Origin of the sequence: Paraburkholderia caffeinilytica, from assembly GCF_003368325.1 — a bacterium.
Lineage (GTDB): Bacteria > Pseudomonadota > Gammaproteobacteria > Burkholderiales > Burkholderiaceae > Paraburkholderia > Paraburkholderia caffeinilytica.
Genome location: NZ_CP031467.1, coordinates 1 through 461,373 on the forward strand (window position 1 = coordinate 1; position 461,373 = coordinate 461,373).

The 461,373-nt window shown below is 62.4% G+C and carries 401 protein-coding genes, 1 tRNA gene and 9 pseudogenes (1 of these 411 only partly in view); 157 read left to right on the forward strand and 254 right to left on the reverse strand.

Going from position 1 to position 461,373, the window contains the following annotated elements; genetic code table 11:
- Window positions 1-2 precede the first annotated feature (2 nt).
- The 6 genes from DSC91_RS38025 to DSC91_RS15965 all read left to right on the forward strand — a co-directional run bounded on the left by DSC91_RS38025 (window position 3) and on the right by DSC91_RS15965 (window position 4,528).
- Complete coding sequence (locus tag DSC91_RS38025) at window positions 3-338, forward strand: DUF6566 family protein (protein WP_208645762.1); 336 nt, start codon at window positions 3-5, stop codon at window positions 336-338.
- A gap of 50 nt (window positions 339-388) precedes the next feature.
- Window positions 389-952: an Hsp20/alpha crystallin family protein gene (locus tag DSC91_RS15945; RefSeq protein WP_064269506.1), complete on the forward strand. Its 564-nt coding sequence runs from the start codon at window positions 389-391 to the stop codon at window positions 950-952.
- Between the two features lie 49 nt (window positions 953-1,001).
- Window positions 1,002-1,074 (forward strand) — tRNA-Lys (locus DSC91_RS15950).
- Window positions 1,075-1,335: 261 nt separating this feature from the next.
- Window positions 1,336-3,027, forward strand: coding sequence for a phage integrase family protein (locus DSC91_RS15955; RefSeq protein WP_162831289.1), 1,692 nt, complete (start codon window positions 1,336-1,338; stop codon window positions 3,025-3,027).
- Between the two features lie 59 nt (window positions 3,028-3,086).
- Complete coding sequence (locus tag DSC91_RS38235; protein WP_229758415.1) at window positions 3,087-3,527, forward strand: hypothetical protein; 441 nt, start codon at window positions 3,087-3,089, stop codon at window positions 3,525-3,527.
- A gap of 83 nt (window positions 3,528-3,610) precedes the next feature.
- A complete protein-coding gene (locus DSC91_RS15965; protein WP_229758394.1) occupies window positions 3,611-4,528 on the forward strand; it encodes an MFS transporter in 918 nt (305 codons plus the stop codon).
- A 65-nt stretch (window positions 4,529-4,593) separates the two neighbouring features.
- Here DSC91_RS15965 and DSC91_RS15970 read toward each other — a convergent pair whose 3' ends face one another.
- Window positions 4,594-5,562 carry a LysR family transcriptional regulator gene (locus DSC91_RS15970; RefSeq protein ID WP_115779870.1) on the reverse strand — a complete coding sequence of 323 codons (969 nt, stop codon included), beginning with the start codon at window positions 5,560-5,562 and terminating at the stop codon, window positions 4,594-4,596.
- Between the two features lie 101 nt (window positions 5,563-5,663).
- Between DSC91_RS15970 and DSC91_RS15975 the strand changes: the two genes are divergently transcribed.
- The 6 genes from DSC91_RS15975 (at window position 5,664) to DSC91_RS16000 (ending at window position 12,043) form a co-directional block, all read left to right on the forward strand.
- On the forward strand, window positions 5,664-6,740 hold the full coding sequence (locus DSC91_RS15975) for an ABC transporter ATP-binding protein (protein WP_115779871.1): 1,077 nt from the start codon (window positions 5,664-5,666) through the stop codon (window positions 6,738-6,740).
- Between the two features lie 90 nt (window positions 6,741-6,830).
- The gene (locus tag DSC91_RS15980; RefSeq protein ID WP_115779872.1) at window positions 6,831-7,544 is read left to right on the forward strand and encodes an HAD-IA family hydrolase; all 714 of its coding nucleotides are present in this window, start codon (window positions 6,831-6,833) and stop codon (window positions 7,542-7,544) included.
- Between the two features lie 4 nt (window positions 7,545-7,548).
- Complete coding sequence (locus DSC91_RS15985; RefSeq protein ID WP_115779873.1) at window positions 7,549-8,886, forward strand: NAD(P)/FAD-dependent oxidoreductase; 1,338 nt, start codon at window positions 7,549-7,551, stop codon at window positions 8,884-8,886.
- Window positions 8,883-9,791 (forward strand): ABC transporter permease, encoded by a 909-nt coding sequence (locus DSC91_RS15990; protein WP_115779874.1) that lies wholly within the window; start codon window positions 8,883-8,885, stop codon window positions 9,789-9,791. Before DSC91_RS15985 ends, DSC91_RS15990 begins: the two co-directional genes overlap by 4 nt.
- Window positions 9,788-10,594: an ABC transporter permease gene (locus DSC91_RS15995; RefSeq protein WP_115779875.1), complete on the forward strand. Its 807-nt coding sequence runs from the start codon at window positions 9,788-9,790 to the stop codon at window positions 10,592-10,594. Before DSC91_RS15990 ends, DSC91_RS15995 begins: the two co-directional genes overlap by 4 nt.
- A 21-nt stretch (window positions 10,595-10,615) precedes the next feature.
- Window positions 10,616-12,043, forward strand: coding sequence for an aldehyde dehydrogenase family protein (locus DSC91_RS16000; protein ID WP_115779876.1), 1,428 nt, complete (start codon window positions 10,616-10,618; stop codon window positions 12,041-12,043).
- Window positions 12,044-12,141: 98 nt separating this feature from the next.
- Here DSC91_RS16000 and DSC91_RS16005 read toward each other — a convergent pair whose 3' ends face one another.
- Window positions 12,142-13,824, reverse strand: a complete 1,683-nt coding sequence (locus tag DSC91_RS16005) for a GMC family oxidoreductase (protein ID WP_115779877.1) — start codon at window positions 13,822-13,824, stop codon at window positions 12,142-12,144.
- A gap of 86 nt (window positions 13,825-13,910) precedes the next feature.
- Window positions 13,911-14,969, reverse strand: coding sequence for an ABC transporter substrate-binding protein (locus DSC91_RS16010; RefSeq protein WP_115779878.1), 1,059 nt, complete (start codon window positions 14,967-14,969; stop codon window positions 13,911-13,913).
- Window positions 14,970-15,330: 361 nt separating this feature from the next.
- Here DSC91_RS16010 and DSC91_RS16015 point away from each other — a divergent pair, with 361 nt between their 5' ends.
- Entirely contained in the window at window positions 15,331-16,104 is a 774-nt protein-coding gene (locus DSC91_RS16015) for a sulfite exporter TauE/SafE family protein (protein WP_162831427.1), read from the forward strand.
- Between the two features lie 44 nt (window positions 16,105-16,148).
- The gene (locus tag DSC91_RS16020) at window positions 16,149-16,922 is read left to right on the forward strand and encodes a transporter substrate-binding domain-containing protein (RefSeq protein WP_115779880.1); all 774 of its coding nucleotides are present in this window, start codon (window positions 16,149-16,151) and stop codon (window positions 16,920-16,922) included.
- 40 nt (window positions 16,923-16,962) lie between these two features.
- Here DSC91_RS16020 and DSC91_RS16025 read toward each other — a convergent pair whose 3' ends face one another.
- From DSC91_RS16025 to DSC91_RS16040, 4 genes are all read right to left on the reverse strand, one after another.
- The gene (locus tag DSC91_RS16025; protein WP_115779881.1) at window positions 16,963-18,300 is read right to left on the reverse strand and encodes an NAD(P)/FAD-dependent oxidoreductase; all 1,338 of its coding nucleotides are present in this window, start codon (window positions 18,298-18,300) and stop codon (window positions 16,963-16,965) included.
- Window positions 18,301-18,326: 26 nt separating this feature from the next.
- Window positions 18,327-19,133 carry an amino acid ABC transporter permease gene (locus DSC91_RS16030; RefSeq protein WP_115779882.1) on the reverse strand — a complete coding sequence of 269 codons (807 nt, stop codon included), beginning with the start codon at window positions 19,131-19,133 and terminating at the stop codon, window positions 18,327-18,329.
- A 76-nt stretch (window positions 19,134-19,209) separates the two neighbouring features.
- Window positions 19,210-20,028 carry a substrate-binding periplasmic protein gene (locus DSC91_RS16035; protein WP_229758395.1) on the reverse strand — a complete coding sequence of 273 codons (819 nt, stop codon included), beginning with the start codon at window positions 20,026-20,028 and terminating at the stop codon, window positions 19,210-19,212.
- A 40-nt stretch (window positions 20,029-20,068) separates the two neighbouring features.
- On the reverse strand, window positions 20,069-21,391 hold the full coding sequence (locus DSC91_RS16040) for an NAD(P)/FAD-dependent oxidoreductase (RefSeq protein ID WP_115779883.1): 1,323 nt from the start codon (window positions 21,389-21,391) through the stop codon (window positions 20,069-20,071).
- 139 nt (window positions 21,392-21,530) lie between these two features.
- Between DSC91_RS16040 and DSC91_RS16045 the strand changes: the two genes are divergently transcribed.
- Entirely contained in the window at window positions 21,531-22,439 is a 909-nt protein-coding gene (locus tag DSC91_RS16045; RefSeq protein ID WP_115779884.1) for a LysR substrate-binding domain-containing protein, read from the forward strand.
- Window positions 22,440-22,441: 2 nt separating this feature from the next.
- On the opposite strand, the gene DSC91_RS16050 is transcribed toward DSC91_RS16045, so the two are convergent.
- From DSC91_RS16050 to DSC91_RS16065, 4 genes are all read right to left on the reverse strand, one after another.
- Window positions 22,442-23,431, reverse strand: coding sequence for a hypothetical protein (locus tag DSC91_RS16050; protein WP_308422883.1), 990 nt, complete (start codon window positions 23,429-23,431; stop codon window positions 22,442-22,444).
- A 115-nt stretch (window positions 23,432-23,546) separates the two neighbouring features.
- On the reverse strand, window positions 23,547-23,882 hold the full coding sequence (locus DSC91_RS16055) for a YbjQ family protein (RefSeq protein ID WP_115779885.1): 336 nt from the start codon (window positions 23,880-23,882) through the stop codon (window positions 23,547-23,549).
- 345 nt (window positions 23,883-24,227) lie between these two features.
- The gene (locus DSC91_RS16060; RefSeq protein ID WP_115779886.1) at window positions 24,228-24,767 is read right to left on the reverse strand and encodes a carboxymuconolactone decarboxylase family protein; all 540 of its coding nucleotides are present in this window, start codon (window positions 24,765-24,767) and stop codon (window positions 24,228-24,230) included.
- A gap of 53 nt (window positions 24,768-24,820) precedes the next feature.
- Window positions 24,821-25,570, reverse strand: a complete 750-nt coding sequence (locus tag DSC91_RS16065; protein WP_115779887.1) for an SDR family NAD(P)-dependent oxidoreductase — start codon at window positions 25,568-25,570, stop codon at window positions 24,821-24,823.
- Window positions 25,571-25,701: 131 nt separating this feature from the next.
- Between DSC91_RS16065 and DSC91_RS16070 the strand changes: the two genes are divergently transcribed.
- A complete protein-coding gene (locus DSC91_RS16070; protein WP_115779888.1) occupies window positions 25,702-26,622 on the forward strand; it encodes a LysR family transcriptional regulator in 921 nt (306 codons plus the stop codon).
- A gap of 140 nt (window positions 26,623-26,762) precedes the next feature.
- Here DSC91_RS16070 and DSC91_RS16075 read toward each other — a convergent pair whose 3' ends face one another.
- From DSC91_RS16075 to argH, 4 genes are read right to left on the reverse strand one after another with little or no spacing between them, the layout of a single operon-like run.
- Window positions 26,763-27,614: an ABC transporter substrate-binding protein gene (locus DSC91_RS16075; protein ID WP_115779889.1), complete on the reverse strand. Its 852-nt coding sequence runs from the start codon at window positions 27,612-27,614 to the stop codon at window positions 26,763-26,765.
- A gap of 60 nt (window positions 27,615-27,674) precedes the next feature.
- Window positions 27,675-28,439: an amino acid ABC transporter ATP-binding protein gene (locus DSC91_RS16080; RefSeq protein ID WP_115779890.1), complete on the reverse strand. Its 765-nt coding sequence runs from the start codon at window positions 28,437-28,439 to the stop codon at window positions 27,675-27,677.
- A 32-nt stretch (window positions 28,440-28,471) separates the two neighbouring features.
- Window positions 28,472-29,317, reverse strand: coding sequence for an amino acid ABC transporter permease (locus tag DSC91_RS16085; RefSeq protein ID WP_115783282.1), 846 nt, complete (start codon window positions 29,315-29,317; stop codon window positions 28,472-28,474).
- 56 nt (window positions 29,318-29,373) lie between these two features.
- On the reverse strand, window positions 29,374-30,807 hold the full coding sequence (argH, locus tag DSC91_RS16090; protein WP_208645763.1) for an argininosuccinate lyase: 1,434 nt from the start codon (window positions 30,805-30,807) through the stop codon (window positions 29,374-29,376).
- A 112-nt stretch (window positions 30,808-30,919) separates the two neighbouring features.
- On the opposite strand from argH, the gene DSC91_RS16095 reads away from it, so the two are divergent.
- Window positions 30,920-31,798, forward strand: a complete 879-nt coding sequence (locus DSC91_RS16095) for a LysR substrate-binding domain-containing protein (protein WP_115779891.1) — start codon at window positions 30,920-30,922, stop codon at window positions 31,796-31,798.
- A gap of 10 nt (window positions 31,799-31,808) precedes the next feature.
- On the opposite strand, the gene DSC91_RS16100 is transcribed toward DSC91_RS16095, so the two are convergent.
- The 4 genes from DSC91_RS16100 to DSC91_RS16115 all read right to left on the reverse strand — a co-directional run bounded on the left by DSC91_RS16100 (window position 31,809) and on the right by DSC91_RS16115 (window position 36,036).
- The gene (locus DSC91_RS16100; RefSeq protein WP_229758396.1) at window positions 31,809-32,663 is read right to left on the reverse strand and encodes an ABC transporter substrate-binding protein; all 855 of its coding nucleotides are present in this window, start codon (window positions 32,661-32,663) and stop codon (window positions 31,809-31,811) included.
- 69 nt (window positions 32,664-32,732) lie between these two features.
- A complete protein-coding gene (locus DSC91_RS16105) occupies window positions 32,733-34,127 on the reverse strand; it encodes an MmgE/PrpD family protein (RefSeq protein ID WP_115779892.1) in 1,395 nt (464 codons plus the stop codon).
- Window positions 34,124-35,056: a polysaccharide deacetylase family protein gene (locus DSC91_RS16110; RefSeq protein WP_115779893.1), complete on the reverse strand. Its 933-nt coding sequence runs from the start codon at window positions 35,054-35,056 to the stop codon at window positions 34,124-34,126. Before DSC91_RS16110 ends, DSC91_RS16105 begins: the two co-directional genes overlap by 4 nt.
- Complete coding sequence (locus tag DSC91_RS16115) at window positions 35,053-36,036, reverse strand: polysaccharide deacetylase family protein (RefSeq protein WP_229758397.1); 984 nt, start codon at window positions 36,034-36,036, stop codon at window positions 35,053-35,055. Before DSC91_RS16115 ends, DSC91_RS16110 begins: the two co-directional genes overlap by 4 nt.
- 233 nt (window positions 36,037-36,269) lie before the next feature.
- On the opposite strand from DSC91_RS16115, the gene DSC91_RS16120 reads away from it, so the two are divergent.
- Complete coding sequence (locus tag DSC91_RS16120) at window positions 36,270-37,157, forward strand: LysR substrate-binding domain-containing protein (RefSeq protein ID WP_115779894.1); 888 nt, start codon at window positions 36,270-36,272, stop codon at window positions 37,155-37,157.
- A gap of 197 nt (window positions 37,158-37,354) precedes the next feature.
- Window positions 37,355-37,855: an acyl-CoA thioesterase gene (locus DSC91_RS16125; protein WP_115779895.1), complete on the forward strand. Its 501-nt coding sequence runs from the start codon at window positions 37,355-37,357 to the stop codon at window positions 37,853-37,855.
- Between the two features lie 79 nt (window positions 37,856-37,934).
- Here the strand turns inward: DSC91_RS16125 and DSC91_RS38520 are convergent, their stop codons facing one another.
- The 3 genes from DSC91_RS38520 to DSC91_RS16140 all read right to left on the reverse strand — a co-directional run bounded on the left by DSC91_RS38520 (window position 37,935) and on the right by DSC91_RS16140 (window position 41,353).
- Window positions 37,935-39,374, reverse strand: coding sequence for a sensor histidine kinase (locus DSC91_RS38520; protein ID WP_115779896.1), 1,440 nt, complete (start codon window positions 39,372-39,374; stop codon window positions 37,935-37,937).
- A gap of 73 nt (window positions 39,375-39,447) precedes the next feature.
- Complete coding sequence (locus DSC91_RS16135; RefSeq protein WP_115779897.1) at window positions 39,448-40,422, reverse strand: response regulator; 975 nt, start codon at window positions 40,420-40,422, stop codon at window positions 39,448-39,450.
- A 298-nt stretch (window positions 40,423-40,720) separates the two neighbouring features.
- A complete protein-coding gene (locus DSC91_RS16140) occupies window positions 40,721-41,353 on the reverse strand; it encodes a CGNR zinc finger domain-containing protein (protein ID WP_115779898.1) in 633 nt (210 codons plus the stop codon).
- Between the two features lie 177 nt (window positions 41,354-41,530).
- Between DSC91_RS16140 and DSC91_RS16145 the strand changes: the two genes are divergently transcribed.
- The 3 genes from DSC91_RS16145 to DSC91_RS16155 all read left to right on the forward strand — a co-directional run bounded on the left by DSC91_RS16145 (window position 41,531) and on the right by DSC91_RS16155 (window position 44,025).
- Window positions 41,531-42,226: an alpha/beta hydrolase gene (locus DSC91_RS16145; RefSeq protein WP_115779899.1), complete on the forward strand. Its 696-nt coding sequence runs from the start codon at window positions 41,531-41,533 to the stop codon at window positions 42,224-42,226.
- Window positions 42,227-42,310: 84 nt separating this feature from the next.
- The gene (locus tag DSC91_RS16150) at window positions 42,311-43,165 is read left to right on the forward strand and encodes an alpha/beta fold hydrolase (protein ID WP_115779900.1); all 855 of its coding nucleotides are present in this window, start codon (window positions 42,311-42,313) and stop codon (window positions 43,163-43,165) included.
- An 89-nt stretch (window positions 43,166-43,254) separates the two neighbouring features.
- Window positions 43,255-44,025: an SDR family oxidoreductase gene (locus tag DSC91_RS16155; protein ID WP_115779901.1), complete on the forward strand. Its 771-nt coding sequence runs from the start codon at window positions 43,255-43,257 to the stop codon at window positions 44,023-44,025.
- A gap of 116 nt (window positions 44,026-44,141) precedes the next feature.
- Here the strand turns inward: DSC91_RS16155 and DSC91_RS16160 are convergent, their stop codons facing one another.
- A complete protein-coding gene (locus DSC91_RS16160) occupies window positions 44,142-44,600 on the reverse strand; it encodes an MEKHLA domain-containing protein (RefSeq protein WP_115779902.1) in 459 nt (152 codons plus the stop codon).
- A 383-nt stretch (window positions 44,601-44,983) separates the two neighbouring features.
- Here DSC91_RS16160 and DSC91_RS16165 point away from each other — a divergent pair, with 383 nt between their 5' ends.
- The 4 genes from DSC91_RS16165 to DSC91_RS16180 all read left to right on the forward strand — a co-directional run bounded on the left by DSC91_RS16165 (window position 44,984) and on the right by DSC91_RS16180 (window position 50,413).
- Complete coding sequence (locus DSC91_RS16165; RefSeq protein ID WP_115779903.1) at window positions 44,984-45,676, forward strand: NnrU family protein; 693 nt, start codon at window positions 44,984-44,986, stop codon at window positions 45,674-45,676.
- Between the two features lie 477 nt (window positions 45,677-46,153).
- Window positions 46,154-48,472, forward strand: coding sequence for a sigma-54 interaction domain-containing protein (locus DSC91_RS16170; RefSeq protein WP_115779904.1), 2,319 nt, complete (start codon window positions 46,154-46,156; stop codon window positions 48,470-48,472).
- Window positions 48,462-49,679: a DUF917 domain-containing protein gene (locus DSC91_RS16175; RefSeq protein WP_115779905.1), complete on the forward strand. Its 1,218-nt coding sequence runs from the start codon at window positions 48,462-48,464 to the stop codon at window positions 49,677-49,679. Before DSC91_RS16170 ends, DSC91_RS16175 begins: the two co-directional genes overlap by 11 nt.
- Before the next feature lie 8 nt (window positions 49,680-49,687).
- Complete coding sequence (locus DSC91_RS16180) at window positions 49,688-50,413, forward strand: aspartate/glutamate racemase family protein (RefSeq protein ID WP_115783286.1); 726 nt, start codon at window positions 49,688-49,690, stop codon at window positions 50,411-50,413.
- A gap of 1,210 nt (window positions 50,414-51,623) precedes the next feature.
- Here the strand turns inward: DSC91_RS16180 and DSC91_RS16190 are convergent.
- The gene (locus DSC91_RS16190; RefSeq protein WP_115779907.1) at window positions 51,624-52,433 is read right to left on the reverse strand and encodes an IclR family transcriptional regulator; all 810 of its coding nucleotides are present in this window, start codon (window positions 52,431-52,433) and stop codon (window positions 51,624-51,626) included.
- Window positions 52,434-52,586: 153 nt separating this feature from the next.
- Here DSC91_RS16190 and DSC91_RS16195 point away from each other — a divergent pair, with 153 nt between their 5' ends.
- The 4 genes from DSC91_RS16195 to DSC91_RS16210 are packed head-to-tail and all read left to right on the forward strand — an operon-like array spanning window position 52,587 to window position 56,072.
- Window positions 52,587-53,351, forward strand: a complete 765-nt coding sequence (locus DSC91_RS16195) for a substrate-binding periplasmic protein (protein ID WP_115783287.1) — start codon at window positions 52,587-52,589, stop codon at window positions 53,349-53,351.
- 29 nt (window positions 53,352-53,380) lie between these two features.
- Window positions 53,381-54,037 carry an amino acid ABC transporter permease gene (locus DSC91_RS16200; RefSeq protein ID WP_115779908.1) on the forward strand — a complete coding sequence of 219 codons (657 nt, stop codon included), beginning with the start codon at window positions 53,381-53,383 and terminating at the stop codon, window positions 54,035-54,037.
- Complete coding sequence (locus DSC91_RS16205) at window positions 54,034-54,783, forward strand: amino acid ABC transporter ATP-binding protein (RefSeq protein WP_115779909.1); 750 nt, start codon at window positions 54,034-54,036, stop codon at window positions 54,781-54,783. Before DSC91_RS16200 ends, DSC91_RS16205 begins: the two co-directional genes overlap by 4 nt.
- Window positions 54,780-56,072: an NAD(P)/FAD-dependent oxidoreductase gene (locus DSC91_RS16210; protein ID WP_115779910.1), complete on the forward strand. Its 1,293-nt coding sequence runs from the start codon at window positions 54,780-54,782 to the stop codon at window positions 56,070-56,072. Before DSC91_RS16205 ends, DSC91_RS16210 begins: the two co-directional genes overlap by 4 nt.
- A gap of 101 nt (window positions 56,073-56,173) precedes the next feature.
- Here DSC91_RS16210 and DSC91_RS16215 read toward each other — a convergent pair whose 3' ends face one another.
- On the reverse strand, window positions 56,174-56,833 hold the full coding sequence (locus tag DSC91_RS16215; protein WP_115779911.1) for an NADPH-dependent F420 reductase: 660 nt from the start codon (window positions 56,831-56,833) through the stop codon (window positions 56,174-56,176).
- Between the two features lie 133 nt (window positions 56,834-56,966).
- Here DSC91_RS16215 and DSC91_RS16220 point away from each other — a divergent pair, with 133 nt between their 5' ends.
- The 4 genes from DSC91_RS16220 (at window position 56,967) to DSC91_RS16235 (ending at window position 63,511) form a co-directional block, all read left to right on the forward strand.
- A complete protein-coding gene (locus tag DSC91_RS16220; protein ID WP_115779912.1) occupies window positions 56,967-57,863 on the forward strand; it encodes a LysR family transcriptional regulator in 897 nt (298 codons plus the stop codon).
- A gap of 295 nt (window positions 57,864-58,158) precedes the next feature.
- Window positions 58,159-58,755, forward strand: coding sequence for a DUF2760 domain-containing protein (locus DSC91_RS16225; RefSeq protein ID WP_115779913.1), 597 nt, complete (start codon window positions 58,159-58,161; stop codon window positions 58,753-58,755).
- A complete protein-coding gene (locus DSC91_RS16230) occupies window positions 58,752-60,602 on the forward strand; it encodes an Hsp70 family protein (RefSeq protein WP_115779914.1) in 1,851 nt (616 codons plus the stop codon). The genes DSC91_RS16225 and DSC91_RS16230 overlap by 4 nt, the downstream gene beginning before the upstream one ends.
- Window positions 60,599-63,511: an Hsp70 family protein gene (locus tag DSC91_RS16235; RefSeq protein ID WP_175172111.1), complete on the forward strand. Its 2,913-nt coding sequence runs from the start codon at window positions 60,599-60,601 to the stop codon at window positions 63,509-63,511. The genes DSC91_RS16230 and DSC91_RS16235 overlap by 4 nt, the downstream gene beginning before the upstream one ends.
- Before the next feature lie 139 nt (window positions 63,512-63,650).
- On the opposite strand, the gene DSC91_RS16240 is transcribed toward DSC91_RS16235, so the two are convergent.
- The 4 genes from DSC91_RS16240 to DSC91_RS16255 all read right to left on the reverse strand — a co-directional run bounded on the left by DSC91_RS16240 (window position 63,651) and on the right by DSC91_RS16255 (window position 67,783).
- Window positions 63,651-64,682, reverse strand: a complete 1,032-nt coding sequence (locus DSC91_RS16240) for a sensor domain-containing diguanylate cyclase (protein ID WP_229758398.1) — start codon at window positions 64,680-64,682, stop codon at window positions 63,651-63,653.
- Between the two features lie 287 nt (window positions 64,683-64,969).
- Window positions 64,970-65,422 carry a metallophosphoesterase gene (locus DSC91_RS16245; protein WP_229758399.1) on the reverse strand — a complete coding sequence of 151 codons (453 nt, stop codon included), beginning with the start codon at window positions 65,420-65,422 and terminating at the stop codon, window positions 64,970-64,972.
- A 192-nt stretch (window positions 65,423-65,614) separates the two neighbouring features.
- Window positions 65,615-66,418: a phosphonoacetaldehyde hydrolase gene (gene phnX / locus DSC91_RS16250; protein WP_115779916.1), complete on the reverse strand. Its 804-nt coding sequence runs from the start codon at window positions 66,416-66,418 to the stop codon at window positions 65,615-65,617.
- 135 nt (window positions 66,419-66,553) lie between these two features.
- Entirely contained in the window at window positions 66,554-67,783 is a 1,230-nt protein-coding gene (locus DSC91_RS16255; RefSeq protein WP_115779917.1) for a 2-aminoethylphosphonate--pyruvate transaminase, read from the reverse strand.
- 119 nt (window positions 67,784-67,902) lie between these two features.
- Between DSC91_RS16255 and DSC91_RS16260 the strand changes: the two genes are divergently transcribed.
- Window positions 67,903-68,784 (forward strand): LysR substrate-binding domain-containing protein, encoded by an 882-nt coding sequence (locus DSC91_RS16260; RefSeq protein WP_115779918.1) that lies wholly within the window; start codon window positions 67,903-67,905, stop codon window positions 68,782-68,784.
- Window positions 68,785-68,854: 70 nt separating this feature from the next.
- Here the strand turns inward: DSC91_RS16260 and DSC91_RS16265 are convergent, their stop codons facing one another.
- Window positions 68,855-69,601, reverse strand: a complete 747-nt coding sequence (locus DSC91_RS16265; RefSeq protein WP_115779919.1) for a glucose 1-dehydrogenase — start codon at window positions 69,599-69,601, stop codon at window positions 68,855-68,857.
- 410 nt (window positions 69,602-70,011) lie between these two features.
- Window positions 70,012-70,761 (reverse strand): sulfite exporter TauE/SafE family protein, encoded by a 750-nt coding sequence (locus DSC91_RS16270; protein WP_115779920.1) that lies wholly within the window; start codon window positions 70,759-70,761, stop codon window positions 70,012-70,014.
- A gap of 161 nt (window positions 70,762-70,922) precedes the next feature.
- Here DSC91_RS16270 and DSC91_RS16275 point away from each other — a divergent pair, with 161 nt between their 5' ends.
- Both DSC91_RS16275 and DSC91_RS16280 read left to right on the forward strand, forming a co-directional pair.
- Window positions 70,923-71,930 (forward strand): LysR family transcriptional regulator, encoded by a 1,008-nt coding sequence (locus tag DSC91_RS16275; RefSeq protein ID WP_167470512.1) that lies wholly within the window; start codon window positions 70,923-70,925, stop codon window positions 71,928-71,930.
- Window positions 71,931-72,038: 108 nt separating this feature from the next.
- On the forward strand, window positions 72,039-73,016 hold the full coding sequence (locus DSC91_RS16280) for a PDR/VanB family oxidoreductase (protein ID WP_115783289.1): 978 nt from the start codon (window positions 72,039-72,041) through the stop codon (window positions 73,014-73,016).
- A 54-nt stretch (window positions 73,017-73,070) separates the two neighbouring features.
- Here DSC91_RS16280 and catC read toward each other — a convergent pair whose 3' ends face one another.
- The 3 genes from catC to catB2 form a co-directional block, all read right to left on the reverse strand.
- Window positions 73,071-73,361, reverse strand: coding sequence for a muconolactone Delta-isomerase (catC, locus tag DSC91_RS16285; RefSeq protein WP_063496017.1), 291 nt, complete (start codon window positions 73,359-73,361; stop codon window positions 73,071-73,073).
- Window positions 73,362-73,502: 141 nt separating this feature from the next.
- A complete protein-coding gene (gene catA / locus DSC91_RS16290; protein ID WP_115779921.1) occupies window positions 73,503-74,411 on the reverse strand; it encodes a catechol 1,2-dioxygenase in 909 nt (302 codons plus the stop codon).
- Window positions 74,412-74,458: 47 nt separating this feature from the next.
- Window positions 74,459-75,616, reverse strand: coding sequence for a muconate cycloisomerase CatB2 (catB2, locus tag DSC91_RS16295; RefSeq protein ID WP_115779922.1), 1,158 nt, complete (start codon window positions 75,614-75,616; stop codon window positions 74,459-74,461).
- A gap of 102 nt (window positions 75,617-75,718) precedes the next feature.
- On the opposite strand from catB2, the gene DSC91_RS16300 reads away from it, so the two are divergent.
- On the forward strand, window positions 75,719-76,606 hold the full coding sequence (locus DSC91_RS16300) for a LysR family transcriptional regulator (protein ID WP_115779923.1): 888 nt from the start codon (window positions 75,719-75,721) through the stop codon (window positions 76,604-76,606).
- Window positions 76,607-76,629: 23 nt separating this feature from the next.
- Here the strand turns inward: DSC91_RS16300 and DSC91_RS16305 are convergent, their stop codons facing one another.
- On the reverse strand, window positions 76,630-77,550 hold the full coding sequence (locus tag DSC91_RS16305) for a LysR family transcriptional regulator (protein WP_115783290.1): 921 nt from the start codon (window positions 77,548-77,550) through the stop codon (window positions 76,630-76,632).
- A gap of 104 nt (window positions 77,551-77,654) precedes the next feature.
- On the opposite strand from DSC91_RS16305, the gene DSC91_RS16310 reads away from it, so the two are divergent.
- From DSC91_RS16310 to DSC91_RS16320, 3 genes are read left to right on the forward strand one after another with little or no spacing between them, the layout of a single operon-like run.
- Window positions 77,655-78,938 (forward strand): aromatic ring-hydroxylating oxygenase subunit alpha, encoded by a 1,284-nt coding sequence (locus tag DSC91_RS16310; protein WP_115779924.1) that lies wholly within the window; start codon window positions 77,655-77,657, stop codon window positions 78,936-78,938.
- On the forward strand, window positions 78,935-79,435 hold the full coding sequence (locus tag DSC91_RS16315) for an aromatic-ring-hydroxylating dioxygenase subunit beta (protein WP_115779925.1): 501 nt from the start codon (window positions 78,935-78,937) through the stop codon (window positions 79,433-79,435). Before DSC91_RS16310 ends, DSC91_RS16315 begins: the two co-directional genes overlap by 4 nt.
- Before the next feature lie 27 nt (window positions 79,436-79,462).
- Entirely contained in the window at window positions 79,463-80,779 is a 1,317-nt protein-coding gene (locus DSC91_RS16320; protein WP_115779926.1) for an MFS transporter, read from the forward strand.
- A gap of 67 nt (window positions 80,780-80,846) precedes the next feature.
- On the opposite strand, the gene DSC91_RS16325 is transcribed toward DSC91_RS16320, so the two are convergent.
- On the reverse strand, window positions 80,847-82,349 hold the full coding sequence (locus DSC91_RS16325) for a PAS domain-containing sensor histidine kinase (RefSeq protein WP_115779927.1): 1,503 nt from the start codon (window positions 82,347-82,349) through the stop codon (window positions 80,847-80,849).
- A gap of 251 nt (window positions 82,350-82,600) precedes the next feature.
- On the opposite strand from DSC91_RS16325, the gene DSC91_RS16330 reads away from it, so the two are divergent.
- The 5 genes from DSC91_RS16330 to DSC91_RS16350 all read left to right on the forward strand — a co-directional run bounded on the left by DSC91_RS16330 (window position 82,601) and on the right by DSC91_RS16350 (window position 86,763).
- Window positions 82,601-83,776, forward strand: a complete 1,176-nt coding sequence (locus DSC91_RS16330; RefSeq protein ID WP_115779928.1) for an acyl-CoA dehydrogenase family protein — start codon at window positions 82,601-82,603, stop codon at window positions 83,774-83,776.
- 48 nt (window positions 83,777-83,824) lie between these two features.
- Complete coding sequence (locus DSC91_RS16335; protein WP_115779929.1) at window positions 83,825-84,202, forward strand: hypothetical protein; 378 nt, start codon at window positions 83,825-83,827, stop codon at window positions 84,200-84,202.
- A 20-nt stretch (window positions 84,203-84,222) separates the two neighbouring features.
- Complete coding sequence (locus tag DSC91_RS16340; protein WP_115779930.1) at window positions 84,223-84,738, forward strand: nuclear transport factor 2 family protein; 516 nt, start codon at window positions 84,223-84,225, stop codon at window positions 84,736-84,738.
- On the forward strand, window positions 84,735-85,862 hold the full coding sequence (locus tag DSC91_RS16345) for an amidase (protein WP_115779931.1): 1,128 nt from the start codon (window positions 84,735-84,737) through the stop codon (window positions 85,860-85,862). The genes DSC91_RS16340 and DSC91_RS16345 overlap by 4 nt, the downstream gene beginning before the upstream one ends.
- Before the next feature lie 157 nt (window positions 85,863-86,019).
- Complete coding sequence (locus tag DSC91_RS16350) at window positions 86,020-86,763, forward strand: SDR family NAD(P)-dependent oxidoreductase (protein WP_115779932.1); 744 nt, start codon at window positions 86,020-86,022, stop codon at window positions 86,761-86,763.
- 100 nt (window positions 86,764-86,863) lie between these two features.
- Here the strand turns inward: DSC91_RS16350 and DSC91_RS16355 are convergent, their stop codons facing one another.
- Complete coding sequence (locus tag DSC91_RS16355; protein ID WP_115779933.1) at window positions 86,864-87,526, reverse strand: response regulator transcription factor; 663 nt, start codon at window positions 87,524-87,526, stop codon at window positions 86,864-86,866.
- A gap of 276 nt (window positions 87,527-87,802) precedes the next feature.
- Here DSC91_RS16355 and hpaC point away from each other — a divergent pair, with 276 nt between their 5' ends.
- The gene (gene hpaC / locus DSC91_RS16360; protein ID WP_115779934.1) at window positions 87,803-88,342 is read left to right on the forward strand and encodes a 4-hydroxyphenylacetate 3-monooxygenase, reductase component; all 540 of its coding nucleotides are present in this window, start codon (window positions 87,803-87,805) and stop codon (window positions 88,340-88,342) included.
- 101 nt (window positions 88,343-88,443) lie between these two features.
- On the opposite strand, the gene DSC91_RS16365 is transcribed toward hpaC, so the two are convergent.
- The 3 genes from DSC91_RS16365 to DSC91_RS16375 form a co-directional block, all read right to left on the reverse strand.
- The gene (locus DSC91_RS16365; protein ID WP_115779935.1) at window positions 88,444-88,824 is read right to left on the reverse strand and encodes a copper resistance CopC family protein; all 381 of its coding nucleotides are present in this window, start codon (window positions 88,822-88,824) and stop codon (window positions 88,444-88,446) included.
- Window positions 88,825-88,849: 25 nt separating this feature from the next.
- Window positions 88,850-89,746, reverse strand: a complete 897-nt coding sequence (locus tag DSC91_RS16370; protein ID WP_115779936.1) for a hypothetical protein — start codon at window positions 89,744-89,746, stop codon at window positions 88,850-88,852.
- A 105-nt stretch (window positions 89,747-89,851) separates the two neighbouring features.
- A complete protein-coding gene (locus DSC91_RS16375; protein WP_115779937.1) occupies window positions 89,852-90,325 on the reverse strand; it encodes a DUF2946 domain-containing protein in 474 nt (157 codons plus the stop codon).
- 313 nt (window positions 90,326-90,638) lie between these two features.
- On the opposite strand from DSC91_RS16375, the gene DSC91_RS16380 reads away from it, so the two are divergent.
- Window positions 90,639-91,982, forward strand: coding sequence for a TAXI family TRAP transporter solute-binding subunit (locus DSC91_RS16380; protein WP_115779938.1), 1,344 nt, complete (start codon window positions 90,639-90,641; stop codon window positions 91,980-91,982).
- 12 nt (window positions 91,983-91,994) lie between these two features.
- Here DSC91_RS16380 and DSC91_RS16385 read toward each other — a convergent pair whose 3' ends face one another.
- The 3 genes from DSC91_RS16385 to DSC91_RS16395 form a co-directional block, all read right to left on the reverse strand.
- Window positions 91,995-92,726 (reverse strand): ProQ/FinO family protein, encoded by a 732-nt coding sequence (locus tag DSC91_RS16385; protein WP_115779939.1) that lies wholly within the window; start codon window positions 92,724-92,726, stop codon window positions 91,995-91,997.
- 96 nt (window positions 92,727-92,822) lie between these two features.
- Window positions 92,823-94,187 carry a sensor histidine kinase gene (locus tag DSC91_RS16390; protein ID WP_115779940.1) on the reverse strand — a complete coding sequence of 455 codons (1,365 nt, stop codon included), beginning with the start codon at window positions 94,185-94,187 and terminating at the stop codon, window positions 92,823-92,825.
- Window positions 94,187-94,846, reverse strand: coding sequence for a response regulator (locus DSC91_RS16395; RefSeq protein ID WP_115779941.1), 660 nt, complete (start codon window positions 94,844-94,846; stop codon window positions 94,187-94,189). The genes DSC91_RS16390 and DSC91_RS16395 overlap by 1 nt, the downstream gene beginning before the upstream one ends.
- A gap of 225 nt (window positions 94,847-95,071) precedes the next feature.
- Here DSC91_RS16395 and DSC91_RS16400 point away from each other — a divergent pair, with 225 nt between their 5' ends.
- Genes DSC91_RS16400 through DSC91_RS16410 form a run of 3 tightly spaced genes read left to right on the forward strand, consistent with a single transcriptional unit; the run spans window position 95,072 to window position 100,633 of the window.
- The gene (locus tag DSC91_RS16400) at window positions 95,072-96,478 is read left to right on the forward strand and encodes a TolC family protein (RefSeq protein ID WP_115779942.1); all 1,407 of its coding nucleotides are present in this window, start codon (window positions 95,072-95,074) and stop codon (window positions 96,476-96,478) included.
- Window positions 96,468-97,586 carry an efflux RND transporter periplasmic adaptor subunit gene (locus DSC91_RS16405; protein ID WP_115779943.1) on the forward strand — a complete coding sequence of 373 codons (1,119 nt, stop codon included), beginning with the start codon at window positions 96,468-96,470 and terminating at the stop codon, window positions 97,584-97,586. Before DSC91_RS16400 ends, DSC91_RS16405 begins: the two co-directional genes overlap by 11 nt.
- A complete protein-coding gene (locus tag DSC91_RS16410; protein ID WP_115779944.1) occupies window positions 97,583-100,633 on the forward strand; it encodes an efflux RND transporter permease subunit in 3,051 nt (1,016 codons plus the stop codon). The genes DSC91_RS16405 and DSC91_RS16410 overlap by 4 nt, the downstream gene beginning before the upstream one ends.
- 951 nt (window positions 100,634-101,584) lie before the next feature.
- On the opposite strand, the gene hpnK is transcribed toward DSC91_RS16410, so the two are convergent.
- From hpnK to DSC91_RS16425, 3 genes are read right to left on the reverse strand one after another with little or no spacing between them, the layout of a single operon-like run.
- Complete coding sequence (hpnK, locus tag DSC91_RS16415; RefSeq protein WP_115779945.1) at window positions 101,585-102,409, reverse strand: hopanoid biosynthesis-associated protein HpnK; 825 nt, start codon at window positions 102,407-102,409, stop codon at window positions 101,585-101,587.
- A complete protein-coding gene (gene hpnI, locus DSC91_RS16420) occupies window positions 102,399-103,724 on the reverse strand; it encodes a bacteriohopanetetrol glucosamine biosynthesis glycosyltransferase HpnI (protein ID WP_115779946.1) in 1,326 nt (441 codons plus the stop codon). The genes hpnK and hpnI (DSC91_RS16420) overlap by 11 nt, the downstream gene beginning before the upstream one ends.
- A gap of 12 nt (window positions 103,725-103,736) precedes the next feature.
- Complete coding sequence (locus DSC91_RS16425; protein WP_115779947.1) at window positions 103,737-104,078, reverse strand: hypothetical protein; 342 nt, start codon at window positions 104,076-104,078, stop codon at window positions 103,737-103,739.
- 422 nt (window positions 104,079-104,500) lie between these two features.
- Between DSC91_RS16425 and DSC91_RS16430 the strand changes: the two genes are divergently transcribed.
- Together DSC91_RS16430 and DSC91_RS16435 are read left to right on the forward strand one after the other, a co-directional pair.
- A complete protein-coding gene (locus DSC91_RS16430) occupies window positions 104,501-105,160 on the forward strand; it encodes a response regulator (protein ID WP_115779948.1) in 660 nt (219 codons plus the stop codon).
- On the forward strand, window positions 105,160-106,563 hold the full coding sequence (locus DSC91_RS16435) for an ATP-binding protein (RefSeq protein ID WP_373291966.1): 1,404 nt from the start codon (window positions 105,160-105,162) through the stop codon (window positions 106,561-106,563). Before DSC91_RS16430 ends, DSC91_RS16435 begins: the two co-directional genes overlap by 1 nt.
- Window positions 106,564-106,722: 159 nt before the next feature.
- On the opposite strand, the gene DSC91_RS16440 is transcribed toward DSC91_RS16435, so the two are convergent.
- The 3 genes from DSC91_RS16440 to hpnJ form a co-directional block, all read right to left on the reverse strand.
- A complete protein-coding gene (locus tag DSC91_RS16440; protein WP_115783292.1) occupies window positions 106,723-107,748 on the reverse strand; it encodes a flippase-like domain-containing protein in 1,026 nt (341 codons plus the stop codon).
- A 77-nt stretch (window positions 107,749-107,825) separates the two neighbouring features.
- Complete coding sequence (hpnI, locus tag DSC91_RS16445) at window positions 107,826-109,010, reverse strand: bacteriohopanetetrol glucosamine biosynthesis glycosyltransferase HpnI (protein WP_115779949.1); 1,185 nt, start codon at window positions 109,008-109,010, stop codon at window positions 107,826-107,828.
- Window positions 109,007-110,428 carry a hopanoid biosynthesis associated radical SAM protein HpnJ gene (gene hpnJ, locus DSC91_RS16450; protein ID WP_115779950.1) on the reverse strand — a complete coding sequence of 474 codons (1,422 nt, stop codon included), beginning with the start codon at window positions 110,426-110,428 and terminating at the stop codon, window positions 109,007-109,009. The genes hpnI (DSC91_RS16445) and hpnJ overlap by 4 nt, the downstream gene beginning before the upstream one ends.
- Before the next feature lie 498 nt (window positions 110,429-110,926).
- Here hpnJ and DSC91_RS16455 point away from each other — a divergent pair, with 498 nt between their 5' ends.
- Genes DSC91_RS16455 through DSC91_RS16465 form a run of 3 tightly spaced genes read left to right on the forward strand, consistent with a single transcriptional unit; the run spans window position 110,927 to window position 113,591 of the window.
- Window positions 110,927-111,889 carry an aliphatic sulfonate ABC transporter substrate-binding protein gene (locus DSC91_RS16455; protein ID WP_229758403.1) on the forward strand — a complete coding sequence of 321 codons (963 nt, stop codon included), beginning with the start codon at window positions 110,927-110,929 and terminating at the stop codon, window positions 111,887-111,889.
- A gap of 44 nt (window positions 111,890-111,933) precedes the next feature.
- Complete coding sequence (locus DSC91_RS16460; protein WP_115779952.1) at window positions 111,934-112,797, forward strand: ABC transporter permease; 864 nt, start codon at window positions 111,934-111,936, stop codon at window positions 112,795-112,797.
- A gap of 47 nt (window positions 112,798-112,844) precedes the next feature.
- Window positions 112,845-113,591: an ABC transporter ATP-binding protein gene (locus DSC91_RS16465; protein ID WP_175172113.1), complete on the forward strand. Its 747-nt coding sequence runs from the start codon at window positions 112,845-112,847 to the stop codon at window positions 113,589-113,591.
- Window positions 113,592-113,673: 82 nt separating this feature from the next.
- Here the strand turns inward: DSC91_RS16465 and DSC91_RS16470 are convergent, their stop codons facing one another.
- Window positions 113,674-113,877, reverse strand: a complete 204-nt coding sequence (locus DSC91_RS16470) for a cold-shock protein (protein ID WP_007181784.1) — start codon at window positions 113,875-113,877, stop codon at window positions 113,674-113,676.
- Between the two features lie 405 nt (window positions 113,878-114,282).
- On the opposite strand from DSC91_RS16470, the gene DSC91_RS16475 reads away from it, so the two are divergent.
- The gene (locus DSC91_RS16475; protein ID WP_115779954.1) at window positions 114,283-115,728 is read left to right on the forward strand and encodes an NAD-dependent succinate-semialdehyde dehydrogenase; all 1,446 of its coding nucleotides are present in this window, start codon (window positions 114,283-114,285) and stop codon (window positions 115,726-115,728) included.
- Between the two features lie 280 nt (window positions 115,729-116,008).
- Entirely contained in the window at window positions 116,009-116,608 is a 600-nt protein-coding gene (locus DSC91_RS16485; RefSeq protein ID WP_115783293.1) for a GNAT family N-acetyltransferase, read from the forward strand.
- Between the two features lie 64 nt (window positions 116,609-116,672).
- Here the strand turns inward: DSC91_RS16485 and kdgT are convergent, their stop codons facing one another.
- Window positions 116,673-117,695, reverse strand: a complete 1,023-nt coding sequence (gene kdgT, locus DSC91_RS16490; RefSeq protein ID WP_115779956.1) for a 2-keto-3-deoxygluconate transporter — start codon at window positions 117,693-117,695, stop codon at window positions 116,673-116,675.
- Window positions 117,696-117,817: 122 nt separating this feature from the next.
- Between kdgT and DSC91_RS16495 the strand changes: the two are divergent.
- Window positions 117,818-118,139, forward strand: a pseudogene (locus DSC91_RS16495) (IclR family transcriptional regulator domain-containing protein); the annotation flags it as partial.
- Between the two features lie 96 nt (window positions 118,140-118,235).
- Here DSC91_RS16495 and DSC91_RS16500 read toward each other — a convergent pair.
- Both DSC91_RS16500 and DSC91_RS16505 read right to left on the reverse strand, forming a co-directional pair.
- A pseudogene (locus tag DSC91_RS16500) lies at window positions 118,236-118,376 on the reverse strand (TauD/TfdA dioxygenase family protein); the annotation flags it as partial.
- A 113-nt stretch (window positions 118,377-118,489) separates the two neighbouring features.
- On the reverse strand, window positions 118,490-119,044 hold the full coding sequence (locus tag DSC91_RS16505) for a cytochrome b (RefSeq protein ID WP_373291968.1): 555 nt from the start codon (window positions 119,042-119,044) through the stop codon (window positions 118,490-118,492).
- Between the two features lie 717 nt (window positions 119,045-119,761).
- On the opposite strand from DSC91_RS16505, the gene DSC91_RS16510 reads away from it, so the two are divergent.
- Both DSC91_RS16510 and DSC91_RS16515 read left to right on the forward strand, forming a co-directional pair.
- A complete protein-coding gene (locus DSC91_RS16510; protein WP_115779957.1) occupies window positions 119,762-120,154 on the forward strand; it encodes a hypothetical protein in 393 nt (130 codons plus the stop codon).
- A gap of 78 nt (window positions 120,155-120,232) precedes the next feature.
- Window positions 120,233-120,481 (forward strand): hypothetical protein, encoded by a 249-nt coding sequence (locus DSC91_RS16515; RefSeq protein WP_115783295.1) that lies wholly within the window; start codon window positions 120,233-120,235, stop codon window positions 120,479-120,481.
- Between the two features lie 162 nt (window positions 120,482-120,643).
- On the opposite strand, the gene DSC91_RS16520 is transcribed toward DSC91_RS16515, so the two are convergent.
- The 3 genes from DSC91_RS16520 to DSC91_RS16530 form a co-directional block, all read right to left on the reverse strand.
- The gene (locus tag DSC91_RS16520) at window positions 120,644-120,892 is read right to left on the reverse strand and encodes a hypothetical protein (RefSeq protein ID WP_115779958.1); all 249 of its coding nucleotides are present in this window, start codon (window positions 120,890-120,892) and stop codon (window positions 120,644-120,646) included.
- A gap of 220 nt (window positions 120,893-121,112) precedes the next feature.
- Window positions 121,113-122,285, reverse strand: coding sequence for a 4-hydroxybenzoate 3-monooxygenase (locus DSC91_RS16525; RefSeq protein ID WP_115779959.1), 1,173 nt, complete (start codon window positions 122,283-122,285; stop codon window positions 121,113-121,115).
- Window positions 122,286-122,459: 174 nt separating this feature from the next.
- Window positions 122,460-123,188, reverse strand: a complete 729-nt coding sequence (locus DSC91_RS16530; RefSeq protein ID WP_162831428.1) for a TetR/AcrR family transcriptional regulator — start codon at window positions 123,186-123,188, stop codon at window positions 122,460-122,462.
- Between DSC91_RS16530 and DSC91_RS16535 the strand changes: the two genes are divergently transcribed.
- A complete protein-coding gene (locus DSC91_RS16535; protein ID WP_115783297.1) occupies window positions 123,095-123,409 on the forward strand; it encodes a hypothetical protein in 315 nt (104 codons plus the stop codon). The two genes, DSC91_RS16530 and DSC91_RS16535, sit on opposite strands and share 94 nt — an antisense overlap.
- A gap of 169 nt (window positions 123,410-123,578) precedes the next feature.
- Here DSC91_RS16535 and ilvA read toward each other — a convergent pair whose 3' ends face one another.
- From ilvA to mprF, 4 genes are all read right to left on the reverse strand, one after another.
- On the reverse strand, window positions 123,579-125,150 hold the full coding sequence (gene ilvA, locus DSC91_RS16540) for a threonine ammonia-lyase, biosynthetic (protein ID WP_115779960.1): 1,572 nt from the start codon (window positions 125,148-125,150) through the stop codon (window positions 123,579-123,581).
- 121 nt (window positions 125,151-125,271) lie between these two features.
- Window positions 125,272-125,451 carry a hypothetical protein gene (locus tag DSC91_RS16545; protein WP_115779961.1) on the reverse strand — a complete coding sequence of 60 codons (180 nt, stop codon included), beginning with the start codon at window positions 125,449-125,451 and terminating at the stop codon, window positions 125,272-125,274.
- Window positions 125,452-125,460: 9 nt separating this feature from the next.
- Window positions 125,461-126,726, reverse strand: a complete 1,266-nt coding sequence (locus tag DSC91_RS16550) for a virulence factor family protein (RefSeq protein ID WP_115779962.1) — start codon at window positions 126,724-126,726, stop codon at window positions 125,461-125,463.
- Window positions 126,723-129,275, reverse strand: coding sequence for a bifunctional lysylphosphatidylglycerol flippase/synthetase MprF (mprF, locus tag DSC91_RS16555; protein WP_229758079.1), 2,553 nt, complete (start codon window positions 129,273-129,275; stop codon window positions 126,723-126,725). Before mprF ends, DSC91_RS16550 begins: the two co-directional genes overlap by 4 nt.
- Before the next feature lie 329 nt (window positions 129,276-129,604).
- Between mprF and DSC91_RS37525 the strand changes: the two genes are divergently transcribed.
- From DSC91_RS37525 to DSC91_RS16560, 3 genes are all read left to right on the forward strand, one after another.
- A complete protein-coding gene (locus tag DSC91_RS37525) occupies window positions 129,605-129,781 on the forward strand; it encodes a hypothetical protein (protein ID WP_162831429.1) in 177 nt (58 codons plus the stop codon).
- Window positions 129,778-129,912, forward strand: a complete 135-nt coding sequence (locus tag DSC91_RS38525; RefSeq protein ID WP_268238791.1) for a hypothetical protein — start codon at window positions 129,778-129,780, stop codon at window positions 129,910-129,912. Before DSC91_RS37525 ends, DSC91_RS38525 begins: the two co-directional genes overlap by 4 nt.
- 171 nt (window positions 129,913-130,083) lie before the next feature.
- Window positions 130,084-130,626: a PaaI family thioesterase gene (locus DSC91_RS16560; RefSeq protein WP_115779964.1), complete on the forward strand. Its 543-nt coding sequence runs from the start codon at window positions 130,084-130,086 to the stop codon at window positions 130,624-130,626.
- Between the two features lie 161 nt (window positions 130,627-130,787).
- Here DSC91_RS16560 and DSC91_RS37870 read toward each other — a convergent pair whose 3' ends face one another.
- Window positions 130,788-130,940 (reverse strand): hypothetical protein, encoded by a 153-nt coding sequence (locus DSC91_RS37870; protein WP_167470513.1) that lies wholly within the window; start codon window positions 130,938-130,940, stop codon window positions 130,788-130,790.
- A gap of 235 nt (window positions 130,941-131,175) precedes the next feature.
- Here DSC91_RS37870 and DSC91_RS16565 point away from each other — a divergent pair, with 235 nt between their 5' ends.
- Entirely contained in the window at window positions 131,176-132,573 is a 1,398-nt protein-coding gene (locus DSC91_RS16565) for an MFS transporter (RefSeq protein ID WP_115779965.1), read from the forward strand.
- A gap of 31 nt (window positions 132,574-132,604) precedes the next feature.
- On the opposite strand, the gene DSC91_RS16570 is transcribed toward DSC91_RS16565, so the two are convergent.
- The 6 genes from DSC91_RS16570 to DSC91_RS16595 all read right to left on the reverse strand — a co-directional run bounded on the left by DSC91_RS16570 (window position 132,605) and on the right by DSC91_RS16595 (window position 141,003).
- Window positions 132,605-134,578 carry a PAS domain-containing hybrid sensor histidine kinase/response regulator gene (locus DSC91_RS16570; RefSeq protein ID WP_115779966.1) on the reverse strand — a complete coding sequence of 658 codons (1,974 nt, stop codon included), beginning with the start codon at window positions 134,576-134,578 and terminating at the stop codon, window positions 132,605-132,607.
- Between the two features lie 184 nt (window positions 134,579-134,762).
- Window positions 134,763-136,322: a DHA2 family efflux MFS transporter permease subunit gene (locus tag DSC91_RS16575; RefSeq protein WP_115779967.1), complete on the reverse strand. Its 1,560-nt coding sequence runs from the start codon at window positions 136,320-136,322 to the stop codon at window positions 134,763-134,765.
- Window positions 136,323-136,401: 79 nt separating this feature from the next.
- On the reverse strand, window positions 136,402-137,643 hold the full coding sequence (locus tag DSC91_RS16580) for an HlyD/EmrA/EmrK family protein (protein WP_115779968.1): 1,242 nt from the start codon (window positions 137,641-137,643) through the stop codon (window positions 136,402-136,404).
- A gap of 52 nt (window positions 137,644-137,695) precedes the next feature.
- Complete coding sequence (locus tag DSC91_RS16585) at window positions 137,696-139,246, reverse strand: efflux transporter outer membrane subunit (RefSeq protein ID WP_115779969.1); 1,551 nt, start codon at window positions 139,244-139,246, stop codon at window positions 137,696-137,698.
- Window positions 139,247-139,319: 73 nt separating this feature from the next.
- Window positions 139,320-139,757 (reverse strand): MarR family winged helix-turn-helix transcriptional regulator, encoded by a 438-nt coding sequence (locus DSC91_RS16590; RefSeq protein ID WP_115779970.1) that lies wholly within the window; start codon window positions 139,755-139,757, stop codon window positions 139,320-139,322.
- 196 nt (window positions 139,758-139,953) lie between these two features.
- Complete coding sequence (locus DSC91_RS16595) at window positions 139,954-141,003, reverse strand: NAD(P)/FAD-dependent oxidoreductase (RefSeq protein WP_115779971.1); 1,050 nt, start codon at window positions 141,001-141,003, stop codon at window positions 139,954-139,956.
- Between the two features lie 260 nt (window positions 141,004-141,263).
- Here DSC91_RS16595 and DSC91_RS16600 point away from each other — a divergent pair, with 260 nt between their 5' ends.
- Window positions 141,264-142,373 (forward strand): porin, encoded by a 1,110-nt coding sequence (locus DSC91_RS16600; protein ID WP_115779972.1) that lies wholly within the window; start codon window positions 141,264-141,266, stop codon window positions 142,371-142,373.
- Between the two features lie 2 nt (window positions 142,374-142,375).
- Window positions 142,376-143,494, forward strand: coding sequence for a nucleoside hydrolase (locus tag DSC91_RS16605; protein WP_229758070.1), 1,119 nt, complete (start codon window positions 142,376-142,378; stop codon window positions 143,492-143,494).
- A gap of 66 nt (window positions 143,495-143,560) precedes the next feature.
- Here the strand turns inward: DSC91_RS16605 and DSC91_RS16610 are convergent, their stop codons facing one another.
- A complete protein-coding gene (locus DSC91_RS16610; protein WP_115779973.1) occupies window positions 143,561-144,487 on the reverse strand; it encodes a LysR family transcriptional regulator in 927 nt (308 codons plus the stop codon).
- An 83-nt stretch (window positions 144,488-144,570) separates the two neighbouring features.
- Between DSC91_RS16610 and DSC91_RS16615 the strand changes: the two genes are divergently transcribed.
- Together DSC91_RS16615 and add are read left to right on the forward strand one after the other, a co-directional pair.
- On the forward strand, window positions 144,571-145,917 hold the full coding sequence (locus DSC91_RS16615) for an NCS2 family permease (RefSeq protein ID WP_115783299.1): 1,347 nt from the start codon (window positions 144,571-144,573) through the stop codon (window positions 145,915-145,917).
- Between the two features lie 128 nt (window positions 145,918-146,045).
- On the forward strand, window positions 146,046-147,143 hold the full coding sequence (gene add, locus DSC91_RS16620) for an adenosine deaminase (protein ID WP_115779974.1): 1,098 nt from the start codon (window positions 146,046-146,048) through the stop codon (window positions 147,141-147,143).
- A gap of 64 nt (window positions 147,144-147,207) precedes the next feature.
- On the opposite strand, the gene DSC91_RS16625 is transcribed toward add, so the two are convergent.
- Complete coding sequence (locus DSC91_RS16625) at window positions 147,208-148,068, reverse strand: LysR family transcriptional regulator (RefSeq protein ID WP_115779975.1); 861 nt, start codon at window positions 148,066-148,068, stop codon at window positions 147,208-147,210.
- 164 nt (window positions 148,069-148,232) lie between these two features.
- On the opposite strand from DSC91_RS16625, the gene DSC91_RS16630 reads away from it, so the two are divergent.
- The 3 genes from DSC91_RS16630 (at window position 148,233) to DSC91_RS16640 (ending at window position 152,102) form a co-directional block, all read left to right on the forward strand.
- On the forward strand, window positions 148,233-149,633 hold the full coding sequence (locus tag DSC91_RS16630; protein WP_115779976.1) for a DHA2 family efflux MFS transporter permease subunit: 1,401 nt from the start codon (window positions 148,233-148,235) through the stop codon (window positions 149,631-149,633).
- A gap of 132 nt (window positions 149,634-149,765) precedes the next feature.
- Entirely contained in the window at window positions 149,766-150,695 is a 930-nt protein-coding gene (locus tag DSC91_RS16635; protein WP_115779977.1) for a LysR family transcriptional regulator, read from the forward strand.
- A gap of 327 nt (window positions 150,696-151,022) precedes the next feature.
- Window positions 151,023-152,102 carry a glycosyltransferase family 2 protein gene (locus tag DSC91_RS16640; RefSeq protein ID WP_115779978.1) on the forward strand — a complete coding sequence of 360 codons (1,080 nt, stop codon included), beginning with the start codon at window positions 151,023-151,025 and terminating at the stop codon, window positions 152,100-152,102.
- Between the two features lie 179 nt (window positions 152,103-152,281).
- Here the strand turns inward: DSC91_RS16640 and DSC91_RS16645 are convergent, their stop codons facing one another.
- The 3 genes from DSC91_RS16645 to DSC91_RS16655 form a co-directional block, all read right to left on the reverse strand.
- Window positions 152,282-153,007, reverse strand: coding sequence for an amino acid ABC transporter permease (locus tag DSC91_RS16645; RefSeq protein ID WP_115779979.1), 726 nt, complete (start codon window positions 153,005-153,007; stop codon window positions 152,282-152,284).
- Window positions 153,008-153,009: 2 nt separating this feature from the next.
- Window positions 153,010-153,735: an amino acid ABC transporter permease gene (locus DSC91_RS16650; RefSeq protein ID WP_115779980.1), complete on the reverse strand. Its 726-nt coding sequence runs from the start codon at window positions 153,733-153,735 to the stop codon at window positions 153,010-153,012.
- Between the two features lie 169 nt (window positions 153,736-153,904).
- Window positions 153,905-154,726 (reverse strand): ABC transporter substrate-binding protein, encoded by an 822-nt coding sequence (locus tag DSC91_RS16655; protein ID WP_115779981.1) that lies wholly within the window; start codon window positions 154,724-154,726, stop codon window positions 153,905-153,907.
- 291 nt (window positions 154,727-155,017) lie between these two features.
- On the opposite strand from DSC91_RS16655, the gene DSC91_RS16660 reads away from it, so the two are divergent.
- On the forward strand, window positions 155,018-155,239 hold the full coding sequence (locus tag DSC91_RS16660) for a hypothetical protein (RefSeq protein WP_063495933.1): 222 nt from the start codon (window positions 155,018-155,020) through the stop codon (window positions 155,237-155,239).
- Window positions 155,240-155,350: 111 nt separating this feature from the next.
- Here the strand turns inward: DSC91_RS16660 and DSC91_RS16665 are convergent, their stop codons facing one another.
- From DSC91_RS16665 to DSC91_RS16720, 12 genes are all read right to left on the reverse strand, one after another.
- A complete protein-coding gene (locus DSC91_RS16665) occupies window positions 155,351-156,664 on the reverse strand; it encodes an MFS family transporter (protein ID WP_115779982.1) in 1,314 nt (437 codons plus the stop codon).
- Window positions 156,665-156,810: 146 nt separating this feature from the next.
- Window positions 156,811-157,863: a GSU2403 family nucleotidyltransferase fold protein gene (locus DSC91_RS16670; RefSeq protein WP_115779983.1), complete on the reverse strand. Its 1,053-nt coding sequence runs from the start codon at window positions 157,861-157,863 to the stop codon at window positions 156,811-156,813.
- Window positions 157,864-158,062: 199 nt separating this feature from the next.
- A complete protein-coding gene (locus DSC91_RS16675; RefSeq protein WP_115779984.1) occupies window positions 158,063-159,781 on the reverse strand; it encodes a SpoVR family protein in 1,719 nt (572 codons plus the stop codon).
- Window positions 159,778-161,049, reverse strand: a complete 1,272-nt coding sequence (locus tag DSC91_RS16680; RefSeq protein WP_115779985.1) for a YeaH/YhbH family protein — start codon at window positions 161,047-161,049, stop codon at window positions 159,778-159,780. Before DSC91_RS16680 ends, DSC91_RS16675 begins: the two co-directional genes overlap by 4 nt.
- Before the next feature lie 136 nt (window positions 161,050-161,185).
- The gene (locus DSC91_RS16685; RefSeq protein ID WP_115779986.1) at window positions 161,186-163,108 is read right to left on the reverse strand and encodes a PrkA family serine protein kinase; all 1,923 of its coding nucleotides are present in this window, start codon (window positions 163,106-163,108) and stop codon (window positions 161,186-161,188) included.
- An 812-nt stretch (window positions 163,109-163,920) separates the two neighbouring features.
- The gene (locus tag DSC91_RS16695; RefSeq protein WP_115779988.1) at window positions 163,921-164,682 is read right to left on the reverse strand and encodes a hydratase; all 762 of its coding nucleotides are present in this window, start codon (window positions 164,680-164,682) and stop codon (window positions 163,921-163,923) included.
- Between the two features lie 316 nt (window positions 164,683-164,998).
- Entirely contained in the window at window positions 164,999-166,789 is a 1,791-nt protein-coding gene (locus tag DSC91_RS16700) for a methyl-accepting chemotaxis protein (RefSeq protein ID WP_115779989.1), read from the reverse strand.
- 598 nt (window positions 166,790-167,387) lie between these two features.
- Entirely contained in the window at window positions 167,388-168,428 is a 1,041-nt protein-coding gene (locus DSC91_RS16705; protein WP_115779990.1) for a LacI family DNA-binding transcriptional regulator, read from the reverse strand.
- A 131-nt stretch (window positions 168,429-168,559) separates the two neighbouring features.
- A complete protein-coding gene (locus DSC91_RS38530; RefSeq protein WP_268238906.1) occupies window positions 168,560-168,691 on the reverse strand; it encodes a hypothetical protein in 132 nt (43 codons plus the stop codon).
- A 403-nt stretch (window positions 168,692-169,094) separates the two neighbouring features.
- On the reverse strand, window positions 169,095-170,057 hold the full coding sequence (locus DSC91_RS16710; protein ID WP_115779991.1) for a sugar ABC transporter substrate-binding protein: 963 nt from the start codon (window positions 170,055-170,057) through the stop codon (window positions 169,095-169,097).
- Between the two features lie 349 nt (window positions 170,058-170,406).
- Window positions 170,407-171,384 (reverse strand): magnesium/cobalt transporter CorA, encoded by a 978-nt coding sequence (gene corA / locus DSC91_RS16715; protein WP_115779992.1) that lies wholly within the window; start codon window positions 171,382-171,384, stop codon window positions 170,407-170,409.
- Between the two features lie 232 nt (window positions 171,385-171,616).
- Entirely contained in the window at window positions 171,617-172,057 is a 441-nt protein-coding gene (locus DSC91_RS16720) for a YajG family lipoprotein (RefSeq protein ID WP_115779993.1), read from the reverse strand.
- A gap of 317 nt (window positions 172,058-172,374) precedes the next feature.
- On the opposite strand from DSC91_RS16720, the gene cydX reads away from it, so the two are divergent.
- Both cydX and DSC91_RS16730 read left to right on the forward strand, forming a co-directional pair.
- Entirely contained in the window at window positions 172,375-172,524 is a 150-nt protein-coding gene (cydX, locus tag DSC91_RS16725) for a cytochrome bd-I oxidase subunit CydX (protein WP_115779994.1), read from the forward strand.
- Window positions 172,521-173,141, forward strand: a complete 621-nt coding sequence (locus DSC91_RS16730; RefSeq protein ID WP_115779995.1) for a P-loop nucleotide/nucleoside kinase family protein — start codon at window positions 172,521-172,523, stop codon at window positions 173,139-173,141. Before cydX ends, DSC91_RS16730 begins: the two co-directional genes overlap by 4 nt.
- A gap of 287 nt (window positions 173,142-173,428) precedes the next feature.
- Here DSC91_RS16730 and DSC91_RS16735 read toward each other — a convergent pair whose 3' ends face one another.
- The 3 genes from DSC91_RS16735 to DSC91_RS16745 all read right to left on the reverse strand — a co-directional run bounded on the left by DSC91_RS16735 (window position 173,429) and on the right by DSC91_RS16745 (window position 176,344).
- The gene (locus tag DSC91_RS16735) at window positions 173,429-174,526 is read right to left on the reverse strand and encodes a saccharopine dehydrogenase family protein (protein ID WP_115779996.1); all 1,098 of its coding nucleotides are present in this window, start codon (window positions 174,524-174,526) and stop codon (window positions 173,429-173,431) included.
- Window positions 174,527-174,788: 262 nt separating this feature from the next.
- Window positions 174,789-175,247 (reverse strand): Lrp/AsnC family transcriptional regulator, encoded by a 459-nt coding sequence (locus DSC91_RS16740; protein ID WP_054039581.1) that lies wholly within the window; start codon window positions 175,245-175,247, stop codon window positions 174,789-174,791.
- A gap of 212 nt (window positions 175,248-175,459) precedes the next feature.
- The gene (locus DSC91_RS16745) at window positions 175,460-176,344 is read right to left on the reverse strand and encodes a LysR family transcriptional regulator (RefSeq protein WP_115779997.1); all 885 of its coding nucleotides are present in this window, start codon (window positions 176,342-176,344) and stop codon (window positions 175,460-175,462) included.
- 186 nt (window positions 176,345-176,530) lie between these two features.
- Between DSC91_RS16745 and DSC91_RS16750 the strand changes: the two are divergent.
- Window positions 176,531-177,047: pseudogene (locus DSC91_RS16750) on the forward strand (Spy/CpxP family protein refolding chaperone).
- 378 nt (window positions 177,048-177,425) lie between these two features.
- Window positions 177,426-177,863, forward strand: a complete 438-nt coding sequence (locus DSC91_RS16755) for a PGDYG domain-containing protein (protein ID WP_115779999.1) — start codon at window positions 177,426-177,428, stop codon at window positions 177,861-177,863.
- A 90-nt stretch (window positions 177,864-177,953) separates the two neighbouring features.
- Here DSC91_RS16755 and DSC91_RS16760 read toward each other — a convergent pair whose 3' ends face one another.
- On the reverse strand, window positions 177,954-179,258 hold the full coding sequence (locus DSC91_RS16760) for an MFS family transporter (protein WP_115780000.1): 1,305 nt from the start codon (window positions 179,256-179,258) through the stop codon (window positions 177,954-177,956).
- A gap of 287 nt (window positions 179,259-179,545) precedes the next feature.
- Between DSC91_RS16760 and DSC91_RS16765 the strand changes: the two genes are divergently transcribed.
- Window positions 179,546-181,741, forward strand: coding sequence for a hypothetical protein (locus tag DSC91_RS16765; RefSeq protein ID WP_162831430.1), 2,196 nt, complete (start codon window positions 179,546-179,548; stop codon window positions 181,739-181,741).
- A gap of 143 nt (window positions 181,742-181,884) precedes the next feature.
- Here the strand turns inward: DSC91_RS16765 and DSC91_RS16770 are convergent, their stop codons facing one another.
- From DSC91_RS16770 to DSC91_RS16810, 8 genes are all read right to left on the reverse strand, one after another.
- Window positions 181,885-182,253: a DUF3022 domain-containing protein gene (locus DSC91_RS16770; protein ID WP_115780002.1), complete on the reverse strand. Its 369-nt coding sequence runs from the start codon at window positions 182,251-182,253 to the stop codon at window positions 181,885-181,887.
- A gap of 111 nt (window positions 182,254-182,364) precedes the next feature.
- Complete coding sequence (locus DSC91_RS16775; RefSeq protein ID WP_115780003.1) at window positions 182,365-183,183, reverse strand: YhfC family intramembrane metalloprotease; 819 nt, start codon at window positions 183,181-183,183, stop codon at window positions 182,365-182,367.
- 71 nt (window positions 183,184-183,254) lie between these two features.
- The gene (locus DSC91_RS16780) at window positions 183,255-184,385 is read right to left on the reverse strand and encodes a LacI family DNA-binding transcriptional regulator (RefSeq protein ID WP_115780004.1); all 1,131 of its coding nucleotides are present in this window, start codon (window positions 184,383-184,385) and stop codon (window positions 183,255-183,257) included.
- A gap of 25 nt (window positions 184,386-184,410) precedes the next feature.
- Window positions 184,411-185,376, reverse strand: a complete 966-nt coding sequence (locus DSC91_RS16785; RefSeq protein WP_115783300.1) for a 2-hydroxyacid dehydrogenase — start codon at window positions 185,374-185,376, stop codon at window positions 184,411-184,413.
- A 4-nt stretch (window positions 185,377-185,380) separates the two neighbouring features.
- Entirely contained in the window at window positions 185,381-186,676 is a 1,296-nt protein-coding gene (locus tag DSC91_RS16790; protein ID WP_115780005.1) for an MFS transporter, read from the reverse strand.
- 394 nt (window positions 186,677-187,070) lie between these two features.
- A complete protein-coding gene (locus DSC91_RS16800) occupies window positions 187,071-188,054 on the reverse strand; it encodes a sugar kinase (protein ID WP_115780006.1) in 984 nt (327 codons plus the stop codon).
- 259 nt (window positions 188,055-188,313) lie between these two features.
- Window positions 188,314-189,087 (reverse strand): sugar phosphate isomerase/epimerase family protein, encoded by a 774-nt coding sequence (locus DSC91_RS16805; RefSeq protein WP_115783301.1) that lies wholly within the window; start codon window positions 189,085-189,087, stop codon window positions 188,314-188,316.
- 273 nt (window positions 189,088-189,360) lie between these two features.
- A complete protein-coding gene (locus DSC91_RS16810; RefSeq protein ID WP_115780007.1) occupies window positions 189,361-190,296 on the reverse strand; it encodes a LysR family transcriptional regulator in 936 nt (311 codons plus the stop codon).
- A 120-nt stretch (window positions 190,297-190,416) separates the two neighbouring features.
- On the opposite strand from DSC91_RS16810, the gene DSC91_RS16815 reads away from it, so the two are divergent.
- The 6 genes from DSC91_RS16815 (at window position 190,417) to DSC91_RS16840 (ending at window position 196,740) form a co-directional block, all read left to right on the forward strand.
- Entirely contained in the window at window positions 190,417-191,508 is a 1,092-nt protein-coding gene (locus DSC91_RS16815) for a YeiH family protein (protein WP_115780008.1), read from the forward strand.
- A 144-nt stretch (window positions 191,509-191,652) separates the two neighbouring features.
- On the forward strand, window positions 191,653-192,390 hold the full coding sequence (locus DSC91_RS16820; RefSeq protein WP_115780009.1) for a glutathione S-transferase: 738 nt from the start codon (window positions 191,653-191,655) through the stop codon (window positions 192,388-192,390).
- Between the two features lie 112 nt (window positions 192,391-192,502).
- Window positions 192,503-194,236 (forward strand): ClcB-like voltage-gated chloride channel protein, encoded by a 1,734-nt coding sequence (locus tag DSC91_RS16825; protein ID WP_115783302.1) that lies wholly within the window; start codon window positions 192,503-192,505, stop codon window positions 194,234-194,236.
- Between the two features lie 275 nt (window positions 194,237-194,511).
- The gene (locus DSC91_RS16830) at window positions 194,512-195,849 is read left to right on the forward strand and encodes a C45 family autoproteolytic acyltransferase/hydrolase (RefSeq protein WP_115780010.1); all 1,338 of its coding nucleotides are present in this window, start codon (window positions 194,512-194,514) and stop codon (window positions 195,847-195,849) included.
- 381 nt (window positions 195,850-196,230) lie between these two features.
- A complete protein-coding gene (locus tag DSC91_RS16835; RefSeq protein WP_115780011.1) occupies window positions 196,231-196,485 on the forward strand; it encodes a hypothetical protein in 255 nt (84 codons plus the stop codon).
- Between the two features lie 24 nt (window positions 196,486-196,509).
- Window positions 196,510-196,740, forward strand: coding sequence for a DUF2795 domain-containing protein (locus tag DSC91_RS16840; RefSeq protein ID WP_054039557.1), 231 nt, complete (start codon window positions 196,510-196,512; stop codon window positions 196,738-196,740).
- A gap of 120 nt (window positions 196,741-196,860) precedes the next feature.
- Here the strand turns inward: DSC91_RS16840 and DSC91_RS16845 are convergent, their stop codons facing one another.
- Entirely contained in the window at window positions 196,861-197,910 is a 1,050-nt protein-coding gene (locus tag DSC91_RS16845) for a LysR family transcriptional regulator (protein WP_115780012.1), read from the reverse strand.
- 256 nt (window positions 197,911-198,166) lie between these two features.
- On the opposite strand from DSC91_RS16845, the gene DSC91_RS16850 reads away from it, so the two are divergent.
- On the forward strand, window positions 198,167-198,379 hold the full coding sequence (locus DSC91_RS16850; RefSeq protein ID WP_115780013.1) for a hypothetical protein: 213 nt from the start codon (window positions 198,167-198,169) through the stop codon (window positions 198,377-198,379).
- A gap of 51 nt (window positions 198,380-198,430) precedes the next feature.
- Here DSC91_RS16850 and DSC91_RS16855 read toward each other — a convergent pair whose 3' ends face one another.
- Entirely contained in the window at window positions 198,431-199,048 is a 618-nt protein-coding gene (locus DSC91_RS16855; protein WP_115780014.1) for a TetR/AcrR family transcriptional regulator, read from the reverse strand.
- A gap of 228 nt (window positions 199,049-199,276) precedes the next feature.
- On the opposite strand from DSC91_RS16855, the gene DSC91_RS16860 reads away from it, so the two are divergent.
- The 3 genes from DSC91_RS16860 to DSC91_RS16870 are packed head-to-tail and all read left to right on the forward strand — an operon-like array spanning window position 199,277 to window position 205,078.
- Entirely contained in the window at window positions 199,277-200,422 is a 1,146-nt protein-coding gene (locus tag DSC91_RS16860; protein WP_115780015.1) for an efflux RND transporter periplasmic adaptor subunit, read from the forward strand.
- The gene (locus DSC91_RS16865) at window positions 200,419-203,541 is read left to right on the forward strand and encodes an efflux RND transporter permease subunit (RefSeq protein ID WP_115780016.1); all 3,123 of its coding nucleotides are present in this window, start codon (window positions 200,419-200,421) and stop codon (window positions 203,539-203,541) included. The genes DSC91_RS16860 and DSC91_RS16865 overlap by 4 nt, the downstream gene beginning before the upstream one ends.
- 4 nt (window positions 203,542-203,545) lie before the next feature.
- Window positions 203,546-205,078, forward strand: a complete 1,533-nt coding sequence (locus DSC91_RS16870) for an efflux transporter outer membrane subunit (protein ID WP_115780017.1) — start codon at window positions 203,546-203,548, stop codon at window positions 205,076-205,078.
- Between the two features lie 622 nt (window positions 205,079-205,700).
- Here DSC91_RS16870 and DSC91_RS16875 read toward each other — a convergent pair.
- Both DSC91_RS16875 and DSC91_RS16880 read right to left on the reverse strand, forming a co-directional pair.
- Entirely contained in the window at window positions 205,701-206,579 is an 879-nt protein-coding gene (locus DSC91_RS16875) for a lipid A biosynthesis lauroyl acyltransferase (RefSeq protein WP_115783303.1), read from the reverse strand.
- Window positions 206,580-206,983: 404 nt separating this feature from the next.
- Complete coding sequence (locus tag DSC91_RS16880; protein ID WP_115780018.1) at window positions 206,984-209,485, reverse strand: penicillin-binding protein 1A; 2,502 nt, start codon at window positions 209,483-209,485, stop codon at window positions 206,984-206,986.
- Between the two features lie 447 nt (window positions 209,486-209,932).
- Between DSC91_RS16880 and DSC91_RS16885 the strand changes: the two genes are divergently transcribed.
- The 3 genes from DSC91_RS16885 (at window position 209,933) to DSC91_RS16895 (ending at window position 213,075) form a co-directional block, all read left to right on the forward strand.
- Window positions 209,933-210,547: a hypothetical protein gene (locus DSC91_RS16885; RefSeq protein ID WP_115780019.1), complete on the forward strand. Its 615-nt coding sequence runs from the start codon at window positions 209,933-209,935 to the stop codon at window positions 210,545-210,547.
- Window positions 210,548-211,039: 492 nt separating this feature from the next.
- A complete protein-coding gene (locus tag DSC91_RS16890) occupies window positions 211,040-211,720 on the forward strand; it encodes a PspA/IM30 family protein (RefSeq protein WP_115780020.1) in 681 nt (226 codons plus the stop codon).
- Between the two features lie 173 nt (window positions 211,721-211,893).
- Complete coding sequence (locus DSC91_RS16895; RefSeq protein ID WP_115780021.1) at window positions 211,894-213,075, forward strand: tetratricopeptide repeat protein; 1,182 nt, start codon at window positions 211,894-211,896, stop codon at window positions 213,073-213,075.
- A 102-nt stretch (window positions 213,076-213,177) separates the two neighbouring features.
- Here the strand turns inward: DSC91_RS16895 and DSC91_RS16900 are convergent, their stop codons facing one another.
- The gene (locus DSC91_RS16900) at window positions 213,178-213,867 is read right to left on the reverse strand and encodes a TetR family transcriptional regulator (protein ID WP_115780022.1); all 690 of its coding nucleotides are present in this window, start codon (window positions 213,865-213,867) and stop codon (window positions 213,178-213,180) included.
- A 146-nt stretch (window positions 213,868-214,013) separates the two neighbouring features.
- Here DSC91_RS16900 and DSC91_RS16905 point away from each other — a divergent pair, with 146 nt between their 5' ends.
- Together DSC91_RS16905 and DSC91_RS16910 are read left to right on the forward strand one after the other, a co-directional pair.
- Window positions 214,014-215,504, forward strand: a complete 1,491-nt coding sequence (locus DSC91_RS16905) for a flavin-containing monooxygenase (RefSeq protein WP_115780023.1) — start codon at window positions 214,014-214,016, stop codon at window positions 215,502-215,504.
- A gap of 87 nt (window positions 215,505-215,591) precedes the next feature.
- Complete coding sequence (locus DSC91_RS16910) at window positions 215,592-216,581, forward strand: alpha/beta fold hydrolase (RefSeq protein ID WP_115780024.1); 990 nt, start codon at window positions 215,592-215,594, stop codon at window positions 216,579-216,581.
- A gap of 54 nt (window positions 216,582-216,635) precedes the next feature.
- Here DSC91_RS16910 and DSC91_RS16915 read toward each other — a convergent pair whose 3' ends face one another.
- A complete protein-coding gene (locus tag DSC91_RS16915; protein WP_115780025.1) occupies window positions 216,636-217,319 on the reverse strand; it encodes a hypothetical protein in 684 nt (227 codons plus the stop codon).
- Window positions 217,316-218,722, reverse strand: coding sequence for a selenium-binding protein SBP56-related protein (locus DSC91_RS16920; RefSeq protein WP_115780026.1), 1,407 nt, complete (start codon window positions 218,720-218,722; stop codon window positions 217,316-217,318). The genes DSC91_RS16915 and DSC91_RS16920 overlap by 4 nt, the downstream gene beginning before the upstream one ends.
- 727 nt (window positions 218,723-219,449) lie before the next feature.
- Here DSC91_RS16920 and DSC91_RS16930 point away from each other — a divergent pair.
- Window positions 219,450-220,853 carry a methyl-accepting chemotaxis protein gene (locus tag DSC91_RS16930; RefSeq protein ID WP_115780028.1) on the forward strand — a complete coding sequence of 468 codons (1,404 nt, stop codon included), beginning with the start codon at window positions 219,450-219,452 and terminating at the stop codon, window positions 220,851-220,853.
- Window positions 220,854-221,589: 736 nt separating this feature from the next.
- Here DSC91_RS16930 and DSC91_RS16935 read toward each other — a convergent pair.
- From DSC91_RS16935 to DSC91_RS16950, 4 genes are all read right to left on the reverse strand, one after another.
- A complete protein-coding gene (locus tag DSC91_RS16935) occupies window positions 221,590-222,408 on the reverse strand; it encodes an ABC transporter permease subunit (RefSeq protein WP_115780029.1) in 819 nt (272 codons plus the stop codon).
- Window positions 222,408-223,337, reverse strand: coding sequence for an ABC transporter permease subunit (locus DSC91_RS16940; protein ID WP_115780030.1), 930 nt, complete (start codon window positions 223,335-223,337; stop codon window positions 222,408-222,410). Before DSC91_RS16940 ends, DSC91_RS16935 begins: the two co-directional genes overlap by 1 nt.
- Window positions 223,334-224,500 carry an ABC transporter ATP-binding protein gene (locus DSC91_RS16945; RefSeq protein ID WP_162831527.1) on the reverse strand — a complete coding sequence of 389 codons (1,167 nt, stop codon included), beginning with the start codon at window positions 224,498-224,500 and terminating at the stop codon, window positions 223,334-223,336. Before DSC91_RS16945 ends, DSC91_RS16940 begins: the two co-directional genes overlap by 4 nt.
- A gap of 92 nt (window positions 224,501-224,592) precedes the next feature.
- Window positions 224,593-225,693 (reverse strand): polyamine ABC transporter substrate-binding protein, encoded by a 1,101-nt coding sequence (locus DSC91_RS16950; RefSeq protein WP_115780031.1) that lies wholly within the window; start codon window positions 225,691-225,693, stop codon window positions 224,593-224,595.
- A gap of 532 nt (window positions 225,694-226,225) precedes the next feature.
- On the opposite strand from DSC91_RS16950, the gene DSC91_RS16955 reads away from it, so the two are divergent.
- Together DSC91_RS16955 and DSC91_RS16960 are read left to right on the forward strand one after the other, a co-directional pair.
- Window positions 226,226-227,530, forward strand: coding sequence for an Nramp family divalent metal transporter (locus DSC91_RS16955; RefSeq protein ID WP_115780032.1), 1,305 nt, complete (start codon window positions 226,226-226,228; stop codon window positions 227,528-227,530).
- Between the two features lie 302 nt (window positions 227,531-227,832).
- Complete coding sequence (locus DSC91_RS16960) at window positions 227,833-228,036, forward strand: DUF1289 domain-containing protein (RefSeq protein WP_115780033.1); 204 nt, start codon at window positions 227,833-227,835, stop codon at window positions 228,034-228,036.
- A 136-nt stretch (window positions 228,037-228,172) separates the two neighbouring features.
- Here the strand turns inward: DSC91_RS16960 and DSC91_RS16965 are convergent, their stop codons facing one another.
- The 4 genes from DSC91_RS16965 to DSC91_RS16980 all read right to left on the reverse strand — a co-directional run bounded on the left by DSC91_RS16965 (window position 228,173) and on the right by DSC91_RS16980 (window position 233,129).
- Complete coding sequence (locus DSC91_RS16965) at window positions 228,173-228,829, reverse strand: OmpW/AlkL family protein (protein ID WP_115780034.1); 657 nt, start codon at window positions 228,827-228,829, stop codon at window positions 228,173-228,175.
- Between the two features lie 70 nt (window positions 228,830-228,899).
- The gene (locus DSC91_RS16970; protein WP_115780035.1) at window positions 228,900-230,090 is read right to left on the reverse strand and encodes an NAD(P)H-dependent flavin oxidoreductase; all 1,191 of its coding nucleotides are present in this window, start codon (window positions 230,088-230,090) and stop codon (window positions 228,900-228,902) included.
- A 312-nt stretch (window positions 230,091-230,402) separates the two neighbouring features.
- Complete coding sequence (locus DSC91_RS16975) at window positions 230,403-231,995, reverse strand: ABC-F family ATPase (protein WP_115780036.1); 1,593 nt, start codon at window positions 231,993-231,995, stop codon at window positions 230,403-230,405.
- 171 nt (window positions 231,996-232,166) lie between these two features.
- Window positions 232,167-233,129, reverse strand: a complete 963-nt coding sequence (locus DSC91_RS16980; RefSeq protein ID WP_115780037.1) for an NAD(P)-dependent oxidoreductase — start codon at window positions 233,127-233,129, stop codon at window positions 232,167-232,169.
- Window positions 233,130-233,324: 195 nt separating this feature from the next.
- Between DSC91_RS16980 and DSC91_RS16985 the strand changes: the two genes are divergently transcribed.
- Complete coding sequence (locus tag DSC91_RS16985; protein ID WP_115780038.1) at window positions 233,325-233,531, forward strand: dodecin; 207 nt, start codon at window positions 233,325-233,327, stop codon at window positions 233,529-233,531.
- A gap of 161 nt (window positions 233,532-233,692) precedes the next feature.
- Here DSC91_RS16985 and DSC91_RS16990 read toward each other — a convergent pair whose 3' ends face one another.
- The 4 genes from DSC91_RS16990 to DSC91_RS17005 form a co-directional block, all read right to left on the reverse strand.
- Window positions 233,693-234,787 (reverse strand): BMP family ABC transporter substrate-binding protein, encoded by a 1,095-nt coding sequence (locus DSC91_RS16990; protein ID WP_115780039.1) that lies wholly within the window; start codon window positions 234,785-234,787, stop codon window positions 233,693-233,695.
- Window positions 234,788-234,854: 67 nt separating this feature from the next.
- On the reverse strand, window positions 234,855-235,784 hold the full coding sequence (locus DSC91_RS16995; RefSeq protein ID WP_115780040.1) for an ABC transporter permease: 930 nt from the start codon (window positions 235,782-235,784) through the stop codon (window positions 234,855-234,857).
- A gap of 18 nt (window positions 235,785-235,802) precedes the next feature.
- The gene (locus DSC91_RS17000) at window positions 235,803-236,909 is read right to left on the reverse strand and encodes an ABC transporter permease (protein WP_115780041.1); all 1,107 of its coding nucleotides are present in this window, start codon (window positions 236,907-236,909) and stop codon (window positions 235,803-235,805) included.
- Between the two features lie 103 nt (window positions 236,910-237,012).
- Window positions 237,013-238,614 (reverse strand): ABC transporter ATP-binding protein, encoded by a 1,602-nt coding sequence (locus tag DSC91_RS17005; protein ID WP_115780042.1) that lies wholly within the window; start codon window positions 238,612-238,614, stop codon window positions 237,013-237,015.
- Between the two features lie 251 nt (window positions 238,615-238,865).
- On the opposite strand from DSC91_RS17005, the gene DSC91_RS17010 reads away from it, so the two are divergent.
- Complete coding sequence (locus DSC91_RS17010; protein WP_012433318.1) at window positions 238,866-239,798, forward strand: LysR substrate-binding domain-containing protein; 933 nt, start codon at window positions 238,866-238,868, stop codon at window positions 239,796-239,798.
- A gap of 86 nt (window positions 239,799-239,884) precedes the next feature.
- Here the strand turns inward: DSC91_RS17010 and DSC91_RS17015 are convergent, their stop codons facing one another.
- Window positions 239,885-241,282 carry an 8-oxoguanine deaminase gene (locus DSC91_RS17015; protein ID WP_115780043.1) on the reverse strand — a complete coding sequence of 466 codons (1,398 nt, stop codon included), beginning with the start codon at window positions 241,280-241,282 and terminating at the stop codon, window positions 239,885-239,887.
- A gap of 516 nt (window positions 241,283-241,798) precedes the next feature.
- Between DSC91_RS17015 and uraH the strand changes: the two genes are divergently transcribed.
- From uraH to DSC91_RS17035, 4 genes are all read left to right on the forward strand, one after another.
- Window positions 241,799-242,152: a hydroxyisourate hydrolase gene (gene uraH, locus DSC91_RS17020; protein ID WP_074283346.1), complete on the forward strand. Its 354-nt coding sequence runs from the start codon at window positions 241,799-241,801 to the stop codon at window positions 242,150-242,152.
- 199 nt (window positions 242,153-242,351) lie between these two features.
- On the forward strand, window positions 242,352-243,545 hold the full coding sequence (locus DSC91_RS17025) for a urate hydroxylase PuuD (RefSeq protein ID WP_115780044.1): 1,194 nt from the start codon (window positions 242,352-242,354) through the stop codon (window positions 243,543-243,545).
- A 257-nt stretch (window positions 243,546-243,802) separates the two neighbouring features.
- Entirely contained in the window at window positions 243,803-244,069 is a 267-nt protein-coding gene (locus DSC91_RS17030) for a helix-turn-helix domain-containing protein (protein ID WP_115780045.1), read from the forward strand.
- Entirely contained in the window at window positions 244,066-245,415 is a 1,350-nt protein-coding gene (locus DSC91_RS17035; RefSeq protein WP_115780046.1) for a type II toxin-antitoxin system HipA family toxin, read from the forward strand. The genes DSC91_RS17030 and DSC91_RS17035 overlap by 4 nt, the downstream gene beginning before the upstream one ends.
- 161 nt (window positions 245,416-245,576) lie before the next feature.
- Here the strand turns inward: DSC91_RS17035 and DSC91_RS17040 are convergent, their stop codons facing one another.
- From DSC91_RS17040 to DSC91_RS17100, 12 genes are all read right to left on the reverse strand, one after another.
- Window positions 245,577-246,089, reverse strand: a complete 513-nt coding sequence (locus DSC91_RS17040) for an ureidoglycolate lyase (RefSeq protein ID WP_115780047.1) — start codon at window positions 246,087-246,089, stop codon at window positions 245,577-245,579.
- A complete protein-coding gene (gene alc, locus DSC91_RS17045) occupies window positions 246,086-247,099 on the reverse strand; it encodes an allantoicase (RefSeq protein WP_115780048.1) in 1,014 nt (337 codons plus the stop codon). Before alc ends, DSC91_RS17040 begins: the two co-directional genes overlap by 4 nt.
- A gap of 73 nt (window positions 247,100-247,172) precedes the next feature.
- Window positions 247,173-247,694 carry a 2-oxo-4-hydroxy-4-carboxy-5-ureidoimidazoline decarboxylase gene (gene uraD / locus DSC91_RS17050; RefSeq protein ID WP_115780049.1) on the reverse strand — a complete coding sequence of 174 codons (522 nt, stop codon included), beginning with the start codon at window positions 247,692-247,694 and terminating at the stop codon, window positions 247,173-247,175.
- Window positions 247,691-248,641: an allantoinase PuuE gene (gene puuE / locus DSC91_RS17055; protein WP_115780050.1), complete on the reverse strand. Its 951-nt coding sequence runs from the start codon at window positions 248,639-248,641 to the stop codon at window positions 247,691-247,693. Before puuE ends, uraD begins: the two co-directional genes overlap by 4 nt.
- Window positions 248,642-248,899: 258 nt before the next feature.
- Window positions 248,900-249,766 carry an aspartate/glutamate racemase family protein gene (locus DSC91_RS17060; RefSeq protein WP_115780051.1) on the reverse strand — a complete coding sequence of 289 codons (867 nt, stop codon included), beginning with the start codon at window positions 249,764-249,766 and terminating at the stop codon, window positions 248,900-248,902.
- Window positions 249,767-249,790: 24 nt separating this feature from the next.
- Entirely contained in the window at window positions 249,791-251,272 is a 1,482-nt protein-coding gene (locus DSC91_RS17065) for an NCS1 family nucleobase:cation symporter-1 (RefSeq protein ID WP_115780052.1), read from the reverse strand.
- 336 nt (window positions 251,273-251,608) lie between these two features.
- Window positions 251,609-252,361, reverse strand: a complete 753-nt coding sequence (locus DSC91_RS17070; RefSeq protein WP_115780053.1) for a GntR family transcriptional regulator — start codon at window positions 252,359-252,361, stop codon at window positions 251,609-251,611.
- 316 nt (window positions 252,362-252,677) lie between these two features.
- Window positions 252,678-253,604, reverse strand: coding sequence for a muramoyltetrapeptide carboxypeptidase (gene ldcA / locus DSC91_RS17075; protein ID WP_115780054.1), 927 nt, complete (start codon window positions 253,602-253,604; stop codon window positions 252,678-252,680).
- A gap of 27 nt (window positions 253,605-253,631) precedes the next feature.
- The gene (gene tadA, locus DSC91_RS17080) at window positions 253,632-254,309 is read right to left on the reverse strand and encodes a tRNA adenosine(34) deaminase TadA (protein WP_229758069.1); all 678 of its coding nucleotides are present in this window, start codon (window positions 254,307-254,309) and stop codon (window positions 253,632-253,634) included.
- Window positions 254,310-254,476: 167 nt separating this feature from the next.
- Window positions 254,477-254,878 (reverse strand): DnaJ family domain-containing protein, encoded by a 402-nt coding sequence (locus DSC91_RS17085; RefSeq protein ID WP_115780055.1) that lies wholly within the window; start codon window positions 254,876-254,878, stop codon window positions 254,477-254,479.
- 564 nt (window positions 254,879-255,442) lie between these two features.
- Window positions 255,443-256,042, reverse strand: coding sequence for a 2'-5' RNA ligase family protein (locus tag DSC91_RS17095; RefSeq protein WP_115780057.1), 600 nt, complete (start codon window positions 256,040-256,042; stop codon window positions 255,443-255,445).
- A 243-nt stretch (window positions 256,043-256,285) separates the two neighbouring features.
- Window positions 256,286-256,990, reverse strand: coding sequence for a Crp/Fnr family transcriptional regulator (locus DSC91_RS17100; RefSeq protein WP_115780058.1), 705 nt, complete (start codon window positions 256,988-256,990; stop codon window positions 256,286-256,288).
- A gap of 209 nt (window positions 256,991-257,199) precedes the next feature.
- Here DSC91_RS17100 and DSC91_RS17105 point away from each other — a divergent pair, with 209 nt between their 5' ends.
- On the forward strand, window positions 257,200-257,967 hold the full coding sequence (locus DSC91_RS17105) for a class II aldolase/adducin family protein (protein ID WP_115780059.1): 768 nt from the start codon (window positions 257,200-257,202) through the stop codon (window positions 257,965-257,967).
- A 130-nt stretch (window positions 257,968-258,097) separates the two neighbouring features.
- Window positions 258,098-259,120, forward strand: a complete 1,023-nt coding sequence (locus tag DSC91_RS17110) for a 2-dehydropantoate 2-reductase (RefSeq protein WP_115780060.1) — start codon at window positions 258,098-258,100, stop codon at window positions 259,118-259,120.
- 18 nt (window positions 259,121-259,138) lie between these two features.
- Here DSC91_RS17110 and DSC91_RS17115 read toward each other — a convergent pair whose 3' ends face one another.
- The 4 genes from DSC91_RS17115 to DSC91_RS17130 form a co-directional block, all read right to left on the reverse strand.
- Window positions 259,139-259,840 (reverse strand): OmpW/AlkL family protein, encoded by a 702-nt coding sequence (locus tag DSC91_RS17115; RefSeq protein WP_229758068.1) that lies wholly within the window; start codon window positions 259,838-259,840, stop codon window positions 259,139-259,141.
- 125 nt (window positions 259,841-259,965) lie between these two features.
- Entirely contained in the window at window positions 259,966-261,756 is a 1,791-nt protein-coding gene (locus DSC91_RS17120) for an acyl-CoA dehydrogenase C-terminal domain-containing protein (RefSeq protein ID WP_115780061.1), read from the reverse strand.
- Between the two features lie 14 nt (window positions 261,757-261,770).
- A complete protein-coding gene (locus DSC91_RS17125; protein ID WP_115780062.1) occupies window positions 261,771-262,718 on the reverse strand; it encodes an electron transfer flavoprotein subunit alpha/FixB family protein in 948 nt (315 codons plus the stop codon).
- Between the two features lie 15 nt (window positions 262,719-262,733).
- The gene (locus DSC91_RS17130; RefSeq protein ID WP_115780063.1) at window positions 262,734-263,483 is read right to left on the reverse strand and encodes an electron transfer flavoprotein subunit beta/FixA family protein; all 750 of its coding nucleotides are present in this window, start codon (window positions 263,481-263,483) and stop codon (window positions 262,734-262,736) included.
- Window positions 263,484-263,871: 388 nt separating this feature from the next.
- On the opposite strand from DSC91_RS17130, the gene DSC91_RS17135 reads away from it, so the two are divergent.
- The gene (locus DSC91_RS17135; RefSeq protein ID WP_115780064.1) at window positions 263,872-266,631 is read left to right on the forward strand and encodes a winged helix-turn-helix domain-containing protein; all 2,760 of its coding nucleotides are present in this window, start codon (window positions 263,872-263,874) and stop codon (window positions 266,629-266,631) included.
- A gap of 62 nt (window positions 266,632-266,693) precedes the next feature.
- Here the strand turns inward: DSC91_RS17135 and DSC91_RS17140 are convergent, their stop codons facing one another.
- The 6 genes from DSC91_RS17140 to DSC91_RS17165 all read right to left on the reverse strand — a co-directional run bounded on the left by DSC91_RS17140 (window position 266,694) and on the right by DSC91_RS17165 (window position 273,517).
- Entirely contained in the window at window positions 266,694-267,983 is a 1,290-nt protein-coding gene (locus tag DSC91_RS17140; protein WP_229758066.1) for a DUF445 domain-containing protein, read from the reverse strand.
- Window positions 267,980-268,822: a poly(3-hydroxyalkanoate) depolymerase gene (phaZ, locus tag DSC91_RS17145; RefSeq protein WP_115780065.1), complete on the reverse strand. Its 843-nt coding sequence runs from the start codon at window positions 268,820-268,822 to the stop codon at window positions 267,980-267,982. The genes DSC91_RS17140 and phaZ overlap by 4 nt, the downstream gene beginning before the upstream one ends.
- 248 nt (window positions 268,823-269,070) lie before the next feature.
- Window positions 269,071-269,493, reverse strand: coding sequence for a phasin family protein (locus DSC91_RS17150; protein WP_115780066.1), 423 nt, complete (start codon window positions 269,491-269,493; stop codon window positions 269,071-269,073).
- A 59-nt stretch (window positions 269,494-269,552) separates the two neighbouring features.
- The gene (locus DSC91_RS17155) at window positions 269,553-271,187 is read right to left on the reverse strand and encodes an alpha/beta fold hydrolase (RefSeq protein ID WP_175171788.1); all 1,635 of its coding nucleotides are present in this window, start codon (window positions 271,185-271,187) and stop codon (window positions 269,553-269,555) included.
- 191 nt (window positions 271,188-271,378) lie between these two features.
- Entirely contained in the window at window positions 271,379-271,843 is a 465-nt protein-coding gene (locus tag DSC91_RS17160) for a MaoC family dehydratase (RefSeq protein WP_115780068.1), read from the reverse strand.
- Between the two features lie 30 nt (window positions 271,844-271,873).
- Complete coding sequence (locus DSC91_RS17165) at window positions 271,874-273,517, reverse strand: fatty acid--CoA ligase (RefSeq protein WP_115780069.1); 1,644 nt, start codon at window positions 273,515-273,517, stop codon at window positions 271,874-271,876.
- 413 nt (window positions 273,518-273,930) lie between these two features.
- Here DSC91_RS17165 and DSC91_RS17170 point away from each other — a divergent pair, with 413 nt between their 5' ends.
- Window positions 273,931-274,614, forward strand: a complete 684-nt coding sequence (locus tag DSC91_RS17170; RefSeq protein ID WP_175171764.1) for a Crp/Fnr family transcriptional regulator — start codon at window positions 273,931-273,933, stop codon at window positions 274,612-274,614.
- A 48-nt stretch (window positions 274,615-274,662) separates the two neighbouring features.
- Here DSC91_RS17170 and DSC91_RS17175 read toward each other — a convergent pair whose 3' ends face one another.
- From DSC91_RS17175 to DSC91_RS17185, 3 genes are all read right to left on the reverse strand, one after another.
- Window positions 274,663-275,814: a porin gene (locus DSC91_RS17175; protein ID WP_115780070.1), complete on the reverse strand. Its 1,152-nt coding sequence runs from the start codon at window positions 275,812-275,814 to the stop codon at window positions 274,663-274,665.
- A gap of 386 nt (window positions 275,815-276,200) precedes the next feature.
- Window positions 276,201-277,898 (reverse strand): long-chain-fatty-acid--CoA ligase, encoded by a 1,698-nt coding sequence (locus DSC91_RS17180; protein ID WP_115783308.1) that lies wholly within the window; start codon window positions 277,896-277,898, stop codon window positions 276,201-276,203.
- Between the two features lie 171 nt (window positions 277,899-278,069).
- On the reverse strand, window positions 278,070-280,199 hold the full coding sequence (locus DSC91_RS17185) for an alpha/beta hydrolase fold domain-containing protein (RefSeq protein WP_115780071.1): 2,130 nt from the start codon (window positions 280,197-280,199) through the stop codon (window positions 278,070-278,072).
- 117 nt (window positions 280,200-280,316) lie between these two features.
- Here DSC91_RS17185 and DSC91_RS17190 point away from each other — a divergent pair, with 117 nt between their 5' ends.
- Entirely contained in the window at window positions 280,317-280,952 is a 636-nt protein-coding gene (locus tag DSC91_RS17190) for a TetR/AcrR family transcriptional regulator (RefSeq protein WP_162831431.1), read from the forward strand.
- A gap of 56 nt (window positions 280,953-281,008) precedes the next feature.
- On the opposite strand, the gene DSC91_RS17195 is transcribed toward DSC91_RS17190, so the two are convergent.
- The 7 genes from DSC91_RS17195 to DSC91_RS17225 form a co-directional block, all read right to left on the reverse strand.
- Window positions 281,009-282,253 (reverse strand): acyl-CoA dehydrogenase family protein, encoded by a 1,245-nt coding sequence (locus DSC91_RS17195; RefSeq protein ID WP_115780073.1) that lies wholly within the window; start codon window positions 282,251-282,253, stop codon window positions 281,009-281,011.
- 80 nt (window positions 282,254-282,333) lie between these two features.
- Window positions 282,334-283,098, reverse strand: coding sequence for an SDR family oxidoreductase (locus DSC91_RS17200; RefSeq protein ID WP_115780074.1), 765 nt, complete (start codon window positions 283,096-283,098; stop codon window positions 282,334-282,336).
- A 42-nt stretch (window positions 283,099-283,140) separates the two neighbouring features.
- Window positions 283,141-284,157: a phosphotransferase gene (locus DSC91_RS17205; protein WP_115780075.1), complete on the reverse strand. Its 1,017-nt coding sequence runs from the start codon at window positions 284,155-284,157 to the stop codon at window positions 283,141-283,143.
- 105 nt (window positions 284,158-284,262) lie between these two features.
- Window positions 284,263-284,949 (reverse strand): histidine phosphatase family protein, encoded by a 687-nt coding sequence (locus tag DSC91_RS17210; RefSeq protein WP_115780076.1) that lies wholly within the window; start codon window positions 284,947-284,949, stop codon window positions 284,263-284,265.
- Between the two features lie 153 nt (window positions 284,950-285,102).
- Complete coding sequence (locus DSC91_RS17215) at window positions 285,103-286,002, reverse strand: LysR family transcriptional regulator (protein ID WP_115783309.1); 900 nt, start codon at window positions 286,000-286,002, stop codon at window positions 285,103-285,105.
- A gap of 236 nt (window positions 286,003-286,238) precedes the next feature.
- Window positions 286,239-287,948, reverse strand: a complete 1,710-nt coding sequence (locus DSC91_RS17220) for a thiamine pyrophosphate-dependent enzyme (protein WP_115780077.1) — start codon at window positions 287,946-287,948, stop codon at window positions 286,239-286,241.
- A gap of 224 nt (window positions 287,949-288,172) precedes the next feature.
- On the reverse strand, window positions 288,173-291,265 hold the full coding sequence (locus DSC91_RS17225; protein WP_162831432.1) for an ATP-binding protein: 3,093 nt from the start codon (window positions 291,263-291,265) through the stop codon (window positions 288,173-288,175).
- A gap of 270 nt (window positions 291,266-291,535) precedes the next feature.
- On the opposite strand from DSC91_RS17225, the gene DSC91_RS17230 reads away from it, so the two are divergent.
- Window positions 291,536-294,589 carry an AAA family ATPase gene (locus tag DSC91_RS17230; protein ID WP_162831433.1) on the forward strand — a complete coding sequence of 1,018 codons (3,054 nt, stop codon included), beginning with the start codon at window positions 291,536-291,538 and terminating at the stop codon, window positions 294,587-294,589.
- Here the strand turns inward: DSC91_RS17230 and DSC91_RS17235 are convergent.
- From DSC91_RS17235 to DSC91_RS17285, 11 genes are all read right to left on the reverse strand, one after another.
- Window positions 294,586-296,373, reverse strand: a complete 1,788-nt coding sequence (locus DSC91_RS17235; protein ID WP_115780080.1) for a LuxR C-terminal-related transcriptional regulator — start codon at window positions 296,371-296,373, stop codon at window positions 294,586-294,588. The genes DSC91_RS17230 and DSC91_RS17235 overlap by 4 nt on opposite strands.
- A gap of 192 nt (window positions 296,374-296,565) precedes the next feature.
- Window positions 296,566-296,964: a DUF3331 domain-containing protein gene (locus DSC91_RS17240; RefSeq protein ID WP_115780081.1), complete on the reverse strand. Its 399-nt coding sequence runs from the start codon at window positions 296,962-296,964 to the stop codon at window positions 296,566-296,568.
- 2 nt (window positions 296,965-296,966) lie between these two features.
- Window positions 296,967-297,569, reverse strand: a complete 603-nt coding sequence (locus DSC91_RS17245; protein WP_115780082.1) for a helix-turn-helix domain-containing protein — start codon at window positions 297,567-297,569, stop codon at window positions 296,967-296,969.
- Window positions 297,570-297,699: 130 nt separating this feature from the next.
- On the reverse strand, window positions 297,700-298,107 hold the full coding sequence (locus tag DSC91_RS17250; protein WP_115780083.1) for a Ros/MucR family transcriptional regulator: 408 nt from the start codon (window positions 298,105-298,107) through the stop codon (window positions 297,700-297,702).
- 389 nt (window positions 298,108-298,496) lie between these two features.
- Complete coding sequence (locus tag DSC91_RS17255; RefSeq protein WP_229758065.1) at window positions 298,497-299,879, reverse strand: MdtP family multidrug efflux transporter outer membrane subunit; 1,383 nt, start codon at window positions 299,877-299,879, stop codon at window positions 298,497-298,499.
- Window positions 299,880-299,892: 13 nt separating this feature from the next.
- Window positions 299,893-300,195 (reverse strand): hypothetical protein, encoded by a 303-nt coding sequence (locus tag DSC91_RS38250; protein ID WP_162831418.1) that lies wholly within the window; start codon window positions 300,193-300,195, stop codon window positions 299,893-299,895.
- A complete protein-coding gene (locus DSC91_RS17260) occupies window positions 300,192-302,429 on the reverse strand; it encodes an FUSC family protein (protein ID WP_115780084.1) in 2,238 nt (745 codons plus the stop codon). Before DSC91_RS17260 ends, DSC91_RS38250 begins: the two co-directional genes overlap by 4 nt.
- Window positions 302,426-303,517, reverse strand: coding sequence for a multidrug transporter subunit MdtN (gene mdtN, locus DSC91_RS17265; RefSeq protein ID WP_115780085.1), 1,092 nt, complete (start codon window positions 303,515-303,517; stop codon window positions 302,426-302,428). Before mdtN ends, DSC91_RS17260 begins: the two co-directional genes overlap by 4 nt.
- Before the next feature lie 105 nt (window positions 303,518-303,622).
- Window positions 303,623-303,898 (reverse strand): YtcA family lipoprotein, encoded by a 276-nt coding sequence (locus DSC91_RS17270; RefSeq protein ID WP_115780086.1) that lies wholly within the window; start codon window positions 303,896-303,898, stop codon window positions 303,623-303,625.
- Window positions 303,899-303,985: 87 nt separating this feature from the next.
- Complete coding sequence (gene poxB / locus DSC91_RS17275; RefSeq protein WP_115780087.1) at window positions 303,986-305,707, reverse strand: ubiquinone-dependent pyruvate dehydrogenase; 1,722 nt, start codon at window positions 305,705-305,707, stop codon at window positions 303,986-303,988.
- Between the two features lie 489 nt (window positions 305,708-306,196).
- Window positions 306,197-307,063 carry a pirin family protein gene (locus DSC91_RS17285; RefSeq protein ID WP_115780089.1) on the reverse strand — a complete coding sequence of 289 codons (867 nt, stop codon included), beginning with the start codon at window positions 307,061-307,063 and terminating at the stop codon, window positions 306,197-306,199.
- Window positions 307,064-307,174: 111 nt separating this feature from the next.
- Here DSC91_RS17285 and DSC91_RS17290 point away from each other — a divergent pair, with 111 nt between their 5' ends.
- Complete coding sequence (locus DSC91_RS17290) at window positions 307,175-308,059, forward strand: LysR family transcriptional regulator (protein WP_115780090.1); 885 nt, start codon at window positions 307,175-307,177, stop codon at window positions 308,057-308,059.
- A gap of 104 nt (window positions 308,060-308,163) precedes the next feature.
- On the opposite strand, the gene DSC91_RS17295 is transcribed toward DSC91_RS17290, so the two are convergent.
- Together DSC91_RS17295 and DSC91_RS17300 are read right to left on the reverse strand one after the other, a co-directional pair.
- Window positions 308,164-308,586: a DoxX family protein gene (locus DSC91_RS17295; protein ID WP_115780091.1), complete on the reverse strand. Its 423-nt coding sequence runs from the start codon at window positions 308,584-308,586 to the stop codon at window positions 308,164-308,166.
- Between the two features lie 48 nt (window positions 308,587-308,634).
- The gene (locus DSC91_RS17300; RefSeq protein WP_115780092.1) at window positions 308,635-309,333 is read right to left on the reverse strand and encodes a pirin family protein; all 699 of its coding nucleotides are present in this window, start codon (window positions 309,331-309,333) and stop codon (window positions 308,635-308,637) included.
- A gap of 180 nt (window positions 309,334-309,513) precedes the next feature.
- Between DSC91_RS17300 and DSC91_RS17305 the strand changes: the two genes are divergently transcribed.
- The gene (locus tag DSC91_RS17305; RefSeq protein WP_115780093.1) at window positions 309,514-310,431 is read left to right on the forward strand and encodes a LysR substrate-binding domain-containing protein; all 918 of its coding nucleotides are present in this window, start codon (window positions 309,514-309,516) and stop codon (window positions 310,429-310,431) included.
- A gap of 40 nt (window positions 310,432-310,471) precedes the next feature.
- Here the strand turns inward: DSC91_RS17305 and DSC91_RS17310 are convergent, their stop codons facing one another.
- The 5 genes from DSC91_RS17310 to DSC91_RS17330 form a co-directional block, all read right to left on the reverse strand.
- Complete coding sequence (locus DSC91_RS17310) at window positions 310,472-311,449, reverse strand: alpha/beta hydrolase (RefSeq protein WP_115780094.1); 978 nt, start codon at window positions 311,447-311,449, stop codon at window positions 310,472-310,474.
- A 171-nt stretch (window positions 311,450-311,620) separates the two neighbouring features.
- On the reverse strand, window positions 311,621-312,220 hold the full coding sequence (wrbA, locus tag DSC91_RS17315; RefSeq protein WP_115780095.1) for an NAD(P)H:quinone oxidoreductase: 600 nt from the start codon (window positions 312,218-312,220) through the stop codon (window positions 311,621-311,623).
- 139 nt (window positions 312,221-312,359) lie between these two features.
- Entirely contained in the window at window positions 312,360-312,782 is a 423-nt protein-coding gene (locus DSC91_RS17320; RefSeq protein WP_115780096.1) for a DoxX family protein, read from the reverse strand.
- A 329-nt stretch (window positions 312,783-313,111) separates the two neighbouring features.
- Window positions 313,112-313,396 carry a DUF4148 domain-containing protein gene (locus DSC91_RS17325; protein WP_115780097.1) on the reverse strand — a complete coding sequence of 95 codons (285 nt, stop codon included), beginning with the start codon at window positions 313,394-313,396 and terminating at the stop codon, window positions 313,112-313,114.
- A gap of 248 nt (window positions 313,397-313,644) precedes the next feature.
- Entirely contained in the window at window positions 313,645-314,325 is a 681-nt protein-coding gene (locus tag DSC91_RS17330) for a TetR/AcrR family transcriptional regulator (protein WP_115780098.1), read from the reverse strand.
- Between the two features lie 594 nt (window positions 314,326-314,919).
- On the opposite strand from DSC91_RS17330, the gene DSC91_RS17335 reads away from it, so the two are divergent.
- The 6 genes from DSC91_RS17335 to DSC91_RS17360 all read left to right on the forward strand — a co-directional run bounded on the left by DSC91_RS17335 (window position 314,920) and on the right by DSC91_RS17360 (window position 320,037).
- Window positions 314,920-315,423, forward strand: a complete 504-nt coding sequence (locus tag DSC91_RS17335) for an aldo/keto reductase (protein ID WP_115780099.1) — start codon at window positions 314,920-314,922, stop codon at window positions 315,421-315,423.
- A gap of 187 nt (window positions 315,424-315,610) precedes the next feature.
- Window positions 315,611-316,069: a MarR family winged helix-turn-helix transcriptional regulator gene (locus DSC91_RS17340; RefSeq protein ID WP_308422764.1), complete on the forward strand. Its 459-nt coding sequence runs from the start codon at window positions 315,611-315,613 to the stop codon at window positions 316,067-316,069.
- A 217-nt stretch (window positions 316,070-316,286) separates the two neighbouring features.
- Window positions 316,287-317,210 carry an amidohydrolase family protein gene (locus DSC91_RS17345; protein WP_115780100.1) on the forward strand — a complete coding sequence of 308 codons (924 nt, stop codon included), beginning with the start codon at window positions 316,287-316,289 and terminating at the stop codon, window positions 317,208-317,210.
- A gap of 38 nt (window positions 317,211-317,248) precedes the next feature.
- On the forward strand, window positions 317,249-318,130 hold the full coding sequence (locus DSC91_RS17350) for an intradiol ring-cleavage dioxygenase (RefSeq protein WP_115780101.1): 882 nt from the start codon (window positions 317,249-317,251) through the stop codon (window positions 318,128-318,130).
- A 63-nt stretch (window positions 318,131-318,193) separates the two neighbouring features.
- The gene (locus tag DSC91_RS17355) at window positions 318,194-319,267 is read left to right on the forward strand and encodes a maleylacetate reductase (RefSeq protein WP_115780102.1); all 1,074 of its coding nucleotides are present in this window, start codon (window positions 318,194-318,196) and stop codon (window positions 319,265-319,267) included.
- Window positions 319,268-319,389: 122 nt separating this feature from the next.
- Window positions 319,390-320,037 (forward strand): TetR/AcrR family transcriptional regulator, encoded by a 648-nt coding sequence (locus tag DSC91_RS17360; RefSeq protein WP_162831434.1) that lies wholly within the window; start codon window positions 319,390-319,392, stop codon window positions 320,035-320,037.
- 141 nt (window positions 320,038-320,178) lie between these two features.
- Here DSC91_RS17360 and DSC91_RS17365 read toward each other — a convergent pair whose 3' ends face one another.
- The 8 genes from DSC91_RS17365 to DSC91_RS17400 all read right to left on the reverse strand — a co-directional run bounded on the left by DSC91_RS17365 (window position 320,179) and on the right by DSC91_RS17400 (window position 331,828).
- Window positions 320,179-321,126, reverse strand: coding sequence for a hydroxymethylglutaryl-CoA lyase (locus DSC91_RS17365; protein ID WP_279636332.1), 948 nt, complete (start codon window positions 321,124-321,126; stop codon window positions 320,179-320,181).
- Between the two features lie 191 nt (window positions 321,127-321,317).
- The gene (locus tag DSC91_RS17370; RefSeq protein WP_115780104.1) at window positions 321,318-323,072 is read right to left on the reverse strand and encodes an FAD-dependent oxidoreductase; all 1,755 of its coding nucleotides are present in this window, start codon (window positions 323,070-323,072) and stop codon (window positions 321,318-321,320) included.
- Between the two features lie 119 nt (window positions 323,073-323,191).
- Window positions 323,192-324,928, reverse strand: coding sequence for an AMP-binding protein (locus tag DSC91_RS17375; RefSeq protein WP_115783313.1), 1,737 nt, complete (start codon window positions 324,926-324,928; stop codon window positions 323,192-323,194).
- 170 nt (window positions 324,929-325,098) lie between these two features.
- Window positions 325,099-325,887 (reverse strand): enoyl-CoA hydratase/isomerase family protein, encoded by a 789-nt coding sequence (locus tag DSC91_RS17380; protein ID WP_115780105.1) that lies wholly within the window; start codon window positions 325,885-325,887, stop codon window positions 325,099-325,101.
- A 64-nt stretch (window positions 325,888-325,951) separates the two neighbouring features.
- Window positions 325,952-327,691: a CocE/NonD family hydrolase gene (locus tag DSC91_RS17385; protein ID WP_115780106.1), complete on the reverse strand. Its 1,740-nt coding sequence runs from the start codon at window positions 327,689-327,691 to the stop codon at window positions 325,952-325,954.
- A 256-nt stretch (window positions 327,692-327,947) separates the two neighbouring features.
- Window positions 327,948-329,351 carry an MFS transporter gene (locus tag DSC91_RS17390; RefSeq protein WP_115780107.1) on the reverse strand — a complete coding sequence of 468 codons (1,404 nt, stop codon included), beginning with the start codon at window positions 329,349-329,351 and terminating at the stop codon, window positions 327,948-327,950.
- Window positions 329,352-329,436: 85 nt separating this feature from the next.
- On the reverse strand, window positions 329,437-330,537 hold the full coding sequence (locus tag DSC91_RS17395) for a porin (RefSeq protein WP_115780108.1): 1,101 nt from the start codon (window positions 330,535-330,537) through the stop codon (window positions 329,437-329,439).
- A gap of 502 nt (window positions 330,538-331,039) precedes the next feature.
- Window positions 331,040-331,828, reverse strand: a complete 789-nt coding sequence (locus DSC91_RS17400) for an enoyl-CoA hydratase/isomerase family protein (RefSeq protein WP_115780109.1) — start codon at window positions 331,826-331,828, stop codon at window positions 331,040-331,042.
- 592 nt (window positions 331,829-332,420) lie between these two features.
- On the opposite strand from DSC91_RS17400, the gene DSC91_RS17405 reads away from it, so the two are divergent.
- The gene (locus tag DSC91_RS17405; protein WP_115780110.1) at window positions 332,421-333,179 is read left to right on the forward strand and encodes a TetR/AcrR family transcriptional regulator; all 759 of its coding nucleotides are present in this window, start codon (window positions 332,421-332,423) and stop codon (window positions 333,177-333,179) included.
- Window positions 333,180-333,339: 160 nt separating this feature from the next.
- Window positions 333,340-333,945, forward strand: coding sequence for an FMN-dependent NADH-azoreductase (locus tag DSC91_RS17410; RefSeq protein WP_115780111.1), 606 nt, complete (start codon window positions 333,340-333,342; stop codon window positions 333,943-333,945).
- Here the strand turns inward: DSC91_RS17410 and DSC91_RS17415 are convergent.
- The 5 genes from DSC91_RS17415 to DSC91_RS17435 all read right to left on the reverse strand — a co-directional run bounded on the left by DSC91_RS17415 (window position 333,910) and on the right by DSC91_RS17435 (window position 338,907).
- The gene (locus DSC91_RS17415) at window positions 333,910-334,245 is read right to left on the reverse strand and encodes a PLP-dependent transferase (protein ID WP_115780112.1); all 336 of its coding nucleotides are present in this window, start codon (window positions 334,243-334,245) and stop codon (window positions 333,910-333,912) included. The two genes, DSC91_RS17410 and DSC91_RS17415, sit on opposite strands and share 36 nt — an antisense overlap.
- Window positions 334,211-335,662 carry an aldehyde dehydrogenase family protein gene (locus tag DSC91_RS17420; RefSeq protein ID WP_115780113.1) on the reverse strand — a complete coding sequence of 484 codons (1,452 nt, stop codon included), beginning with the start codon at window positions 335,660-335,662 and terminating at the stop codon, window positions 334,211-334,213. The genes DSC91_RS17415 and DSC91_RS17420 overlap by 35 nt, the downstream gene beginning before the upstream one ends.
- Window positions 335,663-335,752: 90 nt before the next feature.
- On the reverse strand, window positions 335,753-336,631 hold the full coding sequence (locus DSC91_RS17425; protein ID WP_115780114.1) for a PhzF family phenazine biosynthesis protein: 879 nt from the start codon (window positions 336,629-336,631) through the stop codon (window positions 335,753-335,755).
- Window positions 336,632-336,793: 162 nt separating this feature from the next.
- Window positions 336,794-337,510: a transporter substrate-binding domain-containing protein gene (locus DSC91_RS17430; RefSeq protein ID WP_115780115.1), complete on the reverse strand. Its 717-nt coding sequence runs from the start codon at window positions 337,508-337,510 to the stop codon at window positions 336,794-336,796.
- Window positions 337,511-337,707: 197 nt separating this feature from the next.
- Window positions 337,708-338,907 carry a pyridoxal phosphate-dependent aminotransferase gene (locus DSC91_RS17435; RefSeq protein WP_115780116.1) on the reverse strand — a complete coding sequence of 400 codons (1,200 nt, stop codon included), beginning with the start codon at window positions 338,905-338,907 and terminating at the stop codon, window positions 337,708-337,710.
- Window positions 338,908-339,189: 282 nt separating this feature from the next.
- Here DSC91_RS17435 and DSC91_RS17440 point away from each other — a divergent pair, with 282 nt between their 5' ends.
- Entirely contained in the window at window positions 339,190-340,626 is a 1,437-nt protein-coding gene (locus tag DSC91_RS17440) for an aminotransferase-like domain-containing protein (protein ID WP_115780117.1), read from the forward strand.
- 246 nt (window positions 340,627-340,872) lie between these two features.
- On the opposite strand, the gene DSC91_RS17445 is transcribed toward DSC91_RS17440, so the two are convergent.
- A complete protein-coding gene (locus tag DSC91_RS17445) occupies window positions 340,873-341,478 on the reverse strand; it encodes a TetR/AcrR family transcriptional regulator (RefSeq protein ID WP_115780118.1) in 606 nt (201 codons plus the stop codon).
- A gap of 128 nt (window positions 341,479-341,606) precedes the next feature.
- On the opposite strand from DSC91_RS17445, the gene DSC91_RS17450 reads away from it, so the two are divergent.
- The gene (locus tag DSC91_RS17450) at window positions 341,607-342,521 is read left to right on the forward strand and encodes an NAD-dependent epimerase/dehydratase family protein (protein WP_115780119.1); all 915 of its coding nucleotides are present in this window, start codon (window positions 341,607-341,609) and stop codon (window positions 342,519-342,521) included.
- Between the two features lie 5 nt (window positions 342,522-342,526).
- Complete coding sequence (locus DSC91_RS17455; protein WP_229758063.1) at window positions 342,527-342,877, forward strand: DoxX family protein; 351 nt, start codon at window positions 342,527-342,529, stop codon at window positions 342,875-342,877.
- A 107-nt stretch (window positions 342,878-342,984) separates the two neighbouring features.
- Here the strand turns inward: DSC91_RS17455 and deoA are convergent, their stop codons facing one another.
- The 5 genes from deoA to DSC91_RS17480 form a co-directional block, all read right to left on the reverse strand.
- Window positions 342,985-344,304: a thymidine phosphorylase gene (gene deoA / locus DSC91_RS17460; RefSeq protein ID WP_115780121.1), complete on the reverse strand. Its 1,320-nt coding sequence runs from the start codon at window positions 344,302-344,304 to the stop codon at window positions 342,985-342,987.
- A 10-nt stretch (window positions 344,305-344,314) separates the two neighbouring features.
- Window positions 344,315-345,100 (reverse strand): deoxyribose-phosphate aldolase, encoded by a 786-nt coding sequence (gene deoC / locus DSC91_RS17465; RefSeq protein WP_115780122.1) that lies wholly within the window; start codon window positions 345,098-345,100, stop codon window positions 344,315-344,317.
- A gap of 27 nt (window positions 345,101-345,127) precedes the next feature.
- Entirely contained in the window at window positions 345,128-346,402 is a 1,275-nt protein-coding gene (locus DSC91_RS17470) for a NupC/NupG family nucleoside CNT transporter (RefSeq protein ID WP_115780123.1), read from the reverse strand.
- 107 nt (window positions 346,403-346,509) lie between these two features.
- On the reverse strand, window positions 346,510-347,556 hold the full coding sequence (locus DSC91_RS17475) for a purine-nucleoside phosphorylase (protein WP_115780124.1): 1,047 nt from the start codon (window positions 347,554-347,556) through the stop codon (window positions 346,510-346,512).
- A gap of 48 nt (window positions 347,557-347,604) precedes the next feature.
- Window positions 347,605-348,600, reverse strand: a complete 996-nt coding sequence (locus tag DSC91_RS17480; RefSeq protein ID WP_244218031.1) for a nucleoside-specific channel-forming protein Tsx — start codon at window positions 348,598-348,600, stop codon at window positions 347,605-347,607.
- A gap of 297 nt (window positions 348,601-348,897) precedes the next feature.
- Here DSC91_RS17480 and DSC91_RS38255 point away from each other — a divergent pair.
- Together DSC91_RS38255 and DSC91_RS38260 are read left to right on the forward strand one after the other, a co-directional pair.
- Window positions 348,898-349,131: pseudogene (locus DSC91_RS38255) on the forward strand (LysR substrate-binding domain-containing protein); the annotation flags it as partial.
- A 95-nt stretch (window positions 349,132-349,226) separates the two neighbouring features.
- Window positions 349,227-349,328, forward strand: a pseudogene (locus tag DSC91_RS38260) (PaaI family thioesterase); the annotation flags it as partial.
- Between the two features lie 93 nt (window positions 349,329-349,421).
- Here DSC91_RS38260 and DSC91_RS17495 read toward each other — a convergent pair.
- Both DSC91_RS17495 and DSC91_RS17500 read right to left on the reverse strand, forming a co-directional pair.
- Complete coding sequence (locus DSC91_RS17495; RefSeq protein ID WP_115780127.1) at window positions 349,422-350,015, reverse strand: DUF2844 domain-containing protein; 594 nt, start codon at window positions 350,013-350,015, stop codon at window positions 349,422-349,424.
- 231 nt (window positions 350,016-350,246) lie between these two features.
- Window positions 350,247-351,863 (reverse strand): methyl-accepting chemotaxis protein, encoded by a 1,617-nt coding sequence (locus DSC91_RS17500; protein WP_175171770.1) that lies wholly within the window; start codon window positions 351,861-351,863, stop codon window positions 350,247-350,249.
- A 348-nt stretch (window positions 351,864-352,211) separates the two neighbouring features.
- On the opposite strand from DSC91_RS17500, the gene DSC91_RS17505 reads away from it, so the two are divergent.
- Window positions 352,212-352,448 carry a glycine betaine ABC transporter substrate-binding protein gene (locus tag DSC91_RS17505; protein WP_115780128.1) on the forward strand — a complete coding sequence of 79 codons (237 nt, stop codon included), beginning with the start codon at window positions 352,212-352,214 and terminating at the stop codon, window positions 352,446-352,448.
- 103 nt (window positions 352,449-352,551) lie between these two features.
- Here the strand turns inward: DSC91_RS17505 and DSC91_RS38030 are convergent.
- A pseudogene (locus tag DSC91_RS38030) lies at window positions 352,552-352,677 on the reverse strand (IS6 family transposase); the annotation flags it as partial.
- Between the two features lie 458 nt (window positions 352,678-353,135).
- Between DSC91_RS38030 and DSC91_RS17515 the strand changes: the two are divergent.
- From DSC91_RS17515 to DSC91_RS17540, 6 genes and pseudogenes are all read left to right on the forward strand, one after another.
- Window positions 353,136-353,467: pseudogene (locus tag DSC91_RS17515) on the forward strand (IS66 family transposase); the annotation flags it as partial.
- 34 nt (window positions 353,468-353,501) lie between these two features.
- Window positions 353,502-354,122, forward strand: coding sequence for a YkgJ family cysteine cluster protein (locus tag DSC91_RS38665; RefSeq protein ID WP_115780129.1), 621 nt, complete (start codon window positions 353,502-353,504; stop codon window positions 354,120-354,122).
- A gap of 94 nt (window positions 354,123-354,216) precedes the next feature.
- Complete coding sequence (locus tag DSC91_RS17525; RefSeq protein ID WP_115780130.1) at window positions 354,217-355,251, forward strand: hypothetical protein; 1,035 nt, start codon at window positions 354,217-354,219, stop codon at window positions 355,249-355,251.
- Window positions 355,252-355,615: 364 nt separating this feature from the next.
- Window positions 355,616-356,470, forward strand: a complete 855-nt coding sequence (locus DSC91_RS17530) for an HNH endonuclease (protein ID WP_115783314.1) — start codon at window positions 355,616-355,618, stop codon at window positions 356,468-356,470.
- 369 nt (window positions 356,471-356,839) lie between these two features.
- Window positions 356,840-357,475, forward strand: a complete 636-nt coding sequence (locus tag DSC91_RS17535) for a hypothetical protein (RefSeq protein ID WP_115780131.1) — start codon at window positions 356,840-356,842, stop codon at window positions 357,473-357,475.
- 190 nt (window positions 357,476-357,665) lie between these two features.
- Entirely contained in the window at window positions 357,666-358,535 is an 870-nt protein-coding gene (locus tag DSC91_RS17540; RefSeq protein WP_162831435.1) for a hypothetical protein, read from the forward strand.
- Window positions 358,536-358,908: 373 nt separating this feature from the next.
- Here DSC91_RS17540 and DSC91_RS17545 read toward each other — a convergent pair whose 3' ends face one another.
- The 6 genes from DSC91_RS17545 to DSC91_RS37875 form a co-directional block, all read right to left on the reverse strand.
- Entirely contained in the window at window positions 358,909-359,352 is a 444-nt protein-coding gene (locus tag DSC91_RS17545; RefSeq protein WP_115780133.1) for a hypothetical protein, read from the reverse strand.
- Between the two features lie 81 nt (window positions 359,353-359,433).
- Window positions 359,434-360,024 carry a hypothetical protein gene (locus DSC91_RS17550; RefSeq protein ID WP_115780134.1) on the reverse strand — a complete coding sequence of 197 codons (591 nt, stop codon included), beginning with the start codon at window positions 360,022-360,024 and terminating at the stop codon, window positions 359,434-359,436.
- A gap of 241 nt (window positions 360,025-360,265) precedes the next feature.
- Window positions 360,266-360,823: a Mov34/MPN/PAD-1 family protein gene (locus tag DSC91_RS17555; protein ID WP_115780135.1), complete on the reverse strand. Its 558-nt coding sequence runs from the start codon at window positions 360,821-360,823 to the stop codon at window positions 360,266-360,268.
- Complete coding sequence (locus tag DSC91_RS17560; protein WP_115780136.1) at window positions 360,820-362,622, reverse strand: ThiF family adenylyltransferase; 1,803 nt, start codon at window positions 362,620-362,622, stop codon at window positions 360,820-360,822. The genes DSC91_RS17555 and DSC91_RS17560 overlap by 4 nt, the downstream gene beginning before the upstream one ends.
- A gap of 7 nt (window positions 362,623-362,629) precedes the next feature.
- Entirely contained in the window at window positions 362,630-363,922 is a 1,293-nt protein-coding gene (locus DSC91_RS17565) for a nucleotidyltransferase domain-containing protein (protein WP_229758062.1), read from the reverse strand.
- Window positions 363,923-363,953: 31 nt separating this feature from the next.
- On the reverse strand, window positions 363,954-364,130 hold the full coding sequence (locus tag DSC91_RS37875) for a hypothetical protein (RefSeq protein ID WP_167470514.1): 177 nt from the start codon (window positions 364,128-364,130) through the stop codon (window positions 363,954-363,956).
- A 105-nt stretch (window positions 364,131-364,235) separates the two neighbouring features.
- On the opposite strand from DSC91_RS37875, the gene DSC91_RS17575 reads away from it, so the two are divergent.
- The 3 genes from DSC91_RS17575 to DSC91_RS17585 all read left to right on the forward strand — a co-directional run bounded on the left by DSC91_RS17575 (window position 364,236) and on the right by DSC91_RS17585 (window position 367,918).
- Entirely contained in the window at window positions 364,236-365,177 is a 942-nt protein-coding gene (locus tag DSC91_RS17575; protein ID WP_115780139.1) for a WYL domain-containing protein, read from the forward strand.
- A gap of 29 nt (window positions 365,178-365,206) precedes the next feature.
- Window positions 365,207-366,838, forward strand: coding sequence for an SAVED domain-containing protein (locus tag DSC91_RS17580; protein WP_244218032.1), 1,632 nt, complete (start codon window positions 365,207-365,209; stop codon window positions 366,836-366,838).
- Window positions 366,839-367,387: 549 nt separating this feature from the next.
- Window positions 367,388-367,918, forward strand: coding sequence for an NADAR family protein (locus DSC91_RS17585; protein WP_115780140.1), 531 nt, complete (start codon window positions 367,388-367,390; stop codon window positions 367,916-367,918).
- Here DSC91_RS17585 and DSC91_RS17590 read toward each other — a convergent pair.
- The 5 genes from DSC91_RS17590 to DSC91_RS17610 are packed head-to-tail and all read right to left on the reverse strand — an operon-like array spanning window position 367,892 to window position 375,142.
- Window positions 367,892-369,001, reverse strand: coding sequence for a PfkB family carbohydrate kinase (locus DSC91_RS17590; RefSeq protein WP_115780141.1), 1,110 nt, complete (start codon window positions 368,999-369,001; stop codon window positions 367,892-367,894). The two genes, DSC91_RS17585 and DSC91_RS17590, sit on opposite strands and share 27 nt — an antisense overlap.
- Window positions 368,976-370,082: a hypothetical protein gene (locus DSC91_RS17595; RefSeq protein ID WP_115780142.1), complete on the reverse strand. Its 1,107-nt coding sequence runs from the start codon at window positions 370,080-370,082 to the stop codon at window positions 368,976-368,978. The genes DSC91_RS17590 and DSC91_RS17595 overlap by 26 nt, the downstream gene beginning before the upstream one ends.
- Window positions 370,079-371,989: an ORC-CDC6 family AAA ATPase gene (locus tag DSC91_RS17600; protein ID WP_115780143.1), complete on the reverse strand. Its 1,911-nt coding sequence runs from the start codon at window positions 371,987-371,989 to the stop codon at window positions 370,079-370,081. The genes DSC91_RS17595 and DSC91_RS17600 overlap by 4 nt, the downstream gene beginning before the upstream one ends.
- Entirely contained in the window at window positions 371,982-373,091 is a 1,110-nt protein-coding gene (locus tag DSC91_RS17605) for a phosphoribosyltransferase-like protein (RefSeq protein WP_115780144.1), read from the reverse strand. Before DSC91_RS17605 ends, DSC91_RS17600 begins: the two co-directional genes overlap by 8 nt.
- Window positions 373,088-375,142, reverse strand: a complete 2,055-nt coding sequence (locus tag DSC91_RS17610; protein ID WP_162831436.1) for a hypothetical protein — start codon at window positions 375,140-375,142, stop codon at window positions 373,088-373,090. The genes DSC91_RS17605 and DSC91_RS17610 overlap by 4 nt, the downstream gene beginning before the upstream one ends.
- 849 nt (window positions 375,143-375,991) lie before the next feature.
- On the opposite strand from DSC91_RS17610, the gene DSC91_RS17615 reads away from it, so the two are divergent.
- A complete protein-coding gene (locus DSC91_RS17615) occupies window positions 375,992-376,825 on the forward strand; it encodes a DUF932 domain-containing protein (RefSeq protein ID WP_115780146.1) in 834 nt (277 codons plus the stop codon).
- Window positions 376,826-376,958: 133 nt separating this feature from the next.
- Window positions 376,959-379,199, forward strand: a complete 2,241-nt coding sequence (locus DSC91_RS17620; protein ID WP_115780147.1) for a ParB/RepB/Spo0J family partition protein — start codon at window positions 376,959-376,961, stop codon at window positions 379,197-379,199.
- Window positions 379,200-379,427: 228 nt separating this feature from the next.
- Here DSC91_RS17620 and DSC91_RS17630 read toward each other — a convergent pair whose 3' ends face one another.
- The 7 genes from DSC91_RS17630 to DSC91_RS17660 all read right to left on the reverse strand — a co-directional run bounded on the left by DSC91_RS17630 (window position 379,428) and on the right by DSC91_RS17660 (window position 387,060).
- Window positions 379,428-380,189 carry a hypothetical protein gene (locus DSC91_RS17630; protein ID WP_115780148.1) on the reverse strand — a complete coding sequence of 254 codons (762 nt, stop codon included), beginning with the start codon at window positions 380,187-380,189 and terminating at the stop codon, window positions 379,428-379,430.
- Window positions 380,182-380,874: a nucleotide-binding protein gene (locus tag DSC91_RS17635; protein ID WP_115780149.1), complete on the reverse strand. Its 693-nt coding sequence runs from the start codon at window positions 380,872-380,874 to the stop codon at window positions 380,182-380,184. The genes DSC91_RS17630 and DSC91_RS17635 overlap by 8 nt, the downstream gene beginning before the upstream one ends.
- A gap of 9 nt (window positions 380,875-380,883) precedes the next feature.
- A complete protein-coding gene (locus DSC91_RS17640) occupies window positions 380,884-381,348 on the reverse strand; it encodes a hypothetical protein (RefSeq protein WP_115780150.1) in 465 nt (154 codons plus the stop codon).
- A gap of 1,108 nt (window positions 381,349-382,456) precedes the next feature.
- Window positions 382,457-383,353 carry an amidohydrolase family protein gene (locus tag DSC91_RS17645; protein ID WP_115780151.1) on the reverse strand — a complete coding sequence of 299 codons (897 nt, stop codon included), beginning with the start codon at window positions 383,351-383,353 and terminating at the stop codon, window positions 382,457-382,459.
- An 81-nt stretch (window positions 383,354-383,434) separates the two neighbouring features.
- A complete protein-coding gene (locus tag DSC91_RS17650) occupies window positions 383,435-384,451 on the reverse strand; it encodes a substrate-binding domain-containing protein (RefSeq protein WP_229758059.1) in 1,017 nt (338 codons plus the stop codon).
- A 31-nt stretch (window positions 384,452-384,482) separates the two neighbouring features.
- A complete protein-coding gene (locus DSC91_RS17655; RefSeq protein WP_115780152.1) occupies window positions 384,483-385,478 on the reverse strand; it encodes an ABC transporter permease in 996 nt (331 codons plus the stop codon).
- Between the two features lie 49 nt (window positions 385,479-385,527).
- A complete protein-coding gene (locus DSC91_RS17660) occupies window positions 385,528-387,060 on the reverse strand; it encodes a sugar ABC transporter ATP-binding protein (RefSeq protein WP_115780153.1) in 1,533 nt (510 codons plus the stop codon).
- A 378-nt stretch (window positions 387,061-387,438) separates the two neighbouring features.
- Between DSC91_RS17660 and DSC91_RS17665 the strand changes: the two genes are divergently transcribed.
- From DSC91_RS17665 to DSC91_RS17685, 5 genes are all read left to right on the forward strand, one after another.
- Entirely contained in the window at window positions 387,439-388,323 is an 885-nt protein-coding gene (locus tag DSC91_RS17665; RefSeq protein ID WP_115780154.1) for a LysR substrate-binding domain-containing protein, read from the forward strand.
- Between the two features lie 92 nt (window positions 388,324-388,415).
- On the forward strand, window positions 388,416-389,165 hold the full coding sequence (locus DSC91_RS17670) for an SDR family NAD(P)-dependent oxidoreductase (protein ID WP_115780155.1): 750 nt from the start codon (window positions 388,416-388,418) through the stop codon (window positions 389,163-389,165).
- 71 nt (window positions 389,166-389,236) lie between these two features.
- Entirely contained in the window at window positions 389,237-390,565 is a 1,329-nt protein-coding gene (locus DSC91_RS17675; protein WP_115780156.1) for an MFS transporter, read from the forward strand.
- A 37-nt stretch (window positions 390,566-390,602) separates the two neighbouring features.
- Window positions 390,603-391,448, forward strand: coding sequence for a transketolase (locus tag DSC91_RS17680; RefSeq protein ID WP_115780157.1), 846 nt, complete (start codon window positions 390,603-390,605; stop codon window positions 391,446-391,448).
- Window positions 391,445-392,443, forward strand: coding sequence for a transketolase family protein (locus DSC91_RS17685; RefSeq protein ID WP_115780158.1), 999 nt, complete (start codon window positions 391,445-391,447; stop codon window positions 392,441-392,443). The genes DSC91_RS17680 and DSC91_RS17685 overlap by 4 nt, the downstream gene beginning before the upstream one ends.
- 202 nt (window positions 392,444-392,645) lie before the next feature.
- Here the strand turns inward: DSC91_RS17685 and DSC91_RS17690 are convergent, their stop codons facing one another.
- The 5 genes from DSC91_RS17690 to acnA form a co-directional block, all read right to left on the reverse strand.
- Entirely contained in the window at window positions 392,646-393,470 is an 825-nt protein-coding gene (locus DSC91_RS17690; RefSeq protein WP_115780159.1) for a transporter substrate-binding domain-containing protein, read from the reverse strand.
- A 14-nt stretch (window positions 393,471-393,484) separates the two neighbouring features.
- On the reverse strand, window positions 393,485-394,462 hold the full coding sequence (locus DSC91_RS17695; protein WP_229758075.1) for an ABC transporter substrate-binding protein: 978 nt from the start codon (window positions 394,460-394,462) through the stop codon (window positions 393,485-393,487).
- Window positions 394,463-394,545: 83 nt separating this feature from the next.
- Window positions 394,546-395,730, reverse strand: a complete 1,185-nt coding sequence (prpF, locus tag DSC91_RS17700; RefSeq protein WP_115780161.1) for a 2-methylaconitate cis-trans isomerase PrpF — start codon at window positions 395,728-395,730, stop codon at window positions 394,546-394,548.
- Window positions 395,731-395,733: 3 nt separating this feature from the next.
- On the reverse strand, window positions 395,734-396,819 hold the full coding sequence (locus DSC91_RS17705; RefSeq protein ID WP_115780162.1) for a lactonase family protein: 1,086 nt from the start codon (window positions 396,817-396,819) through the stop codon (window positions 395,734-395,736).
- Between the two features lie 4 nt (window positions 396,820-396,823).
- Complete coding sequence (acnA, locus tag DSC91_RS17710) at window positions 396,824-399,424, reverse strand: aconitate hydratase AcnA (RefSeq protein WP_115780163.1); 2,601 nt, start codon at window positions 399,422-399,424, stop codon at window positions 396,824-396,826.
- A gap of 144 nt (window positions 399,425-399,568) precedes the next feature.
- On the opposite strand from acnA, the gene DSC91_RS17715 reads away from it, so the two are divergent.
- On the forward strand, window positions 399,569-400,576 hold the full coding sequence (locus DSC91_RS17715) for a GntR family transcriptional regulator (protein WP_229758057.1): 1,008 nt from the start codon (window positions 399,569-399,571) through the stop codon (window positions 400,574-400,576).
- Between the two features lie 130 nt (window positions 400,577-400,706).
- Window positions 400,707-401,999, forward strand: a complete 1,293-nt coding sequence (locus tag DSC91_RS17720; protein ID WP_115780164.1) for an MFS transporter — start codon at window positions 400,707-400,709, stop codon at window positions 401,997-401,999.
- 180 nt (window positions 402,000-402,179) lie between these two features.
- On the opposite strand, the gene DSC91_RS17725 is transcribed toward DSC91_RS17720, so the two are convergent.
- On the reverse strand, window positions 402,180-402,503 hold the full coding sequence (locus DSC91_RS17725) for a helix-turn-helix domain-containing protein (protein WP_115780165.1): 324 nt from the start codon (window positions 402,501-402,503) through the stop codon (window positions 402,180-402,182).
- 210 nt (window positions 402,504-402,713) lie between these two features.
- Between DSC91_RS17725 and DSC91_RS17730 the strand changes: the two genes are divergently transcribed.
- Entirely contained in the window at window positions 402,714-403,205 is a 492-nt protein-coding gene (locus DSC91_RS17730) for a hypothetical protein (RefSeq protein WP_115780166.1), read from the forward strand.
- 141 nt (window positions 403,206-403,346) lie between these two features.
- Window positions 403,347-403,775, forward strand: a complete 429-nt coding sequence (locus tag DSC91_RS17735) for a hypothetical protein (RefSeq protein WP_115780167.1) — start codon at window positions 403,347-403,349, stop codon at window positions 403,773-403,775.
- A 273-nt stretch (window positions 403,776-404,048) separates the two neighbouring features.
- On the opposite strand, the gene DSC91_RS17740 is transcribed toward DSC91_RS17735, so the two are convergent.
- The 21 genes from DSC91_RS17740 to DSC91_RS17840 form a co-directional block, all read right to left on the reverse strand.
- Window positions 404,049-405,062 carry a relaxase/mobilization nuclease domain-containing protein gene (locus DSC91_RS17740; RefSeq protein ID WP_115780168.1) on the reverse strand — a complete coding sequence of 338 codons (1,014 nt, stop codon included), beginning with the start codon at window positions 405,060-405,062 and terminating at the stop codon, window positions 404,049-404,051.
- Between the two features lies 1 nt (window position 405,063).
- The gene (locus DSC91_RS17745; RefSeq protein ID WP_115780169.1) at window positions 405,064-405,600 is read right to left on the reverse strand and encodes a plasmid stabilization protein; all 537 of its coding nucleotides are present in this window, start codon (window positions 405,598-405,600) and stop codon (window positions 405,064-405,066) included.
- Window positions 405,601-405,608: 8 nt separating this feature from the next.
- Window positions 405,609-407,132: an LPD7 domain-containing protein gene (locus DSC91_RS17750; protein ID WP_115780170.1), complete on the reverse strand. Its 1,524-nt coding sequence runs from the start codon at window positions 407,130-407,132 to the stop codon at window positions 405,609-405,611.
- A 51-nt stretch (window positions 407,133-407,183) separates the two neighbouring features.
- Complete coding sequence (locus DSC91_RS17755; RefSeq protein ID WP_115780171.1) at window positions 407,184-409,034, reverse strand: PriCT-2 domain-containing protein; 1,851 nt, start codon at window positions 409,032-409,034, stop codon at window positions 407,184-407,186.
- Window positions 409,031-410,767, reverse strand: a complete 1,737-nt coding sequence (locus DSC91_RS17760; RefSeq protein ID WP_115780172.1) for a type IV secretory system conjugative DNA transfer family protein — start codon at window positions 410,765-410,767, stop codon at window positions 409,031-409,033. Before DSC91_RS17760 ends, DSC91_RS17755 begins: the two co-directional genes overlap by 4 nt.
- A complete protein-coding gene (locus DSC91_RS17765; RefSeq protein ID WP_115780173.1) occupies window positions 410,764-411,165 on the reverse strand; it encodes a hypothetical protein in 402 nt (133 codons plus the stop codon). The genes DSC91_RS17760 and DSC91_RS17765 overlap by 4 nt, the downstream gene beginning before the upstream one ends.
- Before the next feature lie 7 nt (window positions 411,166-411,172).
- On the reverse strand, window positions 411,173-412,291 hold the full coding sequence (virB11, locus tag DSC91_RS17770; protein ID WP_115780174.1) for a P-type DNA transfer ATPase VirB11: 1,119 nt from the start codon (window positions 412,289-412,291) through the stop codon (window positions 411,173-411,175).
- Window positions 412,288-413,523 carry a type IV secretion system protein VirB10 gene (virB10, locus tag DSC91_RS17775; RefSeq protein ID WP_115780175.1) on the reverse strand — a complete coding sequence of 412 codons (1,236 nt, stop codon included), beginning with the start codon at window positions 413,521-413,523 and terminating at the stop codon, window positions 412,288-412,290. Before virB10 ends, virB11 begins: the two co-directional genes overlap by 4 nt.
- On the reverse strand, window positions 413,516-414,346 hold the full coding sequence (locus DSC91_RS17780; protein WP_115780176.1) for a TrbG/VirB9 family P-type conjugative transfer protein: 831 nt from the start codon (window positions 414,344-414,346) through the stop codon (window positions 413,516-413,518). The genes virB10 and DSC91_RS17780 overlap by 8 nt, the downstream gene beginning before the upstream one ends.
- A complete protein-coding gene (locus DSC91_RS17785; RefSeq protein WP_115780177.1) occupies window positions 414,343-415,047 on the reverse strand; it encodes a VirB8 family type IV secretion system protein in 705 nt (234 codons plus the stop codon). Before DSC91_RS17785 ends, DSC91_RS17780 begins: the two co-directional genes overlap by 4 nt.
- A gap of 183 nt (window positions 415,048-415,230) precedes the next feature.
- A complete protein-coding gene (gene virB5 / locus DSC91_RS17790) occupies window positions 415,231-415,926 on the reverse strand; it encodes a P-type DNA transfer protein VirB5 (protein WP_115783318.1) in 696 nt (231 codons plus the stop codon).
- A gap of 14 nt (window positions 415,927-415,940) precedes the next feature.
- Window positions 415,941-417,104 (reverse strand): TrbL/VirB6 family protein, encoded by a 1,164-nt coding sequence (locus DSC91_RS17795; RefSeq protein WP_115780178.1) that lies wholly within the window; start codon window positions 417,102-417,104, stop codon window positions 415,941-415,943.
- Window positions 417,101-419,548, reverse strand: coding sequence for a VirB4 family type IV secretion/conjugal transfer ATPase (locus DSC91_RS17800; RefSeq protein WP_115780179.1), 2,448 nt, complete (start codon window positions 419,546-419,548; stop codon window positions 417,101-417,103). Before DSC91_RS17800 ends, DSC91_RS17795 begins: the two co-directional genes overlap by 4 nt.
- Window positions 419,538-419,894: a VirB3 family type IV secretion system protein gene (locus tag DSC91_RS17805; protein WP_115780180.1), complete on the reverse strand. Its 357-nt coding sequence runs from the start codon at window positions 419,892-419,894 to the stop codon at window positions 419,538-419,540. Before DSC91_RS17805 ends, DSC91_RS17800 begins: the two co-directional genes overlap by 11 nt.
- A 16-nt stretch (window positions 419,895-419,910) precedes the next feature.
- Window positions 419,911-420,252, reverse strand: coding sequence for a TrbC/VirB2 family protein (locus DSC91_RS17810; RefSeq protein ID WP_115780181.1), 342 nt, complete (start codon window positions 420,250-420,252; stop codon window positions 419,911-419,913).
- 49 nt (window positions 420,253-420,301) lie between these two features.
- On the reverse strand, window positions 420,302-420,955 hold the full coding sequence (locus tag DSC91_RS17815) for a lytic transglycosylase domain-containing protein (RefSeq protein WP_115780182.1): 654 nt from the start codon (window positions 420,953-420,955) through the stop codon (window positions 420,302-420,304).
- Window positions 420,955-421,551 (reverse strand): hypothetical protein, encoded by a 597-nt coding sequence (locus DSC91_RS17820; protein WP_115780183.1) that lies wholly within the window; start codon window positions 421,549-421,551, stop codon window positions 420,955-420,957. Before DSC91_RS17820 ends, DSC91_RS17815 begins: the two co-directional genes overlap by 1 nt.
- A gap of 345 nt (window positions 421,552-421,896) precedes the next feature.
- Window positions 421,897-422,181 carry a hypothetical protein gene (locus DSC91_RS17825; RefSeq protein WP_115780184.1) on the reverse strand — a complete coding sequence of 95 codons (285 nt, stop codon included), beginning with the start codon at window positions 422,179-422,181 and terminating at the stop codon, window positions 421,897-421,899.
- The gene (locus DSC91_RS17830) at window positions 422,174-422,407 is read right to left on the reverse strand and encodes a helix-turn-helix transcriptional regulator (protein WP_115780185.1); all 234 of its coding nucleotides are present in this window, start codon (window positions 422,405-422,407) and stop codon (window positions 422,174-422,176) included. The genes DSC91_RS17825 and DSC91_RS17830 overlap by 8 nt, the downstream gene beginning before the upstream one ends.
- Window positions 422,408-422,523: 116 nt before the next feature.
- Window positions 422,524-423,060 carry a hypothetical protein gene (locus DSC91_RS17835; RefSeq protein WP_115780186.1) on the reverse strand — a complete coding sequence of 179 codons (537 nt, stop codon included), beginning with the start codon at window positions 423,058-423,060 and terminating at the stop codon, window positions 422,524-422,526.
- Window positions 423,061-423,296: 236 nt separating this feature from the next.
- Window positions 423,297-423,695, reverse strand: a complete 399-nt coding sequence (locus DSC91_RS17840; protein WP_115780187.1) for an ACT domain-containing protein — start codon at window positions 423,693-423,695, stop codon at window positions 423,297-423,299.
- 273 nt (window positions 423,696-423,968) lie between these two features.
- On the opposite strand from DSC91_RS17840, the gene DSC91_RS17845 reads away from it, so the two are divergent.
- A complete protein-coding gene (locus tag DSC91_RS17845) occupies window positions 423,969-424,841 on the forward strand; it encodes a fatty acid desaturase family protein (protein ID WP_229758056.1) in 873 nt (290 codons plus the stop codon).
- On the forward strand, window positions 424,834-426,081 hold the full coding sequence (locus DSC91_RS17850) for an SLC5/6 family protein (RefSeq protein ID WP_115780189.1): 1,248 nt from the start codon (window positions 424,834-424,836) through the stop codon (window positions 426,079-426,081). Before DSC91_RS17845 ends, DSC91_RS17850 begins: the two co-directional genes overlap by 8 nt.
- Before the next feature lie 307 nt (window positions 426,082-426,388).
- On the opposite strand, the gene DSC91_RS17855 is transcribed toward DSC91_RS17850, so the two are convergent.
- From DSC91_RS17855 to DSC91_RS17865, 3 genes are all read right to left on the reverse strand, one after another.
- Window positions 426,389-427,315, reverse strand: coding sequence for an HTH-type transcriptional regulator ArgP (locus tag DSC91_RS17855; RefSeq protein WP_115780190.1), 927 nt, complete (start codon window positions 427,313-427,315; stop codon window positions 426,389-426,391).
- Window positions 427,316-427,432: 117 nt separating this feature from the next.
- Window positions 427,433-427,915: a LysR family transcriptional regulator gene (locus tag DSC91_RS38670; protein ID WP_367652131.1), complete on the reverse strand. Its 483-nt coding sequence runs from the start codon at window positions 427,913-427,915 to the stop codon at window positions 427,433-427,435.
- A gap of 481 nt (window positions 427,916-428,396) precedes the next feature.
- Window positions 428,397-429,107 carry an NAD(P)H-dependent oxidoreductase gene (locus DSC91_RS17865; protein ID WP_115780191.1) on the reverse strand — a complete coding sequence of 237 codons (711 nt, stop codon included), beginning with the start codon at window positions 429,105-429,107 and terminating at the stop codon, window positions 428,397-428,399.
- Between the two features lie 267 nt (window positions 429,108-429,374).
- Here DSC91_RS17865 and DSC91_RS17870 point away from each other — a divergent pair, with 267 nt between their 5' ends.
- Complete coding sequence (locus tag DSC91_RS17870; RefSeq protein ID WP_115780192.1) at window positions 429,375-430,358, forward strand: GlxA family transcriptional regulator; 984 nt, start codon at window positions 429,375-429,377, stop codon at window positions 430,356-430,358.
- Window positions 430,359-430,797: 439 nt separating this feature from the next.
- On the opposite strand, the pseudogene DSC91_RS17880 reads toward DSC91_RS17870, so the two are convergent.
- Window positions 430,798-431,880, reverse strand: a pseudogene (locus DSC91_RS17880) (IS630 family transposase).
- 825 nt (window positions 431,881-432,705) lie between these two features.
- Here DSC91_RS17880 and DSC91_RS17885 point away from each other — a divergent pair.
- The 3 genes from DSC91_RS17885 (at window position 432,706) to DSC91_RS17895 (ending at window position 435,540) form a co-directional block, all read left to right on the forward strand.
- A complete protein-coding gene (locus DSC91_RS17885; protein ID WP_162831437.1) occupies window positions 432,706-433,872 on the forward strand; it encodes an MFS transporter in 1,167 nt (388 codons plus the stop codon).
- A 145-nt stretch (window positions 433,873-434,017) separates the two neighbouring features.
- Window positions 434,018-435,142 carry a porin gene (locus tag DSC91_RS17890; RefSeq protein ID WP_115780195.1) on the forward strand — a complete coding sequence of 375 codons (1,125 nt, stop codon included), beginning with the start codon at window positions 434,018-434,020 and terminating at the stop codon, window positions 435,140-435,142.
- Window positions 435,143-435,171: 29 nt separating this feature from the next.
- A complete protein-coding gene (locus DSC91_RS17895; RefSeq protein ID WP_115780196.1) occupies window positions 435,172-435,540 on the forward strand; it encodes a BON domain-containing protein in 369 nt (122 codons plus the stop codon).
- Here the strand turns inward: DSC91_RS17895 and DSC91_RS17900 are convergent.
- From DSC91_RS17900 to DSC91_RS17915, 4 genes are all read right to left on the reverse strand, one after another.
- The gene (locus tag DSC91_RS17900) at window positions 435,511-436,143 is read right to left on the reverse strand and encodes a TetR/AcrR family transcriptional regulator (protein WP_115780197.1); all 633 of its coding nucleotides are present in this window, start codon (window positions 436,141-436,143) and stop codon (window positions 435,511-435,513) included. The two genes, DSC91_RS17895 and DSC91_RS17900, sit on opposite strands and share 30 nt — an antisense overlap.
- Window positions 436,144-436,320: 177 nt before the next feature.
- On the reverse strand, window positions 436,321-439,422 hold the full coding sequence (locus DSC91_RS17905) for an efflux RND transporter permease subunit (protein ID WP_115780198.1): 3,102 nt from the start codon (window positions 439,420-439,422) through the stop codon (window positions 436,321-436,323).
- A gap of 12 nt (window positions 439,423-439,434) precedes the next feature.
- Window positions 439,435-440,628, reverse strand: coding sequence for an efflux RND transporter periplasmic adaptor subunit (locus tag DSC91_RS17910; protein ID WP_115780199.1), 1,194 nt, complete (start codon window positions 440,626-440,628; stop codon window positions 439,435-439,437).
- Window positions 440,625-442,067, reverse strand: a complete 1,443-nt coding sequence (locus DSC91_RS17915; protein WP_229758074.1) for an efflux transporter outer membrane subunit — start codon at window positions 442,065-442,067, stop codon at window positions 440,625-440,627. Before DSC91_RS17915 ends, DSC91_RS17910 begins: the two co-directional genes overlap by 4 nt.
- Window positions 442,068-442,249: 182 nt before the next feature.
- Between DSC91_RS17915 and DSC91_RS17920 the strand changes: the two genes are divergently transcribed.
- Window positions 442,250-442,891, forward strand: a complete 642-nt coding sequence (locus DSC91_RS17920) for a TetR/AcrR family transcriptional regulator (protein ID WP_115780201.1) — start codon at window positions 442,250-442,252, stop codon at window positions 442,889-442,891.
- Window positions 442,892-443,102: 211 nt separating this feature from the next.
- Here the strand turns inward: DSC91_RS17920 and DSC91_RS17925 are convergent, their stop codons facing one another.
- The 4 genes from DSC91_RS17925 to DSC91_RS17940 form a co-directional block, all read right to left on the reverse strand.
- Entirely contained in the window at window positions 443,103-443,840 is a 738-nt protein-coding gene (locus tag DSC91_RS17925; protein ID WP_115780202.1) for a cupin domain-containing protein, read from the reverse strand.
- A 76-nt stretch (window positions 443,841-443,916) separates the two neighbouring features.
- On the reverse strand, window positions 443,917-445,584 hold the full coding sequence (locus tag DSC91_RS17930; RefSeq protein WP_162831438.1) for a thiamine pyrophosphate-binding protein: 1,668 nt from the start codon (window positions 445,582-445,584) through the stop codon (window positions 443,917-443,919).
- A 147-nt stretch (window positions 445,585-445,731) separates the two neighbouring features.
- A complete protein-coding gene (locus DSC91_RS17935) occupies window positions 445,732-446,679 on the reverse strand; it encodes a hypothetical protein (RefSeq protein ID WP_115780204.1) in 948 nt (315 codons plus the stop codon).
- Window positions 446,680-446,726: 47 nt separating this feature from the next.
- A complete protein-coding gene (locus DSC91_RS17940; protein ID WP_208645765.1) occupies window positions 446,727-447,347 on the reverse strand; it encodes a carboxymuconolactone decarboxylase family protein in 621 nt (206 codons plus the stop codon).
- Window positions 447,348-447,642: 295 nt separating this feature from the next.
- On the opposite strand from DSC91_RS17940, the gene DSC91_RS17945 reads away from it, so the two are divergent.
- Window positions 447,643-448,635, forward strand: a complete 993-nt coding sequence (locus DSC91_RS17945) for a helix-turn-helix domain-containing protein (protein ID WP_162831439.1) — start codon at window positions 447,643-447,645, stop codon at window positions 448,633-448,635.
- 142 nt (window positions 448,636-448,777) lie between these two features.
- Here the strand turns inward: DSC91_RS17945 and DSC91_RS17950 are convergent, their stop codons facing one another.
- Complete coding sequence (locus DSC91_RS17950; protein ID WP_115780206.1) at window positions 448,778-449,275, reverse strand: MarR family winged helix-turn-helix transcriptional regulator; 498 nt, start codon at window positions 449,273-449,275, stop codon at window positions 448,778-448,780.
- Between the two features lie 55 nt (window positions 449,276-449,330).
- On the opposite strand from DSC91_RS17950, the gene DSC91_RS17955 reads away from it, so the two are divergent.
- Together DSC91_RS17955 and DSC91_RS17960 are read left to right on the forward strand one after the other, a co-directional pair.
- A complete protein-coding gene (locus DSC91_RS17955) occupies window positions 449,331-450,839 on the forward strand; it encodes an FAD-dependent oxidoreductase (RefSeq protein ID WP_115780207.1) in 1,509 nt (502 codons plus the stop codon).
- A gap of 71 nt (window positions 450,840-450,910) precedes the next feature.
- Window positions 450,911-451,639 carry a nitroreductase family protein gene (locus DSC91_RS17960; protein WP_115780208.1) on the forward strand — a complete coding sequence of 243 codons (729 nt, stop codon included), beginning with the start codon at window positions 450,911-450,913 and terminating at the stop codon, window positions 451,637-451,639.
- 276 nt (window positions 451,640-451,915) lie between these two features.
- Here DSC91_RS17960 and DSC91_RS17965 read toward each other — a convergent pair.
- From DSC91_RS17965 to guaB, 5 genes and pseudogenes are all read right to left on the reverse strand, one after another.
- Window positions 451,916-452,343, reverse strand: a pseudogene (locus tag DSC91_RS17965) (CheR family methyltransferase).
- A gap of 490 nt (window positions 452,344-452,833) precedes the next feature.
- Complete coding sequence (locus DSC91_RS17975; protein ID WP_115780211.1) at window positions 452,834-454,138, reverse strand: tyrosine-type recombinase/integrase; 1,305 nt, start codon at window positions 454,136-454,138, stop codon at window positions 452,834-452,836.
- A gap of 222 nt (window positions 454,139-454,360) precedes the next feature.
- Window positions 454,361-455,944: a glutamine-hydrolyzing GMP synthase gene (gene guaA, locus DSC91_RS17980; RefSeq protein WP_115780212.1), complete on the reverse strand. Its 1,584-nt coding sequence runs from the start codon at window positions 455,942-455,944 to the stop codon at window positions 454,361-454,363.
- A 203-nt stretch (window positions 455,945-456,147) separates the two neighbouring features.
- The gene (locus DSC91_RS17985; protein WP_115780213.1) at window positions 456,148-456,876 is read right to left on the reverse strand and encodes a hypothetical protein; all 729 of its coding nucleotides are present in this window, start codon (window positions 456,874-456,876) and stop codon (window positions 456,148-456,150) included.
- Between the two features lie 6 nt (window positions 456,877-456,882).
- On the reverse strand, window positions 456,883-458,343 hold the full coding sequence (guaB, locus tag DSC91_RS17990; protein WP_115780214.1) for an IMP dehydrogenase: 1,461 nt from the start codon (window positions 458,341-458,343) through the stop codon (window positions 456,883-456,885).
- A 358-nt stretch (window positions 458,344-458,701) separates the two neighbouring features.
- Here guaB and DSC91_RS17995 point away from each other — a divergent pair, with 358 nt between their 5' ends.
- Window positions 458,702-459,679 carry a DMT family transporter gene (locus DSC91_RS17995; protein WP_115780215.1) on the forward strand — a complete coding sequence of 326 codons (978 nt, stop codon included), beginning with the start codon at window positions 458,702-458,704 and terminating at the stop codon, window positions 459,677-459,679.
- 164 nt (window positions 459,680-459,843) lie between these two features.
- Here the strand turns inward: DSC91_RS17995 and DSC91_RS18000 are convergent, their stop codons facing one another.
- A complete protein-coding gene (locus DSC91_RS18000; RefSeq protein ID WP_115780216.1) occupies window positions 459,844-460,176 on the reverse strand; it encodes an RnfH family protein in 333 nt (110 codons plus the stop codon).
- A complete protein-coding gene (locus DSC91_RS18005) occupies window positions 460,173-460,610 on the reverse strand; it encodes a type II toxin-antitoxin system RatA family toxin (protein ID WP_115780217.1) in 438 nt (145 codons plus the stop codon). Before DSC91_RS18005 ends, DSC91_RS18000 begins: the two co-directional genes overlap by 4 nt.
- A gap of 100 nt (window positions 460,611-460,710) precedes the next feature.
- Between DSC91_RS18005 and smpB the strand changes: the two genes are divergently transcribed.
- Complete coding sequence (gene smpB, locus DSC91_RS18010; RefSeq protein WP_054035193.1) at window positions 460,711-461,157, forward strand: SsrA-binding protein SmpB; 447 nt, start codon at window positions 460,711-460,713, stop codon at window positions 461,155-461,157.
- 58 nt (window positions 461,158-461,215) lie between these two features.
- Here smpB and DSC91_RS18015 read toward each other — a convergent pair whose 3' ends face one another.
- A protein-coding gene (locus DSC91_RS18015; RefSeq protein ID WP_115780218.1) for an SPFH domain-containing protein crosses the window boundary here: on the reverse strand, window positions 461,216-461,373 show its end. Its footprint extends 775 nt past the window's final position; the window shows 158 of its 933 coding nt (coding positions 776-933); its start codon lies off the right edge, out of view — the gene reads right to left on this strand; its stop codon occupies window positions 461,216-461,218.

The window sequence follows — 461,373 nt, forward strand, 5'->3', positions numbered from 1 at the left end:
GCATGGGCGGCAGCGCGTGCGCTGCCGCCGCCACGAACCAGAAACAGGGGGCGCCGGTGTCTGATGTCACGCAGGAGTCCTGGAAAGGACATGCGATCCGCATCCGCACGATTCCCGTGCGACAGATCCTGACACGCATGTCCGCACCGGACGGCTATATCGCGATCGTCCGGATCGACCGGAACGACGAGGTGTTAGCCGACTGGCATCTGCCGCGCTTCAGCGAACGCTGGACGAGCGCGGCCGAAGCGCAGCGCGATGCGGTCGAGTACGCGGTGAAACTGATCGATCGCGGGGTGCCTGGAGCAATCGAAGCTCAGGGCGCGCTCGCTACCTGATGCGCTGGCCGTCACGCTCAAAACAGATTGAAGCTGAATCGGAGGACGCTATGAATACCGATCTGAAAAAGTGGAACCCCTTCAAGTTCCTTCGCGGAGCTGCCCGCAAGTCCGATGCAGAAGGCCCGGAAAGCCCACCGACAAGCGAACAGTGGCGAGCCTCGTGGCCTGACATTCCGCGACTGTTCTCACGCGAACCGTGGCGTGCGGTGGAGGAGTTCTTTCATGACCCGTTTGCAGGCCGTGGCGCGCTCGAACGATGGTTTGGCGACTTCAGTTCATCGCGCTTCCAGCCGCGCATCGATGTCGTCGATGAAGGGCAGGTGCTGCGCGTGACCGCCGAACTGCCCGGAATGGAGCGCGAAGACCTGAATGTGAGCGTCGAGGACGGGGCGATCGTGCTGCGCGGCGAGAAAAAGCAGGATGTGCGCAGCGAGGAAAACGGCTGCTACCGGCTGGAGCGCGCCCATGGAAGCTTCATGCGCACGATCCCGATGCCGGAAAACGCCGACCCCAATCATGCCTTGGCAAAGTTTGACAACGGTGTACTCACGTTGACCGTGCCAAAATCCGAGCCGGCGCGATCCGCGAGTCGCACGATCGATATCGGCTAGGGCAGGCACGCAAGAAGTGCCATGATGGCGGGCGGATATCGGGCGAGCCGGGCCGTTAGCTCAGCTGGTAGAGCAGCGGACTTTTAATCCGTTGGTCACTGGTTCGACTCCAGTACGGCCCACATCCAACTGCATATGCCGACGCCACTCGACAAATGTACTCCGAGCCTCTGATTGGCTGCGGGGATCGGCTAGAAGCATGCCGTCACCGATATACAGCGCCGCAAGGGCTTGTCAGGAAGGGCCACGCCCGCGCCCGGCGTGCTGTTTTCGTGGGCCGACCGCGTGACGGCAAGCGAACGAAACGGGTAAGCTTCCAGTCGATTCTGGACAGATAACCGCTATTATCAGTCCATAGTCGAATTTGATCTAAACTGCTGATCATGAAAACGCGCGAGACCCTTCCCGTCGACGACAACGGGCCCGACTTCCCGGGCGAAGCCGAACTCGCCACACTGCGCGGCTGGTACGCCGGCCTGGACGCGCGGACCGCCGTTGCCCGCTATCTGGGCGACCGCCGGGCGGTCGGAGCGTCGTCGCGTGGCATGCTCGGCCGGATTCGCCGGCAGCTCATCGCGTACGCACAGGCCCGCCACCGCGCAGACCTGGCGGCCGCGTTCGTCGATTACCCGACGCGTGCGGCGGCCGACGGCGTGGCCCGCGCGATCGAGGTTCTCCGCAATCTACCGGCGCCCGCGCCACTGATCACCGACGCGGTCGACCTGTGGCTGCCGCCGCGCATTGTCGAGGCGCTGCATGCACATGGGCTTCGGACGCTGGCCGACCTGACCGTGCGGATTCCGCGGCGGCGTCGCTGGTGGTCCGCGATCGCCGGACTCGGCGTCGCCAGCGCTCGCCGCATCGAGGCGTTCTTCGCCGCCCATCCGTCCCTGACCGAACGCGCACGGGCATTGATCGTCGCAGCACCGTCCGGCGGCATCATGCCGTGGGAACAGCTGCGCGTGCCGCATGAGGTCGACGGTTCGCGCGGCCAGTTCCGCGCGCCGCGAACCGCCTGCCTGCTGAATGCGCCCAACGACTACGAGGCGATCCAGTCCTGGCTGTCGCTGCACGAGTCGACCGCCACGCAGCGCGCGTACCGAAAAGAGGCCGAACGCCTAGTCCTGTGGGCGATCGTCGAGCGCGGCCGCGCGCTGTCGTCGTTGACGACCGACGACGCGATCGCCTATCGCGGTTTCCTGCGGCGGCCGACGCCACGCGAGCGCTGGGTCGGACCATCACGGCCGCGGCACAGTATCGAATGGCGGCCGTTCACCGGTCCGCTGTCCGCCCGCTCGGCAGCGTACGCGCTAAACGTGCTGTCGGCGTTGTTTCGCTGGCTGGTCGAGCAGCACTACGTGCTCGCGAATCCGTTCGCCGGCGTCAAGATCAAGAGCCACGCGCAGCGTGCGGGACTGGACGTGTCCCGGGGATTCACCGAGGGCGAGTGGTTGTTGATCCGCGCACTCGCCGACGGCCTCGAATGGTCGTACAGCTGGAGCGTGCCGGCCGCGCAGCGCCTCCGCTTCCTGCTGGACTTCGGCTACGCGACCGGCTTGCGCGCGAGCGAACTGGTCGGCGCGACGCTCGGCCACATCCGCCGCGACGAGCACGGCGATCACTGGCTGCACGTACTCGGCAAAGGTGGCAAGCTCGGCAAGGTGACCCTGCCGTCGCTCGCTCGGACCGCGCTGGATCAGTATCTCGTGCAGCGCGGGCTGCCGGTCACGCCGACACGCTGGAGCCCGGCGACGCCGCTCGTCGCGAGCCTTGAGGAAGATGGCGCGGGCATCGAACCCAGACGGCTCTGGCGCGTGCTGCGACGGTTCTTCGTGCTGGTGGCCGATGCAATCCAGGATGATCGGCCGGCGATCGCCGAAAAGCTGCGCCGCGCGAGCCCGCACTGGATGCGCCACACGCATGCGTCGCACGCGCTGGCCCGAGGCGCCGAATTGATCATGGTGCGCGATAATCTGCGCCATTCGTCGATCTCGACAACGTCGACCTATCTGCATAGCGACGAAGTACAGCGAGCACGGCAGTTCGATCAGGCATTCGGGGTGCGTAAGACCTGAAGCATAAGCGCACCGACCGTGAACCGGCCAAATGAGACAGGCTTGGGAACGAACGAAAAATGGGCTACGCGATTCGAACGTTTCTGATCACGCCGGACGACGGCATCCGAAAGATCGGAGTGACGCGTTACTGGAACATGCTCGGTGCTCCGGACAGTCATCGCCTGCCGGAGTTTGCAGATCAGCGTGTACACCTCGCAAACCTGACCATTGAACTGGTGGACCGCAAGCCCGTGCAAGTAATCAATCGAGATTTTGTGATTGTCACTTTTGATGCGCAGGGCCGTCTCAATGTCGATCAGATCAAGCAGCGCGGTAGCTCGCTGTTTGAAGTCTTCATGGCATCCAACCTGGGCCGTAACGACAAGGAGGGCACTGCGAAGGTTGTCGATGCGACGGCCCGCTTTACCGTACAAGGCAGTCGATGGACGCCAATACCCGCCTTGATCCAGGCCCTTGACGAGGCAGCACTGGGATTGCGACGGTGTCCTGGCATTTAGGCGGCCAGGCAATTATGGCGATCTAAATATAAGCCGACCGCATTTCATAACTTCAAGGCTTATGATAGAAAATTGCGCTTACCTTGTTCATCCCCCTGATAGCGCGCCTCGTGCAGGGCTTTGCGCAAGGCGGCGAGTTTGGCGCAGCCACCGCGACGCTGCTGGAAACCGGCTCCGCAAAAGCGCGTGGCTTTCGCGCCAGCTGGCAACTGGCGAGCCAGGGCGCGGCCGCGCTGCTCGGCTCGGGCATGGCTGCGCTGCTCAACTATCACTTGAGCGGCCCGGAGCTGCTCGATTGGGGATGGCGTGTTCCGTTTCTGGCCGGCACGCTGATCATGCCCGTGGGCGTGTATCTGCGCCGGCATATCGTGGACGACGAGCCCGTCAGAACGGAGCACTCGCGTTTCGAACCGGCCCTCGTGCGCAAATGGTTCTTGACCGTCTTCGCGATCATGGGCATGACGGTCGCGACCTACGTGCTGATGTACTACATCCCGACTTACTCGATTCAGTACCTGAAGATGCCGCCCAAGCTCTCGATGCTGGTCTCGATCGGCGCCGCCTGCGTCTCGCTGATCATGTGCCCGATCTGGGGCGCGCTGTCGGACCGCATGGGCCGTAGAAAGCCGCTGACCGTCTTCGGACGCGTGGTGCTGATCGCGCTGCTGTACCCCGCGTTCTGGCTGATGAACCAGTTTCCGACGCTGCCCGTCGTCATCGGCCTGATTATTCTTTTGATGTTCTTCTACACGATGGGGTCGGCGCCCGCCTATGCGCTCATGCCGGAGAACTTTCCGAAGCACGTGCGCGCAGGCTATCTGGCAAGCGCGTATGCCGTGGCGGTGTCGGTGTTCGGCGGCACGGCGCAGCTCGTCGTCGCGTGGCTCATCAAGGCGACGGGCAATACGATGGCGCCGGCGTGGTACATGATCGCGTGCGTCGTCATTTCGCTCGGGGCGGTGTCGATGCTGGAAGAAACCGGGGGGCGCGATCTGGCCTGATTGCGGCTTGATTGTGTTGGGGAGGCCGGCTGGCGTCTGAACCGTCGCGCCTCATCCTGCGCCGTTCAGATCACGAGACCCGCCTCCGCCAGCGAACGCCGCAACCCCAGCTCCGGATAATTCCGATCGACCGCGGACACGTCGGCGCGGGTCTCCGCAATGATCCAGTCGCGCACGTCCGCGGCAACCGGCCGCAACGGCCGATTCTCCGGCCACACCAGACAGCAGCGCCGGTTCGTTACGATCAGTTCCTCCTCGGCCGGTAGCAGCGCGCCCTCGAGGAGCCAATGCGACACCACGTTGAGCCAGCCGAGCGCGACGCCTTGCCCGAGCAGCGCCGCCTGCACGACGATAGCGTAGTCGTTGAAGCTCAGCATGCTCGCGGCGTGCCGCCCATGCGCCGCAAACGCGGCGAAGCGCTCATGCCAGCCGCGCTCGCCGTCGTCCATCACGATCACCGTATCGCCGTGCGCGCGGCCCGTTTCGGTCGAGACCGTCTCGTGATAGCGCCGGTTGCACACCGGCAGCAACGTCTCCGGCATCACCAGCACGCTGTTCTCGCCGATCTCGTCTTCGCGCATGAAGCGCATGCCGAGATCGACATCGACGAGCGGTCCGCCAATGCGCCCTGAGATCAGCTGAAACCTTAAATCGACATTCGGAAACGCCTGGTTCAGCCGGCTCATGCGCGGCATCAGCCAGTGCGTGGTGAACGCGGTGGACACCGACAGCGACACCGACTCGACCCCCGTCGCGCGCGCCTCGATCTCGCGTATTGCGCCTTCTATGCCATTGAAGCCTTCGGATATTTTCCGGTAAAGGATCCGGCCGTTCTCAGTCAGCTCGATCCCACCGCGCACGCGCTCGAAAAGACGCACGCCGAGATGATCTTCCATGCGCGAGAGCATGCGGCTCACCGCAGGCTGGCTGACATAGAGCTCCTGCGCCGCACGCGTGAAGTTGCCGCAACGCGCAGCAGCTTCGAACACGAACAGCGCATTGGCGCTCGGCAGTTTTTTGCGAAGGTTAGGCATGACCTGATGTTATGCCTTATCCAACAATTTGGGAATTGCCGTCATTAATGACGCGGCCTATATTTTCCCTGACGCAGGCCTCTACAGCGAGACAGGACGCAATGGACGCACGAGCGAAGACAGGTGTTTCGATCCGATCGGCAGCAAAACGTTATGGCCCGGTAGTGGCGCTCGACGACGTGTCGCTCGATATCGCGCCGGGCGAATTCGTCTCGCTGCTCGGTCCGTCGGGGTCGGGCAAGACCACCCTGCTCGGCATCCTCGGCGGCTTCGTGCAGCCGAGTTCAGGTGCGGTCTGGGTCGGCGAGCGCGACATTACATTTGCGCCGCCGCACAAACGGGACATCGGCATCGTCTTTCAGAACTACGCGCTCTTTCCGCACATGAGCGTGGGCGAGAACGTCGCGTTTCCGCTGCGCGCGCGGCGTCTGCCGAAAGCAACGTGGGCGAAGAAGGTCGCCGATGCGCTGGCGATGGTCGAACTCTCGGGCTACGAGAGCCGCGGCATCGGCCAATTGTCGGGCGGCCAGCGCCAGCGCGTGGCGCTCGCCCGCGCAATGGTCTTCGAGCCGCAACTGATCCTGATGGACGAGCCGCTCTCCGCGCTCGACAAGCAACTGCGCGAGACCATGCAGATCGAGCTGCGGCGGCTGCATCGCAAGCTCGGCGCGACGATCGTCTATGTGACCCACGATCAGCGCGAGGCGCTCACCATGAGCGACCGCGTGGCCGTGTTGAAGAACGGCCGGCTCGTGCAGATCGACACCCCCGAGCGCCTCTACGACCGGCCTTGCGACGCGTTCGTGGCGAGCTTCATCGGCGAGGCGACGCTGCTCGCCGTGACGCGCGCCGGCGACGACGCCGTGCGTCTCGGCGATACGGTTCTGCGCACCGCGCATCCGCTGCCGCGCGGCGACAAGCTGCTGCTCGCGGTGCAGACCGAGAAGCTCGTGATCGACGGCGGCGATCGGCACGAGGGCGTGAATCGTCTGTCGTGCCGCGTCACCGAGGTGCTCTATCAGGGCGAAAGCCTGCGCGTGTTCGCAACGCTCGCCGACGGCACCGCCATCAGCCTCAGGCAGCCCGGCGGCCACGACGCGCGCCGGCGCATTCCCGAGCCGGGCGCGCCCATGAGCGTCGTTCTCGATCCGCAGGACACGATCGTCGTGCCCGCCTGATTCCCCTCATTTTTTATCCGCCCATGCCTGGGGTATTTCCTCTCCCGCTTTCACAGCAAACTTCACAGCACACTGCAAAAGGATGATTTCATGAAGCTCACCGATTTCAAGGTCCTGACGTTCGACGTCGTCGGCACACTCATCGACTTCGAGCGCGGCGTGCTCGCCTCCGTGCGGCGCCTCGGCGGCCCGGCGGCGAAGGACCTGACCGACGACCAGATCTTCGAACCGTACATGCGCGGCCGCGCGACCCATCCGGGCCGCTCGAGCCATGAGATGGCCAACGTCTACCTGTCGCTGGCGAAGGAACTCGGTCTGCCCGACGACGCGCAATCGGCCGCCGCCTTCCAGCGCGACGTGCTCGAATGGCCCGCATTCGCCGACTCGGTCGCCGCGCTCAAGCGTCTGCGCAAACACTTCCGTCTGGTCGCGATGACGAATGCGGACCGCGTCGCGCTGTCGGCCTATGCTCACACGCTCGGCGATCCGTTCGACGACACGGTCTGCTGCGACGAAACCGGCGTCGCCAAACCCGATCCGCAATTCTTCGCCTACAACCGCGGCCGTCAGGCGGCATTCGGCTACAAGTTCGGCGAGATCCTGCACACCGCGCAAAGCCAGTACCACGACATCGGCGTCGCCACGCAACTCGGCTATGCAACGTGCTGGATCGAGCGCCGCCAGGGCAAGCGAGGCTTCGGCGCGACGCCGGTGCCCGAGGCCGTGACGACGCCGACGTTCACGTTCCCGACGCTCGCCGCCCTCGCGGATGCGGTCGAAGCCGAAGTGCGTCTCGCCGCCTAAGCCGATGCTCGCGCCGACGGCACGCCCCTCGCCCCTGCCCGACTCGCTCTGGCAAGCGCTTGCTGCCGCCTCGCCCGATGCGGGTGCGGCAGTGACTTCCGGCGCGCCGCTCGCGCGCGATCTCGACGTCGAAGTCGCGGTGATCGGCGCGGGCTACTCGGGTCTCGCCGCGGCTTACGCGCTGCAAAAACGCGGTGTCGGTTGCGCCTTGCTCGACGCGAACGTGGTCGGCTGGGGCGCGAGCGGGCGCAATGGCGGCGTGGTTTCGTCGAAATTCAGGTTGTCGTTCCCCACGATCGACCAGCTGCACGGCCTCGATACCGCGAAGCGCATGCACCGGCTCGCGCATGAAGGCGTGCGGGTCGTCGAATCGCTGGTCGACGAGTTCGGGCTCACGCGAGCCCGCTTCGAGCATACGGGCAGCCTGCGCTGCGCGCATACCGAGCGCGCGCTCGCGGCAATCTGCGCCGAAGCCGACTGGGTGCGCACGAGGCTCGGCGATACCTCGATGACCGTGCAATCGCGCGCCGAAGTCGAGCGCGAGACGGGCTCGAAGGGTTTTGTCGGCGGTGTGCTGAGCGCGGATGCGGGCACGATCCTGCCGCTCGAATACGTGCGTGGCCTCGCCCGCGGCCTGACACTGCGCGGCGTGCCGATTCACGAATCGACGCCGGTCCTGCAGATGCACCGCGCGCCCGGCGATACGCACGCGACGTTGCGCACGCCAGGCGGCACGGTGCGCGCGAAGCAGGTCGTCGTCGCGACCAATGCCTACTCGGACCTCACGCCGGCCACCTCGCCCTATCAGCGCGAACTCGTGCCGTTCCGCAGCGCAATGATCGCCACCGAACGCCTGCCCGCCGAGCTCGACGCGCGCCTGATGGTCGAGCGTCGCAGCTACACCGAAACGCGGCGCATGATGAAGTGGTTCCGCAAGGTGGATGGCCGCATGGTGTTCGGCGGACGCGACGCGTTCGGCAAGGAAGGACAGATGACCGGCTTCGATGCGCTGCAGCGGGCGATGGTCGCGCTCTTTCCCGATCTCGCGGGCGTGCGCGTGGCGTATCGCTGGTCGGGCTATGTCGGCATGACGTTCAATTCGCTGCCGCACGTCGGGCGCAGCGACGATGCCACGACCTTTTGTCTGGGGTATAACGGAGCAGGTGTCGCGATGGCCAGTCTGCTCGGACAGCATGCCGCCGCGCTCGCCCTCGGCGAGACGCCCGAGCTTTCGCTGCTCGGCGCACCGGGTCTGCGGCCTGTGCCTTTTCATACGCTGCGCGCGCCGGGTGTGAGGTTCGTCGCCGCGTGGTATCAGTTTCTCGACGCCGTAGGTGCATGATGACGACCGCCAAACGGTTGCTCCAGGGATCCACATTGATGCAGGCCATCGGGTCCGATCCGGCCGCGCGCTACCAGCGGCGTGAAGATCGCACGATGCTTCTGCTGCTGGCGCCGGCGCTCCTCGTAATTGTCGTGCTGCTCGTCGTGCCGCTCGCGTGGCTGTCGTGGCAATCGATCTGGCACGACGGCTTCACTTTCGAGAACTATCGGCGGATGTTCACGGGCGCCTACCTCGACACCTTCCTGCTCACGTTCAGGCTGAGTATTGTCGTGACCGTGATCACGCTGCTGCTCGGCTACCCGGTAGCCTACTTCGCGGCCTCGCTGCCCCCGAAGCTGAGCGCGCTTGTCCTCGGCATGGTCATCCTGCCGTTCTGGACGAGCGTGCTCGTGCGCACTTACGCGTGGCTCGTGCTGCTGCAGCGCACCGGCCTCGTCAACAAGGCCTTGATCGCCTCGGGCCTGATCGACCGGCCGGTGCAGCTCGCCTATAACCAGTTCGGCACGGTCATCGCGATGGTTCATATCCTGCTGCCGTTCATGGTGTTGCCGCTCTATTCCGCCATGCAGAAGATCCCGCCGAGTCTCTCGCAGGCGGGCGCGAGTCTGGGCGGCTCGCCGCTGCATGTGTTCATACGCGTGTTCCTGCCACTCTCGATGAGCGGCGTGTTCGCCGGCGTTACCCTCGTGTTCGTGCTGTGCCTCGGCTTCTACATCACGCCCGAGTTGATGGGCGGCGGCAAGTCGATCATGGTGTCGATGGTGGTGAGCCGCAACGTGGAGATCTATAACAGCTGGGGCGCGGCGAGCGCGGTGAGCGTCGTGCTGCTGATCTGCGTGTTCGCGATCTTCTACGCCGCGAGCCGCGTGGTGCCACTCGAAAAGACCCTGGGCGCGAAATGACAAAACCCTCGGCAAAGCTCTCGTTCGGACGGATCGTCCTCGGCGCGGCGGTCGTGTCGATTCTCCTGTTCCTCATGGTGCCGGTGCTGATCGTCGTGCCGCTGTCGTTCTCCGACACGCGCTTCATGACGTTCCCCCCGCCCGCCTATTCGCTGCGCTGGTATCACTCGTTCTTCGACAACCCCGCGTGGATCGACGCCGCGCGCACCACGCTGATCGCCTCGACCTGTGCCGCGCTGCTCGCCACGCCGCTGGGCGTGTGCGCCGCCTACGCGATCCAGAACGGCACGCACTGGATCATGCGCTATCTGCGCACACTGCTGATGCTGCCGTTGATGGTGCCGATCATCATCGTCGCGGTGGGGGTGTTTTTCGTCTATTCGCAGGCCGGCTATGTGAATACGCTCGGTGGTCTGATTCTCGCGGATACGATGCTAGGGCTGCCGTATGTGCTGATCTCGGTCGGCGCCGATCTTCGCACTTTCGACCGCACCCAGGAGATGGTCGCCCGCAGCCTCGGCATGAATCGCTTTCGCAGCTTCATGACGGTGACGCTGCCACAGATCAAGGCGAGCGTGATCTCCGGCGCCGTGTTCGTGTTCATTCAGGCGCTCGACGAAACGGTGGTCGCACTCTTCGTGTCGGGCGGCTCGAACCAGACGCTGACGCGCCGCATGTTCGTCACGTTGCGTGACGAGATCGATCCGACTATCGCCGCGATCAGTACAATGCTTACCGCGCTGACGCTGTGCCTCGTCATGATCGTCGTGGTGAGCCGGCGCTCCGGCGCGGCGCGAGCCTGAACTTCACCTACTCCCTCTCACATGATCAATGCACTGAAGTTCTATATCGATGGCGCGTGGGTCGAGCCGTCGAGCACGGCACGCCTGCCCGTCATCGATCCCTGCACCGAAGAACCGTTCGCCGAAGTGGCAATGGGCACGCCGGCCGATATCGATCGCGCGGTCGCTGCGGCAAAACGCGCGTTCCCGTCGTTCTCGCAGACCTCGCCCGCCGAGCGCCTCGCACTGATCCGCCGCATTCTTGAAGTCTTTCTCGAACGGCATGATGAGATGGGCGACACGATCTCGCGTGAGCTGGGCGCGCCGCGCGCCATGGCGCATGCGTGGCAGGCGGGAATCGGGCGCTGGCATCTCGACGAACTGATCCGCACCTGCGAAACATTCGAATGGCAGCGCAAAAAAGGCACTACGCTCGTCAATCACGAACCGGTGGGCGTCGTCGCGCTGATCACACCGTGGAACTGGCCGATCAATCAGATCGTCTGCAAGGCCGCGCCCGCCATCATGGCCGGCTGCACGATGGTGCTCAAGCCTAGCGAAGTCACACCGCTCAACGCGCTGCTGTTCGCTGAGATTCTGGACGCGGCCGGTGTGCCGCCGGGCGTCTTCAATCTCGTGAACGGCGATGGGCCGACGGCCGGCGCGGCGCTCGCGGCGCATCCCGATGTCGACATGGTGTCGTTCACCGGTTCGACACGCGCGGGCATCGAGATCGCGAAGCTCGCGGCGCCGACCGTCAAGCGCGTGCATCAGGAACTGGGTGGCAAGTCGGCCAACATCCTGCTGGACGACGTCGATTTTGAAGCGGCCGTGACGGCGGGCGTCAACGCGTGCTTCAACAACAGCGGCCAGTCGTGCAATGCGCCGACGCGCATGCTCGTGCCCGCGGCGCGCCATGACGAAGCGGTGGCGGTCGCGCGGCGAGCGGCGGAAGCACATCGCGTCGGCCCCGCCAATCACGAGCGCACGACCATGGGTCCGGTTGTCAGCAGCGTGCAGTTCGAGCGCGTGGAGCGGCTGATCGCGATCGGCATCGACGAGGGTGCGCAGGTGGTGACCGGTGGCCTCGGTCGTCCGCAAGGTCTGGAACGCGGCTATTACGTGCAACCTACGGTGTTCGCAAACGTGCGTCCTTCGATGACGATCGCTCGCGAAGAGATCTTCGGACCCGTGCTGGCGATCATGCCGTATCGCGACGAAGAAGACGCAATCGCGATTGCGAACGACAGTCCCTTCGGCCTCGCGGCCTATGTGCAATCCGCCGATCACGAACGCGCGCGGCGTGTGGCGTTCAGGTTGCGGGCGGGCAGCGTGTACCTGAACTACCCGTCATGGGACGCGGGCTCGCCTTTCGGCGGCTACAAGCAGTCAGGCAACGGACGTGAATACGCCGAGTGGGGGCTCGAAGCGTTTCTCGAAGTGAAAGGCATCGTGGGCTACGGAGACTGAGGCGACTCAGGGCAACTGCACTCAGTGCGACTGGGCGCTCCGCCGCTTGCCGGACTGGCGTGAGACCACAGCGTGACTATTTCAGCCCGGCACGGCATTCAGACTCGGCCACGCAGCATATCCGCGATGCGCTCCGCGATCATGATGGTGGGCACGTTCGTGTTGGCGCACGGTATCGACGGCATCAGCGACGCATCGCATACATAGAGTCCGCTGACACCGTACACGGCGCCACGCGCATCGCAGACAGCGAGCGGATCGTCCGCGACGCCCATCCGGCAGGTTCCCGACGGATGCCAGGTGCCGCCCACCGAGCGCGAGACGAACTTCGTCAAGGCACGATCGTCGGCAAGCAGGTCTTTCAGCGTCACGCCCTGAGTGACCACGCGCCGCACGAGCCACGCGCGAAACGGCCCCGCGACGTCCAGCAGCGCGCTCAGCACGCCGCGTTGCAACGCATTCCACGCACCCGGCACGGCCACACTCGCGACGCGCGGCGAATAACTCGAAGGCAGCAGCGTCGCGCAATGCTTCGCCATTATCGGATCGGCCAGCGTTTCGGCGCCGAAGCGCAACGCCCGTTTCAGGCGTTCGAGATCGCGCGCATCGGACAGCATGTTGAAATCGACAGCGGGCTCGCTTTGCGGACTCGCCGACGTCAGCGTCACACGGCCGCGCGAGTACGACTTGTTCACCCAGAAGAAGATCGTGCCGAGCCGGTAGCCGACCGAATGCCAGCCCGAACGAGACAGAATCGCACCGTGCATGTCGCCGGGCACTGTGTCGTGCATGCCTGACGAAAAGCGCACGATGGCCTGCTCGTGATGTTCGTCGGGAAACGCTGTGCGGGCACCTCGCGGCAAAACCGCGGAGACGGCGATCGACGGATGCTCCATCAGATTGCCGCCGACGCCGCCCCGGTCCACGCGCACGTCGATACCGAGCGCGACGAGCTCGGCGGCCGGTCCGATGCCGCTTCTCATCAGCAGCGCGGGACTGTGGATCGCGCCCGCGCAGACGATTACCTGCGCGGCTCGCAGTTCTTCTCCCCCACCTTCGCTGCTACTAACGATGCGCGCACCGACCGCGCGCGCGCCGTCGAACAGCACACGCTCGACGAGCATACCGGTGCGGATCTGGAGATTCGCGCGGGCGCGCACGGCGTCGTCGAGATAGCAGACCGACGTCGGGATGCGCTCACCGGCCTCGCTCACGGCGATCGATCCGATGAACGTGCCGTCCTCCCATGCGCCGTTCTGATCGTCGCGCCGCATGTGGCCGCGCGCGGCGAGCGTGTCGAGCACCGCGCGCACGAAGGGTGAGATGCGCGCCCAGTTCGTGCGCTGGATGCGAACGGGGCCGGTCTTGCCATGCAGTTCGCCGTCGAAGTCGCAATCGTCTTCGAGCTTGCGGAAGTACGGCAGGCAGGCGTTCCAGTTCCACCCGTGTGCGCCGAGTGCATGCCATTCGTCGTAGTCGGCGGGCGCGCCGCGATTCGCCATCAGCGCATTGATCGCCGAGCCGCCGCCGAGCAGGCAGGCCTGTTCATAGCGCCGTGCCGTCGCCGACGCGCTCATGCGCGCCTTCAGGCGCTTCCAGATGTTCGCCGTGTCGAGATAGGCGCGGCCGGGATACCGGCTGCGCACGGCAGCGGGCATGTCCGTCTGCGAGATATTGCGGCCCGCCTCGACGAGGTAGACGGTCTTGCCGGCCTCTTCGGATAGACGCGCGGCGAGCACGCAGCCGGCCGACCCGCCGCCGAGAATCAGATAGTCGATCACGTTCGATGATGATGCGGACGTAGAAACGTGCGGAGCGGGCGAGCAAAACGTGCGCGCGGGCCCGCGCGTCGCGAGCGGCCTGCGCTTTACTGCATGAACTTGAGCCAGCGCGCCTTTGCCTGAATGCCGGCGTCCGAGGCCCACCACTCCTCCGACATGAGCGCCTGCTTCGCCGCATTGTCCGGCGAACTCGGCAATTCGCCCGCGCGTTTCGCGTCGATCTTGCCGGTTTTAAAGGCTGCCGGATTGCCCGGGCCATAGTCGATGTACAACGGCAGGTTCGCCTGCAATTCGGGCGAGACAGCGGCGTTGACGAATTTGATCGCGTCGGCCAGGTTCGGCGCGTTCTTCAGCACGCACAACTGCGTGTTCTGAAGAATGCCATCGTTGAACGTGAAGTCGATATCGGGGTTGTCTTTACGCACGGCGCTCGCGCGGCCGTTCCAGATCATCGTCATGTCGACTTCGCCGTCGTGCAGCAATTGCGCCGACTGTCCCCCCGACGTCCACCAGACGGTCACGTCCGGCTTGATCTGTTGAAGCTTCCTGAACGCACGATCGACGTCGAGCGGATAAAGCCTGTCGCGCGGCACGCCGTCTGCGAGAAGCGCGGCTTCGAGTACGGTCTGCGGATCGTTGCGCAACGCGCGCGTGCCGGGGAATCCCTTCACGTTCCAGAAATCGGCCCAGCTCTGCGGCACTTTCTTCAACGTCTTCTTGTTGTAGCCGATGACCGTCGAATAGAACTCATAGGCGACCGAATACGGCGTGCGGTATTTCTCGGGCATCGCGGCCCCATTCGGGATCTTCGAGAAATCCAGCTTCTCCAGCAGACCTTCGTGGCCGCCGCGCAGACAGTTGGACGTCGGCGTATCCACCACGTCCCAGATCGGCTTGCCGGTTGCGGCCTGCGCCTTGATCTGCGGCCACGCGTCCGGGATGCTGTCCTGGTTCACGGTAATGTTCAGCAGTTTCGCCGCGGGGTCGAGAATCGCCTTGGTCTGCGCTTCCTGATACGTGCCGCCTTGAGAAACAAAGGTAATCTTCCCCGCCGCAAAGACAGGCGTGAGACACGCAGGCACCAGACCCGCGACACCAAGAATCAGAACCGCGGCAAGCGGGCGCAACGTTGGCTTCTTGATCACGACTTTGTCCTCGAAAGGGTTAAGCGCAAGAGATCGTGGATGTAATGCGCATTGAGCCAAATATAGTGAGTCTATTTAGTGGCGACAACGCCGCAATTGTTGTGGTGCCCATGACATCACGTTATGGCAAACGCGTCGGGGCGCGCACGGCCAGGACACACGGAACATCGTCGTCGATAGCGCATCCGGACTGCCCGCCACCACGACTTGAACCACTGTGCGTTGGTCAAAAAGCAGAAAACGCTCGCGATGCGGATGATCAAAAAGATTTCCTTTTTTTGGCGCGGCGCAAGCGCTCCGATAAGAATAAATTCCGCCTCGGGATAACCCTGACACTGAGGGCCTTCTTGCGAGGTCCCACGTGCATCCCTACGAATACCCTTTTCTCTTCCTCGCCAGCCTGTGCGGCGGCGTGATCAACGCGATCGCGGGCGGCGGCAGTTTCGTCACGCTGCCGGCACTGCTGTTCTTTAACGTACCGCCAACGGTTGCGAACGCGACCAGCGCCGTGGCCGCGTGGCCCGGCCTGATAACGGCCGCATACGGCTACCGGCATCGTCTCTTCGGCGACTCCCGCCGGCTACTGCGCTATGCGGCAGCCAGCCTCGCCGGTGGCGTGACGGGCGGCGCCCTCCTTCTCATGACACCGGCCGCGACGTTCACGCGTGCCATTCCCCTCCTGATGTTGCTGGCTACGCTGATGTTCCTGCTGGCGCCACGCGTGGTGGCCGCGGCCCGCCGGTCCACCGATGCGGCAGCGCCCTCCGGCGGACAAGCCACACGGCTTCATACGACGATCCAGTTCTTCGCGAGCCTGATGGTCGGCTACTTCAATGCGGGCAGTGGGATCATCGTCATGGCCGGCCTGAGCATGTCGGGCATGCGCGAGACGCAACTGCTGAACGGCTTCAAGAACCTGCTCGGCGCGGTGGCGGCAGGTGCGTCGATCGCCGCGCTTGCGGTGGGCGGACAGGTGGCGTGGGCTTCGGCCGCGCTGATGATGGCCGGTTCGCTGATCGGCGGCCTGTGGGGCGCGCGTGTTGCCCAGCGCATCGACGCCAACCTGCTGCGTGTGTTGATCCTCGTCTTCAGTTTTGTGATGACAGGATATTTTTTCTGGAAGTTCTGGCTGTGATAATCCGTGTGGTCTTTTCAATTGATTCTTGACGGAGTTGGATTATGAAATGTGTTGTCGCGTTGACCTTGCTGCTTGCGCAGTCTTTTGCATTTGCGCAGACGCCGGCGCCGTCTACGCTCTCACGTGTCACGCAGAGCGGCATTCTGCGGGTGTGCACGCCGGGCGATTACAAGCCGTTCAGCTTCCAGCGAGCACCGGGCGAATTCGAAGGACTCGACGTCGATCTGATGGGATCGCTGGCTACGGCCCTCAACGCGAAACCGCAATTCGTCAAGACCACCTGGGCGAACCTGCTGCCGGATTTCGTCGCCGGTAAATGCGATATCGCGGCTGGCGGCATTTCGGTTTCGCTCGAGCGGCAGAAACAGGCGTACTTCAGCACGCCGTATATGGTCAATGGCAAAACGCCGCTTACACGCTGCGAAAACGTCGCCAGATATCAGTCGATTGAGGCGATCGACCAACCGTCCGTTCGCGTGATCGCGAATCCGGGCGGCAGCAACGAGAAGTTCGCCAGGGCCAAACTGAGCCATGCCCAGTTGACTATGCACTCGGACAACCTCACGATCTTCGACGAGCTCGTCAAGGGACATGCCGATGTTTTCGTCACCGAAGCGGCGGAGGCGATCGTGCAGAGCAAGGCGCATCCCGAGTTGTGTGCCGTCAATCCGGACAAGCCGCTGCAATATGCCGAGATGGGCTACCTGCTGCCGAACGGCGACGATGTGTTCAAACACTTTGTCGACCAGTGGCTGCATCTGAGCCAGGCGAATGGCGAGTATGCGCAAATGAGCGCGAAGTGGCTCGGCAAATAATCGCCGCGCTTTGCATGGATAGCGCCGTGGAAGGACCCGCCTAGAAGCCCGCGTCGATCACGATCTTCGTTCCGTCGCTGAACCGGTTGAGGCGGAACGCGTGCGGGTCGACAAGCGGCTTGTCGTTCGTCACCAGATCCGCCATCAGCTTTCCAGCCGCCGGGCCGATACCGAATCCATGCCCCGAAAAGCCGGTGCCGATAAAAAGGCCCGGCACCGTATCGACACCGGAGATCACGGGAATCGCGTCCGGCGTCACATCCATGTATCCCGCCCAGCGCTGCGCGATTCGCGCGTGCGCCAGATGCGGGAAGACCTTGATGAATTCGCGCAAGCCGGCGTCGGTGTACTTGACGATCGGTTCGGGATCGAGCGTGCGGACCGCTTCGAACGCGGTGGGACGGTCGAGCGCCCAATGACGGGGACGGCGCAATTCGTCGAAGAAGCGAGCGCCGATGCCGATGCGCAACGAGCCCAACTGGCTCTTCAACGCTTCGACATATTTGAAGAACAGGCGAAATGAATCGGGCGTGAGATCGCTATAGGTGCGAAAGCCAAATGCGATCGTATAGCCGCCGTCGGCGCGCTTGCGAAACGCGAATTTCTTGTTGCTCGCGCTACAGGTCGGGCCGCCGTCGAGCGGCCCGGTGCGAAGCACCGAGGCTTTTACCAGCAGTTGCGGGACATCGACGGCCAGGTTGCCGCAAAACAACCGCGACCACGCACCACCCGCGACGACGACGCTGTTGCAGCGAATCGTGCCGTGCTCGGTGACGACGGCACTGACACGCCCTGCACTCGTTTCGATGCCACGGGCGGCACATGGCGTCAGAATCTTGACGCCGCGTTTGCGCAACGCATTCGCGATCGCCGGTGCGGCTTTTTGTGGTTCGGCGCGGCCGTCGCCGGGTGTGTAAAGTCCGCCTTTGAAGGCTTTCGTCGCGCCGGGCAACAGTCCGGCAACGGCACTGCCGTCTACCACGCGTGTGTCGAACGTGTCGCCCGCTACGTGGCGCGCCTTGTCGAGCCATATGTGATGACTGTCCATCACGCTGTCTTCGTCGGTCATGTAGAGGATGCCGCATTGATTGAAGCCCGTGTCGATGCCGAGCGTCGCATCCATTTTCCGCCACAGCTTCAGGCTTTCGATACTCAAGGCGAACTCGCGCATGTCGCGATGCGTGACGCGCACCCAGCCCCAATTGCGACTCGATTGCTCGCCGGCAATATGGCCTTTCTCACATAGCGCGACCTGCAATCCTTTCTCGCTCAGATAAAGGGCCGTGCTCACGCCGATAATGCCGCCGCCGATGACGACGACATCGACTTGCGCAGGCAAGGTGGTGTCGTCAGCGACCGTTTCTACTTTGGGTCCCATTGTGGCTGGTGTCCTGCCTGTGAAGACTAGTTATGTTGATCGGCGATGCCGGCCCGGACGGAGACCGTCGAACTGGCCGAAGCCTGCGCCTTGCGTTGCCGGCGTGACAATCCCCTACTGGAATTGCCGCGCGCCGGATTCGCATGACGGTTGGTCCAGCGATCGATGTGATTGATCGCATGCGTGAGCGGCACGGTCACGAGCAGATACACCGCCCCCGCGGCCACTAGCGGCGACAGGTTCGCGGTATTCACCGACGTGTTCTGGCCGATCGTAAACAGATCGCGTTGCGAAGTCAGCAGGCCGAGAAAATAGACCAGACTCGAATCCTTGACGATCGAAATGAACTGGTTCGCCAGCGCCGGCAAGATGCGCCGCACGCCTTGCGGCACGATCACGTGGCGCATGCTGCTCCAGTACGTCATGCCGAGCGCCTGACACGCAGAGAGTTGTCCGCGTCCCACGCTTTGAATGCCGGAGCGGAAAATCTCCGCGATATACGCGGACGAGATCAGCCCAAGTGCGACGATCGCAAGCGGATATGGATTGGGTCCGAAGATCGCGAGCCCCACTGGCGCGAGTCCCTGGCCGACCAGCAGAATCACGAGCGCGGCAGGCAGGCCGCGAAACACGTCGATGAACACCTGTGCGGGCAGCATCAGCCAGCGCATGTGCGACACCGTCATCAACGCGAGCATCATGCCCGCGACGATTCCCAGCACGGTTGAAAACACCGATAGCACCAGCGTGTTGACGAGGCCCGTGCACAGCAACGACGGTATCGACGAGATCAGCAGCGGCCAGTCGAGAAAGTTCTGCAAGAAAGCATTCATGGTGCGCTCCCTGTTGAGCCTCGGCGGCGGGTTCAGCGGTAGGTTCAGCCGCCGGTCCGCAGCCGGCCGGACGCAATCAGTTACCGGTCTTCATCGCGTAAGGCGGCAGACTCTCGGGCTTCGAATAACCCGGGTGGAACTGCAGGTACAGCTTCAGCCAGGTTCCGTCCGCGACCAGTTCGCCGATGGTTTTGTTCAGCGCCGCCTCAAGCCTGGCGTTGCCCTTGTGCACTGGAAAACCGGCGGGCAGATTGACGGCGGAGATGTCGAGCTTGTCCGCGATATTCATCTGTGGATACTTTCCTTGCAAGCCCTCTGCGAGCGTTTTATCCACGAAATAGCCATCGATATATTTCGAGCGCATCGCAAGGAATCCCGCATTCAGGTTCGGAAAGCGCACGATCTGCGCGCCCGGCAGGTAGCTGTCCGAATACGTGTCCTCGATGGTGCCCTGCACGACGCCGATCCGCTTGCCCTTCACCGATGACGGATCGCTTGTGATCGTGCTGTCGGGCAAGGTTGCTACGCTCAGAAGGCCCGTCAGATAGCCCTCAGAGAAATCGACCATCTTCAGGCGTTCCTTTGTGATCGAAATCGACCCGGCGGCCAGATCGATCTGCTGGTTCGCTACGCTCGGCAGCAGTCCGCTGAAGTCCTGCGCGCGGAACTCGGCGCTCAGGCCGAGCTTCGCCGCTATGGCGCGCAGCAATTCGACGTCGAAGCCCGTCATCTTGCCGTTGTCGATATACGAATACGGCTTGTTGTTCGCATCGACACCGGCGACCAGCTTGCCGGGCGTCAGCGTGCCGTTGTCGTCGGCACGGGCGTTGCCTTGCAACGCGAACGATAAAGGCACGACAACCGCAATGAGGCTGAGAAGATGGCGAAAACGCATGATGTTTGCTCCGTCGAAAGAACCTGCGGTGGGACGTCAGTCACGAAAGCGCGGCGCGCGCGCGGCCGCTCCAGAAATCGTCGAACGCATAGAGCGCCGTGCCGACCGGCACGCTCAGGCGGCTCGCCATGCCGGCCGGGCTGACCGGAAAGGCGCCCTCGCCGAATGCGCCCGCCTGCGCGTCGAGCCCGAGCATGGACCTTGCGACTCGCGAGCCCAGATAGCTCATCAGCGCGACACCGTTGCCGTTGCAGCCGAGCGCATAGTGAATGCCGTCCTGCTCGCCGATATGGGCGAGCTTGTCGCCCGTCATTGCGACGTAGCCCTTCCACGCGTGCGTGATGCGCACGTCGCGCAGTGCGGGCCACAACTCGATCATTTTCGCGTGCAGCATCCTCGCCGCTTCACGTTCGCTCACCTCGCGAATGGCGGGGCGCGAGCCGAACAGCATGCGTGTGCCGTCGGGTGACGGTCTCGTGTAGAACAGATTGCGTTTCGAATCGCTGATCATGCGCCGCCCCGGATTCAGCACGGCCATCAGTCCGGGCGGCAACGGCTCCGTCGTGATCTGGTAACTCGCAACCGGCAGCACGCGCCGCGCGAAGAACGGCAGCAGCCGTCCGGTGTAGCCGTTGGTCGCGACCAGCACATGCTTCGTGTCGATTTTGCCGCGCGTTGCATGAACCCGAAAACCCGCGCCATGGCGTTCGATTCGTTCCACGCCCGCATGCGAATGCAACGTCGCGCCGCAACGCCGCGCGAGATCGCGCAGCGCGCGATGATATTTGGCCGTATGCAAACCGCCGTATTCATCGACGAGAATCCCGCCGTAGTAGTAGTCGGAGCCGATCACCGTATGCTGCTCCGCGCGCGGCACGACGTGCACCGTCACGCCGGTCTTCTCGCGCAGGAGGTCGCCCTGACGCCGCAGACGATCGAAGTGGTGCGGCGTGAAGGCGCCGAAGAAACGGCCCGTGATCTGCAGATCGGCGTCGAGCGACTCCTCGGCGACCAGGCGCTTCAGGTAGTCGAAGCTCGCCATCGACTCGCGCATCAGCCGTGCCAGCCGCTCTGCCGATACGCCACGAATCGCATTGGTCAGCGCGAGCTTCTGTCCGCTCGACACCATGCCGCCGCTGCGCGTGCTGCCGCCCGCCCCGATCTCCGCCGCGTCGAGCACGGCGACGCTCGCGCCGAGGCGCGCCGCAACCGCTGCCGCCGACAAGCCGCAGTAGCCGCTGCCGACAATCACCAGGTCGACGCCGGACGGCAACGCGTCACGAGCCGTCTCGGGCGGCGCGGTGTCCCACCAGTACGGGGTCACGCGGAAGTCGTCGTGAAACAGCAGGGCATCGGAGCGCATCGTCTATGGCCGGTGAGAAGATGCGAACCAGTCTAGGTTTTCGTCGACCATCCGGTCAAATACGACCAAAAACGTCTGCCATTCAAATTTGATATGGCAAGCTGGGAGCCGGATTAACGAAGGCAGACGGGGCAAAAGGATGAATCAACGGCAAATCGAAGCGTTCAGGCTGGTCATGTTGCGCGGTTCGATGACCGCCGCCGCCGAAGAGCTTGGCACGTCGCAGCCGAGCATCAGCCGGTTGATTGCGGAACTGGAGGCGTCGACGGGACTGGCGCTGTTCACGCGCAACGGCGGACGGATTCAGGCTACAGACGCGGGGAGCGCGTTTTACCGCGAAGTGGACCGGAGTTTTGTGGGCCTCGAGAAACTGGCGCATTCCGCGCGCGAAATCCGTCAGTTCGGCAGTGGCCGTCTACGGCTCGTCGCGGCGCCGGTGCTGGCGTTGTCGTTTATCCCGATGGTGATCGAGCGTTTTCTCGCCGTCTATCCCCGCATCGCGATATCACTGGAAATGCGCAGCGAAGGCACGATCCAGCGTTGGGCCTCGGCGGCCTATTGCGATATCGGCTTTGCTACGACTACGCCCGATGCGTTTGGCGTGACGAGCGCCGAGCTATACCGGCTACCCGGCGTATGTGCGCTGCCGGCCGGGCATCCGCTGACTGCGCGCAAACGTATCCATGCACGCGATCTGCGTAACGAAAGGCTGATTCTGCCTTCGTATGCGGACGACACGCGTTCGTCGCTGGATCGCGTGTTGCGTCAGGCGGAAGTCAATCAGGTGCCGACTATCGAAACGCCATACGGTGCGACGATTTGCGCGATGGTGTCGCGCGGGTTGGGAATCGGCATCGTGAATCCGCTTGCGACTTTCGATACCAATCCCGCGAAGATCCAGTTCCGGCCGTTTTCGCCGGACGTCATGTTTCGGGGATTCACGGTATGTCCGCAGCTTCAATCCACCAATCCGATCGTCAACAGCTTTCTCAGGATGGCCGACGACACAATGGCGCTTGAAGCAAAGCACGCCGCCAAACCCGCGTGACACTAGCTCATCCAGTACTTGTCCGGGATCCTGCGATCCCCTTCTGACAGGTAGGGATTGTCGAGCACGAACACCTTGCGGCTCGCGAGATCGGAACGGGCCAGCGCGTCCTGAATGTAGGGGTGCGAGTTGAACAACCGCATATACGATCCGTCGAGATATGCCTTCACCAGCCCCGCATTAATCGTCTCGGCCAGGCTTACGTTGCGCGCGGAGACGTAGAAAATGAAGTCCGACCGGTATTTCAGAAGCAGGCGCTTCTCAACGGCCAGATTCCGCTCCCTGTGCCGCGGCTCGTCCAGTTCCGCGAAAGCTTCGACGACACCGCGCGGAAAATAGTCGAGCCGACCGCCCTGAATCATGTCGAACACCGTCTCATAGGGAACGGTCGCTATGTTCAGACCGGCTGCTCTCATGATTTCCGTATCGATCCAGCCAAGCCCCTGACCACCTGTCAACGCCTTCAGATCGGACAGGCTTTCCACCTTGTCGAAATCGCCCTGACGATCTTTTCGTATGATAAAAACCCGGTGACCGATCAGTCCGCGATTGATCGGAATCCTTACCACGTTCAACCCTCGTTCCGCCTCTGCACCCATGCTCGTCCAGAGCAGATTGATGGCATTGCTGCGGCCAGTCAGTTCGGCGAGTTCGGCCAGCGCCCGCCCCCGCTCCATCAGGACGTCGGTTTCCCGCGCCACGTAGTTGGCGCCCGCGGCTTTCATGGCGAGGTCGAGCACCGCGAGGGGGAAAACGGCACGCGCCCGGTCTTCCGGGCGGTAATGGGGGTAAACGATATCGAACTGGTTTGCCGGCGCGGCATGCGCGCGAAGCGTCACGCCTGCCGCACTCAGTGCAGCCAATACAAAACGTCTGCGATGCATGGATGTGTTCGACACCTGAGCGATTCGCCAGCATTGGCGCGGGTCGCCCAGAATCACGCCCGGCCAAAAATCCATCGTGCCACGATTCGCGCAAGCGTACAAACGCATTTCACTTCCAAAGCACTACACACGTTGCGTCGCGTTCAGGCGAGTCGTTGCCGGATATCCGGACCTCGTGCATGGCGACCTAACCACGCCCTCGACCCGGATCGGCACGCGCTCGTCAAACCCGTAACGTCGCGTGGACCGCCGTCCCGTAACACAACACCTCTGTGATGCCTCTCGCTATCTCGGTTGCGTCATACCGCATGCCGACGATGCCGTTCGCGCCCAGTTCCGCCGCCTGCGCGATCATGCGTTCGTATGCGTCCTGTCGCGCTCGCTCACACAGCGACGTGTAAAGCGTGATGTTGCCTCCGAAAATCGTCTGCAGCGATGCGCCAAGCGCGCCGACGATCGATCGGGATCGAACGATGATCCCGCGAGAGATGCCGAGTGAGCGCTCGATTTTGTGTCCCGGAAGTTCAAAGGCTGTCGTCACCATATGCCGTTCTATCATCGTCTTCTCCGTGCTCGATTGATCGCCTGTGTTTCATTGGGCTTGTTTCAAGGCTTTGACTGTAGCTCGTAGCCAAGCACCTGGTTGACATATCGGGATCGCCGACCCGTGAAATCAAACCGGTCTTCCACTTCGATCGGCCAACCCAAGGCATTGATAATCTCACGCCTTTCCCGATTCATAACCGAGCAGCAAGTTTGCCAGCGGCGAAGAGCGCAATTGTTGCCTGAACGCCAAAGCAAATCTTCTCGTCGAACAACTAACGGGCGTCCGTTATCGCTGTTCGATGCTCAACCGGGCAAAGCGAACATCTCATGAACGCCGCGCCCTGCCCGGCTGCGATCATCAGGCAGCGAGTTGCGGCGCAGCGGGGAAGTCCACCGGTACGCGCGTCGTTCCGTGCAGATAGTTGGTGACGGTCTTGTCGCCGATCACGACGATCGTGTCGACCAGATTGGCCTTGGTCCAGCCCACGGCGAAGAACGCCTCGACGAGCGCCTGATCGGCGTGCCCGCGGTTGACGGCGATGTTCTTCACCAGGCGTGCGAGCGCGTCGAACCTCGCGTCGAAACTTGCCTTGCCGCTGCGGATTTCGAGGATCTGTTCGTCGGTGAAGCCGCTCATCCTGCCGATCATGGTGTGCGCGGCCAGACAGTATTCACAGCCGTTGACCTGGCTCACGACGAGGTTCACGATTTCGCGCGCCTTGCCGTTGATGCTGCTCTTCGCGTTCTGGAACGCAAGGTAGTTGCCGAGCGCATGCTCCGAATGGGCGAGCGTCGCATACAGGTTCGGCACCGTGCCGAGGCTGCTCTTGAGCTTGTCGAAGATGGCCTGGTTAGCCGGAGAAACCTCGTCGCGCGTCGGGACGTTGATGGTGGTCATGGTGATGCTCCTTGGCAAAAAGACGAATAAAGCCGGGTGGAAAAACGCGTGCGTTATTGCGCCGTGTAGGCGCCGTCGACTGCAATGCTCTGTCCGGTGAGGTAGCGTGCCTTGTCGCTCGCAAGGAACACGATGGTCTGGGCGATCTCGTCTGGCGTCGCGGCGCGTCGCGCCGGGATCGTCGCGAGGAAACTGGCCTTGCCTTCTTCGCTGCCGCCGGCAAAGCGGTCGAGCATTTCGGTCGCGACAGGTCCCGGCGCCACGGCGTTGACACGCACACCTGCGGCAGCGCCTTCGAGCGCCGCGCTCTTCGTGAGGCCTTCGACCGCATGCTTGCTGGCCGCGTAGACCGACGCGCCCGCGATGCCGACCTGGCCCGCGATCGACGAGAGGTTGATGATCGAGCCCGCGCCCCGCGCCAGCATCACGCGCATTTCGTGTTTGAGCGACAGCAGCGTGCCGAGCACGTTGGCCGAGAACGTGTCTTCGTAATTGGTCGTCGTCTGCTCGACGATCGGCGCCAGTTGACCTTCCGTACCGGCGTTGTTGACCGCCACGTCGAGGCGCCCGAAACGCTCGACAGTCTGCTCGACGACGCTGCGCACTTCAGCTTCGAAACGCACATCGGCGCGCAGGAACTCGGCTTCGGCGCCGAGCGCGCGCAGTTCGGCGGCAAGCGCCTGGCCTGCCTCTTCGCGACGGCCGCTGACGACCACGCGGTTTCCTTCGCGAGCGAAAGCAAGAGCGGTAGCGCGGCCGATGCCGGTCAGCGCGCCAGTGATAAGGACGACGGGTGCGTTCATCTCAGTACTCCGTGGGTTGGGTTGAATCGAATCGCGTTTGCGATGGGTGAACTTTGACTGATTCCCGATCGGCGATATAGATGGTGTATGCTCATATGACTGATTCCCATCAGGAATATATTGAGCAAATAATGGACAAGCTGCAGGCAATGAAGACGTTCGTGCGCGTGGTGGAGGCCGGCAGTTTTTCGGCGGTCGCGCACGAGGCCGACACGACGCAAAGCGCGGTGAGCAAACAGATCGCGGCGCTCGAACGCGAACTGGGCGCACGGCTACTGACGCGAACCACGCGTTCGCTTGCCCTGACGGAGGACGGTGAACACTATTTCGAACAGGCGCGGCGCCTGGTCGCCGAGATCGCGGAGGCCGAAGGCGCGCTGCGGCGCGGCGAGCAACAACTGACAGGCTGGCTGCGGATTGCGGCTTCAGTCGGCTTCGGGCGCCTCAAGCTCATGCCATGGGTTCAGTCGTTTCTGGCAACGCATCGCGGCGTGAAGATCGACCTGCGCCTGAGCGACGGCTTTATCGACCTCGTGGAACAGGGCATCGACGTCGCGGTGCGGCTCGGCGATCTGCCGGACAGCAGCTTGATCGCGCGTCGGGTAGGAACGGCGCAACGGATGCTGATGGCGCATCGCAGCTACGTGCGCTCACTGCCCAAGGGAACGAAAGCGCCGCGAGTTCCCGACGACCTGGCCGAGCACAACTGCATCGTCTACACCGAACTGGCGATGCGCAACGCGTGGCGCTTCACGGCAGGACCCGGCGCGGCGGAGCCGGTGGGAACCACGCGCATCGTGCGGGTCGAGGGTAATCTGCAGACCAATAGCAGCGAGGTCATGCGGGCGTCGGTGCTCGCGGGCATGGGTATCGGCTATTCGCCGACGTGGCTGTTCGATGACGAATTGGCCCGTGGCGAAGTGCTGCGAATGTTGCCGGACTGGGAAACGATCCCCATCCCGATCCATCTGGTGAGCCCGGTGGAGCGCCGGCATTCGGCCAAGGTCAAAGCGTTCGCCGATCATGTCGGCAAGGCGATGGCTCAGAGCTGAAAGGCGGCGCCACGCACTGGTAGACAACGCATAGTGGAATCAAAGCGCCCAAGCCCGCGACCGTGAGCCGCTGGCTTGGGCAACCGGTGGCGCGCGCCCCGCCGCGCGTGATGAAGGCCAAGGCGAGGCTTGCGCCCGCGTCAGGTGCCGGCGTTGACGAGCACCTTCGGCACGGCGTGTTGCTGCAAACCCCACTTCGCCAGGATCTTCTGGTAAGTACCGTCGGCGATCAGCTGGTTGAACGCGGTGGTCAACGCGGTGTTGAGCGCCGCGTTGTCCTTCGACATGCCGAGTGCGGTGTACTGCGACAGGAACGGCTGGCCGATCGGCGCGTACGCGTTCTGCTCAATCGAGTTCTGGTACGGCAAGGTTTCACCGCCCTGCACCGCCGCATCGATCCGGTTCTGGCGCAACTGCATGCGCGCATCCGACGAACCATCCGTACCGATCACCTTGATGGGCGGCTTGCCTGCCTTCACGCAATGCTCATCGCTCCACTTCGTGGTGTCGTTGACAAACGATGTGCGGCGGCTCGTGCCGACGGTCTTTCCACACAGCGCATCCATCGTCGCGAACTCTCCCGCACGCGCCTTTACCGTATAGAACTGCGGGCCGGTCGTGATGTAGTCGAGGAAGTTCACCGCCCCGCGGCGCTCGGGCAGATCGGTCATGCCCGACAGGATCACGTCGACGCGCTTCGTGGTCAGCGCGCTCATCATCTGGTCGAAGCTGGTCTCCTGCCATTCGAGCTTGACGCCGAGCTTCGCGGCGAGCGCTTCGCCGAGATCGACGTCGAAACCCATCAGCTTGTCGGTGGCCGGATCCTTGTATTCGAACGGCGGATAGTTCGGCACGATCGCCGCGACGAGCGTGCTCTTGCCAATGCTGGGGATGGACGGCGCGGCGGTTTGCGCATGAGAAAGCGGGGCATGCAGCGCAAGCACGCCAACTGCCAGGGTGAACCATTCACGCAAACGAAGGGACGCGTTCATAGAAACTCGCTTGTTCGAAGAATTTAAAAAGCGGGCCCCGGCCGGGACCCACGGCTGTTGTCAGGAGAGCACCGCCGAGATGAAATCCTGCGTACGTCTATGCTTCGGCTGCCCGAGCACCTGATCGGGCGTGCCGGTTTCCACCACCTGCCCCTGATCCATGAAGACCACCCGGTTGGCCACCTCGCGTGCGAAGCCGAGTTCATGCGTCACCACGATCATCGTCATGCCGCTTTGCGCCAGGTCCCGCATCACCGCCAGCACCTCGCCCACGAGTTCGGGATCTAGCGCCGAGGTCGGCTCGTCGAACAACATCAGTTGCGGATGCATCGCCAGCGCGCGTGCAATCGCCACCCGTTGCTGCTGTCCACCCGACAGCTCCACCGGGAACGCATCGCACTTGTGAGCGAGGCCGACCCGCTTCAGCAACGAACGCGCCTCTTCTTCCGCCTCCGCGCGCCGCCGCTTGAGGACCTGCACCGGACCTTCGATCACGTTCTCCAGCGCCGTCTTGTGCGGAAACAGGTTGAATTTCTGGAACACCATGCTCGTCGCCAGACGCTGGCGCGCCACCTGCCGCTCCGAGAGCTCGTGCAGGCGGTTGCCCACCCGCCGGTAGCCCGCCAGTTCGCCGTTCACCCACAGCGCGCCGTGGTTGATCTTCTCCAGCTGGTTGATGCACCGCAGGAACGTGCTCTTGCCCGAGCCCGACGGCCCGATTACGCACAGCACCTCGCCTTTGGCCACATCCAGCGTGATGCCCTGCAGCGCCTTGAACTCGCCATATGACTTGCGCACGTCGACCGCGCGAACGATTGAATTCATTTCGGCTCCTTGTCCTGTCGTCGCCGGGGCTTTCATTGCCGGCCCGATGCACGTCCCGCGCCGCGGGCGTAATGCCGCTCCACTCGCGACTGCACGAACGAGAGCACCGTCACCACCACCAGATACCAGACGGCGGCCACCATCAGCAGTTCGATCACTCGTGAGTTCGCGTAGTAGATGTTCTCGGCGTTGTGCAGCATCTCCGCATACTGGATCACGCTCGCGAGCGACGTGAGCTTCACCATGCCCACCAGCTCGTTGCCGATCGGCGGCACGATCACCCGCATCGCCTGCGGCAAAATCACCCGGCGCAGCGCCTGCAAACGCGGCATGCCGATCGACTTGGCCGCTTCATACTGGCCCGTGTCCACGGAGAGCAGCCCCGCGCGCACCACCTCCGACGTGTACGCCCCCTGGTTGATCCCCAGCCCCAGCAGCGCGGCGAGGAACGGCGTCATCACGTCCACCGTGCGGAATTCGAACAGCCCCGGGATGCCCATCGACGGAAACACCAGCGCCAGGTTGAACCACAGCAGCAGTTGCAGGATCACCGGCGTACCGCGAAACAGCCACACATAGCCTTGCGCGACCGCCTGCAACACCGGGTTGGGCGACAGCCGCATGATCGCGGTGATCACGCCGAGCACCACGCCCAGCGCCATTGCCAGCACCGTCATCACGATCGTGTTGGCAAGGCCGGTCAGGATCGAGCGCGCCGTCAGGAAGCGCGCGACGTAACGCCATTCGATCTGCCCGTGCGCGAACGCCAGCACCACGTACCCAATCAGCGCGATGATCGCCGCCGAGGCGACATAACGGCCCCAGTAGCGACGCCGCACATGCTCCAGATGCGAAATATCGGTGACGTCCTCATTCATCTCGGCTACCTGCTTTTGAGCCTCGGCGGGCAGTGCCGCCCGATCGTTTGACATGCTTACCATGATGGCCCCCTGTAGTCGGCCGCCCACGCGGTCTGCCGGTCGATCGCCGCGCGCAACCGGGCGATCTGCTCTTCCACGCGAGCCGGCGCCGTGCCGCCGTAGCCGCTGCGCGCGGCCACCGCCGCGTCGAGCGTCACGTGTTCCAGCACCGACGCCTCCAGCCGCGCATCGACCTGCGCCAACGTCGCCACCGACACCTCGCCCAGCTCGATGCCCTGCTCTTCGCACGCCCTCACCAGCGCGCCCGTGATTTCGTGCGCCTCGCTGAACGGAATGCCGCGCAGCGCGAGCCAGTCGGCGACCTCCGTGGCGAGCGTGAAGCCCAGCGGCGCCTGGCGGCGCATCTCGCCCACGTTCACCTGCATTGTCCGGATCATGCCAGCCATTGCGGGCAATACCAACTCCAGCGTGTCGATGCTGTCGAACGCGGCGATCTTGTCTTCCGCCAGATCGCGGTTGTACGCGAGCGGCAGCGACTTCAGCGTCGCCAGCAAGCCGCCCAGATTGCCGATCAGCCGCCCTGCCTTGCCGCGCGTGAGCTCGGCGATATCCGAGTTCTTCTTCTGCGGCATGATCGAGCTGCCTGTCGCGTAGCCGTCGTCCAGCACGACCCAGCCGAACTGGCGCGTCGTCCACAGGATCACTTCCTCCGACAGTCGCGACAGGTTCACCGACAGCATGCTCGCAATGAACACGAATTCCGCCACGTGATCGCGCGAGGCGACCGCGTCGATCGAGTTCTCGCACGGCGCGTCATAGCCCAGCTCCACAGCGGACAGTTCCGGGCGCACGCAGATCGCCGAACCCGCCAGCGCTGCCGCGCCCAGCGGCGAGCGCGCGCTGCGCCGGTCCCAGTCCACCAGACGATCGACGTCGCGGTAAATCGACTGCGCGTGAGCCAGCAAGTGATGCGCGAACACGACCGGCTGCGCCGGCTGCAGATGGGTAAAGCCGGCCGTCACGCTGCGGGTGTGTGCATCGGCCTGTTCGATCAGTGCGTTCTGCAAATCGATCACCGCGTGCGCCAGCGTGCGTGCCTTGTCGCGCAGGAACAGGCGCAAGTCGTTGGCCGCCTGGTCGTTGCGCGAGCGGCCCGCGCGCAGCTTGCCGCCGGTGGCGCCCAAACGCTGCGTCAATTCGCGTTCGAGGAACGTGTGCACGTCCTCGTCGTCCTGCGACGGTCCGATCTCGCCGGCAAGGTACTGTGCTTGCAGCCTGTCCATTTCGCCCAGCAGTTGCTGCAGTTCTTCCTCGGTGAGAATCTGCGCGCGGCGCAGCTCCTGCGCATGCGCGCGGGAACCGGCCAGATCGTACGGCGCGAGCCGGAAGAAGCTCGGGTCCGAACGCGACAGCGCCTTGAGCGCCGCCGACGGTCCCGACTTGAAACGCCCGCCCCACAAACGCTCGATCGGTTCAGAAATATTCATCGCTGTCAGTCCTCGGTTAAGTTGACTCCACTGTACGTATCCAGTTTTTCTTCTTGTAGCGAGAATTAAATTCCGTTCAAATGAAATTTTTCTCAGCATCTCTTCCCGCCTCATGCGAAACCGTCTGCCACCGCTCAATCCACTCCGTGCGTTCGAGGCTGCCGCGCGGCGCGCGAGCGTGGCCGGCGCCGCGCAGGAACTGCATGTGACCGCCAGTGCGGTCAGCCATCAGATCCGCATTCTCGAAGAGTCGCTCGGCGTGACGCTGTTCGTCAGATCAAAGGCGCGCGTGAAACTCACGCGCGAAGGCGAGGCTTTGCTGCAGCCCGTCAAAAACGCCTTCGACATGATCGCCAACGCCGTGGTCAAGCTGGACTCACCGGAGATGGCCGGCGACCTCGTCGTGTCCACGCCGCTGCTGTTCACGTCGCGCTGGATGGCCCGGCACATCGGCAAGTTTCTCGACCAGTACCCGGCGATCAATCTGAAAGTGATCCCTTCCAACGACGACCGCGAGGTGTATTCGCCCGACGTCGATGTATGCGTGCGCTACGGAGAAGGCCGCTGGCGCGATCGTCACGTTTCGCTGATTACGCATCCCGCGCTGTTTCCGGTCGTCAGCCCCGCTTTGATGAACGGCCCCAACGCGATCCGCAAGATCGAGGATCTCGCGGGAAAGGCGCTGTTTTGCGAGCACTCCGGATCGTGGATGCGCTGGCTCGCGCACGCATCGGCCGACAAACTCGAGGGCATCAGGATTCTGGAAATCGGCAATGCGCATATCGGTATCGAAGCGGCGGTTCGCGGTCAAGGTGTGGCGCTCGGCGACAGTTTCTCGGTGCGGGACGACCTTGTGGACGGCACGCTGATCCGGCCGTTCAACATCACCGTGCCGTCGCGACACGCGTATTACCTGGTGTCCCGCCAGGAGTTGTCCGATACGCCGCTCGTGTCCGCATTCGCCATGTGGCTGAGCGAGAACGTGGAGTGACTCGCGTGCTTCAATGGTCCTTCGCACCGTTCATCGTCACCTGCTGAACCGCGCTCGATTGCAGCCCCCACTTCGCGACGATCGCACTGTACGTGCCGTTGGCGACCAGCTTGTCGAGCGCGGCCCGCACCGCATCGCGCAGCTTCGGGTTGGATTTCGCAAAAGCGATCCCTTCAGGCGAAGCCGCGAACGGTTCGCCAATGGGTTTGTAGGTGTTCGGTTCGAGCTTCATTGCGTACGGCAGGGTTTCGCTGCCCTGCACGCCCGCCACGATTCGCCCCTGCTTCAACTGCATGCGCGCCGATGAGGTGTCTTCCGTACCCACCACCGTGATCGGCGTTTTGCCGATGCAGTTCTTCGCACTCCATGCCGCGGTGTCCGCCGGGAATGAGGTGCTGCGGCTCGTACCGACCGGCTTCCCGCACAGATCCGCCGACTGCCGGATCTCGCCGCCATGCGCGCCCGTCAGAATGTAAAACTGCGCGCCCGAATACAGGTAATCGAGAAAGTCCGCTGTATCGCGGCGCCCCGGTACGTCGCTCAATCCGCTCAGCACCATGTCCACACGTCCGGTCGCAAGCGAAGGCAGCAATTGTTCGAACGCCGACTCCTGCCAGTCCAGCTTGACGCCGAGTTGCTTCGCGATCGCATTGCCCAGGTCGATATCGAAGCCGACCAGTTCACCGCTCTCCGGGTCCTTGTATTCCATCGGCGGGTAGATCGAGTTGACCGCGACCTTGATGACCTTCGCCCTGGCAATCGAATCGGGCAGCGCTTGCGCATGGGCGGCGGCGCCGAAGAGAAATGTCGACAGGCAGACTGCCATCAAACGGGACGCGGCGCGCAGCGGGTTCGACTTGTACATGGAGGACACACCTTTAAAGAATTGAACGCTTGTCATCAAAACGATTGAAGCTTCGTCGCGGCCTGTCGCTTACCGCAACGCGGGTTTGGCGTCGGCATCGCCACCCAGCCACGCCAGCAGCATCCGCGCGTCGGCGAGATTGTCCAGATCGAATACGGCATCGGCAAGCGCGCTCGCCGACGTGTCGTCGAGCGCCATGGCGGCCAGCGCGTGGTACTTCGACAGCAAGTCCGCATCCGACAACGGATTGCGCGGATCGCCGAGCGGGGTGAGCACCTGACGCGAGCGCGGCGCCTCATCGGCGAGCGTGAGCGTGACGATGGGCTCGTCCAGATCGGACATCGCCGGATCGACTTCGAGCGTGATGCGCGCCATCATCGCGGCCATGCGCGGATCGGTTCGCGCAGCTTCGAGATACGCAGCGATTCCCGCGTGGCCATATACCAGCACTGCAGCGACCGCATACGGCAAACTCATTTGCGCCGAAGCCAGATTGCGCAAATCGCGGCCACCGCACATGCCTTCGACGAAGGCGCTCAATCTGACGTGCACATTGGACAGCCTGTCCGGGTCGTAATTGACGTCGCGCAGCAGATCGAGCGTGGCGTCCACTGCCGCATGCGTGCTGCGGCACGATGCGTGCGGCTTGATCGAGCAGCGCATGATCTTCCACGTGTCGCCCAGTTCGTGGAGCAAGGCTTCGGGCTTCTGCGTGTCGGGCGCAAAGGCGTTGAAGAAGCCGCCCCATACGTCCGCGAACACCTGCGTCGGGCCACTGACGTTTTCCCGCGCCAGCAATGCCGCCAGTAATCCGCCTTCCGCCGCTCGGCCGGTGTGCATGCGTTTTGTTTGCGACGCGTCGTGGATGAAACCCCATAAGCCGCCGCTGAAGCTGCCCGCATGGCCGAACGCCGCGCCCGTTTGCGCGGCGTCGAGTCCGAGCAGGCGCGCGCTTGCCGCCGCTGCGCCGAACACGCCGCAGGTCATCGTCGAATGCCAGCCGCGTGCGTTGTGCGGCGAATATCCGCCGCACGCTTCGAGCACTCGCCGGCCGACGTCATAGCCGAGCACCACCGCCGCAAGAAACTCGCGCCCCGACACCGGCCGCGGCGAGCAGGCAAGCGCCGCGAAGGCGGCGGGCAGCACGACGGCGCCGGAATGATCGCAGCCGCCCGAGTCGTCGAGTTCCAATGCATGGGCGGCGACGCCGTTGACGAAGGCCGCGCTGCGCGGTCCGAGCGATTGCCGCGTGCCCCATACCTGCGCCACGCCTGGGCCCTCGCCGGACATGACCGCCCGCGCGCTGCGCGATGCGCTGGCCGCGGCGCCGGCCAGCGACGCGCCGAGCGTGTCGAGGACATGCCGCTTGGCCTTATGGACGACGGCTGCCGGCAGCGCCTCGTCGGGTATGTCGGCGACGAATGCCGCGAGTTGCTCCGACAGTGATAGATCACGCGCGCTCATCGTGCCGCCTCCCGATGCCGGGCAAAAACGTCGACCGGATGACCGGGCTCGTTACCGTCGACGTTCTGGCGCCACCAGGCCGCCACCTCCGCGCCTGTTGCGAACCACACGTCGTCATGCGAACGCATCTCCGCGAGCAACTCGCGCAACACGTCGATGCGTCCCGCCGTACCGATGAGCTCCGGATGCAGCCTCAGTACGAAGCACAAACCGAAGCGGCGGAACGCCGCGAAATCCTGCTTCCAGTTCGCCAGCACTTCCCGATACGAGGGAATTCGCGGCTGTCCGACCGGCACCGCCGGTGACAGGTTGTAGACGAAGTACGGTTCGTCTTCGAGCTCATAGTGCAGCGGCAGTTCGACCAGCGGCGGTGTGTCGCCGGCCACCACCGCGCCTGCGTCCGCGTTCGCATTCGTGCCCGCATCAGGCAGATGAAAATACGGCAGATCGTCGCCGCGCCATGAAGACGACCACGTCACCCCTTCGCCGCGCAGAAAGTCCGCGAAACCCGGCGCCCAATTGCCGGTGAAGGAACGAAACCCCTGCACGCGCCGACCGAGCGTATCGACGAGCGCCTGCTGGCCGGCAAGGAACGCTTGTCGTTGCTCGTCGAACGTGAGCGTGTCGAAGTTCTCGCAGCGAAATCCGCTCGTGCCGATTTCGTGTTGCTGCGCGTCGATACGGCGCAGCAAGTCTGTGTGGGTTTGCGCCACGCGTCCGGGCAGGAACCAGCTCGAGCGGACGTCGAACTCGTCGAGCGAGTCGAGCACGCGATCCACGCCCCGCTTCGCGCCGTAGCGCCAGACCGAAAGCGATTTCTCGCGACCGGCGATACGCGGCTCCTGAGTCAGGATGCCGTGTTCGTCGTTGAAGTCGACCGTGACGACGACCGCGCAGCGCGCCTCGTGCGGCCAGCGAAGTGCATTCATGCGCTGAGCTCCTGCGCGTGTCCCGACGCATTGTTGTCGAGCCACCATTGCGCGACGTCGCCGCACGTGGCGAACCATACGTCGCCTTGTGCATGCATGTGATCGATCAGTCTTTCGAGCAGCGCGATACGGCCGGGTTTGCCGGACACCTTCGGATGAAACAGCGTGGTCAGGCAAAGTCCGTCGCGATGCGAGCCGTCGAATTCGCGACGCCAGTTGTCGAGCGTCGCGTCATAGCTCGCAATGCGATCGAGGCTCGCCGGAAAATCCGGGTTGCGGTGATAGGCCAGCGACGCATAATCGTCGAGCTCCCAGCGGCCCGGAATTTCGACCATGGGCTCGGCGATCCCTTCGGCGTGCAGCAGGTACGGACGGTCGTCGCCTCGCATCGAACTCGAATAGCGCACGCCGGCTTCCATCAGCACGCGGATCGTGTCAGGCCCCCAGTCGCCGGAAGGCGTGCGAAAACCAACCGGCCGAATGCCGAGATATTGAACGAAGACTTCAGCGGAGCGTTCCATCACGGCGCGTTGGCCGTCGCGATCCAGGGTCCAGAAAGCCTCGTGCCGGTAGCCGTGGTAAGCGATCTCATGACCGCCCGCGACGATCGCCGCGCATTGATCCGGCCAGTTTTCGACGACCCAGGCCGGCACGAAGAAAGTCGCCGGCACGCGGCGCTCGTCGAGCATGTCGAGCAGACGGCCAAGCGCACGCCACGGGCCGTAACTGCCCAATGTGAAATACGACGGGTTGGTCCAGATCGAACCGTTGAGCATCGCGTCGCCGGTTGGACCGTCGAGATCGAACGCGAGCGCGACGCAAGAGCGACGCCCTTCCGGCCAGCGCGGCCCGGGCAGCACGGTCAGGCTCGGCTGGCGCCTGACATGCCCCTTGCCGGAAACGCTGCCCAGCCCCTCTGGCGCACTTGCACTGTGTGCATGGCTTGACGACGCGGGCCTGCCCTCTGGCAGAGGCGACATAACGGTAGATCGGGCCAAACGAAAGCTCCCTCAAACGCATGGTTCAAGACGGTGTCAATCCGGTGTTTCCGCCCGCTACACAAGGCAGATCCACTGCTCAGCGCGGGCGCCGTAACGCGCCCGGCGAGGCGACTTCAGCGGCGGAAGTCCGGGCTCGTCGAGGGGATTTAAGAACGCCAATTTTCCGCCCACAAACGGTAAAATCTCATGGTTACCATGCGAGTTATGCATAAATGAAGATCGAACGCTATCCTCCCTTCAACGTGCTGCAAACCCTGCTGGTGGTCGCTCGCTGCGGCAATTTCACGGCGGCATCGCAGCAGCTGTTTCTCAGCCAGAGCGCGGTGAGCCGGCATATTCAACAGATCGAGGAGTATTTCGGCTGCGCGCTGTTCGTCAGGCACACGCGCATGGTCGTGCAGACTGCGGAGTGCCAACGGCTGGTGCCGATCGTCGAAGAGTTGCTGGCGACCGCACGCCGCTCGATGCACATCACGAACTCCGGCGGCCAGACCATTACCTTGCGTGTCACCCCCACGCTGGCGGCGCGCTGGCTGCTGCCGCGCCTGACCGACTTCTACGCTGAAGTGCCGGGTACGCAGTTGAACATCGACACCGCCTGGTTTCTGCCGACCAACTTCGGCGAGGGCACGCTCGACGCGGCGATCCTGTTCGGCACCGGCAATTGGGAAGGATTGGAAGCCACCTGCCTGATGCGCGAGAGATTGACGCCGGTCTGCTCGCCGCAGATCGCCAGTGGCACGCCGCCGCTCGTCGAACCCGAAGATCTGAAACACCATACGTTGCTGCATTCCAGCTTCGGCCGGCGCGGCTGGATTCTGTGGCTGCAGCAGGAAGGCAACCTTGCCGCGCATACGTACCGGGAGCAGGTGTTCGACACGCTGGACCTCGCCTTCAGTGCCGCGGCGCGCGGGTTGGGTGTGGCGCTGGGGGATCTGAATCTCGTCGAAGAGAATCTGACAAGCGGCTCACTGGTGACGCCGTTCAAACGCGTGGTGGAGACCGGCGCTGGATACTATCTGGTGCATCCGCCGCGCAATGAGTATCGCGAGAAATTGAAGCCGCTTCTCCGGTGGTTGCAAGCGAGCGTTGCGGCATAGTCCGCGCAGACGGCAAGCGTATGCGTGATGGCGACGGAGATCGTTGCCTCGAAGGCGGCAGCGCGCATATTTCCACACCACATGTTTGTCAGCCAATAGCCATTCGGCCCCCATCCCCAACAGAATGGGATGTGCCTGCCGTACAGGGAGGCATGCGTGGCTGCCGCAAGCAGCCGTTCCTGCAAAAGGAAAATCGTATGTTGATGCGAGACACAATCCCTACCGCCCTGAACCGAGGTTCCGCCCTTCTTTCGGAAGACCCGATGATCGCCACGGCCTCGCTGAAGACCTTCCACCATACGTTCGACATCTATCTGAAGGACTCGAACGCGTTCATGAATACATATTTCTCCCGTTACTTCGAGTGGCAAGGCGTTTGCCGCGAGCGATGGTTTCATGAGTGCATTCACAACGATCTGCTGGGATCGGACGGCATGTTCGTGACCAAACGCGCGCACCAGGAGTACGTCCACGAAACGTTCCCGTTTCAACACGTGGATTGCTATCTGAACACGGTGCAGGTCAAGCAGTGCTCGGCCTACCTGCTGTTTCGCTTCTGCGTGGATGGGCGCCAGGTTTCGCAGGGTTACCAGCAGATCCTGTACGCCGGGCGGGACCGGAAGATCCGGCGCTTTCCGGAAGGCATCGTCGAGCGGGTCAAGGAGTATGAGCTGCCGTGGACAGCGCTGAGCGCCTGATCTCAGCGGCGGACTCCGCCGTTCGTTTTACCGCTGAGTTTTATCTTTGAGTTTTACCGCTAATTTCCACCGTTAACCTTCACTCTGGACGCCGGCGCAAGGAGCGCGCCGGCGCTTTGCTCAGCGCACGGTCCGCCGGCGAACCCGGTACCGGCAAGCGCACGGTGAAGGTGGTGTGCGAACCGCGCGTCGACATGCATTCGATCGTGCCGCCCAGAAGCTCCGCCGCGCGGCGGCAGAATGCGAGCCCCATTCCGGCGCCGCTTCCGTGCCGCTTGGTCGAGAAGAAGGCGTCGAAGATATGCGGCAGAACGTCGGGTGCGATGCCCGGCCCCGTGTCGCGGAATCGCAGCACGCAAAAGCCGTGCTCCTGAACCGCGCTGATTGCGATCTCGCCTTCACCGCTCACGTGAATCGCGTGCAACGCGTTTTTCAGCAGATTGAACAGGACGAAAACCGCCAGCGTGTCCGAACCCGAAAAGCATAGCGCGGCATCGATCGGCGCCACGGTGACGCGTGCGCGTTCGTCGCCGCGGAATGGATAGCGCTCCAGCGCCGACACGACGCATTGCTGTATGGAATGCGGGCTAAAGCGGGTGCGGTCCAGCCGATCAAGAGTGAACGATGCGAGCGCCATTTCGACCATCGCGCTGGTGCCCGACACCTCCCGCCTGATTGCCGTGGCGAGCTGGCTGATGCGCTCGGACTGCCCGGAATGCACCTCCTGATCCTCGTACAGCCCGTGCGTGACGGCTAGCCGGTAACCTTTGAACACATGCGCCCATACGCTGGAAATTTCGTCGGCGTGCATGGCGATCGTCGCGAGCGGCGTGGCGATTTCGTGCGCGATTGTCGCCGCGATCGCATAGGGGTGAATCAGGTGATAGCGGACGATCGTGATCGCGAGAAGCCCCAGGCTGAGGGCGATGAACAGCACACCCGGCGGATAGAACGCGTAGCCGTAGTTGACCGCGTAGTCGACTGCCGCGAACGAGTAGAGGCATAAGCTCGCAAAGCAGAGATCGAGCCGCCTGCGCGCTTCGCCGCCGGCCTGCTTGCGGGCGCCGAGCAGGAGCTGTCCGCTGCGGCCGGCCAGCAATACGGTCTGCAGAACGTGCAAGGGATGCATCGGCCCGGCGCTCGGATAGTAGCCAAAGAAAAAGTGCCGGTAGCCGGCGACCACTTCGTCGCCGGGCAGCAGCACGGCGAGGACCAGACATATTCCGTAAGACGCGAGCAGGACCGGACGCTCGCGGCGCCTCGCCGCCACCTCCGTGACGAAGTGATAGAACGTGGTGGGCAGGAAAAGAATGAAGAGATAACCGACCCGGACCAGCACGCCTGCAATATGGGGATTTTCCGTCTGGAACAGCAAGGTCCAGGTGCCCTGCCATGCAAATGTCGCCGTGCACATCAAAAGGAATGGCGCGGACAGACGCGTCACCCCTTGCGTGATGAGTACGTAAAGACCGAACACCACGAACAGCGCTGACACAAAGGCGGTCGGAATGGCGTACATGTGGCTCAATGTGTCTGGAAACGTTGGGCTATTCCGGCATGCTCATAGCGGAGTCAGCAAGGAGGCCGATCCCTCATGGGTGGACTTGCTGATTCCGGTCACTGCGCCATTGCGAAAATGTCAGCGTGCTCAGACCCACGTCGGCCGGGTCTATTCTAGTCCAGCAATAGAATGCGTCGTCCCAGTCAGGGATGGTTCGCGGCGTCACCGTTCTGAAGCGCGCGCCGGGACGAAAGGCCAGGTACGGCCAGAAAACGGGCATCGACTCGCGTACCGCCATCTGCTTCAACAGATCCGCCGGCCCACACTCGTCCGCCACGATTTCCGACTGGGCGATCCAGTCGTTCTCGGCCCACGCAAGGAACACGCTCGGATTGCCCGCGCGGTCGAACATCAGGATGGCATTCTGCTCCGGACGCCAGTAGTACTCGACGATGTTTTCCGCGGCAACCACCATGTCGACGACCTTCCTCGTTCGCGGATCGCAATAGGTCATGCCGTTTTCGCCCAGACCCAGCCAGCCTGCCTCCGAGCAATGCCTGTTTCTGGCATCTTTCAGAAAGTGAACCAGTCTGTTGGCCGAATCCGCATCCGTCTTTCTCAGATACAGATCGACGATTCCGGCATTAAAGGCTTTCACCGCGACGGTCTCATCCGCAACGCCGGTCAGGAGCACCTTCGCACAGCGCAAATTGGATATGGACGAAAGGAATTCGACGCCACTCAGCCCAGGCATGTCGTAATCGACGACCACCGCGGCCACCTCCGCAAATCGGGCATTCCGGGCCAGCACGTCACGCTCGGCCGAGGTTTCGACAAACCGTTCCAGACCGACCTCGCTCAAACCGGCCGACGCCGGCGCAAATACCAGCGAATTCTCGCGAGCATGTTTGCGGATGAAAGCGAGTGCGGTTTGAGCCCGCGTGAAAAACAGATTGGTGGAAATGTCCGGAAAGAATCGGCGTAATGCATCGAGGTAGCTGTCGCTGTCGTCCACGAAAACGACGGATGCCGGATAGTAAACAGGGGGTCGAATAAAATTGTTCATGTTTTTACGTGGCCTATGCGGCGCGTCTCGCACCGGCTCACTCGCCGGCTTATCTCACGCTGGCTCCCGGGGCCGATTTCCGCTGAACCATATAGTACAGGGGTCTTTGCATCAACAGTGCAAACTCGCGGACCTTTCCGTCAGAGTATGCAAATGGAATAACTCGATCTTAATCGGATCGAAGTGATTATTTTGCAGCAATGACTCCGCAAGTTGGAATTGCCTGAGTCCCGGAGAAATGCGGGCCACTGCACATACGCGAGTAATTCGTTTCCCGGGAATCGCAATCCAAGCGTACCTAAGCGCTCTCCTGCTCCTTGATCCGCTTACGGTGAGCCGCGACCTTCGCGCGGTTACCGCAGATCGCCATGCTGCACCACCGGCGCGCGTGACCACGTGTGTGGTCCGCAAACATCAACGTGCACTTCGGGCCTTCGCATGCTTTCACGTAGGTGAAATCCTCTTCGCATGTCAGCCTCGCCAACGCCTCGGCGATGGGCATCAGCAGCGACTCCGCCGACTGCCAGCGCCGCTTCGCGCGAAGTTCAAAGCTCGCCGCACCGCCCGACGTGTTCAGAACGATTTCGCCGTGCTGCTGGTCCTGCCCGAGCAGTTGATTCAAGGGTTCGAGCTCGCGTAAATCCTTGGCAACGAGCGGCCGCCCCTTCCTCTTTCGCACAAATATCCTGAACCACTCGCGCAATTCGCGCGCCCGCGCGGCAACGTCGTCGAGTTCGGCCGGCGTCGAGCGGCTTCGTATCGACTCGAGCGCCGCACGCGGCACAAACCCCGCCTGGTCCAGCCAGGCAAGCAAACCTTCCCCGCCGCTGATCCAGTCGACTGCCTCATCCACCGGCGTCGCGACCGAGTTCAGGAAATCCAGGCCAGGCGCATCGGCCACCAGGATCGCGGGCATCTGACGGTAGTCCATTTCTCATGACGAGTATGAAGTGACGATAGTTACATCGTAACCACTAAAAATGCACTTGACAAGTTACATGACTCGTTTGTAACCTGTAAATACGCTTTTATCAGGTTACAAATCGCGTGACTCGATGCGATGCAAGTGCATCGCGCGCAGCACGCCATTCCTTCAGAGGAGCGAGAAATGTCTATTGGCAAGGTGAGCGCGGTGCTTGTACACGGCGCGTGGGCGGATGGCTCAAGCTGGAGCAAGGTTGTCGAACGCCTGAAGGCGCACGGCATCAACGCCGTTGCGGCGCCGTTGCCGCTGACCTCGTTGCATGAAGACGTGGCCGCGCTCGATAGAACGCTGGAACGCATCGAAGGTCCGGTTATTCTCGCGGGCCATGCGTACGCCGGCGCAGTGATCGGATCGACGCGCGCCGGCAACGTCAAGGCGCTGGTCTATGTCGCCGCGCTTGCGCCTGCCGAAGGCGAGACGGTGGGCGAGGTGTTCTATCGCGACGAAGCACACCCGCTCGCGCCCAGATTGTCACCGGATCGGCATGGCCTGATCTGGCTTCCCGAGGAGGCATTCGCAGCGGCGTTCGCGCAGAACGCCACCGCGCAGGAGCTGACGGTGCTCGGCGCGGTTCAGCGTCCCATTTCAGTGTCGTGCATTGGCGAGGCGGTCGAGCGGCCACTCTGGAAGGACCGGCCGAGCTGGTTCCTGGTCGCGGAACAGGACCGGATGATCAATCCCGGCACGCAGCATTTCATGGCGCGGCGCATGAACGCGCGCGTGCATGCTCACCCGGTCGATCACACGCCGATTGTCACAGCACCTGACACCGTAACCGGCGTGATCGTCGAAGCGGCCCAGTCCGTTTCGGCGCGCTAGGGACAACTCAACCCTGTCGTGCCGGCAGGCGCTCTTCGAGCCTGCCATGTCCAGACTCACCTCTACCCAATCCGGAGTCAATCCATGTCCTCCATTGCCTATCGTTACGCTGACGTCGACGACGTCAAGGTGTTCTATCGCGAAGCGGGCCGTCCAACGGCGCCGAAACTGCTGCTGCTCCATGGTTTTCCGAGCTCGAGCCACATGTTCCGGGACCTGATTCCGCTGCTGGCCGAGCGCTTCCACATCGTGGCGCCCGACCTGCCCGGCTTCGGCCAATCGGACATGCCGGGCCGCGAGGCTTTCGCCTACACGTTCGACAATATCGCCACCGTTATCGAGCGCTTCACCGAGCAGATCGGATTCGACCGCTTTGCAATGTACGTATTCGACTACGGCGCGCCAACGGGCTTTCGGCTCGCACTCAGGCACCCCGAGCGGATCGCTGCGATCGTCTCGCAGAACGGCAACGCGTACGAAGAAGGCTTGAGCGAGGGCTGGAATCCGATCCGCGCTTACTGGCAGGATCCTTCACAGGCCAATCGCGAGGCGCTTCGCGTCATGCTGACGCACGCAACGACAGTATGGCAATACACGCACGGCGTTCGGGACGCGGCTTCCGTGTCGCCTGACGGTTATTCGCTCGATGACTTCTATCTGGGCCGCCCGGGCGCGCACGAGATCCAGCTCGATCTGTTCGGCGACTATCGGAACAATGTCGCGTTGTATCCCGCGTTCCAGCAGTATTTCCGCAGCCACCAGCCCCCTTTGCTTGCCGTGTGGGGGAAGAACGATCCGTTTTTCCTGCCGGCCGGCGCCGAGGCGTTCAGGCGCGACATCCCGAACGCCGAGGTGCGCTTTTTCGACACCGGCCACTTCGCGCTGGAAACGCATGCGGCGGAGATCGCCGCGGCTATTTGCGGATTTCTGATTCGCTGATGGGTGAGCGCTGCGTCGTGGTGGTTCCAGACGTCGCTGCTCAGGCGGTTCGTCCCGTCCAGGTGTTCCAGGTGTGAAGGAGAAAGACCATGTCCAGCAAGGTAGCAATCGTTACAGGTGCGAGCCAGGGTATCGGCCGTTCAACTGCCATCCGGTTGGCGCGAGATTTTGCGTCGATCGTGCTGGTCGCGCGCAATCGCGAGAACCTCGCTCACACCGCCGACGAAGTAAGAAAGGCCGGTGCCGAAGCGCTTCCCATCGACCTCGATCTGTCCGATCCGCAGGCCGCGCAGAAAGTGGTCGACCAGACGCTGTCGGCGTTCGGGCAGATCGACGCGCTACTCAACATCGCGGGTGCGGTGCCGCAGATCGATGTCTTCGAGATGAGCGACGATCAATGGGACCGCGGCTTCGCGCTGAAGCTGCACGGCGCGCGGCGCTTGACGATCGCGGCATGGCCAGCGCTGAAGAAAACCTCGGGATCGGTGGTGTTGATGTCGGGTAACTCGGCGCTGTTCCCCAAAGCACCGTACGCGGCCGTGGGCACGATCAACGCGGCGATCGTGGCCCTGGCGAAAGCCTTCTCTGACCGTGGGATTGCAGACGGCGTGCAGGTCAACAGCGTGCTGCCCGGCCCGGTGATGACCGGCCGCCGGCAATCCTATCTGGAGCATTGGGCGCCGCTCCACAACATGACAGTCGAAGAAGCGACGGCGCGGTTTCCTGTCGAGGCGGGAATCGCCAGGTACGGCACGCCCGAGGAGATTGCCGAGCTGATGGCGTTCATCGTGTCGCCCGGGGCGCACTGGATGACGGGCTCGACGCTGAGAATGGACGGCGGAGAAGTCAAGTCGATCTGAACCGCGGTCAATGTGCGATCAGAGGTCGAGCGTGCGCGGGACGATCTGAACTGCCGTCAATGCGCGATCAAAGGCCGAGCGTGCGCGGGATGATCTGAACTGCCGTCAATGCGTGATCAGAGGTCGAGCGTGCGTGGGATCACAACCGCTTGGCCATGCAGTTTGCCGTCGGCATCGAGCAGCTGCCACAGCGTGGCTTCCTCGATCATGAAGCGCCGACCCGACTTGGTGACCCGCACGCCCTTGTAGCCCGCCTCGTAGCCGAGCCGCTGTACGCGCGCGAGGAATTGCTGCCGCTCCTCGCGATTCGGGGCCTCGGCCGAGAGTCGGGACGGCAGCCGGGTGATTTCATCCCAGCTATATTCAAAGCGGCGCTGCGCGGCCCTGTTGCCGTATATAAAGATCGGGTCGGGATCGGTGTTGTGCGCGAGTACCGCGAACGGGGCATGCTCATAGAGCCATTCGGCAGCGTCGGCGAGAGGCATGGCCTGTTGCACCAGGGGCCGGCCAAGTAGCCGGGCGTAGCTGTCGGCAAGGAGCTGATAGAAAGCGGGATCGCGGTGAAGTGGGATCATCTGGGACATTTCGACGGAGATCGTAGGCTCTGTGCGACGGCGGAGGCGCTCACGATACAGCATTGGCGGTGAAGGTTAACACCACGGTCACAAGGCCATTAATGACGGACGACAGATTGGCCCGCGTCTGTGCGGAAGACTCGCTGGCGTCCGTGTCTGGCAAGGGCAAGGGCAAGGGCAAAGATAGCGAACCAGGATGACTCACGTCGACGATGACCTTTCTCTGAAGTGTGTCCGTCGATTGTCATTCGATCCAGGCCATACGCATGCCAATATGCCTGAAAGCAGCAAGGAAGGGACAACGCAAAGGAGTAGTCTTCCGTACTGGACATGGAACACGTGCAATGCGGGCAACCATCGATATAACCTGAGGAGCCAGGCCAATGGGAAGCACCAACGCAGTTGCGGCGGCGGCCGTCGCCTTCGTGGGCAGTCACTTTGTCCTGTCCCATCCGCTGCGCAGACGTTTGGTCAGCGCGATTGGCGAAACGGGATTCGCGGGCGTCTATTCGCTGGTTGCGTTCGCGACGCTCGGCTGGTTGATCGCCGCCTACCTGAAAGCACCTTTGACAACACTCCTTTGGCCGGTAGGAAACGGGCTCTGGGCCGTTGCGACCGCGGTCATGCTGATCGCATCGATCCTCCTGATGGGCTCTTTCATCCGTAACCCGGCGCTTCCCACCGGCGGCCGGCCCGCGCCGTTTCCTGAAGCGGCGCGCGGCGTGTACGCGGTGACGCGCCACCCGATGATGTGGTCGTTCGCGCTGTGGGGGCTGTGTCATATCGCCGTGTTCCCGGTGCTCAAGAACATCATCGTCGCAGCGGCGATCGTCATCCTCGCGCTGGTCGGCGCCGCCTTGCAGGACCGGAAGAAAGAACAGCTCCAGCCCGGTCTCTGGCCTGAATGGGAGTCGAAAACGAGCTATCTGCCGTTCGCGGCGATCGCCGCCGGCCGCGCGCAACTGGGCGGCTTTGGCTTGCACGCGCTGCTGGGCGGCATTGTCGTGTGGCTCGTGGCGACCTGGGCTCATATGCCGCTCACCGGTTGGGCCGCGGGCGTCTGGCGCTGGCTGTAATCACGTGCGGCCTGTCACGCCATAAAGCGGTGGCGGGCCGCCAGCCGGCACGCCTGGCCAGTGAACGAGCGGGACCTGGCGCGCCTCGTCGCGCCTGCCGCAAGCCACCGCAGCGCAGCCACCAATCTTGACATTCACCTTTCACTCGACAACCCGGCACCGCCTCCGGAAGATGCTTCATTTCCGCCCGATACCTTCATGGCTACGGTCACCGCCGCCGCAGTGAATTCGCCTGCGTGCCCTGCTCCCAGCACACGGCGATGAAATCCGCAAATAGGCTGTTGCGAGGGTTATTTTCGAAAAGACAACATCGGCAGCAAGCCGTCATACTCTGTCTCTTTATTGCGGTGGACGATTTCGACCATGCGATTGGACTAATTGGCCCGACGCCGGATCGATGCATGACCGTCCGCCCCGTCTTTTCGACGGCAATTTCCGCGCAGCGCCACGCGCGGATCATGTGGAGCGTATTTTGTAATGAGTTACACCCCTGACGTTCCGTTCGCCCACGACAAGGCTGATTCCGGCGCCTTCGTGGGCGGCGCGCCAGCGTTTCGCCAACTGGTCCGGATGATCGATCGGGTTGCCCCCACCGATCATCCACTGTTGATTTTTGGGCCGACCGGATCGGGCAAGGAACTGGTCGCACGCCGCGTGCACGCGCGCAGCCTGCGCCAGGATCAACCGTTCGTCGACGTCAACTGTGGCGCGATTCCAGAGAACCTCGTCGAAGCCGAACTGTTCGGGCACGTCAAAGGCGCGTTCACCGGTGCGGGAGAAAACCGCCAGGGACTTTTCCAGCAGGTCGGCAAGGGCACGCTGCTGCTCGATGAAATCGGCGAACTGCCGCTCGCGCTGCAACCCAAACTGCTGCGCGTACTCGAAACGCGAACTTTCCGTCCGATCGGTTCGTCAGCCAGTCTGCACTTCGCAGGACGCGTGGTCGCCTCGACCCACCGCGACCTGCGCGAACTCGCGCGCGAAGGATTATTCCGCGAGGACCTCTTCTACCGGCTCGCGGTCTTCGTGCTGGCCGTGCCCGGACTCGAGCAGCGCGTCGAGGACATTCCCGCCCTTGTCGCCCACTTCGCTTCGCAGCACACGCGCCGTCTGGAGTTCTCGCCTGCCGCCGTTCGCCGGCTTGCCCAGCACGCATGGCCAGGCCACATCCGGCAATTGCGCAACCTGATCAGCCAGTTGAGCGTGCTCGCCGAAAACACGCTCGTCGACGTCGACTCGCTCGAACCGTTTCTCGCCAACGAAACCGGCGGCCCGGTGTCGCGCGCAAGCCTCGCCGACATGCTGTTGCAACTCGAAGGACGCGACAAGCTCGCCGCCGCCGAAGATCTCCTGATCGATCGCGCGCTCGAGCGGACCACGGGCAACAAGAGTGCGGCGGCGACCCTGCTGGGCGTGGGCCGCAAGACAATCGAGCGGCGTCTGAAATCGCGCGAGGAACATCACCGGGAAGCGCGCAAGTGTCTCGAACATGCGAGCGCGCTGATCGAGGAGTCGAAGTTCGCCGAAGCGATTCCGCCGTTGCGCCGCTGCCTCGATCTGCTGCAGACACCTCACGAACAGGAAGCCGCACGCCGTCTTCAGTTCGACGCCTACCGGCTGCTCGGCATGAGCCTGCGCAGCGTGCACGGCTGGCTGTACGCGGAGGCCACCGCCTGCTACGCCGCCGCGCTGGCGATCGGCGAAGGCGTCTGCACCCCCGCTGAAATCGCCGCGATCCAGTTCGGCGTCTGGACCACGCAGCTAACGACGCTCCAGCTCAAGCAGGCACGCGCGACCGCCCAGAACATGCTGGAGCGCGCGCAGAACGGCGGCGACCGGGTTTCACTCGACGAAGCTCACGTCGCGATGACGAACACCCTCTTCTGGCTAGGCGACAGCGAGGAAGCCCTTGCCTGCCTCGCGCGCGGCAACCTGCTTGGCGTGGCGCGCGACGATGCCCGCACGGGCTCGCAAGGGATCGATCTCGCCAGTCTCGCGCTGACCTTCGAGGGACTCGCGGCCTACCAGATCGGCGCATTCGGCCAGTCGCGCCGCGCCATGGAGATGCTGATCCTGCGCGCGTCCGAGCCAGGCGCGCACGCGTTCGCTCACGCCGTCAACCTGCAGGGCGCCGCCTGGCTCGCCTGCCTGTTCGAAGACATGGACCGGCTGGGGCACATCGCAAGCGAACTCGAGTCGGTGTCGATCATGAACGGCTTCGCGTTCTACCGGGGCATCGGGCAGATCTTTCGCGCCTGCCATCTCAGTGCGCTCAGTCATTCCGACGAAGCGGAAACTGTCATGCTCGACGGCTACGATAACCACGTCGTTTGCAATGGCGGTGCGCTGTTCTATTCCTTCATGGCGTGGCAGCACGGCGAGCTGCTGCTGCGCGCCGGCCGCGCGAAGACATGCGAGACCATGCTCGCCGCCGCGATCGACGAGACGCTCGCCCGCCAGGAACGCGTCTATCTCGGCGAACTCCTGGTCACCCGGGCACGCGCGCAGTGGGCGCTCGGCGAGGTTAACGCCGCGGAGCTGGGTTTGCGTACCGCGCTGTCCACGGCGCTCGCGTTCGGGTCGGTGCCTGCGCGCGTGGATGCCGCGCGTTACCTCGCCGATCTGCTGCGCGCCACTGGCCGCATCGCCGAAGCAATCGATATACTCGAGCGGGGTTTGCGCTCGCTGGCAGCCGATTCAACCACGCGAGTCGCGAGCGCCATGAGTTTGCTCGCCGAACTCCAGCGCGAAGTTTCTATCGACATCTACACGAAAGGAATAACAAATGGCCTATGAGTTACGCAAGGAAGACCTGGAACCGCTGCTGCTTGGCGCCGCGTTCTTTGGCAGCGGCGGCGGTGGCACGATCGAATCCGCGCGGCATCTGGCGGCGCATTTTGTCCCCGGCGACTACTATCCGACCGACACGATCAAGGTCGTGTCGGTCGAGGAAGCCACTGAAGGCGCGGCAGTCATGGTCGCCTATCTCGGCGCACCTGAAGCGATCAATTCGGCCATTTATCCTCTGGGGCCGGTGACGGCCGTGCAGAACGTGCAGGCCCGGCTCGCATCGCAATCAACGAAGCTCGCCTACGTGATGCCGCCGGAAAGCGGCGCGCTCGGCTTCACGGTGGCGGCACTCGTGGCGGCGAAGCTCGGCCTCGCGGTCATCGACGCCGACGGGGCCGGCCGCGCCGTCCCCTCGCTGCCGATGCTCACCTTCGCGGCCGCCGAGATCGATCCGCGCCCGGCGTTCCTCGTGAGCCAGGGCGGCCTGTGCGTCGAGCTCGACGTGACGCCGCGCGACAGCAACCACGGCGGTCCGACTCATCAACGCGACGTGTCGGCGATCGTCGAGCAGATGATGCGTCCGGTCGTCGCCGATCCCGAGTTCGGCCAGTTCGGCGGCCTCGCGATGTGGGTCATGACGCCCGCCGACATCGGCCGCGCGACACCCATCCGTGGCACGTTGAAGCGCGCGCTGGACCTTGGGCGCGCGGTGCAGGACGGACAGATCGGCAGCGCCCAGCAGATGATCGGCTATCTCGCCGACCGTTGCGGGCTCGCCGCGCGGGCCATCTCGGAGCCGGGCGAACTGGTTTCCGCCGAAGTCGATACGAGCGGCGGCTTCGACGTCGGCAAGATTCGCATTCAGGCCGGGCAGCACACCTACACGGTGATGTACCAGAACGAGTCGCTGCTCGCGTGGGACAGCACCCGTCCGCAGCCGATCGTGCTGTCGCCGGACAGCGTCGCGTATTTCGTCGGCGGCGAAGGCCAGTCGATCTTCAGCAACGGCGACCTCGTGCAGGACGACGGTTCGCTGAACCCGGCGGTCGGCAAGCGTCCTGTGACGCTGATCGCCTGGCGCGCCGAAGCCGAACTGCGCAAGCCGGGCCTGATTCTCGACAGCTTCATGCAGTTGCTGAACTCGCTCGGCTATCTCGGACCGTATGTGCCGCTCGAATCGCTCCCCTCCACCACCAAGGAAAACGTATCTTGAGCTCGCCATTGAATTCACCCCTGCGCATCTGCGTGCTCGTGCCCGTCGCCACGTCGCAATACAACGACCGCATCCTGAAAGCCGTTGCACCGGTTGTGCCGCCGGACGTGCAGGTCGAGATCCGCAACATCACGCAGGGGCATCCCGATATCGAGAACCGCACGAACTGGCTGCAGAACGGCATGCCGGTGGTCGAACTTGCGCAAGCCATCGCCAACGACGGTTTCGACGGCATCTGGCTGACCGACTTCGACATGTGCGGCGTCGAATCCGCGCGCGAGGTGATCGACATTCCGATCATCGGCGGCTTTCCCCCTTCGGCCTTTACGGCGCTCGCGCTCAGCCAGCGGTTCTCGATCGTCACGATCCTGCAAAGCACGCTCGCGATGCAGCGCGGCCATCCGCAGACCTATGGCATCGAGGACACGTTCGCTTCGATTCGCGCGATCAATTGCCCTGTCGCGCAGCTCGACGACGTCGACGTGGTGGTGGTTCGCACCTTCGAAGCCGCGCTGAAGGCGATCAGGGAAGACGGCGCGCAGTCCATTCTGCTTGGGTGCACCGGTTTCGTGGACGTTGCGAGCCGCGTCTCCAAGCTGCTCAGCGACGAACTGGGCGCCTATGTGCCGGTGATCGATCCGAATCAGGCCGGGTTCAGCTTCCTCGTGTCGCTGGTGCGCATGAAGGTGCGTCCCAGCCGGCTGACCTACAGCAAGGTCAGTCTCCAGTCGTAACCAACGCCTTCCCCTGCCCGTTTGTCCATCCGGCGCGGCGCGCAACTGCCGCGCCGGATGTCCTCGCCTCACCCCGCCTCGCCCCCACCCCACACGCTTTCCTGCTTCCTCGTCGATTCCGTCGTCGAGCGGACGAATGCGTCCTTCAACGAGCCACAATGGATCAATTGGACGAAATCGTCCAATTCATGGCAAGTTTGTGGACGGGATTGTCCAATCTCGAGACCCATAAATTCGATGCTCTCGCCGCCATGCGGCTTCGCAGCATGGCACGGTCATTGCATATAGTGGGTCGATAGCCGCCACCGCCTGATAAAAACAAACCGCCCATGCGGTGGCAGCGCCCAGAACGTGCAATAAACCTGCCCGACAAGCTGGGGAACCTGAGGGACCAAACAAAGATCGCGCGTTGCAATGCGTTCGATGCACCGACGTCCGGCAAGATCCGGTTTGTTTCCGGATCGCCGACGCCGCCGATCGAGGGATCGCCGTGAGTCATCACGATCCCTCGGTTAGTGATCCGAACCATGCCGGACGCAGCGATCGAAGCCGGCAATATAGAGTCGCCGGCGACAGACTGAGAGAGGGCTGTGCTGTTGTTGTAGCTGTAATGTCGTGCGTCGGCACGTGGCAACCGAATACTTCCGCAGAGAAGATCGTTGCAATGCGTTAAGCCGACAGGGTGGAAACCGCCTGGCTATGCATCAGGCGGGCCGCTGCGAGGTTCGGCCGTCGTTGCCTCCCTTTGCGGGGACAAGCAGCGACGGCTAGTCCTTTTTTTATTTGCCCGCGCCCATTGCGGCAAGTTCATCGATTTTCGGCAAGAGCATTCCGCGGTACTCGCGCACCCGGCCACCCCCACAGATGTTTCTGGATCGCCTGGTAAGCGGTCTTTTTGCATTGCATCGCCGCGGCGCTCCACTGCGCGGACGAGATTCTGCTTTAGCAGCCCTGAGCGGCGTCAGATTGTTAGCGACGTCGCGAACGAACCAGACTGGCCATCTACGGGGAAATCGAACAATGCACCACCATCTTTTCGAAAGCGAACTCGTTCATCTCGAACGCATAATCGCATGCGCGCCGCAAAAACCCTTTCCGCCGGCATATTGGCGCGATCGCGTCGAACATCTGAAAAATTCTCCTCAGGCGCCGATGTACCGCCACCGCATTGCCCGCCTCTCCCACCTTGTCGGCGAACTGCACGGATCGGTCAACCCAACGTCCTGATCGAATTGCTGATACCACGCGCGCAATCGATCACCGCGGGTGCGAGGCGCTGTTCCGCGTCGGCTAACGTCCAGCGGCTGGTCGGCGCGACCACGTGCACCGATGCGACGGGTCTTCTTTCGCCGTCCAGCACGGGCGCCGCAATCGTCATGTCGCCGATGAACAGTTCCTCGCGGTTCGACGTATAGCCGCGGCGGCGCGCCTCCGCCAGCAGCGCCCCGATTTCGCCGATGTCGGTCACCGTGTACTGCGTATGCGCGACACGCTCGTTCGCTTCGAGCAGCGTGCGCGCTTCATCGTCCGGCAGCGCGCTCAGATAGGCGCGGCCCGACGCGGTGCAGTACATCGGAATACGGCTGCCTATCGGCATGTGAATCGGCACGAACTTCATGCAGACAAAACGCGCGACGTACAGCATCTCGACGCCGTCCGGTTCGGTCAGGCTGGTCGTCTCGCCCGTCACGTTCGTGAGTTCCGAGAGAAACGGGTTGGCCACGTCGATGAGCGTATCGGCCGCGAGGTAGTTGAAGCCAATCTGCATGACACGCGGCGTGAGCTGATAGCGCTTCGTGCGCGGATGCTTGCGCACGTAGCCGAGCTTCTCCAGCGTGTAGATCATCCGTTGCGCCGAACTCTTCGTGATCGACGTCGCCTCGGCCACTTCCGGCAGGCTCATGCTCCGGCGTTGCGCGCTGAACGCGCGCAGCACCGCGATGCCTTTTTCCAGCGATTGATTGAACAGCGCGTCCGGCGCTTCGGCCTCGTTTTCTTGCTCCACCCCTTTCCCGCTCATGGAAATACCCAATGGTGATCGTGATGGCTTGACGTTAGCATATCGAATATCGATACGCAAATAATGTTATTCGATATTTTTGACTCGGATATGATGAAGCCATACCTAGCATCGATTCCTCAACCGCAGTCCGTCACCGTCGTGGAGAATTTCATGATCCAGTTAGTCAAGCGCATCGCCGGCGCCGCCATTGCCGGGTTGGTCATCGCAGCAACACCGGCCATGGCGGCCGCCGCGCCTGAGTACACGGTCGGCGCGACGGCCACCGGTGTGCCGTTCACCTTCCTCGACGTGAAGAGCAATTCGATCCAGGGTCTGCTGGTCGATGCCATCACCGCAACGGGCAAGGCCGCCGGTTTCGACGTGAAGGTCGAGCAAACCACCTTTTCCGCGCTGATCCCGTCGCTCACCACGAAGAAGATCGACGTGATCTCCGCCGCCATGCTGAAGACGCCGGCGCGCGAGCAGGTCGTCGATTTCTCCGACACGGTCTATTCCTATGGCGAAGGCCTGATCGTGCGCGCGGACGACAAAGGCAAGTACACGTCGATGGACGATCTCAAGGGCGAAGTGGTCGGCGCGCAAGTGGGGACCGCGTTCGTCGACGCGTTGAACAAGAAAGGCATCTTCAAGGAAGTGCGCACGTACGACTCGGTTGCCGACATCATGCGCGACGTCGCGCTCGGCCGGATCAAGGCCGGCTTCGGCGACCATCCGATCATCGCGTACCAGTTGCAGAAAAACCCGAACCCGCAATTGCGCCTCGTCGACGGTTATCAGCCGAGCGTGAAGGGTCAACTGTGCTTCGTGGTGCGCAAGGGCGATAACGCAACGCTGGAGAAGCTCAATGCCGGCATCCGCAAGATCAAGGCGGACGGCACGCTCACGGAGATCATCAAGAAATGGCAAGTGGAATGACGCGGCGCGCTGCCTGAGGAGATCACGCCATGTTCATCCAGAATGCGCTCGACTTCCTGCCGATCCTGCTGAAAGGCGCGGTCGTCACCGTCGAGATCACCTTCTGCGCGTTCGTGCTCAGCACGCTCCTCGGCCTCGTGCTGGCGCTGATGCGCGTGTCGCCGAACAAGGTGCTCTCGAACGCGGCGGCCACGATCGTCAACGTGATTCGCGGCCTGCCGATCATCGTGCAGCTGTTCTACATCTACTTCGTGCTGCCCGATCTCGGCGTGCAGTTGAGCGCGTTCCAGGCGGGTTTCATCGGACTGGGCGTGGCCTACTCGGCGTATCAGGCGGAAAACTTTCGCGCCGGCATCCAGGCAATCGACCACGGCCAGATCGAAGCCGCGCAATCCATCGGCATGCGTGGCGCGCTGATCATGCGCCGCGTGATCCTGCCGCAGGCGTTTCGAATCGCGCTGCCGCCTTACGGCAACACGCTCGTGATGATGCTGAAGGACTCGTCGCTGGCCTCGACCATCACCGTCGCGGAAATGACGCGCGCCGGCCAGCTGATCGCGTCGTCGACGTTCCAGAACATGACGGTATTCACGCTCGTCGCGCTGCTCTATCTCGCGCTCAGCCTGCCGCTCGTCTACGGATTGCGGCGCATTGAGCGCCGTCTCGGCCTGAAGGGAAAGCGATGATCGAAGTTCAAGCCATTCACAAGCGCTTCCACGATCAGGAAGTGCTCAAAGGCGTCAGCCTCAACGTCGAAGCCGGTCAGGTGGTCTGTCTGATTGGGCCGTCGGGCTCGGGCAAGTCGACGCTCCTGCGCTGCATCAACGGTCTCGAAACCTACGACGCCGGCACGATCGCCGTCGAAGGCGTGCGCGTCGACGCCAGGTCGAAGCACATCCACGCGTTGCGCACGCAGGTCGGCATGGTGTTTCAGCGCTTCAATCTGTTCCCGCATCGCACGGCGCTCGAGAACGTCTGCGAAGGACCGCTCTACGTGAAAAAGGAAGCCGGTGAGGCGGCGCGCGAGAAAGCGCGGCATCTGCTCGACAAGGTTGGCCTCGCGCACCGGATGAACGCGTATCCGGCGGAGCTGTCGGGCGGGCAGCAGCAGCGCGTCGCCATCGCGCGTGCATTAGCGATGGAGCCGAAAGCGATTCTGTTCGACGAACCCACTTCCGCACTCGACCCGGAACTCGTCGGCGAAGTGCTCGGCGTGATGCGGCAACTCGCGAACGACGGCATGACGATGATCGTCGTCACGCATGAGATGGGCTTCGCGCGCGAAGTGGCCGATCGCGTGTGCTTTCTGTACGACGGCACCATTTGCGAGGAAGGCGCGGCAGCCGATCTGCTCGAGCGGCCGACTCATCCGCGCACGCGCGATTTCCTGCGCCGCATGCTCACGCCCACGTCGAACGGAATCGCGCAATGAAGTCAGCAGAAACCGGCCAGCCGTTGCCGCCGTCGCTCTGGGCTGCCACCGCCGAGGCCGCGATGCGGACGCCGCCGCTCGACGCATCGAAGCGTGTCCAGGTAGCTATCGTGGGCGCGGGTTACACGGGTTTATCCACTGCGCTGCATTTGAGCGAACTCGGCCTCGACGTCTGCGTGATCGATGCGAACGAGCCAGGCTGGGGAGCGTCGGGACGCAATGGCGGACAGGTGATCCCGGGACTCAAGTACGACCCTGACGAACTCGTGCGCCGCTTCGGCCCGGAGGACGGCGACGCGCTCGTCCGGATGGCGGGCGGCGCGGCCGATACGGTGTTCGATCTGATCGAGCGCCACGGCATCGCTTGCGACGCGATACGGGCCGGCTGGATTCAACCCACCCATTCGACCCGGCTGCTCGATACGCTGCATGCGCGTGCGCGCCAGTGGGAATCGCGTGGCGCGCGCGTCGAGTTGCTCGATCGCGCGCAGATTACGCAGCGCCTTGGCACGGAGGCGTTTGTAGGGGGATGGGTGGACCGGCGCGCGGGCAGCGTGCAACCGCTCAGCTACGCGCGGGGACTTGCACGCGCTGCCCTCGCGCGTGGCGTGGCGATTCACGGCGCGACGCGCGCGAGCCGTCTCGAACAACGCGCCGATGGGTGGCGCATTCACACCGCTCGCGGACTGACCATCGACGCGCGTCAGGTCCTGCTTGCCACCAATGGATACAGCGATTCGCTGTGGCCGGGGATCGCGCAGTCTGTGATCGCAGCAAACAGCTTCATCGTGGCAACGAAGCCGCTGGCCGCAAGCGTCAGCGCAAGCATCCTGCCCGGGCGCGAAGTGGCGTCGGATTCGCGGCGCTTGCTGCTGTACTTCCGGCGCGACAGCGAAGGCCGCCTGTTGATCGGCGGCCGCGGACCTTTTCGCGAACCACGCGGCGCGGCGGACTGGGCGCACCTCGAACGTGCCGCCAGATTGCTGTATCCGCAACTGGCGGACGTCGAGTACGAGTATCGCTGGGCCGGGCGCATCGCCATCACGCGGGATTTCCTGCCGCACGTTCATCTTCCCGTACCGGGACTGACGATCGCGTTAGGCTACAACGGCCGCGGGATCGCGATGGCCACGACGCTCGGCAAACACCTCGCTGCGCATCTGGCCGGTGCAACGCGTGGACTGCCGTTGCCGCCGACATCGATCCGGCGGATTCCGCTGCATGCGCTTCAGCGTTTTTACATCAGCGCCGGGGTTGCGTGGTACAGATTGCTCGACGCGATGAGTTGAATCGAACGCGACCGCTACGCTCGCCCCTGGGCGAGCATGGCAAGCAGCAGCCGTTCTGCGCCGAAGGCGAAACCGAGTTGCGTGAGTCCGCCACACCCCACTCAATGCCGCCACGACCCATGCGGCAACTCCACGTCCCGCTGCGCCGCCGCCAATCCCTCGACGATGCCCGCGCGATCCAGCGCAATGCAGTAGACCGGCTTCGCACGCTCGAAGCGCCAACTGTCGGCGAGCGCACCGGCATCGACTGGATCGAAGCCGAACTGATCGATAAGCCCGCGCACGACGTGTCTGGCCCGCTCGTCGTCTCCGGCGAACGGCAATGCGCGGCGGCTCGGCGCATCGGCAGGCTTGCCGTCCGTTTCGAGGTCTTTCGCCAGAATCGCATTGAAGGCCTTGACCACCTTCGCGCCGGGCAACGCGGCGGCCAGCATCTGGCTGGTGGTTGTCGAGCGACTGTCGAGCGCCTCGATCCGGCCATCGCGGTCGGGGTAGTAATTGCACGTGTCGATCACGACCCTGCCGTCGAGCGCCGCAACCGGCAACGCGTCAATGCTGCTGAACGGCACGGTCACCACCGCCATATCGCCGAACTTCGCCGCCTCTAGAGCCGTGCCGAGCGCACAGCCGAGCACCGCGGCCGTACTGATCAAGGTCCGCGGATCGCGGGAATTGCTGATCATCACTTCGTGACCATGGCGCTGCGCGAGCGTCGCCATCGCGCGGCCGAGAAAACCGGCGCCGAGAATGCCTATCTTCATGTTTCACACTCCATGTCTGTCTGAGGATCGCTCCGTTGAGCGCCCGCCCATCGGTGAGAAGCACTATGATTCAAAACTTCAACCGGATAAACAGGCGAATTTTGACGACTGTCGAAATCAGGAGTGGTGAATCATGGACCGTTTGACCAGCATGGCTGTGTTCGTGAAAACAGCCGACAGCGGCTCGTTCGCCGCGGCGGCGCTCGCCTTCGGCATCTCCTCGCAGATGGCCGGCAAGCACATCAGCACGCTGGAAGAACGCGTCGGCGCGCGGTTGCTCAACCGGACCACACGCCGCCAGAGCCTGACGGAAATCGGCCAGATCTTCTACGAACGCTGCAAGGCGCTGCTGGCCGATGCCGAAGCGGCCGAATCGGTCGCGCAGGAATTGTCGGCCGCGCCGCGCGGGCGTTTGCGCATCACCGCACCGGTGACGTTCGGCACCTGCTGTCTCGCGCCGATGATCACGCGCTATCTGAAGGCCCATCCTGAGGTGCGGGTCGAGTTGGCGCTGACCGACCGCTTCGTCGATCTGATCGATGAAGGGTATGAGGCCGCGATCCGTCTGGGCCCGCTGTCGGATTCGTCGTTGATCGCACGGTCGTTGATGCCGTACCGGCTGGTCGCCTGCGCGTCGCCCGGCTACCTGGCCGAACATGGCGAGCCGCGCACGCCGCAAGCGCTGACGGCGCACGAATGTCTGAGCTTCGTCTACACGAGCTTGCCGGTTGCGACCGAATGGCGTTTCGCCGATGCCCAAGGCGAACATGTGGTGCCGATCTCAGGCCGCTTTGAGGCCAACGACGTGAAAGCGCTGCTGGCCGCGGCCCTCAATGGCGGCGGCGTGATCCTCGCGCCTGAAGTGGCGGTGAAGGACGAGCTCGCCGCGGGCCGGCTGGTGCGCCTGCTGAACGGCTACGAAGCGCCCGCGCGCCCCATGCATCTGGTGTTTCCGGCAAGCCGCGCGACCCCGAAACTGCGCGCGTTCATCGACCAGGTGGCGGCCGAATTCGGGCCGCACGCCGTGTGAAACAAGCGGCCGGGCACCCATGGCAAGCGTCCTCCGCCGCCCGCCAATCTCCCCCCATTGACCGCTAGAATTGCCGGCTTTGCCCGCTTCGGGCGCGCGACAAGGCAAAATACGGGTTTTGTGCGTGCGAACCGCGCCGCAAGACCGGATGAATCAGACCTCGGCGGCTCGCCTGCCGCCGACCCTCGCAAAGACGCATGGCGACGGCCCGGCACGCCAATCAGGCACGCCGGGCTCGTCGCGTGCAGCGCAGCCAGGACAGCTCGTCCTTTAACAGAGCCCCTCAGGAGCATTCATGACCGACTCGAACCCGTCTTTCCTCGGCAGGATTTCCCTTGCCGTCAGTACCTTTTTCAGCATCCTCGGCGATGGCGAATTCGCCGCCGGGGTGCTGCGCCTGCGCAAGGGTGACGCCGCCGCTGCCGCGAGCGCCGCACCTGTTGTCGCCCCTACGCCCGCGCCGGCCGCTGCGCCGGCTCCCGCCCCGCAACCGGCGCCCACGCTGAAGGAAGCGAGCCCGGACGCCGCGCTCCAGTTGCTCGGCCTGTTGCAACGCGACGCGCGCTTCATCGATTTCGTCGAAGAAGACATCAAGGGCTATAGCGACGCCGACATCGGCGCCGCCGCCCGCCTCGTGCACGACGGCTGCCGCGCAACCCTGCGCGAGCATTTCACGATCCGTCCAGTGCGCGACGAAGCCGAAGGCAGCCGCGTCACGCTGGCCGAAGGTTTCGACGCCACCTCGATTCGCCTGACCGGCAATGTGGTCGGCAAGGCGCCGTTCAACGGCAGCATCAGCCACCGCGGCTGGCGTGTCGACGAGGTGCGTCTGCCGAAGCTGACCGGCAGCCATGACGCCAAGGTGATCGCACCGGCCGAGGTGGAGCTATGAGCGACGCGCGCTTCTCAATCGGTATCGATCTGGGCACGACGCACTGCGCGCTGTCCTACGTGGACACCACGGCCAGCGACGGCGAAAAGACCGCCCAAGGCGTGCTGCCGGTCGCGCAACTCACCGGCCCCGGCGCGATCGACAACCTCGATCTGCTGCCCTCGTTTCTCTACCTGCCGCATCCGGACGAACTCGCCTCGGGCGACCTGTACCTGCCCTGGACCGGCCAGCGCGAATTCGCGGTCGGCGAGTTCGCCCGCAGCCGTGGCGCGGCCACGCCGATCCGGCTCGTGTCGAGCGCCAAGAGCTGGCTGTGCCATCCGGGCGTCGACCGCCGCGCGGCGATTCTGCCGAACGACGCGCCGCCTGAAGTCGCCCGCGTCTCGCCGCTCGAAAGCTCGGTGCGCTATCTGACTCACTTGCGCGAAGCGTGGGACCACGCGCATCCGGACGCCCCGTTCAGCCAGCAGGACATCACGGTGACGATCCCGGCGTCGTTCGATCCGGCCGCACGCGAGTTGACCGCCGAAGCCGCAGAAGCCGCCGGCTACGGCCGCATGACCTTGCTCGAAGAGCCGCAAGCCGCGCTGTATAGCTGGATTCAGAAGAGCGGCGGCCAGTGGCGCAAGCAGGTCAAGGTCGGCGACATCATTCTCGTGGTCGACGTGGGCGGCGGCACCACCGACCTCTCGCTGATCGCCGTGATCGAGCGCGAAGGCAATCTCGAACTGCATCGCGTCGCGGTCGGCGAACACATTCTGCTGGGCGGCGACAACATGGACCTCGCACTGGCCCATGGGGTCGCGCGCAAACTTGCGGCGCTGGGAACCCAGGCCGACGCGTGGCAACTGCGCGCCCTCACCTATGCCTGCCGTTCGGCAAAGGAAACGCTGCTCAGCGACCCGTCGACCGATACCGTGCCGCTCGTCGTGCCGAGCCGCGGCTCGAAGCTGATCGGCGGCTCGATCCGCACCGAACTCACGCGCGCGGAGCTGACCCAGACGATCCTCGAAGGCTTTTTCCCGCAGGTGGAAAGCGCGGCGCGTCCGGTGAGCCGCGCGCGTGCCGGTCTGACGCAACTCGGCCTGCCGTACGCGCAGGACGCAGGCATCACACGGCATCTGGCGGCTTTCCTTGGCCGGCAGGTGGGCGCGCTGGCCGAACTCGAACGCTTGCGCGATATCGCCACGATGGAAGGCGCGACTTTCTTGCACCCCACCGCCGTGCTCTTCAACGGCGGCGTGTTCAAGTCGCCGCTGCTGGTCGAACGGATCATGGGCACGCTCAATGGCTGGCTCGGCACCGAAGGCGCGCCGCACGCCCGCCTGCTCGAAGGCGCGGATCTCGATCTCGCCGTCGCGCGCGGCGCGGCCTATTACGGCTATGTGCGGCGCGGCCAGGGCGTGCGCATTCGCGGCGGCACCGCGCGTGCGTACTACATCGCGATCGAATCGGCGATGCCCGCCGTTCCGGGTCTCGAGCCGCCGGTGCAGGCGCTGTGCGTCGCCCCGTTCGGCATGGAGGAAGGCACCCAGGCCGAACTGCCGGCGCAGGAGTTCGGGCTGGTGGTCGGCGAGCCGGTGCACTTCCGCTTCTTTGGATCGTCGGTGCGTCGTCAGGATCAGGTCGGCACGCTGCTCGACTTCTGGGGTCCCGAGGAATTGCAGGAACTGGAGGAAATCCAGGCGACGCTGCCGTCCGCCGGCCGTACCGCCGGCGAAGTCGTGCCGGTGAAACTGCATGCGCGCGTGACGGAAGCCGGCACGCTCGAACTCGAAGCCGTGCCGCGCGGCACCGACGAGCGCTGGAAGGTCGAGTTCGACGTGCGCGGCGGCGCCAATGCATGACCGGGATGAAGCGCTACAGCGTCGGCATTGATCTCGGCACCAGCAATACGGTGCTGGCCTATGCCGAGGTGGGCGATCCCGAGGCGGGCAGTCCCGCGGCGGGCTCGCAGGAGATTCGCGTCTTCGGGATCGATCAGCTGGTGAGTCTCGGCGAGGTCGACGCGCGCTCGCTGCTGCCGTCGGTGCGATATCACGCGGCGCCGGGCGAGCTGAGCGCGGGCGATTTGCAGTTGCCCTGGCGCGCGCCTGACCGTTCGACCGGCAGCGCCGACGCAAGTCAGCCGGATCCGCCCGTGGTGATCGGCAGGCTCGCGCGCGCGCTCGGCGGCCAAGTGCCGGGACGGCTGGTGGCGAGCGCGAAGAGCTGGCTGTCGCATGCGTCGGTGGACCGGGTCGCGCCGATCCTGCCGTGGGGCGCGGCGGACGATGTCCGCAAGGTGTCGCCGGTCGAAGCCAGCGCGAGTTATCTGGCGCACGTGCGGGCGGCCTGGAATCGGCGCTTTCCGGACGCGCCGCTCGAAGCGCAGGACATTGTGCTGACGGTGCCCGCTTCTTTCGACGAAGGCGCGCGAGCGCTGACGGTGGAAGCGGCGCGCATGGCCGGGCTCCCGACGCTGCGGCTGCTCGAAGAGCCGCAGGCCGCGTTCTACGACTGGCTGTTTCATCATCGCAAAAGCCTTGCCGCCGAACTGTCGGACACGCGGCTCGTGCTGATCTGCGACGTGGGCGGCGGCACCACCGACCTCACGCTGGTCGAAGTCCGCATGCGTGACGGTGAGCCGGAACTCACGCGTATCGGCGTGGGCAACCATCTGATGCTCGGCGGCGACAACATGGATCTCGCGCTCGCGCATCGGGTCGAGGTGCGTTTGCCTCAAGCGGGCAGCGAGCGCACGCGTCTAACGGCTGCGAGTCTGTCGCAACTGGTCGAGCGTTGCCGCGGCGCGAAGGAACAACTGCTCGGTCCCGGCGCGCCGGAGTCGGCTTCGATCACGCTGCTCGGCGCGGGTTCGAAGCTGATCGGCGGCGCGCGCACAGTGCAGGTCACGCGCGAGGAAGTCGAGCAGATCATCGTCGACGGATTCTTTCCGGCGGTGGCATCGAACGAACGGCCCGGCCGGCCGCGCGGCGCGATCGTCGAGTTCGGCCTGCCCTACGCCACCGACGCGGCGGTCACGCGCCATATCGCGGCGTTTCTGAGCCGCTTCGCGGCGCAGTCGCGTCAGGCGCTGGGTTCGTCTCCCGGCGCCTCTGAGACCGGCGGAGCTCAGGACGAGCCTTTGCCGGTGCCCGACACATTGCTGCTGAACGGCGGCGTGTTCCGTGCCGACGCGCTCACGCAGCGGCTGTCCAGCACCCTGGGCGCATGGCGCGGCGAACCGCTCAACGTTCTGCACAACGACAATCCGGACGTCGCCGTGGCGCGCGGCGCGGTCGCCTATGCGCTCGCCCGCGCGGGCCAGGCGCCGAAAATCGGCGGTGGCTCGGCGCGCAGTTATTTCCTCGTGCTGGACGAATCCAGCGGCGACGCACGCGAGGCCGGGCCGTCGCAACGCGGCATCTGCCTGCTGCCGCGCGGCACCGAGGAAGGCCACGAGATTCTGATCGCGGACCGCACGTTCGCGCTGCGTCTCGGGCACCCCGTGCGCTTTCACCTGGCCTCTTCGAGCGCGGATACCGTCTATCAGCCCGGCGAACTCGCCGACCTGGCGCAAGGCGACTTTGTCCGGCTGCCGCCCATCGCGACGATCGTGCAACCGCGCGGCGCAGGCACGGCGCGCGGCGAAACCGCGGTGCAGATCGCCACATCCCTGACCGAAGTCGGCACGCTCGACGTGCACTGCATCGAGCTCGGCAATCCGGCGCAGCGCTGGCTGCTCGAATTCCAGTTGCGCGGCGCAGACGGCGAGGCGAGCGCCGAGGTGAACCTCCCGGCGGATCCGGCACAGGCCCGCCATCCCGCGCTCGACCAGGCGATCGACCATATCGACCGCTGCTTCGGATCGCGCGCGCAAAACGTCGACCCGAAAGAAGTCAAACGCCTGCGCTCGCAACTCGAACAGTTGCTCGGACCGCGCGAAGGGTGGAGCAGCGCGCTGCTGCGCGAACTGTTCGGTGCGCTATGGGAGCGCGCGCGCCGTCGGCGGCGTTCGGCCGATCACGAGCGCTTGTGGCTGAATCTCGCCGGCTATTGCGTGCGGCCGGGCTTCGGCTACCCGCTCGACGAATGGCGAGTCGAGCAACTCTGGTCGCTCTTCGACGACGGCATCCAGTACGTCAACGAAAGCCAGGTCTGGTCGGAATGGTGGACACTGTGGCGCCGCGCGGCGGGCGGTCTCGACGAAAGCGCGCAACTGCGCGTGCTCGACGCGATGGCCTATCTGCAAACGGCCGCGCAATCGCGTCACAAGCTGCCGTTCGACGTGTCGAAAACCGGCTTCACCGACATGGTCCGGCTAAGCGCGTCGCTCGAACGCATTCCTGTCGAACGCAAGATCGAACTCGGCGAGTCGGTGCTCGCGCGCTTGAAGAAGCCTGCGGAAAATCATCAGAGCTGGTGGGCGGTGGGCCGTATCGGTGCGCGGCGGCCGTTCTATGGCAGCACGCATAGCGTCGTGCCGCCGGACATCGCGGCACGCTGGCTGAGCACGATCGTCGCGCTCGACTGGAAGAAGGTCGACCCCGCGCCATTCGCCGCCGTGCAGATCGCCCGCATGACCGGCGACCGCTCGCGCGACCTGCCTGAGGACGTGCGCCACACGGTGGTGCGCAAACTCGAGGCGGCCAATGCGCCGCGCGCGTGGATCACGATGGTGAGCGAAACCGTAGAACTCGATGACGCCGACGAAGGCCGCGTGTTCGGCGAATCGCTGCCCGCCGGGTTGAAGCTGATCACTGCAGCGCTATGAGCGGGCTCTCCCGTGCGAGCACTGCACGAAGGTCAGTCGGCGAACTGCAGTGCAATATCGCGCGCCCATGATCGAACAGGAATCGCACCGTCGTCGGTAAGCTTCCCTGCAGACCGGTCCGCGCGCGAGGCGGCCTGCCCTACGCCATCGTCACCAGATTCCTGCCCTCGTGTTTCGAGCGATACAGCGCCCGGTCGGCGCTCGCGAAGCCTTCGCGATGCGCCAGCCGGGATCCCTCGGTCATGCGCGTCAGCGAGGCGCCGACGCTCACCGTCACCATGCCGAGCGGCGATGCGCGATGTTCGATCGCCAGATCTTCCACGCCCTGCCGCAGCGCTTCGAGCGTGTCTTCAAGCGCCGCCGGTTCCGCGCGCAGCACCAGCAGGCCGAACTCCTCGCCACCCATGCGTCCGGCGATGATGCGCTCGCCGTCGGCTGTCGCCTGCATCACGGAAGCCACGCTGCGCAGACAATGGTCGCCCGCGAGATGGCCGTAGGTATCGTTGTATTGCTTGAACCAGTCGACGTCGACCACCACCGAGCCCATCACGTCGCCCTCGCGTGCCTCCTTCCACTTGCGCGCGATGCTTTCCAGCAGGAAACGGCGGTTGTACAACTGGGTAAGCGGATCGATCGCGGTGGCCGTGCGCATTTTCAGATCGTTTTCGATCATCGCGCGCAGGTGGTAAAACACGCCGCGTTGCGCTGCGTCGAGGCGGCCGGGCGCCGGGTCCATCGCGCACAAGGCGCCGACGATTTCGCCGTTCGGCGCGCGCAGTGCAATCGCCGCGTAAAAGCGCACGAAGGGATGGCGCTGCACCAGCATGCATTCGCCGAAACGGGCATCGTCGTGTGCATCCTCGATGACGAAGAGCTCCGCGTCGCGCACCGCATAGTCGGCCAGCGAGCGCGCGCGGGTCACGAGCGGCATCGCCATGCCGACCTCGGCCCGGTAGTGTTGGTGCTCCTCGTCGAGCAGCGTGATCGCGGTGATCGCCGCGCCGGTCACGCTTTTCAGGATTTCCGCCGCGTGGGTGAAGCATTCGCGCATCACCTGATCGTCGTGCAACAGCCACTCGATGACCGATGGTTCCACCTCGGGCTCGCCGATGACGGACGGATCAACCGACATTCTGCTGGACAGACGATCATTGCTGTAGGCGAGTTGCACGGCTGGGTTCCCGGAAGTGACTAGCTCAGTCAACGGCATCCGCATCCGAAACTTGAGTGGCAGCTTCGTGCTCGCCGACACGCTTCAACGCCTTCATTCAACAGACAATTGCAGCCTGCCCCCCGCGCAATCCGGATCACTTGCACCGCAGCCGAACGCATTGATGCCTTGCTATTCGATCGGTCCGCGTCACGCTTTCACGCAAACGCTTTCACGCAAACGGCAGCGGCCCCTCGAACCGGCCGATATAGCTCAGATGCGCATCGAGCCACGCCAGGTCGTTGCGGTTAAGCATCGCCGTGATGCTCGTCGGGCACGGAGGTGTCGAGCGCGATCAATCGCACCGTGCCTACGTCGCGTGCGAAATGCAGGGGACCGCTGCGAGGCAGCCATGGATGATCCGCGAACGCTTCTTGCAGATGGTCGCGATTGTCGTGATTACCGGGCATTACGATGTAAGGCGGCGTAAGCGCGGCGAGCAGCTCGCGCACCATCGCGTATTCGGCGGGCCGGCCTTCGTCGACAAGATCTCCCGTAACGATGACGAGATCAGGCGCCGGTCTCACCGCGTTCAGCGCGGCAATTGCTCGCGCGAGCATGGCGTTCGAGTCGACCAGGTCCTGATACAACTCGCCCTTCGGACGCACGTGGATGTCGGAAATCTGCGCGATGCAGGTCATCGCAAGGCGCTCCACGAACGATGTGAATGGGACATTGTTCTGTTCGAACGAATCGAGCATAGCTTCGGCAAAGGCACAGACAAAATAAATCGCCCGTGCCTATGAACCGTGTGCCCTGCTCTCACACGGCAACATGGACTTGTGAAGCAAAAGCGACGCCGATCGCCCGCAACAAAAAAGCGCACTGTCTCTCAACAGCACGCCTTCGGCAAATACAGAAAAACCGCCCGCCGAAGCCCGCGCTCCAACAACTTAAGGCCGCTCGCCTCGCGCCAGCCGCGTATCGATCTCACGCACCACAGGCAGCAGATCCGCCACGCTATCGATCACATAGTGCGCGCCTGCGGCCTGCAACTTCTGAACTGCCGCCTTGCGCCGCCATGCAAATTCATCCGGCGCCAACGCCTTGACGTCGTCCTCGGCCATGCCGAAGGCATTGCCGCTCACGGCGACGCCCACCGCCCACGTGCCGCCGTTGATGCCTTCCTCGATGCCGACCTCGGTGTCGTCGACCTTGATCGCGTCTCGCGCGCGCCATACACCCAATTCCGGCAGCGTCTTGTAGATCATGTACGGGGACGGCCGTCCTTCCGGCGTATCGCCGGTACACACGATGCTGTCCGGCGAAAAACCCTGGGCCGCTGCGCCGGGCACGATCTCGGCCATGATTTCGCGCGTATAGCCGGTGGTCGTGCCGATCCTGATGTCGTCGCTGCGCAGCGCGCTCGCCACCTCCGCCACGCCCGGAATCACCGAACTGTAGCCGGCGGCCACCGCGATGTTCTTCGGCACGAAGACGTCGTACACGGCGTCGATGTCCGCTTCGCCCGGCGTGCGGCCATACTTGCCGGCCCATGCTTGCGACACGCGCGGCAAGGCCATCAGCGCCGCGATATGCGGGCGCTTGGCCATGCCCATCGGGCCGCGTGCTTCGTCGATCGTGATCGACACGCCGAACTGCTCGAACGTCTCGACAAAAGCGCCCATCGGCGCCAGCGAACCATAGTCGACCACCGTGCCGGCCCAGTCGAAAATCACTGCTTTTACGTGTTTCATGTACTTCGATTCTCAGGAAGTTGTATGGCTCGCGCGGCGTGCCGCGCGTCTCCATGACATTGCGTCCACCGGCTTGTGCGACCGGGACCGGGACCGCGCATCATGAATGCGCAAATCGAATCCGGCCCCTGCCGATCACGCCGCTTCGGCCAGGGTCTTGCGCTCTTCGAGCGCCGCCGCCGGCGGCGCGGCGTGCGCGACGCCCATCGCGTGCAGCGACTGCGCGCAGGCTTCCACCACGCGGTGCATCACGCGCTCATCCACCTGACCGATGCAGCCGATGCGGAAACTGTCCACCACCGTCAGCTTGCCCGGATAGATGATGAAGCCCTGCTTCTTCATCAGTTCATAGAAAAGCTCGAACCTGAACGACGGATGCGCCGGCGCGAAAAACGTCACGATGATCGGCGAGCGCCAGTGCGCGTTCAGCAGCGGCTCGAAACCGAGTGCCTGCATGCCCGCGACCAGCACGTCGCGATTGTTCGCGTAACGCGCGAGACGCCCGGCCTGGCCGCCTTCGAGCTTATGCAGACGCAATGCCTCGATAAACGCGGCGACGGTGTGCGTGGGCGGCGTGAAGCGCCATTGTCCCGTGCGGTTCATCACGTCCCACTGGTCGTACACGTCGAGCGAGAGCGAATGGCTACGCCCCTTGGCCTCCTGCAACGCGCTCTTGCGGGCGATCACGAAACCGAAACCGGGCACGCCCTCGATGCATTTGTTCGCCGACGATACGAAAGCCTCGCACGGAATCTCACGCACATCGAGCGGCACCGCGCCGAATGCGCTCATGGAGTCGATCAGCAGCTTGCGGCCTTTTTTCGCGGTGGCGGCCGCGATTTCCTCGATCGGATTGAGGATCCCGGAGCTCGTTTCACAATGCACCGCAACCACGTGCGTGATGCGCGGATCGGCGTCCAGCATGCTTTCGACTTCGGCGCCGCGCGGCGGCAGGTAGTCGCCCTTGTCGAGCACCGTGCAGGCACGGCCGAGATAGCCGAGCGTGGTCGCGATGCGTTTGCCATAGGCGCCGTTGGCCAGCACCAGGGCGTGGCCGTCGCGCGGAATCAGGCTGCCGAGCATCGCTTCGACGCAGTAGCTGCCGCTGCCCTGCAGCGGCACGCAGTCGTACTCGCCCGCGATGTCGCCGGCAATGTCCAGCAGGCTGCGGCGCAGTTGGGCGGTCATCGCGCGGAAGTCGCCGTCCCACGAGCCCCAGTCGCGCAACATCGCTTCCTTGGTCGAGAGCGCCGTGGTCAGCGGTCCCGGCGTCAACAGATACGGCTCGCCCTTGGCCGGCGTGGCGCACGTCACGGTTGAAGGCATCGCGGACACGGTCGGGGAGCTGTCGATCGCGCTTTCCATGGTCGGAATCTCCGATATCGCTGTTGCGGTGTTTCACACAGTACAGAAAGGCCATCCATCGGTAAAATCGATATAATCGATGCAGATATCGCAAAAACTTATCTATCAGCGAGGCAGACGTGCAATACGCGCAATTGCGGGCGTTTCATGCGGTCGCGGAACATGGCGGGTTTTCCAAGGCGGCGCAGGCGCTGTCGCTCACGCAGCCCGCGGTGTCGGATCACGTGAAGCGGCTCGAGCAGGACTACGGCGTCAAATTGTTCGAGCGCGGCCCGCGCGGCGTCGAAACCACCGAACTCGGCCTGCGCCTTTTCAGCGTGACGCGACAGATGCTGAGTTGCGAGCGCGATGCGCGGCAACTGCTCGAATCGGCAGGCGGGCTCGAATCCGGCTCGCTCTCGCTGGTCGCGGACGCGCCGGATCTGGCCGTCGCGCTGATCGGCGCATTTCGCAGGCTGCATCCGGGAATCGTCGTGACGCTCTCGATCGCCAATGCCGCGGACTGCATGCAGCGTGTGCTGTCGAGCGCCGTCGACGCTGCGATTACCGCCGCGCCGCAGGTGCATAGCCGGCTCGAGTCGCGCGTGCTGCGGCGCGATCCGCTGGTGGCCATGGTGCCGGCGAGCTATCCGGCGGCGAAGAAACGCAAGCTGAGTTACGCGGAACTCGTGCAACAGCCGATGATTTTTCGCGAGGCGCAATCGGTCACGCAGCAGTTGCTGGAAATCGAGTTGGTGCGCGAGTCGTTGCAGGTCGAGCCGGTGATGTACGTGGACGGGCGTGAAGCGCTGGAGGAAGCGGTCGCGCAGGGCATGGGAGTGGGCGTGATCGCGCGCGCCGAATTCAACGAATCGCGGCGGATCAAGATGATTCCGCTTCAGGATTGCCAGGTGTTGATGATCGAATCGCTCACGCGGCTGGCCGAAAGACCGGGGTCGAATCTGCTGGATGCGCTGTTTGCAGTAGAACTGACCAACGCGGCTACTGTAGCGGCGCAATGAAACGGTAAGCCGCCGGGCAACAGTTGCCCGGCGGCGTTACATGCGGACTAAACGCTGCACGCCAATCCTGTTATCGCATACCGCCGCTAGCGATCAGGCTTTCGCCGGTCATCCAGCGCGAGTCGTCGGAGGCAAGGAACACGGTGACGCCGGCGATATCGTCAGGCTGTCCGATACGGCCGAGCGGCGTCGTGCTGACCGCCCAGCTCTCGAAGTCCGAGCCGATGAAGCCGGCAGTATGCGTGCCTTCCGTTTCCACCATGCCGGGATTCACGGAGTTGACGCGAATCTGGCGCGGGCCGAGTTCACGTGCGAGCACGCCGGTGATGGCGTCCACCGCGCCCTTGGTGGCGGTGTAGACCGAGCTGCCCGGCGGCGTAATGCGGCTGACGACCGAGCTGACGTTCACGATGCTGCCGCCTTCGCCTAGATGCTTCACCGCCGCTTGCGTCACCAATAGCAAGCCCAGCACGTTCACATTGAAATGCTTATGGAAGTGCGCTTCGGTGATGTCTTCGATCGGCGCCATCTCATACACGCCGGAATTGTTGACGAGAATGTCGAGACGGCCATACGTTTCGACCGCAGCATCGACGATGCCTTTCGCGTCCGCTGCCTTGGACACATCGCCGCCAACGGCCACGGCCTTGCCGCCCGCTGCGCTGATTGCGGCAACCACCTCGTCCGCGCCCGCCTTGCTGGACGCATAGTTCACCACGACCGACGCGCCTTGCGCCGCCAGCGCCTTCGCAATCGCTGCGCCGATGCCTTTCGATGCGCCCGTTACAACCGCAACCTTACCTGTGAGCTTGCTCATAGTCGTTTCCTTTGGATGGAGTTCGCGCCGGCGTCGCTTTCGCAGTCGCGAAGAATCGCTGGGCCGACGCGGATGAAGCCGGACATGCAGTGGCGCTGTCACAGGAAACAATGTAGACACACAGGCCGTTGGGATAAAGCGGCCGGAAGCGAATAGATACGTCGGATGAGCCGAACAATCGAAGGAGCGCCCTTATTTCATCGCCCCCACGACAGAAACCGCATGACTGCCACCGCGAACCGCCCATCGGGAATCATCGCGGACGAGCCTCGCGGCTCACCGATTTCCGCGCTTGCGAATGAACGCGATCTTCGCGGCCACACTGGCCAATATCGCCAACGCGCCCAGCGTATCCAGAATAGTCGACCACACAATCCAGCCCTCCCTGATTCACGCGCCCCACTTCCTGATCAAACGAATGCGCGTGCCAGCAACTGAATACCCAAGCCGAACAGACAAATAAAAAACCAGCGCCGGAAGGTCGCCGGACTAATGTGACCGCGCACCCGTTGGCCGATCCACATACCGAGCAAGGCAGGCGCCACGGCGCAAAGCGACTCGCCCAGGTCGTCGATTGCAAATGCGTGCTCCCGTGCCAGGCCGGCGGCGAGCGCCATGGTGGAAACGGTGAACGACAGGCCGAGCGCCTGAACCAGATCCTCTTTCTTTAACGTCAGCCCCTGCAGGTAAGGCACCGCCGGCACGACGAACACCCCGGTCCCACCGGTGATCGCGCCGGTGACCACGCCGACCGCCGGCGACAGCCAGCGCTCGTGCCGCACCGGCACCGAAAAACGCCACGCCATCAGCCCGGCCGCGGCGTAGAGCGTCAGCGCGGCGCCCAATCCGGCCACAGCCCATGCACCGCCTCCACCGGCAATGAACGACGCAGCCGCAAGCGTGCCCGCGACGATGCCCGCCATCATCGGCCACAAGCGCCCAAGCAGCGCCCGCACATCAGGCCCCGCGAACAGCTGCCAGACGTTCGTGACGAACGACGGCAGCAACAGCATCGCGGCTGCTTGCGCCGGCAGCATCAGCGTGCCGAGCACGCCCATGGCGACGGTCGGCAGGCCCATGCCGGTCACGCCCTTGACGAAGCCGGCCAGCACGAACGTCGCGGCCACCACGCTCGCATGCAGCGCAAAAGAAGAGGTCATTGGGCTGTTGTTCCGAATGTCATGCCCACGATTTTCGATCGCCGCAGCGCCGCTCACAATGCGTAAGATACGTACTGTGACTTAGGCTGTAGCTAAGGCTAAGGCTAAAACTAAAACCGCAACTGCAGCCGCGATTACACCCTCAACTCAAATCCGACTCCATGCGCTTCGACCTGATCGACCTCCGCCTTTTCCTGCACATCCTCGACACCGGTAGCATCACGCACGGCGCGGCGCGCGCCAATATGTCGCTGCCGTCGGCCAGCGCGCGTTTGCGCGGCATGGAAGACGCATTGGGCGAGCCGTTGCTGGAGCGAGGCCGGCGCGGCGTGGAGTCGACGGCGACGGGCGACACGCTCGCGCATCATGCGCGACTCGTGCTCGGCCAGATCGACCGGATGCAAGGCGAGCTCGGCGAACATCAGGCCGGACGCAAAGCCTGCATCCGCTTGTGGACCAATACCGCCGCGATCACCGAGTTCTTGCCCGCCGCGGTCGGCCTGTTTTTGCGCAACCACCCCAACGTGCAAATCGACCTGAAGGAACGGCAAAGTAGCGAGACCGTGAAAGCGGTGCTGACCGGCGCGGCGGAGATCGGCATCATTTCGGATGCCGTCGAACACGGTGCGTTGCAGACCCTGCCCTTCGCCGTCGACAAGCTCGTGCTGGTCACGAGCCGCGACGACCCGCTGGGCGGACGCCGTCGCGTGACGCTTGCGGAGGTGGCCGACCGTGAATTCATCGGCTTGAGCACGGGTAGCGCGTTGCACACGTACCTTGGCGAGCGCGCGCTGCTATCCGGGCAGCCGCTCAGCATCCGCGCGCACATGCGAACCTTCGACAGCATCTGCTGCATGGTCGAACAGGGCGCGGGCATCGCCATCGTGCCGGCCACCGCCGCGAAACGCTATCGCGGCACGCCGGGCATTCGTACGATCGAACTGACGGACAGCTGGGCCACGCGTCGGTTGCTGATCTGCATGCGCGACCTGAACCGCTTTGAAACGGCCGGAAAAGGCGCTGGTCCGGCATCTGGCGGGTGTAGAGGGATGACAAGGCTGTGCGGCTGCGCGGCTGCGCGGCTGCGCGGCTGCGCGGCTGCGCGGCTGCGCGGCTGCGCGGCTGCGCGGCCTATTATCAACGAGGTTTATTCCACAACCGATTTTTAATCGATTTGCCTGATTGTCAGCCGTTTCTTATCCTTGACGCACAACCGGACGCCGCGCAATGCATGCGGTGTCCGCTCCGCCCCTCTCTGTCCTTTGGCCGGCAAGATCATGGAAAGAACCACCTTCAGCGTACGTGTCGACAGCGTGCATGACGAAGCACACGGCGTGCGCTCGTTCAGCGTCTCGCGTCTGGACGGGCAACCGTTCGACAGTTACGAACCCGGCGCGCATATCGACGTCACCGGACCCTCCGGCCTCACGCGCCAATACTCCTTGTGCGGCGACCCGGATCATCGTGAAGCGCACCTGTTTGCCGTCAAACGGGAAGACGCGTCGCGCGGCGGCTCGCGCTCGCTGCATGAGGACGTGACTGTCGGTTGCGAATTGACGATCGGTGCGCCGCGCAATCTGTTTCAACTCGCATCCGGCGCGAGCGAGCACATTCTGATCGCGGCAGGTATCGGCGTCACGCCGCTGTTGAGCATGGCCTATCGCCTGCTCAAGCAGAACGAGCGCTTCGTGCTGCACTATTTCGCACGCAGTGCGGATCATGCGGCGTTCCTGCCCTTGCTGTCGCGCGCACCGTTCAGTGATTTCGTGCGGCTTCATTTCGGCGTCGAGAGAGAACAACTCGATGCAGTGCTGTCCGACTGTGTAGCAAGTGCGCGCGAGGGCTCGCACATCTACACCTGCGGCCCGGCTCCCTTCATGGAGCGCGTGGTGGCGATCGGCGAGAAGCACGTAGCCGCCGAGGCGATTCATCTTGAACGCTTTGCCGCCGAGCCCGCTTCGGCGGCCGGCGGCGAAGCGAACACGCTCGATGCATTCGACGTGCGGATCGCCAGCAGCGGCGCCACCGTCCGCGTCGACAAGAATACGACGATCGTCGCGGCGCTGGCGTCGATCGGGATCGAAGTCGATACGTCGTGCGGCGAAGGGGTATGCGGGACCTGTATGGTCGATGTGGTGAGCGGCATGCCCGAGCATCGCGACCACTGCCTGAGCAAAGCTGAAAAGGCTAGCGGCAAAGTGATCTGCTGTTGCGTCTCGCGCGCGGCATCACCGCTGCTGGTGCTCGATCTTTAGGACTCTTTGGTGCAAACCAGGTGCTGCATTCGCAGCACCTTCCTCCTCCCATCCTTACCGGTCGTCGTCGCGAATCGACGACGCATGCCGGCACAGCGCACGCACTTCCACATCCATATACGGGAACAACGGCAATTGGCTCAGCACGTCATGCAGATGCGCGGGGCTTTCCACGTCGAACACGCTGATATTCGCGTAGCGCCCGGCAATGCGCCACAGGTGCCGCCAGACGCCCTCTTGTTGCAGCTTCTGCGACATCGCTTTCTCATCGGACTTGAGGCGCGCGGCACGCTCGGCGTCCATATCGGGCGGCAGGTTGACGGTCATCTCAACGTGAAACAGCATGCTTGCTCTCCTTCTTTGATAGGTAACGAAAGACCCCGACCACACGGAAGACTACGCCGCGCAGCCAGGGTCGATAGATTCACGGGGTACGTCTATGCGTTTTCCGGCGCCGGCGCATCAGAGCGCCAGCGCGCCACCGCCTTACGCTTCAGCGCGCAGCCGTTCCACTTCGGCGCCCGGCAGGTTGTCGCGCTCCTTGAACAGCGTGAAGTCGAAGTCGATCAGCGCGAACTGACCGTCCACGCCATAAGGCTTGCCTTCCGCCCCCTCGGCCTGCCTGACGGCCGGCACGAGGCCGTCGCGCGTGGCGAACGCAAAGTCGTCCCACAGATACGGATCGCCATCGATGTTGATCTGCGTGGTCAGCTTGCGGAAACCAGGCACCGAAACGAAGAAGTGGATATGCGCCGGACGATGCCCATGACGGCCCAACTGATCGAGCAACAACTGCGTCTGCCCTTGCGGCGGCACCGAGTAACCGACCGGCACGACACTGCGGAAGCTGTACTTGCCTTCGGCATCCGTGCGAATCGAGCGGCGCAGATTGAAGGCCGGCTGCGACTTGTCGAAGTAGGAGTAGTTGCCGAGGTGATTCGCGTGCCACACTTCGACCAGCGCGTTCGCGAGCGGCTTGCCGTCTTCGCCGAACACGCGACCGCGCATCACGAGCGTCTGACCCGGATCGGTGCCGTCGTCGAGTCGCGCATGCCCGTCGGACACGGGTGCGCCCGCCACATACAACGGTCCTTCGATGGTGCGCGGCGTGCCGCCTTCGATACCTGCCTTGGCTTCCGCTTCGTCCATCCGCAGATCGAGAAAATGCTCGAAGCCGAGGCCCGCGGCCAACAGTCCGAGCTCGCCGCTCTTGCCCGCGTCGCCGAGATAATTCAGCGCGGTCCAGAACTCGGCCGGCTGCACGTCGAGGTCTTCGATCGTATAGAACAGATCCTGGACAATGCGGTTGACGATCTGCTTGGTGCGCGGATTGCCTTCGCTTGTGGCGCTGTCGTTGATCTTCTGCAGCAGCGCGTCGATGGTTTGCTTGTTCATGGGGTATCTCCTTCGTTTAATGTTTTAGGCGGTCAACGGATGAACCGTCAGTTCGTGGTGACGCTTGCGCCCTTGCGCGTATCGCGCCGCAAGCGGTCGATCTTGTCCCAGTCGAGCGTGATGCCGAGACCGGGTCCTTGTGGAAGATGCAAAGCAAAGTTTTCGTAACGCAGCGGTTCAGTCAGAATCTCCTCGGTCAGCAGCAACGGCCCGAACAGTTCGGTGCCCCACTTCAGTTCGCCGAAGGTGCTGAAGAGCTGCGCCGAGGCGATGGTGCCCACCGCGCCTTCGAGCATCGTGCCGCCGTACAGGTCGATGTTCGCGGCGAGCGCGATCGCCGCCACCTGCGCGGCGCCAGTCAGGCCGCCCGATTGCGCGATCTTGACGGCGAACACATCGGCCGCGCGAGCGCTGGCAATGGCGAAGGCGTCGGCCGGGCCATGCAATGCCTCGTCGGCCATGATCGGCACCTGAGCGAGATCCGTCAGACGTTTGAGGCCCGCGCGGTTCTCCGCGGCGATCGGCTGCTCGATCAGTGCGATACCGGCATCGGCGAAGCGCTTGCCGGCCCAGATCGCGTCGGATTCGGTCCATGCCTGGTTCACGTCGACACGCACTTCGCCGCGCCCTGCCAGCGCCTTCTGAATGGCCACGACGTGCGCGACGTCATCGGCAAGCGCGCGCGAACCGATCTTCAGCTTGAACACGCGATGCCGTTTCGCTTCGAATACCCGCTCGGCTTCGTCGATGTCGCGGGTCGTATCGCCGCTTGCGAGGGTCCACGCCACGTCCACCGAATCGCGCACCCGGCCGCCGAACAGCTCCGACAAGGGCACGCCGAGACGCTGCGCCTGGGCATCGAACAAGGCGGTTTCAACCGCGGACTTTGCAAAGCGGTTGCCCTGAAACAGCGTGCGCAGCTTCGCCATCGCCGCGCCCGGACGGGTTGCGTCCATGTCTTTGAGCAGCGGCGCGAAATACGTATCGATGTTGACCTTGATGCTTTCCGGACTCTCCTCGCCGTATGCAAGGCCCCCGATGGTCGTGCCCTCGCCCACGCCGACCACGCCGTCGGAAGAGCGGATGCGCACCAGCACGAGCGTCTGGCAGTTCATCGTTGCAACCGAAAGGCGGTGCGGACGAATCGTCGGTACGTCGACGAGAATCGTCTCCACGCTCTCGATCTTCACGGGTGTTGCTATCATTCGTTGCTCTCCTGACCTGCATTCCTGAGAGCCCCATAGTAGAAACAACCCGCGAAGCAGTCCAACACCGATTCCGACTACTTCCATACCTTAGGGGTATGCATGGAACTTCGCCAACTCCGCTACTTCATCGCGGTCGCGGAAGAGATGAACATCACGCGGGCGGCCACTCGTCTGCATATGACGCAGCCGCCGCTGAGCCGCCAGATCCAGCAGATCGAGGAAAGCGTCGGCCTCGCGCTGTTCGAGCGTGGTTCGCGGCCGTTGCGGCTGACCGAGGCCGGCCGCATTTTCTATACGCAAGCCAGGCGTCTGGTCGACGACGCCGACGAACTTGCTCCGCTCACGCGGCGTCTCGCGCAACTGGCCGAGCGGATCGTGATCGGCTTCGTGCCGTCGACGCTCTACGGCGCGCTGCCCGCGGTGATCCGCGCGTTTCGCGAGGCGGCGCCGCATATCGAGTTGTCGCTGATCGAAATGTTTACGATCGAGCAACTCGGCGCCCTCAAAGGCGGCCGTATCGACGTCGGTTTCGGCCGCCTGCGTTTCGACGATGCGCAACTGGCGCGCGAAGTGCTCGTCGAAGAACGGATGATTGCCGCATTGCCGCAAAACCACCCGCTCGCGCGCCAGAAGAAAGCGCTGACGCTTGCCGCACTCGCCGGGGAAACGCTGATCGTCTATCCGAGCACGCCGCGGCCGAGCTATGCCGACCAGCAGCTATCGGCGATGCACGACCATGCATTGGAGCCGAAAGCAGTTCATGAAGTGAGGGAGTTGCAAACCGCGCTCGGGCTGGTCGCGGCGCAGGTCGGCGTGTGTCTGGTGCCGGAAAGCGTAGAGGGTTTGCGCGCGCATGGCGTGGTGTACCGGCCGATTCCGGCAGCGAATATCGCGTCGCCGATCATCATGAGCCGACGCTTGCAGGATGAATCGCCGACTACTACTCTGCTGTGTTCGCTGGCGCGGGAGTTGTTCAAACGGGGTTGAAAGGCGGCGTGGCGTGGCCTGCCTCAACGCTCATCAAACCGCCGCACGATATCGCTCATCAGATTGCGCAGCCACACGTTGCCCTCGTCCTGATCGAAATGCTCGTGCCAATGCATCGTGACTGCCGCCATCGGCAACGTAACCGGCAACTCGTAGAGCTGAAACCCGCCATTCCGGTTGAAAATCTGCGCAAGACGCCGCGGCAGCGTCGCGAACAGATCGGTCACGGCCAGCACGCTCGGCAAGGCCACGAAATGCGGCAATTCGAGCGCAATATGCCTGCCCACACCTTGTGCGCGAAACGCATCGTCGAGCGCATAGTGGCTGTGCTCGACCGACGTGATCTGCACGTGCGACGCGTCCAGAAACGCCTTCATGGCCAGTTCTTTCGTGCGCGGCAAGCCGCGCCGTTTGCGTGTCATGCAGACGTAGGTCTCTTCGAACAGCGCTTGATGACGCGTGCGCGCGGTCAACGTCGGCAGATTGCCGATTGCAAAATCGAGCCGGCTGCCGCGCAACGCGTCTTCGATTTCTTCCACCGGCAGCGGCTCGATACGCAACTTCACGCGCGGCGCCTGCTGGTGCAACGCCTCGCAAATCGGCGGCAGGTAGGCCAATTCCCCCGCGTCGGACAGCGATAGCCGGAACGTGCGCGTACTCACGGCGGGATCGAAGTGCTCCGCATAACGCAGCGCTTCACGCACCGTATCCAGCGCCCGCGCGACGATACCCGACAGTTCGAGCGCGATCGGCGTGGGCTGCATGCCGGCACGCGTGCGGATAAAGAGTGGATCGTCGAACAGCGTCCGCAAACGGCCCAGCGAATAACTGATCGCCGGCTGCGACAGCGCAAGCCGCTGGCCGGCTCGCGTCAGGCTGCGTTCCTCGACGATCGCCTGGAAAACGCGCAGCAGATTGAGGTCGACGTGGTCCAGTGAATTCATCGAGATATCCATGAGATTGATCTTATATTTTATTTTAGATCAATTTGACGCATATCAGTGGCTCGGCGAGACTTTGCTTCATCGACCACCCCACCACCACCACGATGAGCGATTCCTCCTATCAGACCGTCGACACGAGCGCCTTGTACCAGCGCGCGCAGTCCGACCGCGTCGCCCCGTCGCTGTACTACGACCCGGCGGTTTTCGAAACCGAACTCGAGCGCATTTTCTACAAGACGTGGATCTGGGTCGCGCACGAAAGCGAACTGCCGAATCCCGGCGACTTTCGCACCACCACGATCGGCCGTCAGCCGGTGATCGTGGTACGCGACAAAAGCGGCGCCGTCAACGTGCTGCAAAACCGCTGCCGCCATCGCGGCGCGACGGTCTGCGAGCAGCACAAGGGCAACGCGAAAGGCTTCACGTGCCCGTATCACAGCTGGACCTATGGTCTCGACGGCGCCTTGCGCGCGCTACCTTATGGCGACGGTTACGAAGGCGTGATCGACAAGACCGAGTTGCCGCTAGCCAGCCTGCGCGTGGGCATCTATCAAGGTCTGATCTTCGCGAGCTTCAATCAGGAGATCGAGCCGCTCGAGGATTTCCTCGGCGGCGCCAAGCCGTGGATCGACCTGTTCATGAAGCAAGGCGCGGGCTATCCGATCAAGGCGAACGGCGAACATCGCTTCCGCTTTAACGGCAACTGGAAGATCCAGCTCGAAAACACCACCGACCTGTATCACTTCCCGGTTGTCCACAAGTCGTGGATGAAATCGATCGACGATGAAACCGCGACGGCCATCACGAGCTTCATGACGAGCGACGAAGCCTTCTGCCGCTCGCTCGGCAACGGCCATAGCCTCGCCGTGCTGGTGCCGGAGCTCGTCGACCTCGACAAGGACGACGGCGCCCCCATTCCAGAGCGTTTCCAGGAACTCGCCGCCACGCTCGGCGAAAAGCACACGCCCGACGAAGTGCGCCGCATTGTGCGTTCGCTGATGGGTGTCGGCTTCAACCTGAATCTGTTTCCGAACCTCGCACTCTCGATGGCGTTTTTCCGCGTGCTGCGGCCCATTTCCGCGAACGAGACGGAAATCCGCCACGTCGCTCTGGCAATGGACGGCGGCCCCGACGAAGCAAACCGCGTGCGTCTGCGCATTCACGAACATTTCCAGGGTCCGTTCGGTTTCGGCAGCCCGGACGATGCCGAAGCCTGGGAGCGCGTGCAGCGCGGCTCGCATGCCGGTCCCGATCTGCCGATCCTCGTGAACCGCGGACTGAATCGCGAAAGCACCGCGCCGAACGGCGAAAAGACCGCGCACGCCACCGATGAGACGGGCATGCGCGAAGCGTACGCGCAATGGCGCACGATGATGGAGCAAGCATGATGGACGACAGGAACACGCTGTTCTCGCAGCAGACCTTTGCAGGCGCGATCGAACTGATCTGGCGCGAAGCCGAATTGCTGGACCGCAAGGACTATCACGCATGGCTTTCGCTGTGGGACCCGGCGGGCTTTTACGTGGTACCGATCGACCCCGGCACCACCGACTTCGCCGCCACGCTCAACTACGCATACGACGATCAGGACATGCGCGAAAAGCGCGTGCAACGCATGACATCGGGCTATTCGGCCTCGGCGAGCGACGCCGCCCACACGGTGCGCACGGTGTCGCGTTTCACGCTGACAAGCGATGCGAGCGACGAAGTCGACGTGAATTCGGCGCAGATCGTCGTCGCGTACAAACGCGGCAAGTCGACCCTGTTCGCGGCGGATCTCACGCACCGCATCAGTTTCGCAAGCGGCGAGCCGCGCATCGTGCAAAAGGTGATCCGCCTGATCGATTCGACCGAGGCGCTCAGCGCGATCGGGTTCCTGTTGTAATTGACGACGCCACCAGCGAGCACGACGATGCCCAACGACACGCTTTCCCCCACGGCCGTATCAGCCGCCACGCCAGCGGCGCCTGCGACCTCGCGGACACTGCGGCGGATCATCGTCGCCTCCGTGCTCGGCAACGCGCTCGAATGGTATGACTTCTTTCTGTACGGCACGGCGGCGGCCCTGATCTTCGGGCCGTTGTTCTTCCCGCTGCACGGCGATCCGTTAATGGGCACCCTCGCCGCCTTCGCGGGCTTTGCGATCGGTTTTCTGGCGCGGCCGCTGGGCGGCATCGTGTTCGGCCACATCGGCGACCGGCATGGCCGCAAACGCGCGCTCGTCGTGACGCTGATGATGATGGGCGTGGCGACCTTCGGCATCGGCCTGTTGCCGACGTTCTCGCAAATCGGCTTCCTCGCGCCCATCGCGCTCATCTGTTTGCGGATCGTGCAAGGCATCGCGTCCGGCGGCGAATGGGGCGGCGGCGTGCTGCTCATTAGCGAGAGCGCGCCGGCGAATCGCCGTGGCTACTACGCATCGTTCAGTCAGTTGGGTGTGGCGGGCGGCTTTGTGTTGTCGGCAGCCGCGTTCTATCTGGTGCAGCGGCTGCCGGTGGAAAGTTTCATGTCCTGGGGTTGGCGCATGCCGTTTCTCGCGAGCGTGCTGATCTTCGGCGTCGGCGTGTATATTCGCCGACGCCTGCCTGAGAGCCGTGATTTCACCGCTGCGAAACCGAAGCACATGCCGGTGCTGACCGTGCTGCGCAATCACCCGAAACAGGTACTACAGGCCATGGGACTGCGTATCGCTGAAAACGGCGGCACGTACATCTTCCTCTCGTTCGTGCTGGTGTACGGCAAGACGATCGGCGTGCCGGTCGCGGTGATGCTCGGCGGCGTGATGCTCGCAATGACGCTCGAACTCCTTACTATCGTGCTGTGGGGCCGGCTATCGGATGTGATCGGCCGCCGGCCGGTGTATATGATCGGCGCGCTCGGCCTCGTCGTGATCGCGTTTCCCGCGTTCTGGCTGATCGATACGCATGAACCGCTGCTCGTGTTCCTGTCGCTCGCACTGGGTTTGCCCTTCTGCCACGCCGCGATGATCGGCACGCAGCCCGCGTTGATGGGCGAACTCTTTCCCACCGAAGTCCGCTATTCGGGCATGGCCCTGGGCCACGAAATCGCCTCGGTGTTTTCCGGCGGACTCGCGCCTCTGGTCGCTATCGCGTTGTATTCGAAGGTGCACGCGTCCTGGCCGGTCGCGTTGATGCTGATCGGCTTCGGGCTTATCACCGCGGTGACGCTCGTGACCATCCCGAAGAACGTCAACACCACGCATGATTGAGAATGCGTGCGGCCCAACCCATGCGTCGGCTGCTTCCGTTGCGCCGTCCGCTGCATCCCTGCTGCGATCAACCGGAGGCAACAGCGACGAGCGGCAGCGTAAAACTGCATTGAAGCCCGCCCTGCCGCGCCGGTTTGGCCCAGATTTCACCGCTATGCCGCGTGACGATGTTCTTGCACAGCGACAAACCAATGCCGTTGCCGCCCGCCTTCGACGAAGAAAACCCGTCGAACAGGCGGCCGTGCGCTTCCGCGGGCACGCCCGGGCCGTTGTCGATGACCTGCACGAGCGCATATTTTCCGCGCAGGCTGGTGACAAGACGCAACTCGCCGCGCCGTGCAGCCGTATTGGCGTACCCCGTCGCGCATTCCGTCAGCGCCTCGATCGCATTGAAGGCCAGATTCAGCACCACCTGGCCGATCAGCACGCGCTCGCAATACACCGGCAACGCTTCGGGCGCCTGCTCGATGGTGACGACGACACCGGCCTCTTTGGCGCGCAATTCGATGAAGTACGCGACGTCCGTGATGACGTCGCGCAGGTCCGCGTACGTTTCGCTGGGCTCCCGTTTGACGATGTAATCGCGCACGCTCTTGATGATCACAGCCGCATGCTCGGCCTGACGATCGGCGCTGCGCAGGCCCCACAACGCATCGTCGACGGGACCGGGTTGCTGGAGCCGCAGAATCGCGCCTTCGATGAAATTGCGCACCGCGGCAAGCGGCTGGCTCAACTCGTGCGCGATTGCGGTCGCCATTTCACCCATGGCGTTGTAGCGCCCCGCGTATTCCAGCAGCCGCGCCTCGTTACGGCGCGCCTCTTCGACCGCGACTTCCTCCGTGATGTCGCGAAAGTGCAGCAGGCGGCCGTTGAGGTCGTCTTCGATCTCGATTCGTCTGCACGTGATGCGCAACCAGCCCGGCGTGCCGTCGCGGCGCGTGATGCGATAACGCTGCGGCGCCGAGGGCTGGATGCGCGGCGCGTTGGCCAGCTGTTCGAGCAGGCGGTCGCGATCCGATTCGCTGCAATAGTCGAGCACGTCGCCCATCGGCGCGCCCGCTTCCAGACCCAGCACGCGCCGTCCGGATTCGCTGACGAATTCCACTTCCCCCGCGGGTGTCAGTACGGCCACGCCTTCACCGAGATCCTGCATGAACTCGCGCAGCCGCGACTCATAGCGCCGCAGCGTTTGCTTGAGCGTGTCCTCGACGCTGATATCGCGAAACTGCACCATCACCACCGCGCGCGCGCGCAGCGGCACGTAGGTGGCAATGGCCTCGGACAGCATGTCGGCACCCATGCGCGAGCGGTAACACCACTCGTACACCTGCGGGCCTTCGGTGATCGCACGGTCCATGGCCCCCACGCCGATCTCGCGCCGGTACTTCGGCACCGGGCGGGTCATGTCTTTCGCCTTGAGCGGCAGCAATTCCTCGAGCGTGAACCCGAGCGCCTCGCAAGCCGCGCGATTGGCCCACACGATCGCCTTCGTTTCGGCGTCGTGCAGCAGCACGCACAGCGTCAGCGCGTCGAGCAGGCGGTGGAAATCATCTTCGGCGGGGAAATTCATTGGACGAGGCGGCGCAAAAGTTCGATCGCGTACGTGAAGGAACATAACACCAGTCGGCACGATTCGCGTCTGAAGATTTCTTTAGAGACCCCCGGCGCGTTACCTAAAAACGCATCCCGCGTCCCAATTGAAGCGTTCTTTTTGCATTTCTAGACTGGTTCACCCTGCACGCGTCGCCGCCTGCTGCTTTGCCCGCGACCGAAGCGTGCCTCGTGTTCCAGCCGATAACGAATCAAGGAGATGCCCCCGCCATGTCAGACACCGCCATCGACACTATTGCCGCCGTCGCAGAAACCAGCCGCGCGGCAACGCGCCTGCCGCTCGCCGACGTCATCGCCGAAATCGCCGCACGGCGCGAAGAATTCGATCGCCTGTCACACGTGCCGCGCGAGGTCATCGGCAAGCTCAAACGCGCCGGCGTGTATCGCGCGGCAACGCCCAGGCGCTTCGGCGGCGATGCGCTCGCGCCCACCGCGTTTCTCGACATGATCGAACGCATTGCGGTAGCGGACGGTTCGGCCGCGTGGGTCGCAAGCTTCGGCTCGGCGAACGTGTATCTCGCGGCCTTGCCGCTGGCCACTCAGGCGCAACTCTACGCCGACGGTCCCGATCAGGTGTTTGCAGGCGGCCTCTTTCCCGTGCAACCCGTGCAGCCCGCCGACGGCGGCTGGCGTGTGAACGGCACCTGGAAGTTCGCGAGCGGCTGCAAGGGCGCGGATTGGCTCGGCGTAGGCATCAGTACCGGCGCCCCCGGCGTGCCCGGCAAACCGCGCACGGCCGTGTTCCGCCCGCATCAGGTCGAGATCGTCGAGAACTGGGACGTGGTCGGCATGCAAGGCACCGGCAGTCACGATCTGCGCGTCGCCGATCAGTTCGTCGCCGACGACTGGACCTTCGTGCGCGGCGGCGAACCCTGCGTGGACGAACCGCTGTATCGCTACCCGACGATCGCCTACGCGGCGCAAGTGCTGGCCGTGGTCAACCTCGGCCTTGCCCGCGCCGCGCTCGATGTCGCCAACCAGATGGCCGGCGGCCGCAAGACCACGACCGGCGCGCCGCAACTCGCCGACCGCGCGTACTACCGGATCGAACTGGCGAAAGCCGAAGCGCAATTGCGTTCGGCACGCGCGTTCTTCTACGACACCACCGACGACGTCTGGCAATCGATCCTCGCCGGCAACCCGGTTACGCCCGAGCAGACCAGCCTGCTGCGGCTTGCCGCGACGCAGATCGCCCGCGAAGGCGCCGAGGTCGTGCAGCGCGCCTACCGGCTCGGCGGCACGATGGCGATCTACCGCACGCATCCGTTGCAGCGCCTGGTGCGCGATGCGATGGTGGTCACCCAGCACGCGTTTCTCGGCGAAGGCAATTTCGACGGCGCCGGTGCGGTGTTCGTCGGCGTGCCGCCGATTCCGGGCTACCTGTAAGCCCTGATCTGATTTTGACGTTCCAACGATTTCATGGAGAACCACACAATGTCCGATAACCCGACGCTGCCGTTGCGCGTTCTGTTCTGCTGCGGCGTAACGCAGAATTTCTTCGACCTGCCGCGCGAGAAGATCGGCGAAGTCTGGCAGGCTTACGGCAAGATGCTGGCGGCGGTCGAATCGATGGACGGCGTCAGCGTGCTCGGCATCATGGACGACGACCGCCTCACCGTCGGCCATGCCGACACCTCGCCGTGGACCTTCTACATCATGGCCGACGTGCGCGACTTCGATACCGCCGTGGCGGTGTGCAACCTGTATCGCACCACGCCGGTCGGCGAATACAACCTGTGGCGCTACGGCAAGATCGAAGCGCGCGTCGGCCGCGCGCTGCAAGTGCCGCCGCAACACGCCAACGCGGCTTGAGTGCGCTGGAGGACGATGCGATGAACGAGACCCCGGATACGCTTGCCGGCTTGACCGAACGGCTTGCCGCGCTCGAAGCCGAATCAGCGGTGCGCCGCACGATGGCCCGCTATATGGCGCTCTGCGATGTGCCCTCGGGTACGCTCGAAGGCGAGACGCTCGCGGCCCTCTTCGCTGTCGACGCGATCTGGGAAGGCATCGGCCCGCAGTACGCGAGCAAGTTCGGCCGCCTCACCGGTCATGCGGACATTCTCGCGATGCTCACGCGCTACTTGCCGCCGTCGCCGCATTTCTCGGTCAATGTGCATTTCCTCACGTCGGAAACCATCGAGGTGCGGGGCGCAACCGCGAAAGGACGCTGGATCATGCTGCAAGCGTCCGGTTATGTCGACACGCAAGCGGAGTTGATCTCCGCACGCCTCGACGTGGATTTCGCACCCGCCGGCAATGGCCGCGACTGGCTCATCACGCACTTTCGCACCGAACGTCTTTTCGATGCGCCCTGGCAAGTCAATGCAAGGAAACCGAACCCATGAATGAGTTTATCCAGACCATGTCGTTAGGCGGCACGGGCCCCAGCATCGCGATCAAGGACACGATCGATATCGCCGGCTACGCGACCACGGCCGCGAGCCGCGCATTGGCCGGCACGCCCCCTGCGCAACACCACGCGGAAGTCGTGGAGCGCTTGCTCGATGCCGGCTGGCGCATCGTCGGCAAGGCGAATATGCACGAACTCGCCTTCGGCATGACCGGTATCAACGATTACACCGGCACGCCGCAAAACCCCCAGGACGCATCGCGTATTCCCGGCGGTTCGTCGAGCGGCTCGGCGGCGGCTGTTGGTTTGAAGCTTGCCGACGCCGCGCTTGGCACCGACACCGGCGGCTCGATTCGCGGCCCCGCTGCGTGTTGCGGCGTAATCGGCCTGAAGCCGACTTACGGACGCGTCTCACGGCGCGGCGTCGCACCGCGTGAATCGACGCTCGATTGTGTCGGGCCGTTCGCACGCGACATGAAGACGATCGTCGCGGCGATGCAGGCGATCACCGCCGACTTCGACGTGCGTGCCGCCCGCGCGCCGCAAGCACGCGCGTGGAAGGTCGGTATCGTCCAGGTCGACGCACGCCCGGAAATTCTTCAAGCCGTCACGCGTGCGGCGGGCCAGGCCGGGTGCGCGGCTCACACGGTGGAACTCGCAGGGCTTGCCGCCGCCTTCGAAGCGGGCCTGTCGATCATCAACGTCGAAACCTCTCATGCGTTCGGTCATCTCGTGGCAACCGGCAAGCTCGGCGCCGATCTGGACGCGCGGCTGCGCGCCGCTGCGAATACGAACGCGGCGCAATGCGAAGCGGCGGAGTCGGTACGCCGGCAATTCACAGACGCTGTCGATCACGCGCTTGAAAGCGCGGACGTATTGATTCTGCCCACGCTTCCCGCGCTGCCGATCACGCTCGACGAGGCACGTGGCGGCACGCCGGTCATCGCCATGTCGTCGTTGATCCGGCCGTTCAATCTGAGCGGCCATCCGGCACTGAGCTTGCCTCTGCCGATCGACGGTTCGCCGCTCAAGGCGGGCCTGCAGATCGTCGGACGCAAAGGCGCGGATGAACAGGTGTGCGCGATCGCGGCGCGCTTCGAAGCCGCGCTCGCCGCTTGAGGTGCGGCAAATGAGTTGGCACATGCCGTTGCCAGTTTCAGCTGCCGTTCGCGCCCGCAAAATGCCGCCTGACGGATGGACTCAGCCGATGAGCCAGACAAACAGGCAACGCACGAAACCGCTATAAAGGCGGCCGTTTTCTCACGGAGCAGAAGCAATGCAGAAAAGAGTCGTACTCGTTACGGGCGCCGCGCGCGGTCTCGGCGCGGCGATTGCCGCCCGCTTTCACGCAGCGGGTTACGCGGTTGCCATCGGCGACATTGCGTTCGATGCCGCCGAGGCGCTCGCCCGCGAACTCAGCGCCGATGGCTCGAGCGCCTTTGCGCTGAATCTCGACGTCACCTCGAAGACCGCGTTCGAATCGGCACGCGATGCGATCCTGCAACGCTGGGGCCGCATCGACGCGTTGATCAACAATGCGGGTGCCTCCAAAGTCGTCTCCGTCATGGAGATCACTGCCGAGCAATTCGATCAGGTGATCAACGTGAATCTGCGCAGCGTGCTGTTCGGCTGCCAGGTGTTCGGCCAGCATTTCGCCGACGCCGGCGCGGGCCGCATCGTCAACATCGCCTCGCTGGCGGGGCAGAACGGCGGATCGGCCACCGGCGCGCACTATGCCGCGGCCAAAGGCGGCGTCATCACGTTGACCAAGGTGTTCGCGCGCGATCTCGGCGCAGCGGGCGTGACCGTCAATGCGATTTCACCCGGGCCGATGGATCTGCCGATCGTGCACGAGAGCGTTGCGGCCGACAAGCTGAAGGCGGTGATCGCCAACATTCCGGCGGGACGCCTGGGGTCGGCGGACTATGTCGCGGATGTCGCGGTGATGTTGGCCGCTGAGAACGCTTACTTCGCGAACGGCGCGTGCTGGGACGTGAACGGTGGATTGTTCATGCGCTAGATGCCCGATGCGTGCCGGACGCGTTTGCGGTGCGTTGCCTTCGTGGCATGCGTCAACGCCCGTGCACATGCTCATGTTCACGCTCACGCGGCGGCGCGCCTCACCGCGGCGCACCGCTCGCGGCCGCCTCCTGTTCCCACACCGCCATCACGTCGCGCACCAGCGTCGCGATGGACGCCGCGCCGAGCTTGTCCTTGATGCTCGCACGATGCACGTCGACGGTCTTCACACTGATCGACAGATCGGAGGCGATGCGCTTGCTGCCCTTGCCGTCGATCACGCCGCGCAGCACTTCTTTCTCGCGCGCCGTCAGCGACGCCAGGCGTTTGCGCAACTCGCGCTGCTTCTGATCGGCCGCGTGACGAAGCGTGGCGAGTTTCAACGCACGCTGCACGCGATCGAGCATCTGCTGCGAGTTATACGGCTTCTCGACGAAATCGATCGCACCGTTCTGCAAGGCACGCACCGACATGGGAATGTCGCCGTGACCGCTGACGAAAATAATCGGCAGTGTTGCACCTTGACGGTTCAACTCCGCTTGCACGTCGAAGCCGCTTTGCTCCGGCATGCGCACGTCGAGCACGAGGCATGCCGGCACGTTGGGATCAAAAGCGCTGAGAAATTCATTGGCGTTCGCAAAACCCGCCGACTTCACGCCGATCGACTCGAGCAGCCATGCGAGCGACGTGCGCATGCCGTTGTCGTCGTCGACGATATAGACGATCGGTGCGAGGGACGGAGCGGACTGCGGCTGCTGGGACATGGAGTCGGTGGAACGGTTCGGAGAGTGTGCGATCGTGCGATGCGGAGCGTTTTGCCGGCTCATGATAACCAGCGGAAAAAGCGCTGAAAAGCGATAGTTACCCTGTACCGCAGATTAAATCGTGCTCACGCGCTCACCATGCAAACACGCATTGGGGAAAGCTTTAGACGGATTGGGAAAGACGCCCTCACGCGCGCCGCTCGCGCCAATTTTTTTCCGTGCGCGGATTGGTTACGCTTGAATCCAGACCTCTACCGCGCCCCAGGAAACCAGAACATGAAGCCGAATCTGCAATCGACGCCCGTCGCCGACACCGACCTGGCAGCCAGGCAGCAATTCCGTCAGGCCATGGCGCATCTATCCGCCGCCGTGAACGTCATCACGACCGCCGGCCCGCATGGACGCTGCGGCGTTACCGCAAGCGCCGTATGCTCCGTCACCGATACGCCGCCCACGCTGCTCGTTTGCCTGAACCGCTCGAGCGCGATGCACGCCACCTTCGAAGGCAACCGGCACGTTTGCATCAATGTCCTGCCCGGCGAGCACGAATTGCTCGCGCGTCATTTCGCCGGCATGACGCAGGTGCCGATGGAAGAACGCTTTGGCTGGCCGATCTGGGACGACGGCACGCACGGGGTGCCGGTCTTGCGCGACGCGCTCGCGAGTCTACAGGGCGAGATCGTCGATCTGAAGGAAGTGGGCTCGCACTCGGTGATGTTCGTCAAAACCACCTGCATCAGCGTGCGCACGGACGGTGACGGGCTGATCTATTTCGATCGCAACTTCCACCGCATCAAGCGCTCGGCATCGCATTGATGCGCGACGACAACCATTGAAACCAGCCGCGGCGTGCGGCCCGCCTGAGTCGCACACCGCGCCATCGTGCCTGCGATGACGCGGCGCGCCGCTGATTCAGACTACTTTACGTTGAACGCGTAGTCGCCATGCGTGCGATGCCCGTCGGATGCCACGGCCACCCAGTGCACGGTGTAATGACCGGCCGCGAGCGGCGGCAGCGGCACTGCGATCAGCGCCGCCTGATGAGCGTCGACGGCGGATTTCTCCGTGTTGACCTGCTTGCCGCTCGCGTCGGTCACCGTCAGCGAGCTGAACGACGGTTCGAGCGGCCCGTCGAACGTCACGCGAACCTGAGCGGGCGACGCCACCGTCGCGCCCGCGCCCGGCTCCTGCTTCTGCGGAAATACATGGGCGAAAGCGGCGCTCGCGAACGCAAGCCCCGCTATCAGCAACGGCACCTTCGATGCGGCGCGCAGCCCGTTATGTCGATCGTTTTTCATCGCTTGCTCCTGCTGTGCTACCGCGTTACTGGAAGAGAGGTTTACCGATCGTGGTCGGCGCGACATCGTCGAAGAAAATGTGAGCCTGAACCAGAATACCCACGTGCGAGCCGCTCGCGTGGTTGATCGGGATTTGCGCTTCAACGCCGAACTGGCCATAGCGGTTGATCCAGATGAAACCCGTGTTGACCGTGCCGGTTGTCTGCCCCTGGCTTCTCGAGAACGGCACTTCCACCAGCGGAATAACGTTCGCCAACGGCTGCGGCAGGCCAATGTCGTGCACGTGTTGCTGCAGGTACGGCAAGCTATATTGCACCGTGAACCCGTAGTTAAATGCGTTCGGCTGCCCCGCTCCTGTTGTCAGCGCCGGACCGGCTTCACCCGTGATCGCGATCGGCCGGAGATAAGCAAGCGATGCCGGAAGATCGCCCATGCCTTTGCCGGCGAAGATGGTGGGAGAGATCGTCGAAAAGTTGTCCGAGACCGCACGGCTTCCTGTGCCGCCGAGTTCGGCGTTGACACCGACCGAGGTCATGAACTCGTGTTCATCGTTGACGTACAGCAGGTACTTCAAGCCGACGCCGAAGTTGTCGAAACCGCGTGCCTTGGGATTATTTTGCATGACGTACGTGCCGTTTACCGACACCGCCAGCCGCGGCGTGATCAGCTTGTCGTATTCGAAATCGAAAGTATTGATGCTTTGATCGCCGGAGTCGCCCGGCACGCGCTGGTGGCCGTATTCGAGGTTGGCTTCGTCGCCGACACCGGGATCGTCGACGGCCATCGTCGACGGGAAGACGCGGTTACCCGCGATCGCGTGCGCACTGGCGAGTGAGGGAGCGAAGAGAAATACGCTGGCGGCGGCCGCAACGAGCGATGCCGCGCGCAGCGGTATCGCGCTGCGCGTTGTCTGGGTTTGCATGGTTCATCCTGTTCATAGGTCGTCATGACGCCGGCACGCGCGTCTACAGACGGACGCGTGGCGGCATTGCGATGCGGTCATGGCATCGCACCGGTGTGACTCGAATCAGGATGCGAACGGAGGGGCGCGAGGCTGCGCGAAGGTGAGCGGCTCGGCGCGGCGAACACGCTCGAAGCGGGTGGCGATCGTGTGCTGGACAGCGCGGACGGTAACGAAAAACAGCGCTTCGACGCTGGGCACCACCGGCATGTGGGCGAGCAGACTGCAATAGCCGCAGGCGTCGCCGTCGGACATGGCCGAGTGTGGGGCCTGCTGTTGCGTCTGTTGTTGCGTCTGTTGTTGGGCCTGTTTGCTGTCGGGATCGTCCGATGCCCGATGCTGCATGAAGGGCAAGAAGGACATGGTGTCCTTCTCCGGCATGAAAGCCATCGACGGCGCCGAGCAAAGTCCGCCTTCCATTCCGGCTGCACCGCCGTTGCGTGCGGCGAGCGAATGCGAGATCGTTGGCGCGAGCGTGGCCATCAGGATCGCAAACAATCCCAGCCAACAGCCGATCTTCCGATGGAAACGACTCAAGATGCGCCCGGCGACACGATTGGAAACTGTCGTGGATTATGCCACGGCCCATGGCGTGTCCTGGCCGGCAAGGCGCTGCTTATGCCGGACATTTCACCTGTGCGCCGCGCACCCGCCGCTGCGCGTCGGCACTGGAATAGCAGGACATCACTCGCCCACCCGCCGCCACGCACCGGCACCGGCACCGGAATAGCGGGACTTCGCTCACCGCCCGATGGCGCGGCGGCCACCCCCGGTCAATAGAGCAAACTTCCAACGGCAAACCCGCTGCAGACAGTGGACAATGCCTCATCCCGGCTATTGGCATGGAGTGCCCATGAAAGCGCATCGCCCGCGTCCCCCGCACTTCCCCGGCGATCATTCGCATGCGGAGTGGCGCGATCACACCCTGGCTTACGTCATCGTGGCCGCGCTGGTCGTGCTGATGGTTACGCTGATCGTCTGGGTGGTCGATCCGGCGCCGCCGAAAACCATCACGATGAGCGCGGGCCCGCACGACAGCTCGTTCCTCGCAACCGCGGACCAGTACAAGAAGATCCTCGCCCGCAACGGCATCACGCTGAAGGTGCTGGAATCCGACGGCTCGGTGCAGAATCTGCGGCGTCTGCTGGACCCGAAGCAGCACGTCGATCTGGCGCTCGTGCAAGGCGGCGTGGCCGATGGGCTCGACACATCGTCGCTGATGTCGCTCGGCAGCGTTTTCTATATTCCGGTGGTGGTGTTCTATCGCGGCACCGGTCTCAGCGAGCTTTCAGAACTGGAAGGCAAACGGATTGCAATCGGCCGCGAAGGCAGCGGCACGCGCCTCCTTGCGCTCAAACTGCTGGAAGCAAACGGCATCCAACCGGGCGGCGACACCGTGCTGCTGCCCAGCGATGGCGTGCAGGCCGCCACGCAACTCGTCGCGGGCGACGTCGACGCCGCGATCCTCAACGGCGACTCGGCCACCCGCGGCCTGATGCTGCGACTTCTGAAAGTACCCGGCATCTCCGCGATGAATTTCGACGAAGCCAGCGCCTATACGCGCCTCTTTCCCTATCTCGACGAGCTCGATCTGCCGCCGGGCGTGCTCGATCTCAAGCATAGAATTCCACCCGACACCATTCATCTGATCAGCCCGACGGTCGAACTCGTGGCCCGAACCGGTCTGCATCCGGCGATTTCCGACTTGTTGATCGAAGCCGCGCAGGAGGTGCACGGCATGCCTGGGCTGTTGCAGCACGCGGGGCAATTCCCGAGTCCGGTCGCCCATGAATATCAGGTCAGCGAAGACGCGCAGCGCTACTACAAGACTGGCAAGAGTTTTCTGTACCGCACGCTGCCGTTCTGGCTCGCGAGCGTCGGCGACCGCACGCTGGTTCTGCTGCTGCCGATGGCGGTGCTGCTGTTTCCTGCCATGCGGCTGATCCCGGCACTGTACCGGTGGCGGGTGCGCTCGCGCATCTATCGCTATTACGGCGCGCTGATTGCGATCGAACGCGGCGCGCTCGCCGATTCGACCGAGGAGGAGCGCAAGCGGCTATTCGCGGAACTCGATCATATCGAGGTGTCGCTGAGCCGCTTGCGCATGCCGCTCGCATACGCCGACGCGTTCTATGTGCTGCGCGAGCACGTCGGCTTCGTGCGGGTCCGGCTGGCGGCGCAAGGCAGCGCCCCTTAGCCGGACGGCTTGTTACGCCGAGGCAGCGGCCGACGGTGCTACCGGCGGCGTTGTCGATTCAGCAGCCGGGGTGTCGGGAGAGGCGGCCTGTGGCTGGCTCTCCGGCCCGGCTTGTGGGGCGGCCGCTGCCTGCGCTGCTTGCGCCGGCTCATCGACCGAAGGGACAGATGCGGCGGCGGTGCTGGCAGAAGCGCTGGCAGAAGCGCTGGCGGACGCGTCAGCCGGCGAGGCCGCCGCTTTCGCTGCGCCCCGGCCCGCGCGATGCGCCTGCAGGCGCTGCGCACCGGCCGCTTCCTGGGCCGTCACCTTGCCTGCCTCGCCGCCCGTCAGATCGACACGCGCGGCGCCTTCGACCAGGCATTTCCAGTAGCGGCTGCCACGGCACCAGGTTTTGATCGCGTCGCGCAATTCGGCTTCGCTCAGCGACAGATCCTTCGCGTGAACCACGAGATCCTCGAAGATGCCGACCTTCAGCGGCAGCTTCGGCGCAGGATTCTTCGGGAATGCATTCGGGAAGCGCTTTTGCAGTCTCCCGATCGATTTCACCACCGGGTCCACCGGCTTCGCGTCGGCCGCGGGCCTGGCCTCGGCTGCCGGCTTGGGCGCGGGCGTGGCGCGACGCGGCGGCGAAGGCTTGCGCGCAGGCTTCGCACCGGACTTGGCGACAGGCTTGGCCGCGGGCGCAGCTTCGGCGCGTGCCGCAGCCAGTTGCTTCTTCAATTCAGCGAGTTGTTCGAAACCCATGGCACACAATCAATCGAGAAAGACAAGATTGTAGCAGCGTGTTGAAACATGCTCGTGAGAGCTGGCGAGGCGCAGCACGCCGACGGCCGCGAACGCTCAGCTTCTAACCGCCACAGGCGCCGCAACCTCACTCGCCGTCAGGCCAAAAATCGAAACACACAAGCCCGGCCGCCCAACGTTATTCCGCAAGGAAAGGCCAAGCTGGTGGCGTGCGGCGATTCGCGCCACAATCGCCAGCCCAAGTCCGCTGCCCTCGCCCTGAGCGTCTTCCCCTCGATAAAAGCGGTCGAAAACCCGCTCGATCTCAGCTTCCGGTATCCCGGACCCGCTGTCCACGACATCGAACCCCACGCGCTCGCCCGAGCGCTTCAGAATCACATCGACGCGCCCACCCCGCGGCGTATGCCGGATCGCATTGTTGATCAGGTTTCCCAACAGAACGCTCATCCCGTGCGGCTCGGCCAGCACCGTATAGGCATCGTAGTTCGCGCGCGCGTCTTCACACTCGAGCCCGAGATCGATTTCCCTCGTCTCCGCGAGCAGCGAAAAATCGCCCACGGCCTGCTCGCCGATCCGGCGCAAACTCACCGGCACCATCGACGTCACCGGATGCGCATCCTCACGCGCCAGCGTCAACAGCTGTTGCACGAGGTGAATGATGCGATTGACCCGTTCCTCGACGCGCTCCAGCGTTTGCCCCTCGCCCTTTAGCGAGCCGTCACGGGAAGCCGCCTGCAACTGCAGCTTCAGCGCCGCAAGCGGCGAGCGCAATTCATGCGCGGCATCGGCGATGAACGTGCGCTGCGCCTGCGACGCAATGTTCAGACGTTGCAGCAGATCGTTGAGCGCTAGCACCAGCGGCTTGATTTCGACCGGCACGCTGCCGTCCAGACGCAACGGCTCCAGCGAATCGAGCGAACGGGTCGTCAGCGCGCGCGTCAGCCCGCCGATCGGCGCCAGCCCCCTTGCCACCACCAGCAGCACCAGCACGATCGTCACCGGCACCAGCACGCCGAGCGGCCACAGCGTATGCAGCGCCAGCGTCAGCGCAAGGTCTTCGCGCACCGAGATCGGCTGCGCAACCTGGATATAACGGTCGCGCTGTTCCAACCCGAACGCGCGCCAGTGATTCTCGCCGCGCTCGACCGTGCTGAAACCCGCGGGCAAACGCGGGAACACCGGCGCCTGCATCGAGTGATAAATGAGCTTGCCGGACCGGTCCCAGATTTCGATCACGACCCGGTCGTCGGCCAGATCGCCGAGGTCGGGGTTGCGATGCTCGCCGTCGCCCGCACCGGCCAGATTCGACGGCAACGACAGCGCCACCGTGCGCAGTTCGAAGTCGAACAGTTCGCCCGCTTCTTCGCGCGCGGTGTGAAAGATGCCGTAGCCGGCCATGCCCGAGGCCGCGGCCAGCCCGAAAATCAGCCAGCCCAGCAGCCAGCGGCGAATCGACGTCATCAGCACCTCTTCAGACGGTAGCCCACGCCGCGCACGGTCACCACCTGCTCCGCGCCGATCTTGCGCCGCAAGCTGTGCACATGCACTTCGATGGTGTTGCTGCCCACCTCCTCGCCCCAGCCGTATAGCTTCTCTTCCAGTTCGGGCTTGGTGAACACGCGCGTGGGTTCTTCGATCAATGCTTGCAGCAGGGCGAATTCGCGCGGCACGAGCGCCAGCAGTTCGCCGCCTTTGGTGACTTCGTGCGCCGCGGGATCGAGTGTGAGCTCGCCGTGCGCATAGACGGGCTGTTTCTGACCGGTGCGCCGCCGCAATAGCGCGCGCACCCGTGCGGCCAGCTCGTCGAGGTCGAATGGTTTGATCAGATAATCGTCGGCGCCCGCGTCGAGGCCGCGAATCCGCTCGTCGACCGCATCACGCGCGGTCAGGATGATCACCGGCGCGGCGCCCCCGCTCTTGCGGTAGCCATTGAGCACGTCGATGCCGTCCTTCTTCGGCAAGCCGAGATCGAGCAGCACGAGGTCGTACACGCCGTTGCCCAGCGACAGTTCCGCCGCGCGGCCGTCTTCGGCCCAGTCGATCGCGTAGCCCGAGCGGCGCATCGCGCCCAGCACGGTCTCCGCAATCATGTCGTCGTCCTCGACCAGTAGCAGACGCATGGTTTCTCCTCTCTCCAGTTTGCCCGCATTGTCCGGCCCATTAGCTTAACGCTTCCTTATGCGTCGCTTAGGGGATGCTTAAGGGACGCTTAGGCCACGCTGAAGGGAGGCTGAGTGGACGCTTAATGTCCGTTAAGCGTTCCTTAAGCTCCCCGTCAGCAGAATCGGCACCTGTTTAGCGACATCCGCTCGCGGCTGTCCCACTTTTTGCTCAGGAGCCGGATTTTGCCCGTTTTCAACGCCGCCGCGGCGGCACGGTTGCGCGTGCTCGTGCCGATCTACGCGATGCTGCTCGGCGGATGCACGTGGTATCACCGCGCGCCGCTCGCACCGCAGGATACGTCGACCTCGGCCCACTCGCTCGAACGCATCCAGGTCGATCCGTCCACCATGCCGCTGCCTGAACTGGCCGCGCATCGTTTCGATCCGTCCGACGGGCTCGACATCGACGAAGTCGCGATGCTTGCGGTAGCGAACAATCCCGACCTGAAGCTGGCCCGCGACGATCTCGGCATCGCCCGGGCTCAGGCTTATTCAGCCGGACTGTTGCCCGACCCGCAACTGAGCGTGTCGAGCGATTACCCGGGCGCGGCCGGCACGACGCGCGCGTTCAATTACGGCCTGAGCATCGACGTGATGGCGATCGTGCTGCGCAGTGCGAATAAACAATCCGCCGACGCGACGCTGGCCAAAACCGATCTCGGGCTGCTGTGGCAGGAATGGCAGATCGTCGCCCAGGCGCGGCAGTTGTTCATCAAGACGCGCTTCCAGCAGGACACGCTGCCGCTGCTGCAACAGCAGCGCGATCTCGCGCGCACACGCTACGAACGCATGGCCGACGCCCAGCGCGACGGCAATCTCACCGACGACACACTGACCGCCGCGCTCACCGCCTACAGCGACGCACGCAAGCAATACACGGACGCCGAACGGGCTGCGGAACAGACGCATCACGATCTGAACGCGCTGCTCGGCCTCTCGCCGGAAGTGCAGTTGCACCTCACCGGCAGCGAAGACACGACCGAGCTGCCCGACGCCACGCTCGACGCGGCCCTCGCCAAACTCGCGCAGCGCCGCCCGGACCTGATCGCGCTGCAGGCGGGTTATGAAGCGCAGGAACAGAAATACCGCGCGGCGATTCTCAGCCAGTTCCCGAGCCTTTCCGTGGGTTTCGTGCGGGCGCGCGACACCTCGAACATCTACACCAGCGGCTTCCAGATCAATCTGAGCTTGCCGATCTTCAATCGCAATCAGGGCAACGTCGCCATCGAACAGGCGACGCGTCAGCGCCTGCGCGACGAATATCAGTCGCGCCTGAACCAGGCCTACGCCGATGTCGCCCACATGCGTGCGGACAACGCGATTCTCACGCGACAGTTGCAGCAGACCGAAGCCGCGCTGCCCGGCATCGACCTCGCCGCGCAACACGCGGCCGCGGCCTACGCGCAGCACGATCTCGTGCTCGGCGCCTACACGGACGCGCAAAGCGCCGCGCTCACCAAACGTGTCGACGTCGCCACGCTGCGCGAATCGCTCGCCGAACAACGCGTCGGCTTGCAGGCGCTGCTGGGCAGCGCGATCCCCGACGCCTTTTCCTCCGCTCAGACCTTCACCGAAACTCATGCGAAATAGCCCACTCGCGGCGCGGCGGCCGCGCATCGCTGCTTATGCGATTTCTCTTGCCTGCGTCGCGCTGATGAGCACCGGCATCCATGCAGCCGGTGCGTCCGCCGGCGACGATGCGGCCGACCAGGCCGTCGTATCCGTGCAAACCGTACGGGTGCAGCGCGCCGTCATTGCGCAACCGGTCCGCGCCTATGGCATCGTCGCGGCGTCCGCGTCGAACCTGACCACGGTCAATCTGCCCTACCTCGCGCGTATCGTGCAGATGCGCGTGCAGGCCGGCCAGAGCGTGACGCGCGGCACGCCGCTGTTCGTCGTGCAAGCCGACCCTGCCGCGGTGCTCGCCGCCACCCAGGCGAAAAGCGCTGTGACGCTGGCGCAAGGCGAACTCGCGCGCACGCAATCGCTGTACGACAAAGGGCTTGCCACGCAATCGCAACTCGCCACGGCGCGCAAGGCCGCCGAGGACGCGCAGCAGGCGCTCGCGGCGCAGAACCAGACCGGCGCCGCGAGCGGCAACAAGGTCGTCGCGGCGCCGGTCGACGGCGTGGTTTTGCAGGTATCGGCGGCACAGGGCGATCAGGTGCAGCCCGGCGCCGCGATCCTGCAACTGGCCGGCGGCAACGGCAAGGACGCGCGCGCGAACGTCGTGCTCGGCGTCGAGCCGTCGGACGCCCCCGCTATCCACGCCGGCGACACCGTCACGCTGCACGGCCTGTCCACCTCGCTCGCGAGGGCCGCGGCGGACGGTCACGTGGTGCTGGTGGGGGCATCGGTCGATCAGCAAAGCCAGCTCGTCAACGTCGGCGCGAACGTGCCGCTCGGACAGAGCGCATTCATTCCGGGCACGCGTGTCAGCGCCGACATCGCGACTCGCAGCGGCACGCATTGGATCGTGCCGCGTGCCGCCGTGCTGAAAGACGACAAAGGCGCCTACGTGTTCCAGATCACGCCGCAGAACAAGGCGCGCCGCGTGGCGGTGGTCACGCAGGTCGAGAACGGCGACCGCTACGGCGTGGACGGCCCGATCGACGGCACAGCAGGCCTCGTCGTCAGCGGCAACTATGAGTTGAAGGACGGCATGGCGGTGCGGGCCGGCGGAGGCGCGCCGCGATGAATTTCGGTCAATGGATGCAGAAGCACCGGCGCTCGCTGTTGTTCGTGATCGCGCTGCTGGCGATCGCCGGCGCACTGACCGCGTTTCGTCTGCCGATCTCGCTGTTCCCGAACGTCGCGTTTCCCCGCGCCGTCGTCTCGCTCGACGCGGGCGACCGCCCTGCCGAACAGATGGCCACGCTCGTCACGATGCCCGTCGAAGAAGCGTTGCGGCGCGTGCCGAACGTACGCGACGTCGAATCGACCACGAGCCGCGGATCGGCGGAAATCTCGATCAATTTCGACTGGGGCACTGACATGGCGCAAGCCACGTTGCAGGCCCAATCGGCCATCAGCGAGATTCTTGCGACGCTGCCGCAAGGCACCTCGATGCAGGTGCGGCGCATGGACCCGACCGTGTTCCCGGTGCTCGCGTACAGCCTGACTTCGACGCAGCAGTCGCTATCGGCGCTGCACGATCTCGCACAGTTCCAGATGCGGCCGTTGCTGTCGTCCGTGGAAGGCGTGGCGCGTGTCGAAGTGACCGGTGGCGCGCAGGACGAACTGGAAGTCGCGATCGATCCGGCGCGCCTCGCCGCCTACAAGGTGTCGCTCGCGGATGTATCGAAAGCAATCGGCGCGAGCAACGTGCTGATGGCCACTGGCCGCATCGAGGATCACTACAAGCTGTACCTCGTGATTGCCAACACCACGATCACGCAACTCGACGAACTGCGCAACGTGGTGGTGTCGGCCAATGGCGCGACGCAAATCCGCCTCGGCGACATCGCGACGGTCCGCCAGGGCGTTGTGCCGCAATGGATGCGCGTCACCGCCGACGGCCAGGACGCCGTGCTGCTCAACGTCTATCAGCAGCCCGGCGCGAACAGCGTGGCGATGGCCAAAGCGATCCGTGCGAAGCTCGCCGATTTCCAGCATCAGATGCCGGCCGGCGTGCATCTCTCGAACTGGTACGACCAGAGCGAACTGGTGATCGCCTCCGCGAGCAGCGTGCGCGACGCGATCATGATCGGTGTAGTGCTGGCCGCGTTCACGCTGTTCGCCTTCCTGCGCAACTGGAAGATCACCGCGATCGCGGTCGCGCTGGTGCCGGTCGTGATGGCCGCGACGATCCTGCTGCTCGACGTGTTCGGCATGGGGTTCAACATCATGACGCTCGGCGGCATGGCGGCCGCGGTCGGCCTCGTGATCGACGATGCGATCGTGATGATCGAACACATCGTGCGACGCATGCGCGAAGGCGGAGCGCACAAGTTCCACGGCCGCGTGATGGCGGCCGCGCTCGAATTCACGCGGCCGCTTGCCGGCTCGTCGGCGGCGACGCTGATCATTTTCGTGCCGCTCGCGTTTCTGTCGGGCGTGACGGGGGCATTCTTCAAGGCGCTCTCCGTGACGATGGCAAGCGCCCTGTTCATTTCGTTTCTCGTCACGTGGCTTGCGGTGCCGATTCTGTGCGACCGCTGGCTGAAACCGGAGGACGCCGAGGAGCACAAGGAAACCCGCTTCGCTTCATGGATGAACCGACGCTACGGCTTTCTGATCGAGCGCGTGACGGCCCGTCCGATTCTCGTGCTGCTCGGCTTGCTGCCACTGGTCGTGGTGGCCGCGTTCGCGTTCACGCGCGTGGGCAGCGGCTTCATGCCGGGCATGGACGAAGGCGGTTTCGTGCTCGACTACCACACCGAACCTGGCACATCCATCACGGAAACCGACCGGTTGATGAAGCAGGTCGAGGGCATCATCCGCGCGAATCCGAACGTTGCGACCTACTCGCGCCGCACCGGCGCCGGTCTCGGCGGCGACCTGAACGAGCCGAACAGGGGCGACTTCTTCGTGCGGCTGAAGTCGAGTGGCCGCGAGCCGATCGAAACGGTGATGGAAGAGATCCGCTCGAAAGTCGAGACGCAGGTACCGGGCGTGAATATCGAACTCGCGCAATTGATGGAAGACCTGATCGGCGACCTGACCGCGGTGCCACAGCCGGTGCAGATAAAAATCTATTCCGACGACCAGAACACCCTCGACACCACCGCACGCAAGGTCGCCGCGCGGATCGGCACGATTCAGGGCGTGGTGGACGTGAACGACGGCATCAATCCCGCGGGCGACGCTCTCGAATTGCACATCCGGCCGGAGGCCGCCGCGGCCGAGGGCATGGACCCGCAGTCGATTGCACAGGCCGTCTCCGACATGGTGGAAGGCAACGTTGCGACGCAATTCCAGAGCGGGCCGAAGACGGTGGGCGTGCGCGTACGCGTGGCGGGCGCACTGAAGCTGACCGATACGCAACTGGGACTGTTACAGATTCGCGCACCGGACGGCCATCTGTTCGCACTGAATCGTGTTGCCGATCAGGTGACGGTGACCGGCCAGCCGGAAATCAGCCGCGACAATCTCAAACGGATGGTGGCCGTGACGGCGCGAATCGACGGCCGCGATCTGGGCTCGACGATCGCGGACGTGCAGAAGGCGCTGAGTGACGGGAGCTTGTTGCCGACCGGCGTGTACTACGAACTGGGCGGCCTGTACCAGCAACAGCAGATTGCTTTCAAGGGTTTGTTGAGTGTGTTCGGCGCTGCGATTGCGTTGGTGTTTGGATTGCTGCTGTTTCTGTACGAGCGCTTTCGCGTTGCGCTGGCCGTGATGGCGATGCCGTTGCTGGCGGCGGGCGCGGTGTTTATCGGCTTGTGGATCACCGGCATCGAGCTGAACATCTCCGCGATGATGGGAATGACGATGATTATCGGCATCGTGACTGAGGTGGCGATTTTTTATGTATCGGAGTTGCAGGGGTTGATGCGTGATGAAGGCGTTGGATTTGAAGAGGCGCTGATCGCGGCTGGGCGGAATCGGTTGCGGCCGATTGCCATGACGACTATTGCGGCTATTTTGGCGCTTCTGCCGTTGGCTTTTGCCCTTGGGCAAGGGGCTGCTATGCAGCAGCCTTTGGCGGTTGCCATTATCTCTGGGTTGATTGTGCAGTTGCCGTTGGTGTTGTTGCTGTTGCCTGTGGTGTTGAAGTTGTTGATGAGGAAGGAGGTTATTTAATATGGGTTTTTTCCATTTGTAGGGGTTTGTTTTTTTTGCCTTCGCGGCGCTTTTCTGTATGTATGCCTGCGGTGTTGGGCTTTGCTTGAATTGATTGCCTGCTCGGCGCGTTCTTGTCTGTGCGCTTACGGCGTTGGCCTTTCCTTGTATTGCTAGTGGTCTATTAGCGTTCGCCCCTGTGCGGGGCAGGCACCTACTTTTCTTTGCCGGCTGCAAAGAAAAGTAGGCAAAAGAAAGCAGCTCACACCACGCCTGCTAAGTGGGCACCGTAGCTCGCACAGGGTAGTGGTGCATCTGGAATCCGTGCCCTCGCACCTTCACGCGCTTGTGACAAGGGACTCATCAGCTCCCACTCCGCACTGCGTGCGTCGCGGACGGGTCTGCATGGGAAACCAGCGGCTTCGTTTAAGTGCTGTGGGAGCCATCGGCTTTGCCTCGGCGACACGCCCCCGTGCTCACCCGCCGCCCCACTTCGACGATATGTCGGTGTACTGCAAATCCGGATCACAGTTGCAGTTGCAATCACAATCGCGACGGTGGCGGTGCAATGACGAGCCACGATCCGGTGGCGAGACGTGAGCGCCAAAACGTAGCGGGTGGTTTTAAGAAGTACTCTTCGGCGCGCGCAGCGCCGCCGGAAGTATGACGCCCTTGTCACACGCACAGGCAGGTGCACGAACACAGATTCCAGATGCATCACTACCCGCTGCGTGCTGCGGGACCCGCTTAGCAGGAGTGGTGTGAGCCGCTTTCTTTGCTTATCTTTCTTTGCGGCGGCAAAGAAAGTAAGTGCCTGCCCCGCACAGGGGCGAACGCTAATAGACCACTACCAAATCAAGGAAAGCCCAACGCCGCAGGCACAAGGACAAGAAGCACAAAACAGACAAGCAGATCAAGAAAAACCCAACACCGCAGGCAAACAAACAAAAAGCGCCGCGAAGGCAAAAAAAATCACCCCTTCAACACATCCCCAAACCCGCCCACCCGGGCACCCAAACCCCGAATCGCCTCAGCGACCCTAGGCGACAAGAGCGCCTGCAACTCCTCGACATGCCGATAATCCCGCATCCCATCGCTCAAAACCCGATCGCCGGCGAAGGCCGGATGACAATAAATCTCCCCCACCCCTCGGGGCAAATCGGCAAGCGCGGCAAGCCACGCCGCCTCATCCATCCGGCCACTCTTAGCAATCCCAACGACATAATCGTTGTGCACGATCCCAGCCCGATCCAAGCGCGCCCGCACCCGTGAAATCCACGGCCGCAGCCAGACCGGCGTGCCAACCTCGAACGGCAGACGCATCGCCCGCATCCCGTACTCGCGGCCGATCTCCAGAATCAACCCAAGCACCGTCGGATGCAAATGAAAATGCTTGTGCGTATTGACGTGATCGAGCGTCAACCCCGTCCTCGCAAAAGCCTCAAACTGCGCGCGAATCTCTCGCGCCAGCTGTTTGCGAACGTGCGGCAAAAAGAAAAACCGCACCCCGTCCCGCACCATGTTGTCACCAAAGCGGCCGTGCTCGTCGAGCAAGGCGGAAATCCCCGCGCGCGGCGTGACCGCGTCGCCGTCGGCCAGCACCAGATGCAGACCGACCCGCAACCCCGGGAGCGCGCGCGCACGCGCCACCGCATCGGCCGCGGCAGGCGCGCCGACCATCAGGCTCGCGGCCGTCAACACGCCGTGCCGATGCGCCTGCTCGACCGCCAGATTCACGCGTGAATGCAGGCCAAAATCGTCGGCAGTGACAATCAGACCGCGTGGCTCAACCGCCATCCGAAGTCTCCATGACATCCATCACGGCCAACCGCGCAGCGTGCGTCGTGGATGCGGAAGCCTCGACCGGCACGCGTGCGCCACGCCACACCACATGCGAGCCGAACGCGCCAGCGAGCCATTGCAATGCCAGCAAAGTGTCGCGCAACGGCACGAGCGGCAAGTCGCGCCAGAACGTGCGTTCGTGACGCGCGGAACGCAGATGCAGCAGCATGCGCGCGGCAAAACCCGCCGCCGTGCTGGCGCCGCTCGCCAGCGCCACCCACAGGTGCTCGCCACCGGACGGCCCGTTCAGGAGAGCGCCGGTAAGCCACGCGCCGGCGATGAGCCACGGCGTCGGAAACGTGATGAACAGAAATGCAAAGCCAAGCGGGTTCACCGAGCGGATCGTGCGCAGCCAGCGCGTCTCGCGCTGCCACAACGCGAAGAAAGTCGGCTCGATGACATCCGTGGCCACCATCACGCGCGACAGCACCGTGCTGAGCCCGAGCGCGCGCACGTGCTCGGCGAGCCAGTAGTCGTCCGCGAGACAGTTTTTCAGCGCGTCAAAACCGCCGATGCGCTCGAGCGTCGCGCGGCGCAAGGCAAGCGTCGCGCCAAAACCAAAGCGGCGCGACCCGGCCGCATGCGCGACCCGCACCGACGGCGCGAACCACTCGTTGATGAATAGGGCACCGACCCGCGGCCAGAAACCGCCGACGCCTTGCGCCACGTAGAGACAGGTCACCACCCCCACGCGCGGATCGGCGAGCGGCGCCGCCACGGTGTCGAGATAGTCGGCTTCGACGGCGATGTCGCTGTCCGCAATCACGATCACGTCATGGCGCGCCCGCTCCGCCATGTTGATCAGATTGCTGACCTTGAGATTGCTGCCGTGCACGCGCGTGTCGATCGCCAGCTCGATGTCGTGCATCGGGTAAGCGGCCTGCAAACGGCGCACCACGGCGATGGCGGGATCGTCCGGCGAAGAGACACCTAGTACGAGCTGGAAATGCCCGTGGCGCTGGTCGCAGAAAGTTCTGAGATTCTCGTAGAGACGCGGCTCGGCGCCGCACAGTGGCTTAAGCACGCTGACGCCGACATGCGTGAAAGGGGCCAGCGGATCCGAAGCCCTGGCGGCAGCACTCGCGGAGGTTGAAGCGGCCGAAGCGGTCGAAGCACTCGCAGCGGCCGACGCGCTAGCGGCCCGCCCGCGCCCCCCGCGGCGCACCGCGAAGAACGGCATCGCGACTGCTGCCAGCATCGCATAGAGCGAAGCCGAGACGCAGCCGGATAACAGTATCCATTGGCATGCTGTCAATGCGTGCGCCGCCATCGTCTGTTGCCGTCAGTGCCCGGCCAGCACGAACGGTTTGCCGGTAAAGCGTAGATGAAGAACGACGAACCAGCGTCGCGGACAGTCCGCCCCGATCAGCACGGGCCGGTCGGCCGACGTGGCGTACTGGCCTTGAATGGCGAGCTCGAAAGCAGTCTGCGCGAAATGGCGCATCACGATGACGCCGCTCACGATCAGCGCAAGAGCAAGCGCCTGAAACCCCGTGGAACTGAAAACCTGTTGCGGAACACGCAGAACCAGCAGTGCCAGCAGGGCGAGCGCTTCGGTACCCATGGCCGTGAGCGAAGCCGCCATCAGGTGGGCGCGCAGCATGTCGGTGGTGACTGGCTTCATGGCGTGGTCTCGTGACCGGAAGGAACGCACGGCATCATGCAGTGGCGCAATTCGCCGGTACAAGGGCTGGCACAAGGACAAGGGCTGGCAAAGGAACTGCCAAACGGGCTGCCAAAAGGCGGACTGCCAAACGGCGCCGACAGAAGCGCCAGCCATACATTCCGTCGATGTGCTTACGAGTAAGTTGCGATGATCTGACAACATGACGTAGTTTCGCGCGCTCACGTCGGCCACGCGACAGTAACCTGCTGAGGGGCGATAGTAGCGATTCAAGCTGAAGGAAACCTTAAGAAAGAAAGAGGTATAAAGCGTCCAATGAGCATGATAGCTAAACTTCGGGTGGCTGACTCGGCGCGTGCTTAAAAACTGTCGCCACCATGCAATGCCACTATGCATTAAACATCGAACGGAACCTCTCCCCCATGCGCGTACTCCTCGTAGAAGACGACGACCTGATCGGCTGCGGCATCGAAGCGGGACTGCGTCAGGCCGGTTTCACGGTCGATTGGGCCCGCGACGGTCACAAGGCCAGTCTTGCTCTCGACACGACCGCCTATGCACTGGTCCTGCTCGATCTCGGCTTGCCGAGGATATCGGGCATGGAACTGCTGAGGCGGCTGCGCGAAGCCGGCAAGGACGTGCCGGTGCTCGTGCTGACCGCCAAGGGCACGGTGGTGGATCGCGTCGGCGGCCTCGAAGCCGGCGCCGACGACTACCTCGGCAAGCCCTTCGACCTGACCGAGCTGATCGCCCGTTGCCGGGCCCTGCTGCGCCGCGCGCAAGGGCGCAGCGTCGAGGTGATCCGCTATCAGGATCTCACGGTCAATCCCGCCGCGCAAACCGTCGAAGTCGGCAATACCCGCGTGTCCCTCACCTCGCGCGAATGGGCGATCCTGATGCAGTTGCTGACCAATCAGGGCATTCCCCAGTCGCGCTCGCGCCTCGAAGAGAGCTTGTATGGATGGCAGGAAGAAATCGAAAGCAATGCGATCGAGGTCCATGTGTCCAACCTGCGCAAAAAGCTCGGCGCCAAGCTGATCCGAACGGTGCGAAATATCGGCTACGTGGTGGAGAAAGCCTGATGCCGGCATCGATCCGCCACCGTCTGGTGATGCTGGTCCTGACCAGCATCGCGCTGATCTGGGGCGTCGCGCTGCTATCGAGCTATCGGCAGGCCACCCGCGAAGTCGGCGAATGGGAAGAGGCACGCCTCGCGGAACTCGCGCAAATCCTCGCGCTGCTCGACCAGCGCAATCTGACCACCCTGGCCAACGCGCGCATCGACGTGCGCGAAGAAGAGAAAGGCGGCGAACCCGGCGCGAACAACAGCGACGACGACGATTCCCTGCCACGCGACGCACTATTCCAGGTGCGCGGCGCGAACGGCGACGTGCTGGCGGGCAGCCCGCAATTGCGCGCGCTACACGCGTGGGACCTACCCGTGCCGCCCGCCAGCGGGGCGCAGAACGTGACGCTGGGCGGTCAGATGTGGCACACGTTCACCTTGCGCGACACAGCGCTCGGCCACACGGTGCGCGTGTTCGAGCCGGCCAACACGCGCAGCGACCTGGTGAGCGGCGTCGCGAGCCGGATCGCCCGCCCCACGCTGCTCGCGCTGCCGGTGCTGGCGCTGCTGGTGTGGTTCAGCATCGGCTGGAGCCTGGCGCCGCTCAAGGTCCTCTCCGGCGCGATCCGGGCGCGTGACATCAACCGGCTGGAACCGGTCGACATCGGCCGGGCGCCGACGGAGGTGCGGCCGCTCGTCGACGCGATCAATCTGGTGCTGTCGCGCTTGCAGCACTCCATCGAACGGGAGCGCGCGTTTACCGCCGACGCCGCCCATGAACTGAAGACGCCGCTTGCCGCCATCAAGGTACAGGCGCAGGTCGCCCTGGCCGAGTCGGACACGGTGTTGCAGCGGCTGGCGATGGAACGCGTGGTGCAAGGCGTCGATCGCAGCGCGCGGCTCGCGGAGCAGTTGCTGCTGCTCGCGCGTCTGGACGCGCACGAAAAACTCTCCTCGGCGCCGCTCAGACCCGCCGCGGTGGCGAAGGACGCGCTGCTTGCCAACGAGCGCAACGCGCAGCAGAAGAACATCAGCGTGACGCTCACCGGCGACATGCGCGCGGAGATCAATGCGGAGCCCGTGCTGATCGGCATTCTGCTCGACAACCTGCTCGACAACGCCATCAAATATGGACATCCGGGCGGCTGCATCGAAGTGGCGGTGATGTACGCAGTTGGCCGCGTGCAACTCACCGTGCGCGACGACGGCCCGGGCGTCGCGCCCAGCGATCTCGCGCGCCTCACGAACCGGTTTTTCCGCGCGACCGGCAATCAGGCCACCGGCAGCGGGCTGGGCCTCTCGATCGTCGCGCGGATCGCCGAGCATTTCGGTGCAAACCTGCATCTCGGCGCGGGTATCGGCGAGCGCGGGCTGGCGGTGGAAGTGTCGTTTCCCGCCTATGCGGGCGCGGAAGACTGAAGGGGTGCCGGGAAGGCGCAGTTGAGGGGGGCGGTGAGGCGGCCGCGAAGGCCGTAGACCAATCTGTCCACGAGGTGGCCGCAAAGGCCATAGATCAATCTGTCGACGAGGTGGCCGCCGCCAGTCCGTCGGATAAGGGAAACATTCCCTTCGGCCGCACTAACGCCCGCTTGCTTCGCCCACAACCGTGCGCCCCGCTGGTTCCGCCCGCTTCGGCTCGCGATTCGACGACTCGGCGAACTGCCACGCAATGAGTCCGGGCACGAACATCAACAGATCGCGAATACGCCGCGCGCCCGCAAGCGCGAGGCAGGTGGACGGATCGAGCCCCAGCGCGCCGCCGATCAGAATGAAGCCGCCCTCCTGCACCCCCAGACCGCCCGGCACGAAGAAAGCCGCGCTGCTGATCGCCTGGATCAGCGATTCGATCACCACCGCCTCGACCAGCGTGACATGCACGCCGAGAAAGTACAGCGCGAGCCAGATTTCGAGCGACGTCAGGAAGCACTGCAGCGGTTGCCAGAAGAACAGATAGCGCAGCACCACGCCGCGCCGGCGCCAGATCAGCTTGATGGCCTGATCGATCTGGGCCGACTGCCCGACAAGCGTGGCGAGCTTGCCGCTCGTCATACGATTGAGCACGCGCGTGATGCGCTCGAACGGGTTGGCATGCTGCACGAGGGCGAACAGCACCAGCATCGGCGTCAGCACCACCACGCCCCACGCCAGTTGCCCGGCGAGCCGCAGCGTGTCGGAGTGCGCATGCGCGAACAGAAAACCGATGCCGACCATCGTGAACAGCAACTGGCTAATCACCGTCAACTGCATATCCACGATGATGCTGCCGACCGCCGTGGAAGGCCGCACGCCCCAGCGCCTGAGCATCCGGAACGACACCACCTCGCCGCCGATACGCGCCACCGGCAACATGCAATTGACGGATTCGCGCACCCAGACCAGATGCAGCATGCTGGCGATACCGGGCCGGTTCGCGCCGCGAATCAGCGAACGCCAGTCGCAGGCATTGGCGATCATCGGCAGCACGTGCGCGATCGCCGCCAGAAGGAGGCCGGCGCCCGCCGCGCGCAATGCGCCGAGCACCGCGCCGGGATTGTCCTGCCAGACCAGCCACAGCGACACCAGTAAGCCGGCAAGCGCGGCAAGGCGGCCGAGATGCTTCATCATGCGGCCACCCTTCGCGCGTGCTTCATGCACATTGCGTCATTCTCGCCGCTGCTTTCCCAATACCCTTGCATCATTGCTTAGCCAACCTGCTGTTCATCCGTCATTCCGTCCTGCGCCGCCGACAACAGGCCGTCGCCATCCACCTTGAAACTGAAACCGCGCCAGATCACGCGCGAGGACCAGAAACTCGCCACAAAAATCGAAAACGATACGATATCCCATAACGGCAACAGCCACAGGTCGCGGTGCGCCTGCCGCAACGCGCGATCGGACAGCAGCTTCAATACGAGCCGGGCGCAAACGGCGACTAGCGCAAGCGACCACGCCCACCATACGCCGCCCGAGAACGCGACGGCGAGCAGCGCGAAGGCGAGCGGAAAAATCAGCACCGAGCCGAAATGGCCGAGCGGATCGATGCTGCGGATCGTGCGGCTCCAGCGCAGTTCATGCGCGATCAGTTTGGTCGCGCTGTTTTCAACGCAGGCATGCGAGATCGTGAACGGCGGAATCACCACTTTCTCGCCGATCATCCGCACGGCCTCGCCGATCGCGTGATCCTCGGCCAGGTGCTGCACGAACGGCGTGAAGCCGCCGATTTTTTCCAGCGTATCGCGTCGCATCGCGATAGTCTGCCCAAAGCAGGGACGCGCGAGACCGAGCGCAAGCCCCGTCACCACGCCGGGCAGGAACTGGTAGTTGGTGGCCTTGGCCGACAGTCGCGGCCAGAAACCGGGATCGGGTGCGCCGCGGTACACGCAGGTGACGAGACCGACGCCGGGTTTCTGCAATTCGCCGATCACATTGCGCAGATAATCCGGCCCGACACTTACGTCGCTGTCGGCGAACACCAGCACGTCGTGCCGGGCCTGCGGCAGCATATTGAGGATGTTGCTGATCTTGCGGTTCGGACCGTAGAGCCGCGCATCGGCGACCACGGTAATGTCCGCTTCCGGATGCAGCCGCCGCAGATCGTCGACGGCTTGCAAGGCGGGGTCGGCGCAATCGTGCACGCCGAACAGGAATTGCACGGGGCCTGGATAGTCCTGCTGGCAGAAACTCGACAGATTGGTGAGCAGCGCCCATTCGTTGCCGTGCAACGGCTTGACGATCGTGACCGGCGGGAAACTGGTCGGCTCGGACACCGCTCTCGCGAAGAACCGGCCGATCAGGGCGCCCGCCAGCACCGTGTAGGCGATGCCGAAAACTGCCGCCGCCGCGCACGCATAGGCCAGCGTGACGGCGAGCAGATGCACGGCGCTCACGCCTGGTGGGCGCGCAGGAAGCGGAAGAATTCGACGCCTTCGCGCAGGCGCCGTTTCATCATGTCCCAGCTCGTGAGCATCTCGCGCAGAATTTCCCAGATCTTCGACGGACGGAAATAGAAGCGCTTATAGAAGTTCTCGAGCTGGTGGTAGATCTCGTCACGCGACAGATGCGGATAGCCGATCGCCGCGAGCTGCACGCCCGACTTGCTGACGAGGTTGATGACCTTGTTCTCTTCCAGCCAACCGTTCTCGACCGCCTGGTTGTAGAGCGTCGTGCCGGGATAGGGCGCTGCGAGCGACACCTGGATCGTATGCGGATTGATTTCCTTCGCGTACTCGATGGTCTTCTGGATCGTGTCCTGCGTCTCGCCGGGCAGGCCGAGAATGAAGGTGCCGTGAATCTTGATGCCGAGCTTGCGGCAATCTTCGCTGAAGCGGCGGGCGATGTCGGTGCGCAGGCCCTTCTTGATGTTCAGCAGGATCTGGTCGTCGCCCGATTCATAGCCGACCAGCAGCAGGCGCAGGCCGTTTTCCTTCATGATCTTAAGCGTCGCGTACGGCACGTTCGCCTTCGCGTTGCAGGACCACGTCACACCGAGTTTGCCGAGGCCGCGGGCGATTTCTTCGACGCGCGGCTTGAAGTCGGTGAAGGTGTCGTCGTCGAACATGATCTCCTTGACTTCGGGCATGTTGTCGCGAATCCACTTCACTTCCTCGAGCACGTTCTCGACCGAGCGCGTGCGGTAGCGATGCCCGCCCACCGTTTGCGGCCACAGGCAGAACGTGCATTTCGAGCGGCAGCCGCGGCCCGTGTAGATCGACACGTACGGGTGCTTCAGATAGCCGATGAAATAGTTGTCGATCTTCAGATCGCGCTTGTAGACGGGCGCCACGAACGGCAACTCGTCCATGTTCTCCAGGATCGGGCGCGCTTCGTTGTGCTCGATCGAGCCGTCCGCCGCGCGATAGCTCAGGCCCTTGATGCCGGCGAACGGCTTGCCCTCGGCGATTTCCTGGCAGGTGAAGTCGAATTCCTCGCGGCAGACGAAATCGATCGCCTCGCTCGCGGTCAGCGAATTGTGCGGATCGACCGCGACCTTCGCGCCGACCATGCCGATCAGCACCGAAGGCTTGCGCTTCTTCAGGTCCTCGGCAAACAGGGCGTCGGTAGGAAAGGACGGGGTGCTGGTGTGAATCACCACCAGGTCATATTGCTGTGCTATGTCGAGCGATGCGTCGACGGACAGGCCGTCGGCGGGAGCGTCGAGTACGCGGCTGTCGGGGACGAGTGCGGCGGGCTGCGCGAGCCACGTCGGATACCAGAACGAGCGCACTTCACGCTTGGCCTGGTAGCGCGAACCCGCGCCACCGTCGAAGCCATCGTACGACGGCGCTTGCAAGAAGAGGGTTTTCATGGATGCTCCAGCAAGCCTTTGATCGGCGCTTTCAGTTTTCTGTCGGAAAACTATCGGAACTGTTGCCCGCGGGGATACGGGAGATCGCGCAAATACTACGGAGCAAAGCTGAAGGAAACCTTAAGGAAAATACTCCCGGCCCGCGTCGTTCCATATGGTGAATACCGGCCTTCGCCCCGTTTGCGCATTGTATAGGTAAAACAGGTATCGATCGTGCCGCCGCCGCGTGTCGGCGCGCGACGTGGGTTGCTCTGCCAGGACGGCGAAAACGGAAGATCGAGCGGCCCAAATCCGCCATTGCGTCCAACCTGCTTTGATTGTGAGTTTTTATTCGTTCAGTTCAGCATGCGCATTGACTACATTGAGCGGTCAATCAAACGATCATCACAGGACCAGTCAATGAGCATCCCGCGGGGCACGGCGCGCTTTTCGCATTCTTCGATTTCCTCACACCCGCGGCATGCGACACGTCTGCAAGCCGGCCTGAGCACGTTGCTGATGGCGGCAACGGCCACGCTCGCCCTCCTTGCACCGGGTATCGCACGCGCCGCACCGCCCGCCGAACTGAAACTCGACTACGCCTACTATTCGCCGGAAAGCCTCGTCATCAAGCGCAACGGCTGGCTCGAGCAGGAACTCGCGCCGCAGCACACCCAGGTCAAATGGGTGCTGAGCCTCGGCAGCAATCGCGCGCTCGAATATCTGAATAGCGGTGCAATCGACATCGGCTCGACGGCGGGTCTCGCCGCCGTGCTCGCCAAAGCCAATGGCAATCCGATTCGCGCCGTGTATGTTTTCTCGCGCCCTGAATGGACCGCGCTCGTCGTACGGAAGGATTCGCCGGTCAAAACGCTCGCCGACCTGAAGGGCAAGAAGATCGCCGCCACCAAAGGCACGGACCCGTTCCTCTTCACGCTACGCGCGCTGCACACCGCGGGCCTCTCGCGCGACGACGTGGACATCGTCAATCTTCAGCACCCGGATGGGCGCACCGCGCTCGCCAACGGCCAGGTGGACGCCTGGGCCGGCCTCGATCCTCACATGGCGGCCGCGCAAATCGACGACGGCGCGAAGCTGCTCTATCGCAACGTCGACTTCAACACGTGGGGATTGCTGGACGCCCGCGAAGACTTCATCCGCGACCATCCCGAGACGCTCGCCCAGGTGCTGAAGGTGTACGAAAAAGCGCGCCTGTGGATCGCCGCGCATCCGGACGACACCGCGAAGATCGTCGCGGAAGAATCGAAGCTGTCGCTGCCGGTCGCGAGACTGCAACTGAGCCGCAACGATTTCAGTCATCCGCAGCCAGGCGCGCAGCAACTCGCCGCGCTGAAAGCCGCCGCGCCGATTCTCGTGCAGGAACAACTGGTGAAGCCGGGCACCGACCTGAATCAGGTCATCGACGCGTTGATCGATGTGAAGGCGGCGCAGCCCGTCATTGCCGCGAACGGCGGCCAGTGAGCCGGCACGCCGCTCACTGCCCGGGAACTCGCTGATCGACACCCATGGCTACCGACGAATCGCTCGCGCTCTATCGCGCGCCGCAAACCGCCGATGCAACGCGCATCGCGTCGGGCCCGCGTGATCCGCTCAGGCGCTGGCGCATCGCCGGGCTGATCCTGCCGATTGCCCTCCTTGCCGCGATCGAAGCACTGGTGCGCGCGTCGGTGTTGCCCGCGCACCTCGTTCCGGCGCCGAGCACGATTGCGGAAACACTGTGGCAACTGGGCGGCGAGCGTCTCGGCCGCCACATCGGCGCAAGCTCGCTGCGCGTACTCGCGGGTTTCGGCATGGGCTCGGCACTCGCCCTTCTGCTCGGCGCGGCAATGGGCTTGAGCCGCCGCCTCGACGCACTGCTCGATCCCGCGTTTCAGGCGCTGCGCGCGATTCCGTCGCTCGCCTGGGTGCCGATTCTGTTGCTGTGGATGGGCATCGACGAAGCGCCGAAAATCACCCTCGTCGCCATCGGCGCGTTTTTCCCGGTGCAATTGAGCGTCGTGGCCGGCATTCGCGGCGTCGACCGGAAGCTGATCGAACTCGGCGAAGTGAACCGTTTGAGCCCGCGGGCGCTGTTCACGCGCATCCTCCTGCCCGCGTCCTTGCCGCACATCTTCACCGGACTGCGCACCGGCCTGAGTCTCGCGTGGATGTTCATGGTCGCCGCCGAACTGATCGCCGCCACCCGCGGCCTCGGTTATCTGCTGAGCGACGGCCGCGAAACCGGCCGGCCCGATCTCGTGTTCGGCGCGATCCTGTTGCTCGCGCTGCTCGGCAAGCTCAGCGACAGCATCCTGAAAGCGATCGAAACGCGCGTGCTGTCATGGCGCGACACCGCGAGCGAGCGGTCTTCCTCACGAGGCATGCGTTGAACGCGGCAGATCCTTCCACCCAGCCGCCCCTGCTTCAGGTTCGCGCGATGAGCAAACGCTACGAAGCGCGCGCGGTGCTCGAACGCGTGACGTTCGATATCAGGCGCGGGGAGATCGTGAGTCTGGTCGGCCCGAGCGGCTGTGGCAAGAGCACGCTGCTGCGCGTGCTGGCCGGTCTCGATCGCGACTTCGAGGGGGACATTCTGCTCGACGGACTGGTGCAAGCCGGCCCGTCGCCCCGCCTCGGCGTGATTTTTCAGGAGCCCCGCCTGCTGCCGTGGTTGAGCGTGGCCGACAACGTCGCGTTTTCCGCGGGTCCACGAAGAGGCACGGACCCGCGTGTGGGCCGGCTGCTCGACGAGGTCGGTCTGGCCGGCACGGGCGCGGTGCTGCCCAAGCAGCTTTCGGGCGGCATGGCGCAGCGGGTGGCGCTCGCGCGTGGCCTGTTCTCGCAGCCGGACCTGTTGCTGCTCGACGAGCCGTTCAGCGCCGTCGACGCAATGACCCGCATGCGTCTGCAGGACCTGTTGCTGTCTCTGACCCGCGCGCACGGCACGGCGGCGCTGATCGTCACGCACGATCTGGACGAAGCGCTCTATCTGTCCGATCGCGTCCTGCTGCTCGATATGGCGGACCAGCATGGCGCCGGACGGCTGGTGCGCGACATCGTCATTGCCGCACCGCATCCGCGCGGCCGGCGCGACAGCGCGCTCGCCGGCGTGCGAGACGAATTGCTCGATGGGATGGATGCGGCGCGCGACGCTTACGCAGAACCCGACGCGCGTCTTGCCTGAGAAGCGCGAGCGAATCGCCCTTGCCCCTCAGAAGTTCTGCCGGCCGGCCCGCCCGCCCGCGCGTGCGGACCGGTTACTGACGTCACACTGGCTTGATGTCCGCCGCCTGCTTGCCCTTCGGTCCCTGCTTGATTTCGAAGCTGACCTTCTGGTTTTCCTGCAGCGATTTGAACCCCTCGCTGCGAATTTCCGAGAAATGGGCAAACAGATCTTCGCCACCGTCGTCCGGTGTGATAAAGCCAAAGCCCTTTGCATCATTGAACCACTTCACTGTACCGGTTGGCATGTCGATTCCTCGTTTGCACCTTGGTTGATCGGGTTGCATTCACCGCCGTTTCGCCTGCCGCTTTCGACCGCTGCTTTCGACCGCTGCATGGCGTGCAGTTTTTTACCTGCTCGATGCGCGGTCCCATGCGGCCGGCTCCCGCCGGTTCCTGCTACCACTGCTTGACTTTACGCCTGTTTGCGCGGCGCCGCTCAGGCGGCCGCTTCTATGTTTCCGTGTTTCCATGCCGCGGCAAGCGGAGCAGCAAAGGCCGTGCCGCGCCTCGCCCGCAGGGCCGGCGCCGATGCGATCGCGCGCAATCAGATAAGATAATTGGTATCGGCAGTCCATCCTTGGCCGCGCAGCGTCAGCCCAATGCGTCGCGACCGCGCGACCTGTCGTTCTCCCCATTTACAGGAACCCAGCATGGCCACCTCGAGCTATACCGACACCCGTCTTCTGATCAACGGCGAGTGGTGCGACGCCGCCAGCGGCAAAACCCTCGACGTCGTCAATCCTGCCACCGGCAAGGCCATCGGCAAGGTGGCTCACGCCGGCATCGCCGATCTGGACCGCGCGCTGGCCGCCGCACAGCGCGGCTTCGAAGCGTGGCGCAAGATTCCGTCCAACGAGCGCGCCACCACCATGCGCAAGGCCGCCGCGCTGGTGCGCGAACGTGCTTCCGACATCGCCCGTCTGATGACCCAGGAACAGGGCAAGCCGTTCGCCGAGGCGCGCGTCGAAGTGCTGTCCGCGGCGGACATCATCGAGTGGTTCGCCGACGAAGGCCGCCGCGTCTACGGCCGGGTCGTGCCGCCGCGCAATCTGGCGGCGCAGCAAACGGTGCTCAAGGAACCGATCGGCCCGGTCGCCGCCTTCACGCCGTGGAATTTCCCGGTCAATCAGGTGGTGCGCAAGCTGAGCGCGGCGCTCGCGTGCGGCTGCTCGTTCCTCGTCAAGGCGCCGGAAGAAACCCCGGCGTCGCCGGCGGCGCTGCTGCAGGCGTTCGTCGAAGCCGGCGTGCCGGCCGGTACGGTCGGCCTCGTGTTCGGCGATCCGGCGGAAATCTCCAGCTACCTGATTGCGCATCCGGTGATCCGCAAGGTCACGTTCACCGGCTCGACGCCGGTCGGCAAGCAGTTGGCCGCGCTGGCCGGCACGCACATGAAGCGCGCGACGATGGAACTGGGCGGTCATGCGCCGGTGATCGTCGCCGAAGACGCTGACGTGGCGCTGGCCGTCAAGGCCGCGGGCGGCGCGAAGTTCCGCAATGCAGGCCAGGTCTGCATCTCGCCGACGCGCTTTCTGGTCCATAACAGCATCCGCGAAGAATTCGCCGCGGCGCTTGTCAAACATGCCGAAAGCCTCAAGCTCGGCGACGGTCTTGAGGAAGGCACCACCCTGGGGCCGCTTGCCAACGCACGCCGTCTCACGGCGATGAGCAAGGTGCTCGACGACGCGCGCAAGACGGGCGCCACGATCGCGACGGGCGGCGAACGCGTGGGCTCGGAAGGCAACTTCTTTGCGCCGACCGTGCTGACCAACGTGTCGCTCGAATCGGACGTCTTCAACAACGAGCCGTTCGGCCCGATTGCCGCGATCCGCGGTTTCGACACGCTCGAAGAAGCGATCGCCGAGTCGAACCGTCTGCCGTATGGTCTCGCCGGGTATGCGTTCACGAAGTCGTTCCGCAACGTGCATCTGCTGTCGCAACAGATGGAAGTGGGCATGCTGTGGATCAATCAGCCTGCCGCGCCGTGGCCGGAAATGCCGTTTGGCGGCGTGAAGGACTCGGGCTATGGATCGGAAGGTGGTCCGGAAGCGATGGAAGGCTATCTGGTCACCAAGGCCGTGTCGGTGATGGCGGTTTAAGGTTCTTCAGGACGCCGTCGGCTTTCAGGCTTTCAGGGCACGGTTTCCGACCGTGCCCGGCTGATTGATCGCGGCGTGATCGATGCGCGTGACCGCTCTGTGTGATCGCGCCGTGATCGCTGTGCCAGGTTCGCGAGCGCTCGTTCGCGGACCTTTTTTATTTATCGCGCGAAACCCCGCGAATCGCTCGTTGAGTCCTTCGTGATTCGCGCTCGTTCGCTTCGTTCGGCCCATTCTTCGTTTTATGATGCGCGGTCATACAACGAAAATCCGCTTCGTCATGAACGATACCTCGCCCAGCCTCATGCAACCCACGTTGACCGGACAGATCGTCGAACTCAGGCCGCTTCAGCAGGAACACGCGCAGGGTCTGCTCGACGCCGCCGCGGACGGTCAGTTGTGGAACATGAAGCTGACTGTCGTGCCGGGTCCCGAAACCGTCGGCGGTTATATCGCAACCGCGCTCGATGGGCGCGCGGCCGGCACGGTGATGCCCTTCGTGATCGTCAGGCGGGATACGGGGGCGATTGTCGGCAGCACGCGATTCTGGAAGATCGACCGGGTGAACCGGAAGCTGGAAATCGGCCACACATGGTTGGGCGAGTCGGTGCAGCGCTCGGCGGTGAATACCGAGGCGAAGTACCTTCTGCTGCGTCATGCGTTCGAAGCGATGCAGTGCGTGCGCGTGCAGTTCACCACGGACGAGCTCAACGAGAAATCAAGAGCCGCGATTCTGCGGATCGGCGCGAAACAGGAAGGCATTGTCCGGCACGAGCGGATCATGCCGGACGGGCGCAAGCGCAATTCGGTGCGCTTTAGCATCATCGACGAGGAGTGGGTCGAGGTTAAGGCGAGGTTGGAGGGCAAGCTTGGGCGGTGAGACGCCGCCCGACGCGATTCGCTTCACTTCGTCGCGTTCAAGTGCAATCCCACCACCCTACTCTTCACACATGGACGTCCCGCTCACCAAGCGGCTGCGGTGGCGTCGTCGCCGCTGCAAACTCCTCGCGCAACGCATCGCGCGCCTGATGCCGGCGCACCCATAACGCGGTCAGAATCGGCACCAGAATCGCCGTCACGAGGCAGGCCGTCGCGACCATCGCCGTCGCCGCCGGCACCAGCGGTTTGAAGCGCGGAATCATCTCGCCGATGATCGCCGGGTTCGCCACCGCGGCCCCCGCCGTCGACGAAGCCGCCAACCCCGCCGCCCCATTGCCGCCCGCGATCCAGCGGTCCGCGAGGATCAGCGGAACGCCCGTCACCACGATCACTCCGAGGCCCAGCACGATGCCCGGCAAGCCGCTCGTGACGATCACGTTCAGGTCGATACCGTTGCCGAGCGCAAAGCCGAAAAACGGAATCAGCGGATGCACGCAACGGCCAAAGAACTCGCGCAGGTCGCTATCCAGATTACCCAGCGTGAAGCCGATCAAAAACGGTAGCACCGCGCCGACGAACAGCCGCGGCTCGAAGAACGCCACACCGGTCGCGCCGAGAATGATCATGCTGACGAGCGGCCCCGATTCGATCGACATCAGCACGAACGCGCCTGCCTCTTCCTTGCTGCCGTATTGCTGCATCACGGCCGCATAGAGGCCGCCGTTGGTCATGTCCATCGACGTCGTGATCGCGAGCACCGAGAGACCCGCGAACAGGCCCGCCTTGACGCCGTCGATCGGAATGAAGTGCGACGCCACGATTGTTGCAATCCACGCCACCACCATTTTGGTGACGAGCAGCGTGCCCGACTTGCGCAGCACCGTGCCGGTCGCCCGCAGGTCGATCGTTGCGCCCATGCAGAAGAACCACACCGCCAGAATCGGCACGGTGCCGGTAATCAATCCATTGGTGAACGACCCGAGATATTTTCCACCACCCGGCGCAAACGTGTGGACACAGGCGCCGAGCAGCAGCGGCACCAGCATCAGGCCGCCTGGAATGCGGTCAATGGCCTTCTTGAGCTTCATGCCTCCTCCATGGACTTTGCGTCCTGTTGTCGGGTGGATCACCCGGGGTGATGTCCCGTTCTTACGCCGGGCGGCTCCCTTTCGGCGCAATATAGCATCGCAACAGGAACAACGTTCCCAGCAAGTCGACGCAAAAGTCGCTCGCCTCCGCCGACGCCGTCTTGAGCATCCTGCCGCGCGTGCGTGAGCAAGGCTATGGCGAGGACAACGAGGAACAGGAAGAAGGCTTGCAATGTCTCGCGCGGTGTTTCTCGCGCGGTGTTCGACCGCTTCGGCCGCGTGATCGCCGGCCTGTCGATTTCGTTTCCGACCATGCGCTGCGGCGCCGACACGAAATCGCACTACGTTGCGCTACTCAAGCAGTCAGGTCTCGCGATCTCCACGCGGCTCGGCTATCGCGAAGCGACGGCGGCGGAGCATGCAGCCGTCGACGGACCGGGTTGAAAGCATAGAGGCGCGGCAAACACCCGGCGACATGCTTCCGGGCGCTTTCAGCGCGCACGTGAGCGGTGTGAGCGGTGTGAGCGGTGTGAGCGCCTTGAGCGCCTTGAGCGGCGGTGGCAAATCGTCGTACGCGGTGGCGGTGTTGGCCAAGACGGTGTCGCCGCCCACATCCGGAATGGTCACGCCGCGCAGGATCGACGCTTGCGGATAGGCGTCGACGAATGTCACATGCCATGATCCAGGCATCGGGGGAAGATGTGGGCGCAGGCCGCCCACGGAACGCGGCGTGTGCGCAAGCGAGCGGCCGTCAATCGATGGTAAGCATCAAGCCGCCAACGCACACCAACGGGTCACGGCAGCATCCGCTGCAGTGTCTGATCCTTGAGCACAAAACGATGAAACAGCGCTCCCGCGATATGCAGTGCGATTAGCGCGAACAACACCCAGGCCAGATAGCCGTGGATGTCGCCCATTTCATGCCCGACCGACGAACCGACCGGCGAGATGCCGGGATACGACAGTACGCCGAGCAGCTTGACGGACCATCCGCGCGAGGACGCGTTGGCCCATCCGAGCAAAGGCACAACCACCAGCGCGAGATAAAGAAGACCGTGCGTGACGTGCGAAACGACGCGAAGGAAAGGTGAAAGCGATGTAGGCGGAGGTGTGTGCGTGAGACGCCAGACGATTCTCGCCGCCACCGCGGCAATCAGCGCTGCACCCACGCCGAGATGCCAAGCGATCAGACCGTCGGGCCGCGTGCCCTTGTGAATATCCGGCATGGTCCAACCGATCACGAACTGCGCGGCAATCAGCAGGGCCACCAGCCAGTGAAGAAACTTGGCTACGCCGTCGTAGCCTATTGCATAGCGCGGGAAACTGGCCGGGTCCGATCGCATGGTCATGAGAATGTGTTAGCAGCAGTGAAGCCATTGAATGGAGGAAGCGTACTTGTGCCATCAAGGGTACACAAATTTTGAACGCACTCGCGCAGCATGCTACGGATCAAACCTTAAGAAAAGCTGATGTTGCGTTTGACGATCGCTTCGGGCGCATGAGGCGGCCATGCACTGGCGGTTGCGTAGAAAGTACGATCGGCGCCCCTTCAGGTCGGCTCGCATCCCGAGTCTGCAACTGAATGTATCCGTCAGGCATACGCCTCGTGATCTGTCGCGCACTGCGTGCTCCCGTTGTTCACACGCATGCGTTTGAACTTGCCCAAACACGGCGGATGCATGAAGGCAGGACGTTTTTCATAGCGCGCTCAATGGGTTGCCCACGGATTTCCCGTCAGCGGAACAACTAATCGCCGCGCTGCAACGATGCGCCATACCGTGTCGTCTACGTGGCCGACATGTGAAAGCATCGACACGTCCTGTTACACACGAACACACCGGTAATCCAGCTGCTCAGTAGAGTTCGGTCATACGTAAAAGGGAAGGCAACGTCATGAAACGAATTTTCGCGCTGGTGCTGTTGGCGGTCACCCTCGGGAGTGCATTGGGCGGTTGCATCATCGTGCCGGAGGGCGGCTACCACGATCATTACCACGATCACGACCATTACTAAGCGCTGCTCGCGCGGCGCACTCCACTCTCAATCGTAAAACCCGAGAATAAAACATGAGCAAATCACGAAACCGCTGGCTGTCCATGGCGATCGTTGCAGGTCTGGGGATCGGTGCATCTTCTGTCGCGCTGGCGCACGTCGACGTGGGCGTGAACGTCGGCATTCCGGGCGTGGTCTATGCGCCTGAGCCGGTCTATGCTCCGCCTCCGCCCGTCTACGCGCCCGCTCCTCCGGTGGTCGTCGTGAGTCCGGGCTGGTATGGCGAACGCTACTACGACGGGCACCGCTATTGGGAACGACGCGAGTGGGAAGAGCGCCATCACGAGCGCGAGTGGCATGACGCGCGCGGCTATCGCGATGGCCCGCGCGGCGATTGGCACGGCCACGACGGCGATCACGGCGATTGGCACGGCCATGGCGACGACCACGGCCGAGGCGATCACTAATGCATGGGCCGGGGCAGCGTCACTGACGTCGCCGTCCCGCGCAGGCATTCGCGCCACACCTTTTACAGGAGCGACGATTTGCTACGCAGCGATCCACGGCGTGTAACCGCACACATCGACGGCACGCTCATCTCCGCCGAATACAGCGAACAGACCGGCCAATTATGTTTGCGTCAGGACGGCGCCGTACTGCGCGAATGGTTTCCACCGCATTCGTGGATTGCGATTGCATCGGTCGCCGGCGCGCGGCACTGGGGTACGCGCCCCTCCGATGAGGACCTTCACGCTTTGTTGCTCAATGAGATGGCCTTGTTGCGCACGCCGTAATCGCATGAGAGATACGAAAAAAGGCCGGTCATCGGATACGTTCCGATGACCGGCCTCTTGCATTCCACTCGCGGATATTGAGCGGGCACAACAACGCCGCCATCATCCGCGCATTTCGTTGCGCTCTTCGTTGCGCTCTTCGTTGTGGTCTTCGTTGTGGTCTTAACGCACGTTGTAGATCGGCGGCGAATACGAGCTTACCGACGTGTCATTGCCATGACCGGCTTGCCACGTGCCATGGCCGCCGGAACCATAACCGCTGGTATCGGCCTGAGCCGCGCCCTGCTGCGTGGAAACTTGCGCTTGCGTGCCCTGCGCGCTTTGCGGGGCCGGCTGATTCGATTGCGCGAACGAAGCGATCGGCGCGCCAAGAACAACTGCAATAGCAACAGCTTTGATGAGCGATTTCATGAAACCACCTCCAGAGAATGTCTTACAGCGCTGCAGATATGACAGGTCGTGCAGTCGTTGAAAACAGTCTAGGGGTCGATCAGGTGCGGATAAATCCTCCATTCCTGAATTCACTGTTGCTTTTGACACGACAATGGCGAAGGCCCGCCCCTCAATGGTTTGCCGGCATACGTGAGGATCGGCGGGCTTCGTCTGATCAAAAAATTTGCGTCGCGCCCTCTTATACGGGGGCGATGCCCACGTAGTTTTCCGCCATCGCAGTCGCCGCCGCACGCGACGTGGTCACGTATTCGAGTTCGGCCACCTGTAGTTGCTGCTCGAACGGCGACGCGCCTTCAATACGGTGCATCATGCTCGTCATCCAGTACGAGAAATGCTCGGCGCGCCAGACGCGCTTAAGCGCTGTTTCGCTATAGCTGTCGAGCAGATCGCTGCGATTTTCGGCGTAGAACGCGCTCAATGCCTTCGTCAGCACCCGTACGTCGGCGACGGCGAGGTTCATGCCCTTCGCACCGGTGGGCGGCACGATATGCGCGGCGTCGCCGGCGAGGAAGAGGCGGCCATGTTGCATGGTGGCCGACACGAAGCTGCGCATGCCGACAATGTTCTTCTGGAAGATCTTGCCGTCCACGACATGCTGGCCGTCATGCGAATCGACGCGCGCGTGCAGTTCGGCCCAGATTCGATCGTCGGACCAGTTGTCGACGGAATCCTTGGGATCGCATTGGAAATACATGCGCTGCACGTTCGCCGAGCGTGTGCTGATCAGCGCAAAACCCCGGTCGTGCCGCGCGTAGATCAGTTCCTCCGACGACGGCGGCCCTTCGCACAGGATGCCGAACCAGCCGAAGGGATAGACGCGTTCATAATCCTTGCGCAAGGCCTGCGGGATCGATGCGCGCGACACGCCTTGCGAACCGTCGCAGCCGATCACGAAATCGCATTGCAATTCGCACGCTTCGCCTTCGTGACGAAACCGGATCGACGGCCGGTCGGTATCTATACCATGCAGCGACGTGTCCGTCACGCCGAAACGCAGCGCACCGCCGGCGGCCACGCGCGCGGCGACCAGATCCTTGATGACTTCGTGCTGCGCATAGACCGTGATCGAATGACCGGTGAGTCCGGTCAGGTCGATACGGCGCCGCTTGCCTTCGAAAGCCAGTTCGAAGCCGTGATGCAGCGCGCCTTCGGCCTTCATGCGCGCGCCGACACCCGCTTCGGTGAGCAGGTCCATCGTGCCCTGTTCGAGGACGCCGGCGCGGATGGTGGATTCGATCTGTTCGCGTGTGCGCGATTCGAGCACGACCGAGTCGATGCCGCGCAAGTGAAGAAGGTGGGAAAGCAGCAGGCCGGCGGGCCCGGCACCGATGATGCCAACTTGGGTGCGCATGAGTTGTCTCCTGAATGCGGCGGTGATTTGCTCGCAGTTTGACAATCATGCGTTGTATCGCGCAACGCGATATCGTGGATACGTAGTATCTAGTTTTGAGATAACCGACGGTCCAGCTCGAGCGGGCTCGATATGGACAAATGCGCCATACCGTTGCCCAGCCTGCCCGTGCGCTCATTCATCCGATAGCCGACCTGCCGCATCGCTCTGCGCGGTCTCGAGGTAAACCCTGGCCAACTTACGGATCTCGGCCAGCAACTTCCGGCGTGCCGCGGGCTTCTCGTCGTTCGCCCCGGCGACTGCCTTGAGCACATGCAGCAGCACGATCGCCATTGTCTCGGACTGCGCCTTCGTCAGATGCGGAATCGCGTTGCGCAAAATCGCGGCGACGGCGCCGCGCGTCGTTTCGCGAAAACGTGCGCGCCGCTCGTCGCTGCCACCACGCGCATCGACAAGTGCAACCGCCAGACTGCGCTGCGATTGCAGCGACACCATGAAATCGACGAATGCATCGGCGAGCTCGCCTGGGGTCATTGCCGACGCCTGGCTGGCGAGCGCGGTAAAGCCGCTCTCCGCGTGCTGCACATAGCGCGAAAGCAAGGCATCCGCCAACGATTCCTTGGATGGGAAAAACCGGTACAGCGAGCCAATCGCGGTGTTTGAGCGCGCGGCGATCTCGGTCATGGTGGCCGCGTCGTAGCCCTTCTCGCTAAACACCGCTATGCCCGCTTCCAGGATTGCCGCGACCCGCAGATGCCCCCGTTGTCGTTTCGGCTCCTGCGCGCCGCCGGAACCAGACGAACCATTCCATGAGCTACCTCGCCCTGCTTTTCTCCGGCGCGTTTCTGTGCAACTGCGTCCCGCACCTCGCGAGCGGTTTGCGCGGCGAGCCGTTCCCGACACCCTTCGCGAAACCGCGGGGTGTCGGCGATTCGTCGGCGTTGGTCAACGTGCTGCGGGGATATTTCAATCTGCTCGCCGGCCTTTATCTGCTCACGCGGCAGCCCGTCACGATCGGTGTGAACGCAAACTGCCTCGCGGTGTTTGCAGGCGCGCTGGTATTGGGCACGTATATGTCCGTGCACTTCGGCAAGGTCTGGCAAGGCAAGCACGCTCGCCAATAAGCGGTCGCCTGCACGCAGTGAAGCCGATCGTGCAATTGCACTCGACTGCAACCATGTTCGGCGCAAACTGGACATCGGCTTTAGTTGCGACCTGCCGTGTTGAGGCAGCACATCGAGCAGCGGCGCCTGTCGCCAGGCACCGCTTGTTACCACGATACAATTCGCGCCGTTACGCGAGGAACAAGCGATACACCGGGTTCTGCGTCTCTTCCCAGTACGGATACCCAAGCGTCGCGAGAAAGCGGTCGAACTCGCTGTTCTCGCTCGCCGGCACCTGGATGCCGACCAGAATCGAGCTGTAGTCCGCGCCCTGGTTGCGGTAGTGGAACAGGCTGATATTCCAGTTCGGCGCCATCGACGACAGAAACTTCATCAGCGCGCCCGGCCGCTCGGGAAACTCGAAACGGAACAGCCGTTCGTCGTGCGCCAGCGGCGAGCGGCCGCCGACCATGTAGCGGATGTGCTGCTTCGACAGTTCATCGAAGGTCAGATCGACGGTGGCAAAGCCGTGTGCTTCGAATGCGCCCGCGATCTGCGCCGATTCGCTGCGGTTGCGGATCTGCACGCCGACGAAGATATGCGCTGAATTCGCGTCCGCGATGCGGTAGTTGAACTCGGTGACGCTGCGCGTGCCGACCAGTTCGCAGAAGCGGCGGAAACTGCCGCGCTCTTCCGGAATCGTCACGGCGAACACCGCTTCACGCGCTTCCCCGACTTCGGCGCGCTCCGCCACGAAACGCATGCGGTCGAAGTTCATGTTCGCGCCGGACGTGATCGCAATCAGCGTCTGGTTCTCGATGCCTTCGCGCTCGGCATACTGTTTGGCGCCGGCCACGGCCAGCGCGCCCGCGGGTTCCAGCACGCTGCGGGTGTCCTGGAACACGTCCTTGATCGCGGCGCACAGCGCGTCGGTGTTCACGAGCAGCACGTCGTCGAGATATTCGCGGCACAGGCGGAAGGTTTCTTCGCCCACGAGCTTCACCGCGGTGCCATCCGAGAACAGCCCGACTTCGTTTAGCGTGACCCGTTCGCCTGCCTGTAAAGAAGCGGCCATCGCGCACGAGTCGTCGGTCTGTACGCCGATCACCCGGATCTCCGGGCGCACCGATTTCACGTACGCGGCCACGCCCGCGGCCAGACCGCCGCCGCCGATCGGCACGAAGATCGCGTGGATCGGCCCCTGGTGCTGGCTGAGAATTTCCATCGCGACCGTGCCCTGGCCGGCGATCACGTACGGATCGTCGAACGGGTGCACGAACGTCAGGCCGCGCTCTTCCTGCAGCTTCACCGCGTGCCCGTACGCATCGCTATAGGACTCGCCGAACTGCACGACTTCAACCGTCGCTCCGCCATGCGCGCGTACCGCATCGACCTTCACCTGCGGGGTCGTCACCGGCACCACGATGATCGCCTTCACGCCCATGCGGGCCGCCGACAGCGCCACACCCTGCGCATGATTGCCCGCCGACGCGGTAATCACGCCCCGCTCCAGCGCATCCGCCGGAATATGCGCCATCTTGTTGTACGCGCCGCGCACCTTGAACGAGAACACCGGCTGGTTGTCCTCGCGCTTCAGATAAACCCGGTTGGAGAGCCGTGCCGACAGACTCGGCGCGCGTTCGAGTTCGGTCTCGCGGGCCACGTCGTAGACGCGTGCGGTCAGGGTTTTCTTCAGGTAGTCGTGGCGCAAAGCCACGCTGTCGGCGGCTTCCGCAACCTGATCGAGTTCGTGTAATAGCAAGGCAAGCTCCTGTGCGGCAAGAACAAAACGTCAAAGAGATCACCAGGAGGCAGGCAGAAAGCGGACATAAAAAAACCCGCCTCGTGGGGCGGGTTTTTTGTCACTGCGTACCAGACGCGCGCTAACCCACCATTCGATGAATGGTGCTAATAATCAGCGCAATACGGATGTCGAGGCAGTTCATGCGTTCGATCTTCGTTGACTTGACGGGCTTTGTCAATCCCTCTTGGTCGCATCCCTGTTCGTTTTGTCTGGCGTCGTCGCCTGCGGGCTGCATATCGCTCCCGGCGGTACGCTTCATGCGGATGCACTAGTCGCGCACGCCGCTTTGCTTCCTGAAGGCATCCAGAATGCGCCGCTCCAGCGCGTTATAGTCGCGGCCGAAGTGATGATCGCCCGACGTACGAATCACCTCGACGCCGGTTTTGGCCAGCGCCGGACACAAGGTGTCCTTCTCGTCTTCACCGTAGAAGCACTGCACGATCGCGGGCGGCACACGCGCGAATTCGGGCTGCACCTTCAAGGCCTTGTCGCTCGCCGGCATACCGAGCCAGCCGCCGACACGGATCTGGAAATCGGCGTCGGGCGCGAAGCCAAGCAGCGCAATCAGCGACACTTTCGCGCGCAGCGCCTCGGGCAGGCGGTTATAGGCGAACGGCATCACATCGGCGCCGAACGAATAGCCGACGAGCGCAATATGCTCCGCATGCCAGCGCGCCCCGTACGTCTGCATCACGCGCGCGAGATCGCGGCTCGTTTGCGCCGGCGTCTTTTCGCTCCAGAAATAGCGGAGACTGTCGATGCCGATCACGGAGACACCGTCTTTCTGCAAGGCGAGCGAGATGGTCTTGTCGAGGTCGCGCCAGCCGCCGTCGCCGGAAATCACGATTGCCATGAGACCGTTCGGATGCGCTGCGGGCAATTCGATCAGCGGCAGATCGGAGACGTCGTCATCGTTCGTCGACGCCGTCTGCAAATGCGGCGTCACCATCGCCACGAGCCGCGCGCGATCGCCGTTGCCGGGCGCCGCCTTTTCGACGAAACCCGGCACCTTGTCGCGAATGATCGTCGGGTCCGGCGGGCACGGCTGGAAACGCGCATCCAGCGTGCGCTCGGCATCCACCGAGACCGCGCCGGCCACCGTATTCGACGGCGCCTGTTCGAGCACCTGCATCGCCAGCGTCGCGCCCTGCCCCGTACCCGCGACGATCGGCGCGAAATAGCGGCTCGATTGCGATTGCCGTTCGAGTTGATGGCTCAAGGCTTCAGCGTCGCCCACCAGTTGATGGCAGGCTTCTTTTTTCGCGTCGAGATTGGCCGCATAGCGCGCCGTATCCACGCCGACGGTCATCGCGCCGGCCTTGGCGAGCGCATCGGCGGTTTGCTGGTCGGCCGCGCTCCAGCCGGTGGCGGGCGAATAAAGCACCACGAAGCCGCGCAAGGGGCCGACCGGCTGTGTCACCGTCACGTCGCCATAGCGGCCGCCGGACACGGTGGTGGTTGCGGCGAAGGCAGCCGCACTGCCAGCAACGAGGCCCGCCGCAACGGCGAGCCTGAAAAACGAATGCAATGTCATGAACGCCGGCCTCCTGCCAGCAATGACAGGTCCGCGAGCGTGAAGAACACGCCCACCGAACCTGACGCCGCGAGATAGCGCGGCTCCCAGCGCGGCTGGAACTTGCTCTTGAAAGCTCGCAGTCCGCGGAAGTTATAGAAGCGGCCGCCGAAGCGCCACACGATGCCCGCCAGCCGATGCCAGCGCGACGCGAGCGGTGTCGGCTGCATGCCGGAGAGCGGCGCGATGCCGAGACTGAGCGAGCGGAAACCCGCCTGCTTCAGATGCAGCGCCAATTGAGTGAACAGATATTCCATCGCATACGGCGACGCGCTTTCCACGTGCCGCATCACGCCGACCGTCGCTTCGGTGTTCATATCGGTCGTCATGAAAGTCACAAAAGCAGCCGGCTCGCCGTTCTGGCGCACCAGCATGACGGATTGCGCGGCGAGGTATTCATCGGTAAACGCGGCCACCGAAAAACTCTTCTCACGCGCATCGCGGCTACCGAGCCAGCCGTCGGAAATCTCGCGCAGCGTCTCGAGCGACGCGGGCACATCGGCCTGATCGATCACTTCGACCGCAAAGCCGTCACGTTCGCCACGCTTGAGCGCATAGCGAAGATGCGCGCGATGCGAGCCCTTCAGGTCGAAGTCGTCGAGCACCACGTGAGCTTCTTCGCCGAGCTTCATCAGCGTAAGGCCGGCGTCGAGATAGAGCGGCAAGGCATTGGCGCGCACCTGATAAAACGCCGCGCGGCCACCGTGCGCATGCGCGAGCGCGACGAACTTGCCAATCAAGCCGGCCCACTCCTCGCGCGGCCCGACCGGATCGTGAAGCGCGGCCCACGTGCGGCCATTTTTCGCATACATCAGGAAAGCTTCGCGCGATTCGGAAAAGAGGAAACTCTTGTCGCCCATCAGCGCGAGGCCGGCGTCGCTGCGCTCCTGAGCGCGCACGATGCGCGCCGCGTCCTGCAGGTCTTGCGGAGCGGGCATGACGAAGCGGCCCGCCGCGGGGCGCAACAACTGCCAGAACGAGAACGTCGCGGCGAACAGACTGGCGGCAAGAGTCGCGCGCAGCGCGCGCGGTGCGCGTTCGTCGAAAGCGAATTGCCACCACAGGTCGCGCGTGTACGGCACGTCGCGGAAGGCAAACAGCATCACCCACACGGCGAGCGCGAGCACCATCGCCACCGACACCAGCCAGCCCGCCGTAAAGCGCTCGGCGAACAGCGACGAATGACGGTTGAAACGGCGGCGCGTGGACAACAGCAGCGCGATCAGCATGCCGAGCACGCCGGCTTCCACGAAGGCAAGACCCTTGGTCAGCGAGAGCGCGAGACTCAGCACCGCCAGCAGCAAGGTCATCCACCACGCGGCATCCAGACGCCGCAGCAAACCACGCGCGACAAACAGCAGCAGCACACCCAGCACGCTGCACAGCATCTGCGAGCTTTCGAGCACCCACAGCGGCAGCACGTCGCGCAGAATCCGGATGCGCTGCCAGAACGCCGGGGTCGCGCTGGAAATCACCAGCATGCCGCCGACCACGAAAGTCACGAGGCTCAGAAACAGCGGCGCGAGCTTATACGCATCTGCCGCGTGCCGCAGCGGCAAGCGGCTCTTCAGCGCACGGCCTTCGAAGCCGGCGAGCAGCCCCGCCGAGACGATCAGCGGAACACCGAAGTAAATCGCGCGATACGCAAGCAGCGCCGCGACCATCTGATGCGTTTGCACGCTGCCGTTCAACGTGAACACCATCGCGGCTTCAAACACGCCGACGCCGCCAGGCGTGTGGCCGATCATGCCGAGCAGCATCGCGGCGGCGTAGACGGTAATGAAGGTCACGAAGCTGACGTCCGCATGCGGCAGCAGCGCCCACAGCGCGAGGCCCGCGGCCACCACGTCGAGTACGGCGAGAGCCACCTGCGCGAGCAGGTCGCGGCGCGCCGGAATATCGAACGACAGCCACTGCCAGCGCGTACGGATCGAACGCGTGTCGCGACGGCAAGCAGCAGCCGCGAGTCCGAGCACGACGAGCAGCAGCGCGCCGCTCCAGCGCAGCGTGAGCGGCGGGAGATGCAGCATCGTGGCGAGCGGATCGGCGAGGCACACCATGCCGAGCGCTGTCATCAGCACCAGCGCGAGCGCCAGCGATACGCTCGTGAACACGGTCATGCGGCCGATCTGTGCGGGCGTGACGTTCGACACGCCGTAGACGCGCACGCGCACGGCGCCGCCCGTCAACGCGCCGAAACCGGTCGCATTGCCGAGCGCGGAGCCCGCGGTCGCGCCGATCCACAGTGCCGCGCGTGGCACCGTGGCGCCCAGGTAGCGCAAGCCGACGGCGTCGCGGCCCACCAGTGCGATATAGCTGAGCGCGGTCGCGCCGAGCGCCGCGGCCCACTCGCCCGCCGTCAGATGGCGCAGCTGGCGCATGACCGAGCGATAGTCGACCGCTTGCGAGAGATGTTGCAAGACCGCCAGCAGCAGCCCGCAAATGACGAGTGCGAGCACGGGCGAGAGGATGCTCCGTTTGCCAAGCGTCTTCGATATACGGTCGAACATCGCGCCTGGCCGGTCGAATATGTTGTTATATCGGTGGAACATGGTCAATGCGGGCCTTGCATAGAGCTGTCGTGGCGACGGGTCGTCTGCCACGGCGTCGCCTGACTTCGGCGATTACAAATGGATAACGGCAAAGTGTTGAAAAGGTTGACAGTGTCAGCCAATGTCAGTCCATTCGTCGGGTTTTAACCTAGGCCGGTCATTGAAGCTGAACGCATTTCGCGGCGTGGCAGAGCAATGCACGCCGATAAAACGGTCGATATTGCCGATTGGCTTGCCGCGCTGGTGAGGACCGCTGCGCTCGACAAGGGGCTGGATTTTAAACGCTTATGGAAGATCGCGAGACGAAGATTCGAGGCGACGTCGAAATCATTCGATCGCGCACCGTTTTAAAGGCTGATTCGCTCCATCAAGATTTTCGCTTCGCCTGCCGTAATCGAGAACAAGAGCACGGCGCAATGTTGGGTTCCGCGGCGGAAATGACGGCAATTGAAGGAGAACGATGATGGTGGATCAGGATTGGATGATGGCCGGTGTGTATCTGGTCGGGTTGGTGTCGATCGCGCTTCTGATGAGCGCGCTGTCCGCTCGGGCAACCAAAGTGCGGCGCGCGGTGGCGTCGCGTACCCGCGAGTAACGCACGGGCAATCCGGGCCCCACGGCGAGCGGCAGCGGCAGCAGCGACACCGGCACTGCGCATGCCGGCGATCCAGAGGCCGCCCTCCAGCGCCCTGAAGCGGTTTGATGCTTTAATCGATGCCGATGCATCGATTCCGAAGCATGCTTCCCTCAGGACAGGAGACACGGATTGACGAAGGAAAATCAACTCGAGCGCTGGCTCGCACGCGAGCAGGAAGTACTGGCGGCGCTCAACGCCGGCCCGGGGCCGGGTGTCGCGAGCCCCGAACAGGTGGCAGGCAAAACCGGCCTGGAAGTCATGCAGGCGATGATGAACGCGGCGCTGCCCTACGCCGAGATTGCCCGCACTCTGGATTTTACGATCGTCGAAGTCAGCGAAGGGCGCGCGGTATTTCAGGGCACCCCGCTCGTGCGGCATCTGAATCCGCTGGGCACCGTGCATGGCGGCTGGATCGCCACCTTGCTCGATTCCGCGCTAGGCTGCTCGGTGCACACGATGATGCCGCCGGGCCGTGGCTACACCACCGCCGAACTGGGCGTGAACTACGTGAAAGCGGTGACGCCGCGCGTGCAACGCGTGCGCGCCGAGGGCAAGGTGATTCATTGCGGACGTCAACTGGCGACGGCGGAAGCCCGCCTCGTCGGCCCTGACGGCACGCTCTACGCGCATGCCACGACAACCTGCCTGGTGTTCGAGATCCCGAGCCGCTAAACGATACGGTCAACACGGCCGGCTGCTCGCCGTGGCCGGTGACGCGGAGGCAATCCGGCTAGCCGAACGGGCGGCTCGGCGGCCGGCGCCGAACACGCGCTCGAGGCGCCTTGCCGTGCGGCGCCCCTACGACGGACACCGGCGCACGAACGAGAAAGCGCTTATTGCGGGCGACGATGCGCTTCAGCGATCACAGCGCAGTTTTGCAGATGCAGGTTCAGTGCATGCAGAGCCAGTGCGCGGAGCTTGCCGAGCAGCGTGTTGCTGGAGGCAGTAGCAGTGCGGACGGCAGCGGCGTTGGTAGCGGTGTTCATGACGGACTCCTGTATAGGGTTTATACCTAGGCAATAACCCGATTATAACCCTCTCGTGCCGCACCGCAACAAATATCAATAATGCCGCCGACGTGTTGTGCGACGGTCACATCCGCACGCTACGCAATCTCGGAAAGGGGCGGCATCAGACGGTGCTCAATGAACCATCCGCACCGTACAGGTGCAATAATGCCCCCTTTGCCTGCGACCGTCCGCCGCAGATCGCCCGCCCCTCATGACCGTCGTCCAGAAAGCCCTGATTGCGCCTCTCATCGTCGCATGCGCGATGTTCATGGAAAGCGTCGATGCGAATGTGATCGTCACGGCCTTGCCGGTCATGGCGCGCGACTTCGGGCGCGATCCGGTCACGCTGAAAATCGCGGTGACGAGCTATGTGCTCGGTCTCGGCGTGTTTATCCCGGTGTGCGGCTGGCTGGCGGACCGCTTCGGTGCACGCACGATTTTCCGCACCGCGATCGGCATCTTCGTGGCCGGCTCGCTCCTGTGCGCCGCATCGAACTCGCTGCCCACCTTCACCCTCGCCCGTTTCGTCCAAGGCGTCGGCGGCGCGATGATGGTGCCGGTCGGGCGGATCATCATCTTCCGTGTGGTCCATAAGTCCGACTTCATCCGCGCGATGAACTATCTGAGCGTCCCGGCGCTGCTCGGACCGGCAGCCGGACCGCTGCTCGGCGGCTTCATCACCACCTATCTGCACTGGCGTCTGATCTTCTTCATCAATGTGCCGATCGGCATGCTGGGCATCTATCTGACCAACCGGCACATCGCCAACACGCGCGAACCCGACCCCGGTCCGCTCGACTGGATCGGCTTTTTCCTGTCGGCGTCCGGCGCGGTGCTGCTTCTGCTCGGACTGTCGCTGGTGGGCGGCGAACTCATGTCGAACCGGGACGCGTTCGGCATGTGCGCGAGCGGCGCGGCGCTGCTCACGGGCTACGTCGCGTACGCACAGCGCGCCGCACTTCCGCTGCTCGATCTGCGCTTTTTCAAAGTGCCGACTTTCCAGGCAAGCGTGCTCGGCGGCTCGCTGTTTCGCATCGGCCTCGGTGCGCTGCCCTTTCTGCTGCCGCTGATGCTGCAGGAAGGACACGGCATGAGCGCGTTCGAGTCCGGCCTGATTACCTGCGCGTCCGCGTTCGGCGGCATGTTCATGCGCGCCTTCGCCTCGCGCGTGCTGCATCGCTTCGGCTTCCGTTCGGTGCTGGTGGTGAACGCCGCGCTGTCAGGGATTTCGATCGCGGCGTGCGGACTGTTTTTTCCCGGCACGCCGACCTGGATCATCTGGTTCGTCGTGTTGCTTGGCGGTTTCTTCCCCGCGCTGCAATTCACCAGTCTCAACTCGCTGACTTACGCGGAAATCGCCAGCCGCGACGTGGGGCGCGCCACGAGTCTCGGCAGCGTCGTGCAGCAGATGTCGCTCGGCCTGGGCGTGACGGTGGGCGGGATCGTGCTGCAGATTTCGCGCGTGCTGCACGGACATCCGGGCATCATGTGGTCGGATTTCTGGCCCGCGTTTCTGGTGGTCGGTCTATGCTCGTTCGCATCGATTCCGGTCACGCTGCGCATGCCGCATCGCGCGGGTGAAGAAATCTCGCGGGGCGGTCGAGGGTAACGAGAAGCGCACGAGAAGCGCGCCCTTGATGTCAGCCGGAACGGCGTCGCCGGCGCCGTGCTTCCGCCTGTTCCAGCAACGCTTCGAATAGCGGGAGCTCCACCGGCTTGACGAGATGGGCGTCGAAACCGGCCGATTGCGTGCGTTCGCGATCGCTTGCATGACCGAAGCCCGTCATGGCGGCGAACACCGTACCGGTCAGCGCGGGCATCTCGCGCAACGCCGCGAGCGTCGCGTAACCGTCCATTCTGGGCATGGCAAGGTCGATCAGGGCAAGGTGCGGTGCGAGGCTCGAAGCGACAGCGAGCGCCTGTGGGCCGTCGTAGGCAATGCGGACTTTGTGGCCCTTGAGTTCCAGCAGCATGGCGAGACTGTCGGCGGAATCGCGATTGTCGTCCACCAAGAGGATACGCAGCGGCGCCACCACGTTTGCCGCCACGCCAGCCCGATCGGCCAGCTCCGCGGGGAGCGCCGCGGCAAACGGCAAACTGAGCGTGAACGAACTGCCGCACCCCGCGCCCTCGCTGCTCGCGATGATGCTGCCGCCATGCATTTCGACCAGCGATTTGCACAACGTGAGGCCGATGCCGAGACCGCCTTCACCGAGGCTCTGTCCTTCCTTTTCCTGCGCGAACAACTCGAAGATCGCATCGAGCGAACGGACCGGAATGCCGCGGCCATGATCGCGCACTTCCAGCACCGCCATGTGATGATCGACGCGCCCGAAGATTTCGATGCGGCTACCCGGCGGCGAAAACTTCGACGCGTTATGCAGCAGGTTTTGCAGCACCTGTACGAGCCGCGTCGTGTCGCCGCTGACGATCAGCGGCTCGACCGGCATATGCGTCGCGACACGCTGCTCCCGCGCATCGGTAAACGGCCGCGCCGCTTCGATCGCACGCGCCACCACTTCGGCCAGATCGACACGCGCAAGGCGCAACTCGACCTTGTCCGACATGATGCGGCCGACATCGAGCAGATCGTCGACGAGACGCGTGAGATGCGTGACCTGGCGGTCGATCAGATCGCGTGAGCGCGCCAGCGTAGGACTCATGCCCGCTTCGAGTTGCATCACGCCGATCGCGTTGCGCACCGGCGCAAGCGGATTGCGCAACTCGTGGGCGAGGGTCGCGAGAAACTTGCGCATGCGCTCGCCGGAGCGCTCCAGCTCTTCGCGCTCACGGCGCTCGGTCAGATCGCGCGTGACCTTGGCGAAACCACGCAGCCGGTTCGATTCGTCATACACGGCGGTGATGTTGACGTTGGCCCAGAAGGTCGTGCCGTCCTTGCGCACGCGCCAGCCCTCGTCTTCGACACGGCCGAGCTGCCGCGCAATCGCCAGTTCGCGCGCCGGTTTGCCGGCGGCCGCTTCTTCGCGCGTGTAGAAGCTCGAGAAATGCCGGCCGACGATTTCCTCGCGCGTATAGCCTTTGATGCGCGCGGCGCCTGCGTTCCAACTCACCACGTAACCGTCCGGATCGAGCATGAAAATCGCGTAGTCTTTCACGTTGTCGACCAACAGGCGGAAGCGCTCTTCGCTTTGCCGCAATGCTTCCAGATACGCGCGCTGGCTGGTCAGATCGCGGGTAATCTTGGCGAAGCCGGTCAGCACGCCCGCCTCGTTGCGCACCGCCGTGATGACCACGTTGCACCAGAAAGTCGTGCCGTCTTTGCGAACCCGCCAGCCTTCGTCCTCGAAGCGGCCAGTCAGCGCTGCCTGCTGCAACTCGTAAGCGGGCCAGCCGCGCGCCACGGCTTCGGCAGGGTAGAAACGCGAGAAGTGTTCGCCGATGATTTCGTGCGCCGCGTAGCCATTCAGCTTTTGCGCACCGGCATTCCAACTGACAATACGCCCGGTCGGATCCAGCAGGAAAATTGCGTAGTCTTCGATCGACTGCACCAGCGCCCAATAATCGATCTCGACGGGCGCGTTCGCTCGAGGCACGGGCGGCTCATTGCCGGCCTTGCCGTTATCACCTGCGGAGTGGGCGTCAGTCTCGTTCATGCTGAAAAGAGGCTATGGGTACGTTCGCGCAGCATATACCGGCTCGCTTCCATGTTTCGCTTGTGGATGAACCTTATTGCACAACCTTATTGCATAACCTTGTAGCCCGACCCTATTGCCCAACCGCATTGCCCACGTCGCCGTGACCCGATCGAACGACGACCACGCCACGGCGCCCCAACCCTCAATGCCCCCCGGCACCAGCCGCGGCGGCGGCACTCGCCTTGTCCGGTTTCGTCACCCAGATCAACGGAATGATCGCCACGAAAATCACGGCTGAAAGCCAGAAAATATCGTTCAGGCCGAGCATCGCCGCCTGCGTACTCATCGACTGTTCGAAGAACGCCATCGCCTGGGACGCGCTTCCGCCCAGCGATGCCTGCACGCTGTCCAGAGCGGAAGTGAACACCGGATTGTTCACGCTCGTTTGCTCGGCCAGCCTTGCATGATGCAGGATCGTGCGGTCGTTCCATCCCGTAGTAGCAAGCGACGTTCCCACCGCCCCGGCAAACACCCGCGCGAAATTCGACAGTCCCGCGGCGGCCGGAATCCTGTCGGCGGTGAGGCCCGACAGAATGATCGCCGTCAGCGGTACGAAGAACAAGGCGGTCGGCACGCCTTGCAACAGGGTCGGTAAAACCAGGGTCCACGTATCCACGCCAGTCGTGTAATGCGAGCGCAGGAAAAACACGCCGGCAAAGCCGAGAAACGCCAGCGTCGCCAGCACGCGCGCGTCCGACTTCGGCATGATCTTCGCCATCACCGGCGCGAGAATCACCGCGAAGATGCCGAGCGGTGCGGTGGCGAGGCCCGCATCCACCGACCGGTAGCTCAGGTACTCCTGCATCCATTGCGGCAGCAGGACAAGGTTCGAGAAGAACACCGCATACGCCACCGAAATCGCGATCGTGCCGCCCAGAAAATTGCGTCCTCCGAACAAACGCAGATCGATGATCGGATTCTTCTCCGTCAGCTCCCAGATCAGAAAGAACACAAAACTGATCGCGGCGAACACGGTCAGCGCGATGATCACGGGCGAGTTGAACCAGTCGAGATCCTTGCCCTTGTCGAGCATGATCTGCAGCGAACCCACCCACGCGATCAGCGAGATCAGTCCCACCTTGTCGATCGGCAGGCGCCGGGTCGGGGTTTCGCGCGTGCGGTAGATCGCCCACGTCACGCCGGCCGCAAAGAGGCCGACCGGAATATTGATGTAGAAAATCCACGACCACGAGTAGCTATCGGTAATCCAGCCGCCGAGCGCCGGGCCGGCGATGGGACCGACCGTCGCCGTCATGGCCCACAAGGCCAAAGCGTGCGAGCTCTTTTCCCGCGGATACGAGCCGAGCAGAATCGCTTGAGACAGCGGAATCAACGGTCCCGCCACCGCGCCCTGCACGATCCGCGCCGCGAGCAGCACCGGCAGATTCGGCGCGATGCCGCATAACCATGACGAGATGACGAACAGCAGAATTGCCCACACGAACAGTTTGATTTGCCCGACGCGCTGCGTGAGCCAGCCCGTCAAGGGAATCGAAATCGCATTGGCCGCGGCGAACAGCGTAATCACCCACGTGCCCTCGTCGACCGACACACCAAGATTGCCCGCGATGGTCGGAATCGCGACGTTCGCGATCGACGAATCGAGCACGTTCATAAACGTGGCCAATGCCACGGCAAGCGTCGCCAGCACGAGCTTGCCGCCGGTCAGCGGCGGGAGCGCGGCGGGATTCGATCCATTCATTTCATCACCTGTGAAAGAAGGCCAATGTCTGACTTGTCAGCTAATTGATCAAAAAAATTCGCGTCGGGAGAGTGCCCGTTCAACCTGCTGCCCGTGCTGCGTTCTTTTGCGTCGCGCTCGCCGCTACGGCACGCGCCGATGGCATGTTCCGCGCGATGATCCTGGCGATTTCGGCGTCGGCGTCGGCGCCGTACTGGGCGAACACGTCCGTGCGATACGCGGTGTTGATGGCCGCGCCCAGTTGGGTGCCCGACTCGTCGCGCGTTTCGACGTCGACTTGCATCGACAGCCCGATCCGCAGCGGATGCGCATTCAGTTCGCTCTGGTCGAGCTGGATTCGCGCCGGAAGACGCTGTACGACCTTGATCCAGTTGCCGGTCGCATTCTGCGCGGGCAACACCGCGAATGCGGCCCCCGTCCCCGCCGAGAAACCCACCACGTGGCCGTGATACTTGACGCTCGAGCCATACACGTCGGCCGTCAGCGTAACCGGCTGGCCGATGCGCATGTGCTTCAGTTGGCCTTCCTTGAAGTTCGCATCGACCCACACGCCGTCGAGCGGCACGATCGCCATCAGCGGCGTGCCCGGCGCCACCCGCTGACCGACCTGCACCGAGCGGCGCGCCACGTAGCCCGTCACCGGCGCGGGCAAGGTGTTGCGTGCGTAATTCAGGTACGCGTCACGCACTTTCGACGCGGCGGCCTGCACGTTCGGATGCTGTTCGACCGACGTGCGGTCGGTCAGCGCGTGGTTCGCCGCGGCCTGCTGGCGAGCGGCGTCGAGCGCGGCCTGCGCTGAGCTGACGGCGTCGCGCGCATGGGCAATGTCCTCGCCGGATACCGCACCCGTTTCAGCGACGGCCTGACGGCGCTTGAGATCGTCTTCGGCGCGCGCGAGATCCGACTGGCGTTGCGCGACGGTCGCAGCGTAGAAATCGTTGTTCACGTAAAGGCCGCTGACCTGTCGCACGGTCTGGCCGAGCGTCGCTTCGGCGTTCGACAGCGCGACTTTCGCGTCGGCGTCGTCGAGCGTCACGACCGGTGCGCCCTGCTTGACGATCTGCGTGTCGTCGGCATTCACCGCCACCACGGTGCCGCTCACTTGCGGCGTCAGCTGGACGAGATTGCCGTTGACGTAGGCATCGTCCGTCGATTGATGATATTGACCGCTCGTGACGTAGTAGGCGCCGTAGCCCGCGCCGGCCAACACGACCGTGGCGGCCAGCAAGGCGAGCAGCAGCTTGCGCTTCGCGGGCGCCTGTACTTGCTGGGGTTGCTCTGCGTCCGCCGTCTCGCGGCGGGTGGTGATCGTATCGCTCATTTTGTGGGTCCTGAGAGAAAGTAAAAGCGAGTAAAAGCGTCGCGATGGCGTCCTAGCGGATGGCGACGACGGAGGTGGTTTGTACTGCCGACGCTGCCGGAATTGCCGGAATCGCCGGAATTGCCGACGCGGCCTCGCTGCCGTGCGCGCTCGCATCGGCGCTGTCGGCGTAGCCGCCGCCCAGCGCCGCCGCCAGCGCGATCTGCTGATCGCGGCGGTTCATCTTCAGATTCGCCACCTGCTGGTCGGCAGCAAGCGCGGTGGTGTCGGCGTTGAGCACCGTCAACTGATTCGCAAGACCGGCCTTGTACTGCGTGAGCGCCAACTGATCGGCGCCGCGAGCTGCTTCCTGAGCTGCTTGCGCGTCGCCGAGTTGCTCGTCGGTCGAGCGGATTTGCGCGAGTTGCGTCGCGACTTCGGACAGCGCGGTGACGAGCGTCTGGTTGTATGTCGCGACCGCGTAGTCGAAGTCGGCATACCGCCCCTTCAGTTGCGCGCGCAACTGACCGCCGTCGAAGATCGGCAGATGGATCGCGGGACCGACCGAGGCCGTGCGGCTCGCCGCGCTCAGGAAGCGGCCGAAGCCGAACGCGTCGAGACCGATCGCCGCGCTCAGGTTGATGTCGGGATAGAACTCGGCCTTGGCTTCCTTCACGTCATGCGTGAGCGCGTCGACGCGCCATCTGGCGGCGACCAGATCCGGGCGGCGGCTCACGAGGTCGGCGGGCAGGTTGTCCGGCAAACGCACTTCGTCGCCAATCCCGAGCGTTGGCCGGGCAATCGCGAGGCCGCGGTCCGGGCCGGCGCCGAGCAATGCGGCCAGTTGATAACGCGTGGTGAGGATGCTGCCGTCGAGCGAAGCCAACGTAGCGCGACTCGTGGCGAGGTTCGCTTGCGCCGTCTTGCGCTCGACCTCCGTATCGAGGCCCGTTGCAATGCGCCCGGCGGTGATGCGGTCGATCTGCTCGCGTTGCGCGATCTCCTGCTGCGCGATGTCGCGCAGCGCGTACAACCGGGCGAGCTGGTTATAGGTGCGTGCCGTTGCCGAAGTCAGCGACAACCTGACGACTTCGGCATCCGCCTCACTCGCCTGCAGTTGCGACAGCGAGGCCTTGAGGGCTTCGCGATTCTTGCCCCACAAATCCAGATCGTAGGAAGCGGACAGCAGGCCTTTGTTCTCCGATTGCCATGACCCGCCATACGGCGGCGGCACCAGCGCCGTGCCCGAAAACTGCTGGCGCGTGAACGAATACGTGGCGCCGACTTGCGGCATCGTGCCGGCCTTCGCCGTTTCGCTATACGCGGCGGCCGCGGCAACGCGCGCCCGGGCCTGTTCGATCGACGGATTGCCTTTCAGCGCTTCCGCAAGCAACGCCTTCAACTGCGCGTCGCCGAACTGATCGGCCCAATCGGCGGCAGGCCAACGGCCGTGATCCGCAGGAAGACTTTGTTGAGTCGCGTAGGTCTGCGACTGTGCGATCTGCTTGTCGCTCGAGATGCCCGCGTAGTTCGCGCAAGCCGACAGCACGGCCGCGAAGATCACCGTCACACCCGCCTTCGCGACGCGTGACCCGGCTGCCTGTCTGTTTAGCTGCAATATCATTTGCTGACCTGTCAGATATTAGAGTAAAAAAAATGGCTGCAATCGTTCGCAGCGCTACGTGTTTCGTCGCTTGCTAGTCGTCGAGAAACTTGTTCAGCAGGCGGCGCAATTCCTCGAATTCGGTTTTGGTGAATTTCTTCAAACGGCGGTTCAGCACCACCGGAACAATCTGCGGAAGATGCTCGGCGACGTCCTCGCCCGCCTTCGTCAGCTTGAGATTGACGACTCGCCGGTCTTCGATACTGCGCGAGCGCTCCAGCAGGCCTTTGGTCTCGAGCTTGTCGAGCATGCGGGTCATCAAACCGGTGTCGACACCGAGGAGTTTGGACAACTCGAACGGCGTGGCCGCAATGCCGCGACGCAACGACAACAGGATGCCCATTTGCTGGCTGGTGATATCCAGATCTTTCAGCGCGGCGTCCATTTCCGTAATCAGCACGTTGCGCGCCTTGTTGATGGCGAACCCCACGCTTTGCGTCACGTGGAAAGTTTCGGGCGTGTAGTGATCCATGGCTGACTCCGTATTGGCTGAAATAAATATATCTGCATAGTCAGATACTGTCAAGAATAAATTTGCGGGAGTCAGATTTAGGGGCGCACGCCCCGAGGTAAGGAATGCTCAGACGAGTCCGTCGCGGGTGGTTGAGGCTCCATGGACAAACCGCGGAGCATAGCCGCCCGCGCCGGCCGGACGACATAACCCGCCGTCAGGCGGCTGCGCCGACCTTTTCCGCCAGCTTCGCGTCGTAGCTGGAATGGACGTGCACGCGTTTCTTCTCCGGATAGGCATACGCATACGCCTTGCGCAGCGCCAGCGACGCCTCGTGAAAACCGGACAGAATCAGCTTCTGCTTGTTCGGATAGTTGGCGATGTCGCCGACCGCGAAAATACCCGGCCGCGAGCTTTCGTAGTTGGACGTATCCACATCGACGCGGCCGCCGTGGATCGACAGATTCCACTGCGCGATCGGCCCGAGATCGGCAACCAGCCCATACAGCACGATCAGTTGCTCAGTGGCGAGCTGCGTTTCGCCTTCGATTTGCCGCAGCGCGATCGATTTCAACGTATCGCTCTCGACGTTCAGCCCCGAAATCGCGCCGACGATGAAGTCCATCTCCCCTGCCTCGACCGCGCGCCGCATGGCGTCGACGCTCGAATCCGCCCCACTGAAGCCGTTGCGACGATGCACCAGCGTCACGCGCCGCGCGACCTTGCGCAACGCCAGCGCCCAGTCGAGCGCGGAATCGCCGCCGCCGGCCACCACCACCGTCTTGCCGGCGAAATCGGCGAGACGTGGCACGCTGTAATGCACGTGACGCGATTCCAACGCCACGGCTTCGGCGAGTGCCAGCTTTTGCGGCACGAACGCGCCGTTGCCGGCGGCAAGCAGAATAGCCGCCACGTCGAATACGAGGCCGCGGTCGGTGCGCACGGTCCAGCGCTTATCGTCGCGCTGCTCGACCGACTCGACCCGTTGCTCGAGATGGATCGGCACATCGAACGGCTTGCACTGCGCCATCAAGCGCTCGACCAGCTCGCGCGCGGTGCACGAGGGAATCGCGGGAATGTCGTAGATCGGCTTGTCCGGATAGAGCTCGATGCACTGCCCGCCCACCTTGCCGAGCCCGTCGACGATCTGGCACGACAGGCCGATCACTCCTGCTTCGAAGGCGGCAAAGAGGCCCACGGGCCCGGCGCCGACAATCAGGACATCGGAACGAATCGGTTGCGGAAGCGGGTTTGTTGCGGGCGTCATTCGAAGTCTCATCGGGTAGGTCGATGATCCACCATACAGAATCGTCCGAAGCCCGGCAACGATGCCATTACAGGCGATAAGGACGCTTGGATTCAGCAGGCCCCGGAACACCGGCGCTCGACAGAGCCTTTATTGAATAGATTTAATTTATTGAACTATAAGAAAACAACATTATTTTTATAGACGACCGCTTCGTATAGTCGAGTCCAGTTCGAATGCGCCCATCGCTCGGCGCCCTCCTCTCCCGCTACTGGACCACGATGAAACTACTCAAGTTCGCCCCTCTCGCGATCGCCGGCGCGCTCTCCAGCGCCGCCCATGCGCAAAGCAGCGTGACGCTGTATGGCCTGATTTCGGCGGGCGTCGGCTATGCGACGAATCAAGGCGGCAAGAACGCGTGGCAGGCGCTCTCGGGGACCAACCAGAACCCGCGCTGGGGTTTGAAGGGCGTCGAAGATCTGGGCGGCGGCACGACCGCGATCTTCCAGCTGGAAAACGGCTTTAACGTAATGACCGGCACCGCGTCGCAAAATGGCCGCGAATTCGGCCGGCAGGCGTTTGTCGGGCTCGCCAGCAAAAAATTCGGTACGTTGACCTTCGGCCGTCAGTACGACACGGTGCACGACTACGTCGGCCCGGTGATCATCGCGAGCAACGGCGTCAACATCGGCGACAACGACAACGGCTATAACGACATCCGCGTGCAAAACGCGGTCAAGTACGTGACGCCCAACTATCGCGGCCTGAAGGCCACGGCCGAGTATGGTTTCAGCAACGCCACCGGTTTCGCCAACAACAACGCGTACAGTTTCGGCGCCGGCTACGAGAACGGCCCGCTGAAGTGGAGCGTGGTCTACGCGCAGTACAACAACCCGTTCAGCGCGACCAATCAGGACGGCGCGATTTCGAACGACTACGCCTCGTCGCTACTGATCTTCGCGAAGAGCGCGCTGCATCCGGCTGCGTATGCGAGCAAGCAGCGCATCTTCGGCACGGGTGGTTTCTATACGGTCGGCCCCGCGCAATTTGCAGCGCTCTTCACCGATGTCCGCTACGATTATCTCGACGGTTCGCATCTGCATTTGCAGAACTACAACCTGAACCTGAACTACCACGTGAGCCCTGCGTTCGTTCTCGGCGCGGCGTATGCCTTCACCGACGGCAAATACGATGTGATCAACACGAGCCCCAAATGGCATCAGGTCAATCTGCAAGCCGACTATTTCCTGTCGAAACGCACCGACGTCGCGCTGACGGTGATCGCGCAGCAAGCCGCTGGCGACGCGCAACACGCGCAGATCTTCGCCTATGCGCAATCCACCGGCATCCGCCAGATGATCGCGACGGTCGGCATGCGCCACGTGTTCTGACGATGATGAACGCCTTCGATCCAACGCAGGACCGGCGCGCGTTTCTGCGCACGGCCATGGGACTGGCAGCAAGTGCATCGGCGTGGCCGATGCTGGCCGCCGCATCAAGTGGTGCCGAAGCGGCTGACGCGGCCAGCGGCACGCCCTCTTCGAGCGCGCCCGCTTTGCAAAGCGGCGCGCGCCGCAGCGTGATCATCGATTGCGATCCGGGTCAGGACGACGCGATTGCGATCCTGTTCGCCCTCGGCGCGAGCGACCGGCTCGACGTGCGCGCGATCACGACGGTTGCGGGCAACGTGCCGCTCAACCTCACCGAACGCAATGCGCGCATCGTGCGTGACTGGGCCGAGCGTAGGCAGTCGCTGCCGGTCTATGCCGGCTGCCCGCGCCCGCTGACGCGCGAACTGATCACGGCCGCCAACGTGCACGGCAAGACCGGTCTCGAAGGCGTGCCGCTGCACGAACCGCTTGCGCCTCTCGCGCCGCAGCACGCGGTCGCGTTCCTGATCGACACTTTGCGCGCGGCGCCGTCACATAGCGTGACGCTGTGCGCGCTCGGGCCGTTGACCAACCTCGCCACCGCGTTCACCGAAGCGCCGGAGATCCGCAACGGCATCCGCGAAATCGTGCTGATGGGGGGCGCTTTCTTCGAACGCGGCAACATCACGCCCGCGGCCGAATTCAATATCTACGTCGACCCGCAGGCCGCGCAAGTCGTGTTTGCGAGCGGTGTGCCGATCGTGGTGCTGCCGCGCGACGTCGCCGTCAAAGCGCCGATCACGCCGGCCCGGATCGCGCCGATTCGCGCGCTCGGCAATCGCTGCGGCACCATGGCCGCCGACATCATGGCCGCGGAAGTCGCGTATCAGAAGGGACGCCGGGGCGTCGAAGAAGCGCCGATGTACGATCCTTGCGCGACCGGCTACCTGATCGAGCCGTCCCTGTTCAAAGGACGCGAAGTCAACGTGACGATCGAGACAGTCGGCGAATGGACGCTCGGTGAAACCGTGGTGGACTGGAGCGGACATAGCGGCCGCAAGCCGAACGCAACCTGGATCACCGAAGTCGACGCGGACGGTTTTTATGCCGCCTTGCGCGCTCGGCTCGCCACGCTGCCGTGATCAGGCAAACCCGTGAGTGAGTCGATGAAAGGCTCGAGAACGCTCATGCAAACAGCGCGCGTTGCGTCAGATATGCGCGGCGAGCCACTCGCGGCAAGCGCGCACGTGCGGGCCGCGGTCGTCGCCGTCGAGCGAAATCAGTGCGATCGAACGGGTGACGCGCGGCTTGTCGAGGCGCAACGCGACCAGTTCCGTGTCGTGGAGATGCATGGTGTAGAGACTGGGCAGCACCGCGATCGCCAGACGGTGGCGCACAAGTTCGTACAAAGGCTCCGTGTACTCGACGCGGTAGGCGACCGTCAGTTGCAGACCTTCGGCCCCGCCGGTGCGCTGCAACGCGTCGCTGACACTGCCGCGCACGAACACCGCCAGATCGCGGCCCACCAGCTTCGCCCATGCGAGACTCCGTTTCTGCGCGAGCGGATCGTCGCGCCGCACGACCACCACGATCTGATCCTCGAACAGGTCCTGGTAGCGCAACGCGGCGTCGCCGTCGCTGTCCGCCGCGCTCGCATCGGGCTCGTGCACGCCCACGCCGAAATCAGCCGCGCCCTGGCGCACGGCATCGATCAAGGCGGTGTTCGGCATATCGTTCAGCGTGAAGCGCAGCGAGGGTTGTTGTGCGCGCAACGAGGCGAGCGCGGGCAACAGGCGCGCCGCAGCCGACGGAATCAGTCCGATGCGCACCGTCTGCACCCGTTCGGCAAAAGTGCTCGCCATATCGTCGAAGGTGCCGCGCGCCTGATTGAGCAGGCGCTCGGCGAGCGGCAACACGCTGGCGCCCGCATGGGTGAGCGTCAGGCGATGCGCGGAGCGCGCGAACAGCGGGCCGCCGAGCAGGAACTCGATCTGCCGGATCGCCGCGGTCAGCGCAGGTTGCGTCAGGGCGAGCGACTGTGCGGCCTGCGTGAAGCTGCGCGCATGCGCAAGCGTCACGAAGTACTGGATTTGCCGCAGCGTGAGCGCGGGCAAGAGAGACGAACGGTCGGTCATGGAGAGCAATGCATCGACGCAATGCGCAGCAGTATAAATGGCGTGGTTACAGGATGAATCAATTGATCAATAACGAATCTTCAATGGCTGCGGCAAACAGCCCGGCACATGCGGCGCGCGGCGGCTGGCTCGAACGGCGTTTCGCGCTCGCCGCGCGCAGGACCAGCGTGCGTATCGAAGCGATCGCGGGCATCACGTCGTTTCTCGCGGCCGCCTATCTGCTGGTGGTGATTCCGTCGCTGCTGTCGGCGGGCGGCATGGATCGCGGCGCGGCGACGACCGCGACGATTCTCGTGTTCGTGCTGAGCACGGTGCTGATGGCGCTGTATGCGAATCTGCCGTTCCTGGTGGGGCCCGGCATCGGCGGCTCGGTGATTCTCGGCATTACGCTCGCGGGCGAGCACGTCGCGTGGCAAACGGGGCTCGGCATCGCGTTCGTGTCCGGTGTGCTGTTCCTGATTCTGACGCTGGTGGGCGCGCGCAGTCTCGTGGTGCGGTTGATTCCGGCGCAGATCAAGCTCGGGCTCGGCGCCTCGATTGGCCTGTTCATCGCCGTGCTCGGTTTCCGCAATGCCGGCATGGTGATCGCCAACGCGAAAACCAATGCGCTCGCGCTCGGCGATTTCTCGCGCCCTGGCACCCTCGTCGCCTTGATCGGCCTCGGCGCCGCTGTCGTGCTGCAAGGCCGCCGCGTACCCGGTGCGATCTTGTGGGCGATCCTGATTGCGGCCGCCGCCGGTGTGCCGCTCGGCGTCACGCATATGCCCGCGTCGTTTCTCTCGTGGCCCCACAGCATTGCGCCGATCGCATTCAAGCTCGACATTGCGAGCGCCTTGAGCGTGGCCGCCATTCCGTATCTGTTCGTGTTCTTCGCGGCGGAGTTTTTCTCGACGCTCGGCACCACGCTCGCGGTCGGCGCCAAAGCGGACCTGCTCGACGAAAATGCGAATCTGCCGAACATCAACCGGCCGTTTCTCGTCGATTCGATTGCGGCGACGCTCGGTCCGGTGTTCGGCATTCCGGCGCTCACGGCGCTGGTGGAATCCGCGGCAGGCGTTGAAGCCGGTGGGCGTACGGGCCTTTCTTCGCTCGCGGCCGCCGCGATGTTCGCTCTGATGCTGTTGTTCGTGCCGGTCGCGCTGGCCATTCCGAAAGAAGCCACCGCGCCCGCGTTGATCCTGATCGGACTCTCGATGTTCAGTACGATTCGCCATACGCATTTCGACGACTTCAGCGACGCGCTACCCGTTCTTTCGATGGTGCTGCTCACCTTGATGTCGAACAGTTTCGGCACCGGCATCGCGGGCGGCCTGCTCTGCTATGTGCTCGTCAAGCTGCTCGCCGGACGTTTCCGTGAAGTACCGTGGGGCCTCTACGTGCTGGCCGTGCCGCTCGGTTATTACTTCTATACCGTGGTCAAGCCGCATTGAGTTCTGTACCCTGGTTGCTCAACCCGGCAACACGATAGGATCACCCAACGAAGCCGCACGTCTTCGTTCTGCATTTGCTCTAAACTGAATTTGCGTCGAGTTTTACGCACTACCGAAAACCATACGACATGAAAGAGACACTGGGCAACGTGCCCGCATCGCGCCTTGGCATGACGCTCACCGAGGCCCATCACGCCTTCTTCACCGCCCTGCCGAAGGTGGAGTTGCATTGCCATCTGCTCGGTGCGGTACGGCACGAGACTTTTATCGCGCTCGCTGAAAAGAGCCATGCGCCGATCGGCCGCGAAGAAATCGACGCTTTCTATACGCGCGGCGAAAAACCCGTCGGCGTATTGCGAGTGTTGCGCGCGCTCGACGAGCATCTGCTCACGCATGCGGACGACCTGCATCGCATCGCCTACGAATATCTCGCCGACGCCGCCGCGCACCGGGTGCGTCATAGCGAATTCTTCTGGAATCCTACCGGCACGGTGCGCGTCTCGAAGATTCCCTATGCGGATGCGCAAGCGGCCATCGTCACCGCGATTCGCGACGCCGCACGCGACTTCGGCATCAGCGCGCGACTGATCCCGAGCATCGACCGCGAAGCCGATCCCGACGAAGCGGTCGCGCTGGTCGACTGGATGTGCGCGCATCGTGCGGACGAAGTGGCGGGCCTCGGCATCGACTACCGCGAAAACGACCGGCCGCCCGAGTTGTTCTGGAAGGCATACCGCAATGCGCGCAATGCCGGCTTCAGGACCACCGCGCATGCAGGCGAGTTCGGCATGCCCTGGCGCAATGTCGAAACCGCCGTGGAACTGCTGCACTGCGACCGGATCGATCACGGCTATACGATCGTCGACAACCCGCAGTTGGCGGCCCAATACGCGGAGCGCGGGATCGTGTTCACGGTGGTGCCGACCAACTCCTACTATCTGCGCACACTTGCCCCGGAAGTCTGGGCCGAACAGCATCCGATGCGGCGCATGCCGGGCCTGGGCCTGAAAATTCACCCGAACACCGACGACCCGACGCTGCACAAGGTGACGCCGAGCGAAGCATGGCAATTGATGCATAGCCACTTCGGCTTCAGCATCGCCGAGTTGAAGCAGTTCATGCTGAACGGCCTCGACGGCGCATGGATCGACGAAGCGACGCGCCACGCATGGCGCGCGGCGTGGGGTGCGGAGTTCGACGCGTTGGCGGCGGCCTTACCCGCTTAAGTAAGGACAGTGCATCGCGTCACGCCAACCACTGCCGCGCGGATTCACCCGGCTTCACGCAGTTTCATTCACCGATCCACGAACCGCGCAAATCGCTGTCGTGCAGCAATTGCAACAGCGTGCCCGCCGGACGGCTCAGCCGTTTGGCGGCCAGCGCGATAAATTCCACCGAGGGCAGCGCCGGCAGACTGGCCGCGTTGAGCGGCGGCGTCAGGCCCCGCGCGGCCAGATATTGCGGACGAACCGTAATGCCGAGCCCGCCGCGCGCGGCCGCAATGCAGCCCGAGTGGCTGCTGCTCGTGCAGACCACCTGCCAGCTGAAACCGGCTTCGGCGAGCGTATCGAGCACCACCGCCCGCGTCACGCTCGGCTCGGCGACCAGAATCAGCGGCAACGGCTGACTGACATCGACCAGCGTGCCGGCGCGCGCCAGCCATTCCAGCCGCCCCGTGAACAGCGGCACGCCGCGCCGGTCGCCCAGACGCCGCTTGCCGACCAGCAGATCGATCGAGCCGGCGTCCAGCAATTCATAGAGCTTGCCGGTCATACCGATCGTGATTTCCAGCTCGACGTCGGGATGCGCGTCGCGAAACGCCGCCAGCACCGCGGGCAGCGGCCCGAGCGCGACGTCGTCCGATGAACCGAGCCGCACGCGCCCTTTCAGGCGCGGCGCACGAAACTGCGATTCGGCCCGCGCGAGCGCTTGCAGGATCACGCTGGCGTGCGCGAGCATGGCCTCGCCGTCCGGCGTCATCGCGAGCGAATGGGTGTCGCGCACGAACAGGCGCCGCCCGACGCTCTGTTCGAGCCGGCGGATGTGTTCGCTGACGCTCGACTGCGTGAGATCGAGTTGCCGCCCCGCCTCGGTGAAGCTGTGGCAGGCCGCGACTGTCGCAAAGGTCTTGAGCCAGATGGGATTGAGCATGCGTCATTGTCGCCCTGGTTATCGGCAAAGTCGATAACAGTCAACGCCCCAGTGGGGTTCCCGATTGACGTCGATGTCAATATGATGACGGAATCCCCCCAACGATGGCGCCGGGCCCGGCCCACCGGTCCGTCCGCTTCGCCGCCCCCGCAGTTCGACTGAACATGAACAAGGATTCCGCCCAGACCGCGCTACTCTGGATCGTCGCCGCCGGCTTTTTCATGCAGTCGCTCGACACGACGATCGTCAACACCGCGTTGCCGTCGATCGCCAACAGCCTGCACGTCGCGCCCCTCGCGATGCAGCCGATCGTGGTTGCCTACACGCTGACCATGGCGATGCTCACTCCCGCGTCGGGCTGGCTCGCCGACCGCTTCGGCACGCGGCGCGTCTATTTCGTGGCGATTCTGATATTCGTGCTCGGCTCGATCTGCTGCGCGAGCGCGCATACGCTCGGGCAACTGGTGATGGCGCGGGTCCTGCAAGGCCTGGGCGGTTCGATGCTGCTGCCGATCGGCCGGCTCGCCGTCCTGCGCAGCGTTTCGAGCGAGCAATACGTATCGGCGCTCGCGTTCATTTCGATTGCCGGCCAGCTGGGGCCGATCGCCGGCCCGACACTTGGCGGCTGGTTCGTGCAGGCCGTCACGTGGCACTGGATCTTTCTGATCAACGTGCCGATCGGCGCGTTGGGGCTCTACGCGGTGCAGCGGTTTTTGCCCGCGCACGGCGAAATCCAGGCGCCGCCGTTCGATTTTGTCGGCTGCGGGCTGCTGTCGCTTTGCATGATCTCGTTTTCACTGGCCATCGAAGCGCCGGTCGAAACACATCGCGCGGCCTGGTCGGCGGGTCTCTTCGCGCTCGCGGTGCTCAGCGCGCTCGCCTACATTCCGCACGCCAGGCGCCGCAGCAATCCGCTCTTCAAACTCTCGCTCTTCGGCGAACCGAATTTCAGCGTGGGCCTGCTCGGCAACCTGATCTGCCGCATCGGCTCGAGCGCCGTGCCTTTCCTGGTGCCGCTGCTGCTGCAATTGCAGCTCGGCTACACGCCGCTGCATTCCGGCCTGATGATGCTGCCCGCGGCGCTGGCCGGCACCGTCGCCAAGCGCTGGATTGCACCGCTCGTGCGCCGCTATGGCTATGACACGTTCCTGCTCGTCAATACGATCGTCGTAGGGTCGGCGATCGTTGCGTTCGCATTGATTACGCGCGGCACGCCGCTCATTGTCGGCATCGTGGTTCTGGCCGTATTCGGCGCGGCCAACTCCATGCAATTCGCGGCGATGAACAGCGTCACGCTCAAAGGTCTCTCGCATGAAGATGCCGGCAGCGGCAACAGCCTTTTTTCGATGGTGCAGATGCTGGCGATCGGCTTGGGCGTCTCGATCGGCGGCGGTCTGGTGAATCTGTTCTCGGCGCAATGGGGATCGGCGGCGCTCGGGTTCCGCCTGAGCTTCGTGTGCGTGGGCATCATCACGCTGATCTCCGCCTGGGTGTTTCGCCATCTCGACGACGCGCCCGTCACGCGCAACGTGCGTGGCCAGACGACCCAGGGCGCGGGGCGCTGAAGGCCCGCGCGCGAGCCTGCGTGCTCGCTCGATCCGTCATATATGCCTGGCGTTGGCCGACGCCGTCGCATGAATTCAAACCGTGTTTCGCGTTAGCATGTCATGCATTAATGCGTAACAAGGGAATATCACATGCCATTTGACGAGCGCATGCTGAACGGTATGGGCGTGCTGACGGCCATTATCGACTGCGGCAGTTTCGCGGCGGCAGGCGTTGCGCTCGACATGTCGCAATCCGGGGTCAGCCGTTCGGTTGCCCGGCTCGAAGCGCGCCTCGGCATCCGGCTATTCGACCGCACCACCCGCTCGGTCACGCTGACCGACGAGGGCCGGCGCTTCTACGAACAGATCGTGCCGCTGCTCGGCGGGCTCGAAGAAGCCGCCGCTTCGGCGGCCCAGGGCGCCACGGCGGTTCGCGGACGTTTGCGCGTGAACATGGACCCGCTCTTTTCGCGCCTCGTGCTGGGGCCGCGACTCGGCGGCTTCATCGACAAGCATGCCGATCTGCAGCTCGAGTTGATCACGCGCGACCAGTTAGGCGATATGGTCGCCGACGGTTTCGATCTTGCGATCCGTTTCGGCGCCCCACCGGTTTCTACGCTGATTGCACGCAAGCTGCTCGACACGCGAATTCTGACCGTCGCCGCGCCCTCGTATCTGAAGAAACATGGCCATCCGGCCAGCCCGGCCGAACTCGAAAACGGCAAGCACGTGTGCATCAAGTTTCGCGATCCGCTGACGGGTCACCCGTTCAGTTGGGCGTTTCATCGCGGCCGCAAGAAGACGACGATTACGCCGCGAGGCCGCCTGACCGTGAACGACGTCGGCACCTTGCATAGCGTGTGCGCCGCGGGCCAGGGCATCGCGCAGATTCTCGCGCTCGGCGCCGAGTCGTTGCTCGCCAACGGCAAACTGGTCGAACTGTTTCCCGAGTGGAGCGACGAGGTTTATCCGCTGTATGCGCTCTATCCTTCGCGACACCATCCGCCGGCCAAGGTGCGGGCATTCTTCGATTTCATCGTTTCGCTGACGGGGAACCCGACGCGCGAAACGGCCGCCTGAATCGCGGCCGACAACGAAGAAAACAAGCTGCCCGAACGCCGCGACAAAGGGCGCGATCAGTCGCCGGGGGACTGTCCCCCAGAAAACCGGGTGAAGGCGTACCGTCAAGCGAGTCGAATTATTAAGCACTAGCCCAAGCGGCTTTGCTGCGTTTTAGCATCAAAGCCGCACAAATTTTCCCCTTCGAACCGCTTTCACGATGCGGACATTTCTTCCTATTTATTACGGATTATTTTTTCCCCGCAATGGACTATTTTGCTGCATGCAGCAATGTGTGCGCAAAGCGAACCGGCTGCCGCCCCTTAACAGATAAGAACGGAGACGCCCGTGTTCACCTTCTCCACTCTCACGTCCGCGCCCTCTCCCAAGGTTTCCATTTGCCTGCCCACCTGCAACCGGCCTGAGTTGATCGCCGAGTGCATCGATTCCTGCCTCGCGCAGACGTATGGCAATCTGGAGATCGTGATCGGCGACGATTCAAAGGACCAGCGCACGCAGCAGTTGATCGCCGAGCGCTATCCGAATGAGCCGCGCATCCGCTATGCGAGGAACCGGCCGTCGCTCGGTCAGGCTCGCAATGTTGCAAGCCTGTTCGCGCGCGCACGCGGCGACAAGATCCTGCTGATTCACGACGACGACCTCCTCACCACCGACGGCGTCGAAAAGCTGGTGTCGCTATGGAAGCTGCATCCGCAGCTCGAAGTGGCCTTCGCCGATCAGTACGAGGCCGATCACACCGGCGCCGTCGATTTCGAGGCCAGCGCACGCCTGAACACCGCGTTTCGCCGCACCAGGGACGCGGAAGGCTTACAGGCTTTGCCGGGCAGAACCGGACTGATCCAGATGTTCCCGAACAACGGCTGGATGGCCAACGCCGAACTCGTGAAGCGGATCGGCTACAAGGAACAGTACGGCATGTGCTGCGATTTCGTGTTCGGCACCGAGCTCTGTCTCGCGGCGCGCAAGGTGTTCTATCTGCACGAATATGTCTCGGTGTACCGGAAGACCGCGACGTCGATCTCACACAGCACGCGCGGCACGACGATTGCCGCGACAGTCAGTGCATACGCGTTCGTCAAGGCGCTCAAACTGCCTGCGCAACTGGAAGCGTCACGCAAGCTCGCGTTGCGCCGTCTCGCGCCCATTGTCGTCTCGGTTCATGCGAGGAATCGCCAGGCGGTGCCCGGGTTGAAGATCGCGTTCACGCATCTGTTCGCCTACAACTATGGTTTCAGCACGCGGCTCTATTACCACCTGCTCATGCTCTCGCGTGCGGCTGTGAGCGTGCGGCAGCGCGCGACGGTGGCTGCAGTGGTCGCAGCAGCGCCGGCTGTCATCACCGAACCGGCCGCCGCCGTGACCGAGCTCGTTACGGAGCTCGTGAGCGATCAGTCCGAACTGGTCTGATGCTGACGTGGCGGCCGTAGCTGCCGTAGCTGGAAGCGAGCGCCCGTTCCTTCGCCGTAGCGCGTTCCATCGGCTCGATCGCTGGACAGGTATCGCTGGGGCTGTCAGGCGCGAGGGCTGGTCGGTAGTCGGTTAGTCGGTTAGTCGGTAGTCGGTTAGTCGGTTAGTCGGTTAGTCGGTTAGTCGCCGGACAATGCCTGCGCGGCGGCCGATGCGCGTGGTTGCACGACGCGCTTGCGCCTCGTCAACGCATACGTCGCCACCCGGTCAAGCGCCGTGCACAACACCAGATAGAGGAAGCCGACGAACAAGAAGATCTGCGCGGGATACACCATCAGCCGATTGCTGACCTGCGTCGCGACGAACGACAACTCGCCGACGCCGACGATATACGCAAGCGAGGTGTCCTTCACCAGCGACACCCATTGATTCACGAACGAAGGCGCCATGATGCGCATCGCCTGCGGCAGCAACACATAGCGCAGTGCCTGCATGCGCGTGAGGCCGAGCGACAGCCCGGCTTGCCATTGACCGTCGCCGACCGCGCGAATGCCCGCGTGCACCGAGTGGGCAAGGTACGCGCCGCCGATCAGCGAGAGCGCGCAGACGACCGTCGCGAGTCCGGGGACATCGACATGGAAAAGCACGGGCAACAGGAAATACGTCCAGAAGATCAGCATCAAGACCGGGATCGCGCGGAAGAAGGCGATCACGAGCAGCAAGGGCACACGGGCGATGCGCCCCGCCAATGCCAACGCAATGCCACCCGCGACGCCGAGCACGGCCGACGCAAGCGCGGAACACAATGCAAGCACCAGCGTGAGCGCCGCGCCGCCGAGCGGTCCTTGCGGAAATGCGCCGACCAGCAGGTACGGCAGGTTATTGGCGAACAACGACCAGCTCATGCTCAGCGCCTCGCGAACGAGCGGTCACGCGCATGCGCCACCGTATGCGAGACGGCTTCGATCAGCGCGACGGCGGCGATATACAACACGGTCGCCACACCGAACGCCTCGAAGGTTTTGAAGCTCTCCGTCTCGACCTGACGCGACGCGTACGACAGCTCGGCAAGACCGATCGCCATGGTCAGCGATGAATTCTTCACGAGGTTCATGTATTGGCCAAAGAGCGGCGGCAGCGAAATGCGCACCGCTTGCGGGAAAACGACGTAGCGGAATGCCTGCAAAGACGTGAGCCCAAGGGCCGCGGCCGCAGCATGCTGACCCACCGGCACGCCGCGCAAACCCGCCTGAAACTCCTCGGCGATAAAAGCCGCCGTATAACACGTGAGCCCGACCCATCCGGCAACAAATTCGAACGATGGCCAGCGCAACGCGTACGCGCCGATGTGCACGCCATGCGGCGTGTTCAGCCATTGCATCAGGGCGTCAGGCATCAGCGTGGCCGCGCCGAAGTACCAGAAGAACAGTTGCACCAGCAACGGCGTGTTGCGAAACACCAGCACGTACGTGGCCGTTGCACGACTCAGCCAGCCATACCGGGCATGACGCGCGATCGCCAGCACGAAGCCGGACAAGGTGGCGGCGAGCGCCGCCGTCAACGCGAGACCGACGGTGACACCGAAGCCTTGCCACAACCACATCAGATACTTTGGAGCGAGCCACGCTTGCATCTTTGAACCTGTTTCCTTGAGCCTGTTTCTTTAAGCCGGCTTCTTTAAACCTGTTCCCTTAAACCGGGTTTTTTTAAAGCCGCTCCCTTGAACCGGCTTCTTTCGAAAACGCCGACGAGCACACCGCCAGCGTGCCCCTTGATTTCCGGGTGCTACCGCGACACCGCGCTCAGGTCTTGTCGCCGATCCTGAAGATACGCGCGAGCGGCGTCTTCGTTTGCGGGCCGAACCAGCGGTTGTAGATTTTCGCGGCCGAGCCGTCGGCCTCCAGTCCCTTCAGCGTGTCGTTCACGAAGCCAACGAGGCGCGTCTCGCCCTTCGGGATTCCGACACCCATGTAGTCGTTCGAAATCGTGAACGCCGGAATCTCGTAGTTCTGCTTGTCCGGCACGTTGGCCAGCAGGCCGACCAGCTTCGGACCGTCCTGCGTGATCGCCTGCACATTGCCCGCGCGCAAAGCCGCGAACGCGAACGGCGTGTCGTCGTACGCGACGATCGTGGCTTGCGGGAATTTCTCGCGCAGCGTGATCTCGTTGGTGGTGCCCTTGTCGGCACCCACGCGCAGGCTGTTAATCTGGTCCGCCGACTTCAGCACGCCCTTCTTCGCCAGAAACTGCTGGCCCGACGAGAAATACGGAATGCTGAAATCGACCTGTTTGGCACGCTCGTCGGTGATCGTGAAATTGGCGAGCACCAGGTCCACTTTCTTCGAGGTCAGGAACGGAATGCGGTTGGCCGGGTTGGTCGGTTGCAGTTCGAGTTTCACGCCGAGCTTGTCGGCAAGCGCCTTCGCGTAGTCGACGTCGAGGCCCACGATATGGTTGCTGGTCGCGTCGACGTAACCGAACGGCGGATTGCTGTCGAAGGTCGCCACGCGCAGTACGCCGGCTTTCCTGATGTCGTCGAGACGGTCGGCATAGGCGAGTCCCGATACCGTCAGCGAGAGTCCCGTCAGTGTCATTAACCAGGCAGCGAGTATTTTCGATTTCATTTTTATGGATCTCTTTGTGTGTGTGCGATGCGTGTTCAACATGCGTGCGATGTTTCAGAAACGGATGCGTGTTGGGGATATCCGCGGCAACCGTAAAATGCAACCGACGGTCACGCATGGGCGTCACATTAGCAGCGGCGCTACGCGCTTCGAACCAAGAAATGCTCCTGTGATAAGCGCGTTTTCTGCTAAGCATCCACTCATTAGCAAACGCGTATTTGTCGCTTGGGCCGGCGCGTGCGGCTGATTACGATGGACCTCGAGCCGTTATCAACCCGGAGGCCAACCGCCATGTCCGACAGTGCCTGTTTCAAGCCGCGTGTGATCGAGCCGGTTGTCGTCAATCAGCCAGAAGGATTGGGGCTTGCCGTGGAATTGTGGCTTGCGCATCCCGTCGATGGGATCGCGGGGCGCGCCGTGCAGATTCATTTGCGCAGCGATGCGAAGATGGCGCAAGCCGAGGCGCTGCGCGACCTGCTTCATGTGCTGGGAACGGAGATCGTGGTGGCTTGAGCGTGGGCCGTGCTTGCCTGCAGGATAAAAAAAAGCGGCCGGGTTGCCCCGGGCCGCCGTTCTCAAGCAGCGCTCATGCGCGCTGTTCGAGTCTATCGCCCAAGCTCACGCTCAAGGCTCGTGCCGCAGATACCCTTCTTTCGACGGATCGCGCATGCGCAGCGACACGAGGCCGGCGATCGCGCACAGCGCGGTCACATACCAGTAGAACGTCGACTCGCTGCCCACCGACTTCAGCCACAGCGCCACATACTCCGCCGAGCCGCCGAAGATCGCATTGGCCACCGCATACGACAGCCCCACGCCGAGCGCGCGCACTTCCGGCGGGAACATTTCCGCCTTGATCAGGCCGCTGATCGACGTATAGAAGCTGACGATCGCCAGCGCCACCACGACCAGCCCGAAAGCCGCATACGGGCTCGTCACGTCTTTCAGCGCGTGCAGCAGCGGCACCGTGCCGATGGTCGCGAAGAAGCCGAAGAACAGCATCGAACGACGCCGCCCGATGCGGTCCGACAACGCGCCGAATGCCGGCTGCATCACCATGTACACGAACAGCGCCGCGGTCATCACGTTGCTGGCCGTCTTGGCGTGCATACCCGCCGTGTTCACCAGGTACTTCTGCATGTACGTGGTGAACGTGTAGAAAATCAGCGAGCCCCCGGCCGTGAAGCCGAGCACCGTCGCGAAGGCGCCCCGGTGCAGCCACAAGCCGCGCAGCGTGCCGGCTTCCTTGCGCTGGCGCGTTTCCGCCGTGGTCGTTTCGTCGAGCGATTTACGCAGATACAGCGCGACCAGCGCCGCCAGCGCACCGATCACGAACGGCACGCGCCAGCCCCACGCTTTCAGTTCCTCGGTGGACAGGGTCTGTTGCAGGATCACCAGCACCAGCAGCGCGCACAACTGCCCGCCGATCAGCGTGACGTACTGGAACGACGCGAAAAACCCGCGACGCCCCTTGAGCGCGACTTCACTCATGTAGGTGGCGCTGGTGCCGTACTCGCCGCCCACCGACAGCCCCTGGAACAGCCGCGCGACCAGCAGCAGCGCCGGCGCCAGCGCGCCGATCTGCGCATACGTGGGCAACACGGCGATCACCAGCGAGCCGCCGCACATCATGAACACCGACACCATCATGGCGGTCCTGCGTCCGCGCTTGTCGGCGAGCCGGCCGAAGAACCAGCCGCCGATCGGGCGCATCAGGAAGCCCGCGGCGAACACGCCGGCGGTGTTGAGCAACTGCGTGGTGGTGTTGCCGCTCGGGAAGAACGCCGGCGCGAAATACAGCGCGCAGAACGAATACACGTAGAAGTCGAACCACTCGACGAGATTGCCCGATGAAGCGCCAACGATTGCGAAGATGCGGCGACGGGTGTCGTGTGCGTCGTGAACCGTGGCCACGGATAGGTCGGTTAGGTCGGTCATTCTGTTGTCTTTCCTTGTCTTTAAACGGAGGTAGCGGTCGTGGCGCCGCCTTCACAACACGCGCATCGAGGTGCCGCACTGGCATCCATAGCGTGCGTGCGCGAATTTTACAGAATTGCAAGGGAAAGATGGGGGTTGGTTAGGGACTATCCTGAGAGGCTCGTTGCAAGCTCTTCGAATGCTGCTTCGTGAGCGTCACGCATTAGCGATTCGACTTCGGGCAAGGTGCGGCGCACAAGTGCGCGCGCCGATCGCGGAAGTTCGGCGCAGGCGTCTTCGATGTCGCCGGTGCGATGTTCGCCGAGCATGGCCAGCAATACCGACGCCTGGCGCACGTCCTTCTGTGATTTGACGAGCGTGTTCGTTCGCAGGCGCGACACGAGTAGTTTATGGATGGCAAAGCGGGTGGCGTCAGGCACGCGTACGGGCACGGCGCCATGCCGTGACACGAGCGTTCCGGCATGGGACCGGCCTAGCAGGTAGGCCAGATACGGCAAGCCCGTGGCATGCGCATTGAGCTCGGCCACAGGCACCGTGGGAAACGAGTCGTCATGCGAGGGGACCAGCAGGTCGACATGAAAGCGCGACTTCCCTGCTTCTGTAAACGATGTGGACGCCTCGCCGCGTTTCATGGCAGGGACCGGCACGAAGTTAATGCCGGTCTCCTTGAGCATTGCGAGCAGTCCGCCTTCGGGAAGGTTGACGAGCGCGAGCTGATGTCGGCGCGCGATATCGATATCCTCGGTCTCGTATGAGATAGCCTTGATGCCGAGCGAGTTGAGAATCACGGCGTAAGCGTGCGAGCCGACCAGCACAGCCCCTGCCTCGAAAAGGCCGTAGTTGTAAAGAACGCCGACGGTAGCATAGGTTTTGTTGTCTGCCAGTTGAAAACCCAGCTTGCCGAGGTCACGGATTCGCGAGATGAGATCCTTGCTCAGATCGATGCGTCGGCGCACCTCCTCTACCCGGCTATCCACCTCTGGATCGCCCTTTGGACCGCCAAGGCTCTCCTCCTGCTTCTTGCCTTCCGGACCCATGTACTGACGGGCGTAGTAGACAGCCTCGCCCCGTTTATGTTCGATAACCGTTCCGGGCGCACCCATCAGAACCTTGTCCTGAGTGGCGGCGGCCTGTTCGATGTTAGCGAACTGGGAGCAGTAGGCTTGTTCTTGCTGCTCGTAGAGAGGAAAAGGCGACATGGGACCTTTCAGTAATTTTTTATATTTTACTGAAAAATCTCGGCTTGTGGTTTTTTCAGTACTTATTCACGAATTACTGAAAAATGGAGACCAGTCGACCCGTCAAACTCCGAATGACAAAACCCCTGTTCGTAACAGACAAACAGGGGCTTCGGACAGATCAAAAAAACCAACCTCCATGCAACAGGACCGAGCGAACTCAAACCCTTATCGCCGGCGGCACATACTTGCACTCATACCGCTTCCTCACCGTGCCATTCTCATCGACGCTTTCCAGGTAGACGTCGAACTGCCACAAGCGCGCCATGTGTTTGAGTACTTCGTCGCTATCGCCGGACAGATGCCGGTTGTCGCTCATGAAATGCCTCAGCGTCAGGCTCCGGTCGCCACGCGTATTCACCGCCCACACCTGAATATTCGGCTCCCGATGATGCATGTCGTACTGCCGCGACAAGGCCTGACGCACGTATTGATAACCGCTGTCGTCATGAATCGCCGACACTTCGAGCGCATCGCGCATGTCGTCATCGAGCACCGAGAACAGACGCATCTCGCGGATCAGATGCGGCGACAGATACTGCGCAACAAAACTCTCGTCCTTGAAGTTGCGCATCGCGTAGTGCATTGCCGGTAGCCACGGACTGCCGGCCAGCTCGGGGAACCACTTACGGTCCTCCTCCGTCGGCGTTTCGCAGATCCGGCGGATATCGCTCATCATCGAAAAACCGAGCGCATAAGGGTTGATGCCGCTGTAATACGGCTTCGTGACCGGCGGCTGGTAGACCACATTGCTGTGCGAATGGAGAAACTCCATCATGAAACCGTCTTCCAGCTTGCCCTGGGCATACATCGTGTTCAGCAAGGTGTAGTGCCAGAACGTCGCCCAGCCTTCGTTCATGACCTGGGTTTGCCGTTGCGGATAGAAATACTGGCCGACCTTGCGCACGATGCGGATCACTTCCCGCTCCCATGGCTCAAGCAAGGGCGCGTTCTTCTCCGCGAAATACAGCAGATTTTCCTGCGGCTCCGGCGGATAACGTTCCTCGATTTCCTCCGGCAGCGGCGTATGCCGGGTCGGCAGGGTGCGCCACAGTTCGTTGACCTGCGACTGCAGATAAGCCTCGCGTTCGCGGCGCGCCGCAAACTCCTTTTCCAGCGACAGTTTCTGCGGACGCTTGTAGCGGTCCACGCCGTAATTCATCAGCGCGTGGCACGAGTCGAGCAACTCCTCCACCCGGTCGAGCCCGAAGCGCTCCTCGCATTCGGCAATGTAATTCTTCGCGTAGACGAGGTAATCGATGATCGCGTGCGCATCCGTCCATAGCCTGAACAGATAGTTGCCCTTGAAAAACGAGTTGTGGCCATAGGCCGCGTGCGCGATGACGAGCGCCTGCATCGTCATCGTGTTCTCTTCCATCAGATACGCGATGCACGGGTTCGAATTGATGACGATCTCATACGCCAGCCCCATCTGCCCGCGACGGTAGCTTTTTTCGGTGGAGAGAAAGTGTTTGCCGAACGACCAGTGACGGTAGTTCACCGGCATGCCGACGGACGCGTAAGCGTCCATCATCTGTTCGGCGCTGATGAGTTCGAGCTGGATCGGATAGACGTCGAGTTCATATTGCTCTGCAACACGGGCAATATGCGAGTCGTACTCTTCGATCAATTCGAAGGTCCAGTCGGACGGACACGGCAGAGGCCGTCTATCGGCTACGTTCATACGGACTTCCCTTTGCCCCTCAGTGGGCGTTCCGGTGTGTCCCCGTGCTGCAGCGGCGTCGACTGCTCCGGCTGCGGCGGCGCCCACATCGTCCGCCTTCGCCTCGGCATGCCCCGACTGTTGCTGCTGCGGCACGCCTTTCCCGCGCGCCGGATGCTCGCCGCGCGCTTCGTCGTGCAGGTGCTTTGCCGTCATGAAGACGCCACCTGCTTTTCAAACAACTCCCGGAACACCGGATAAATGTCAGCCGCGGTTTCGACCTTCTTCATCGCCATGTGCGGCTGGCTCAGCGCCAGCTGCGCATATTCCAGCCACAAGTTCTGTTCTTCCGGTGTGACCTGGATATACGCAAAATAGCGCACCTTCTCCAGGATGTCATCCGAAAGTATCTTGCGGCACTTGGGCGAATCGTCGGTCCAATTGTCGCCGTCCGACGCCTGAGCGCCGTAAATATTCCATTCAGTCGGCGAATAACGCTCGTCCATCACCTTCTGCATCAGCTCCAGCGCGCTCGACACCACTGTGCCGCCGCTTTCCGTCGAGTGAAAGAAGGTGTCTTCGTCGACTTCTTCGGCGCGGGTGTGGTGACGAATGAAGACCACTTCGATCTTTTCGTAGTTACGCTTGAGAAACAGATACAGCAGGATGAAGAAGCGCTTGGCGAGATCCTTGCGCTGCTCGTCCATGGAACCGGACACGTCCATCAGACAGAACATCACCGCCTGGCTGGACGGCGTAGGCTGCTTCACCCGGTTCACATAGCGCAGATCGAACGGGTCGATAAACGGAATGCGCCAGATGCGCCCGCGCAAATGGTGGATTTCCTCTTCGAGCAGTTTGATCTCTTCGCGACGGTCGTCCGGATCGGCCTTCATTGCGTCGAGTTGCCGTTCCATCTCGTGCAACTGATTGACGAGCGGCGCACCGAGCGCGATACGGCGGCCGAGCGCGCTCCTCAGCGAGCGGACCACGTCGATATTGTTCGGCGTGCCTTCGGCCGCCCAGCCGGCGCGGATGCTTTTCCACGTGGGCACGGCCATCAGATGGGTTTTGACGAGACGCGGGAGTTCGAGGTCGTCGAAGAAATACTGCATGAACTCTTCGCGGCTCAGCTCGAACACGAAGTCGTCCTGACCCTCGCCCTCGTTGCTGGCCTGACTGCCCCCGCCTCCGCCGCCGCCCCCTTGCGGGCGCTGGATCTTGTCGCCGCGGATGTAGTCCGAGTTGCCCGGATGCACCATTTCCCGCCTGCCGCCGGGACCATGCCGGAACGACGGTTCCGCGATGTCCTTGCGCGGGATGGTGATGCTCTGGGTGTTCTGGATATCCTTGATGCTGCGATCGCGAACCGCTTCCGAGACGGCGCGACGAATATAGTTCTTGACGCGGCGCAGAAAGCGCTCGCGGTTTGCAATGCTCTTGTTCTTACCAGCTAACCTGCGGTCGATAATTTGATGAAGCACGCCCGGTCTCCAGTATTTCCGCTGCGCGAGACGCACGTCGCATAGGCATATCTGCAAACCCTACACTATGTCCATGCAACTTGCGACTCGCAAGGTGCTCGCGCGGTCGGACCGCGCGAGCGGCACGCAGTGCGTGTCATGACGACTTGCGCACGCGCAGATACCAGTCACACAGCAAGCGCACCTGCTTCGGCGTATAGCCCTTCGTCACCATGCGGTTGACGAAGTCTTCGTGCTTGCGTTGCTCTTCCGCCGACCCCTTGGCGTTGAACGAGATTACCGGCAACAGTTCTTCCGTGTTCGAGAACATCTTCTTTTCGATCACGACGCGCAGCTTCTCGTAGCTGATCCACGCGGGATTCTTCCCCGCATTCGCAGCACGCGCACGCAGCACGAAGTTCACGATCTCGTTGCGGAAGTCCTTCGGGTTGCTGATGCCCGCAGGTTTCTCGATCTTCTCCAGTTCGGCGTTCAGCGCCGCGCGGTCGAAACTCTCGCCGGTGTCGTGGTCGCGGAATTCCTGGTCCTGAATCCAGAAGTCCGCATACGTCACGTAGCGATCGAAAATATTCTGACCGTACTCGGAGTACGACTCCAGATACGCGGTCTGAATCTCCTTGCCGATGAACTCGGCATAGCGCGATGCCAGCACGTCCTTGATGAACGACAGGTACTTCTGTTCGGTTTCCGGCGGGAACTGCTCGCGCTCGATCTGCTGTTCGAGCACGTACATCAGGTGCACCGGGTTCGCCGCGACTTCCGTCGAATCGAAGTTGAACACGCGTGACAGGATCTTGAACGCAAAGCGGGTCGACACGCCGGTCATCCCTTCATCCACGCCCGCGAAATCACGGTATTCCTGATACGACTTGGCCTTCGGATCGGTATCCTTGAGATTCTCGCCGTCGTACACCTGCATCTTCGAGAACAGGCTGGAATTCTCGGGCTCCTGCAAGCGCGTGAGCACCGACATCTGCGCCATCATCTTCAATGTGCCCGGCGCGCATATCGCATTGGCCAGCGACGAATTGCGCAGCAGCTTCTCGTAGATCTTGACCTCTTCGCCGTAGCGCAGGCAGTACGGCACCTTCACGACGAAGATCCGGTCGAGCAGTGCTTCGTTGTTGCGGTTGTTGCGGAACGCCTTCCATTCCGACTCGTTCGAGTGGGCAAGGATCACGCCGTCGAACGGGATCGCGCCGAAGCCTTCCGTGCCCTTGAAGTTGCCTTCCTGAGTCGCGGTAAGCAGCGGGTGCAAGACCTTGATCGGCGCCTTGAACATTTCGACGAACTCGAGCAAGCCCTGATTCGCGAGGCACAAGCCACCGGAGTAGCTGTATGCGTCCGCATCGTCTTGTGCGTACTGTTCGAGCTTGCGGATGTCGACCTTGCCGACCAGCGACGAAATGTCCTGATTGTTTTCGTCGCCCGGTTCGGTCTTGGCGATCCCGATCTGACGAAGGATCGAGGGGTAGCGGCGCACCACGCGAAACTTACGGATGTCGCCGTTGTATTCGTGCAGGCGCTTCACTGCCCACGGACTCAGAATATTTTTCAGGTAGCGGCGTGGAATACCGTATTGCTCTTCGAGGATCGGACCGTCCTCGTCGTAATCGAACAAACCGAGCGGCGACTCGTTGACAGGCGAGCCCTTGATCGCATAGAACGGCACGCGTTCCATGAGTTGCTTCAGACGTTCCGCGATCGACGACTTACCGCCGCCGACCGGCCCCAGCAGATACAGAATCTGTTTCTTTTCTTCGAGCCCCTGGGCCGAGTGCCGGAAGTAGGCGACCACCTGCTCGATCACCTCTTCCATTCCGTAGAACTCACGGAATGCGGGGTATACCTTGATGACCTTGTTCGCGAAGATGCGCGACAGGCGCGGATCGTTACGAGTGTCGATCTGTTCTGGTTCGCCGATTGCCGTCAACATGCGTTCGCCAGCCGTAGCGTACGCGGCGGGATTGTCTTTGCAGAGCGCGAGATACTCCTCGAGCGAGAGTTCATCTTCTCGCGTTTTCTCGAAGCGGGTCGCGAAACTGCTGTAGATATCCATGCTACCTCCTCGCCGAAGTCTAGACCGATGTCGTGCGCGGCGCGCTATTCGGAAACGACATCGCTCGAATTCATCCTAAACCCTTTTAAATTTTTTTTCACGAACTACGTTGCGAAAATCGCGCCGTACCCGCCTCCCAACATTCCTCACTTGGAAACGCAGATTCGCTCACCTACAATCTTCCGCTCACATCACACCGAACGTGCAGCGATTGCCGGCCCACGTTGCTGCCTTTCCCGCGCCCTCTGCTCGCCATACTGCCCAGCATGGCGCGTCATGCTTCATGCTCTGTTACACGAATCGTCTCGTTGATCGAACGATCTCACTGCTCTACCGGACAGCCTGTCTGCACGCGCACACTTTCTTGCATTGAGCGCGGACGTCATGCGCTTTCTGTGCCCGGGACCTTTTTTCATCAACGCGCGGCATCGCCGTTTGGTCTACAGCAACATGCGCTGTGTTACATGTTCGTTCACCGTGCCGACCTGAGACACGGTTCGTCGACGCATCGTCAAGCGGTTCGTCGACGCGCCGGCGGTTTCGTTCCGCGCCATCGCGCATCGGTGCAGTGTGTTACCGCACATGCCCGTCTCTCGTATTAACCGCGTCCGCGGCATGGTTAGCCGCATGCATAACTGAATCACGGCAGCGCAACCGGTCGCTTCATAGGTGTATACGGCTAGATGCCTGATGCGGATGCTACGGAAAATGTAAAACGGCCGCCCGCAGGCAGCCGTTCGCTTGATGGGTCGTAATGTCCTGTTACAGGCCGGCCATGATGGGCGCACCATTACAAGTGCTCGATGACACGTTCAGGTCAGTTCAATTTCCACTTCCCCCAGACCGTCGATGTGGCCGCGCACGACGCCCGGCTTGTCCACATTGTGCGCACCGACGTACGAACCGGTGGTGAGTGTCCATTCCGGCTCGATGGTGATGCCCATGGCGGCGCAATGGTTGACGAACCACACCAGCAGTTCGCGCGGATCGCCGGCCGGATTGCCGGTGGCTTCCGGCACCAGCGAGCGGCCGTCGAAACTCAGCTCCAGTTCGGGCGATACGAAATCGAAGCCGCGTGCGAGACCCGCATAGGCAACCGGATGACCCGTGATCAATGCGCCGTTGTTCTGCGCGTCGGCCAGTTGCGCGAGCGGCGCGACATTGGGCCACCTGGCAAAGCGGCTATCGACGATCTCGATGGTCGGCAGCACGACGCCGAGCTTCGACAGCACCTCGTCGCGCGCATAAGCCCGGCCGCGCGGCTCGATCGGCTCGGCGAAACGAAAGGCGATCTCCAGTTCCACCAGCACCCGGAAGAAGCCGGCATGGGCCACCCGCGCGGGAGACGACAGCACCAGCGAAGCCGGAATCGGCGCGCCCGCGGCGGCCCCGCCGGGTGCTTTGGCGCCAATCTTCCACGCACCCGTGGAGTCGCCGAGGCCCACGATGACGGCCTGCTGGATCGCGTATGCGGTTGCCGCGTCGGGCGGCAGGCTGTCGGGTGGGGGCGCATCGATCGGGCGATGCTGCCGGCGGGCTTCGACGAGGCGGTTCGCGAGGTCGTGTGGCGTCATGTCGGTCCTTTATGGCTGGCGCGTTGAGCAATAGGTTGCCGCGCGGAGTTGCCGCAGTAGGGAAAAGCGGGCTCACGGTCCGCGCGCTGACTGCCTGTAGCGGCGACCTTGCCGGTACAAGCGGTAGTCGCGCCCGTCAATGTACCGGATCACGACGCTCGCCAGGGTGTCGACAACGCTAATGAACGTTACTTAGTCCGCAGACCATGAAAAAAGACCGCGGTTGCATGCGCAATCGCGGTCTTTGTTGTCATGCGGCCGATCCGCACAAGCGTGGTTCCGTCTAATGCATCATCGGGAACGAATGTTGCATCGATCAGAACGTTTCCCAATCCTGATCGCTGCCGGCGCTCGCCACTGCTCTGGCCGGCATCTTTGTCGGCGCGGCGGCAGCGGGCGCCGGTGCCGCTGCGGACGCAGCAGGCGTTCTGGCTACCTGGGTGGCATGTGACACGGAATTCGACTCCGGATGTGACACCGCATGTGACGCCTTACGTGCCGCCATCGCGCGAGCCGGCGCGGCCGCGCGCTTCGGCGCCGCGCTCACCGGCGCCTTGAAGCCGCTTTCTTCGAGCTGGAACACCGCGACCGCGGTACGCAGCTTGCCGGCCTGGTCTTCGAGCGACGACGCCGCAGCAGCCGCTTCCTCGACCAGCGCGGCGTTCTGCTGCGTGACTTCGTCCATCTGCGTGACGGCGCGCGCCACCTGGTCGATGCCGTTGCTTTGCTCTTCCGAGGCCGCCGCGATCTCGCCCATGATGTCGGTCACGCGCTGCACCGCACCGATGATCTCGGTCATGGTGCGGCCGGCTTCGTCGACCAGCGCCGAGCCGGACTGCACACGTTCCACCGAGGTGTCGATCAGTTCCTTGATCTCCTTGGCCGCCGCCGACGAACGTTGCGCGAGGCTGCGCACTTCGCCTGCCACCACCGCGAACCCGCGCCCTTCTTCGCCGGCCCGCGCCGCTTCCACGGCCGCATTCAAGGCCAGGATGTTGGTCTGGAACGCAATCCCTTCGATGATCGAGATGATGTCGGCAATCTTCGCCGAGCTCTGATTGATGTCGCCCATCGTGCCGACCACCTGGCCGACCACCGCGCTGCCCTTGTTGGCGATCTCGGACGCATTGGCCGCCAGCGAGCTCGCCTGGCGAGCGTTGTCGGCGTTCTGCTTGACCGTGCCGGTCAGCTCTTCCATGCTCGACGCGGTTTCCTGCAGCGCCGACGCCTGCTCTTCCGTTCGCGAGGACAGGTCGATATTGCCGGCCGCGATCTGCCGCGTGGCCGTCGCAATCGATTCGCTGCCGCCGCGCACCGTACGCACCGTTTCGGTGAGACTACGCTGCATTTTGGCGATGCCTTCGAGCAACTGCCCCATTTCGTCTCGCGAGGTGACCACGACCGGGCGGCGCAGATCGCCGGCGGAGATCGCGTCGAAATGACCCAGGGCGGCGTCGAGCGGGCGGGCAATCGCGCGGCTGAGCGTCAGGTAGGACAGCACGGCGGCGAGCACGCCCACCAGCAGCGCACCGGCGCTCACCATGCGGAAGACTTCGAAGCTGTTTTGCGCCGAGTCGTAACCTTGTTTGGCCGAATCGAACTGGAACTTGCGCAGCGCGTCGTCCGAATTGGCGAGATCGTTGTATGCCGCCTGCAAGCGCTTGGCGCCGTCGACAATCTTGCTCTGGTCGTTCGCCGTGACGGTTGCCGTAAACGCGTCCAGTTGCTGATGCAACGCCTCGCGTTTAGCGATGACGTCCTGTGCGAGACGGTCTTCCTGAGCGTCCCGCGGCAGGTCCATATACTTTTTCCACCACATGTCGGAGGTCACACGCATCGCACGGGCGCGCTCGACCGCCGGCGCCGAGTCCGGCGTGCCGATCGTGAATGCGGCCCGATCGAGCGCCAGCCGCTCCCGCGCAGCATAAAGCTCGGCGTTGCCGATATCGACCGCGCTCGGCATTGCGTTGGTGAACGTGTCCTGGTAAGCGTCATTCGAGCGGCTCATGCCGAACATGCCGAAAACGCCGATGGCGACTAGCAGCGCGGCGAGAAAAGCCATCGTGAGGCCAATCCGCGCCTTGATCGTGATGCCTTTGTTCAACATGCTTGTTCCTGTACTTAACAAATGAGAGGCTGCGTGCGCAGCGCGGGGTAGCGTGTGGCTGTGCGTACATGGCGCCGATTTGATGCCGCGCTCTAATAATTTTGTTTACGGCACCCGATCTGCATACTTGAAGGATTTATATGGTATGAAGAAAGACGTTGTAGGGAATTGGAAGAAATTACAAAGCGCTGACAGGCCGCGTTTGCGCGGGGATCCCACGACGTTTTTTGGCGTTCGGAGAGGCGAATTCAGGCGGGCCGGAAGGTCGGGTGCGGACAGCCAGGACGGATTCGAGCGGAGGTCAAACGGGGTTCGAGTGAGGTTCGAGCGGAGTATGGGTTCGAGCGGGGTTCAAACGAAGATCAAACGGGGTTCAAACGAGGTTCAAGCGAGCATCGAACAGAACCCTCGACTTGCCGGGTGCAGTGACGCGTCCCGGGCGTCCAGGAACAGGCGCGAAGCCTTCACGCCCGAGGCCGTGACCGGCTGTCACTCACGATCACCAGAGTCGGAAGAGCGCAAGAGAAATCACGAACGGGCCGGCGCGAAGCCTTCCGGCCCGCGTCCGCCAGTGCAGTGTCCGTGCAATGTCCCGAGATCAGGCCGCCAGATCGCGCCTCGCCACGCCGGCCCATGTCGAGGTCGATTCGCGCACGATCAGGCGCGGCGACACGACACGCCGGCGTCCCGGCGCGCGCGGACTGCCCGACGAGGTCCCGGCAATGCGTTCGATCAGCGTCTGCGCGGCCATATCGCCAAGCGCACGGACCGACTGCCCGACCGTCGAGAGCGACGGATAGGTGAATCGTCCCAGTTCGATATCGTCGAAACCGATGATCGAGCAATCGCGCGGCACGCTGATATTGCGCTCCGCCGCGGCGCGCAACGCCCCGATGCCCATCATGTCGTTGCCGGCAAAAATCGCCGACGGCTTCACGGTGTCGAACAGTTGTCCCGCCGCGCGATGACCGCCCGTCCCCGAAAAATCGCTTTCGACGATCGCCCCGGACGGAATCTCGATACCGCGCTCGGTCATAGCGCGGATGAAGCCGTGCACCCGCATGGCGCTCACCGCCGTCTTCACGGGTCCGGTGATGCAGCCGATCCGCACATGCCCCAGCTCGAGCAGATGACGCGTCGCGAGATAGCCGCCCTTCTCGTGGTCGATCTGCACCAGATCCGCGTTCACGCCTTCGATATTGCGGTCCACCACGACCAGCGGCTGGTGAGCGTCGGCAAGCGAATGAGCCAGCACGGCGTCGTCGCCTGCGGAGGCGACGATCAGTCCGTCGATACGCTTTTCCTGCAGGACGCGCAGATAGTTACGCTGCTTGGCCGGATCGTCGTCGGAATTGCAGAAGAACAGGCAGTAGCCGTTGCGCGAGCAACCATCCTCGATACCCCGCGCCATCTCCGCGAAATACGGGTTCGTGCTGTTCGGCAACACCAGACCGATCGTCGCCGTCGCCCGTGCCTTGAGCGAGCGGGCCACCGCCGACGGTACATAGTGGAGCTGACGGATCGCGTGTTCGACCTTCGCGCGCACGTCGGCCGACACCGGCCGTGAGTTGTTCACGACGTGCGATACCGTCGTGAACGACACGCCTGCCACGGCCGCTACATCCTTGATCGTCGCCATAACCTGTTGTTCTCCTGCCTGTTGTTCCCGCCGGCCACGCCATCTGGCGACCCACCGGACGCCTTCATCGAAGACAGACCAAACCCACGAATACTTACGCTTTACCGCACTTTCAGCTTCGACTGCTCCTGCTACGCCAGGGTGCCGGCCGGTTTGCCGCTGGCGCGCGGCACGCACGGGCCGGCGGGCGGCGTGACCTTGGCCCCTGCCCGCGATGCCCCCGGTTTGCCGCGCGATGCTTCATGCACCGATCGACCGGTCATGACAACCTCCCTGCTTCATGGGTATCGGGCATGTGCCGCATCGCTTCGCGGCTGCGATATCCATCGATAATTTTGGCAAGCGTACGCTTGCCGGTGAGTGCCAATATTTCAATGGCGCGCGGCAACAGTGAAACGTCGGGCGCGCACCGGTTCGGCGCAGGTCTTTCGGCCACGCCCCTCCCACCACGCAGCCGCCGTCATGACGCTTACCTCTGGAATTAACGGCGGCGCAGCAGCTTTCTTGAGCGCTTATTGAATTGACGCGGTTGCGCGCGTCTTTTGCCATGCATTCAGCATGCAGCGGCGTGAGCGCGAACCCGCGTGCCCCGGCGAACCCTGGCGTGTCGCGATGCTTCTTGTGTCGCTCCTTGCGATGCGTGGTTCGGTACTGACTGTCGAACGCTTATCTGGCCACCAGATCGCACGGCGTTTCGACCACGCCGGACAACTGCGATTGCTTCTTGTGCTCGTTGATCGCCTTCAGCGCGGTGTCGATACCGAACACGGCCTGCTTGGCGGCGTACTGGTCGGCGGTGGCGAGCACGCGGCCGTCCTTGAGCATCGGCCTGATCGCGTTGATGTTGTCGTAGCCGACCACCAGTACCTTGCCCTGCTTGCCTGCCGCCCGTACGGCCGAGACCGCGCCGATCGCCATATTGTCGTTGCCGGCCAGGAGCGCCTTCAGGTTCGGATACTCATTGAGCATGGCCGACGCCACCGCGTTGCCTTTGTCGATTTCCCATTCGCCCGATTGCACCGACACGACCTTGGCGCCGACGCTCTGCATGGCGTCCTTGAAGCCCGCCGTGCGTTGCTGCGCGTTGGTGGTGGTCGACACGCCTTCGATAATGCCGACTTCATCGCCCGCCTTCAGCTTTCTGGCCAGATAGTCGCCGACCTTCTGCGCGCCCTTGCGGTTGTCCGGGCCGACGAACGGCACGTTCAGGTCTTTCGACTTGAGCACGTCCGGATCGAGCCGGTTGTCGATGTTCACGACGATGATGCCCGCGTCGACCGCCTTCTTGACGACCGGCACCAGCGCCTTCGAATCAGCCGGCGCCAGCACGATCGCATCGACCTTCGACACGATCATCTGTTCGACGATGCGGATCTGGTTCGCGGTATCGGTCTCGTCCTTGATGCCGTTGGTGATCAGGTCGAACTGGGAGGCGTTGTGTTTCTGGTAGTCCTTCGCGCCGGTTTCCATGGTCAGGAAGAACTCGTTGGCGAGCGACTTCATCACCAGCGCGACCTTCGGCTTACGGGCGGGCGCGGTTTGCGCGAAGGCGGAGGAAAACGGCAAAGCGCCGGTAGCGGTGGCGAGAACAGCGGCCGCCAGCATGCGGCGGCGAATGCGATGGCTCATGCCTATCTCCAGAGTGAGTCGGGCTCGCGGTCGAGCCGTTTTTTTAGTTGAACGCAAACGTTTGCGAGGCTCATTCTCAGCGCGCCCGGTTCGGACTGTCAACGATGCGCCGTGTTGCCATACGCCTCGACGCAGAGCGCGCATCGCTGCTGAGCGCTCGATGGGCTCGACCCGGCGCCATGGGCAGGCACATCGATGGACTGTCTTTCTGGCAAGGATTCCTCGCTCGGTCCATGCGTGGCGAATTTGCCGCCGGCTGCAAGCTCAGCGACCGGCGGGCCGCCTATGCTGGACTTTTATTGCGCACGGTGCAAGCGGGAACAACACGGTGCGATGGGCTAACAGGGTGTCAAAGCCAGCCGGACTTGCGAAAGCGCCAGTACAGGATCAAATCCACGATCGCCATCACGGCAAGACAGACTGGATAGCCGAACTTGTAGTGCAACTCGGGGATGGTCTCGAAGTTCATCCCGTAGATACCGGCGATCATGGTCGGCACCGCGAACAACGCGGCGAACGAGCCGAGCCGCTTGGTCACCTCGTTTTCGACCAGCGAGATCATCCCCAGATTGACCTGCACCGCGGTCACGACCAATTCGCGCCGGCCATCGATGATTCTGACGATCCGATCGAGATGGTCGTAGACGTCGCGGAAATAGGCTTGCATGCCTCCGCAGACGCTCGGAATCCGGCCGCCCGTCAATTTGCCGACCGCCTCCTGAAGCGGCGCGATGTGATGCTGCAGGATCACGAGCCGGCGTTTCAGCGAATACAGATCCTCGATGATTGCCCGCGATGCCACCGAATTGTTGCGCTCGAAGATGCGGTCCTCGAGTGCTTCGATCTCGTTGTTCATCGTCTCGAGGATCGGAAAATAACGATCGACGATGTCGTCCACCAGCGCGTACAGCACGAACGCCGAGCCCTCCTTGAGCAATTCCGGCTCGCGCTCGCAACGGGCGCGAACGTTCTGGAACCCGGCGCGCGTGCCGCGGCGCACTGACAGCACATAGTTGTGCCCCACGAACACGTCGACCTCGCCGATCAGCAGTTCGCCCTTTTCGTCCATTTCCACGGTGTGGATGACGGCGAATAGCGACTCGCCGTACTCCTCGATTTTCGGACGCTGATGGCCGTTTTGCGCATCTTCGATCGCGAGTTCGTGGAAGCCGAACTCGTGCTGCATCACGACCAGTTCGTCCGGCTCCGGGTCTTTCAGCGCGACCCAGACGAAGCACTCGGGCCGCGCCACGTAGTCGCTGATGCTATCGATATCGATGTCGGCCAGCTTCCGGCCATCCTGATAGGCGGCGCAATTGATCAGCATGTTGGATTACCTTGAAAACGGAACAGACCGGCCGGCTTCGCACTGCGCGCGGGCCCGGTGGCAAATCTGAGTGAACGGGTACACGACAGCCGTCATATTAAGGGCGATACATGAACGTCATGTATCGAATTGTTAAATGCGCGGACTCGGCACGGGGTTCAAGCTTGCATACGGCAGCGGGCACCTTCGACACGCCTCGCCGCGATCCGGCGTTGCCGGACCCTGCCCTGCGCTATTGCGCGACCCTGCGCAAGGCAATGCGGTGATCGTCGTCGAAGGTGACCGACGCGCGGTTCGTATAGCGTGTATCGGCCGTGACGGTAAAGCGCATCTCCACGACCGGATCGAATTGCGTGGAAACACCGATGCGATGCACGCCCGGGCTCAGATAGAAGACCGCGTGTTCGCCGTTCATCAGATCGGTGACCTGTTCGCCGTCGATATACACCAGGGCATCGCGGAACCGGACGATAACATCATGCGAACGTTCGCGCCGCACGTCCACGGCGACCAGTCCGCTGCCGGGCTCCGTATAGCCGGGCTGGACGACGCGCGCTTGCGGCACCGCCTTGAACGGGACGGGCTCGGCAGGTGTCGAGGCGCAACCGGCGAGCGACGCGACAGCCAGCGCAAACAGCGCGGCTTTGCAGGGGAAGTGCGGGCGCATCGGCATGCTGGGTCTCCCGTGTTCCGTGTTATTGGCGGTGTTGCGGTGTTGCCGTGGAATTGCGATGGTATTGCTCCCGTTCTCGTCACAGGCGCGTTGCGCGATCCTGGGCGGACGGGCAACCGGCTTGGCGCCCCTTGCACTGGACCGCATTCTTCTTCATGATCGCTGCAAAGTGCCGCGCTGTGGGCGCCGCGCGCTGCGGATTTACCCTCGGGTCCGCCGCGTGCTGCCTTTGTCCGCCCGCAGGTTTGCTTCCCTGCACCGGCTATGCACAACGCTTCACCGGCTGCCTTGCCGGACATACGATCAAGGAGACCGCGATGTGGTATTTCACCTGGATTCTCGGCATCGGCGTGGCATTGGGCTTCGGCATCATCAATGTGATGTGGCTGGAGGCCGGCGGCAAGTTCGCGCGTGACCCGCAGCCCGCCGGCGCCCCGCCCGCCACGTCCGAGGACACGTCTTCGTGACCTGTCTGGTTTTCTTCTGCGGCCATGCCGGCACCGGCAAGACCACCCTGGCAAAGAAGCTGATCGGTCCGCTCATGCAGGCGAGCGCGACGCCCTTCTGCCTGCTCGATAAAGATACGCTGTTCGGCGGCTACAGCGCGGCCGCCATGGCCATGCTGACCGGCGATCCGAACGACCGCGACAGCCCGCTCTTCCTGCAGCACCTGCGCGACCCCGAGTATCGCGGCCTGCTCGATACCGCGCGGGACAATCTCGAACTTGGCGTCAGCGCGCTGGTGGTCGGGCCGCTCTCGCGCGAAGTGCGCGAGCGGCGCCTCTTCGATCGCACCTGGCTGGGTATCGGCGCAGACGTGGTGCTGCGGGTCGTATGGGTCTACACGTCCGAAGAGACGGCGCATCAACGCATCGTCGCGCGCGGCAATCCGAACGATGCCTACAAACTCGCGCATTGGGACGAGTATCGGCAGCGCCGCTTCGTGCCGAGCGGCGACATTTGCGACGACCTGTTGATGTTCGACAACACCGCGCCAACCCGCGCGGATTACGAAGCGTTGCTCGCACGTATAGTGGGCGGGCCGCTTGCGTCGTCTGCGAAGCTGCCGCCGCTGCCTGTGTAGCTGTCTGTGTCACAGCCCGTGCAGCCGCCTGTGCGACTGCCTACGTCACAGCCCGTGCAGCCGCCAGCGGAACTTTACCTGCGTGGCGGCCCGTGTAGCGCGAGGCGTAGTAGCCGCTGCCGCAGCCCATGCAGCACCGGTGTTTAAAACGCAAAACGCCCCGCGGTGCGGGGCGTCCCTGGTTTTTTCAAAGCGGCCTTCTACGAGGCTTTCTTCGTTGCTCGCGGCAGCCACTGCCGCGTCGTCGCACGGCCCTCGGTATCGAGCCTCAACGTGACAGCCGCGGCTTACACCGTTGCCATGGCATCCAGCGACTGCCCTTCGTACAACTGGCCGAAGCGGTTCGCGAGGAAGTCGCGCAGCGACACCTGTTCCTGACGCACGAAGCCGCTTTGCGGCAGCTTCTGCTCACGGAACAGATCGAGCACCGCGCACATCGCGCCGGCCGTGGTGATCTGGATTGCGCTCATCGGCACGCCGCACACCGTCTTCGCGAAGATCTTGCGAGTGAATACTTCCTGCACCAGCTGGCCGTCACGCATGCCGCTCACGGTGATGAACACCAGCACGACGTCTTGCGCGGTCGCGGGCACCGAGCGGCGCATGATGGTCTTGAGCGTATCGCGGTCGCTCGACAAACGCAGGTCTTCCAGCAGGAACTGCATCAGGTTGCGGTGGCCCGGATAGCGCACCGACTTGTAGTCGAGCGATTCGACGCGGCCCGCCAGCGTTTCGCATAGCGTACCCAGCCCGCCGGACGTATTGAAGGCTTCGTATTCGGTACCGTCGAGCGAGAAGTGTTCGAGGCCTTCCAGCGGCTGCACCCACTGCGTGCGGCTGTCGCGGATCGCTTCGCAAGGCTGGCAGTACTCGTTGATCAGGCCATCGACGCTCCACGTCAGGTTGTACTTCAGCGCGTTGGTCGGGAATTCGGGCAGCGCGCCGACGCGCATTTTCACGTCGCGGATTTCGGTGAAGCGGTTCGCCAGTTCATGCGCGGCGATGCCGATGAAGCCCGGCGCGAGACCGCATTGCGGCATGAAGGCGTGATCGGCGTCGTCGGCGATTGCACGAATCGCGCTGGTGGCGCGCACGTCTTCGGTCAGGTCGAAATAGTGAACGCCCGCACCTTTGGCGGCCGTGGCCACGCTCACTGCCAGGTAATACGGCAGTGCGTTGATGAGCGCATCGAAGCCTTGAATGGCGGCGCGCAACGCGGCGGCGTCGGCGGAATCGACGCGGCGGGTCGGGATGCCCTGGGCAGCGAGCTTATCGAGCGCATGCTGATCGCGGTCGAACGCGACGACGTCGTAGTCGCCCGTTTCACGCAACATATGGGCGATGGTGTGACCGATCAAACCTGCACCGACGATGGCTACTTTCATGCGCTTCTCCTGTGTCGACCGGGGCTGGCGTTTTAACGCGAACTCCGGTCCCATTTTGTGTGCTGTCTCCAGCTTGGGAAGTGCGCTGCGTTTAAGCGCAGCGCCCGGCGGGCTGAACCCTTGAGAGACAGTTTAGGGAGAAGCAAAAACAGTTCATACACGCAAAATGCTGCGCTATGACCATGAACTTCGACGTTATGACGACACAATCAGTCGATATGTCGAAAACATGTCAAAACGGCGTAAAAATCGGGCAGCGGAATCACACCATGCCGCGGTCGATCTTGCGCGCAAGAATGATCGACGTGGTGGTCCGCTCCACCCCTTCCAGGCCGCCGATCTCGTCGAGCAGATCGTTGAGGCGGTCGGGCGAATCGGCGCGCAGCCACGCGACATAGTCGAACTCGCCGCTCACCGCACACAGCAGTTGCACCTCGGGCATCTTGCCGAGACGTTTCTGCACGGCCGGTCCGTACTTCGGCGCGATGATGATGCCGACGTACGCCTGGATGCTCGAGTCGAGCACGTCCTGGCCGAGCCGCACGCTATAGCCGCCGATCACGTTGCTGCGCTCGAGCCGGGCGATCCGGGCAATCACGGTGGTGCGCGCCACGTCGAGCTGGCGCGCAAGGTTGGCGACGCTCTCCCGGGCGTTGGCTTGCAGCAGCGCAACGAGGTTGCGGTCGAGGTCGTCGAGTTGGTCGAGGCGCGGAGGTCTCATCTGGGGGAAAGAAGTTGGTCAGCAGTGGAACGGATTATCGCGCGTCCTGAGCATCGGGCGGCAGGCCGAGGAACCCCGGCCCATGGGCGGCGCAACGACGAGCGGCTAGCAACGATCGGGAAGCGGCAAACGAAGCAGCAAACGAAGCAGCAAACGAAGCAGCAAACGGAGCAGCAAACGAAGCAGCAAACGGAGCGTGGCAAGCGGCAAGATCACGCCCCGAACCGCTCGATCACGAAATCGATGAAGCTGGTGAGCTTGGGCGTGGCACGCCGGTCGCGTGGATAGAGCAGATGGACGGGCGCGCCTTCGGGCAGATAGGCCTCCAGCACCGACACCAGTTCGCCACTGGCAATCTCTTTCGCCAGCAGCGCCTCCGGCTGCAACACCAGACCGAAGCCGCGCAATGCGGCAACCTTGAGCGCCTGGCCGTTGTTCGCGCGGAACCGGCCGGCGCGCAGCGGGGTTTCGTCCGCATTCTCGCCGCCTAGCCGCCACAAACCTTCGCGGCCCCAATGCAGAAAGCCGAGACATTCGTGCTGCATGAGATCGGCCGGCGTGCGCGGTGTGCCGGCCCGCGCCAGATAGGCCGGCGATGCGCACGCGCGCATCCGGTAAGGCTTCAACGGCCGCGCGACGAAACTGGAATCCGGCAATCGGCCAATGCGCACCGATGCATCGAAGCCCTCTTCCACCAGGTCGATCACACGATTCGACAGATCCAGTTCGAGGCTCACGTCCGGCCACGCGCTCAGGTAGTCGGTCATCGCCGGGGCAAAGACTTCGACGCCGTAGGTCAGCGGCGCCGTCACCTTCAGCACCCCGCGCGGCGCGGCCGCCATGGCCTCGGCGAGCGACTCCGCCTCCTTGACGTCGGCCAGAATCTGCCGGCACTGCTCGTAATACTGCCGGCCGATTTCAGTCAGACTCTGACGACGCGTGGTGCGCGTCAGAAGCCGCGTCGCGAGCCGTGTTTCGAGCGAGCGGATGTGTTTGCCCACCATCGCCGACGAAATGTCAAAGCGCTCGGCAGCCGCCGTGAGACTGCCCGCCTCGACCACCGCGACGAAGATTTCCATGCTCACGAATTTGTCCACCCGCTATTTCCTGTTCGTTTCGGTTGTAAGCGTTTGTCGCACAAGAGCCGCATTGTAGGGATATCGTGATACTAATAGCGGCGACGGCGAAGTGGGCAGCCGGCCGCGGTGCGTCGCCATGCCGGCGCATCACGGGCCGCTCGCACGCGAGCCTTGTCCCAATTCGAACAGACATCAGGAGTTTCGATGAAAAAAGCACTGGTATTGCTGGCCACCGCAGTCGCCATGAGCGGCGCGTTCGCACAAACTTCCGCGCCGGCGTCGGCACCGACGGGCGCCTCGGCATCGGCATCGGCACCGGCCGCCCAAGCGGGCCACGAGCGCAACGTCGAAGACCGCATTGCTTACCTGCATTCGCAACTGAAGATCACCTCGGCACAGGAACCGCAGTGGAACGCATTCGCCGACGTGATGCGCGGCAACGGCCAAACGATGGGTCAGTTGTTCCAGCAACGCCGGGCCGCCACCAATGTGTCGGCGCTCGACGACATGACGCAATACGCGACGATCGCGCAAGCGCATGCGGACGGCATGAAGAAGCTTGTCGATGCGTTCGGTCCGCTGTACAACAGCTTCTCCCCGGAACAGAAGAAGCTGGCCGACGCGACCTTCCATCAGGGCGGTCCCGAAGGCGGCCGTCACCATGGCAAAGGCGGCGGCAAGAAGGCTCCGGCAAGCGAATGATGCAGCCGTGAAACCGTAAGCGGCCAACTGCACGGTCGATGACGCGCGGCGCGGGTTTCTGCGCTTCGCGTCCCATTCTTTTGCCTTTGGCGGCGGGATCTATCCGGGTGCGTACGGCGCTGGTCTTCAGCTAATCGGCGTGCCGCATGGCGCTTTATGTTTGGTCGCCCTGTCTGGTCGCGCTTCGCCAGGCGAATACCCCAGACCAGCTCGGTCCCACGCGGGTCCTCTTGCCGTTCGGACCGGTGAAAGCGAGATCGGGGCCGACGTGTTCGCCGCCTTTCCGCCAATGGCAAAAGAAACCCATCATCAAATGCATCTGGCATGATTGCGAGTACGCAGCGTCGGAACGCCAAGTTCCGGCCAGGCTGTCAATATCTCCACACCCACTTGCTTCATGACCGAACTCAAAAATCTCGATCTCAGTCAAGATGCCGACGCCCAGCGCGTCGTCAAGAACGAAACCGTGCGCGTTGAATTCGCCGCCGCCGAAGGCGAACTGATGAGCCTGGAAGGCCCGAACCGCTACACCCGCGGCGACGCGCTGATCACCGGCTCGACCGGCGACCGCTGGGTCGTCTCACGCGAACGCTTCGACGCCAAATACCTGCCGGAAGACACCGCCCTCGCTCACGGCGAACCTGGCGCATACTGCAACCGTCCCGCCGTCGTGCTGGCCAAACAGATGCATGAAGCGTTCACGCTCGCGCGCTCGGCGAACGGCGGCGACGTGCTGCGCGGCGCCGCCGGCGACTGGATCATGCAATACGCGCCGGGCGACTACGGCGTGGTGCAGGCCGCACGCTTTGCGAAAGTCTATCGCCTGGCGGACTGACCGCAGTCAGCGACGTTGACCGCACGGGCTGCCGAGCTGTAACCGCCACGCCTGCGCGGCCAACGTCAGCTCCCACGCCGGGCGTACGACTCAAGGCTCGTGCCGCAGATACCCTTCTTTCGACGGATCGCGCATGCGCAGCGACACGAGGCCGGCGATCGCGCACAGCGCGGTCACATACCAGTAGAACGTCGACTCGCTGCCCACCGACTTCAGCCACAGCGCCACATACTCCGCCGAGCCGCCGAAGATCGCATTGGCCACCGCATACGACAGCCCCACGCCGAGCGCGCGCACTTCCGGCGGGAACATTTCCGCCTTGATCAGGCCGCTGATCGACGTATAGAAGCTGACGATCGCCAGCGCCACCACGACCAGCCCGAAAGCCGCGTACGGGCTCGTCACGTCTTTCAGCGCGTGCAGCAGCGGCACCGTGCCGATGGTCGCGAAGAAGCCGAAGAACAGCATCGAACGACGCCGCCCGATGCGGTCCGACAACGCGCCGAATGCCGGCTGCATCACCATGTACACGAACAGCGCCGCGGTCATCACGTTGCTGGCCGTCTTGGCGTGCATACCCGCCGTGTTCACCAGGTACTTCTGCATGTACGTGGTGAACGTGTAGAAAATCAGCGAGCCCCCGGCCGTGAAGCCGAGCACCGTCGCGAAGGCGCCCCGGTGCAGCCACAAGCCGCGCAGCGTGCCGGCTTCCTTGCGCTGGCGCGTTTCCGCCGTGGTCGTTTCGTCGAGCGATTTACGCAGATACAGCGCGACCAGCGCCGCCAGCGCACCGATCACGAACGGCACGCGCCAGCCCCACGCTTTCAGTTCCTCGGTGGACAGGGTCTGTTGCAGGATCACCAGCACCAGCAGCGCGCACAACTGCCCGCCGATCAGCGTGACGTACTGGAACGACGCGAAAAACCCGCGACGCCCCTTGAGCGCGACTTCACTCATGTAGGTGGCGCTGGTGCCGTACTCGCCGCCCACCGACAGCCCCTGGAACAGCCGCGCGACCAGCAGCAGCGCCGGCGCCAGCGCGCCGATCTGCGCATACGTGGGCAACACGGCGATCACCAGCGAGCCGCCGCACATCATGAACACCGACACCATCATGGCGGTCCTGCGTCCGCGCTTGTCGGCGAGCCGGCCGAAGAACCAGCCGCCGATCGGGCGCATCAGGAAGCCCGCGGCGAACACGCCGGCGGTGTTGAGCAACTGCGTGGTGGTGTTGCCGCTCGGGAAGAACGCCGGCGCGAAATACAGCGCGCAGAACGAATACACGTAGAAGTCGAACCACTCGACGAGATTGCCCGATGAAGCGCCAACGATTGCGAAGATGCGGCGACGGGTGTCGTCTGTGGTAACTGCTGCCGGAATGTTGAGATTTGTCATTGGTCTTCGTGTCCTCCTAAAAAGCTCCCCTGTGATTATGTTTGTACTGCGCGGTTTAGCCGCGTCTTATTCACTTCTTGGTTCGGCATTCTAAATGAATGTCCCAGCCTTCAGCTCGAGATTCCCTATCTCTAATTGATTGCCGGGCATCTCGATCGGCAAGTCGAATGTCACAAAATGTATGTGCACCGCCGCCGGACCGTCGAGCCGCACGAATATGGGACGCCGTTCAACGTGCGCCGACGGCATGATGTGACTGAACGAGGCGCCTCGCTGCAGGAGTTGCTATGAAAGTCGACACAGTCTCTTATCCGTCATGGCCAGATGGAACGTTAGCGAACAGGCCGGACAACGCGCGGAATCCACGTAATCATGGCGCCCGGTCGGGTGCCCACAACCGGCAGAACCCGGCGCGGCCTGCGGCGCCTGGCGCAAACGGTGACTCGTCTCCACGTTTGTCGACCAGCCGGCTCGTGGCAAGTTCGGTCACCGCAGCCGCGCCCGCCTCTTCCGATCCGGTCGATGCAGAGGCCGAGCACATTGCGACCCAGGCAGTGATGGCCAACGAGGTCGAGGAAGATATGCAAACCTTCAATGAATCGCTGGACCTGGTCATCGATGACATCAACCAAGACCGCGATACGACCGACCACATGATCACCGCCGCGTCGGCCTACAATCGGTTGCTTGAATTAAGCACATCGGGCAGACCGACTCTCGAACTGCAGTCGAAGATCGACAGGCTCAAGACTGCTCTGCTGGATTCCAAAGGCGATGAACCGCTGGAGAGCATCGCGCAGAAAGCCAACGTCGATCTGCACGCGTTGAGTCATCCGAAGGACACCCCTTCGATCTTCACCAAGACTGCCCTGCTCGATTCCAACGACAATGAACCGCCGTATAGCGGCGTACAGAACGCCGGACTCAGCCTTTCCGGGTCAATTCATCCGACGGACGCCGCTTCGATCTTCGCCAAATACGGCAAGGCGCCGGGCATCCTCACGCGCGCAATCATCTTCGACGAAGCGCGCTTTAACAATTCCGCCATCCTGAAGAACACGCCGCTAGCGGCGTTGCAGCGACCAGGCAAGAGCGTGCTCGATCCTCTTGGACCGAACGGCAAGCTGGGGATTCTGGCAGCCACCCGTGGGGGTGCCGCCGGGACCCATTTCGCAAAAGGCGGCCTGTCATTTCTGTCTGGCATGGAGAAACTACACCAAGGCAAGAACCCCACGGACGACTTCATCATTGCAGGCACGAATATCGGACAAGGCATCAACGAGATCACGGTCGGCATGGGCACCGATCTGGGCAACCATCTGGTCAAGCTGCAGCAGGCGAAAACAGCAGCATCAATAGCTACCAAGCCAAGCACCGCACCGAGCGTAGACCCTGACCATCCCGTTCCAGGTTCGAGCGGCACGAACACGGGTACGGCTGAAGCGGTCGCCGAACCTCGGTACCAGCCGGAGTTCGACGAGTTCGGTCCGCACGACAAGCTCGACGACGAAGTCGACGCGCTCGAAAAAAATACCTCCGGACACATCGATGGTCAACTCGATACGCAACAAAAAAAGTTGCGCGACGACACGATTGGGAAGCTGGAAAATACGCATCCCGATGACCGGCAACTCAAATTGAAGGAATGGACAGAGGCTCTCGCGCCCCAGTACTTCGAAATGCAACACATGGCGGACGGATTGAAGGATTCGGCGGCCAGTGAGGCCCGCGACGCCCACGAGAATATCAAGACGATTGACGCAAAGGCCCAGGACGTCATCGCCCAACTCAAGAACCAGGGTTTCGCCACGGCAGATGCGGCGCGCCAGTCAAACAAGCCGGAAGCGATCGAACTTTGCAAGCAGCTCGATCAGTTGGCGGACCTGAAGCGCGGAGCCTACGACCAGTTCAACAGCGCAATGCTGGAACGCGATAACGAGCTCGTCGACTCCGTGGCCGCATTCAGCGAGTTCGGCCGGCTGCTGAAGGATACGCCCGCAAAAGACCTCTCCACGAAACTGCACGAGTGGACCGACAAATACAGGGAGAAATTCGGGGAACGTCAAGCCAGTTTCCTTAAGAGCACCGACAGTTGGCCAGAGTGGATGAAGATATCGAAGCCACTGCGCATGCAGTTGATTCCTAGCGCAATCAATACCGTTCTTAGTGGCGCGTCGTTCGGCGCTTCGTTAGACGCGTATCTGAAGAAGGAACAAGCGGGCACGGCGACGCTCAAGGACCGGCTGGACCTCAGCTCCTCTGTCGTGGGTCTGGTGGCCGGCATCGTTGGGTTCGTGCCGGTCGTCGGCCCGATCATTTCACTCGGGCTCGCGGTCGTCAGCTTCGTTCTTGGCGGACTGGCGGATCAGCACGCCGCCCGTATGCGCGAGGGCGCTACTTACAACCTGCAGGAAAAAATACGCGCGGAATACAACGCACAGCACCCCGGCAACGGAATCGCCGAGCCTTTCGACGGAGGCTGAGCAGCACCGACGGGCCTGAGTCTGCCACGCACACGTCAGGCTGCCTCGTACCCACGGTCAAACGAATGAGAAAACGGCCTTACATCATGATTTTGTAGCTGCATCGCGGCGAGCGACCTCGCCGCGATGTCCGGCGATCGCCGCTACGCAAACTCGTCGCCGAGTTCGATCGTCACGTCGCGCGGCACTGCCTCGCCGTTCGCATACTGCTCTTCAAGCGAGCCAATGCTCGCTTCGACAAACGCCCGCAACACCGCGAAACTGCGGGCGCGCAACCGCGCCGGCATCGCGCGATAACGCGCCAGCGCCGTCGGCGCGATCACCACGGTCATTACGATACGGCGCGCGGTCGCGCCGAAACGCATCGCAACCCAGTGAATCGCCAGCGTCGGCGTGCCGTCTTCACCCGCACGCTGGACGAACTGCGTCTGCTCGGGAAACAGATCGCTGATGACGCGCGCCAATTCCTCGAACTCGGGATTCGCGCAGTCGTATTGGTAAGCTTCTTCCATGAAGTGTGCCGAAAGGATAAGCCTGAATGGCGTACCGCAAGGGTACGCCGAAAGTTATAGGATCGCGGATGGCCGGTGCAGGAAGCGGGTCACAGCAGGCTCACAGCGGGCTCACGCAGCAACCGCCGGGCGGCGGAAAGCTTTGAACAACAAGCCCGCGACGATCACCGCCCCCAGCGCATACACGCCGTCCACCGCGGCGAGCGGCACGAGCCGCGCCTGGAACAACGCAGCCGGCACGTCGACCAGCGCATGCAGCACAATCGCAAGCGGCAGGATGCCGCGCCAACCGGCCCTCAAGCCGCGCCACATCAATACCGACAAACCGATCTGGAACACCAGCGCGGCCACTCTTTCGAGCGCGAAAATGCCGGCCGTCTGCGGCGTCAGGCTGGCGAGAATCAAATGAATGCGCATGATCGAGTCGGCCGGCAGATTGCTCAGGTAGCCGTCCAGTTCGCCGCGGTTTTCGAAGACCGCGAACAGGATCCATTGAATCTGCACCAGCACGCCGACCAGCCACGCTTCCGCGCCGCCATGGCCGAGGCCATAGGTCAGCGCGGGACTATCGGTTGTTCCCGCCGCGAGCGACGTCGAGCCCGACTTCGCTGCCGCCCGCCTGAGCAGAAACCGCATGCCGACGAACCGCCCCACTTCCTCGCAAATACCCGCCGCCAGCGTGCCGTACACCACGAAAGCGAGCGGATTCGACAGGACGCTCGCGGTCGCCTCATTCCAATGCAGCAGGTAGTCGTTCAGCGCGCGCTCGATCACCATGGCAAACAGCGCGAACACGGCGACGCCGACGATGGCGTCGCGGGAGTGCAGCGCGAGCGGCCGGCGCAGACGGCGGTAGATCACGAACGGTAAGGCGGCGACCAGCAGGGTCGCAACGGCGAGGCTCGAGAGGGTAAGCGGTGCAACAACCATGTGTTTCCTTGCGATGACCGGCGCGCACCCGCTGCGCGCCGCAGCCCGAATGATCGCAGATCAGCGCGAAGTCAGCGCAAAGTTGAGGCGCGAACGATCAATTCGCCTGGCAAGAGGCAGTCGCGCGCGGTGGTCTGAACCCCTTCGATGCGCTCGTGGAGGAACTCGACCGCGCGGTAGCCGATCTCGTAGGTCGGCTGACGGATCGCGGTGACGCCCGTCAACTCGGCCCATTCGGGATCGTCGATCGACAGCAGCGCGACGCGGGCCTGCCAGTCGGCGCCGTAGCGCGCTTTCAGGTGCAAGGCAAGACATAGCGCGACGGGCGCGTTGGCCGCGAACAGGGCGATGCGCCCGGCCGTGCGCGTGGGGTTGCCGGACGCATCGATTGCGTGGTCCAGTTCGGCTAGCGCGCGTTCGACGGCTGCCTGGTCCCCAAGATTCAGCACCAGCGTATGCCCGCGCACACCGCCTTCGCTGCCGTCACGATTGCTGCCGGCCCTGCCGCCTTCGCGCTTACCGCCCGTTCCGCCCTCATGGCCCTTGCCACCCTGTCCGCTCATCACCTCGCGAAACGCCGCCTCACGCAGTTGCCGCGAGCTGACCTGTTCGAAAGGCTGGACGACGAACCAGATATCGTCGAAACCGTTGTCCAGCAGATGCCGTGCGCCGAGTTCAGCCGCCGCCCGATTGTCGAGACCGACCATATCCGTGACGAGCCCATCCACCATGCGGTCCACCAGCACCACCGGAATCCCGCCGCTGCCTACCGGGCGCAAGGTTTCCTCGCGCACGCCGAGCGCGTTGACGATGACGCCTTCCACCCGGTACGTGGTGAGCAGCTGCAGATAGCGCCGTTCCATCTCGACTTCGTTCGCTGCGTGGCAGATCAGCGGCATCAACCCGAGCGCATGGCAAGCGGCTTCCACGCCTTGCAGCACTTCGACGGTATACGGGTTGGTCAGGTCGGCGAGCAGCATGCCGATCAGGCGGTTGCGGCCGCGCTTGAGGCCGCGCGCCATCTGGTTCGGCTGGTAGTCGAGGCGTGCGATCGCGGCCTCGATTCGCGCGCGCAGTTCAGGCGACAGCACGCTCATCTCGCCGTTCAGATAGCGTGAGATGCTGGTCTTGCCGGTGCCGGCTTCACGCGCGACGTCGGTGATCGTCGCGCGGCGCGGCGTGGCCTGCGGCGTCGTGCTCATCGGTTCCTCGTGGATCGGAATAGGCTCATTTTGCCAGCACCTCGCGGTTGACGATGTTCGCTTTCAGCGTCCCGTCGAGCGCGGCGACGAGGTTTTCCGCCGCATTGCGCGCCATCGCGTGACGGGTCTCGTGCGTCGCCGAACCGATATGCGGCAGCGCGACTACATTGGCCAGCTTCAGCAGCGGCGAGTCGGCCGGCAGCGGTTCGGTCTCGAACACGTCCAGACCCGCGCCGCGAATCGTGCCGTCTTGCAGCGCTTCGATCAGCGCCTTTTCGTCGACAGTCGCGCCGCGCGAGGCGTTGATCAGGATCGCGCTCTTCTTCATCGACTTGAGTTCGGCTGCGCCGATCAGGTGCTTTGTCTCAGGCGTGAGCGGCACTTGCAAGCACACGAAGTCCGAGGTGTCGAGCAGTTCCGCCAGCTCGACGCGGCGCGCGCCGTACGCCTGCTCCGCCTGCGCGTTCGCGCTGCGGTTCGTGTACAGCACCTTCATGTTGAAGCCGAGCGCCGCGCGCCGCGCCACCGCGCCGCCAATCCGTCCCAGCCCGACGATGCCGAGCGTCTTGCCCTGCACGTCGACGCCGAAATGGGCCGGTCCGATGCTGTGCTTCCACTGGCCCGCCCTCACCCACTCCGCGAGCTCGACCACGCGCCGCGCCGAGGCGAGGATCAGCGAGAACACCGTATCCGCCGTGGACTCGGTCAGCACGTCCGGCGTGTGAGCGAGCACGATACCGCGGCGCGTGAGATCGGCGACGTCGAACTGGTCGAAGCCCACCGAGATGGTCGACAACGCCTTCAGCCGGTTCGCGCCTTCCAGCATCGCCGGTGTGATTTTCACGCTCGAACCGATGCCGCCGTCCGCGTCCTTCAATGCGGCGGCGAACGTGTCATGCTGCGCGGGATCGACCTGCACGACGTCCGCATGCCGTTGCAGATACGCGAGCACATCCTCGGGCAGCGATTTCCAGGCGACGATCTTCTTCATCAATTCATTTTCCTTGCATCGGTGTAGCGAGCGTGCCGGTCTTGGTCAGCGGCTCGGCCTGAGGCTGCGGTTTGACAATCAACGTCAGAATCACCGCGGCGATCAGCGCCACGCTCATGAACGCGTAGGATGCCGCGGGCGAGCCGGTCGCGCCATTCAGATAGCCGACCACGTACGAGCCGACGAACGAGCCGAGCGCGCCCATGCTGTTGATCAGCGCCATCGCGCCGCCTGCGACGTTCTTCGGCAGCAGTTCCGGCACGATCGCGAAGAACGGCCCATACGGCGCGTACATCGCCGCGCCGGCAATCACCAGCAGCGCGTACGACACCCAGAAGTGCGTGGAGCCGAGCGCGTACGACGCGGCGAACGCGATCGCGCCGACCAGCAGGAACGGCCACACGAACACTTTGCGGCGGTTGAGTTTATCCGATGCCCAAGAAGCCGCAAGCATGGCGATCGTTGCGGCCAGATACGGCAGCGCCGAGAGCCAGCCGGTTTCGACCATGCCGAGCGTCGAGCCGTTCTTCAGAATGGACGGCAGCCACAGCACGAAACCGTACACACCGATGCTCCAGCAGAAATACTGCGCGCACAGCTTGACGACCGCGGGCGTGCGGAACGCCTCGCTGTAGTTGCGCACCGGCTTGATCGCGGCCTGTTCGGCGCGCAGCGTTTCGGCGAGATCGTCCTTCTGCTGCTGCGTGAGCCACGATACCTGCTGCGGCTTGTCCTGCACGATGAACCACCAGCACACCGCCCAGAGAATCGCGGGCGCGCCTTCGGCGATAAACATGTGGCGCCAGCCGAACGAGTGCACCAGATAGCCGGATACCACCGACATCCACAGCACCGTCACCGGGTTGCCGAGAATCAGGAAGGTGTTGGCCCGTGAGCGCTCGCGCTTCGTGAACCAGTTGCTGATGAAAATCAGCATCGCCGGCATCACTGCGGCCTCGACGACGCCAAGCACGAAGCGGATCACCATTAGCGAGGGAATATTGCTGACCATGCCGGTCAGCGCCGCGCACCCACCCCACAGGATCAGGCTCCAGAACACGAGCTTTTTCACGCTGCGGCGTTCCGCGTAGATCGCGCCGGGAATCTGGAAAAAGAAATAACCGAGGAAGAACAACGCGCCGATCAGCGACGACAGGCCCTTACTGATGCCGAGATCCTGGTTGATGCCGGCGGCGGACGCAAAACCGAAGTTCGCGCGGTCGAGATAAGCGAGGCTGTACGTGATGAATACGATCGGCATGATCGTCCACCAACGGCGAATCGCAAGCGATGAAGTCATAAAAGTCTCCTTTGTCGGCCAGAGTTGGCGCTTTAGCTGTCGGCCAGAGTTAGCGCTTTAGCGCTTAGTCCGATCCCATGCAAAGCTGTCGACCAGAGTTGGTGCAAAGCGCTTACTCCGGTCCCATGCAAGATAGTTGCTGACGGTCTCCCGGAGCAATGATGGGCGGTCATGCGGCGCTGTTCGAGCGCTCTTGCTGTTATCGAGCGAGCTAATACTGTCTGTGCTGTCTGTGCTGTCTGTGCTGTCTGTGCTGTCTGTGCTGTCTGTGCTGTCTGTGCTGTCTGTGCTGTCTGTGCTGTCTGTGCTGTCTGTGCTGTCTGTGCTGTCTGTGCTGTCTGTGTTGTCCGTGCTGGATATGCTGACTGCGGAATCGTGCGTGCCGTACACGCGTTCAGGCCGCCGTTGCGACGTGCGGCAGGTCGGCGAGTTCGAGCGCGTCGAGGTCGGCACGGCTCGGCAGGCCCTCCGAATCGCCGATCACCTGGATCGCCAGTGCGCCGATGCGGTTGCCGCGCGCAACCGCTTGCGGCAGTGTCTTGCCTTCGAGCAGCGCACTGACCACGCCGACGGCGAAGCCGTCGCCCGCGCCGACCGTGTCCACCACCTTCGCGACCGGTTGGCCGGCGATCACAGCGGCATCGTCGGCGGTGCGGAAGTACGCGCCTTCTGCGCCGAGCTTGATGATCACGCCGCGCGCGCCCTGGTCGAGATAGAACTGTGCGATGTCGTCCGGCTGCGTGTAGCCGGTCAGAATCCCGCCTTCGCCGATGCCGGGCAGCACCCAGTCGGCCAGTGCCGCGAGCGCATTCAAGCCTTCGACCATTGCGGCACGCGAGGGCCACAGCGTCGGACGCAGATTCGGGTCGAACGAAATGGTCTTGCCGGCGGCACGCATTTCGCGCGCCAGATGGAATGCGAGTTCGCACGAGCTGGCCGAGATCGCCGGCGCCACGCCCGTCAGATGCAAGTGACGCGCGGGCAGCACGTAATCGGCTGCGTAGTCGGCCAGCGACAGGTGGCTCGCCGCCGAGCCTTTACGAAAGTACTCGATGGCCGGATCGCTGCCGTCGTCGCTTTTCGACTTCAGCTGGAAACCGGTCGGGTAGCGCTCGTCGGTGGTCACGCAGCGCTGGTCGATGCCTTCTTTCGTCAGCGTGTCGCGCACGTACTGGCCGAACGAATCGTTGCCGACGCGGCTCATCCAGCCCACCTTGAACCCCAATCGCGACAGGCCGATCGCCACATTCAGATCGGCGCCCGCGACGCGCTTGGTGAACTGCCCGACGCCGGCAAGCGCGCCGGTTTCGGCGGCCACGAACATGGCCATCGCTTCGCCGTAGGTGATGACGTCGAGTGCTGCGTTTGTGTTGCTCATGCTTCGCTCCTGCGGGTTCCTGTTTGCTGCGTGTTTTTTGCGTGTGCTGCTTTGCGTGTGCTGCTTTGCGTGTGCTGCTTTGCGTGTGCTGCTCTGCGAGTACTGCTTTGCGTACGGTGCCTTTCGTGCACTTCTTTACTTGATCTGCCTTGCCTACGCTTCTCTACGCATGCGCCCGTTCGTACCGCGTGTCCTTCTCCCTACACGCTTTTTGCCGGGCGTTTTTCGAGTACCGCTCTTCTCAGGTCCTGCGCGCCGCTTACGCGGCGGCCAGCCACGCGACGTAGTGCGCCGCGTCCCCGTCGATACGGTTTGCATCGAACGGAAATTCAATGCCGCGCGGCACGTGGCGCGGCAGCTTGTCGAGCACTGCGGCGAACTGCGTGTCGCCGGCGCACGGCGCGGCGGGAAAGCGCCGTGCGCCCTCGCCCACCACCGTCTTGCAATGGATGTACTCGACATGCGCAGCCAACGGCCCGGCGGCATCGAGCGGCGCGACATCGCGCCAGGTCCAGTTGCCGATATCGAAGGTCATGCCGAGCAGGCCGGCGTGGCCTTCGCGCGCCAACGCGTCGAACAGCCCGGTGAATTGTTCGAGCGACCCGCCTTCAGCCAGCTGGCCGTTTTCGACGACGAGCCGTACGTCCGCGCAGCGCATGCAATCGGCGATCACCGCGGCGTTGGCCTCAGTGACAAACCCGCCGAGTTGAAGCTTCACGAAGCGCGCGCCCAGGGCGACCGCTTCTTCGATCGAGACGCGCAGTGCGTCGGCGTCAAGCTTGCCGTCCGTCGCGTACAGCGACGCGGGCGTCGAGTAGACCGACCATAGCCCGAGTTCCGCAATCTGTTGGCCGAGCGTGTGCAACGCCTGCGGTGCGGCGTCGGCTTCATCCGCGAACAGCTCGCGACGCACTTCGAAACCCGTGGCGCCGGCCTGTTTGCTCGCGACGGCCCACTTCAGATGGCCGTGCGTGCGAACCGCGTCCATCCCGAATGCGCTTGCGACGATCACCACGTTCACTGCGTCAGTCATGTCGAATTTACTCAAATCTGTCTCATGATCCGCATTTGGAACCGGTTCCAAATGTGTTTCGAAAAAAAGCGCCGAGGCGCTTGCGATGCCCGAATAGTGCGCCGGGGGCGGCGTCATGCACCATAGTGGAAATCCCCAGGCGAGCCTGGCACAGGTGGCTGTTGCGACGCGCAACGTGCTCCGTTCGAGGTCCGGTGCGTCTCGCCGCTCGCCGTGAGCATTCGAGCCCTGCGGACCCGCCATAGCGTGCATCCATAGACGGACTCGCGTGATTCAAGGCCCATCCGCAAGGCACAGCGCAAGGAACTGTTCGACCACCCGCGACGACGCGCTCGCGTGAGGCACCAGAATCGACAGCCGCCGCGTCAGCGGCTCCGGGCTCAACGAAAACAGGCACAGCGCGCCGTCCTCATGCCGCATCGACATCGCCGAGACGAAACCGATGCCCATGCCTGCGCGCACCGCCTCCTTGACGCCTTCGACCCCGGCGATCTCCAGCGCGACGCGCATCGGCACGCCCGCCCGGGCAAAGGCTCGCTCGACGATCTGCCGCACGCCCGACCCGGCTTCGCGCAACACCAGCGGATGCGAGCCGAACGCCGCCAGTTCCGCCCGCCAGCCGTTGATGGCCGCGCCGCGCTCTGCCGTGCCCGCGCCATGCGTCTTCGCCAGCGCCACCGCCAGCGGATGCGTGCGCGGCATGATCGCAACGATCTCGTCCTCGCGCCACGCGTGCACTGCGGTGTCCGGCGGCAGATCCGAGCCGACCGGTCCTTCGATCATCGCGATATCCACCGAGCCGAGCGCGCCGACGATCTCCGTGGTGTTGCCGTCGGCGGTATGCAGCGTCACGTCGGGATAGCGCCGATGAAAATCGGCGATCAGGTACGGCAGCAGATAACTTGCCGGCGTGGTGCTTGCACCGATGCGCAAGGTGCCTTGCTCGAGGCCGCGCAGCGCGTCGCGATACGCATGCGCCTGCCGCCACGTATCGCGCAGCCGGGTCGCATAGCTGGCGAGTTGCTCGCCGGCAGGGGTCAGGCGTACGCCGCGCCCGTCGCGCAGGTAAAGCGGCTCGCCGAATTCGTCCTGCAACTGCCGCAATTGTCCGGACACGGCCGGCTGCGACAAATGCAGCGCCACAGCCGCCCGGCTGATGTTGCGATGCTCGGCGACGGCGGCAAACGTTATAAGTTGATCCGGGGTCATGGCACTTAAAGTATCCGTGATTCTGATACTTCACATTCTAAATCACGATTTTTCATATCGATATATCTAATTTAGGATTAGGCCTATCGAATCAAGACAGTCATAGGAAGGCGCTACGCCATGTCCACCGCTCATCTCACCGCTTCTGCCGCACCCGCCGGGTCATCCACCCGTGGCCAGCTCAACGGCATTCTGTTCGTCGCGCTGTTCGCCGCGGCCGTGACCCGCATCGCTTCGATTCCGGCCATCGCCGGCCTAGGCCTGAGCCCGCTGATCGTCGGCATCGTGGCGGGCGCCATTTACGGCAACGCGTTGCGCGACGGCATGCCCGAAAGCTGGGCAGCCGGCGTCAACTTCTCGGCGCGCAAACTCCTGCGCATCGCCGTGGCGTTTTTCGGACTGCGCGTCAGCCTGCAGGAAATCGCGCAGGTCGGCTTGCCCGGTCTCGCCGAATCGGTGCTGATCGTCGTGAGCACGCTGGCAATCGGCACGTGGGCCGGCATGAAAATCATGAAGCTCGACCGCGACACGGCGCTGCTCACCGCGGCGGGCAGCGCGATCTGCGGCGCGGCCGCCGTGCTCGCGTTCGAGTCGACGCTGCAGTCCAAGCCGCATAAGAGTGCGATGGCGGTGGGCAGCGTGGTGCTGTTCGGCACCCTCTCGATGTTCCTTTACCCGGTGCTGTTCAAGGCGGGCTGGCTGCATCTCGACACGGTCGGCGCGGGCCTGTTCTTCGGCGGCACGATTCACGAAGTGGCGCAGGTGGTCGGCGCGGCCAGCAACGTGAGCCCGGAAGCGGCCCACATCGCGACCATCGTCAAGATGACCCGCGTGATGCTGCTGGTGCCGGTGCTGCTGGTCGTCGGCATGTGGGTGAACCGCCCGGCACGCAGCGCAGCCGCCTCCGCGTCGGCCGAAGACGGCAAGCAACGCGCGCCGCGCAAGCTGGCGATTCCCTGGTTCGCGCTCGGATTCCTCGCCTTCGTCGTGATCAACTCGCTGCACGTTCTGCCCGAAAGCGCGACCAGCACGCTGAACATGCTCGACACCTTCGCGCTCACCATGGCCATGACCGCGCTCGGTATCGAAACCCGCATCGCGCAGATCCGTCAGGCCGGCCCTCGCGCATTGACCACCGGCTTCATCCTGTATGTGTGGTTGATCGCCGGCGGACTGGGTATCACATGGACTGTCCAGCGCCTGTTCGGCTAAACCGCCCCGCCTCCCCGCCAACCCCGCCGCGTGCGGGGTTTTGTGCGTTCAGGAGAACCATCTGTCACTCATGCGCGGCATACTGGTTGCCGACGTTGCCCGTTCACGCCAACCCGTTCATGCAACCGGAATGAGGACTGATCGATGAGCCTGGAACTTTACTATTGGGACGGCCTGCAAGGCCGCGGAGAATTCGTGCGGCTGGCGCTGGAAGAAGCCGGCGCGGACTATGTGGAAGTGGCGCGCGGCGAGTCGTCCGAGGGCCTTGGCACGAACGCGATGATGGCGCTGATGAAGAGCAGGAACGAACCCCATCCGCCGTTCGCGCCGCCGTTTCTGAAGGACGGCGATCTGGTGATCGCGCAAACCGCCAACATCCTGTTCTACCTCGGCCCAAGGCTCAATCTCGCGCCATCGGTTGAAAGCCTGCGCTACGTTGCCAACGGACTGCAGCTGACGATCGCCGACATGGTGACCGAAGCGCACGACACGCATCACCCGCTCGCCAGCGCGTTGTATTACGAAGACCAGAAAGACGCGGCCAAAGTGCGCGCGCACGACTTCATCGACCACCGGATTCCGAAGTTCATGACGTACTTCGAGCGCGTGCTGAAACAGAACCCGGCCGGCGACACGTTCATGGTGGGCGACGCGCTCACTTACGTCGACCTGTCGATGTTCCAGCTGATCGACGGTCTGCTGTACGCGTTTCCGCGCGCGCTCAAGCGTTTCGGCGAACACTATCCGCGCCTCGCGGCGTTGTACGACCTGGTGATCGGGCGGCCGAACATCGCCGCGTATCTCCAGTCCGACCGGCGCATCGAGCACAACGAAGCCTGCATCTTCCGGCACTACCCGGAACTCGACAAGGCGGCTGCTTGATCCACGCCGCCCTCCTTTGCGAGCCTTCCGCATCGCGCCCGCTTCCGACAGCGGGCGCGATGCTGTTACCGTACGCGCATTCCATCCACTCATCACGCCCTCTCCTGCCGACGTGCTCTCATTCCTGCTGAAGCTGCGCACCCGCGCCCAAACCCTGTTCCGTCTGTCCGACGCCCATACGATGCTGGTCTGGTCGGTGGTGGTCGGCGTCGCGGGCGCGTTCGCGACGATTGCCTTTCGCGAGGGCATTGCGTTGCTGCAACTGGCGGTGGTCGGCAAGTCCGGCAGCTTCGTCGAAATGGCGCGCAGCTTGCCGTGGACGGTGCGCGTGTGGCTGCCCGCCGCAGGCGGCCTGATCGCCGGTGCGTTTCTGCTGATCGCGCAGCGTCACGTCGACAAGTGCAATCACATCGACTACATGGAAGCGGTCGCCATCGGCGACGGCGTGGTGCCGGTCAAGCTGAGCTTCTGGCGCAGCGTGTCGTCGCTATTCACGATTTCGAGCGGCGGCTCGATCGGCCGCGAAGGTCCGATGGTGCAACTGGCGGCGCTGGCCGCCTCCCTGATCGGCCGCTGGGTGCATTTCGATCCGCCGCGTCTGCGCCTGCTCGTTGCGTGCGGTGCGGCGGCCGGGATTACCGCCGCGTACAGCGCGCCGATTGCCGGCGCGTTTTTCGTCACCGAAATCGTGCTCGGCTCGATCGTGATGGAGAGCTTCGGGCCCGTGGTGGTGTCGGCGGTGGTCGCCAACATCACGATGCGCGAGTTCACCGGCTACAAGCCGCCGTACGAAATGCCGGTGTTTCCGCCGGTGACGGGTGCCGAAGTGCTGCTGTTCGTCGCGCTCGGACTGCTGTGCGGCGCGGCTGCGCCGCAGTTTCTGCGGCTGATGGACTTCTCGAAAGCGAACTTTCGCAAGCTGCCCGTGCCGCTGCCCATCCGGCTGGCGTTGGGCGGTCTGGTCGTCGGCATTCTGTCGGTGTGGACGCCCGAGGTGTGGGGCAACGGCTACAGCGTGGTCAACTCCATTCTGCATTCGCCGTGGACATGGAGCGCACTCGTCCTCGTGCTGGTGTTCAAAGTCGTCGCGACGTCCGCGACCGTGGGTTCAGGCGCGATCGGCGGGGTGTTCACGCCGACGCTCTTCGTCGGCGCTGTGGTCGGCTCGCTGTTCGGCCTCGGCATGCATGCGTTGTGGCCGAACGGCACCTCGGCGCCGTTCGCCTATGCGATGGTCGGCATGGGCGCGTTCCTGGCCGGCGCCACACAGGCGCCGCTGATGGCGATCCTGATGATCTTCGAAATGACGCTCAGCTATCAGGTGGTGCTGCCGCTGATGCTGTCGTGCGTGGTCGCGTATTTCGTGTCTCGCGCGATCGGCAAGACGTCCATGTACGAAATCACGCTGCGCCGCAATCAGGAGGAACAGGAGCGCACCCGTCTGCGCGCGACGCAGATGCGCGAGCTGATCCGTCCCGCCGAAACCGTCGTGCCGCCGAATGCGACCGTGCAGGACATGACGCGCGTGTTCCTCGAATATCCGGTGAAGTATCTGTACGTCGCCAACGAGTCCGGCGCGTTTCTCGGCGTGGTCGCGCTCAAGGACATCACCTCCGATCTGCTCGACAATCTCGACACGTCCGCGAAAACCGCCGCGGATTATCTGCAGTCGCATTTCGACGTGCTCACGCCGGACATGCCGCTCGGCGTTGCGTTGCAGCACTTCATGGCGTTTCAGGGAGAGCGCTTGCCGGTCGTCGAAAGCGCGGAGGATCCGAAGCTGGCGGGTGTGGTGTACAAGACTTCGTTGCTCGATGCGTACTTCCGCATGAATCCGACGCGCTAGGTTCGGCACGCCGGGTTCCGCGCGCAAACTTGCGCACGCCCGCTCCCGATCGGGGCGTTTGAGCGCCGGGGCATTTGAGCACCAGGTCGGCCGACCGCGGAGTCATGCTCCCGAACTCGCGCGGCATGGCGCGGCGCCTCACTCACGCTTCCGTCTCATCCCGTGCAAAGCGCGGCAGATTCTCTACAATGGGGAAACCGCTGCAGCGCTTGCGAGCAGCGCGCGTTACGCCATGACGGGCGCACCGAGACGCCCGCCCTTCGATCGGAGCGAAGATGAGCGAACCGTCACTCGATGCCGTACGCCGCGACCAGGCGGGCTGGATTTTTCTGCATATCGAAGGCGAGCCGTACGATCGCGGCGAGCAGCACGGCCAGTTGCTCGCCACTGAAATCCAGAACGCGATTCGCACCGCCCGCTACCTGGCCAAATGGGACACCGGTGAAGACTTCGATACCTTCGTCGAAGCCGCCGTGTCCCAGTTCGCCAACAAGCTCGACACTGAATTCGCCGACGAAATCCAGGGCATCGCCGACGGCGCGAAGCTGCCGTTCGCCGAAGTGCTGGCCTGGAACGGCTACATGGATCTGCTGCAAAGCTGGTGGCCGAGCCACGCGGCGGCCCAGCGGCCGCAACTCAGCCTGAAACCGTGGCGCGGACGCCGCGGCCATCACTGCAGCGCTTTCATCGCCACCGGCAACGCCACCCGCGACGGCGGCATCGTGATGGCGCACAACTCGTGGGACCGCTACGCTGCGGGCGACGCGTTCAACGTCGTGTTCGACATCGTGCCCGATCGCGGCAACCGCATCCTGATGCAGGGCCTGCCGGGCTGCATTTCCAGCCTCACCGATTTCTGGGTCACCGAAGCCGGCCTGATGGTCACCGAAACCACCATCTCCAACTTCGTCGGCTACAACGCAGCGGGTGCGCCGGAGTTCTACCGGTCGCGGCGCGCGTCGCAGTATGCCAACAACATCGGCGAATGGTGCGAGATGTTCGCCGTCGCCAACAACGGCGGCTACGCGAACAGCTGGCTGCTCGGCGACACCAAGACCGGCGAGATCGCGCGCTACGAACTGGGACTGCACTATTCCGGTTTCGAGAGTACGAAAGATGGCTTCTATAGCGGCTACAACACCGCCACCGATCTGAAAATCCGCAACCAGGAATGCATCGGCGAAGGCGAAGACTATACGGACGTGCGCAAGAACGGCGCGCGCCGCTTGCGCTTCATGCAACTCGAGGAAATGCATCACGGCAAGATCGACGCCGAACTCGCGAAAGAGATGATCGCCGACCATCACGACGTTTATCTCGACCGTAACGACAACCCGTGCTCGCGCACCATCTGCGGACATCTGGAACTGGACGACGCGCGCTTCGGCGGTTCCGATCAAGGGCCGTTCAATCCGTGGGGCGCCAACGACGGCAAGGTGGTCGACAGCGAGATGGCGCGCAAGATGGCGTTCACCGCGCGCTGGGGACACCCATGCGGCCGGCCGTTCGACGCCCAGGCGTTCATGAAGCGCCACCCACAGTGGAACTGGCTCAACGGCTATATGCGCGACCGGCCGTCATGGCCGTGGACGCGGTTCGACGTGCTGCGCTAGAAGGCCGCTCGTGCCGGGTCGCCGAGCCAGTGTCCCGGGCTGCATCAGGCAGATCGGGCGCACTGGACGCACTGGACGCACTAGGCGGATTGGGCGGAATGGGGCTTGCGCGCGGATTCAGGCATCCGTTGCTGCCGCACCGCAGCATGAACCCGGCACGACCGTTCGCGACTGCGCTGCCTTTTTCCTGCCATGATGTGAAATCTACAATGAGGTTTTGTCTCTTTTGCGCGCGCGGCGCAGCGCTTTGGCATCTAAGATGGTAAATGCACGCCGCCCGCCTGGATCAACGCCGCGTGTAGGTTGCGCCTTCCTTACGACGCGGGGACGACGCAGCGCTTGCTCAACTGTCAGCGCCGCATGAGCTTAGGAGGTCGGGCGATGAAAACCTCGACACTGTTGACCATGGTGACGCTGTCAGCCTCGTGTTTTGCCGCGCCGGTTCATACCGCGCCGGACAGCACCGCCGCCAATAGCCTTGCCGAACGCGCCAATGCCGCACCGGTCGCCCCCGCGGCGCCGGACGTCGCGGCCACGGACGACACTCGTCCGCAACAATGGCAACACATCGCGCTGCCCAAGTCGCGGCATCTGGAGCGAAGCTTCACGGGCCAGAACGAGCACCTGCAAACCTGAAAACCGCATCCCTGGAGCGCTTGCATGACGGCATCGGATATTCCCGGCGAATCGATTGATCTGCAGATCGCCGACGTTCTGCGCGAAGTCCGTTTCCCGACCTACAAGGACGCGCTCGTCGACGCCGCGCGCGAAGCCGGCGCGAGCAACGAAGTCGTGTCGATGCTCGACGGTTTGCCGGAGCAGGACTATGCCGACGTGGCGTCGGTTACGCGCCTCGTCGGCGGCAACTATGGGCCAGGTCTGGGGGCGTGAGCGGAAAGCAGCGCTTGACCCCGAGTTCGTTTCCCTTCGATCCGAAGCCCGCTGCCAACTGATATTCGCGGCGCCCCAAGGCACGAGGCTAAGCCTCAGACACCGGCGTGTCGCGCCTCGTCAAAGCGGCGACGACGCCACGATCCGTGCACGTGAAACCGGGAGCGTCGGCCGCGCCGCGTCGCCCGGCAGGGCGGACACCGGCAGGTCGTCGGCGTAAGCCGGCGAACCGGCCACGGCGCGCCGCGGCATCCTCGCGCGTGGATCGCTCGCGTGCTCGTCGGCACGCTGGAAATGCGCGACAAGATGATCGATAAAGGTGCGCACTTTCGCCGGCAAATGAAGGCGGCTCGGATACGCAATCGTGATTTCGATTTGCGGCAGACGGTAGTCGCCGAGCAACGGCACAAGGCGCCCGGACGCGAGATCGCGGCCGATCAGATAGCTCGGCAAAATCGCCACGCCCATGCCCAGCAGGGCGAACTGCCTCAGCATCTCGGTGTTGTTCGCCGCAATCGCGTTGGTGGGCCTCACGCGGACTTCACCCTGTGGTCCGGTGAACACCTTCTCGTCGCCGCCCTGCTCGGCGGGCCGGCTCAGACAGGGATGCTTCAACAGATCCTCCGGCCGGGTCGGCGTGCCGTGCTGGGCCAGATAGGCGGGCGTCGCGCAAACCGTCATATAGCCGGTGGTCAATCGCCGCGTGACGATGCTCGCGCTGCGCATCTGCCGCGCGACCAGAATGCCGACGTCGAACCCCTCTTCCACCAGATCGACGTGACGATCCGCCAGCGTGACGTCAGGCATGACGTCCGGATAACGTTCGGCGTACGACTGCACCACCGGCGCGAGGCTATGCAGCCCGAACACCACCGGCGCGACGATGCGCAGGGTCCCGACCGGTTCGTGATTGCGCGCCACCACCATGTTCTCGACACCGTCCAGGTCGTCGAGAATATGGCGCACGCGCTCCAGATAAGTCGTACCGGATTCGGTCAGCGAGAGACGGCGCGTCGTGCGATTGAGCAGCCGGGTGCCAAGGCGCGCTTCCAGATCCGCGACGTGGCGCGTGACGACGGCAGTGGACAGATCCAGCGCGCCAGCCGCCCGAACAAAACTGCCAAGATCGGCCACCTTGACGAATACGCGCATCGACTGCAATTGATTCATGGGACGGCTCCTGCCTCGATAAAACCGGGCCGGCGCAATGCTGCCGCCTGTGTCGACCCGCGCGACAAGGCGCGCGCGGATTTGCCCAACGATTCGATTGTATCGATCCGATCATGTCCCAACCCTGACCCGAACATGACAATCCGGTCAGGTTCCTGAGGCGCTCGCAACACTACGGCGAGGCTTGCTGCGGATATTGAGTAGGTATAAACCCTTAGATGCTGGTAACATAGCGTCCGAAAGGAATTCAATCGCTATGCCACATCGTTTTCAGCTTTTCGAAAAAATCGCGTTTTCGCTGGTTTGCTGGTCCGCTGCGGCCTGTTCGGCCTTCATCGCTTACGAGCGGTGCCCGGACATCAAGGTCGTCCTGCACGTCGGCGAAGAAGTCCTGCGCTATAGCGGGCAGTATTCGTTTGTCTGCGCCACGCCGGTTGCGGACGCCTGCGCGCAGTTGCCGGCGAGCTGATTCGCCGGCACTCGCCGTTCGTATCGCGTACTGCGTATTGCGCCCTGCTTGTTACGCGTCGCGCCCGAACACCACGCGCGCGAAAAACCCCGCCAGTACCGTTTCGGCCATCTCCGACGGCACATTCTGCGGGTCGACCGTGTAGAAGAACTGCACGCCGTCGCACAAGCCCATCAAGCCCATCGCCAACGTCTCCGCCGGCAGCGGCAGCGGCGTGCCGACCCGCGTCGAAAATTCGCGGATGTACGCGGCCAGCTGTTCAAGCTTCTCGTGCATGAACGCGTTGAAGCGTATCCGGAAGCGGCCGTCGCGCACGGCGAGCAGCTTCGCTTCCACCCACATCAGGAAGCACTTGTTCTCGCGATGCAGGTTGCTGTAGTAGCGCAGCACGCGTGCTTCCATCTCCTCGCGCGAAACCGCGTCCTCAAAGATGGCATGCAAGCCCGCCTGCATGGTCTCGTGGTCGCGCCGCAGTAGTTCGAGGAACAACTCGTTCTTGCTGCGGAAGTTCGAATAGAACGCGCCGCGTGTATAACCCGCCGCCCCGGCGATGTCTTCGACACTCGCCGCGACAAAGCCTTTCTTCATAAAAATCGCTTGCCCAGCGTCGAGCAGACGCTCGCGCGTCTGGTCCTTGCTCTGCTCGCGTGTAAGTCGTTGCCGTTTCATGAGCGCAAGTCTAGCACTTAAAAGAATTCCAATTCACCCCAACATTCAAATACAGGTGTGTATTAGAATGCAACCAATCATTCGAAGTCAGACGCGTATGCCGACTGCATGTTTTGCATGCTTCAGACCACGCGTTTTCGCTGGCGGGCCGCTGCGGCTTGCCGTGTTCGTTCGCTGTCTCCAGTTGGGGTAATTGTGAAGCGTCCCGGTCTTCCCGCATCGTCCGCGATGCGTCAGCAGTCCCATCGGCATGCCCGTTCCGCGCGCCTGCGCCGTGCGGCATTCGCCCTCGCGCTCGCCGGCATCGTCACGCTGGCCGCCTGTTCGAAGAAGGAAGCGGCCGCGCCCGCGCCGCGTCCGGTGGTCGCCGTCGCCGTGCATGCGGACGGCAGCGCGACGGCTGCGGCATCGTTGCCCGGTGAAGTGCAGGCGCGCTACTCCACTCCGCTGTCGTTTCGCGTCGGCGGCAAGATCGTCGAGCGGCGGGTACGCCTGGGCGACACCGTCAAGAGCGGGCAGATCGTCGCCCGGTTGGACCCGGCCGATGCGCAGAAGAATGCCGCCAGCGCGCAGGCTCAACTCGAAGCCGCGCAACATAGTCTGATCTATGCGAAGCAGCAGCTCGACCGCGACCAGGCACAGGCGAAAGAAAACCTGATTGCGCCCGCGCAGCTCGAACAGACCACCAATGCCTACGCGTCAGCCGCCGCGCAGCGCGACCAGGCCGCGCAGCAGGCGGCGTTGTCGAAAGACCAGTTGCAGTACACCACGCTCATTGCCGATCACGCCGGCGTGATCACCGCCGAACAGGCCGATACCGGTCAGAATGTGTCGGCGGGTCAAGCCGTCTACAACCTCGCATGGAGCGGCGATATCGACGTGGTCTGCGACGTGCCGGAAAGCGCGCTCGCCGCGCTCTCGGTCGGGCAGACCGCGCAGGTCACGCTGGCCGCACTGCCGGGCCGCAGCTTCAACGCGCGCGTGCGCGAACTGTCGCCCGCCGCCGATCCGCAAAGCCGCACTTACCGCGCCAGACTCACGCTCGACAATCCCGGCCCGGACGTGCGCCTCGGCATGACCGCCGACATCGCGCTCGCCGCACCGTCGCCCGCGAGCCACAGCAGCGCCTTCACCGTGCCGGCCACTGCCCTGTTCCACGACGGCACCCAGCCGGCCGTGTGGGTCGTGCGTGCCGCGGATAACGCGTTGGAACTGCGCCGTGTGACCGTCACGCGCTATGACGAGCGCACGATCGTGATCGGCCAGGGGCTCAAGGACGGAGAACGCGTCGTGCTGCAAGGCGTGCATACCGTGAGCGCCGGTCAAAAAGTCCAAGTGATCCCGCCGCTGCATCCCGAGGACTTCGCTTCATGAGCACCACCCATGAAGAAGGACGCTTCAACCTGTCCGCATGGGCGCTGCGCCATCAGGCGCTGGTCGTCTTCCTGATTGCGCTCGCCACCGCGTTCGGCATCCTCGCCTATACCCGGCTCGCGCAATCCGAAGACCCGCCCTTCACGTTCCGCGTGATGGTGATCCGCACTTTCTGGCCCGGCGCGACCGCACGCCAGGTGCAGGAGCAGGTCACCGACCGCATCGGCCGCAAACTGCAGGAAACGCCCGCCATCGATTTCGTGCGCAGCTACTCACGCCCCGGCGAATCGCAGATGTTCTTCACGATGAAAGACTCGGCGCCGGTCAAGGACGTGCCAGGAACCTGGTATCAGGTGCGCAAGAAGGTCGGCGATATCGCGGCGACCTTGCCGCCGGGCATTCAAGGCCCGTTCTTCAACGACGAATTCGGCGACGTCTACACCAACATCTGGACGCTCGAAGGCGACGGCTTTTCAGCCGCGCAACTGCACGATTACGCGGACCAGTTGCGCACGGTGCTGCTGCGTGTGCCGGGCGTCGGCAAGGTGGACTATTTCGGCGATCCGGACCAGCACATCTACATCGAGATCGCCAACACGCAACTCACGCGCCTCGGCATCTCGCCGCAGCAACTCGGCCAGGCCATCAATTCGCAGAACAGCGTGTCGCCTGCGGGCACGCTGACCACCACCGACGACCGCGTGTTCGTGCGCCCCACCGGCCAGTTCAAGGACGTCAATGCGCTCGCCGACACGCTGATTCGCATCAACAACCGCTCGTTCCGTCTCGGCGACATCGCGACCATCAAGCGCGGCTACGACGACCCGGTCGCCACGCAAATGCGCGCCGGCGGCAAGGCGGTGCTCGGCATCGGCGTGACGATGCAGCCGGGCGGCGACGTGATTCGGCTGGGCAAGGCGCTCGACAAGGAGACGGTCAAGCTGCGGGCCTACCTGCCGGCCGGTTTGCACCTGGTCGAAGTGTCGAGCATGCCGGACGCGGTGGCGCGTTCGGTGGACGATTTTCTCGAGGCCGTCGCCGAGGCGATCGCGATCGTGCTGGTGGTCAGCCTGCTGTCGCTGGGCGTGCGCACCGGCATGGTGGTCGTGATCTCGATACCGGTTGTGCTCGCCGTCACGGCGCTGTGCATGTATCTGTTCGACATCGGTCTGCACAAGGTGTCGCTGGGCACGCTGGTGCTCGCTTTGGGGCTATTGGTCGACGATGCGATCATCGCCGTCGAAATGATGTCGGTGAAGCTGGAGCAAGGCTGGACCCGCACGCGCGCTGCCGCCTATGCGTACACCAGCACCGCGTTCCCGATGCTGACCGGAACCCTCGTGACCGTCTCCGGCTTCCTGCCGATTGCCTTGGCGAAGTCGAGCACCGGCGAATACACACGTTCGATTTTCGAAGTGTCGGCGATCGCGCTCATCGCGTCGTGGCTGGCCGCCGTGGTGCTGATTCCGTTGCTCGGCTATCACATGCTGCCGGAGCGCAAACGTCAGGCGCACGAAGCGGAAGATCACGAACACGACATCTACGACACCCGGTTTTACACGCGGCTGCGCGGCTGGATCGGCTGGTGCATCGAACGGCGTTTCGTCGTGCTGGCGATCACCGTCGTGCTGTTCATTCTGGCCATGGCAGGCTTCACGATGGTGCCGCAGCAGTTCTTCCCGAGCTCGGACCGTCCCGAGTTGCTGGTGGATGTTCGCCTGCCCGAAGGCGCGTCGTTCGAAGCGACGCTACGGCAGGCAGAGCGGCTCGAAAAAGCGCTGGTGGGCCGTCCGGAAATCGATCATACGGTGAACTTTGTCGGCACCGGTGCGCCGCGTTTCTATCTGCCGCTCGATCAGCAATTGCCGCAGCCCAATTTCGCGCAGTTCGTGATCACGGCGAAATCCGTGAAAGATCGCGAGAAGCTCGCGCAATGGCTCGAACCGGAATTGCGCAACAACTTTCCGGCGATCCGCACACGCCTGTCGCGCCTCGAGAATGGCCCACCGGTCGGCTATCCCGTGCAGTTCCGCGTGAGCGGCGACGACATCGCCACCGTGCGTTCGATCGCCGAGCGCGTCGCCGCGACCATGCGCGCCGATCGCCGCACCAGCAACGTCCAGTTCGACTGGGACGAACCCGCCGAGCGCTCGGTGAGTTTCGAGGTCGATCAGAAGAAAGCACGCGAACTCGGCGTGAGCTCCGAAGACATCTCGAGCTTCCTCGCGATGACGCTCTCCGGCTACACCGTCACGCAGTACCGCGAGCGCGACAAGCTGATCAGCGTCGATCTGCGCGCCCCCAAAGCGGAACGCGTCGACCCCGCGAAGCTCGTCACGCTGGCGATGCCCACGCCCAACGGCCCGGTGCCGCTCGGCACGCTCGGTCATCTGCGCAACGACCTTGAATACGGTGTGATCTGGGAACGCGACCGGCAACCCACCATCACCGTGCAGTCCGACGTCGCGGCAGGCGCGCAAGGGATCGACGTCACGCATGCCGTCGATAAAGCCCTCAGCCAGATTCGCGGCACGCTGCCGGTCGGCTACCGGATCGAGATCGGCGGGTCGGTCGAGGAAAGCGGCAAGGGGCAAACGTCGATCAACGCACAGATGCCGCTCATGATCGTCGCCGTACTGGTGCTCCTGATGGTCCAGTTGCAGAGTTTCGCGCGGGTGCTGATGGTGGTGCTGACGGCGCCGCTCGGCCTGATCGGCGTGGTCATCACGCTGTTGCTGTTCGGCCAGCCGTTCGGCTTTGTCGCGATGCTCGGGGTGATCGCCATGTTCGGCATCATCATGCGCAACTCGGTGATTCTGGTCGATCAGATCGAGCAGGACATTGCCGCGGGACATAAACGCTTCGACGCGATCGTCGGCGCGACGGTGCGGCGCTTCCGGCCGATTACGCTGACCGCCGCGGCCGCCGTGCTCGCGCTGATTCCGCTACTGCGCTCTAACTTCTTCGGGCCGATGGCGACCGCGCTGATGGGTGGCATTACGAGCGCGACCATCCTCACGCTGTTCTATCTACCGGCCCTGTACGCCATGTCGTTCAGAGTACGCGACGACGAGCGCGAGCCGCCGGCGCCGTCCGGCACGACGCATTCGGGGAACTGAGATCATGGCTATCCTTGCATTCCCTCGACACCTGCGCCTCACGCTTCCCGGCATCGCCGCGCTGGCGCTGGCCGCCTGCTCGTTCGGCCCGAACGGCGAGCCGCCCGCGATGCCGCAACCGGCTCACTATGGCGCCGAGGCGCAGCCGACGCAAACCGTGCCCGCACAAGGCGTCACCCAGCAATTCGTGGTCGGCGCCAAGCCTGTGCCCGAATGGTGGAAGCTGTATCGATCGGAGGCACTCGACGCGCTGGTCGACGAAGGCTTGCGCAACAGCCCGACGCTCGCCGCCACCGACAAGAGCCTCGCGGCCGCGCGCGAGCAACTGCGCGCCCAGATCGGCAGTTCGATGCTGCCAACCATCGACGCGGGCGGCCAGGCCACCCGCAACCGCGCATTGGCTATCCCCGAGGCGGGTCCGAATACGTTCCTGTACAACGTCTTCGTCGGTCAATTGCAGGCGCACTACACGTTCGACCTGTTCGGCGCCGCACGTCTCGCCGATGCCGCGCTCGCTGCTCGCGTGAACGTACAGGCCTATCAGTTCGACGCGGCGCGCCGCGCGCTGGCCGCCAACATCGTGACGGCGGCGATCACGAGCGCCGCGTTGCGTGCGCAGATCGACACGACCGAGCGGCTCGTGACGATTGCCAACGATCAGGCGCGCGACACGCAACGGCGCTACGCCCTGGGCGCGGTCTCGCATGCCGATCAGTTGAGCGCGCAACAAAGTGCGGCGAGTCTGTCCGCGAGTTTGCCGGGCTTGAAGCAGCAATGGCTGACGACGCGCCACGCCTTGGCGGTGCTGCTTGGCCGCACGCCGGACGCGGCGCCGGACGACCTCGACCTTGCGCAACTGCATGTGCCTGAACAGGTGCCGGTCGTGGTGCCATCCGAGCTGCTGCGCACCCGGCCCGACATTCAGGCCGCGGACGCCGCCTTGAAGGCCGCGGCGGCCGATGTCGGCGTCGCGACGGCGCAGATGTTCCCCAGTCTCTCGCTGAGTGCGTCGATGGGACAAGGCGGCTTTAGCTGGCCGGTGGCGCTGTCCGGCGCGGGCGCGATATGGAGCCTTGGCGCGTCGTTGTCACAACCGCTGTTTCACGGCGGCGCCCTGTTCGCGCAGCGCCGCGCGGCGGTCGACACATATGACGCCGCGGTGTCGCAATACAAGCAGACCGTGCTGGCTGCGTTCCAGAACGTTGCCGATACGCTCGCAGCGTTGCAGCACGACGCACAGTCGCTCGACGCCGCGAACCTTGCCGCGCGCTCCGCGCAGGGAATTTTTGACGAAACGTCGGGGCGCTACAGGTTGGGCGCGTTGCCGATCGCGTCGACACGATCGAGCGAACAGCAGTTCCGCAACGCGCAGCTCGATGAGATCCGCTATACCAGCGCGCGGCTGACGGACACCGCGGCCTTGTTCCAGGCGATGGGCAACCCGCCGTTGGAGCCGACGCCGTCCGCGTCCGCGGCGGCGTCCGCAGCGGCGGCGATGCCGGCGGTTGCCCCGTCGAATGTGAGCGCGTCGAATTAAACCTGGGATTCCGCACTGATGGCTGGGGACTTATCCCCAGTTTATGTTGACAGGGTTGTTGATAACCATGGGGCTTCACGCGTAAGTGCTTGATGCGGATCGGTTTGTCGAATGCGGTGCGGGCGAATGCAGGGACGTCCGACTACGCGGCACGCGAGGAAGCGTATATAGCGAAGGGACGCCTTATCCACAGATTTTGTTGAAAGCCCTGTTGATAACGCCTGGACATTTGGGATAAGTGCTTGAGCGCGCAACGAAATCGGACGCAGACGCCAGGAGCGAAGGCACCTGAAGCGAGTAGCGGGGTGAAGTACGCTTCGGCGCGCGCAGCGCCGCCGGAAGCATGACGCCCTTGTCACACGCGCAAGCAGGTGCACGAACACAGATTCCAGATGCACCACTATCCGTTGCGAGCTGCGGGCCCCGCTTAGCAGGAGTGGTGTGAGCCGCTTTCTCTTGCTTACTTCTCTTTGCGGCGGCAAAGAGAAGTAAGTGCCTGCCCCGCACAGGGGCGAACGCTAATAGACCACTACCAAATCAAGGAAAACCACAAAAACCAGAAGCACAAAAAAACCGCCGGGAAGGCAAAAAACCACCCACCCGCGCTACGCGCAAAAAAACCTCAATAAACCCCAGCCTCCCCCACAGGTCGATTCTTAAACCTCTTATGCACCCAATAATATTGATCAGGAATCCGTCGCACTTGCGTCTCAAGAAACTCAGTAATCCGCCGCGCATCGACAGAAACATCATCCGAAGGAAAATCACTTAGCGCTTCGAAGATAGTCAGCTTATAGCCGCGATAGTCCGGCAGGACCTCAGTCACAAACGGCACAACCCGCGCATTGCCCGCCTTCGCCATCCGCGAAACGGAAGTCAGCGTGCAAGCCGGCACGCCGAAGAACGGCACAAACACCGAATCCCGCAGCCCGAAATCCATATCGGCCGCCAGCATCACCGGCTTGCCATCCCGCAGAACACGCAACGCGCGCCGCACGCTATCGCTACGCGGGATCATCTCCGTACCGAAGCGCCCGCGCTGCCGCTTGGCCATCGCGTCGAGCAAAAGATTCGACATCGGCGTGTACAGCGATGCAACCGGGTGCCGCGTCGAATACATCATGCAACCCGCCTCGATACCGACAAAATGGAAGCCGACAAAAATCGTCGGCTGTCCCTGCATGTCGGAAAGATCGATCGCGCTCTCCACTTCGACAAGACGCGCCAGAGCCTGCGCATTGCCGAACCATTGCGGGCCGCGTTCGACATAGCTGCGGATCACATGACAGAAATGCGCGCGCGCGAGACGTTCGCGCGCCTCGTCGCTCATGTCGGGAAAACACAGTTTCAGATTGGTATGCACGACGCGCCGGCGCGCGCTGGGAATCCGGTACAGCAACGCACCGATGCCGGTGCCGATGCGCGCGACAACGCCATAAGGCAGGAGAGCAAACGCGCGCAGCAGACCTGTCATCAGACAGATGAGGATTCGACTTTTCACGAGGCAACGACCCGGTGGATGCTGTGTCACAAACACGCCGGCCGCGGCAACCTGACGGTTGTCCACGGGCGAAGTGGCATGCGCGCGCGGCAAACGGGTCTCACGCGGCGCGACGTTTGAAGATGAACGTTTCGCTCGCGGCGAAACGCAGCAGTGCCGGAAGCCGAAACCGGTTAGGAATCGAGCGTCCGTGCGGGACCCAATATAAAAGCACCGCCGGCGTGATTAAAGCACACTGTGGACGGCCGGCACAAAATCTGCCGAGAGGGTGATTTCCCCTATCCTTTCGAAAACTTGCGTGTGCGGCCCAAGGCAGGCCGCACACAATCGCTACGCCCCCAAAGGCGAACCCGCCGAAACGAGTCCCTCCCCCCAATGGCGGTCCCCTTGAGGCAACGCGGACATCAGGGCTTGTTCGTCTCGAACAGATCCATGATCTGCTTCTTTTCGTTCGACGAGACGTTCGGTGGCGGCACTGCCGGTGGCGTCATACCCGCCGGCCCCACGCCGCCCACCGCGTCGCTCACACCGGCGGTCGGATTCGCCGAATCCAGACCGATGCTGGCCACGAAACCATTGCCCGGCGTCATGTCCGCATAGAACAGTTCGCCGTCGACCGCGGTTACGCCGTCCGGCTGCGCCGGCTCGCTTTGCGGTACGCCGCGCAGCGCGCGCTGCATGTACTCGACCCAGATCGGCAACGCGAGCTGTGCACCGAACTCGCGGCTGCCGAGACTCTTCGGCTGGTCGTAGCCCATCCACGCCACCGCCACCAGCGATTGCTGATAACCGGCGAACCAGCCGTCTTTCGCGTCGTTGGTCGTACCCGTCTTGCCCTGCAGGTCCGAACGATGCAGCGCGTTGGTGCCCGCCCCCGTGCCGGCCGTGGCCACCGAATGCAGCAGGCTGTTCATGATGTATGCGTTACGCGGTTCGAGCGTACGCGGCGCATCCTGGCCGGCGGTCAACGGCTGCGCTTTCGAAAGCGGCTGGCCGCGCGCGTCCGTCACCTCGTTGATCAGATACGGATTGATGCGGTAGCCGCCGTTCGCGAACACCGAATAGGCGCCCGCCGATTGCAGCGGCGTCACGAGGCCGGCGCCAAGCGCCATGGGCAGATACGGCGGGGTCTTGTCGGCGTCGAAACCAAAACGCTGCGTGACGAAATCTTGTGCGTACTTGGTGCCGATGAACGACAGGATGCGGATCGACACCAGGTTCTTCGATTTCTGCAGCGCGAGACGCATCGGCATCGGACCATCGGGCTGGTCGTCGTCCTTCGGCTCCCATGCGTCACCACCCGGTGTGCTCGGCGGGAAGTACAACGGCGCGTCGTTGATGATCGTGGCCGGTCCGAGACCCTTGTTGAGCGCCGCCGAATAGATGAACGGCTTGAAGCTCGAACCCGGCTGACGCCACGCCTGCGTGACGTGATTGAACTTGTTCTTGTTGAAGTCGAAACCGCCCACCAGCGCACGAATCGCGCCGTCCTGCGGCGTCAGCGAAACCAGCGCGCCTTCCACTTGCGGAAGCTGCGTGATCTGCCAGTTGCCCTTGTCGTCGGCGACGAGGCGCACGATCGAGCCCGGCCTGATCTTCGTGGCGGCCGCGGCGCGTGCGCTCAATGCGCCGGCCGCGAAACGCAGGCCGTCGCCGCCGATCGTCACTTCGCTGCCGTCGACCAGTTGCGCCTTCACCTGCTTCGGATTCGCGTCCGTCACCACGGCGGCGATGATTTCGCCGTTGTCGGGGTGATCGGTGAGTGCGTCGTCGATGGTCTGATCGCGGTCGTCGCCCGCCGCGGGCAGTTGCACGAAGCCTTCCGGTCCGCGATAGCCGTGGCGCCGCTCGTAATCCATCACGCCCTTGCGCACGGCGCGATAGGCCGCGTCCTGGTCGGCGGAATCGATCGTGGTGGTGACGTTCAGGCCGCGCGTATAGGTTTCGTCCTTGTACTGCGCGTACATCATCTGGCGAACCATTTCGGCGATGTACTCGGCATGCACGCTGTATTCGTTGCCCGGATTCCGGGTGTGAATCTCTTCCTTGACGGCCTGGTCGTACTGGTCCTGGCTGATGTATTTCAGCTCGAGCATGCGCTTCAGGATGTATTCCTGACGGATCTTCGCGCGCTTCGGATTGACCACCGGGTTATACGCGGACGGCGCCTTCGGCAAGCCCGCCAGCATCGCCGCTTCAGCCAGCGTGATGTCTTTCAGATCCTTGCCGAAATACACGCGCGCGGCCGCGGCAAAACCGTACGAGCGCTCGCCCAGATAAATCTGGTTCATGTAGACCTCGAGGATCTGATCCTTGGTCAGCGCGCGCTCGATCTTGTACGCCAGCATCATTTCGTAAATCTTGCGCGTATACGTCTTCTCGCTCGAGAGGAAGAAGTTGCGCGCCACCTGCATCGTGATCGTGCTCGCGCCCTGCGAGGCGCCGCCATGCGTGATGTCGGAAATGCCCGCGCGCAGAATGCCGACGAAGTCGACGCCGCCGTGCTCGTAGAAGCGATAGTCCTCGATCGCGAGCACCGCCTTCTTCATCTGGTCCGGAATGTCCTGGAAGCGCACGATGCTGCGCCGCTCCTCGCCGAATTCGCCGATCAACACGTGATCCGCGGTGTATACCCGCAGCGGCACTTTCGGGCGATAGTCGGTGAGTGCGTCGAGCGACGGCAGCTGCGGCGCCATCACCACGAGCGCGTAACCGACAATCAGCGCGCCCACCACGGCGACGGTCGCCAGCAGACTGACGAACCAGATCGTGATGCTCGCGCCGATCGAACGGCGGCCGGGCTCGGCGTCGCGCGAAGCAGCGTTGCGTCCTGGAGTGCGGTGGTAGGCGTTCCGGTCGTCACCAGCCGGAGAATTTGAAGAAGGCGGTCGTTTGATGATTGGCATGACTGGAATAGTGGGCGCGTAACTGAACGCGTGAGGCGCAAAACACCGCGCGGCCCTATGCCCCCGGGCGACCGCACGGCACGCCTGTGACATCGTCCGGCGCAACGTAACAGCGCATTTTAAAGAAATCAAGCGACGTCCAAGACAGTTTTTTTGTAAGAATTCCCTTCGCGCGGGGTCACTACGGCGGATCGCGGCAGCCGCGCGAGCGCTGGGCGCCGCCTGCCGGGGTTATCAACAGAAAGTGTTGAAAGGCCTGTGGACAAGCCCGCCGGAAACGCTACAACCCGTTGATGTCACGGGATTTTCATGTCGCGCCCGTTCCGCATCGGCGCAACTCGTCATATGATGGACTCGGCGCGGGGGTCGTCACCGACACGCGCGACGGTGTAGGCCAGATTCACGCCTTGATTCGCCAATGCCAACAAACAAGTATGCGAGCCGACCATGAATAAGCCCAGCGAACGCATCGTCGTATTCGTCACGACCGCGCAGAAACGCGCGATCGCCGCCACGGCCGAAAAACTGGGGATTAGCGTCAGCGAACTGATGCGGCGCGCGGTATTGAGCTTCGACGCGACCAGCGAACAGGTGAAAGCGGCCAGCATCGTCGACCGGCTGCGCGCGCCGCGCGCGCCGGACGCGCTCGACGCGGCGCTGCAGCGGGTCGCGCGCGGCACGCGCAACGCACGGGCGGCACTCCCGGAGGCCTTGCAAACACACGGTGGCGACGAATCCGCTGCGCCGGCGGAAAGCGCGGCCGTGCCACATGCGGACGACTTGCTGGGCACTGCCGCAGGCGCGGGCCCGGCACCCTTGCTGCCGGCCGGCCTATTGGCCGCCCTCACCGCCACCGCCGAGGAACTCGAAGCGGCCGCCGCAGCCGAAGCCGTCGCGCGGGTCGCCGCTGCCGAAGCGGCTTCCCATGCCGGCTCGGCGCGCAAACCGGACAGCGTGGAAGCACCGTTGCGCAACGTGCTCAAGCGCCCGCGCGTCGATGCCGCACGCGACGAAGACGACCAGCAAGGCGATCCGAGCACGGAAGGCGGCCGCTTCGCCTGAATCGGAAGTGGCGCGGTCGAGCGCGCCAACCCAGCGCGCATCGATGCGCCGTTGAAGCGCAAACACGCCGTCCATACGACACGCCTGTTCACATCCGCGACACTCGCCCCGCGGACACTCGCCGTACGATGCCCGCTGCATGGGTGCCCGCTGTGTGTGGATACCCGCCCTACGAATGCCTGCCGTACGAATGCGCCACCGCGCGGAAAGTTGGCGATTGTGTCATCGCGCCCTTTAAGACGGTTTTAAGAGAATGCGTGGTGTAATATCCGCGAGCAGCTGAATAAGCCACCGCGCGTTTTAACGGCCAAAGCCGTTTGACATTCGGTTTCAAAACGTAAATTTACGGCGCCGCTATTGCAATTGGCGCGTGTGCCCCGAACTCCGGTCCGAACGTTGCGCAGCTTCGCGCGCAGCGGCGTAAAGTAGCATTGGAAAGCAGTTAAAGCGCGTGGAATTATTCAGCGCCGATTTCATTCTTTGGAGGTTTTCATGTCGCTTTTTGACAGCATTTCGCGCACGCTTAAAGGTCTCCTGAACGACGCAGCCGATTCCGTGCAGGACCCGTCGCGCGATTCGCGCCAGATCGTGCGCGAACTCGACGAGAGCATCGCTAAAGCCGAGAACTCGCTAATCGAGATTCAGGCACAAGTCGCCACGCAGCAAAGCAAGCGCGATGTTGCCGCCGACAAGGCGAAGAAGTACGAAGACGGCGCGAAGCGCGCGCTGCAATCCGGCGACGAAGCGCTCGCGCGTGAAGCGCTCGGCGCGCAAGCCACGGCCGAGGCCGAGCGCGATGCGCTGGCGAAAGAACTGACCACGCTGGAACCGTCGGTCGATCAGTTGAAGAGCCAGATCGACGACATGCGTACCCGTCGTAACGACCTGAACGCACGCTCGAACATTCTGCAAGCCAAGCAGCAGATCGCTCAGGCTAAAGATGTCGCGGCCACGGCGTTGGGCGGTATCGGCGGCAAGAATCTGTCGGAGGATTTCCAGAAGCTGGAAGACAAGGTGGCGTTGTCGAATGCCCGTTCCGACGCGCGCCTGAATACGGCCGACGTAAAGAGCGGCAAGGCGCTCGACGACAAGCTCGCGGATCTGAACCGCGGTCCGTCCGTCGAAGATCGTCTCGAAGCGTTGAAGAAGCAGATCAACACGCCGGCTCAGTAATTGCGTCAGCAGCAGATACCGGCTGCTGTCGTACGTGCAGCCGGTATGCCGGCCATCGGAATGCCGGCCCACGGGACTGGCCACCGGTATGCCGGCCACCGGTATGCCGGCCACCGGAACACCGGCTGCCGGAATCAATTGAAGGAGACGGGTGCATCGCATCCGGTCCGTAAATGAAAAAATTTCTCGCAAGCACATTCGCCTCACTGCTGTTCGTGTCGGCCGCGGCGTTCGCCGTGCCCACAGCCCAGCAAATCGAATCCGCCATGTCGCAAGGCAACTGGCAGCAGGCCGATGCCGGTTTGAGCGAAGTGCTGCAGGCGCATCCGAACAACGCACACGCGCACTATCTGTACAGCCAGGTGCTCGATCGCGAAGGCCGTTATGCCGACGCCCTCGCCCAGGTGCAACAGGCCAAGACGCTCGATCCGCAAATCCGCTTCACCGACCCGACCCGATTCGCGCAAACCGAAGCGCGTATCCGCAAGGACGCTGAACGTGCCGGCGGCAACACCACGAGCCGCGCGGGCAACCCGTTCGTGCAACAGAATTCGCCGGCGGTGCAGCAGCAGTCGGCGATGGTGTCGCAAGCGCCGCAACGGCATGGTCCTGGCATCGGCATGTGGGTTGGCATCATTCTGCTGATCGGCGTGATCGCGCTGGTGTTGCGCTGGACCTTGCGCCGCGCCCGCTCGCAAGACGATTCGCGCGCCGACGACGATCGTCGCGTGCAACTCAAGCGCGCCACCGAGATGCTCAACGCCGTGCGCTCGCTGAAGCTCGACGTGAAGCTCTCCACTGCGCCAGGACACGAAGCGCTGGAGAAAGAAGTCGAAGCGACCGAAGACCAGTTGCGCGGCCTCGTCGAAACGCTGTCGAACAGCAAGAATCCGGTGCCGCCCTATCAGCTCGACGAACTGGAGCAACGCATCGGCAGTCTGCGCGCCCGCGCCGAGGGGCGGCCCGATCCGTATGCCGCGCCGGCCGCCGGCACGCAGCAGTCGCCGTATGCGCAGGAAGCCGAGCGTTTCGGCAACCCGCCGCAGCCGTATCCGCAACAAGGACCGTATCAGCAGCAGCCGCAGGTCATCGTGCAACAAGGTGGCGGCGGTTTCGGCGGCGGCATGGGCGGCCTGCTGACCGGCGTGCTGCTCGGCGAGGCGCTGAATTCCGGGCGTGAACGCGTCGTGGAGCGCGACGTGATCGTCGATGACGAAACGCGTCGCCGCGGCGGTGACGGCGGCAATGGCGGCGGCCTCGACTTCGGCCAGGGTTCGAACGACTGGAACGACAACGGCGGCGGTGGCGTCGACATGGGCAGCAACGACGATTCCGGCGGTTGGAGCGATACCTGAGAAACATCGCGCTACGCGAGATGCAGTCGATCAAACGCCAATCAAGCACGCTGCAACGAAAACAGGCTCCTGCAGGGAGCCTGTTTTTTTATGTCGACTCCTTTACGCGTCCAGTGGCGCACGCGCCCTCGCCGGCTCGTGTTGCGCCAGCAGCACCGAACCCGCGAACAGCCGGACGATGAAACGCTCCGCATACGCGACCAGCGCCTCGCGGCGCGCGGCATCGCCATCGATGTACTCCGCCGACAGATGAAACAGCTGCAGCACAATCTGCGTGCAGACTTCGTCGACGGTTGCGCGGGCGAGCGTCGGCATCAGTTCCAGTTGCAAGACGTCGTCCGCCATTTCCGCCGACACCTCGTGGAGGTTCGCCCGCACCGCTTCGCGCAGCGCCGGCGACGTGCCGTGATATTCGGCCAGCGCGCTCAGAAATGCCTCGCGATTCTCCAACGCAAACGCAAAGAACGCGATGCACGCGCGACGCGGTACGCTCTCCGGTTCGTCGTGCGCGGCCAGCCAGCGCTCGCGCCGCAGCATCGGCCGCAAGCGGCGGCTCACCGATTCGACCGCCTCGCGCGCCAGCGCGTCGAGCGTGTCGAAATGGCGGTAGAACGTATTGGGATTCAGCCCCGCCTCGCGCGCCAGTTCGCGCAGGCCGAGGCTTGCGAAGCTGCGCCCGCCCGCGGTCAGACGCAACGCGGCTTCGATCAGCTTGCGCTTGCCGGGCGGCAGGTCCTGCCCGGCAACAACGCCTTGGTCGGCGGCGAGCGCCGCTTCGGGTGCGGGTTTCATGAGCTTTCAGTCGGAGCACGGTTCGCGCGTTTAATAGTCGTACTCTAAACGATCTTGACGCGAAGTGTACAGTTGTCTACCCTGCGCGTTATGCAAGTGTAGACATATGTAGACACCCGAATTTTGCCTACCTCCGGAGACCCGCCGTGACGTCTGCTTCATCCGCCCAACCCGCGTCGCCACGCATTGCCATTGTCGGCAGCGGATTTGCGGGCATCGGCATGGCAGTCCGCCTTCAGCAGATGGGCATCACGTCGTTCACGATTTACGAGGCGGCCGGCGACGTTGGCGGCACGTGGCGCGACAACACCTATCCCGGCGCGGCCTGCGATGTGCCTTCGCATCTGTATTCGTTTTCGTTCGAGCCGAATCCGGCGTGGTCGCGTGCGTTCAGCAGCCAGGCGGAGATCCTCGCTTACCTCAAGCATTGCGCGCGCAAATACGGTGTCGATCGTTATGTTCGTTGCAACGCGCGCGTGGTCTCGGCGCGTTTCGATGAAGCGCGGCAGGCATGGCAGGTCGAGATCGTTTCGAACGGCACGCGCGAAAGCATCGAGGCCGATGTCGTGATCGCCGCGAGCGGTCCGCTATCGCGGCCGGCCATGCCGCGGATCGCCGGGCTCGAGCGCTTCGAAGGCAAGCTGTTTCATTCCGCGCGCTGGGACCACGATTATCCACTTGAAGGCAAGCGCGTCGCGGTGATCGGTACCGGCGCCAGCGCGATCCAGTTCGTGCCGCAGATCCAGCCGCGCGTCGCGCAACTCGACGTGTTCCAGCGCACCGCACCGTGGATCATGCCCAAGCCCAACAAGCCGGTCGGCCCGCGCGCGCATTGGCTGTTCCGTCACCTGCCGTTTACACAGCGCTTCGTGCGCAACGCGATCTACTGGCAGCTCGAATCGCGTGCGATTGCGTTCGTCGTCAATCCGAAGCTGATGAAGCTGCCGATGAAATTCGGCATGAGCTACCTCGAACGGCGCGTCAAGGACCCGGCGCTGCGCGCCAAGCTGACGCCGAACTACCGGCTCGGCTGCAAGCGCGTGCTGCTGTCGAGCGATTACTATCCGGCGCTCAACCAGCCGAACGTCGATCTGGTGACAACCGGCATCCGCGAAATCGTCGCCGACGGCATCGTCACCGACGACGGCACGCATCACCCGGCGGACGCGATCATCTGCGGCACGGGCTTTCAGGTCAACGACGTGGGTGCGCCATTCGACGTGACCGGTCTCGCCGGTGCCGACCTCGGCGCGATGTGGCTCCGCGACGGGCCGGAGGCCTACCTGGGCACCAGCGTCGCCGACTTCCCGAACTTCTTCATGATCGTCGGTCCGAACACCGGGCTCGGTCACAACTCGATCATCTACATGATCGAGTCGCAAGTGCAGTACATCGCCGATTGCCTGCGCGTGTTGCGCCGACGCAAGGCGCGCACGATGAACCTGCGAGCCGACGTCCAGCGCGACTTCAATGCGCGTCTGCAGAAAGAGATGCGGCACTCCGTGTGGGCCAGTGGCTGCCATAGCTGGTATCAGACGAAGAGCGGCAAGGTCACGACGCAGTGGCCGGGCTTCACATTCAGCTTTCGCAAACGCACGCGGCGAGTGCGGCCGCACGATTATCGCTTCGCACCTTGAAGCGGCATGCGGCGGCTGAGGGCGTCGCTCGCGGTGTGGAAGTGGATGCCGAAACAATCTAACTCGAACTAAAGGGAGACAACAACAATGGCAAGCATCGAATCCGCAACGCCCGCCTCGACAGCGCCACTGCGGCCCCGCTCGCTCGCCGCGCGCCTCGGCATCACCAGCGTGCCACGCGCCGAATTGCAGCGGCGCTACACGCAAAGCGGCTCGAAGTTCGTCAGGATCATGGGCGCCGACGTGCACTACGTCGACGAAGGCAGCGGCGACACGATCGTGATGATTCACGGTTTCGCTTCGTCGTTGCATACGTGGAATCGCGTCGCCGACGAACTCAAGCGCGAGCATCGCGTGATCCGTCTCGATCTGCCGCCGTTCGGCGTGACCGGGCCGTTGCGTTCGAGCGCAGGCGAAATCGAAACGATGAACCTGCCCACCTACCGGCGATTCATCGACACGTTCATGCAGGCACTCGGCATCTCGCGAGCGACGCTGATCGGCAATTCGCTCGGCGGACTGATTTCGTGGGATTACGCGGTGCGCCATCGCGAGGCCGTCGAACGGCTCGTGTTGATCGACTCGGCCGGTTTTCCGATGAAGCTGCCGATTTACATCGGCCTCTTCAATAGCGCGCTGGTGCGGATCAGTTCGCCGTGGTGGCTGCCGGACGCGATTATCAAGGGCGCGGTGCGCAACGTGTACGGCGATCCGCGCAAGATCGATGCAGTGACGCTGCGGCGCTACGTCGAATTCTTCCACGGTGAAGGCACGCGCACGGCGATCGGCAAGATGGTGCCGACGCTCGACTTCAAGGACGTCGACACCGACGTGCTGAAGACGCTGAAGGTGCCGTCGCTGGTGCTGTGGGGAGCGAAGGATCGCTGGATTCCGACCGCGCACGCGGCCGAGTTCGCGAGCCGTATTCCTGGCGCGAAATCGGTGATGTACGCGGGACTCGGTCACATTCCAATGGAAGAAGCACCCGAGCGTGTGATGACCGATCTGCGCGCGTTTCTCGACACGAGCGCCGCGATTGGACCAGTAACGGCAAGCGCGGCGCACGTCGCCCGCTGATTCATACGGACCCGGCGCGCCGCGCTGCCGCGTGGCGCAGCAAGCCAACGGCCATCACCCCTCGCCGCCTGGTACCGCTGTGTTGAACACCAATGAAAGCGTGCCCACCAGGATGAGGCTCGCGGCCCACACCGCGTCCAGATTGAACCAGCTCCGCGACACGAACTTCAGCCCCAGGTAGCGGTAGACCAACCAGGCGAGGAGTCCGCCAACCGCGATCATGGCGGCGGCATGGACCCCGGAGACGAGCAGCGCCATGCCCAGATTGGCGTCGATCAGGGCCTGCGCGGCCCGATGCCCTTGATCCATGTCGTAGGACCGGCAAAGGCCGAGGTAGATCGGTACGAGCATCAGTCCCGCGCCGTGCGCGATGGCAACGGCGAAGGACCAGAGCGCGAGCCGCGATGGTGGGATCCGCGCGAGTACACGCGGATGGCGCCGCCAGATCAGAAGGAAGACACCGAAGCCGATGACCAGCACGCTCGCGCCGATCTGGATCTCGCGCTGCCAGGCGAGCAGGATCGCAAGCATGGCGAAGGGCGCCATCACCACGAACATGGCCAATACGTGCCCGGCCGCGAGGTACAAGAGCGCGGAGAATAGCGCCCGCGCGCGTTTGTCCATCAGTCCGCTCGAAACGGCGAGCGGCCATCCCATTGCCGGGTTGAGCCCGTGATAAAGGCCACTCGCCGCAACGGCCAGCCACAGGCCGGTCTGCGGCCAGCCGCCCCCGATCAAGTCCCCACCGACGGGTAGCAGAACGAATCGGTCGAGCAGTCGCCGCCTTCGAGCCGGATCTGATGAGCCCGGTATCCGTCGGGAAAGGCGACCCAATAGTCGTCGGCCAGCGCAAGTCCGCCACCAGGCTCAGCCCGGGCCATGACCTGTGCCGCGGGCACACCGTCCGGGTAGAACTGGTTGTCCCACGTCGAGTAGAGCGAGTTGGTCCAGTAGACCCGCTTTCCATCGCGGCTGATCTCGACCATCTGCGGACCACCCGCAAAGGTTTTGCCGTTCGGATGAGGCGTGCGCCGCACGATGCCGCCGATGTGGACCGATCCCGTGAGCTTCGGTTTCCGGGGTTCCGACACGTCGTACTGGCGCATCTCGCCGGTTCCCCAACAGGCGACGTACAGGAATCTGTCGTCGATGGCGAGATCGATATCGGTGACGAGCGGCGGCACCGCGCCGAATCCCTGAAGCAACGGTGGAAGCAATTCAGTGGCGGCGGGCTCGGGCGGAACGGTCGCGCTCTTCTCGATGTGAAACTTGCCGCCCTCCCGCCACCAGGTCCAGATCGACCCTTCAAGGTTCGTCGTGTCGACCACGACGCCGATGAAGCCGTATTCCCGGCTGGGATCGTGCGCCGGCCGCACTTCGAGCGCCATCTGGTGGTTGGCGCCGAGGTCGATCGTCTGCACGTTGCGCCTTGCCCGCAGATCCCAGAAGTGGATGCGGTGCCCATACTTGTTCGACAGAAGATCTTCCGGGACGATTCCGTTCTCGAATTGCGGCGGCAACGCCCACTCGCTCGACACCATGTAGTCGCGCGGCAGGTTCCACCAGAAGTCGTAGTGTTTCTCCTGCGGCCCGCGGTCGATCTCCCAGCGGCCGAGGACATCGAAAGTCTCGCAGTCCATGATGAAGATGCCCGGGGGGCCGTCCGTGCCGTCCTTGCCACCGCCACCGAGTGTGCTGACGTAGATGCCTTCGGGCCCGCAATGGACCGTGTGTGGACGCGAGTAGCCTGTCTTGCGGAAGATTTCCTCAGGTTCGATGATCTTATGGATTCGCGCCTGAGTTGGATGGGGCTTGGTGTCCACGATGTAGATGCGCGAGGTGCGCATTCCCGGAATGATCAGAAAGCGCCGCTCGAGGAAGGCGTGGCCGGTCAGCGGCGACAGTGACGACGAGCAGGCATTCCATCCGAAGTGGTGAAATTCGTCGCCCTTGTTCGGCACCGGCACGGTGTGAACCACCTGGCTGTAGGTCGGCGAGCCGGGCTTCACGTCGACGACGGCGAGCGCGTCGGGCTGCGAGAAATCGGGGCTGAGCAGCAACGTGTAGGCGAAGTCTTCCGCCGGCGCATCCATCGCGAGTTTCGGCGATGCGTGGAACGTAGGATCTGGGCGCATTCCCATGACAGGGCTCTCCTTGGTTATGGGGTTCGGAGTGCGAGACCTCCGAATAGTCACTAACCTTACCGGGGCACTGTTTTCAGATTAGGAATTCTCGTCAGTTTGTCAACGTTGCAGGCGAGAGGCCCGCCGCTTGCTGCACGCCTCAGGACCGAAGGGGTGAAAGGCAATCAAGACCAGGCGCCTCTCAGGACGTACTCTGCACGCGAGTGGCGATTGGTGGGTACTGGCCGACTGCGTCTGCCGAATGCCTCTGCCGAATGCCTTTGCCGAATGCTTGGCCCAACTCCTGTACGAAGCTCTGGATAAGCCGCCATTCATCGAGCATGGACCACCACGATGTTCAACCACCGCCGAGCAGACGCAGCAGGCCCCACAGGAATTTGCAGAGCATCACGATGAGCTCCCATAAGTGAGCGAGTTGCTGCCAGCCTGAGACGCGTGCGAGGGAGTCGATCATGATCCGCTGGTGAGAGGAAGGGCTGCGAGAAATGACCGGCACGGCCACTTGCGGCGCCACGCCTGTCTCAGGGCGGGTCGTCGCACGCGTGCCGCGTGCCGGGCCGCGCCGGCGCCGGCGCCCTGCCGGACCCGACATCATAACGACCGCGGGATACTCCGTATCAAGTTGTTCGCAAGTTTGCCGTCAATACCGCGAGAAGACGCGGCATCCGTGCTGGATGAGCGCACGAATTGACTCTGCTAACCGCGCCATCAAGGAGACACGACCATGACGCGTTTCAGCTTCCGCCGGACTGCCCGTTCGCAGACGGTGGTCGGCGATATTGCCGCACACGCCGGCAAACTGGGCATTGAGATCTGCGACGTATCGGGCCACGTCGAAGAAGTGGCCGCGCGCGTGCAGCACCAGGCGCAGGTATGCCGCGCGCTGCGCGAATCTGCTGCCGTGACGCTGGCGGGCAACCACCGCATCGCCACCGCTGCGCGCGCGATGCGCAACGTGTCGGCCGACGCTGCAACCAGCGTTCAGACGTCGCAGCAGACGCTGGAGGCGTCGCTGGCCGACATCCATGGGCTGGTGGAAGGCGTCACCGTGATCGAGAGCCAGATTGGCGCGCTGCGCAGCGCGTTGGCGCATGTCAGCCGCGTCTCCGAGGAGATTTCGCTGATCGCTCGCCAGACGCATTTGCTGGCGCTGAACGCCGCGATCGAAGCCGCGCGCGCCGGCGACTCCGGCAAGAGTTTCGCGGTGGTGGCCGCCGAGGTGAAGAACCTGTCGGCAAAGACCGCGCAGGCGACCGGCCAGATCGAGACCACGCTCGCGCAACTCACTCAGCAGACCGAGCAGTTGATCAGCGAAGGCTCGGTGAACACGGCACGCGCGCATCGGGTACGCGAAGGCACGCGCAAGATCGGCGACGTCGTGCATGCGACCGGCGATGCGATTACGCAGCTCAACGACGAGGCCGGGCAGATCGCCGCGTTGACCGGCGAGATCGAAACGCAATGCAACGGACTCGAGGCCCAGGTGCTGGAAATGGCGAGCGGCGTCGAGGATTCGAGCGAGAACTTCGTCCACGCGAAGGACCGGCTGGGGAATCTGCTCAGCGTGTCCGAGACGTTGATCGAACTGACCGCGGCCACGGGGGTCGAGACGACGGATACGCGGTTTATCGAAGCCGTGCAGCGGACCGCGGCTGCGGTGAGCAAGGTATTCGAAGCGGCCGTCGCCCGGGGCGATGTGTCGGTCGAGGACCTGTTCGATCAGCATTACGTACCGGTTCCGGGGAGCAATCCGGCTCAGTTCATTACACGGTTTACCGCTTTTACCGATCGGGTTTTGCCCGCTATTCAGGAGCCGTTGCTCGCGCTTGATCCACGCGTCGCGTTTTGTGCGGCTGTCGATGTGCGCGGGTATCTGCCTACGCATAATCTGAAATTTTCTTTGCCGCAGCGCGAGGATGTGGTCTGGAATATGGCGAATTGCCGGAATCGGCGGATGTTCGACGATCGGACCGGGATTGCGGCTGCTTCGCACGTCAAGAAATTCTTGCTGCAGACGTATCGCCGCGATATGGGCGGTGGGCAGTTTGTTTTGATGAAGGATGCGTCGGCGCCGGTGTTTGTTGCCGGGCGGCATTGGGGTGGGGTTCGGATTGGGTATAGGGTTTGATGTGGGTTTTTTGCCTGTGCGGCGGTTTTTTTCTGTGTTTCTGGCTTTTGTGCCTTTCCTTGAATTGCTAGTGGTCTATTAGCGTTCGCCCCTGTGCGGGGCAGGCACTTACTTCTCTTTGCCGCCGCAAAGAGAAGTAAGCAAGAGAAAGCGGCTCACACCGATCCTGCTAAGCGGGTCCCGCAGCTAGCATTGGGTAGTGGTGCATCTGGAATCCGTGCCCTTGCACCTTCACGCGCCAGTGACAAAGGGCTCATCAGCTCCCACTCCGCACTACGTGCGTCGCGGACGGGTCTGCATGGGAAACCAGCGGCTTCGTCTGGGTGCGGTGGGAGCCATCGGCTTCGCCTCGGCGACGCGCCAAAGCGATAGAGGCGAAATGCCAGGCCACTGCGCCGAAGGAGGCGTGAGCGCTAAAACACAGCAAAACGTGGCGGGTGGTTTTATGAAGTACGCTTCGGCGCGCGCAGCGCCGCCGGAAGTATGACGCCCTTGTCACACGCACAGGCAGGGGCACGAACACAGATTCCAGATGCACCACTACCCGTTGCAAACCACGGTGCCCGCTTAGCATGATCGGTGTGAGCCGCTTTCTCTTGCTTACTTCTCTTTGCGGCGGCAAAGAGAAGTAAGTGCCCGCCCCGCACAGGGGCGAACGCTAATAGACCACTAACAATTCAAGGAAAGGCACAAAAGCCAGAAACACAGAAAAAAACCGCCGATCAGGCCCACCCCCTTATACAGCCATCACAGCCCTCTTCCTCTCAGCCCGCTGCATAAAATAGTTACCCAAAACAACCCCAACGGTAACAACAGCAATAAACAACGTAGCCAGCGCATTCATTTCAGGATTCAACCCAAGCCGAACACGCGAGAAAACAACCAGCGGCAACGTCGTCGACCCAGGCCCCGACAAAAACGCCGACAAAACCAGATCGTCGATCGACAAGGTAAACGACAACAGCCACCCAGAAACAAGCGCCTGCGAAATCAACGGCAACGTAATGAAGAAAAACACCTTCAACGGCGTCGCCCCAAGATCCAGCGCGGCCTCCTCAAGCGAAGGATTCAACTCCTTCACACGCGACTGCACGATAATGGCCACATAAGAAATACACAACATCACGTGACCGATCCAGATCGTGAAAATGCCACGCCCGGCGGGCCATCCCAGCCACTTCGCCATTTCGATGAACAACAGCAGCAGCGAAATCCCCTGAATCACCTCGGGAATCACCAGCGGCGCATTGATCATGCCGGTGTAGAGAGTAAAGCCGCGAAACCGCCCCATCCGGGCCAAAACAAACCCGGCCCACGTTCCGATAATCACCGAGGCAAACGCCGTCAGCAACGCCACGCGCAACGACAACCACGCCGCAGCGATCAACTCGCCGTCCTGCAACAAGGCCGCATACCAACGCGTGGAAAACCGCGTCCACACCGTGACCAGTTGCGATTCGTTGAACGAATACACAACCAGACTCACGATCGGAACATAGAGAAACAGAAACCCGATCCCCAAGGCAATGATCTGAAAAATCCGGTTCGGCTTCATCAGCGCCTTTCCTCCATCGCCTTCGCCTGCGCGTACTGGAAAAACGCCATCGGCACCAACAACAACAACACCATCGCGCACGTCACGGCGGACGCCATCGGCCAATCGGCATTGTCGAAGAACTCATTCCACATCACGCGGCCAATCATCAACGTGTTCGCGCCGCCCAGCAATTCCGGAATCACGTACTCGCCTACCGCGGGAATGAACACCAGCAAACACCCGGCAATGATGCCGTTCTTCGACAACGGCAAGGTGATCTGCCAGAACGCCCGCCACGGCTTCGCGCCGAGATCGTAGGCAGCCTCCAGCAACGTCATGTCCATCTTCACCAGATGCGCGTACAACGGCATCACGAGGAACGGCAGGTACGAATACACCATGCCGATATAAACCGCGGTGTTCGTGTGATACAGCTCGACCGGCGTATGGATCAGTCCGGTCGACATCAGGAAGTTGTTCAGCAAGCCATTGTTCTTCAGGATTCCGATCCATGCGTACACGCGAATCAGAAACGACGTCCAGAACGGCAGCATGACCGCCATCATCAGCAGATTGCGGCTCGCCGGATTCGATCGCGCAATGTAGTACGCCATCGGATAACCGATCAGCAAACACAGCAAGGTGGATATCGCCGCGACCACCACCGAATTCACATAGGTCGCGAAATACAGGCTGTCGGTCAGCAGAAACGCATAGTGCGACAGGTCCAGCGCGACGTGAACCACACCGTCCGTGTAGGTGGCGAGTTCCGTATAGGGCGGGATGCCGAGCTGCAAATCCGCGAAACTGATCTTCACGACCAGCAGGAACGGCACGAGGAAAAACAGCAGCAGCCAGACGAACGGCCCGGCCACCACCGCGGTGCGGGCGTTCAGGTTGAAACGGCGCACCGGCCACGACGCGAGAGCATTGATCGAGCGCTTCATGACGTCAGCACCACGCCGGCCGATGCGCTCCAGCGCACATACACTTCGTCGCCCCATGTCGGCGGATCGATCTCCGTCAAGGCGAGGCTCGTCACGTTGGCGATCACCGTTTTGCCGGCGTCGAGCTTCACGTGATACAGCGAATAGCCGCCCATGTAGGCGATATTCGTGACGACGCCCTTGCCCCAGTTGTACGTGCCCTCCGGCGGCTTGCGCGTAAGCGCGATGCGTTCGGGCCGCACCGAGATCGTCACCGGCATGCCGAGCGGCCCGGTGATGCCGTGGCTCACGTAAAGACGAACCGGCAGATCGGGCGTTTCGATAAACACGTGATCGGGCTCGTCTTCGACGACGTTGCCGTCGAACAGATTGGTCGAGCCGATGAACTCGGCCGAAAAGCGGCTGTTCGGATATTCGTACACTTCATGCGGCGTGCCGAGCTGGACGATCTCGCCTTCGCTCATCACGGCAAGGCGGTCCGCCATCGTCATCGCCTCTTCCTGGTCGTGCGTCACCATCATGCAGGTCACGCCGACCTTGTCGAGAATGTTGACCAGTTCGATCTGCGTGCGCTGACGGATCTGTTTGTCGAGCGCGGACATCGGCTCGTCGAGCAACAACAGCTTCGGCCGCTTGACGAGCGAGCGCGCAAGCGCCACACGCTGCTGCTGGCCGCCGGAGAGCTGATGCGGCTTGCGCTTCGCAAAGCGGCCCATCTGCACGAGATCGAGCGCGGTCTGCACGCGGTCTTTCAGTTCGGATTTCGGCACGCCTTCCTGCTTCAGGCCGAAGCCGACGTTGGCCTCGACCGTCATGTGCGGAAACAGTGCGTACGACTGGAACATCATGTTGACCGGCCGGCGATAAGGCGGCAATTGCGCGAGGTCTTCGCCGTCGATCAGGATCTTGCCCGACGTAATCGATTCAAGGCCGGCCAGCATGCGCAGCAAGGTCGATTTGCCGCAGCCGGAACTGCCGAGCAGCGCAAAGAGCTCACCCTTCCTTACCGACAGGTTGACCCCTTTGACCGCCGCGGTCTCGCCGAACTTCTTCACGATGTCGACGATCTGGACGAAATTCTCTGCGGCGCCCCCTGCTTCGGCGTTCAGGCCCGGGGACGGCACGGCGGCCCCTGCCAGCGCGCCCGACTGGTCACTACTCATCACAATGCGTTACTCCGGCGTTTGACGAACAAAGCCCCCGGTGGACACCGAGGGCTTCATGATGATGCTTACCCGTTCACTCTGGCCGCGAATCAGCGGCCGGACTTGAATTCAGTCCACAGCCGCGTTTGCAGCCGCTGGATTTCCGGCGGCAGCGGCTTCAACAGGAACAGCGTCTTGATGACTTCAGGCGACGGGTACACGGCCGGGTCGTTCGCCACGTCCTTGTCCACGTACTTGCGCGCTTCGAGGTTGGCGCTCGGGTAGTAGACGGCGTTGGTGATCGCGGCGTGAACCTGCGGCGTTTCGATGTAGTTGATCCATTCGAGCGCAGCTTCCTTGTTCTTCGCGTCCTTCGGAATCGCCATCACGTCGAACCACACCGGAGCGCCGCCCTTCGGAATGTAGTACTCGACCTTGTAGGCCTTCTTCGCCTCGATCGCGCGATGCTTGGCGATCACGACGTCGCCCGACCAGCCGTACGCGAAGCACACGTCGCCGCCGACCAGATCGTTGATATAGCCCGACGAGTTGAACTGCGTGATGTACGGGCGGATCTTCTTCATCATCGCGAGCGCGGCGCGGTAGTCGGCCGGGTTCGTGCTCATCGGATCCTTGCCGATGTAGTGAAGCGCGGCGGCGAACATCTGGTCAGGCGCGTCGAGCACGGACACGCCGCAGGCCTTCAGCTTCGAAATGTTCTCCGGCTTGAAGAGCACGTCCCAGTTGTCGAGCGGCACGTTCTTGCCGAGGATCTGCTGCGCCTTGGTGACGTTGTAGCCGAGGCCGGTCGTGCCGTATGCCCAGGGTACCGTGAACTTGTTGCCCGGATCGGCGCCGGCCACGAGAGCCATCAGCGACGGATCGAGGTACTTCAGGTTCGGCAGCTTCGATTTGTCGAGCGGCGCGAAGATGCCTGCGGCGATCTGCTTGCCGGCGTAGTTGCTGGTCGGCACGACAATGTCGTAGCCGGAATTGCCGGTAAGGAGCTTGGCTTGCAGCGTGTCGTCGCTGTCGTAGTTGTCGTATTTGACCTGGACACCGGACTGCTTGGTGAAGTTCGGAATGGTGTCCTTGGCGATGTAATCGGACCAGTTATACACGTTAAGCTGCGTGTCTTTCGCAGCAGCCGTCAACCACGGTGTCGCGCACAGAACCAGTGCCGCCACTTGTCCCACTACCCGTCTTTTCATTCCGTTCTCCGATCCTGACCGGCCCAAGCCGGCTATCTTCACCACGCCGCGGCACAGCGCACACGGCTCCCCTGAAAAATCCGAAAACTACCATTAATTATTGCGCGCACCAAAAAAAATGCCAGGGTGTCGCGCAAACGGTACAGCGTAAGCCGCACCGCCACAAAATGGCCGCAATTTTAGCGGGTTATCGGCGCGTGTCTACCCGGAAAAAAACACCAGTGACGGCCCAACTGTTATCTCGTTGTCAACTTGCGGCGGCGGCGCCCTACCTGGTTCGCATCAGGGCGGCAGCCAGGGGCCGCTTTCCATGGATCTTATGCCTTACGGTTAACCTCGATGCGACCGTAAGTACGACAGTAAGTACGACCATAAGCCGCCCGTCGCGACACGGTGCACAATAGGGCGGAGAGACTCGAAGACGGCGCGGCGCGAACCACGCGGGCGTGCCTTGGCCTCACTGCGTCGCGTGCCGGAATTGCTACGGGCACGTCACTTGCGAGCGGGTGCAGTCTTAACCCTCCGGGCATCGATGAACACGAATCCGTCCGCGTTGCGACCGAACCGCCGCCGGCGTCTGCCGGGAGGCGGGCCGGCACGCCCCGCGCACTGGTTTTCGTTCGTCGGCGCCGGGGCGCTGATCGCGGTCGGCTATATCGACCCGGGCAACTGGGCGACGGCGCTCGGCGCCGGCGCGGGTTACGGCTATCGGCTGCTGAGCATGGTGCTGCTGGCAAGCCTGATGGCGATGCTGCTGCAGTGGCTGTCGTCACGGCTAGGCGTCGTGACGGGACGCGACCTTGCTCGGATCTGCCGCGAGCGCTCGAGCCCCCGCACCACGCTCTTCCTGTGGCTCACGAGTGAAGTCGCGATCATCGCGTGCGACGTCGCCGAGGTGGTCGGCAGCGCCGTGGCGCTGCAACTGCTGCTGGGCGTGTCGCTGACGGTCGGCGTGCTGATGTCGGCAGTCTGCACCTTCGCGCTGCTGGCGCTCCGGCAGAAAGGCGGCCGCAAGCTCGAGGCGGTGATCGCGGCGCTGATCGGCCTGGTCGGCCTGTGCTTCGTCGTCGAACTGGCGCTGGCGCGGCCCGACTGGCACGCCGCGCTGGCCGGCACCGCGCCGAGCCTCGATCTGCTGCGCCACGTGGGCATGGTGTGGCTGGCGGCGGGCATCGTCGGCGCGACGGTGATGCCGCATAACCTGTATCTGCACTCCGCGCTCGTCAAGCACCACGCACCGGAAGGCAGCGACGCCCAGATCAAGGCCGCGTTGCAGGTCGTGAATCTGGACACCTTCGCTTCGCTGTCGTTTGCGTTCGTGATCAACGCGGCGCTGCTGATCGTGGCGGCCGCGGTGTTCTACGCGAGCGGCCATCGCGACGTCACCGATCTCGCCGACGCCCACCGGCTGATCGCCCCGCTGCTCGGCACGCACTGGGCCGGGATTCTGTTCGCGGCGGCGCTGCTTGCATGCGGCCTGAGCGCGACCGTCACGGGCACGCTGGCCGGCCAGACGGTCATGGAAGGCTTTCTGCACCTGCGGCTGCCGCGCTGGAAGCGCGCGCTGCTCACCCGGGCGCTGGCGATCGGGCCTGCCCTCCTCGCCGTCGCGCTGTTCGGCCAGCACGGCTCCAATCAACTGCTGGTGGCAAGCCAGGTGGTGCTGAGCCTGCAATTGCCGCTCGCGGTCGTGCCGCTGATCCGCTACACGTCGGACGCCGGCCTGATGCGCGGCTGGCAGGTGCGCGGCGTGCCGCTTGTGCTGGCCTGGCTGTCGGCGGCGTTCATCGTCGTGCTCAACGGTGCACTGTTGTGGCAGGTGGCGTTCGGCGCGTAAGGCAGGCTTGTTCGATCCATGTGCGACCGAAGTGATTTTGTAAGCATGGTCCAATCACCTCGCCCAATACGGCGGCCTGAACTGCTGGCCACTCGGCTACAACAACCGGCAGCAGGCAGCACCGGATGGCGCGAATCGGATACCGCACGGCGCGCCGACGCGCCGAATTCGAATCGGGGCGAAGGCGGCAGTGGATACTGCCAACCGTGCATGCATCCGTGCCATGGCGAGCACGACGCCGGGGCGCAATCGCAGCATCGGTTAACATAGCGGAACTTTGCTTCCCCGCCCCAAGGTTTCCGATGGCTTCGAATCTCCACGATCTTCCCGACAGCCCGTGCATCGGTGTCTGTTCCACGCTTTTCGACGAGGTCTGCAAAGGCTGCGGCCGCACCGCCACCGAAGTGTCCAACTGGGTGTTCCTGAGCGACGAGGAAAAACGCGCGGTATGGGTGCGCATCGAGCAGGACGGCACCGCCATGCGCTTCAAGAACGACCACCTGTAGCCGCCGCGCGCCACGGCCGCCCGCTTCGGGCCTCCTGCCGGAAAGCCCGCCTCCCGTTAGCGATCGGGGTTCCAACAAAAAACGCCGGACATTCCGGCGTTTTTGCATGACGTGCGCACCTTCTCGAGCGCCGCGATCAGAAGCGCATGCCGACACCCAAACCGACCACCACCGGATCGATATTCAGCCGGCCGAGCGACTGACCGCCGAGCGTTGCGTCCGTGTGCATCCAGATCTTCTTGATGTCCGCGTTGACGAATAGCGACTTGCTCACCTGCACGTCCACGCCCGCCTGCAACGCGGGGCCGAAACTGTGGTTGGTGATGGAGATCGGCTGACCGCCTGCGTTCAGGCCGTTGTTATAGAACAACGTGTAGTTCAGACCCGCGCCGACGTACGGACGGACACGTCCCGCGTGATTGAAGTGATATTGCAGCAGCAGCGTGGGCGGCAACACGTTCACGCCACCGAGATTGCCGAGGTTCGACGTCAACTGATGGCGCGATGTGCCGAGAATCAGCTCGACGCCGAGATAGTCGCGGATCATGTAGGTCAGATCCAGCTCCGGCACGATGGCGTTGTTGACGCCCACATTGAGCGCCGACAGCGACTGGCTGGTCTTCACGTCCGGCATGATGCTGATTGCGCGCAGACGCACCAGTACGTCGCCGGCGTGAATGCCGCTCATCTGATCGTCGCCGGCAGCCTGCGCCGGCGAAGCCAGTGCGCCCGCGCCTAGCAGGCACCATGCGACGGCGGCGGCCTTGATTCTGTTCCTGAGCGAGTGCTTCATATGCTTCCCCGAGTGTTTGTTTGCGTGCGGGGATTGTCGAAGGTCCCGTCAGGCTTCGGGTTGACCCGCATCAACCGAGCGAGAACGTCCATCGCGCTGCGACAGCGGGTCGCGTCGCGCCGGTCAGGAGCAGTTCGATCAGGTCGTGGACGCTGCGGATGGCCGTGCCGAACGGCAAGGCTTCGCGGCCGCGAAAGAACAGACCGTTGGCCACGTCGCCGCGCAATGCCGCGGCGAGTCGCGTGTCGATGCAGAAGTGGCCGAACTTCTCGACGCCGTCGCGCCAACCGCAAACACTGAGGCATTCGAGCGCGGTCGGACAAACATGTTTGAGCGCGCCGATCTTCTCGCGGATTTTCGTTTCGTGGCGCAGATAGCGCATCAGCCACGGCGTTTTCACGGCTCGCGCGGGCAGCCCCGTCACGCTGACAAATTCGACGATGTCCTCAGGCGTCGCTTCGGCCAGCACGCGCTTGAAGTTCGGATGCGCGTCGCCTTCTTCGGTCACGGCGAATGGCGTGCCGAGCTGCACGCCGCCGGCGCCGGCGCTCAGCAGTTCGCGCACGGCTTCGTGACTATTGATGCCGCCCGCAACGATCAGGGGCACGTCTTTACGACTCAAGCCGAGCGACGCAAATACCGCATCGAGTTCTTCGAGTACGCGCAGGAAATCGAAGCGCGGGTCGTGCAGGTCGGCGAGGTTGCTCACGCCGAGATGACCGCCTGCGTGGGCCGGATGCTCGATCACGACGGCGTCGGGCAAACGGCCTTTTTTCATCCACTTCTTCAGCACCAGCGAGACGCCGCGGCTATCGGACAGGATCGGAATCAGCGCGACGTCGTGGCCCTGGGTCATGTCAGGCAAATCGAGCGGCAAGCCCGCGCCCATGACAATCGCATCGGCGCCGCTTTCGCAGGCGACGCGCACGTACTCCGCTTGCGCGTTGACGGCCTTCATCACGTTGACGGCAATCATGCCGCGGCCTTCGCCAAGTGCCTTGGCGGCGGCGATTTCACGCGCCAGTGCGATGAGGTTCGCCTGCTCGAGCGTGGCCCGATCAGGGGATTGCCGGCAACGCTCGATCAGATCGCGGTGATGATGGCGCAGGTCGATGCTGGCGATGGTGCCGAGCGCGCCCTCGCGGGCGACGCTGCCGGCCAGCCGGTGGGCCGAGATGCCGACGCCCATGCCGCCTTGCACGATCGGAAGCAGCGCGCGGCCGCGGATAACGAGTGGAGGGAAAGAGTGAGAGGTGAGCATTGACGACCCGATGGGTGGACTATCGAAACGGTGATAATCGGGCGTCGAACGCGGCGCGCGTTGCTTTGGGTCAATGAAGCTGCTTGTCCGTTTATTTTTGATTCAGGCTGGTTGACGTTGGTCACTTCGCGGTGAGATTGATGGTTCTTGCGTTGAGACGCTTGCGGGTTTGCGGGTGTGGGTCGGCGGGCCTGCAGGCCTGTGGCATGCGGACGGACAAATCCGGTCGGATCGCGCGACGAGCGCCATGAAAAAAGCCCGCTTCGAAGAAGCGGGCTTTGCTTGACGGCTACACCACGAAACGGGCGGTGCTTATTGCACGCCCTGGCTCAGCAGGAAGTCTTCATAGTTGCCGCCGAAGTCGTTCAGCGTGCCGTTGGTCTTCACTTCGATGATCCGGTTCGCGAGGCCGCTCACGAATTCACGGTCGTGCGAGACGAAGATCAGCGTGCCTTCGAACTTGTCGAGCGCGATCTGCAGCGATTCGATCGACTCCATGTCCATGTGGTTGGTCGGCTCGTCCATCAGCAGCACGTTATGGCGGCCCAGCATCAGCTTGCCCCAGATCATGCGGCCCTTCTCGCCACCGGAGAGCACCTTGACCGACTTACGGATGTCGTCGGCATTGAACAGCAGACGGCCGAGCGTGCCGCGCACCATCTGCTCGTCGTCGCCTTCCTGGCGGTAGCCGTCGATCCAGTCCATCAGTGTGACGTCGTTCGGAAACTCTTCATACGTATCCTGCGGCATGTAACCGACGTTCGCGTTTTCAGCCCACTTCACCGTGCCGTGATCGAGCGTGAGTTTGCCGAGCAGCGAGCGCAGCAGCGTGGTCTTGCCCGCGCCGTTCTCGCCGATGATCGCGATACGCTCGCCCGGCTGCACGCTGATGCTGAAATCGTTGAAGATCTGGCGCTCGTACTTCTTCGAGATCCTCTCGGCCACCACTGCGATGTTATGCAGCTTCTTTTCGTACTCGAAGCGAATGAACGGATTCTGCCGCGACGACGGTTTGAATTCCTCGATCTTGATCTTGTCGATCATCTTCAGACGGCTGGTCGCCTGACGCGCCTTCGACTTGTTCGCCGAGAAGCGGCGCACGAAGTCCTGCAGGTCGGCGACACGTTCCTTCGCCTTGGCATTGGCGTTCTGCTGACGCTCGCGCGCCTGCGTGCTGGCCAGCATGTAGTCGTCGTAGTTGCCCGGATAGACCTTCAGCGTGCCGAAGTCCATGTCGGCCATGTGCGTGCAGACCTGGTTCAGAAAGTGACGATCGTGCGAGATGATGATCATCGTCGAGTTGTACTGGTTGAGCACGTCTTCCAGCCAACGGATCGAGTTGATGTCCAGGTTGTTGGTCGGTTCGTCCAGCAAGAGCACGTCCGGCTTCGAGAACAGCGCCTGCGCGAGCAGCACGCGCAGTTTCCAGCCCGGCGCGACGTTGCTCATCGGGCCATTGTGGTCCTCGATCGCGATGCCGATGCCGAGCAGCAGCTCGCCCGCGCGCGCTTCGGCGGTGTAGCCGTCGTACTCGGCGAACTTCGCCTCGAGTTCGGCGGCGTGCATGTAGTCGTCGTCGGTGGCGTCCGGATTCGCGTAGATCGCGTCGCGCTCGGTCATGGCGGCCCACATTTCCGTGTGGCCCATCATCACGACGTCGAGCACGCGCACGTCTTCGTACGCGAACTGATCCTGACGCAGCTTGCCGAGGCGGACGTTCGGTTCGAGCATCACGTTGCCGGAGCTCGGTTCCAGATCGCTACCCAGGATCTTCATGAAGGTGGATTTGCCGCAGCCGTTCGCACCGATCAGGCCGTAGCGGTTCCCTTCCCCGAATTTGACCGAGATGTTCTCGAAGAGGGGCTTTGGCCCGAATTGCATGGTGATATTGGCGGTAGACAGCACGGCGCGTCCTTTAAGGTGATATCGGCGAACAACCCAATATTTTAGCAGGTTATCGCGAATTCAACCCACGTGGGCACCGTGGTCGTGTGCATCGACGCCGCTATGGCGCCCGGTTCGCGCCTCCCCGCGTGCCTCCCCGCGTGGCTCCCCGCGTGGCTCCCCGCGTGCTTTCTAGCCGCCGCGCGGCGTCTGCAGAACGTCGATGAAGGCCGACAGATCGGCGTCGCCAAGTCCCATCGCCGCGCCGAGCCGCAGCAGTTGCTGGACCGTCGACGAAACCGGCATCGGCGTGCCGGTCTCGTACGCGGTCGCGGCAACCGTGTCGACGTCCTTCTGGAATGTGCGGAAGGCGCCGATCGGGGCGAGGCCGCTTTGCGTCATGCGCGGCACGAAGGTCTGCAGCAGCACCGAATCGGCCCAGCCGCCCGCAAGGCCTTCCGTCAGTTTGGCGGCGTCGATGCCGCTGCGTTGCGCGAGGCTCACCGCCTCGGCGATCGCCGCCAGGGTCGCGGTGACGATGGTTTGATTGCACAGTTTGGTGGTTTGCCCCGCGCCGACCTCGCCCATGTGCGTGACGCGGGCCGAATACGCACCGAGGAGCGGCCTGACCGCCTCGACGTCCGCTGTGGCGCCGCCCGCCATGATCGCCAGCGTGCCCGCCGTCGCGCCCGCGACGCCGCCGGATACGGGCGCGTCGATCCAGCCGATGCCTGCGCCTGTGCCTTCCGGCTGTCGCGCTCCCCCAGCCTCGCCCCTAGCCGCGATCGCGCCTTCCCCCGCAACTGAAGCCACCGCCGCCGCGCGCTGCGCGAACGCCCTCGTCGCGGCCGGCGGAATGCTCGAGTGATCGACGATCCAGCGCACGCGTCCCGGCACGCCGGTATTCGCACTCAGCAGTCCCTCCACACCGAACACCGTTTCTTCAACCGCCGCCGCATCCGCGACGCACAGCAGCACCGCCTCGCACCGCGAGGCCAGTTCGCGCGGCGTATCGACCACCCTGGCCCCGTCCGCCTGTAGCGCTTCCGCCTTGGCCCGCGTGCGATTCCAGACATGCACGGTATACCCCGCGCGCAGCAGATGCCGGATCATCGGCGCGCCCATCAAACCGGGACCGCAAAAACCAATTTCCACGTTCAAGCCTCGTCAGGTTTCGGATTGAGTTGCGCGGACATCATAACGGCCCCGCTTCGCCACGGCATATCGGGCACGCGATGTGCGGGATGACTCGCTCATTGACTCGATCACGTGCGAGACATGGAGGACGTCGGCGGCAATCCATTGCCTATACTTTTTTTGCACACCAACGAAGGTCAAAGGAGGAAGTTCATGTCAGAACACGTCTACAAACAAATCGAACTGACCGGCTCATCGACCAAATCGATCGACGACGCAATCAGCACCGCGATTACAAAAGCGTCGAAGACGCTGCGCAATCTGCACTGGTTCGAAGTGACGTCAACGCGGGGCCAGATCGAGAACGACAAGGTCGCCTACTGGCAGGTAAGCATCAAGGTAGGCCTGCGCATCGACTAGCGCATCGGTTGAAACATCTTCAACGCATAACCCGAAGCAAAAAAAGCTGCGTCCGTACTGGACGCAGCGCCTTAAAGCAGCGGTTGCTGAGACCGCCGCCTGGTCGATTGTTAGCCGGCCGATCGCCGGCCGATTCGCTCGCGAAGAGCACGCCAGCCGGATTACTTCGGCAGCGAGCCGTCCACGCCTTCCACGTACCAGTTCAGACGTTGCAACTCCGGATCGGTCAGCGTCTTGCCTGCCGGCACCTTCACCGCGCCGGACTGATCCTTGATCGGGCCCGTGAACACGTCCCACTTGCCGCCCGCCAGGTCATCGCGCTTCGCCGCCACCTGCTTCTGCGCATCAGCCGGAATCGCCGACGTGTTCAGGTCTTCAAGATTGACGGCCTTCTGCGGAATGCCCCACCACACCGGATCGTTCTTCCACTTGCCGTCCAGCACCTGCTGAATAGCCGCGTTGTAGTACACGCCCCAGTGCGCGACCACCGACCCGAGGTGCGCCTCAGGACCGAACTTCTTCATGTCCGAATCCCACCCGAACGCGTGTACGTGCTTTTCCGATGCGGTCGCGAGCGTCGCGCTCGAATCGGTGTTTTGCAGCAGCACGTCGGCACCCTGGCCGATCAGCGTTTCAGCGGCCTGCTTTTCCTTGCCCGGATCGAACCAGCTGTTGATCCAGATGACCTTGGTGTGGATCTTCGGATTCACCGAACGCGCGCCGAGCGTGTACGCGTTGATGTTGCGGATCACCTCGGGAATCGGCACCGATGCGACAAAGCCGAGCGTGTTGGTCTTCGTCACATAGCCTGCCGCGACGCCTGCCAGGTAGGCGCCCTGGTACATGCGCACGTCATAGGTGCCGAAGTTCGGCGCCTTCTTGTAGCCGGTTGCGTGCAGGAACACCGTGTCCGGGAAGTCCTTCGCGACCTTCAGTTCGAAGTCCTGATAGCCGAAGCTCGAACCGATGATGATCTTGTTGCCCTTGTTCGCCAGATCGCGGAACACACGCTCCGAGTCGGCCGATTCCGGCACGTTCTCGATGCGGGTGATCTTGATCTTGTTGCCGAACTTCGCTTCCGCTTCCTTGGAGCCCTGATCGTGCGCGAAGGTCCAGCCGGCGTCGCCCGGATTGCCGAGGTAGACGAACGCGACGCCCGGTGCGTCGGCCGCTTGCGCGGTTTGCGCGAGCGGCGCGGCAAGCGCCAGGGAGGCCGCGCCCCATGCGAATGCGGTCAGCAGATTTCTTCTCTTCATGTTTTCTCCTGTCGTGTTTGTCGATTGATTTGAAACGTGTGGTGGGTCATATGAAGCGACGAGCGTGTCATCCCGCCGAGAAAAACGGCTTGCCGAGCGACGCGGGCGCATTCAGACGAATCGTATTCGGGTTGCGCGAAATCAGCACGAGCACGACGACGGTCGCCACGTACGGCAGCATCGCGAGAAACTGCGTCGGCACCGGCACGCCGATGGCCTGAGCATAGAACTGCAGGCCGGTCACGGCGCCGAACAGCAGCGCGCCGATCAGGAGACGCCCCGGGCGCCACGTCGCGAACACCACCAGCGCGAGCGCGATCCAGCCGCGGCCCGAGGTAAGCTGCTCCTGCCACAAGTGCAGGTTGACGATCGAGTAATAGCCGCCCGCGAGGCCGGCCATGCCGCCGCCGAAGGCCACCGCGCCATAACGCACGCCGACCACCGGAAAGCCGACCGAGTGCGCCACCTGCGGCGATTCGCCGACCGAGCGCAGCACGAGGCCGGCACGCGTGCGGTACAGAAACCATCCGATCACCGCGAACATCAGGAACGCGAGGTAGTCGAGCGGCGTGAGGCTGAAGAGCGCGGGGCCGAGCACCGGGATCTTCGAGAGACCCGGAATGGTCCACGTGCCGATCGTGGCGCGCACCGCGGCCGACGTGTACGGCTTGCCGACATAGGCCGACAGGCCAATGCCGAAAATCGTCAGCGACAGCCCCGTGGCGACCTGATTGGCGAGCATGGTCAGCGTGAGGAACGCGAACAGCAGCGACATCGCAAGACCCGCGCCGATCGCGGCGACCACGCCGAGCCATGGGTTGCCGGTAATGGCGGTGACCGCGTAGCCGGTCACTGCGCCCATCAGCATCATGCCTTCGACGCCGAGGTTGAGAACGCCCGACTTCTCGGTGACGAGTTCGCCCGCGCCCGCGAACATCAGCGGAATGGCGGCGGTGACGGCGCTCGAGGTGAGCGCGCTGGCTTGTTGAATATCCATGGAGGTCCGGCGGGAAAATCAGTGGGCTTGCGCAGCGGCGGAGCGCCGGCGCACGCGATAGTTCACGAACAGGTCGGCGCCCAGCAGGCAGAACAGCAGCAGCCCCTGGAACACGCCCGAGAGCGCCTGCGGCAATTGCATCGAGGTCTGCACCGCTTCGCCGCCGAGGTACAGCAGCGCCATCAGCAGGCTCGCGAGCACGATGCCGAGCGGATGCAGCCGCCCCACGAACACGACGATGATCGCGGTGAAACCATAGCCCGGCGACCACGTCGCCTGCAACTGGCCGATCGGACCGGCGATCTCGCCCATCCCGGCGAGGCCCGCCAGGCCGCCGCTGATCAGCAGCGACGTCCAGATGGTCTTCTTGTCGGAGAAGCCGGCGTAGCGCGCGGCGAGCGGCGCGAGACCGCCGACATTCATCCGGTAGCCCGCGAAGCTCTTGCGCATGAACAGCCACACGCACGGAATCGCGATCAGCGTGATGAACACGGACGCATTGAGCCGCGTGCCGCGCAGCCATTTCCAATGCCAGTCGCCGGAAAAGGTCGGGTACAGCGCGTCGCCGCTGAACATCTCCGAGAGCGGGAAGTTCATGCCCTGCGGATCGCGCCACGGGCCGCTCACCAGATAGATCAGCAACTGGGTGGCCACGTACGTAAGCATCAGGCTGACCAGAATCTCGTTGGTGTTGAAGCGGCTTTTCAGCAGCGCGGGAATCGCGGCCCACGCCATACCGCCGAGCACGCCGGCGATCATCATGGTCGGCAGGATCCACCAGCCGGTGGCCTGATCGAAATAGATCGCGACGCCGCTGGCGGCGATGCCGCCCAGGAGCATCTGCCCTTCGGCGCCGATGTTCCAGACGTTGGCGCGATAGCCGACCGCGAGGCCGAGGCCGATCAGGCACAACGGCGAAGCCTTCAGCAGCAGTTCGGACCAGCCGTTCACACTGGAGAGCGGTTCGATGAAAAACGCGTGCATGGCTGCGAGCGGATCACGGCCGACCAGGCTGAAGATCAGGAAGCCGATCGCGAGCGTAAGCAACGCGGCGATCAGCGGCACGGCAAGCTGCATCGTGCGCGAGGGCGTCGTGCGTGCTTCGAGTCGATACGGAAGAATCATGGGAGCGTGCGCTTATGTGTGTGCTTATCTGTGTGCTTAGGTCTGGTTCTGGTGCTTATGGTGCTTTAGCGCCGATCGGTCAGCCGATCGCGCATCGATCCGTTCAGGCATGCGCCGGCTGTTCGGCCGACGGCGCCGAGCCCTCGCGATCGCCGAACAGGCCCGCCATCCAGCGGCCGATTTCCTCGGCGTTGGTCGCCCCCGTGGCACGCACCGGCGAGAGCCTGCCGCCGGCCAGCACCGCGATGCGATCGCAGATGTCGAACAACTCTTCCAGCTCTTCGGAGATCACCAGAATCGCCACACCGCGGGCGGACAGGTCGAGTAACTGCTGCCGGATGAAAGCCGCCGCGCCGACGTCGACGCCCCAGGTCGGCTGCGCGACCACCAGCACCTTGGGCGCCTGCAGAATCTCGCGGCCCATGATGTATTTCTGCAGATTGCCGCCGGAGAGACTTTGCGCCAACGCTTCCGAGCCGCCACAGCGAACGTCGAAGGCTTCGATGCAACGTTTGGCGAAGGCGCGCATCGCGCCGGCCTTGATCCAGCCCGCGTTCACCATCTGCTGACGATGCGCGGTGAGCAGCGCGTTTTCCGACAGCGTCATCGCCGGCACCGCGCCGCGCCCGAGGCGCTCTTCCGGCACGAAGCCGAAACCGAGCGCGCGCCGGCCGCCGGCGCCGAGGCGGCCGGCCGCCTTGCCGCAAATCGTGATCGCATCGGCGCGTGTGCCGCGCTTTTCGCCCGAGAGCGCCGACAGCAATTCGGCCTGCCCGTTGCCCGACACACCCGCGATGCCGAAGATCTCGCCCGCATGCACGCCGAACGACACGTTGTTGAGCGAGGTGCCGAACGGATCGTCGCTTTCCACCGACAACTGCTTCACGTCGAGCAGCACGGCGCCCGGCGTGTGTTCGCGGCGCGTGTAATCCGGCAGCGAATGGCCGACCATCAGCTGCGCGAGCGACGCATGCGTCTCTTCTTTCGGCTTGACGTGACCGGTCACGCGGCCGCCGCGCATCACCGTGGCGGTGTCGCACAACTCCTGGATCTCGTCGAGCTTGTGGCTGATGTAGAGGATGCTGCAGCCTTCCGCCGCGAGACGCCGCAGCGTCGCGAAGAGCTTGCGGACCGCTTGCGGCGTGAGCACCGAAGTCGGTTCGTCCATGATCAGCAGACGCGGGTTCTGCAGCAGGCAGCGCACGATCTCGACGCGCTGCCGCTCGCCCACCGTCAGACTGTGCACGTGGCGTTGCGGGTCGATGTCGAGGCCGTAGTCGGCGGAGACTTCGCGGATGCGTTTCGAGAGTGTCTTCAGATCGAAGGGTTCGTCGAGTGCGAGCGCGATGTTTTCGCCGACCGTGAGCGTCTCGAACAGCGAAAAATGCTGGAACACCATGCCGATGCCGAGCTTGCGCGCCGCCGCCGGGCTGGCGATCTCGACCGGCTGGCCCTCCCAGTGAATCTCGCCGGCATCGGGCCGCACCGCGCCGTAGATGATTTTCATCAGCGTGCTCTTGCCGGCGCCGTTTTCGCCGAGCACGGCATGGATTTCACCCGGCGCGACGATCAACCTGACGTCGTCGTTGGCACGCACGGCCGGATACTGTTTGGTGATGCCCTGAAGCATCAACCGGGGCGCCGCCTGTTCCGGCCCGTTTGCCGGCTGCGCGGCGGCGCCGTCGCTATAAGAAGAGTCGCTCATGTGATTCCGTAGTACGTCAGAGACTGCCGGTTATAGCGCGTCCGCCCGCCCTGTCAGCCGGCGATCCGTCACCACAACCGGATGACAATACCTAAATCGACCCGCTCAGTCGAGCCGTCAAAATTCCCCGCAAACCCCCGCCGCAGCGTGCTCTGCGGGTATCCCACCCTTGACGTGGCTTTGTGTTCATATTAAAACCCATATACACCCACGCCCGTTCGATCAGCCAGAACATATATTTCGGAGAAGTCATGAGTCAGCAACGCGAGGCGATCGATACGTATCTATTACGCGTCTTGCACACCCTGTTGATGGAGCGCAGCGTCACGCGCGCGGCCGTCAAACTGAATCAATCGCAACCCGCCATCAGCGCGGCCCTGCGCCGTTTGCGCGACATCACCGGCGACCCGCTGCTGGTGCGCGGCAAATCCGGCATGGTGCCGACCGAGTACGGCCTGCGCCTGCTCGAACCGGTGCAAAACGCGCTGCGCGAGATCGAACGCATCAAGTTCCAGCAGCACAACTTCGATCCCGCCACCTCTATTCGTTGCTACCGGATCGGCTGCCCCGACTACCTGAACGTGCTGTTCGTGCCGACGGTGGTGGAGCGCTTTCGTCAGGCCGCGCCGAACGCGACGCTCGAGTTTCACTCGCTCGGCCCGGCGTTCGACTACGAACTCGCGCTCGAGGACGGCAAGCTCGACATCGTGGTCGGCAACTGGCCGGAACCGCCGGAGCAGTTGCACCTGTCGAACCTGTTCGTCGATCAGATCGTCTGCCTGATGAGCAATGCGCATCCGTTCGCCAAACGCGGCGGGTTGACGCTCGACCAGTACCTGAATGCGCCGCATCTTGCGCCAACTCCTTACTCGGTGGGCCAACGCGGCGCGATCGACGTGCATCTCGCGCGCGAACGGTTAAAGCGTCACGTGGTCGTCACGTTGCCGTACTTCAATCTGGCGCCTTACGTGCTGATCAAGTCCGACCTGATCTTCACGACGACGCGCCTGTTTGCCGACTACTACGCCAAATTCCTGCCGCTGACCGTGGTGCCCGCACCGCTCGATTTCCCGCCGATGCAGTACTACCAGCTGTGGCACGAACGCGTGCATTACTCCGACGAAGTGCGCTGGCTGCGCAGTCTGGTTGCCGAAGCAACCAAGACGTTGATCGATAAGCCGTAATCCGTTGCGCTGCGGTTTATCGGCATCCCGTCTTTGTGGACCGATGCCGATAAACCTGCTTCTTCTATTGCGCCCTTACTTCGTCATCAGGCCGCCGCTTCGTAAAGCGTCCTCGCCAACCGGTTGTGCCGCTCGATGACCGGTCCGAGTTCCAGCGTCGTCAACTGCCCGTTCCTCACCACCACCTTGCCGCCGATCACGCTATGGCTCACCTGCGACGGCGCGCAGAACACCAGCGCCGCGACCGGATCGTGCAACGCGCCCGCAAACAGCGGCTGACGCAGATCGAAGGACACGAAATCCGCCGCCATGCCCGGCGCCAGTGCGCCGATGTCGTCACGATTCAGTACCTTCGCGCCGCCTAGCGTCGCAATCTCCAGGGCTTCACGCGCGGTCATCGCATCCGGCCCGAAACCGACCCGCTGCAGCAGCAGCGCCTGGCGCACTTCGGCAACCATTTGCGCGCCGTCGTTCGACGCCGAACCGTCGACGCCCAGACCCACCGGCACACCGGCAAGACGCATCCGCTTGACCGGCGCTATCCCCGACGCCAGCCGCATGTTCGAACACGGGCAATGCGCGACGCCGGTTCCCGTGCGGGCGAACAGCTCGATGCCCGCGTCGTCGAGTTGCACACAGTGCGCGTGCCACACATCATGGCCGACCCAGCCGAGGTCTTCCGCATACTCGGCCGGCGTCATGCCGAACTTCTCGCGGCTGTAGGCGATGTCGTTGACGTTCTCCGCCAGGTGCGTGTGCAGCGACACTCCGTAATGCCGCGCCATCACCGCGGATTCGCGCATCAGGTCGCGGCTCACCGAGAACGGCGAGCACGGCGCCACCACGACGCGCAACATCGCGTAGCACCCTTCGTCGTTGTACGTCTCGATCAGCCGTTGCGTGTCCTTCAGGATGTCCGCTTCACGTTCGACTACCGAATCCGGCGGCAAACCGCCGTCCTTCTGCCCCACGCTCATGCTGCCGCGGGCTGCATGAAAACGCATGCCGATCCGCTGCGCCGCGACGATGCTGTCGTCGAGGCGGCTGCCGTTCGGGTAGATATACAAATGGTCGCTCGAGGTCGTGCAACCGGACAGCAACAGCTCGGCCATCGCCGTTAGCGTCGAGACTTCGATCATCTCCGGTGTGAGGTTCGCCCACACCTTGTAGAGGTTGGTCAGCCAGCCGAAAAGCTCGGCGTTCTGCGCAGCCGGAATCGCGCGCGTCAGGCTCTGATACATATGGTGGTGCGTGTTCACCAGCCCCGGCATCACCAGGTGACCGCGCATGTCCAGCACTTCGTCGGCCGTTTGCGGCAATTCCGCCGTCGGTCCGACCGCGACGATGCGGTTGTCCTCGATATACAGGCCGCCGTCGCGCAGTTCGCGCCGGGCGCCGTCCATCGTGACCAGCACGTCCGCGTGCTTCACCAACATCGTTTTCTTCGGCTTGTTTGGCTTCATAGCCACCTGCTCCATCGTCATTCGCTTCTCCGCTTCATTGCTTCCGTGCAAAGCCGTTCGAACGCGATGTGACGGCACGCCAACCGTGCCGCCGCGTCCCGTCGAACGCCGTTGGCCCGGTTACCCAGCGTGTTTCCGCCGTCTTCGGGGTGTGCCGCGCTTCACCTGTGTTTGCTGCGGCGCACAGGTATAACCTTCGACGGTCAAAATAACGATGACAACTCGCGCCAGTGCGATACCCAACCTCACGCTGCCGATATAGTGGGCCTTTTTTGGCGCCGGTACGATCGGATTGCAGGGCAATAGTCGAATGAATCGACTCGGTGTGGCTTTCAGCAGGCTGTCTGTCATGCGCCAGGTATTATCTTTCCTATCTCTCTCGCGCTGACGTGAACATCCTTTTTACAATGACTGCCACGGCGCTCGCTTCAATTCGCCGACGGGTATGTAGCCACTGACGTGGAGCCTCGATCCGCCGCAACGTGTTCTGGATCGGGCCGCCGCCGAAACCTCGCATTCACATAAGGAAAATTGCGAATGGGAAAGCTCACTACCCACGTGCTCGACACCGCGAACGGCCGTCCCGGCGCGGGCATCAAGGTCGAACTCTTCGCGCTCTCCGGCGACACCCGCCGCGCGCTCAAAACCACCACCACCAATGACGACGGCCGTTGCGACCAGCCGCTGCTCGAAGGCGACGCATTGGTCCCGGGCGAATACGAACTCGTGTTCGGCGCCGGCGACTACTTTGCATCGATCGGCACGAAGGTCCCTGAGCCGCGTTTTGTCGATCGCGTCGTGTTGCGTTTCGGCGTGGCCGATGCCGGTGCGCACTATCACGTGCCGCTGCTGGTGTCGCCGTGGTCGTACAGCACCTATCGGGGCAGCTAAGTGCGCAACTGAGCGCGAGCGACCCAACCCGACGTTCCAATAAAAAACGGCGCGTGCGAACTGAGCGCACCGCGTCTTTCGCCCCGCAGTCTGTGCAGCGACGTTATGCATGCCGACGACCCGTCAACCGGGTCAACGAAGGCGCAGTGAAGGCACAAACGTCGTTGCGCGCACAACGAATCAGAAGTGGAGGAGTTTCATGGAAGGCTTTATCACTGACTGGCTGAACCTGGCATTGCGCTGGTTTCACGTCATCGCCGCCATCGCCTGGATTGGCGAATCGTTCTATTTCGTCGCGCTGGACAACAGCCTGAAACCGCCTACGGACCCGAATCAGCGCAAGCGCGGTGTATTCGGCGAACTGTGGCACGTGCACGGCGGCGGCTTCTACAACATGCAGAAGTACACCGTCGCGCCGCCGGAAATGCCGGACGATTTGCACTGGTCCAAGTGGCCGTCGTACACCACGTGGCTGTCGGGCGCAAGCCTCTTCACGGTGCTGTATCTGCTCTCGCCGTCCACGTACCTGATCGACAAGAACGTGCTCGACATGGGCCCGGTGGTCGCGGTTGCTTCGGCGCTCGGCTTTCTCGCCGCAGGCTGGATCGTCTACGACTCGCTGTGCCGTCTCCTCGGCAATAAAGACAAAGTGCTCGGCGTCTGCGTCGGCATTTATGTGCTGATCGCGGCGTACCTCGCGTGCCATATCTTCGCGGGCCGTGCGGCTTACCTGATCATGGGCGCGATGCTGGCAACGATCATGTCAGCGAACGTGTTCTTCGTGATCATTCCGGGTCAGCGCAAGATGGTTGCCGCCATGCTCAAGGGCGAAACACCGAACCCGATCTATGGCAAGCGCGGCAAGCAGCGTTCGGTTCACAACACGTATTTCACGCTGCCGGTGGTGTTCGCGATGCTGTCGAACCACTACGCGATGACCTACACGAATCAGTACAACTGGGTCGTGCTGCTGATGATCATGCTGGCCGGCGCGCTGATTCGCCAGTTCTTCGTGATGCGTCATCGTGGCCAGGTACTGTGGTACTTGCCGCTGGTCGGTATCGTGCTGATGTTCGCCGCTCTCTTCTGGACCATGCCCAAGCCGATCGTGCCGCAAGCGCAAGCCGCGAACGCGCCGACGGTCAAGGTGGCCGATATCGCGCCGGTGTTGCAGCAGCGCTGCGTGGCGTGCCACTCCGCCCATCCCACGATGATGGGCAGCGCCCCGGCCGGCGTGCTGCTGGATACGCCGGACGAGATCTCGCAGAACGCCCAGCGGATCTATCAGCAGGCCGTGACCTTGAAGGCAATGCCGCTGGGCAACGTCACGCACATGACCGACGACGAGCGGATGAAGATCGCCGCGTGGTTCGAAGGCGGTGCGGTGAAGTAATGAGCTGGCCGGGTGTGTTGCCCGGTTTGACAAGACAGCATGAAGCGGGCTTTTCGCGTGAGCGGGAAGCCCGCTTTTTTGCTCATTCAACCGGGCGGGTTTGTCCGGGCAACGATCAAGTTTGTAGCCCGAGGAGCACAAAATAGGCAAAGTCCGATAAAATGTAGCCCATAAGCCACAAAACTCCCATGATGATTTGTACCTCACGGGCTACAATACAGACTAAAACATGCCAAGTTGACTCTCTGGGGCTACAAATGACCAATCTCGCCGACGTATCGGACATGCTGAAGGCCGTTCGGCGTGAAAGCCACCTGTCGCAAGAGGAATTGGCCCGCCGCGCGGGCGTCGCCCGCACCACCGTCGCGCGCATGGAAACGCTCGCCAAAAACGATATGAGCGTGTCCGTGCTCGTGCGTCTGCTCGAAGCAGCCGGCTACGACCTCAAGTTCGTCGCGCACGGTCATGGGCGCACGCTGGAAGACATCCTGGCTGAACAGCGCATGCCGGACGCGAACTCATGAAGCTCGACGTTCAGGTACTGGGCAAGCACGTCGCCACGCTGTTTCGCGAGCGCGACGATTACGTCCTCAAATACAACCATGACGCGACGGCGGCCGACTTCGTCAGCCTAACCATGCCGGTTCGAGAAGAAGCGTGGCGCTGGCCGCGCGACCTGCATCCGTTTTTCCGGCAGAACCTGCCGGAAGGCTATCTGCTCAATCTGATCCGCGAGCAATTCGGCCCTCTGCTCGACGGCACCGATCTGTCGCTGCTTGCCGTAGTCGGCGCCATGGGGATTGGCCGCGTCACCGTGACGCCCGAAGGCGTCGCGCCGGGCACCGAGCTGCAAGCGCTGGATGTGCAGGACATCCTGCATGGTGACAACAGCGCCGACCATTTCGCCGCGCTGGTTCGCGAATATGCGCGCGCGGCCATCTCGGGCGCGGTGCCGAAGTTCATCGCACCGCAGGCGGAAGCTTCCGGCGCGTCCGCGCCGACACCGCTCGGCAAACCAACCATCCGAACGAGCCGCCACATCGTCAAAGGCTCCGACGACAACACGCCGTTTCTCGGTTTCAACGGGTTCTACTCGATGCGCGTGCTGGAACGGCTCGGCGTCGCGCCGGTCGCACGCACGCAAATGTCGGATGACGGCCGGGCACTGATCGTCGAACGCTTCGACGTGGATGCGCATGGACTGCCCGCGTACGGAGTGGAAGACATGTGCGGACTATTGGGCCTGCCGCCGCACGAAAAATACAACTCGACCAGCGAAAAAATGCTCAATGCCGCGCGAGCCTACCTGCTCGATCGCGACAGCATGCGGCAGCAACTCGAGCATCTCGGCTGGCACTTGCTGACCAACTACGTCGTGCGCAACGCGGACTGCCATACGAAGAATGTCGCGCTGTTCTACACGTCCGTGGACGACGTCGCGTTGACGCCCGTCTACGACATCGTCACGACGCAGGCTTATCCGCGTTTCGCGGCCAATCCGCCAGGCCTGCCGATCGACGGACGTAAAACCTGGGCGGCCGGCAAAACGCTCGAACGATTTTTCAACACGCGCATGGGGATCGCACCGCGGCAATACGCGCAGATGGTCGAAGCGTTATGCGACTCGGCGGTCGCCGTCGGTCACGAGTTGATTGAAGCGGCACGCAACGAACCGCCGTGGCGCAACGTCGCCAAGCAGATGCTGCATGCGTGGGACGACGGCATGGCGTCGTTGCGATCGCCGAAGAAAAGCTTGCAGTTCAAAGGACTCAAGCCGGCGATCGAAGCGGCGGGGTTTTCCGCGCCGGAGCCGGCGGAACATGCGCGTGAAGTCATCGGGCGTTCACCGCTTCTCGGCAGACGCAACTGAGCAACGAAATTGCGCTCCCGCAGGCGCTGTGCTTGCGCATGACTTGCGCATGAAAAAACACCCCAAATCGTTGGACGAGTGTCCAACCTTTGGGGTGCAGTTCAATACGGTGGGCTTACTCACAACTCACCGGCTCGACGCGCTGCGCTAAGGCAACGACCTCAAACGGTCACCGCACTCAACGCATCTTCAGTGAGCCAGAGCGACTCGGCCAGATCCTGCTCGTTGAGGTTGAGTCCGTCGCCACCACGATCGACGACGATAAAATCGCTCACGTCGCCCAGTGCGATCAGCGGATGGTGCCAGACGCCCTTCGCGTAGTTCACACCTTGCCAGCCGCTCGTCACGAACGCACGAATCTGCTGCGGGTTCAGCTCGCCCGCCGGCGCCACGACCACCAGATACGGCTTGTCGTTCAGCGGCACGAAGGCCTGGCTGCCCAGCGGATGACGTTCGAGCATCTTCACTTCGAACGGCAACGTGCGCGGCTGACCGCGAAACAGGTTCACCAGCGTCCGGCCGCTCTCGTCCGTTACGTCTACTTTCGCGAGATCGTGATAGCGGATCGTGGTGCCGAGGTTGATCGGAATCTGCTTCGCGCCTTCGAGCTCGATCACGTCGCCGAACGCGACGAACGCTTCCTTCGTCAAGGGTTCGATGGCCAGCGTTCTCATGATGCGAGCGTGCCCCACAGACGCAGACGCGACACGCCGCCGTCCGGAATGATGTTGAAGCGCACATGCGTGACCGGGCCCAATGCAGCGATTTCACTTTCGAAATAGTGCTGGTTGTCCATCTTCAGCTTCTGTTCGCCCAGCAGCACCGGCCAGAACATGGCTTGCGTGATCAGCGAGCTGTCCGTTCCGCCCGTCACATAGGCGGCCTGGATCGAGCAACGGTCCGGATAGTTGCCCTTGAAGTGAGCCGTATCGACTTCGATCTTCCTGATCACGCCCGGTTGCGCCAGCGCGACGATCGCCCAGTCGTTGCCCGGTTCACGGCGGCGGCGCGTTTCCCAGCCGTCGCCCATGTTCACGCCGCGGCCCGGCATCAGAATCGTCGATGCAGCGCCGAAGTGCTGGTTATTCGCCGCGACCAGATACGCGCCGTTTTCCATCGCCGCCAGATCGAACTGCTCGGTGCGGCTTGCGCCTGCCCAGTCGACTTGCGGCTGGCCATACACACGCAGACGCGCAATCCCGCCGTCGGGGTAGATGTTCACGCGCAAGTGCGTGTAGGCATTGGTGTCGCCGACTTCGTGATAGTGATGGCTGTTGCCTTGCAGCGTGGTCGACGGGACGATTTCGGTCCATTGCGTGGACTGGTTCGGCAGGCCGTCCACGACACGCGCCGCCTCGACCGAAGCCGCCGGCGGGAAGTTGCCCGTGAAGTGGCTGGTGTCGAGGTCGAGCCCCTTGATCACGCCCGGACGCGCGAGCTTCACGACACACCAGTCGTAGCCGTTGGCGCGCTTGCGGCGCGTTTCCCAGCCGTCCATCCACTTGCCGTTGTCGTCGTACTTGCCCGGAATGAAGACGGCGGGCTCCGGATTCAGCATGCGTTCCTTCGGTGCGAAGAAATCGTCGCTGGCCTCGAGCGCCTGCGCGCCCAGACGCGGGTCCGCCAGGTTCACATAGCGGCGCGTGAATTCCGGTGCGTTGGGATCGAGAATCGGGAGTGCCATCTTTGTCTTCCTTAATGTTTGCCAGTGCTGAAAAAACGTTTCGGTTCGAGGTCCGCGACGCGCAGTTAAAACCTTACGCGTCGATCAGGTCGTCGAGCCGGAAACGTGCGATGCGGTAGATCTGATCGAGGCTCGCGCGCAATTCGTCGGCGCGGCTGTTGTTCACGCGCGCCTCGAAGTTCGCGATGATGCCGTGGCGGTCGTAACCGCGCACCGCGAGAATGAAAGGAAAGCCGAACTTCTCGCGATAGGCGCTGTTCAACGCCAGCAGCTTGTCGAATTCTTCCTGCGTGCACTGGGCAAGGCCCGCACCGCTCTGCTCACGCGTGGATTCGGCCGTCAGCTCGCCGCGCACCGCAGCCTTGCCGGCGAGTTCCGGGTGGGCGTTGATCAACGCCAGTTGCTTCTCTTCGCCGGCCGTTTCGACGATGTTCGACATCTTGCCATGCAGTTCGTCGATGCTGCCAAACGGCCGTTGCTGCGCGGCGATTTCCGCGACCCACGGCGAGTGCTCGAAAATGCCCGACAGCGCTGCGACGAACGCGTCGGTCGAGGTGCTGTTGAGTTGGTCCAGAGTGTATTGCATCGCCTTCATGCCGCAGCCCCGCGGTTGTCTTGTTGGTAAGGGTGATGTTCGCGCCAGTGACGCGCGATATCGACGCGCCGCGTCACCCACACGCGATCGTGCTGTTCGATATGGTCGAGAAAACGTTGCAGCGCGCGGAAGCGTCCCGGACGGCCGAGCAGACGGCAATGCATGCCGATCGACAGCATCTTCGGTGCTTCGTCGCCTTCTTCGTACAGTACGTCGAATGCGTCGCGCAGGTACGTGAAGAAATGGTCCGCGGTGTTGAAGCCTTGCGGGCTTGCAAAGCGCATATCGTTGGTGTCGAGCGTGTACGGCACGATCAGTTGCGGGCTCTTTGCGCCGCCCGTCACCTCGACATCCATCCAGAACGGCAGATCGTCGCCGTAGTAATCCGAGTCGTACAGGAAGCCGCCGTATTCGGCGACCAGCCGATGCGTGTTGGGACTGTCGCGGCCGGTATACCAGCCAAGCGGCCGCTCGCCGGTGACACGCTCGATCGCTTCCATGCCGAGGCGCATGTGTTCCGCCTCTTTCTCCGGCGACACGTCCTGGTAGTGAATCCAGCGATAGCCGTGGCAGGCGATCTCATGCCCGAGCTCGACGAAAGCGCGGCCCAGCTCAGGATGCCGTTCGATCGCCATGCCGACGCCGAACACCGTGAGCGGCAAGCCGCGCTTTTCGAATTCGCGCAGGATGCGCCACACGCCTGCCCGCGAGCCGTATTCGTAGATCGACTCCATGCTCATGTGACGCGCCGGAAACGACGCCGCGCCGACGATTTCCGACAGAAACTGCTCCGAGCCCGGATCGTCGTGCAGCACGCAGTTTTCACCGCCTTCTTCGTAGTTCAGAACGAATTGCACCGCGACGCGCGCTCGACCCGGCCAGTTCGCCTGCACCGGGTGGCGGCCGTAGCCGATCAGATCGCGTGGATAGTTCGAGTCGAGTGGCATGGTTTGACGAAAGCGTGGTGACGGGCCGTAAAATTCGCATGGAACTCACGTGAGATGCACGTGGGGTTTGCGTGCGTTCTGTGCGTTCCGCATGCGGGTGTGCGTTTGCCGCGGTTAGGCATGCCGGCGCGGGCGGAAAAGCCCTGAAAAAGCGACACCAGAAGCAGCAGTAAAACAGCGTTCCGATACCAGCGCCGAGTGGGACCAGTGTAGCGAAAACACCCGGGTGCGCCCATACACCCGGGCAGATAGTGCGTGTCAGACTGGATGTATGTGCGGAGCCGGCTCCACCGGGCGTTCCGTGGTGTTTACCCGCAGTAAGCCACTCGAATGTGCACGCTCGGCGGCGCTTGCCGCTGCACCCCGCGGCGGCTGCGGATTGGGGTCGGCATCGGCCGGACTGAAGCCTTCCAGCGCGCCGTCGTAGCGCTTGGCCAGCGGCCGCGCATAGTCGCCCCGTTTGGCCGTCGACAGCCGCAGTGCGACCAGCGCCTCAGTCCATTTGACCGCCGCCGTCACGCCCTCGATCACCGGCGCACCCAAGGCATCTTCGATCTCCGCGCACAACTCGGCCATGCCGGCGCAACCCAGCACGATCGCGTCCGAGCCGTCCTCCTCCAGCGCCCGCCGGCATTCGTCGAGGATGATACGGCGCGCCGCCGAACCGGGCCTGTCGAGATCCAGCACGGCGACGTCGGTCGCGCGCACGTTGCGGCAAAAGCGCTTCATGCCGTAACGCTCGGCGAGGTGCCACGCCATGCCGCACGTGCGCGCCAGCGTGGTAACCACCGAAAACCCGGGAGCCAGCACGCTTGCAGCATGCATCGCCGCTTCGGCGATGCCGATCACCGGACCGCGCGCCAGCTCGCGCGCCGCGTATAAGCCAGGGTCGCCGAAGCAGGCGATCACGTACCCGTCGCAGCCCTCGCGCTCGCCGGCGATAACCTCGGCCAGCAAACCCGGCGTCGCGAGGGCTTCGTCGTAGTAGCCTTCAATCGACGGCGGCCCCATCGTCGGATTTACCGCGATCACTTCGGTGCCGGGCGCCGCGACTTCTCGCGCGCAGCGGCCCATCGCGTCGGTCATACGCTGCGTCGTATTCGGATTGATCAGTTTGATGCGCATATCGACTCCTGTTGCAGCACTGGCTCAGCGAGCGAGCACGCGGTAGAACACTGCACCCAATGCAGCACCGATAAACCACGAGAAATTGGCCAGCCCGTCGAGTGCCGGCACCATCACGCAGATCAGGGCAATGAGCGCAGCCGGCAACAATGCGGCCACCGCGCGGTAGTTGACACCGTTTCTATACCAGTACGATCCGCTCGGGGAGACCGAGTAGAGATCGTCGAGCACGATCTTTTGACGCTTCACAAGGAAGTAGTCGACAATCAGGACACCATACAACGGTCCAATGAAGCTGCCGAGCACGTCGAGCGTGTAGTGAATCACCGCCGGATTGTTGAACAGGTTCCACGGCGTGATGAAGATCGACGCCACCGCCGCGAGCATGCCGCCCGCGCGCCAGCTGATCAGACGCGGCGCGACATTCGAGAAGTCGAAAGCCGGCGACACGAAGTTAGCGACGATGTTGATGCCGATCGTGGCAATCGTGAAGGTCAATGCACCGAGAATTACCGCGGTCGGATAGTCGATGCGGCCCACAGTTTCGACCGGGTCCGTGATCAGTTGGCCGAACACCGGCAGCGTCGCCGCGGTCGTGACCACCGTCACCAGCGAGAAGGCGAGGAAGTTGACCGGCAAACCCCAGAAGTTACCGCGCTGCACGCTGCGAAAGCTCTTGCCGTAGCGGGAAAAGTCGCCGAAATTCAGCATCGGACCGGAGAAGTACGAGACCACCAGCGAGGTTGCCGTGATCATCACCGGCACCACTTCCAGGCCGTGATATTTGACGCCGCCCAGATTGATGCCGATGTTGCGCCATCCTGCGCGATACACCATGTAGCCCGCGAGAATGAACATCACCACATAGACCGCCGGACCCGCGAAGTCGATGAACTTCTTGATGGTCTCCATGCCGTGCCAGAACACCAGCGCCTGCAGGACCCACAGCAGCATGAAACCGGCCCAGCCAAGGGTCGAGAGACCCATGAGGCCATGGTGATGAACGTCCGCATACGGCAACAGTTGCGGAACGAACTTCAGCACCACGATCACCAATGCGCTCGAAGCCAGATAAGTTTGGATTCCGTACCATGCGACCGCGATCAAGCCGCGAATCACGGCCGGAATATTTGCGCCGAGCACGCCGAACGTTGCGCGGCAGGCCACCGGATAAGGCACGCCGTTCGCCTGACTCGGCTTGGCGATCAGGTTGCAGAGCACGTTGACGATCGTAATGCCGACCAGCAGCGCGATCAGCACCTGCCAGCTCGTCAGCCCAAGCGCGAACAGACTGCCCGCGAACACGTAGCCGCCGACACTGTGCACGTCCGACATCCAGAACGCGAAGATGTTGTAGGCACCCCAGGTTTGATGGCGCAGCGGCGCCAGGTCCTCGTTGTACAACCTCTCGCTGTAGCCTGCGGGTATCGACGGATCGCTCGACTCGCCGCCGTCTGCGTAGGTGGGAATTGCGGAACTGCCGGGCGCTGCACTGAACTGAGCCATGACTCCTCCTTGGGATAGGGACCATCGATAGCGAATCGAAGGACGTTGCATCGGTCATGCCAGCCGCCCTCTTCTCCCCGTTCGGGAAACACGGGGTTCGAACCGGCTGATTGACCGCGCCGCGGGTGTCTCCGTACTTGATGTACTTGTGGTTATCGCACCGCCTGCCACCGCGGATTCCCGGCGATGCGTGACTACTCCAAGGCTGTCATTCCGTGACGGCCACGCGTGCGCAAGCCGGCAGCGCTCACGCCGAGCCGCCTTGCAACGCCTGATTCGGTTCAGTTCAATTCAGTGCGGCGCGCACCAGCAACGAGCGCGCACCGGCCGCCGGCCTCAGCCTGGCGCGGACTTGGGTCCAGGTGCTTCCTTCGGAGCGTCCTTTGGTGCGCCGTTCAGGGCGCCGAACACTTCATGCAGGTCGGCCGCGCCACGTGCGGGTCGGTCCAGCATCTTCAACTCGACGCTTTGCAAATGGCGCGACATCAGTGCCGCCGCCTCTTTTGCATCGCCGGCGTCGAGCGCGGCGAGAATGGCTTCGTGGTCCTCGAACGAGCAAGGGCTGCGTCCGAGCGACTCGTACAGTGCCGAAATCAGCGTGGAGCGCGCCACCAGTCCGTTCAGGCAGTCGCACAGCACGGTGTTGCCAGTGAGCCCGGCCAGTTCGGTATGAAACTCGCCAGACAGACGAATCCACGCCGGAAAATCACGTGTTTCGAACGCTTTGCGTTCGCGCCCGATCATGCTGCCGATGCTCTTCAAACGGCGCATGCCATGACCGCCGCAAATCTTTTCAACGACGGCCAGCTCGATGATCCGGCGCATCTCGAAGACCTCATGCACTTCCTGCAGCGACGGACTGGCGACAAACGCACCACGATTCGGTTCGAGGTCGACGAGGTGGTCGGTGGCCAGTTGCGCGAGCGCCTGCCGGATCGGGCCGCGCTTCACGCCGAATACTTCGCATAACTGTGCTTCTGTCAGCTTGGCGCCAGGCGCTAACCGGTGCTCGAGGATCGCGGCGCGGATGCGCTCGGCGATCGTTTCGGCTTTCGGACCATTCGCGGCGGCGGAGTCTGTGTCGGACATGATGTGCGTCTCGGTATGTTGGTCATCATAGGATGGACATAAAAATTGTCAACAATTTTTGATTTTAATTTCGACAATCCGGATGCCCGGGCCATGCCGTGGTCTGGCGGACAGCCCGCGCGGGCCTTACTCTGCTTCACTACCAGTTTAATTAATGGATGGGACGGCCGTCTATTGAGGACGGTTTTTGTCAACAAAGTGAGAGACATTCACGGGACCGGTCTGTTGGGATACGGCAGAAAACCAAGACCGTTAGTTGCGTTGAAGGCTCGAAAAGAAAGCGGGCAAACGCCCGCTTCCCTACCCCACCGTTGTTTCAGGCAAGCGTCGGATAGCCCGATAACGACAGTTTGAACCCGTGTGCGTTGGCGACGAGGTGCGCGTCCGCGCCGACCGGCAGCGTCAGCATGTTGGGAACATGGCCGAATTGCAGACCGGTGATGACCGGAATCCCGATCACCGACCGCACCTGCTCGATCATCGCGTGCAGATCGTAACCGTTGTCGTACTCGTAAGGCTTGCCGCCGGAGAAATCACCCAGCACGAGCGCCTGCTGCTGCGCAAGGATGCCCGACAGGTGCAACTGATAAAGCATCCGCTCGACCCGGAACGGCTGCTCGTTGACGTCTTCGAGGAACAGAATGCCGCCTTGCACCGGCGGCAGGTACGGCGTGCCGATCAACGAGGTCACCACCGCCAGATTGCCGCCCCACAACATGCCCGTCACGTCGACCGTCTGCGCTTGCGGCACATTGCTCGTCACCGTCATGGTCGGCCTGGTCAGCGCGGACCAGAAGTGCTGCATGGTGAATTCGCTCAGATCCTCCGCGCCAAAATCACTCATCAACATCGGGCCGCCGAACGTCTTCACGCCGGCGCGGGCCAGCAAAGCAAGCTGCACCGCGGTGAAATCGCTATGACCCACCAGCGCGACCGGCTGATCGGTCAGCCGCCGTTGCAGCCCTTCGTAATCGAGTCCGTGCAGAATGCGCACCGCGCCGTAACCACCACGCACGGTCAGCACGATATCGGGCAACGCACGCGCGGGGTCCGCCAGCCGGTTCAGATCGGCTGCGCGCTCGCCGTCAGTGCCGGCGAAACGCTGGTAACGGCGTCTTGTCGCCTCCACGCCTTCCACGCGATGTCCCTGCGCATGCAAGCGATGCAACGCGCGATGCAGCACCTCGGAATCATGCGGATACCCGGACGGTGCGATCAACTCAATGGTGCGATGGACGGTCATCTGCAAGACCTGCTGAACGTTGTTGTTTTAGAGCGGCTCGGCCGGCCCCGGTTCGCAGCGTGCTTCAACGCACGCGTCAGGACGGGTTTCAGCGTGCGTTTCGCTGCGTGGAGCGGCGTGCGCGCCGAGGTGTGCTTCGCCGCCTGCTTCGACCTGCACTTCGACCGGCGCTTCGCCCCGCGCCGCCGCGCGTGCTTCACGACTTGCGCGCCGCCGTTCGGCGAAGAACGATTTGAGCGCGGCGCCGCATTCGGTTTCAAGCACGCCGCCGGTCACCGTGGTGTGGTGATTCAACTGCGGATTCGCGAAAGCGTCGACAACACTCCCGCACGCCCCGGTTTTCGGATCGCGCGCCCCGAACACGACGCGTGCGATGCGCGCGTGCATGATCGCACCGGCGCACATCAGGCAAGGTTCCAGTGTCACATAGAGCTCGCAGCCCGGCAGGCGATAGTTTTCGACAGCTTGCGCGGCGGCGCGCAATGCGATCATTTCCGCATGGGCCGACGGGTCGTGAGCGCCGATCGGGTGGTTGAACCCTTTGGCGATGACTTCGTCGCCCCGCACGAGCACCGCGCCAACCGGCACTTCGCCGGCTGCGCGAGCCTCTTCGGCGGCGGCCTGGGCGAGCGCCATGAAGCGACGATCCCGTTCGGACACAGGCGGTGCGGACGATTCGTCAGGCGTGGAGGTGTCGATCAGCATTGTGGTGCGCGCTGCTGGCGTTGGATCGCTCGTTGCGAGTGCTGCCGCGCCGGGACCAACGGATCCGGCCCGGGCAGCCGTCAATGTCGCCGCCTTGGCCGCCTCAGCTGGTTCACCGGACTCGACAGACGCCGGACCTGGCACGGCGGAGTGGACAAGCGGCCCGCTCACTGCGAACCCGCATCGGCCATGTTGAGGTTGCCGGTGCGTTCCGACAGCCGCTCGGCAATACGGCGGCAATATTCGCGCGGCAGGACCAGCGGGCCGCCGCGCAGCGATTCAAGCGCCATATCGAGCGCCAGCATGCGCGCGTGGAGACGGCAGCGGGTAGACCGGTCGCTCACGGCATTCAGTTCCGCCTGCAGGTCGCGCAAGGCGCGCAGCTGCTCGACAGCCGGCGGCACGAAGCCCGCATTTTTCAGAATCCGGTTGGCGACGCGCACTTCCTCCGGGACCAGTGCATCGTCCTCCAGGGGCAGCGGCGCACCCGCGCCCGGCAAATCATCGAACTCGCCGCGCGCGGCTGCGGCGGCAATACGCTGTTCGACTAACGCATCAAGCAATTTCATCTGCAGTCCACTACGTTGCGGCCCAAGCATTCTATCAGGGAGCGCGCGACGGTTCCGGCTGTCTGACCGACGAATCCCCCTGGTTTTCAGATTCTGCGTATTTGAGGGACGCATGGTGTGGATTAGGGTGAAGGGTTGCCCGCACCGCCGCTTCATGCCCGCATAAACTTACGAATATCTTTCGCCGCGCGCCGCGAAAACGGCCGCCCCATCTTCCCCATCTGCCTCATCTGCCCCACTCACGGAGTCCACTTACGCCATGCAATCCGGAACCCCCGATCACCGCGTCGTCACAGCACTTCCAGCTTGTGCCACACATTTCAATCCGCGCCTGATCGCATTGACTGCGCCGATTCAAAAACGCGCCTTCAAACGATGCCTGCGCGCGACGCTAGCGGCCGTTACGATGTCGGCCGCGCTATCGGGCTGCGGCGTATTCTGCGGCGGTGCCGGCGGCAGCGGCGGCGGCTTCGCCGGCGGTTGCGCGACCGGCATGCGGTTCTAGTCCGCTACGCCTACACCTCGTCGCCTTGGCTTCGCGACGGCCGGCGCGAACCCGCACGTTCACCCGGCCGCCAATGGCCAGCGCGCCAGAACGACGTGCCGGGTACGCCCCAGCAAGCTGTGCACCAGTGCAAACTCACGCACGTTCCAACTGACGGCTTCGACAGCGCGTGTTGCGATCCACGGCATGCCGTAAGCGAGCGTCACATGCGGGGTGTACGGCGTACTGGCCAAGACAGCGCGATCCCCAAATCCAGCGTTTTGCAACGCCAGCCCAAGCGCATCGTGAAGCGCGTGGAGTCCGACGACACCCTCGCCGCCCCCCAACACCAGCGGCCCGGGCCGCGGCTTCAGCGCAAAGCTGAGGGCGCTGTCGAAATCGACGCTAAAAGGCGCCATCCTGATCGACGCGGCCGCGTTCATGGCCGCCTCCACCCGCGCCGGCGGCAAACCGCCCGCGAAATTCCCGAGATGCAGCAACGTGACGTGCATGCGGTTGGCCGCAAGCGGCTTGCTCTTCGAGCGCGTCTCCCCGCAGAGCTGTTGCGCAAGCTTCGAAATGTCCGCCGCCGTATGCGCGTCGGGAAAGACAGCGAAGAACAGTCCGTCTGTCGGCGCAGGTGGCGCCTCGAGTCCGGGCAGCCAGAGTTGCTCAGGCATGTCGCGCCTGACAGGGTGAAGCCGGCATAAGAATGAATCTCCGTTCGATGGTGCGCGCTTGCCAGCGTTTCCGGAAAGAGCGGCAAGTCGACTGCAGACGTGGCCTCCCAGGACGTTTGCGCCCACGGGCCGCGTATGGGCACGCAACACTGTACATTCATACAGTATCGACGGCAACGTGGAACAGCTCAAAAACTGAAAGTCCCCATCAACGCCAACGCGTTCAACGCAACAGCGTGGCGGTCACGGATCGGGATCGCCGAGACTGGCTGCGCGCAATCGGTCGACATCGAGTATGGCGATTTCCCCGGATTTCAGGCTCACTATGCGTTGGCTTTCGAGGTTCCTGAGCAACTGATTCGTGGTCTGCCGCGACAGCGACACCATCGAAGCCAGGCTGTCTTGCGAGACCCTGATCCTGCTCTGCGCGGCGTTGAGGCCGCCATACCCGCCCGCGATCATCAGCAAACGGTTCGCCACGCGCTGTGCCGCGGGCAACAGGGTCATCGCTTCGGCGTTCTCGAACGAAACCCGAAGTCTTTGCGCCATCAACAACGCAAAATCGCGCCAATATCGAGGTGTGGAATCGAGCAGGTCTCGCAGCGCGGCCTCGGGCACGTGCAGCAGCAGCGTCCGGCTGACGGCGGTGGCGTCGTTCGGCCGTGGCAGCCCATCGAACATCGAGATTTCCCCCACCCATGCAGTCGGTCCGAGCACCGCAAGCAAGGCCTCTTTCCCATCCACCCCGACTGTGCCGAAAGCGAGCGCGCCGCCCAGCACGGCGTACAGGCCATAAGACTGTTCGCCGCGCCGATACAGGAATTGGCCTTTTTCCAGCGTGAGCAGGCCGGCATGGCCGATCAGATAGTCCCGCAACTCGACGGGCAGGCCCTGAAACCATGAGGTCGTTTCGAGTTGTGACCGGTAGCGGTGCAGGCTGGATTCCATCGGCGCGTCGACCTGTCGGGTATCTGACAGATTTTAGGCGGCTTCGCGAACATCATGTGGACTCACACCGTACGACGCGATGACTTCAGCCTCTGCAGCACCTGCTGCACCTGCTGTGCCGCGGGGCCGAATGAGCGATCTCGCAAGGCGTCGTCTCAGGTTGTTCCAGGTTGTTCCATTGCTTGATTCATCGAATAAGGAGTGTCGACGTGGCCTCATCTGTTGTCAGTCTGAAGAACGACGTTTCACCCGCCGAATGGGAAGCGCGCGTCAATCTCGCCGCGGCCTACCGTCTCACGGCGCTGTTCGGGTGGGACGATCTGGTGTTTACCCACATCTCGGCGCGCGTGCACGGCCCCGAACACCATTTTCTGATCAATCCGTACGGCATGATGTTCGACGAAATCACCGCGTCTTCGCTGGTCAAGATCGACCTCGACGGCCGCAAGGTTTCCGAATCGCCCTATGACGTCAATCCGGCCGGCTTCACGATCCATAGCGCGGTGCATACGGCACGCGAAGACGCCCTGTGCGTGATGCACACGCACTCGGTCAACGGCGTGGCGGTGTCGGCGCAGGAAGCGGGATTGCTGCCGCTCTCGCAGCAGTCGCTTGGGGTGCTGGCGTCGCTCGGCTATCACGACTACGAAGGCATCGCACTCAACGAAGCCGAGAAGCCCCGTCTCGTTCAGGACCTCGGCAGCAACACTTATCTGATGCTGCGCAACCACGGCCTCCTGACGGTTGGCGCGACGCCGGCGGACGCCTTCGTCGCCATGTACTTCTTTGAAGCGGCCTGCATGATTCAGGTGCGCGCTCAATCCGGTGGCGGAAAACTGACGCCGATTCCACAGCCGATTCTCGCGGGCATCAAGGATCAGATCCGGATGGCGACGCGGGGCGTCACGCCAGGGGCGCTGGTTTGGCCCGGACTGCTGCGTCGGCTCGACCGCCGCAATCCCGGATACGCCGACTAGCGCGGTTCGCTCGCATCATGCGCGAAGGCGTGTGCCACGCGAACGGCGTAAGCCTGTATCGAGCATCATGTGCCGCGTTTGCCGATTCAACGCAACGCGGATGTAATGGGTAGGTCACCTGAGAACCTGTATGGCAAAAATCTTCATCTACGGCGCCGGCTCGATTGGCTGCTATGTCGGCGGACGGCTCCTTGCCGGGGGTAGCGACGTCAGTTTCATTGGGCGCGCACGCGTGGCCGACCAGTTGCGCAATCAGGGCATCACGCTGTCGCGGCACGACGATAGCCGCTGGCACGTGCCGCCGGAGCGAATCGACGTATCGACGGAGGCGGCCGGCGCCGCCGCTGCCGATCTCGTGCTCGTCACCGTCAAGTCCGCCGCGACACCCACGGCCGCGGCGGAACTGGCGAACGTGCTTCGCCCCGGCACGATCGTCGTGAGCTTTCAGAACGGCATAGGCAATGCGGACGTGTTGCGCGCCGCGCTGCCACAGCACACGGTGCTGGAGGGGATGGTGCCATTCAATGTCGTCGAACGCGGCCCTGGCGGATTCCATCAAGGCTCGGCGGGCAAGCTGGAGATCAGACATACGCCTGCCATGCAGCCGTTCGTCGACGACTTCAGGAAAGCGGGTCTGCCGCTGATCCAGCACGCCGATATGTTGCCGGTGCAATGGGCGAAGCTGCTGCTCAATCTCAACAATGCCATCAACGCGCTGGCGAACCGCCCGTTGAAGGAGGAACTCTCGCAACGCGCCTACCGCCTCTGCCTCGCCATGGCGCAGAAAGAAGCGCTCGCGCTTCTGCAGCGCGCCGGCATCCGGCCAGTCAAAGTGACGCCGTTGCCCACGTCCTGGATACCGCGTGTTCTCAGCGTGCCCGATGCGTTGTTCGAACGGCTGGGCCGCGCGATGCTGACGATCGATCCGCTCGCGCGCTCATCGATGTCCGACGATCTGGCGATGGGGCGCGCCACGGAAATCGACTGGATCAACGGCGAAGTCGTGCGCCTCGCCCAACGCCTTGGGCAAACCGCACCGGTCAACGCACGGCTATGCGAACTCGTGCGCGAAGCCGAGCGGGCCGACGTGCGTCCTTCATGGTCGGGTAAAGCGCTGCTGGCTGAGATGCGGGCTGCAGCACCGCATGCCTAGACCTGTCTTCCGGCAAGGCTAGAATCGGTATCCGATTCCCAGGAACACGATCACCGGATCCGCCGTGATGCGCGTCTTGTTGGACAACACCGTCTGACCGTTGGCGGCCACGGCACTGACTGTCGCATTTGTCTTGAGAAACAGATACGTCACCGACGCAGTCGCGTACCAGTTCTTGCTGATGTTATAAGAGGCGCCCACGTCGAACGCCGGGTTCCACGACGGACTGAGCGACGCCTTGACCTGGCCGCCCGGCCCTGCGATCTGCTGCAACGCCCCGCTGAATGTCGAATTGAGATTGGTATGCGAGTACCACGTATAGTTCACGCCGACACCGGCGAAGGGACGCAGCTTCGCCTGTGCGTCGAAGAAGTAATACTTCAGGAACAGAATAGGTGACCACGAGCGCGTGGTGGCAAGCGGCGCCAGATTCCCCAGATTGAGCGATGGGCCGCCGGCACCGAACGGCGCGGCGTTGCCCTGCGCATAGAGCTTGAGCTTGGGCGGTATGCCCGCCGCCAGGTCAACCGCGATATTGTCCGTAACAAAATAAGTCGTCGAGAGCTCAAAGGTGGCCGTGTTATGTATCTGACCACCCGTTCCCGAAGACGTGAACGTGCCCAATGCCGAACTGCTCTGCAGCGATGTGGCGGAAGACGGGCCGAAATCGAGCCACGCCCCGCCCGCGCTGGTGACGAGACTGCCTGCGCTCTGCCCCATCGCATTCGAACATATCGCGCCTGGTATTAAAGCCAGGCATGCAAGTCTTTTTATCATATCTCCTCCAACTTATTTCGCATTACATATCAACAATTTCTCATCGACGGCTTTTTCAGCCGCACAGATCAGAACTGCTCGATCGGCAGGCTCGCCCCGCTCGATGCGCCGCTGCGAATCGTCTCCAGAAGCGCATTCGCTTTGGGCAAGACCTTGTCGGCATAGAAGCGTGCCGTGGCGAGCTTGGTGCGATGAAAGTCCGGGTCCTCATTCGCCGCGCTTTTTACCGATGCAACGAGCGCGGCGCGCCCCATCTGCCAGCCGCCGCACACGTAGCCGGCGAGCATCAGATAGTCGACGGAACTGGCAAGCGCTGCGTCAGGCTGGGTCGCCAATGCGTGCAGCATCCAGGCGGTGGCCTCGTCGAGCGTCTGTGCACCGGCCGCGAGCGCTGTGCCGACAGACACCACTTGCGTATCCGTGCTGCGTGCGAGCGCCAATGCGGTCTCACGTATCTCCGCGACAAGATCGGCCATCCCCGCGCCCTGATCCGACGCGAGCTTGCGGCCTGCCAGGTCGGCCGCCTGGATGCCGGTGGTGCCTTCGTAGATCGGCGCGATTCGAGCGTCGCGCAGGAACTGGCATGCGCCCGTCTCTTCGATGTAACCCATCCCGCCGTGCACCTGCACACCCAGCGACGCAATCTCGACGCCCAACTCCGTGCACCACGCCTTCAACACGGGAATCAGCAGATCGACACGCACCTGGCGACGCGCGCGCTCACCGGCGTCGGCGTCACGATGCGCGCGGTCCATGTCCGCCGCCATCACGTACGCGAAAGCACGCATCGCTTCGATCTGCGATTTCATCGTCATCAACATGCGCCGCACATCCGGGTGATGGATGATGGCGACGGCGTTAGCCGATTTGCCGCCTGCGAGCCGGCCCTGGACGCGTTCCTTCGCGTATTCGCGGGCCTGCTGGTAAGCGCGTTCCGCCATCGCGAGCCCCTGGATTCCCACCTTCTGCCGCGCCTCGTTCATCATCGTGAACATATGTGCGAGACCTTTGTTCTCCTGGCCCACCAGGTAGCCGATCGCCCCACCCTGATCGCCGAAGCTCATCACGCAGGTCGGACTCGCGTGAATACCGAGCTTGTGTTCGAGAGACACGCAGTGCACGTCGTTGCGTTGTCCCGGAGAGCCGTCGGCATTCAGCAGGAACTTGGGCACGACGAAGAGCGATATGCCGCGCACGCCCTCCGGCGCGTCCGGTGTGCGTGCGAGGACGAGATGAATGACGTTGCCCGTCATGTCGTGATCGCCCCATGTGATGAAAATCTTCTGACCGTAGAGGCGATAGTGGTCGCCTTCAGGCACCGCCTTCGTGCGCACGGCGGCGAGATCCGAGCCCGCTTGCGGCTCGGTCAGGTTCATGGTGCCCGTCCACTCGCCGCTGACGAGATTGGGCAAGTAGCGTCCCTTGAGTTCTTCGGAGCCGTGCTGCCGCAGTGCCTCCGTGGCTCCTGCCGTCAACAGCGGACACAATGCGAACGCCATGTTGGACGAGTTCCACATCTCGACCGTCGCCGCATGCAGCAACTCCGGCAGCCCCTGGCCACCGAACTCGGGGTCGCCGGACAGACCGCACCAGCCGCTCTCGACGAACTGCCGGTAAGCTGCCGCGAAACCGTCCGCCGCCACGACGCCGTCCTTCGTCAGGCGCGCGCCCTGCTCGTCGCCGGACTTGTTGAGCGGCGCCAGCACTTCGGTTGCGAGTTTGGCCGCTTCGTCGAGCACAGCCTCGGCGAGCTCGGGATTCACTTCCTCGAAGCCCGGCAGCGAAGACAACTCGTCAAGACCGGCCAGTTCCGTCATCACGAAGCGCATGTCGCGCAGCGGTGCAATATAGGTGCTCATCATGGTCTCCGGTTTCAGTCCTGTTGCAGTTTGTCGAGTTCACCGGACAACTCCGGCAAAACCTTGAAGAGATCGCCGACGATCCAGTAATCGGCGACCTGAAAGATCGGCGCCTCCTCGTCCTTGTTGATCGCGACGATCACCTTCGAGTCCTTCATGCCGGCCAGATGCTGGATCGCGCCGGAGATGCCGACCGCGATATAGAGTTGCGGCGCGATGACCTTGCCGGTCTGGCCCACCTGATAATCGTTCGGCACGAAGCCGGCATCCACGGCTGCGCGTGACGCGCCGACCGCCGCGCCCAGCTTGTTGGCGATGTCCTCCAGCAGTGCGAAGTTCTCGCCGGAGCCCATGCCCCGGCCGCCCGAGATCACGCGTTGCGCGGCTGTCAGCTCCGGGCGCCCGGAGCGGGTCAGTTGCTGGCTCACGAACCGTGAGCCGGGAATTTCGGCGGCCGGCGCGAGCGGCTCGATCGCCGCCGCGCCGCCTTCGGCAGGCGCCGCGGCAAAGGCTGTCGTGCGTACGGTAATGACCTTGACGCGGTCGGCGCTTCGCACCGTCGCCAGCACGTTGCCCGCGTAGATGGGGCGCACGAACGTATCGGCGGACTCGACGGCAACGATGTCGGAAATCTGCGCGACGTCGAGCAGCGCGGCCACGCGCGGCATCGCGTTCTTCGCGGTCGTGGTGGCGGGCGCCAGCACGTGGCTGTAGTCGGCCGCGACCGTCGTGATCAGCGCGGCCAGGTTCTCGGCCAGCGGATGGGCGTAGTGCGGCGCATCGGCAACCCGCACACGCTTCACGCCGGCGATGCGTGCAGCCTGTTCGGCCACGGCGGCGCATTGCGATCCGGCGACGAGAACATCAATGTCCTCGCCAAGACGCGCAGCGGCGGCGACCGTGTTCAGCGTTGCCGCCTTCAGCGTCTGGTTGTCGTGTTCTGCAATAACGAGTATGGACATGTTTCCCTCTTCCGGTCAGATGACGTGTGCGACGTTCTTCAGTTTGGCCACGAGGTCCGCGGCGTCGGCGACGCGCATGCTCGCCTCGCGTTTCGCCGGCTCCGCGAGCTTCAGCGTCGCCAGCCGCGGTGCGATGTCGACCCCGAGGGCGGCGGGCGTCACCACGTCGAGCGGCTTCTTCTTCGCCTTCATGATGTTGGGCAGCGTCGCATAGCGCGGGGTGTTGAGCCGGAGATCGGCCGTCACGACGGCAGGCAGATCGACCTCGAGCGTCTCGAGTCCGCCGTCGATCTCGCGCGTCACGGTCGCCTTGCCTGCTTCGACGCTCACCTTCGAGGCGAAGGTCGCCTGCGGCCAGCCGAGCAGCGCCGCAAGCATCTGGCCGACCTGGTTCGCATCGTCGTCGATGGCCTGCTTGCCGAGCATCACGAGTTGCGGCTGCTCCTTGTCCACCAGCGCCTTGAGCAGCTTCGCCACGGCGAGCGGCTGCAACTCCGCGTCGGTCTCGACGAGGATGCCGCGATCCGCGCCGGTCGCCAGCGCCGTGCGCAGCGTCTCCTGGCAGGCCTGTATCCCGCAGGACACGACGACCACCTCCGACGCCGCGCCGGCTTCCTTCAAACGCACGGCCTCTTCCACGCTGATTTCGTCGAAGGGGTTCATCGACAGCTTCACATTCGCGATGTCGACGGCGCTGCCATCGGCTTTCACGCGGACTCTCACATTCGCGTCGACGACGCGTTTGACTGGAACCAGTACTTTCATTGCCTACTCCGTTTGGATAAATGACCCCGTCACGCCGGCCAGCTGAACCGGTCGCGCAAGGTTTCGTTCTGTTAGTTCGGGATACGTGCCGCCGGCCCGGATTTGTGCACCGCAATACGATTCGCCTCGGCAGGCATGTCTCCTCCTGGGGGTGGTTGGGCGTATCATTTCGTGAGCAAAACACCGGTTCATGCAGGGTCCGCCGAAGGGCGGCTCCCCCGTGACCGGCTGACTTGACGCACCGTTGTCCAGTAGTGAAACTGCGCGTCTGCTCGCTGGAATCCATAGTGTCTGAGCGCGGCGCCGCGCAATATCCCCCTTAAAGGGGAGCGCGATTGCATTGACGGGGGATGGCAGTCAGGGTGAACCCGAACGCCTGGAGCAACTGATGCACGTGATAAACGCGACAAAAGCGGCGACCAAAGCGCCACCTCCGAACAGACCCCCTCTCTTCCTCGCGACGAAGGTTTTCCCGCCGCGCCTGCCCGCCGGCCTGATCGATCGCCCGCGCCTCGCCTCTCTTGCCGCGCAGACAGAAATGAAGCGCCTGACGGTGATCAAGGCCCCTGCCGGATTTGGCAAGACGTCGCTCGCGCTCACGTGGCTCAACGCGCTCGGAACGAGCAGCGCGCGGGTCGCCTGGCTATCGCTCGACGCCGACGATGACGAACCCGCCCGATACTTCAATCATCTCGCGCGCGCATTGCGGCAAGCCTGTGGCAATGTCGGCGCCTCAGTGATCGGCTTGACCGCCGAGGCGTCGTTCGTGCCGGCGAACGCGCTCGCGTCGACGCTGATTAACGAGCTTGTCGACGTCGACGACGAGGTCTACCTGTTCATCGACGACTACCACTTGATCAGCGAGGCGCCGATTCACGAAGCGATGTCGCTCTTCATCGCCAATGTGCCCTCGCAGGTTCACGTAGTGCTTTGCACGCGAACAGATCCCCCGCTTCCGATGGGAAAGCTGCGAGCCCGCAACGAGCTCCTGGAAATCGACGCGTCGACGTTGCGGTTCAACTTCGACGAGACGCGCCGTTTCGTCGAGCACGAATGCCCCGGCAAGCTCCGCACCCCGGACGTGAAGTCGCTGTTCACCACCACCGAAGGCTGGGCCGCCGCGCTGCGCATCTCCGCGTCGGCACTGGCCCGCAACGATCGCCCCACGGGCTGGCGGGCAGGCGCGCCGAGCGGCGCATCGAGGCCGCTTGCGGATTACCTCGACGAGATCCTTCACTCGTTGCCCGCCGGGATGCTCGAGTTCATGTTGCGCACGGCGATACTCGATCGTTTGAGTGCACCGCTTTGCGAGGCGCTCACCGGCCTGAAGTCCAGCCAGAAGATGCTGGACGCCATTGTTGCGCGCCAGTTGCTGCTGGAGCCGCTGGACCTGGAAGGACACTGGTTCCGCTATCACCGGCTTATGGCCGACTACCTCCGGCGTCACCTGGAAGCCCGCTACCACGAGGAAATCACCGAACTGCATCGGCGTGCGTGGCAATGGTATGCGGCGCAGCGCCAGTGGACCGATGCAGTCAGGCATGCCATTGCGGCCGGCGCAACCGGCGACGCCATTCGCCTCATGGAACACTGCGCCAAGTCGCTCCTCAAGGCAGGCGATCTGCTCACGCTGGTCGGCTGGCAGCGTCAATTCCCAGCCGACCTGATGCGGGCACAGATCACGGTCACGCTTGCGATCGCGTGGGGCACGGTGCTCGCCTTGCGTTTCGACGACGCGGTCTCGATGCTGGATTCGATCGAACGCGATGCCACCGGCAAGGGTGTCGACGCGGACTACGTCCGATGGGAATGCGTGGCCATTCGCTCGGCACTGGTCGCCTTGCAGGATGACCCGCAAAAGGCGCTCACCCTTGCGCAACAATATCTGGAGCGGCCGTCGCGCGATTCATGGACGACCAATGCGGTCTCGAACGTGGCGCGCTTCTGTCACTGGAAAGCGGGCAATCTCGACGCCCTGCACGCCACCCCCTGGATTCCCGACTCGATCGAGGAAGACCAGCGCAGCGTATTCTCCTCCGTCTATCGCCTTTGCCTGCTCGGTCATGTGGAAATGCAGCAACTGCACTTTCCGCTCGCGGAGCGCCGCTTCAACGAAGCGATGGCGCTCGCCGAGCAGCATTCGGGCCCGCAGTCGATAGCGGCGGCGCTGTGCGCCCCGATGATCGCCCAGTTGCGTTATGAGCAGGGCCGGCTGGACGAAGCCGAAACGCTGCTCGTCGACCTCATGCCGGTCATCGAACTGGCCGTATTTCTCGACAGCGTACTGATCTGCTATCGCATACTCGTTCGAATCGCCGTGGCGCGCTCCAATTTTGCACACGCGCATGCCCTGCTCGACCGCGCACAGGAGCTGGGTCAGGCACGCCGATGGACCCGGCTGGTGGCCGCCGCGCTGTCGGAACGAACCCGGCTGAACCTGGCGGAAGGCCGGCTTACCGAAGCAGGCGCGTGCGTGGCGCAGCTGCATCGGTTGGCCGCCTCCGACGCCGGGCCGTCCGCTCCGATGTTGCCGGAAATCGAGAACTTCAGGGATCTCGGCGCTGCGTGTCTGGCGATAGGCCGCCAGCAGACACATGAGGCGGTCGAGATATTGAGCGGTGCGCTTGAGCGTCTCGAACACCTCCACGGAACCTATCTCGCGCTGCGACTGCGGACTCTTCTCGCGCTGGCGTGGCTGAACGCCGGCGAACGCGACCGGGCGCTCGAGATATTCCACGAAGTTGCGGCGGTCGCGGCACCTGCCGGGATTTGCCAGTCGATCGTCGATCAAGGGCCTGAGATCGGCCCGCTGTTGAAGCTGGCGCGCGAGAGCGCCCGCACCACAACGGCCAAAGGGCACGAAACAGTCGCCTGGCTGGACCGTGTGCTGGGCAGCTGGCGAGCACAGCACGAACCCAACAGCGAGCCTCGGCAAGAAGGCGAGCGGGACCGCCTCAGCACACGGGAGCGCGGCATCGTCGAGTTGATCGCACAGGGACAATCGAACAAGGAAATTGCGCGGACGCTCGGGATAACACCTGAGACGGTCAAGTCCCACGTCAAGAGCATCTTTACGAAGCTCGCGGTCGACAAGCGTGCTCAAGCCGTCGCGCGCGCGCAGACGCTTGGATTGGTCAAGCATGGCTAGCGTGTGTTCACGCCAATAACCGGCTTGCGCTGGCCGCCCACGCCACGAGGGCAGCGCCTGGCCTACCATAAGAAAAGCAACACGCATGCGTGGATCAGGACGCCCACCGTGCCCCCGACAAACGTGCCGTTGATTCGAATGTACTGCAGGTCCCGGCCTATCTCGGCCTCGAGCTTGCGGCTCACCTCCTTCGCGTCCCAGCCTTTCACGACGTCGGTTATCAACGCCGACAACTGATGGCGATGGCGCAGCACGAGCAGGTTTGCGATATCGAGCCACCACGCGTTCAACTTGCGCTGAATCGAGGATTCACTCGCAACGCCTTTGCCGATGGCGACAAAGGTGCCGGCGATCATGTCGCGCACCGCCGAGCGCTCGCTTCCGAGATCGGCAAGCACGTGCTCGCGGACGCGATCGAGCAAGGCGCGATAGTAACGCCCGTCTTCAAGATGCCGGATGCAGTCGCGCAGCAACAACCGGCCAAACCGGCGATAAACCACGGAGGTCCGCAGGTTGCCGGACAGATCTTGCACCGCCACGTCGAACCGGCGCCGAAGCTCGTGCGCCGGGTTTGCCACGACCTCGCGGATGAGCGCGACGATGCTTTCGACAAACTTGTTGACGATATAAGTGCCCAGCGGCGCCGGCGTGAATTTCGACGCCTCGCTGAACTTCGCCTTGATCAGGTCCACGTTGGTGCTCAACCACGTTTCCACGGCGCTCAGTCCGCGATCGAGCAAAGGCTGATGGCGGTTGCCTTCGGTGAGGACGTCCAGAACCTGGCCCGCCATGCGCGATACCTCGAACCTGCGCAAGCGCGGAACCACGATCCGATCGAAGAAATGTTCGACGTCGGTCTCGTCCACGTCGTCGAGCAAGCGGGGGAGCGAGCCGGCCACCGCCTCCGCGATCACCGCGCTGTTTTCGCGTACTGCGAGCCACCCCGCCAGCGCTTCTGCTGCATTGAAACCACTCAATCGCCCGACGATGACTTCGGGGGTCAGGAAGTTTTCTTCCACGAAGCTGCCGAGACTCTCGGCGATGCGCTGCTGATTCTTCGGAATGATGGCCGTGTGCGGGATCGGCATCCCGCACGGGTAGCGGAACAACGCGACGACGGCATACCAGTCCGCAATCGCACCGACCGTCCCCGCCTCGGCGAAGGCGCGTGGCCACGCTAGCCAGGGGTGTGCGGCCTGCCAGGCCACACACGTGACCAGGAGAACGATCAGCGCCGCGAGCAGACAGGTCGCCGTCGTGCGCATGCGCTTCAGCCGGACGAGCTTCTCGTCCCTGGTTGGATCAAGCGTCGCGCGCCCGGCATGTCCGCTTCCCTGCGTTACGGAATTCAACGCGCCTCCTGCCGCAGGAACCGCTTCACGACCGGAGCGACTTCACCTGCCCGGGTGATGAGAAAGAGATGCCCGTCATCCACCACGTGCAGGGTTGCATCGCGAATCCTTGCCGCAAGAATCTTTGCGTTCGTGAGCGGGACGATCGGGTCGTCGTTGCCATGCATGACGAGCGTCGTTTGCCGAAGCGCGCCCAGCCAGGGCAGGCTGGTCCATCCCGATGCGGCCAGTAGTTGGTAGAGATAGCCTCGGCCGCGCGGCGCCTGGATATGGCGGCTGTGTTCCGCGAGCAGCGCGGAATCGTGGCGGTACGCGCCGCCGTATATCTCCGCCCCGATTTGCCGCAGGTAGGCCGGATCGGTATAGCGTCGCGGCCCGATCAGTTTTGAAAGCACCGACAGCCGCGCGGGCACCATGATCACACCTGGCGACGTGGCGGCGAGTACTAGCCTGCGGCAGCGCCTGGGGTAAAGGTGCGCGAACTGCTGGGCCAGCGCCCCGCCCCACGATACGCCGAGTACATCGACTGGACCGGTGTAGCCGAGCCGCGTCAGGAGCTTGTCGGACAGGACGGCAAGCGTCGAGAACCGATACGGGATCAAGGGGACGGGCGAGCCGCCTACACCGGGGACGTCGAAAACGATGACTGTGACGTCATCCAGTGCCGTCACGAACGGCTCGACCAGTTCGAGATTGGCGCCGATGCCGTTGAACAGCAGCAACGGCGGCGAGGCGTCGCTACCACGCCGGACAGCGACGCGCAGCAACTGGCCGTCCAGATCGATCGTTTGAATTTGCATGGCGTCGACGCATTCCGCGCCTGTTTGTAAGTCGGTCATGCGGTTGATCCTTTGTCGGCTGGAGTTAGCGTGTCGGCTGGAGTTAGCGCTTCAGCGCTTACTCCAGCCCCATAGCGCTTACTCCAGCCCCATGCAGAGCAGTCGACCAGAGTTGGCGCTTTAGCGCTTACTCTGGTCCCATGCAAAGCTGTCGGCTGGAGTTAGCGCTTTAGCGCTTACTCCAGCCCCGCGCAAGATAGTTGCCCGGCCCGCCGCTTCACTATCGCGGCTCACACCGGCCCGTTAGATCACTTCCTGGGCTGCACGAGCGCTTTGAGCTCCTCGACATGCTCCGCAAAACGTTTCGTGACGACAGCGATGCTGTCGGTTTGAGCCCGGTACGCCGCATCCGCCAGCTCCTGCATGTCCGTGAAGGCCTTTTGCAGTGTCTTTTGAACTCCTTCTCCCGCCGCAGCAGCGGATTCGCTGCCGGGGGTCCTCAGACGGGTAACGAGCGATTGCAGTTCAGTCATCGCCGAACGCGCGATGTCCATCTGCTTCTGACCGAGTTGCTGAACGCCGGCGAGCGCAGTCATATTGGCCTCGGCGAGCGCCTCGATGTCCTTGCGGCGCGCTTCGAGAATGGCGGCTACATCGACGCCCGGCAGCTTGAACTGCGTGATGAGCTTCGTATATTCAGAGAAGATATTGCTGGGGTTGGTTGCGGTCATGATGACTCCGTTAAAGTAGTTGCAAAAAAATCGTGGTCGTTAGCCGGCAACGATACCGTTCAGGCTTCCGAAACATAGGTCCCGGGTGCTTTCACACCGGCGGGGTGCCGTTCACTGCCAAGGGACGCCGGCGCTGCGCGCTTGTCGCCGGACCGAGCGACCAGCCAGTCTCTCCAGTTGTCCCACCACGAGTCGGCTTCAGTCTTTGCGCCGGCAAGCCACGCATCGGCATTCGCGGGCAACTCGGGATTGAGGTAGTACTTCGCCTTCGGATTGCCGGGTGGATTGATCAGACTCTGGATGTGACCGCTTGAACTCAGGACGAAGCGGGTAGTGCCGCCAAACGTCGTAGCGGTTTTGTACACCCCCTTCCACGGCGTAATGTGGTCCGTCATACCCGCCACCACATACTTGTCGCACTCGACCTGAGACAGGTCGATCGGCGTGCCCAGCACCGTCAGCGCACCCGGCTTGCTGAACAGGTTCTGCGTGAAAATGTCGAGCAATTGCCCGTGCAGCTTCGCCGGGAGCCGGGTCGTGTCGTTGTTCCAGTAGAGAACGTCAAAAGCAGGCGGTGCGTTGCCCAGCAAGTAATTGTTGACCCAGTAGTTCCATACCAGATCGTTGGGCCTCATCCACGCGAAGACGCGGCCCATTTCCTCGCCCGCCAGCACCCCGCGCGAAATGCTGTGCTGCTTGGCCGCTGCAATGGCCTCAGGCGTTGCGAAGAGACCGAGTTGCGAGTCGGCGATATTGTCGAGTACGGCAACCATCAGCGTGGTGGCGTTGACCGTCTTATCGCCCCGGCTCGCGAGATGGCCCAGCAAAGCCGAGATCGTCATCGCGCCGGAGCAGGCGCCGTGCAGATTGACGTCGTCGCACCCGGTGATCTCGCGCACAGCCGCAATGGCTTCCAGCAGCGCACTGACGTACGTATCCAGATCCCAGTGACTTTGAGCCGCGGTCGGATTGCACCAGCTGACGACAAACACCTGGAGCTCGTTCCTGACCAGATAGTCGACGATGCTCTTGCCCTCGGACAGATCGAAGATGTAGAACTTGTTGATCTGCGGCGGCACGATCAGTTGCGGCCGGCTGTAGACCTGCTGCGTCGTCGGCGCGTACTGGATCAGTTCCAGCACTTCGTTGCGAAAAACAACGGCGCCATTTGACGTACCGAGGTTCCTGCCGACCTCGAAAGCCGTCTTGTTGACCTGCGCGGGCATGCCGTGATTCTTGAGCAGGTCCATCACGATGTTGTTGCAACCGTCCAGCAGGCTGGCGCCGCCCGTATCGATGACTTTCTTGAGCGCCGCGGGATTGCCCAGCAGCGTGTTCGTGGGAGACGCAGCGTCCGTAATGAGCGACATCACAAACCGCGCACGCTCCTTGTTGGCAGGATCCAGCGCTGAGCGCTCGACGAAACCCGCAAGGGCATTGCGCCACGCGAGGTAGCCTTGCAGCGTCATGCGGTATAGCGAATTGTTCTGCCACGCGGCATCGGCAAAACGTTTGTCGCCCTTTGGCGGAGACGATTCCGCGCTACCCGAGAGCAGCCCGAAAAGCTCGCGAGCCAACGCCGCTTCCTGCTCCATGACCAAGCCGGGTTGCCGCCATGCCTGGGCGCAAATCTGCTGTACGGTTGCCGCGATATCGCACGGCCGCAGGCCGACAAAGGGGTTGGGACCCAGCATGCCATCAGCAGCCGAAGCCGCGAGATCGTCGGCCTTCTCACTTTGCTGGCCTTGCAGGTTTTGCGGGCTCTGCTGGTTTTGCTGCGGCTTTTGCCGCGAGCCTTGCTGCGTGCCTTGCCGTGGGCTTTCAGTGGTTACCGCCATTTTGCTGCTCCTTCAGGAATCTCTTGCGCTTCGCCAAACGTCGTGAATCACGCGACCAGCATTGCGAGGGTCTCTGCGATCAGTGCCGGCTTGTCCTCGCCTTCGATCTGCAATTCGTTCATCGTCTTGATGAGAATGCGGCCGCCGCCCTTGCTTTCGGCCGACACGAGCGTTACACGGCTACGTACGCGCGCGCCGGCTTTGACGGGGGTCATGAAACGCACTTTGTCCAGACCGTAGTTAAGGCCCGCCGACGCGTCCCTGGGAACGATGCCGATCTCCATCGCCATGGCCGCCAGCAGCGAGAGCGTCAAATAACCGTGTGCGATCGGGCCGCCGAACGGACTCTCGCGCTTCGCCCGCTCCTCGTCCACGTGAATCCATTGCCGGTCGCCCGTACACTCGGCGAACGCATTGATACGCGCCTGATCGACCACGACCCAGTCCGACACCCCCAGCTCGCGTCCCACGAAGTCGCCGACGGTGGCGACGCTGTAATTTCCGATACTCATCGCTTGCACTCCTGCAAATTGGCTCACCGATCAGGCGAACTGCTCGCGCAACCACTTCTTGTTGAATTTGCCGACACTCGTCTTGCTGATCGCATCGACGAACTTCACGATCTGCGGCACCGCGTACTTCGATATCCTTCCGGATGTGCTGAACGACAATACGTGCTGCTTGATGTCGTCCTCCGTGACGGCCGCCCCTTCCTTGAGCACGACCAGCGCCACCGGCCGCTCGCCCCACTTCTCATCCTTGATGCCGATGACGGCCACTTCGGAAACGCCCTCGTATTGCGAGATCAGATTTTCGATCTCGAGCGATGAAACCCATTCGCCGCCCGACTTGATCACGTCCTTGAGACGATCGGTGATCTGGAGGTTGCCCGTCGGATCGACATTGGCAATGTCCTGCGTATGGAGATAGCCGCCCATCCAAAGCTGCTGGGAAGCCTCGGGATTGTTCAGATAGCCCTGCGTGAGCCACGGAGCGCGCGCGACGACCTCGCCTGTGGCTTTGCCGTCGCGAGGGAGCTCGTCCATGTTGCCGTCGACGACACGCAGATCAACGAGCGGGACAGGCCGGCCGGTCTTGCAGCGCAAACGAAGCTGCTCGTCGGAGTCGAGTTTTTCGGCCCCGGGCGGAAGTTGCGCGAGACTGAGTACGGGGCAGGTCTCCGACATCCCGTAACCGACGAACACGTCGATGCCCCGGTCCAGCGCCGCCTGAGCGAGGCCTTGCGGCAACGCGCCGCCGCCGATGATGACCTTCCACCTGCTCATGTCCGTCGCCTTCCCTTCCTCGCACGAGAGCAGCATGTGCAGGATCGTGCTGACGCAATGCGAGAATGTGACGCTCTCCTCGCGCACCAGTCGCGCGAGACGGTCGGGCACATAGCGCCCGGGATAGACCTGCTTCACACCCATGACCGTGGCGATGTACGGCATGCCCCACGCGTGAACGTGAAACATCGGAGTGAGCGGCATGTACACGTCGCCGCGATGGAAACGCTGTCCCGACACAGGGCTCGCCAGTGCCCCCATCAAGGTGATGGTGTGCAGAACCAGTTGCCGATGCGTGAAATAGACACCCTTGGGAAGACCGGTCGTGCCGGTGGTGTAAAACGTCGTTGCACGCGTGTTCTCGTCAAAGTCCGGAAACGCGTAGCGCGTGCAGCTTGCGGCCAGCATTGCCTCGTATTCCGCCGCGAAAGAAATGCTGTGCGCAGAAGCTTCGCTGCCTGGCTCATCGATCCAGATAAACGTACGCACTGTTTCCAGTTTGTCCTTGATCGCTTCGACGACAGGCAGAAAATCCGTATGAACCAGCAGGACTTCGGCGCCGGCGTGATTGATCGTATAGGCGATTTCTGCCGGAGACAGACGCACGTTCACGGTCTGCAGGACAGCGCCCATCATCGGAACGGCGAAATAGCATTCGAGGTAACGGTGGCTGTCCCAATCCATGACCGCGACGGTGCTGCCGTGCCGCACACCAAGTTGGCTCAAGCCATTGGCAAGCCGTGCGATACGCTCGCGCAGCGTTGCATAGGTCATCCGGAACTGATCCCGGTAGACGATCTCCTCGTCCTGCGCCTGAACGAACGGCGTGAGCAATAGTTGCTTGATCAGCAACGGATAGGCGTAGGCGGTAGACCCTGGCGTCTTGACTTCGTCCTGCATCGATATCTCCTTCAGTCCCAGAATGGCCTGCAAGCTTGAATTGCAGACATGGATTGCAAGCGGATGCCGATGTACTTATTCTTCCCGGCCTGCTGTGGCATCGCGTTGGGACAATCATGCAAGTGTCCGGACTCGGGCAATACCCCCCGATTGGGGGAGTGCCGTGGATACAAGCGGGGGAGACCGGAATTCCCCCCATCGCCCACGCTTGCATGGCGATTTTCCGCACGTATAGAATGAATCGATCTTCCCGATAAATGCCGATAATTCCCGGTAAGCGGCCCGGATCCGACAATGGGCCGACGACCCAGCGCCTGGCGCTCGGGTACGCACGTCTCGGAAGCTGCGCTCACTTGCGATTTCCGGTCGCGTTTTCAGCACCTATGCACATTGACCGTTCCGAAATGGCATTCATGACCGACACGTCCGAGGAAATGCGGACAAACCAGTGGTTCTGCTCGTTGCCTGCCGTCGAGCAGGAAGCGCTTGTCCAGCGCAGCGAATTGATAACGCTGCAGCCCGGCGAATATCTGTTCCGCCGCGGCGATGCACCGACTGGCTTCTGTGGCCTCAAGAACGGCAGGCTCAAAGCCTTCACGCTGCGCGAAGACGGCAAGGAAGCGATCCTGGCGGTCATCGAGGCCGGCAACTGGTTCGGGCAGACCTCCATGACCATTCGCCAGCCACGCGCACGCGATGTCGTGGCGATCGAGCGATCGACCGTCTTCGTCGTCAGGACACCCGCCTTTGACGAGCTGATGCAGAGTCAGGCGTTCCTTCGGGCCATCGCCGAGTTGCAGTCCATTCACATGAACTGGCTCTATCGCATGGTCGAAGATGCCACCCTCCACTCGACGCGCGCACGCGTCGCGCGGCGCCTGCTGTCACTCGCCTCGGGTGACGTGACAGCGTGGCCGCAGAGTCGCCAGGACGTCAGCATCTCCCAGGACACACTGGCGATGATGCTCGGCATCACACGCCAGACGCTGTCGCTGGAACTCAAGGCATTGGCCGAACAAGGCGCGATCGCGCTCCGGTATGGTCGAATCGAAATATGCTCGAAGGACATCCTCTCGTCCTTTCAGGACTATCCGTGATCGCGCCCGCCGGCCTTCCCTCATGCCGCTCGTCGTGCCGCAGGCAGACTAGAACGTGTGCCGCACGCCGGCCATGATGCCTAGCTGTGTCGTGCCGTATGCCGAACTCAGGGCGTTGACGCCCTGGAACTGGGCGCCGACCATGCCGCCGCGATACAGCGAATAGTCGGCTTCCAGATAGGTGTCCGTGCGCTTCGACCAGTTATAGTCCGCGAGCAGCTGGAATTGCGTCGCGTTTCCGTCGGCCGCGTGCGTCTTCCCGGTCTGGATCGTGCGCCAAACGTTGGCAGAAAGGTGAGTCGCATTCCCTACCAGTTGCGTCACGCCACCGAAAAACATTTGCCGGGAACTGAAGGTATTGAATTTAAGCGCGGACAATTCCGGCGCGCTGAACGGACCGTTAGGGAAATTGCCGACAAATCCCGCGTCCTCCCTGTTCACGGCCCAGCCGGCATTGACTGTCGTATCGCCGAGCGAATAGGACCCGCCAGCAGTCCAGGATTTGAAATGCGCGGACGTGTTCACGGCATCGCGCGAGTCCAGGTACGCGGCAGCCAGACGCAACGGCGCGCCGGGCAAATAGAGAAGCGATGCCCCGATCTGGCTGCCCGAACCAAACGCGCCCGCGTTGCCACCAAACGCATACGACACTTCAGCGGTGAGGGATTGCCATCGCGCCGCGTACTTGACCATGTTGCTGGTCCATACGCCCTGAGCCATCATGACTTCCGGCCGGAACTGATAGAAGGTGGGCAGCCATGGGTTGGTCACGAAGGCGCTCAGAACAGCGTCGGAAAGCGGGTTGATCTGTCGGCCCATGGTCAGCTTTCCGTAACTGCTCGACTGCAGACCGACAAAGGCCGTATTGAAGAACGGATAGGCGGGATCGGTCGCGCCGGTGTTCGGGAAAAAGCGATTCTCAAGCTGGAATACGACCTTCGTTCCGCCACCAATGTCTTCCGCTCCCTTGAATCCCCAAAGACTCTCGTTTGCGCCGTTGGCGAGCTGCACACGGGAATCGCCCTGTGGATTCGCGTGAGTCGTGTAGCGAATTCCTTCATCGACGACGCCGAAAAGCGTGACCGACGACTGCGCGGTTGCCGAGGCCGCGTACAGCGCCGCAGTGCACATGATGGCCACTGCCAGGCCGGCCTTGCGTCGATGCCGTTCATTTCCGGCCAGTCTCCCTACCTTCGTCATATATAAACTCCGATTTTATGATTATGTTGCACTACGAACCATATGAACCACATCGGCAGCTTATTCATTGCCAGCCAAGTACGAGCGCATGAGTGCTTCCTGTTGCGTGACTCAATCAGCCGACATGACTTGATCGGCCTGCCGTCCCGGAGAAAACCTCATGCTCTGACGGCACTGGCGCTGGCACCGGCACTGGCGCCGTCGTCGAACAAGCCGTTGTGTCCACAACCACACGTTGCCCTGAAACGTCGATCACAACTGCCAGAAAACTTACGTTGCGCGCCATGAACGGGTTGGCCACGGCACCACGCCTTATCCCGCCGCGTCAGCGCGGCGTGGGGGATAACCCTGGAGGCGTGGCAAAAACGCATCGCGCGGGCAACGGATCAATCCAGCCGGCGGTCTTCGGAATGAACGTTTCGACTCCGTGTCTCCTCTTCCTGCAGCAGTCGCCACTGGATTTTTCCGCTCGCGGTGCGAGGCAAGCTGGCGGCAAACCGAACGACGCGCGGAACCTTGTAGGACGCCATGCGTTCGCGGGCCCACGACACCACTTCGTCTTCCGTCGCGTGCTCGCCGTTCCGAAGCACGATGACCGCCTTGACCGATTCGCCTCGACGCGGATCGTGAGTCGCAATGACACACGCCTCCTGGACGGCGGGATGCTCGAACAGCATGGCCTCGACCTCGGCCGGCCAGACTTTGTAGCCGGAGGCGTTGATCATGCGCTTGAGCCGGTCGACGACGAAGAAATACCCGTCGCGATCGACGTAGCCAAGGTCTCCCGTGCGCAAATAGCGCGTCCCATCGATCAGAACGAATGCATCTCGCGTCGCTTCCGGCGATTTCCAATACCCGTCGAATACTTGAGGTCCGCTGACGAGAATCTCGCCTGTTTCGCCTTCACCGAGCGGCACGAGCGTCTCGGGATCGACGACGAGTGAATCCGTGTTGAAGATCGGCACCCCCATGCACTGTCGCCTGGCGTGCTTCGGCGGATTGATGTGGGTCGCCGCCATCGTCTCGGTGAGGCCGTACCCTTCCACGTACGGGATGCCCCAACGCTGCTCGATCTGCTGCGCGACAGCTTGCGGCATCGCGGCACCACCACCGCTCAGGTACGTCATGGAACTCAGGTCGAACCTGTCGACGTCCGTCAGGTTCAACAGGTCGATGAGCATCGTGGGAACCGTGACCCATGTGCTTACGCGGTGGCGTTCGATCACGCGCGCGGCACAGCGCGCGTCCCAGCGGGTCATGATCGCCATCGTCGCGCCGATGAATATCGGCATGTTCATGCAGTTCTGCATGCCGGTGACGTGAAACAGCGGCACGGAGCACAGCATCACGCTCTCGTTCGCGAGGCTCGGCCATTCAGCACACGAGACCGTTGAATGCATCACGCTGCGATGAGTATGGATGCACCCTTTGGGACGGCCGGTCGTGCCGGAGGTATACGGAATGACCGCCAGATCCTCGGGCCGGGATGCGTGGCCACGCGGCATGCACGCGCGAGCGAGCGCGTCGTTCCAGCCGATGACGGCAGGGCTGTTGACAGATTCTGTGCGAGGCAGCGGCCCGGACGATGTCAGGACGCCTGGCAGCGGCAGATCGGTCCGGTCGCGAAGATAGTCGGCATAACGTGCAGGGATTACATAGTCAACCTGACGATCCGGCAGTGACCGCACATGCTCCATGAGTTCTTCGCCGACGAAGGCGACGCTCGCCCCGCTATCTTCGAGTATGTGTTGCAGCTCCGACGTCCGGTTCATCGGATTGACGGGCACGACTACGGCATCCGCGCGCAGCACCGCATAAAAGGCGATGACGAATTGCGGACTGTTCTGCATGTAGAGGACGACGCGATCGCCTCGCCCGATGCCGCAGTGCTGCTGCAGGAATCCGGCCATCGCATCGACTTCGGATCGCAACTGCCGGTAGCTTACGGTACTGCCGTAGTAGAGAATGGCTGCCTTGTCCGGATGGCGGTTCGAGGAAACTTCGAGATTCGTGTACAGCGATGTCCGCGGCGCGGATAGTTGCCGCGGCACACCGACTGGCCGACGCGTTGAGGTTGCGGTCATGTCTGCTCCGAGCATGAGACGAATTCAGTGAGATGGCGTAGCGCCTTGAAGCCGATTGCTTGCGTCACGGGCACATCGTCCGCGACGCAAGCAGCATCTGCCCACGCCGGCGCTGCGCAGGCAGGCTGCCGCATCCGAACCTGGCGCCGTGCGCGAGGCGGATGCGCCGCTCTACGCCGGAAGGAGCCGGCGGCTCCACTGGCCGATTTCTTCTAGCGTCTCGGCGGTTTCCGGCAGGAACGGGAAGAGCGTGAAGACGTGAACCGAATCGGCCACCATCTTCAGCTTCACGTTTGCGCCGGCTGCCGTTGCCCGTTCCGCGAAACGCGTCGTGTCGCTTTCCAGCACCTCGCCCTCGACGGCCGAAAGGAAGACCGGCGGCAGGTCGGCCAGATCCGCGAACAGCGGCGAGACCATGGGATCGGTCGGCTCGTGGCCCTGGAAGTAGGACGCCACAAGATTGGAAAGCGTCTCGCGATTCGCGGCCGGGTCGTCTCCCGAATTCGCGATGACGGAGGGCCCGCCAAGCGTGAGATCCGTGAGCGGGCCGATTGCCACGACGCCGGCCGGCAACGGCAGCCCCGCGCGACGCAACGCGGCAGCCAGCGCCAGGGCGAGGCCGCCCCCGGACGATTCGCCGCTCAGGAACACCGTCGACGGATCGACACCCGCAGCGAGTAAGCCGCGATAGGCGCTGAATGCGTCATCGAATGCGGCCGGATACGGATGCTCGGGCGCGAGGCGATAGTCGACGGTGTAGCACGGACCGTTGAGGGCGCGCGAAAGACGGCTTGCGTATTCAACCGAGCTTTTAGCCGTTCCCAGCACGTAGCCGCCGCCGTGGAAGTGCAACACGGTCGCCTTGTGCCCTGCCCCCGCGGCAACCACGCGCAACGCACTGACCCCGTGCAGATCGACGTCCGTCACTTCCGTGCCCGCGGGCGCCGGGAACTGCTCCAGAAGGAACCGTTCATAAGCCGCGCGCTGTCCCCGGTCGCCGCGCGCAATGTCATCCGGCTTGAACACGCCCTTCCAGAGATCGAAAGCGCGCTGGCTCTCGGGGCGCGCCATCCGCTTTCCTTCGCGTGCCGCGCTCAAGCCGACGACCTCGCCCGGCGGCAGCTTGGCCGCCTTGAGAATGTCGTGTCCCCAGGCGAACGACCACGAAGCCTCAGCCAGCGGATCGATACGCGAGAGCCCCTTCAGTCGTCCGTTCCGTTGACGTACACGCGCCTCGTCGGGCTCATGCGCCCAATCGACGACAAAGCGCGCGCCCGCCTGAATCCGCGTAGTACGCGGCTGGCGGCGCTGCTCGTATTCCAGCAGCGCGTCCTGAACGCCGGCCCGGCCATGGTTCTTGAGACAGCTGGCGAGAACCCATGCGTCTTCGATCGCCTGGCAGGCGCCTTGCGCCAGGTAGGGCACCATCGCATGCGCCGCGTCGCCGAGCAGGGCGATCCGTCCGGTGCTCCAGTGTTCGATCGGATCCCGGTGGTACATCCCGGTAATGAACGTCGAGTCCACGGCGTCCAGCATCTTCTGGACGGTCGGCTCGGCCCCGTCGAACGAGCGCCGCAGTTGCGCGACGTCCCCCGACTGCGTCCACGACTCGCGGCTCACTTCCGTTGCCGGCACCGACGCAAGAATGCTGTAGAGGTCCTTACGAACCCAGTACGAAACGATATTCCTGCCCACGCCGAACCAGTTGTTCCCGGCCACCGGCAACCGCAGGCCCGCAAGCCGGTCGGCAGGGATGAGCGAGCGCCACATCAGGATGTTGGCGAACTGCTTCTCCTCAGGTCCCCGCAGCGCCGTGCGAACGGCGGAGTGAATGCCATCCGCGCCGATCACGGCGTCGCCACGAATCACTTCGCCATTTTGCAGTGTGACGTAAGCGCCCTCGTCGTCCTGCGAAACCGACGCGCACTCCGCTCCCAGGCGGATCACGCCAGGCGGCACGGCCTTCGCGAGCAGGTCGATCAGGTCGGCGCGGTGGACGTTGTAAAGCAGCGCGCCGTAACGCGCCTCTGCCTCCTTGCCCAAGGGAGCCACGTACAGAAGACGTCCCGTCGACAATTCCAGGTAGTCAAAACGCTCCGGCACGGTCGCGACGCTCGCCAGCGCCGGCTCAAGCCCCAATTCCCGTAGCACGATCGTGCCGTTCGCCGCGATCTGGACACCCGCTCCGACCTCCGTCAATTGCGGCGCACGCTCCAGTACAATCGGCTCGATGCCGTGGCGTAGCAGCGCCAGAGCGGTCGTTAACCCACCAATGCCTCCTCCGACAACTATGATTTTCATGCAAAGTTTCTCCTATCGAGTTAGTTATTGCAGTGTAGTTAATTAACTCGACACGGTAAAGTAATGACGACACCAGGGAAAACCCTTCGCTCGGATGGGGCGGAGACACGAATTCGCTTGAAGGAAGAGGCCCAACGCCTGTTCGCGCTGCGCGGACTGGACGGGGTTTCCGTGCAGGACATCATTTCCGCCGCAGGGCAGCGCAATAGCGCCTCGCTGCGCTATTACTTCGGGAACAAACTCGAACTGGCACGCGAGCTGGTCGTGGACGGTGCGCGCCTGATCGACGAAGACCGTCAGGCGCGGCTCGACAGACTGGAGGCGGAGGAAGGGATCAGCGTACGGGCGGTATTGGGCGCGCTGCTCTTTCCGATGCTCGAGCTGGCGGATCGTACCGGTCAGGCGACATACATCCGCATGATCGCCAACTTGCAGTTGAACAACCGCGCGTTCTTGCGGGAGGCGCTGGAAAACAAGTGGAATCTGGGCTATCAGCGCTGCAATGCCCTGCTCCGCGACCTGCTTGCCGATATCCCGCCGGCCATCGTCGATCACCGGCTGTCGCTCGTCGGCATTTACGGCAATGCCTCGCTGGCAGCGTGGGAAGCGAGCCGTGACAGCGACGAGACGGGCGGGCTGTGGTCGCCGCAATACGCCGTGTCCAGCTTGATGGACACCTTCGAAAGCGTGCTCACCGCGGCGCTCTCGGAGGAAACGCGGTCCCTGTTGGGGGATGCTGACGGCGAGCGCTAGTCCGCTCGCCGCCGGAGTTCCCCCACAAGGTCGGCCCGTGAAACTGGCGCGCTGCGTTACACCGGCGCTGTCAGGTAGGGATTGTCCTTCCCCGGCTCACAGGGCTGCGCCTTGATTTCCATCCGTGCAATGCTCTGCAGGTGAACCTCGTCCGGGCCATCCGCGAAGCGCAACGCACGGCCCCACGTCCAGCTATCGGCCAATGGCGTGTCGGGGCTCAACCCCATCGCGCCGAACACCTGCATCGCCCGTTCGCACACAGCGGTGTGAACACTCGGCACGAGCGCCTTGATCATCGAGATCTCCTTCTTCGCCTCCTTCGCGCCCACGTTGTCGATCATCCACGCGGCTTTGAGAACGAACAGCCGCGCCTGATCGATTTCGATTCGCGACTTCGCGATCCATTCGGCGACCACACCCTGCTCATACAGCGTCTTTCCGAATGCCGTGCGCGCCTGAGCCCGCTCCACCATCAACTCGAGCGCGAGTTCCGCGGCGCCGATCGAACGCATGCAGTGATGAATCCGTCCTGGCCCAAGGCGCGCCTGCGCGAGCGCAAAGCCACTGCCCTCTTCCCCGAGGAGATTCGAGCGCGGTACGCGCACGCCCTTGAACTCGATCTCGCAGTGGCCTTCCGGCGCCACGTGATTGACCACCGGGATATTGCGGATCACCTTGACGCCCGGTGTATCGCGGGGCACGAGAATCATGCTCTGCTGAGCGTGGCTCGGTGCGTCCGGATCCGTTTTGCCCATCACGATGAAGAGCTGGCAATTCGGGTGCGCGGCATTCGTGATGAACCACTTCCGGCCGTCGATGACATAGTCATCGCCGTCACGGCGAATCGACGTCGTGATGTTGGTTGCGTCCGAAGAGGCCACAGCCGGCTCCGTCATCGCGAACGCCGAGCGGATCTTGCCGTCGAGAAGCGGTTTGAGCCACTGCTCGCGCTGGGCGGGCGTGGCAAACATATGGAGCAATTCCATATTGCCCGTGTCCGGCGCATTGCAGTTGAACACCTCCGATGCCCACGACACCCGCCCCATGATTTCGGCCAGGGGCGCGTACTCGAGGTTGGTCAGGCGGGTACCGGGTTCGTCATCGCGCAGATGCGGAAGGAACAGGTTCCAGAGACCCTCTTCGCGCGCCTGCTCCTTCAGGGTCTCCATAAAGGAGACCGGATATTGACCCGCGCTCACCTCGTCGTGCCACTGCCGGATGCGTGGAACGATGTGCGTATCCATGAACATGCGCACCTGAGTGCGCAGCGCTTCGACTTTCGGGCTGTATGCAAAGTCCATTTTTACTCTTCCCTAATCCTGATTGATGTCGTCGACGCGCCGGCCGATCACGTGGCCAACCGCTCGCATCGACCCCTTGACTAGATCGTCAGTCCACCGTCGACGACGATGCACTCTCCGTTGGTATAGCTCGCGGCATCCGACACCAGGTAAAGCACGGTGCCCGCCATCTCACGAGGTTCCGCGTGACGCCGCAGCGGGATGCGCGACATCCAGTTTTCGTAAGTGGCCTGATCGGCGAACAGTGCCCCCGCAAAGCGGGTTTTGGTCAGTCCGGGGAGCAGCGCGTTCACCCGAATCCCCAACGGCCCGCACTCCTTCGCGAATGCCCGCGTCATGTTGACAACGGCGGCTTTGGTGATCGAGTAGATGCCTTGTCGGTCGCCGGGCTGCAATGCATTGACCGAAGCCGTGTTGACGATCGCACCGCCGCCGTGCTCCCGCATCAGCTTGCCCGCCTCGACGGACATGAAGAAGTAACCGCGCAGGTTGACTTCCACCGTCTTTTCGAACGACGACAGATCGGTATCGAGAATGTGGCCAAAATACGGATTGGTCGCCGCGTTGTTGACGAGGATGTCCAGCCGGCCATGCCGTGCCCGAATATGCTGGAAGATCGCGTGAATGTCCTCGAGACGCCCCACATGGCACGGATGCGCTTCAGCGCTCCCGCCTGCTTCGGTGATCTCGCGTGCCACAGACTCGCAATCTTCCAGCTTGCGGCTCGACACAATCACATGAGCACCCTGTTCGGCGAGCAGTCTGGCGATCTCTTCACCGATGCCGCGGCTAGCGCCCGTCACCAGAGCAATCTTGCCTTTCAGATCAAACAAATCAGTAGTCACAATCAGTCTCCCTATCTCTACGTTCCACATTCCTGCCTGTCTTCAGATCAGGTCAGTCGCCATCCTGGCAAGCGCCCCGGCCATCTCCCCCACTTGCCGCGCTTTTTCATTCGATGCGTTACCGCCCAAGGCCCGCTTCTTCACGCCCTGTGCGATCGCGGCAAGCCGGAAGAAGCTGAACGCCAGGTAGAAGTTCCAGTTCTCGATCGACGGCATTCCCCGTCGCGCGCAATACCGCTCGACAATCGACGCCTCGTCCGGCACCCCCAAGGTCCTTCGATTCAGGCCCGCGAGTCCGGCGATATGGCTGCCGGGTGGAAGCCGCAAGCACATGCAGAAGTACGCGATGTCAGCCAGTGGATTGCCGAGCGTGGATAGCTCCCAATCGAGAACCGCGCGAACTTGCGGCGCATCGTGCGTGAAAATGAGGTTGTCGATACGGAAGTCCCCGTGCACGAGCGAAGGCTTTCCCGCCTCCACCGGACAGTGGGCGGGCAGCCACTCGATCAGCGACTCCATCGCCTCCAGGATATCGGTCTGCGCGGCGCGATATTGCTTGCTCCAGATGTCGATCTGACGCGCGAAATAGTTGCCCGGGCGGCCGTAGTCCGACAATCCGGCCTCGTCGATATCCACGTCGTGGAGCGCCGCCATCGTGTCGAGCAGTGCGTCGTAGATGGCGCCGCGCTTATCGACGGGCACGTCGGGCAGCGCCGGATTCCAGAAGATTCGCCCGTCTTCGTAGCTCATGACGTAAAACAGGCTACCCATGACGTCACGGTCCTCGCAAAGGTGATAGGCACGCGCGACAGGCACCGCTGTCCGGCCGAGCGCCGATATCACGCGAAACTCACGATCAACCGCATGGGCGGACTTGAGCAGCGCGCCGGGAGGTTGGCGCCTCAGCACGTAGCGACCGCTTTGCGCATTCAACAGAAACGTCGGATTGGATTGTCCGCCTGGAAATTTTTCGACGGACAACGGCCCATGAAAGCCGGGCACGTGCGCCGTCAGATAGCGGGTGAGCGCGTCGGTGTCGAATTGAAGGCTGGCGTTCATGTTGCCTCCCGCTGGGCCGCCCCGAGAGAGGCAACGCCCTCCTGAGGGGCAGCAAATGTTAAATGAGCGTGGGGGTGGTTCATGTCGAGGGAATACAGGTAGAGGTCAACCGTAGGTCACAAATTCACGCCGCTCGGCACGCTCGAGATGAGGCACCGAATTGAAGCTGACGAGCGACATCGCGTCGCCGTTGAAGACATATTGGCAAACGCTGCTGTTTCGAATCTGCATGTTGAGCGCAATCGCGGTCGCTGCGGGCGCCTGCAGAACCTGTTGGGCAGTGACCGCGATCGGACCGCCTGAACTCACCACCAGAACGCGCCCGCCGCCGGCCCGCTGGATCTCGACGCGCGCACGCCGGACACGCGTCTGGAATTGCTGCCATGTCTCAGGAACACGGCCCGGCAGGCGGTCATCGGCCCAAAGCTGCAGCACGTGCCGAAGCCCTTTGTAGAAGTCCTTCTTTGAGCGTGTGGCCAACTGCCCCGCGGACGAACCTGGCGGCAGCCCCTCTTCGTCGAGGGCTGCGAACAATGCCTGGAAATCGTATTCGTTCAAATCCGCGTCTTGCGCGATCTCGACCTGCGGGCCGCACATTGCGGCAAGAATGGCATCGACAGTTTGCCGATGCCGCTGCATCGTGCCGATGACGACGCGGTCGAACCGCACGTTCGCCTGCGCGAAGTACTCGCCGAGCCAACTTGATTGGGTACGACCGGAGGGTGATAGCTCGTCATAGTTTTCAGCGCCGAAAGACGCCTGGCCATGCCGTACAAGATAGAGTTCTGCCATGCCGTCCTCGTCTGAACATGACTAGCAGAATACCCAGTGGAACATCATTCAGGAAATTGATTGTTGTGATAGACGGCTATAAGTTTTCGTGACACCGCGCGTAGATGTCCCCGCATGTCCCCGCATGTCCCCGCGCATCGCCGTCAGCCCCGGCTACTGGTGCATTTCCCGCATGAGACGCCCAATCTGCTCGCGCAGCCAACGATGAGCCGGGTCCCCTGTCACGCTTCGATGCCAGTAGGAATGCGACTGGAGATCCGGCAGATCGAACGGCAGGGCCAGGATGCGCGCGTCATACCGCTGCAGAAGCACGAGCGGGGCCGTGAGCACGAGATCGGTTCGCATCGCGATCAGCGGAGCAACCAGATAGTGCTGAACCCGCGTCTGGATCGATCGCCTGAGGCCCAGTCTGTTCAGTTCCGCATCGACGAGGCCCGTCCCCTGGGGGCGGCTGGATACGTGGATATGACCGAACCTGAGGTAGTCGTCGATCGTCAGCTTCTTCTTCGCAAACGGATGGTCGTGACGCAGCATGCATGCATAGCGGTCACGGCCGAGCGGCTCCTGCTCGAGGTAGGGGTCGTCGATCAGCGGCGCGTCGATCGCGAGATTGACCGCCCCGCTCGCCAGCGCTTCCGGAACCTCTTTGCGCGTCGTGAAATAGCTCTCGATGCGAATGCCGGGCGCCAGCCGCTGCAGCACTTCCTCCAGCGCGGGCAGGAGGAGCGCCTCCGTGAGGTCGGTCATGCTGAGCCGGAACGTACGCTCGGACGAGGCGGGCTCGAAGCGTCCGCCGACGTGCGTACTCGAGTCGAGCAGTTGCAGCGCCTCGCGAACCTGGCCGATGATGTTTTCCGACACGGGAGTCGGCATCATGCCGGCCGACGTGCTGACAAACAGCGGATCGTCGAATGCTTTGCGCATCCGCGCCAACGCGTTGCTGACAGCAGGCTGAGTGATGAACAGCAGCTCCGCTGCGCGCGTCAGGTTTCGCGTTCTGTAGACGGCTTCGAAGACAACGAAGAGATTCAGATCGACCTTTGACAGACGCATATTCAGATTCCCCGACGCCACTCGAGCTGTATTTTCGACTCCTTCTGTTCACACGCATGCGTCGGCGCAAGGCGACGCCCGGCGTGGTATCGCGGAGCAACCCCGGCGAGTCTACTCCTGCCGCTACGGGACAGCCAGACGGGAACATGGCGACGCTTCGCGCACGCCGATCCATCGGTGCGGCGCGATTGCAAAGGCGGTGACGGACTGTCCACCGCCCCCTGCCCCCGCAAGCCTTATAGATTTTCGCGAATCATCGCGAACACGTCGGCGGACTGCCCCTGCAGCATGGCTTTCGCCGAATACAGGACCATTCCGTACGCCGCGCCCCATTCGATCCTGGGAGGCATCACGAGCGTCATCGTGTCGACCTTGACGTTCAGAAGCGCGGGGCCGGGTTCATTCAACCATGCGACGACTGCATCCTCGAGCTCATCGGCTTTCGTCACCGTGCGCCCCCACAATCCGATCGCCTCGGCGACCTTGCCGAAGTCCGGGTTTTGCAGGCCCGTATAGAGCGGAAGCATGCCTTCGGACTTCTGCTCGATGTCGATGAATCCAAGCTTGCCGTTATCGAACACCACCACCTTGACGGGCAACTTCTCCTGCACGACCGTCATGAGCTCGCCGAACAGCATGGCGAGACCGCCGTCGCCTGACATGGATATCACCTGGCGTCCGGGCTGGCACTTCTGCAACCCCATCGACATCGGCAGGGCCGCCGCCATCGTGCCGTGGAGCAGACTCGAAAACACCCGGCGTTTGCCGTTCGTTTCGATATGCCGGTAAAGCCAGACCGTGGGCGTCCCATCGTCGGCGCAGAAGAGTGCGTCGCTCGCGGCGTGCCGGTTGATCAGCTCGGTCAGATAGATGGGAGGAATCGTTCCGCGATTGGACGCAACGGCCTTCGACCGATGGGTTTCCACCGCGCGGGCATGCTGTTCGACGAGCCTGTCGCGGAACTCGGTCGACGTACGCGCTTCAAGGCGTGGAAGCAACGCCGCCATCGTGGCCTTGATATCGCCGACCAATCCTAGCGTGACCGGATGCCGCCGGCCGAGATGATCGGGCGCCATGTCGATCTGCACGATTCTGGCCTTCTCCGGGTAGAACTGCCGCCACGCGAAGTCGGCGCCCAGCAACAGCAAAGTCTCGCATTCGGAGACCGCCAGATAGCCCGCTTCGCCGCCGATAATGCCGGTCATGCCGACGTTGTAGGGGTTGTCGTGCTCCAGCGCGTCTTTTGCGCGGGACGTGTGCGCAATGGGTGCCTTGAGCCGCTCGGCAACGGCCAGGATTTCGGCGTGGGCGCCACGGCATCCCGAACCGCCGTAGATCGCGATCTTCTCGCCTGAATTAAGGATTGCGGCGACACGGTCGAGGTCTGCGTCGCTCGGCCGGACAACGGGCACATTCGTGTGGACCGAATACGGAACGTTGTCGCTCGCGTCGGCATGGGCAATGTCGACCGGAACGATCAGCACGGCGACGCCGCCCTTTGCAATGGCGGTCTGACAGGCAATCACGGTTTTGCGTCGCGCCTGCTCCGGCGTGATGATCATGTCGCAGAACACGCTGCACGATCCGTAGATCGCCTTGAAGTCGACTTCCTGCGGAAAGTTGAAGCCGAGTTCCTCGCTCGCCACCTGGGTTGCAATCAGGATCACCGGCGCCCGATTGCGGTTCGCGTCCACCAGGCCGTTAATGAAGTGAAGGCTGCCCGGGCCGCAGCTTCCCGCCACGGCCGTAAGGTTGCCGGTCAACATGGCTTCTGCTTCAGCGGCGAACGCCCCCGCCTCTTCATGGCGCACGTGGACCCACTCGATCTCGCTCTCGTCGATGTGATGAGCGATGAGATTCAGCGTATCGCCCACGATCCCGTAGCAATGCTTGACGCCCGCCGAGGCGAGCGTGTCCACAATGATTTCGGCAACTTTTTTGCTCATGTCGGCTCTCCTGAAGGCGCTCCATGCATGACAACGATTCGCCACCGTTGTGAACCGCAGGCCCGGCGTTCGTCGCTGCGGGGCGCGCTGATTCCATCGGTGCGAAGATTCACTTATCGTGCGTGAATTCCCCATGAGCCGATATCACCCTCAGGGGGGATTGGCGCCATGATGGCTCCCCCATGCTCCATGCCTCACGCCTGAACTCAGGTCTGAAGGATGCGTCAGCGTGTTGAAAGAGCGAGCAGACGCCGGCCGATCCGATCGCCGCGCGGCAAGGAATTCGACAGGTGCTCGAGCGTCGACATGAAACGGCGCTGCTGCACATCCGCCTGTTCGGCGTCGCCACAGGCCTCGTGAATCGTTGCCGCCGTGCGGTGAAGCCGCCAGTCCGCCAGCGGGGTTTCGAAGCCTGCCGTAGCCGCGAACGCGGCGTCGATGCGCTCGCGTGCCATGAGCGGATCGCCGCTCGCGAGCGCCTCGCGCGCAACGACGTCCCAGGCGAGCGCCTGCCACGTCCGGTCCTCGGTGGCGAGGGCGAGCGTGAGGAACGCGTGGCCGTGCACGTGGGCGCTGCGAGGGTCGCCCGCCATCAGCGCGGCCTCGGAGCGCCCCCATTCGATTGCCAGCCGCCAGTACCAGTCGAACATGATGGGCGTGGCGTCCATCTGCCGTTGTGCTTCGGCGAACAGCGACGAGGCGCGTACGCCGTCCTCCAATCCGATATACGCGAGGCCCGCGAGCACGATGCACGCACGGTGCTGCACGGGCAGCAGCGCGCCGGGGTCGGCTTCGGCCGCCCGAGCGGTCGGAGCCGGAACAAAGCGTTCGTACATGTCGATGACCGATTCGTACTCCATCGTGTGCACGAGCAGCCAACCCCGGTAGACCTCGAGTGTGCGGGCCGCGAAGTAATCGCCGTTCTCGCGGAACGAAGCCATCCCCTGGTCGAACGATTCCATCGACCGGCCTAACTCGCCGAGGAAAAGCTGAGCCCACGGCGTACCCAGCCGGAGCATCCACGTCGCCCTCGCGAGGTCGAAGCCCGGATGTTCCACTGCGTGTTCAAAGAGGATCTGGTAATTCGCGCGCACAGTCCCGAGCGCTTCGCGATACCTACTGGAAATGATGCACAGCATGCTGTATTCCAGATTCGCCCGGGCGATCAGCAAGGGATCCCCCGTCTCGCGCAGCGCGCGCATCGCGGTCTCGCACTCGATCAGATCGGCATGCGACCAGCCGTCGGTCCAGATACGGCGTACGCAGGCGCTCACGCGCACCAGCGCACTGACGCGCAGGTCGGGATGCGATGCACTGAGCGCAAGCGCCTCGTCCAGCATCTCGATGCAACGTCGTCTGTCGCTCCAGCTAAACACGTAGGCGAGGCCGAGCATGGCGCGCAATTGCGCATCGAGCCGGCCAATCGCGCGGGCCTGCTCCTCCAGTTCGATCCAGGCGGCCTCAGCGCGTGGATCATGCGCCGCGGCGTAAAGCGACGCGCGCGCCTCGGCAAACTCAAAGCTTTTGAGCGGCCGCAAATCGGACGGCAACTTTCTGGTGAGCGAAGCGGCAAAGTCGAGAATCGACTGCGCCTCGCGATAGGCAAACCGAAGCTTCGCGGTTTGCAGCGCAATGCGCAGATAGTCGATCGCCTTGAGCCAGTCTCCCGCGTCGGCGAAATGGTGGCCGAGTTCGTCCGCCACCTCCGCTCGCTGATCGCGGGCATAGATCGCCTCGAGCCGTTCCGCGATTTGCCGATGCAAACGGGAGCGGCGAGTCAGCCCCTGGCGCCCATAGAACGCGTGGCGAACGAGGGCATGGTCGAAACAGAACATCGCCGCCGCGCTCCCGTCGGGTAAGCGCTTCACGCCGCAACGTTGAATGAAGCGCTGATTGCGTGCCAGCGCCTCGCAGAGATCGTCGAACTGCTCGGTCGACAAACCCGCGGCCCCGGCCACCGTCGCCGATGAAAACCGAAGCCCTGCCACGCTGGCGGCTTCCAGCAGATTCCTTTGGTCGGCGGGGAGGCGCCGGATTCTACCCTCGAGCGTCCGGGTTATCGTGTGGGGCGCCGCCGCGCCGATCGTCGCGAGAGGCGCCAGCGGCCGCCAGCCCGTCGCCGTCTTGCGCAGCATGTTGCGCTCCACGAGATCCGCGAGGGTCGCCCGCATAAACAGCGGATTGCCGCCACAGCGTTGCGCGATGAGATCGGACAGTTCTTCCTCGGCTGGGTCGGTACGATCGCGGTCCGTCAGCCACGCAACCACCGCGTCGCGCGGCAATGGGCCAAGCACCAGATCCCGGCATAGGCCCCTCAACGAAAGCTCGTGATGCAGTTGCTCGATGGGGTGCTCGGTCAGCGCCGCCTCGTCCGGCCGGTAAGTGACGACGACCATCAGGCGCAGCGCGCCCGGCTGGCGCGCCATCGCCGCCAGCAAGTCGATGGTCGAATAGTCGGCCCAATGAAGATCTTCGAATATCAGCAGCAGCGGTCGCATCTGCGTCAGAAAGCTCAGCAAGCCCCGGATTTCCCGCAGCATGCGTTCGCGCGACGCAGCAAGAATCTGCCGATGCAAGGACTCGCGTACATGGCTCGCCACCTGGCCCGGGAGCTGCCATGCCCACGTGGGCGCGAGCGTCACCAGCGCTTTCACGACTTCGCTGCCGCCGCTTCCCTGGCAAAGCTGCCCGAGCGCCTGCAAAACCGGATAAAACGGCTCCGTGCCGCCATAGCCTTCGACACAATGCCCTTCGGCGACCCACGCATCGTCGGGTCCGAACCGCTGGTCGGCAACGAACTGCCTGAGCAACGCTGTCTTGCCGATGCCCGGCTCGCCGGCAATCACCACGACCTGGCCGTTTCCGGATCGGACCCGGTCCATTGCGGCACTCAGTTGCTGCAGTTCGCCCGTGCGCCCGGCAAAGCGGCCGAAGCTTTCCTCGCCCGCGGCCGGCACGGACGCCGTTGCAGGCGCCTCGACGGGCGCGACGAAACGATAGCCGCGTCCGCGCAGCGTTTCGATGTAGCGAGGGCGCTGCGCACTGTCGCCAAGCCGCGCCCGGATCATTTGTATGTGGCTCTTCACGACTTCGGGCTGCACGTGCACATCGGGCCACACTGCTTCGAGCAGCGCGTCATGGGTAATCAGCGCACCGCGATGCTCGATCAGAAACCGCAGGACGTCGAACGTCTTGCGCGTCAGGTCGATCCGCTCGGGTGCCGTACCGGCATCCAGCCGCCAAAGGCATTCGTTCGCCGTATCCAGACGAAAGCCTTCGAAACTGACCGACGACAGCCTGCTCGACTGAGCCTTCATACCGACTTTGCTCCTCATGCCTGGATCAGGCTCGAATGGGTTGCACGCGGGGTTGCACACATGAGCGCCATCTCAAACCTCTGACGAACCGACATGCCCGCCCGACGGGACGCGACGCACGCTTTTACCTTGAACGTAAGGCGTTCGAAATCCGGGAGCGTGATTTTGTGCTCCTGATTTGATAATGGAATGCTCCAGTCCGCAGTCCCGACAGGCGCAGTATAAAATCGCGACAACCAGGCCGGGTTGCGGCTCACTCGGAGAATCTGCGTGATCGAATTTCCCCCCTTTCGATTGGATCGGCTGAATCGATGCGTCTGGCAATGCGCGCCCGACGGCACCAGCCACAAGCTCGCGTTGGCGCCGCGCGCCTACGACATGCTGCAATACCTGATCGACCACCCTAGCCGGCTGATCACGCACGACGAATTCCTCGACGCACTGTGGCAGAACGTGCATGTGCAGCCCGAAGTGCTGAAGGCCCACATGCTGACCATCCGCTCGGCGCTCGGCGACGATCCCTCGCGGCCCAGCTTTATCGAAACCCATCGCGGCCGCGGCTATCGCTTCATCGCGCCGCTCTTCGCGAGTTCCGGCACCGGCGCGCGCGGGGTGGAGCCGCGCGGCCACGGCGGGTTCGTCGGCCGCACGCAGCAACTGAACCGCCTGAAGACGCTGTTCGACGAGGCGCGCAATGGCGCATCGCGCATCGTGTTCGTGGCGGGCGAACCGGGCATCGGCAAGACGACGCTCGTCAACCGGTTTCTGGACTCGCTCGCGGGCGACGCCACCGTGTTGACGTCGCTCGGGCGCTGCGTGGAAGGCTACGGCGGCATCGAGCCTTACTACCCGGTGCTCGACGCGCTGACCCAGCTGACTCGCGGCGAAGCGGGCCCGATGATCACGCGCACGCTCGTGTCGATCGCGCCGACCTGGGCCCTCCAGATGCTCGGCTCGGTCCCGCAGCAATACCGCGCCGAGCTGCAGCATCAGGTGATCGGCGCGGCGAGCGGGCGCATGTTGCGCGAGATCTGCGAGTTCCTCGACGCACTGTCGCTGGAGCGCCCGCTCGCGCTGGTGTTCGAAGACCTGCACTGGTCTGACTATTCGACAGTCGACATGCTGTCCGCGCTGGCCCGCCATCGCAGCGGCGCCCGTCTGATGGTGATCGCGACGTACCGTCCGGAAGACGCCGAACTGGCGCAACACCCGTTGTGCCGGTTGAACCGCGATCTGGGGCTGCAGAAGCTGTGTCACGACATCGTGCTGGAACCGTTGAGCGAAGGCGCCATTGCCGAATATCTGACAGGCAGCCCGCACGACGCCCGGCCCGACAGCGCGCACGGCTTCGCTCAGCTGGTGCGCGAGCGCTCCGGCGGTAACCCCCTGTTCATGGTCGCGACGCTCGATCACCTGGTCGAGCAAGGCATCGCGCAATCGACACCCGAAGGCTGGAAGCTGCATCTGTCGCCATCGGAGGTGCGGCTGGAAGTGCCGCTCACGTTGAACCAGGTGATCGAGCATCGCATCCAGCGGCTCTCCGACGACCAGCAACGCGCGCTCGAAGGCGCGAGCGTGGCCGGCCTCATGTTTAGCGCGACCACCGCGGCGCCGGCCGCCGGCTTTGATCAGGAGCATTTCGAGGATATCTGCGAAGCGCTCTGCCGTCAGGAAAGCTTCATCCGGCGCGAACCGTCGTCTACCCTCGATGACGGTCTCGCCGCCTGCACCTACGCGTTCCGCCACACCATGTACCGGCAGACCTTCTACGAGCGGCAGGGCCAGCTGCGCACCGCCGGCTCGCATCTGCGCGTCGCCGGGGCGCTCGAGGCGCTGTTCGCGCCGGACGAGCGTGGCGGGGTCGCCGCCGAACTCGCACAGCACTTCGCCGCCGCGAAACGTTGGGACCGCGCGCTCGGCTATCTGCGCATCGCGATCCAGACGGCGAAGAAGCGTCTCGCCTACAACGACGCGCTCGCGGTCCTCGACCGCGCGCTGATGTTCGCGGCCAATCTGCCCAGTGAAGCCCGCGCCGCGGCGGAAACGGAATTCCTCGAAGGCCGTGCTTCGATCTTCGCGGCGGCCCACGATTCCCGCGCGCGCGAAACCTGCACACAGCTCGCCGAGCGCGCCGCGCAGTACGGCCTGATCGACATTCAAAGCCGGGCGTTGATGAGCCTCGCGTACACGTATAGCTGGCGCGACCAGGCGCGCTGCAGCCAGATCATCGACGAAACGCTCGCGCTCAGCGTTCGGCAAACCAATCCGCAGCAGCAGGCCCGCACCCGCATCAGCTGCTACGTATGGCGGATGTGGGTGCGGGGCTGGTGCGCGGAAGACATCGTGCAGTGCGAAGCCGCGCTCGTCCCGCTGCGCGCCGGCGACGATCCCTACACGACCGCCTGGTCGCTGTGCGAATACTCCATGGTCTGCCTCGTGTCGTCGCACTACCAGAAGGCCCAGGACACGATCGTCGCGAACTACCGCTTCCTCGTCGAGAACGACGAAAACCGCCCCGAGTTCAACATGGCGCGCGCGACCTGGATGGTGCATCTCGGTGTGCCGTGGACACTGCTCTATCTCGGCGAATTCGGCCGCGCGCAGCGCGAGTTCGACAAGGCAATCACGATGTTCGCGCACAACGGCAACCCGTACGGCGCGGACACGCTCACGCTCTATCGCTGCTGGGTGCAGTTTCATGCGATGGATTTCGATGCCATGCTGCAAGCCTGCGCACAGGTGCTGGCCGGCAAGTCGCCCGAACCGGGCAGCGGCAAATCGATCCTGCCGGCCGAGTACCGGCTCTGCCTGCTGCTGACCGGGCTCGCGCAGCTCGGCCTCGGCGATACGCGCGCCGCACGCGATTCGCTCACGCAGGTCATGCAACGGATGGACACGCAGCCGGTGATCTTCGATTGGTACTGGCGTCTGCCGCTCGAATGGGGGCTCGCGGGCGCCGCACTCGCTGAGCGCGATCTCGACGCTGCAATCGCCCACGCCGACCGTCTCGTCGAGCTGGCGACCCGTATCGAAGAGCGCACGTGGCAGGGCTTCGCGTGGGACATGCGCGCGCGGGTCGCGTGCGAACAGCATGACGCAAGCCATGCGTTGCGCTGCGTGCAGCATGCGCTCGACGCGACGCGCGGTTACGAGACGCCGCTTGCGGACTGGCGCATTCATCGCACGGCGGCCCGCGCCTGCGAGATGGCCGGCGACACGCAATCGGCGCGGTACCACGCCACACTCAGCAAGACGATCAAGGACGCGCTCGCCGTGACGCTGCCGTCGGGCCATCGTATGCGCGAGACGTTCGAAGCGGGCTAGTCACCGGCGTGCCCGCATCCCGACAGCCGCACGAGGCCCAGACGGCTCGCCAGCGTCACCGCTTCGATCCGGTTTCTCACCGACAGCTTCGTGTACAGATGCTTTGCGTGCGACTTCACGGTCTCGGGCGCGATGCTCAGCCGGATCGCGATCTGCTTGTTGGTGAGCCCACGCCCCATCAGTCCGATGATCGCGCGTTCGCGTTCGCTGAGGCCCAATGCGGCCACGGATCGCGCGAAGTCTCGCGCCGTATCGTGACCCGGTTGCATGCCGGCGCTACCGCGCCGGCGTCGCGACATCAATGCGCTTGCGTAGGGAAGCAGATCGCGAACATCGCCGGCAGGCACGATCGCACCTTGCACGATGCCCTCGATCAGCTTCGCCACACGCTCGCTGCAATCGACGAGCGTCTGCTGCAGTCCCACTGAAACCGCCTGCCGCAGCAGCGCGACGAGCGCCTCGACCGCGTCGTCGCGCAGCCCGGCGACCAGCAGCGCTTCGACCAGCAACAGCGCGATCGTCACCGCGCCGTAGCCATCGCGCCTCAGATCGGTATCGCAATGGAGCTGCCGCAGCGCCGCGAGATCGACCGCATTGGATACCTGGATGGGCGCCTGAGGGAACGCCTGAACGGATGGCTTTGCGAGCGCCTGAGCGGATGCGTCGGAATGCGCCTGCGCGAGCGCAAGCCGGGTCTGCGCGAGCGCGTGGTAACGCGCGATCTCGAAGCGCGCGCTGCTGCTCGCCGCGCCGCATTGCCCGGCCAGCACGGCAAGCCGTTGTGCGCAAAGCGCCGCCTGGTCGACGCGCTCCGCGGCCACGTGCATCTCGACCTGCTGCGCGAGGCTGGCGGCGCGCAGCCGCGGCCAGTTGCGCTTCATCCCAAGCGTGTCCGCCTCGGCCAGCAGCAGGAGCGCTTGTCCCGGTTGCCGGCGGTTCGCCGCGATGCGGGCGAGCAATCCATAGCCGCGTACCGCGCCTTCGATCGTGCCGCCCTGCCGGATGCCCGGCAGCCGTGCCGCGACCAGTGCTTCGCTCTCGTCGACGCGGCCCTCCTCGTACAGCACCTGCGCCATCACGCAGGCGGGCAGCGCGTCGATCGCCGCCGGGCCGGCGCCGAAGCGGCGCGCGACGTCGAGCGCGCCGTCGGCCAGCAAGCGCGCGGCATTGAAATGCATCTGACCGAATTCGATCGCGGCATCGAGCGCAAGGTCGAACATCGTGGTGACCGCGCGCAGCCGGCCCGGCTGCTGGTCCGGCTCGCGCAGCTCGCGGCGTTCCACCGCGTAGAAACTCTCGAGATCGCCAAGGCGCCAATAAACGCAGCGGCACACCGTCAGCGCGACGTGCGCCGTCGGCGTTGCGGTGCCGAGCCGCAGCGCGGCAAGCGCAGCGGCCAATGCCGCCCCCGCGTCGTCCTGCAGCAGGAGCGCCGCGGCTCGCACCGCGGCAATCTCGCATCGCAGCGCAACCGCGCCAGGAACTGGCGAGGGGCCGAGCTGCCCTTCAATCCGCTGCGCGGTCAGCAGCGCTTCGGCGGCCTTGAGCCGGATCAGCATCTGCCATGCGCGCGCAAGCTCCAGATGGATGCACGCCACACTCACCGCCGCGCGTTCCCGGCCGGCGCGCGCCAATGACCGAACCTCGTCGACGTACACCGCGGTGGACGGCACGACGTGCAGCGCCCGCGTCACGAGGGCTTCGGACTGCGCCCGTGGCCGCGCCGCGCGGGGATGAGAATGCTCCGTTTCCTGATGAGTCTCGCAGACAATCGCCTCGTTCATTCCATGCTCCGTCGGACAGCAGATCGTCGCAACCGCGTGACGAACACAGTACCGCCCAGACTAGAGATGACCGTCCGGAAAAGCGTGATGATTCGGTTCTTTTTTGGTAAAGGATAGGTTGTCGCCCGGTATTGGCGACGCTGTAACGTAAACGAAAGCGATCGATACCGAGCGTTGTCGCGCGGCCGGCGGTCAGTTGGGCAACACGCGCTCGACCTCGGACGCCAGCATCATCGCCGCCGCGTTGACGGGACTCGGCCGCCCCTGTCGTGGACGGTAGACCGCGTCACCGGCCTTGATCGGCGCGCCCGACAACGCGCAGCGACCGCGCCGCCTCGCGACGCCGACCCGCCACAACTGGTCGCCGTAGCGGCACGACGTTGCGTCGCACCAGTACACGACCACGATTTTCGCCGAAACGCGATCGAGCACGCGGGCCATGCATTCGTGGCGCGCACCGGTTTGCGCGGCCGGCACCCTGGCTGCTTCACGGCGTGGCGCCACGCAGCGCGCGGCCAACTCGCACGAGCCGTTGTCGAGCAGCCGCAGCGCGGCACCCCAGCATTCGTCATCCGCCAATTCTGCCTGCATGATCACACTCCCGTGTCGGCCCAGCGCGCGCCGGCGGCCATGGCCGGCTCCACGGCCGGCCGCTCGATCGGCCGCTCGCCGCGCATGCGGGTCCGCCAGCTGTTGGGCGGCTCGCCGACCATTCGCCCGAAAACGGTCGTGAAGTGCGCATGCGACCCGAAGCCACAACTCAGCGCGACGTCGAGCACGCTGAGCGCCGACGAGCACAGCAGCTTCTGGGCATGTTCGATCCTGCGCCGAAGCAGATACGCGTGCGGCGAATAACCGGTCGTCGAGCGGAACTGCGCGGCGAAATGCATGCGGGTGAGACCGGTGCTGGCGGCGACATCGGCAAGTCCGATCGGCTGCGCCAGATTCGCTTCGATAAAGTCGAGCGCGCGCCGCAGACGCCACTTCGGCAGCGGCGCCGCGCGCCGCGTGGCCTGCGGCGTGCGCTCGGCGGCCCGCGCGACGAGGCGCGCGACGACCGCGTCACAAGCGCTGTCCGAGTCGAGCCGGCGGGACGGGTCGGCGAGCGGATCGGCTTCCTCGAGCACAGTCCCGCCGTCGGCGGCGAAGTCTGCTGCGTCGTTGCGGTACGTTGCATCCGGTGTCGGCGAGAACATGTGCGCCTCCTCTGCGATCCCATGCAAGATGATTATTGTCGACGGTCTCCATCTTGCGCAGTCCGGCAGCGGCGCGACATCCCCTCGTCGGGTGAGCGCAACAGGCGTGGTCTCCCTCGTTCGCGCGTTCTCAGGCGCCGCGACGCGGCTTGATTGCGCCCGCGGGATGGCGCTTCGCGATCGACGAGCGCAGCGCGGAATAGGCCGGCGCGACCATCGGGTAATCGGCGGGCAGACCCCACTTCGCGCGGTATTCGTCGGGGGTCATTGCGAAGTGACGCTGCAGGTAGCGCTTGAGCGACTTCAGCTTGCGTCCGTCTTCGAGACAGACGAGGTAATCGTCGCGCACCGATTCCTCGACCGGCACCGCCGCGCGCTGCCGTGCGGGCGGTAGCGACGTCGTGCGCAATGCCGCCAGCGCGGCGTAGGTGCTCCAGATGAACGCCGGCAGATCGGCCGCCGGCAATGGATTGCACGACACGAAGCTCGCCACGATTGCGGCGGTGAGCTCGATCAGATCGACGTCCTCCGTCGTCACGGGCCGCCTCGGCGAATCAACGGTTCCGGGTGGAACAGCAGTGTCGCCCGACGTGGCGTGCGGCTTCCCGAAGCTTCATGATCGTTCAAGACTTGGCTCCCTGACAGACGGGTCATCGGTCGCATTAGGATCGGCAGGCACGGCGCTCAATCCCCCGAACGGGGGCGGTCACGCTCGCACGGACGACCGGCGGCCGCGACCAGTCCGGCGCGCCCGCTGCTCGGGGTCCGCTGTTCGGGGTCCGCTGTTCGGGGTCTGCCGTTCGGGGTCTACCGTTCGGGGTCTGCCGTTCGGGGTCCGCCGTTCGGGGTCCGCTGTTCGGGGCCCACCGCTCAGGACTCATCGCTCAAGGCCCATCGCTCAAGGCCTGTCCACGCGAGTCGCGACTCCTACTGCGCCTTCGTGCCGGCGGCGGGTTCCCCCGGCAGGTCGTCGCTGCGATAGCCGCCGCCGAGTGCTCTCGTCAGCGCGATGCCCGCCTCGATCTCGTCGCCGGTAAGCTGGACGAGTTCGAGGCGCCCAACGATGACCGGCGCCTTCGCCTGCATCGCGCTCATCCTGTCGCCGAGGCCGGTCTGATAGCTCGCCTGGGCACTGTCGCTCGCGAAGCGCAACGCGTCGAGCCTGTCATGCTGCAAATGCACGCGATGATCCAGGTCGTCGATCTCGCTGCCGCTTTGCGCGACGTCGCGCACCGCGTCGAGCACGGCCTGATCGTACTGCTCGATCAGCGTGTTGCTCGCCGTGCGTGCGCCGTGCAGGTTCGCGTTCAGGCGGCCGCCGTCGAAGATCGGCAGCGTGAGGCCGGGAATCAGGTTGATCTGCTGGCTCGAATGCAGGAACAGGTCGCGCATTCGCAGCGCGTTGAAGCCGAAGAACGCGGTGATGTCGAAGCTCGGGTAGAACGCCGCTTTCGCCGCATCGATCTTGTCGAACGACGCCTGCACCAGCCAGCGCATCGCCTGCAGATCCGGGCGCCGCGCGAGCAGCTCATAGGAAAGCGCCGACGGCAGCGATACCGACGGCGCCGGCAACGGCACCGGCGCGATCGCCGGCAGATCGTCGGGACCGGCGCCCGCCAGCGCGCGCAGCGCCTCACGCGCGTGGACGACCTGCTCCTCGCTCGATGCGATCTGCTGATCGATCGCGAGCAACTGCGAGCGCGCGGCGGCGGTTTGAGTCAGCGCTTCGAGACCGCGCTCGTGCCGCGCCGATCGCGTGTCGAGCTCGAACGCGCGTACTTCGCGAAGTTGCCGCAACAGCTCGAGGTTCGCGTAAGTGATCTGGATGCTGTAGTAGAGCTGCGCGACGCCCGCCGAGAGCTCGAGCTCGGCCTGCGCCGCCTCCGCGCGCCGGGCGTTCTGCTCGCCGATCGCCGCGCGCACGAGGTCGCGCTGCTTGCCCCAGATGTCGATGTCGTAGTGCGCGTCGACGCCCACCAGTCCGGTCCAATACCACGGCCCAAACGCGCCGATCGCCGGGTCGTGCGACGCATACGCGCTGAGGAAACCGTGACCCGAGACCCGCTCGCGATCGGCAGTGGCAAGCGCGGACATCTGCAGACCGGACGCTGCGCGGATCAGCTCGACTTGCGCCTGAGCCTGCGAGACGTGCTCGCGCGCAATGGCGAGCGTCGGCGCGCGAGTGAGCGCCAGGTCGACGAGCGTATCGAGCTGCGGATCGTGATACTGCGCCCACCAGCGCGCCGACGGCCAGCCCTCGTTCGCGAGATGGATGTCGTCGGCGAGACGGATCTGCTGCGGCGCGATCATCGCGGCGGGCGGACTATCGTGGTGAATCAGCGCGCACGAGGCGACGAGCGGCAGCGCGAGCGACGCGAGCCAGCGGGTGGCCGGTCTTGTGCGCGATCTTGTAGCCGGTCTTGTGATCGGTCTCGCGAGCGGTCTTGTGGGCGATCTTGTGGCCGGCCTTGCAAGCGGCGTTGCAGGCGGTCTTGTGGCCGGCCTTGCAAGCGGCGTTGCAGGCGGTCTTGTGGCCGGCCTTGCGGGCGGCGTTGCGGGCGGCCGTTCGGTGAATAAGCGCGGCAGGCGGCGCAGGATGCAGACGAAGCGCGTCATTGCCGATCACCCCGCACTCGCGAATTCGCCGGACGCGCGCTCGTCTTCCGACCAGCGCGGCAAGCCGGCGAGTGCCGCAGCGATCCGTTGCGCGAGCCGGTCCAGCGCTTCTTTATCTGCGATACCCGGTGCCATACCCGCCGCCCTTGCCGTCGGCGTGGCCCGCAATCCACCCGGATCGAGCGGCGCCGGCGTCGTCGCGGCCGGCGGTTCGGCCGCGAGCTGTGACGCGTATCGTTCCAGCACACCCGCGACATCCGACTGAAACTTCCCTGCTTGCTCCATCGGTGCGCCTGCTGATGCGCCGGTCATCGCCTCGTGGTGAAACGCTTCGATCGCGACGAGCAACGCACGGCTCTGCGCGAGCACCGTCTGCGACAGCAGCGTAATACGGGTCGTCTCTCCCTCTCGCCAGTCGGGTTCGAGCGCGACACGCGCGAGCGCCATCTCGCAATCCGCGACCATGGCCCACACCTCAACCACCGCTGCAGAATCCGTCGCGAGTGGGCCGCTCTGCACCGCCTTCGCCTCGATACGCGCCAGCGCCGCGATCTTGCGCAAGATCGACGTCAGTTGCGCACGCAGGCTATCCGATTCGCGCTCCGGCCACAGCGACATCTGGATGAAGGTGGCCACGCCGACACCCAGCAGAATGCCGACGATCCGGTCGCGGATCTCGGTGAGATCCGACGGCGGAGAGAATGATTGGAGCAACGCCAGTGCGAACGTAAACATGATCTGGATTCCTGCATAGCTGATCCGCTCGGAACCCGCCGCCACCCAGGCGCCCAGCGCGATCACGGGCAAGCTCATCAGCAGCAGCCCCGTCACGCTTTCCAGTTGCGGAATCACGAACGCAACCATGAACAGCGCCAGTGCACTGCCGATCAGTGCACCGCCGATCCGCAGCACGCCCTGGCGGCTCGATGCGCCAAGGCTCGGCAGCGCGACCACGAGACACGTCAGCATGATCGTGTGGATACCCGGCCAGTTCACCGCGTTGTAGAACACGTAGCAGATCAGTACCGAGAACAGCGTACGCAGCGCGAAGCGCACGTAACGCGGATTCGCAAAGAGGTCCGGTTCGGGCTGCGCGGAATGCGGCGCAGCTTTCGTTGCTTTCGCTGCTTCCGTCGCCTTCGCCGCCTGCTCCGCTTTCGCCGCTTTTTCACTCTCCTCCGCTGCACCGCCGGTGGCCGCATCTTCCGGTTGCGGCGGCGCGACGGCACCCCGCGTAGCCTCGGAGAACACGTTGAGCGCGCGTTGCATCGCGTCGAGCGCGGGTATCGAGGTCGACACCGGCGCCTGGCGCGATGCGCCCCAATGCCGCCATTGCAGGTTGTCGCCAATCGCGTGATCGAGCGACACGAGTTCGTCCTGCACCACACGGATGGCATCTATCTGCCCGGCGTCGTGCGCGACTGCATGCTCAGGCAGCACCGCCGCAGCTTCGAAGATGCGCGATACCACGGTCACGCAGGCCAACCATGCCGAGGCATCTTCCTCGCTGTAGTGGTGACGCATGGTCGAAAAGCGCAGCAGCTTCTGCAACGCGAGTGCGCCGCGCTCGAGATCGAGCGAGCCAATGTGCACGGCCGGCGCATTCGTGTCGATCATGACCGCGAGCCGCGCACGGGCCGTCGCGAGCTGCCGTTGCATGGCGGCGCGCAACTGCTGCTCCGGTTCGGCTGGCAGAAACAGCGTGTTGATGATCAGCGAAAGGACAATCGGGTAGTTGACCGCCACCCACACCCACAGACAGTTACGCACCAGCGCTTCCGCGTTATCGGTCTGATCGACAAAAGTCTGCGCGTAAATCACGATCAGCGAGACGAGAAAGAACACCAGCCCCAGTTTCGCGACGGCCCGCATCAGATAAGCGCTGCAGAAAAAGATGGCGCTTGCGACGATGATGCGCAGCAGCGGGTAGTCGAACGTCAGCCTGTAGACACCGATGATGCAGGCGATCGCGCAGGTCGTGCCGATCACGGCCAACAAGGCGACGAGGCGGGTCAGCACGATGTTCGACTGCGTGACGAAGAACACCGCGATCAGCGACAACGCCAGCTCCGGTACCTGCAAGGTCATCGACACGACAATCACGATCGCGCAGCCGAGCACGCTGCGCATGGCCACATTGGCGCGCCCCGGAAACCCGCCAAGCTCCGAGCGCAGGAAGCCTGCCAGTTGCCCGAGCGGCCGCGGCCAGGCGAGATGACGCCCGACGCCGTCGAGCCCGCTCATGACGGCGCTCCATTGTGCGTCGCGCGAGTGTCGCGATCCTCGCGACGCTCAGGCTGCAGCACGGCGACAGCCGAAGTGCCGATCCGGAACAACTGCGGGTCGGGATGATCGACCCGTATCTTCACCGGAAAACGCTGCGCGACGTGGACCCAGTTGATGCTGCGCTGAATGCTCGGCAGACCGTTTGCGGTGCCGCCGCCATCCTGCGGATCGACACCGAAGCCGATCGAATCGACCGAACCGCTGAAACGGATACCGGTATTGCTCATCAGATACACGGTCGCGCGGGTGCCGGGCCGGATGTTGCCGAGTTCGTTCTCGCGGAAATTGGCGACTACGTACCACTGCCGCGTATCGATCAGCGTGAAGACGGGCTTTTGCGCGGACACGAATTGCCCGACAGACGTGCGCAACTCGACGACGCGGCCATCGAACGGCGCGCGCACGGTCGCATATTCCAGGTTGAGCTGCGCCGTCGCGATTTCGGCGAGCAGCACCGAGCGCTGCGCGACGAGCGCGGCGACGCTGCTGACCGCCGCCTGCGCCTCGCGGGCCTGCGATTGCGCGGCCGCGAGCTCGGCCTGCGCCGCGCGTTGCGCAGTGCGCGCCCGGTCCAGGTCCTCGGCGGAGACGTAGCCCTTCGCGATCAGCGGCTCCGTTCTTGCCAGCGTGTCTCCCGCCTGCTTCGCGGCAGCCTGCGCGCGCACGACCGCCGACTTCGCAGCCTCGGCGCTGAATCCTTGCGCGTTGACGGTGCGCTGCGTCAGCGGAATCTGCGCATCGAGTTGCGCGAGCGCCGCCTGCGCGCGCTGCAACGCGAACTGATACGGCCGCGGGTCGATCTCGAACAGCAGATCGCCTTGCTTCACGGCCTGGTTGTTGCGCACCGCGAGCGTCACGATCTTGCCGCTGACTTCCGGCGAGACACCGATCGTGTCGGCGTACGCATAGGCGTCGTCGGTGCGCGGCACGGTATCCACGCGCCAGATCACGGCGATGAGCGCGAGCACGGCCAGCACGATCAGCAGCATGGCGGGCCAGGTTCGCGGACGCTGCTTTCCTGCGTCCGTGCTTTGGGCAGCGGTCATGGTCACACGGTCGGATAAAGGTTAATGGGACTAAACGTTGAAGCCTTAGTTGAAGCCTTAGTTGAAGCCTTAGTTGAAGCCTTAGTTGAAGTTTTAGTTGATGCCTTAGTTGAAACCAGCTGCCCAGAGCGCGATCGAAAACAGCACCGTCAGCGCCGGGTAGACGATCGCGGGCGGCGTGAGCCAGCCGCCGCGGCCGCTTTTCGAGAGCAGCACATGCACGCACGCGACCAGCAGCACGCCGCCCACGATACAGAACAGCCAGTCCGGAAAATACGCGCCCAGCACGCCGACCGACGGTGCGTCGCTACAGGCAGTCAGCGTCGCGCACGGCATCAGGATCGCCCACGCGTGGCGCCCACGGTGCAAACCACTCCACATCGCCGTCTCTCCCTGATGGCAGGCAATGAAGCAATACAGTTCTGCGGCGCGCGGCCCGGAGACACCGGAGACACCGCACACTCCGCTTTAGCGCGTCAGATTCACTTTCGCGAGGTCGATCAGCCCGCCGCCGCGGCCGTCCATCACCGCCTTCATCATGAAGACGCCGAAATGCCAGGCTTCGTCGATGGTGGTCTTCGGCGGCATGATCAGTTCCTGGCGCGCGCTGACGACGTCGACGAGCGCGGGCCCGTCGTGCGCGAGCGCAGTCGCGAGCGCGTCTTCGAGTTCCTGCGGTTTCTCGACGCGGATACCCTTCACGCCGACCGCTTCGGCCATGCGCGCGAAGTTCGGATTGACGAGGTCGGTGCCGGTATCGACGAAGCCCGACGCGCGCATTTCGATCTCCACGAAGCCCAGCGTGCCGTTGTTCAGCACGATCACCTTCACCGGCAGCCCTGCCTGAACCAGTGTGATGAAGTCGCCCATCATCATCGTGAACCCGCCGTCACCGGACATCGAGATCACCTGACGGCCGGGATACGCGGCCTGCGCGCCGATCGCATGCAGCATCGCGTTCGCCATCGAGCCGTGATTGAACGAACCGATCAACCGGCGCCGGCCGTTCAGCTTCAGATAGCGCGCCGTCCACGCGATCGGCGTGCCGACGTCGCAGGTGAAGATCGCGTCGTCGGCCGCGAGCTGGCTCACGAGTCGCGTCACATACTGCGGATGGATCGTCGTGCTCGACGGATTGCTCTCGGCGAGCGAATCGAGATCCTTGCGCGCCTGCCGGTAATGCGCGAGCGCGCTGTCGAGATGCGACGAATCGGTCTTTTCGTCGAGGACCGGCAGCAACGCGGCGAGCGTGTCCTTGACCGTGCCGACGAGGCCGAGATCGAGCGAACAGCGGTTGCCGAGCGCTTCGGGGCGCACGTCGATCTGCGCGATCTTCGCGTGTTCCGGATAGAACTGCCGGTAGGGAAAATCGGTGCCGAGCAGCAGCAGCATGTCGCACGCCTTCATCGCCGCGTAACCCGACGCGAACCCCACCATGCCCGTCATGCCGACGTCGTACGGGTTGTCGTGCTCGATGATCTCCTTGCCGCGCAGCGAGTGGACGACGGGCGCCTTCAGGCGCTTCGCGAGCGCCACCACTTCGTCGTGCGCGCCCGCGCAGCCTGCGCCGCACATCAGCGTCACGCGCGACGCCGCGTGCAGCATATCCGCGAGGCGCGTGATCTCGTCGTCGGCCGGCCGCAGCACGGGCGGCGTCGACGGCACCAGCCAGGGCGCAACTTCGGCCGTCGTCGCCGACAACGCGACGTCGCCCGGAATCACGACGACCGCCACGCCGCGCCGCCCGACCGCAACCCGCATCGCCCGGGTCAGGATCTGCGGCAACTGCCCGACGTTCGACACGAGTTCCACATAGTGGCTGCACTCCTTGAACAGGCTTTCCGGATGCGTCGCCTGAAAGTAGTCGATGCCGATCTCCGAGCTGGGAATGTGCGCGGCGATCGCGAGCACGGGCACGCCGCTGCGGTGGCAGTCGAACAGCCCGTTGATCAGGTGCAGGTTGCCCGGTCCGCAACTGCCGGCGCATACCGCGAGGCTGCCGGTGAGGTGCGCTTCCGCCCCCGCCGCGAAGGCCGCGCCCTCCTCGTGCCGCACGTGGATCCAGTCGATCTCGCCGGAACGCCTGAGCGAATCGGAGATGCCGTTCAGCGAGTCGCCGACGACGCCGTAAATGCGCTTCACGCCCGCGTGCGTCAGGGCGTCGACCAGGTAGTCTGCTGCGGTGGTCATGATGCCTCCCGCCGGGCCGTCCCGAGGGAGGCATCGGCCCCCTTGGGGGGCAGCGAACGTAAGTGAGCGTGGGGGTCGTTCATCCTCTCCCGCCGGGCCGTCCCGAGGGAGGCATCGGCCCCCTTGGGGGGCAGCGAACGTAAGCGAGCGTGGGGGGCGTTCATCCTCTCCCGCCGGGCCGCCCCGAGGGAGGCATCGGCCCCCTTGGGGGGCAGCGAACGTAAGTGAGCGTGGGGGTGATGCATGGTGCGCCTCCTTCTCCCGGTGACGAGGCGCACAGGCACATGTGCCGGCAGCCGCGGGTTGACTGCACCATGGTGTCGCGGCTCGTCCGGGCATGCTTTAGGATTCGCACGGTGACGTGTCGAAATCGTACGCACCGGCGCACCGGTGTCGAAAGAAAATCGCACCCGCCAGGGATACCGTGACGTCCATCCCGTCACGGACGCGCACGTCCGCAATGCGCACGCAATCAAACGGTGTCCACGCTTACCGGCTGCGACGCTGCGCGGCCAGATCGCGACCGATGCGGCGGATCTCGGTCTCGCCCTGGAGAAGCGCGTCTGCGTTCGTATGCACCGAGTAGTACCCAAGCACCAGGGGATAAGGGTGCTTGACAGCGGAGCCGATGACGAACGACGTCGCGTGCTCGGCACGAAGCTCAATCGGTGCCCCGTCGGATTCCTCGAACACCGCAAGCTCGCCTGCCTTGATCGGCTCGGATGCGTTCAGCCGTCCCTGGTCGATCGCAAGCCAAGCAACGTTGTGTCCGGCAGGCGGCACGTACCGCCATGTCTCCCCGGCCTTCAGTTCGACATGGAAGTAGTTGATGCCTTCAGGCGCGCGGATATCGCTCGCCGCGGATCCGTGACGGCCGAGGACGACGCGCACCGGCCCATCCCGCTGAACCTGCGCTGGCGAGATGTACTGGCTTTCCGCAGGCGAATTCTCCAGCGTGGGCGGAAGCGCGACCCAAAGTTGAAAGAGGCGCACGGGGTCGCCCGGCAATACGTTGCCGTCGTGCCAGACACCGTTGCCGGCCTTCATCCATTCGAGGCCGCCGGCTGGAAGCTCGCCATGCTTGCCGGTCGTGTCCGCATAGGAGATCCCGCCGCTCAGCACGGTTGTGAGTGTTGCGATACCCGAGTGCGGGTGGAATCCGAACATCGGCTTGCCGGTCGGCACGACCACGGCGTGATCGAGGAACACAAAAGGCTTGATCAACTCGCCGAGGTCGGCGGGACTCGCCAGACGGGTAATGCCGCCGTGCGCAGTGCCGCCGGTGCGAAAAGCGATCCGGCGCGGCGCCGGCGTTGTCTTTGGAATCGGGGTGAGTACGGCTGTGTCGATGGTCATGGCTCTGCCTCAAGAAAAACTCGAAAAACGCGATACACGTAAGGTAAGAGCTTGCACTCCATCTTAAAAGCCTATATTTTTAGATTCCAAATATCGTTCGGAGCGATGGATATGCTTGACGGCGTGACGCTGGACCAGCTTCGGACCTTCATCGCGGCGGTCGATGAAGGCAGTTTTTCAGCGGCCGGACGCAAGCTTCGCCGCGCGCAATCGGTGGTCAGTCAGACACTCGCGAATCTCGAGGCGCAACTCGAGGTGAAGCTGTTCGATCGCACTGCCCGTTACCCGCAGCTCACCGACGCAGGCAAGAGCCTGCTGCTCGACGCCCGTTCCGTGGCCGACACCATTGATAGCTTCAAGGCACGGGCGCGCGCGATGCGAGAGGGTCTGGAGCCGGAGCTCTCCGTTGCAATGGACGTGATGTATCCCATGGATAGTCTGACGGGCGCGGCGGCCCAATCCCAAAAGGATTATCCGCACACACCGCTGCGGCTCTATGTCGAGGCGCTGGGCGGCGTGATGAAGCTGGTGGTCGACCGGATTTGCAACATTGGTGTGATCGGCACGCTGCCAATCGTGACGGATGAACTCCAGGTCGAATCCTTACGCGAGCTCGAACTGGTTACGGTTGTCAGTCCCGCTCATCCGCTCGCGAATCACCGGGGCCTCGTTTCCTCTGCCGCGATCAGGAAGCAAGTGCAACTCGTACTCAGCGACCGAACCGCATTGTCCGAGGGACGCGAATTCGGCGTGCTGTCCGCCTCGACCTGGAGGCTCGCGGATCTGGGCGCCAAGTATGCTTTTCTGAAGGCCGGCCTGGGCTGGGGCCATATGCCGCTGCACATGGTCAAGGACGATCTCGAAAGCGGCGCGCTGATGAAGATTCGCATTGAAGGCCTGCCGCGCGATGTCGTGATGCCGATGAAGGTTGTTTACCGCAAGGACGCGCCGCCAGGGCCGGCCGCCCGCGCCTTCATTGCACAGTTGGAGAAGTAGGCCGATTTCGGCGCCGTGGCGCGCGCCGCCGGCGCTGTCCGGCGCTGTGATCGAGGTGAGACGATCCGGCCGGTCGGCCGGCCGTCTCAGCGGATCCGCCGTCTTCAGCTCGCGGCCACCGGCGAAACACGCAAAGCTGTCCGACCGGAACGCGCGTCCAGGCTGAATGCGCCGGCGCCGAACCACGTGATTTGCAGAAGGCCACCAGCCATCATCACGTTCTTGAGGAAGTGAATCATCTGGTTCTGATCTGCGAAGTTGTGGTGAAAGAACAGCGCGGTGACCACACAGAACACGGCCATTCCCAACGATACGGCGCGAGTCCTGTAGCCCGACAGCAGCAGCAGGCCGCCGCCCAGCTCGGTCAGCACGGCAAGAATGAATGCGAGGGGCGGCACCGGCAGACCCATGGCCGCAATGTAGCCAACCGTCGCGCCGTACGCCGCGAGTTTGCCCAGCCCGCTCATGACAAACGGTGCCCCAATCAGGATACGACCTAACAGCGGAAGAAATTTGAAACGTTCCATGACGAACTCCTAATGTGAATTGACGCAGGTGGATTAAGAGAAAGGGATTTAGCCGGCGTCCACCATCACCAGCTCGGAATCTTCAAGAGCGGAAATCTGCGCCGCCGCGGCTTGCGTGATCGCCACGCCGTCCAGCGGACCAACGGGCTCGCCATTCACCTCGATGCGTCCCGAGGCCACGACGAGATAGGCACGGCGCGCCGGACTCAACTCGTGTCGAACGCTTTCGCCCGCCTTCAGCATTGCGCCGAACACACGCGCATCGGCGCGAATGGGAAGCGCACCTTCATCGCCTCGGAACCCGCTGGCAAGCACGACGAATCGTCCGGACCGGTCACTTCTGGGAAACGGCCTGGTGTCCCACGCGGGTTCACCGCCGGCTTCGCGAGGCTGCAGCCAGATCTGATAAACCTTCAGCGGCACCTCGCCCTTGTTGAACTCGGCGTGGCGTATGCCTCTGCCTGCGCTCATCACCTGGACATCGCCTGCGTGGATCGTTCCTTCGGATCCCAAAGTGTCTCGATGCCCGAGCAAGCCCTGACGCACATAGGTGATGATTTCCATGTCGCGATGCCCATGCATGGGGAAACCGCTGCCAACCGCAATCTCGTCGTCGTTCCAGACAATCAGGGGACCGAGGGCGGCGTGCGCGGGATTGCCGTCGGCGCTCACCGCGAAATGGTATTTCGCGCGCAGCCAGCCGAGATCTCCCCTGTCCAATGATTCCCAACGCCTGTGTGTGAGCATGTCGTTCTCCGTTTCCCGCCATCGCCAATGCGATGCCTGTCATCCGTGCCAGCCGCCGGATTTGGCGCTGGTGTAGTCGATGAGACGAATGCTATATTTGCAACGAACTCGCGCATAGATCCGCCATTGGAATGCATCATTGCCTTCAATAGAACGATTAGAAGGAATTGAACTCTGCCCATGAACGCAATCACTGACCTCAATGATCTTCGGCTCTTCGCAGAGGTGGTCGAGCGTGGAAGCTACACGGCGGCCGCGCGCAACCTCGGCCTGCAGACCTCGAAACTGAGCCGCCGCGTTCGCGCACTGGAAGAGGAACTTGGCGTTCGCCTGCTCAATCGCACCAGCCGGAGCCTTTCCCTGACGGAAACCGGGCGGCAGTTCCACCAGCATTGCCTCGCGCTAGTGGCGGAAGCGAAGGCGGCGAAGGAGATCGTGGACCGGACGCGATCCAGGCCGCAGGGCACCGTCCGCATTGCTTGCCCGGTGGCCTTGCTGGAGTCCGGCATCTCCACGATCCTCGCGCGATACGTGCAAGACAATCCCGATGTCCAGGTCCTGCTGGATGCAACCAACCGCCGCGTGGATGTCGTCGAGGAAGGCCTGGACTTCGCGATCCGGGTCCGGCTGCCGCCGTTGGAAAACACCGATCTCGCCGTTCGCCAGCTGGGCCTGTCGATCCACATTCTGGTTGCCAGTCCCGAATTGGCGGCGCGCCATCCGGCGCCCAGCTCGATCGACTCCGTAAAGGAATGGCCCACGCTCTCCATGGCCAGCAGCAACGAGCGATTCGTCTGGAATCTGGTCGACGTCGAGGGGCGCGTGACATCGTGGGCGCATCAGCCCCGCATGGCGACCGACGACCTGGCCAGCCTTCGGGTCGCGGCGCTATCCGGCGTCGGCGTGGCCATGCTGCCGCGGGAACTGGTCGAGGCCGATATTCAGGCCGGCCGCCTGCAGCACCTGCTGCCCGGTTTGGCTACCACGCCGGGCCTTGTCCACGCGATCTTCCCCACGCGCCGAGGCATGGTGCCGGCCGTGCGTCACCTGCTCGATGCGCTCGTGGCAGGATTCGAAGGTCTGAACCGACAGCGCTAGCGCGCTCGCCCGCGTCGTCGAGCCTATCCTTCGGGACGGTTCAGCGTGCGCTGTGCGGGCCGGCGTCGGCCCGCAGCTTCTCCGCGAGAAACGCGCCGATGGCATCCAGCGCTTGTGCCGACGCCTTCAGCGTTCCGATGCTGCCGGCGAAGCCATGCGGCATCCCCATCCAGACGTCGAGTCGGGCGTCGGTTCCGGCGGCAATCGCGCGCTCGACATACCGGCGTGAATCATCGAGCAATACTTCGTCGTCTCCGACGTGAATGCGGACGGGAGGCAAGCCGGAAAGCTGCGCGTGGAGCGGCGAAGCCAGCGGAAGTTTCGGGTCGGCGCTACCCAGATAGGCATGCACCAGGTCCGCAACCTGCGGAAGGGTGAAATACGGCTCGGCATCCGCGCGCGTCACATACGTCTCGCCCGAGAGCGTCAGATCGGTAACCGGCGAAAGTGCGGCCACGCCAACCAGAGCCGACTTCGCCGGGATGGCGTCGGCAGAGACGCGTGCGGCGAGTACCAGTGCGAGATTGCCTCCGGCAGAATCGCCCGTGACGGCAATCCGGTGCACGCCCCTTTCTTCAAGCCCACGGTAAGACGCCAGCACGTCGTCGACGGCCGCGGGGAAAAGATGCTCGGGAGCCAGCCGATAGTCCGGAATAAATGCGCTCGCTCCGGCCCTCGCGGCGATATGCCCGACGAGGTGGCGGAATGCTTTGGCCGTTCCCAGGTTGAACCATCCGGCGTGCAGATGGAGAATCGCCTCGCCAGACCGGCGATGCGCGGGATGAACCCAGAGACCCGGAATACCGCCAACCGTGTCGGCTTCGAAGGTCACGTCATCGCGTGGTGGTACACGCTCCATCATGGCGTCGAAAGGCTCGCGCGCTTCGATTCCGCGCATTTTGCCTTTCATGGAACTCGCCATGGCTCGCGTGGCAGCGGTGATCGCCCCATCTTCCGGATCAAGCGGATGGGTTGCGACGAAATCCCCCAACTCACTTTCTGTCGTCGGACGTTGCATGGTCAGCTCTCTCGAATTGGTGGTTGTCATTGGCGCGGGTCGTCGGCCCATGTCGAACGACAGCGTGTTGCCCGGTCAATTCGATGTCCAGAGCGGAGTCTGGAGTCCGGCCAGGCGAGGATTCGCCTGGCCTTCTCATGCGCGCGTCGACGCTGCGAATATTCCCGACGTTCAGCCAAACAGCTTGTTTGCCGTCCTGGCGATCAGTTCGCCCTGGTGGCGAGCGCCGGCGAGCTCGATCGCGCTCGGCTGGCGCTGACCTTGTCCACCGGCGATCGTCGTGGCGCCGTACGGAGCACCGCCGACAATTTCGTCCAGCGTCATCTGCCCCTGGTGGCTGTACGGCAGGCCGACGATGGTCATGCCGAAGTGCAGCAGATTGGTAATGACCGAGAACAGCGTCGTTTCCTGCCCACCGTGCTGGCTCGCGGTCGACGTGAAGGCGCCGCCTACCTTGCCGTTCAGCGCGCCGCTCATCCACAGGCCGCCCGCCTGATCCAGGAATGCCGCCATTTGCGATGAGATGCGCCCGAATCGGGTCGGCGTGCCGACCACAATAGCGTCGTAGTTGGCGAGCTCGGCGACCGTGGCAACCGGCGCCTGCTGGTCGAGCTTGAAGTAGGCGGCCTTGGCCACCTCCTCCGGCGCGGTCTCCGGCACCCGCTTGACGTCGACCGTGGCGCCCGTGGAGCGCGCACCTTCGGCGACGGCGTCCGCCAGCGCTTCGACATGGCCATACGAGGAATAATATAGAACCAGAACTTTCGACATTTCGATCTCCTTTCTATATCTGCTGTGATACCGCTGAGAGAAACGATGTGCGCCCGACTATGCGCACCATGTTGCAGCAAGGACGGAGGCAGTTGAGACGGCGCAGCCGGTCAGGTGCCTGTCTCATCGAATCCGTCTTTTAGCTCGCGCTCTGAGGCGAAATACCCGAGGCTGTCCGCCCGCTGCGCGCGTCCAGACTGAAGGCGCCGGCACCGAAGTAGGCGATTTGCAGAAGACCACCGGCCATCATCACGTTCTTGAGGAAGTGAATCATCTGGTTCTGATCTGCGAAGTTGTGGTGAAAGAACAGCGCGGTAACGACACAGAACACCGCCATCGCCAACGAGACGACGCGAGCCCTGTAGCCCGACAGCAACAGCAGGCCGCCGCCCAGTTCGGTCAGCACGGCAACAATGAACGCGAGCGGCGGCACGGGCAGCCCCATGGCAGCAATATAGCCGACCGTCGCCGTGTACGCTCCGAGCTTGCCCAGCCCGCTCATGACAAACGGCGCCCCAATCACAATGCGGCCCAACAGCGGAAGAAACGTATAACGATCCATGACGAGCTCCCGAAGTGAATTGACGACTCGACGTGCAGGTTACGGTCGAATGGCCTATGCGCATATCTCCGCGGTTGCAATGGATCGTTGTTTTCGGCAGAACGATAAGAATCAATCAAAGCATCTGGATGGAGCAGATCACTCGCTTCAACGATCTTCGACTCGTTCGATGGAGAGGACCCCGACGAGACTGTTCATCTTCTGGAAGGGTGTGCGTCCGGTCCCACAAGCCCATAAAGCGAAACGGCTGAGTCTTGCCCACCGGCACAGATGGGAAGGACTCAGCCGCAAACTGCGCGATTGTCGAAATTCGCGCTTTACACCCAATATTACAGACCGCTTGCCGCGCCCGAACGAGAGGTTCCGTCAGCAGCGCCACCGTAACCTGAAACAGGGGCTTGGGCCGTGGCGTTCTGCGCCGCGACTTTTGCTTCAGCTGCCTGGATGTTCTCCGGGTAGTGAATCCAGTCGTGCGGGTCGTAGCCCGCTTTCTCGAGCTGCGCCAGTTCGGCACGCACCTGCGCACGGCTCACTGGCTGGCTGGACTGTGCGAACGACGCGACGGGTGCTGCAAAAAGGGCAGCAATAAGAACCATCCTGGTGACCGACTTCATGATGACCTACCTCAACGATTGTTGTTAGTTGCGCTACAAAGCAGCTTCGCTGCCATGGCTGAACGCAGTCTAAAGGGTAGCAACCGTCAGGGTAAATACTGGTTTTTCCAACTCTCTGTTTCACATGCATCAACAATCGGGCAACGGCGCCATTCAGCATGCGAGCGCGGATGATGCGGCCTCTCACTGTGAAACGCTCGACCCGGTGTGCGATCCGCGGCACGGTTTATTGCTGGACGCGACCCGGTCTACAGCATCACGTAGCTCTTGATGATGTGGTCGACCAAGGTCGGCAAACGCTGGGCGACACGCCGGGCGTCGCTGTCCGATTTGAAGTTGCTCGTTGCATTTTCCCAAAGCATCATCAATGTATCTGCCAACGCCTCGGCATCCACCGCGTTTGCGGCAACAGCCAGCCGCATCAGGAGCGTTCGAAACTCCCGGGCAAGCTTGATACGCGATAGCCTGACAGGATGCTCCTCGTCGGCGAACTGTACCGCCGGCACGTGAGGTTGCCTGGGCCGACAAGCATCGGAAGCCAGTCCGACGGCGACATCGATAAAGAGTTCAAGCAAGTGTTGGACAGGATCCTCGCCAGATCGATGTCCCGCCTCCCGCCATTGCGCACGCTCCCGATCGCACAGCAAGTCAGCATAGGCTTGCAGAAACGCCTTGCGCGACCCGAAAATCCGATAGATGCGTCTCGTACCGAGCCCCGTTTGATCGGCGAGCCGATCGAGATTCAACGACTCGATAGGCTCGCGATGGAAAAGCGCTGCGGCAACTTCAAGAATGACGTTCCGGAGATCGCCCGTGGCAGCCTGCGCACGCCCGCCGTTCTTTCGACGGACCACGGATCGTGCAACCCGCAACGAGCCGGGTTCACGTTCATCTTGCTGGGCAAGTTCATCCACCATTGCTTTCCACATCGTTCAGCCATCCTTTGTTTGAGCAGCCGAACCGGCTTCAGATACTGGTGCGGCGGTTCTTGCAACAAAGCATATTTGCGAATCACGCGTGGCCGGGCCGGGAAGCGTCGACGCGCAAATCGCGTCGCTCCGGGCTCGCCTCGTCGCATTACTATACGGTTGGAAAATATAATGTCAAGGCTCGTTCAGCGTGCGCAAAGCCGTGCCGGTTAGAGCCGGAATCATGAAGCGGCGCAGGCGTGGCATCCAGTCGGCCTACGACTGGCGTCTCGATGGGTATTCAGCACTACATTCAGGAATGCGACGCTCACCATCGGCTGATGGTGCATTCGTATGGCCGTGCAGCTCCAAGCTGCCTGCCATAAACACGTGCAATCAATCCAGAGAAATTCCGCCCGATATGTATCGCCCGTCACGATAGGTCGAATCTAGATATATAGGCTTCTTTCCGTACGCGCCATCGCTTACCCTTTCGCGAAATCACTCGCCGAAAGGCGGGTTTCTTTCGCCAGTGGCCACCATTGGGGTACATCGGATTGTTCGGCCGTCCGTCCCGTTGCAGGGGTATATCGGCTAGTCCATGAGGAATAGTTCATGCAACACGTCCATGCCGGCAACGCGGCCATTCCGGCCATAGGCTTCGGCACCTACGGAATGACCGGGGACGACATTTATCGAATGATCCCTGAAGCCCTTCGTGCGGGCTTCCGTCATATCGACACTGGGCAAATCTACCGCAACGAGGCGGAAATCGGCGACTGCGTCGCTGCATCCGGCATCCCAAGAAGCGACCTATTTCTGACCACCAAGGTCTGGGTCAGCAACTACTCCGCGAGATACTTCGATGCGTCCGTCAACGAAAGCCTACGCAAGCTCAAGACGGACTACATCGACCTCCTCCTGCTGCACTGGCCAGGGGGATGGCTACGTTGCCCGATCGACTTGGTGTGCAAACCGCTCCGTCGCCCATGCGATGAATACGCAGCGCCGCCGGCTCATGTGTGTCCCAAAGGCCCGACGTCATCAGTCTCAGTGCATGAATGCCCGTTTCAACCGCGAGCGCCCGGGTCGCCGCGCTCAGCTACTGAGAGCCACTGAAAGCCACGAAGAGCCGTCGTATTGAGCGCCGTGAACAATCCCAGACTGCCAGAAGAACTGAACTTATCGGTACGGCCGGCGATTACTTGCGCTTTTGGAGAACCAATCCGCAATCGCCAGTGTGTGACGTATAATTGATTTTTCAAATACGTGCATTCACCTAAACCTTCCGTTTTTGGCCACGATCGTGAACACTCCAAAGCAACCTGAAGAACTGGAAAGAACGGTTCCTTTCCTCATGGCGCGTGCCACCAGCCGAATGGGAAATGCGTTCTCGAAGGCACTTAAACCGTTTGGCCTGAACCTCAGCGAGTGGCGAGTCTGTGCCTCGCTTCTCTATGTTCCGGGCCAGACGTTGTCTGAACTTTCTCTCCATGCATCGTCCGATATTTCGGCTCTCTCGAGAATCATTGATCGTCTCGAGGCGCAGGAGTTGGTGCGGCGTGAAAGGAGCGCGACCGATGGACGGTCGATCAGGGTCGTCCTGACGGACAAGGGAGAGGCTCTGGCACTGCGCATCGTGCCTGTCGCAAAGCGCCACGAGTCGGTGGTTCTCTCGGGCTTCGCCGCGGGCGACGTCAAGGTATTGCGCACCATGCTGCTCAGATTGTTCGAGAACGCAGGCGCGCTTGACGATCTGCCTTGACCTCGCTCGAACCATAATTTTCTTCGCTGTGCCGGCGGAGCCGCTGCTCCGCTCGACAGATGCCGCGCGCGTACTCGTCGAACTGGCCAAGGCACGTGTGCAGTTGACTCGCCCACTAAACTTTGCAAACGTAAAAAATAACGTATAAGATGAGTTCAGGTGGCGGAGGGATTGCACCCTCCCGATGCTAAAGAATTGTTCATAGGAGACGACGGCCATGCCGAAGCGCAAAATCGACACGCACCAACATTTTCTGCCGAAACTCTACGTGGACGCAGTCGGACTGGACTTGCTGAATGCGGCGATGCCGGGCGGCGTGGCCCCCACCTGGTCCGTCGAGGCAGCCATCGCGATGATGGACGAAAACAGCATCGACGAGGGAATCCTGTCTATCTCCTCCGGCCCCACCCTTCCGGATGCCGCTACGTTGCTGAGAAAATGCAACGACCACGCAGCAGACCTCCGATCCCGGCATCCCGGACGGTTTGGTTCTTTTGCGAGCTTGCCGCTGCCAGACGTCGATGCAGCGCTGAAGGAAGTCAGCTATTGTCTGGATGTGTTGAAGGTTGACGGTTTCATCGCCTTTACGAACTACAACGGACTATATCTGGGCGACGAGCATTTCACGCCGCTGTGGGAAGAATTGAACCGGCGTGGGACCGTGGTTTTCGTTCACCCCAACCAGCCGCCTCACGATGTACCGCCGGTCGCCCCGGCATCCGTTCTCGAGTATCCATTCGAGACGACACGTACTGCCACCAGCCTGATCATTTCAGGTGCGATGAACCGCTTCAGGAATATCCGGTTTATCCTTTCGCATGCCGGGGGGACGCTGCCGTTTCTCGTACCTCGCCTCGCCCTGTCGATTTCCATGATGCCCGAGGTAGCCGAGCGCGTGGGTGACACGCTGGCGGCAGTCAGAGCCTTCTACTTCGACACAGCCCTGTCCGCCGGCAATTCACCGCTCAGTGCGCTGGCGCAAGTGGCGGACCCCGATCACATTCTCTTCGGGACGGACTTCCCGTTCGCGCCGACACGCGCAATCCGCCAATTCGGCAGCGTGCTCGACGACATCCGGATCCCCGGCATCGAGTTGGATAAGGTGTACGGGGACAATGCTGCCCGGTTGCTTGCACGCTAACCTAACAGTACCGGTCATAAGGAGTTCGAGGAAAGACCATGCGCAATATCGACGAAGACACCATCACGCAAGCGGTGCTTGCGGCAATGGCCGGCTGTAGCAACGACAGGCTGCACACTGTGATGACCAGCCTTGTCCAGCATTTGCATTCTTTCGCAAGAGACGTGAAGTTGACCGAGAGCGAATGGCTATACGCAATCAACTTCCTCACCGAGGTTGGCCACATCACCGACGAAAAGCGCCAGGAGTTCGTTCTCCTGTCCGACACGCTCGGTTTGTCGATGCTGGTTACGACGCAGAACAACCGCAAGCCGGTCGAATGCACGGAAGCAACCGTTCTGGGGCCCTTCTTTGTTGCGGGTGCCCCCGAGTACAGGAATGGTGAAGATATCTCCAACGGTGCAGCGGGCCTCCCCTGCTTTGTTTCCGGCCGCGTTCGCGGTCTTTCGGGAGAGCCTGTAGCCGGAGCGGCGATCGAAGTCTGGCAATCCGATGAAGACGGGTATTACGACGTGCAGTACGGAGACCCTCAAGATACAAACGTGGAGTATCAAGCTCGCGGTCGTTTGCGGACGCTGCCGGACGGACTCTTTCATTTCCGCTCGATTCTCGCCGAGGCCTATCCTATTCCGCACGACGGACCGGTGGGTCGAATGCTCGATGCGCTCGGACGCCATCCGTGGCGCCCGGCCCACCTGCACTTCTGGATCACGGCGCCAGGGTATGAGCCGTTGATTACACACGTGTTCCGGAACGGGGACAAGTATCTCGACTCGGACGCCGTATTCGGCGTGCGCTCAACGTTGATCGTCGACTGGATCGAACACTCGCCGGGTGTCGCGCCGGACGGCACGGCGATGGACACCCCGTTTTATACGCTCGACTACGACTTCGTTCTCAACCCTTCAGAGCATGGGTGATGAACGGGCACATCGATACGCAGCGCGTGCCGGCGAACGGGCGCGCTGAAGAAGGAACCCGCTATGTCAACCTATGAATTTGTCTATAACGGGCGCGGTACGCGTGTCGTCTTTGGGTGCGGCTCACGCACCCAGATCGAACGTGAATTGGACACGCTGCACGTACGCCGCGCTTTGGTTCTGTGTAGTCAGGAGCAGCGCACATTGGGTGTATCGGTTGCCGACCAGTTAGGTGTGCGCGCAGCGGGGGTCTTTGATCGCGCCGCCATGCACGTGCCCGTTGAGCTGGTCGCGGAAGTACGCAAGATTGCCGCAGCGCTGGAAGCCGACTGCCTCATCGCCGTGGGCGGCGGCTCCGCAATCGGCCTCGCGAAGGGTCTTGCCCTCGAGACGAGCCTGCCCATTCTCGCCGTGCCGACCACCTACGCCGGCAGTGAAATGACGCCCATCTTCGGGTTGACCGAATCGGGCCTGAAACGGACGGGCACCGATCTGCGCGTCTTACCCAAAACGGTTGTCTACGACCCGGACCTGACCCTGACTTTGCCGGTCGGCATGTCCGTGACGAGCGGCATCAACGCAATCGCACACGCGGCAGAGGGTTTGTATTCGCGCGATGCCAATCCTCTGACCAGCCTGATGGCTGAAGAGGGCATCACGGCGCTCGCGCGCAGCCTGCCGCGGATCGTCGCGCAGCCGAACGACCCATCCGCACGCGCCGATGCGCTTTATGGCGCCTGGCTTTGCGGTGCCGTGCTCGGAAGCGTCGGCATGGCGTTGCATCATAAGCTCTGCCATACGCTCGGCGGCAGTTTCAATCTGCCGCACGCCCCCACCCATACGATCGTGCTGCCACACGCCCTCGCGTACAACGCCGGCGCCGTGCCGGATGCGATGAAACGGATTGCGCGGGCGCTCGGACGCGACAACGCAGCCCAAGGGCTATACGAACTCGCGCGCGCAAACGGTGCGCCCGTCGCACTGAAGGAGATCGGCATGCGCGAGGAACAACTCGACGAGGCCGCCGACATTGCATGCAACAACGCGTACTGGAATCCTCGTCCGCTAGAACGCGGAGCAATTCGCGCGTTGCTGCAGCGGGCATTTGACGGCAGCCCACCCAGTGATGGGGCATAGAGCGAATTTCTCCAGGACCCAATGATCGAGGCACCCCATCTTCATTTCAACGTGTCGCAGCGTATTCGCACATGACGTCGCCTACACTTCCTGATCCAAGAAATGTCCGGGTGCGTCGCCCGGTGGAACTGAAGCGTACCGAACAGCAGCGCGCGCAGGAAACGCGTTCGGCCATTCTACATTCGGCTCTTACTGAATTTTCAGCAAAGGGTTTCGAGGTAGCAAGTATTCGTAGCATCGCCGATCGAATCGGGATGCAGCATCCGCTCGTTACCTACCACTTTCGTTCCAAGGAGATTCTGTGGCAGGCGGTAGCCGAATATGTATTCGAACGTGTCCGGCAAGAACGCGATACCAGCCTGCTTAGCTTCGGTCCGGCTAGCGCGGTCGATCGGCTCAAGCTGGCATATAGAGCGCTATTTCGCTTTACTGTGGCGTTTCCCGAGTTTCACCGCTTCATCCTTCAGGAATCGCTAGGTTCCAGCTCGCGGCTGCAATGGCTCGCAGATACTTTCCTTAAACCGCTAATCGGCTGGTTGCTGCCGCAAATCCGCGCGGCCCAGAATGAACACGCGCTGCCCAATGTCGAGCCTATTGTTTTCCACTATATGTTGATTAGTCTGACGTCGACCCTCTCGGGCTTCGGTCCGGAATTTTCGGCGACCAGCGATCTATCGCCGTCCGATCCGGCGCTGGCCGAAGAGTACTGGCGCACCGTAGAGCAGCTCGTGTTTGGCGCATCGGCATCACACCAGGAGCGCTCCACGTAAACGAGGCCGCAAGTTCAGGCGCCCTTCCAGCCAGCATGGCGCTCGATCACGCTTCAAGACATGCGGCAGGCGTCGCGATGCGCAACGCGGTATTGCTCCACCCGCCGCGCGAAACAGCCGATCTCAGTTGACGCAACGACATCAGTTGGGTGCCTTGCGCGCCGTCAGTGCCTTGCCCGCGCGCGCGCCATTTTCCCGGCCCATCTGCTGACTGACCCAATCGCCAATCGAAACGATGGCGTCGAGATCAATTCCCGTTTCAATTCCGAGGCCGTCCAGAAGATAGAGCAGATCTTCGGTAGCCACATTGCCGGTGGCGCCTTTGGCATAGGGGCAACCTCCCAGTCCGCCAACCGACGCGTGGAAGATCGACATCCCGACCTGAAGGGCGCCGAAGATATTTGCCAACGCCTGCCCATAGGTGTCGTGAAAGTGGCCGGCGAGAGACGCCAACGGAAACTCCCTGGAAGCAGCCTGAACAACGCGCTGAACCTGGTGCGCCGTGCCCACCCCGATCGTGTCGGCAATGTCGATCTCGTCACACCCCAGATCGCGAAAGCGCCTGACCATGTCGACCACAGCATCGACACTCACCGGCCCCTGGTACGGACATCCGAAGGAGCATGAAATGCTGGCGCGCAAGCGCAATCCCGCTGCTTTCGCCATCCGCGCGACGGGGGCAAAGCGTTCGAGAGATTCCGCGACGGAACAATTGATGTTGCGAATGGAAAAGGCTTCGCTCGCGGCGCCGAATATGACGACCTCGTCGACCTTGTTTTCGATCGCCGCCTCAAGTCCTCTCATGTTGGGTGTCAGCGCGGCATACGAAACCGCTGCCTGGCGATCTATCCCGGCCATGACAGCCGCGCCGTCGGCCATTTGCGGAATCCATCTTGGCGACACGAAGGATGCAGCTTCGATTCGCCGTACGCCGGCGCCGACGAGCCGGTTGACCAGTTCGATCTTGATGCCGGTCGATATGAACTTGCTTTCCGCCTGCAGACCGTCTCTAGGCCCGACCTCGACTATGTGCACGCGCTTTGGAAGACCGCTATCCATGCCCGTCCTCCAACGTTCCTGCTGATCCATTTTTTACTCCATTTCGCGGCAAGGGCAGACGCTCGCGACCCGGGTCACGTTTGCGACACGCCAGAAACAGCTCCATCAAGCGTGAGAGGACATGCCAACGGCGAACAAGACTAACGGTGCTCGAATTGTGTACGTGCCTCGCTGTCGACGTGTAATCGCACGAGTCCGAGCGAGACACCCGTCTTCGGCATTTACCTCGAGAGCACCTGCCCCAATACCCGGCGAAGTTCTGTTGCCGGATCTTTCGGCAGCGTGAGGCTACGCCACGCCACATGATGATCGGGACGGGTCAATACGCAACCACTGTCGCCGATTTCGCGCACGCGGGCCCAGTCGCCCGTGTGGTCCGCATAGGACTGCCGCGGACCAATCACGTGTACGTCGATCTTCAACCCCAGCTCCTCGCCGACTCTCGATGCCGCCTCGACCCATGCTTCGCCGCCAAGGCCGGTGAACAGTGCGAATCGTCCATGTCCGGCGAGGTCAAGCGTGGAATGTTGCCGTCCACGTGCGTCGAAAACCCAGGCATGCGGCAGACGTGCGCCGGGCCATGTCGTCGCCTGGTAATACAGCTCACGGTCACGCGTGAACGCCGGTTCGGCTTGCCCGTCGGTCACCGCAGCACTCGACTGATAACGTTGATTCATCTCCACGCCCTGGGCGTCCAGTTCATATCGCTTGAACGCCAACGCTTCCCGAATTTCGTCCCGCTGTTTTTCGGCAGCCGTGGTGTTCCCGCTTCGAGCATGCATGTTCGCCTGCAAGACTTCCCCGTCGTTCGATTTGTCGATGCCAAGCGCACTGTAGAGCGGGGCAAATTCGGCAATCGACTGGTTCGCGCGGGTGACGACCTGCCTGGCGATCGGCGCACGCTCGGCGGAATAGCTATCCAGAAGCGCTTCGCCGGCCTGCCCGTTGATGACTGCCGCGAGCTTCCACGCGAGGTTGAACGCGTCCTGAATCGACGTGTTGGAGCCCAATCCACCGGACGGCGGGTGCCGATGGGTCGCATCGCCCATGCAGAACACTCTCCCCGCCTGCATGCGGGTCGCGTACATGTTGTTCACTGTCCAGGTGTTCGCGCCCAGCAGTTCGATCTCGAGATCCGGCTTGCCCACGAGTTGCCGGGCGATCGTGGTGGCCTTTGCCTCGTCCACAACCGGCGCAGGCTCGTTGATGTCATAGCCCCAAACAATCAACCACTCGTGCCAAGGCCGAACCATCCGGATCAGACCCATTCCGATACCGCCCACTTCCGCACCCGGTTGCATGATTGGGTACAACACTGCCGGGCGGTGCGCAACGAATTCGGACAAGTCCGCGCGGAACCAGATGTTCATCGATCCCCGCACACCCATCTGCCCTTCGAAAGGCAGACCCGCGTCTCTTGCGACCTTGGAGTTCCCTCCGTCCGCGCCGATAAGGTACTTTGATCTGACCGTAAACTCTTCCCCCGACAACCGGTCGCGGCAGCGCGTCACAACACCTTCATCAGTCTGCGTATGACTTAGATATTCCGTGCTCATCCGCGCTTCGGTCCCTCGTGCGCATGCGGTCTTGAAGAGCAGCGGTTCCATGAACGTCTGCGGCAAATCGTTCATCTTTGTCGGACTCGACAATTGACGTTCCGCTCTTGACAGCGGATGCAGCCCCCAACTGGGTACCCTGCCGATTTCCTCACCGGTCAGGCTTTCGCAAAAAACCGTGCCGCCCATCAGATCCTGATCGGTCGCGTGCAGGTATGCCTCCTGCTCCACCTGCTGGCCGAGGTCGCGCAGAACCTCCATGGTGCGCAGGTTTGTGATGTGCGCCCGAGGCGTGTTGGCCAGCCAGCGATACTGGTTGATGACCATGTTGTCGATGCCGTACGTCGAAAGCAGCGCTGCGCTGGCGGAGCCGGCTGGCCCCGTCCCGACAATGAGTACGTCCGTGGTTATTTCATACATTCGACACCTCCAATTCTCTTGCTTTTGCAATTCGCCATATCCTTTCGATTCGGATGCCTAATTCATGGCGAGATTACGAGTCTCTGTTTTTACGATCCTGCCCGGTTTTTACTAACCTGTCAGGCGGTCTTGTGCTCGGTCAGATTAAGGTAGCGGATCATCTCTTCACGCATGGCGAACTTCTGTACTTTTCCCGTCACGGTCATCGGCAATTCGTTAACGAAGCGAATATATTTCGGCACCTTATAGTGTGCGATCTGCCCTCGGCAGAAGTCCCTGATGTCCTCCTCAGTCGAACCTTCGCCTTTTCGAAGCACGATCCAGGCGCACAACTCCTCGCCGTTCTTTTCGTCCGGCACGCCAAACACCTGCACATTCTGTATTTTTGGATGCCTGAAGAGGTACTCCTCCACTTCGCGAGGATAGATGTTCTCTCCCCCTCGAATCACCATGTCCTTCAACCTTCCGACAATATTGCAATAGCCATCGGCATCGATCGTTGCGAGATCGCCTGTATGCATCCATCCGTCAACGATGCTTTCGCGCGTTTTTGTCTCGTCTTCCCAGTACCCCAGCATGACCGAGTACCCTCTTGTACAGAGTTCTCCCGTCTCGCCGGTGGATACGGTATTGCCGTCGAAATCGACGACCTTGACCTCGAGATGCGGTTGAATCCGCCCGACCGTCGTCGTGCGTTTGTCGAGCGGATCCGTGGTTGCGCTTTGAAACGACACCGGGCTGGTCTCGGTCATTCCATACGCAATGGTGACCTCTCGCATATGCATGTTGGTCACGACCTGATTCATCGTCTCGACCGGACAGGGCGAACCCGCCATGATGCCGGTCCGCAGACTGCTCAGATCAAACGACGAAAAGTCCGGATGCCCCAGTTCGGCGATAAACATGGTCGGCACCCCATGAAGTGCGGTGCAATGCTCCTCCGAGACGGCCGCGAGGGTCGCACCGGCGTCGAATCCTTCGCCTGGGAAAACCATCTGGGCGCCAACCGACACGCATGCAAGCACCCCGAGCACCATGCCGAAGCAGTGGTACAGCGGGACGGGGATACAGAGCGAGTCGGCTTCGGACAGCTTCATCGCCATGGCGACAAAACGCGCGTTGTTGACGATGTTTCGGTGCGTCAGCGTTGCGCCCTTCGGGCTGCCGGTAGTGCCGCTCGTGAACTGGATATTGATCGGATCCTGCGAAGCCAGTGTTCGCTCGACGGCGTCGACTACCTCATGCCCTGTGTCTCTAAGCATCCCCTCCCCGCGCTGCATGACCGCGTGGAACGACATGACGCCCGATATGCTCCAATCGCCCACGGAGATCACCGTACGAAGGTCCGGCAGACGTTCGGCGCTCAATTCGCCCGCCTGCTGTAACGCAAGTTCAGGCGCGATGTCGAGCAGCATAGAAATGTAATTCGACGTTTTGAAGCTCTCGGCCGTGACCAGCGCCTTGCACTTCACTTTCCGCAGCGCGTACTCGAGTTCCGCCACACGATAAGCCGGGTTGATGTTGACCAGCACGGCACCGACGCGCGCTGTCGCGAACTGCGTAAGCAGCCATTCGAATCGGTTGGGAGACCAGATGCCAACGCGATCCCCCTTTTCTATTCCCAACGACAGAAGACCCGCGGCGAGTCGATCGACATGCTCGTCAAATTCCCTCCATGTCCACCGTACAAGCTGCTCCCGGAATACCACAGCTCGCCGATCAGGAAATCTGCTGGCTGTTTCCCTTAGAAACTGGCCGACTGTAGACTCGCTCAACGGAACATCCGTCGCACCCCGTACGTAAGCAACGCCATTGGCAGGCGTATCGAGCGTAGGGGAACCGGGTAAAGTGTGCATGAAGCCATCCTCCATCGTTACTGCGTGTTTTCGCCACACAATCCGTAGAACAGGCTTATGTCGCGATAGCAATGCCGCCGGCCTCTGTCGAAGGCCTTACATCGAAAACGCCCAGGTCGTGCCAAACGCGGCTAATCAGACCGTGCCTGTCTGCGCCATGAGCGTCATGGCTATTTCCCGTAAAAAACCATCTCGCCCGGCTCCTGGTCGAGATCGAACGCCTCGGCCGTGTTGACGAAACCACGCGTGGCGTCTTCTGTGTTGTACAAGTCCATGCAAACATCCAGCATCGTGGCGTCCGCAGCCGGGACGCCACCGCTCGACCACACCTTGAGCAGCGTGCGGGTAGCTGCGTACGAGAGCGTAGGACCGTCGGCGAGCCGTGCAATCAGCTCGGCGGCGACGCGTTGGAGCGCATCGGGTTCTGCCACGTGCGTCGCGATTCCGAGGTCTCGGGCCACGCTACCGGGAATCGGTTCACCCAGCATGGCGAAACGGGATGCGTTGCTGCGCCCCACTCGCTCCGCCAGCCGCTGCAGTGCGCCTGCAATGGGAAGCATCGCCGTGGTGACCTCGACGCATCGGAACACTGCGTCGGTTGCCGCCACAATGAAGTCACAGTTCAACGCGAGTTCAAAGCCGCCGCCAAACGCGAGGCCCTGCACCACTGCTACCGTCGGAACGCGAAGCGCTTCGATCGCGCGATACGACGTGTTGATTTCCGCGACGAATGTGCGAAACCAGTTCAGGTCCTTATCCGGCCATTCGCGAACCTCTCCACCGAGACTGAAGTTGGGCCCCTCAGCCCGAATGACCAGTACCCGGATGTCGCTCTGGCTTGCTTCGTGAACCGCCTCCCGGAGACACTCTGCAAAACGCGCATCGAGCCGGTTGTAGGGCGGATTCGCCAGAACGATATGCCCAACCTTTCCGTCGCGCTCAAAACGTATGCTTTCCATCGTCTAACCTCGCTATTCAGTCAAATTCACCAGGCGTGCGTGACGCTCGTGAACGTTTCATCACTCAGGACTTCTGTTGATTGAGCGGAATGATCGGCAAAAGCAGATGTGACGGGCGATCCGCATCCCGGTAGATCTTGTGAGTGACCGTATTGCTGCTGGTTACGTGGTACGGGATGTACTCGACGTCGGTCATCGCGCCCGTTCCCGTGGGCGCGTCCATGCTGCAGATCTCGATGCAGATCCGATGGCCGGCCTTGAACTGGTTTGCCGTTGCGAGCACCTGAATTTCATACTTGACGATCTCGCCAGGCGTGACCGGCGCGATCGACTCTTTAGTCAGTTTGTAGAACGGTTCCGCAGGCGTGGAGCGGTCGGGATCCGTTGCGCGGTATGACGCTTTCAACCAGCCGCGGGTCAGTTCACGCTCAGGCAGCGTCTCTGGAACCGCCCGTTCGCCGACGCGAGCAGTCACGACCGATACGTCCGGGCCCACGTCCTTGAGTACGACAATCCAGTTCGTGTCTGTCTGGTCGATCTCTGCGTAGAGCGTCAGCGAAATGGGACCCGCCACCAGCACGTCCTGCGCGAGCGGCTCCGTCATGTAGCGCAGGCGCTCGACTTTGGATGTCTTCTTGAGCGGCATTTGCGTGAAGACATCAGGCTCGCGGTGTGCGTCGCCGACCTCCGCCGAAGGTCGAGGGGCGTCCGTGGACAGTTGCTCCCAGCCTGAAAGGTAGTATTTCGCCCACTGAGTCTCAGGCAAGGGCCAGTCACTGCCTGTTCGCCATTCGTTGGCGCCCATGACCCAGTAACGGACCGGCGGTTCGTCCATGATGCCGGTATCGATGCCCTTCAGCCAATAGTCGTACCAGCGGATAACTTCGTCGTGGTACTGATGAAATGGCCGCTCCAGATGCGCAGGGCCTGTAAAGATCAGCTTGCGCGGCTGTTTGACATTGCTGAAGTAATGCTGCGCGCCAAGCCAGTGCAGTTTGTACGTGTACGCATAAGCGCCGGAACCCGTATAGAACGGCACCTTGATCGACCGGAAGGTCTCCTCGGCACGCTGAACGGTACCCTCCGGCTCCCACGGGTTTGTCATGATGTGATACATCACCCACGTGCGCTGCCCCTTCTGCGTCAGGATGTTGTACAGGTTGATGTACATCTTGTAGTCGGGATTGCGCATGGCTGCGCGCCAGAGTTCTTCTTGCTCATCAGGTAACGTACCCGGCACGCCACGCGACTCATGCACCGTGCTGAAAACGTCGAGCAGATACGGGAACGTGTGAATGACGCCACCCGGATTGAAGTCCCGAAACCCGAACATCCCGCCGTATGCGCTACAGGCGTCGTACGGAAAGATTGCCTTGAGCGCGGGGTGTCCCTGCGCCGCCGCCCGCCATTGCTCACCGGCAAAACCCGAGATCCCCACCATGCCGACCTTGCCGTCGGACCACGGCTGCTGCGTGATCCATTCGATCATGTCGTAGTGGTCGGTATTCTCCTCGCCATAGTGGCCTTCCGACTTGGCGGAGCCGCGCGGTTGCGCAATAACGTGCACGTAGCCATTGGCGATGAAGCGGCGCGTGTCCCCTGCTTCTATCGGCCCGAACCAGAGCGGCGCATGCGCGGGCTGTGGGGGCAAGACATCTGCAATATCAGGACCCTGGAGGTCCTTGTTGTGCAGAGCTGAAGCGTACAGCACGGGATACTTGCCCTCCGCATCGGGCCGATAGACGTCTACCGCAAGACGGGTACCGTCCCGCATCGTTACGACGATGTCGCGTTCTTCAATCATGTCTCCTCCTTCGTTAGCCTGTTCGGCGTCAACAGACAGCCGTCTCAAGGCCGAAAATGTGTTCTACCCACCGACACGCGCTTCACGTTCGCACTGCGAAAGCCACACGATCAGGCAGATTTCGTAATTCACTATACTTCACGTCCGTAAAGTATTCAAGGCGAACGGCATAGCGAAAATAAAATTTCGAATCCCAAATGAGTTGCTGACCCGGAGCAGCTACGTGCCCATGACCTCGGGCACCAGCGCGATATCGTCACTGCGGGGTGCTGTCCGGTAGCGGTGGATCACCTGCCGGCCCCGCATTGATGTCCGCTCCGTATTCGCTCGGCGTTCGCCGTTGTGCAGAGAGCACCCGGGCCATGACGATCATGCATACGCACGCCACCAGGAGCGGTATCGACAACAGCACGCATGTGAACAGATAGGGAAAGCCCGATATGACGATCAGACCAATCAACGACGAACCGATGATTGACCCCAGCCGTCCGATTGCGACGTTCCAGCCACCGCCGGACGCGCGAAGCGCAGTTGGATAGAAAATGCCTGGAATGGTGTTGACACAGATCAGCGGTCCTCCAACAGCGATGCCGGACAAGAAGACCACACCCGCGTGCCACTGCGAGGTTTCGGAGATGCCCAACGCTATGACGAGCAGCGAGCCTGCGCCGAACGCCACGGAAACGACCGAGGCCACGTTGTAGCGACGAACAAGGATAGCGAAAAGAACCGCGCCGCCGAGCGCGCCGAACTGGAACATTGACGATACTTGCGACGCGTCGTGCATCGATAGTCCCGCCTGTTTCAGATGAGTCGGCATCCAGCTTCCGACAAGAAAGAACACCAGATAACCCGCGAACTCCGCAAGCCATGTCAACATCGTGCCGAGCCGGTATGTCCCGCTCAGCAGCGCCCTGCTTCCACTTATCGATTCGCGCGTTTCCGCGATGAATAAATGCACGCCGGTGAAGTCCAACGACGGAAACACCTTGCCAAGAATTCGTTGCGCCTCGTCATTGGATCTTTGGCTCGACACGATGTAGAGCGGCGACTCCGGTACTTGCCATGCGAATAAGGCAACCACCCCAAGCGGCAAAAGACCACTCAGTACCAGCATGCCTCGCCACCCCAGTGTCCCGATAGCAAGGGACGTCACCAACCCGGCGGCTGCCGCACCGAAAAGAAATCCACAGTAAGTCGATGCGAGCATCGCTGAGCGTGAACGGTCGGGGCTATATTCGGCGACAATCGCCGACGTGGCGGGCATTGCTGCTCCGATGCCGAGACCGGTGATGAAACGCAAGGCAACCAGCTGAAATATCGACTGTGCTTCGCTCGACATCACACCCGCGATTCCAAACCAGGCGATTGCCACGATGCTCACTGCTCGGCGGCCGACACGGTCAGCCAGCGTTCCCCCAACGATCGATCCAATCAGCAAGCCGGTCAGTCCGAAGGCCACCAGAGGCGAGAGAGCAGCGCTCGATAGCTGCCAATGCTGGCTGATGGCCGGCGCGATAAAACTGATCACGATCGTGTCGAAACCTTCGATCGCTGTCGCCGCGAAGCAGATGAGGAACACAGTCCATTGCTTTCGACCCATCGGCATATCGTTGAAAATCTTGCGCACATCCCGCTGGGCATAGCCTACGCTGTTCATCGCATTGTCCTTGATGATCGGCCACCTGGTTTCGGTGTCGATCTGGTTTCACTTGTCTCTCGGCCGAATTCACATCGCGTGTCCGTCAAAACCGGTGACGGATGCCGATTCGCAACAGGCCCTGGGTTTGTCCACTCGACGGTGAAGGAATCAACGTGATCTGCGCCTGAGTGGCCGAGCCCGCCGCCTTCAGCAGTTCGGCCGCAAAGTAAACGTCCGTCCGCTTCGAGAGGAAATAGTTGGTGTAGAGATCGATCGCCCGATAGATCGGGTTCGCGGATTTCGCATCCACCTTGCCGTGCGTGTAGATGTACGCCGCACCTGCGAACCAGAATGGCGTAATGAAGTAACCGACGTTTGCCTCGTAGTTGTCGAACCTCACGTCGCTGCCAAGAAAGCCTTTCTTGAAGCGTGTCGACGTGTACTCGAATGCCACTGAAGCGCTGCCGATCTTGTACGACGCACCAGCCCCTGCGATGGATTGACTCTCCGCGTTCTGCACGTATGGGGCGTAAATGATGTTTCGCGGCGTGACGCTATCGAACGCGGCAGCGTACGGATTCTTGATGACCGTATAGGCAGCCGCGACATACAGTGGGAAACCGATCCCTGTGTAGCTGATCCCCACCGACGTCACGCTGTTCGTGGAGAATTGTCCGGGCTGCCCACCAAAGCTATAGAGCCCACCGAATGTGAATCCGCCTATTTTCGGACTGGCGTATTTAACCGAGTTGTTGATTCGTATGCTCCCTCCAGCGTTGTCAACGTCACCGGCATGCGCGAAATAGACTGCCCAGTTCAACCCGGCAGCAACGGTGGAAAGCATCTCAGCGACTTCCTCGTACTGACGGCCAACCGTGAAAGTCCCATACGGACTTGAAACACCAACGTAAGCCTGCCGCCCGAACAGACGCCCATTGTTCGAGAGATTTCCGCTAGAGGGATCGAAGCCGTTTTCCAGCGTGAAAACCGCTTTGAAACCGCCACCCAGATCTTCGGCACCGCGCAGTCCCCATCTGGACAGCGATCCACCTCCGCTCTGAACCAGCCAGGCAGAATGTCCGTTTTGATTGCCTGTATAGGTCAAGCCTTCATCCAGCAGACCGTACAGTGTCACGGAACTTTGGGCATGCACCGCGGCAGGCATGACACAGAAAAGCGCCGCGGCCCAGGACAATCTCTTCATCTCCAGTCTCCTTTGTCATTTTGAATGAGCGACCCACTGACACATCAGAGTTGCTGAAAGAAGGATAGATCTAAATTTTCCGATCGTATAGTTTAATTTGAATAGGAGTATCCCCAGGTATGCTTCGCCTGACGAATGAGGGGGATGGGTACCTGACACCATGCAAGGACCCTGAGGGGAATTGAATCGGACTGCCCATCAGATCGGGAATCGATGGTGACGTCGCGTAGCAGCGAATCTACGGGGATGCCAGGTGGCAAAGGAGATGCGGATGTCGTGCAGTGACGAACATGCAACTGATCTTACGTTTACGAGGCACGTAGCGCCTTTTAATGCCTCGCCATCCCGCACTGGCTTGCACACAGGATCGAGCGTTCGACCGGCTTAGGCGTCATGCCGCTGTCCGGCCCGGCCCGGCTCGACCCAGCAAACCGGCGTCAAGATAAACGCGTCATCAGTTCAGAACTTTTTGCAGACCTTTCCTGAGACCAGATTTTCGTCTTCAGGTCGATGCGCTTCTGGGCGAATCAGAGCCTGCGATGAATTGCGCGACTCGCTCGGAAAACGCCTTCGTCGACGCGCATCGCAGGAACGCACGCTTTTCCTCTTCAAGATGGCGCTCAAGCTTATCTTCGGCCGCCATGCCAACCAGCGATTTCATTTCTTTGACCGCTGCCGCGGGTACATCCATGACTTTTCGCGCGAGCGCCAGACTGGCCTCCTGCAAGGAAGCAGGTTCGGCGATGCTCTGGACGAGTCCCAGCTGTCTGGCCTCGTCTGCACTCAACGAGTCCCGCGTCAACAGGATCTCCAATGCCCTCGCCGCCCCCAGTCGACGCGCCAGATGAAAAGACAGCCCCCCATCGCTGGATGTTCCCAGCTTGGCGTAGCCGACGACAAAGCGGGCAGCACGCGACGCGACCACCAGGTCGCACGCCATTGCCAGCGAAAAGCCCGCACCGGCTGCCGCCCCCTGAACGCTGGCGATCACAGGTAGCGGCAAGCGCCGCATCGCCACAATCGTGGCGTGCAGTGCGTCAATTAGCGATTCGAGGCTGGAATCGGAACGCTGCAGTCCATCGGAAATCTGCCGAAGGTCGCCGCCGGCCGAAAATATTCGGCCTGTGGCCTGAAGGATCACGGCGCGATGCTTCGACGATCCCTCAAGCTCGCGGAGGACGTCCAGCAATTCGTCGCAGAACGCCTTGTCGATCGAGTTCGCGCGCGCTTCGTTCACCATCGTAACGACGGCGATGTCCTCGGTTGAGGTCAGCGTGATTTTGCTTTCCATCTGTCCTTGATCCGTGAATTAAATCGGTAGTCGGATTCGGCTCTGTTGTCAGCCGGGCGAGCACCTGGACCAACCCAGTCGTCTTTATTATACTTTACGACATGTCAATTTAAAAGGAAACTGGATGGCAAGAGACCATGGATCGGCTGGGCACGCGGCATGTGCGAAGCGATTTTTATCTGACGATTGGGAACGCCTTTGGCCTGGCGATTTCGCCGAACCGGCATTGCCTCACGGCCGTCAACCATGAGCATCCCGACTAAGACAATCCAGTTTTCCAGCAACGATCGTCTGCAAGCGGTCTGAGACGCATCGACGCTATACGGACGGCATGCCTCGCCTCGCTCGAAGTTGTCGGCGCATGAGGCAGGCAGTCGTCGAATAGTGTGTTACTGTGCCGGCCAAAATGACTGTGCTCGACGGCGTCAGCAACGCTCAGGATCCGGCGGCGAGTGTGTGATACCTTTGGTGAGCCTGCCTTCGCCGACAACCGCGGACCCTACTTCGCCTGCACGGTGTTGCGCTGTCGGAAGGCGGAAAGCACCGGAGCACAGAAGCAACGCAATAACGCAATTCCCAATCGAGAAACCACATGGCGGACAGCACAGCTTCCAAGAACGTTGGCAACAAAAGCAGGCCAACCGAACTCAGACGTGCAGAGCAGCAGCGGGCGCAGGAAACCCGCTCCGCGATCCTGAACGCGGCACTTGCCGAATTCGCCACGAAAGGCTTTGAGGCAGCGAGTATTCGCAGCATCGCGGATCGCATCGGATTGCAACATCCGCTTATCACCTACCACTACCGATCCAAGGACGACCTCTGGCAGGCGGTAGCGGAGTTCGTGTTCGAACGCATCCGCCACGAATGGGACGCCTATTTGACCGATACGCCCCCCGCCATGGCCGCGGACCGGGTAAAACTCGTGTATCGCGCCTTGTTTCGGTTCACGGTCGATTTTCCCCAGTTTCATCGCTTCATGCTTCAAGAGTTCCTCGTGTACAGCCCGCGCTTGCAATGGCTCGCCGACACCGTACTCAAGCCATTGATCAGCTGGCTGATTCCACAGATCCGCGCGGCGCAGGATGAAAACACCTTGCCCAAGGTCGAGCCGATCCTCTTGCACTATCTGATGATCAGCCTGACGTCGACTCTCTCTGGATTCGGCCCGGAAATGCTGGCGACCAGCAATGTTTCCGCGTCCGACCCGGCCGTCGTCGATGCGTATTGGCAGATGGTCGAGACACTCGTCTTTGGCAAACAACCGGAGACGCAAGCTGCGGACAAGGCCGAATCGCGTTCGGGCAAGTCCGGCAGCCGGCCCCGCGCGTCGGCACGCGTGAAGAGCAGTTGAGGCATGAACGTCCGCAACTGATCCAGCATCACTCCGTCAGGCATGCATCTACTAGAACGATAGGTTTCATCTGAAAATATAGGCTATCCGGATTGCAGGTCGAAGCCTATCTTGCGGATTTCCGGCAAACGCATCGTCTGCCACTTCGGAGATCATTTTCATGAAACTGCTACACGTAGATTCCAGCATCCTCGGACAAGGTTCCGTCAGTCGCGATCTGTCAGCGGAGGTCGTCGCGACCTTCCGGACCCGCCATCCCGACCTCGCACTCACTCGCCTCGACCTTGCCGCCACACCGATCGGCCATCTGACGGCAGCTCACCTCGCGGCCGCGCAAGGCGCTCCGGTCGACGAAGCATTGAAGGCCGACGTAGCTATCGGCCAGCTCGCGCTCGAGGAGTTCCTCGCCGCCGACATCGTGGTCATCGGCTCGCCGATGTACAACCTGGGCGTGCCTTCTCAACTGAAAGCCTGGATCGACCGTATCTCCGTTGCCGGGAAGACGTTCCGCTACGGAGAGCACGGCCCGGTCGGACTGTGCGGCGGCAAGAAGCTGGTCATCGCCTCGTCGCGCGGCGGCGTTTACAGCGAAGGCTCGCCCGCTGCCTTCTTCGATCATCAGGAAACCTATCTGAAGGCGGCCTTCGGCTTCCTGGGCATCACGGATATCACCTTCATTCGCGCGGAAGGTGTGGCGATGGGCGAAGAGGCACGCAGTGGCGCCATCGCCTCAGCGAAGAAAGAGACCGCCGCGCTCGCTGCGTGAACTAGCGGCGCCCGTGCTGGAAACGGCTGCATCCTCTCCGTGCTCCATCGCTGCAAGCTTGCGCTCGGGGCAAAGCTGGTCGTGGCCGGAATTGCGGGTATAGCACAGCGTTTGAGAATCCGGCCAGTCGAGTAAAGACGGGGCGTCCGGCAATCGGTACGAGTTAGCCATCAAGATCGGCGTTCGGATCGCGCCCGTCGTGGCGTCAGCAACGTTCCCGGCATGCACCGCCTGACTGGCGAAAGCGAGGCTTGCCGGTTCGTCCTTAGCGGGCCGCTGCCGAATGCTCCGGGTTGCCATATACCGCCTTCCTGATGCACACGACCTTCGGTTGAGTCATCTCCTCGTATGCAAATCTGACGCCTTCGCGGCCGAGGCTTCCGTACTTGAATCCGCCGAACGGCATGGCGTCGAATCGGTAGTCCGACGAGTCGTTGATCATGACCCCGCCAGCCTCCAGCTGGTTGGCCGCCTTGAGCGCGGCATGCAGATCATTGGTGAAGATGCCGGCATGCAGACTGTATTCAGGACTGTTGGCGAGCGAAAGCGCCTCATCCAGTGTCTCGATCCGCTGAAGAACGACCACCGGGCTGAATACTTCCTGCTTCCACAGGTCGCATTCGAAGCTGACATCCTCGAGGACCGTCGGCGTGTAAAGCGAACCGTCCTGCGTATTGCCGCACAACGGTCTGGCTCCCTGACTGATCGCGGCATCGACCACGCGCTTCGTCCGGACGGCAGACTGAGCCGTGATCATTGGCCCAACGTCCGTGTCAGGCAGCGCGGGATTGCCCGTCTTGAGCGCTCTGGTGCGGGCAACGAAGCGCTCCCTGAACGCGTCATAGATCGACGACTGGATCAGAATGCGTTGCGTGCCGATACAGTTCTGGCCCGCAGCCCAGTACGCACCCGACACGCACGAATCAACCGCGTCCTCGAGGTGGCAGTCGCCCAGAACGATGACGGGTGCGTTACCGCCCAGATCCATCGCAAGCTTTTTGAGGCCTGCGGACCGGGCTATTTTCTCTCCGGTCGCGAATCCCCCCGTAAAGGAAACCATTCTGACGTCACGGGATGAGACGAGTGCTTCGCCGAGCGCCGCGCCCCCCGTCGCGACGGACACGACGTTCGGCGGCATGCCGGCCGCCACCAGATATCCAACGAGCTTGATGGCCGATAGCGGCGTGAGTTCCGACGGCTTGAGAACGACGGCATTGCCGCCGGCAATCGCCGGTCCGAGCTTGTGCGCAACCAGGTTGAGCGGATCGTTGTACGGCGTGATGGCAACGATGATGCCGAGAGGCTCCCGTGTGAACCACCCCTGCCGGTTCTCCGAACCGCCATACGCGTCGAACGGCACGACTTCGCCGGCGTTTCGACGCGCCTCGTCGGCGGATAGCTTGAGCGTGTTCACGCAGCGCAGCACTTCCTTCCTGGCCTGCTTGATCGTCTTACCCGCTTCCGCGACGATGAGACTGGCAAACGCGTCCTTATCGCGCTCCACGAGCGAGGCGCAAGTCTCGAGGACGCGAGACCGCTCGTATCGGGACAGGTTACGGCAAACGCGCGCGCCATCCCTGGCGGTCTGGATCAGCACCTGTGCGCCTTCCGGCGGAATGTTCACGACCGTGCCGACTTCGACGCCGTCGAAGGGATTGGTGACCGGGATAAAGCCGGGCGATGAGTCCAGGGTGAATGGGGGGAATGCGGAATTCATTTCGAAGCGCCTGCGTCCTTTCTTTCGAATGCGGAAAATGTCAGAAACCGACGCGCAACCGTTTCAGCGCGTCTCGCGGCCAGTCCCTGTCTAAAGCGTGAGCGAGCCCTCCACCGAGGTGACACAAGAACCGCCCACGCGAACATGTCCGTTCGCATCGACGCTGACCTTCACCTGTCCATCCCGACCGACGCACCGCCCCTGAGCCGCCACGTAGTCTGTTCCGCCGGGCGGCAACAGGCCGCGCCGCCACTGGAAGACAGCCACGCTGCCGTTGCCGCTTCCGCAGACGGGGTCCTCCTCCACGCCACAGGACGGCGCGAAGGTACGCACTTCGATTGCCGCGTCGCCTCCCGGCTCGCGCGTGCCGAATGCAGTCACGCCCGTGACGCCCAGGCGGCGCTCGAGCTCCGCCAACCTCACGAAATCCGGCCGCAGATCGAGTACGGCGGCGGCATCGCTCAGCTGCACCACAATCCAGATGGCGCCAACATTCACGATGCCTGGCGCAGTCCTGAGGCCTACTTTGCACCCGAGGATGCGCTCCAGTTCAGCCATATCCGCCGCGAGCAGCGGCTCCAGCTTCGCAGGCGGCAGACTGAAGGCAAGCTGGCGCTCCGCGCTCCGTTCCTCGATCGCCAATTCGACGAGCCCGATGCCGCATTGCTGAATCAATCGGCCGCTCTCGCGAGGTGTGACGCGCCCGGCTTCCAGAACCGCGTGAGCACTGCCAAGCGTCGGATGTCCGGCGAAGGGGAGTTCACTGCGCGGCGTGAAAATCCTCAAACGATAGTCGGCCCCGGCTGTCGTGGTCGGAAGGACAAATGTCGTTTCCGAAAGATTGGTCCAGCTCGCGACCGCTTGCATCGCCTCGGTGGTCAGCCCTTCCGCGTCCATGACCACAGCCACCGGATTGCCCAGAAGCGGCCGGGATGTGAAGACGTCGACTACTTTATAGGATCGCTTCATGTTCGCCTCGTCTGACTTGCGTGGACATCTGTGCACCCTTCAGATGCAAATGGAACACGTGCATCGTAGCGCGTGCAGCTCAACCATAACAATCTGCAACGGCTGGATTGGACGACCGTGAAGATTGATGTCAAGCCTATGCGGCCTCCCGCATCATTCCGTTCAGGCTGCGCTCACGCTGTCGAGCTCAGTCTGCGTGAGACCGTACCTGGCCATGCGCGCACGGTGATCCGCCGAACCGAGGTACTTGCGAAGCTGCGCGTTCACCGCCTGCAGAAGGTCGGCATTGCTCTTGCTGAACGAGAAGGCGCCAACAGGTGCGCAGCCTTCCTTGCTCATTGCGTGCGCAACCACCTCCAGTTCCGGATTGGCATTGGCGATGACACGGCTTCCAACCGCCGTGCTCGCATAGGCGTCGATCTTTCCCGCAAGCAGCGCGTCGATCGCGTCGGGCTGGCTCCTGAACGCCACGACCTGGCTCTCGTTCACGCCGGCCGCCTTGGCGGAGTCGAGCTGAACCGTCCCGGCGACGATCCCAAGTCTCGCGTCGTTCCGTGCGGCGACACTCCCGTAGCTCGTCAGCGCTTTCGGATTGCCATGACGCAGCAGAAATCCGTCGCCCAGCGCCCAGACCGGCACGCTGAACGCAACGCGCTCGGCTCGCTCAGCTGTCACGAAGATCGGTACGTTCATGTCCCAGCGGCCTTCCTGCACGCCGGGCAGAAGTTCTTCGAACGAGGTCAAATGGTGTTCGATGGAGGACACACCGATCGCCCGAAGTACCACCTCCGCCAGTTCGATGTCAGCGCCCGTTACCGAACGATCTTCAGCCGTCCAGTAAAAGGGCGGCTCCTCGAGATAGGCGATTCTTACTTTCATAGCTTTGCTCCACATGTCCAGCAGTTAAGGTTCCGGTCGCCTGCCGTGGGGCGTGGCGATTCATCCGTTTATCGATAACACCGTTTGCATCACGCATGGCATTGCATGACCGACAGCCATCGCAGACGGGCCGCTCGTCGCCGGGCGGACCAAACCGGACAAGTTCCATCGTCAAGTTTCCCGGCTATTCCGACGCATCATGCCGTAGCGGCGCTCATGGCCCTTGAAAGAGCCGACAGTGCGGGGCCGAAGCGCTCAGGCGGCAGATAGCCAAAGCCCAACCGGAATACACGGTTGCTTTCGCCAAACCACGTGCCGGACGCCAGCTGCAAGTCATGATCTGGCAGCAGACCCCAGAAGCGCGAGACAGCCGTTTCGTCGAATGCGTCCGAGCGCAGGCGCACGCAGCACAACGCGCCGGCGTCAGGGCGAAGCCACTCGACACGCTCGTGCTCGCTCTCGCACCAAAGCGCCAGCTCCCGAAGCGCACCGGCGAGCAAGCGGCGCCGCGATGCGAGCACACCTTCCCTGTTGCGCAGCAGCACGGTGGCGAGCGTCTCGTCAAGCACCGATCCTGAGATCACGGTGTTCATTTTGGCAATCGCCAGGCGCTCCCGAAGATCCGCGTCCGCCACCGTGAGCCAACCGGTACGCAAGCCCGGCGCGCCGAGCGCCTTCGATACCGACGCGCCGGTAACGATGCGTGAGTCGAGTCCCGCGAAACTCTCGACCACTGCATTGTCGCCATAGGTGGCCTCACGATAGGTCTCGTCGATGAAAAGCATCGCGTCCGGAGACCGTTTTTCCATCATGGCAAGAAGCTTTTCGATGTCGGCACGAGACGTCTGGATGCCACCTGGATTTTGTGGCGAAGCGATACTGACCAGCTTCGTTTTCGCCGACAGACTCGCGTCGATCTGGTCCAGGTCCAGTCGATAGCCATTCTCGAACGAGAGCTTGATCTCACGCACGGTAACGCCGGCGCCGAGAAGGGAATCACGACTCGGCGGAAAGCATGGTGTCGCGAGAATAGCCTCGTCGCCGGAGCGGCAGACTTCGAAAGCGAGAAGAAAGAGGCCGAGCGCGGTGCCTTGTGTCGTGATGATCTGCTCGGCTGGAACGTTGCAGCCCTCGGCAATCGCCTCGCGAAGCGCGAGCGAACCGGCGGATGTGCCGTAGCCGAGCTTCAGATTGCGGATAGGCTCGGAACCGGCCAGATTCAGGAGTTCGCCGACCGTCAGGTCCTGCGACGTGCTCTCCGCGAGGTTGAACGGCCGATTCACGTTGAGCAGTGAAATGATCTCGTTGCGAGGGAATCGACCGCGCCACGCCGGAGGGGTCGATTCGCTCAGGCCGGGCCGTTGTCTTTCATCGAAATTCTGTTGAAAACCCTTCATGCTTTTGCCTTGCATTTGCTGTGAATGATTCGTCGGACGATCCCTTGCGAGCGGCCGTTCGGCCGCTCCAGCACAGCGTTGACAGATGTCGCCGCCGTGCGAGGAGACTGGCTTCGGTACGGCATCCGAACGCCTTCGACCGCGATCGCAACGCATGCATCGTAGCGCCGACCGGTGAACCATAACAGTCACAGTTTTGGGCGAAATGGACCATCACAATTTCCCTTGGCGAGACGGCGCGCCGCGTCGATAATCGTGGATTACTCCGTTATGAACGCTTCCATGGACACGCCCACTCCGTATCGTTACGAGCAGTTGGCCGAGCTCATCGTCGGCATGATCGACAACGGCGCGCTCGCACAGGGCATGCGTCTGCCATCCGTGCGCGCCGTCAGCCAGCAGCACCGCATCAGCATCTCCACGGCGCTCCAGGCGTATCGCCTGCTCGAAGATCGCGGCATCCTCGTCGCGCGGCCGCAGTCGGGCTTTTACGTCGCGGCGAGGCGCCGCGGCGCACTCGCGTTGCCGTCGGCCTCGCGGCCGCGGGCAAAAGCGTCGACCGTGTCGATCAGCGGAGCCGTCGTGGCGCTGCTCGAGCACGCATCGAATTCGGCGCTCGTGCCGCTCGGCTGCGCCGTGCCCGACGCCGAGCTGCTGCAATCGAAGCGGCTCGACCTCGCGCTCGCGCGTGCCGCACGTCAACACGGCACGCGCTACAACGTCTATTGCGCGCCGCAGGGCGACCCGCGCCTGCGCCGCGAAATCGCGAAGCGGGCGATGCGCTTCGGGCACGCGCTATCGCCCGACGACGTGCTCGTCACGAGCGGATGCACCGAGGCGCTGACGCTCGCGCTTACCGCTGTCGCCAAACGGGGCGATTCGATTGCGATCGAATCGCCCACCTACTTTGGTCTCCTGCATACGCTGGAAGTGCTTGGCCTGAAGGCATTCGAGCTGCCGACCGACCCGACACGCGGCATCGATGTCGGCGCGCTCGCCCGCTTGCTCGACACGGAACCGGTGGCCGCGTGCGTGCTGTCGTCGAATTTCAACAATCCGCTAGGCTGCGCGATGGCCGAAGCCGACAAGCGGGCGCTCCTTGCGCTGCTCGCGCGGCATGCCGTGCCGCTGATCGAAGACGACGTCTACGGCGACATTCACTTCAGTCGCGAGCGGCCAAAGCCGTTCATCGCGCTCGACGGCGGCACCAATACGATCTACTGCAGCTCGTTCTCGAAAAGCCTTGCGCCCGGGTATCGGGTCGGCTGGATGGTCGCGGGCGCCTACGCGCAGCAGGTAATGGAACGCAAGCTGGCGTTCAGCCTCTGCAGTCCTGTCCTGCCTCAGGTCGCGATCGCGGACTTTCTGGAAAGCGGCGCCTACGATGCACATTTGCGCGGCATCCGGCGCATCTTCGAAGAAAACCTCGGGCATATGACGCGCACGATCGAAGCCAGCTTCCCGGCCGATACGAAAGTCAGCCGGCCCGCAGGCGGGTTCATGCTCTGGCTGGAACTGCCAAGGCGCTTTGACTCGCGCGAGCTCTTCGACGAAGCGCTCGAACAAGGCATCTGCTTCGCGCCCGGCGACGTCTTCTCCGCAAGCCGGCGCTTTCGCAATTGCCTCAGGCTGAGCGCCGGACATGCCTGGAACGACCACATCGAAGACGGCGTCCGCCGACTGGGGCGGCTTGCGCAGGCGCTGCTCGCACCGGCATGAAGCGCAGCTGGCCTACGGCGTCGATCTCCGCTGGGAAGAGCCTTGGTATCCGAAATGGCGGGCTGCCCCCATTACGCCGTTACGCAAACCGTCCGTAAAACAACACTCACAATTTTAGAAACGCGTCTGGATCGTGCGAAAGCCAGTGCGTGGCTGCGCCCGGAATCGGAAACACGGTGCCTTGCTTCCCGCGCTACACGCAGTTGCACGCCGCATGCAGCAGCTCGACATCTTGTGCAGCATTCCTTAGCGAAGTGCAGCTGCCACCGCCTCGTCGATCTGCAGCGCAAAGCGCGCTTCAACATCGGGCACCGTGTAGCCAACTGACAGTTCCAGATACGCGTCGCCTAGCACCAACTGAACGAATGTTGCTGCCCGCAATGCCGCAGTCGATTCGTCAAATCGCTTTCGCAGAATTTTTGCGGCGAAGGCACGCACGCCCTTTGCACCATTTTCGTAAAACACCTGACCGAGCTCCGGAAGACGTTCCGCCTCAGCAACAATGGCCCGGTAAAGCCGCAAATAATCCGGTGCGATAAGGATTTGTGCCAACACCCATCCCAACTCGCGCAACTCGACTTCGGGCGATTCGTCGGATTGCTCGTCCTGCGCGCCGGCAAGAAGTCCGCCCACCTGCGCGCACATCGAACTCACCAGGCCAACGAAAAGCGCCTCCTTCGACTTGAAGTGGCGGTAGACCGTCTGTTTGCCGACGCCGGCGGCCGCGGCGACATCGTCCATCGTTGCCAGGCCGAAGCCCTGGCTTAAAAAGACGCTTTTCGCGCCGTCGAGGATGGCGGACCGCTTACGGCGTTGCAGCGGGCTCAGGTCGGGGAGAGAGGACGTGTTCATGTCAGATAAATAACAGATCGCCGAGTAGTTGACAAGACTGGTCAGTCTCGTTTAGATTGGTCAAAACGAGACTGATTGGTCTCGTTTGTGTGACCATTCAACTTCGCAGGCAATCATTGGAGAACGCTTTGAAACTGTTCATTACAGGTGGGACCGGCTTCATCGGGCAAGCGGTCGCGCGCAAGGCAATCAGCCTCGGCCATCAGGTGACGGCGCTGGTGCGCAAGGACAGCTCGGCGGCCGCCGGCGCGCTGGCACGTCTCGGTGTGACACTGCATGCTGGCGACCTGCGCGAGCCACAGTCTTTCGCTGCAACTGCCGGTGCCGCTGATGGCGTGGTGCACACCGCTTCGACCAACGATGCTTCCGCCGCTGCTGCTGACGAGGCCGCGGTTGTAGCGATGCTTTCGCATTTGCATCCGGGCGCGGCGTTTGTCTATACGTCGGGCACCTGGGTCTACGGCAATACGGAGGGGGCGCCCGTGACTGAAGCATCGGCGCTGAACCCGACACCACTCATCGCATGGCGGCCCGCCGTGGAGCAAAAGGTGCTGGCGCTAGCAGAACGCCGCTCGATTGCCGCAGTGATCCTCAGGCCGGCGATGGTGCATGGTTACGGCGGCGGCGTCTTCGGCATGCTTGCCGGCATGGCCCGTCAGACCGGCAGCGTGAGGGTCGTCGGCGATGGTCGCAACCACTGGCCCGCCGTTCACGTCGACGATCTTGCCACGGCCTACCTGAGCGCGGTGGAGCGGGCGGCAAGCGGGGACGGTCGAGTCGCGGGACAGATCTTCAACGTGGTCGCGGAAGATGCCGTGGCCGTCGCCGAAATGGGTGAAGCGATTCGGACCTCGGTCGGCGCCGATCGCGTCGAATTCTGGCCGCTCGACGATGCTCGAAAATCGCTTGGGCCATTTGCCGACGCACTGGCGCTCGACCAGGCGGTAAGCGGTCAGCATGCCCGGAAAGTTCTTGCGTGGGAACCCGACGGCCCCGGCCTGATTGCGGACCTCTCCATCCAGAAGCACTTTCAGCAAGGCTAAGGAGCATGAGCATGGCGTGGAATAGTGCATCTTTCGAATCGATTCTCGCGACGATCGTAGCGGTTCTGTTCGCGGTTGCCGGGGTGGTCAATCTCTCGGGACGCGGCGCGGTGAAGCGCGACTTCGCGCGCTGGGGTTACCCGGCATGGTTTCATTTGCTCTGCGGCGCTCTTGAGCTGTTGTGCTCGGCACTTCTTTTTGGACAACAAACCAGAGTCCTGGGCCTAACGCTGGCCGGTGCGATTCTGGTCGCCGTGCTCTTCACGTTGCTACGAAACCGGGAGTCGTTTGGGCATCTCGCCCCGGCGCTGTTCTTCTCGGCGCTCGTTGTGGCTACGGTGGCGCTCCGCGCTTGAAGCTCGCTCGCCAACAGGCGAGTGAGCCCGGGACGCTGGAGGTCGCACCGATACGCACCGAGTCGAGAACAAGAACGACCGCCCGCATGGCACTGCCCCCGGTCCGGTCACTGAACGATTCGATAGATGGTCGGCGGCGTCGCCTGGCCTGTCTCGGAAAGCGTGTATGCGTGCTGCACCATGGCCGCCGCATGCGCTGCTTTCCCGGCACTGCCCGCATGCACGAAGCCGAGTGGCTGCCCGACGTCCACGCGTTGTCCGAGTGGCACGAGTTCCGAGAGGCCGACTGCGTAGTCGATCGAGTCTTCCGCCCGTACCCTGCCCCCACCCAACCCCACGACTGCCATGCCGAGCGCGCGGCAGTCGATCCGCTCTACGCGTCCCGCCACCGGTGCGACAACCGGAATCCTGATCTGGGCCTTGGTCAGATAGCGCGCGGGCGCGTCGATCAGGTCCACGGGTCCGCCCAGGGCCGCCACCATTTTCGCGAAGCGTTCCACCGCCGCACCGGAGTCGAGCACCGCCTGCAACCTGACTCGCGCCTGCGTGTCGTCGGCAGCGATGCCGCTGCTGACCAGCATCTGGGCGGCGAGCGCCATCGTGACCTCGTGCAGACGATCCGGACGCGACTTGCCGGTCAAGTAATCGATCGCGCAAGCAACTTCCAGCGCATTGCCCGCGCACGGCGCAAGCGACTGGTTCATGTCGGTCAGCAACGCCGTGGTCTTCATGCCGGCGCCGTTGCCGACGTCGACGATGCTCCTCGCGAGTTCGAGCGATTTTTCGGGAGTCGGCATGAACGCGCCCGAACCCACCTTGACGTCCATCACCAGACCTCCAAGCCCGGCCGCAAGTTTCTTCGACAGAATCGACGCTGTGATCATCGCCACGGACTCGACCGTCGCGGTGATGTCGCGGATCGCATAGACGCGCTTGTCCGCAGGCGCGAGTTGCTCAGTCTGGCCGATGATCGCGACGCCGACATCGCGTACCACGCGCTGGAATTCGTCTGTGCCGGGCGTGACGTTGTAGCCCGGGATCGAATTCAGCTTGTCGAGTGTCCCGCCCGTGTGTCCAAGCCCGCGTCCCGAAATCATCGGCACGTAAGCTCCACATGCGGCAATCATCGGACCGAGCAGCAACGAGGTCAGATCGCCGACGCCGCCGGTCGAGTGTTTGTCGACTACCGGCCCGTTTAGTTGCTGCGCAGACCAGTCGAGCACCTGCCCCGAGTCGCGTTGCGCAAGCGTGATCGCGACGCATTCGTCGACGCTCAGGTCGTTGAAATACACCGCCATCGCAAATGCGGACACCTGCCCTTCTGTGACGCTGCCATCCACCACGCCGCGAACGAACGCTGCAATTTCGTCCCGATCGAGCGGCTGCCGGTCGCGTTTCTTGCGGATAAATTCCTGCGGCAGAAACATGATGACTCTCTCAATACAAGTTGGACTGCACCCCACCGCCAACATGACCCAGCGTGGCAAGCAGGTTGCCGAGCAGACCGGACGCGCCGAAGCGAAACGTGGCGGGCGTCGCCCAGCCGGGCCGCAGCAGCCTCTCTGCAAGCGTCAGGTAGGCCGCGGCCTCGTCGGCCCGGCGCACGCCCCCAGCGGCCTTGAAACCGACCGTGCGACCCGCCTCGCCAATCACGTCCAGCATGATCGCGGCCGCCCCCAGCGTGGCGTTCACCGGCACCTTGCCGGTCGACGTCTTGATGAAATCCGCGCCGGCTTCGATCGCAATCTCGCTTGCCAGGCGAATCAGGCCGGCCTGCCGGAGCTCGCCTGTTTCGAGAATCACTTTCAGGCATTTGCCGCCTGCCGCGGCGCGGCTATGGGCCACCAGTTCGCGGCCAACGAGCGCATCGCCTGCAAGCAGCGCACGATAGGGAAACACCACGTCCACCTCGTCCGCGCCGAGCCTGACCGCCTCGGCGGTTTCCCGCGCCGCCTCGTCGGGTGACAACGCCCCAGACGGAAAATTCGCGACGGTGGCGACAGGCAGCGACAGGCCTTTGCCGGTCAGCGCGGTGCGTGCCGTTTCGATGAAGCGGGGATACACACAGATGGCGGCCGGCGTGCCGACCGGCGTGTCGGCCGATGCAACCAGCGCTTCGATCGATATGTCCGTGTCGTCATCGTTCAACGACGTAAGGTCGATCAGATGCAACGCCTTCAGCGCCGTCTCGGCGAGCTGGTTGCGGCTAAGGTGAACTGCCACGGGTTGACTCATTCAGGGCCGCCCCGATCAATGCAGGGAGAAGAAAAGGCCGGCAATCGCCGCGCTCATCAGGTTCGACAGCGTGCTGGCCGTCAGCGCACGCAGACCATGGCGCGCCACCTCAGAGCGGCGCTCGGGAGCCACAGCGCTGAATCCGCCCGCCAGAATCGCGATCGACGAAAAATTCGCGAAACCGCACAGCGCAAACGAGACGATCGCAATCGTCTTGGGATCGAGAACCTGCAGTCCCGCCGCGGCGACCTGCGCGGTATCCTTCAGGTACGGCGACAGGTCCCCGTAGGCGACGAACTCGTTGAGAATCAGCTTCTCGCCGATGAAGTTGCCGGCCAGCGACGCATCGTGCCACGGCACCCCGATCAGCCAGGCCAGCGGCGCAAACAAACCGCCCAGCAAGCCCTGCAGCGTGACGTTCGCAAAGCCGAACAATGCGGCAATGCTGCCCACGGCCGTATTGACGAGCGCAATGAGACCGATGAAGGCAATCAGCATCGCACCGACGTTGATGGCGATCTTCAGTCCGATGCTCGCCCCCGAAGCCGCTGCCTCGATGACATTGGCGGAACCCTTCTCGTCGAAATCCAGCCCGTCGATATTCATCTGGCCCGGCTCGACAGTCGGATACAGCAGCTTGCCAAACAGCAGGCCGCCCGGCACGGCCATGAACGATGCGGCCAGCAGGTACTCCATTTTCACGCCAAGGCCGGCGTAGGCAGCGAGCACGGACCCGGCTACCGAAGCCATCCCGCTCGACATCACGGCAAAGATCTCCGCGCTGGTCATCTGCCGCACGAACGGCTTCACGAGCGCCGGCATTTCGCTTTGACCGAGAAAGATGGTTGCGACTGCCGAGCACGCCTCGATGCGGCTCACGCCCAGCGTCTTTTCCAGCGCTATACCGACGATGGTGACGATCCACTTCATGACCCCGACGTAATAAAGCACCGCGATCAGCGCGGTCACGAAGATGATCATAGGCAGCACACGCAGGCCGAACACAAAGCCGCCCGCACCGAAGAGCTCGAACATCTTGCTGTCGACCAGCCCGCCAAAAATAAACGACACGCCATGGTTGCCCATTTCGAGCACACGGTTGACAGCGCTTGCAACAACCGCGAGCGCGCTACGTCCGAACGGGACGAACAGCACGAGCGCGCCGATCGCCAACTGTGTCGCAAGCGCGGCAAAAAGCGTCCGCGGCCGTACCGCGCCACGATTGTTCGATAGCAAATAGGCGATCAACAACAGTATCAACATGCCGCAGAAGCTGCGCACGATATCCACGTAGTTCCCCTTGAAAGTTAGGGAAAAGAAAGCGCCCCGGATTGGGGCGGCCGGCACGACCGGAGACAGACATCTGCCTCACCGGTCGTCAGATCAGCACGCTGCGCTCAATTGGCCGGTACACCGTCTTTCCAATGCTTCCAGTCCTTGACGATCGCGGCCACAAGCGGCGAGCCGGTCAGATAGAGGTTGTTCAGCGCTGGAACAAAGCCACCCTGATTCTGGTAATCGAGCAGGTTGTCGACGTTCGAGACGCCTTGTGGCGGACGATCGAAGTCCGAACCGGCGCGCAGCACCGCTACGCGCTGCGTATTTGCCAGACCAGCCGCCTCCGCACGCTTGATGACCTCGAAGGTCGCGTTGTCTTCCTGCTGCGTCGTGCAGTAAACGCCCTTGCCGTCGGTCAGGAGCCTAGTCCAGTCGCGGGCGCGCTGCCCCAAGGCATTCCCCGAGAACCACGTATCGCCCGCCAGGGTGTCGCACTGGATGACGCCCGGACGCTGATTGGCCGGCGCGCTCTGATACTTCGCGCGATAGGCTGCGGCCTCCGGACTGTCGGTCAGCGTCACGTCGCGCGACAGGCCGTAGGCTTTTTGCAGCAGCGCCTCGTTCAGCTGGAACACTTCGGTGCGGTAGTCCAGCGGCGGCTTTTCGTTTTCGCTCTTCGTGTTGATGCCGAGATAGCCGGACTTCCATCCAGCCGGAATCTCACGCGCATCCAGTTCCCACTGGATGCCGAAATCCACCAGATAACGTGCCCAGGCGGCCGAGCCGAGCGTACCCTGCGCCGGATCGATACCGGCGATGCCCGATACCAGGAAGTACGTCTTGCGCAAATCGAATTTTTTCGAATACACGAGCGCAGACACCGAGGCCGCCGCGTTCGTATGACCCATGCCGGTCGTCAGAACGCACACACTGTCGTGGTTGCACTGGACATCGGGATAGTCCGCGGACAGGCCGGGTACCTTGATATGTTCCATCGGGCCCAGGTGGTCCAGCCACACTTTGCCTTCCGGCCCGAACATACTGATGATGAGGACCTTCACAGGCCGGGGGTGTTGCGCGGCGTCACTCGCAGCATGAGCGCCGGTCACCAGCGAAGCTGCAAGTCCCAGTCCGGCAAGTGCCTGCAGTATTTTTTTCTTGAGCATGAAATCTGTGTTCCTGATCGTTTGTGAGGTTTGGTTTGCGCCGTTCCGTCAGAACTGGTAGCCGACGCTTGCGTAGTAGCCCCAACCGGTCGAACGGTTCGCAAACGGGCCTTCGCCAAAGTTGAGGTCTCCACCACCCCATTGGCCACCGTTGTGGAAGTACCGGGCTGCGGTCCAGAAACGCCAATGCGTAAACGAGTAGATCAGGACGTTGGTCGCGACGAAGGCCGTATCGGTCCGGCTACTGCCGCCCGTCTCCTCGCGCAACTTCGAACCGAAGTCGTAGTTGAAGAACCCAACGTAGGTCAGATTGCCGCCATGGAACGTGCCAAGCGGATAGATGTACTTCATCTGGGCGCGATAGCCGTCCCACGAGTCTTCGTTCGCCGCGCCGTAGTTTTCCCATTGACGCCGTACGTAAAAATTGGCGGACAGCATCAATGGCGTGTGCGTGTCGATATCCGTGCCGATGCCGCTGTACAGTGTGTTCTGGCGGCCACCGATGTTGTAGCCCTGGTCGTAGATCCAGTCGAACGCCAGATACCATTCCTTGAATGGGCCAAATCCAAGATGCTTGCCGACGAGGTTGTCGATCGACACGCGCGGTTCCTGCTCGCTGAAGAGAGGCGATCCTCGATCCCACACGCCGGAGTCATGCGTGCTGCCCACGCCGAAGACCTTCGGCGCGTCCACGTAGCCATACAGGTCGAACGGGCCTTTCCGGCCGAAGTATTCGTACTCCAGGTACACGTCGTTAGTCTTATACGGACCGAACCTGATGTCTTTCGAGCCAATCACGCCCAAACTCTGGTGAAACCAGCTCGACACATAAGGAGAAGCGGCCGTTTGCGGTGTCGGATTAGTCACGACAGCGCCGCTTTCCGCGAGCGTCGCGTCAGTGGACCCGTCGGCCCAGGCCGCTTGTGTTGCCAACTGGCTGACCGACATCACTATCCCGATCCAGGTCACGAGCGCGCCACGGCGCCTTGCGCCGGTCATCCATTTCTTTCCGTTTATTTCTTTCGGATGCCTAATGTTAATCATCGGATCGAATCCTTACTATCGTTAATATTTTCGATGAGCCACTGCTGTGTGAGTCTCTCCAAACCGTCGCAGGAGCACCACTAAATTGCCGACTGCATGTTTTGCGTGCGCCGATGCCCTAATGTTGACCAGTTAGTCAGCTTTAAACGCCAATACACATGCAGGCCGCGAGTAAACGCAGGAACCGTGCCAAAACTGTCTAATCGGTCAGGATTGGTGCAGACGAGGAAACCGGGAGGCGCCAATGGGGATGGGGTATCGATGCCGGTCATTCGACCGTTCGTCATCGCTGCGCTTGTATCCGATACGCTCGAATTGACGCTCACGGCCGCAGCAGAAGGTCATGGGATTGCAATCGGCGATCCACGCATGGCGCGGGAACGACTCAATGCAGGTTCCTTGACGACGTCGTTTCGCGAGGCGGTGCGCAACGGTGCGTCATACTTTCTGGCATATCCGTCTCAACGTGCCGTTCAGCCGACGATTCGAGCCCTTGCCGATATCCTCGTGCGGTTAGCGCAAGAAGAGTGACCTGCGCGAGTGCATCAAACAAAAAACAATCGCCACGCACGTCCGCAGATCCGTCGCTCACGTCGTTGGCATTGGAGCCGCTCGCGTCGCGCGATGTCGAGCAGCAGCACGGCTTCATACATGGCGGCGTGGTGGGTATGATTGCCGACTCCGCAGGCGGCTACGCTGCGATGACCTTGGTGCCGGCCAGCGCGTCTGAGGGGGAGAAGTAGGACCGAGTGGCGCTGAGCCCGTCAAGCGCTGGCGCCATCGCGGCCGATCGCCAGCGTCTTTCGCCGTCCATCGAGGCGCTATCTGATCGAGTCGTCTCGAACCCCTGCCGGCAACGCCTGCGGCAAATACACGCGGCCGGCAAACACACCGCCATGGTTATCGACCTCGATGATCAGACCGCTCTGCTCGACTCTCATGGACTCGGCACCGGCGTTCGCCCCTGTCAGTGCGGTGGCAAGTGCTAACCGATAATTCGGAAAGTAAGCTCCAAGAAGTACATCGAGCGGCGCCACCTGGGGACCGTTCCACGCCACCGCAAATACGGTTCCCGCTTGTGCGACATACTCCCTCGCGACTGCTCCCGTAGTGAAAGCTGTCTCATTGACCGAGAACGACATGTTAGGTGTATTTGCGTGTTTGCAAAACGTTTTAGCGTGATTTGAATTGCCCGGTTGCCATGTGGGTGCGCTACCGAGCTCCGCTTTGCATGACGAAGCGACTATCAGACCAATGAGACCAACGAAGACGTACGCCGTACGTGTCCCGGGCGAGATAGATCCTTTGGAGATCAACAATTCGGGAAGCTTCGCCAACCTCCCGGCGGGCACGTTAAATCGGGACTTGCGGGAAGCCGGCGCGCTTCGCCAGCGCAATCTATCGTTGGCTGCCACTTTGCTCCTTCAGTCTGGTCAGAAGAGTGTTGAAAAATGAAACCTTGTTGCCGTCGAGCAAGGCAGGCATCGTGTATTTGTTCGGGAGTTGGCAGGTGACACTCGTATTCTTTGTTTGCATCGGAACACTTGCCAGGTTTCATTCGCCCGGGACGCTGACGTGGCCATGGTCGCGGCGGAAACTGTCACAGCATCGAACGACTGCCCAGCTGCTTTCGGCGTCCCACGGGGCTACGACACTCGCAACTCGGGAATGCGCCTCCTGCTTTCCGGGACGATCATTCGCGCCTCGGAGGAGGCAGGATCGTTAAATTTGAACACCAATACCGCGCCCTGAAGATTCTTTGCCTGCTCTTCGAGGGACTGCGCTGCAGCGGCCGCCTGCTCAACAAGCGCAGCGTTCTGTTGCGTCACTTCGTCCATCTGGACGACGGCCTGATTCACCTGTTCAATGCCGCGGCTTTGCTCTTCGGACGCTGCTGCGATTTCGCCGACAATATCGGAGACCTGCCTGATTGCCTGCTTGACCTGCCCCATCGTGGCACTGACTTCCGCTGCCTGCTTCGCGCCGTCCTGAATCGTTGTCACGGACGAGCTGATCAGCTCCTTGATTTCCTTCGCGGCAGTGGCAGACCGTTGAGCCAGACTGCGAACCTCACTGGCAACCACAGCAAAACCCCGACCCTGTTCGCCGGCACGTGCGGCTTCGACGGCCGCGTTCAGCGCGAGAATGTTCGTCTGGAACGCAATGCCTTCAATGACACCGGTGATTTCCGAAATCTTGCTGGAACTACTGCTGATCTGGCCGATGGTGCCGACCATGGCCTGAACCGAGTCATTACCTGTATCAGCCATGTCGGTGGCGCCCGAGGCCAGTGCGTTCGCCTGCCGGGCGTTGTCAGCGTTCTGCTTTACCGTTTCGGTCAGTTGCGTCATGCTTGCCGCGGTTTCTTCAAGCGACGCTGCCTGCTCTTCTGTGCGGGCTGAAAGGTCCGTATTGCCGCTTGCAATTTCGCGCGATGCCACTGCGACCGACTCGGTGGAAACCTTGATCCCGCGAACCGTCTGACTCAGTTGCTGGTCCATTTTCTTCAGTGCCTCGAGAAGCTGACCAAACTCGCCTCCTGAGTCGACCACCACGTGATTTTCCAACTTGCCGCTCGTGATATGGTTGGCTAGATCAACAGCCTTGTTGAGCGGCCTCAAGATCGACCGCAGCAGGTATACAGACATGCCGACGGCAACCAGCATGCCGCCGCAGAGAAGGGCGAATGCAGTCCGAAGGGTTGCCCTGAACGTCGCCTCACTGTCATCGACAGACTGTCTGGCCTGATCCAGATTGAGCGCAGCGTCCTGGTCTATCGCGTCGTTCATTGATTTACTTACCGTGAGGATTTCGTCGATTATGGCTGCGGCCCTGTCGAAATTGCCTGCGCCACCGGCAGCCAAAGCTTCCTTGCTTAACGAGGTGAACTCGGGCAAGGAGCTTTGGATGCGATTTGCGATCTCACGCTCTTTGCCGCTGGATACACTGCTTGGGTAGTAGTGGTTCCACGACTTGTCGAGTCGTTCAAATTGCAGGGCCATGCCTGCACCGTATTCCGTCGTTTTCGCTGGATCGCGGGCCACCTGCATGCGCCTTAGCAGAAGACGCACATTAAGCTGGGCTGCGCGAACTTCGGATAGGTCTGCTATGGGAACAGTGTTTTCAGCGTACCCCTCGGCGATGTTCGAATTGAGCCTGGAAAGCTCCCACGCGTCAAACGATCCGAGGGCAACCATGAGAAGCACGCATACGCCAAAAGCGAGAATGATCTTGAATCTGACCGTTTTTACAAGGTTACTCATGTCGCGTCCATCTAAGAAGTGCTGCTCGGGTTCAGACTCCGAGAGATTAAAAAACGTGCTTGCTTACCCATAGTAACCACATGCGTATGGCGTAATCTGCTTTGGTATGCGTGGTAAGAGAACAGTAGGGATATCCTTACTTTGCTGTAGTGGTATCCCGTTCGCATGCATTGCGTTAACCCATGGCGACACAAGGCTCCGCCTGACCCATCGGTTTGTCGGCACCAATGCGCTCGCAACGGCGATGCTCGGGCCGCTGGGCTATACCACGGCGCCAGTGCGTGTGCCGGTACCTATCTCTTTCGTTGGTCTGCAGAAAAAGCCGATTGACGTGTCGCTCGGTTACCGGTGGCGATCTACGAAGGGGACGCGGGCCTCAAAAGCTGCAAGGACCTCGCGCGCTACTACGACAAGCTCGACGGCAAAATCTACGGGATCGAATCGGGCAGCAGCGCGAACAACGGGCTGCGAAAGCTGATCGCCAGCAACGCGTGTGGGCTCGGAGAATTCACCCTGGTTGCATCGAGCGATGCATCGATGCTGGCTGCGGTGACGGCATTTGCAACAAGTTTCGGCGGTCGTTGAGGTAGTCAGCCTATCGCTCTAAAACCGACCTGTGCAAAGGAAAAATCGAGTGAGTGGAACCGAGCGGAAGAATCTTGTGTTTATCTGTGTCGGCCCGATGCTTCAGCACCGGCAACAGCTTGCGCGCCCGGCGATGCACGGTTGAATGATCGACCGTGATGCCTCGTTCGGCCATCATCTCTTCCAGGTTTCGCAGACTAGGCGCATAGGAGACATGCCAGCGCGTGCAACTCTCCTGGCGTTGGAATGCCCCGTAGGCCTGGAAATGTCGGTGCCGTCACCGATACCGACATTTCCATCAGGCATTGCCCGGATCACAGCAGACCGCACCGGACAATAACCTCATGTTTTTAAACGGAAAAACATGGAAAACCGGACCTCCCGGAACGACTTGGGAGCAGTCTGAATCATTCCCACTCGATTGTCAACAGACGGGCTGCACCCTTGTATGGGTGGCTGTTCAGACGGTTCACGTTGCCACGATACCGTCGGGGATACCGAAGAATACTGCCGGCACTTACCGCTTCTTTACGGACAGCAATGGAGAACCGGTGCCTACTTCGTTCGAAAAATCGCGAAGATGGTGCACCTCGAGACGATCTGCGGTGATAACACCGCCATTGATACCGTCAAGCATTTTCCAACGCGGTCCTGACAAAGCCAAACGCTGCCAAGATCACAATCAGAGAGACTGATCCCCCCGGGTCGATGAAAGCGATTCGCTACGCATTGAATCGCTGGCCTGCGCTCGCGTATTACTGCAGCGATGTGCGCGCAGAGATCGATAACCTGATCGCTGAGCGGACGCTGCGCGGTGTCGCCCTGGGCCGTTGCAACTGTCTGCCCGTGGGAGCCGCCTCGGGCAGCGAACGCGCGGCGGCAATGTACGGCCTGATCACCCGGCTAACCGCGTCGACGAATTGCTGCCGTGGAGCGCAGCTACAGCGCTGCTTGAGTGCTTACCCTGTTTCCAGCGCACTCAAGTTTTGCTGATGTCCGACCGATATAACGATCTGTGAGAGAACATCGCAACCACTGAATTACGGGACTATCGTGACAGCGGCTCCTATCAGGTTTCACAAAAACCCCAATGACGTCAGACTGCCGCCGATTCCACGGGCGCTTGTAAATGAGGCCAATGCGCTCTATGACTCGCTGAACCAGCTGGGACGTCAGCTGGGCGAACAACTGACGCTCGTCTACGCGTATCTCGACAAATTCGGACCCTACGTCAGCACATTTGCGTCGTGCTCCAAAGGCTGCTCGCATTGCTGTTCGATGGATGTCCAGTTGACCACCCTCGAGGCCGAATACATACAGGTTCATACCGGTGTTCCCCTGCGGGCCGCAGGGAGGTTGACGACAGGACATCGTTCGCCCTGCCCCTTCCTGACCGACGCAGGGGCGTGTGGAATATATAGGTTCCGTCCACTCGTTTGCCGCATTTTCCATGCACTCGGGGATCCGGAGAATTGCCGGCCCGGTCGCGAGCAGATCCAGTATGGCGCACCACCCCAATATGGAAACGATATTTTTCTGAATCTGCTCGGCTGGGTCAACCACGTCACCATCCACGCCGATGGGACGTGCAGAGACATTCGGGATTTCTTTCCGCACCCCCGGGAGCAGGTTCAATCGTTCTTGTCCCGTCAGGGCAGTCCGGCATCAATCTAGCAAGCTAGCTCACCGCATCAGGCAAAGAGATCGATAAGAGTTCGCCATACTGCCTGTCACTGACAACGCTACACCCAATCTCCAAGGAAGTGGTATGAGCAGGTATGAGATGTATTCACGCACGCCATTCTTCGAATGCGAAATCCTCACTCCGCGTGCAAGCGAAGACCAACAGATCGTGATCGATTCGGTATTCTGGGGCGCGCCCGAATCGGTAGCTGGTTTCCAGGCGGTCGACTATGCTGTTGTTCTGGACACCAACGTTTTCAACTTTATCCGGCAGAAGCCGGACAGCGAATCCGTGCAGCTGCTCCTGCAATTCGCCCAACGGAATCGGCTAACAATCGATCCGGGGTTTGCACTGATTGAGCAACGACTGCGTCACGGCAATCCCGATCGCGCGCTTGAGCAATACCGGAGTACGCTCAAGGCGGATTTCGGCATCGGCATCAGCGATGTGAATATCAACAGGCTGATATCGACACTCGAATCACTCAAGCCGAACCTTGAATACAATGTCGCCCTGTTGCGCGACTACCTTCCATTGATCAAAGAAATATGGAATAGCACGCGCCCGTTCGAGGACCAGGTCAAGACTCTGTCCGAATGCATCATCTCGGAGGAACTGCCAAGGTTTACGTTTGCGTACCTATTTGCCGCAACCGCATTCTTCGTCAAACATAATCCTGATCTCTTTGATGCCAAAGTAGCCGCCAAGATCCAGAGCGACATGGCAATCTCGCCCAAGGCCGAAAAGGAGGCTGGCCGCCTCTGGAATGTCGCCCACGACCTGGCGCTCTTTGCCTACTGCATAGAAACCACACTCCAGGAGGGTTCAACATCGCTACACATTTCAACGATTGCATCCGCCGATGTTTCCTTTCCGGTCTTCTGCAGAAACATCAAGGCCGCAATCATCCAACACGAGTTTGACCCGGAAACCGGTCGCTATATGCGCCTAGGGCACTTCGGTCTGACTCCCCTTGGTGAGATGGATAAAGCATGCCAAAGTTATGTGATGCAGCTCCTGCCACGGCCCGAACTCGCCTCAGCGCAAATCAAGACGCAGCGGCGGGCCAGGTTGGCGGCGCTGGCCAGAAGACTGGAATCGTCCGCCAGCCAGCCTTGACCGGGCTGATTGACATTGCGGGTGTCTCCTGCTGTTGAGCGGGCTTTGTCGAGTGCAGCCTCGCCGCCATCGATGTCCGGTTCGCTCCGTGCACGGCGAGGTTTGCGATATCCCTGACCATCCCTGGCGGCCTCGCCGCACCGGCAAAAAGCCGCGTGCACCTCCCGACGATGAGGCGTTCATACGCTCAACCGGGGCAACCGGCCTGCCTGGAGAATAACCCAGTCCGCTCCGTCCGCATCGACGGACGGCTCGCGGGGAAGGTCACCAACCTCGCGTGCTATCTGAACAATCCTGATCCAGACAACGAGGCACATAGCTGATGCATTCACCTGGCTTCCTGCAGGGACCGGAGGGCACCATCATGGTCAAGCTCTTCGCAGGCACCGACATTCACGTCCAATTGGCTCCAGATACAGCACGACATCTTGTCCGGTTGCTTGAGCGCTTCAACTGGACGAAGTCTGATCCACAACTCTTCGACAGCAGATGGCGACGCTTCTGGCGAGGCATTCACCCCATCGAACGCAGGATCGTCTCCCTGTACGTGCAAAGCAGTAACGGTGAGCATTTCCGCACTACGACGGTCTGGCTTGGCAACCTTCCGCAGGCACTCCACTCATCCGAGACGCGGCGCAGGCCTCCCCGCGCGACGGATGGCGTGCTCAACGAGTTTGCCAATGTTGAGCAGATCCTCGTCCGCGCATGTGTCGACGCGGACAAGAACGATGATGTACACGACGAAGATGACCTTGAGCCGAGCGGCATTGTCACGAGCCCCCCGAACTTTCCTACCTCCCGGGAGCGCGTGGGACAGGCGCGGTTGCGACAGGACAGGTATCGCGACAACGTGCTGGCCTTATGGAACAACGCATGCGCCGTCACCGGTTGTTCCCTCGCCCCTGTGGTAGTTGCTTCGCATGCGAAGCCCTGGGCTCTTTCGAACGATGGCGAACGGTTAGACCCGCACAACGGACTGCCCCTGGTCGGCTCATTGGACAGGCTGTTCGACGCGGGACTGGTTGGTTTCAATCCGGTCACCGGTTCCATGCACGTCGCATCAATCGTCGGAGCACATGACCGGGTGTTGCTTGGACTGCCCGCCCCCCTTCGCCGGAGACCCTGCGCAAAGCAGGCCGTATTTTTGCGCTACCACCTCGACTACGTGTTTCAGGGAGAGTGGGAAAGCGACGAGGCCAGCGGCTCGGGACAACGCTGAAATCGATGAGAAAGCCCCGGCCAGATCCCGGCGAACACCACGCTTATCGCCGCCATGCCCGTGCCATAATAGTAGAAACAATCCAGCAGCCTACACGGGGTAGCAGTAGTCATGTCCGAATGGCCACTCGAACCACAATGCCTGATTGACGACGGACGGGCTACCTGTTCCCGTTCGACTATCTCTACGGTGCCCCGGAAAACCACCATCCGGCGCCGTCACCGCACAGGTCCGGGGGGCGCATCAGCCGCCGCTATTGTCCGGCCTACCAGAGATCATGCTGTGCCTTGCGCGATGCGCTGGCTGACGAACCGCCCCGCCCCTCCTTCTGAGGTCATCGGACCATCTCATGAGGTAACGAGGTGAGCCATGAGCTGGGCTGAACGAAGCGCCACCAATCTCCTGCCGCTGAGTGTCGAGCAACGCCAGTTTCCTGTCGCACTTCGCGAATGGGTTTATGCCGGCGACATGTTCGACATGGAAACGCCGACTGAGACATGCCGGCTTTGCGGGCACCCGGATATCCGCTACCACTTCAGGATCGTCAACCAGCACAACGGCAACGAAATGCTGGTCGGCTCCGAGTGTATCAACCGGTTCGGCATCTCGGCGACCGACCCACTCGGAAATATTCTCAATGCCGAAGAATCCCGGCAACGCGTCAACCGGGATCGCCGCTTCCTGGTCACGGAAGCGAAGAAGCGCAAGCTCATCAATACGCTCGTGGAGCTCGCAGGCGTCGAAGAGCAGTTCAACATCCAGTCCTTCATTTCCTACGTCATGGAGCGGGATGCCTTCACCCCAGACCAGTTGACTGTCCTGTTCTGGCGCCTCGATCAGCATCGTATTGAATACGCGCCCACCGATTTCAAGGTCACTATCCGGCGAGACCGGGAAAAAACTCAGCTACGCAGAATGGCGGAATGGAAAATCAGAAAATTGTGGCCCGCCCTGTCTGCCAGTCAACGGCGCTGGGTGCAGGAAAACACTGATTACACACCATAGCCCTTTGTCGCGCGATACCCGACAATTTCCGTCCTCTGTGATAAACCAGCCCATTCTGGCCGCGCCTCGTCCTGAACGCGTTGACATCGCCCCATTCCACCAGGCACCGAGCCGGAAGAGTCGACCGGATTGCGGTCCGTTATGAACCAGACTTACTTCGCGATCCGCGCAACATAGAAGAGAGCATCAGGTGACGTTATCTGCACAAAGCCCACGCCTGCAGCGATACAGGACATTTAAAACATTCACACGGTTCGCCAAGCATAAATTCAGTGTGCTCTGCGATCACAACCCTGAGGCTCAACGGTTCGACCAGATCTATTCCTTTTGCATCACGCCGGGCGGCAGATCCGGCGGACAGAACGCACGGCAGTTCGAAGTTTTCTTTGGCGCCCGTCCCTACGATTCGGCCAGGGTTCTTGACAGTTCCATGCGCCGGAAAGTGAGATTGCTTGCGGAACACGGTGCAACCCTGGAATTTATGCGGGATGATCTTGGAAGGGTTCATGTGTTTCTGCATCCTGCAGTCAGCGAAGGTACCAAGCCACTGGAAGATTTCATCAAGCTCGGGATCTTCGAAGACCCGGCGAAACTGCTGAATAATCAGGTTCTATCACGCTACTTTCGCTGGCTCATCGCGTATATGCAGTGCACGTGCCTGGAGGGTCAACCGACGCTCCGGGATCGACTCATGGTATCGGTACTTCGCCTCTTCCGGCAGCGCAGCGTCAACGGCCGTCTACGCCGGACACGGATTTCAAAGTATTCGGGCAACGTGATCCGATGGGTATTAACGGTCGGCTTCAGCGGAACCCTGTTCTCTGTCATCCAATGGTTCTTCGCTCCGCCGACGGACGTCAGGATTCTCGCCGAGCCGCCTCGCACTCAGGCGCAACGTACCGACCTTGTCAACCTGACCCGCGACAACGCGACGCATCTCGAAACCATGGAGCGGACGCTCGAGGTCATATGTGCGCGACTCAACGCTTCGGCGAGCCACCAGCCGCCCCCTCTGCAAACCAGTAAGCAGAACGGGACGCCGCACGAGGCAACGCGGTAGGGCAGAAATCCACGCCGTCAGGAAATCCATTCCTGGAATAACCTGGCGAATGCCCCGTCCGGAACCATCACCCTCGCCAGGATCCGCGGTCTCGCTGCGCATTCCATGCGCCAGGGCCGGGCTCTTGTGCTGCGCATCGAGCCGCCTGCAGCGTGTCGCCCTTCCGGCTTCCATCCCTGCCCCCTACGGCCCGGTTCCCCGATCCGGGCCTGCGCGAGTCGCTTGCCTGGAGTCAGTGCCGTCTGCAGCCGTTGCGGCCTCCGCCGTCTTCCCTCGTTTGTCACCTCTCCCGCGACTATAGCCCGCAGGCGATGAACTCAGGAAAGACGGAGGCGACGGGACAGCCCAGATCCCTGCGAGACGACCGACGGACCTAACCTACGTCAAACGCCATTCCTTCATCCTGCAGCGCGCCGGAGAGATAGTTGTCCAGCAACCATGCTGAAACGCCTCTATACACGGTAGACCTCGCCACGAATTGCGCCGCTGGTAGGTCAAATGACAGGACCAATTCCCCTGGTTGCTTTGGCCGCGCTTCCTTAACACATTTCCAATAGATACGCTCAAACGCTATCCTGTCTGCCGAATCAATCGTTATCGATACAGTTTGCATATTTAGGATTTCCTCAGCTCTACTGTCAAAGAAGCATGCAGCGTGGCGAATCCGTTTCGCGGTGACCGTAAGCGAATAGGTGGCATACCGTCCAACCGTCGCACCACCCACGCGATCAATCCAGCCGCAACGCAGTTCGATCGGTGGCTGTAACGATTCAAATATCAATTGCGCCCGCGTTTCACAGTGCGGCAGTTCCACCATCGCTCTCGAGCGCAAAGATCGCCTGACGGCAACTAGCTCCCGCGAGTTTCATGGAAATGGTCATTGCCATTGTCCGACGGTTTAGCTATGCATCTTCGCGAGCAATTCACCCAAGGCAGGGAGAAAGGGAGCGATGACGGTCATGTGTGCAGCGGCCGCGGTAATGAAGCCTTGATAGTGGCCCGCAAATGCTCCTTTGTCGTGTTTTGCTGATTCCAAGCGATCGATAGCGTCCAAAAGCATGTCTCTCTCGGCCGAAGCAAAAAGCTCGTTTTCGACCTTTTGCCGCATTTGACTAAACACATCCTCTTTAGATACGAGGTTGACTGAGTGGTCATTGGAATGGATGTTGACTCGGGCATTGCTTCCACTCACGTTCACTGAATAATGTCCGCCGGTATGGCTATCGAATACCTTCGGGCGCGACACCTTCACCTGATAATGTGCGCCAAATGGGCCGCTGCTGTAAAACGTCGGATCGTCAACTGTGAAGACCTCTTGCTTGCCGTTCGGAAGCTGCCGCCGGATCTCGTCACCGACTCGGACATCAGCGCTCGTGTCCGTAATCAAGACCATGGTTCCCGTGAAAGATCCCTTGACGTGGCACCGCAATTCGCCCTCGGGTGAGACGATCTCTACATCTTCCTGCTTCACTAATCCAGGTAGTCTCATTGGAGATTCCTTTTCAATTTTTCGTAGTTACCGCTTCTTCTTCCGGGTTTCCCGTGCGCGAGTTAATGTTGTAGAAGACGCATACGTCGATCCCCTGCTTCATTAGATGAAATGACCAATGACCTGCCCGTTAGCTGAACCGCAACCCGGAAAAACCTTCTTTGTTTTATCTCAGCGCAGGATAACGTTCTTGCAGCCGAAACACTCAAATAGCTGTGCCATCGAAACAAGGCACATATCGTCATTTTCGACATTCAGTCCGTAGTCGCGTTGATTGGATATCTGCACAGGCCTTCTCAAAAGCCCGGCCGCCTTGCCTTTCATCGACAATCGCTTCACGCAGGGCAATCCCATCGTCAACCCAGACGCGGATGCCAGCAGGTGCAGGCACGGTGCCTACGATCACGAATACAATGCCTGCAAGCTGCGACCGGGCTGCAAGAGCGTGTTCGCGTGCCAGCATACGATCATCAGTGGATGGTGTGGGTGATGGCTCAGGATGTGTGTGCCAGAGCCCTATGCAATGCAGCCCCTTCTCGAAAAGCACTTCGCGCTCGGTCATCGCCCGATCTGTGTCAAAGATGACACGAGCCCACGCAGCCCGTGTGGGCACTAGAACGGTCGCAAGTTCAACGACAACCGGATCTTGCGTCAGATCTCTCACGAAGAGCTGCCCCACGGATTCATTGCTTGTGCGCGAATGTTGAACGTGATCGAGCAGCGTTTGAAGCGCTGACTCGGCGAACCGAAGCGACCATGTAGCGTCAGGCAGCCGGTACGAAAGTGCAGGTGACTTCATTCGTACCCCAACACGTTCGAAAGACTGCGGGTAGTCGTGGCGCTGTCCGCTTTCGAGACGCTGTAGGGCACGATAGCGCGTGGGTTTACAGGGACAGGTAACGCTTCAAAATAGGCACTTGATCGAACCCATGACCACACAGTCGACGGCTGTTGCATGTCGTCCAGTATGCCAATGATGCGCTCGGCTGCGAATGCCGCCACCAGCTGGATGTCGGCTGCACCGTAGGGGTGGAAACCGTCCGAACAGGCTGGAAGACTCACGCGTGTGTCGCGCGCGGACAAATCACTGGCGTTAACAAGTTCGTCGGCGGGGTCATCCGCTGGCCACGGCACTGCGGTCTGCGTCAATACGACGTGCCCAGCGCTGCAAAGCGGCTCCGTCCATGCGTGAACGATCGGGGTGTCACCGAACAGTGTGGACCGCAAGTGTGAGATGAAGGTACGTACCGAGGATTCAGCCGTGCACTCCACCACCAGGTCGTACGTTTCCGGCCTGCAGTTTTTCGTGATCCATGTCGATGCATCGGCACGGAAACCTCGCACGTCCAGCCCTGGGATATCCCGCCAGAGTTTCCGGGCAAGAGCCGATGCCTTGGGCTGTCCTACCTCTGCGATCCCGAGCTCATGCCGACTGGTGTTCTCGACTCCCATCAACTGGACATCGACGACATCAAGATAGCCGATACCGCTGCGCGCCAGTGCCTTCGCCAGCGAGCTGCCCAGCGATCCGTTTCCCAGCAGCAGGACGCGCTTTTTTCGCCTCTCGTGCAACACATCCAGGTTATGGTCACGCGCGAGCGCCCAGTCAGCATCGACGCGCGTGACGCACACAGGTTCAATGCACGGCGCCTTTAGCAAAGGCAACGCAGTGGCATATACCTGATACCCGAACACCAGAGGCCCCTGCACCAGCACAACCAGCAGTGGTGATTGACCGGGCGGCACTTCGGGTCCGCGCTTGGCGCGCCCCTTCGCCGTGCGCTTCGCCCGAGCGGCCACATCCGCACGACTGCATTTGCCAGCCCACTGCGTGAGCGAGCATTCGCCATGCGTTGCCCGACGCACCAGTGCATCAAGGGCATCAAAAGACGCTGGCCAGGTTGCCGGCGTCCACAGCTCATCGTCGGCAAGACGCACAAAAAGCGCGCTACCGCAGACCATCGTCCCGTCGGCCCAGCCGTGTCGCGCTGCAAGCCCATGAGGATCCACGGGCGCGACCGTGGCCACTTGCAGCGCGTAGCGTCGATGCTTCGACCCTGCCGGAATGTAGGCCGCGATGGCACCTTCCGACCAGTTACCTGTACTGCCTACATCGACGAATGTTCGCGCAGCCACGGCGCGGCGATCTGGCGCCTGTCGGCGTTTGCCGCAACAGTGGGCCCAGTATGATGCGCGCTCGTTGTGGAACTGCTCTTGCACCCAATGTGGATCGGCGCTCGGGCAGAGCAACTGGTCGTCGAGGGCCTCGAGCGCGCGCGTGATAGCAGCCACAGGATCGTCATAGTCGTGGGGAATCGGCACCAGTCCAAGGCATACGTGTCCGTCTGCTTCGATGTGTGGCAACTTCAGGAAGTGGCCCGGATCAACCGAGAGTTCGCACGGGTTTGCAGGAAAGTCCAACGGCAGCGCGATACGCACGTATCGAACCGGAAGTGCGTCATCGTAGAGATCCACGATCCAGGCATGCCCTTCACCAGCGCGCAGACGGTCTACTCGCCTTGCCCAAACTGAACCGGGCCCGGCGTCAAGCCAGTCCCGGACCTGTGCGGCTACCGCTTCGAACGGGCTGCGTTCCATGCTTCCGTCAGCCGAGCGTATTCGACGAGCCGGTCTTCACGGGGTAGTCCGGGTTGGTCTTCCTGTATCCGTCGGCACTGTTGACCAGCCCGTCGAGCACGTTGGCCTTGGGACGGCTTTCCTTCCAGGCTTCGAGGCCTGCCGAACCGAAGACACTTCTGATCCTGTCTTCACTGGGGGTGCGATGGCTCTGATGCAGCAACGCGTCCAGATCGCGCTCCAATGCAGCATGCCAGCGAACAAACTCCTTCGCGCGCGCACCCTCGTCCTGGTTCCACTTGTCGGCAAAGTTTTCGCTCGTGAGCTTCGGGTTTTCAACGCGCCAACCTCTGTGATCCCGCTCGATGAAATCCGGCATCGCCTCGACGAGAGCAAGTACGACCTCGATCGGGGAGGTGAATTCCGCACCGCGCCGCGCATGCAGATCGGCGTAAGCCTTCGTCGCAAGCGTAACGATGATGACTGAGATTGGCATCGTCTCCTTCTTCTTCTCGTCGGCGCCCCAATACATCGTGTCGCGGTGCAGCTTCATCAACTGGACCGAACGCCGCAGGATGTCGTCGAGACCCACGTCGCCATCCGGCAATGGTGCTACGGTTGTACGCGCCTCCACCTTCGACTTCAATAGGGTGGTCTGGAATTGGAAGCGTCGTGCCGCATGCGTGCAGAACCAGTCAGCGAACTCCTCCGGGTTCGATGGCGCCCATCGTGTGTCGGGATCTCGCACCGACAGGCTGGACCCCTGTCGCCCCGTCTGATCCCGCACCGCCGGCGTCAAATCAAAGTAGTACGGCCGGCCGGGGTACGGCAAGCGCCAGCAACGACGCTTCGCTTCCGGCTTGCCCGTGACTGCCTCGTTGCCTTCGAGTGCCTTGCCGAACAACGCGAACATCAACTCCGGATCCGGGGAATCGTAATGCGGACCAGTCAGCTTCACCACCAGATCGAGATCGAAATTCACCGGATACCGTTGGCTGATGGTGGTCTGCGTGCGCATCGAGCCTTGCGGAAAGATGTGTACGTCGTGGCGAGGAATGTCCAGCTTCCTGGCCAGATCGTCAGCAAGCCTGGCGTAATCCGCCTCCGCGCGGGCACGGTCTGCAGCATCAAGCTCGAGACGGCGCAGCAGCCGCGCGATAAGCGTTTCCCACTGCTGCGTCTCGCTGCGGGCGTTAAGCGCCGCGATGACCCGCTTGGACAGTGAAAGGTTGGTCGTCATTGGAGCCTCGTTCGAGGTGAAAGTGTGAAAAACCACCGCACAGACGCGGAGGGGCCCGGACGTGCACACGCTGCCGGGCACGCCCTAGCCACTTTCCAGCAGCGGCAAAATGCTACTTTTTCTCGCGCCGAACACCCTTGAACGGCGTTTTGTCCGACGTCTTGACGTCTATGAAGCGCCCGGTATCAGCATCGCGCTTCACGTAGTGCCCGGACGGCGTCTGCGTCTGACTGCGATCGCGCACTGCGCCGATGCGGTGGCCATCCCCGTAGGGCCTGTTCTTCGCCATAGCATACCCCTTTAAGTTGATAACGAGCACTATATCTAATCATTTTGATGATGTAAAACGCTCGATCGTATTCTATTACATCGGGATATCGGGTATCATTTCATCATGAACGCAACTATCAACAATCCCAGCCGAGCGCTTTTGGACCGTTTGCCTCAGGTTCAGCGCGAGCGACTCTCGCATATTGATTTCAAGCTTTACTTCCTCGGTGAGCTACGGCGCACTGACGTCGCGGACCGTTTCGGGACCGGGCCCGCAGCCGCAACGCGCGATATTGCGCAATATAAGGAGATCGCACCGGGCAACCTCGAACTCGATAATTCGGACAAGGTCTACCGGCCAACGCAGCACTTTGTGCCACTGTTCGACCATGCGCCACAACGTGTGCTGACCGCACTCTCCCGAGGCTTTGGTGAAGGTATTGGCGATGAACTGAAACCGATGGTGCGATGCGAATTTCCGATCGCCCTGACCGTGCCCCTGATGTCGGTGCTTGCCCCCATCACTCGCGCCATCCACCGTGGGAAAGCGGTGCACATGACATACACATCCATCGAAAGTGGGCGCAACGAACGGGAGATCGTGCCGATTGCGCTGGTGAACAATGGCAGTCGCTGGCACGTTCGCGCCTACGACCGACGACGCAAGGGATTTCGCGACTTCGTCTTCACACGAATGGAGAGTCCAGTCCTTCTCGAGGACAGCCCAATCGGGGACGAAGAAAAGGTCGACCAGGACGTTCAGTGGAATCGGATAATTGAACTGGAACTAGTCCCGCATCCCGAACATCCGAGACCCGAGGTCGTGATGATGGACTACGACATGCCTGATGGCGTCCTGCAAGTGAAGGTGCGTGCTGCCAATGCGGGATATATGCTACGTCGCTGGACCATCGACTGCTCGCCCGATCATCGCCTCAAGGGTATCGAGTATGCCTTGTGGCTCAAAGATCCTCTGGCGCTCTACGGCGCCAGTAACGCTCAACTGGCGCCCGGCTATGTAGATCCGAAAGGTGATCCCGGAAACAGGCACATCCAGGCCCTTTAGCACGGCACCCGCCAAGGCGATAGCACGATATGTCATCGGCCTTAATGTCCGCCAGCATCTCTTCCCAAGGTGAAAAGGGCAACATGCCGCAATTGGAAATCTTCTCGGATGCCGACATGGCAGCGGCAATCGACGACGCAGCTGTCAGGGGGCACGACGTCCTCGTCATTGCGAACGACTTCACCGCAGCTCTCGCGACGCGCGACAACCCGACAAGCGTCTGGACGCTGCGCGGACGCGGTGATTTCGGCTTGAAAAGTGGTGCCGCCACCCGCGCGCCGGCCGACTCGGGCACGCTCTGGTGGCTGGATGTGACGGGATCGCCAGTTGCGTCCGACCTCACTGCTATCACGCCAGTGCGGACTGCCCGCACAGACGTGGACGCTTGGTTGCAACATGCGGATTCGTTGACCCGACCCAGTGGACGGGGTCCTGCGCCCAAAGATGCTGACCTCGAAGACCTTGGTTATCTGGCCGCGTGGCGATGCCAGTTCTCGGGATGCGGAAAAGATCTGCGCACACACGCCGTTTCTGGCGTCGCAAGCAAGTCGAGCTATTTCGCTCACATCATCGCGTCGTCGCCCAAAGGTCCGCGCGGCGATGCCCTGCTGTCCGGCGTGCGGGCGGACGATATAGAAAACTTCCTCCTTCTCTGCGACGAATGTCACCGCCGTATTGATCGCGAAGATCCTGACCGGTTTACGGTGGCCGTGCTGCAGAAAATGCGTGAGGAAAGCATTGCAGAAGTCCGGCGGCTGCTCACTTCGCTGCAGTACCCGGAGGTAGTCCCTGTCGTGTTGATGGGCAACGTCACGGCTCAGTCACCGCACTTCGTCGCGCGTGAAGCAGAGGAGGCTCTCTGGACCCGGAAGCTTCGCATGAAGCGTGGGCATGCACATACGTTCTTCGAAAATGGCTGGAACCAATACGATCCTCACTCGGGACCGTACTGGTCATCGCTTTTCGGCTCGCTAGAAGGTGAACTGCCGCAACTACGCAAGTTTCTTCGCACAGCGTCGGACACGGCAGGTACCGCACCGCTTGCGGTTTTCCCTCTGCACGGGACGTCGGTGCTGGTGCTCGCAGGTCGCCTGTTTGGAGAAGCGGGCGCGGTCAGTCTCTTCCAGTTCAGGCGCGAACGCCCAATCCAGGCTGAAGGCGGGCGTTGGGCGTTTGACTCGGACGTGCCTGTCTCGCCCTCAAACAAGTTTTTCGTAAATGAACTACACCCCCATAGGGCCGGCGCCGAGGAAGCGTGCCTTGTCGTCTCGCTTACGTTCAAAATTTCGCCAGATCGCCTGCCGGCCGGGTTGACTGAGAACGACTCGTTTACGATCGGCGCACTGGAAGTCTCTTCGAGTGAACGTCTGCACCACGACATCCTGACGAGCGAAGACGACATCGATCTGGTATCACAGCAGCTCGGTGAGGCCGTGCGTATTCTGCAGGACGACTGGGGCGTGAAGCGTGTCCACCTGTTCGTGGGTGCGCCCGCATCAGTATGCTTCAAGTTGGGCCAGAAACTGCAGGCGCGCAATCACGCAACGTATCGATGTCATGAGTCATTGCCCGGACCGGGAGGTAGCTTCCTGCCAACGATCGAGATCGACAACCGGGAAGTGCGGTCGCTCCGCACGGGCGAAGCACTCAAACTGGCCTGACGCGCTCGCTCAGCCGCACAGTCAATGCGACTTGCGACGTACTGAAACCCCATCGATGAAATGCTAGCAGCTCTTGCTGCCGCCCCGAACATGCTAGATGGCACCAAGGAAGACGGCGTGCCTTTTATGAAAGACTACCTTCGTCACTCATTTGTGTGAGCAGCGAACAGCTGGCTTGGGGGCGACGATGTAACTCGACACTTAAGCCACCGGGTGCTTACCCAGCAGCAAAGGCCTCAGCATGAGACATGCAGATCACCTCGCGTGCGCCCTTCGGACATCGATCAAATTCGAGAACTGCGAGCGACGATTACTTCGTCCTACGCTGCCCCAACTCTATAGCGGCAACGAGCACCTCCAATACAGAATTCGCGACACCAACGTAATCGCCCTTTCGAAAGCACGATGCGCTCTTGATACAATGACGCGATCAGCTTGACCTTGCTGGCGAGCCGTGGGTCCAGCAGGGAACCAGTGGACGTCCCGGTACGCAGAGAAAGCACGAGATCATCGTCTACCCAGACGCTAACGGACACTAGCCAATCAAAGATGCAAGATATCGAATTCTATCGCGCAAACGAAAAACCATACGGCGTTTTCAGTAATCTGTATAAACGCGCAATCGTATTTGAAGGCATCGAGTATGCCACGTCAGAACACGCCTATCAGGCGGGCAAAGCCAGAAAGGATTCAGTTCGCGAGTGGCTCATGGCTGCGCCCTCACCATCGCTGCTTGCGATGGCGGCGCATGGACTATATGTGTGGGACGTTCACCCTGACTGGTCCAAAACCAAATTCGCCAGGATGAAACAGGTACTGCATGCCAAATTCACCCAGCACCAGGACTTGCAGGAGATTCTGCTCTCGACAGGCGATGCCAGACTGGTCGAAACCGCGACCGTCGACAACGCGGTCAACCGGCTTTGGGGGCAGGTGAACGGTGTCGGGAAAAATATGCTTGGGGTCTTGCTGATGGAGGTCCGCTCAGAAATCCGGGCATCGCTTGTCAAACCTTCCCGGGCAAAGACAAAGCCCCCTGTCTCCCGCCGGAAATCAAACCGGGAAAAGCTCACAGCATAACTTCGCGGGCTTTCGCGGGGAGATATGCAGCCCAACTCCGGAGTACGATGACCTGCCGACCGCCTGCGCGGATTCATAAGCGTCGCGCCAATCTCCAGCTTCCCAGATTGCATCTGGGTCACGGCCTTCCATCAGATCAGCCAAGGCCAGCAACTTGTCTCTCGCCTCATATCGGGCCAACCCACGTGCCCCTGAATGCATGCAGTTCAGGGCGGCCAGCGCCTGACCGAACCGAAGAGACGCCGCAAGCGTTGGCGTGTTCAATTCTCGCGACGAACGGGCCCCGTGTAACGCGTAAAGCAAACCTGCAGTACACCAGTCACCCGCTCCGGCCGTGTCAGTCACACGCGGGACACTGAATGCCGCCAGCGTCCGCCAACTCCCCTGCGGCATGTCGGACGCCACCCTGAAGCGAAGTCCCTGTGCGCCCAGTGTCTGAATAACCACCTCAACATCCGAGCAGTCAAACGCCGCCAGTTCAGTGATTCGTTCGTCCGCGTACTTCAGGATGTGACACGCATCGATCGCCCGCTGAAAATCCGATGCGCTGACAGCAACGGCGGATGGCTCGAACACGACTAACGCCCCCCGACTACGGTAATTGTCGGCCAGATTAAGCGACCAGTCAGTGACGCGATCAAAGTAGAAAACATCCGGCCGTTCGATCTGCCGCAGCACCGTACGGCAGTATGCATCACCAACCTCCGCCGCAAACCCCCTCTTCTGTCCACAAAAGGGGCACGAGAAACTGAATCTGTGAGTACATTCGTGATTGCCGGGCCACTGGTAGACAACCGGCGTATGAGCATGGTCTTCGTGCTTGATGAACCGGGTATCCGCCCGAAGAACCTCAAACTCACGGCGGATACGCCTGCCGGCGACATCATCTCCAAGCCGCGCGACCGGGGCGCTCGACCAGCCAAGGAAGGCGAGAATAGCCAGAACGTTCCCCGCCGAGCCACCCAATTCGGCCCGCACGCTGGTCCTATCCTCACCAAGGAGGACATCCAGCGCCAGCAGACCTGTCCCCACGACGTGTGGTCGCGCGTCAGACCTTTCAGGCAAGCTCAATCGAATTGTCATAGGGAACCCCAGCAAGCCAAACGTGCCACAAGTGGTTGGGCTTTTGAACAGTCAGCCCTGCGGGAGGTGCTGAGGCAGTAGTATACCCGATCGTCTCTACATACAGCATCGGGAGGTCCAGGTCGATCGCAGCCAGCAGCATTCCCAGACTGCCCATGCGCCAGCCGTTCGGCGAAAGCACGGTGATCGCAGTCTGGTTGGTCGCCTGAAATACCTCTTTGCGCGCGGCGTCCATCCTCGAAATCGACTGGAAGACATCCATCGGGTCCGATTCGTGAGCGTAGATGATGTTCAGATGGCTGCTCTCCCAGTCGCCAAGGAGCAGATCGCCAAATTCGAAGAGCAGATCGTCCCCGCGCCGGGGACGCGCCGAAGGAAATGGAACGATCGGGCAGACCTCGGCCACCGGGGAGTTTGCCGATAGTGCCTGAAACATGGTGCTCATCTGAGCCAGCGAATTCTCCGCGAGTTGTGGCACCCACAGCTTCAGGTTGTCAGCGCTGACATCGAGTCCCATTGTCCCCTGAAAACCGTGCATCCACTCTGCACGGTCGTTGGATTCCGACTCCAGCCTGATCTCGCGATGATCATTCGTCGCCATCAGAACGTGAACGTTCGCGCCAGACTGCACGCTCCGCTCAATCGCCTGCTTGACGAGCGGAAAGCATATCCCGCGCGACATTCCTGTCGCGTCGATGACAACGTCAGCGTAATCGTCTTCGTACCAGCTGTCCGCCGCACGGGCAGCGACGCGCCCCCCGACCGTTGCACCGTCATCGGCCACGATACGCACGTCCTCAAACCGGAGCTGATCTCGCGGTATCGTTCGCTCGAGGTACGCAACATGGCTGGCGCCAATGTCATTCAATGTCTTCGAGCTATCGCGCCGTCTTTCCACCATAAAGCGAAAATCGACGCATTTTGCCGCCGCCAGCACAGTCGCAAAATAGAGGCTGCTCGTCTCAACGCCAACGGTCCCGATAAACAGCACGCGCCTCGACTTCATCAGGTGTTCCGACAGAAAGGGAAGGACGTCGGCGTCGCTCTGAGCGTAACACTTGTTTCGGGAAAAGCGATTCATTCACCAATACTCGCAATGAGCTCCGACAAGTGGCCCTCACAAAAGCCGCCACGCCCAAACGTCAGTCCGTGCTTCAAAATGGGAAGTCCACCCAGTTGAAACAGGCACCATGTCCGTCGCTTGCATTCATAGTTCTCGGTCAGAGAAAGCGCGTTATAGGCAAGCGCATAATGCAGAACGACAACAAGATTCCCTCCGTCCTTCTGGAACCGGTCCATTTCGGACTGCGGTATGCCGAACGCGTTGGCGCCGTCATCGAGCGGCGCGTTCGGTTCACGAGTACGGACCTTGCAGCGGGATGCGATGAATTCGATCAGCCGGCGTACTGCATCACTGTGCGGGAAGTTCCAGCGCTCGATTGTAGAAGTCGCCTGCCGGATCAGGATTTCATTTTGTACTTTCGCCTCCAGTCGAGGCTCGCGTCCGCGCACAATCCTGGTTTCAACGTTATCGACCAATGCGCCCGCCAGCTGAATAAACTGCTCGATATTCTCGCTACTCGCATCGGCCAGCCGATCAAACCCATAGTAGAAAGGCCGACCGTAATCATGGAGTAACTGGAGGTTAGCGCCGGCAATTAACGAGGCGTTCACCGAACGTGACGCTGCTTGCTCATCCGGTTGCGATTCAAGTTCCTCCGGCTCCGAAGCAAATAGCTCCGTCTGAGGGGAACGACGGGACTCGCGATGTATCAGGATCCGGAGCAGCGCCTGCCGGGTATCATCTGGCAGTTCAGCAGGAATCCATGATCTGACGAGGTCAACACGCTTTGCCGCGAACCCACTGTCCTCGATCACCTTCTTGACCGCCGTTGCAAGTTGCCGCATATCCGCAGACGGCAATACAGGATCCTTCGTCGACAGACAGTCCTCAAGACGGATCGACTGCCTGCGCAACGTGGGCATCTGTTCGATATAACGCTTTGATATGTCCTTGACCGTGGCCTTGAACGCGCGCTTGTCCGCCGTACCCTTCTGCATGAGTTTGAGCACCCAATCGCGGTCCCGGGTACTACCTGCGGCACTGACAGACGCCCGCTCCGGATCCGCCGTCAACGCGTGCCGGAATACATCGTGACCAATCGCATCGACGCGCGTGACCAGCCATCTGGCGACCTTCAGTTCCCGTCCCTGCAACCACTGCTCAACATCCGCGAACTGTTCAGGATGCAGTTCATGCGCGTCATCGATAATCGACAACGGTCTCATCGTAATTTCGCCGCCGTCCACCCCCGCGATGGCCGGAATGCGGATCGCCTCGATGATCGAAAAGGCCTCGTAAGTGCTTTGCGGGCCGATCTCGGTCAATTGATGCTCCGCCGGCGGCACCAGGGCCGTGACGATCCGGAATATGCGGGCTTCCACCGACCGAGCATAGTCCCGAAAAGCAAGCGTATCCTCGACGTGAATAAGCTTCGCCTGAACCTCAAACTGCTCGCGTGCAACTATCCTGACCTGCGAAAGATCGGCACCGGCCCCCTCAATCTTTCTTAACCAGCCAAGTACCGAGCGAACTTGGATCAATGAACGCAGAAGGGACGCCTTCACCTTGGTCGAATACGGCAATTCCCAGATATCGCGCATATCGGGGGTTGTCGCAAGCCGATAGGCCAGTATTCGCGGTCGAAGGTCCTCGATGACCAGACACTCGGTCAGCGCACGGGTTACGTCCTTATGGTCAGTACTGGGCAACGACCTCAACAACGCGACAACGGTATCGAGTTCGATCAGCCGCGCGATCGTGGTCTTCCCGCTACCCGGCGTTCCGACCACGATAACGAGTCTGTCAAAGAACGATGCAGCATTGCTTTCGAAGAACCGTCTGAGAGGCTCCGGGCTGAGAATAGAAAGCAGCGCGCCCGGCGCGTCGAAATATTCCGTGGCGCGTTTCTTGAATGGATTATCCATGGTCGGCGTGTCGCTTTTTCCGGGAGAACAGTGGTCTCATCTGATGCGCGGGTGGCGCGTGGCGAGGTCCGGATGTCGCCCATAGAATCGCGACCGAGTTATTCGGAGCATTGTGATAAAGCACAACAGGCAGCCCGCACGCCCTATAGCCATACCAGACATCCTTCTTGAGATGCTCGTCCTCAATTGAAGGGTCGTAGCAGTCTTTGAGCAACCTGACCAGATCCGCCGGACCGTTGTCGTCAATCACAATGTCATTACTGAGGATGGCAGAAAAAGTCGATTCGAAGCGGAACGCTCCGGTTGCAACGCGGAATCGGCCAATGGCATCGTCCACGGTTCCCGTCGCGCGGCTGGAGGCCAGGTAGTGGTGAATATGGATACAGCAGTCGGCGGTAAGCGACGTGCCAAGCCGCCCTTGGTTCTGGTCGCAGAAGACAGGGATCTTCCCCTTCCACTCGCCCTTCTCGTTCTGCCGAATGAGCGTAGCACCCGATGCGGTGAAATCATCGATCAGGCAGACGCGTTCAAACATTGCCGCCTCGTCGCAGAAACCCCGTTTGTCTAGACGCTCACGCAAGGCCTCGTTCAACTTCTTCCACTTCTCGTTTGATATTTCGCTGGCAGCCACAACCTGCTCCGTGGAAACGCGCCCTTCGTTATCTCGACGAAATATGTCAATCTTCGCCCCGTCACTCAACCCAACATAAAGCGTCCGGATCCCGATCAATTCGAGGTGACGTTCGGCCGCCTTATTGCCCCACGTTCTATACAGAGGTACGCCCAACTGCTTCGCCACCTCGGTGCGCATGCAGCGCAGAAGCACTGGCATTGTCAGATCCACCAGATGATGCATTTCGCCCTGACTGACAAATACAAGCTGCTTTCGAAGAAAGCTGTAGGCCGTCGTGCGATCCTTCCGGGCGAACTGCCCAAGCCAGGCGAGAAGGTTCACGTAAAAGCGCGCTCCGGGACTGTAGCCCTGGTAATGGTCATATTTGGCGCCGACCATCAGCCGCAACCAGGCAAACTCTTCTGTTGCCCGGGTCTCGTCCCATTCCATCAGGTCTGCCAGCAGGCGCATGGCAAGTTGTGCCTTCATCTTTCAAACCCCGGCACTGTCAGAATTGCACGAACATGTTCGATAAACTCCGGCGCAAACCGCAGCGCCCCTCCTTCGATCACGAGCGCCTTGAGGTAAAACCGCGTACCCTGCGCGCCCATCAGGCCTAGAGGCAGAAAATTCCAGCAGGCGTCCCTCGCAATCGAGACACCATTTACACTGAGGCCCAGACCTGCGTTGAGAAATTCATAATCGTTACCCTCGATGTCACCCGAATCTCCCAGCCTCAGAATTTCGTCATCGCGACCACAACCAACGGTCGCGGCAATGGCCGAAACAACTCTGTCCTTACCCGCAGATTCTGTGAGCACGTCTATTGAGTGGCCGGAATAAAAAATTCTCCATCCCCCATACCCTTTGGTGTTGAGCCATTGGCGCACGTAGGCCCCAACGCGGTACTTCGCTGAGTGATCACGAATTCGGAGGCTCAACTGCCCTTCGCCAATTTTCGGCGACGACTTCAACGCGCCGAGCAGGGTTGACTCGGTCAACCACTCGGTCAACTCGACGAACCTCGGGTCCGGCTTACCCTGCACCGGCGCCGCCGCGGCGAGACCAGATACGATCGACCCACTATAAAAACCGATCGTGATCCGCTCCCACAGTCCCTCATCCAGCTTGCCCCGCAGATCATCGTGCAGCGAATCACCTCGACCTGTTGCAAAGCCGATCGGAAATCCGGCACCTGCTATACGCGCAATTTCCGATATAAGGCAGGCATCCAGCCCCTCAAACCGGAGGTCTGTGTTGCAGAACGTTCCGTCGAAATCGCAAACCAGTGCACGAAATCGGGCCCGCTCAAGCCGGTTGGCGAACGCAACGCCGGCCAGCCTGAATGTTTCGTAGGTCGCGCGCGGCGCATTCACGTTTCGTACTTTCCGCACGAGAGCAGGCGGCCAGCCACCTCGCCCGCGAACGGCCATACGGACGTCCGATGCGTGTAATGCCCGCCCGAACTCCGGAACGTCGGGCTGTCCCGGGTCAATCCCACGGCGTTGGGACAGGATGTCAGTTACCAGGATTGCATCGATCACACTGACGATTTCTGCGAGTGCATGCTCGGTTGGCAGGTCGAGCCGAATGACAGGCACATCTGCAGGAAACGTCCCTATCGTCGCCTGCGCCAGAATCCGGTCCCGAGGTGACTCAAACGAGACAAAGCACGGCGCGAGTTCCCGATTGGCCAGCTGCAGGTGACGGCCATGTGCGAACTGCCTAAAATCGACCTTCTGAACCACACCGATCGCCGATTCGGCAATCTTCGATTCGATATCGATCGCACCTGCTATGCCGTCCCTGCCATAAAGCACGCAAATGTGACGGCCAGCGTCGACCGCGTCTCCTAGTCCCTGTTCCGCAATCTGCCCGCGACGCTGCTCAAGCCACTGCCCATCAATCTGCTCGAGATATCGTTGCAAGCCATCAATCGAGTATCCGCGCGCGACGAGGATCATCGTTGCGATCAGCGAGTTGGTCGCGAGATATCCATCTTTTCCCCAGGGAGCCGCGAAAGCGGCAACGGTCGCGCCCGATGCGCGGAGCCTGTCCGCCAGCGGGCTTTCGGGCGCCAGCGTCAGCGCGAACCCCGGAATCTCCAGCGTCAGCATGTGCCGACTGGCAGCGAGAACATCCTTGTTCTTGCCTTCGGCTGAAACCAGAACGACCGCGCAGTCCTCCGGCCGCGTCTCATGCGCAAGCAGTTCAACGGGGGTCGACTGGCGTGAAATCCGCCCGAACTCCGATTCGTGAAGTTGGGCTAGAAAGGCTGCCGAGGTCGACGAACCTCCCGAACCAACTGCAAGCAGACTCCGCCCTGAGTTGGCCGCGATAACCCGTGTCAAAAGGTCGACGTTTTGCTCAAGCGCCCAACGTATTGCGCTCGGCAGGTATGCAATTTCCTCGGCAAACTGCTTTCCCATCCCCGGTAGTCTCTCAAATTCTCGTTTGTCTTCTGTCTTAATATAAGCCGATCGCGCGGCGGCGATCACATTAACATTAAAACGCGGGGCTAACGAGGAAGGATAGATCATTGTCCCCGTCCAGCCTAGGACTAGCGCCGGAGGCGCCATCAGTCATCATTTTACGTTCAGTTTAACCAGCCGCGGTAATAGCTCGCCCCGTGTTTCGCAACTTGTTGCAGAGTTGGCAGAAACGCGGGCAACCAGTGGGGTTCTAAGCCATTTTCTCGCTACTGCAAGCCGGACTAAATATGCAAAACGCATACCGACCAGACTCCTCCCAACGCTGACGCCCTGGGAGCGTGCTTTCGCGCTGTGGGTCGCGCCGCGTCCCGCATCTCACACCTGCCAAGCATGAGTCCTTGGCACTGCAGTAAACAACGCTCAACTTCCAGCTGAGCGCAGCCGACATGGCTACTGGCGTACTGCGCCGTTACATTCAGAACACTCGTGCACTATCCATACCGCAGATACCCGGTCCGTCAAATACCCGAGTCCTGACCCGTTTTGCATTTGATATCGGGTTCATCGGGAAAACCGCTGCTCTTCAACCACTTGTGATTCCATCCAGAAAGTTATTCACAGCGTTGCCCCCAAAAACTGTGAATAACCGAGGCTTCGCAGTCGTTCCCGCCGCACTCGTGCCCCGGCATCTGCCCGGCACCCAGTTTCCTGCCCTGTCCCGCAACCGTAGTCGAAGGCGGGGCGGCGTCAAGGGGCGAGGGACCGTGTTGCCCGCACCCCTCCCTCACCTCTTTCCTTGACACCGCCCCGCCTTCGACTCCTTGGGTCGCACGGGCAGGAAACCGGGTGCCAGGCAAAAGCAGAAGCCGACCCCGAGTTCCACCGGGAAGGTTTCGCACGTAAGCGGCAAGGCCATCCCACAGCCCGTAACTCAACCCTTTCGCTGTGGAGAACGACATGCAACTCGCTTCCTCTTTCCGTTACGGCTCCCCGATGCTGCGCGCAAATGCGCCGCTGTCGGACGATCAAATTCACCTCGTCGCCCCGTCGATCTTCGCGGACGGCAAGCACGAAAGCCGCTCGGAACGTTACACCTACATTCCGACCATCGACGTACTGCGAGGCCTACGTAACGAAGGTTTTCAGCCCTTCATGGTTTGCCAGACCCGCGTGCGCGACGAGGGCAAGCGTGAGTACACGAAGCACATGCTCCGACTGCGCTATGCAGACCAGATAGTCGGCGACGAAGCCAACGAAATTGTGCTCCTGAACTCGCACGACGGCACGAGCAGCTATCAAATGCTTGCGGGCGTGCTGCGTTTCGTGTGCCAGAACGGCATGGTGGCGGGCGACAGCGTGCGCGAAATCCGCGTACCACACAAGGGCAACATCGTTCAGAACGTCATCAATGGCGCGTTCGACGTGCTCGACGGCTTCGATCTGATCCGCGAGCAGAAGGACGGTATGCGTGCCGTCGAGTTGAACCGCGACGAACAACACGCGTTCGCTCGCTCTGCGCTCGCGCTGCGCTACGACCCGACCGACGCCGAAGCACCCGCCCCCGTCACCGACAGTCAACTACTCGCCCCGCGCCGTTTCGAAGATCGCCGCGACGACCTCTGGACGGTATTCAACCGCGTTCAGGAAAACCTTACCAAAGGCGGCCTGCACGGACGTTCTCGCAGCGGGCGCGCCATGTCCACGCGCCCCATCACCGGCATCGACCAGAACGTGAAGCTCAACCGCGCGCTCTGGATGCTCGCTGACGCCATGCGCCAGATGAAGACGTAACCGCCTGCAGGGGCGGCAGCATCTCGCCGCCCAACTCGATCTCATTCCATCAGGAGTCCTATCCGGGTCACGTCCTGATGGAACCAGTAGCACCCGACCCGGAACTTTCCTGCCAATTTTTCTGGAGTCAGTCATGCAAGCTCAGATCACAACCACCACGGCAGATGCCGTCGAAATGACCTCCCCGCTCGAAACCAACTTCGGCAACGAACAGCCGGTCGTCACCGTGCCATATTCCAGCCTGCGGCCCTCACCGCTCAACGCCCGCACGAAACCGCTGTCGAACATTCCAGCGCTTGCCGCCAATATCCGGGCGAAGGGACTGCTGCAAAACCTCGTCGTCCACGAGATGAAGGGCTCACGCGGTAAACAGCGCAAGTACGGCGTCTGTGCGGGCCAGCGCCGCGAAGCCGCGCTCGACCTGCTGCACGAGCAGAAGCATATCGCGGCCGACTATCCGGTGCCGGTGCGGATCGTCAGCGAAGGGGAAGCCCTCGCGATCAGCCTGATCGAAAACAGCGAACGCGAAGGACTCGACCCGTTCGACGTTCTGCGCGCATACCGGATGCTCGCAGAGGAAGGCCGCAGCGTCGATTACATCGCGGCGCTTTTCTCCGCCTCGCCGCTCACCGTCAAGCGTCGCATGAAGCTCGCCAACGTATCACCCAAACTGCTTGCCCTGCTGCGTGAGGACGCGATCACGCTCGATCAGCTTGCGGCACTCGCCCTCGCAGACGACCACGAAACGCAGGAACATATCTGGTTCGACGCAAACGAGTGGCAGCGCCAGCCGAACTACCTGCGACAGGCCATTACGCGCGCCGAGATCGACGCGAGCCGCAGCCGCCTCGTGCGCTTCGTCGGCCTCGCCGCCTATGAGGCAGCGGGCGGATACGTGCGCCGCGACCTATTCAGCGACGACGAGAACGCCGGATACATTGCCGACGCCGAACTGCTGCAGAAACTCGTCGCGCAGAAGCTCGACGCCGCCGCCGAGGAAGTCCGCGCCGAGGGATGGGGCTGGACCGAGACGCGTGTCGAGCGCGATTTTACCGAACTGAACCGGCACGGCAGACTGCGCCCGGTGCAGTGCCAATACACCGACGACGAGCAGCGTGAAATGGACGCCCTCACCGCGCAGCAGGACGAACTCGCTGAAAAGATCGATGCACTCTCGGAGAACGATGAAGATGCCTACGAAGAAGCCGACCGGCTCAACGACGAAATCGAGCGGGTCAATGCGGCAATCATCGCACTCGAAAGTCGCGCGCTCGTATGGGACGCGCAGCAGATGGCCGAGGCGGGTACATTCGTGATCGTCGGACCGCAGGGTGAACTCGTCATCGAACGCGGCCTCGTGCGACGCGAGAACAGCGCGGCGCTCGACGCGGCAGGCGCGACGGTCACCGGCATGGCCACAGCCGAAGGCCCGGACACCGGGTCCACCAAGGCTCCGAAGGTTAAGCCCGTCCACAGCGCGAAACTCTGCCAGCGGCTCACCGCGCACCGCACCGCTGCCGTCCACGCGGAACTGGTCGCGCAGCCCGCCGTGGCGCTCGCCGCCATGCTGCACTATCTGATCCCGAAGGCACTGCCCGAGCACTACGGGCATGTCTCCTCTCACGGCTATCTCGCGCTGTCGGGCGAGAACAACCATGATAGCCTGCTGCGAGTAGCCGACGACCTGCCCGCCAGCCCCGCATGGAATGCCATCGAAACGCATCGGGAACGCTGGATTGCGGAACTGCCCGCAAAACGGGGCGACCTGCTGCCGTGGCTCATCGAGCAGGATCCCGGTACGACTCTGCTCGAACTGCTCGCGTTCTGCACCGGCACCCTGCTCGACGGCATCGCGGGCGAGGAAAAGCCGCATGCGATCAACCGGCTCGCGGGAGCGCTGAACCTCGACATGACCCGGTACTGGACGCCGACGCGCGCTACGTATTTCTATCACGTCAGCAAGGCGCGTATCGCGGAAGTCGTGTCTGCCACCGTGTCTCCCAAGGCCGCTGCCGACCTCGACAAGATGAAGAAGGCCGACGCGGCAGCCGCCGCCGAGCTGCGGCTCGCCAAGGCAGCATGGCTCCCGGAAATCCTCACCGATCGTGACGTCCCGGCCGCGCCGTCATGGGAAAACCGTGACGACGACGATGAGGACGACCGCGACGACGCGGATACCGGAGACGGCGCGGACGAAACGCCGGAGGACGGAGACACTGACGCGGAACCCGACGCCGGTAACGGCACGGAACACGTCAACGACACGCCCACCGACGCGGAAGCTGTGCCCGCGGCCGCTAGCCCGCTGACGCCGTGGCCTTTCCCGACTGCCGACGGCATGAACGGCGAGCAATCCCGCCCGCTCGGGGCGTAACGCCCCCCTCGCCCCGGCAACGGGGCAAGGCAGGCGGCAAGCCCGTATCCGCCGCCTGCCAGACTGAACCGGTGGAACATCTCGTGTCCGACCGCATCCGCATGACCGTACTCGCCACCAATGCCGAAGGCTTCCGGTCCTCTACCTGACTTTCGTCGACGCCACCGACCTGCAATACAACGAAGGCCAGCCCTATGCCATGGCCCTCGCCCGCACCGAAGATCAAGGCTACCGGCCATCGATGATCGCCTTCGTCCAGAACGACACTGTGGCAGGTATGCTCCGCCTCGCCGTCGCGTTCATGGAAGGCGATGCCGACGAGGTATGACCCGTGCGGGCGGACGGCACGCCGTCCGCCCGTCCCCAATGGATACCTGCCCACCATCCCGCCAGCCCACCCGCGCCTGCCGCCAGCAGCATCACGACCAGCCCGCCAGCGACCAGTCCGTAACACGCCCGCATGATCCTCCGCTCGACTGACGCGAGCGCCGCATCGAGCCGCTGCCGCTGCTCGCGCGCGGCAACCGCAGTTGCGCCCACGATCCGGTTTCCGGCAACGCGAGCAATGTGGCTCGCCGCCCGCTGCGTAAGCGCAGCCAGCGCCTCATCATTCAGCGCTGCAAGCGCGGCCCGGTAGCGCGCCTCGTGCTCATCGGTCATCTGTCCGGCCAGTTCGATCGTGGCCTTGCAGCGCGCGAGCGCGTCACGATGCTGAGTCATGAGCGCATCCGTCGCTGCCCGTGCCTCCGTCCGCATGGCATCCAGGCTGCCCGCGCCTGCCTGCCGGACGCGCTCCGGCATGGTCTCGTAGAGTCGCCCGTAGTGCTCGAGCATGACCAGCACAGACCACAGCGCATCGTTGTCACGCAGGTTGAGTGCGCCTGATATCCGCCGCATTCGCAGCACACTGGCGTCGTCGGGTAATTCGCCGGTGACGTCGAGAAACAGGGAGGCAAGCGCATCTACCGGCCTGCCCTGCCCGTTATCCATCGACCGTGACCTTGGCAAACATGGCATCGCACAACGAACGCCAACGCAATAGCTCGACCCGCTCACCGATATGCATCGTCTCCGCCGCCTTGCGGATCGACATGCGCTGGCTGCGAAGCTCGTCGGCAACCCGATCGGCGAGATCGGGAAAGTCCAGCGAATGACCGCGCGCTTCGATGGAGCGGCGAAGCTGCGATCCCTGATATAGCGTGAACTTTTCCGCCGGACCGAAGTAGCCATTGCGTACGACATTCGTCACCGCGTCCGGGAACGTCTCGCTGAAAGCGTTCAGAAGTTCAAGGCTGTCACGTTGCCGGTTGATCACCCACAGGACAACAAGCCGACGCCGAAGCTCGCCAAGCGCGCCGGCCAGCGTTGCGCCGAACTGCTCGACACCCATCTGGCTCCGCGCCGCCGTGTTGACTACGATCACGGCATCCCGTTGCTCATCGCAGAAATTGACGAGACCGATCCAGCCGTCTGCATCGTCCAGGTTGTAGGCGACGCAACGCATCTCATCCTGAACCGCTTTCATCACGTCCGGATTTGAGGTATCGGTTTCTACCAACGCCGCATGTATATCCCGCCGCAGGAGATAATCGACCAGCGCGAGTGCAACAAAGCTCTTGCCGACACCTCCCTTGCTGCCACCGACGAGATAGATCGGGTAAGTCGTCATGTCCATTTGGATCCTCTAAAGGTTCTCGGTGTCGGGCCGTATCTCGAATGAGAACTGGTCGCGCATCACCATGCTTCCGGGCTTGCTGACTGGCTTTCCCCCATCCTGCTTCTGAATCTCTCTGGCAGCCTCCGCGCGCGGTACGTTGTCCTTGCTCAACCTCTTCACACGGGGTAATGGCGCGGCATCGCCTCGTGCCGATTCCTTTGCAACCTGTCGAACTGGCTTGTCTTGCTTCGAGGGATATAACGCGTACTTGACCGAGCCAACGCTAAAATCGACGCCCCTCTTCCTTGCATGTTCAACGATTTCTTCCAGCGTATATCCCTTCTTTCTCACCGCACCGATCACCGGACGCATCTCTTTCATCGCATCGGTAATCGAGACGCGCTGCTCGGCCTCTGGCTTGACCGGCAGCGATTCCAGAGAGCGGGCAAGTTCATCCCATTGCGCTCGGGTATAGCTTTTCGCAACCGGCATGGCTCTCTCCGTCGTGCTCTCTTCACTCCATCTTGTTCACTCAGGAATACCCCGTCAATACCTGCTTTTTGGTCAGATTTTCGCTATCGGAACGTCATGGAATCAGACGAATCGCGTCGGAATAAAAGAAATATTTTGGACGCGTCTGGCAGGAGCAACTGGCGCAAGCTGGCGTCCGGAAAACGCATGGAAAGACTTCAGGCAGACGCCACGACGGCGAGTTGCCGAACCACTCCTACCATCGGACAGAGGCGCTCTGACCATCAGGATGGGCCCGAGGAACTGCGCGCCGACAGCAACACGACGAGTTCGCAGACTACATCCCTTGCCCAACGGACTCCCGATAGCCCTGATGACATACCGTCGGGACTGGCCGTGCGGATTTTGGGAAATCCAAAGCCGCCCGAAGCTGGATCCACGTTACCGATTCAGCGCATGCGGTTACCGACTCCAGCTATGACCGTCGCAGACACCTGTTATTCAAATATCGGTCGTGGACCAGATCATTGCGCAGCAATCGGCTCGCCCGTACGCAGACTCGATCAATCGACCATCCCACGCTCACGCGGCGTGGTACGCCGTCGCGCAAAGAGAGAGACCATCGGACTCGTTGCGAGTGTCCCGTAGACACCGGTGAATATCTCACGGACATATCCGACCGACCTCGCCGAAAGCGTTTAGCTGGCGGATAAATAAACAACATCGAGACGAGGGATGGCAGGATTGGCTTCCGCCGGTTTTGGTCGCCATGGGCACATTTTCAGACTGCCGGTCTATGGCGCATGCTGTACGAAAATCGGCGGTGTGAGAGCATCACAATCGACGCCCTCGTCTCCTCAATTTAGGAGGACCTAGTTCACACACCGCCCTCCTGCAAGGCGCAGGAAAACGTGGAAGCGAGAGGGCGACATTCCTGACCGGCTGGGAGTGTTCACTCACGCCCACATACTTGCTCGCGAGGTAAGCTCCGAAACTACCGCTTTATCGGCGGGCCGGCCGTGTTCGACCCAAGCAGCCTTCCATCAACCCAGCGCACGTGACCGTTTATGACGGCAAAGCCGACGCTCATGTCGGCCGATGCTCGGGCGTATTGCTAGTTTGATCAGTCTTAGAGTCGATATATCCGCTCCGCATTGTCATGGAATAGCGCACGACGTTCCTGCGGCGAAAAGTCTTTCGTAATGGCCCTGAACGCGTTGAACACGTCGTCGTAACTGCTGAAAAGCTTGTCGACGGGAAAGTTGCTTGCGAACATGCAGCGCTCCACACCGAACGCGTGAATTGCGGCCATTACGAACGGGCGGATACTGTCGACGGTCCATTTCCAGTCGCCCATACCTAACCCCGAAATCTTGCATGACACGTTTGGCGCCGACGCCAACAGTTTCATGGCCTCCTTCCAGGCTTCGATTTCTTCCGGCGTTCGGTCAACGGGCATGCCCGTGTGATTCAACACGATAGGCGTATCCGGGAATTCGCGCGCCAGCGCGACGGCCTCTTCCATCTGCGTGTAGTAAAGCTGCAGATCGAACGACAAGTTATAGCGTTTGAGCAGCGCATATCCCTTGCGCCACTGGCTATCACTCATCAGATGCGGACTGTCGATAAACGTCTTTACAGGGTCGCGATGGAAATTGAGGCATTGCCGGATGCCGCGTACATTTGGAAATTCGCAATGCGCTTCTATCACCGCCTGCACATCTGGAGAAGACAAATCAGCAAAGCCAACGATGCCATGCGGATAACCGTGCGTGTCGGCCACGCTCTGCAGCCATCGCGTTTCGGCGACGGAATCGTTATGGTCGTACTCGACCTGAAGATGCACGGTCTTCACCACGTTCTGGTTCTTGATGTCGGCCAGAAAATCGTCGATGAGATAGTCTTTGCGTATTGCCGAATAGTCGCCGAATACCCGCTTGAGCATCGGCCCCTGCAACCACGGATAGTTTCCGGTCTTGAGATCGTACAGATGATGATGCGGGTCGATAATGGGAAAGTTGTCCACGGTGTCTCCGGATCTAGTTAATTCATTCAAATCGAAGCGCCGTCCACGGCAAGGTGGACGGCTAACAGATCAAGTCGCTGCTCAATAGTTACCAGCCGAAGGCGGATACACGCGCTTTACAGTGGCCTGTGCTTCAGGGTGATCGATCGTGTCCTTCGTCACGAGCGGTTCCTTCAGCGCCAGTTCCTGCGTGGTCGGCTTGTGGTTGAGCGCATTGAACACCTGGCTTGTCGCATCGATGCCCTGCCCGACCGCTTCCTGCAGGAAGATGCCCTGAATCGCACCGTCGCGCAGCAGGCGGATCGTCGTCGGGCTGCCGTCCGCCGTCACGACGGCGACTTTCCCGGTGAGGCCGCGCGTTTGCAGCGCTTTGGCCGCGCCCGTGGCGGCTTCGTCGTACATACCGTAGATCGCCTTCACATCAGGATGCGCGGTGAGAATGTCGTTGGCTTGCGAGACGGCCTCGTTGACCGTCAGGCCATGTGTCTCCAGTACCTGCACGAGTTCACAACCATCGGCCTTGAACGACTCCTGCGCACCCTTCATATACTTTTGTGCGTTCTCGCGATCCTGCGGCAGCGACAGCATCGCGACCTTGTTGCCGCCGCGCTCCTTCGCCAGCTTGCAAACATATGAGCCTTGCGCCCTGCCCGTTTCATAGTTGTTTGCGGTGACGGCCGACGTGAAATCGGTCTGTCCCGCCCCCGGCCCGATTCCCGTGAACGCGATCGGCACGGACTTCTCCTTTAGCAGGCGCAGCACGGGCGGCGTGCTGGTCGAACTGACGGGCCCCATCACGATTGCGGTGACACCGCGCGTCAGCGCCGTACGAACGTTGTCCATCTGCTTGGCGGGGGAATTCTCCGACGTGAACTCGACATAGTTCATGCCGAGTTCTTTCGCCCGTTGCTTGACGCCATAGGCAACCCACTGCCAGTAGGAAATATCCAATGACGGCGCGATATACGCAACCGTCTGCTTCGCCTGCGCGAACGACGTTTGCGACGCCATGGCGGCAGCAACCAGTACGGCCGCCGCGACCAACCGGCCGAATGGCTTGCGCGCGCCGCCCTGCTTTTGCGTTTCGATCTTGATCATATTTGTCTCCTTGAACCTTGTTTAACGCGGCTTAACGCCGTGCCTTGGTAATGCGGTCGACGAGCACCGCGATAAGAATGACGATCCCTGTCACGGTGCCTTGCCAGAAGCTGTTCACACCGATCAGATTTGCGCCGTTCTGAATAATCGTAATCATCAGCGAGCCGAGCAGCGCGCCGATTGCAGAACCCGTTCCACCGAAGAGGCTCGCGCCGCCGATTACGACGGCTGCAATCGCCTGCAACATGAGGCTCGAACCCGCCGTGGCCTCGGCATTGCTGATGTACGAGATGCTGACGATCCCTGCGAACGAAGCCAGCAGTCCCGACAGCAGATACGCGGAAAGCCGCACGCGATTGACGGGAACACCGATCACACGCGCCGACGAACTGCTGCTGCCCACGGCATACAACCAGCGTCCCGCAACCACCTTGTGCAGACAGAACTCAATGGCGACGAGCAGCAACACGCACCACAATGCATAGTTCGGCAAGCCCGGAATGAGCGAGCCGGAGTTGAGCAGGTAGTAATTGGGATCGGAGATCGGCAACGAGTGGCCATCCGTGACGATGAACGACAGACTCCCCGCGATCGCATACGTGCTCAACGTGACCACGAACGGCGCGAGTCCGACGAAGGTGACGAGCCCGCCGTTGATCAGGCCAATCAAAAGACCCACGGAAAGCCCCGCAAGACTGCTGGCGATCGCGCCGAATCCATGCATCATCGCGAGTCCCGTGACCATGCCCGTCAACGAGAACACCGAGCCGACCGAGAGGTCGATGCCGCCCGTGATGATCACGAGCAGCACGCCGAATGCCATCAGCACGAGCGGCGCCGCCGCCTGAGTGACGTTCGCGATGTTGCCGCCCGACAGCGCGGCGGGGACGACCATGCCGACGGCCAGCTCGATGATGATGATGGCGATCGCGATCGCAATTTCGGTGCGGTAGGTGGAAAGCAAGCGGCGGGCCGTCCTGGCCGACTGAGGGCCCTCGCTTGCGATCGGGTGGGTGACTGTCTTCATGGTTGTCTCCAGATTGGAATGCGTGGCAACGCGCTACGCGGGAACGTTTTCAGGCAGCCATGCCCGTCGCGTTAGCCAGATTGGTTTCATTGACATCGGCATGGCGCAGCACACCAGTCGGGCGTCCGTCCAGATCGAAGGCGAGCACCGTATCGCACAGTTCGACGAGTTCGACATACTCCGTCGACCACCAGACCACGGCCGTGCCCTGCGCGGCCATCTTGCGGATCAGCGCGTAGATCTCGCGCTTGGTGCGGATATCGACGCCGCGCGTCGGCTCTTCGAGCACCAGCAGCTTCGGCTTGAGCGTGAGCCATCTCGCGACGAGCAACTTCTGCTGCGTGCCGCCGCTCAACGTAGATGGCAGATCCCAGAGCGAGCCGGCGCGAATGTTCAACGCTTCGAGAAGCCGCGTGCCCTGTTGCACTTCCTGCTTGTGCGCAACGTTACGGCGCTCGACGATACGCTGCGCCGCGACGAGGTTATCGACAATAGGCAGTGTTTCGAGGATGCCCTTGTTCGCACGGTCGCCCGAGATGAAGCCGACGCCATCGCGCGCCGCCGCGGACGGACTCGTGTAGGCCACCGTCGCGCCATTGCGCTTCAAGTTCCATGCATGATCGGCGGCGAGTCCCGTCAATGCGGTGATCAGCGCGGACGGCCCCGTAGGCGCACCCGCCAGTCCCATGATCGAACCCGGCCGGATGTCCACGCCTATGCCTTCGTGTTCGATCGTGATCGTGTCGCCTTCGCTGATGCTGAGGGTCGCGTGGCCATCACTTACGTCGTGCGTCTGCGTCGCGTTAATAGCGATCGCATTCGCCTGCTCGTCGGGTTCGACACTTTGCCCCATGCATTCGACAATCTCGCGGTCGGTGATCGCATCAAGCGCAACGCGGTCGACAGCCGTCTTGCCGTCGCGGATGATCGTGCAGACGTCGGCGATCTGACGGATCTCGCGCATCCGGTGCGAGACGAACAGCACCGCAAGCCCGGTGTCCGCGATCAGCCGGCGAATGACCGCAAAGAGACGGGCGGTTTCGGCCGCAGTGAGGTTCGCCGTGGGTTCGTCGAGCAGCAACAGCTTTGCGCCCGAACCGAGCGAGCGCGCAATCTCGACGAGTTGCCGCTCATGCAGCGTCAAATCACCCACCAGACGTTCGGCGGATTGGCGTGCGAAATGCGGGTCGATCAGTGACAGCGCGTCGATCGCAATCACTTTCGCTGCGCGCTCGCTGTATTTCTGCGTCGCGCGCCGCAAGCGCGGCATCGCGATGTTTTCAGTGACCGACAAATGCGGCAGCAGCGCAAGTTCCTGGTTCACCACTGCGATTGCGCCCGCTTCAACATGCGCGGCGGCGGAAGCGCCGATCTCCTTGCCGTCGAATTCGAGCGTGCCGCCATCGCGTTCGTGCTGGCCGGAGATGATCTTGATGAGCGTGGACTTGCCCGCGCCATTCCCACCGAGGAACGCATGCACCTCGCCCGGTGCGATCGACAGATCAAATCCTCTTAACACGCTCGTCGGGCCGAAGCTCTTGACGATCGAGCGTGCCGACAACACATACGGCGGTTGAGTCATGTCGAATCTCCAGTCGCGATATACATTTGACGCACGGCAGCAATCCCGTGAGACAGACGCAACGTGCTCGCATAGCCGGATGGACCGATGGTCGTCCACCGCGGACTCAGTGAATGTGGGAATCGTGACTTGCGCGTCAGGTGGCGAAAGGCGATCGCGCGTCAGGAGGGAAAGCCGGATAATGCATGTCTGTCTCCTGCGCAGTTGTGCACTGCGCCAAGTTGGTATGTGGTTGGAAGCTGAGACTTTCAACCCGCCGCGTCGCGGTTGCCGTCGTATCGGCTATGTGCACGCTGTGCGGGTTGTCGACAGAATGGCAGTGCAGAAGACGTGCGAACAAGTCGGTTTCATTCAACCGCAACTGAAAAAAATTTCACGATGCGTATTCCTCCGCTCAAGTCCATCATCGCGTTCGAGAGTGTCGCCAGAACCAAAAGCGTGAATCGCGCAGCGGAAGAACTGGGTCTGACCGCGTCGGCCGTGAGCCATCAGCTCAGCAATCTCGAATCGATCATCGGGCAGCCGTTGTTCCAGCGGTCCGGGCGTGGTCTCGTGTTGACGCCGATTGGCGAGCGCTACCTTTCCGACGTGACCGGGTCACTTGCGGATCTGAGCCGCGCGACAGAGCGCGCGTCGAGCCGTACGGAGGTTGACATCTTGCGGGTGCATTCGAGCCCGAGCTTTGGACTCATGTGGCTACTTCCCAGGTTGTCGTCATTTCAGGAAGCTAATGGCGATATTCAGCTCAATCTGGCCTGCTCGTACGAGAACGTCTCGTTTTCGAACGGCTACTACGACATCGACATCAGGCACGGCTACGGCAACTGGGACAATCTGGAAGTGAAAACGGTGCGTGGCGAATTCATTGCGCCGCTTGCTTCGCCTGCCTACCTTGAGCGGCATCCCGTCGAGACTCCGGAAGACCTGCTGGCGCATCGTCTGATCTATTCAGAGACACCGCTCGTCCAATGGAAGCAATGGTTCGGCAGAACAGGCGTATCCGCGAAGCAGAAGACGTTCGATTTTTCGTTCGACCGCTCCTACATGTCGATCGAAACGGCGGCACTCGGCCTCGGCATCGCGCTCGAGAGCCTTATGCTCGCATCGGTGAAAATTAGGGACGGACTGCTGGTGCCTGTTTTCGACGAGACATATTCCATTGAAGTCGGCGCACATCATCTGGTTTACCCGATGCAAAACGCCGAATTGCCGCGCGTCGAACGTTTTCTCGCATGGATCGAGCGGGAGGCAGCGTCCACCTGAATTTTTCTCAGCCATTGTTGAGCGTTTCCGCGTTGATGCCGTCGCCTTGTCCGCTGACACTACAAGCACCATCGACACTCAGGAGACAAGCAATGCTGCTCGAGAACAAGGTTATCGTGGTGACGGGTGCGGCATCGCCCCGTGGTATCGGCAAGGCGACCGCAAAGGCGCTGGCCGCACAGGGCGCGCGTGTCGTGATCCTCGACCTGCGCAAGGAAGACGCGCAAGCCGCCGCTGCCGATCTCGGCCCTGAACATCTCGGCCTCGCCTGCGATGTCACCGACAAGGACGCTTGTGTAGCCGCTGCGCGTGCGACGCTCGAACGCTACGGCCGCATCGACGGCCTCATCAATAATGCAGGTATCACGCAGCCGGTGCGCACGCTCGAAATCGGCGCCAGGGATTTCGACGCGATCGTCGACGTTAATCTGCGTGGCACCCTCTATATGTCGCAGGCGGTGATTCCCGCGATGAAGGAGCAAAACGGCGGCAGCATCGTCTGCATGTCGTCGGTTTCCGCGCAACGCGGGGGCGGCATCTTCGGCGGGCCGCACTACAGCGCCGCCAAAGCGGGCGTGCTCGGGCTCGCGAAAGCCGTGGCACGCGAGTTTGGTGCGGATCACATCCGTGTCAATTCCATCACGCCAGGTCTGATCCAGACGGACATCACGGGCGACAAACTGACGCCCGACATGCGCGCCGAAATCATCAAGGGCATCCCCCTCGGGCGGCTCGGCGATGCAGCGGATGTCGCGAACGCCTGCCTCTTTCTGGTCAGTGACCTCTCGACCTACCTGACGGGCATCACACTCGACGTGAACGGCGGCATGCTGATTCACTGACGACAGCGCCGCGCGTGCGCGGCATCCCGAAGCACCCGGGACAAACCGGGGCCGTGGCAGGAGACAGACACATGAAATCCAGATACACCGCACCGCCCGTTGCGGGCGATGCGATCCCGCGCGGCGACTCGCCGACATTCGAGGCCAAGACTTACGCGAAGGTCAGCCGCCGATTGATTCCCTTTCTGATGCTGTGCTACCTGGGCGCGTATCTCGATCGCGTCAACGTGGGCTTTGCGAAACTTCAGATGCTGAGCGATCTGCGCTTCAGCGAGACCGTCTATGGCGTAGGCGCGGGCATTTTCTTTCTCGGCTACTTTTTGTTCGAAGTCCCAAGTAATCTCATTCTTCACCGGGTCGGTGCGCGCAAGTGGCTTGCGCGGATCATGCTCACGTGGGCGGTTATCTCCGCGAGCTTCGTGTTCGTCAAATCGCCAACCGTCTTCTACATGCTGCGCTTCTTGCTCGGCGTGGCCGAAGCGGGATTTGCGCCGGGCGTGATCCTGTACCTGACCTATTGGTTTCCCTCCGCGCGCCGCGCGAAAGCGTTGTCGCTGTTCTTCATGGCGATTCCGCTGGCAGGCATCATTGGCGGCCCTCTGTCGGGTTCGATCATGCATTCGCTGCAGGGCGCAATGTCGATGGCGGGATGGAAGTGGCTGTTCCTGCTCGAAGCCGTGCCATCGCTGGTGCTCGGCATCGCGATCCTGCTGTACCTCGATGACAGCATCGCGAAGGCGAAGTGGCTCACCGACTCCGAAAAGACACTGCTCGCCCGCAATGTCGCTGGAGACAATGCGCACAAGACGGCTCACCTCTCGATTCGGGCGTTCATCGGCGACCGCCGCCTGTGGCTGATGGCCGCGATCTACTTCTGCGTCGTGCTCGGCCAGTACGGTCTGACTTTCTGGCTGCCGACCATCGTGCGCAAAGCCGGTGTATCGGACCCGCTGTGGGTCGGCATTTTCACCGCGATTCCCTACCTGTGCGCGCTCGTCGCGCTGCCGCTGATCGGCATGAGCGCGGACCGCCGACGCGAACGCCGCTTCCACCTCGCGATTCCGATGCTGATCGCAGCAGCAGGTTTTGCAACCTTGCCTGCGCTGGGCAGCGTCGCGGCATCGATCATCTGCCTGAGTGTTGCCGCCGCCGGCATCCTCGCATCGTCTTCGCAGTTCTGGTCGTTGCCGACTTCACTGCTTGGCGGGGTATCGGCCGCTGCGGGCATCGCCGCTGTGAATTGTTTCGCCAATCTGGCGGGATTCTTCTCACCCGCCATCGTCGGCTGGCTCAATGATCTGACTGGCAAATCGACTGCGGGCCTCATCTTTATATCCGTGGCGGTGACGCTGGGTGCCGCGCTCGTTTTCCTCGTCCCGGCGAGGTCCGTCAACCGCTGACGTTTTCAGGATTCTCTCGACATCAAAGGAGCAATACATGGACACCGAAATTATTACCGAGGACGTCTCGCTCGCTGAGCGCGCGTACCGGATCAGGAGAAACGCGCTGCTGATGGGCGAAGTACAAGGCCAGGGCTATATCGGCCAGGCGCTCGACATCGCAGACGTACTGGCCGTGGCGTACTTCGGCGCCATGCGTTACCGCCCACAGGACCCCGATTGGGAAGATCGCGACCGCTTCCTGCTGTCCAATGGTCACTACGCGATTGCGCTGTACGCCGCCCTCTTCGAAGCCGGCATCCTGCCCGCAGAAGAACTCGAAACCTATGGCAGCGATGACAGCCGTCTGCCCATGTCCGGCATGGCGAGCTATACGCCGGGGATGGAAATGTCGGGGGGCTCGCTCGGCCACGGCCTGACGATTGCCGTGGGCCGCTGCCTCGGGCTCAAGCGCAAAGGGTCGAACGCGTTCGTCTACACGCTCTTCTCCGATGGCGAACTCGACGAAGGCGCGATCTGGGAAGGCCTGATGTCCGCCGCGCACTGGAAGCTCGACAACCTGATCGCGATGGTCGATGTGAACAACCAGCAGGCCGACGGCCCGTCGACGCAAATCATGGCGTTCGAGCCACTCGTCGAGAAACTCGAGGCATTCGGCTGGTACACGCAGCGCGTGAATGGCAATGACATCGAAGCCGTGAAGCTGGCCTTTGATAACGCACGTAATCACGCCAAGCCGCAACCGCGCATCATCGTGTGCGACACGAAGATGGGCTGCGGCGTACCGTTCCTCGAACAACGCGAGAAGAACCACTTTATCCGCGTCGACGCGCACGAGTGGCAACTCGCGCTCGAAGCACTCGAAGCAGGGAGAAAAGCATGAGCACCGTTGAGAAAAAACCGCGCCTGAAAACATCGGCGATGATCGCGTCGATTGCGGGCGAAGGCCAGATTACCCGTTCCGCGCCGTTCGGCCACGCGCTTGCCGAACTCGCACGCACTAAGACCAACGTGATCGGCATGACAGCCGACCTCGGTAAATACACCGACCTGCACATCTTCGCGAAGGCGTTCCCCGAGCGCTATTACCAGATGGGGATGGCCGAACAGTTGCTGATGGGCGCCGCGGCAGGCTTCGCGCATGAAGGCGCACAGCCGTTCGTGACAACCTACGCGGTGTTCGCCACGCGCCGCGCCTATGACTTTATCCATCAGGCAATCGCTGAGGACAACCTCGACGTAAAAATTGTGGCAGCACTGCCAGGTCTCACGACAGGCTATGGCCCGAGTCACCAGGCTGCCGAGGATCTCGCGCTGATGCGCGCGATGCCGAACATGACTGTGATCGATCCGTGCGACGCGCTCGATATCGAGCAGATGGTGCCGGCCATCGCCGCGCACAAAGGTCCCGTCTACGCGCGCCTGTTGCGCGGCAACGTGCCCGCCGTCCTCGACGAATACGACTACAAGTTCGAACTCCGCAAGGCGAACCTGCTGCGCGACGGCAACGACGTGCTGCTCATCTCATCCGGAATTATGACGATGCGCTCGCTCGAAGTCGCGAAGGCGCTGGAAGCGGACAACATCGGCGTCGCCGTGCTGCACGTGCCGACCATCAAGCCGCTCGATACTGCCGCGATCCTGCGCGAAGCGAAGCGGACGGGCCGCATGGTGATCGTCGCGGAAAATCATACGGTGATCGGCGGACTCGGCGAAGCCGTGGCATGCACGCTGCTCGGCGCGGGCGTGACGCCGCCGTTCCGGCAGATCGCACTGCCTGACGAGTTTCTCGACGCGGGCGCCCTGCCAACGCTGCACGACCGCTACGGCATTTCGACGGGGACGATGGCCGCGTCTATCAAGACTTGGCTCGCGTGACCGATCAAATGACTGGCTAACCCTACCGATTTACGTAACGTGACAGTTGCTGCCAAGAACGACCGCATCCCGACGGCGGGAAGCGGCCGTTCGCTTTGGATGATCCAATGGCCGTTTGTGGCCCGCGAACCGTCCCATGAGCCCACATCATCCGCTGGCCAGCGGTGAACTTATGCAAAGGGCATATTTCGCTCCCTCACAGTCATTCGACTACGGTTCGGGAATAGCCGATCGGAACCTCATAGCAGCGCACGCCCCTGCCGCATTTGTCACGCGGCCGTAATCCAGCCCTACCTTGCAGGGGCGCCACCGTAGCACCGTGTATGTCATGCCGCGCCAACAGACAGGATATGTGGCCTGATGTTTTAAGTTCGTCAACGAACGCTTCCAGCAGCTGCGTTACGGCATCGCCTCGCGCTTTCGCCACACCCATAGCCTGCTGAATCACCATAAACGGGTCATCTAGTAGGCGCAGCCCTGTATGTTGCCTGGCATCAGAGAGCAGTTGCTGTTTAACCCCGGCAGCAACCTCGAGGCCATGCTTGACAAATGTATCGACCACGGCCGGAGATGTCGCTACACGAACGATGTCGGCCCGCGTGAGCTCCCGGCTCAAAAAAAGGTCATACGCGCTCCCGCCGCCAACCGCCACGCGATTGTGCGCTTCATCGACCTGGCTACTGTCAGTAATCGGTGACTCCTGCCGGACTAGGTAACAACCTTCGATCAATAGATACGGCGAAGTAAATGAGATCCCTGCGCCACGGACAGGGTCGATCGCGAAGAAACCGAGGTCTGCTCGCCCATTTGTCACTGCATCGACGGCCTTAGCCGCCGCATCGACTACAAGAAACTCAACAGGCACCCTCAGGAACTCAGCCAGTTCAGTCGCGAGATCGACTGAAACTCCGAATGGTTTTCCCGTGGCTTGATCCGTGTTCGCGAGAATGGGATTACCCAGATTGATCGTTACGCGCAGCGTACCAGTGGGCACAAGTGCCGAGACGATTGCATCATTCAGTTCCATCGAAGCTCGCTCCCCTATCTGACCTGATTCACGAACTCGTTCGTGTAGGTACTCGACAGATCGATATGCTTCCCTTTGATATTCGGGTTGAATTCGCTCATCACTTTCAGCACCGTTTCTGGCCCTCCAGGCGGCATCTTGCCATCCGGCGAGTACATGGGCAGAGAAGCCTTCAACGCCTGCAAGTAAAGGGCCTTGTTGCCGCCGTAGTAGTCCGTCGGCATCTTCGTCGCGATTTCTTCTGCCGGGTGCGTTTGAATGAATCGCAAGGTCCTGACAAATGCTCTGGCGAGTTTGGCCGCTTCTGTCTTGTGCGACTGCGCCCAGGTACGCCGCACATAAAGACTGGAGGCGGGGTATAGGCCTCCAAGGGCGGCCCGGGTTCCTTCAACGCTGCTCAGGTCCACAAGAACCTTCGCATCTCCGGTTGTACGCAGCAAAGATGTCGTGGGCTCTGTCGTCCATGCAACGTCCACGCGTTTCTGTTTGAAGGCCGCCATCAGGCTGTTTCCGGCACCCACCGGCAGCATCGAGAAATCGCTCGTCTTCAGACCATATCGCGACGCGAGGTATTGTCCGAGGAACGTGGACGAGGAACCCAGCCCCGTCACGCCAAGCGTTTTCCCTTTGATATCGCCCATGTTCCTGATCTGGTTCGCAGCGTCGGCGCGGACCATTTCCATGCTTCCGGGTACAAGACCGAATATCACAATACTTTCTACGTCCTTACCCTTCGCCTGCAAGTCGATCGAATGATCATAGAAGCCGACGACTGCTTGGGCAGCTCCCGCGAGCAGTTCATTTTCGGCGTCAACACCCGCCTGCTGGGACTGCAGTTCGACATCGAGTCCCTCGTCCTTGAAATAACCCAGGCTTTCCGCCAGCTTCGGTGGAAGATAGATCAGCTTGTTGATACCGCCGACGATGATGGTGATCTTTTCGTCCGCATGAGCCGCGCAGGCGCAGAAAGCGCTCGACACTGCAGCGAGCATGACAAGACGGCGAAGCGGGAAAGTCATGGATGTCTCCTCCTTGTAGTGGGTTCTGCAACCGGGCCTTGGAAGTTCTGCTGGTTTTAGCGGGATGAGTTTTGTGCAAGCGGGGTCGGCACCAGCACGTGACCTTCCATCAGGCGGCGGGCGCTTCGGCTCATGATTGCCTTGCTGACCACCCATGTGCCGTTGCGCTGTTCCGCTTCGGCGCCTACCGCCATCACGCCCGACGGATGGCCGAACCGTACCTGTTCCGTCCGGGTCGCGGGCATCAGCACGTTCACGACCGTTCCGGGTATCGCTGCCGCAACGGCAATGGCCACCGCGCCAGTGCCGGTCATTGCGTGATGCAGCTTTCCCATCGACAAGATTCGTGCGTTGATATCCACCATCGCAGGTTCGATCCGTTTGCCGCTAGACGCGGTGTACGCACGCGGCAATGCAACGAACGCCAGCTTCGGTGTATGAGGGCGCAACTCAGTCACCTCCTGCGGAGTCGCCGCCAGCCCCATTTTCACCGCCGCATGGGCACGGATTGCTTCACATTTGGCAAGGAGTGCTGCATCGTCGTTGATGTCGCGTTGCATCTCGTTGGCCTTCAGCCCGAGATCTTCCGCGTTGATGAAAATAGCGGGGTTGCCCGCATTGATCAGCGTAAGCCGGTAAGTCCCGTAGTCTGGAACATCGATGGCGTCGACGACATTGCCCGTCGGGAACATGCCGCCCGAAAGTTCGTCACCCTCATCGCTGCCCCCGGGATCGAGGAATTCGATGCGGATTTCGGCAGCCGGGAACGTTACGCCGTCGAGCTCGAAGTCGCCTTCCTCCTCGACCTGGCCATCTTTCATGGGCACGTGCGCGATAATCCTCGCGTTGATGTTCGCCTGCCAGATTCGCACTGTCGCGGTGCCGTCGGTCGGCGCGTTCACCAGACCCTGTGCAATGGCAAATGGACCGACGGCCGACGTCAGATTTCCGCAGTTGCCGGACCAGTCGATCACAGGTTTGTCGATCGATACGGCACCGAACAGGTAATCGACGTCGCAGTCCGGGCGCGAGGAAGGCCCCACGACCACCACCTTGCTCGTGCTGGAGGTCGCTCCACCCATGCCATCCGTCTGCTTCTCATAGGGATCGGGACTGCCGGTCACGCGCAGCAGGATCCGGTCACGCTCTGCTGGGTCCGACGGCAAACTGTCGGCCCGAAAAAACACCCCCTTGCTGGTGCCACCGCGCATATAGACGGATGGAATTCTGGTTTGAGCCACGTGTCACTCCTGAATGGTTTTGAATACGATGCATACGGGACTGCCGGTGTGCACCGTCTGCCCCGTTGGCGAGGGCATGCCACTTGTCTTGTCGAGCGCGTACTGGACGATGCTGTCGGATCGCTCGTTAGCGACGTACAGATAACTTCCCGAAGGGTCGAGACTGATGAAGCGCGGGAAATTGCCTTGGGTGTCGATCCAGCGCGGCTGACCCGGCATTCCACTTGAGCCGTCGAGCGGCAACGTAGCGACCGAATCATGACCGCGGTTGGACACATACAGAAAACGTCCCGTGGAATCGATCGCAATGCCGGCGGCGCTTGTATCGCCGTGGGCGTTGCAGGGGATCACCGAAACGGTATGCAGCGGTTCCAGCGCTCCGGTGAAGACATCAAAGCCCCATGCCGTAACGGTCGAATCCAGTTCGTTTGCCACGTAGACGAGCGGCAACGCCGGGTGAAACGCTGCATGCCGGGGACCGGCGCCGGACCTGCATCGGTGTCCGACAACGCGCGGTTCACCGGTCTCCAGCCATTGAATCGCGAACACCGTATCGAGTCCCTTGTCCGGGACGATGTGCCAGTTGGTGTTGTATCGAGTCGTAGCGTAGCGGGATACCTGATGCGGATGAGACCCGGCTTGCTCGGTCCGGTTCGGACCCGGCGTGCCCGACAGCGAAACGAGCGACGACACAGGTGCCAGCTCCCCCTCTGTACCGACTGGAATCCGGGCTACCGTCCCTGTTGCGTAATTGGCGACAACAAGTGAAGAGCCGTCGCGCGAGAACGCAAGATGTACGGGATTTCTGCCTTCGCATGATTGCCGGTTCAAGAGGCTCAAACGTCCGCTCGAATGATCGACGTGATAGCTGCTAAGCTCGCTGCCGTCCCCATGAACCGCATAAAGAACATCCTGCCTCGCGTTCAATGTGAGAAACGATGGGTTTTCAGACGCCAGACAGATATCTGTCAGTTCCCAGCGCTGGTTCGCGGGGTCGACTGCATAGATGCTGATGCCGCGGCCGCGCGCGTTCCGCTCGCGCGTCGTTCGACAGCCGACATAGATATAAATCGTTTTCATCGCGGTCATTGCCTCACGCCGCAGTCATGTACTCGCCCGCAATGCGCGGCAGCAGGCCGCCCGCTTCAAAAATCTGCACCTCTTCACGCGTGTCTATCCGGCACTTGACGAGCGTGCTCAGCGTTTCGCCGTTACGTCGGCCGATACGCAACGTCAGAAAGCCGCCAGGCTCAATCGCACCATCGATACCTTCGATCGAATACGTCTCCGATCCATCGAGCGCCAACGTGCGCCGAGTCACTCCTTCAGAGAATTCGAGCGGCAGCACGCCCATGCCGACCAGGTTCGAGCGATGAATGCGCTCGAAGTTTTCACAGACGACAGCGCGCACGCCGATGAGGCGAACGCCTTTCGCGGCCCAGTCCCGGGACGAGCCCGCACCGTAGTTCTTCCCCGCCACGACGATGAGTTCCTGCCCACGCTCGATATAGCGTTCTGCTGCATCGTAGAGACGCATCGTGATGCCTTCCGGCTCCATCCGGGTGAGAGAGCCTTCCTTCTCACCGGCCATTTCATTGCGCAAGCGGTTGTTCGCAAAGGTCGCTCGAATGGCCACCTTATGATCGCCTCGCCGCGTGCCATACGAGTTGAACTCCGCCGCATTGACGCCGTTGGCAATCAGATATTCGCCTGCGGCGCTTTCCGGAAGAATCGCGCCCGACGGTGACAGGTCATCTGTCGTGACGTTGTCTCCGAACACGCCAATGGCGCGCATCTGCTGGAGTCGCGCAGGCTGCGTGAGACTCGCCTGCCAATAGGGCGGGCGACGGATGTAGTTACTATCTTCGCGCCACGGAAAGCGTGCCGGCACTGCCTCGGCACCTTCCAGTTGTCCAGCCTTGCGGAACATCTCCGTGTAAATGCGCAGGTACTGTTCCCCATGGATGCTCGCCTTAAGTAGCGTGTCGATCTCTTCATCCGTCGGCCATAAGTCCTTCAGATACACGGGGTTGCCGTCCTTGTCCGTGGCGACCACACCGTTCTCGATGTCGACATTGATCGTGCCGGCAATCGCATAGGCGACCACCAGCGGTGGCGACGCGAGGAACGCTTCCTTCACCCGCGGATGAATGCGGCCGTTAAAATTGCGGTTCCCTGAAAGGACGGCGACGGCATGAACATCCCGCTTTACGATGTCCGCTTCGATCTCTTCTGGGAGCGGTCCCGACATACCGTTGCACGACGTGCAGCCGAAGCCGATGATGCCGAAACCAAGTGCCTCAAGCGGGGACATCAGTCCCGCCTCCCGCAGGTAGATTTCCACCGGCTTCGATCCGGGAGCGAGCGATGTTTTGACCCACGGTTTGCGTTGCAGCCCGAGTGCGACCGCCTTACGGGCAACGAGGCCCGCGGCGATCATATTGCGCGGGTTCGAAGTATTGGTGCAGCTCGTAATCGCCGCGATGACAATGGCACCGTCATCGAGTTTGACGTCGGACGGTGCTTCCTTCTCCCTGGCGTGTTGCGCGGCCGGTCGAGCGATACCCCGGCTGACGAGCGCTGACAGCGGCACACGGTCGTGCGGGTTGGACGGCCCTGCGAGTGCGCGGCGCACTTCCGATAGATCGAACGCCAAGGTCCGGTCATATTCCGCGTCGGCAAGATCGTCCGCCCATAGACCCTGCGCCTTCGCGTAGCTTTCCGTCAGCGCGATCTGCGCATCCGACCGGCCAGTCACACGCATGAACTCGAGTGTCTTTTCGTCCATGGCAAAAAGCGCTGCGGTGGCGCCGAATTCAGGCGCCATGTTGGAAATCGTCGCGCGGTCGCTCAGCGTCATCGCGCGCGCGCCCTCGCCGTAAAACTCTATGATGGTGCCGACCACCTTCTGCGTGCGCAGAAACTCGGTGATCGCCAACACGAGGTCGGTCGCTGTCACGCCTGGCTGCCGGAAGCCTTTGAGCTCCACACCGACGATGGTCGGCAAGCGCAACCACACCGCGCGCCCGAGCATCACTGATTCCGCCTCGATGCCACCCACACCCCAGCCCAGCACGCCAAGCGCATTAATCATGGTCGTATGGCTATCCGTGCCGACGAGCGTATCGGGGTAGGCCACGCCGTCTTTCACCTGGATGACGGGCGACAGATATTCGATGTTTACCTGATGCAGGATGCCGTTGCCAGGCATCAGTACGTCAAGATTCGAAAACGCCTGCTTGCACCACGCGAGGAATTCAAAGCGTTCGGCGTTCTTGCTCTGCTCGATCGCCATGTTCTTTGACATCGCCTCAGGGTCGTCCCCGGCAACCTCGACATTCAGCGAGTGATCGACCACGAGATGCGTGGGCACGACGGGGTTGATTGTGGCGGCGTCGCCGCCCGCTTCTGCGACCGCGTCGCGCATGCCCGCAAGATCGACCAGGGCCGGGGTGCCGAGCAGATCCTGCAATACGACGCGCGCCGGGTAGTACGGAAAGTCGACGTCGTGACAACGCGCCGCCAGCGCCTTCAAATAGTGTGCTGCGTCCGCCGCGGGCTGCCGGCGAATGACGTTCTCTGCGAACACCCGCACGCAATACGGCATGCGGGCGAACTGCGCCGCCTCGAGAGACGCCATTGCGTCGGCGACGCTGACAAATTCGACGGTGTGATTGGGAAGGGTGCGGGACATCGGGGTTTTCTCCAGGGCAATGCAGCGCTGCTTGTGTTTCGATGTTTTGCATTCTATGATCATAAAACGCAATATGCAAACGGCCTTGTGCTCGGTGGTTACCCTGGCACGACTCGAAACCGGCAGTCACCGGAGAAGCAGGCAATGGCAAAATCGCAGATCGGTCTTTCAGATGCATCGCCTCACCGGGCGGTCGTGAACGGCTGTCCTTTGCCCGCGATCCACATGCGCTCCTCCGAAGACACCACGGCTGCGGCCCTGACCCCGCTACAAACCCGCGTGACGCGGGAGATACTTGCGCTGGCAAGGCGCGAAGATCTCGCCATCGGCGACCGCCTCGCTGAATCGATCCTTGCGGAGAAAATCGGCACGTCGCGCACACCGGTGAACGTGGCCCTGCATCATCTCGTGACGCTGGGGGTGGTCTACTACGACGCCAATCGCGGCTTCTTTATGGCCAGGCCTGCCCGCGACGTGACGGATATAGCGGCGCCGTTTTTTGAGGAACCCGACGATCCGCTGTACCTGAAGATCGCCGAGGACCGTCTCGCGCATCGGCTGCCCGATGTCCTATCCGAAGCCGATCTGATGCGGCAATACGAGGTCTCGCGCAGCGAACTGCGGCGCGTGCTCTCCCGCATGCAGGAAGAGGGCTGGCTCGAGCGCCAGGTGGGCCACGGCTGGCAGTTCATGCCGATGATCGATTCGGTCGATGCCTACGAGGAAAGCTATCTTTTCCGGGCGGCCATCGAGCCGACTGGCGTCATGTCGCCGACCTTCAGCGCGAATCGCGTCGAACTGGAGGAATTGAGGCGGCGGCAGCGCTTTATCGCTGAAAGCGGCTATCTGTCGATGAACTCGGTCGAGTTGTTCGAGGCGAACAGCGAGTTTCACGAAACGATCGCCAGATGGTCCGGCAACCGTTTCATCGCCCAGTCGGTGCGGCGCATGGACCGCTTGCGGCGACTCGTCGAATACCGTCAGGCAAGAGCGCGCAAACCTCGTCAGGAGCAGGCATTGGAACACCTCGCCATTCTCGACGCGATTGCGCAGCACGACCTGCTGCGCGCTGCCGCTCTGTTGCGGGATCACATTGAAGGTGCGCGGCGTGCCAAGGTGCATGCACAGGAGATCTTCACACCGCACGCCTGATTTGCCGCCGCAGTTGCCATAGCGCGGCCGTCTGGCCGCTTTTTTTGATCCTTATTGCGTTTTAGGTTCACAAAACGCTTTTATTGCCTTTATCAAAGGCACAAGATTCTCAAAATCTACGGAGACAACCATGTCGTATCGCCGAGGCTGGATCGCCCTCTTTCTCTTTTCACTTTCGATGATCAACTATATGGACCGCATCGCCCTGTCGATCGCAGCCAAGCCGATTGCGAGCGAATTCAAGCTGACCGCGGTCGGCATGGGGTATCTGTTTTCTTCCTTCATCTGGAGTTACGCGCTCTTCCTATTGCCGATGGGCGTTCTTATCGACCGTTTCGGCACCAAACGCATGGCCGGCGTCGGCATCTTTGTATGGTCAGCAGCAACGGCATTGACTGGCGCCGCTTCCAGCTTCTTTGGTCTGATGGCGGCACGTCTGGTGATGGGCGCGGGTGAATCGACGAGCAATCCGGTGGGTGCAAAGGTCATCCGCCAATGGATCCCCGCGAACGAACGGGGGATGGTCACTTCGATGTTCAACAGCGGCTCCTATGCGGGACCAGCGATCTGCTCCGTCATGCTTGGCTCGCTCATAGCACTGTTCGGGTGGCGCATATCGTTTGTCGTCGCAGGCGCAATCGGCTTTATCTGGCTCGCGGCATGGCTGATGTTCTTCGATGCACCAGAGAAGGTGCGTTGGTTGAAAGACGACGAACGCGACAGGATTGTGCGCGAGCGGGAGTCGAAACCAGCCTCGACTTCTGACGCTGTGCCTCAGTCCTCGGGTCTGCTTTCGTTGATGCGCACACCGACCCTCTGGGGACTGGCGATTACCCAAGGCTGTAACGTCTATACGCAATATCTGTTTTTGACCTGGTTGCCCAGCTACCTGCAGACCAGCCGGCACCTGAGCATCACTCACACGGGACTTTTCTCCGCTGTGCCTTATGCCGCAGCCGTCGTGCTTTGCATTCTGGTCGGTCGCCTGAGCGATCAATACCTCAAGAATAGCGGCGTGGGCACGGGTCGCCGCCGTAATGCTGTCGCACTCGCCATGCTGACAGGCGCAGCTATTCTCGCCGTGCCATTTACGTCGAATCTGACTGCGCTCCTGCTGGTTTTTTCGATCACGCTGACCGGAATCGCGTCCACCACGTCATTGAACTTCGCCCTTCTGAACGATCTTCTTCCGAACTCACGCGATGTGGCCAAGGCAATGGCCTTCGTTGTCGTCGGCGGCAACGTCTTCGGCATGATTGCCCCGATCGCAACGGGATATGTGATCAACGCGACGGGCAGCTACGACTGGGCATTCGGCATTGCTGGCATCCTTCTGCTCGTCGGCGCAACGGTCGTGCTCACCATGACGCGCTCGCCAATGACGGTCAATCCCAGTGCTTCGACTACGCGGGTCGCCGTTTAAATGTTCCCGTGTCGACGGCGACGAGCTTGTCTTTTGGTGCAGGCAATTTGCTCTAACGTCTGCTCCAGCGCACGTTGCGGCCGTTCGAAACGTGCCGACAGCCGTCTCCTCCTGGCCGCCCCCCGGCCGGCTGCGACCGGCTCAGCTTGACCGTCTCCGCAAGCAGTATCCAATCGTGCACTATGACCCTGCCTCCATGGTCCGTGCATGGAACAAAAGATCGGTTCGTTTCCGTTTCGGAAGCCTGCCAAAAACCAGAATGAGACAGGCGAGTTCGGGGTCCTCGGCGTATAAGAACGCCACAGGTACCTTGAGCACCACCGCGAGACGAATTGCGAACGTGTAGTCCACTTTGTGAATACCAAGCTCATAGCGGTTAATGCGTGTGCTCGCGACAAACGGATCCAGGCCCGCCTCGATGCCAAGCTGCTTCTGCGACAGCCCTGCCTCCAGGCGCGCCTCTTTTAGTCGCGTTCCAAAAATTGACGATGGCGCCGCAGGCATTCACTAGTAGCTCGTTACAAATAGAACTACGAATATCGTTGTAAATTGCCCGCCTAGATACTACGATTATCGTAGCACCCGGAAATAGTTCAGGCGTTCTTGCTCCACCCCACCGAGGCCTCTTTGGACAAGTGCGGTTCCAGGAAGATTGCCGCACAACCGCGACCCGGCGCTCGCCACCGTCAACATCAGGAAACCCTAGAAGCAAAAATGCCGGACAAGCGCCAGCCGACCCTCCTCAGCATTGATCTCAACGAACAGGAATACAGTCGCCTGCTCCGGCTCAACGACCAACTAGTGCAGGCAGAACAGTGGATCCAGCAGCGTAGCGGAGAAATGGTGGCGGCGTACGGCCTTGCCACCGCGCAGACCCGTCACACCGATCGACTGGACGAGGACGTGGATCTGATCGCCACCGTGCTGTTCCTTTTGCGGAAGGATCATCCTGATTTCGTCCCCACGCGCCATAGCGTTGTGACGCGAATCGATATTCCGATCCTGCCCGCAGGCCTTCGTGAGGATGATGTCCATTGCAACAACACCCGAACGATGTGGCCGTTTCAGGACCACCGTGAAAACTGGTGTCCCTTGTTTCTGGATCTATACGAACGCGCACTGCGAAAGGACATCGTGAAAGCGCTGAGCATCGGCAAGCTGTGCATCGACATCGCACTGATTCAACAGCAACTGCGCTCGTGGTAGACGATCAGGAAACTAACCACGAATCATCTTTTCTAACCTCCATGGCATTCGACCGGGCACCGTCTATATTGCACGTGAGAATATTGAAGCTGTGTGCTTTCCTCGAATCCTGCGCAGTCACGTTTCGTAGGAGAACGTCATATGGCTATGCTGAAACTTGCCGTCGTTGTCGGCATTCTTCTTGGTAGTGCCAAGGCAATCCAGCTATCTGGTCGTCACTGCAGGAATCGTTTCGGCCACAGATTTTTCACTGCGCGCGGATTCTGGCTCGCCGCCGTCGCGATCAACTTTCTTTGGTGGGGATACTATGCGTGGGCGACGGCCGCACTTCATCACGCGCAGCAGTCAGGAGGACTTGCCCTGATGGCTCTGGGTATCGCTGCAGCGGGCTGGCTGATCTACGAAAACATCCGTGGAACAGACGCTTTCTACGGCGTCGTTGGCTCGACTCTCCAGCTCGTGCTGTTTTTTCCGGTGGCACTGTACGGCATACCGCTCCTCGTGATCGCCCTGATCTTTCTGCTCTTCGCGACGTACAAGAGTGCACCCGTCTGGCTCGTCGATCCGTGAACAGCTTGCAACTGATAACAACCGCGTCGGATGGCGGTGACCGCGCCTGTATCAACCGTGCCTGCATGCTCCGCGCGATCACGGTCCGTCTCACGCCAGCACACCGTTTTATCGACTTTGACTTCAACGTCATCTTCGCAGGCGCGCGAAGACAGGTGCGCGTCCATGCGAGACGCTTCTCTTAAGCCAAGCCCATAGAACCCGACGCGACGCGTGGATGTTGATACAAGATCGCGCCTCGCCCATCGACGCGCTACCCTCGCCCTGACTGCATCAGGGTTCGATGTCCGGATCGGGACCACCAGGGTGGGTATCACGCTCTGGCACTGTTCGATGCTCGCGCGTTGGTGCAGGGTCCCGCCGTATGGCCGGGACGACGGCGTCCCGCTGGACCGGCATCGCACGCACGAACTCCACGATGCCGATGGCCATTGCACGATCAGCAGCGGCTGGGGATGCAGCCACTGTTCGCGCTACCTCCCGCCACGCGTCAAATGCCTTATCGTGAGCCTGCCACCCAGCCTGGCGTTGCTTTTCGCTCGCCACGGCGCGCCAGTACTTCGGCGTCTCGCCACGCTCCACCATATGCCTGACTCCCTGAGCGGGATACCGTCGCGTCTCGCCACGCACCCGTCGGGGCGTCGCATTGGCGTCCACCCCGTTCGCGCGTAGCTGCTCGGCGAACCGCTCGCGCCAGCGCCGCAGATCCTGCTTTCGCGGATTCAGGCGCCGGCCATCCGGTCCGCGCACCTGCACGCTCAGGTGAACATGCGGGTGTGCCTCGTCGTCATGCGCAGCAAACACATAGGCACGCCCATCCCCAAATTCGACGGCCGCAAAATCCCGCGCGGCGTCCCTCACGGCCTGACGGTTCGTACCGGGCGGCATCGACAGCAGGATGTTGAACACCTCGCGACGGGCGCTCGTTTCAGGTATCCCCCATCCGCCGAATTGCCAGCCTTGCGCGAGATCACGCACGGACTCGGCTCCAGAAATGCGGTCGCCGTTCTGGTCCTCCAGCTCCACCTGACCGTTCCGGGAAATATATCGAAGATGCCGGCGCACCGCCCCGATACCCTGCGCGCTCGAGGCCTTGTTCGTGATCTTGATCATCACCTCAGGCGTGCGCCTGAGCGTACGCGCCAGTTGCTCGCGCATACGCGCCGCTTCGTCGCGCAGGCTCGCACGTGATAGCCGCTGTGCCCGTGCGTGCCTGAACGGCTCCTGAAACAGCCGGTCACCCCAGTTCAGAAGCATCGCGTCGATGTAGACCTTCGGATAGGACATGTCACCGGCTCCATCGATCCAGGTTCGCACGCATCACGGCTGCCACGACACGTAGGTGCGCATCGATGGCCACGCGAATGACGCCAATATCCGCATTCCTGTCCTGCCCAATATGTGTTGCCGCAACGTCACGTGCAAGCTGCCCAAGCCACCGGCTGATCGAAGCGAGCTGGAGATTGGAATCCGCCAGCAGCCGCATCTCGCGCGCGCCGAACTGAGGTTCGTGCGTCAACTGCGCACGGATCAGCGCGACGATCCAGCGGTTGGCCGTCATCCCCGACGCTTCCGCGCGCAGCCCGACCGCGTCGAGTTCGGCAGGCGTCAGCCTCAGTTCGATCCGGGTACGAGGATCGCCGACAACACTCCAACGGACATTCGCGTCGATCCCCGGATCACCATTCCCAGCGTCAGCACGCAACGCGGCTGCAACCAGTTGCCGTGCGCCCTCGCCAACGGTCAAACCCCGGCGCACGCACCAGCGATCCCAGTCCCGTCTCATGCCACCAAGCTCGACACACAGGCGATCACGCACACGCATGACAGCTCCTAGCGCGCAGGCGAAGGTTCAACTGGCGTGTGCACCAGCTCTAGCTCGATATCCCGCGCAGGCGTATGTCCAACCGCTGTGCGTGTCCGGCGATCCCGTTCCGACGGCGCTTTCGGATCGAAGACCTTCGGCCGCGGCACGGGAATGCCCTCGCGACTAAACGCATCGAGCAACGCTTCCGCACGCCGTTGCACACGCTCGATCGAGCGCGCGCTGAATCCCTGCTCCCGCATCGCGCCGACGAGCACGGCCAGGTGCAACACCTTGTCCTCATCGGAGACGCCCGGGCGTCGCGACTCCTGGCCGCTTTCGCGTGCATTCGTGCCCGCAGGTGTCGCGTTTGCTCCCGCTACGCGTTTTGGTTCTGATACAGATTGCGTTGCCGTACGCTCTCGTCGCGTCACATCTACCTGCCAGGTGTTCCGGTGCACATCGCGCTCATCTTCACCGATCACCACGCCGTGCTCGTCCAGGACCGGTATCTTGACGGTGACGAGCCGTCGCCCCAGGTTTTCAAGTGCGACCTGCTGCCCGGGCTGCGCGCCGGATTCCCGCACTGCACGCTCGAGATCCACGCCCCAAACCACTTGATCCGCACCTGTCGCATCGCGGAACACGACGTAGTACGACTCGCTGCGCGCAGGATTATTCTGGTACGGCGCACCGCCGTGCTCGCGCAGCTCGCCGGTATATCGCCTCTGGGTGTCGGGCTCGTCGCCTGCTGCCGGCTGTCGCTTCGCGTCAAGCGGCCCACCCCGCTGAGCATCACGTCGCAGGGCTGCAGATGCGGCGCCATCCGCCAGATTCGGCGGCCCGGCGGCTGGCGCGGGGGCAGACGTTGCACGACTGCGCTCTGCTACGTCTATCGGCGGACCGGCTGCATGCAACGACGCATCTGCTTCGATCCGATTGTTCAGACGGCCCTGTCGCGCATTGGCCAGACGCGCCAGATCGGCGGCCTTTGGCTCATACCCGCTGACCTCGATGCCCAACAACGATCCCTGCAGCCACACCTCGCCGCGGAACGCCTCGTGACCGGACACGCGAATACGGCGCCACGATTTCGCCGCCACCATGTCGACCATCGACTCCACCACGTCCGGCCGGTTATGTTCAGTGACGAGGTACGGTCCGATGTCCTCGAACGCGAGCTGATATGGCGCATCTTTCAGGAAGTACTGGTTCCCGGCCCGCAGGTAGCGTTTGCGTACGCGCTCCGGCACCTGATCAAGCGGCACGCGAACGGCATCGGCGCCTTCCCTCTCCGTTGAAGCGTCGCCGACTGGGCGGGAGACAGACTGACGGACCGCACCGGCATCGTCCCGTGTGGCCTGATCACGCAGACGCGCACGCGCCGCGTCAAACTCACTTCGGCGCCGGGCCGACACGGCATCCAGAGCGGCCTCGTCGAGGCGACTGGTATCGCCATCAATTTTCGGGGGTTTAATTGATGGCGGACGCCCGGGAATATCCTGCTCGATCAGATTGATGACCGGCTCGGCAGGCGACGGGGTTTCAGACATGGTGGAGCTCCTTTCTGATCGGTCATGCTGTCAAGCGATGCATGCTTTGGTCTAGCGATCCGGCCCAGGCGGATCCTGCGATGCCGACCGCTCCTTCGACTGATCGAGCGCCGCTGTACGCGCTTCGCGTATCCGGGCCCACGAGCGTGCCTGTAACTGATCGAGCATCCCCTCGAGATTCGGACTGAAATTCAGTTCCCGGGCAGACTTCTTGAGCGAACCGACCGTGCGGTCGAGTAGGTCACGCGCGCGATCCCACGGGTAAACCTTGGGCCGATCACCCTCGTAGCCGACCTGAAGTTCCGATCCATTGAGCCGGGCGTTCTCGTCCATCCATCGCAGCCGCTCCGAGACGAATTCCATCTGCGTCTTCGGATGGAAAACAACGCTGCGCGTCGCCACCTCCTGGATCAGGTAGTGCTCGGTGTTGAACACTTCGCCACGATACGGTCCACCGTTTTCCCGTGGTGTGCCCATGCGGAGCGGTGAACCGAACCGATGTTCGGCCAGTGCCCTGACCTCGTCAGGCACGTCCGCTACAGCGAACAATAGTTCGCCAACTGGCGGACGCGTTGGTGCGAAGCGCCTCGGCTCAGCGGCCGGCGTACCACCCGCAGGGACAGCCGCAGACTGCTCACGCGTCGGTTGTGCCTCCACCGACGCCGTCGGCTCAGGTACTTCCGACGGAGTGGTCGGCTTCGATGCGTCGCGCTTCGACGTGCGGCGACGCGGTGTGTCGTCCCCGGCATTGACAAGTTTTTCCTTCACGTTGCCCATCATGTCCTCCATCGGTTCGACCAACTCCGTGCCGGTTGCCAACCCCGCCGGCAGCCCGACACGCTCAACGACCGGCATGACATCGCGACCCACGATTTCGCGCAGACGGTCGCTTACACTATCGAACCCGGTCAGCACCGCCATGTCGTTGAAATCGGTTGGAGTCTTGTCGTCGATGCGCGCGTCGGCGGCGAATACGGGCAAGACCATGCGCCCGCGGGATACGTCTGCAGCCTGTCGGGCCTTGGTCTCGCCCAGCCCCAGTTCGCCCAGCACAACGATGTCCGCGTCCGGGAACCGCTCACGAACAGATTCCGCGACCAACGGCAGATTGCCGCTCGACAGTGCAGCCAGTGCCACCCAGCCCGTTGCGCTGTACGCCGAGAGCATCGTGGCCATGCCCTCACCGATCAGGATCGGCGTTGCATGCCCGCCTGCACCGGGCGCAGGTCCGACGATCCAGTACCCCCCTTTCTTGACGCCCCAGGCCAGCGACGACTTGTTGCCCACTTCGTCGATCAACTCCAGCGTTGAGACGGCACGATCGATCCAGACCGGCACAATCAGCACGCGCCCGGAAAGCGGTCGCTCTTCGCTCGCTGGTGCGTAACCTAGCAACGCACGCAGTTCTGGCGCTTCCAGTTCGCGCAGTGTCTGTACGGGATCGAGAGCCTTGCGCACGAGATAAGGATGTTCCGGACCAACAGGTCGTGCCCATTGCCAGATTTCCTCTGCCTCACGGGCCGCAGCGGCATGCCGTGCCTGCTGGCGTGCCGCTTCCCGCGCGCGACGTTCAAGCACATCGGGACCCGGTACGAGCGCCGTTGCCATCTGGTCCGGGTAGTGCCCACGTCTCAGGTCAAAGCCATGCTGTCGCGCGAGCCAGAAGAGCGATGCGAGCGTCTTGCCGCCTGATTCCTTCACCGAGCGCCAGGTCGTGCGGGCCGCCCGCTCGTCGTAGTTGCCGGCCGTGCGACTCCACTCGTTCCAGATATCGAAGCCAGCGTCGCCCAGACCGTGCTTCAGTGCAAACGCCATATCGACCCACGTGCCGTAGTCCTCTGCCGGAATCACGGCAAGGGCGGCCCGTACGCGCGAGGTCTCATCCACTTGGGGCATACTCATCGCCGGGCTCCTTCAATCGATGCCGTGTTCGTCCCGGGACGTCTCGCCTGATCGCGCCCGGCTCGCGCGGACTTGGGCGGCGCCAGCTCTGCGACGTCGAGGTCCGCGACCGACAACCGGCGCGTTGCCTGCCCGATACGCTTCGCCGGAACGCCCAGCAGCATGAAGTGCCGTTCAACGTAGCTCGCGACCTCGTCCTCACTGAGGTCGGCAAGCCGCGGCGGCAGATCGCGCGGGTCCCACGCCTGTAGCACCTCCAGATACTCGGCCGACAGATGAAGGAAACCTGCACCGTCCGGATCGATCTCGTCAGACCGGACTTCGCGCACACGTCGTTCGATCTGGGCAGTGAAGCGGGCCAGGTCCATGGCCGGCACCGGTGGTGCACTGGAGACCCGCGAAGCGAAAACCGGATCGCGCCAGTAGCAGATCCGGTCGGCAAGGATCGGCTTCGTGTTCTCCAGCACAATGATTTCCTTGTCGCGCCCTAGCTCCTTGAGCTCCTGCGGCAACAGCAGAGGGCGACGCTGCTCGGACACGCTTTCGCTCGATCCACCGCCGCCGCCGAACATCGCGCTCGGGCGGCTGATGCTGCGCGACTGGTCCGTGAAGGTGCCGAGCATCTCGGAGTAGTCGTTCGCATCTTTCTGCTCACGCGGCGCGTAGAGGATCTGCATCGCGTGGTTGGTGAGGAAGGTACGTGCATCGGCCCGGCCATAGACCGACTCGAGCTGCGCGATCGACTGCACGACAGAGAGCAGACGCAGGTTGTAGCCCGCCATGTAGGCCACGGCGCGCGCGATGATATGGATCTTGCCGATTGCGGTCATCTCGTCGAGCAGCAGCAGGCATTGGAACCGCAGGGTTGGATCCGACTCCGGCAACTGTTTTGTGTTCAGGTTGACGAGCTGCGAGAACACAAGATTCACGAGCAGTGCCGCTTCGGACAGGTGATCCGGCGTGACTCCGATATAGACCGACATGCGACGCCGACGCACGTCGCGCAGGTCAAAATCGTTGGCGCTCGTTGCCGCATCGACGATGGGATTCGCCCAGATCGTGAGCGCTGCGTGGAACGTGGCGAGAATGCTCGCCAGCACCTTGTCGTCGTTTGACAGGAATCGGTTCAGGGCATCGACGCACGCACCGCTCAGCAGAGCGCGATGCTGGACGAGTGCGCGCTGCAGGTATGCCTTGACCGGCATGCCGTGGCCCGACGACTGCCGTAGCACCTCGCCCATCGTGACGGGATAGTCGGGAATGGATTCGCCCCTGCCCGTGCGCCGCGCGTCACGCCACTCACTGAGCAGCAGGACGATGCCGAGAAACAGGTTGCGTGCCTGGTCCTTCCAGAAGTCGTCGTGGCCACCTGGCGGATACAGGGCGTAGCCGATCGCCAGAATGTCGCCGACGCGAAACAGGCCATCCGAAATGGCCGACAGCGGGTTGAACCGGTGCGTGCGGCCATCTTCCGCGAACGGGTCGAAGAGATAAACCTCCTGCCCGTGCGCGCGCCGGAATCCTGCCGTGATCGCAAAGTTCTCGCGCTTGATGTCGAGCACCACAACCGAATCGGTATAACTCAACAGGTTCGGGATCACGATGCTGACGCCCTTGCCCGAGCGCGCGGGCGCCGCGAGCAGCACGAACTGCTGTCCAGCAAAGCGCAGATAGCGCCCTCGCCAGATCCCGACGACGATGGGCGGCGCATCGATCAGTGTCCGCGCATTCATAGCAACCCCGCCGCGCGGATTTCCGCTTCGCTCGCGAACCGGGCATTGCCGTAGAGACGCCGCCGTCCTGTCCGCTCCCAGATCGAATACAGCGCCATCGCCGGGCTACCCACAGCGACCAGCACGCCAAGCAAGGCCGCGCCCGCGAGACGCCGACCGCCGTTCGGCATCAGGCCGTCATGCCAGGCCAGCAGTGCATTGGGCCAACCCCATAGTCCTGCATGGAACGGGTTCAGCCGCAGGCTCGTGTACAGGAAAAATGATGCAACCCACGACGAGGCCAGCAGAGCCCCGGAGACAATCGCCAGAACTGCGACCGTGACCAGGGCGGCACGCACATGATGTGCTGCCTGATCAGCGGTGTTGGAAGGAATTGAGGATCGACGGTTCGTATCCATGCCGGCCTCACGAAAGCGTCGTGCGCGCCTTGCGCACCGGATCAAACCAGACTTCCTTCATGCCCCAGCGCTTGCCGACCTGTTTGCCCGCCTCGTCGTAGAGCGGATATGCCTCCATGTGCGCGACCACGTCGATAGTCAAGGTGAGCAGGCGCTTGAGCGCCGTATCGTCATAGGCGGCAGCCTCGGGGTGCTCCTTGGCCATCAGTGCAAAGCGCTCGATCGCGACCGTCGCGCTCGACGCGTGATAGCTCGTGATCGATCCGGCATGCCCCGTCGTCAGCAGCTTCAGGAAGTCATACGCTTCGGCGCCGCGCAGCTCAGCAAGCAGCACGCGATCCGGGCGCATGCGCATCGTGCTCGCGATCAGGTCGGCCGGCGTCACGCGTGCCTGGCCATGACCGCCCTTGCTGTACAGCAGATGGACGCAGTTCTCGATATGCCGGATGAAGAGTTCCCGGACATCCTCGATCGTTACGATCCGCTCGGTCGGCGGAATCGAGCGGCAGAGCGACTTCATGAAACTGGTCTTGCCCGAGCCTGTATTGCCGACGACCACGATGTTCAGGCTCTCGGTGACGGCCAGTTCGAAGAAAGCGCACCAGTCCCGCTCTTCGAGGCACTGCACGAGCTTCCGGTCTGTCGGGCGCAGCGTCGGCAACACCGTGTCCAGCCCATCCGGGCGGTGCCAGACGGTGTCGTCGAACAGCCCTTCGTCGCGATATACGTCGAGGCTCTTTTCGCGCGCGGAAGGCCGGCGGATCGTCACCGAGACGGTGCGCGGCGGCACAACGGGCGGTACCACGATCTGGATACGTGCATCTCCGGGCAGCAACGCGGAGAGCACCGGATGCTGCGCCGATACCTCCTGGTTCGTCAGCGTTGCGACAGCGACCGCGAACGACATCAACCGCTCGTAATCGAGATCGGCGTAGTCGTGACCGTGCCAGCCGAGATGGGTTTCAGTCAGCACGCGCTGCGGCCGGTTGATGACCAGTTCAGTCACGTCGGCATCGTCGAGCAGCGCCGCAAACGGCCGCATCAACTCGCGTACCGATGCGTCCTCGGGAAGCCGCGCGAGCACGGCATCGGCGGATCGATCCAGTATGTCAGCATGGGCGATCATGGCGCACGCTCCGGCTGAAGCGCATAGACCGTCCCGAAATCCAGATCGCGCGCAACGACAATGGTAAATTCGGCGCCCTGGTTCTGCGTCAGCGTCGGCGGAATATTGATCGTGCTGTTGAGCACCCGCGTCGCCATGTCGTTGCCCTGCTGCTGTGTGTTCTCGTAGACGACGGACCCATTGCTGTTACCACCGCGTGTGGCCAGATAGCCGATCGCGTCCTGGGTGATGCCCAGCATCATCGCAGCGCCGATGCGCTGCCCCCAGTGGTTGTCGACGTAGCCGTCAATCCCCATGCGGCCGAGTGCGTCGGCCGCTGGCGCGTCGATCTCGACGGTCACACCGTGGGGCGTCTCGATGCGGGCCGCAAGAATGAAGGTCCGTTTCTGTCCGGGTGACAGGTTCGAGCGATACTGGCTGTTGATCTGTGAACCGCGCTCGATCAGCACGACCCGCCCGTCATCGGAATAAACGTTCTTCGTTACCGTGCAGGTCGACAGCCCCGCTTCCGTCGAATCGAACGCGGTGTCGCCTGCGCAATCGATCTTCGCGCCCTCCGCGAGAACCAGGCTGCGATCGCCAAGTACACCAGCACGCGCCCGCGGCGTGGCGGTCGGGGTCAACGCCTGGGCAAGTGCACCAATCCCGCCCTGGCCCGAGGTTGTCAACGGCTGGCCGGGCGCCGCCACTGGCGAGGCCACTTCGGCGCCCCCAGCAACACCCTCCGCAGCGAGCATGCCAGTCAGGCCTCCACCCTGACCACTCGCCCCAGTTGCGGCACCGTTCGCGAGTAACGGCGCATCGTAGTAACTGCGGGCCGGTGCCGCGCGCTGAACCGCAACAGGAGGGCGAGCAATGACCGGCACCGAGACCGCGGCAGGTGCACTTGCCGCGATGGGTGTCGACGCCGCGCTTGCGGCCACTGGCGCGTCCCTGAAAACACGCCCCTGAGTCGCCGTGCCCTCGACCGCGTCGCGATGCGCTTTCGCTTCCGCGTCGTGGCGTGCGAGGAACGTGTGAACCGTCCAGACCGCACCGGCGCCGGCCACCAGGACGACGACAAGCGGTGTCAACCACCAGGCGCGCGGTCGTCTGCCCCCGTACTGCCCGAGTGTCGGCATGCCTCGGTCGACCTGCGCTCCGGACTCGTCGACAGCACTGCGGTCAGATCCGGTCGGATGCTGGCCGGACGGGTAATCCGGTTCAATCGTGTTGCGGATATCGTCACTCATGATCCTGACTCCGCAAAACACGCTTCACACCGTTGACCGTCGTGCCGTCACGGGGCGGCACGCCGTCCATGTCGTATGCGTCGTTCCAGATGCCGACAACCTCTTCGCCGAGCCGCAAGACGAAGCGCTTCGCCACCTCGTGAACGACAATCGTGTCGTTCTCCATGTGTTTGTCGACCACGCTTTCCGTGCCGTCATCCGCTACCCGGAAAATCGCCGGGATGCGCCGGTTGGCTGGAATGCGGATCCCGGTGAAGCGCCCGTCGTCCCACGCTGCGGTCGGTGCGATGTCGTCCGAATGCGGCATGACCTGCATCGAGTACCGGGTGTTACGCACCACGGACGTCTGGGCAAGGCGTTGCGTCACCAGCGCCGCATCGGCTTCAGCATGGGTTTGGGCATTGACCTCATCCGGGTAGACGAACGTCACCCGATACATCTCTTCGTCGTTGCCGAATTTCGCCTTCAGGGGCAGCACCACCAGGTCTAAGCTGTAGCTGCGTTTATCCGTACGGATCTCGAGGTTCGAGTTGTGCGCGGCAAGTTGCGGTTTGAGATACACATCGTGATCGCCCTTGTTGGCTACCACCTGCCAGCCATCGCGGTCACCGGGTGCCACCACCTCGATCCGCTCACGCGGATCAAGCGCAATGTGGGTCGCGAAGCCACGCTGCGCCTCGATGCGCACGACAGCGTCGGACGCATACACGATCTGCCGCACCCGCGAGTCATCGGACCAGCCCGGCACGGTCCAGGCACGGGCGACCGGACTTGCTATCAATACAAACACAAGGCAGAGCACCGAAGAAGTGAGCGTTCTCATGGCGCACCTCCCGCGCTGGCGGATGAAGCCGGCGGTGTATATTCGGGATCGCGGCTGTAAGCCGTCACCTTGAAGCCGAACGGATTCGCGACGGCCACGCTCTCGCGCGTGAAAACCGGCGGCCGGTAGGCGTAGGCCAACGTAACGACGAACCGCTGCGTCGGCTCGGCGTTCCCCTGACCGTTTATGAACGTCGTACGCTCGATATGCACGACCGCGTGTCCTGGTTCATCGGGCGGCAGCGTCGTCGAGAGAATCCGCACGCGTCGTTCCGTGTTCGGGCCGAGCTGCCGGTCCAGCGCATCCGGACCGCTGTAGATGCCACGGTAATCGCGCGCGACCACGTCATCGCTCATGGCGAGCACGCTGTCGTAGTCCATCTGCAGCAGCCCCCAGTCATAGCGTTCACGCTCACGCACATACGCTTCAACCCAATGCTTGTCCTGGATTTCCTTCGTGTGCACGTGACGCGCATCGAGCACATCGATCACCTGCGATTCACCCGTCAGACGATCGACCTCGATCGGCAACGGCACCACCCGGTAGAACGGCACCATGACGGCCAGTGCCATCACGCTGAGCACGGCCACACCGACCGCCCCGTAGGCCACGTGCCACGCCCGTCGCTCGGACCGCTCCTGCAGGTGCGTCAGCGATGCCTCGATGTCGAGCACGCGTCCATAGTCGTTGCCCGTGCTCATGATCCCGCCCCCACCGTCGACGCAGCAGATGGCAGTACTGGAACGGGAAGCCCTCGGTTGATCGGCACGCGATGCGAGCCATCCGGCAGAACGGGTTTAGGTGGACCCGACGAGCACCCGCTAATAAGGATGACGAAATTTAATAGAAACAATCCAATCAGAAGTTTATTCATGATCGCCCCCTCAGTTGCCGAACGAAGCCGGTACCATCTGGTCCTGCAGCCGGACGGTATTGCCCGCGCGGCTCAATACCAGTTCGCTCTGCTGCTCCGCAACGAGCCGGTCTTCCGTATCGGCCAGCGTCCGGAAGAGCTGCAGCTTGGTCATCTCGTCGCCGACCGCCGTGGTCTCGGTCTGGATGCGCGCCTGCAGTTCCGCAATACCTTTCGGATCCTGCGTGACGTCGATCTGCTGCATCAGGCTCTGGATCTGGGTCAGTTCCTGCATTTCGGTCTGGTAGGCCTGCTGGCCGAACGCCTTGTCCTGGAACGGCTTGTTCAGCGCGCGCTGGCACACCTGCCGGTCGATGCCGGCCTGGTCCTCGCAGTTATAGATCTCGCTGGCCGAACGCAGCGCCTGCGCGCTTCCAGTGAGACCCGCATAGCCGCCGTTCTGGACTGCCGTATAGACGCCCTGCCAGTTCGACGGCAGCGAATTCGCCACCACCGGATTGCTTAGCAGCGCACCAAAGCCCCGCGTGCCGACCGTCGACTGGTAGATCTGGATCTCCTGCTGGACCTCCTGCTCAAGCTGCATCACCGTCGCAATGGCCTGCGCCACGTTCTGCGCGTCGAACACCGGAATACCCTGGGCATAGCTCACAGGAGAAACTGCCACCCAGAAGAGCGCAGCGGCGGCTACTTTCAATCGTGCTTTCATGATGTCCACCTCTCTCAATTGCCCTGTTGTCCGAGGTTGGCGTGCGCGGCGCGCTGGTACGCTGGCGCCACGCCACCCAAAGAATTTCCCGATCCGCCGCCGGATCCTGTCCAGTCACGAATCTTGCCGCCAGGACGCGGACCATTCCCGCCGCGGGTAAGCACCTGCCCGATCACGGCGGCCAGGCGCCGAGAGGCGACACCCGCCACGAACGCGCCGAAGCCGGACACGGTCGCGCCGCCTGACAGGCCTGACGCCACCGACGGCAATTGCCAGCCGACCATCGCCAGAAATATCGCCGTCGCGAACATGCCCAGCGCCGCGCCCCACGCCGACGCGGCTTCGAGCGCAGCCTGACTGGCCGCCACAAGCGCCGACGCATTAGCGCCAGGTGGCGAAGTCGTCACCTGGAATGGTGCGAGCTCCGTCGAGAACGCCGTCAGCGCCATCCCCAGGAAAGCCGCGACCAGCACCTGCAGCAGCGCATAATTCGCCACCTTCGCGGTCCACGCTTCGAAGAAGCGGGCAGTCGGTGCAAAGGCGGCGCAGGCAATGAAAATCGGACCGATCCCAAGCACCAGATCGAGCAACATGCGCCCCATCACGACCTCGAACGCGAGCACGATCAGGAAGATCGAGCCGCCGACGGCTGCTACGAACCCGCACACGATGTCGCCGATGGCTGCTGCCAGGCCACTTGGGCTGAGCCCTTCGTGCGTCGCCTTTTCGGAATAGGCATCCAGAACCAGATCGATCTGCTGGTCATAGCAGTCGAGCGTCTGGTAGATGCTGGTTGCGCTGGTTGATGTCACGCTGCTGCCGCTGACCGATCCACAACCCGGGTTGCCGCCGCCCGTGGTGTTGGAGGCGTTCTGGATCGTCTGGGCGAGGCCCGCCGTGGCACCGCTGACGGCCGTCACGACCTGCTGCTGGTAGATGCCGCTGCCGAGCGCGAAAGCGAGGATGGCGGCGACCTTCAGTCCGCGCCATGCGAACGCAGGCACGGCCTCGTGCGCCTCACCCCGCACGATCGCGAGACCATAGGCGACGACCCAGATCGTGACGGCGGTCGTCACAACAGGAACAAGCGCGCCCGACAGCGCTGATGAGACGTTCGTGACATAGGTCGAGATGCCGTTCTCGAGCGTGCCGCCGATTGCGGTAAAGAGGCCGCTCATCGCGCACCTCTTGCCCGGGTTGCCTGGGTCGCCCGGCGCTTTGCCAGTTGCGCGTGGAAGACCGGCAGCCACACGTCAGGATCGTCGCCCACCTGTTCCCGGATTGTGTCGAGCAGTTCGACGTTGTCGGTCGTGCCCGACAACACGTCGAGCACATCACCGAGTCCCGCGAGATCGAGTTTGCCGATCGCCGAACGATGCCCCTGCTTGACCAGAAACATGCGGCTGCTCTCACCGAGATTGCGCACGATGTTGAATTCGGCTTCGGTCAGCTTGAAGCCATGCACGTAGTCGTCGTAGTCGGCCCGCGGGTTCGGCAGGAAGAAAAAGGTCGCGCTCTGCTCGATCAGTGCGCGCGCGATATCGCTGCGCAGCACATCGGCCGGCGACTGGGTATCGAAAATGCCGAGCCCGTTCTGCTTGCGGATCGTCTTCTGCTTGTTCTTCGCAAAGTCCGTGAATACCGGGTCCCCCAGCCGCTTCCAGAATTCGGTCATCACATAGATGAAGCGCCGGCCGTCGATCAGGCTTTCTGTCAGGTGCAGCAGATACATCGTCACGGGCGTCGAGACCTCCGCGTCATCCAGCAGTTCGGTATCGTCGAAACCAAAGAGATTCGCGCGTGCCAGGTTCACCGTGTCGGTCGGGTTGTCGAGCACCCAGCCCAGGCGACCGCCCGCACACCATTTCGCGAGGCGCGCGTGCAGGCTGTTCTCGCCCACATTCGGCAGCAGTTGCCGCACCATCGACAGACGCCGCAGCGGCCTCTCCATGCGGGCGACTTCACGCACCGCGCGCGAGATGTCGAGTTCCTCCCTTGCGGACAGCGGCACACCCGTGTCAACGAGCTTGCGCACCAGCCGCTCCCAGAAGTCGAGCACCGCTTCGTCCGGCACCATCTGGAACGGATTGAGCCCCGTCGGTTCGCCGCGGCGGAACACCGTATAGATGCCGCCCATCGCCCGGATCGCGATCTCGGTGCCGCGATCCTTGTCGTACAGCACCGCGGTCAGCCCGAACTTCGTCGCCATCGCGAGCAGAAAAAGTTCGAGGACCGTCTTGCCCGCACCGGCCTGACCAATGATCTGAGTATTGGCAAGTGCCTTCTCGTCGGCCGAATCCTCCTTCTCCGGCGTAACGTGGAAATTCAGGTACAGCGGCTGACCGCTCGGCGTCTTGACGATCGTGATCGCCTCGCCCCATGGATTACCGTCGCGCTTGCCGGTCGCGAAGTTGTGCTGACTGGCGAGGCCGCAGAAATTGCGGGACGTCAGCTTCGCTTCGCGTGGCCGGTAGCGCCAGTTACCCGGCAACTGTGCGAACCACGCGGCGTCCGCCACGAGATCGATCAGTGAAGTCTGGAAGCCCGCATCTGCGAGCTGCGTACGCGCCTTCGCAACGTGCTTCGAGACTGCCGCGGGTGTATCGCCAAGCACCGCAAGCGAATAGTGATATTCGCCCAGCACGAAATCGCCGTTGATCAGGTCGTTGAGCGCCTGGTCCATCGCCTCGACCTGGGAGACAGCCACATCCTCGCCGGCGATGAGCTGGTTGCGCTGACGCTCCAGCGCTTCCTTCGCACCGGGTTTGTCCAGGATCGTGAAGCTCTGTGTCTCGATATACTCAAAGTCGCCGTACAGCAGCCCATTGAGCATCCCCGGTTCGGTTTCTTCGGGATAGTCCTTCAGATCAAGTAGCGCGGCATAACGCGTCATGGCCGGCATGCGGACTTCGACCCTCTCCACGCCTACGAAGAGGCGCGAGGTCGGCAATGCCTCACGGATCGCTCCGGCAGGAACCGGCTCAGGCTCCCAGACGGCATTGACGAGATAGCCGAGCAGCTCGAGCGCCGATGAGAACCGCCGCGGCCGCCTGGTGTACGGGCTCGACCTGCGATAGACCCCGAGCGCCACCGGGTCGTAGGGTTTCAGCCCTGACTCGACCTGGGCGCCAAGTTCGTCCATCACCTTCAGCGCTTCCTGCTGGTCGCGCCGGATGTCATCGCGCGTGCGGCGCGCCGCGCGGCTGAACACGCGCCCGAGCTTCGTGCGGCTCGGACGATAGACGAGCGTCAGATACAGCTCGTTGGCCATCATCCGGTAACCCGCGAAGCTTGCGTAGTAGCGTGTTGCCAGTTCCTGGCAGAAGCGGTTGCCGTAAGGCGTGGCAAAGTGGTCTGATACCCGTCGGCGCAGACGGTGTGACCAGAGTGCGACGTGACCGCCGGGCAGCGCACGCACGAGCTGGTTGAATCCATCATGGCGCACGAGGATGTCCGCCGGATCGGCGGCCTCGAATGCGATGCCTGCAAGCTTCCAGATCCGCAGGTAGTCGCCCTCGCGCGTCCTGATCACCTGATCCGTGACGTGCGTCGAGTAGGGGATGTAGTCCGCAAGTGCCACCTCGCGGCTGGCAACGGCGCCGTGTGTCGGGTCAGCCAGCATGTCGGCTCCTCCTCTTCAGGCGAACCGGCGTGTAGGCGCGCGCGTCCCAGAAGCGGCGATTCCCCTGCCGCAGGACCATGCGCAGGCGCAGTGCGTACTGTGCGAGACGCTGGTCGTCCCGGCGCGTGACGACGCGCATGGCGACGAACACCGGGATCATGAGGAACAGCAGCCCGACACCGAGCGGCGGACTGGCGAGCAATGCCCAGATGGCGGGGATCAACATGCCGCCGCCGACCAGGAGGAATGGCACGAGCGGCACACCCCAGAGCATCGCGGGCCGCGTGCATCCCTTGAACACAGGATCCCTGAGTGGGCTAACAAGCGAATTCATGATCGGGTTCATGGTTGCTGGTCCCGGATCAGCTCGTCGGAATCAGCATGCCGGCGATCACCGTCGCGCAACCGACGAAAAGACCGCCGATGAACACGTTCGCGATGTCGCCGAAACGGGCATGCTGGAACATCATCCGGAAGCCCGCCCAGATGATCGAAATCGAGCAGATCACACCGCCGACACCCAGCAGGGTCGTCTGGATCGTGCTCAGCAGCGTATTGACCTGCGACAGCTGAGCCCACGCGGGCGACGCCACCAGCAGCGCAGTCGCGATGACAGCAGCCCACCGCGCCACCCGACGGCCAGAAGAAAGCGTGACAGGCACACGTTCAGCCTTCCTCTTTCTGATATGGATTCCTAAATTCATAAAAATCTCCTTTCGGCGAAACTGTGTCTGCTATTGAATGGGCACCGGGCTAGAACACCACCGCACTGGCGGGCGGGTCGCCGGTGTTCGTACCGGATGCGGTGTCCGGCGAATCCGGCAACCGATGCTTCACTGGTTGTGACGGCGTCCGGGCTGCGGGCGCGCCCCGATCAACCGGAACAACCGGAATGGGCTCAATCGCCGGCACGACTGTCTGTGAGGGAGCCGACGCAGGCAGGCGTGCGTTATCGGCCACGCGCTGCACATACCCAGTGCGATACCCCATCGACAAATTTCCGCTCGCGTAGCACGAAAGACCTGCCCGCAGCGCAGCCTGTGGATCGCGTCTGCCATCAATCCGCGCAGCGCGCGCGGCGGTAAAACAACTTTCGAGAACTGCGGCTCCCGCGGCCAGGTTGCGGCATGGATCGAAGGCGCTTTGCTCGTTCAGGCCATACGCAGCCCAGTTCGTGCGGTTGACCTGCGCGAGACCGACGCTGAAATTCCAGCCGCCGGTCGAGAGCGCGCGGACGGTGGCCACGGCCTCAGCCTCGCTCACCGGCTGACGCACCAGACGGCCACGCACGACACCGATCGCATAGGGATTGAATCCGGACTCGGTCCGCACGATCGCGGCCATCGTCACCGGCGAGACCTGGGGTGCGCACTGTTGCACAAGGGTGGCGAAATCGGGTGGCAGCATCAGTGCCCCCCGCCGCTTTGGTCACTTTGGCCGCTTTCCTGTTCGCTCTGCTGCAGGAAGAGCGCAGCAGACTGCGTCGGATCGTACGGCACCTGGGACGGAGCCTCCGTACTGCCCGCGCCGTAGAACTCGGTGATGGTCGATCCCGCACCCGCTACATCCCACCAGACGCGGGTATGGAGCTGGTTGTCGATATCGACATTGATTGCGCCAGCGGCACGGCACTGCAGTTCGCTCTGCTCCGGGCCGCCCCAGTACAGGAGGTCTTCCCGACAATACCCGCCGCTCGCGAAGGTATTGGTCGCAGACGTTCCCTGTGAACCGCCGGTGCCGAAATCACAGGTCGGGAACGGATCACCATGGCGCATCGCGCTCCAGAGTCGCTCGACCGGTGGCACGCACGCGCCGTATTGCTCCGGGCCGCCCGGGTTGGACAGGCAAAGCAGGACCTGGCAGCCCCAGTCGTCCGCATGCGCCACGCCAGGCGCGAGAACAGACGTACCGGCGAACAGTGTCACGGCGAGCGCCCACCGATGCACGATGCCGCGCATCGTGTGCAACCGCCATCCATTCATTTCCAGCCGGGACAAATTCATGATCCGCTTCCTCCCATCGATGCAACGCCGAGGTGTCGAACCGGATGGGGAAAAAGGAACCCGCGGCGCCTGGGAGGCAAACCGCGGGCTCAAGGGGGATCAGTCGTCAAGATCGGGCACAGAAACAGAAAGACCTGCGAACGCAGGTCTGAGATCGGGAAACAACCGCCATGCTCACACGCATCCGTCGATACGTCGGGGCCGCTCATGCGTACTCGGCCGTGCATGTCGCACGTTGGCCGGAACAGGTTGTGGAACTACTTCCGGGACTTTGCCGCCGAAGCGCGAGATCGTGCCGCATCGACCGACCGCGCGTTTTTCCGGCATGCTCCCGGACACGTCAATTCACGGTTCCTCCGCCAGCAGGCCCTCCAGCGCCTGCTTCGCGGATGACAGTTCAAGCTCATACCGGCGCCAGGGAGACCTTGGAATCCCGAGCCGGCGGCATATCACGTCGCGACCAGCGCGCCACAGATACGCCATACGCAGCAGGTCGCGGTGACGCACGGGCAGCCGCCGCCATGCATGCTCGATATGACCTGCGTCAACCGGATCGTACGGACCGCGGCCAGCGCTCGCCCAGTTATCCAGACGCGCATCGAGGGACCGTCGCGAGGTACGCTCACACATCGCGGTCCTCATTGGCTGGCGGTGAAACGCGATACCCGGCAGGGTCTTCAAGGAATCGCTCGATATCCGATGCACGCCAGCCCACCGCGCGCTCGCCAAGACGGATCGGGCGCGGGAACGTGCCTTCCTGCATCCGCTGGTAGATCGTCGAACGTTTCAGTCCGACTTCCCGTTCGACCTGCCCGCGCCGTAGTATTGCGCCTGTTCCCCTCAACTGGACCGACATGACCAACCTCCCGCTGTCCTGTTCGAAAGAGTTGCTGCATGGGTCTCATTCAAGCAGTCCGAGAGCCTGACGGGCAATTCCGTCATATCGTCGGAAGACTCCGTCGGAACTCCGGTTCAGTGGTGGCGACCATCTGACTCGTTCACCGAGTCGGGCCTCAGTGCGGCCGCAAAGGTTTGGGAACTGCGCGACGCCTCGCCATTGGCCTGCCCCTTCAGGCCGAGTCTTTCGTCGATTGCGCGCGCAACGGTTGATGATTTAGGCGGGCGATCAGGCTCCCACTCCGACCAGTACTCCTGCATCACCTCAAAGAGCGCTTCCAGCGTTCGTGTCAGGTGAGGAAGACGCACCGTCACCCCGCGCTCATGCGCGGCTTCAACGGCCGGTGAGTCGTCGGCTCCGGTGGTAGCAGTGAAAGGCAGGCGTTCGAGCCTGCGTTCAAGATGTGATGCCCAGACGTGATGCATCACCACGGTCCGGGAGATGGCAAGCTCCAGACGGGCGATACGGCGCTCGCGGCCCCTGAGACGGGTCGTCAGGCGCGCAATCAGGGCCTGCAATTCTTCGGCATGTCGCTGCCAGTATTCAGGCTCGGGCGTCGAGCCCTGATCCTGCGGTCCTTGCGCCGGGCGGTCGTCAGTTGATTCGAACATGCTCACTCCTCTCCCGCGCGGCTCGGGACCGTTCGATATCCACGTCGATACCCCAATCTCGGCATGACCAGACATGCCTTCTTCATAGGGGCCGAGCCCATACCCCTGACCTCGCATTAATCTAATGATTGTGTCCACACACAGCAAGACGAAGCCGCCCGGGATATAAAAACTACTCGCCGTACAGAAAAAATAGCAGGCTTCACCTCGCTGCCCTCGCAACGCGCAGATATGCGTCAGCCGGACGAAGCGGCGATTTCAAGCAGGAGCGTCATCGCTTCTTCAGCCCTGTCGGCCGGCACCAAGATGTGATCGTGGTAGTAGCCCGCGACCACATTGCATGGGATGCCCGCCCCGGCGAGCCTGCGGCTGATCACCGCGATAAACCCGACTGCCTCGAGACTCGAATGGACCGACAGGGTGATGAGACGGGCGTCGTAGGTATAGGCGAGTCCGCGTCGCAGTGCTTCATCACGCTCGATGATCGCCGTCAGTCCCTCGCGCTCGCGCACGAGGCAGAAGGCCAGTAACCCGGTCGGCAACGTGAAGTCCGGAAATGAACAATAGACATAGGTGGCTTCTGCCACGACGGGACTGAGCGTCGCACACAGCTTTGCAAGGTCCTTTTCACTCAACTTTCCACCCTCCCCTGATGGTGACGTTACGCCACGGCTTGAGTGGCACACGCGTCATGAGTTTAAAAATGCTGCACACCGGACAGCATTTTTAACCGCCGCTGCCCGGACAGGATCGACCGCCTAAGATCAGACCAAAGCTTTTACTGACACAGGGATCGGGGACCGCCGGGGACTTCACGTAACCACAAGGAGCCTGCGATGAGATTACCCGCATCATCATCCGTTATTGCCGATCAGGCAGCCATGCATACCGCATTCGAATCAACAGGCATGAACTGGAAAACCCCGCGCGCCAGAACGTGGCGATCACTCGCGGACATTGCCAGGGACTGGGCAATCATATGCGTTACAGTCTGGATTGCCTACCGGATAGGGGTCTGGGCAAGTATCGCTGCGATCTTCGTCATCGGCAACCGCCAGCGGGCGCTGGGTAACCTCCTGCACGAGGGCGGACACCAGAACCTGAGTAATAGCCGCGACGTGAACGACCGGATCGCCTGTGTCTTTCTTGCACCGCCACTCTTCAACGAGCTGACGCTGTACCGCCTTCAGCACGCCTGGCATCACGGTTCACTCGGCGACCCGGTTCAGGATCCGGACTATCTTTCCAGCGTCACGCACGCGGGTGACCACTGGTTCAGCGTCTATCTACGCGTGCTGACCACGCCATCCATCTGGGCCGGCTCGATCTTCGGGCATTTCATCAACAGGCGCCTCGCCGTGCGTCAGAAGCTCGCCATCGTCCTGTGGTGGGCCGCGTGCGAAGCACTCCTCGACATCACCATCGGAGCGCATTTCGCGCTGCTGTTTTTCGCGCTATGGATCACCGCGCGCGCGACGGTGTTCCATGCCATCACAACGTTTCGCGAAATGACCGATCACTACGGGCTCGAACCAGGCGGTATTTTTTCGTATACGCGCGACATACCGGACCACGGCCTCAGCTCCTTCATTCTGCATCCGCATCATAACGGTTATCATCTGACACACCACCTCTTTCCGCATGTCCCCTACCTCGATCTGCCCGAATTTCACGCCCATCTGAAACAGATCTCCGCGTTCAATCAACGCGCGATCATCTGCGATTCATACGTGAAAGGCAGTCGCGCCAGCGTGACGAAGTGGGGGGCGGCTCATGTCTGACCGCACACTGAAGACGGTTCAGGTTGCAAGCCTTCTGGTTTCCACAAGTTGCGGTACGGGATTTCTCCTTGGCACCGGCGAACTCGCGCTTCGCGGGGGGATGGTGGGCTGTGTTTATGCAATCGCCAGCGCATTTGGCCTCGTTGCCCTCGCCGGATGCGCACGCGGCCTTTCGATAACGAGGCAATCCATCTGGGCCAAGCTTAACCAGATCTATGGCGCCTCAGTCGGCAGCACAGTGGCGTTGCTGTCCCTTGTCTGGATGACCGGCGTGCTCGCTGCACAGATTCGGGGTGGAACGGCAATACTGAGACTGGCAGGCATCGGTCCGACTTCCGCGCTCCTGCTCGTCGATTTGTTATTTATCTATCTTTCGACATTGCGACTGTCGTGGCTTGCCGCAGGATTCGCGATCTGCATGCTCGCATGCAACGTCGTGCTCGTGCGCACGCTGCTCCTGACCGATGGGCTGGACGTGTGGCTGCATGCCCCCGTCCAGTTTCTGAATGGACTTCAGGGCGCGACGCTGGACCATACAGGATTCACCGTCGCCTCGGTCGTGCTCATGGTCATCTGTGGTGCAGACTATCAGCAGTTTGCACTCGCAGCGCGCACGCCCATAATGGCGCGAAACGGCTGTCTCCTGGCCGCAGGATTCGTGCTCCTGATCGGCTTCCTGCCCGCATCCGCGGTTATCGCAGCCTCCCCCGTCTGGCATCTACAGCGCCTCGCCGACCCCGTGCAGGTCATTCCCGTTGTGCTGATGCACACACTCTCCGGATATTCGGCGAATACGGTAAGGACGGTCGTCATCGTGATTTTGCTCACAACGGCCCTTGGTGCTGGCTGCTCGATTCTGAGAGCGATGACCGACGCCACCGCCTCTCTCGGTCCGCATTCTGCAGCCCGGCCCATCTGGTCGCGACTCGTGCCGATCGCCCTTGGCACGATCGTCGCCATTCGCGGCCAGAGTCTGGTAGACATGATGGTCGATCTGAACATGGTCTACATAACCGCCGTCGGCCCGCTCATGGGCTTCACATTGCTCAACCGTCGCATTTCCGACAGATGCGCCAACGCGACGCTGGCGATTGGTGGAGGCATAGCAATCGCGATCTACTTCGCGCGGTGGACTGGCCTGACGACGGTCCCCGAGGACAATCCGCTGACCGTTTCCTTTCTTCCCATGGTCGTGATTGCCGTATTGCTGTGGCGCCGCTCAACTGCCGTGGATTCCTGACAGACAATAGTGCTGCACCGCCCGAATACACTACGCTCTCATCCAAAACCGCCGCGTCGGTGTGGCTTGTCACGATTTGATATCGCATTACTTGAATACCGAATTGCCCGTGGCCGGAACTTGGGGGACGCTAACGTGCAAGGATTCTGATTCGACGAGAACCTATCTGTTGACGACCGTCATTAAAACCGTTGATGGTCCCCGCACTTTCCCTATATCGTCACGATTTGTAGTCAAGTCGTCTGCGTCAACGCGTGAATTCTTTCGTTCCTTGAATCGTGGTGCCGATCGAGCCCCCTGTTGCGGCTCATCGATCTCCACTAGCATGATGGCGAGGTGATCCAGATGTCAGTTGATTCAGTGCCTCGCGAGCGTGATGCAATATCAACTCGCTAATCTGTCGCATGTTTGGCGGCGCCTCCTCCCAGTGATGCCAATACAGACTCACCGCGATCCTGTGTTGCGGCGCCAGCGAGATCACCTCACCTGCGTCAATCAATGACTGTATCTGCATGGATGGCACCAGTCCATATCCGACGCCAGCCCGGATTGCCATCAGCAACGCAATCGGAGACGGGAAAAAGTGTGCCGCGTATCCGTTTACGGGGAACCCAAGCACGCGTTCAAGAAAGACAGCATGCAACCCGTCTTTTCGATTAAAGAGCACTGCGGGCGCAGCGAGAATGTTGCGCAACGTGACCCCCTCAGCAAAACAAGCCTCGGCAAAATCAGGCGTCGCGACACATTCATACTCCATCTCGCCAATTGCTTCCGCCACAAACCCCGTAGGCGCGGTGCTCGCCGTTGACACACACCCCATCGCCTCGCCGCGCGTCAGCACCGACAGAGTGTAATCCTGGTCATCCACGAGCAATTCGAGTGAGCAAATGTCTTTTGCTATGGCGCACGCGACCGGCTCAAACCAGGTCGCTAGCGAATCCGCATTAACTGCGATTGCGATCCTCGCCCTCCCTCTTTCCGCTGGCTTGATCCGATGCAAGGTATCCGCTTCAAGTAGCTGTAGCGCTTGAACATGGCGCAACACTATTTCTCCCGCGGGGGTCGGCATCATGCCATCTCGAACAAGTAACGGGGTACCAAATGCCTCTTCGAGTGCAATGATCCGCTGCGACACAGCTCCCCGAGTGACGTTCAACACATGGGCGGCACGACCGAAGTGTCGAGTTTCGGCAACGACGGCAAACGTTTCGAGTTGCTGTCTGTCAAAATTCATATCGCTCGGCTATTAGAGAAAATCGCCACCTGTTGCCGCCCATCTTCTCTGTCATAAATTCATGATCAGAGATTTAGCAATCGAAGGCTCAGCTGAAAATTTATCGCACCATGCTGTCTAAATACCGGCATCGTTTAGGCTGTATTTCAGCATAACCAGCGTTGCAGAGCATGGCCAATACAAAATATTGGGACGCGCACAAGACATTCGTATCAGGTTCTTCAAGGCTTTAAGCGTCAGTAGCTGATATTTAATACAACGAAGTCCTGCATGTGTGGCGTGTCGATTGCAAACCCACGAAGCGCTGCGGTAAATCTTCGAGAGCGCTGAACGCCTCATGAACCTCCCGTCCAAGGTACAGCGCTTCCCAAAGCGCCTCCCCGAACTTGATCGGCTGCGCGCCTCAAACACGATCGTCGAAAACCAGTCCCCGACCGAGCGGCGGCTGCAGCTTATGCGCAATGCGCCTAGACACTCCTCAAGGACCGTGACTCGGCGTGAAGCCGCCCCACGCGAGATGTTCAGGGGAGCATCAGCGCATGCGAAATGTCGATATTCCACCACCTCAGCGAACGTCTCCAGCTGCAGCATGTTCAACATTGCACCCTCCCTCCAGAAACGCGCCTCAAATTGCGCGCGACTCCAAAGTCGACCTAATCGCTTGATCGGCTGCGACCACGCCTATACAGGCCCTTGGCGGCGGCAATTTCATCGAGAATAGCGCCATTAGTTGTTTCCCCCGATGTCCGCACGAGTTACGTAATTCCTGCCCTTCGTGGTCCCCCGCCAAGCTTCAGCCAGATGCCATGATCAGCCGCATATACTGGGTTTCTGCAGTCGTCGCAACTGCGAGTGATCTATTCCTCCCTCTGCGGAGTCGAATAGCCTCCACTGCGGCTAAATTCACATTCGGAAACGCAACTTTCATTCTTCATTTACTACAGAAATTTAAATTACAACGTCCTTCCTCCCCCGGGCCAAGCGGTGTAGCGGTCCAAGCTTTCTAAGCGTCATTGCGCCGTGAGAAGTCTCTCCTCAGATGTTCCGCGCCCAGTCTCAACCGCATCCACTCGGCGCTCTATTAGGTTCTGCCATTGAGGGGGCGCAAGCTTTCGTCGAAGTTGTCAAGACTTGGAAATGAAAGAGGTGGCTCCATCGCAAGAGACGATAGACGGTTTCGCCACGCAGCCAGATATTCGAGCCGCACTTCGTTCGCAACGTAAGGGACGTGCCAGGCAACGAAGGGCTCCAGCACATCGAGTCCGATATACGCGAGCGTCCCCTGCAACAGCGGTCGCAGCATTCCTTCGAGTGGCCCGTGTATACCGTCGCTTGCAAACATGCGGGCCTGCCCACCCAGAGTCAGACTCACGATTGCACGCTTCCCACGGAGACCTCCGCGATCATAGAATCGCATACCACCATATACGGGACCAGAGACGAGAATCCGATCAATCCACCCCTTCAGAATCGCCGGAGTCGAGAACCAGAACAACGGAAAATTCAGAATGAGCAGGTCACATCGCATGAGCTTTTCGAGCTCCACCTTGATGTCAGAGCGGATGGTGCCATTGGCAAAGCCATGGCGTTGTTCGAGCGCATAGACGCAGTAACCGGCATTGGCTCGTGTTCCGAAGTCATCGGCGGATGCAACGGGATTGAAGCCCATAGCGTAGAGATCCGAAACCTCAACCTCGTTTCCAGCATCTCTAAGCACATTCACGGCCGTTGTCTTGAGTGCAGCGCAGAACGACTGAGGTTCAGGATGAGCATGAACGACTAAAACTTTCATGGAAGCAAGCCTCTTGGCCGAAAAGGTTCGGTTAAGAAAGTAACGAGCGCCGTCTCGTGTGCAGAACGCTGACGGTCAACCCGGCATTCCAAAAACCACACAAAATGAGTACAACGTATGGGTCGAAATCTCGACAGCCGCGCAGCACACGCGCGGCAACTTGCGTTGTTCGTTCGACAACTAGTTGATGGTCCCGTATCGAAAGTTTCGTCGCGCGGCGAGTTCCTGTAAATTGGCGAAAATGACGATTATTTTGCGAAATCTGACATGCACCGCGCAGCCATCCTCGCGTATGACAATTGCTACGCCTTTAGTTTAGGCGGATTCGCCGACATACTTCAGGTCGCGAATTCGCACTTAAAAAAGCAAAACGGAGGAGTTGGCGACCGGTACGAGTGGCATTTCGTTTCGCAGCACGGAGGGCCGGTCAGGACCAGCAACGGTCTTGAAGTGAGCACGCAACCGATCCCGTCCCGGCAACGGTTCGACCTGGTTTTCGTCCCGAGTGCGCACTATGCGGGACAAAAGGCATTTGACAAGCTGTTGGCAAGCCAGTCAATGGCATGCGACTGGCTGATTACCCAGTGGAACGCAGGTGCGTGCATCGCGGCAAACTGCACTGGCACCTTCATTCTGGCCAAGACTGGGCTACTAGACGGGCGGACCGCGACGACAACATGGTGGCTTGCCGATCAGTTTCGCGCCAAGTTTTCTCGCGTGGATCTTAAGGTCGAACCCGTCATCACCGAGGTCGATCGCCTAATTTGCGCAGGCGCATCAGCATCCTATCTGCTGCAAACCATCCACATCGTCGAGCGTCTCTCCGGCCCAACGATCGCATCGCTATGCGCGAAGACCATGCTGGTAGACGTCAGCCAAACCAAGCAACCACCCTACCTTCCCCTCCTTGCTGAGAAAGCTCACGGTGATTCGCTGGTTCATCGTGCTCAGCACCAGTTGCAGAAGAACATGATGAAAGCGGTTCGGATATCGACGCTCGCAACCGAGCTCGGCGTAAGCGAGCGTACCCTAATCCGGCGGTTTCAGGCTGCGCTGGACCAAACACCACTTCGCTATTTGCAGAGCCTGCGGATCGAGGCGGCGCGTGGTCTGTTCGAAGCTAGCGACCTCAGTATCGAGGAGGTTGCCGTCAAGGTTGGCTACAGCGACGCGAGTTCCTTCTGCAGATTGTTCAAGGAGCGGGTCGGGCTCAGCCCGGGCGCATACCGAGGACGCTTTCGAACACCTTGACCTGCCCGCTCCACTCTGTCCAGCAGCTCGAGTCCTTCACTCCGTTGAACGGCATTCTGGCCTTGGAATCGCAAAGAGTTGAACCAGAGCGATCCCACATTAAGGCACTGCGTGAGCAGGATCTCGTTAGCAAACGAGCGTTTGAGCGCAGGGCCGTTGACAATATTAACGGCGACGCGCGAGAAGCCTGCTTCATGAATCAACTCGCCGATCACGAACGCTCGAACGAATGACAACTGGCGAGCACCTTGTGCACTTGCACTAAATTCCGCTGCGAGTATTACAAGTGTATTCACGCCCATCAAAAAGGGAAGAGCATCGCCGTGAAAACCCGTATTGCACCCATTGTCGCGAAGCATTCTCCGACCATCTACACCTGCGTCGCTTTGATTCCTTCTGGTAGTGGCACGATGCGCCTGCAGCGCTCTTCGACGCTTGTCTAGTGTTCCGTCCCAGAAATAACTTTGCATAGCCGAGCCACTTTCTGGAGAATTGAATCGGCAGTCGCGGTCCATACGAACGGCCGGCCGTGTTGGTTGTACTGCTCGATATACCGCTCGATGCGGGTAACGAGCTGGCGCACGTTCTTGAACGACCCTCGACGGATCGCCTGCTGCGTAATCAGGCCAAACCAGCGTTCAACCTGATTCAGCCAGCTTGAGTAGGTCGGAGTGAAGTGCATGTGGTAGCGGGTATGCCTGGCCAGCCACGCTCTGACCTTCGGATGCTTGTGTGTCGCGTAGTTGTCGACGATCAGATGCACATCGAGATCAGCGGGCACCGCCTGGTCCACATGCTTGAGAAACGCCAGAAATTCCTAGTGTCGGTGGCGCGGCTTACATTGCGCAATGACTTCCCCCGTTGCCGTATTGAGCGCGGCGAACAGAGTAGTGGTGCCATGCCGGACGTAATCATGCGTCACTCCCTCGAGATAACCGAGCCCCATCGGCAACATCGGCTGCGTACGCTCGAGCGCCTGGCACTGGCTCTTCTCGTCGACGCACAGCACCAGGGCATTGGTCGGCGGGCTCAGGTACAGCCCGACAATATCGCGCACCTTCTCTACGAAGTAGGGATCGTTAGACAGCTTGAAGCTTTTTGAACGATGGGGCTGTACACCGAACAACGACAGATATCGGGCCACCGAACTCTTCGAAATCCCTGTCTGCGCAGCAGCGGACCGCACGCTCCAGTGCGTTGCCCCGTCCGGCTTCTCATGCAGTATCCTCGCCAGAAGTTCCGCTACCGCTCCATCGTCATGTGTGCGAGGCCGGCCTGGACGCACCTCATCATGCAGGCCGGCAAGCCCCTGCGCGACAAACCGCTTCTTCCAGTGCGTGATCGCCGGCGGCGTCACTTCGCACTGCGTTGAAATGACCTGACTCGTATGACCGTCAGCGGCCATCAAAACAATTTTTGCCCGGCGCACCAGAGAGTGAGGCAGCGAACGCGAGCGGCTCATTGACAGCAATTGTTCTCGCTCCAGCTCAGACACGACAACCTCGATTCCTTTGCGTCCCATGATCGCCTCCTGCACACCGTGACTCGATCATAGAACAATCTGGACTTATGCAAAGTTATTTCTGGGACGGAACACTAGAGAATTCTCAACGGCCCTCACACGACGCTTACCGCGAAGCATCAACTTCACCCTTTTTCTGGATGCCGAGAATTCGAAGGTTCTGCTGCATTTCCGCAAGACGCTCGTGCCCCATGCGCTAAATAATCGGCAAACAAAAGGGTACTCAACGAGTCAACGCTTCTCAGCCCGACAAGACAACACAATCAGCGAGACATTGAAACCCGACGCCGGACAAAGCAAATTGCGCCGAACAGAGGCAGAGGGTCTATTGCGAAACCTGCTGAGAAGCTCGCTCTCGAGTGGTGACGTTCTGCTCGCGCATCCGGCGTGCGTCGTCGGGAACTGGCGAACAGTTTCATTAGGATCTGCATCTTCTCCAGGTGAAAACAACGTCCACGACGCAGAGCAAATCTTTCGCGAGTTTGGGCGCCCCATGCTCGCCCAGGCCGCAAAGGGTTGACGTGAGCAACATTACACCCGGCACCGTGCAAATGTCGACGCTCACCGTGTCGCGTCGGATGCAGTCGACAAAGCAAGTGGGTTTTTCTTGAGCAATCGAGCAGTTCCCCTGGTTGGAACTCGTGCCACGACAGAAATCATCACATAACTATGCGCGCCTTGAGCGCGCAAGGAGACAGGAGCATGCGAACTAGTTCGAATCCCATGGAGTCAACGTGTGATGTTCAGCACGTTGAGACACGTGCCATCAGCGTCGGGGCGTGGATGGTTCTGGCATCGGCATTCGTCGGATGGATGTTCGATGCAATGGATCTGCAGCTCTTCACAATGATCATGCTTCCAGCCCTGCGCGACCTCCTTGGTTCCGCCGGAAGTAACCCAGCGCAGATAGGTGGCCTGATCATAGGTGCGAAGCTGCTGAGCTGGGGCGTCGGCGGAATCATTTTCGGCGTCCTTGCCGATCGTGTGGGCCGTGCACGTGTCATGCTTGCAACGATGGTCATTTATTCGATATTCACCGCAGCCAGCGCGCTCGCACAGAATTGGCATCAACTGCTGGTATTGCAGATGATTTCGGGGCTCGGCATCGGCGGAGAGTGGGCGGCTGGGGCAGCTCTCGTTGTCGAGACATGGCCTGAAAAGCATCGTGCCAAGGCCGTTCAGGTGATGCAGGCTGCCGGGGTTGTTGGGCTTATCCTCGCTTCTGCTCTTACGATCGTCATGTCGGGTCTGGGTTGGCGCTGGATACTGGCGATGGGCGCGGCTCCAGCGGTCGTAAGTCTCGGTTTGCGCTTCGTTACGCCCGAGTCGGCTCGGTGGCAGCGTTCCCATGAAGCCGCCCTCCTCCACCGAGGACCCAAGATGGGTTCACTCTCGGAAATCTTCGGAATGCCGCTGAGGCGTCGAACCCTGGTCGGATCACTGATTGCAGCGGCGATGATGATTGGCAGTTGGGGAGGGGCAGTCCTGTTTCCGGTTCTCTTACAGGTCATGTCTCCTGGCCTCAGCGCCGTTGAACTGACCCACCAGACGGGCGTTACTTTCATGGCGATGAATGCAGGCGCCGTGCTCGGTTTCGCCTCGACGTTAGTCGTGGTATGGCTATGGCCCCGCATATCTAGGCGCGCAGTGTATGTCAGCTATTGCGCAGGCGCATGGATCGCAACGATCTTTCTGTATACCGCGGGGACTACCATCCCCATGTTTCGCGTCGCGATATTCCTGTTCGGCTACTTCGCTATCGGTGGGTTCGGCATCGTCGCCCTGTATTTGACTGAGCTCTTTCCCGTGCACTTGCGCGCGACCGGCCAAGGGTTCTCATGGAACGTAGGACGGCTCTTCACTGCCATTGGCCCGCTAACGATTTCCGCTGCGTCTGCCACATTTGGGCTCAATGCCGTTGGGATCGCGATTGCGACCGCATTCGGCATGGGCCTTTTGGCTGTCGCTTTTGGACCGGAGACGGGCCGCTAGAGGTAGCACTGAATCGGCGTAGGTTATACGCCCTTTCCGATCATCCAGCGGCGAGTTGTTGACGCGTCACTATCAATTTCGCAGAGCATCGCTGCATGGTTAGAAAACAATATAAATAAAAATCTCAAGCACATGAGGAGACGAAATGAAAGCAAAGATAACCTTCGCAGCGACGATTGCCGTGCTTACTAGCGGGGCGCATGCCGAATCGTCAGTGATGCTGTACGGCGTCATCGATTCTGGATTTCTGTATCAAACCACCTCGGCGTCTTCGTTCGCAGCGAAGGCACCCAATACAGGTTCCATCGTCCAGCTTAAGGATGGCGGCATCTACCAAAGCATTTGGGGCCTCAAGGGAAGTGAAGAAATCGGGAACGGCTATAGAGTGAACTTCAAGCTGCAGGGCGCGTTCAACAGCGGCAACGGAAAATCTGGTTTGGGCGATACGGCAGGCGAAACCGCAATTTTCAACCAGCAGTCAACTGTGGGAATATCGGGCCCGTTTGGAACATTTGACGCTGGCAGGCAATTCACGCCAATGATCTATGCGATGGCGGAGACCGATGTTCGCTCCGCCCAATACTTCGGCAGCATCCTCACCGCGTGGCTCGGAATGAATCAGGCAGCAGGGTGGCAAGGCGTGAGTACGAACGGCCCGCTCGGCGCACTATGGGACAGCAATGCGCTCGTATATCAATCGCCGAAGATCTATGGGGTCTCGCTCGCGCTCGAGTACGCACCAGGTGGAATCCCGGGACAAATTCAAGGGCGCACGCGCGAGTCGGCCGTTTTGAAGTATGCGAACTACGGCCTCAATCTGTCCGCCATCTACTACAACGGGCACGACACGAATCCCTCACCCACAACTGTCCCGGCCGGAGTGAGCAACAACCGCTTTTACTACCTTGGCGCGATGTACACATTTCGCAGTCTTTCTGTGGCCGGTTCGTACGGCGCTGGAAGGAACCCGGCCAACCCCGGTCGTGTGGATTATGAACTCGTCTCCGTCAGTGTGGGATACAGAGTCTTCCCGACCTTGAAGTTAACTTCCGGGTATTACCACCTGAAGGACAGGAACGATGGAGCTAACCGCTCAACTGAGCTTGCGATGGGTGCCGAATACAGCTTGTCCAAAGCCACCTTAGGCTATGTTCAGGTCGGTTATGTACGCAACAAGGGAACGATGAACCAGACGATTACCTACGGCGCGCCAGTCGCTCCAGGCGTCTCGACTACCGCGGCAATGATCGGCGTGCGCCACAACTTCTAATTCGAGACTACCAGCAATTGGAGAATTCAATGAATGCTGCTTATGTACTTAAACTGGTGGTCGGTGCACTAGCCGTTATTGCAAGCGTAAATGGGTGGTCTCAAACCAGCGAGCCTGGCAATCCCAGCAGATCAACCGGAATCGGACCAAACACGGTGCGAGGAACGGCTTCAGCGGCTAATCGCGCTCTACGCAAGCAGCTATACGCCGCCTTGGCAAAGCGCAGCGAGATTGACGCCGGGAGCATCAGCATTACCGCAAAAGATGGCATCGTGACAGTGAACGGCACGGTGCCCGATGCCGAGCAGTTGGACGAGGTGACGTCGATCGTGAAAAGCGTGCAGGGTGTCGTGTCAGTGGTCAACAGGCTAACCATCCAGAGACCATTGAGCCAATAACCGTCCGCCAGCCCCGAAGAAGAACGCGAGCCATTTTTCGATCACTTCATTGTCCGCAATCAGCGGATCGCAAACGCGGAAGGACTGCATGCCGTCGCACAGGCTCAGCAAGCCTAGCGCAAGGACCTCTGCCTGCAGAGGCGGCGCTATACCAACGCGCTCAAAAAAAACGAGAATATGTGCGCCGACGTAGCTGAGCTTTTCGCGGCGAAAATCGTTAATACATTGACGAAGCACCGCGTCGCATCGCGCGAGCAACCGCGCTTCCACCCAGAGCGGAAAACACTCGTGATCACGAAGAAACCCGCTGTAGTATGCAATGGCGCTTGCCGTCATCTCCTCGCGAGTACCGGCATTCTCCATGATCGACTGAAGACCGGCGCGCGCGCGCTCGTGGTCACGTCGCAGCACCTCGATCAGCAGTTCGGACTTGCCGCGAAAGTTCGAGTAGAACGCGCCGCGCGTATAGCCGGCCGCATCGGCGATGTCCTCCACGCTCGTACAGGAAAATCCCTTTTTGATGAACATCTTGTGCGCGGCGCGAAGCAGTCGCTCCTGAGTCTGATGTCGGCGTTGCTCATGTGTGAGGTGCTTTCGTTTCATGGCAGTAAGATCAGGTTCGATAGCTCCACTCGGCGACCAGACGCGCGGCGCGTACCAGCGCATCCCTGCAATTCAGCCTCGTTCGTAGCAAAGTCATCCGCGACGGTGCAGCCCTGCTGTCCTCATCGCGGTTTCTGGATTGGTACGGCCTGCCTTTCTCAAGTGGCAGCCAAGACGCTATAGAACTACGCTCTCCGCTTGATCAGGCCCAGGTTCAGATGAGAGCATATCGGTCGGGTCGGGCTGCGACTGGTGACGCGCCGCGAGCGTGAGGTAGACTGCCGGCAAGACGAATAGCGTGAAGACGGTGCCAATCGACAAACCGCTCGCAATCACTAGACCCATGTTGAACCGCGATGCCGCGCCTGCTCCTGACGACATGATGAGCGGCACTACCCCGAGGACCATCGCAGCGGTAGTCATCAGGATCGGCCTGAGTCGAATTCCTGCAGCATGAATAACGGCCTCAAGCTTCGACATGCCATCATTCTGCGCGGCATTCGCCACTTCGACGATCAGAATCCCGTGCTTGCTGATGAGCCCCATTAACGTCACGAGGCCGACCTCGGTGTAAATGTTCAGGGACGCCCCCCCAAGACCAAGGCTGATGAAAACGAGCGCTCCCGCGACAGACATGGGAATCGACACGAGAATGACCAGCGGATCGCGAAAACTCTCAAACAAGGCAGCAAGACTGAGGTAAATGATGACGAGCGCGAGAACGAAGGTGCCGACGAAGCCACTTGATTCCTGCACAAGTTGACGCAAGGGCCCGGCATAGTCGATCGAGACATCGGGCGGCAAAGTGCGTGCAGCCAGAGCCTGTAGCGATTTAAGCGCGGCGTCCTGGGAGACACCGAGCGCAGGCACCCCGGAAATCGTCGCAGAATTAACCTGCTGGAAATGGTTGATCGTTTCAGGCACGGTCTCGGTCCTTACTCGACCTATCGACGACAACGGGACCGGCACGTTATTTACCGTCGCGATCTGGAAATTCATGATCTGGTCCAGCGTCAGTCGCGAGCGCTGCTGCACCTGTGCAATGACTTTGTACGATCGCGAATCGAGACTGAAGTAGTTCGTATACCCGCCACCAAGCAAACCGCCCAAGGCTGTGCCCACTTGCGACATCGTCAGACCAATCTGTGAGGCCTTATCGCGGTCAATATCGAATACTTTTTGCGGCTGGTCGATCTTCAGGTCGCTATCGATGAAAAGAAACATCCCGCTGGCGGTCGCCTCGTTGAGGAACTTCTGAGCCTCAACGTTCAGCTTGTCGAGTGGCTGCGTAGATTTCAACACGAACTGGATCGGCAAACCCTGCGAACCAGGCAATGCCGGTAGCTGGAACGCAACGATCTTTTGCCCCGCCACCTTGTTGAACTGGTGCTGCAGGTCGCGTTGTATCTCAGTCGCGCTTCGATGGCGCTGCTCCCACGGTTTGAGTGTCACCCCGCCGATGGGCTGCGACTGGCTGTCGACCTGGAACGTCTGAGCTCCCTCGGGAACGCTTTCCATGATGTTGGCAACCTGCCGGCCATAAGCCTGCTTTTGCTGCAGTGTTGCGTTAGGGGCAGACGTGGGTTGCAGCACGACCACGCCCTGATCCTCCTCCGGCGCCAGTTCACTCTGGGCGCTGGTATAGAGGAAATAGATGCTGGCAATGACGATGCCCGTGAAAAGCAGCGTAACCGGAACCGTTTTCAAGCTACTGCGCAGCATTCGCTCGTAACCGCGTTGAACGGTATTGAACACGCGGTCGATGGCTTCAACTATCCCTGTCACCCAGCGGCCGCCCCGCTCGAGCGGCTGCAGGATTTGACCGCACATCATTGGCGATAAGGTCAAGGAGACAACCGCGGACATCGTCACGGCACCGACGAGCGTGAACGCGAACTCTGTAAACAATGCACCGGTTAGTCCGCCCTGAAAGCCGATCGGCACATAAACTGCGATCAGAACAATTGTCATGGCGATAATCGGACTCGCCAGATCGCGTGCTGCCTTGATCGCGGCGTCGCGCGGTCGCATGCCCTCTTCGAGATGACGGCTAACGCTTTCGACAACGATGATGGCGTCGTCGACCACCAGGCCGATTGCCAGCACGAGCGCAAGCAAGGTAAGAAGATTAATAGAAAATCCGAACGCAAGCATCATGCCGAAAGTGCCGACAAGCGACAACGGAATGGCAACGACCGGAATCAGCACCGAACGCGGCGACCCGAGAAACGCGAACACCACAAGTGTAACGATCAGCACCGTTTCGACCAGTGACGCCTCCACTTCGTGAATGGAGCTGTCCACAAAGACGGTCGAATCATAGATGACAGCGCTGTGCAGCCCGGCGGGCAGTGCTCTTTGGATGTCGGGCAACACGGCCTTCACGCCCTTGATCACATCGAGCAGACTCGCCGACGGCGCCATCTGGATACCAAGATAAACACCCTTCTTGCCGTTGAAAGACACACCTGATTCATAGTCTTCAGAACCGAGCGTTACGTTCGCTACATCCTTAAGCCGAACGATGCCGCCTTTGACCTGTTTCACAACAAGATCCCGAAACTGCTGCGCCGAATGCAGATCGGTCGACGCCGTCAGGTTGAACTGCACCATCTGTCCTTTAGTGGTCCCCAACCCCGCAACCACGTTATTGGAGGCGAGCGCACTGGTGACATCTGTCGCCGTCAGGCCGTAAGCCGCGAGCTTCTGCGGGTCGAGCCACGCCCGCAGCGCGAAGTACTGCGGGCCCAGCAGTTCCGCCGTCTGCACGCCTTTAACCGCTTGCAGGCGAGGTTGCACATTCCGGACAAGATAGTCAGTGATCTGGTTCGGTGTGAGCTCATCGCTTGAAAAACCGATGATCAACGCATCGAGCGACTGCCCGATAGCCACCGTAATGATGGGTTGCTGCACACCACTCGGCAACTGGTTGAGTACCGAGTTGATCTTGGCGTTGATCTCGGTAACCGCTTTGTCGGCATCGAAATTCAACAACAGGTTCGCCGTAATCGTGCTGGTGCCCGAGATGCTCTTCGAGGTCAGGTAATCGATGCCGTTCGCCTGCGCGATCGCATTTTCAAGGGGAGTTGTGACAAAGCCAGCCACGGTTTGAGGGTCCGCGCCATAATACGTCGTCGTCACTGTCACCACAGCATTCTCGGTTTTGGGATATTCGAGAATGGGCAGCGAGTTGAAAGCCTTATAGCCGATAACGAGGATCATTAGGCTTACGACGCATGCCAGCACGGGCCGCCGGATAAAAATGTCGGTAAATTTCATCGAACGTCCTGTTTAGTGATCTTGCGGGACAGGTGCCGCGTCATCCGGTAGCTTCACGCTGTTGTCGACCTGCACAAGTGCGTCGTTATGGAGCTTGAGTTGCCCGGCCGTCACGACCTCATCTCCCGGCTGTAGTCCCTTCAGGATGCTGACCTGATCGCCGCGCGTTTCGCCAGTCGTCACGAACTGCTGGCGAACACGTGCCTGCGGATGGCCTTGTGCGTCCTTGCCACTCTGAACCACGTAAACGAGGCTACCGTACGGGTTGTACGCCACTGCCGTTTGAGGAACTGTCACGAGTGAGCGCGACACGCCACTTGCCACGTTTGCGGTGGCGAACATGCCCGGCAGCAGCGCGCCGTCACGATTTTCAAACGAGGCGCGTATCTGCAGCATGCGGCTCGACGTGTCGACTTTCGAATTGATCGATGTCACCTTGCCGATGAAAGTCTTGTCTGGATACGCATCCACCGCCAACGATACTGCCTGCCCGACTGCGATCTGGCCGACCGCCTGCTGCGGCAGATAGAAATCGAGGAACATGGGGTCGAGCGCCTGCAAGGTGACGACCGTTGTGCCAGCCGGCAGGTACTGGCCCACATCGACCTGTCGCACGCCAAGGCGTCCTGCGAAGGGTGCAACAAGTGTCTTCTCGCGCATCAGCGCCTGTTGAGCGGCCACTTGAGCACGCGCGACCTTCAGGTTGCTGGCATCGGTATCAACGGTTGACTGTGCCACGCCTTGCACCGCAAGCTGCTGCAGGTCGCGCTTATACGTTATCTCGCTCAGGTCGGCGTTGGACTTCAACTGCTCGAGCTTCGCAAGATCGTCGTTGGGGCGCAGGCGCAACAACACCGTTCCCGCCGCCACATCGCGGCCGGAGTCGAAGTGGATGTCATCAATGACGCCACCCGTCTCCACCGACAAATCCGCGCCCTTCGATGCACGCAACGATCCTACCGCGGCGAGCGTAGGCTGCCACGGCTGCGCGACTGCGGACGTCGTTGACACGGTCGCCTGCTGCGACTGGATGCCCGCGGTTACCTTTTTCAGCAGGTTGCCCTTGAATACGTGAAAGCCGATCAGCGCGGCGGCGAGCAGACCGACGACGAGCAGCATCACAAAGAGGCGCAGAAAGGTTCTGGGGGGCCGTTGGCGTCCCGAAGCGGGATCGGTGGTGACGGCACGCGAGGAAAGGCTGGTCATGGGTTAGACACTCCGCAACATTGCACAACTTTTGGATCGACATCGCTTCGATGCCACCAACCACCGCCCAGCGCCTGGAACAGCGCAACGGTGTCCGTGTATCGAATAGCCTGAGAGGAAATCAGTTTCAGCCGTGCGCTCGTGTCGGCCTCTTCTGCTGAAAGCACGTCGAGATATGTACCGCCGCCTGCGCTGTATTGCCCTTGCGCCACTTTCAGGCTCGCGGCCGCAGTCTTCTGTGTGGCGAGATTGGCAGCAAGCGTTTCGGCATCGCGATTGATTGCGACAAGCGCATTGGCTACATCCTGGAACGCCGAGTTGACCGTGCTGCTGTATTGGGCGGCAGCGACGTCGACGGCAGCTTCGGCAGCCCGCTTTCTTGCTTTCAAGTTACCGCCCGCGAAGACGGGTTGGGCGATGCTTCCCGCAATACTCCACACGATGCCTGCGGGATTGAACAGGTTCGACAGGCTGCTGCCGTCACGCCCATAACTTCCGGTCAACGATATCTGCGGCAGCATGTTGGCGAGCGCGACGCCCACGTTCGCGGTCGCCGAATGCAGCAAGGCAGCGTATGCCTGAACATCGGGTCTTTGCGCGACAAGACTGGATGGCAAGGAGACGGGAAGCTCATCCGGCAACGTCAGGCTCGCGAGATCGAGAGAGGGTCCTTTATATTCGCTCGGCAGTCCGCCCAGGTAGACTGCCAGTTGGTTGCGTTGTTGTTCAAGCTGCTTGTGCAAACCCGGCAACGTAGCTGTCTGTGCATCGAGCAGCGATTGCTGCTGCAGTACGTCCACCTGGCTTACGCCGCCTAACGCGAAGCGACGGCGCGTCACATCGAGGGCAGCGGTGTAGGCGCGGACTATGTCTTGCGTGGTGTCTATTTGAGCCTGCAGCGAAGCCTCACTGATCGCCGCGTTGACGACGTTGGCGACCAGCGTCAACTCGGTTGCCTCGAGTTCGAAGCGCTGGTACTCGGCTTGAGCGTTGAGCTGCTCGACTTGGCGGCGAACACCGCCAAACGCATCAAGGGTATACGACACGCTGAGTGATCCGCTGACCACGTTATAAGCCGATGGCACGGGATTTATAAGTGCGTTTCGCTCCCTTTCGCCCGACGCGCTCGCGCTGATTTGCGGAAAGAAACTCCCCTGCTCTGCACGAGTGTTCTCGCGCGCTTGGCGCAGGCTCGCCTGCGCAGCGGCAAGCGTTGGATTCGCCTTGAGCGCGCGATCGACGAGTTCGTTGATCTGGGCGGACTGGAACAATCCCCACCAATCCCCCTGGATGTCACGGCCGGTGACAAACGACTGCGATACCCCCCCTAGCGTGTCGGCAGGTAGCGTTCTGGCCGGTACAGGTTTGTCGGTGAAGCCTGGCGTCTCGGGCGCGGCCGGCGTGACGAAATTCGGCCCGACTGCGCAACCCGCGAGCAGTAGCGACCATAGCGTGCAAGAAGCAAGCGCGGCTGGCGCAGTGGCTCTGAATGTCCGGAACCTGTGATTGAAATGAAAGGTCTGGTAAAACTTCGACATAGGCGTTAGTTCCTATACTAATCGGTACACTATATCACTTACCATACTCGCTAGTACAGTATGTTAGAAAGGGAAAACCTCGCATGCCAAACCCTCCATTGGTCAACCGCACTGGTCGCCCGAAAGACCCGGCCAAACGCGCCGCGATCCTGGACGCTGCGACCGGTCTGTTCGCCATGCAGCCCTATGACACGGTCACGATGGAAGACGTAGCGGCGAAGGCCGGCGTGTCGAAGATGACCGTCTATAGTCATTTCTCGGACAAGGACGCGCTGTTTGAGAACGTCGTAAGCGGCGTGTCTGATCAGATCATGAAAGGGCTTTCAGGGGCTGACTGCGATCAGTTGCCGTTGCGTGAAAGGCTGAGCCGTATTGGCGTGGCATTTCTGACTGTCGTCATCGACATCAACGTTGCGGGATTGGTGCACCTGCTGCCCGCTGCATCGCGGGGAAATCGGGCGCTTGTCACGCGCTTCTTCAACGCCGGCCCGGCGAGGACGACAGCGGCGCTGTCGGAGATAATCAGTTCCGCAGCGGCGCGAAAGGAGTTGATAGTCGATTCGCCAACGCTGGCGGCGGAAGATCTGATGAGCTTATGGGAAGGCGGATTGCCGGCGCGCATCGTGTTCGGGCTGGTGGAGCCCTCGACGCCAGAAGAGATAGAGCGACGCGCCCGGCGGGGTACGGATGTTTTTATGCGTGCGTACGCAAACCCACGTAAGTGAAGTCAGTCCTGGCTGGCGTGAGCATCCTCCGCCAGCCGACTGCCCCCATCAACGTCTGCAACCCGCGCCGAACTAATGCCGCAAACATTTCGCGCGAGTGGACCGCCGCAAACAGCCGCTTTTCACCAAGATTCGAGAACAGGCAAGACTCGGCGCATTTCGGCGTCGTTGGCCGTGCTTACCCGTTAAACGAAATGCAGCTAAGGAATCCTTAACCATGCGCATCAGATAAAATTTCACGTAAGCCTTGGTCGTACGCGCCAGACATGAGAACGAACATCACCGTAGCGGGAGCGGACGAACGGTTCTCCCACGTGTGATTGGTCCCGCATTGCACCAGTACGTCCCCTGACCGCAGCAAAACCTCTGAATCGTCAAGTAGTAGAGTGAGCTCGCCCGAAAGAACAACGACGTAGTCAATTGTCTCCGTGCGATGCATCGTAGCGTTTCGGCCAGATGCATTGCCGGTACGACCTCCAGCGTTGCCCAGAGATTTGAACGCTTCTGAAGCGGTAGCCGAGTCCAGATTTCCAGCTCCTTCGCGGTGAGGTGGAACCTGGCTCACACGAATCACTGTGCCGCGCGCAGTCGGCAGTTGTCGCCGAGGCCCAGCCGTAGTCTCGGCCGTCTGCGCCACAATGGGCGCAGGCGTCTCGAAGGTCCGGAATATATCGCATGAAACATATCCCGGTAGCAAGGGCGTCGAGAACACAAACGGAGAAGGTCCGTCCGACAGGACGATTGACTTACCGCTCGTGTCATGCCCGGTCACAACACGTCGAACATTGAAACCTTCCTCGCCCCTTCCCTCCGGTTGAGCAGTTTGCATAGGGCTGTCGGACGGATAGCGGTCCGGCGTCAGAACGGTTGTCGAAGCGGCCGCATCGGCGGGCAATACCTCGCGGGACGAGGCTTCTGGAACGGTCTGGGAACAGTGTTGGTCGGTCATGTCTTCTCCTCTGAAATTAAACGGCTGAATTGACGCGGACGAATACGTTAAACGGATGAGCTTCTGGGCCAGGCGCTTATCCAAGCTCTTTGGGCTTTTCCCAAGGTATTGGAACGACAGCGGAGGGGTCCGTGTAGACGTCGATCAATGCCGGTCTCCCGGCAGCCAATGCATCCTTGAAAGCGCTGCGGAAGTCGGAAGCCCGTTCGACGCGGTACGCTTTCACCCCAAGCGTCTCAGCAACGGCCGCAAAATTCACACGGCCGAATTTCCAGTTCTTCTCCAACGTGGCATCTTCGTCCCAAAGGATTCTTTCCTGATTGAAACCGTGGTTGTTGTTGACCACCGTCACCGTATTGATGCCGTAACGCACCGCCGTCTCCATTTCGGCGAGGTGGTAGTAAAAGGCGCCGTCGCCAGTGAAGCAAACGACAGGTCGCATCGGATTCGCGCATTTGGCGCCGAGCGATGCTGGGAACGACCATCCGAGTGAGCCGGCCGCGCGAATCAGCGCCTGGCCAGACCGATTCAGATAGAGGTTTCGAGCCGCCCAACCTGCCGCGTGGCCGGTGTCGACTGCCACGAGCGCGCCTTCAGGAAGCGACTCGGATAACATGCTGCAAAGACGTTCTGGCCGAATCGGCGACGCGTCCGAATTCTCGTATTGAGCGGCCAGCTTGCCCCACTCCTCGCGCAACTCGGCAATGCGGTCAATCCATCCCGGGCTGCCAACAGGCCCCGCGAGTTCGACGCCGAGCTGTTCCAGCACGGCGGCGGGATCGCCGCTCAGACCCACGATCAACGGATAATTGCGGCCCAGCTCTCTCGGGTCGATGTCGATCTGTACCGCCGGCACGCCCGGCGTAGGAACTGACCATCCGCGGGTCGTCATGCTGCCTGTGCTCGAGCCAACAAACAGCACGAAGTCAGCCTCAGACACAGCGATATTTGCTGTATCGCGCGAGTAGTCTCCGACCACACCAGCGCACAGAGTGTCGCTCTCAGGTATCGCGGCCTTCGCGTCAAGCGACGTTGCCACGGGTATTCTTGCGAGCCGCGCGAACTTGAGAAGCGCCGCCTGTGCGCGTGAAGCACGGATGCCCGAACCAGCTACGATGATGGGTCGCTCAGCCTTGCGAAGCGCAGTAGCGGCTGTTCGGATATCGTCAGGAGATGCGGCGGGACGAACCGGCGGACACATGCCGTAGCGTGGCTCCGGCGGCATCACATACTCGATCTCCTCCATCAGCACCGCACCCCAGAAACCCGAAAGTTCCAGATGCACCGGCCCGGGCGAGCCGGTGGTCGCCACTCGCAACGCCTGCTGGAGAAGGTCCGGCAGCCGCTGTGCTTTTTCGACCCGAGCGCTGAACTTCGTTAGGCCAGCGTAAATCGGTCGTTGATCGATTTCCTGGTAAAAGTTGCGTTCGCGAGTGTCGGGCGTACCGCCGCCGGTCAATGCGAGTACGGGCGATTTCGCCATCAGGGCGTCGACCAGTCCAGAGGCGAGATTCGTAGCGCCAATAGCTTGAGACGCGCAGACGCCAACGCGTCCCGACTCGCGAGCGTATCCGTCGGCCATATAAGCCGCGGCCTTCTCAGAGTGTGCAACGACCGACTTTACACCGATAGCCGTCATCTCCTTGATTCCGGGCGGGATGATCATCGGCACGTTAAAGAAGTGGTCGACGCCGTATGCCGAAAACGTCTCGGCAAGAACGCGATTGCCTGTTTTCTTTGTCATAAAGATTCCTTCTGGTTGAGGGGTGGATGGGTGGTCTACGCCCGAAGCCGCCATTCGCATCGCCGCCGCTACGCAGATCATGAGATGGCATTCGCAAGAGCAAACGAGTACTTCGAGTCTTACCGGCGCGAGGGCGCGCATGCATGCCTAGAACTCCACCCGCAGCACTTTTGCCTGTCTGACTCCGTCCGGCATTGGCGCTTTAATGCCTCCATCAGTCGTTACATAAGCGACTCTTCCGTAATCCTTGGTATCGCGCCCCCATGCCACAGCCGATGGACCCACCATCAACTCCAGAATGGGTACGCCGACTACGCTCTGTCTTGGCCCTTCGTTCTCGCTGGGTGTCAGCGACAGACAATCAATTGTGTTCTCGCGGTGGGTCGTGATGTACGCAAGCCCGCGGTCTTCGTCAATGCAGAAGTCATCACCCATCATGCCGCTCCCGACCAGTTCGGGCAGGCCTTCCGGATTCAGACTGCCCGGATCGACACGGACTCGCATGAAGAGCTTCTTGGCGGTCGAGGTGTAGTACAGGTAGTTGCTCTTTGACGCGTAACGTATGCCATTCACCCCTGGTTGGTCAGGCATGGGGCCATTCGGGTCGTGCGCCATGCTTTCATGCTGAAGCCATTCGTGCACGGTCGCCGTCTTTCCGTCAGTACTCAGGTCAACGCGCCAGATCAGGCCCGCGAAGCAATCAGCGAGAAGAATGACCTTGGGTGCGATGAGGCAGCTACCATTGAGCATTCCCACAGACCGCGAAAAGTCGACGACAACCTCCGGTTCTATCGACTGACCAGGTGACCAGTTACGTAGATCGAAGCGCAGCAGACAGCCACGCGATACAACGCCCGTCGACACATAAAATACGTCGGGCTCCGCTTCGACGATGCCCATGCCCATGAGCTCGAAGGTGTAAACAAGAACCGGCTCGACAGGTTCCCCGCGAAACGGCGGTATGTACCAGAGCTGTCGATGGAACAGCACAGTCACGAGCAATGACCCGTCCTTGCGGACAGCAATGTTTTCCAGAAAATAGTTCGGGGGAAAAGAAGCAACTTCGGCAATGGTGTGGGATCTGGACGACATCATTCTCTGTGGCCCATAGATAGGTTGTTTAAGGAAAGCGCGACGGCGGCTTATTGATCGTCCAGACCCACCGCATTGGCAGGGACATCGTACGCGCGCAATGTCAGGGACACGGTCGTGAAGTACCCAATGAATGCGATCAGATCTGTAAGTCCGGGATGACCCAGCGCATCGACCGCTCTTTGATAAAGCCCTACGGGGATCAACCGAGGCTCAAGCAGAGCGGAGGTGATTTCGTAGATGATCTGCTGCCGGGCAGCTTCGAACGAAGTCGGCAACCCAGCGATCAACGCCTGCACTTTTTCAGCGGGCAGACCACCCAATAGCTCTGCCATCCACTCATGTTCATAACTGGGATAGCTCGCCATCCACTTTCCAGCGGTGAGGTTGACCGCAATTTCAATCTCCGCCTTCGACAGGGTTGACCGGTCCTGATAATGGAGACCCATATGCAGCATGACCTCAGTCAGCTTCCGGTTTCGCAACCAGATCTTGTAGGGGCCAGGCACCATGCCGCGGGACTCTGTGACAAGGTCGTAAGCCTTTCGTTCTTCATCGTCCATCTGGTCGGGCAGATGCTCCTTGAACCTCCCAAACGTTCCGAAGTGCGAATCCCTCAGTTTTTTCGCAGCCGCAATGAGTTGCTCGACTGCTTCTGGTCTGGTCGTCATTTAAGCGCCTCATGGTCTGTTGTGTCGTGTCTTGTGCCACTGACAAGCGTTGGCGGATGAATCGCGTCCGGGTTTGTGGATTATTGAGCGACCGGGCATCATCATCCTTCGGAAACGGACCACAACCTTCGATTTCCAGGCATTCAGAAAACGGGCAAGGTGCCCTCGAACATTTGGGGGCGGCTCTGGTATTTGCCCCCTCTTTCCAAGCGTGTATTGGACGCAGTACGATTTCGAATACACTCATGTGCGAGGCTCGACATCTGTCGGCAATGCCGGAGTTCAGGGCAGGCCTGTGACGTATAGCGGCGCTTTTCATCCCGAGCGCAAACGTGCTGGTTCTCGATATCAGGGCAAGGCTCACTATCAACACATGCGGCGGTGCAATATGTCGTTTGACAGTCACGGCAGGACCTCTCCCTCTGAACTGACTCGTCTGCTGCCTAGTCCTCCCCTGTTCTCGGTTGACGTTGGCAATCTGGGAGGCGCTATCATTCAGCACTACCAGCATTCGCCTGGATGCGTCACGGTGTCGCCGTTGCGAGATCATCTTCTGGTCGTGAATCTCTCCGGCCATGTGCTGATCGAGGACGGTCTGACATGTGGACGCCAGGAGCGCAGATGGGCGGGAAGCGGGCAGATGAGTCTGACACCCGCGGGCTCGGCGGGTACTCGCGTGTTCAAGGGGCGCCCGGAAGTTCTGGTCGTTCATCTGCCGCCGCAACTCCTCCAACACACCGCAATTGAAATCGGTCTCGAGGACGAACACGCGACGCTCATTCCCCGCCTGGCGGTGGCTGACGAAGTGGTCGAGCGGCTCGGGCGACTACTTCTCGCAACCGCACCCGACCCGGAGCCCGGCGCGGCGTTGATGATGGACGCGTTGATCCGGGCCCTTGTAGTTCATCTGCTGCGCAACCATTCGGTCTTGTCGCGTGAGAGAGGCCTTGTGCCGCCGTCATTGAGCGGCGGAAAACTTCAACGCGTGATCGACTACATGCGGGTACATCTAGACGAGCGCCTGCCTCTATCGATCCTCGCCGACCTGTCGGGGCTCAGTCCGTCGCAATTTGCACGGACATTTCGAACCGCCACGGGCAAGCCACCGCATGGCTACCTGCTCGATTTGCGTATAGAACGCGCCAGAAACTTGCTGGAGAACACCGATCTGCCCGTGATAGAGGTTGGAATGCGATGCGGCTTCGAACAACCCAATCACTTCGCTACGATGTTCAGAAAGATTGTCGGGCTGAGTCCGCGCGCATGGCGCGTCGCGAGGCGCGTGTGAACCGGTTGGAGTCTGTGGCAACGGTGCATCAGGAGCAGGAGCGTCGTGGACACAGGCGCTGACGCTTACGGCAACGCCGACGTTCAATCGTCACACGGCATCAAATCCTGCAAGGAAGTAACCCCGCGGTCACCGCAGTCCGTCATTCCAAGCTCGCCGTGCCAGACGACGCATCACCTTTGATGTCGTCCGCAAACTTGCGCATCAGTCGTACCAGGTCCTCTATATCCTGCTTTTCCCATGTGGCGAAAATGGACTGCCCTATCCTCGCGCGCGCCTTGTCGACCCGATCGGTCATTGCCTTGCCCTTCCTTGTCACGACAGCCTGGCGAACGCGCCGGTCGGTCGCGCTTTCCTGACGGTCGACGAGCCCAAGGCTTTCCAATTTCGCAACCTGACGACTGACGGTGGTGTAGTCGCGTCCCACGCGGTCTGCAAGCTCGACGACGCCAATGGGGCCGAGCCGCTCCACCAGCACCATCAGCGGAAACAGCGCACGGTCGAGGGAAATTCCCGCGGCCCGAACCATTGCCTCGTCGCGCTGAGGGCTGTTCACGACCCCGACAATCTCGAGTAACGCCCCGTGAAGCTCACGAAGCTGAGCGTCAATATGTGTATTTTGCACGGTTTTTGTTGACACAGAACTACCTCGTTTCTAATATGTGCATAATACACATACAAGGATCATAGTGACAATGCAATCTACGACTGACGTTCTGATTTGCGGTGCGGGTGCGGCTGGCCTCACGCTAGCAATCGATCTGGCACGAAGGGGCGTTTCATTCCGCCTGATCGAGAAGATGGACAGTCCGTTCCGCGGCTCGCGCGGCAAAGGCATTCAGCCAAGGACACAGGAAATTTTCGAGGATATCGGCATTCTCGAGAGAATCGTCGCGGCTGGCGGCCCCTACCCACCACAGCGCCGTTATCTCGACGCTTACAGCTTCACCGACTCCGATGCAGTGGAGCATCGCGCTCCGACTCCGGCGGAACCTTACCAGCGGCCGCTGATGGTGCCGCAATTCCTCACAGAAAGCGCGATGCGCGCCCGTCTGGTCGAACTGGGGCATCGTCCCGAATACGGCTGCGAACTGGTGAGCTTCGAGCAGGACGAGGATGGCGTGATCGCGCACCTGGCAGGGAAGAGCGGCAAAGAGACGCTGCGGGTTAGGTGGCTCGTCGGCGCCGACGGCGGTCGCAGTCTCGTGCGCCATACACTGGGCATCGGGTTTCCCGGGAAGACCCTTGGCGTTCGCGCCGTCGTAGCCGACGTGGTGCTGAACGGACTCACGCGCGACGTCTGGCACCGGTTCGGCGAGGACGACACGACGCGGCAGATCTCACTCTGCCCGCTCGCGGGAACCGCCATGTTCCAGATACAGGGGCCGGTCCCGTCAGACGGCGATATCGACGTTTCCACAGAAGGCCTGAACGCGCTGGTGGCGGAACGTACAGGCCGCGACGATATCCAGATTCAATCCGTGTCATGGTCGTCTGTCTACACCATGAATGCGCGGCTGGCCGATCGTTACCGCGTTGACCGCGTGTTCCTCGTGGGGGATGCCGCCCACATTCATCCACCGACTGGTGGTCAGGGCCTTAATACAAGTGCACAGGATGCTTACAACCTTGGCTGGAAGCTGGCTGCGGTCGTCAACGGAGCGCCCGACTGGTTGCTCGACAGCTACGAAGAGGAACGCCGGCCGATCGCCGCCGCGATGCTAAATCTGTCGACCAAGCTTTTGAGCGCCCAGAAGCGCGGCGAGATGCAGCGTGGGCGCGAGGTGCATCAGCTCGATATCGGCTACCCCGAATCCCCTTTGACGCTAAATAGACCGGAACGTGTGAGGCGCCGGAGCGCCGGCGACCGCGCCCCGGATGCGCCGGTTTTGGACGCCGCTGGCCAGCCGACGAGGCTTTTCGATCTGTTCCGAGGGACCCATTGGACCTTGCTTGGCTACGAGGTCGAGCGCGAATCGGTGCAGCCTCATGCAGATCTACATATCCATATCTTCGGCGCGATGGGCGACGTGTTCGATGACAGAGGTCACTTCCAGGACGCGTACGACCTCACTGTCGGCGATTGGGTGTTGGTGCGTCCCGATGGGTACATTGCTGCGATAGTCACCGACGCGGACGTCGAAACGCTAGAGGCTTACCTTGCAAGGACAGGACTCGATCTAGCGCCTGCCGTTCATGATTAGTGCAATTTCGACTTGTCACACACCGATGATCGTCTACACCTGACATACCCTTCGACCTCACAATTTGCCTCATGAGCTCATCAGATCAATTGCACACTTGGTCCCAATTCCAGACGGCGAATCGCTATCGCCGGGCAATTCGCGATTTCGACTCGACCCCGATCGCGAGCGACGACGTGTACGCTCTGCTCGCTGAAGCCGCACTAGCGCCTTCCAGCGGCAACCTGCAGCCCTACGAGTTCCACTGGATTCGAGATCCTTCCTTGAAAGCGAGCGTTGCATCGGCATGCAATAGGCAGAAGGCCGCGAACTCGGCGACCGAGCTTATTGTCGTTGTAGCCAGTCCCGAATTGGGAAAGCAAACGGCCACGGCACGACTAAAGCACGTCGAGGGCTCTTCGGTGCTCGAGCCAAAGTCGAAGGACTATTACCGCAACCAGATCACGAAATTCAACAAGATCCTCGGATTCGGCTCTTCGGCATTGTGGACACCACTCCTCTTCGTTGCGACGCTCATCCGTCCGAGCTTGTCACTGCTTCCCGTCGGCAACATTGGCAGTCGTCATTGGGCTGCCCGCAATGCGATTTTCGCTGCGCAAACCTTAATGCTCGGAGCAGCAGCAAAGGGAATCGACTCATGTCCGATGGAAGGTTTTTCCGCCCCGAAAGTCGCCGAGCTTCTCGGACTTCCACGTGGGTCTGTAATCCCCATTGTTGTGGCGCTCGGGTACCGTGCGACGGATGCAAGAATTGAAGAGCGGTGGCGTCGTCCGCTGGAAAGCGTAGTGATATGTCGATAACACTAATCTGCTGACGGACTTAAGAGTGCGTGCCAGCAGAATCGCGCAAGTTCGATGTCGTTCATCTTGGGTGATCCTAAACAACATTTAAGTTCCGCAGTTCTGTGATTCCGGTGGTAGAGAAGCCGAGCTGCAAGCATCGCATCGGTATGTTTCCCAGGCTCTGGCGCGGGGTCGAGATCTTCGCCGGCGTACGCTTAGGTGCCACCGGCTGCGCGATCATGGGTAGCGCCTGCCCGTTCGCCGTGACCGCCTCATGCACGACGCGAAGATGCTTCACCTGCCTCTCGACAAAAAAAGCGCATTTATCGGGCTAGGGCACTGTCCTCCAAGGTCTCCATGATCTCGTCGCCGGCTGTGACCGGAGCAGGTTGCGGCTCGACACGAAATCAAGATGCGAGAACGGCGGATCGCGCAGCGCCTTGTTGACGACGTAGGAACCACGCTCGAGCGTAAAAAAACGCCGCAAGCGCGAGGCGGGATGTCGGTCAGAATCGACTCTGGGTAGCTGCCAGTGCGCGCGACTTCTATCGCCTGCTGGTCAAGGTCCGTTGCAAATATCTGAAGCTTCGGTAACTCGTCGCCCCCCGATTTACGCTCGCGGAACAGCATGCAAGCGAGTAGGCCTCTTCATACGTGGAACATCCTGCCGCCCACACGCGAATGGGATCAGACTCCACCTTGCTTGCAATGACAGCCGGCACGACTTCGCGCTCGCGGCCTCGAACGCCTCACGGTCACGAAAGAAGTTCGTCACGCCAATCAGCATGTCGCGGCACAGCGCGCCCGTTTCTTCTGGATGCGGTTCAACAAAGCGTCGAGATCTGGCCTTTTTTAGAGATCTTAAGGTCAGTCGATCGGCCCTGCATTCGACTCAACGGGGAAGCGATGCGCTGGTCCGCCTTGTTACATCTTGGCGTATTTGTTCACCATCCTCGAATGCTGTGCAAGTTGTGTGTGACCAAGCGAAGTCGCCACAACCCGAGATGGATTCGGGGCTCTCTCGCGCCATGGCAAATTCCGCTCCATTCCCGTGAGAGCCGTGGGAGCAAAACCCGACCCAAACGAAAAAGGCCGTACAAGCAGTGCCTGTAAGGCCTTGATTTCTTTGGTCGGGGCGAGCGAGAGGATTTGAAGCTCTTACCACCTGCACCCCATGCAACTCGCTGCGATGTCAGCTATTGGGAGCAACGACTACTCTATCGAGTTCACGAAACTTCTGGTCGGTCGTACCCTTGCGCCGTTATCTGTTTCAGGGTTCTTTACTATCCACCCGTCGAGCATATCAGCCCATGTCTGTAGCATCCCCCTTCGCTGCTCGGCATATTCGGCCTTGTTGTATACGGAGCGCACCCCACGTTGTTCGTGTGCCAGACATTTTTCTATCCAGTCGCTGTTGAACCCGGCTTCATGCAGTTGCGTACTCGCCGTTCTCCGCAGGTCGTGAACCGAGAAGGATTCGAAGTCCGGTGTCCCACTCTCTCGGATCAGTCTGACCGTGCTGTCAATGACGCGGTTAAGCGTGGCCGCACTTATTGGCAATTCAATCTCATAGCGACCTGGATGCAAATACGAACTGGCTCCAAAACATGTTTTGAAGGTAACCAGAATGTCTAGGGCCTGCTGGCTTAGATAGACGTTGTGCGCACGCCCCGCTTTCATCCGGTCCTTCGGAATCGTCCAGATCGCCGCATCGAAGTCCACTTCATTCCAATTGGCGAGGATAAATTCCGACTTTCGCACCAACGTCAACAGCATGAACTTGATGGCCAGACGCAGCGTTGGAAGCGTGGGCGTGCGCTCCAGGGCATTGAAAAACAAGTGGATTTCCGCAGGTGTCAGTGCCCGGTCCCGCGGCTTGAAGGTGGCGATAGCGGAGGGGCGTATGTCCTCTGCCGGATTGGCCACCTTCAGCCCTCTCGCCTGCACAAAACGATAGACCTGGAGGACGATATCGCGTGCCTGAACGGCGGGCGCAGCCGCGCCCCGCTCCTTGATCTTCTCACACCTCATCAGGAGTCTTGATGGATTGATCTCTTCGAGCTTCAGCCGCCCGAACTCCGCTGCAAGATTCCGGTCGTAGACGGACTTCCTCATCGCGCGGGTCGACTCCGCGAGCGTGGCTTCCGCAAAATATTTTTCGGCCCACGCCCCGAACGTCATCGCTTCGGCCGCTTCCAGACGCTTTTCAACCTTGCTTCTCGACGGACTGACGCCCTGTTCAACTTCCCGACGAGCACGTTCAAGGAGCAGCCTTGCTTCCGCAAGACGCACCGACATGCCAAAGGAAAGTTCGTCGGCAGCGCGTGCGCCGCGTGCTGGCAGCCCGGGATCGTAGCGGCCAATGACCAGGGTCTCCCGGCGCCCGTTCAGACGATAGTCGAAGCGGAAACTCACCGCTCCGGACGAGGTAACCGCCACGTACAGGCCGCGCTGGTCAGCGACCTTGTATATCCTGCCGGTCGGCTTGAGCGCCCGCAATTCGAGGTCCGTAAGCATGCAATACTCCGTGAACTGATACCGTGTTTGATACCGTCACGCGCCGTGACGGTATCAAAATGGATCGTCTGCAGAGAAAGATGCTATACCGTCGCTCATACCGTCGGCGACGTAGCGCTGCCGACGGACGGCAGCGGACCAAAATAGTCGATAAACCCTTGTTTTTGTATGGGAAACTAGGGAATCGCCGGACCTCTGCAGACCACTGCAGAGGATCCTAAATTACTCCCACTCGATCGTTGCCGGCGGCTTCCCCGAGATGTCATAGACAACCCGGTTAATCCCACGCACTTCATTGATGATGCGGTTCGACACATGCCCCAGCAACTCGTGCGGCAGATGCGCCCAATGCGCCGTCATGAAGTCAAGCGTCTGCACAGCGCGCAGCGCAACGACATACTCGTAAGTCCGGCCGTCGCCCATCACGCCCACGCTCTTCACCGGCAGGAACACCGCGAACGCCTGGCTCGTCAGGTCGTACCACGACTTGCCGGTTTCCTTGTCGATAAACGTGCGCAGCGTCTCGATGAAAATCGCGTCCGCGCGACGCAGCAAATCGGCGAAATCGCGGCGCACTTCGCCGAGAATCCGCACGCCCAGACCCGGACCCGGGAACGGGTGGCGATACACCATTGCCGGCGGCAAGCCGAGCTTCACGCCGAGTTCGCGCACTTCGTCCTTGAACAGTTCGCGCAGCGGCTCGAGCAGTTTCAGATTCAGCGTCTCAGGCAGGCCGCCCACGTTGTGGTGGCTCTTGATAGTCTGCGTCGCCTTCTTGCCCTTGCCAGCCGATTCGATCACGTCCGGATAGATCGTGCCTTGCGCCAGCCACTTTGCATCGGTCAGCTTGTTGGCTTCGGTCTGGAACACTTCGACGAATTCCGCGCCGATGATCTTGCGCTTCGCTTCCGGATCGGTCACGCCGGCCAGCTTCGACAGGAATACTTCGCTCGCGTCGACGTGGATCACCTTGACGCCGAGGCTCTCAGCGAAGGTGGCCATTACCTGCTCGGCTTCGTTCAAACGCAGCAAGCCGTGATCGACGAACACGCAAGTCAGCTGGTCGCCGATCGCGCGATGCAGCAGCGCCGCCGCCACCGACGAATCCACGCCGCCCGACAAGCCCAGAATCACGTGTTCCTTGCCGACCTGCTCGCGGATCTTCGCGACGGCTTCGTCGATGTAGTGGCCCATTTCCCAGTCGGGATTCGCGCCGCAAATCTGCAGCACGAAGCGTTCGAGCATCGCGCGGCCCTGCACGGTGTGCGTCACTTCCGGGTGCCATTGCAGGCCGTAGAAATGGCGTTGTTCGTCGGCCATCGCCGCGATCGGGCACGATTCCGTCGATGCCATCAGCTGGAAGCCCGGCGGCATTTCCAGCACCTTGTCGCCGTGGCTCATCCACACCTTCAGCATGCCGTGACCTTCCGGCGTGGTGAAATCGCTGATGCCTTCGAGCAGGCTCGTATGGTTGCGCGCACGCACTTCGGCGTAGCCGAACTCGCGCAGGTGGCCGATATCGACCTTGCCGCCGAGCTGCTCGGCCATCGCCTGCATGCCGTAGCAAATGCCCAGCACGGGCACGCCGAGTTCGAACACCGCCTGCGGCACACGCGGCGCATCCGTTTCGGTCACCGAACTCGGGCCGCCGGAGAGAATCACGCCCTTCGGCGCGAAATCGCGAATGAACGACGCGTCGACGTCGTGGGGATGAATTTCCGAATACACGTTGGCTTCGCGAACGCGACGTGCAATCAGTTGGGTGACTTGCGAACCGAAGTCGAGGATCAGGATCTTGTCATGCATGGCAGCGGACGGAGTCAAAAGTGAACGGATACGGGATGCCGCGCGTGAGGCGCGGCGTTGAATTCAAAGCAGTCCACGTGAGAACGATCGGACATGAAGCGTGGCGATGAAGCGCGCTGGACCGTTCAACACCGCAGGCACTTGCCTGCGAGGCACGCGAACGGAATCCGGTTGCTTCGGCAGGCGTTCTGGCGCTCGGCGCGTCAGCCATGAAACGGCGGCCGGGGCGCACCGGGTGCGTCGGCAGCGGAGTTGCGGGCTTCGTCGCGCGCGGCTTCGGCCTCGGCCCGTGCGGCGCGTTCAGACGCCGTCAGACCCGGTTCGTCGACCGACGGGTAGGCCGGCGCAGCCGAAACTGGACTGACAGGCCGAGTGACCGGCATGACAGGCTCGACTACCGGTTCGGCGCGATAGGCTGGAAAGTTTGCCGTCACGCGACCGGAGTCGCGTTTGTTGGCAGCATCTTTAGCGGCATCTTTTGCAGCCTGCTTGTCGGCGCGCTCTGCGGTAGCGGCTTCAGCCAGCCGCAGCTTTTCACGCCGCCGCACCGCGCCCGACAGGCGCACACCGCCCAAACCAATCACCAGCAGCACCACACCGGTCAGCACCGCGATGATCTGCCCGAAGCCGGTCAGCGCCGGCGTATGCAGCCCGAGCAGCCAGACCAGCATCAGCACGCCGGTCAGCCAGTTCACATGACCGACGACCTTGGCGACCGTCGACGTAAGCGAACCGTCGATAGACGCATGCAAGGCCAGCCAGGCCAGCCCGATCAGCGCCACGCCAAACCCCTGGCCGACCAGAGCCGGCTGGGTTTGCACCAGAAGCAGCGCGTTGTACAACGAGGTCCAGGGCGTCAGCAGAAACAGCAGGCCAAACGCAAGCAGCAACAGTGCATCGAGGATGAGTACAGCGCGCAGCAATGGCTTCATTGGCGTTTAGTCCACGTGGTAGTTGGGCGCTTCCTTGGTGATCTGAACATCATGCACATGCGACTCACGCAAGCCCGCACCCGTGATCTGCACGAACTCGGCCTTGTCGTTCATCTCCGCGATCGTGCGGCAGCCACAGTAGCCCATGCTGGCGCGCACACCGCCGATCAGCTGGAACAGGATCGCGTTGACCGAGCCCTTGTAGGCGACGCGGCCTTCGATACCTTCCGGCACCAGCTTGTCGATGTTCGCGGAGTTGTCCTGGAAGTAGCGGTCCGCGGCGCCGTCTTTCATCGCGCCGACCGAGCCCATGCCACGGTACGACTTGTACTGACGGCCCTGATACAGGAACACGTCGCCCGGCGCTTCTTCGGTGCCGGCGAACATGCTGCCCATCATCACGGAATTCGCACCCGCTGCCAGCGCCTTGCTGATGTCGCCGGAGAAACGCACGCCGCCGTCGGCGATGACCGGCACGCCGGTGCCCTTCAGCGCTTCCGACACGTTCGAGATCGCGGTGACCTGCGGCACGCCCACGCCGGCGACGATCCGCGTCGTGCAGATCGAGCCCGGGCCGATACCGACCTTCACGCCGTCCGCGCCGTATTCGACGAGCGCCTTGGCCGCCGCAGCGGTAGCGATGTTGCCGCCGATCACTTCGACATGCGGGAACTTCTGCTTGACCCACTTGACGCGCTCGAGCACGCCCTTGCTGTGGCCGTGCGCCGTATCGACGACGATCACGTCGACGCCCGCTTGCACCAGCAGCTCGACGCGTTCTTCGTTGTCTTCGCCCACGCCGACCGCCGCGCCCGCGCGCAGCTTGCCGTGTTCGTCCTTACACGCGTCCGGGTGTTCCGTTTGCTTGGTGATGTCTTTTACCGTCATCAGGCCGCGCAGTTCGAATGCGTCGTTGATGACCAGCACGCGCTCGAGGCGGTGGCTATGCATCAGCGCCTTGGCTTCGGCGAGCGGCGTGCCTTCCTTGACGGTGACGAGGCGCTCGCGCGGCGTCATGATGTTGCGCACCGGCTCGTCCAGGCGCTCTTCGAAACGCAAGTCACGGTTCGTGACGATACCGATCAGTTGCGAACCTTCGACGACCGGGAAGCCCGAAATGCCATGCTGGCGCGACAGCGCGATGACGTCGCGCACCTTCATTTGCGGCGGCACCGTGATCGGATCGCGCACGACGCCCGATTCGAAGCGCTTGACCTTGGCAACTTCACGCGCCTGTTCGGCCGGCGTGAGATTCTTGTGGATGATGCCCACGCCACCCATTTGCGCCATCGCGATCGCGAGACGGGCTTCGGTGACGGTGTCCATGGCGGCGGACACGAGCGGCATGTTCAGGGAGATGTTGCGGGTCAGCCGGGTCTTGAGGCTGGTGTCGCGCGGCAGAACATCAGAAAAGGCCGGGACGAGGAGCACGTCATCGAACGTGAGTGCTGTTTGGATCAGACGCATGGCAAATCCTATAGGCGCAAAAGCGAATTATACGCGATACCTCCCTGGTTTTCACTGCACTAACAGCAGCTTAGCGAATTTCAGGGGATTTTTTTCATGACTTTGCGCCCGTCGATTTCGCTTCCACGTTCACCTTGGGTTCGATCCGGTTTCGTTTGCGCGTTGGGGCGCACGGGCGCGCCACCCGGGTCGGTCGCGGGAAATCCGGGGGGCTTTCGCGCCGCCGGACCGTCGCGCGGAAATTAAAAGGCGCCTGAACACAACGAATAAAACCGCTGGAATGCAGAATCAAACAAGACACCCTGCCCGCCCACCGGCTATTCTGCCGACCATTCCAGTTTTCTTGCAGGGGCAGTCGATGCAGCGCGGCGTGGCATATGGAGTAATGGCCGGGGCCTTGTGGGGCATGGTGTTTCTGGTGCCGCGCGTGCTGCCCGATTTTTCGCCGCTGCTGCTGAGCGCGGGCCGCTACACGATGTACGGCATCGTCTCGCTGGCCGCCGCGCTGCCGATAGCGCGCTCGCTCGTCAAACGCCTGACCCGCAGAGATCTCGGGGCGCTGGTCAAACTGGCGCTGGCCGGCAACCTGCTCTACTACCTGCTGCTGACCGCAGCCGTCCATATGATCGGCATCGCGCCGGCCTCGCTGATCGTCGGCGTACTGCCGGTCACGGTGACGCTGCTCGGCCGGCGCGATCATGGCGCCGTGCCGCTCGCCCGCCTCGCATGGCCGCTTTCGCTAGTGGTGGCCGGCATCGCCTGCATCAACATCGACGTCTTCACGGTAGCGGACAGCACGCCCGTGAGTATCGCGACCAAGCTCATCGGCCTCGCCTGCGCGATCGGCGCGCTCGCCTGCTGGACCTGGTTCGCGGTCGAAAACGCCCGCTACCTGCGGCGTCAGACGCATTTCAACGGCAACGAGTGGTCGGTGCTGTGGGGCGTGGTGACTGGCGCACTCGGTGCGGCGCTGTGGCTGGTGGTCGCCGTCATGCCCTCTGGCAGCCTGCAGGCGCCGCTCGGCGACGAGCGCTGGCACAGCTTCTGGATGCTGAATCTGGGCCTCGCAGTGGGCGCGTCGTGGCTCGGCAACGGGCTGTGGAATGCCGCCTCGAAGCGGCTGCCGCTCACGCTGTCCGGCCAGATGATCGTGTTCGAAACGCTATTCGCGCTGCTCTACGCGTTCGTCTATGACCAGCGCCTGCCGCGCCCGCTGGAAACTGCGGCGATCCTGCTGCTGGTGGCGGGGGTGTGCTGGTCGGTGCGCCAGCATGCGGACGACGATACGTCCGGCGCGACATCGATTGAGGAGAAGGCGCAGCCTTCGGTGCATTGAGACACGGCACGGCTTTGGACGCCTTGGCGGGAGACGCGGCGGGCGCAGTGCATCGACGTGCGGCATTCCCCTTAGCGGCGGTGACTGAGACGTGGCCGGGATCAGCTCGCCCACGCCGGCCATCGCGTGCCGGCTGCAATGGCTGCAATGGCTGCAAAACGATCCTAGCGCGAATCCTTGTTCTGCCAGCGGCGCCCTTCGATCGAGCCCGCCTTGCGGGTTTTCTCGACGCGCCGTTGGCGCGACAGCTTCGGATCCACCAGCAGCGGCCGATAAATCTCGACGCGATCGTGGTCGGCGAGCACCGTGTCCAGTGGCTTGAGCTTGCCGAACACGCCGACCTTCTGGCTACCCAGATCGATCTGCGGATAACGCTGCAAGATGCCGCTCTCGTCTATCGCCTGCTGCAACGTGGCGCCTTCCGGCAAGTCCACGGCAATCAGCGCCTGCTCATTGGCAAGCGCATAGCAGACTTCAATCGACAAGCGCGCGCTCATGCCTTACCGTAGCGCTGATCGGCGCGCTTCACGAACGATTCGACGAAGGTGTTGGCAATGTGGCTGAACACCGGCCCAATGATCTTCTCGAGGATGATGTTGGTGAATTCGTAGTGCAACGCGAATTCGATCTTGCAGGCGTCGGCCCGCAGCGGCGTAAAGCGCCAGAAACCGGTGAACTTGCGAAATGGGCCGTCCGCGAATTCCATATCGATACGCGTGGGCCGCTCCATGGTGTTATGCGTGGCGAAATGCTGCTTGATGCCCTTGAAGTTGATATCGATCTTCGCCTCCATGCCGGTTTCGTCCTGCCGGCGGATTTCGACGCCCCCGCACCAAGGCAGGAAGTTGGGGTAATCGGCGACGTCGGTGACGAGGTCGAACATCTGTTCCGCCGAATGGCGAATCAACACGGTTTTCTGGACATCTGCCATAAATTGAACAGCGCGTGGCAAGGGTGGACAAGCGCCGCGGGCTTTCCTTGCCCCGCTTTGCTAAAATCGTGATTTTAAACGAGTTGGGCACTTTCCATTAATGAGCATCATTGACAACAGAAAAGCCTTCTACGACTACTCCGTCGAAGAACGCTATGAAGCGGGGCTCGTGCTCGAAGGATGGGAGGTCAAAGCCCTGCGCGCCGGCCGTGGCCAGATCAAGGAGGGCTACGTGGTCATCAAGAACAACGAACTGTTCCTGATCGGCACGCACATCAGCCCATTGCCCGAAGCCTCGACCCACATCAATCCGGACCCGGTGCGCACGCGCAAGCTGCTGCTGCACGCCGAAGAGATCAGCAAACTGATCGGCAAGGTCGAGCAGCGCGGCTACACGCTCGTGCCGCTGAACTTCCATTACAAGGGCGGTCGCGTCAAATGCGAGATCGGCCTCGCCAAGGGCAAGAAGCAACACGACAAGCGCGAAACGGAGAAGAAACGCGACTGGGAACGCGAGAAGGCGCGCCTGATGCGCTCGCCGTCGTGATCGCGAAAAAATGGCCCGCTGATTTTGCGGGCCATTTTTTCGGCAGGAAAAACCTGAGTCAGCGCACCTCGGTCGTGCCCTTCCCCTTGTTCACGATCGTCAGCGCCGACGCGATCATCGAACTCATATCCGCCAGATTACCCGGCACGATCAACGTGGTGCCCTGCTTCGCCAGGTTGCCGAATGCGTTCACATACTGCTCGGCCACTTTCAGGT

Bases quoted from the DNA above. Each gene is read 5' to 3' on its own strand.
- DSC91_RS38025 (WP_208645762.1), top strand. From the start codon at position 3: ATGGGCGGCAGCGCGTGCGCTGCCGCCGCCACGAACCAGAAACAGGGG.
- DSC91_RS15945 (WP_064269506.1), top strand. From the start codon at position 389: ATGAATACCGATCTGAAAAAGTGGAACCCCTTCAAGTTCCTTCGCGGA.
- DSC91_RS15955 (WP_162831289.1), top strand. From the start codon at position 1,336: ATGAAAACGCGCGAGACCCTTCCCGTCGACGACAACGGGCCCGACTTC.
- DSC91_RS38235 (WP_229758415.1), top strand. From the start codon at position 3,087: ATGGGCTACGCGATTCGAACGTTTCTGATCACGCCGGACGACGGCATC.
- DSC91_RS15970 (WP_115779870.1), bottom strand. From the start codon at position 5,562: ATGCCTAACCTTCGCAAAAAACTGCCGAGCGCCAATGCGCTGTTCGTG.
- DSC91_RS15975 (WP_115779871.1), top strand. From the start codon at position 5,664: ATGGACGCACGAGCGAAGACAGGTGTTTCGATCCGATCGGCAGCAAAA.
- DSC91_RS15980 (WP_115779872.1), top strand. From the start codon at position 6,831: ATGAAGCTCACCGATTTCAAGGTCCTGACGTTCGACGTCGTCGGCACA.
- DSC91_RS15985 (WP_115779873.1), top strand. From the start codon at position 7,549: ATGCTCGCGCCGACGGCACGCCCCTCGCCCCTGCCCGACTCGCTCTGG.
- DSC91_RS15990 (WP_115779874.1), top strand. From the start codon at position 8,883: ATGATGACGACCGCCAAACGGTTGCTCCAGGGATCCACATTGATGCAG.
- DSC91_RS15995 (WP_115779875.1), top strand. From the start codon at position 9,788: ATGACAAAACCCTCGGCAAAGCTCTCGTTCGGACGGATCGTCCTCGGC.
- DSC91_RS16000 (WP_115779876.1), top strand. From the start codon at position 10,616: ATGATCAATGCACTGAAGTTCTATATCGATGGCGCGTGGGTCGAGCCG.
- DSC91_RS16020 (WP_115779880.1), top strand. From the start codon at position 16,149: ATGAAATGTGTTGTCGCGTTGACCTTGCTGCTTGCGCAGTCTTTTGCA.
- DSC91_RS16025 (WP_115779881.1), bottom strand. From the start codon at position 18,300: ATGGGACCCAAAGTAGAAACGGTCGCTGACGACACCACCTTGCCTGCG.
- DSC91_RS16030 (WP_115779882.1), bottom strand. From the start codon at position 19,133: ATGAATGCTTTCTTGCAGAACTTTCTCGACTGGCCGCTGCTGATCTCG.
- DSC91_RS16035 (WP_229758395.1), bottom strand. From the start codon at position 20,028: ATGCGTTTTCGCCATCTTCTCAGCCTCATTGCGGTTGTCGTGCCTTTA.
- DSC91_RS16040 (WP_115779883.1), bottom strand. From the start codon at position 21,391: ATGCGCTCCGATGCCCTGCTGTTTCACGACGACTTCCGCGTGACCCCG.
- DSC91_RS16045 (WP_115779884.1), top strand. From the start codon at position 21,531: ATGAATCAACGGCAAATCGAAGCGTTCAGGCTGGTCATGTTGCGCGGT.
- DSC91_RS16050 (WP_308422883.1), bottom strand. From the start codon at position 23,431: ATGCGTTTGTACGCTTGCGCGAATCGTGGCACGATGGATTTTTGGCCG.
- DSC91_RS16055 (WP_115779885.1), bottom strand. From the start codon at position 23,882: ATGATAGAACGGCATATGGTGACGACAGCCTTTGAACTTCCGGGACAC.
- DSC91_RS16060 (WP_115779886.1), bottom strand. From the start codon at position 24,767: ATGACCACCATCAACGTCCCGACGCGCGACGAGGTTTCTCCGGCTAAC.
- DSC91_RS16065 (WP_115779887.1), bottom strand. From the start codon at position 25,570: ATGAACGCACCCGTCGTCCTTATCACTGGCGCGCTGACCGGCATCGGC.
- DSC91_RS16070 (WP_115779888.1), top strand. From the start codon at position 25,702: ATGGACAAGCTGCAGGCAATGAAGACGTTCGTGCGCGTGGTGGAGGCC.
- DSC91_RS16075 (WP_115779889.1), bottom strand. From the start codon at position 27,614: ATGAACGCGTCCCTTCGTTTGCGTGAATGGTTCACCCTGGCAGTTGGC.
- DSC91_RS16080 (WP_115779890.1), bottom strand. From the start codon at position 28,439: ATGAATTCAATCGTTCGCGCGGTCGACGTGCGCAAGTCATATGGCGAG.
- DSC91_RS16085 (WP_115783282.1), bottom strand. From the start codon at position 29,317: ATGAATGAGGACGTCACCGATATTTCGCATCTGGAGCATGTGCGGCGT.
- argH (WP_208645763.1), bottom strand. From the start codon at position 30,807: ATGAATATTTCTGAACCGATCGAGCGTTTGTGGGGCGGGCGTTTCAAG.
- DSC91_RS16095 (WP_115779891.1), top strand. From the start codon at position 30,920: ATGCGAAACCGTCTGCCACCGCTCAATCCACTCCGTGCGTTCGAGGCT.
- DSC91_RS16100 (WP_229758396.1), bottom strand. From the start codon at position 32,663: ATGTACAAGTCGAACCCGCTGCGCGCCGCGTCCCGTTTGATGGCAGTC.
- DSC91_RS16105 (WP_115779892.1), bottom strand. From the start codon at position 34,127: ATGAGCGCGCGTGATCTATCACTGTCGGAGCAACTCGCGGCATTCGTC.
- DSC91_RS16110 (WP_115779893.1), bottom strand. From the start codon at position 35,056: ATGAATGCACTTCGCTGGCCGCACGAGGCGCGCTGCGCGGTCGTCGTC.
- DSC91_RS16115 (WP_229758397.1), bottom strand. From the start codon at position 36,036: ATGTCGCCTCTGCCAGAGGGCAGGCCCGCGTCGTCAAGCCATGCACAC.
- DSC91_RS16120 (WP_115779894.1), top strand. From the start codon at position 36,270: ATGAAGATCGAACGCTATCCTCCCTTCAACGTGCTGCAAACCCTGCTG.
- DSC91_RS16125 (WP_115779895.1), top strand. From the start codon at position 37,355: ATGTTGATGCGAGACACAATCCCTACCGCCCTGAACCGAGGTTCCGCC.
- DSC91_RS38520 (WP_115779896.1), bottom strand. From the start codon at position 39,374: ATGTACGCCATTCCGACCGCCTTTGTGTCAGCGCTGTTCGTGGTGTTC.
- DSC91_RS16135 (WP_115779897.1), bottom strand. From the start codon at position 40,422: ATGAACAATTTTATTCGACCCCCTGTTTACTATCCGGCATCCGTCGTT.
- DSC91_RS16140 (WP_115779898.1), bottom strand. From the start codon at position 41,353: ATGGACTACCGTCAGATGCCCGCGATCCTGGTGGCCGATGCGCCTGGC.
- DSC91_RS16145 (WP_115779899.1), top strand. From the start codon at position 41,531: ATGTCTATTGGCAAGGTGAGCGCGGTGCTTGTACACGGCGCGTGGGCG.
- DSC91_RS16150 (WP_115779900.1), top strand. From the start codon at position 42,311: ATGTCCTCCATTGCCTATCGTTACGCTGACGTCGACGACGTCAAGGTG.
- DSC91_RS16155 (WP_115779901.1), top strand. From the start codon at position 43,255: ATGTCCAGCAAGGTAGCAATCGTTACAGGTGCGAGCCAGGGTATCGGC.
- DSC91_RS16160 (WP_115779902.1), bottom strand. From the start codon at position 44,600: ATGATCCCACTTCACCGCGATCCCGCTTTCTATCAGCTCCTTGCCGAC.
- DSC91_RS16165 (WP_115779903.1), top strand. From the start codon at position 44,984: ATGGGAAGCACCAACGCAGTTGCGGCGGCGGCCGTCGCCTTCGTGGGC.
- DSC91_RS16170 (WP_115779904.1), top strand. From the start codon at position 46,154: ATGAGTTACACCCCTGACGTTCCGTTCGCCCACGACAAGGCTGATTCC.
- DSC91_RS16175 (WP_115779905.1), top strand. From the start codon at position 48,462: ATGGCCTATGAGTTACGCAAGGAAGACCTGGAACCGCTGCTGCTTGGC.
- DSC91_RS16190 (WP_115779907.1), bottom strand. From the start codon at position 52,433: ATGAGCGGGAAAGGGGTGGAGCAAGAAAACGAGGCCGAAGCGCCGGAC.
- DSC91_RS16195 (WP_115783287.1), top strand. From the start codon at position 52,587: ATGATCCAGTTAGTCAAGCGCATCGCCGGCGCCGCCATTGCCGGGTTG.
- DSC91_RS16200 (WP_115779908.1), top strand. From the start codon at position 53,381: ATGTTCATCCAGAATGCGCTCGACTTCCTGCCGATCCTGCTGAAAGGC.
- DSC91_RS16205 (WP_115779909.1), top strand. From the start codon at position 54,034: ATGATCGAAGTTCAAGCCATTCACAAGCGCTTCCACGATCAGGAAGTG.
- DSC91_RS16210 (WP_115779910.1), top strand. From the start codon at position 54,780: ATGAAGTCAGCAGAAACCGGCCAGCCGTTGCCGCCGTCGCTCTGGGCT.
- DSC91_RS16215 (WP_115779911.1), bottom strand. From the start codon at position 56,833: ATGAAGATAGGCATTCTCGGCGCCGGTTTTCTCGGCCGCGCGATGGCG.
- DSC91_RS16220 (WP_115779912.1), top strand. From the start codon at position 56,967: ATGGACCGTTTGACCAGCATGGCTGTGTTCGTGAAAACAGCCGACAGC.
- DSC91_RS16225 (WP_115779913.1), top strand. From the start codon at position 58,159: ATGACCGACTCGAACCCGTCTTTCCTCGGCAGGATTTCCCTTGCCGTC.
- DSC91_RS16230 (WP_115779914.1), top strand. From the start codon at position 58,752: ATGAGCGACGCGCGCTTCTCAATCGGTATCGATCTGGGCACGACGCAC.
- DSC91_RS16235 (WP_175172111.1), top strand. From the start codon at position 60,599: ATGACCGGGATGAAGCGCTACAGCGTCGGCATTGATCTCGGCACCAGC.
- DSC91_RS16245 (WP_229758399.1), bottom strand. From the start codon at position 65,422: ATGCTCGATTCGTTCGAACAGAACAATGTCCCATTCACATCGTTCGTG.
- phnX (WP_115779916.1), bottom strand. From the start codon at position 66,418: ATGAAACACGTAAAAGCAGTGATTTTCGACTGGGCCGGCACGGTGGTC.
- DSC91_RS16255 (WP_115779917.1), bottom strand. From the start codon at position 67,783: ATGGAAAGCGCGATCGACAGCTCCCCGACCGTGTCCGCGATGCCTTCA.
- DSC91_RS16265 (WP_115779919.1), bottom strand. From the start codon at position 69,601: ATGAGCAAGCTCACAGGTAAGGTTGCGGTTGTAACGGGCGCATCGAAA.
- DSC91_RS16270 (WP_115779920.1), bottom strand. From the start codon at position 70,761: ATGACCTCTTCTTTTGCGCTGCATGCGAGCGTGGTGGCCGCGACGTTC.
- DSC91_RS16275 (WP_167470512.1), top strand. From the start codon at position 70,923: ATGCGCTTCGACCTGATCGACCTCCGCCTTTTCCTGCACATCCTCGAC.
- DSC91_RS16280 (WP_115783289.1), top strand. From the start codon at position 72,039: ATGGAAAGAACCACCTTCAGCGTACGTGTCGACAGCGTGCATGACGAA.
- catC (WP_063496017.1), bottom strand. From the start codon at position 73,361: ATGCTGTTTCACGTTGAGATGACCGTCAACCTGCCGCCCGATATGGAC.
- catA (WP_115779921.1), bottom strand. From the start codon at position 74,411: ATGAACAAGCAAACCATCGACGCGCTGCTGCAGAAGATCAACGACAGC.
- catB2 (WP_115779922.1), bottom strand. From the start codon at position 75,616: ATGATAGCAACACCCGTGAAGATCGAGAGCGTGGAGACGATTCTCGTC.
- DSC91_RS16300 (WP_115779923.1), top strand. From the start codon at position 75,719: ATGGAACTTCGCCAACTCCGCTACTTCATCGCGGTCGCGGAAGAGATG.
- DSC91_RS16305 (WP_115783290.1), bottom strand. From the start codon at position 77,550: ATGAATTCACTGGACCACGTCGACCTCAATCTGCTGCGCGTTTTCCAG.
- DSC91_RS16310 (WP_115779924.1), top strand. From the start codon at position 77,655: ATGAGCGATTCCTCCTATCAGACCGTCGACACGAGCGCCTTGTACCAG.
- DSC91_RS16315 (WP_115779925.1), top strand. From the start codon at position 78,935: ATGATGGACGACAGGAACACGCTGTTCTCGCAGCAGACCTTTGCAGGC.
- DSC91_RS16320 (WP_115779926.1), top strand. From the start codon at position 79,463: ATGCCCAACGACACGCTTTCCCCCACGGCCGTATCAGCCGCCACGCCA.
- DSC91_RS16325 (WP_115779927.1), bottom strand. From the start codon at position 82,349: ATGAATTTCCCCGCCGAAGATGATTTCCACCGCCTGCTCGACGCGCTG.
- DSC91_RS16330 (WP_115779928.1), top strand. From the start codon at position 82,601: ATGTCAGACACCGCCATCGACACTATTGCCGCCGTCGCAGAAACCAGC.
- DSC91_RS16335 (WP_115779929.1), top strand. From the start codon at position 83,825: ATGTCCGATAACCCGACGCTGCCGTTGCGCGTTCTGTTCTGCTGCGGC.
- DSC91_RS16340 (WP_115779930.1), top strand. From the start codon at position 84,223: ATGAACGAGACCCCGGATACGCTTGCCGGCTTGACCGAACGGCTTGCC.
- DSC91_RS16345 (WP_115779931.1), top strand. From the start codon at position 84,735: ATGAATGAGTTTATCCAGACCATGTCGTTAGGCGGCACGGGCCCCAGC.
- DSC91_RS16350 (WP_115779932.1), top strand. From the start codon at position 86,020: ATGCAGAAAAGAGTCGTACTCGTTACGGGCGCCGCGCGCGGTCTCGGC.
- DSC91_RS16355 (WP_115779933.1), bottom strand. From the start codon at position 87,526: ATGTCCCAGCAGCCGCAGTCCGCTCCGTCCCTCGCACCGATCGTCTAT.
- hpaC (WP_115779934.1), top strand. From the start codon at position 87,803: ATGAAGCCGAATCTGCAATCGACGCCCGTCGCCGACACCGACCTGGCA.
- DSC91_RS16365 (WP_115779935.1), bottom strand. From the start codon at position 88,824: ATGAAAAACGATCGACATAACGGGCTGCGCGCCGCATCGAAGGTGCCG.
- DSC91_RS16370 (WP_115779936.1), bottom strand. From the start codon at position 89,746: ATGCAAACCCAGACAACGCGCAGCGCGATACCGCTGCGCGCGGCATCG.
- DSC91_RS16380 (WP_115779938.1), top strand. From the start codon at position 90,639: ATGAAAGCGCATCGCCCGCGTCCCCCGCACTTCCCCGGCGATCATTCG.
- DSC91_RS16385 (WP_115779939.1), bottom strand. From the start codon at position 92,726: ATGGGTTTCGAACAACTCGCTGAATTGAAGAAGCAACTGGCTGCGGCA.
- DSC91_RS16390 (WP_115779940.1), bottom strand. From the start codon at position 94,187: ATGACGTCGATTCGCCGCTGGCTGCTGGGCTGGCTGATTTTCGGGCTG.
- DSC91_RS16395 (WP_115779941.1), bottom strand. From the start codon at position 94,846: ATGCGTCTGCTACTGGTCGAGGACGACGACATGATTGCGGAGACCGTG.
- DSC91_RS16405 (WP_115779943.1), top strand. From the start codon at position 96,468: ATGCGAAATAGCCCACTCGCGGCGCGGCGGCCGCGCATCGCTGCTTAT.
- DSC91_RS16410 (WP_115779944.1), top strand. From the start codon at position 97,583: ATGAATTTCGGTCAATGGATGCAGAAGCACCGGCGCTCGCTGTTGTTC.
- hpnK (WP_115779945.1), bottom strand. From the start codon at position 102,409: ATGGCGGTTGAGCCACGCGGTCTGATTGTCACTGCCGACGATTTTGGC.
- hpnI (WP_115779946.1), bottom strand. From the start codon at position 103,724: ATGGCGGCGCACGCATTGACAGCATGCCAATGGATACTGTTATCCGGC.
- DSC91_RS16425 (WP_115779947.1), bottom strand. From the start codon at position 104,078: ATGAAGCCAGTCACCACCGACATGCTGCGCGCCCACCTGATGGCGGCT.
- DSC91_RS16430 (WP_115779948.1), top strand. From the start codon at position 104,501: ATGCGCGTACTCCTCGTAGAAGACGACGACCTGATCGGCTGCGGCATC.
- DSC91_RS16435 (WP_373291966.1), top strand. From the start codon at position 105,160: ATGCCGGCATCGATCCGCCACCGTCTGGTGATGCTGGTCCTGACCAGC.
- DSC91_RS16440 (WP_115783292.1), bottom strand. From the start codon at position 107,748: ATGATGAAGCATCTCGGCCGCCTTGCCGCGCTTGCCGGCTTACTGGTG.
- hpnJ (WP_115779950.1), bottom strand. From the start codon at position 110,428: ATGAAAACCCTCTTCTTGCAAGCGCCGTCGTACGATGGCTTCGACGGT.
- DSC91_RS16455 (WP_229758403.1), top strand. From the start codon at position 110,927: ATGGCGGCAACGGCCACGCTCGCCCTCCTTGCACCGGGTATCGCACGC.
- DSC91_RS16460 (WP_115779952.1), top strand. From the start codon at position 111,934: ATGGCTACCGACGAATCGCTCGCGCTCTATCGCGCGCCGCAAACCGCC.
- DSC91_RS16465 (WP_175172113.1), top strand. From the start codon at position 112,845: ATGAGCAAACGCTACGAAGCGCGCGCGGTGCTCGAACGCGTGACGTTC.
- DSC91_RS16470 (WP_007181784.1), bottom strand. From the start codon at position 113,877: ATGCCAACCGGTACAGTGAAGTGGTTCAATGATGCAAAGGGCTTTGGC.
- DSC91_RS16475 (WP_115779954.1), top strand. From the start codon at position 114,283: ATGGCCACCTCGAGCTATACCGACACCCGTCTTCTGATCAACGGCGAG.
- DSC91_RS16485 (WP_115783293.1), top strand. From the start codon at position 116,009: ATGAACGATACCTCGCCCAGCCTCATGCAACCCACGTTGACCGGACAG.
- kdgT (WP_115779956.1), bottom strand. From the start codon at position 117,695: ATGAAGCTCAAGAAGGCCATTGACCGCATTCCAGGCGGCCTGATGCTG.
- DSC91_RS16505 (WP_373291968.1), bottom strand. From the start codon at position 119,044: ATGACCATGCGATCGGACCCGGCCAGTTTCCCGCGCTATGCAATAGGC.
- DSC91_RS16510 (WP_115779957.1), top strand. From the start codon at position 119,762: ATGAGCAAATCACGAAACCGCTGGCTGTCCATGGCGATCGTTGCAGGT.
- DSC91_RS16520 (WP_115779958.1), bottom strand. From the start codon at position 120,892: ATGAAATCGCTCATCAAAGCTGTTGCTATTGCAGTTGTTCTTGGCGCG.
- DSC91_RS16525 (WP_115779959.1), bottom strand. From the start codon at position 122,285: ATGCGCACCCAAGTTGGCATCATCGGTGCCGGGCCCGCCGGCCTGCTG.
- DSC91_RS16535 (WP_115783297.1), top strand. From the start codon at position 123,095: ATGAGCTACCTCGCCCTGCTTTTCTCCGGCGCGTTTCTGTGCAACTGC.
- DSC91_RS16545 (WP_115779961.1), bottom strand. From the start codon at position 125,451: ATGAAGCGTACCGCCGGGAGCGATATGCAGCCCGCAGGCGACGACGCC.
- DSC91_RS16550 (WP_115779962.1), bottom strand. From the start codon at position 126,726: ATGACATTGCATTCGTTTTTCAGGCTCGCCGTTGCGGCGGGCCTCGTT.
- mprF (WP_229758079.1), bottom strand. From the start codon at position 129,275: ATGTTCGACCGTATATCGAAGACGCTTGGCAAACGGAGCATCCTCTCG.
- DSC91_RS37525 (WP_162831429.1), top strand. From the start codon at position 129,605: ATGGAAGATCGCGAGACGAAGATTCGAGGCGACGTCGAAATCATTCGA.
- DSC91_RS38525 (WP_268238791.1), top strand. From the start codon at position 129,778: ATGATGGTGGATCAGGATTGGATGATGGCCGGTGTGTATCTGGTCGGG.
- DSC91_RS37870 (WP_167470513.1), bottom strand. From the start codon at position 130,940: ATGAACACCGCTACCAACGCCGCTGCCGTCCGCACTGCTACTGCCTCC.
- DSC91_RS16565 (WP_115779965.1), top strand. From the start codon at position 131,176: ATGACCGTCGTCCAGAAAGCCCTGATTGCGCCTCTCATCGTCGCATGC.
- DSC91_RS16570 (WP_115779966.1), bottom strand. From the start codon at position 134,578: ATGAACGAGACTGACGCCCACTCCGCAGGTGATAACGGCAAGGCCGGC.
- DSC91_RS16575 (WP_115779967.1), bottom strand. From the start codon at position 136,322: ATGAATGGATCGAATCCCGCCGCGCTCCCGCCGCTGACCGGCGGCAAG.
- DSC91_RS16580 (WP_115779968.1), bottom strand. From the start codon at position 137,643: ATGAGCGATACGATCACCACCCGCCGCGAGACGGCGGACGCAGAGCAA.
- DSC91_RS16585 (WP_115779969.1), bottom strand. From the start codon at position 139,246: ATGATATTGCAGCTAAACAGACAGGCAGCCGGGTCACGCGTCGCGAAG.
- DSC91_RS16590 (WP_115779970.1), bottom strand. From the start codon at position 139,757: ATGGATCACTACACGCCCGAAACTTTCCACGTGACGCAAAGCGTGGGG.
- DSC91_RS16595 (WP_115779971.1), bottom strand. From the start codon at position 141,003: ATGACGCCCGCAACAAACCCGCTTCCGCAACCGATTCGTTCCGATGTC.
- DSC91_RS16600 (WP_115779972.1), top strand. From the start codon at position 141,264: ATGAAACTACTCAAGTTCGCCCCTCTCGCGATCGCCGGCGCGCTCTCC.
- DSC91_RS16605 (WP_229758070.1), top strand. From the start codon at position 142,376: ATGATGAACGCCTTCGATCCAACGCAGGACCGGCGCGCGTTTCTGCGC.
- DSC91_RS16610 (WP_115779973.1), bottom strand. From the start codon at position 144,487: ATGACCGACCGTTCGTCTCTCTTGCCCGCGCTCACGCTGCGGCAAATC.
- DSC91_RS16615 (WP_115783299.1), top strand. From the start codon at position 144,571: ATGGCTGCGGCAAACAGCCCGGCACATGCGGCGCGCGGCGGCTGGCTC.
- add (WP_115779974.1), top strand. From the start codon at position 146,046: ATGAAAGAGACACTGGGCAACGTGCCCGCATCGCGCCTTGGCATGACG.
- DSC91_RS16625 (WP_115779975.1), bottom strand. From the start codon at position 148,068: ATGCTCAATCCCATCTGGCTCAAGACCTTTGCGACAGTCGCGGCCTGC.
- DSC91_RS16630 (WP_115779976.1), top strand. From the start codon at position 148,233: ATGAACAAGGATTCCGCCCAGACCGCGCTACTCTGGATCGTCGCCGCC.
- DSC91_RS16635 (WP_115779977.1), top strand. From the start codon at position 149,766: ATGCCATTTGACGAGCGCATGCTGAACGGTATGGGCGTGCTGACGGCC.
- DSC91_RS16645 (WP_115779979.1), bottom strand. From the start codon at position 153,007: ATGAGCTGGTCGTTGTTCGCCAATAACCTGCCGTACCTGCTGGTCGGC.
- DSC91_RS16650 (WP_115779980.1), bottom strand. From the start codon at position 153,735: ATGCAAGCGTGGCTCGCTCCAAAGTATCTGATGTGGTTGTGGCAAGGC.
- DSC91_RS16655 (WP_115779981.1), bottom strand. From the start codon at position 154,726: ATGAAATCGAAAATACTCGCTGCCTGGTTAATGACACTGACGGGACTC.
- DSC91_RS16660 (WP_063495933.1), top strand. From the start codon at position 155,018: ATGTCCGACAGTGCCTGTTTCAAGCCGCGTGTGATCGAGCCGGTTGTC.
- DSC91_RS16665 (WP_115779982.1), bottom strand. From the start codon at position 156,664: ATGACCGACCTAACCGACCTATCCGTGGCCACGGTTCACGACGCACAC.
- DSC91_RS16670 (WP_115779983.1), bottom strand. From the start codon at position 157,863: ATGTCGCCTTTTCCTCTCTACGAGCAGCAAGAACAAGCCTACTGCTCC.
- DSC91_RS16675 (WP_115779984.1), bottom strand. From the start codon at position 159,781: ATGACGGCAAAGCACCTGCACGACGAAGCGCGCGGCGAGCATCCGGCG.
- DSC91_RS16685 (WP_115779986.1), bottom strand. From the start codon at position 163,108: ATGGATATCTACAGCAGTTTCGCGACCCGCTTCGAGAAAACGCGAGAA.
- DSC91_RS16695 (WP_115779988.1), bottom strand. From the start codon at position 164,682: ATGACGCCACACGACCTCGCGAACCGCCTCGTCGAAGCCCGCCGGCAG.
- DSC91_RS16700 (WP_115779989.1), bottom strand. From the start codon at position 166,789: ATGTTGAACAAAGGCATCACGATCAAGGCGCGGATTGGCCTCACGATG.
- DSC91_RS16705 (WP_115779990.1), bottom strand. From the start codon at position 168,428: ATGGCGACGATCAAGGATGTAGCGGCCGTGGCAGGCGTGTCGTTCACG.
- DSC91_RS38530 (WP_268238906.1), bottom strand. From the start codon at position 168,691: ATGACCGGTCGATCGGTGCATGAAGCATCGCGCGGCAAACCGGGGGCA.
- DSC91_RS16710 (WP_115779991.1), bottom strand. From the start codon at position 170,057: ATGAGCCATCGCATTCGCCGCCGCATGCTGGCGGCCGCTGTTCTCGCC.
- corA (WP_115779992.1), bottom strand. From the start codon at position 171,384: ATGCTGATCAATTGCGCCGCCTATCAGGATGGCCGGAAGCTGGCCGAC.
- DSC91_RS16720 (WP_115779993.1), bottom strand. From the start codon at position 172,057: ATGCCGATGCGCCCGCACTTCCCCTGCAAAGCCGCGCTGTTTGCGCTG.
- cydX (WP_115779994.1), top strand. From the start codon at position 172,375: ATGTGGTATTTCACCTGGATTCTCGGCATCGGCGTGGCATTGGGCTTC.
- DSC91_RS16735 (WP_115779996.1), bottom strand. From the start codon at position 174,526: ATGAAAGTAGCCATCGTCGGTGCAGGTTTGATCGGTCACACCATCGCC.
- DSC91_RS16740 (WP_054039581.1), bottom strand. From the start codon at position 175,247: ATGAGACCTCCGCGCCTCGACCAACTCGACGACCTCGACCGCAACCTC.
- DSC91_RS16755 (WP_115779999.1), top strand. From the start codon at position 177,426: ATGACCGAACTCAAAAATCTCGATCTCAGTCAAGATGCCGACGCCCAG.
- DSC91_RS16760 (WP_115780000.1), bottom strand. From the start codon at position 179,258: ATGACAAATCTCAACATTCCGGCAGCAGTTACCACAGACGACACCCGT.
- DSC91_RS16765 (WP_162831430.1), top strand. From the start codon at position 179,546: ATGAAAGTCGACACAGTCTCTTATCCGTCATGGCCAGATGGAACGTTA.
- DSC91_RS16770 (WP_115780002.1), bottom strand. From the start codon at position 182,253: ATGGAAGAAGCTTACCAATACGACTGCGCGAATCCCGAGTTCGAGGAA.
- DSC91_RS16775 (WP_115780003.1), bottom strand. From the start codon at position 183,183: ATGGTTGTTGCACCGCTTACCCTCTCGAGCCTCGCCGTTGCGACCCTG.
- DSC91_RS16780 (WP_115780004.1), bottom strand. From the start codon at position 184,385: ATGAGCACGACGCCGCAGGCCACGCCGCGCCGCGCGACGATCACCGAC.
- DSC91_RS16785 (WP_115783300.1), bottom strand. From the start codon at position 185,376: ATGAAGAAGATCGTCGCCTGGAAATCGCTGCCCGAGGATGTGCTCGCG.
- DSC91_RS16790 (WP_115780005.1), bottom strand. From the start codon at position 186,676: ATGACTTCATCGCTTGCGATTCGCCGTTGGTGGACGATCATGCCGATC.
- DSC91_RS16800 (WP_115780006.1), bottom strand. From the start codon at position 188,054: ATGAGCAACACAAACGCAGCACTCGACGTCATCACCTACGGCGAAGCG.
- DSC91_RS16805 (WP_115783301.1), bottom strand. From the start codon at position 189,087: ATGACTGACGCAGTGAACGTGGTGATCGTCGCAAGCGCATTCGGGATG.
- DSC91_RS16810 (WP_115780007.1), bottom strand. From the start codon at position 190,296: ATGACCCCGGATCAACTTATAACGTTTGCCGCCGTCGCCGAGCATCGC.
- DSC91_RS16815 (WP_115780008.1), top strand. From the start codon at position 190,417: ATGTCCACCGCTCATCTCACCGCTTCTGCCGCACCCGCCGGGTCATCC.
- DSC91_RS16820 (WP_115780009.1), top strand. From the start codon at position 191,653: ATGAGCCTGGAACTTTACTATTGGGACGGCCTGCAAGGCCGCGGAGAA.
- DSC91_RS16830 (WP_115780010.1), top strand. From the start codon at position 194,512: ATGAGCGAACCGTCACTCGATGCCGTACGCCGCGACCAGGCGGGCTGG.
- DSC91_RS16835 (WP_115780011.1), top strand. From the start codon at position 196,231: ATGAAAACCTCGACACTGTTGACCATGGTGACGCTGTCAGCCTCGTGT.
- DSC91_RS16840 (WP_054039557.1), top strand. From the start codon at position 196,510: ATGACGGCATCGGATATTCCCGGCGAATCGATTGATCTGCAGATCGCC.
- DSC91_RS16845 (WP_115780012.1), bottom strand. From the start codon at position 197,910: ATGAATCAATTGCAGTCGATGCGCGTATTCGTCAAGGTGGCCGATCTT.
- DSC91_RS16850 (WP_115780013.1), top strand. From the start codon at position 198,167: ATGCCACATCGTTTTCAGCTTTTCGAAAAAATCGCGTTTTCGCTGGTT.
- DSC91_RS16855 (WP_115780014.1), bottom strand. From the start codon at position 199,048: ATGAAACGGCAACGACTTACACGCGAGCAGAGCAAGGACCAGACGCGC.
- DSC91_RS16860 (WP_115780015.1), top strand. From the start codon at position 199,277: ATGCGTCAGCAGTCCCATCGGCATGCCCGTTCCGCGCGCCTGCGCCGT.
- DSC91_RS16865 (WP_115780016.1), top strand. From the start codon at position 200,419: ATGAGCACCACCCATGAAGAAGGACGCTTCAACCTGTCCGCATGGGCG.
- DSC91_RS16870 (WP_115780017.1), top strand. From the start codon at position 203,546: ATGGCTATCCTTGCATTCCCTCGACACCTGCGCCTCACGCTTCCCGGC.
- DSC91_RS16880 (WP_115780018.1), bottom strand. From the start codon at position 209,485: ATGCCAATCATCAAACGACCGCCTTCTTCAAATTCTCCGGCTGGTGAC.
- DSC91_RS16885 (WP_115780019.1), top strand. From the start codon at position 209,933: ATGAATAAGCCCAGCGAACGCATCGTCGTATTCGTCACGACCGCGCAG.
- DSC91_RS16890 (WP_115780020.1), top strand. From the start codon at position 211,040: ATGTCGCTTTTTGACAGCATTTCGCGCACGCTTAAAGGTCTCCTGAAC.
- DSC91_RS16895 (WP_115780021.1), top strand. From the start codon at position 211,894: ATGAAAAAATTTCTCGCAAGCACATTCGCCTCACTGCTGTTCGTGTCG.
- DSC91_RS16900 (WP_115780022.1), bottom strand. From the start codon at position 213,867: ATGAAACCCGCACCCGAAGCGGCGCTCGCCGCCGACCAAGGCGTTGTT.
- DSC91_RS16910 (WP_115780024.1), top strand. From the start codon at position 215,592: ATGGCAAGCATCGAATCCGCAACGCCCGCCTCGACAGCGCCACTGCGG.
- DSC91_RS16920 (WP_115780026.1), bottom strand. From the start codon at position 218,722: ATGGGAATGCGCCCAGATCCTACGTTCCACGCATCGCCGAAACTCGCG.
- DSC91_RS16930 (WP_115780028.1), top strand. From the start codon at position 219,450: ATGACGCGTTTCAGCTTCCGCCGGACTGCCCGTTCGCAGACGGTGGTC.
- DSC91_RS16935 (WP_115780029.1), bottom strand. From the start codon at position 222,408: ATGAAGCCGAACCGGATTTTTCAGATCATTGCCTTGGGGATCGGGTTT.
- DSC91_RS16940 (WP_115780030.1), bottom strand. From the start codon at position 223,337: ATGAAGCGCTCGATCAATGCTCTCGCGTCGTGGCCGGTGCGCCGTTTC.
- DSC91_RS16945 (WP_162831527.1), bottom strand. From the start codon at position 224,500: ATGAGTAGTGACCAGTCGGGCGCGCTGGCAGGGGCCGCCGTGCCGTCC.
- DSC91_RS16950 (WP_115780031.1), bottom strand. From the start codon at position 225,693: ATGAAAAGACGGGTAGTGGGACAAGTGGCGGCACTGGTTCTGTGCGCG.
- DSC91_RS16955 (WP_115780032.1), top strand. From the start codon at position 226,226: ATGAACACGAATCCGTCCGCGTTGCGACCGAACCGCCGCCGGCGTCTG.
- DSC91_RS16960 (WP_115780033.1), top strand. From the start codon at position 227,833: ATGGCTTCGAATCTCCACGATCTTCCCGACAGCCCGTGCATCGGTGTC.
- DSC91_RS16965 (WP_115780034.1), bottom strand. From the start codon at position 228,829: ATGAAGCACTCGCTCAGGAACAGAATCAAGGCCGCCGCCGTCGCATGG.
- DSC91_RS16970 (WP_115780035.1), bottom strand. From the start codon at position 230,090: ATGCTCACCTCTCACTCTTTCCCTCCACTCGTTATCCGCGGCCGCGCG.
- DSC91_RS16985 (WP_115780038.1), top strand. From the start codon at position 233,325: ATGTCAGAACACGTCTACAAACAAATCGAACTGACCGGCTCATCGACC.
- DSC91_RS16990 (WP_115780039.1), bottom strand. From the start codon at position 234,787: ATGAAGAGAAGAAATCTGCTGACCGCATTCGCATGGGGCGCGGCCTCC.
- DSC91_RS16995 (WP_115780040.1), bottom strand. From the start codon at position 235,784: ATGGATATTCAACAAGCCAGCGCGCTCACCTCGAGCGCCGTCACCGCC.
- DSC91_RS17000 (WP_115780041.1), bottom strand. From the start codon at position 236,909: ATGATTCTTCCGTATCGACTCGAAGCACGCACGACGCCCTCGCGCACG.
- DSC91_RS17005 (WP_115780042.1), bottom strand. From the start codon at position 238,614: ATGAGCGACTCTTCTTATAGCGACGGCGCCGCCGCGCAGCCGGCAAAC.
- DSC91_RS17010 (WP_012433318.1), top strand. From the start codon at position 238,866: ATGAGTCAGCAACGCGAGGCGATCGATACGTATCTATTACGCGTCTTG.
- DSC91_RS17015 (WP_115780043.1), bottom strand. From the start codon at position 241,282: ATGACGATGGAGCAGGTGGCTATGAAGCCAAACAAGCCGAAGAAAACG.
- uraH (WP_074283346.1), top strand. From the start codon at position 241,799: ATGGGAAAGCTCACTACCCACGTGCTCGACACCGCGAACGGCCGTCCC.
- DSC91_RS17025 (WP_115780044.1), top strand. From the start codon at position 242,352: ATGGAAGGCTTTATCACTGACTGGCTGAACCTGGCATTGCGCTGGTTT.
- DSC91_RS17030 (WP_115780045.1), top strand. From the start codon at position 243,803: ATGACCAATCTCGCCGACGTATCGGACATGCTGAAGGCCGTTCGGCGT.
- DSC91_RS17035 (WP_115780046.1), top strand. From the start codon at position 244,066: ATGAAGCTCGACGTTCAGGTACTGGGCAAGCACGTCGCCACGCTGTTT.
- DSC91_RS17040 (WP_115780047.1), bottom strand. From the start codon at position 246,089: ATGAGAACGCTGGCCATCGAACCCTTGACGAAGGAAGCGTTCGTCGCG.
- alc (WP_115780048.1), bottom strand. From the start codon at position 247,099: ATGGCACTCCCGATTCTCGATCCCAACGCACCGGAATTCACGCGCCGC.
- uraD (WP_115780049.1), bottom strand. From the start codon at position 247,694: ATGAAGGCGATGCAATACACTCTGGACCAACTCAACAGCACCTCGACC.
- puuE (WP_115780050.1), bottom strand. From the start codon at position 248,641: ATGCCACTCGACTCGAACTATCCACGCGATCTGATCGGCTACGGCCGC.
- DSC91_RS17060 (WP_115780051.1), bottom strand. From the start codon at position 249,766: ATGCGCATCAAACTGATCAATCCGAATACGACGCAGCGTATGACCGAC.
- DSC91_RS17065 (WP_115780052.1), bottom strand. From the start codon at position 251,272: ATGGCTCAGTTCAGTGCAGCGCCCGGCAGTTCCGCAATTCCCACCTAC.
- DSC91_RS17070 (WP_115780053.1), bottom strand. From the start codon at position 252,361: ATGTCCGACACAGACTCCGCCGCCGCGAATGGTCCGAAAGCCGAAACG.
- ldcA (WP_115780054.1), bottom strand. From the start codon at position 253,604: ATGACCGTCCATCGCACCATTGAGTTGATCGCACCGTCCGGGTATCCG.
- tadA (WP_229758069.1), bottom strand. From the start codon at position 254,309: ATGCTGATCGACACCTCCACGCCTGACGAATCGTCCGCACCGCCTGTG.
- DSC91_RS17085 (WP_115780055.1), bottom strand. From the start codon at position 254,878: ATGAAATTGCTTGATGCGTTAGTCGAACAGCGTATTGCCGCCGCAGCC.
- DSC91_RS17095 (WP_115780057.1), bottom strand. From the start codon at position 256,042: ATGCCTGAGCAACTCTGGCTGCCCGGACTCGAGGCGCCACCTGCGCCG.
- DSC91_RS17100 (WP_115780058.1), bottom strand. From the start codon at position 256,990: ATGGAATCCAGCCTGCACCGCTACCGGTCACAACTCGAAACGACCTCA.
- DSC91_RS17110 (WP_115780060.1), top strand. From the start codon at position 258,098: ATGGCAAAAATCTTCATCTACGGCGCCGGCTCGATTGGCTGCTATGTC.
- DSC91_RS17115 (WP_229758068.1), bottom strand. From the start codon at position 259,840: ATGGGGCAGAGCGCAGGCAGTCTCGTCACCAGCGCGGGCGGGGCGTGG.
- DSC91_RS17120 (WP_115780061.1), bottom strand. From the start codon at position 261,756: ATGAGCACCTATATTGCACCGCTGCGCGACATGCGCTTCGTGATGACG.
- DSC91_RS17125 (WP_115780062.1), bottom strand. From the start codon at position 262,718: ATGTCCATACTCGTTATTGCAGAACACGACAACCAGACGCTGAAGGCG.
- DSC91_RS17130 (WP_115780063.1), bottom strand. From the start codon at position 263,483: ATGAAAGTACTGGTTCCAGTCAAACGCGTCGTCGACGCGAATGTGAGA.
- DSC91_RS17135 (WP_115780064.1), top strand. From the start codon at position 263,872: ATGCACGTGATAAACGCGACAAAAGCGGCGACCAAAGCGCCACCTCCG.
- phaZ (WP_115780065.1), bottom strand. From the start codon at position 268,822: ATGACCGACTTACAAACAGGCGCGGAATGCGTCGACGCCATGCAAATT.
- DSC91_RS17150 (WP_115780066.1), bottom strand. From the start codon at position 269,493: ATGACCGCAACCAACCCCAGCAATATCTTCTCTGAATATACGAAGCTC.
- DSC91_RS17155 (WP_175171788.1), bottom strand. From the start codon at position 271,187: ATGCTGGGTCCCAACCCCTTTGTCGGCCTGCGGCCGTGCGATATCGCG.
- DSC91_RS17160 (WP_115780068.1), bottom strand. From the start codon at position 271,843: ATGAGTATCGGAAATTACAGCGTCGCCACCGTCGGCGACTTCGTGGGA.
- DSC91_RS17165 (WP_115780069.1), bottom strand. From the start codon at position 273,517: ATGCAGGACGAAGTCAAGACGCCAGGGTCTACCGCCTACGCCTATCCG.
- DSC91_RS17170 (WP_175171764.1), top strand. From the start codon at position 273,931: ATGACCGACACGTCCGAGGAAATGCGGACAAACCAGTGGTTCTGCTCG.
- DSC91_RS17175 (WP_115780070.1), bottom strand. From the start codon at position 275,814: ATGACGAAGGTAGGGAGACTGGCCGGAAATGAACGGCATCGACGCAAG.
- DSC91_RS17180 (WP_115783308.1), bottom strand. From the start codon at position 277,898: ATGACCGCAACCTCAACGCGTCGGCCAGTCGGTGTGCCGCGGCAACTA.
- DSC91_RS17185 (WP_115780071.1), bottom strand. From the start codon at position 280,199: ATGAAAATCATAGTTGTCGGAGGAGGCATTGGTGGGTTAACGACCGCT.
- DSC91_RS17195 (WP_115780073.1), bottom strand. From the start codon at position 282,253: ATGGACTTTGCATACAGCCCGAAAGTCGAAGCGCTGCGCACTCAGGTG.
- DSC91_RS17205 (WP_115780075.1), bottom strand. From the start codon at position 284,157: ATGAACGCCAGCCTTCAATTCGACACCGACGCGCTCACCCGCTATCTG.
- DSC91_RS17210 (WP_115780076.1), bottom strand. From the start codon at position 284,949: ATGGCAGAACTCTATCTTGTACGGCATGGCCAGGCGTCTTTCGGCGCT.
- DSC91_RS17215 (WP_115783309.1), bottom strand. From the start codon at position 286,002: ATGCGTCTGTCAAAGGTCGATCTGAATCTCTTCGTTGTCTTCGAAGCC.
- DSC91_RS17220 (WP_115780077.1), bottom strand. From the start codon at position 287,948: ATGAGCAAAAAAGTTGCCGAAATCATTGTGGACACGCTCGCCTCGGCG.
- DSC91_RS17225 (WP_162831432.1), bottom strand. From the start codon at position 291,265: ATGAAGGCTCAGTCGAGCAGGCTGTCGTCGGTCAGTTTCGAAGGCTTT.
- DSC91_RS17235 (WP_115780080.1), bottom strand. From the start codon at position 296,373: ATGAACGAGGCGATTGTCTGCGAGACTCATCAGGAAACGGAGCATTCT.
- DSC91_RS17240 (WP_115780081.1), bottom strand. From the start codon at position 296,964: ATGCAGGCAGAATTGGCGGATGACGAATGCTGGGGTGCCGCGCTGCGG.
- DSC91_RS17245 (WP_115780082.1), bottom strand. From the start codon at position 297,569: ATGTTCTCGCCGACACCGGATGCAACGTACCGCAACGACGCAGCAGAC.
- DSC91_RS17255 (WP_229758065.1), bottom strand. From the start codon at position 299,879: ATGATCGCGCCGCAGCAGATCCGTCTCGCCGACGACATCCATCTCGCG.
- DSC91_RS17260 (WP_115780084.1), bottom strand. From the start codon at position 302,429: ATGAGCGGGCTCGACGGCGTCGGGCGTCATCTCGCCTGGCCGCGGCCG.
- mdtN (WP_115780085.1), bottom strand. From the start codon at position 303,517: ATGACCGCTGCCCAAAGCACGGACGCAGGAAAGCAGCGTCCGCGAACC.
- DSC91_RS17270 (WP_115780086.1), bottom strand. From the start codon at position 303,898: ATGTGGAGTGGTTTGCACCGTGGGCGCCACGCGTGGGCGATCCTGATG.
- poxB (WP_115780087.1), bottom strand. From the start codon at position 305,707: ATGACCACCGCAGCAGACTACCTGGTCGACGCCCTGACGCACGCGGGC.
- DSC91_RS17285 (WP_115780089.1), bottom strand. From the start codon at position 307,063: ATGACCATCGACACAGCCGTACTCACCCCGATTCCAAAGACAACGCCG.
- DSC91_RS17290 (WP_115780090.1), top strand. From the start codon at position 307,175: ATGCTTGACGGCGTGACGCTGGACCAGCTTCGGACCTTCATCGCGGCG.
- DSC91_RS17295 (WP_115780091.1), bottom strand. From the start codon at position 308,586: ATGGAACGTTTCAAATTTCTTCCGCTGTTAGGTCGTATCCTGATTGGG.
- DSC91_RS17300 (WP_115780092.1), bottom strand. From the start codon at position 309,333: ATGCTCACACACAGGCGTTGGGAATCATTGGACAGGGGAGATCTCGGC.
- DSC91_RS17305 (WP_115780093.1), top strand. From the start codon at position 309,514: ATGAACGCAATCACTGACCTCAATGATCTTCGGCTCTTCGCAGAGGTG.
- DSC91_RS17310 (WP_115780094.1), bottom strand. From the start codon at position 311,449: ATGCAACGTCCGACGACAGAAAGTGAGTTGGGGGATTTCGTCGCAACC.
- wrbA (WP_115780095.1), bottom strand. From the start codon at position 312,220: ATGTCGAAAGTTCTGGTTCTATATTATTCCTCGTATGGCCATGTCGAA.
- DSC91_RS17320 (WP_115780096.1), bottom strand. From the start codon at position 312,782: ATGGATCGTTATACGTTTCTTCCGCTGTTGGGCCGCATTGTGATTGGG.
- DSC91_RS17325 (WP_115780097.1), bottom strand. From the start codon at position 313,396: ATGAAGTCGGTCACCAGGATGGTTCTTATTGCTGCCCTTTTTGCAGCA.
- DSC91_RS17330 (WP_115780098.1), bottom strand. From the start codon at position 314,325: ATGTGGAAAGCAATGGTGGATGAACTTGCCCAGCAAGATGAACGTGAA.
- DSC91_RS17335 (WP_115780099.1), top strand. From the start codon at position 314,920: ATGCAACACGTCCATGCCGGCAACGCGGCCATTCCGGCCATAGGCTTC.
- DSC91_RS17345 (WP_115780100.1), top strand. From the start codon at position 316,287: ATGCCGAAGCGCAAAATCGACACGCACCAACATTTTCTGCCGAAACTC.
- DSC91_RS17350 (WP_115780101.1), top strand. From the start codon at position 317,249: ATGCGCAATATCGACGAAGACACCATCACGCAAGCGGTGCTTGCGGCA.
- DSC91_RS17355 (WP_115780102.1), top strand. From the start codon at position 318,194: ATGTCAACCTATGAATTTGTCTATAACGGGCGCGGTACGCGTGTCGTC.
- DSC91_RS17365 (WP_279636332.1), bottom strand. From the start codon at position 321,126: ATGGATCAGCAGGAACGTTGGAGGACGGGCATGGATAGCGGTCTTCCA.
- DSC91_RS17370 (WP_115780104.1), bottom strand. From the start codon at position 323,072: ATGTATGAAATAACCACGGACGTACTCATTGTCGGGACGGGGCCAGCC.
- DSC91_RS17375 (WP_115783313.1), bottom strand. From the start codon at position 324,928: ATGCACACTTTACCCGGTTCCCCTACGCTCGATACGCCTGCCAATGGC.
- DSC91_RS17380 (WP_115780105.1), bottom strand. From the start codon at position 325,887: ATGGAAAGCATACGTTTTGAGCGCGACGGAAAGGTTGGGCATATCGTT.
- DSC91_RS17385 (WP_115780106.1), bottom strand. From the start codon at position 327,691: ATGATTGAAGAACGCGACATCGTCGTAACGATGCGGGACGGTACCCGT.
- DSC91_RS17390 (WP_115780107.1), bottom strand. From the start codon at position 329,351: ATGAACAGCGTAGGCTATGCCCAGCGGGATGTGCGCAAGATTTTCAAC.
- DSC91_RS17395 (WP_115780108.1), bottom strand. From the start codon at position 330,537: ATGAAGAGATTGTCCTGGGCCGCGGCGCTTTTCTGTGTCATGCCTGCC.
- DSC91_RS17400 (WP_115780109.1), bottom strand. From the start codon at position 331,828: ATGGAAAGCAAAATCACGCTGACCTCAACCGAGGACATCGCCGTCGTT.
- DSC91_RS17405 (WP_115780110.1), top strand. From the start codon at position 332,421: ATGGCGGACAGCACAGCTTCCAAGAACGTTGGCAACAAAAGCAGGCCA.
- DSC91_RS17410 (WP_115780111.1), top strand. From the start codon at position 333,340: ATGAAACTGCTACACGTAGATTCCAGCATCCTCGGACAAGGTTCCGTC.
- DSC91_RS17415 (WP_115780112.1), bottom strand. From the start codon at position 334,245: ATGGCAACCCGGAGCATTCGGCAGCGGCCCGCTAAGGACGAACCGGCA.
- DSC91_RS17420 (WP_115780113.1), bottom strand. From the start codon at position 335,662: ATGAATTCCGCATTCCCCCCATTCACCCTGGACTCATCGCCCGGCTTT.
- DSC91_RS17425 (WP_115780114.1), bottom strand. From the start codon at position 336,631: ATGAAGCGATCCTATAAAGTAGTCGACGTCTTCACATCCCGGCCGCTT.
- DSC91_RS17430 (WP_115780115.1), bottom strand. From the start codon at position 337,510: ATGAAAGTAAGAATCGCCTATCTCGAGGAGCCGCCCTTTTACTGGACG.
- DSC91_RS17435 (WP_115780116.1), bottom strand. From the start codon at position 338,907: ATGAAGGGTTTTCAACAGAATTTCGATGAAAGACAACGGCCCGGCCTG.
- DSC91_RS17440 (WP_115780117.1), top strand. From the start codon at position 339,190: ATGGACACGCCCACTCCGTATCGTTACGAGCAGTTGGCCGAGCTCATC.
- DSC91_RS17445 (WP_115780118.1), bottom strand. From the start codon at position 341,478: ATGAACACGTCCTCTCTCCCCGACCTGAGCCCGCTGCAACGCCGTAAG.
- DSC91_RS17455 (WP_229758063.1), top strand. From the start codon at position 342,527: ATGAGCATGGCGTGGAATAGTGCATCTTTCGAATCGATTCTCGCGACG.
- deoA (WP_115780121.1), bottom strand. From the start codon at position 344,304: ATGTTTCTGCCGCAGGAATTTATCCGCAAGAAACGCGACCGGCAGCCG.
- DSC91_RS17475 (WP_115780124.1), bottom strand. From the start codon at position 347,556: ATGCTCAAGAAAAAAATACTGCAGGCACTTGCCGGACTGGGACTTGCA.
- DSC91_RS17480 (WP_244218031.1), bottom strand. From the start codon at position 348,600: ATGATTAACATTAGGCATCCGAAAGAAATAAACGGAAAGAAATGGATG.
- DSC91_RS17500 (WP_175171770.1), bottom strand. From the start codon at position 351,863: ATGAGTAACCTTGTAAAAACGGTCAGATTCAAGATCATTCTCGCTTTT.
- DSC91_RS17525 (WP_115780130.1), top strand. From the start codon at position 354,217: ATGAGCAGGTATGAGATGTATTCACGCACGCCATTCTTCGAATGCGAA.
- DSC91_RS17530 (WP_115783314.1), top strand. From the start codon at position 355,616: ATGGTCAAGCTCTTCGCAGGCACCGACATTCACGTCCAATTGGCTCCA.
- DSC91_RS17535 (WP_115780131.1), top strand. From the start codon at position 356,840: ATGAGCTGGGCTGAACGAAGCGCCACCAATCTCCTGCCGCTGAGTGTC.
- DSC91_RS17545 (WP_115780133.1), bottom strand. From the start codon at position 359,352: ATGGTGGAACTGCCGCACTGTGAAACGCGGGCGCAATTGATATTTGAA.
- DSC91_RS17550 (WP_115780134.1), bottom strand. From the start codon at position 360,024: ATGAGACTACCTGGATTAGTGAAGCAGGAAGATGTAGAGATCGTCTCA.
- DSC91_RS17555 (WP_115780135.1), bottom strand. From the start codon at position 360,823: ATGAAGTCACCTGCACTTTCGTACCGGCTGCCTGACGCTACATGGTCG.
- DSC91_RS17560 (WP_115780136.1), bottom strand. From the start codon at position 362,622: ATGGAACGCAGCCCGTTCGAAGCGGTAGCCGCACAGGTCCGGGACTGG.
- DSC91_RS37875 (WP_167470514.1), bottom strand. From the start codon at position 364,130: ATGGCGAAGAACAGGCCCTACGGGGATGGCCACCGCATCGGCGCAGTG.
- DSC91_RS17575 (WP_115780139.1), top strand. From the start codon at position 364,236: ATGAACGCAACTATCAACAATCCCAGCCGAGCGCTTTTGGACCGTTTG.
- DSC91_RS17580 (WP_244218032.1), top strand. From the start codon at position 365,207: ATGTCATCGGCCTTAATGTCCGCCAGCATCTCTTCCCAAGGTGAAAAG.
- DSC91_RS17585 (WP_115780140.1), top strand. From the start codon at position 367,388: ATGCAAGATATCGAATTCTATCGCGCAAACGAAAAACCATACGGCGTT.
- DSC91_RS17590 (WP_115780141.1), bottom strand. From the start codon at position 369,001: ATGACAATTCGATTGAGCTTGCCTGAAAGGTCTGACGCGCGACCACAC.
- DSC91_RS17595 (WP_115780142.1), bottom strand. From the start codon at position 370,082: ATGAATCGCTTTTCCCGAAACAAGTGTTACGCTCAGAGCGACGCCGAC.
- DSC91_RS17600 (WP_115780143.1), bottom strand. From the start codon at position 371,989: ATGGATAATCCATTCAAGAAACGCGCCACGGAATATTTCGACGCGCCG.
- DSC91_RS17605 (WP_115780144.1), bottom strand. From the start codon at position 373,091: ATGAAGGCACAACTTGCCATGCGCCTGCTGGCAGACCTGATGGAATGG.
- DSC91_RS17610 (WP_162831436.1), bottom strand. From the start codon at position 375,142: ATGATCTATCCTTCCTCGTTAGCCCCGCGTTTTAATGTTAATGTGATC.
- DSC91_RS17615 (WP_115780146.1), top strand. From the start codon at position 375,992: ATGCAACTCGCTTCCTCTTTCCGTTACGGCTCCCCGATGCTGCGCGCA.
- DSC91_RS17620 (WP_115780147.1), top strand. From the start codon at position 376,959: ATGCAAGCTCAGATCACAACCACCACGGCAGATGCCGTCGAAATGACC.
- DSC91_RS17630 (WP_115780148.1), bottom strand. From the start codon at position 380,189: ATGGATAACGGGCAGGGCAGGCCGGTAGATGCGCTTGCCTCCCTGTTT.
- DSC91_RS17635 (WP_115780149.1), bottom strand. From the start codon at position 380,874: ATGGACATGACGACTTACCCGATCTATCTCGTCGGTGGCAGCAAGGGA.
- DSC91_RS17640 (WP_115780150.1), bottom strand. From the start codon at position 381,348: ATGCCGGTTGCGAAAAGCTATACCCGAGCGCAATGGGATGAACTTGCC.
- DSC91_RS17650 (WP_229758059.1), bottom strand. From the start codon at position 384,451: ATGATCAAGATCGAAACGCAAAAGCAGGGCGGCGCGCGCAAGCCATTC.
- DSC91_RS17655 (WP_115780152.1), bottom strand. From the start codon at position 385,478: ATGAAGACAGTCACCCACCCGATCGCAAGCGAGGGCCCTCAGTCGGCC.
- DSC91_RS17660 (WP_115780153.1), bottom strand. From the start codon at position 387,060: ATGACTCAACCGCCGTATGTGTTGTCGGCACGCTCGATCGTCAAGAGC.
- DSC91_RS17665 (WP_115780154.1), top strand. From the start codon at position 387,439: ATGCGTATTCCTCCGCTCAAGTCCATCATCGCGTTCGAGAGTGTCGCC.
- DSC91_RS17670 (WP_115780155.1), top strand. From the start codon at position 388,416: ATGCTGCTCGAGAACAAGGTTATCGTGGTGACGGGTGCGGCATCGCCC.
- DSC91_RS17675 (WP_115780156.1), top strand. From the start codon at position 389,237: ATGAAATCCAGATACACCGCACCGCCCGTTGCGGGCGATGCGATCCCG.
- DSC91_RS17680 (WP_115780157.1), top strand. From the start codon at position 390,603: ATGGACACCGAAATTATTACCGAGGACGTCTCGCTCGCTGAGCGCGCG.
- DSC91_RS17685 (WP_115780158.1), top strand. From the start codon at position 391,445: ATGAGCACCGTTGAGAAAAAACCGCGCCTGAAAACATCGGCGATGATC.
- DSC91_RS17690 (WP_115780159.1), bottom strand. From the start codon at position 393,470: ATGGAACTGAATGATGCAATCGTCTCGGCACTTGTGCCCACTGGTACG.
- DSC91_RS17695 (WP_229758075.1), bottom strand. From the start codon at position 394,462: ATGCTCGCTGCAGTGTCGAGCGCTTTCTGCGCCTGCGCGGCTCATGCG.
- DSC91_RS17705 (WP_115780162.1), bottom strand. From the start codon at position 396,819: ATGACCGCGATGAAAACGATTTATATCTATGTCGGCTGTCGAACGACG.
- acnA (WP_115780163.1), bottom strand. From the start codon at position 399,424: ATGTCCCGCACCCTTCCCAATCACACCGTCGAATTTGTCAGCGTCGCC.
- DSC91_RS17715 (WP_229758057.1), top strand. From the start codon at position 399,569: ATGGCAAAATCGCAGATCGGTCTTTCAGATGCATCGCCTCACCGGGCG.
- DSC91_RS17720 (WP_115780164.1), top strand. From the start codon at position 400,707: ATGTCGTATCGCCGAGGCTGGATCGCCCTCTTTCTCTTTTCACTTTCG.
- DSC91_RS17725 (WP_115780165.1), bottom strand. From the start codon at position 402,503: ATGCCTGCGGCGCCATCGTCAATTTTTGGAACGCGACTAAAAGAGGCG.
- DSC91_RS17730 (WP_115780166.1), top strand. From the start codon at position 402,714: ATGCCGGACAAGCGCCAGCCGACCCTCCTCAGCATTGATCTCAACGAA.
- DSC91_RS17735 (WP_115780167.1), top strand. From the start codon at position 403,347: ATGGCTATGCTGAAACTTGCCGTCGTTGTCGGCATTCTTCTTGGTAGT.
- DSC91_RS17740 (WP_115780168.1), bottom strand. From the start codon at position 405,062: ATGTCCTATCCGAAGGTCTACATCGACGCGATGCTTCTGAACTGGGGT.
- DSC91_RS17745 (WP_115780169.1), bottom strand. From the start codon at position 405,600: ATGCGTGTGCGTGATCGCCTGTGTGTCGAGCTTGGTGGCATGAGACGG.
- DSC91_RS17750 (WP_115780170.1), bottom strand. From the start codon at position 407,132: ATGTCTGAAACCCCGTCGCCTGCCGAGCCGGTCATCAATCTGATCGAG.
- DSC91_RS17755 (WP_115780171.1), bottom strand. From the start codon at position 409,034: ATGAGTATGCCCCAAGTGGATGAGACCTCGCGCGTACGGGCCGCCCTT.
- DSC91_RS17760 (WP_115780172.1), bottom strand. From the start codon at position 410,767: ATGAATGCGCGGACACTGATCGATGCGCCGCCCATCGTCGTCGGGATC.
- DSC91_RS17765 (WP_115780173.1), bottom strand. From the start codon at position 411,165: ATGGATACGAACCGTCGATCCTCAATTCCTTCCAACACCGCTGATCAG.
- virB11 (WP_115780174.1), bottom strand. From the start codon at position 412,291: ATGATCGCCCATGCTGACATACTGGATCGATCCGCCGATGCCGTGCTC.
- virB10 (WP_115780175.1), bottom strand. From the start codon at position 413,523: ATGAGTGACGATATCCGCAACACGATTGAACCGGATTACCCGTCCGGC.
- DSC91_RS17780 (WP_115780176.1), bottom strand. From the start codon at position 414,346: ATGAGAACGCTCACTTCTTCGGTGCTCTGCCTTGTGTTTGTATTGATA.
- DSC91_RS17785 (WP_115780177.1), bottom strand. From the start codon at position 415,047: ATGAGCACGGGCAACGACTATGGACGCGTGCTCGACATCGAGGCATCG.
- virB5 (WP_115783318.1), bottom strand. From the start codon at position 415,926: ATGAAAGCACGATTGAAAGTAGCCGCCGCTGCGCTCTTCTGGGTGGCA.
- DSC91_RS17795 (WP_115780178.1), bottom strand. From the start codon at position 417,104: ATGAGCGGCCTCTTTACCGCAATCGGCGGCACGCTCGAGAACGGCATC.
- DSC91_RS17800 (WP_115780179.1), bottom strand. From the start codon at position 419,548: ATGCTGGCTGACCCGACACACGGCGCCGTTGCCAGCCGCGAGGTGGCA.
- DSC91_RS17805 (WP_115780180.1), bottom strand. From the start codon at position 419,894: ATGAACCCGATCATGAATTCGCTTGTTAGCCCACTCAGGGATCCTGTG.
- DSC91_RS17810 (WP_115780181.1), bottom strand. From the start codon at position 420,252: ATGAATTTAGGAATCCATATCAGAAAGAGGAAGGCTGAACGTGTGCCT.
- DSC91_RS17815 (WP_115780182.1), bottom strand. From the start codon at position 420,955: ATGCTGCCACCCGATTTCGCCACCCTTGTGCAACAGTGCGCACCCCAG.
- DSC91_RS17820 (WP_115780183.1), bottom strand. From the start codon at position 421,551: ATGAATTTGTCCCGGCTGGAAATGAATGGATGGCGGTTGCACACGATG.
- DSC91_RS17825 (WP_115780184.1), bottom strand. From the start codon at position 422,181: ATGTGTGAGCGTACCTCGCGACGGTCCCTCGATGCGCGTCTGGATAAC.
- DSC91_RS17830 (WP_115780185.1), bottom strand. From the start codon at position 422,407: ATGTCGGTCCAGTTGAGGGGAACAGGCGCAATACTACGGCGCGGGCAG.
- DSC91_RS17835 (WP_115780186.1), bottom strand. From the start codon at position 423,060: ATGTTCGAATCAACTGACGACCGCCCGGCGCAAGGACCGCAGGATCAG.
- DSC91_RS17845 (WP_229758056.1), top strand. From the start codon at position 423,969: ATGAACTGGAAAACCCCGCGCGCCAGAACGTGGCGATCACTCGCGGAC.
- DSC91_RS17850 (WP_115780189.1), top strand. From the start codon at position 424,834: ATGTCTGACCGCACACTGAAGACGGTTCAGGTTGCAAGCCTTCTGGTT.
- DSC91_RS17855 (WP_115780190.1), bottom strand. From the start codon at position 427,315: ATGAATTTTGACAGACAGCAACTCGAAACGTTTGCCGTCGTTGCCGAA.
- DSC91_RS38670 (WP_367652131.1), bottom strand. From the start codon at position 427,915: ATGTTGAACATGCTGCAGCTGGAGACGTTCGCTGAGGTGGTGGAATAT.
- DSC91_RS17865 (WP_115780191.1), bottom strand. From the start codon at position 429,107: ATGAAAGTTTTAGTCGTTCATGCTCATCCTGAACCTCAGTCGTTCTGC.
- DSC91_RS17870 (WP_115780192.1), top strand. From the start codon at position 429,375: ATGCACCGCGCAGCCATCCTCGCGTATGACAATTGCTACGCCTTTAGT.
- DSC91_RS17885 (WP_162831437.1), top strand. From the start codon at position 432,706: ATGGATCTGCAGCTCTTCACAATGATCATGCTTCCAGCCCTGCGCGAC.
- DSC91_RS17890 (WP_115780195.1), top strand. From the start codon at position 434,018: ATGAAAGCAAAGATAACCTTCGCAGCGACGATTGCCGTGCTTACTAGC.
- DSC91_RS17895 (WP_115780196.1), top strand. From the start codon at position 435,172: ATGAATGCTGCTTATGTACTTAAACTGGTGGTCGGTGCACTAGCCGTT.
- DSC91_RS17900 (WP_115780197.1), bottom strand. From the start codon at position 436,143: ATGAAACGAAAGCACCTCACACATGAGCAACGCCGACATCAGACTCAG.
- DSC91_RS17905 (WP_115780198.1), bottom strand. From the start codon at position 439,422: ATGAAATTTACCGACATTTTTATCCGGCGGCCCGTGCTGGCATGCGTC.
- DSC91_RS17910 (WP_115780199.1), bottom strand. From the start codon at position 440,628: ATGACCAGCCTTTCCTCGCGTGCCGTCACCACCGATCCCGCTTCGGGA.
- DSC91_RS17920 (WP_115780201.1), top strand. From the start codon at position 442,250: ATGCCAAACCCTCCATTGGTCAACCGCACTGGTCGCCCGAAAGACCCG.
- DSC91_RS17925 (WP_115780202.1), bottom strand. From the start codon at position 443,840: ATGACCGACCAACACTGTTCCCAGACCGTTCCAGAAGCCTCGTCCCGC.
- DSC91_RS17930 (WP_162831438.1), bottom strand. From the start codon at position 445,584: ATGACAAAGAAAACAGGCAATCGCGTTCTTGCCGAGACGTTTTCGGCA.
- DSC91_RS17935 (WP_115780204.1), bottom strand. From the start codon at position 446,679: ATGATGTCGTCCAGATCCCACACCATTGCCGAAGTTGCTTCTTTTCCC.
- DSC91_RS17940 (WP_208645765.1), bottom strand. From the start codon at position 447,347: ATGACGACCAGACCAGAAGCAGTCGAGCAACTCATTGCGGCTGCGAAA.
- DSC91_RS17955 (WP_115780207.1), top strand. From the start codon at position 449,331: ATGCAATCTACGACTGACGTTCTGATTTGCGGTGCGGGTGCGGCTGGC.
- DSC91_RS17960 (WP_115780208.1), top strand. From the start codon at position 450,911: ATGAGCTCATCAGATCAATTGCACACTTGGTCCCAATTCCAGACGGCG.
- DSC91_RS17975 (WP_115780211.1), bottom strand. From the start codon at position 454,138: ATGCTTACGGACCTCGAATTGCGGGCGCTCAAGCCGACCGGCAGGATA.
- guaA (WP_115780212.1), bottom strand. From the start codon at position 455,944: ATGCATGACAAGATCCTGATCCTCGACTTCGGTTCGCAAGTCACCCAA.
- DSC91_RS17985 (WP_115780213.1), bottom strand. From the start codon at position 456,876: ATGAAGCCATTGCTGCGCGCTGTACTCATCCTCGATGCACTGTTGCTG.
- guaB (WP_115780214.1), bottom strand. From the start codon at position 458,343: ATGCGTCTGATCCAAACAGCACTCACGTTCGATGACGTGCTCCTCGTC.
- DSC91_RS17995 (WP_115780215.1), top strand. From the start codon at position 458,702: ATGCAGCGCGGCGTGGCATATGGAGTAATGGCCGGGGCCTTGTGGGGC.
- DSC91_RS18000 (WP_115780216.1), bottom strand. From the start codon at position 460,176: ATGAGCGCGCGCTTGTCGATTGAAGTCTGCTATGCGCTTGCCAATGAG.
- DSC91_RS18005 (WP_115780217.1), bottom strand. From the start codon at position 460,610: ATGGCAGATGTCCAGAAAACCGTGTTGATTCGCCATTCGGCGGAACAG.
- smpB (WP_054035193.1), top strand. From the start codon at position 460,711: ATGAGCATCATTGACAACAGAAAAGCCTTCTACGACTACTCCGTCGAA.